The organism is Deinococcus sp. YIM 134068 (assembly GCF_036543075.1).
Taxonomy (GTDB): domain Bacteria; phylum Deinococcota; class Deinococci; order Deinococcales; family Deinococcaceae; genus Deinococcus; species Deinococcus lichenicola.
This window is the reverse complement of sequence record NZ_JAZHPF010000002.1, coordinates 1-436,673: the sequence shown is the minus strand read 5'-3', so window position 1 is coordinate 436,673 and position 436,673 is coordinate 1. Positions and strand designations below refer to the sequence as shown.

Annotated in this window: 365 protein-coding genes and 3 pseudogenes; 192 read left to right on the top strand and 176 right to left on the bottom strand. The window is 69.8% G+C overall.

Annotated features, from left to right (window positions below):
• Nucleotides 1–505: 505 nt before the first annotated feature.
• From V3W47_RS04360 to V3W47_RS04340, 5 genes are all read right to left on the bottom strand, one after another.
• Nucleotides 506–1,543, bottom strand: coding sequence for an ABC transporter ATP-binding protein (locus V3W47_RS04360; RefSeq protein WP_331823955.1), 1,038 nt, complete (start codon nucleotides 1,541–1,543; stop codon nucleotides 506–508).
• Nucleotides 1,540–2,295, bottom strand: a complete 756-nt coding sequence (locus V3W47_RS04355; RefSeq protein WP_331823954.1) for an ABC transporter permease — start codon at nucleotides 2,293–2,295, stop codon at nucleotides 1,540–1,542. The genes V3W47_RS04360 and V3W47_RS04355 overlap by 4 nt, the downstream gene beginning before the upstream one ends.
• Nucleotides 2,296–2,312: 17 nt before the next feature.
• Nucleotides 2,313–3,128, bottom strand: coding sequence for an ABC transporter permease subunit (locus tag V3W47_RS04350; protein WP_331823953.1), 816 nt, complete (start codon nucleotides 3,126–3,128; stop codon nucleotides 2,313–2,315).
• A 448-nt stretch (nucleotides 3,129–3,576) separates the two neighbouring features.
• On the bottom strand, nucleotides 3,577–4,776 hold the full coding sequence (locus V3W47_RS04345) for an ABC transporter substrate-binding protein (RefSeq protein ID WP_331823952.1): 1,200 nt from the start codon (nucleotides 4,774–4,776) through the stop codon (nucleotides 3,577–3,579).
• Nucleotides 4,688–5,662: a lysophospholipid acyltransferase family protein gene (locus tag V3W47_RS04340; RefSeq protein WP_331823951.1), complete on the bottom strand. Its 975-nt coding sequence runs from the start codon at nucleotides 5,660–5,662 to the stop codon at nucleotides 4,688–4,690. The genes V3W47_RS04345 and V3W47_RS04340 overlap by 89 nt, the downstream gene beginning before the upstream one ends.
• 333 nt (nucleotides 5,663–5,995) lie before the next feature.
• Here V3W47_RS04340 and V3W47_RS04335 point away from each other — a divergent pair, with 333 nt between their 5' ends.
• From V3W47_RS04335 to V3W47_RS04285, 11 genes are all read left to right on the top strand, one after another.
• Nucleotides 5,996–6,511: a hypothetical protein gene (locus V3W47_RS04335; RefSeq protein ID WP_331823950.1), complete on the top strand. Its 516-nt coding sequence runs from the start codon at nucleotides 5,996–5,998 to the stop codon at nucleotides 6,509–6,511.
• A 130-nt stretch (nucleotides 6,512–6,641) separates the two neighbouring features.
• Complete coding sequence (locus tag V3W47_RS04330) at nucleotides 6,642–7,088, top strand: DUF421 domain-containing protein (RefSeq protein ID WP_331823949.1); 447 nt, start codon at nucleotides 6,642–6,644, stop codon at nucleotides 7,086–7,088.
• Nucleotides 7,089–7,242: 154 nt separating this feature from the next.
• On the top strand, nucleotides 7,243–7,902 hold the full coding sequence (locus tag V3W47_RS04325; RefSeq protein ID WP_331823948.1) for a phosphatase PAP2 family protein: 660 nt from the start codon (nucleotides 7,243–7,245) through the stop codon (nucleotides 7,900–7,902).
• Between the two features lie 339 nt (nucleotides 7,903–8,241).
• Entirely contained in the window at nucleotides 8,242–9,717 is a 1,476-nt protein-coding gene (gene pelF / locus V3W47_RS04320; protein ID WP_331823947.1) for a GT4 family glycosyltransferase PelF, read from the top strand.
• On the top strand, nucleotides 9,714–11,012 hold the full coding sequence (locus V3W47_RS04315; RefSeq protein WP_331823946.1) for a hypothetical protein: 1,299 nt from the start codon (nucleotides 9,714–9,716) through the stop codon (nucleotides 11,010–11,012). Before pelF ends, V3W47_RS04315 begins: the two co-directional genes overlap by 4 nt.
• Entirely contained in the window at nucleotides 11,009–12,046 is a 1,038-nt protein-coding gene (locus tag V3W47_RS04310; RefSeq protein ID WP_331823945.1) for a GDP-mannose 4,6-dehydratase, read from the top strand. Before V3W47_RS04315 ends, V3W47_RS04310 begins: the two co-directional genes overlap by 4 nt.
• 128 nt (nucleotides 12,047–12,174) lie before the next feature.
• Nucleotides 12,175–12,921, top strand: coding sequence for a nucleotidyltransferase family protein (locus V3W47_RS04305; RefSeq protein WP_331823944.1), 747 nt, complete (start codon nucleotides 12,175–12,177; stop codon nucleotides 12,919–12,921).
• 8 nt (nucleotides 12,922–12,929) lie between these two features.
• Nucleotides 12,930–13,847 carry an NAD-dependent epimerase/dehydratase family protein gene (locus V3W47_RS04300; protein ID WP_331823943.1) on the top strand — a complete coding sequence of 306 codons (918 nt, stop codon included), beginning with the start codon at nucleotides 12,930–12,932 and terminating at the stop codon, nucleotides 13,845–13,847.
• A complete protein-coding gene (locus tag V3W47_RS04295; protein WP_331823942.1) occupies nucleotides 13,844–16,042 on the top strand; it encodes an Agd3-related carbohydrate-binding protein in 2,199 nt (732 codons plus the stop codon). The genes V3W47_RS04300 and V3W47_RS04295 overlap by 4 nt, the downstream gene beginning before the upstream one ends.
• 67 nt (nucleotides 16,043–16,109) lie before the next feature.
• Nucleotides 16,110–16,886, top strand: a complete 777-nt coding sequence (locus V3W47_RS04290) for a putative glycoside hydrolase (protein ID WP_331823941.1) — start codon at nucleotides 16,110–16,112, stop codon at nucleotides 16,884–16,886.
• Complete coding sequence (locus tag V3W47_RS04285; protein WP_331823940.1) at nucleotides 16,819–17,718, top strand: MJ1477/TM1410 family putative glycoside hydrolase; 900 nt, start codon at nucleotides 16,819–16,821, stop codon at nucleotides 17,716–17,718. Before V3W47_RS04290 ends, V3W47_RS04285 begins: the two co-directional genes overlap by 68 nt.
• A gap of 112 nt (nucleotides 17,719–17,830) precedes the next feature.
• Here V3W47_RS04285 and V3W47_RS04280 read toward each other — a convergent pair whose 3' ends face one another.
• Complete coding sequence (locus tag V3W47_RS04280; RefSeq protein ID WP_331823939.1) at nucleotides 17,831–18,688, bottom strand: CBS domain-containing protein; 858 nt, start codon at nucleotides 18,686–18,688, stop codon at nucleotides 17,831–17,833.
• 453 nt (nucleotides 18,689–19,141) lie between these two features.
• Between V3W47_RS04280 and V3W47_RS04275 the strand changes: the two genes are divergently transcribed.
• From V3W47_RS04275 to V3W47_RS04220, 12 genes are all read left to right on the top strand, one after another.
• The gene (locus V3W47_RS04275; RefSeq protein ID WP_331823938.1) at nucleotides 19,142–19,630 is read left to right on the top strand and encodes a hypothetical protein; all 489 of its coding nucleotides are present in this window, start codon (nucleotides 19,142–19,144) and stop codon (nucleotides 19,628–19,630) included.
• A gap of 147 nt (nucleotides 19,631–19,777) precedes the next feature.
• On the top strand, nucleotides 19,778–21,295 hold the full coding sequence (locus V3W47_RS04270) for a hypothetical protein (RefSeq protein WP_331823937.1): 1,518 nt from the start codon (nucleotides 19,778–19,780) through the stop codon (nucleotides 21,293–21,295).
• Between the two features lie 107 nt (nucleotides 21,296–21,402).
• Complete coding sequence (locus V3W47_RS04265; RefSeq protein ID WP_331823936.1) at nucleotides 21,403–22,842, top strand: hypothetical protein; 1,440 nt, start codon at nucleotides 21,403–21,405, stop codon at nucleotides 22,840–22,842.
• Between the two features lie 70 nt (nucleotides 22,843–22,912).
• Entirely contained in the window at nucleotides 22,913–24,742 is a 1,830-nt protein-coding gene (locus tag V3W47_RS04260; protein ID WP_331823935.1) for a hypothetical protein, read from the top strand.
• The gene (locus V3W47_RS04255; RefSeq protein ID WP_331823934.1) at nucleotides 24,733–27,960 is read left to right on the top strand and encodes a hypothetical protein; all 3,228 of its coding nucleotides are present in this window, start codon (nucleotides 24,733–24,735) and stop codon (nucleotides 27,958–27,960) included. The genes V3W47_RS04260 and V3W47_RS04255 overlap by 10 nt, the downstream gene beginning before the upstream one ends.
• Nucleotides 27,957–29,585, top strand: coding sequence for a DUF7933 domain-containing protein (locus V3W47_RS04250; protein WP_331823933.1), 1,629 nt, complete (start codon nucleotides 27,957–27,959; stop codon nucleotides 29,583–29,585). Before V3W47_RS04255 ends, V3W47_RS04250 begins: the two co-directional genes overlap by 4 nt.
• Nucleotides 29,586–29,899: 314 nt before the next feature.
• Nucleotides 29,900–30,115, top strand: coding sequence for a hypothetical protein (locus V3W47_RS04245; protein WP_331823932.1), 216 nt, complete (start codon nucleotides 29,900–29,902; stop codon nucleotides 30,113–30,115).
• A gap of 86 nt (nucleotides 30,116–30,201) precedes the next feature.
• Nucleotides 30,202–31,143: a phosphotransferase enzyme family protein gene (locus V3W47_RS04240; RefSeq protein ID WP_331823931.1), complete on the top strand. Its 942-nt coding sequence runs from the start codon at nucleotides 30,202–30,204 to the stop codon at nucleotides 31,141–31,143.
• Between the two features lie 160 nt (nucleotides 31,144–31,303).
• A complete protein-coding gene (locus tag V3W47_RS04235; RefSeq protein WP_331823930.1) occupies nucleotides 31,304–36,058 on the top strand; it encodes a glutamate synthase-related protein in 4,755 nt (1,584 codons plus the stop codon).
• Nucleotides 36,059–36,292: 234 nt separating this feature from the next.
• A complete protein-coding gene (locus V3W47_RS04230) occupies nucleotides 36,293–37,762 on the top strand; it encodes a glutamate synthase subunit beta (protein ID WP_331823929.1) in 1,470 nt (489 codons plus the stop codon).
• 313 nt (nucleotides 37,763–38,075) lie between these two features.
• Complete coding sequence (locus tag V3W47_RS04225; RefSeq protein ID WP_331823928.1) at nucleotides 38,076–41,126, top strand: ATP-binding protein; 3,051 nt, start codon at nucleotides 38,076–38,078, stop codon at nucleotides 41,124–41,126.
• 213 nt (nucleotides 41,127–41,339) lie between these two features.
• Nucleotides 41,340–41,552: a KGG domain-containing protein gene (locus tag V3W47_RS04220; RefSeq protein WP_331823927.1), complete on the top strand. Its 213-nt coding sequence runs from the start codon at nucleotides 41,340–41,342 to the stop codon at nucleotides 41,550–41,552.
• Nucleotides 41,553–41,777: 225 nt separating this feature from the next.
• Here the strand turns inward: V3W47_RS04220 and V3W47_RS04215 are convergent, their stop codons facing one another.
• The 3 genes from V3W47_RS04215 to V3W47_RS04205 all read right to left on the bottom strand — a co-directional run bounded on the left by V3W47_RS04215 (nucleotide 41,778) and on the right by V3W47_RS04205 (nucleotide 43,988).
• On the bottom strand, nucleotides 41,778–41,969 hold the full coding sequence (locus V3W47_RS04215) for a type II toxin-antitoxin system antitoxin (RefSeq protein WP_331823926.1): 192 nt from the start codon (nucleotides 41,967–41,969) through the stop codon (nucleotides 41,778–41,780).
• Nucleotides 41,970–41,975: 6 nt separating this feature from the next.
• The gene (locus V3W47_RS04210) at nucleotides 41,976–42,890 is read right to left on the bottom strand and encodes an SPFH domain-containing protein (RefSeq protein ID WP_331823925.1); all 915 of its coding nucleotides are present in this window, start codon (nucleotides 42,888–42,890) and stop codon (nucleotides 41,976–41,978) included.
• A gap of 153 nt (nucleotides 42,891–43,043) precedes the next feature.
• Entirely contained in the window at nucleotides 43,044–43,988 is a 945-nt protein-coding gene (locus tag V3W47_RS04205) for a Rieske (2Fe-2S) protein (RefSeq protein ID WP_331823924.1), read from the bottom strand.
• Nucleotides 43,989–44,229: 241 nt separating this feature from the next.
• On the opposite strand from V3W47_RS04205, the gene V3W47_RS04200 reads away from it, so the two are divergent.
• From V3W47_RS04200 to V3W47_RS04185, 4 genes are all read left to right on the top strand, one after another.
• Complete coding sequence (locus tag V3W47_RS04200; RefSeq protein WP_331823923.1) at nucleotides 44,230–44,646, top strand: SHOCT domain-containing protein; 417 nt, start codon at nucleotides 44,230–44,232, stop codon at nucleotides 44,644–44,646.
• Nucleotides 44,647–44,810: 164 nt separating this feature from the next.
• On the top strand, nucleotides 44,811–46,082 hold the full coding sequence (locus V3W47_RS04195; RefSeq protein ID WP_331823922.1) for a cytochrome P450: 1,272 nt from the start codon (nucleotides 44,811–44,813) through the stop codon (nucleotides 46,080–46,082).
• 151 nt (nucleotides 46,083–46,233) lie between these two features.
• Nucleotides 46,234–46,908, top strand: coding sequence for a response regulator (locus tag V3W47_RS04190; RefSeq protein WP_331823921.1), 675 nt, complete (start codon nucleotides 46,234–46,236; stop codon nucleotides 46,906–46,908).
• Complete coding sequence (locus V3W47_RS04185; protein ID WP_331823920.1) at nucleotides 46,905–48,116, top strand: sensor histidine kinase; 1,212 nt, start codon at nucleotides 46,905–46,907, stop codon at nucleotides 48,114–48,116. The genes V3W47_RS04190 and V3W47_RS04185 overlap by 4 nt, the downstream gene beginning before the upstream one ends.
• Before the next feature lie 56 nt (nucleotides 48,117–48,172).
• On the opposite strand, the gene V3W47_RS04180 is transcribed toward V3W47_RS04185, so the two are convergent.
• The 6 genes from V3W47_RS04180 to V3W47_RS04155 all read right to left on the bottom strand — a co-directional run bounded on the left by V3W47_RS04180 (nucleotide 48,173) and on the right by V3W47_RS04155 (nucleotide 55,982).
• Nucleotides 48,173–50,098, bottom strand: coding sequence for a putative bifunctional diguanylate cyclase/phosphodiesterase (locus V3W47_RS04180; RefSeq protein WP_331823919.1), 1,926 nt, complete (start codon nucleotides 50,096–50,098; stop codon nucleotides 48,173–48,175).
• Nucleotides 50,099–50,207: 109 nt separating this feature from the next.
• Nucleotides 50,208–51,587 carry a GH1 family beta-glucosidase gene (locus V3W47_RS04175; protein WP_331823918.1) on the bottom strand — a complete coding sequence of 460 codons (1,380 nt, stop codon included), beginning with the start codon at nucleotides 51,585–51,587 and terminating at the stop codon, nucleotides 50,208–50,210.
• Between the two features lie 136 nt (nucleotides 51,588–51,723).
• Nucleotides 51,724–52,599: a carbohydrate ABC transporter permease gene (locus tag V3W47_RS04170; protein WP_331823917.1), complete on the bottom strand. Its 876-nt coding sequence runs from the start codon at nucleotides 52,597–52,599 to the stop codon at nucleotides 51,724–51,726.
• Nucleotides 52,596–53,546, bottom strand: a complete 951-nt coding sequence (locus tag V3W47_RS04165; RefSeq protein ID WP_331823916.1) for a carbohydrate ABC transporter permease — start codon at nucleotides 53,544–53,546, stop codon at nucleotides 52,596–52,598. Before V3W47_RS04165 ends, V3W47_RS04170 begins: the two co-directional genes overlap by 4 nt.
• An 82-nt stretch (nucleotides 53,547–53,628) precedes the next feature.
• Nucleotides 53,629–54,891, bottom strand: coding sequence for an ABC transporter substrate-binding protein (locus tag V3W47_RS04160; protein WP_331823915.1), 1,263 nt, complete (start codon nucleotides 54,889–54,891; stop codon nucleotides 53,629–53,631).
• A 77-nt stretch (nucleotides 54,892–54,968) separates the two neighbouring features.
• Nucleotides 54,969–55,982: a LacI family DNA-binding transcriptional regulator gene (locus tag V3W47_RS04155; RefSeq protein ID WP_331823914.1), complete on the bottom strand. Its 1,014-nt coding sequence runs from the start codon at nucleotides 55,980–55,982 to the stop codon at nucleotides 54,969–54,971.
• 432 nt (nucleotides 55,983–56,414) lie between these two features.
• Between V3W47_RS04155 and V3W47_RS04150 the strand changes: the two genes are divergently transcribed.
• The 3 genes from V3W47_RS04150 (at nucleotide 56,415) to V3W47_RS04140 (ending at nucleotide 59,311) form a co-directional block, all read left to right on the top strand.
• Nucleotides 56,415–56,690: a cold-shock protein gene (locus V3W47_RS04150; RefSeq protein WP_331823913.1), complete on the top strand. Its 276-nt coding sequence runs from the start codon at nucleotides 56,415–56,417 to the stop codon at nucleotides 56,688–56,690.
• A 232-nt stretch (nucleotides 56,691–56,922) separates the two neighbouring features.
• Nucleotides 56,923–58,080 carry a YjgN family protein gene (locus tag V3W47_RS04145; RefSeq protein WP_331823912.1) on the top strand — a complete coding sequence of 386 codons (1,158 nt, stop codon included), beginning with the start codon at nucleotides 56,923–56,925 and terminating at the stop codon, nucleotides 58,078–58,080.
• A gap of 130 nt (nucleotides 58,081–58,210) precedes the next feature.
• On the top strand, nucleotides 58,211–59,311 hold the full coding sequence (locus V3W47_RS04140; RefSeq protein ID WP_331823911.1) for a M48 family metallopeptidase: 1,101 nt from the start codon (nucleotides 58,211–58,213) through the stop codon (nucleotides 59,309–59,311).
• 72 nt (nucleotides 59,312–59,383) lie between these two features.
• Here V3W47_RS04140 and V3W47_RS04135 read toward each other — a convergent pair whose 3' ends face one another.
• The 6 genes from V3W47_RS04135 to V3W47_RS04110 form a co-directional block, all read right to left on the bottom strand.
• Entirely contained in the window at nucleotides 59,384–59,944 is a 561-nt protein-coding gene (locus V3W47_RS04135) for an endonuclease dU (RefSeq protein WP_331823910.1), read from the bottom strand.
• A gap of 15 nt (nucleotides 59,945–59,959) precedes the next feature.
• Complete coding sequence (locus tag V3W47_RS04130; protein WP_331823909.1) at nucleotides 59,960–61,159, bottom strand: trans-sulfuration enzyme family protein; 1,200 nt, start codon at nucleotides 61,157–61,159, stop codon at nucleotides 59,960–59,962.
• Between the two features lie 21 nt (nucleotides 61,160–61,180).
• Nucleotides 61,181–61,630: a GNAT family N-acetyltransferase gene (locus V3W47_RS04125; RefSeq protein ID WP_331823907.1), complete on the bottom strand. Its 450-nt coding sequence runs from the start codon at nucleotides 61,628–61,630 to the stop codon at nucleotides 61,181–61,183.
• A 44-nt stretch (nucleotides 61,631–61,674) separates the two neighbouring features.
• Nucleotides 61,675–62,199 (bottom strand): hypothetical protein, encoded by a 525-nt coding sequence (locus V3W47_RS04120; protein ID WP_331823906.1) that lies wholly within the window; start codon nucleotides 62,197–62,199, stop codon nucleotides 61,675–61,677.
• A 132-nt stretch (nucleotides 62,200–62,331) separates the two neighbouring features.
• On the bottom strand, nucleotides 62,332–63,459 hold the full coding sequence (locus V3W47_RS04115) for a low temperature requirement protein A (RefSeq protein WP_331823905.1): 1,128 nt from the start codon (nucleotides 63,457–63,459) through the stop codon (nucleotides 62,332–62,334).
• A 24-nt stretch (nucleotides 63,460–63,483) separates the two neighbouring features.
• Nucleotides 63,484–64,455: an AraC family transcriptional regulator gene (locus V3W47_RS04110; RefSeq protein ID WP_331823904.1), complete on the bottom strand. Its 972-nt coding sequence runs from the start codon at nucleotides 64,453–64,455 to the stop codon at nucleotides 63,484–63,486.
• A 293-nt stretch (nucleotides 64,456–64,748) separates the two neighbouring features.
• On the opposite strand from V3W47_RS04110, the gene V3W47_RS04105 reads away from it, so the two are divergent.
• From V3W47_RS04105 to V3W47_RS04070, 8 genes are all read left to right on the top strand, one after another.
• On the top strand, nucleotides 64,749–65,741 hold the full coding sequence (locus V3W47_RS04105) for an aldo/keto reductase (protein ID WP_331823903.1): 993 nt from the start codon (nucleotides 64,749–64,751) through the stop codon (nucleotides 65,739–65,741).
• A gap of 189 nt (nucleotides 65,742–65,930) precedes the next feature.
• Complete coding sequence (locus tag V3W47_RS04100; RefSeq protein ID WP_331823902.1) at nucleotides 65,931–66,293, top strand: nuclear transport factor 2 family protein; 363 nt, start codon at nucleotides 65,931–65,933, stop codon at nucleotides 66,291–66,293.
• 69 nt (nucleotides 66,294–66,362) lie between these two features.
• Entirely contained in the window at nucleotides 66,363–67,514 is a 1,152-nt protein-coding gene (locus V3W47_RS04095; protein WP_331823901.1) for an aldo/keto reductase, read from the top strand.
• Between the two features lie 87 nt (nucleotides 67,515–67,601).
• The gene (locus V3W47_RS04090) at nucleotides 67,602–68,486 is read left to right on the top strand and encodes an FAD:protein FMN transferase (protein WP_331823900.1); all 885 of its coding nucleotides are present in this window, start codon (nucleotides 67,602–67,604) and stop codon (nucleotides 68,484–68,486) included.
• Between the two features lie 20 nt (nucleotides 68,487–68,506).
• On the top strand, nucleotides 68,507–68,938 hold the full coding sequence (locus V3W47_RS04085; RefSeq protein ID WP_331823899.1) for a hypothetical protein: 432 nt from the start codon (nucleotides 68,507–68,509) through the stop codon (nucleotides 68,936–68,938).
• Nucleotides 68,939–69,000: 62 nt separating this feature from the next.
• Nucleotides 69,001–70,110, top strand: a complete 1,110-nt coding sequence (locus V3W47_RS04080) for an alpha/beta hydrolase family protein (protein ID WP_331823898.1) — start codon at nucleotides 69,001–69,003, stop codon at nucleotides 70,108–70,110.
• Nucleotides 70,111–70,246: 136 nt separating this feature from the next.
• Entirely contained in the window at nucleotides 70,247–71,170 is a 924-nt protein-coding gene (locus V3W47_RS04075) for an aldo/keto reductase (protein ID WP_331823897.1), read from the top strand.
• Between the two features lie 701 nt (nucleotides 71,171–71,871).
• On the top strand, nucleotides 71,872–72,267 hold the full coding sequence (locus V3W47_RS04070; protein ID WP_331823896.1) for a WCX domain-containing protein: 396 nt from the start codon (nucleotides 71,872–71,874) through the stop codon (nucleotides 72,265–72,267).
• 173 nt (nucleotides 72,268–72,440) lie between these two features.
• On the opposite strand, the gene V3W47_RS04065 is transcribed toward V3W47_RS04070, so the two are convergent.
• On the bottom strand, nucleotides 72,441–72,626 hold the full coding sequence (locus V3W47_RS04065) for a hypothetical protein (RefSeq protein ID WP_331823895.1): 186 nt from the start codon (nucleotides 72,624–72,626) through the stop codon (nucleotides 72,441–72,443).
• Nucleotides 72,627–72,804: 178 nt separating this feature from the next.
• On the opposite strand from V3W47_RS04065, the gene V3W47_RS04060 reads away from it, so the two are divergent.
• Nucleotides 72,805–73,506: a DUF1990 family protein gene (locus tag V3W47_RS04060; RefSeq protein ID WP_331823894.1), complete on the top strand. Its 702-nt coding sequence runs from the start codon at nucleotides 72,805–72,807 to the stop codon at nucleotides 73,504–73,506.
• A 383-nt stretch (nucleotides 73,507–73,889) separates the two neighbouring features.
• Here the strand turns inward: V3W47_RS04060 and V3W47_RS04055 are convergent, their stop codons facing one another.
• The 3 genes from V3W47_RS04055 to V3W47_RS04045 form a co-directional block, all read right to left on the bottom strand.
• Nucleotides 73,890–75,017 (bottom strand): DmpA family aminopeptidase, encoded by a 1,128-nt coding sequence (locus V3W47_RS04055; RefSeq protein WP_331823893.1) that lies wholly within the window; start codon nucleotides 75,015–75,017, stop codon nucleotides 73,890–73,892.
• 189 nt (nucleotides 75,018–75,206) lie between these two features.
• Nucleotides 75,207–75,449: a hypothetical protein gene (locus V3W47_RS04050; protein WP_331823892.1), complete on the bottom strand. Its 243-nt coding sequence runs from the start codon at nucleotides 75,447–75,449 to the stop codon at nucleotides 75,207–75,209.
• A 111-nt stretch (nucleotides 75,450–75,560) separates the two neighbouring features.
• Nucleotides 75,561–77,126, bottom strand: a complete 1,566-nt coding sequence (locus V3W47_RS04045; protein WP_331823891.1) for a glycosyltransferase — start codon at nucleotides 77,124–77,126, stop codon at nucleotides 75,561–75,563.
• Nucleotides 77,127–77,471: 345 nt separating this feature from the next.
• Between V3W47_RS04045 and V3W47_RS04040 the strand changes: the two genes are divergently transcribed.
• The 16 genes from V3W47_RS04040 (at nucleotide 77,472) to V3W47_RS03965 (ending at nucleotide 94,653) form a co-directional block, all read left to right on the top strand.
• Nucleotides 77,472–79,313, top strand: coding sequence for a glycosyltransferase (locus tag V3W47_RS04040; protein ID WP_331823890.1), 1,842 nt, complete (start codon nucleotides 77,472–77,474; stop codon nucleotides 79,311–79,313).
• 343 nt (nucleotides 79,314–79,656) lie between these two features.
• Nucleotides 79,657–80,394: an endonuclease/exonuclease/phosphatase family protein gene (locus V3W47_RS04035; protein WP_331823889.1), complete on the top strand. Its 738-nt coding sequence runs from the start codon at nucleotides 79,657–79,659 to the stop codon at nucleotides 80,392–80,394.
• The gene (locus V3W47_RS04030; protein ID WP_331823888.1) at nucleotides 80,391–81,056 is read left to right on the top strand and encodes a beta-phosphoglucomutase family hydrolase; all 666 of its coding nucleotides are present in this window, start codon (nucleotides 80,391–80,393) and stop codon (nucleotides 81,054–81,056) included. The genes V3W47_RS04035 and V3W47_RS04030 overlap by 4 nt, the downstream gene beginning before the upstream one ends.
• 138 nt (nucleotides 81,057–81,194) lie before the next feature.
• Nucleotides 81,195–82,184 carry an alpha/beta fold hydrolase gene (locus tag V3W47_RS04025; RefSeq protein ID WP_331823887.1) on the top strand — a complete coding sequence of 330 codons (990 nt, stop codon included), beginning with the start codon at nucleotides 81,195–81,197 and terminating at the stop codon, nucleotides 82,182–82,184.
• Between the two features lie 152 nt (nucleotides 82,185–82,336).
• Nucleotides 82,337–83,527, top strand: coding sequence for a PucR family transcriptional regulator (locus tag V3W47_RS04020; RefSeq protein ID WP_331823886.1), 1,191 nt, complete (start codon nucleotides 82,337–82,339; stop codon nucleotides 83,525–83,527).
• Nucleotides 83,528–83,866: 339 nt separating this feature from the next.
• Nucleotides 83,867–84,862 (top strand): glycosyltransferase family 9 protein, encoded by a 996-nt coding sequence (locus tag V3W47_RS04015; protein ID WP_331823885.1) that lies wholly within the window; start codon nucleotides 83,867–83,869, stop codon nucleotides 84,860–84,862.
• The gene (locus tag V3W47_RS04010) at nucleotides 84,852–85,280 is read left to right on the top strand and encodes a glycosyltransferase family 9 protein (protein WP_331823883.1); all 429 of its coding nucleotides are present in this window, start codon (nucleotides 84,852–84,854) and stop codon (nucleotides 85,278–85,280) included. Before V3W47_RS04015 ends, V3W47_RS04010 begins: the two co-directional genes overlap by 11 nt.
• On the top strand, nucleotides 85,277–86,245 hold the full coding sequence (locus V3W47_RS04005; protein ID WP_331823882.1) for a glycosyltransferase: 969 nt from the start codon (nucleotides 85,277–85,279) through the stop codon (nucleotides 86,243–86,245). Before V3W47_RS04010 ends, V3W47_RS04005 begins: the two co-directional genes overlap by 4 nt.
• Nucleotides 86,245–88,182: a glycosyltransferase gene (locus tag V3W47_RS04000; RefSeq protein WP_331823881.1), complete on the top strand. Its 1,938-nt coding sequence runs from the start codon at nucleotides 86,245–86,247 to the stop codon at nucleotides 88,180–88,182. Before V3W47_RS04005 ends, V3W47_RS04000 begins: the two co-directional genes overlap by 1 nt.
• On the top strand, nucleotides 88,179–88,946 hold the full coding sequence (locus tag V3W47_RS03995; protein WP_331823880.1) for an SDR family oxidoreductase: 768 nt from the start codon (nucleotides 88,179–88,181) through the stop codon (nucleotides 88,944–88,946). Before V3W47_RS04000 ends, V3W47_RS03995 begins: the two co-directional genes overlap by 4 nt.
• 109 nt (nucleotides 88,947–89,055) lie before the next feature.
• A complete protein-coding gene (locus V3W47_RS03990) occupies nucleotides 89,056–89,655 on the top strand; it encodes a D-glycero-alpha-D-manno-heptose-1,7-bisphosphate 7-phosphatase (RefSeq protein WP_331823879.1) in 600 nt (199 codons plus the stop codon).
• Complete coding sequence (rfaE2, locus tag V3W47_RS03985) at nucleotides 89,636–91,108, top strand: D-glycero-beta-D-manno-heptose 1-phosphate adenylyltransferase (protein WP_331823878.1); 1,473 nt, start codon at nucleotides 89,636–89,638, stop codon at nucleotides 91,106–91,108. Before V3W47_RS03990 ends, rfaE2 begins: the two co-directional genes overlap by 20 nt.
• Nucleotides 91,108–92,202, top strand: coding sequence for a lipopolysaccharide heptosyltransferase II (gene waaF, locus V3W47_RS03980; RefSeq protein WP_331823877.1), 1,095 nt, complete (start codon nucleotides 91,108–91,110; stop codon nucleotides 92,200–92,202). Before rfaE2 ends, waaF begins: the two co-directional genes overlap by 1 nt.
• Nucleotides 92,199–92,999: a glycosyltransferase gene (locus V3W47_RS03975; protein WP_331823876.1), complete on the top strand. Its 801-nt coding sequence runs from the start codon at nucleotides 92,199–92,201 to the stop codon at nucleotides 92,997–92,999. Before waaF ends, V3W47_RS03975 begins: the two co-directional genes overlap by 4 nt.
• On the top strand, nucleotides 92,996–94,057 hold the full coding sequence (locus V3W47_RS03970; RefSeq protein WP_331823875.1) for a glycosyltransferase family 9 protein: 1,062 nt from the start codon (nucleotides 92,996–92,998) through the stop codon (nucleotides 94,055–94,057). The genes V3W47_RS03975 and V3W47_RS03970 overlap by 4 nt, the downstream gene beginning before the upstream one ends.
• A 14-nt stretch (nucleotides 94,058–94,071) precedes the next feature.
• The gene (locus V3W47_RS03965) at nucleotides 94,072–94,653 is read left to right on the top strand and encodes a hypothetical protein (RefSeq protein ID WP_331823874.1); all 582 of its coding nucleotides are present in this window, start codon (nucleotides 94,072–94,074) and stop codon (nucleotides 94,651–94,653) included.
• Between the two features lie 9 nt (nucleotides 94,654–94,662).
• On the opposite strand, the gene V3W47_RS03960 is transcribed toward V3W47_RS03965, so the two are convergent.
• Both V3W47_RS03960 and V3W47_RS03955 read right to left on the bottom strand, forming a co-directional pair.
• Complete coding sequence (locus V3W47_RS03960) at nucleotides 94,663–95,241, bottom strand: hypothetical protein (protein ID WP_331823873.1); 579 nt, start codon at nucleotides 95,239–95,241, stop codon at nucleotides 94,663–94,665.
• Nucleotides 95,242–95,291: 50 nt separating this feature from the next.
• A complete protein-coding gene (locus tag V3W47_RS03955; protein WP_331823872.1) occupies nucleotides 95,292–98,588 on the bottom strand; it encodes a GAF domain-containing protein in 3,297 nt (1,098 codons plus the stop codon).
• Between V3W47_RS03955 and V3W47_RS03950 the strand changes: the two genes are divergently transcribed.
• The 3 genes from V3W47_RS03950 to V3W47_RS03940 all read left to right on the top strand — a co-directional run bounded on the left by V3W47_RS03950 (nucleotide 98,587) and on the right by V3W47_RS03940 (nucleotide 101,061).
• Entirely contained in the window at nucleotides 98,587–98,973 is a 387-nt protein-coding gene (locus V3W47_RS03950) for a hypothetical protein (RefSeq protein ID WP_331823871.1), read from the top strand. The genes V3W47_RS03955 and V3W47_RS03950 overlap by 2 nt on opposite strands.
• Nucleotides 98,974–99,185: 212 nt before the next feature.
• Nucleotides 99,186–100,073, top strand: coding sequence for a C39 family peptidase (locus tag V3W47_RS03945; protein WP_331823870.1), 888 nt, complete (start codon nucleotides 99,186–99,188; stop codon nucleotides 100,071–100,073).
• Between the two features lie 358 nt (nucleotides 100,074–100,431).
• Nucleotides 100,432–101,061, top strand: a complete 630-nt coding sequence (locus tag V3W47_RS03940; protein WP_331823869.1) for a class I SAM-dependent methyltransferase — start codon at nucleotides 100,432–100,434, stop codon at nucleotides 101,059–101,061.
• A gap of 12 nt (nucleotides 101,062–101,073) precedes the next feature.
• Here the strand turns inward: V3W47_RS03940 and V3W47_RS03935 are convergent, their stop codons facing one another.
• From V3W47_RS03935 to V3W47_RS03920, 4 genes are all read right to left on the bottom strand, one after another.
• A complete protein-coding gene (locus V3W47_RS03935; RefSeq protein ID WP_331823868.1) occupies nucleotides 101,074–101,331 on the bottom strand; it encodes a hypothetical protein in 258 nt (85 codons plus the stop codon).
• The gene (locus V3W47_RS03930) at nucleotides 101,328–101,801 is read right to left on the bottom strand and encodes a S1 domain-containing protein (RefSeq protein ID WP_331823867.1); all 474 of its coding nucleotides are present in this window, start codon (nucleotides 101,799–101,801) and stop codon (nucleotides 101,328–101,330) included. Before V3W47_RS03930 ends, V3W47_RS03935 begins: the two co-directional genes overlap by 4 nt.
• A gap of 99 nt (nucleotides 101,802–101,900) precedes the next feature.
• On the bottom strand, nucleotides 101,901–102,827 hold the full coding sequence (locus V3W47_RS03925; RefSeq protein WP_331823866.1) for a ParB/RepB/Spo0J family partition protein: 927 nt from the start codon (nucleotides 102,825–102,827) through the stop codon (nucleotides 101,901–101,903).
• Complete coding sequence (locus V3W47_RS03920; protein WP_331823865.1) at nucleotides 102,820–103,593, bottom strand: ParA family protein; 774 nt, start codon at nucleotides 103,591–103,593, stop codon at nucleotides 102,820–102,822. The genes V3W47_RS03925 and V3W47_RS03920 overlap by 8 nt, the downstream gene beginning before the upstream one ends.
• 297 nt (nucleotides 103,594–103,890) lie before the next feature.
• Between V3W47_RS03920 and V3W47_RS03915 the strand changes: the two genes are divergently transcribed.
• From V3W47_RS03915 to V3W47_RS03900, 4 genes are all read left to right on the top strand, one after another.
• On the top strand, nucleotides 103,891–106,185 hold the full coding sequence (locus V3W47_RS03915) for a putative bifunctional diguanylate cyclase/phosphodiesterase (protein WP_331823864.1): 2,295 nt from the start codon (nucleotides 103,891–103,893) through the stop codon (nucleotides 106,183–106,185).
• A gap of 542 nt (nucleotides 106,186–106,727) precedes the next feature.
• The gene (locus tag V3W47_RS03910) at nucleotides 106,728–108,119 is read left to right on the top strand and encodes a replication initiator protein A (protein ID WP_331823863.1); all 1,392 of its coding nucleotides are present in this window, start codon (nucleotides 106,728–106,730) and stop codon (nucleotides 108,117–108,119) included.
• 88 nt (nucleotides 108,120–108,207) lie between these two features.
• Nucleotides 108,208–109,761 (top strand): diguanylate cyclase domain-containing protein, encoded by a 1,554-nt coding sequence (locus tag V3W47_RS03905; protein ID WP_331823862.1) that lies wholly within the window; start codon nucleotides 108,208–108,210, stop codon nucleotides 109,759–109,761.
• A 69-nt stretch (nucleotides 109,762–109,830) separates the two neighbouring features.
• Nucleotides 109,831–110,832 carry an HD domain-containing phosphohydrolase gene (locus tag V3W47_RS03900; protein ID WP_331823861.1) on the top strand — a complete coding sequence of 334 codons (1,002 nt, stop codon included), beginning with the start codon at nucleotides 109,831–109,833 and terminating at the stop codon, nucleotides 110,830–110,832.
• Here the strand turns inward: V3W47_RS03900 and V3W47_RS03895 are convergent.
• The 3 genes from V3W47_RS03895 to V3W47_RS03885 form a co-directional block, all read right to left on the bottom strand.
• A complete protein-coding gene (locus tag V3W47_RS03895) occupies nucleotides 110,819–111,079 on the bottom strand; it encodes a hypothetical protein (RefSeq protein ID WP_331823860.1) in 261 nt (86 codons plus the stop codon). The two genes, V3W47_RS03900 and V3W47_RS03895, sit on opposite strands and share 14 nt — an antisense overlap.
• Nucleotides 111,080–111,238: 159 nt before the next feature.
• Nucleotides 111,239–111,430 (bottom strand): hypothetical protein, encoded by a 192-nt coding sequence (locus V3W47_RS03890; RefSeq protein ID WP_331823859.1) that lies wholly within the window; start codon nucleotides 111,428–111,430, stop codon nucleotides 111,239–111,241.
• Between the two features lie 63 nt (nucleotides 111,431–111,493).
• Entirely contained in the window at nucleotides 111,494–113,044 is a 1,551-nt protein-coding gene (locus tag V3W47_RS03885) for a DEAD/DEAH box helicase (RefSeq protein ID WP_331823858.1), read from the bottom strand.
• A gap of 196 nt (nucleotides 113,045–113,240) precedes the next feature.
• Here V3W47_RS03885 and V3W47_RS03880 point away from each other — a divergent pair, with 196 nt between their 5' ends.
• The 3 genes from V3W47_RS03880 (at nucleotide 113,241) to V3W47_RS03870 (ending at nucleotide 116,748) form a co-directional block, all read left to right on the top strand.
• Nucleotides 113,241–114,236, top strand: coding sequence for a MerR family transcriptional regulator (locus V3W47_RS03880; RefSeq protein WP_331823857.1), 996 nt, complete (start codon nucleotides 113,241–113,243; stop codon nucleotides 114,234–114,236).
• 364 nt (nucleotides 114,237–114,600) lie between these two features.
• Nucleotides 114,601–115,524 carry a mechanosensitive ion channel family protein gene (locus V3W47_RS03875; protein ID WP_331823856.1) on the top strand — a complete coding sequence of 308 codons (924 nt, stop codon included), beginning with the start codon at nucleotides 114,601–114,603 and terminating at the stop codon, nucleotides 115,522–115,524.
• A 162-nt stretch (nucleotides 115,525–115,686) separates the two neighbouring features.
• A complete protein-coding gene (locus V3W47_RS03870; protein ID WP_331823855.1) occupies nucleotides 115,687–116,748 on the top strand; it encodes a GGDEF domain-containing protein in 1,062 nt (353 codons plus the stop codon).
• A gap of 130 nt (nucleotides 116,749–116,878) precedes the next feature.
• Here the strand turns inward: V3W47_RS03870 and V3W47_RS03865 are convergent, their stop codons facing one another.
• Entirely contained in the window at nucleotides 116,879–117,661 is a 783-nt protein-coding gene (locus V3W47_RS03865) for an SDR family oxidoreductase (RefSeq protein WP_331823854.1), read from the bottom strand.
• 496 nt (nucleotides 117,662–118,157) lie between these two features.
• Between V3W47_RS03865 and V3W47_RS03860 the strand changes: the two genes are divergently transcribed.
• From V3W47_RS03860 to V3W47_RS03835, 6 genes are all read left to right on the top strand, one after another.
• On the top strand, nucleotides 118,158–119,474 hold the full coding sequence (locus V3W47_RS03860) for an ABC transporter substrate-binding protein (RefSeq protein WP_331823853.1): 1,317 nt from the start codon (nucleotides 118,158–118,160) through the stop codon (nucleotides 119,472–119,474).
• 98 nt (nucleotides 119,475–119,572) lie between these two features.
• Nucleotides 119,573–120,520 carry a carbohydrate ABC transporter permease gene (locus tag V3W47_RS03855; protein WP_331823852.1) on the top strand — a complete coding sequence of 316 codons (948 nt, stop codon included), beginning with the start codon at nucleotides 119,573–119,575 and terminating at the stop codon, nucleotides 120,518–120,520.
• On the top strand, nucleotides 120,517–121,389 hold the full coding sequence (locus tag V3W47_RS03850) for a carbohydrate ABC transporter permease (RefSeq protein WP_331823851.1): 873 nt from the start codon (nucleotides 120,517–120,519) through the stop codon (nucleotides 121,387–121,389). Before V3W47_RS03855 ends, V3W47_RS03850 begins: the two co-directional genes overlap by 4 nt.
• Nucleotides 121,386–122,402 (top strand): glycoside hydrolase family 43 protein, encoded by a 1,017-nt coding sequence (locus V3W47_RS03845; RefSeq protein WP_331823850.1) that lies wholly within the window; start codon nucleotides 121,386–121,388, stop codon nucleotides 122,400–122,402. The genes V3W47_RS03850 and V3W47_RS03845 overlap by 4 nt, the downstream gene beginning before the upstream one ends.
• 333 nt (nucleotides 122,403–122,735) lie before the next feature.
• Nucleotides 122,736–123,656: a glycoside hydrolase family 43 protein gene (locus V3W47_RS03840; protein ID WP_331823849.1), complete on the top strand. Its 921-nt coding sequence runs from the start codon at nucleotides 122,736–122,738 to the stop codon at nucleotides 123,654–123,656.
• A 20-nt stretch (nucleotides 123,657–123,676) separates the two neighbouring features.
• Nucleotides 123,677–125,488: a glycoside hydrolase family 43 protein gene (locus V3W47_RS03835; protein ID WP_331823848.1), complete on the top strand. Its 1,812-nt coding sequence runs from the start codon at nucleotides 123,677–123,679 to the stop codon at nucleotides 125,486–125,488.
• Between the two features lie 63 nt (nucleotides 125,489–125,551).
• Here the strand turns inward: V3W47_RS03835 and V3W47_RS03830 are convergent, their stop codons facing one another.
• Nucleotides 125,552–125,908 carry a hypothetical protein gene (locus V3W47_RS03830; protein ID WP_331823846.1) on the bottom strand — a complete coding sequence of 119 codons (357 nt, stop codon included), beginning with the start codon at nucleotides 125,906–125,908 and terminating at the stop codon, nucleotides 125,552–125,554.
• Nucleotides 125,909–126,208: 300 nt separating this feature from the next.
• Between V3W47_RS03830 and V3W47_RS03825 the strand changes: the two genes are divergently transcribed.
• Nucleotides 126,209–126,766, top strand: a complete 558-nt coding sequence (locus tag V3W47_RS03825; protein WP_331823845.1) for a DUF4142 domain-containing protein — start codon at nucleotides 126,209–126,211, stop codon at nucleotides 126,764–126,766.
• Between the two features lie 131 nt (nucleotides 126,767–126,897).
• On the opposite strand, the gene V3W47_RS03820 is transcribed toward V3W47_RS03825, so the two are convergent.
• The 3 genes from V3W47_RS03820 to V3W47_RS03810 all read right to left on the bottom strand — a co-directional run bounded on the left by V3W47_RS03820 (nucleotide 126,898) and on the right by V3W47_RS03810 (nucleotide 130,424).
• Nucleotides 126,898–127,749 carry a carbohydrate ABC transporter permease gene (locus V3W47_RS03820; protein WP_331823844.1) on the bottom strand — a complete coding sequence of 284 codons (852 nt, stop codon included), beginning with the start codon at nucleotides 127,747–127,749 and terminating at the stop codon, nucleotides 126,898–126,900.
• Nucleotides 127,746–128,669: a carbohydrate ABC transporter permease gene (locus tag V3W47_RS03815; protein WP_331823843.1), complete on the bottom strand. Its 924-nt coding sequence runs from the start codon at nucleotides 128,667–128,669 to the stop codon at nucleotides 127,746–127,748. The genes V3W47_RS03820 and V3W47_RS03815 overlap by 4 nt, the downstream gene beginning before the upstream one ends.
• A gap of 312 nt (nucleotides 128,670–128,981) precedes the next feature.
• The gene (locus V3W47_RS03810; RefSeq protein ID WP_331823842.1) at nucleotides 128,982–130,424 is read right to left on the bottom strand and encodes an extracellular solute-binding protein; all 1,443 of its coding nucleotides are present in this window, start codon (nucleotides 130,422–130,424) and stop codon (nucleotides 128,982–128,984) included.
• Between the two features lie 110 nt (nucleotides 130,425–130,534).
• Here V3W47_RS03810 and V3W47_RS03805 point away from each other — a divergent pair, with 110 nt between their 5' ends.
• The 4 genes from V3W47_RS03805 (at nucleotide 130,535) to V3W47_RS03790 (ending at nucleotide 136,298) form a co-directional block, all read left to right on the top strand.
• Entirely contained in the window at nucleotides 130,535–132,076 is a 1,542-nt protein-coding gene (locus V3W47_RS03805; protein WP_331823841.1) for a cation:proton antiporter, read from the top strand.
• Between the two features lie 302 nt (nucleotides 132,077–132,378).
• On the top strand, nucleotides 132,379–133,602 hold the full coding sequence (locus V3W47_RS03800; RefSeq protein ID WP_331823840.1) for an ROK family protein: 1,224 nt from the start codon (nucleotides 132,379–132,381) through the stop codon (nucleotides 133,600–133,602).
• A gap of 55 nt (nucleotides 133,603–133,657) precedes the next feature.
• A complete protein-coding gene (locus V3W47_RS03795) occupies nucleotides 133,658–134,920 on the top strand; it encodes an ABC transporter substrate-binding protein (RefSeq protein ID WP_331823839.1) in 1,263 nt (420 codons plus the stop codon).
• A 262-nt stretch (nucleotides 134,921–135,182) separates the two neighbouring features.
• Nucleotides 135,183–136,298 (top strand): family 43 glycosylhydrolase, encoded by a 1,116-nt coding sequence (locus V3W47_RS03790; protein WP_331823838.1) that lies wholly within the window; start codon nucleotides 135,183–135,185, stop codon nucleotides 136,296–136,298.
• Nucleotides 136,299–136,569: 271 nt separating this feature from the next.
• Here V3W47_RS03790 and V3W47_RS03785 read toward each other — a convergent pair whose 3' ends face one another.
• The 3 genes from V3W47_RS03785 to V3W47_RS03775 form a co-directional block, all read right to left on the bottom strand.
• On the bottom strand, nucleotides 136,570–137,736 hold the full coding sequence (locus tag V3W47_RS03785; RefSeq protein ID WP_331823837.1) for an anhydro-N-acetylmuramic acid kinase: 1,167 nt from the start codon (nucleotides 137,734–137,736) through the stop codon (nucleotides 136,570–136,572).
• Between the two features lie 537 nt (nucleotides 137,737–138,273).
• Complete coding sequence (locus tag V3W47_RS03780) at nucleotides 138,274–140,103, bottom strand: glycosyl hydrolase family 18 protein (RefSeq protein ID WP_331823836.1); 1,830 nt, start codon at nucleotides 140,101–140,103, stop codon at nucleotides 138,274–138,276.
• 120 nt (nucleotides 140,104–140,223) lie between these two features.
• Nucleotides 140,224–143,280 (bottom strand): glycosyl hydrolase, encoded by a 3,057-nt coding sequence (locus tag V3W47_RS03775; protein ID WP_331823835.1) that lies wholly within the window; start codon nucleotides 143,278–143,280, stop codon nucleotides 140,224–140,226.
• Between the two features lie 518 nt (nucleotides 143,281–143,798).
• On the opposite strand from V3W47_RS03775, the gene V3W47_RS03770 reads away from it, so the two are divergent.
• On the top strand, nucleotides 143,799–144,818 hold the full coding sequence (locus V3W47_RS03770; RefSeq protein ID WP_331823834.1) for a LacI family DNA-binding transcriptional regulator: 1,020 nt from the start codon (nucleotides 143,799–143,801) through the stop codon (nucleotides 144,816–144,818).
• A 49-nt stretch (nucleotides 144,819–144,867) separates the two neighbouring features.
• Here V3W47_RS03770 and V3W47_RS03765 read toward each other — a convergent pair whose 3' ends face one another.
• From V3W47_RS03765 to V3W47_RS03740, 6 genes are all read right to left on the bottom strand, one after another.
• A complete protein-coding gene (locus tag V3W47_RS03765) occupies nucleotides 144,868–146,775 on the bottom strand; it encodes a glycoside hydrolase family 2 protein (RefSeq protein ID WP_331823833.1) in 1,908 nt (635 codons plus the stop codon).
• A 46-nt stretch (nucleotides 146,776–146,821) separates the two neighbouring features.
• Nucleotides 146,822–147,904 (bottom strand): LacI family DNA-binding transcriptional regulator, encoded by a 1,083-nt coding sequence (locus V3W47_RS03760; RefSeq protein WP_331823832.1) that lies wholly within the window; start codon nucleotides 147,902–147,904, stop codon nucleotides 146,822–146,824.
• 153 nt (nucleotides 147,905–148,057) lie between these two features.
• Nucleotides 148,058–148,933, bottom strand: a complete 876-nt coding sequence (locus V3W47_RS03755; RefSeq protein WP_331823831.1) for a carbohydrate ABC transporter permease — start codon at nucleotides 148,931–148,933, stop codon at nucleotides 148,058–148,060.
• Nucleotides 148,930–149,838 carry a carbohydrate ABC transporter permease gene (locus tag V3W47_RS03750; RefSeq protein WP_331823830.1) on the bottom strand — a complete coding sequence of 303 codons (909 nt, stop codon included), beginning with the start codon at nucleotides 149,836–149,838 and terminating at the stop codon, nucleotides 148,930–148,932. The genes V3W47_RS03755 and V3W47_RS03750 overlap by 4 nt, the downstream gene beginning before the upstream one ends.
• A gap of 235 nt (nucleotides 149,839–150,073) precedes the next feature.
• Nucleotides 150,074–151,381, bottom strand: coding sequence for a type 2 periplasmic-binding domain-containing protein (locus V3W47_RS03745; RefSeq protein WP_331823829.1), 1,308 nt, complete (start codon nucleotides 151,379–151,381; stop codon nucleotides 150,074–150,076).
• 209 nt (nucleotides 151,382–151,590) lie between these two features.
• Complete coding sequence (locus V3W47_RS03740) at nucleotides 151,591–153,126, bottom strand: alpha-N-arabinofuranosidase (protein ID WP_331823828.1); 1,536 nt, start codon at nucleotides 153,124–153,126, stop codon at nucleotides 151,591–151,593.
• Nucleotides 153,127–153,374: 248 nt separating this feature from the next.
• On the opposite strand from V3W47_RS03740, the gene V3W47_RS03735 reads away from it, so the two are divergent.
• The 6 genes from V3W47_RS03735 to V3W47_RS03710 are packed head-to-tail and all read left to right on the top strand — an operon-like array spanning nucleotide 153,375 to nucleotide 161,232.
• A complete protein-coding gene (locus V3W47_RS03735; RefSeq protein WP_331823827.1) occupies nucleotides 153,375–155,021 on the top strand; it encodes a ribulokinase in 1,647 nt (548 codons plus the stop codon).
• Nucleotides 155,021–155,692, top strand: a complete 672-nt coding sequence (locus V3W47_RS03730; RefSeq protein WP_331823826.1) for an L-ribulose-5-phosphate 4-epimerase — start codon at nucleotides 155,021–155,023, stop codon at nucleotides 155,690–155,692. The genes V3W47_RS03735 and V3W47_RS03730 overlap by 1 nt, the downstream gene beginning before the upstream one ends.
• Nucleotides 155,689–157,236: an L-arabinose isomerase gene (gene araA, locus V3W47_RS03725; protein ID WP_331823825.1), complete on the top strand. Its 1,548-nt coding sequence runs from the start codon at nucleotides 155,689–155,691 to the stop codon at nucleotides 157,234–157,236. Before V3W47_RS03730 ends, araA begins: the two co-directional genes overlap by 4 nt.
• On the top strand, nucleotides 157,233–158,258 hold the full coding sequence (locus V3W47_RS03720) for an arabinan endo-1,5-alpha-L-arabinosidase (RefSeq protein ID WP_331823824.1): 1,026 nt from the start codon (nucleotides 157,233–157,235) through the stop codon (nucleotides 158,256–158,258). Before araA ends, V3W47_RS03720 begins: the two co-directional genes overlap by 4 nt.
• Nucleotides 158,255–159,283 (top strand): zinc-dependent alcohol dehydrogenase, encoded by a 1,029-nt coding sequence (locus tag V3W47_RS03715; protein ID WP_331823823.1) that lies wholly within the window; start codon nucleotides 158,255–158,257, stop codon nucleotides 159,281–159,283. The genes V3W47_RS03720 and V3W47_RS03715 overlap by 4 nt, the downstream gene beginning before the upstream one ends.
• 17 nt (nucleotides 159,284–159,300) lie before the next feature.
• Nucleotides 159,301–161,232 (top strand): glycoside hydrolase family 127 protein, encoded by a 1,932-nt coding sequence (locus V3W47_RS03710; RefSeq protein WP_331823822.1) that lies wholly within the window; start codon nucleotides 159,301–159,303, stop codon nucleotides 161,230–161,232.
• 519 nt (nucleotides 161,233–161,751) lie between these two features.
• Here the strand turns inward: V3W47_RS03710 and V3W47_RS03705 are convergent.
• Entirely contained in the window at nucleotides 161,752–162,933 is a 1,182-nt protein-coding gene (locus V3W47_RS03705; RefSeq protein ID WP_331823821.1) for a Gfo/Idh/MocA family protein, read from the bottom strand.
• Nucleotides 162,934–163,082: 149 nt separating this feature from the next.
• Here V3W47_RS03705 and V3W47_RS03700 point away from each other — a divergent pair, with 149 nt between their 5' ends.
• The gene (locus tag V3W47_RS03700) at nucleotides 163,083–163,829 is read left to right on the top strand and encodes an alpha/beta hydrolase family protein (RefSeq protein WP_331823820.1); all 747 of its coding nucleotides are present in this window, start codon (nucleotides 163,083–163,085) and stop codon (nucleotides 163,827–163,829) included.
• 6 nt (nucleotides 163,830–163,835) lie between these two features.
• Here V3W47_RS03700 and V3W47_RS03695 read toward each other — a convergent pair whose 3' ends face one another.
• Nucleotides 163,836–164,312, bottom strand: coding sequence for a hypothetical protein (locus tag V3W47_RS03695; RefSeq protein WP_331823819.1), 477 nt, complete (start codon nucleotides 164,310–164,312; stop codon nucleotides 163,836–163,838).
• 89 nt (nucleotides 164,313–164,401) lie between these two features.
• Entirely contained in the window at nucleotides 164,402–165,265 is an 864-nt protein-coding gene (locus V3W47_RS03690) for an SDR family oxidoreductase (RefSeq protein WP_331823818.1), read from the bottom strand.
• 265 nt (nucleotides 165,266–165,530) lie between these two features.
• Between V3W47_RS03690 and V3W47_RS03685 the strand changes: the two genes are divergently transcribed.
• From V3W47_RS03685 to V3W47_RS03675, 3 genes are all read left to right on the top strand, one after another.
• Complete coding sequence (locus tag V3W47_RS03685; protein ID WP_331823817.1) at nucleotides 165,531–166,676, top strand: L-dopachrome tautomerase-related protein; 1,146 nt, start codon at nucleotides 165,531–165,533, stop codon at nucleotides 166,674–166,676.
• A gap of 151 nt (nucleotides 166,677–166,827) precedes the next feature.
• Nucleotides 166,828–167,709, top strand: a complete 882-nt coding sequence (locus V3W47_RS03680; RefSeq protein WP_331823816.1) for an alpha/beta fold hydrolase — start codon at nucleotides 166,828–166,830, stop codon at nucleotides 167,707–167,709.
• A 100-nt stretch (nucleotides 167,710–167,809) separates the two neighbouring features.
• Nucleotides 167,810–168,817 (top strand): SDR family oxidoreductase, encoded by a 1,008-nt coding sequence (locus V3W47_RS03675; RefSeq protein ID WP_331823815.1) that lies wholly within the window; start codon nucleotides 167,810–167,812, stop codon nucleotides 168,815–168,817.
• A 264-nt stretch (nucleotides 168,818–169,081) separates the two neighbouring features.
• Here the strand turns inward: V3W47_RS03675 and V3W47_RS03670 are convergent, their stop codons facing one another.
• Complete coding sequence (locus V3W47_RS03670) at nucleotides 169,082–170,710, bottom strand: catalase (protein ID WP_331823814.1); 1,629 nt, start codon at nucleotides 170,708–170,710, stop codon at nucleotides 169,082–169,084.
• 313 nt (nucleotides 170,711–171,023) lie between these two features.
• On the opposite strand from V3W47_RS03670, the gene V3W47_RS03665 reads away from it, so the two are divergent.
• Nucleotides 171,024–172,226 (top strand): chymotrypsin family serine protease, encoded by a 1,203-nt coding sequence (locus tag V3W47_RS03665; protein ID WP_331823813.1) that lies wholly within the window; start codon nucleotides 171,024–171,026, stop codon nucleotides 172,224–172,226.
• 176 nt (nucleotides 172,227–172,402) lie between these two features.
• Nucleotides 172,403–172,711, top strand: coding sequence for a hypothetical protein (locus V3W47_RS03660; RefSeq protein WP_331823812.1), 309 nt, complete (start codon nucleotides 172,403–172,405; stop codon nucleotides 172,709–172,711).
• 74 nt (nucleotides 172,712–172,785) lie between these two features.
• Here the strand turns inward: V3W47_RS03660 and V3W47_RS03655 are convergent, their stop codons facing one another.
• From V3W47_RS03655 to V3W47_RS03625, 7 genes are all read right to left on the bottom strand, one after another.
• The gene (locus V3W47_RS03655) at nucleotides 172,786–173,145 is read right to left on the bottom strand and encodes a hypothetical protein (RefSeq protein ID WP_331823811.1); all 360 of its coding nucleotides are present in this window, start codon (nucleotides 173,143–173,145) and stop codon (nucleotides 172,786–172,788) included.
• A 66-nt stretch (nucleotides 173,146–173,211) separates the two neighbouring features.
• Nucleotides 173,212–176,232 carry a hypothetical protein gene (locus V3W47_RS03650; protein WP_331823810.1) on the bottom strand — a complete coding sequence of 1,007 codons (3,021 nt, stop codon included), beginning with the start codon at nucleotides 176,230–176,232 and terminating at the stop codon, nucleotides 173,212–173,214.
• Nucleotides 176,233–176,659: 427 nt separating this feature from the next.
• Nucleotides 176,660–178,960: a hypothetical protein gene (locus V3W47_RS03645; RefSeq protein ID WP_331823809.1), complete on the bottom strand. Its 2,301-nt coding sequence runs from the start codon at nucleotides 178,958–178,960 to the stop codon at nucleotides 176,660–176,662.
• A gap of 250 nt (nucleotides 178,961–179,210) precedes the next feature.
• Nucleotides 179,211–181,457, bottom strand: coding sequence for a hypothetical protein (locus V3W47_RS03640; RefSeq protein ID WP_331823808.1), 2,247 nt, complete (start codon nucleotides 181,455–181,457; stop codon nucleotides 179,211–179,213).
• On the bottom strand, nucleotides 181,444–182,643 hold the full coding sequence (locus V3W47_RS03635) for a hypothetical protein (RefSeq protein ID WP_331823807.1): 1,200 nt from the start codon (nucleotides 182,641–182,643) through the stop codon (nucleotides 181,444–181,446). The genes V3W47_RS03640 and V3W47_RS03635 overlap by 14 nt, the downstream gene beginning before the upstream one ends.
• Complete coding sequence (locus tag V3W47_RS03630) at nucleotides 182,640–184,379, bottom strand: hypothetical protein (RefSeq protein ID WP_331823806.1); 1,740 nt, start codon at nucleotides 184,377–184,379, stop codon at nucleotides 182,640–182,642. Before V3W47_RS03630 ends, V3W47_RS03635 begins: the two co-directional genes overlap by 4 nt.
• 8 nt (nucleotides 184,380–184,387) lie before the next feature.
• Complete coding sequence (locus tag V3W47_RS03625) at nucleotides 184,388–187,024, bottom strand: hypothetical protein (RefSeq protein WP_331823805.1); 2,637 nt, start codon at nucleotides 187,022–187,024, stop codon at nucleotides 184,388–184,390.
• 513 nt (nucleotides 187,025–187,537) lie between these two features.
• On the opposite strand from V3W47_RS03625, the gene V3W47_RS03620 reads away from it, so the two are divergent.
• A complete protein-coding gene (locus V3W47_RS03620; RefSeq protein WP_331823804.1) occupies nucleotides 187,538–190,531 on the top strand; it encodes an ATP-binding protein in 2,994 nt (997 codons plus the stop codon).
• A gap of 108 nt (nucleotides 190,532–190,639) precedes the next feature.
• Here the strand turns inward: V3W47_RS03620 and V3W47_RS03615 are convergent, their stop codons facing one another.
• Nucleotides 190,640–190,864 (bottom strand): hypothetical protein, encoded by a 225-nt coding sequence (locus V3W47_RS03615; protein WP_331823803.1) that lies wholly within the window; start codon nucleotides 190,862–190,864, stop codon nucleotides 190,640–190,642.
• A gap of 212 nt (nucleotides 190,865–191,076) precedes the next feature.
• Between V3W47_RS03615 and V3W47_RS03610 the strand changes: the two genes are divergently transcribed.
• Nucleotides 191,077–191,979, top strand: a complete 903-nt coding sequence (locus V3W47_RS03610) for an ion transporter (RefSeq protein WP_331823802.1) — start codon at nucleotides 191,077–191,079, stop codon at nucleotides 191,977–191,979.
• A gap of 142 nt (nucleotides 191,980–192,121) precedes the next feature.
• Nucleotides 192,122–192,400: a C1 family peptidase gene (locus tag V3W47_RS03605; RefSeq protein ID WP_331823801.1), complete on the top strand. Its 279-nt coding sequence runs from the start codon at nucleotides 192,122–192,124 to the stop codon at nucleotides 192,398–192,400.
• 98 nt (nucleotides 192,401–192,498) lie between these two features.
• On the opposite strand, the gene V3W47_RS03600 is transcribed toward V3W47_RS03605, so the two are convergent.
• From V3W47_RS03600 to V3W47_RS03560, 9 genes are all read right to left on the bottom strand, one after another.
• Nucleotides 192,499–193,359: a formate dehydrogenase accessory sulfurtransferase FdhD gene (locus V3W47_RS03600; protein ID WP_331823800.1), complete on the bottom strand. Its 861-nt coding sequence runs from the start codon at nucleotides 193,357–193,359 to the stop codon at nucleotides 192,499–192,501.
• Nucleotides 193,356–193,829, bottom strand: a complete 474-nt coding sequence (locus V3W47_RS03595; protein WP_331823799.1) for a helical membrane plugin domain-containing protein — start codon at nucleotides 193,827–193,829, stop codon at nucleotides 193,356–193,358. The genes V3W47_RS03600 and V3W47_RS03595 overlap by 4 nt, the downstream gene beginning before the upstream one ends.
• Nucleotides 193,830–193,852: 23 nt before the next feature.
• Entirely contained in the window at nucleotides 193,853–196,825 is a 2,973-nt protein-coding gene (gene fdhF / locus V3W47_RS03590; protein ID WP_331823798.1) for a formate dehydrogenase subunit alpha, read from the bottom strand.
• A gap of 265 nt (nucleotides 196,826–197,090) precedes the next feature.
• Complete coding sequence (locus V3W47_RS03585) at nucleotides 197,091–197,465, bottom strand: hypothetical protein (RefSeq protein ID WP_331823797.1); 375 nt, start codon at nucleotides 197,463–197,465, stop codon at nucleotides 197,091–197,093.
• A 188-nt stretch (nucleotides 197,466–197,653) separates the two neighbouring features.
• A complete protein-coding gene (locus V3W47_RS03580) occupies nucleotides 197,654–197,851 on the bottom strand; it encodes a hypothetical protein (RefSeq protein ID WP_331823796.1) in 198 nt (65 codons plus the stop codon).
• Between the two features lie 72 nt (nucleotides 197,852–197,923).
• On the bottom strand, nucleotides 197,924–198,787 hold the full coding sequence (locus tag V3W47_RS03575; protein WP_331823795.1) for a hypothetical protein: 864 nt from the start codon (nucleotides 198,785–198,787) through the stop codon (nucleotides 197,924–197,926).
• Nucleotides 198,788–198,907: 120 nt separating this feature from the next.
• Nucleotides 198,908–199,933 (bottom strand): Gfo/Idh/MocA family protein, encoded by a 1,026-nt coding sequence (locus V3W47_RS03570; RefSeq protein ID WP_331823794.1) that lies wholly within the window; start codon nucleotides 199,931–199,933, stop codon nucleotides 198,908–198,910.
• A complete protein-coding gene (locus tag V3W47_RS03565; protein WP_331823793.1) occupies nucleotides 199,930–200,664 on the bottom strand; it encodes a ThuA domain-containing protein in 735 nt (244 codons plus the stop codon). Before V3W47_RS03565 ends, V3W47_RS03570 begins: the two co-directional genes overlap by 4 nt.
• Before the next feature lie 185 nt (nucleotides 200,665–200,849).
• Entirely contained in the window at nucleotides 200,850–202,280 is a 1,431-nt protein-coding gene (locus tag V3W47_RS03560) for a xylulokinase (RefSeq protein WP_331823792.1), read from the bottom strand.
• Between the two features lie 131 nt (nucleotides 202,281–202,411).
• Between V3W47_RS03560 and V3W47_RS03555 the strand changes: the two genes are divergently transcribed.
• Together V3W47_RS03555 and V3W47_RS03550 are read left to right on the top strand one after the other, a co-directional pair.
• The gene (locus V3W47_RS03555; protein ID WP_331823791.1) at nucleotides 202,412–203,533 is read left to right on the top strand and encodes an EAL domain-containing protein; all 1,122 of its coding nucleotides are present in this window, start codon (nucleotides 202,412–202,414) and stop codon (nucleotides 203,531–203,533) included.
• On the top strand, nucleotides 203,530–204,396 hold the full coding sequence (locus V3W47_RS03550) for a sensor domain-containing diguanylate cyclase (protein ID WP_331823790.1): 867 nt from the start codon (nucleotides 203,530–203,532) through the stop codon (nucleotides 204,394–204,396). Before V3W47_RS03555 ends, V3W47_RS03550 begins: the two co-directional genes overlap by 4 nt.
• A 241-nt stretch (nucleotides 204,397–204,637) precedes the next feature.
• Here V3W47_RS03550 and V3W47_RS03545 read toward each other — a convergent pair whose 3' ends face one another.
• Nucleotides 204,638–206,539, bottom strand: coding sequence for a glycoside hydrolase family 2 TIM barrel-domain containing protein (locus tag V3W47_RS03545; RefSeq protein ID WP_331823789.1), 1,902 nt, complete (start codon nucleotides 206,537–206,539; stop codon nucleotides 204,638–204,640).
• Between the two features lie 278 nt (nucleotides 206,540–206,817).
• Here V3W47_RS03545 and V3W47_RS03540 point away from each other — a divergent pair, with 278 nt between their 5' ends.
• On the top strand, nucleotides 206,818–207,426 hold the full coding sequence (locus tag V3W47_RS03540) for a YciE/YciF ferroxidase family protein (RefSeq protein WP_442877200.1): 609 nt from the start codon (nucleotides 206,818–206,820) through the stop codon (nucleotides 207,424–207,426).
• Between the two features lie 234 nt (nucleotides 207,427–207,660).
• On the opposite strand, the gene V3W47_RS03535 is transcribed toward V3W47_RS03540, so the two are convergent.
• From V3W47_RS03535 to V3W47_RS03500, 8 genes are all read right to left on the bottom strand, one after another.
• On the bottom strand, nucleotides 207,661–208,188 hold the full coding sequence (locus tag V3W47_RS03535; RefSeq protein ID WP_331823788.1) for an SRPBCC domain-containing protein: 528 nt from the start codon (nucleotides 208,186–208,188) through the stop codon (nucleotides 207,661–207,663).
• Nucleotides 208,189–208,215: 27 nt separating this feature from the next.
• Nucleotides 208,216–208,599 (bottom strand): ArsR/SmtB family transcription factor, encoded by a 384-nt coding sequence (locus V3W47_RS03530; protein WP_331823787.1) that lies wholly within the window; start codon nucleotides 208,597–208,599, stop codon nucleotides 208,216–208,218.
• Between the two features lie 235 nt (nucleotides 208,600–208,834).
• A complete protein-coding gene (locus V3W47_RS03525) occupies nucleotides 208,835–209,026 on the bottom strand; it encodes a hypothetical protein (RefSeq protein ID WP_331823786.1) in 192 nt (63 codons plus the stop codon).
• 109 nt (nucleotides 209,027–209,135) lie between these two features.
• The gene (locus V3W47_RS03520) at nucleotides 209,136–209,603 is read right to left on the bottom strand and encodes a hypothetical protein (RefSeq protein ID WP_331823785.1); all 468 of its coding nucleotides are present in this window, start codon (nucleotides 209,601–209,603) and stop codon (nucleotides 209,136–209,138) included.
• Nucleotides 209,604–209,740: 137 nt separating this feature from the next.
• Complete coding sequence (gene cydC, locus V3W47_RS03515) at nucleotides 209,741–211,387, bottom strand: thiol reductant ABC exporter subunit CydC (protein ID WP_331823784.1); 1,647 nt, start codon at nucleotides 211,385–211,387, stop codon at nucleotides 209,741–209,743.
• The gene (gene cydD, locus V3W47_RS03510) at nucleotides 211,384–213,030 is read right to left on the bottom strand and encodes a thiol reductant ABC exporter subunit CydD (RefSeq protein WP_331823783.1); all 1,647 of its coding nucleotides are present in this window, start codon (nucleotides 213,028–213,030) and stop codon (nucleotides 211,384–211,386) included. Before cydD ends, cydC begins: the two co-directional genes overlap by 4 nt.
• A gap of 265 nt (nucleotides 213,031–213,295) precedes the next feature.
• Nucleotides 213,296–214,333, bottom strand: a complete 1,038-nt coding sequence (gene cydB / locus V3W47_RS03505; RefSeq protein ID WP_331823782.1) for a cytochrome d ubiquinol oxidase subunit II — start codon at nucleotides 214,331–214,333, stop codon at nucleotides 213,296–213,298.
• Between the two features lie 118 nt (nucleotides 214,334–214,451).
• Nucleotides 214,452–215,882, bottom strand: coding sequence for a cytochrome ubiquinol oxidase subunit I (locus V3W47_RS03500; protein WP_331823781.1), 1,431 nt, complete (start codon nucleotides 215,880–215,882; stop codon nucleotides 214,452–214,454).
• Between the two features lie 259 nt (nucleotides 215,883–216,141).
• Here V3W47_RS03500 and V3W47_RS03495 point away from each other — a divergent pair, with 259 nt between their 5' ends.
• Nucleotides 216,142–216,552 (top strand): DUF1622 domain-containing protein, encoded by a 411-nt coding sequence (locus V3W47_RS03495; protein ID WP_331823780.1) that lies wholly within the window; start codon nucleotides 216,142–216,144, stop codon nucleotides 216,550–216,552.
• Nucleotides 216,553–216,725: 173 nt separating this feature from the next.
• Here the strand turns inward: V3W47_RS03495 and V3W47_RS03490 are convergent, their stop codons facing one another.
• Nucleotides 216,726–218,051, bottom strand: a complete 1,326-nt coding sequence (locus V3W47_RS03490; RefSeq protein WP_331823779.1) for a sensor histidine kinase — start codon at nucleotides 218,049–218,051, stop codon at nucleotides 216,726–216,728.
• A 235-nt stretch (nucleotides 218,052–218,286) separates the two neighbouring features.
• Here V3W47_RS03490 and V3W47_RS03485 point away from each other — a divergent pair, with 235 nt between their 5' ends.
• Entirely contained in the window at nucleotides 218,287–219,315 is a 1,029-nt protein-coding gene (locus V3W47_RS03485) for a chemotaxis protein CheB (RefSeq protein ID WP_331823778.1), read from the top strand.
• A 176-nt stretch (nucleotides 219,316–219,491) separates the two neighbouring features.
• On the opposite strand, the gene V3W47_RS03480 is transcribed toward V3W47_RS03485, so the two are convergent.
• Nucleotides 219,492–222,524: a CheR family methyltransferase gene (locus tag V3W47_RS03480; RefSeq protein ID WP_331823777.1), complete on the bottom strand. Its 3,033-nt coding sequence runs from the start codon at nucleotides 222,522–222,524 to the stop codon at nucleotides 219,492–219,494.
• Between the two features lie 199 nt (nucleotides 222,525–222,723).
• On the opposite strand from V3W47_RS03480, the gene V3W47_RS03475 reads away from it, so the two are divergent.
• Both V3W47_RS03475 and V3W47_RS03470 read left to right on the top strand, forming a co-directional pair.
• On the top strand, nucleotides 222,724–223,755 hold the full coding sequence (locus V3W47_RS03475; protein WP_331823776.1) for a chemotaxis protein CheB: 1,032 nt from the start codon (nucleotides 222,724–222,726) through the stop codon (nucleotides 223,753–223,755).
• Nucleotides 223,756–223,860: 105 nt separating this feature from the next.
• Nucleotides 223,861–224,778, top strand: coding sequence for an aldo/keto reductase (locus V3W47_RS03470; RefSeq protein ID WP_331823775.1), 918 nt, complete (start codon nucleotides 223,861–223,863; stop codon nucleotides 224,776–224,778).
• A 142-nt stretch (nucleotides 224,779–224,920) separates the two neighbouring features.
• Here V3W47_RS03470 and V3W47_RS03465 read toward each other — a convergent pair whose 3' ends face one another.
• Entirely contained in the window at nucleotides 224,921–225,358 is a 438-nt protein-coding gene (locus tag V3W47_RS03465; protein ID WP_331823774.1) for a response regulator, read from the bottom strand.
• A gap of 522 nt (nucleotides 225,359–225,880) precedes the next feature.
• Between V3W47_RS03465 and V3W47_RS03460 the strand changes: the two genes are divergently transcribed.
• The 8 genes from V3W47_RS03460 to V3W47_RS03425 all read left to right on the top strand — a co-directional run bounded on the left by V3W47_RS03460 (nucleotide 225,881) and on the right by V3W47_RS03425 (nucleotide 236,761).
• Nucleotides 225,881–227,104, top strand: coding sequence for an ROK family protein (locus V3W47_RS03460; protein WP_331823773.1), 1,224 nt, complete (start codon nucleotides 225,881–225,883; stop codon nucleotides 227,102–227,104).
• Between the two features lie 95 nt (nucleotides 227,105–227,199).
• The gene (locus V3W47_RS03455) at nucleotides 227,200–228,468 is read left to right on the top strand and encodes an ABC transporter substrate-binding protein (protein ID WP_331823772.1); all 1,269 of its coding nucleotides are present in this window, start codon (nucleotides 227,200–227,202) and stop codon (nucleotides 228,466–228,468) included.
• A 75-nt stretch (nucleotides 228,469–228,543) separates the two neighbouring features.
• The gene (locus V3W47_RS03450; protein WP_331823771.1) at nucleotides 228,544–229,428 is read left to right on the top strand and encodes a carbohydrate ABC transporter permease; all 885 of its coding nucleotides are present in this window, start codon (nucleotides 228,544–228,546) and stop codon (nucleotides 229,426–229,428) included.
• A 21-nt stretch (nucleotides 229,429–229,449) separates the two neighbouring features.
• Nucleotides 229,450–230,331 (top strand): carbohydrate ABC transporter permease, encoded by an 882-nt coding sequence (locus V3W47_RS03445; protein ID WP_331823770.1) that lies wholly within the window; start codon nucleotides 229,450–229,452, stop codon nucleotides 230,329–230,331.
• A gap of 94 nt (nucleotides 230,332–230,425) precedes the next feature.
• Complete coding sequence (locus tag V3W47_RS03440) at nucleotides 230,426–233,284, top strand: glycoside hydrolase family 78 protein (RefSeq protein WP_331823769.1); 2,859 nt, start codon at nucleotides 230,426–230,428, stop codon at nucleotides 233,282–233,284.
• A gap of 228 nt (nucleotides 233,285–233,512) precedes the next feature.
• A complete protein-coding gene (locus V3W47_RS03435; RefSeq protein ID WP_331823768.1) occupies nucleotides 233,513–234,391 on the top strand; it encodes a GGDEF domain-containing protein in 879 nt (292 codons plus the stop codon).
• Between the two features lie 253 nt (nucleotides 234,392–234,644).
• Nucleotides 234,645–235,625: an aldo/keto reductase gene (locus tag V3W47_RS03430; RefSeq protein WP_331823767.1), complete on the top strand. Its 981-nt coding sequence runs from the start codon at nucleotides 234,645–234,647 to the stop codon at nucleotides 235,623–235,625.
• Nucleotides 235,626–235,690: 65 nt separating this feature from the next.
• Complete coding sequence (locus tag V3W47_RS03425) at nucleotides 235,691–236,761, top strand: ATP-grasp domain-containing protein (RefSeq protein ID WP_331823766.1); 1,071 nt, start codon at nucleotides 235,691–235,693, stop codon at nucleotides 236,759–236,761.
• Nucleotides 236,762–236,788: 27 nt separating this feature from the next.
• On the opposite strand, the gene V3W47_RS03420 is transcribed toward V3W47_RS03425, so the two are convergent.
• Together V3W47_RS03420 and V3W47_RS03415 are read right to left on the bottom strand one after the other, a co-directional pair.
• Nucleotides 236,789–238,120, bottom strand: coding sequence for an MFS transporter (locus V3W47_RS03420; protein WP_331823765.1), 1,332 nt, complete (start codon nucleotides 238,118–238,120; stop codon nucleotides 236,789–236,791).
• 391 nt (nucleotides 238,121–238,511) lie between these two features.
• The gene (locus V3W47_RS03415) at nucleotides 238,512–240,194 is read right to left on the bottom strand and encodes a long-chain fatty acid--CoA ligase (protein ID WP_331823764.1); all 1,683 of its coding nucleotides are present in this window, start codon (nucleotides 240,192–240,194) and stop codon (nucleotides 238,512–238,514) included.
• Nucleotides 240,195–240,572: 378 nt separating this feature from the next.
• On the opposite strand from V3W47_RS03415, the gene V3W47_RS03410 reads away from it, so the two are divergent.
• Entirely contained in the window at nucleotides 240,573–241,001 is a 429-nt protein-coding gene (locus tag V3W47_RS03410) for an HU family DNA-binding protein (RefSeq protein ID WP_503623864.1), read from the top strand.
• Nucleotides 241,002–241,235: 234 nt separating this feature from the next.
• On the opposite strand, the gene V3W47_RS03405 is transcribed toward V3W47_RS03410, so the two are convergent.
• Genes V3W47_RS03405 through V3W47_RS03390 form a run of 4 tightly spaced genes read right to left on the bottom strand, consistent with a single transcriptional unit; the run spans nucleotide 241,236 to nucleotide 244,145 of the window.
• The gene (locus V3W47_RS03405; RefSeq protein ID WP_331823762.1) at nucleotides 241,236–242,270 is read right to left on the bottom strand and encodes a serine hydrolase domain-containing protein; all 1,035 of its coding nucleotides are present in this window, start codon (nucleotides 242,268–242,270) and stop codon (nucleotides 241,236–241,238) included.
• Entirely contained in the window at nucleotides 242,267–243,187 is a 921-nt protein-coding gene (gene murQ / locus V3W47_RS03400) for an N-acetylmuramic acid 6-phosphate etherase (protein ID WP_331823761.1), read from the bottom strand. The genes V3W47_RS03405 and murQ overlap by 4 nt, the downstream gene beginning before the upstream one ends.
• Nucleotides 243,184–243,372 carry a hypothetical protein gene (locus tag V3W47_RS03395; protein WP_331823760.1) on the bottom strand — a complete coding sequence of 63 codons (189 nt, stop codon included), beginning with the start codon at nucleotides 243,370–243,372 and terminating at the stop codon, nucleotides 243,184–243,186. Before V3W47_RS03395 ends, murQ begins: the two co-directional genes overlap by 4 nt.
• Nucleotides 243,369–244,145, bottom strand: coding sequence for a GntR family transcriptional regulator (locus V3W47_RS03390; protein WP_331823759.1), 777 nt, complete (start codon nucleotides 244,143–244,145; stop codon nucleotides 243,369–243,371). Before V3W47_RS03390 ends, V3W47_RS03395 begins: the two co-directional genes overlap by 4 nt.
• 133 nt (nucleotides 244,146–244,278) lie before the next feature.
• On the opposite strand from V3W47_RS03390, the gene V3W47_RS03385 reads away from it, so the two are divergent.
• The 4 genes from V3W47_RS03385 to V3W47_RS03370 all read left to right on the top strand — a co-directional run bounded on the left by V3W47_RS03385 (nucleotide 244,279) and on the right by V3W47_RS03370 (nucleotide 250,114).
• Nucleotides 244,279–246,033 (top strand): ABC transporter substrate-binding protein, encoded by a 1,755-nt coding sequence (locus V3W47_RS03385; protein ID WP_331823758.1) that lies wholly within the window; start codon nucleotides 244,279–244,281, stop codon nucleotides 246,031–246,033.
• A 137-nt stretch (nucleotides 246,034–246,170) separates the two neighbouring features.
• Nucleotides 246,171–247,142 carry an ABC transporter permease gene (locus V3W47_RS03380; RefSeq protein ID WP_331823757.1) on the top strand — a complete coding sequence of 324 codons (972 nt, stop codon included), beginning with the start codon at nucleotides 246,171–246,173 and terminating at the stop codon, nucleotides 247,140–247,142.
• 91 nt (nucleotides 247,143–247,233) lie between these two features.
• Entirely contained in the window at nucleotides 247,234–248,334 is a 1,101-nt protein-coding gene (locus V3W47_RS03375) for an ABC transporter permease (RefSeq protein ID WP_331823756.1), read from the top strand.
• A gap of 253 nt (nucleotides 248,335–248,587) precedes the next feature.
• A complete protein-coding gene (locus tag V3W47_RS03370) occupies nucleotides 248,588–250,114 on the top strand; it encodes a family 10 glycosylhydrolase (protein WP_331823755.1) in 1,527 nt (508 codons plus the stop codon).
• A 105-nt stretch (nucleotides 250,115–250,219) separates the two neighbouring features.
• Here the strand turns inward: V3W47_RS03370 and V3W47_RS03365 are convergent, their stop codons facing one another.
• The gene (locus tag V3W47_RS03365) at nucleotides 250,220–250,987 is read right to left on the bottom strand and encodes a sulfite exporter TauE/SafE family protein (RefSeq protein WP_331823754.1); all 768 of its coding nucleotides are present in this window, start codon (nucleotides 250,985–250,987) and stop codon (nucleotides 250,220–250,222) included.
• A 115-nt stretch (nucleotides 250,988–251,102) separates the two neighbouring features.
• Here V3W47_RS03365 and V3W47_RS03360 point away from each other — a divergent pair, with 115 nt between their 5' ends.
• The 3 genes from V3W47_RS03360 to V3W47_RS03350 are packed head-to-tail and all read left to right on the top strand — an operon-like array spanning nucleotide 251,103 to nucleotide 252,575.
• A complete protein-coding gene (locus V3W47_RS03360; RefSeq protein ID WP_331823753.1) occupies nucleotides 251,103–252,023 on the top strand; it encodes an N-acetylglucosamine kinase in 921 nt (306 codons plus the stop codon).
• Between the two features lie 22 nt (nucleotides 252,024–252,045).
• Entirely contained in the window at nucleotides 252,046–252,258 is a 213-nt protein-coding gene (locus V3W47_RS03355; protein WP_331823752.1) for a ribbon-helix-helix protein, CopG family, read from the top strand.
• Complete coding sequence (locus tag V3W47_RS03350) at nucleotides 252,255–252,575, top strand: hypothetical protein (RefSeq protein ID WP_331823751.1); 321 nt, start codon at nucleotides 252,255–252,257, stop codon at nucleotides 252,573–252,575. Before V3W47_RS03355 ends, V3W47_RS03350 begins: the two co-directional genes overlap by 4 nt.
• Nucleotides 252,576–252,641: 66 nt before the next feature.
• On the opposite strand, the gene V3W47_RS03345 is transcribed toward V3W47_RS03350, so the two are convergent.
• The 4 genes from V3W47_RS03345 to V3W47_RS03330 all read right to left on the bottom strand — a co-directional run bounded on the left by V3W47_RS03345 (nucleotide 252,642) and on the right by V3W47_RS03330 (nucleotide 258,632).
• Nucleotides 252,642–253,667 (bottom strand): SIS domain-containing protein, encoded by a 1,026-nt coding sequence (locus V3W47_RS03345; RefSeq protein WP_331823750.1) that lies wholly within the window; start codon nucleotides 253,665–253,667, stop codon nucleotides 252,642–252,644.
• Nucleotides 253,664–254,785 (bottom strand): N-acetylglucosamine-6-phosphate deacetylase, encoded by a 1,122-nt coding sequence (gene nagA / locus V3W47_RS03340; protein ID WP_331823749.1) that lies wholly within the window; start codon nucleotides 254,783–254,785, stop codon nucleotides 253,664–253,666. The genes V3W47_RS03345 and nagA overlap by 4 nt, the downstream gene beginning before the upstream one ends.
• Nucleotides 254,786–256,954, bottom strand: a complete 2,169-nt coding sequence (ptsG, locus tag V3W47_RS03335; RefSeq protein ID WP_331823748.1) for a glucose-specific PTS transporter subunit IIBC — start codon at nucleotides 256,952–256,954, stop codon at nucleotides 254,786–254,788.
• 400 nt (nucleotides 256,955–257,354) lie between these two features.
• A complete protein-coding gene (locus V3W47_RS03330) occupies nucleotides 257,355–258,632 on the bottom strand; it encodes an MFS transporter (protein ID WP_331823747.1) in 1,278 nt (425 codons plus the stop codon).
• Nucleotides 258,633–259,107: 475 nt separating this feature from the next.
• Between V3W47_RS03330 and V3W47_RS03325 the strand changes: the two genes are divergently transcribed.
• The 3 genes from V3W47_RS03325 (at nucleotide 259,108) to V3W47_RS03315 (ending at nucleotide 261,921) form a co-directional block, all read left to right on the top strand.
• Nucleotides 259,108–260,115, top strand: a complete 1,008-nt coding sequence (locus V3W47_RS03325; RefSeq protein ID WP_331823746.1) for an ABC transporter substrate-binding protein — start codon at nucleotides 259,108–259,110, stop codon at nucleotides 260,113–260,115.
• Between the two features lie 142 nt (nucleotides 260,116–260,257).
• The gene (locus V3W47_RS03320; RefSeq protein WP_331823745.1) at nucleotides 260,258–261,079 is read left to right on the top strand and encodes an ABC transporter ATP-binding protein; all 822 of its coding nucleotides are present in this window, start codon (nucleotides 260,258–260,260) and stop codon (nucleotides 261,077–261,079) included.
• Complete coding sequence (locus tag V3W47_RS03315; RefSeq protein WP_331823744.1) at nucleotides 261,076–261,921, top strand: ABC transporter permease; 846 nt, start codon at nucleotides 261,076–261,078, stop codon at nucleotides 261,919–261,921. The genes V3W47_RS03320 and V3W47_RS03315 overlap by 4 nt, the downstream gene beginning before the upstream one ends.
• A 420-nt stretch (nucleotides 261,922–262,341) precedes the next feature.
• Here V3W47_RS03315 and V3W47_RS03310 read toward each other — a convergent pair whose 3' ends face one another.
• The 8 genes from V3W47_RS03310 to V3W47_RS03275 form a co-directional block, all read right to left on the bottom strand.
• Entirely contained in the window at nucleotides 262,342–263,142 is an 801-nt protein-coding gene (locus V3W47_RS03310; RefSeq protein ID WP_331823743.1) for an urease accessory protein UreD, read from the bottom strand.
• Nucleotides 263,139–263,801, bottom strand: a complete 663-nt coding sequence (gene ureG, locus V3W47_RS03305; RefSeq protein ID WP_331823742.1) for an urease accessory protein UreG — start codon at nucleotides 263,799–263,801, stop codon at nucleotides 263,139–263,141. The genes V3W47_RS03310 and ureG overlap by 4 nt, the downstream gene beginning before the upstream one ends.
• 79 nt (nucleotides 263,802–263,880) lie before the next feature.
• On the bottom strand, nucleotides 263,881–264,531 hold the full coding sequence (locus V3W47_RS03300) for an urease accessory protein UreF (protein WP_331823741.1): 651 nt from the start codon (nucleotides 264,529–264,531) through the stop codon (nucleotides 263,881–263,883).
• The gene (ureE, locus tag V3W47_RS03295; protein ID WP_331823740.1) at nucleotides 264,528–265,013 is read right to left on the bottom strand and encodes an urease accessory protein UreE; all 486 of its coding nucleotides are present in this window, start codon (nucleotides 265,011–265,013) and stop codon (nucleotides 264,528–264,530) included. The genes V3W47_RS03300 and ureE overlap by 4 nt, the downstream gene beginning before the upstream one ends.
• Nucleotides 264,980–265,651, bottom strand: coding sequence for a hydrogenase nickel incorporation protein HypB (gene hypB, locus V3W47_RS03290; RefSeq protein ID WP_331823739.1), 672 nt, complete (start codon nucleotides 265,649–265,651; stop codon nucleotides 264,980–264,982). The genes ureE and hypB overlap by 34 nt, the downstream gene beginning before the upstream one ends.
• A gap of 477 nt (nucleotides 265,652–266,128) precedes the next feature.
• The gene (locus V3W47_RS03285) at nucleotides 266,129–267,676 is read right to left on the bottom strand and encodes a tripartite tricarboxylate transporter permease (protein ID WP_331823738.1); all 1,548 of its coding nucleotides are present in this window, start codon (nucleotides 267,674–267,676) and stop codon (nucleotides 266,129–266,131) included.
• Nucleotides 267,673–268,125 (bottom strand): tripartite tricarboxylate transporter TctB family protein, encoded by a 453-nt coding sequence (locus V3W47_RS03280; RefSeq protein WP_331823737.1) that lies wholly within the window; start codon nucleotides 268,123–268,125, stop codon nucleotides 267,673–267,675. The genes V3W47_RS03285 and V3W47_RS03280 overlap by 4 nt, the downstream gene beginning before the upstream one ends.
• An 88-nt stretch (nucleotides 268,126–268,213) precedes the next feature.
• The gene (locus V3W47_RS03275; RefSeq protein ID WP_331823736.1) at nucleotides 268,214–269,167 is read right to left on the bottom strand and encodes a tripartite tricarboxylate transporter substrate binding protein; all 954 of its coding nucleotides are present in this window, start codon (nucleotides 269,165–269,167) and stop codon (nucleotides 268,214–268,216) included.
• A 192-nt stretch (nucleotides 269,168–269,359) separates the two neighbouring features.
• On the opposite strand from V3W47_RS03275, the gene V3W47_RS03270 reads away from it, so the two are divergent.
• The 4 genes from V3W47_RS03270 to V3W47_RS03255 all read left to right on the top strand — a co-directional run bounded on the left by V3W47_RS03270 (nucleotide 269,360) and on the right by V3W47_RS03255 (nucleotide 274,119).
• Complete coding sequence (locus tag V3W47_RS03270) at nucleotides 269,360–270,157, top strand: IclR family transcriptional regulator domain-containing protein (protein ID WP_331823735.1); 798 nt, start codon at nucleotides 269,360–269,362, stop codon at nucleotides 270,155–270,157.
• A gap of 147 nt (nucleotides 270,158–270,304) precedes the next feature.
• Nucleotides 270,305–271,219 (top strand): shikimate dehydrogenase, encoded by a 915-nt coding sequence (locus V3W47_RS03265; RefSeq protein ID WP_331823734.1) that lies wholly within the window; start codon nucleotides 270,305–270,307, stop codon nucleotides 271,217–271,219.
• Complete coding sequence (locus V3W47_RS03260; protein WP_331823733.1) at nucleotides 271,216–273,081, top strand: bifunctional sugar phosphate isomerase/epimerase/4-hydroxyphenylpyruvate dioxygenase family protein; 1,866 nt, start codon at nucleotides 271,216–271,218, stop codon at nucleotides 273,079–273,081. Before V3W47_RS03265 ends, V3W47_RS03260 begins: the two co-directional genes overlap by 4 nt.
• A gap of 186 nt (nucleotides 273,082–273,267) precedes the next feature.
• Nucleotides 273,268–274,119, top strand: coding sequence for an IclR family transcriptional regulator (locus V3W47_RS03255; protein WP_331823732.1), 852 nt, complete (start codon nucleotides 273,268–273,270; stop codon nucleotides 274,117–274,119).
• 28 nt (nucleotides 274,120–274,147) lie between these two features.
• Here the strand turns inward: V3W47_RS03255 and V3W47_RS03250 are convergent, their stop codons facing one another.
• Together V3W47_RS03250 and V3W47_RS03245 are read right to left on the bottom strand one after the other, a co-directional pair.
• Nucleotides 274,148–276,781, bottom strand: coding sequence for a glycoside hydrolase family 9 protein (locus tag V3W47_RS03250; RefSeq protein ID WP_331823731.1), 2,634 nt, complete (start codon nucleotides 276,779–276,781; stop codon nucleotides 274,148–274,150).
• Between the two features lie 134 nt (nucleotides 276,782–276,915).
• Nucleotides 276,916–277,077: pseudogene (locus V3W47_RS03245) on the bottom strand (DUF1345 domain-containing protein); the annotation flags it as partial.
• Nucleotides 277,078–277,232: 155 nt separating this feature from the next.
• Between V3W47_RS03245 and V3W47_RS03240 the strand changes: the two are divergent.
• Complete coding sequence (locus V3W47_RS03240) at nucleotides 277,233–277,586, top strand: hypothetical protein (RefSeq protein WP_331823730.1); 354 nt, start codon at nucleotides 277,233–277,235, stop codon at nucleotides 277,584–277,586.
• A 115-nt stretch (nucleotides 277,587–277,701) separates the two neighbouring features.
• Here V3W47_RS03240 and V3W47_RS03235 read toward each other — a convergent pair whose 3' ends face one another.
• The 7 genes from V3W47_RS03235 to pcaDC form a co-directional block, all read right to left on the bottom strand.
• Nucleotides 277,702–278,433, bottom strand: a complete 732-nt coding sequence (locus tag V3W47_RS03235) for a DUF1345 domain-containing protein (RefSeq protein ID WP_331823729.1) — start codon at nucleotides 278,431–278,433, stop codon at nucleotides 277,702–277,704.
• A 22-nt stretch (nucleotides 278,434–278,455) separates the two neighbouring features.
• Nucleotides 278,456–279,808: a 3-oxoacid CoA-transferase gene (locus V3W47_RS03230; RefSeq protein WP_331823728.1), complete on the bottom strand. Its 1,353-nt coding sequence runs from the start codon at nucleotides 279,806–279,808 to the stop codon at nucleotides 278,456–278,458.
• Nucleotides 279,805–281,091, bottom strand: coding sequence for a thiolase family protein (locus V3W47_RS03225; protein ID WP_331823727.1), 1,287 nt, complete (start codon nucleotides 281,089–281,091; stop codon nucleotides 279,805–279,807). Before V3W47_RS03225 ends, V3W47_RS03230 begins: the two co-directional genes overlap by 4 nt.
• On the bottom strand, nucleotides 281,088–282,434 hold the full coding sequence (gene pcaB, locus V3W47_RS03220) for a 3-carboxy-cis,cis-muconate cycloisomerase (protein ID WP_331823726.1): 1,347 nt from the start codon (nucleotides 282,432–282,434) through the stop codon (nucleotides 281,088–281,090). The genes V3W47_RS03225 and pcaB overlap by 4 nt, the downstream gene beginning before the upstream one ends.
• Nucleotides 282,435–282,650: 216 nt before the next feature.
• Nucleotides 282,651–283,283 (bottom strand): protocatechuate 3,4-dioxygenase subunit alpha, encoded by a 633-nt coding sequence (pcaG, locus tag V3W47_RS03215; RefSeq protein WP_331823725.1) that lies wholly within the window; start codon nucleotides 283,281–283,283, stop codon nucleotides 282,651–282,653.
• A complete protein-coding gene (pcaH, locus tag V3W47_RS03210; RefSeq protein WP_331823724.1) occupies nucleotides 283,283–283,996 on the bottom strand; it encodes a protocatechuate 3,4-dioxygenase subunit beta in 714 nt (237 codons plus the stop codon). The genes pcaG and pcaH overlap by 1 nt, the downstream gene beginning before the upstream one ends.
• Complete coding sequence (gene pcaDC / locus V3W47_RS03205; protein WP_331823723.1) at nucleotides 283,993–285,198, bottom strand: bifunctional 3-oxoadipate enol-lactonase/4-carboxymuconolactone decarboxylase PcaDC; 1,206 nt, start codon at nucleotides 285,196–285,198, stop codon at nucleotides 283,993–283,995. The genes pcaH and pcaDC overlap by 4 nt, the downstream gene beginning before the upstream one ends.
• 216 nt (nucleotides 285,199–285,414) lie before the next feature.
• On the opposite strand from pcaDC, the gene V3W47_RS03200 reads away from it, so the two are divergent.
• Nucleotides 285,415–286,419, top strand: coding sequence for a DMT family transporter (locus V3W47_RS03200; RefSeq protein WP_331823722.1), 1,005 nt, complete (start codon nucleotides 285,415–285,417; stop codon nucleotides 286,417–286,419).
• Nucleotides 286,420–286,776: 357 nt separating this feature from the next.
• Here V3W47_RS03200 and V3W47_RS03195 read toward each other — a convergent pair whose 3' ends face one another.
• Nucleotides 286,777–287,199 carry a four-helix bundle copper-binding protein gene (locus V3W47_RS03195; protein ID WP_331823721.1) on the bottom strand — a complete coding sequence of 141 codons (423 nt, stop codon included), beginning with the start codon at nucleotides 287,197–287,199 and terminating at the stop codon, nucleotides 286,777–286,779.
• A 387-nt stretch (nucleotides 287,200–287,586) separates the two neighbouring features.
• Here V3W47_RS03195 and V3W47_RS03190 point away from each other — a divergent pair, with 387 nt between their 5' ends.
• The 5 genes from V3W47_RS03190 (at nucleotide 287,587) to V3W47_RS03170 (ending at nucleotide 291,608) form a co-directional block, all read left to right on the top strand.
• Nucleotides 287,587–288,501 (top strand): hypothetical protein, encoded by a 915-nt coding sequence (locus V3W47_RS03190; protein WP_331823720.1) that lies wholly within the window; start codon nucleotides 287,587–287,589, stop codon nucleotides 288,499–288,501.
• A gap of 178 nt (nucleotides 288,502–288,679) precedes the next feature.
• A complete protein-coding gene (locus V3W47_RS03185) occupies nucleotides 288,680–289,585 on the top strand; it encodes a helix-turn-helix domain-containing protein (RefSeq protein ID WP_331823719.1) in 906 nt (301 codons plus the stop codon).
• 31 nt (nucleotides 289,586–289,616) lie between these two features.
• Nucleotides 289,617–290,501 carry a VOC family protein gene (locus V3W47_RS03180; RefSeq protein ID WP_331823718.1) on the top strand — a complete coding sequence of 295 codons (885 nt, stop codon included), beginning with the start codon at nucleotides 289,617–289,619 and terminating at the stop codon, nucleotides 290,499–290,501.
• 71 nt (nucleotides 290,502–290,572) lie between these two features.
• The gene (locus tag V3W47_RS03175; protein WP_331823717.1) at nucleotides 290,573–291,190 is read left to right on the top strand and encodes a YceI family protein; all 618 of its coding nucleotides are present in this window, start codon (nucleotides 290,573–290,575) and stop codon (nucleotides 291,188–291,190) included.
• A 13-nt stretch (nucleotides 291,191–291,203) separates the two neighbouring features.
• Nucleotides 291,204–291,608 (top strand): hypothetical protein, encoded by a 405-nt coding sequence (locus V3W47_RS03170; RefSeq protein WP_331823716.1) that lies wholly within the window; start codon nucleotides 291,204–291,206, stop codon nucleotides 291,606–291,608.
• Between the two features lie 258 nt (nucleotides 291,609–291,866).
• Here the strand turns inward: V3W47_RS03170 and V3W47_RS03165 are convergent, their stop codons facing one another.
• From V3W47_RS03165 to V3W47_RS03150, 4 genes are all read right to left on the bottom strand, one after another.
• A complete protein-coding gene (locus V3W47_RS03165) occupies nucleotides 291,867–293,864 on the bottom strand; it encodes a COG1470 family protein (protein WP_331823715.1) in 1,998 nt (665 codons plus the stop codon).
• A gap of 85 nt (nucleotides 293,865–293,949) precedes the next feature.
• Complete coding sequence (locus V3W47_RS03160; RefSeq protein WP_331823714.1) at nucleotides 293,950–294,288, bottom strand: hypothetical protein; 339 nt, start codon at nucleotides 294,286–294,288, stop codon at nucleotides 293,950–293,952.
• Between the two features lie 33 nt (nucleotides 294,289–294,321).
• Nucleotides 294,322–295,353 (bottom strand): LacI family DNA-binding transcriptional regulator, encoded by a 1,032-nt coding sequence (locus V3W47_RS03155; protein WP_331823713.1) that lies wholly within the window; start codon nucleotides 295,351–295,353, stop codon nucleotides 294,322–294,324.
• A 350-nt stretch (nucleotides 295,354–295,703) separates the two neighbouring features.
• Nucleotides 295,704–296,423 carry a hypothetical protein gene (locus tag V3W47_RS03150; protein WP_331823712.1) on the bottom strand — a complete coding sequence of 240 codons (720 nt, stop codon included), beginning with the start codon at nucleotides 296,421–296,423 and terminating at the stop codon, nucleotides 295,704–295,706.
• Between the two features lie 264 nt (nucleotides 296,424–296,687).
• Between V3W47_RS03150 and V3W47_RS03145 the strand changes: the two genes are divergently transcribed.
• From V3W47_RS03145 to V3W47_RS03125, 5 genes are all read left to right on the top strand, one after another.
• Nucleotides 296,688–298,022 carry an ABC transporter substrate-binding protein gene (locus V3W47_RS03145; RefSeq protein WP_331823711.1) on the top strand — a complete coding sequence of 445 codons (1,335 nt, stop codon included), beginning with the start codon at nucleotides 296,688–296,690 and terminating at the stop codon, nucleotides 298,020–298,022.
• Between the two features lie 88 nt (nucleotides 298,023–298,110).
• Nucleotides 298,111–299,040, top strand: a complete 930-nt coding sequence (locus tag V3W47_RS03140) for a carbohydrate ABC transporter permease (protein WP_331823710.1) — start codon at nucleotides 298,111–298,113, stop codon at nucleotides 299,038–299,040.
• A 1-nt stretch (nucleotide 299,041) separates the two neighbouring features.
• Complete coding sequence (locus V3W47_RS03135; RefSeq protein ID WP_331823709.1) at nucleotides 299,042–299,893, top strand: carbohydrate ABC transporter permease; 852 nt, start codon at nucleotides 299,042–299,044, stop codon at nucleotides 299,891–299,893.
• A 13-nt stretch (nucleotides 299,894–299,906) separates the two neighbouring features.
• Entirely contained in the window at nucleotides 299,907–301,430 is a 1,524-nt protein-coding gene (locus V3W47_RS03130) for a mannitol dehydrogenase family protein (RefSeq protein WP_331823708.1), read from the top strand.
• A 57-nt stretch (nucleotides 301,431–301,487) separates the two neighbouring features.
• Nucleotides 301,488–302,258, top strand: a complete 771-nt coding sequence (locus tag V3W47_RS03125; protein WP_331823707.1) for an SDR family NAD(P)-dependent oxidoreductase — start codon at nucleotides 301,488–301,490, stop codon at nucleotides 302,256–302,258.
• A 40-nt stretch (nucleotides 302,259–302,298) separates the two neighbouring features.
• Here the strand turns inward: V3W47_RS03125 and V3W47_RS03120 are convergent, their stop codons facing one another.
• On the bottom strand, nucleotides 302,299–302,631 hold the full coding sequence (locus V3W47_RS03120) for a hypothetical protein (protein ID WP_331823706.1): 333 nt from the start codon (nucleotides 302,629–302,631) through the stop codon (nucleotides 302,299–302,301).
• A 60-nt stretch (nucleotides 302,632–302,691) separates the two neighbouring features.
• Between V3W47_RS03120 and V3W47_RS03115 the strand changes: the two genes are divergently transcribed.
• Nucleotides 302,692–303,777, top strand: coding sequence for an NAD(P)-dependent alcohol dehydrogenase (locus V3W47_RS03115; RefSeq protein WP_331823705.1), 1,086 nt, complete (start codon nucleotides 302,692–302,694; stop codon nucleotides 303,775–303,777).
• Nucleotides 303,767–305,281 carry an FGGY-family carbohydrate kinase gene (locus tag V3W47_RS03110; protein ID WP_331823704.1) on the top strand — a complete coding sequence of 505 codons (1,515 nt, stop codon included), beginning with the start codon at nucleotides 303,767–303,769 and terminating at the stop codon, nucleotides 305,279–305,281. Before V3W47_RS03115 ends, V3W47_RS03110 begins: the two co-directional genes overlap by 11 nt.
• A 63-nt stretch (nucleotides 305,282–305,344) precedes the next feature.
• Here the strand turns inward: V3W47_RS03110 and V3W47_RS03105 are convergent, their stop codons facing one another.
• Nucleotides 305,345–305,914 (bottom strand): sugar O-acetyltransferase, encoded by a 570-nt coding sequence (locus V3W47_RS03105; RefSeq protein ID WP_331823703.1) that lies wholly within the window; start codon nucleotides 305,912–305,914, stop codon nucleotides 305,345–305,347.
• 280 nt (nucleotides 305,915–306,194) lie between these two features.
• Nucleotides 306,195–307,400, bottom strand: a complete 1,206-nt coding sequence (locus V3W47_RS03100; protein WP_331823702.1) for an MFS transporter — start codon at nucleotides 307,398–307,400, stop codon at nucleotides 306,195–306,197.
• Between the two features lie 59 nt (nucleotides 307,401–307,459).
• Between V3W47_RS03100 and V3W47_RS03095 the strand changes: the two genes are divergently transcribed.
• From V3W47_RS03095 to V3W47_RS03055, 9 genes are all read left to right on the top strand, one after another.
• Nucleotides 307,460–308,248, top strand: coding sequence for an aminoglycoside adenylyltransferase domain-containing protein (locus V3W47_RS03095; protein ID WP_331823701.1), 789 nt, complete (start codon nucleotides 307,460–307,462; stop codon nucleotides 308,246–308,248).
• 61 nt (nucleotides 308,249–308,309) lie between these two features.
• Nucleotides 308,310–309,371, top strand: coding sequence for a spore photoproduct lyase family protein (locus V3W47_RS03090; protein WP_331823700.1), 1,062 nt, complete (start codon nucleotides 308,310–308,312; stop codon nucleotides 309,369–309,371).
• Between the two features lie 422 nt (nucleotides 309,372–309,793).
• Complete coding sequence (locus V3W47_RS03085; protein ID WP_331823699.1) at nucleotides 309,794–311,188, top strand: sugar transferase; 1,395 nt, start codon at nucleotides 309,794–309,796, stop codon at nucleotides 311,186–311,188.
• 47 nt (nucleotides 311,189–311,235) lie between these two features.
• Complete coding sequence (asnB, locus tag V3W47_RS03080; protein ID WP_503623863.1) at nucleotides 311,236–313,113, top strand: asparagine synthase (glutamine-hydrolyzing); 1,878 nt, start codon at nucleotides 311,236–311,238, stop codon at nucleotides 313,111–313,113.
• A gap of 143 nt (nucleotides 313,114–313,256) precedes the next feature.
• On the top strand, nucleotides 313,257–314,978 hold the full coding sequence (locus V3W47_RS03075; RefSeq protein ID WP_331823697.1) for a glycosyltransferase: 1,722 nt from the start codon (nucleotides 313,257–313,259) through the stop codon (nucleotides 314,976–314,978).
• Nucleotides 314,959–316,110, top strand: coding sequence for a glycosyltransferase family 4 protein (locus V3W47_RS03070; RefSeq protein WP_331823696.1), 1,152 nt, complete (start codon nucleotides 314,959–314,961; stop codon nucleotides 316,108–316,110). The genes V3W47_RS03075 and V3W47_RS03070 overlap by 20 nt, the downstream gene beginning before the upstream one ends.
• Before the next feature lie 393 nt (nucleotides 316,111–316,503).
• Nucleotides 316,504–319,146 carry a glycoside hydrolase family 9 protein gene (locus V3W47_RS03065; RefSeq protein ID WP_331823695.1) on the top strand — a complete coding sequence of 881 codons (2,643 nt, stop codon included), beginning with the start codon at nucleotides 316,504–316,506 and terminating at the stop codon, nucleotides 319,144–319,146.
• Between the two features lie 177 nt (nucleotides 319,147–319,323).
• The gene (locus V3W47_RS03060) at nucleotides 319,324–320,274 is read left to right on the top strand and encodes a tyrosine-type recombinase/integrase (protein WP_331823694.1); all 951 of its coding nucleotides are present in this window, start codon (nucleotides 319,324–319,326) and stop codon (nucleotides 320,272–320,274) included.
• Between the two features lie 59 nt (nucleotides 320,275–320,333).
• A complete protein-coding gene (locus tag V3W47_RS03055; protein ID WP_331823693.1) occupies nucleotides 320,334–321,182 on the top strand; it encodes a nucleotidyltransferase domain-containing protein in 849 nt (282 codons plus the stop codon).
• 22 nt (nucleotides 321,183–321,204) lie between these two features.
• On the opposite strand, the gene V3W47_RS03050 is transcribed toward V3W47_RS03055, so the two are convergent.
• From V3W47_RS03050 to V3W47_RS03020, 7 genes are all read right to left on the bottom strand, one after another.
• Nucleotides 321,205–322,767 carry a glycoside hydrolase family 36 protein gene (locus V3W47_RS03050; protein ID WP_331823692.1) on the bottom strand — a complete coding sequence of 521 codons (1,563 nt, stop codon included), beginning with the start codon at nucleotides 322,765–322,767 and terminating at the stop codon, nucleotides 321,205–321,207.
• A gap of 186 nt (nucleotides 322,768–322,953) precedes the next feature.
• Nucleotides 322,954–324,300, bottom strand: coding sequence for an alpha-glucosidase/alpha-galactosidase (locus tag V3W47_RS03045; RefSeq protein ID WP_331823691.1), 1,347 nt, complete (start codon nucleotides 324,298–324,300; stop codon nucleotides 322,954–322,956).
• 283 nt (nucleotides 324,301–324,583) lie between these two features.
• Nucleotides 324,584–325,894 carry an ABC transporter substrate-binding protein gene (locus V3W47_RS03040; protein WP_331823690.1) on the bottom strand — a complete coding sequence of 437 codons (1,311 nt, stop codon included), beginning with the start codon at nucleotides 325,892–325,894 and terminating at the stop codon, nucleotides 324,584–324,586.
• 111 nt (nucleotides 325,895–326,005) lie between these two features.
• A complete protein-coding gene (locus V3W47_RS03035) occupies nucleotides 326,006–326,926 on the bottom strand; it encodes a carbohydrate ABC transporter permease (protein WP_331823689.1) in 921 nt (306 codons plus the stop codon).
• A gap of 80 nt (nucleotides 326,927–327,006) precedes the next feature.
• Nucleotides 327,007–327,933: a carbohydrate ABC transporter permease gene (locus V3W47_RS03030; RefSeq protein WP_331823688.1), complete on the bottom strand. Its 927-nt coding sequence runs from the start codon at nucleotides 327,931–327,933 to the stop codon at nucleotides 327,007–327,009.
• Nucleotides 327,934–327,945: 12 nt separating this feature from the next.
• On the bottom strand, nucleotides 327,946–328,959 hold the full coding sequence (locus V3W47_RS03025) for a LacI family DNA-binding transcriptional regulator (RefSeq protein WP_331823687.1): 1,014 nt from the start codon (nucleotides 328,957–328,959) through the stop codon (nucleotides 327,946–327,948).
• 178 nt (nucleotides 328,960–329,137) lie between these two features.
• Nucleotides 329,138–329,932, bottom strand: a complete 795-nt coding sequence (locus V3W47_RS03020) for a hypothetical protein (RefSeq protein WP_331823686.1) — start codon at nucleotides 329,930–329,932, stop codon at nucleotides 329,138–329,140.
• A 76-nt stretch (nucleotides 329,933–330,008) separates the two neighbouring features.
• Between V3W47_RS03020 and V3W47_RS03015 the strand changes: the two genes are divergently transcribed.
• Nucleotides 330,009–331,439 (top strand): glycoside hydrolase family 32 protein, encoded by a 1,431-nt coding sequence (locus V3W47_RS03015; RefSeq protein ID WP_331823685.1) that lies wholly within the window; start codon nucleotides 330,009–330,011, stop codon nucleotides 331,437–331,439.
• A gap of 127 nt (nucleotides 331,440–331,566) precedes the next feature.
• Here the strand turns inward: V3W47_RS03015 and V3W47_RS03010 are convergent, their stop codons facing one another.
• The 5 genes from V3W47_RS03010 to V3W47_RS02990 form a co-directional block, all read right to left on the bottom strand.
• Complete coding sequence (locus V3W47_RS03010) at nucleotides 331,567–332,397, bottom strand: carbohydrate ABC transporter permease (RefSeq protein WP_331823684.1); 831 nt, start codon at nucleotides 332,395–332,397, stop codon at nucleotides 331,567–331,569.
• Entirely contained in the window at nucleotides 332,394–333,317 is a 924-nt protein-coding gene (locus V3W47_RS03005; protein ID WP_331823683.1) for a carbohydrate ABC transporter permease, read from the bottom strand. Before V3W47_RS03005 ends, V3W47_RS03010 begins: the two co-directional genes overlap by 4 nt.
• 69 nt (nucleotides 333,318–333,386) lie before the next feature.
• The gene (locus V3W47_RS03000) at nucleotides 333,387–334,595 is read right to left on the bottom strand and encodes an ABC transporter substrate-binding protein (RefSeq protein ID WP_331823682.1); all 1,209 of its coding nucleotides are present in this window, start codon (nucleotides 334,593–334,595) and stop codon (nucleotides 333,387–333,389) included.
• A gap of 119 nt (nucleotides 334,596–334,714) precedes the next feature.
• Nucleotides 334,715–336,421: a glycoside hydrolase family 13 protein gene (locus tag V3W47_RS02995; protein WP_331823681.1), complete on the bottom strand. Its 1,707-nt coding sequence runs from the start codon at nucleotides 336,419–336,421 to the stop codon at nucleotides 334,715–334,717.
• Nucleotides 336,422–336,530: 109 nt separating this feature from the next.
• On the bottom strand, nucleotides 336,531–337,538 hold the full coding sequence (locus tag V3W47_RS02990; protein WP_331823680.1) for a LacI family DNA-binding transcriptional regulator: 1,008 nt from the start codon (nucleotides 337,536–337,538) through the stop codon (nucleotides 336,531–336,533).
• Nucleotides 337,539–337,817: 279 nt separating this feature from the next.
• On the opposite strand from V3W47_RS02990, the gene V3W47_RS02985 reads away from it, so the two are divergent.
• A complete protein-coding gene (locus tag V3W47_RS02985; protein ID WP_331823678.1) occupies nucleotides 337,818–338,027 on the top strand; it encodes a hypothetical protein in 210 nt (69 codons plus the stop codon).
• Between the two features lie 587 nt (nucleotides 338,028–338,614).
• Here V3W47_RS02985 and V3W47_RS02980 read toward each other — a convergent pair.
• From V3W47_RS02980 to V3W47_RS02970, 3 genes are all read right to left on the bottom strand, one after another.
• A complete protein-coding gene (locus tag V3W47_RS02980) occupies nucleotides 338,615–340,789 on the bottom strand; it encodes a family 1 glycosylhydrolase (RefSeq protein ID WP_331823677.1) in 2,175 nt (724 codons plus the stop codon).
• Nucleotides 340,790–341,246: 457 nt separating this feature from the next.
• Nucleotides 341,247–341,369, bottom strand: coding sequence for a hypothetical protein (locus tag V3W47_RS02975; RefSeq protein WP_331823676.1), 123 nt, complete (start codon nucleotides 341,367–341,369; stop codon nucleotides 341,247–341,249).
• On the bottom strand, nucleotides 341,369–341,539 hold the full coding sequence (locus V3W47_RS02970; RefSeq protein WP_331823675.1) for a hypothetical protein: 171 nt from the start codon (nucleotides 341,537–341,539) through the stop codon (nucleotides 341,369–341,371). Before V3W47_RS02970 ends, V3W47_RS02975 begins: the two co-directional genes overlap by 1 nt.
• Before the next feature lie 46 nt (nucleotides 341,540–341,585).
• Between V3W47_RS02970 and V3W47_RS02965 the strand changes: the two genes are divergently transcribed.
• Complete coding sequence (locus tag V3W47_RS02965) at nucleotides 341,586–343,463, top strand: SARP family transcriptional regulator (RefSeq protein WP_331823674.1); 1,878 nt, start codon at nucleotides 341,586–341,588, stop codon at nucleotides 343,461–343,463.
• A 213-nt stretch (nucleotides 343,464–343,676) separates the two neighbouring features.
• Here V3W47_RS02965 and glf read toward each other — a convergent pair whose 3' ends face one another.
• Together glf and V3W47_RS02955 are read right to left on the bottom strand one after the other, a co-directional pair.
• Nucleotides 343,677–344,834 carry a UDP-galactopyranose mutase gene (glf, locus tag V3W47_RS02960; protein ID WP_331823673.1) on the bottom strand — a complete coding sequence of 386 codons (1,158 nt, stop codon included), beginning with the start codon at nucleotides 344,832–344,834 and terminating at the stop codon, nucleotides 343,677–343,679.
• The gene (locus V3W47_RS02955; RefSeq protein ID WP_331823956.1) at nucleotides 344,827–345,909 is read right to left on the bottom strand and encodes a glycosyltransferase; all 1,083 of its coding nucleotides are present in this window, start codon (nucleotides 345,907–345,909) and stop codon (nucleotides 344,827–344,829) included. The genes glf and V3W47_RS02955 overlap by 8 nt, the downstream gene beginning before the upstream one ends.
• 498 nt (nucleotides 345,910–346,407) lie before the next feature.
• Here V3W47_RS02955 and V3W47_RS02950 point away from each other — a divergent pair, with 498 nt between their 5' ends.
• A complete protein-coding gene (locus V3W47_RS02950) occupies nucleotides 346,408–348,672 on the top strand; it encodes a heavy metal translocating P-type ATPase (protein WP_331823672.1) in 2,265 nt (754 codons plus the stop codon).
• Between the two features lie 192 nt (nucleotides 348,673–348,864).
• On the opposite strand, the gene V3W47_RS02945 is transcribed toward V3W47_RS02950, so the two are convergent.
• Nucleotides 348,865–349,770: a LysR family transcriptional regulator gene (locus tag V3W47_RS02945; protein WP_331823671.1), complete on the bottom strand. Its 906-nt coding sequence runs from the start codon at nucleotides 349,768–349,770 to the stop codon at nucleotides 348,865–348,867.
• Nucleotides 349,771–349,901: 131 nt separating this feature from the next.
• On the opposite strand from V3W47_RS02945, the gene V3W47_RS02940 reads away from it, so the two are divergent.
• The 3 genes from V3W47_RS02940 (at nucleotide 349,902) to V3W47_RS02930 (ending at nucleotide 351,902) form a co-directional block, all read left to right on the top strand.
• The gene (locus V3W47_RS02940; protein ID WP_331823670.1) at nucleotides 349,902–350,780 is read left to right on the top strand and encodes a sulfurtransferase; all 879 of its coding nucleotides are present in this window, start codon (nucleotides 349,902–349,904) and stop codon (nucleotides 350,778–350,780) included.
• Nucleotides 350,781–350,871: 91 nt separating this feature from the next.
• Nucleotides 350,872–351,075 carry a hypothetical protein gene (locus tag V3W47_RS02935; protein ID WP_331823669.1) on the top strand — a complete coding sequence of 68 codons (204 nt, stop codon included), beginning with the start codon at nucleotides 350,872–350,874 and terminating at the stop codon, nucleotides 351,073–351,075.
• Between the two features lie 278 nt (nucleotides 351,076–351,353).
• Nucleotides 351,354–351,902 (top strand): TetR/AcrR family transcriptional regulator, encoded by a 549-nt coding sequence (locus V3W47_RS02930; RefSeq protein WP_331823668.1) that lies wholly within the window; start codon nucleotides 351,354–351,356, stop codon nucleotides 351,900–351,902.
• Nucleotides 351,903–352,140: 238 nt separating this feature from the next.
• On the opposite strand, the gene V3W47_RS02925 is transcribed toward V3W47_RS02930, so the two are convergent.
• A complete protein-coding gene (locus V3W47_RS02925; protein WP_331823667.1) occupies nucleotides 352,141–353,703 on the bottom strand; it encodes a bifunctional metallophosphatase/5'-nucleotidase in 1,563 nt (520 codons plus the stop codon).
• 108 nt (nucleotides 353,704–353,811) lie between these two features.
• Here V3W47_RS02925 and V3W47_RS02920 point away from each other — a divergent pair, with 108 nt between their 5' ends.
• Both V3W47_RS02920 and V3W47_RS02915 read left to right on the top strand, forming a co-directional pair.
• The gene (locus V3W47_RS02920; RefSeq protein ID WP_331823666.1) at nucleotides 353,812–354,336 is read left to right on the top strand and encodes a DinB family protein; all 525 of its coding nucleotides are present in this window, start codon (nucleotides 353,812–353,814) and stop codon (nucleotides 354,334–354,336) included.
• 51 nt (nucleotides 354,337–354,387) lie between these two features.
• Nucleotides 354,388–355,107, top strand: coding sequence for a Nif3-like dinuclear metal center hexameric protein (locus V3W47_RS02915; RefSeq protein WP_331823665.1), 720 nt, complete (start codon nucleotides 354,388–354,390; stop codon nucleotides 355,105–355,107).
• Between the two features lie 120 nt (nucleotides 355,108–355,227).
• Here V3W47_RS02915 and V3W47_RS02910 read toward each other — a convergent pair whose 3' ends face one another.
• On the bottom strand, nucleotides 355,228–355,704 hold the full coding sequence (locus tag V3W47_RS02910) for an organic hydroperoxide resistance protein (RefSeq protein ID WP_331823664.1): 477 nt from the start codon (nucleotides 355,702–355,704) through the stop codon (nucleotides 355,228–355,230).
• A 366-nt stretch (nucleotides 355,705–356,070) separates the two neighbouring features.
• Here V3W47_RS02910 and V3W47_RS02905 point away from each other — a divergent pair, with 366 nt between their 5' ends.
• From V3W47_RS02905 to V3W47_RS02895, 3 genes are all read left to right on the top strand, one after another.
• Nucleotides 356,071–357,492 (top strand): ABC transporter substrate-binding protein, encoded by a 1,422-nt coding sequence (locus V3W47_RS02905; protein WP_331823663.1) that lies wholly within the window; start codon nucleotides 356,071–356,073, stop codon nucleotides 357,490–357,492.
• Between the two features lie 136 nt (nucleotides 357,493–357,628).
• The gene (locus tag V3W47_RS02900) at nucleotides 357,629–358,567 is read left to right on the top strand and encodes a carbohydrate ABC transporter permease (protein ID WP_331823662.1); all 939 of its coding nucleotides are present in this window, start codon (nucleotides 357,629–357,631) and stop codon (nucleotides 358,565–358,567) included.
• A complete protein-coding gene (locus tag V3W47_RS02895; RefSeq protein WP_331823661.1) occupies nucleotides 358,560–359,399 on the top strand; it encodes a carbohydrate ABC transporter permease in 840 nt (279 codons plus the stop codon). Before V3W47_RS02900 ends, V3W47_RS02895 begins: the two co-directional genes overlap by 8 nt.
• 79 nt (nucleotides 359,400–359,478) lie before the next feature.
• Here the strand turns inward: V3W47_RS02895 and V3W47_RS02890 are convergent, their stop codons facing one another.
• From V3W47_RS02890 to V3W47_RS02875, 4 genes are read right to left on the bottom strand one after another with little or no spacing between them, the layout of a single operon-like run.
• A complete protein-coding gene (locus V3W47_RS02890; RefSeq protein WP_331823660.1) occupies nucleotides 359,479–360,279 on the bottom strand; it encodes an MOSC domain-containing protein in 801 nt (266 codons plus the stop codon).
• 23 nt (nucleotides 360,280–360,302) lie between these two features.
• Entirely contained in the window at nucleotides 360,303–361,307 is a 1,005-nt protein-coding gene (locus V3W47_RS02885; RefSeq protein ID WP_331823659.1) for an N-acetylglucosamine kinase, read from the bottom strand.
• On the bottom strand, nucleotides 361,304–362,020 hold the full coding sequence (locus V3W47_RS02880) for a glucosamine-6-phosphate deaminase (RefSeq protein WP_331823658.1): 717 nt from the start codon (nucleotides 362,018–362,020) through the stop codon (nucleotides 361,304–361,306). Before V3W47_RS02880 ends, V3W47_RS02885 begins: the two co-directional genes overlap by 4 nt.
• Nucleotides 362,017–363,300: a family 4 glycosyl hydrolase gene (locus V3W47_RS02875; RefSeq protein ID WP_331823657.1), complete on the bottom strand. Its 1,284-nt coding sequence runs from the start codon at nucleotides 363,298–363,300 to the stop codon at nucleotides 362,017–362,019. The genes V3W47_RS02880 and V3W47_RS02875 overlap by 4 nt, the downstream gene beginning before the upstream one ends.
• Nucleotides 363,301–363,372: 72 nt before the next feature.
• On the opposite strand from V3W47_RS02875, the gene V3W47_RS02870 reads away from it, so the two are divergent.
• Complete coding sequence (locus tag V3W47_RS02870; protein WP_331823656.1) at nucleotides 363,373–364,848, top strand: glycoside hydrolase family 3 N-terminal domain-containing protein; 1,476 nt, start codon at nucleotides 363,373–363,375, stop codon at nucleotides 364,846–364,848.
• Between the two features lie 127 nt (nucleotides 364,849–364,975).
• On the opposite strand, the gene V3W47_RS02865 is transcribed toward V3W47_RS02870, so the two are convergent.
• A complete protein-coding gene (locus tag V3W47_RS02865) occupies nucleotides 364,976–366,244 on the bottom strand; it encodes a glycoside hydrolase family 125 protein (protein ID WP_331823655.1) in 1,269 nt (422 codons plus the stop codon).
• A gap of 222 nt (nucleotides 366,245–366,466) precedes the next feature.
• On the opposite strand from V3W47_RS02865, the gene V3W47_RS02860 reads away from it, so the two are divergent.
• The 11 genes from V3W47_RS02860 (at nucleotide 366,467) to V3W47_RS02810 (ending at nucleotide 381,738) form a co-directional block, all read left to right on the top strand.
• A complete protein-coding gene (locus tag V3W47_RS02860; RefSeq protein WP_331823654.1) occupies nucleotides 366,467–367,498 on the top strand; it encodes a LacI family DNA-binding transcriptional regulator in 1,032 nt (343 codons plus the stop codon).
• Between the two features lie 82 nt (nucleotides 367,499–367,580).
• Complete coding sequence (locus V3W47_RS02855; RefSeq protein WP_331823653.1) at nucleotides 367,581–369,221, top strand: ABC transporter substrate-binding protein; 1,641 nt, start codon at nucleotides 367,581–367,583, stop codon at nucleotides 369,219–369,221.
• 96 nt (nucleotides 369,222–369,317) lie between these two features.
• Nucleotides 369,318–370,304: an ABC transporter permease gene (locus V3W47_RS02850; protein ID WP_331823652.1), complete on the top strand. Its 987-nt coding sequence runs from the start codon at nucleotides 369,318–369,320 to the stop codon at nucleotides 370,302–370,304.
• On the top strand, nucleotides 370,301–372,253 hold the full coding sequence (locus V3W47_RS02845) for a dipeptide/oligopeptide/nickel ABC transporter permease/ATP-binding protein (protein WP_331823651.1): 1,953 nt from the start codon (nucleotides 370,301–370,303) through the stop codon (nucleotides 372,251–372,253). Before V3W47_RS02850 ends, V3W47_RS02845 begins: the two co-directional genes overlap by 4 nt.
• Entirely contained in the window at nucleotides 372,234–373,295 is a 1,062-nt protein-coding gene (locus tag V3W47_RS02840; protein ID WP_331823650.1) for an ABC transporter ATP-binding protein, read from the top strand. The genes V3W47_RS02845 and V3W47_RS02840 overlap by 20 nt, the downstream gene beginning before the upstream one ends.
• The gene (locus tag V3W47_RS02835; RefSeq protein WP_331823649.1) at nucleotides 373,292–374,665 is read left to right on the top strand and encodes a GH1 family beta-glucosidase; all 1,374 of its coding nucleotides are present in this window, start codon (nucleotides 373,292–373,294) and stop codon (nucleotides 374,663–374,665) included. Before V3W47_RS02840 ends, V3W47_RS02835 begins: the two co-directional genes overlap by 4 nt.
• A gap of 167 nt (nucleotides 374,666–374,832) precedes the next feature.
• Nucleotides 374,833–377,304 carry a glycoside hydrolase family 3 C-terminal domain-containing protein gene (locus tag V3W47_RS02830; RefSeq protein WP_331823648.1) on the top strand — a complete coding sequence of 824 codons (2,472 nt, stop codon included), beginning with the start codon at nucleotides 374,833–374,835 and terminating at the stop codon, nucleotides 377,302–377,304.
• Nucleotides 377,305–377,458: 154 nt separating this feature from the next.
• A complete protein-coding gene (locus V3W47_RS02825; protein ID WP_331823647.1) occupies nucleotides 377,459–378,274 on the top strand; it encodes a sugar phosphate isomerase/epimerase family protein in 816 nt (271 codons plus the stop codon).
• Nucleotides 378,275–378,433: 159 nt separating this feature from the next.
• The gene (locus V3W47_RS02820; RefSeq protein WP_331823646.1) at nucleotides 378,434–379,549 is read left to right on the top strand and encodes a Gfo/Idh/MocA family protein; all 1,116 of its coding nucleotides are present in this window, start codon (nucleotides 378,434–378,436) and stop codon (nucleotides 379,547–379,549) included.
• A 134-nt stretch (nucleotides 379,550–379,683) separates the two neighbouring features.
• Nucleotides 379,684–380,721, top strand: a complete 1,038-nt coding sequence (locus V3W47_RS02815; protein WP_331823645.1) for a sugar phosphate isomerase/epimerase family protein — start codon at nucleotides 379,684–379,686, stop codon at nucleotides 380,719–380,721.
• A gap of 105 nt (nucleotides 380,722–380,826) precedes the next feature.
• Nucleotides 380,827–381,738, top strand: a complete 912-nt coding sequence (locus tag V3W47_RS02810; RefSeq protein WP_331823644.1) for an aminoglycoside phosphotransferase family protein — start codon at nucleotides 380,827–380,829, stop codon at nucleotides 381,736–381,738.
• Between the two features lie 119 nt (nucleotides 381,739–381,857).
• Here the strand turns inward: V3W47_RS02810 and V3W47_RS02805 are convergent, their stop codons facing one another.
• From V3W47_RS02805 to V3W47_RS02790, 4 genes are read right to left on the bottom strand one after another with little or no spacing between them, the layout of a single operon-like run.
• Complete coding sequence (locus V3W47_RS02805) at nucleotides 381,858–382,538, bottom strand: winged helix-turn-helix domain-containing protein (protein ID WP_331823643.1); 681 nt, start codon at nucleotides 382,536–382,538, stop codon at nucleotides 381,858–381,860.
• A gap of 60 nt (nucleotides 382,539–382,598) precedes the next feature.
• Nucleotides 382,599–383,135, bottom strand: a complete 537-nt coding sequence (locus V3W47_RS02800; protein ID WP_331823642.1) for a hypothetical protein — start codon at nucleotides 383,133–383,135, stop codon at nucleotides 382,599–382,601.
• A 14-nt stretch (nucleotides 383,136–383,149) separates the two neighbouring features.
• Complete coding sequence (lipP1, locus tag V3W47_RS02795) at nucleotides 383,150–384,076, bottom strand: LipP1 family hormone-sensitive lipase (protein WP_331823641.1); 927 nt, start codon at nucleotides 384,074–384,076, stop codon at nucleotides 383,150–383,152.
• Nucleotides 384,077–384,096: 20 nt separating this feature from the next.
• Nucleotides 384,097–384,801 carry a histidine phosphatase family protein gene (locus V3W47_RS02790; RefSeq protein ID WP_331823640.1) on the bottom strand — a complete coding sequence of 235 codons (705 nt, stop codon included), beginning with the start codon at nucleotides 384,799–384,801 and terminating at the stop codon, nucleotides 384,097–384,099.
• Nucleotides 384,802–385,028: 227 nt separating this feature from the next.
• Here V3W47_RS02790 and V3W47_RS02785 point away from each other — a divergent pair, with 227 nt between their 5' ends.
• Entirely contained in the window at nucleotides 385,029–385,283 is a 255-nt protein-coding gene (locus V3W47_RS02785; RefSeq protein WP_331823639.1) for a hypothetical protein, read from the top strand.
• Here V3W47_RS02785 and V3W47_RS02780 read toward each other — a convergent pair.
• The 11 genes from V3W47_RS02780 to V3W47_RS02730 all read right to left on the bottom strand — a co-directional run bounded on the left by V3W47_RS02780 (nucleotide 385,275) and on the right by V3W47_RS02730 (nucleotide 392,311).
• Nucleotides 385,275–386,351, bottom strand: a complete 1,077-nt coding sequence (locus V3W47_RS02780) for a phosphotransferase family protein (protein WP_331823638.1) — start codon at nucleotides 386,349–386,351, stop codon at nucleotides 385,275–385,277. The genes V3W47_RS02785 and V3W47_RS02780 overlap by 9 nt on opposite strands.
• A gap of 91 nt (nucleotides 386,352–386,442) precedes the next feature.
• Nucleotides 386,443–387,243: an SDR family NAD(P)-dependent oxidoreductase gene (locus V3W47_RS02775; RefSeq protein WP_331823637.1), complete on the bottom strand. Its 801-nt coding sequence runs from the start codon at nucleotides 387,241–387,243 to the stop codon at nucleotides 386,443–386,445.
• A gap of 11 nt (nucleotides 387,244–387,254) precedes the next feature.
• Nucleotides 387,255–387,782: a CbrC family protein gene (locus V3W47_RS02770; protein WP_331823636.1), complete on the bottom strand. Its 528-nt coding sequence runs from the start codon at nucleotides 387,780–387,782 to the stop codon at nucleotides 387,255–387,257.
• A gap of 66 nt (nucleotides 387,783–387,848) precedes the next feature.
• On the bottom strand, nucleotides 387,849–388,235 hold the full coding sequence (locus V3W47_RS02765) for a type II toxin-antitoxin system death-on-curing family toxin (protein ID WP_331823635.1): 387 nt from the start codon (nucleotides 388,233–388,235) through the stop codon (nucleotides 387,849–387,851).
• Entirely contained in the window at nucleotides 388,232–388,447 is a 216-nt protein-coding gene (locus tag V3W47_RS02760) for an AbrB/MazE/SpoVT family DNA-binding domain-containing protein (RefSeq protein ID WP_331823634.1), read from the bottom strand. Before V3W47_RS02760 ends, V3W47_RS02765 begins: the two co-directional genes overlap by 4 nt.
• Complete coding sequence (locus V3W47_RS02755) at nucleotides 388,440–389,711, bottom strand: acyl-CoA dehydrogenase family protein (protein ID WP_331823633.1); 1,272 nt, start codon at nucleotides 389,709–389,711, stop codon at nucleotides 388,440–388,442. The genes V3W47_RS02760 and V3W47_RS02755 overlap by 8 nt, the downstream gene beginning before the upstream one ends.
• Nucleotides 389,708–390,052: a hypothetical protein gene (locus V3W47_RS02750; protein WP_331823632.1), complete on the bottom strand. Its 345-nt coding sequence runs from the start codon at nucleotides 390,050–390,052 to the stop codon at nucleotides 389,708–389,710. Before V3W47_RS02750 ends, V3W47_RS02755 begins: the two co-directional genes overlap by 4 nt.
• On the bottom strand, nucleotides 390,049–390,570 hold the full coding sequence (locus V3W47_RS02745; RefSeq protein ID WP_331823631.1) for a macro domain-containing protein: 522 nt from the start codon (nucleotides 390,568–390,570) through the stop codon (nucleotides 390,049–390,051). The genes V3W47_RS02750 and V3W47_RS02745 overlap by 4 nt, the downstream gene beginning before the upstream one ends.
• The gene (locus V3W47_RS02740) at nucleotides 390,567–391,013 is read right to left on the bottom strand and encodes a PaaI family thioesterase (protein ID WP_331823630.1); all 447 of its coding nucleotides are present in this window, start codon (nucleotides 391,011–391,013) and stop codon (nucleotides 390,567–390,569) included. The genes V3W47_RS02745 and V3W47_RS02740 overlap by 4 nt, the downstream gene beginning before the upstream one ends.
• The gene (locus V3W47_RS02735; RefSeq protein ID WP_331823629.1) at nucleotides 391,010–391,459 is read right to left on the bottom strand and encodes a MaoC family dehydratase; all 450 of its coding nucleotides are present in this window, start codon (nucleotides 391,457–391,459) and stop codon (nucleotides 391,010–391,012) included. Before V3W47_RS02735 ends, V3W47_RS02740 begins: the two co-directional genes overlap by 4 nt.
• Nucleotides 391,460–391,534: 75 nt before the next feature.
• Nucleotides 391,535–392,311 (bottom strand): SDR family oxidoreductase, encoded by a 777-nt coding sequence (locus V3W47_RS02730; protein WP_331823628.1) that lies wholly within the window; start codon nucleotides 392,309–392,311, stop codon nucleotides 391,535–391,537.
• Nucleotides 392,312–392,555: 244 nt separating this feature from the next.
• Between V3W47_RS02730 and V3W47_RS02725 the strand changes: the two genes are divergently transcribed.
• Both V3W47_RS02725 and V3W47_RS02720 read left to right on the top strand, forming a co-directional pair.
• Nucleotides 392,556–393,743, top strand: coding sequence for a hypothetical protein (locus V3W47_RS02725; RefSeq protein ID WP_331823627.1), 1,188 nt, complete (start codon nucleotides 392,556–392,558; stop codon nucleotides 393,741–393,743).
• Between the two features lie 74 nt (nucleotides 393,744–393,817).
• Complete coding sequence (locus tag V3W47_RS02720) at nucleotides 393,818–394,537, top strand: SMP-30/gluconolactonase/LRE family protein (RefSeq protein ID WP_331823626.1); 720 nt, start codon at nucleotides 393,818–393,820, stop codon at nucleotides 394,535–394,537.
• Between the two features lie 10 nt (nucleotides 394,538–394,547).
• Here the strand turns inward: V3W47_RS02720 and V3W47_RS02715 are convergent, their stop codons facing one another.
• Both V3W47_RS02715 and V3W47_RS02710 read right to left on the bottom strand, forming a co-directional pair.
• On the bottom strand, nucleotides 394,548–395,405 hold the full coding sequence (locus V3W47_RS02715) for an alpha/beta fold hydrolase (RefSeq protein ID WP_331823625.1): 858 nt from the start codon (nucleotides 395,403–395,405) through the stop codon (nucleotides 394,548–394,550).
• Nucleotides 395,402–397,198, bottom strand: coding sequence for an acyl-CoA dehydrogenase (locus tag V3W47_RS02710; RefSeq protein WP_331823624.1), 1,797 nt, complete (start codon nucleotides 397,196–397,198; stop codon nucleotides 395,402–395,404). Before V3W47_RS02710 ends, V3W47_RS02715 begins: the two co-directional genes overlap by 4 nt.
• A gap of 48 nt (nucleotides 397,199–397,246) precedes the next feature.
• Between V3W47_RS02710 and V3W47_RS02705 the strand changes: the two genes are divergently transcribed.
• The 3 genes from V3W47_RS02705 to V3W47_RS02695 all read left to right on the top strand — a co-directional run bounded on the left by V3W47_RS02705 (nucleotide 397,247) and on the right by V3W47_RS02695 (nucleotide 399,229).
• Nucleotides 397,247–397,609, top strand: coding sequence for a hypothetical protein (locus tag V3W47_RS02705; RefSeq protein WP_331823623.1), 363 nt, complete (start codon nucleotides 397,247–397,249; stop codon nucleotides 397,607–397,609).
• Nucleotides 397,610–397,787: 178 nt separating this feature from the next.
• A complete protein-coding gene (locus V3W47_RS02700) occupies nucleotides 397,788–398,765 on the top strand; it encodes an NADPH:quinone oxidoreductase family protein (RefSeq protein WP_331823622.1) in 978 nt (325 codons plus the stop codon).
• Nucleotides 398,762–399,229: a MerR family transcriptional regulator gene (locus tag V3W47_RS02695; RefSeq protein WP_442877199.1), complete on the top strand. Its 468-nt coding sequence runs from the start codon at nucleotides 398,762–398,764 to the stop codon at nucleotides 399,227–399,229. The genes V3W47_RS02700 and V3W47_RS02695 overlap by 4 nt, the downstream gene beginning before the upstream one ends.
• Nucleotides 399,230–399,402: 173 nt before the next feature.
• On the opposite strand, the gene V3W47_RS02690 is transcribed toward V3W47_RS02695, so the two are convergent.
• Together V3W47_RS02690 and V3W47_RS02685 are read right to left on the bottom strand one after the other, a co-directional pair.
• Nucleotides 399,403–403,926, bottom strand: a complete 4,524-nt coding sequence (locus V3W47_RS02690) for an alpha-2-macroglobulin family protein (RefSeq protein ID WP_331823620.1) — start codon at nucleotides 403,924–403,926, stop codon at nucleotides 399,403–399,405.
• Nucleotides 403,927–404,237: 311 nt separating this feature from the next.
• Complete coding sequence (locus V3W47_RS02685; protein WP_331823619.1) at nucleotides 404,238–405,548, bottom strand: hypothetical protein; 1,311 nt, start codon at nucleotides 405,546–405,548, stop codon at nucleotides 404,238–404,240.
• A gap of 198 nt (nucleotides 405,549–405,746) precedes the next feature.
• Here V3W47_RS02685 and V3W47_RS02680 point away from each other — a divergent pair, with 198 nt between their 5' ends.
• From V3W47_RS02680 to V3W47_RS02670, 3 genes are all read left to right on the top strand, one after another.
• The gene (locus V3W47_RS02680; protein WP_331823618.1) at nucleotides 405,747–407,225 is read left to right on the top strand and encodes a PQQ-dependent sugar dehydrogenase; all 1,479 of its coding nucleotides are present in this window, start codon (nucleotides 405,747–405,749) and stop codon (nucleotides 407,223–407,225) included.
• Entirely contained in the window at nucleotides 407,222–407,566 is a 345-nt protein-coding gene (locus tag V3W47_RS02675) for a c-type cytochrome (RefSeq protein WP_331823617.1), read from the top strand. The genes V3W47_RS02680 and V3W47_RS02675 overlap by 4 nt, the downstream gene beginning before the upstream one ends.
• Nucleotides 407,567–407,719: 153 nt before the next feature.
• Nucleotides 407,720–409,084, top strand: a complete 1,365-nt coding sequence (locus V3W47_RS02670; RefSeq protein ID WP_331823616.1) for an MATE family efflux transporter — start codon at nucleotides 407,720–407,722, stop codon at nucleotides 409,082–409,084.
• 334 nt (nucleotides 409,085–409,418) lie between these two features.
• Here the strand turns inward: V3W47_RS02670 and V3W47_RS02665 are convergent, their stop codons facing one another.
• Together V3W47_RS02665 and V3W47_RS02660 are read right to left on the bottom strand one after the other, a co-directional pair.
• Entirely contained in the window at nucleotides 409,419–410,813 is a 1,395-nt protein-coding gene (locus V3W47_RS02665; protein WP_331823615.1) for an FAD-binding oxidoreductase, read from the bottom strand.
• 85 nt (nucleotides 410,814–410,898) lie between these two features.
• Nucleotides 410,899–412,044 carry an ABC transporter substrate-binding protein gene (locus V3W47_RS02660; protein WP_331823614.1) on the bottom strand — a complete coding sequence of 382 codons (1,146 nt, stop codon included), beginning with the start codon at nucleotides 412,042–412,044 and terminating at the stop codon, nucleotides 410,899–410,901.
• A 271-nt stretch (nucleotides 412,045–412,315) separates the two neighbouring features.
• Here V3W47_RS02660 and V3W47_RS02655 point away from each other — a divergent pair, with 271 nt between their 5' ends.
• The 11 genes and pseudogenes from V3W47_RS02655 (at nucleotide 412,316) to V3W47_RS02605 (ending at nucleotide 421,622) form a co-directional block, all read left to right on the top strand.
• A complete protein-coding gene (locus V3W47_RS02655; protein WP_331823613.1) occupies nucleotides 412,316–413,029 on the top strand; it encodes an HAD family hydrolase in 714 nt (237 codons plus the stop codon).
• Nucleotides 413,026–413,688: an MBL fold metallo-hydrolase gene (locus V3W47_RS02650; protein WP_331823612.1), complete on the top strand. Its 663-nt coding sequence runs from the start codon at nucleotides 413,026–413,028 to the stop codon at nucleotides 413,686–413,688. The genes V3W47_RS02655 and V3W47_RS02650 overlap by 4 nt, the downstream gene beginning before the upstream one ends.
• 131 nt (nucleotides 413,689–413,819) lie before the next feature.
• A complete protein-coding gene (locus V3W47_RS02645) occupies nucleotides 413,820–415,118 on the top strand; it encodes an LCP family protein (RefSeq protein ID WP_331823611.1) in 1,299 nt (432 codons plus the stop codon).
• 20 nt (nucleotides 415,119–415,138) lie between these two features.
• Nucleotides 415,139–415,333 (top strand): annotated as a pseudogene (locus V3W47_RS02640) (FGGY-family carbohydrate kinase); the annotation flags it as partial.
• Nucleotides 415,309–415,518, top strand: a pseudogene (locus tag V3W47_RS02635) (glycerol-3-phosphate dehydrogenase C-terminal domain-containing protein); the annotation flags it as partial. The pseudogenes V3W47_RS02640 and V3W47_RS02635, both read left to right, overlap by 25 nt.
• Nucleotides 415,519–415,608: 90 nt before the next feature.
• Nucleotides 415,609–416,640, top strand: a complete 1,032-nt coding sequence (galK, locus tag V3W47_RS02630; RefSeq protein WP_331823610.1) for a galactokinase — start codon at nucleotides 415,609–415,611, stop codon at nucleotides 416,638–416,640.
• Nucleotides 416,641–416,799: 159 nt separating this feature from the next.
• On the top strand, nucleotides 416,800–417,801 hold the full coding sequence (galE, locus tag V3W47_RS02625) for a UDP-glucose 4-epimerase GalE (RefSeq protein ID WP_331823609.1): 1,002 nt from the start codon (nucleotides 416,800–416,802) through the stop codon (nucleotides 417,799–417,801).
• 175 nt (nucleotides 417,802–417,976) lie between these two features.
• A complete protein-coding gene (locus V3W47_RS02620) occupies nucleotides 417,977–419,095 on the top strand; it encodes an XRE family transcriptional regulator (protein WP_331823608.1) in 1,119 nt (372 codons plus the stop codon).
• A gap of 97 nt (nucleotides 419,096–419,192) precedes the next feature.
• On the top strand, nucleotides 419,193–419,990 hold the full coding sequence (gene modA / locus V3W47_RS02615; protein ID WP_331823607.1) for a molybdate ABC transporter substrate-binding protein: 798 nt from the start codon (nucleotides 419,193–419,195) through the stop codon (nucleotides 419,988–419,990).
• A gap of 130 nt (nucleotides 419,991–420,120) precedes the next feature.
• Nucleotides 420,121–420,906 (top strand): ABC transporter permease, encoded by a 786-nt coding sequence (locus V3W47_RS02610; RefSeq protein ID WP_331823606.1) that lies wholly within the window; start codon nucleotides 420,121–420,123, stop codon nucleotides 420,904–420,906.
• A 251-nt stretch (nucleotides 420,907–421,157) separates the two neighbouring features.
• Nucleotides 421,158–421,622, top strand: a complete 465-nt coding sequence (locus V3W47_RS02605; protein ID WP_331823605.1) for a hypothetical protein — start codon at nucleotides 421,158–421,160, stop codon at nucleotides 421,620–421,622.
• A 136-nt stretch (nucleotides 421,623–421,758) separates the two neighbouring features.
• Here V3W47_RS02605 and V3W47_RS02600 read toward each other — a convergent pair whose 3' ends face one another.
• The 3 genes from V3W47_RS02600 to paaZ all read right to left on the bottom strand — a co-directional run bounded on the left by V3W47_RS02600 (nucleotide 421,759) and on the right by paaZ (nucleotide 425,863).
• On the bottom strand, nucleotides 421,759–422,112 hold the full coding sequence (locus V3W47_RS02600; protein ID WP_331823603.1) for a hypothetical protein: 354 nt from the start codon (nucleotides 422,110–422,112) through the stop codon (nucleotides 421,759–421,761).
• Between the two features lie 145 nt (nucleotides 422,113–422,257).
• Nucleotides 422,258–423,538 (bottom strand): AMP-binding protein, encoded by a 1,281-nt coding sequence (locus tag V3W47_RS02595; RefSeq protein WP_331823602.1) that lies wholly within the window; start codon nucleotides 423,536–423,538, stop codon nucleotides 422,258–422,260.
• Nucleotides 423,539–423,805: 267 nt separating this feature from the next.
• Entirely contained in the window at nucleotides 423,806–425,863 is a 2,058-nt protein-coding gene (paaZ, locus tag V3W47_RS02590) for a phenylacetic acid degradation bifunctional protein PaaZ (protein WP_331823601.1), read from the bottom strand.
• Nucleotides 425,864–425,928: 65 nt separating this feature from the next.
• Here paaZ and map point away from each other — a divergent pair, with 65 nt between their 5' ends.
• Nucleotides 425,929–426,672, top strand: a complete 744-nt coding sequence (gene map, locus V3W47_RS02585; RefSeq protein WP_331823600.1) for a type I methionyl aminopeptidase — start codon at nucleotides 425,929–425,931, stop codon at nucleotides 426,670–426,672.
• A 162-nt stretch (nucleotides 426,673–426,834) separates the two neighbouring features.
• Here the strand turns inward: map and V3W47_RS02580 are convergent, their stop codons facing one another.
• From V3W47_RS02580 to paaA, 5 genes are all read right to left on the bottom strand, one after another.
• Nucleotides 426,835–427,551 carry a hypothetical protein gene (locus tag V3W47_RS02580; RefSeq protein ID WP_331823599.1) on the bottom strand — a complete coding sequence of 239 codons (717 nt, stop codon included), beginning with the start codon at nucleotides 427,549–427,551 and terminating at the stop codon, nucleotides 426,835–426,837.
• Nucleotides 427,548–428,039: a 1,2-phenylacetyl-CoA epoxidase subunit PaaD gene (gene paaD, locus V3W47_RS02575; RefSeq protein WP_331823598.1), complete on the bottom strand. Its 492-nt coding sequence runs from the start codon at nucleotides 428,037–428,039 to the stop codon at nucleotides 427,548–427,550. Before paaD ends, V3W47_RS02580 begins: the two co-directional genes overlap by 4 nt.
• Nucleotides 428,039–428,815: a 1,2-phenylacetyl-CoA epoxidase subunit PaaC gene (gene paaC / locus V3W47_RS02570; RefSeq protein ID WP_331823597.1), complete on the bottom strand. Its 777-nt coding sequence runs from the start codon at nucleotides 428,813–428,815 to the stop codon at nucleotides 428,039–428,041. The genes paaD and paaC overlap by 1 nt, the downstream gene beginning before the upstream one ends.
• Nucleotides 428,808–429,374 (bottom strand): phenylacetic acid degradation protein, encoded by a 567-nt coding sequence (locus V3W47_RS02565; RefSeq protein WP_331823596.1) that lies wholly within the window; start codon nucleotides 429,372–429,374, stop codon nucleotides 428,808–428,810. The genes paaC and V3W47_RS02565 overlap by 8 nt, the downstream gene beginning before the upstream one ends.
• 76 nt (nucleotides 429,375–429,450) lie before the next feature.
• Complete coding sequence (paaA, locus tag V3W47_RS02560) at nucleotides 429,451–430,407, bottom strand: 1,2-phenylacetyl-CoA epoxidase subunit PaaA (protein ID WP_331823595.1); 957 nt, start codon at nucleotides 430,405–430,407, stop codon at nucleotides 429,451–429,453.
• 204 nt (nucleotides 430,408–430,611) lie between these two features.
• Between paaA and V3W47_RS02555 the strand changes: the two genes are divergently transcribed.
• Nucleotides 430,612–431,214 carry a TetR/AcrR family transcriptional regulator gene (locus tag V3W47_RS02555; protein WP_331823594.1) on the top strand — a complete coding sequence of 201 codons (603 nt, stop codon included), beginning with the start codon at nucleotides 430,612–430,614 and terminating at the stop codon, nucleotides 431,212–431,214.
• 253 nt (nucleotides 431,215–431,467) lie between these two features.
• On the opposite strand, the gene V3W47_RS02550 is transcribed toward V3W47_RS02555, so the two are convergent.
• The 5 genes from V3W47_RS02550 to V3W47_RS02530 all read right to left on the bottom strand — a co-directional run bounded on the left by V3W47_RS02550 (nucleotide 431,468) and on the right by V3W47_RS02530 (nucleotide 435,685).
• Nucleotides 431,468–431,692 (bottom strand): hypothetical protein, encoded by a 225-nt coding sequence (locus V3W47_RS02550; RefSeq protein ID WP_331823593.1) that lies wholly within the window; start codon nucleotides 431,690–431,692, stop codon nucleotides 431,468–431,470.
• Between the two features lie 200 nt (nucleotides 431,693–431,892).
• Complete coding sequence (locus V3W47_RS02545) at nucleotides 431,893–433,101, bottom strand: zinc-dependent alcohol dehydrogenase (protein WP_331823592.1); 1,209 nt, start codon at nucleotides 433,099–433,101, stop codon at nucleotides 431,893–431,895.
• Complete coding sequence (locus tag V3W47_RS02540; protein WP_331823591.1) at nucleotides 433,098–433,844, bottom strand: SRPBCC family protein; 747 nt, start codon at nucleotides 433,842–433,844, stop codon at nucleotides 433,098–433,100. Before V3W47_RS02540 ends, V3W47_RS02545 begins: the two co-directional genes overlap by 4 nt.
• The gene (locus V3W47_RS02535; protein ID WP_331823590.1) at nucleotides 433,841–434,215 is read right to left on the bottom strand and encodes a hypothetical protein; all 375 of its coding nucleotides are present in this window, start codon (nucleotides 434,213–434,215) and stop codon (nucleotides 433,841–433,843) included. The genes V3W47_RS02540 and V3W47_RS02535 overlap by 4 nt, the downstream gene beginning before the upstream one ends.
• A 219-nt stretch (nucleotides 434,216–434,434) precedes the next feature.
• Nucleotides 434,435–435,685, bottom strand: a complete 1,251-nt coding sequence (locus V3W47_RS02530; RefSeq protein WP_331823589.1) for a DUF4142 domain-containing protein — start codon at nucleotides 435,683–435,685, stop codon at nucleotides 434,435–434,437.
• 367 nt (nucleotides 435,686–436,052) lie between these two features.
• On the opposite strand from V3W47_RS02530, the gene V3W47_RS02525 reads away from it, so the two are divergent.
• Entirely contained in the window at nucleotides 436,053–436,550 is a 498-nt protein-coding gene (locus tag V3W47_RS02525) for a vitamin K epoxide reductase family protein (RefSeq protein WP_331823588.1), read from the top strand.
• The last annotated feature ends 123 nt before the right edge of the window (nucleotides 436,551–436,673 follow it).

Below are 436,673 nucleotides of genomic sequence, written 5' to 3'. Positions count from 1 at the left end.
CAGTCTGGAGCTGAGCCAGGACAGCCTGGTAGAGTCGAGGAGCGTCCCCGGCGGCATTTTCAGTTGTCACAAACAGAAAGTGTCCCCTACCGGGGACGCTTTCTCATACTTTCTGTCAGGCGGTCAGCCCTGCTGGGACGCCGCTAGGAGGAGGCTCAGAAGGGCCTGTCACCCTGAGCACAGCGAAAGGTTCCCGCGACGGGAGATGTTTCGCTGACGCTCAGCATGACGACACGTTCGCGCCCTGCTGTGGGGACATTCCGCGAGAGGTCGGCCCACGTCCAATCCAGGGGGGGAAGACCGAACGACCCCCACTCCCCTCTCAACGCCTGAGGTGAATTACGGATTGAACATTGAAGGCGTGTTCGTCGTCCAGCAGGAGGACGAGCGTCGTTCGTTCCCCCTCCCCAGCCCCCTCCTTCTCAGCTCTGCAAATCTCTCGCAGGGGGAGAGGAAGCAAAAAGCTTGTCTGCAACGCCGGCTTTCTCCTGCACATCAGGCGTTGTCAGGACTCCGGCGGCACCGTCCAGACCTCGCCGGGCCGCACCCCCAATCCCAACGTCTGACCCGGCGTGAGCGCCTCCTCCAGGGGCCACAGGGCCGTCGAATGCAGGCCGTCCCCGGTTCGCACCGTCACCCGCTGCCCGGTCCCCGCGAAGACGACGCGCGTCACCTGTCCGGTGAACTGGCCCCCAGGCACGAGCTGTTCGGCGCGCAGAACGACCGTGACGGGGCCGTGGCGCTCGGTCGCGGCGGGCAACGTCCCCAGTACGGTCTGCACCTCACGCCCCCGCTGCACGCCGGGCAGGAGGTTCTCGGCACCCAGCAGGGCCGCGACCGCCGCCGAGGCGGGACGGGCGTACACCTCGGCGGGCGTGCCCACCTGCGCCAGCCGCCCGCCGTGCAGCACGCCGAGGCGCTGGCCGAACGCGAAGGCCTCCTCCCCGTCGTGGGTGACGAGGATGCTGGGCACGTCCTGCCCGTCCAGCAGCGTGACGAGCCACTCGCGCAATCGGCGGCGCAACGGGGCGTCGAGGGCGCTGAGGGGTTCGTCGAGGAGCAGCAGGCGGGGCCGGGCGGCCAGGGTGCGCGCCAGGGCCGCCCGCTGGGCCTGCCCGCCGGAGAGCTGATGGGGGCGGGCGCGGGCCTGCGCCATGAGGTCGGTGCGGACCAGCATCTCGTCCACCCGGCGGCGCACCTCCGCGTCGGGCAGCCCCGCCACGCGCGGCCCGAACGCCACGTTCTCCCGGACGGTGAGGTGCGGAAACAGCAGCGGTGCCTGAAAGACCAGCCCCACCCCCCGGCGCTCGGCGGGCACCCCCAGCACGCTCCGCCCGGCCACGCGGATGTCCCCGCCGTCCGGCGTCTCGAAGCCCGCCACACAGCGCAGCAGGGTGCTCTTGCCGCTTCCGGAGACCCCCAGCAGCGCGAGCCGCTCGCCCGCCGCCACGCTCAGGGACACACCTTCCAGCACGGGCGGCCCGCCGGGATACGTCTTGCCGAGGTCCAGCACCTCCAGACCCATCATCCCCGGCACACTCACGCGCCCGCCACCCGGAAGCGCGTCCCCAGCGCGGCGTAGGCGAGCAGGGGCGGCAGCAGCGTCACGAGGGCGGTGGCCGCCGTGAGGGCCGTGTCGCCCCCCTGCGTGGTGGCGACGAGGAGGACGGGCAGGGTAAGGACCGCGCCGCCCCCCACCATCAGCGTGAGCAGGTACTCGTTCCACGACACGAGGAAGCACACGGCGAGGCAGGCCCCCAGGCCCGGCCACACGGCGGGCAGCGTGACGCGGCACCACACCTGCGCCCGCCGCGCCCCCAGCGAGCGGGCCTGTTCCTCCAGCCGCCCGTCGTGGCGCTCGAAGGTGGCGGTCAGGAGGGCCACGGCGTAGGGCGTCACCGGAATCAGGTGCGCGAGCAGCACGCCCGCGCCCGTGTCCGTCAGGCCCAGCCGGACGAACACCACCGTGACGCCCATCACGGCGGCGAAGGCGGGCAGCAGCAGCGGCGCGAGGAGGGGCACCCGCAGGGGGGAGTCCGGGCGACGGGCGAGCGCGCGGGCGGCGGGGCACGCGAGCGCCGTACCCAGGGCCGCACTCGCCGCCGCCACCCACAGGCTGTTTCCCAGCGCCTCCGGCAACCGCGACTCCGGGGAGAGGAGGGACGCCCAGCCCCGCGCGCTCCATTCCCCCGGCAGCAGCGCCGGGTAGTACCAGCGCAGCGTCCACGACAGCACGAGCAGCAGGACGAGCGGCAGGACGGCCTGAAGCGCCAGCAGGAGGGCCAGGGGGACCATCTTCCCCCCCAGCCTCCTCACCGCCGCCCCCGCCCCGCCCGCAGGTACGCGAACAGCAGGCCGGAGCTGACGAGCGCCAGCAGCAGGCTCGCGGCCAGCCCCAGCGGACGCCGGGCGAGGTCAGGGTCGGTATAGAGGCGGTACGCGGTGACGCTCAGGGGCGCGGGGGCGGTGGGGCCGAGGAGGAGCGGCACCTCGTACACGCCGAACGCGAAGGCGAACACCAGCAGCGAGGCGGCGGTGACGGCGGGGCGCACGGCGGGCCACACCACCGCGCGCAGCCGTGCCGGGCGACCGGCCCCCAGGCTGCGGGCAGCCTCCTCCAGCCGGGGGTCGAGCCGGGCGAGCGCGGCGAGGGCCACCACCGCCACGAAGGGCGTCTCCTTCGCCGCGAGTTCGAGCAGCACCCCCAGCGCGAGGGGATCGAACACCAGCGCCGGGAAGTCCGCCGGGGAGGCCGTCAGCCCCGCCGCGTGCGTGAGGCGCGAGGCCAGCCCCCCCTGCGAGAGCAGGTGCACCGTCACGAGCGCGGCGACCACATGCGGCAGCGGCAGCGTGGCCCCCAGCAGCCAGCGCAACGGACTGCGCGCCGCCGTGTGCCGCAGTGCCAGCGCCAGCCCGGTCCCCAGCCCGGCGGCGAGCAGGGTGGCCGCGCCCGCCAGCCACAGGCTCAGCCCCAGCGACCGCCAGAAGGCCGTATCCGTCAGTAGCGTCCGGTACGCCGCCAGCGTGAGACGGGAGCTGCCGTCGTCCCCCAGCAGCCCCACGCTCTGCACGGCGGCGAGCAGCAGCCCCCCACCGAACAGCAGCCCCGTCACCGCCAACGCGGGCAAAAAGGGGAGGAGACCGCGCACTCTAAGCGGCACCCATCCGACGAGGCGGGAGGGGATGGACGAACAGAATTGGGGGAAGCGTCGGAGTTGTTGCGGACATTCGGGCAACGAAAGATAACAACATCGACACGTCAGATTTGAGCTTTTTCCCCTCCCCCTTGAGGGGGGAGGCCGGGAGGGGGTGAGCGAGCATGGCGTCCCCGGAGAAGAGGACGACCAACCGCTGGAGCTGCCCACCATACGCTCTCAATTGGACTCCAACCCCTTCACAGTACACCCTCAGAAACCCCGCTTTGAAGCCTCTCCTCTCGGTTGAAAGAAGGGCGAGCGGTGCTCGCCACCCCTCTCCCCAGCCCTCTCCCGCAAGGGGAGAGGGAGCAGAAGAATGCGTCCTGACGCGGTGGTTTCCTTTTTCCCACGCCCCCATACCACCGGGCCGGGACTCCGCTCACTTCACGAGGTTCTGAAAGCCGCGCTGGATGCGGTCGTCGTACTGGGCGGGGAGGTCGCCGTAGGCGGCGCGGTTCAGGCGGGCCGGGTCGAGCGTGTACGGGCCGACCTTCAGGGCACCCTGCACCCGCCCCGCGTAGGCCGCGCTCACCTTTGCCGGGTTGATGGCGAGGCCGTCACCCCAGGTCGAGCCGCCCAGCTTGCGCGCTTGCAGCTCCGGGTCGAGGAGCAGGTTCGCCAGCACCATCGCGCCCGCCGCGCTCCGGGCGTTGGCGGGGATGCCGACGTAGTGGTAGTCGCTCACCGTGCCCGCGTCGAAGAGGTACACCCGCGCCGTCTTCGGAAGCTGCCCGCTTTCCACCTCCGCCGCGATGCCCGCCTTGTTCTGCACGAAGGCGAAGTCCACCTCCCCGTTGGCGAGCAGGCGGTACTGCTCGGCGATGCTCGCGGGGAAGGTCCGCCCGCCGCGCCACAGGTTCGGGCGCAGGCCGGAGAGGTACGACCACAGCACCGGGGACGCCTTCTGCCAGCGGGCCTCGTCGAAGGCCCCTGTCCATGCCTGCGGGCCGCCGTTCAGCTCCACGAGCGCCATCCGCAGGAAGCGGTTGCCGTAGAAGTCGGGCGGGGCGACGAAGGTGAAGCGGCCCGGATTCCTCCCCGCCCACGCCGCCAGCGCCGGGAAGGAGCGGGGCAGGTCCTCCGCCCTCACTCGCGCGCTGTCGTACACGTACTGCCACTGGGTGCTGCCCCAGGGCGACTCGGCCCCGTTCACCGGATAGCCGAAGTCGTTGCGGACGGACGGGTTCTGCCAGTCCACGTAGCGCGCGTTCGGGAGGCGCTCGGCCCAGCCCTCCAGCAGGAGCTTCGCCTGCCGGGCGGTGCGGAAGTTCTCCCCGTTGATCCAGATCAGGTCCACGCTGCCGCCGCTGGTCCTCCCGGCCCGCTTCTCGGCGAGGACGCGGTTCACCGCGAGGGCGGTGTCGGCCACGGGCACCCGGCGCACGGTGACACCCAGGCGGCGCGCAGCGGGGGCGACCACCGTGTCCACGTAGCGGTTGATGTTGTCGCTGCCGCCCCACATGTAGAAGTTGACCGTCTGCCCGCGTGCCTCACGGGTCACGGCGGGCCAGTCGGCGGGGTTCGGGGCGGCCAGGGCGAGGCAGGGCAGGGTCAGCAGGAGCAGGGTCACGTATCTCATGGGGGTCTCCTCGGGGAAGTCGCCGCGCCTCTATGCGGGCGTGCAGTTCGGGAAAGGCGGGGTCGATGTCGAAGCGGTACCCGTCCCAGAAGCCGTCGCGCTCGGGCACATACCGCCGGGGCGGGGGCAGGTCGCCCGCGAGGGCCGCGTCCTTCATCTCGCGTTGCAGCTGGGCGCGCAGGAGGTCCGGGGGGGTGGCGACCACCTCCGGGGCCGGGACGGGCGGCAGCACCCGCAGGCCCATCCTCACGCCGTAGCGCAGCGCCGGGCCGAAGGGGTGCTCCCAGACGCAGTGCCCCCCCGTCAGCACGACGGGCAGCAGGGGCGCGCCCAGGTGTCGGGCGAGCGCGAAGGCCCCCGGCTGGAAGGCCGTCTCCAGCCCCAGCACCGACCCCTGCGGGAAGAGGGCGAGGCTCTCCCCGCCCGCCAGCACCTCGCCCCCCGCGCGCAGCAACTGCCGGTATGCCGCCGCGCCCCGCTCCGGGCGGACGCACAGATGTCCCAGCCGCGTAATCGCCGGGCCGACGAGCGGCCACCCGAAAATCTCGTCGCGGGCCGCGAACCGCAGTGGCAGCGGCAGGGTCAGCAGGGCGGGCACGTCGAGGAGGCTCTCGTGCAGGGCCACCACCACGAACGGCCCACCGCGCAGCTGCTCCAGCCCCGTGACCTCCAGCCGCACCCGCAGATGCCGCAGCAGGGCGAGGCTGGCCTCCCGCTGCCGCGCCGTGCGCTCGTCCGGCGTCAGCCCCTCGGGAAGGGCCGCGAGTGTGCGCGCCAGCCGGGACAGCAGGGGCCGCCCGGCCAGCGTCAGCCGCAGCCACCCGGCGGGCGTGACGGGGCGCAGGCGCAGCCGGGGCGGGAGGGAGGCGGGGAGGGGCGCGGTCACGGCCTTCCCATCCTGCCCGCCGCCGCCCGGCCCCGGCTGTCCGAGAAGGTACAGAAGGCCCACGTGGGGGTGGAGGGAGAGGAGCAGGGCGGTCAGCCGCCAGCGAACCTCGGACGCTCGGGACCCTCCGAGGTCGGTATGTCCTCCCTCGTCGCCATGTGAGCCTTCCCGCGTCGTCTCGTCCCCCGCCACGAGGAGTGTGTCCGCCGTGAGACGCCTCGGGGGGTTCGGCTTGGGACGCGCGCCTGAGCGACTCACCCTTCACGCCGGGCAGCCGGTGAGCTACCCTCGGCTCCTGATGTCGGTCCCCAACGCCCGTGCCGGAGGTGTGAGATGAGCAGCGAAGCGAACGTTTCCTCCGGGTCCCCGTCCCTTCCCGACCTGCTGGGGGCCGTCCGCGCCTGGCAGGAGGGGGGGGAGGCCGACCGGGACGCCCCCACCCTCCCGCTCACCCGGCTGGGAGGCGAACATGGCGTTCTCGTGCAGGAGTTGATCGGGGCGCTGCTGGAGGACGCCACCCGGCAGGGCGCGGGGGCGGACGGGGGCACCACCGACGACTGGCGGACGGAACTCCTCGCTTGCCGGGCGCGGACGTGGGCATCCCCCGCCGCCGCCGGGCTGCTCGTCGGCCCCACGGTGCTGATCCTCACCGACGGGCGGCGGGGCGTGGCCGTGCGCGCGGGCAGCCTGCGCCGACTGCCGGGCGGGACGAGCGCCTCCCTGCTGCTGCTGTGCCAGACCATCGTGATGGCCGACGGCGCGGTGGACGCCCAGGAACTCGGCAAACTGCGTCAGCAGCGCATCGAGTCCACCTCCACCTCCCTGTCGGAGATCAAGCCCGTCTCCTGACCCGCGCCCTCTCCCCCACCTGAGCCGGGCCGTGGAGGGGCGTGAAGGCCCGTGAAGGCGACGGTCACGGGCACGCGCGGGGCGGTGCCGAGAATGGGCCGCGTCCGCCGAGGGGCGGGGGGAGGTCCGGATGTTCGACGCGGTGAAGTGGGGCGAGGTGTTCCTGCCCGGCGTGCCGGTGCTGGAGATTCTGGTGCGCGGCACGGTGATGTCTCTGCTGATCTTCGTGCTCCTGCGCGTGACGCAGCAGCGGCAGGCGGGCGGCCTGAGCGTGACGGACGTGCTCGTGGTGGTCCTCATCGCCGACGCCGCCGGACCTGCGCTCAGTGGCGGGGAGGCGTCCTCGATCCTCGACGGTGCCCTCCTCGTGGCGACGATCATGTTCTGGAGCTTCGCCCTGAACTGGCTGGCGTCCCAGCTCCCCGTCATCGACCGCTTCGTGCATCCGCCGCCGCTGCCGCTCGTGCGCGACGGCAGGCTGCTGCCCCGCAACATGCGCCGTGAACTCGTCACGCGCGAGGAACTGCTCACCCAGCTCCGTGAGCCGAGCAGGGCGTGGAGGACTTCGGCGACGTGAGGGCGGCCTACATGGAGGGCGACGGCAGCATCAGCGTCATTACGCGCGCGACGCCCAACCGCACCCACGCGGGCGGGGAGGGGGACGGAAATCCTCAAGGCCGCGTTGGGGTAGGGCTTCCCCGCACCCCGCCCAACCTTTCTACGCTGCGGAGGTGACTCCACGTCCCTCCCGGCTCCTCACCCTGCGCTCCCACCGCCGCTCCTTCCTCCCTGCCCTGCTCCTCGGCGTGGGGCTGCCGCTCGCCGTCGTGGCCTTTCTCGCGCAGCACTTCGCCTTCGGCGGGGGGCTGGGCTTCGAGCGCGGCCTGAGCGAGACTTTGCGGGGCGTCCGCACGCCCACCGGGGACGGCGTGGCGCGGGCGCTGGACAGGCTGGGAGACGGCTGGCTCGTCCTGCCGCTGGCCGCCGTGATCGCCGGGGTGCTGTTCCGGGTTCGCCGCCCGCTGGGATGGTTCGTCCTGGCGACGGTCGGTGGGGCGGCCCTCCTCCACACGGCCCTGCGCGCGGTGGTGGACCGTCCCCGGCCCGTGCTGGAGGGGGCGCTCCTGAGCGAGACGGGCGCGGGCTTTCCGAGCGGGCACGTGGTCTTCTCGGCGGCCCTCGTCCTCGCCCTGGCCGCCGTGCTGTGGCCGACGCGGGCGCGGTGGGTCGTCCTCGTCCTCGGCACCCTGTGGGTCGTGGCGATGGGCTGGGCGCGCGTCTACGCCGGGGTCCACCACGCGGCGGACGTGGTGGCGGCGCTCCTCCTCTCTTTGGGATGGGGACTGGCGATGATCGCCGTGTTCAGGCCGGAGCACGTTCTCGAACGCTGAGAACTTCCGCCGAAGCGCGTAAGGTTTGACCCAAGCTCTGCCGTTGTCAGGGGCATGTAAACGCGGACTTCTCCCCGTGCTCGACAGGCCCAGGGAGCGGGGAAACAAGCCCTGACCCCACTGGACGCAATTTTAAAGAGCCTCGTTTCAAAGATGAGCGTTGGGGGTAGCTTCTCATACTTCGGGGTGGGATTCTTCACAATTTGAATCCGGGGGGGTAGGGTTTTTCTCAAGTCGATGGCGCTCCTGCCTGGTGGAGACGCTGCCGGCAGGTGGAGTGTGGGCCGCTCCCCTGCCGTTTTCTTTGCCATTTCCCGCAGGTGCCCGAATCCCCCCTCTATGACCCTTGCCCCCTTCCCCTCCCCCCTTTCCCGGCCCCCACGGGTGGCCCTCTATACGGAGGGCACCTACCCGCAGGCACACGGCGGCGTGAGCGTGTGGGTGGACCAGCTCGTGCGCGGGCTGGGGGACCACGCCTTCACGGTGGGGGCGATCACGGGCACGACCTTCGCGCGCCCGGCGCTGGAATTGCCCGCCAACGTGACGGTCCGGCAGGTGCCGCTGTGGGACGCCCCGCTGCCCGGCCCGCGCCCCGACCCCGCGCGCACGGCGGCGACGCTGAGTGCCTACGCGACGCTGCTGGACGCCCTGTGCACGCTGGACCTGCCCGGCTTCGGGGCGGCGTTGCGGCGGCTCAGCGACCTGGGGGAGCACGGGAGCCTGACGGGTGTGCTGGACGGCGCGCGGGCCACCCGGCTCACGCTGGAGGTGTGGCGGGGTCACGCACGGCGGCAATCGGGCGACCGCACGCCCGGACGCCCCCGGCTGCCCCTTCCCACCGTGGCCGACGCGCTGGACGTGCAGGTGTGGCTGGAACACAGCCTGCGCCCGCTGGCGACGCCGCCCCCCGAGGCGGACGTGGGGCACGCGGTGAGCAACGGCTTCGCGGCGCTGCTCGCCCTGCACGGGCGCTGGCAGCGGGGCACGCCCTTCGTCCTCACCGAGCATGGCGTCTACCTGCGCGAGCGGTATCTGGAATTCCGGCACGCGGGCCACAGCACGGGGTTCAAGGCGCTGCTGCTGCGCTTCTACCGCCTGCTGTGCAGCCTCGCCTATCAGGAGGCCGCGCTGATCCTCCCCGGCTCGCATTACAACCGCCGCTGGGAGGAGCGGCTGGGGGCCGACCCCGACCGCATCCAGTGCGTGTACAACGGCATCGACCCCGACGTGTTTCCGCCAGCGGAGAGCGAGCCGGAGGCCCCCGTCGTGAGCTGGGTGGGGCGGGTGGACCCCCTCAAGGACCTGGAGACCCTGATCCGGGCCTTCGCGCTCGTGCGGCGGCGCACGCCGGGGGCGCGGCTGCGGCTGTTCGGGGGCACGCCCGCCGGAAACGAGGGCTACGAGCGCCACTGCCGCCAGGTCACGGCGGAGCTGGACCTCGGCGGGCACGTCACCTTCGAGGGCCGGGTGCCCGACATCACCGAGGCGTACCGGGCGGGGCAGGTCGTGGCGCTCACCAGCGTCTCGGAGGGCTTTCCCTACACGGTGATCGAGGCGATGGCGATGGGCCGCCCCCCGGTCGCCACGCGGGTCGGCGGCGTGCCCGAGGCGGTGGGCGAGGCGGGATTGATCGTGCGCCCGCGCGACGCGATGGGGGTGGCGAGCGCCCTGAACCGGCTGCTGGCCGACGCGCCCCTCCGCGCCCGGCTGGGGCAGGCCGCCCGAGCGCGGGTGATGGAGCTGTTCACGCTCGACGGCTGCCTGGAGGCGTACCGCCGCGCCTACCCCGTCGCGCTCGCCGGGGGGCCGGGATGACGCGCCCGGTGCGGGAGCCGCTGCCGGGCCGTCTGCGCGAGGTAGACCTGCGGCTGGCCCCCGAACGCGCCCGCGCCGTGGACATGCTGGAAATCGCCGCCTACCTGGAGGCCGACGGCCTGAGCGACGAGCACCTGCGCGACCGCTACGGGGCGGGGGGCCTCTTCCGGGCCGCCGAGCTGCTGTACGCGCAACGTGGCTCGGGTCGGGACCTCGACCGCCGGACGCGGGCAGCCGCCCCCGCCTTCCCGTGGCGCACCCTGCTGCGCGGTCCCCTCTACCTGCTGCCGGGGGTGACGGGGCTGCTCATCACGGGCACCCTGGGGCCGGGGGCGACGGCGGCCTTCGGATTCGCGGCGGCCTTCGGGTGGGGCCACGTCATGCTCGTCGCGGCGCTGCGCTACGCCGAGCCGCTGGGGGTGCCGGGGCGGGCGCTGCGGGCGGCACTGCTCGGCGGAACGCTCGTGGGCGCGGCGGGTGGTGCGCTGGCGGCGGGCGTTTCCGACGCCCTCCCCTCGGCCCCCCTCGGTGCCCTCGTCGGCGGGGCGGTGGCGCTGGCGGGCGGGGCGGCGGGCGTGCTGCTCGCCTACGGGCGGACCGGGCTGTTCGCGGCGGCCTTCGCGCCCGCGCTCCTCGCCGCCGGGGTGGTCGTCGCGCTGCCCTCCGCTCCGGCGGCGCTGGCGGCCCTCGCGCTGCTCGCCGCGCTGCCGGGCTACGCGGCGTGGAGCCTCACTCGGGCAGCGGGCCTCCTCGCGGTGACGTGGCTCACCTTCGCGCCGGGGCTGCGGCTGGCGGCCTACGGCTGGGCGCTCTCCGCCGCGTGCGTGGCGCTGGGCACCCGGCTGGGCACCCCCGCGCTGCTGCCCCTCGTCCTGAGCGCCGGGCTGCTGGAGGGGGGCGTGTGGCACCTGCAAGAACGCCTGCAACACGCGGCGCGCGGGGTGGGCGACCTCGCGGCGCTGCGGCGGCGGGGGCGGCTGACGGTGGCCCTCGTGACCGCCGCCTACGCGCTCGCCCTCGCGGTGGGCGTGCGGGTGCTCGCCGCGCCCGCGCTGGGTATCCCCTCCCTTCCGCCCGAGGCGGCGACCGTCGTTCCGGCAGCCGGGGCAGCTTTGCTCCTGAGCGCGTGGCTCGCCAACCACGGGCGCGCACCTCTCCTCGCCGCGCTGTGGCTCGGGGCCGCCCTGACCCTCGCGTTCTCCCCCCTGTCCCCCACCCTCCTGCTGCCCCTCCTCGCCCTCTCGCTGCTGGTGCCGACCCTCGGTGCCCTGCAAGACCCCCGGAGCTACCGATGACCCACCCCGCCGTCCCCATCCCCTCCCGCCGCGCCCCGTCCGGGCGTCCCCTCGTCGCCGTGACGGGTGCGGACGGCTTCATCGGCTCGCACCTCACCGAGGAACTCGTCCGGTCAGGCTCCCGCGTCCGCGCGATGGCGGTCTACAACTCGCAGGGGTCCTACGGCTGGCTCGACACGCTCGGCCCCGAGGTGATGGAGCACGTGGAGGTCCAGCTCGGCGACGTGCGCGACGCGGGCAGCGTCCGGGCGCTGATGCTGGGGGCGGGGGCGGTGTACCACCTCGCCGCGTTGATCGCCATCCCCTACTCCTACGTGGCCCCGCGCTCCTACGTGGAGACGAACGTCACCGGGACGCTGAACGTGCTGGAGGCCGCCCGCGAACTCGGCACGCCCAGGGTCGTCCACACGAGCACGAGCGAGGTGTACGGCACGGCGCGCACGGTGCCCATCCACGAGTCGCACCCGCTTCAGGGCCAGTCGCCGTACTCGGCCACGAAGATCGGGGCGGACAAGCTCGCCGAGAGCTACCACCTCAGCTTCGGGCTTCCGGTCGTGACGCTACGGCCCTTCAACACCTACGGCCCCCGGCAGTCGGCCCGCGCGGTCATCCCCACCGTGATCAGCCAGATCGCGGCGGGCCGCACCCAGATTCGGCTGGGCGACCTGCGGCCCACCCGCGACTTCAACTTCGTGGCCGACACCGCCCGCGCCTTCCGCGCCGTGGGCGAGGCCGGGGACGAGGTGCTGGGCCGGGTCCTCAACGCCGGGTCGGGCCGCGAGATCAGCGTGGGCGACACCGTGCGCCTCATCGCGCGGGTCATGGGCCGCGAGGTGGAGGTCGTGCAGGAGGACGAGAGGTTGCGCCCGGAGGGCAGCGAAGTCATGCGCCTGCTCGCCGACGCCTCGGCCCTACGGGGGCTGACTGGGTGGGCACCCGAGGTCTCGCTGGAGGAGGGCCTGCGGCAGACCGCCGAGTGGTTCACGGACCCGGCACATCTGGCCCGCTACCGGGTGGACCAGTACACGGTGTGAGGAGCGGCCAGCCCAGCAGGAAACTGCCCACCGTTTTTGCTCTCGACCCCTCGACCCCTCGACCCCTCGACTCCTCGACCCCCCACCCCTCCCCTCCGTCCCACCAGAACCACGAAAGGAGCGCCACCATGCACGCCATCATCCTCGCCGGAGGCAAGGGCACCCGCCTGCGCCCGTACACCACCTGCGTTCCCAAGCCGCTCGTGCCCATCGGCGACACCTATTCCATCCTGGAGATCGTGCTGCTGCAACTGCGGCAGTCGGGCTTCACGGGCATCACGCTCGCGGTCGGGCACATGGGGCACCTCATCCGCGCCTTCGTGGGCGACGGGAGCCGCTACGGCCTCACCGTGAGCTATACCGACGAGGAGACGCCGCTGGGCACCATCGGCCCGGTCCTCAACGTGCTGGACACGCTGCCGGGGCACTTCCTGATCATGAACGGGGACGTGCTGACCGATCTGGACTACGGCGCGTTCCTGGGCCGCCACAAGCGCACCGCGCGGCCCGTGACGGTCGCCACCTACCGCCGCGAGATTCGCAGTGAGTTCGGGGTGCTGGACGTGGCCGGGCAGGGTGAGGAAAGCAGCATCGTGGCCTTCCGGGAGAAGCCGACCGTGGAGTTTCAGGTCAGCATGGGCGTTTACGCGGTGACGCGGGAGACCCTGCGCCGCTACACGCCGGGGCAGGTGCTGGGCTTCGACACGCTGATGCTCGACCTGCTCGCCGCCGGGGAACTGCCGGGCAGCGACCTGTTCGGCGGCTACTGGCTCGACATCGGGCGTCCCGAGGACTACGACACCGCGAACGCGCAGTGGCCGCAGATGGCTCCCATCCTCCTTCCCCACCTCGCGCACGCCAGCGCCGCCGACTGAGGTTTGTTGTGACGCCCGCCTCCCCGTCCTCCCCCACCGTCCTGCTCCTCGGCGCGGGCGGCTTTCTCGGCGGCCACATCTGCACCGCGCTCGTGGAGGCCGGTCGGTGCGTGCGCCTGCCCCCCGCCCACACCGACCTGACCGCGCTGCCGGACGTGAGGTGGGCAGCGTTGCTGGACGGCGTGGGCGCGGTCGTGAACGCGGCGGGGCGCACGGCGGGCGACCTCCCGGCCCTGACGCGGGCGAACGTGCTGCTGCCCGCGCGGGTGCTGGACGGGGCGGCGCGGACGGGGGCGCGGGTCGTTCACCTCGCCTCCGCCGCCGAGTACGGCCCTGTTCCCGAGGGCCACGCCTCGCGCGAGGACGACCCCGCCCGGCCCGTCTCCCCCTACGGCGCGACGAAACTTGCCGGGACCCTGCTGCTGGACGAGGCCGCCCGCGCGGGCCGGGTGGACGCGGTGGCCCTGCGCCTGACCAATCCGGTCGGGGCGAGCATGAATGCCGGGAGCCTGCCGGGCCGCGCGGCCCGTGAGCTGCGGGCGGCGGCCCAACGTGGCGGCCCCGTGCGCTTCGGCCCGCTCGGTGCCCGGCGCGACTTCATGGCCGTGCGCGACGTGGCCCGCGCCGTCCTCCACGTCCTGCCCGGCCAGCCCGGCGCTGACCTGCGCGGCGTCGTGAACGTCGGCAGCGGCGAGGCCCGGCCCGTGCGCGACCTCGTGACCGTTCTCGCGGGGCTGTGCGGCTATGCGGGCACCTGGCACGAGGACGCCCCCGGCAGCCCCCGCAGCGGCGACGTGCCCTACCAGCGGGCCGACCTGGGCCGCCTGCTGAGAAGCGGCTTCACCCCCGCTCATTCCCTGGAGGACGCGCTGGCCGAACTGCTGGCGTCCCTCCCCTCTCTACCCAAACTTCAAGGAGTCCTATGAAGCTTGCCCAACCCCTGCTCCCCCTGACCCTGCTCCTCGCCCTCACCGCCTGCGGGGGTGGCCCGTCCGTGACGACCCCCGTCGCGGAGGAGGTCGTCGGGGAGAACGGCGTCAAACTCAGCGAGATCACCCGCTACGGCGAGGTCGTGTACGCGCCCGGCGGGGTGACGCCGACCGGGGCCACCGTGGGCGGTCCGTCCTCCGAGGTCGGGCCGCAGGGCGTCGGGGCCGCACTTCGGGGCGACGTGAGCGGGGCGCGGCTCGGTCCCGCCGTGGTGCCCCGGTCCGGGACGCTCCGGGCACAGGCCCTCCCCGCGAACGCCCAGAAGAACAAGGTGGCGCTGCGGATTCTGGTCCTCCACGCGGGCGCGAACGACTTCGGCCTCGCCCCGGCGCGGGCGCTGCTGCGTCAGCACGGCATTCCCTTCGACACGCTGGACGCGACGAGCCAGGCGCTGACGACCGGGCAACTGATCGGCACGGACGGCGTGGGGCGCTACGCGGGCGTCGTGCTGGCGAGCAACGCCCTGACGACCGAATCCTCCCCCGGCGTGTACACGAGCGCGCTCGACGACGCGGAGTGGGCCACCCTCTTCGAGTACGAGGCGGCCTTCGGGGTGCGGCAGCTCGCCCTCTTCGGCTACCCCGGCGTGGCCCCCGAGGACTACGGCGTGCGCGCGGTCCCCGGCACCGAGACGGCGACCACCGACGCCAGCGTGACCACGGACGGGAAGGCTGTCTTCACCGACCTGACCGCGAAGGCCGTCCCCGTCCGTTACGCCTACGCCTATCCGGCCCGGCTGGAGAGCGTGGTGGGCGTCAGCACCCAGCCCCTCCTGCAAGACGGGGCCGGGAACGTCCTCGCCGTCACGAGCACCGCCGCCGACGGGCGCGAGCGGCTGCTCCTCACGATGGCGCAGAACGAGTACCTCAATCACACCCAGCTTCTCGGCCCCGGATTGATCGGCTGGCTCACGCGCGGGGTCTTCCTCGGCGAGTACCGCCGCTTCCTGGGGGTGGACATCGACGACTGGTTCGCCCACGGGGACCACTACGATCCGGCCACCCGCCTGCTGAGGGCCGAGAGCTTCCGCCTGAGCGCCGGGGACGCGCTGGCGACCCGCACCCAGCAGGACGCCGTGCGGAGCACGTACCCGGTCGCCTCGAACTTCCGCTACGCCATCATGTACAACGGGCTGGGGGCCGACATTCTCGCGCCGCGCACCTGCACGCCGGGCAGCAGCGTCAAGGACCCCCTGAGCGCGGTGAGCAAGTGCCTCCGGGGCGAGTTCGACTGGGTGAACCACACCCGCGACCACGCCTCGATGGACGCGCTGAACTATGCGGCCAGCTTCGAGCAGATTTTCCAGAACACATTGATCGGCCTGTTCATGGGCCTGAAGCTCAGCGAGAAGAGCCTCGTGACGGGCGAACACAGCGGGCTGGGGTACAAGTCCGCCGCCGCAGGCCAGCCCAAGCAGGACTTCGGGCTGAGCGCCAGCAACCCGAACCTGCTGTCGGCGGCGCAGGCGAGCGGGGTGCGCTACCTCGCCTCCAACCGCAGCGTGCCCAGCCAGTGGGACCCCAACTGCCTGAGCTGCGGCCTGTTCCACCCCATGAACAAGAACGTCCTGCTCGTGCCGCGCTGGCCGAACAACGTCCACTACTACGCCACCACCCCGGAGGAGGCGGTCACGAGCTACAACGCCGTGTACGGCCCCGGCGGCACGGCCCCCTTCTGGCCGAAGGCCCTGACCTACCCCGAGTTCGTGGACCGGGAGAGCGAGCTGGGCTTCCAGCACATCCTCTCCGGCGTGGCGTGGCCCCACTACATGCACCAGACCAACCTGCGCGAGTACGCGTCGGGCCGCAGCCTGGCGACCGACTGGGTGCGGGCCGTACTCGACAAGTACGCCGCCGCCAGCACCCTGCCGCTGAGGACCCTGCGCTGGAACGACCTCGGCGTCTACGTGGACGCCCGCACCCGCTACGAGGGGGGCAAGGACGGCCTGAGCGCGGTGTGGGACCGCAAGGCGAACACGGTGCAGCTTCGCAGCGCGTCCGGCACCGCCCGCGTCTTCATGACGGGCACGGCGGGACCGTCGGGCGCGCAGGCCGAGACGTATGCCGGGCGCTCCATCGCGCTGTTCAACGTCGGCACGGGCGGGACGAGCGTGAGCGTCACCCCGCGTTGAGTGGGAGCTTTCAGCCGTCAGCGGTCAGCCATCAGCCGGGGAGCTTGAGCTTGCGGTCGGGGGCGGCGTGAGGGCCTCCCACGCCGTCTACTACGGGCCGGGCACCCCGGAGGCGGTGCGGGTGCTGGGGGGCTTCGGCACGGTGGTCGTGCAGTCGGGGCTGTACCGGCCCGCCGACCTGCGCGCCCTGCGGGAGGGGGGCACGCACGTGCTCGGCTACCTCAGCATGGGCGAGGACCACCCGCTCGGCGACCAGGCGTGCGTGCCGGGAAGTGCGCCGTACCACCGGGGGGTCAACCCCTACTGGGGCAGCGTGGCCGTGGACGCCGCGCACCCCGGATGGCGGGAGGTGCTGCTCGCCCGTGCGGGGGACGCCCTCACGCACACCGACGGGCTGCTGCTCGATACGCTGTGCAGCGCGGAGGCGGAGGCTACGCTGAGCCGAATACGCGACGTGCGGGAGACGTGGCCTGGGGCGTGGCTCCTCGCCAACCGGGGCTTCACGCTCTGGCCGGACCTCGCGCCGCTCGTGGACGGGGTGCTGATCGAGGCGTTCGGCACGACGCACGCGCCGCGTTATGCTCCACACGACGCGGGCGGTCTCGCCTACACCGCCCACTGGCTCGCCGTCTGCCGCGCCGCCGGACGGGAGGTGCTGGCCCTCGACTATGCCGACACGCCCGCGCTCGCGGACCTCGCCCGCACGCACGCGGCGGCGGCGAACGTGCCCACCTTCGTGACCGACCGCGCCCTCTCCCTGCCTGGAGGTTTGCCCCATGTCCCGCTCGATGTTCCGAGTCCTCCCCTTTCTCACTGCCCTCCTGCTCGGCGTGTGGGGCGCTGAGCGAGCGTTCGGGGAGACGGTGAACCCATCCCGGCGGGCACAACTCGCCTCGGTCCGCACCTGGGGCGTCCAGCTCACCGGGTACGGGGCGGCGGGGCTAGACCCGGTGCGGGACTCCACGTTCGATCTCGTCGTCATTGACCCGAGCCGCTGGGGGGACGCGGGCTTCTGGACTCCGGCGGAGGTGCGGGGGGCCGCGCGGGGTCGGCTGCTCATCGCCTACCTGAGTTTGGGTGCCGCCGAGGATTTCCGCGCCTACTGGCAATCCGGCTGGCGCGTCGGTCAGCCCGCATGGCTCCTGCGCACCGACCCCGACTGGCCCGGCAATTACGACGTGGCGTACTGGGACCCCGCGTGGCAGGCGCTGGCCCTGCGCGAACTCGACCGGGTGATCGATCAGGGCTTCCACGGGGCGTACCTCGACCTCATCGACGCCTATGAGCAGCATCCGGGCCGTCCCGCTGCCGCCGCCGAGATGGTCGCGTGGGTGTGCCGGGCCGCCGCACACGCCCGCGCCCGCGACCCGGAGTTCCTGCTCATCCCGCAGAACGCCGCCGACCTCATCCTCGATCCCCGCTACGCCGCGTGTGTGGACGCCACCGGGCAGGAGGAAACCTTCGTCTTCGCGACCGACAGGCCCACGGACGCCGCGCGTCGGGCGGGGCAACTTGCGCTCTACCGGCACTGGCGGGCGGCGGGCAAACCCGTCCTGACCCTCGACTACGCGACCGACCCGGCCCTCGTCCGCGCGACCTACGAGCGGGCGCGGGCTGCCGGGCTGGTGCCTTACGTCACGACAAGGGCGTTGGACAGCTTGCCGCCGTCGCGGTAAGGGCAGTGGGAAGAAGGGGCGGAGGCTCGGAACTTGAGCCGACCGCCCCTCTCCCGTCTCCCCTTCGTTCGTCCCCCTTCGAACACCGCCCGCAAGGGAAACTCGTCAACCCTCACCCCTCCGCCGCCTCCGGTCGCCAGCCCCCGAGAACGGTGGTCAGCACGTCGCTCACCGTGACGACGCCGAGCAGCCGCCCCCCGTCGCTGACGACCGGCAGGCCGTAAACGTCGGCCTCCAGCATTCGCTCCATCGCGCGGTGCATGGGGGCGTCCTCGGAGACCGAGCCGACCGGGGGCCTCATCAGGTCACGCACCGCCCGGCCCGGCAGAAGCGGCGGGGGGTCGGGGGAACGTCCGCCGTGGGCGGCCTCCCCGCGCTCGGCCTCGGCCTCCAGGTCGCGGGCGTGGACCACCCCGACGAGGTGCGGCCCCTCCAGCACGGGCAGGACGTGCAGCCCCCCCTCCCGCAGCCGGGCGAGGGCCTCGGCGGCGGGGATGTCCACCGTGACGGTGAGCACGCCCCGGTTCATGTGCTGGCCCACGCTTCCCCAGGTCAGGCGCGGTCGGCGTACCTCGGCGCGCAGCACGTCCTTGCGGGTGAGCATCCCCACCAGCGTGCCGTTGCGGTCGAGGACCGGCAGCGCCCCGATGCGGGCGTCCAGCATCCGGGCGACCGCCGCCCGCAGCTCCTCGTCGGTCCGCGTGGTGAGGGCGGGCTGGGTCATCACGTCCTCCACCCGCATCCGGCCCACGAGAACCGTGAAGTCCCAGGCGGAGGGCCGCTCGCCCAGCCTCGGCAACCCGCGCCGCACGTCCCCGGCGGTGACGATGCCCACCACCCGCCCCCCGTGCAGCACCGGCAACCGCCGCAGGCCCAGGCGATCCATCTTCACCACAGCGGCGGACAGCCCCTCGTGGGCACCCACGCTGACCACCTGGGGACTCCTCACCTCGCCGACCGTCACGTCCATCCTTCGCCTCCCCGCCGGGAAGCGTCGGGCGGGCGCATTACCACGCCGTTACGGGGTGGCAGGGCACGGTCGCCATGCCCGCAATTTCGGGAGAGGGCCGACCCCCCCCCGCCGACCCCCCGGCGCGTCCCCATTCGTTGTCAGAGTTCTGTAAGGGCTTCACTCCGCTTTCATGTCCCCGACGCCGAAAGCACGGCATCAAACCCATTGCCGCCGACGCATCTGTAACTTTCGTCCCATGAAATCCCGTCATGAACGTTGTTTTCACCCGTTGCGGGCAGCCTCTCCCCTCAGCACCTGCCCCCCCGCCCTGTGACAGAGCTGTCAGAGCTTAATTCTTAATTTAGATTCGAGCGTGAGGTTGTCACTGAGCGCCTGGATGCGGTCCGCCCGGACCACGCCCTCCCTGCCCGGACCGTGCCCCGGCTCGCCCCCTTTCTCTGGAGGAATCCCATGAAGCTCTTTTCCACCGCTCTTCTCTCGTCCACCCTCGTCGGTGCCAGCGTGGCCGTCGCGGCGACCACCATCCCGCCCAAGCCGAGCCTGACGATCCAGCGGGTCGTGACGGCCATGCTGGACGGAAAGACGACGGAGCGCCTGGAGGCGGCGAGCAGCACGCGCCCCGGCGACCTGTTGCAGGCCGGCAGCGTCCTGACGCTGAGCGGCAAGGAGAAGGGCGCACGCTTCACGGTGCCCGTGCCCGCCAACACGACGTACGTGCCCGGCAGCGCGCGGGCGAGCAGGGGCGTGCGCGTCACCTACGCCCTGAGCGTGAGCGGTCCCTTCTCGGCCACGCCCATGAAGACCGTCACCGTGCAGGAAGGGGGCAAGGCCGTCCAGAAGGAAGTGCCAGCCCCCCAGAACGAGTACCGCGCCGTGCGCTACGACCTCACCGGCCTGTCCGGCACTGTCATGGTCGGCCACCGCATCCGGGTCAACTGAGCCGCCTGACCTAACCCGACCCACGAGTACAACCCCGCACCCAGCCGCGTTCTTCCGGTCCCGCACCAGAAGGTCCTGTCCCCTGTCGTCCCGAAGCCGCCCTCTCCCACACCCGCCGCCCCCGTGGACGGCACCGAGGTCCCCCCCATGAAGAAGTTCTTCGCCGCCACCCTCGCCCTGGCCCTGAGCGCCGCGCTGCAGAGCGGCCTCGCCGTGGGCACCGCCTCCGGCACCGCCATCACCAACACTGGCTACCTCGACCTCAACGACGGGGTGACGACGAGCACCCTCACCTCCAACTCCGTGGTCGTCAACGTCACGCAGGTGTACGGCATCACCATCGGGCCTGACGGCACGACCGCCGCCCCCGGCCAGACCCCGACGCTGTTCCCCGGTCAGACGGGCATCCTGACCTACGACCTGACGAACACCGGCAACGGCACCGACACGTTCAACGTGGCCGCCGCCACCGCGAACGCCACCGCGCAGGGCGCGAATATCCTCGGCGTCTACCTCGACAACACCACGACGGGCACGGTCGGCTTCTACGACGCGGGCGACACCCTCGTGACCTCGGTCGCCAGCCTCGCCGCCGACGCGACCAGGAGGCTGTTCGTGCGCTACAGCCTCCCCGCCGGCACGACGGGCGGCAGCGCCTCCGGCTCGGCACACCAGCTCAACATCACGGGCACCTCGGTGGGTGACACCACCAAGACCGACACGAACAACGTCGGCCAGTTCACGGTGGGCCGCGTCATCGACCTGACGCTGACCTCGACGCAGACGAAGACCGTCACGCCGAACGGGACGATCACCTTCACCGACACGCTGACGAACACGGGCAACACGACCCTCACCGCCGCCGACATCACGGCGACCGTCACCGCCGCCGCCACGAACGGGGCGGGCGCAAGCATCACCAACAACTTCACCACGACCTACACGGTGAACGGCACGACGGGCAGCGACCTTGAGGCCCTCATCAACACGGCGGTGGGCAGCGGCCTCGTGGCGGGCGGGACCCTCACGATCACCGTGAGCGTCGTGGCCCCCAGCGCCTCGAACGACCGCGACCAGCAGGCACTGACCATCCTCACCTACAGCCCCACCGCCGCAGGCCCGACCGTGCAGAACAACGCCCCCAGCAGCGACACCGCACAGGGCCAGATCGTCAACACCGCCGTCGTTACGCGCGGCACGGGCAGCGTCACCAAGACCCAGGCCCTGTGCGGGAGCGCCGTCAGCGCCTGCCCCACGCGCACCGGCGCGAGCAACGCCGCCATCAGCGCCAAGCCCGGCGAGTACGTCGTGTACTACCTGGAGGCCACCAACACCGGCACGGGCACCCTGTCGAACGTCCGGCTGCGCGACGTTCTGCCCGCCAACTTCGTGGTCACGCACGTTGGGGCCACCACCTCCGTCACGGGCGGCACCCTCAAGTTCAGCACCGACGGCACGACCTGGGCCACCACCCCCGCTGGCCTCACCCTGACGGGCGGCACCTCCACCCTGTACGTGGGGGTCGAGAACGGCGGCACCGCGACCACCATCGATACGAGCGACACCTTCCCGGCGGCCAGCACCCTGCGCGTCAGGATCGCCGGGTACGTCTACAACGGCGGCACGACGCCCACCACCATCACTCTCGACAACAACGGCCTGTAAACCACCTCGCCCGGGGGCGGCCTGTAAGTCGCCTGTAAGTCCGCCCCCACTACCTTAAGTCCGGCTTAATCACCCCCCGCCCCCTCACCGCCCCCCTGGGAGACTCCATGAAGAAGCTGCTCATCACCGCCCTGCTCGCCGCCGCCTCCAGTGCCCTCGCCGTCGGTGCCCCGGCGGGCACCACGATCTCCAACACCGGTCTGTTCGAGTACACCGACGAGACGGGCACTCCCACGAACACGCCGACCACCCCGGTCGTCATCACCGTCAGCGCCGTGTACCACCCCACCATCCCCCAGAACGGCACGGTGCAAAACCCCGGCCAGGTCCAGACCGCGCTCCCCGGCCAGACCGCCACGCTGGTGTACGACGTGACGAACAACGGCAACGCCACCGACACGCTGGACCTGACCCTGACCGTGACCGACGGGCAGACGGGCCAGCCGCTCACCGCCACGATCTACCTGGACGAAGGCAACGGCAGCTTTGACGGGACCGAACCCATCGTGACCAGCCTGCCGAACATGGCCGCCGACGAGACCCGGAAGGTCCTCGTGCGCTACACCGAACCCGCCAACGCCCCCGGCAACCAGGAGACCTACGTCAACCTCACGGCGACGAGCCAGGGCGACACCACCCAGAAGGACGACGATAACGTCGGCCTGATCACCGCGACGAGCATCGTGAACTTCACGCTCGACAGCGACAACAGCGTCACCACCACCCCGACGGGCACCGTCACGGCGAGCCACACCCTGACGAACACGGGCAACGCGACCATCGTCGCCAGCACCCTGGAGGCGACCGCCACCCTGACCGACGCGGGCGTGGCGAGCGGCGGCATCTCCTACACCGTCACGAACAGCTCCACGGGTGCTCAGGTCAGCAATGCCAACCTCGAGACGGCGCTGCGGAACGCGGGCGACCTTCCCGCCGGGGAGACGTACACCATCGTCGTGAGCTACACGGGTGCGGCGAGCGCCGACAACGGCGAGACGTTCACCAACGTCCTGAGCGTGTACTCCAACGCCGTCGACGCCACGGGCTTCGACAACCGTGTGGAGTCCGCCCAGGCCGTCAGCGACACCGACACCGTGACCGTGAACCGGGGCATCGCCAGCGTCAGCAAGACCGCCGACAACTGCGGCGCGGACCAGAACTGCGCCAACCCCACCCTGAACACCACGACCGCCAAGCCCGGCGATTTCGTCCGCTACACCGTGACCGTCACGAACACGGGCGGCTCGGCGCTGCGCTTCCCGACCCTGCGCGACTACGTGCCCGCCAACACGGTCTTCGAGAGCGTCACGGGCAGCAGCACCCAGACGGGCGCTGGGATCGCGTACAGCAACGACCGCACCAACTGGTTCGCCGCGAACCCCACCGCGCTGGCGACGAGCACGACCGCCACCTCCGGCCCCTTCGTGTACGTCGGCCTGGACAGCAACAACAACAACGTCGTGGATGCGGGCGACAGCCTCGCGCCCGGCCAGACCCTGCGCCTGGTCATCACGGTGCAGGTCCGCAACAGCGGCAACAGCAACTAAGCGTCTCTTTCCCCCCATGCGGGCAGGGTCGCGGTCATCCGCCCCCTGCCCCGTTCCACGACGGAGAGCCATGAAACGTCTGACCCCCCTGCTTCTCACGCCCCTGCTCCTCTCTGCCGGCACCCCGGCGGGGAGCGTCATCGAGAATATCGGCGTCTACGAGGACGAGTCGGGCCGCATTGAGAGCCGGGTCAGCGTCACCGTCCTCCCCGTCTGCGCGGCGAGCCTGACCCCCGAGCGGACTGGGCGCGCCGTGCGCGTGGGCGAGGGCGTCACCGCCCCCTACGTCCTCACGAACACCGGCAATGCCACCGCCACCTTCCCGGTGGGGCTGACCCAGCCGGGGAACGGGGCACCCACCTTCACGGTGGTGGCCGACACGAACGGCAACGGCCTGCCCGACGAGGCCCCCACCTCGTCCGTCACCCTCGCGCCCGACGGGTCGGTCACGCTGCTGGTCAGCGCCACGCCCCTGCGCCCCGGCGTCTGGGGCACCACGCTCGTCACGGGCTGCGAGGGCGACCTCAGCGCCGCCCTGACCGTGACGGCGAGCATCGGTGCCCCCGAGATCAGCAAGGTGGTGGAGGGGGACACGACCGCCGAGGTGGGCGGGCTGGTGCGCTACACGGTCACGGTGGTCAACCCCGAGCGCGTGACGATGCCGGACGTGCGGATCGAGGATGTCCTCAGCCCCGCGCTGGAGTTCGTCGCGGTGGAGGGCGCGACCGGGGTGGGCGCGACCGCGCTGGACGGCGGCTCGACCCGCGTGGCGTGGGAGACAACCCTCGCGCCCGGCGAGCGCCGCGTCTACACCCTCGTGGCACGGGTGCGGGCCGGGGTCGGGGACGATACCGAGGTCGCCAACGTCGCCACCGCCACGGGCGAGGGCGGGAGCGATACCTCCACGCCCCCCGCGCTCGTGCGGGTGTTCTCCTCGCGCCTCCTCGTGAGCAAGGCGGTGAGCGCGGCGGTGGTGGACCCCGGCGGCGTCGTGACCTACACCGTCACCGTCGTCAACCCCGCCGAGACCACCCTGCAAGGGACCGTCGTGCAGGACACGCCCGACTCCCGGCTGGAGGTGTTGACCGGAACCGTGCGCGTGAACGGCACGCCCGTGACGGCCACCCTCGCGGGCGGCGTGCTCACGGTGCCCGTCGGGACGCTCGCACCGCGCGCCACGGCCACGATCACCTACGACGCGCGGCTGCCCCTCGTCAGCGACGGCACGCCCGTGAACAACACCGTGGAGGCGCGGGCGCGCGGGCGGCAGGGCACGGTGGTCGCCGACGTGAAGAGCAACGTCGCCAGCGCACGGGTCGCCCTGCGCCGGACGCTGGCGGGCAGCGGCAACGACCTCGTGGGCCGCGTCTTCGTGGACGTGGACGGCGACGCCGACTACACGGGCGGCACCGACCGCCCCGTACCCCGCGCCCGCGTGCTGCTCGCCGGGGGCCGCGAGGCGCTGACGGACGCCGCCGGGCTGTACTCCTTCAAGAACGTGGTGGGCGGCCTGAACGGCGTGCGGCTCGACCCGCGCAGCGTGCCGTACGTGCCCGCGCCTCCCAGGGCGGCCCCGCAGTTCGCCGCGCCCGGCAGCGCCACCCCGCAGGTCGTGGCCCTCACGGTGCTCGACTTCCCGCTGCAACCCAACCGGCTGGGCCTCAGCGCGTCGAGCGAGGTTCGCCTCCCCGCAAGCACCCACACCTTCACGCCCCGCGCCGCCGACGCCGGGTGGGACGTGGTGAGCCGCGCGGAGGGGGAGACCTGCGTCACCCTCGCCGGGCGTCTCGTCCGCCTGCCCGCCGGTGCCCTCGTTCCCACTCCCCTCCCCAGCCCCCACCCGGCGGCCACCCGCCGTCCGCTCGCCCTGCCCCCCGTGGAGGAAGTCCCGTGCCCCTGACCCGCGCGCCCCTGCATCTCACGCTGCTCCTCGCCCTCGGGTGGGCGGGCGCGCAGGACGCGGCACCCACGGCCACGCCCGCCGAGGTTGCCCCGGTGGCAACGCCCGCTGCCGAGACCTCGCGGACGCAACGCCTGACCCTCTCCCTCGCGCTCCCCCCACGTGTCACCTCGGCGCTCGTGACCCTGCCGCTCGGCGGGGCCGTCGTGCCCGGCAGCACGCGCGTGAACGGCGAGGCCGCGCCCGACCCGGTTATCAGCCCGGAGGGACTGGCGCAGTGGAACGTGCCCGGCGCAGGGCTGCCCGGCCAGCCCGTCACCCTCTCCTTCGAGGTGGGCGGGAACGTGCCCGCGTCGCAGACCCAGGGAGGACTGACGCCCGGCGTGGCGGTGCTGTACGACACCGGCCTGACCGAGACGCTGGAGGGGAATGCGCCCTACCGCAAGCTCCCCACCCAGGAGGCCCCGGCGGCGGTGCGGGACGGCCTGATCCTCAGCCCAGTCCAGGGCGCGGGCGTGCGCGGGCGCGGCAGCGTGGGCGTCACCGTCCGCACCGGGCTGGAGGCGGACGTGACCCTGCGGGTGAACGGTGAGGTCGTGCCGGACACGCGCGTGGGCAGGCGCACGGACGACTCCGCACGTGGCGAGACGATCCGCGAGTTCGTGGGCGTGCCGCTGCGCCCCGGCCCCAACGTCATCACCGCCGAGTCGGGGGGCGTGCGCGACGCCGTGCAGGTGCGGATGGCGGACGTGGCCTTCACCGCCGTGTTGCGGGACGTGGTGGCCCGCGCCGACGGCTTCACGCCGATCACGGCCACGGTCGAGGTCCGCGACGCCGCCGGGGAGCGCACGGTGCTGCCCTTCGTCACGGTGGAGGACGCCGGGCGTCTCACCCTCGCCACCCCCGACGCCGACCCCGCGCAGGCGGGCCACCAGCTCCGGGTGGTGGACGGGCAGGCCAGCGTGAGCTTCTCGCCGCTGAGCAGCCCGCTCGACACCCGCCTGACGCTCGATGTCAACGGGCACCGGGTCGAACTGCCGATCACGGTGGAGGCCGACCAGCGCCGCACCGTGATCGCGGCGGGCGCGGCGACGTGGCAACAAGGCGGCGGGGCGAGTATGGAGGCACGCGGCACGCTGGAAGCACCCCTCGGCGCGGGCCAGCTCACCGTCAACGTGGACAGCGCGGGCGCGCACACCGACACTCCCGCCGCCACCCGTTACCCCTCGCTGGGCGACCAGAGCGAGGAGAAGCGCGTGCTGGAGGCCGACGGCCTCGTCGCGGCCCGGTACGACCATCCCGGCTTCACGGCGACCTATGCCCGCAACGCGGCGCAGGACCCCGTGTTCGCCAGGGCGGACGGCGGCGACGCCCTGAACGTCCGCACGAATGGCGATCTGCGCGTGACCGCCTATGTGGCCCCCTACGCCGGGAGCATCCGCGAGGTGACGCTGGAACTCAACGGCACCCGTGTCTCCCGCCTCCCGGCGGACCTCGACCCGCAGCGTGCCCGCCTCTTCCTGCGGACGACCGTGGACGGCGTGACGACCGAGACCGAACTCGTGCGCGGGGCCGACTTCGTGACCGACGAGGCGGGCGTCGTGACCTTTCCGCGCGCCGTGGTCGCGCAGCCGGACGTGAACACGACCGTCTTGCTGATTGCGCGTGGTCCCGGCGTGGACGGACAGATCGATCCCGCCGTCGGCGTCGCCGTGACGCGGGAGTCGCGCGTGGGCGAGGCCCGCGTGGAGGCGAGCGTGGGCCTTCACGGGGGACGCGAGGACGTGACGGTGGGCACCCGCGTTCTGGTGAGCGACACCACCGGCCCGAACGTCCTGGGGGCCGACCTCCTCCTCGCGGCCACGGCGGGCGGCACCCGCGCCCGGCTGGAGGCGGGCGGCGTGAGCTTCGGCACCCGCTGGAGCGCCTCCGCGCAGCACGAGGACGAGGAGTACGCCGGGGTGGATGCCACCGGCACCCCCGGCCAGAGCGCCCTGGTGGTCGCCGCACGCCCCATCACGAAGACCTTCGGCGTCGCGGCCACCGGGCGCTACCTGCGGGACGAGGGCGGGAGCGGCTGGCGCGCCGGACTCGACGCCACCTACACCCCGAACGACGCGCAGGCCTACGCCCTCGGCGTCTTCACGGGGTCGGGCACGCTCGCCGGGACCGGCATCAGCGCGGGTGCCCGGCTGAGCAGCGGGCCGTGGACGGCGCAGCTCGCCGCCCAGCAGGCCCTCGACACCGGCAACGGTCAGTACAGCGCGGCGGTGACGCGCCGCCTGCCGCTTCCCGCCCCGGTGGCCCGCGCGGGCACCGAACTCGCCGCCGGGATGCGCTTCACGGCGCGGCGCACGGACGGGGAGTTCACCGCGAGCACCGCCGCCGTCCTCACCGGGCGCAGCGGGCCGTACACCGCCAGTCTCGAATACGCCCTGCCCACCGTCGCCGCTGAGGACGGCGAGGCGCGCGGGAGCGTGGGGGCGACGTGGACCCTGCGGCCCGGCCTCAACCTCGGCGCGCAGGTCGGGGCCGGACCGACCGGGCAACAGGCCAGCGTGGACCTGCGGGCGAACACGACGACCACCGTCGCCACGCTGGGGGCCGACCTCAGCCGCGACACGTCGGAGGGGGAGGCCGAGCTGGGGGGTGCCCTGCGCTTCTCGGTGAGCCACACCGTCCGGGCGGGGGAAAGGCCCGTGGGCGTGACGGCGGACGGCCTGAGCGTCTTCGGGGCGGACGGGAGCGGCCACCGCTACGGCGCGGGCGTCACCTACCGGGGCGAGGAGGTGCAGGCCGTGGCCTACGCCCGACTGCGCGCCGGGACCCTGACCACCACGGGCGCGGGCACCGAGCTGAACGCCGAGGCGGCGGCCACCCGCGACCGGGTGCGGGCACAGGACCGGGTGGCCCTCGCCCTGCGCGCGGTGCCCGGCGACGCGGACGGATTCGCTGCCCAGGCGGTCCTCGCCACACGCTACTGGATCAATGACCAGTTCGCCGTCGGAGCCGCCTACCGGGGCCTGTTCCAGCCGGGGCTGGGCCGGAGCGCGCACGCCCTGGGGGTGGAGGGCACCTACCGCCTGCTGCCCGAGGCCGCGCTGACCGCCGGGTACAACTTCGGCGGCTTTACCCCGATCACCGCCGAACCCACGAGGTCCGGCGCGTACCTGCGACTGGAATTCATGCTCGACGAACTCACCGGAGGCCGCCGATGAAGCGGATATTTTCAAGGCTGCTGGCGCTGGCCGCGTGCGCGTCGGGGGGAGGGCTGGCGGTGAGCGGCTGCACCGCGCTCTACGCCGTGACCAACACGGGCACCACCAGCCGCATCCACTACATCAACGCCTCGGACTACTCGCTGACCGACGTGATCACCAACACCGGGACGGACGTGCTGAACGGGGCGGCGCTCGATCCGCTGACGGGCAACCTGTACTACGCGAACCGCACCAACCGGACGCTGTACAACTTCGACCCGGATACGCGGGCTACTACCGCCGCCACGGGCAGCGGCACTCTCTCTGCAACGGCCAACGTCGGCGCGACCTTCGACAACAGCGGCACCCTGTGGCTGATGCAGCAGGACTACACGCTCTCGCGGGTGAACAAGACGACGGGCGCGGTGGAGGCCACCTACACGATCAACCTCCCGGCCAGCGACACGGGGGGACGGGCCTTGACGAAGGACGCCACCACCTCCGGGGACCTGGTGTACAACAACACCACGGGCCGACTCAACGCCATTCTCAACGGCACGTACACCACGGGCGGCACCACGACCACGACGGTGTTCTACGTCGATCTGGGCGCGCCGCCCACGACTGCCAGCGGCAACAACGTCACGGGACAGAGTGCGGTGCGCATGAGCAACGGCACTGCCGGAACACTCTTCGTACGCAGCGCGATCAACGGCCTCACGATCAACCCGGTGGACGGTCAGACCTACGTGACGTTGGCGAGCGCGGTGGGAACGATGGACTCAGCGGGCCTCGTGACCCAGCGTTCGACGACCACCTACAGCTACGGCGACATCTCCGACTGCTCAGTTCTGCCCGATAAACCGACCATCAGCAAGGCCTTCGGCACCTCGCCCATCCGGGTGGGGGGCACGACGACCCTGACGATCACGGTCGGTAACCCCAACCCCAGCAGCTACTACACGGAGACGGTCATCACGGACAACCTCCCGACCGGGGTCACGGTGGCGACCACCCCGAACGCCAGCACCACCTGCGTGCTGGCGGACGGCACGGCGGCGACCGTCACGGCGGCGGCGGGTTCGAGCACCATCACCCTGCCCAAAGCCCTGCGTATCCCACCCGGAGGCTGCACCGCCACGGTCAGCGTGACGGGCACCACCAACGGTCTGAAGCCGAACGTCATCACCGCGAGCGGTATCGTCACCACGGCGGGCACACCCCCGGCGAACGCTACGGCTACCCTCACGGTCAACGCCGCCACCACCGGCACACTCGTCAAGCGCCAGCGCAACGTCACCCAGGGCGGCACGCTGAACACCACCGCCGTGAACGCCAGACCGGGCGAGACGGTCGAATACTGCCTGACCGCCACCCACCAGGGAGTCGGCTACGCCCCCGCCACGGTCGCCACCCTCCGCGACACCCTCCCCACGCCCCTCGCCATCGTGACGAACGGTTACGGAACGGGCCAGGGCGTGCGCCTCACCCGCGACGGCGGCACGACGTACACCTACGCCACCCTCGCCAGCGACAGCGACGCGGCGACCTACACCTCCGGCACCCGCCTCCTGAGCGTCAACCTCCTCCCCTTCACCGCCGGGACCACCGTGGAGGCCTGCTTCCGGGCACAGGTGCCGTAGCGGCCCACCGGGTCCGCGCCGCCGGGGTCAGTGGATGGGCTGGCCCCGGCAGCTTATTGGGGGAAGGGGAGTGATGGGTGATGAGGGATGGGAGGGCAGGGCCTGCCGATGGAGTTCCGGCGACTGGTGACTGGTCACTGGCAACCTTCCGGCCCACGGCCTAGAGTGAACGTTCACCCTGCCGTCCTGCCCGCTCTGGCAGGATGTCCGGCCTCGACCGGACGCGCGTGGGCCGCTATCCTTCACGCCGCGAAGTCCGGTCGCCATCACCCTCTTTCCTCTCCCAACCGCCGGGGCGGACCCAGAAAGCAGCCATGCCCAAGCCTTCCTCCAGCAAGATGCCCAAATATTCCAACGTGATTCCCGAGGGTCTCGCTACCGCCGCTGACCTGCGGGCCGAGGGCCTCAAGCCCGGCACCCTGACGCCCGTGGCCCTGCTCGAATACAGCCACGGCGACCGCAGCGGCGTGTGCGGTCTGTTCGAGCGGGCCGCCGCCGTCCCGGCCACAGAACGGTCCGAGACGACGTGAGGCGGAGGCGACGTGAGAGGGGGAGCCGTCTTCACTCCGCCATCTGGCCCATCTCACGGGGTCAGGCCGGGCCGTAGCCTTCGGGCATGACCCCCGACCTCCCCTCCCCCCTCGCGCGGCGTGCCCTGACGGAATACGGGCACGCCGACGCGCTGCTCACGCCCCTCGGCGAGAGCGACAGCACCGTCTTCCGGGTGGAGGCCGCCGGGAGGGAGCGCCTCGTCCTGCGGCTGCACGACGCCGACCGGCACGGCGAGCAGGCCTTGCACTCGGAGTTGCGGTGGCTCGACCACCTCGCCCGCGCGGACGGCCCCACCCTGCCGAGGCCCGTGCCCACGCCGGGGGGCGCGTGGGTCGTGCCGCTGGGTGAGGGGGAGACGCTGGCGACGCTGCTCACCTGGGTGGACGGCGAGCCGCCGGGGGGACCCCTGAACGCCGGGCAGGCGGCGCAGGTGGGCGAACTCCTCGCCGAGCTGCACCTGCGGGCGGAGGTCTTCACCCCCCCGCCGGGCTTCGAGCGTCCGACCTATGACCTCGCGCACTTCCGGCGAGGGTGGGCCGATCTACGCGCCACGCTCGGCCCTGGGCGGATGACGGACGAGCAGGCGGGCGTGATCGAGGCGGGGTGGCCGACCCTCGCGGCGCTGCTCGACCCGGTGGAGGACGTGCCCGGCGGATTGGGCCTCGTCCACGCGGACGCCCATCCGGGCAACCTGCTGTGGCACGGGGGCGAGGTGCGACTCATCGACTTCGGGCGTCTGGGCTGGGGGCCGTTTCTCCTCGATGTGGCGGAAGGCGTCCTCGACCTCGACCCGCCGGAGCGCGCCGCCTGTCTGGAAGGGTATCGGCGGCGGCGTCCCCTCCCCGGCGGCGTGGACCTGCACCTCCGCGCCCTGATCTGCCTCGCGGCCCTCGAAAACCTCGCCTTTCTGGCGCGGCGTCCACACGAGGTCGAGTTCGCGGTTCGGGCATTCCCCTCCATCGTGGGGGCCGTATCGCGGCTGACGGCGGACGCCACGTCTTCGTAGCGCCCTCCTTCCAGGAGGACATTCGCCCCGCCGACCCTATTCAGCGGGGCCGCTTCGTCGTGTACACCACAGATGGACAACTGGAGTGCGTATTTATGCGGTCTTCGTATTCTTGAGTTCAAGGACGCAGGCCGAGCGAAGGCCGAGAGGAGTGCCCCCGATGGACCACAACGAACTGCACCCACCCTCCCCCCAGGAAATCAAGGCCCTCGAACAGCACGGTCTGTACCGCGCGGACGGCGAGCACGACGCCTGCGGGGTCGGCTTCATCGCGCACATGCGGGGGCACAAGGCCCACCACATCGTGACCCAGGGCCTCAGGATTCTGGAGAACCTCGACCACCGGGGAGCCGTCGGGGCCGACGAGCTGATGGGCGACGGGGCGGGCATCCTGATTCAGATTCCCGACGAGTTCTACCGGGCGGAGATGGGCAAGCAGGGCGTGACGCTGCCCCGGCCCGGCGAGTACGGGGTCGGGATGGTCTTCCTGCCGAAGGAACACGCCTCGCGCCTCGCGTGCGAGCAGGAGCTGGAGCGGGCGATCCGCGCCGAGGGGCAGGTCCTCCTGGGCTGGCGCGACGTGCCCGTGGACCGCGAGATGCCGATGTCCCCGGCGGTGCGGTCGCGTGAGCCGATCATCCGGCAGGTCTTCATCGGGCACGGGCCGGACATCCTGGTGCCCGACGCGCTGGAGCGCAAGCTGTACGTCATCCGCAAGCGGGCGTCCCTGGCCATCCTGCGGCTCAAGCTCACGCACGGGCGCGAGTACTACGTGCCCTCCATGTCGTGCCGCACGGTGATCTACAAGGGCCTGCTGCTCGCCGGGCAGGTCGGGCAGTATTACCTCGACCTTCAGGACCCCTCGGTGGTGTCGGCGATGGCGCTCGTCCACCAGCGCTTCTCGACGAACACGTTCCCGGAGTGGTACCTCGCGCACCCCTACCGCATGGTGGCGCACAACGGCGAGATCAACACGGTGAAGGGCAATTTCAACTGGATGCGGGCGCGCGAGGGCGTGATGAAGTCCCCGGTGCTCGACGGCGACCTCCAGAAGCTCTACCCCATCAGCCTGCGGGGGCAGTCGGATACGGCCACCTTCGACAACGCGCTCGAACTGCTGACGATGGCGGGCTACCCGCTCGCGCACGCGATGATGATGCTGATTCCCGAGGCGTGGGAGCAGCACCCGGCGATGGACGAGCGCCGCCGCGCCTTTTACGAGTACCACGCGGCGATGATGGAACCCTGGGACGGCCCCGCCGCGATGGTCTTCACCGACGGGCGGCAGATCGGCGCGACGCTCGACCGCAATGGCCTGCGCCCGGCGCGCTACATCGTCACCAAAGACGACCTCGTGATCCTCGCCTCCGAGGCGGGCGTGCTGCCGATCCCGGAGAACCGCATCGTGAAGAAGTGGCGGCTCCAGCCGGGGCGGATGTTCCTGCTCGACCTCGACGAGGGGCGCATTCTGGAGGACGAGGAACTCAAGGCGCGTTACGCCTCCGCCAAGCCCTACCGCCAGTGGATCGAGAACGTGCGCGTGCGGCTCGGCGACGTGACGGCGGGCGTGGAACCCCCGGCCCCGCGCGAGTCGCTGCTCGACCGCCAGCAGGGGTTCGGGTACACGCAGGAGGACCTGAAATTCCTGCTCAACCCGCTCGCGGCGGCGGGCGAGGAGGGCATCGGCTCGATGGGCAACGACTCGCCCCTCGCCGTCCTCTCGAATCGCAACAAGCCGCTGTACAACTACTTCCGGCAACTGTTCGCGCAGGTGACGAACCCGCCCATCGACCCCATCCGGGAATCCATCGTCATGTCGCTGGTGTCGTTCATCGGGCCGAGGCCCAACCTGCTCGACATCAACGCGGTCAATCCGCCGATGCGGCTGGAAATCGCCCAGCCCGTCCTCGACTTCGAGGACATGGCGCGGCTGCGCGGGATCGACCGGCAGACGGGCGGCAAATTCAAGCCCTACGAACTCGACATCTGTTACCCGGCCCTGTGGGGCAACGAGGGCGTGGAGGCCAAGATCGCCTCCCTGCGCGCCGAGGCGGTGGACGCGCTGGGGAGCGGGCACAACATCCTGATCCTGACCGACCGGAGGATGGACCGCGACCACGTGGCGATTCCCGCCGCGCTCGCGCTCTCGGCGGTCCACCAGCACCTCGTCCGGGAGGGGCTGCGGACGACGACGGGCCTCGTCGTGGAGACGGGTTCGGCGCGGGAGGTCCACCACTTCGCGGTCCTCGCCGGGTACGGGGCGGAGGCCATCCACCCCTACCTCGCGCTGGAGACCTTATCTGCGCTGCACCGCGACCTGCCGGGCGACGTGACGCCCCAGAAGGCGGTCGCCAACTACGTCAAGGGCGTGGGCAAGGGCCTCTCGAAGATCATGTCGAAGATGGGCATCAGCACGTACATGTCGTACTGCGGGGCGCAAATCTTCGAGGCGGTGGGATTGAGTGAGGACCTCGTGACGAAGTACTTCCGGGGCACCTCCACGCAGGTCGGCGGCATCGGCGTCTTCGAGGTGGCGGAGGAGGCGTTGCGCGTCCACCGGGCGGCCTTCAGCGAGGACCCGTTGCTGGCAAATCGCCTCGACGTGGGCGGCGAGTACGCGTGGCGCGCGAGGGGCGAGGAGCATATGTGGACGCCCGACGCCATCGCCAAGCTTCAGCACGCGACGCGCTCGGGGAAGTTCGAGACGTACCGGGAATACGCAGGCATCATCAACGACCAGTCGCGGCGGCACATGACCCTGCGCGGCCTGTTCGCCCTGAAGACGGACCCGGAGGGGGCGATTCCGCTCGAAGAGGTGGAACCCGCCACCGAGATCGTCAAACGCTTCGCCACGGGCGCGATGAGCCTCGGCTCGATCTCCACCGAGGCGCACACGACCCTCGCCGTCGCCATGAACCGCATCGGCGGCAAGTCCAACACGGGTGAGGGCGGCGAGGACCCGGCACGCTACCGGGGCGAGATGCGCGGCGAGACCATTTCGGCGGGTCTGCGGTTGGCCGACATTCTCGGTGAGGGCCGCATCGAAGGCTCAGCCGACTACGAGCTTCAGGACGGCGACTCGCTGCGGTCGAAGATCAAGCAGGTCGCGTCGGGCCGCTTCGGGGTGACGACGGAGTATCTGGTGTCCGCCGATCAAATCCAGATCAAGATGGCGCAGGGGGCCAAGCCGGGCGAGGGCGGGCAGCTCCCCGGCGGCAAGGTGAGCGAGTACATCGGGATGCTGCGGCACTCCGTCCCCGGCGTGGGCCTGATCTCCCCTCCCCCACACCACGACATCTACTCCATCGAGGACCTCGCGCAGCTCATCCACGACCTCAAGAACGCGAACCCGCGCGCCGACATCTCGGTGAAGCTCGTCTCCGAGGTCGGTGTGGGCACCGTCGCGGCGGGCGTGGCGAAGGCGAAGGCCGACCACGTGGTCATCGCCGGACACGACGGCGGGACGGGCGCATCCCCGTGGTCCTCCATCAAGCACGCGGGGTCGCCGTGGGAACTGGGCCTTGCGGAGACGCAGCAGACACTGGTGCTGAACAGGTTGCGGGGCCGCATCCGTGTGCAGGCCGACGGGCAGATGAAGACGGGGCGCGACGTGGTGATCGGGGCGCTCCTCGGCGCGGACGAGTTCGGCTTTGCCACCGCGCCGCTCGTGGCCGAGGGCTGCATCATGATGCGGAAGTGCCACCTCAACACCTGTCCGGTGGGCGTGGCGACGCAGGACCCGGTACTGCGGCAGAAGTTCACGGGCAAGCCCGAACACGTCATCAACTACTTCTTCTTCGTGGCGGAGGAGGTGCGCGAGCTGATGGCCAGCTTGGGCATCCGCAAGTTTGACGACCTGATCGGGCGGGCCGACCTGCTCGACACCCGCGCGGGCGTGGAGCACTGGAAGGCGCAGGGGCTGGACTTCTCCCGCCTGTTCCACGTGCCCGCCACCGCCGAGGAGGTCGCCCGCCGCCACGTGGACACGCAGGATCACGGGCTGGAGCGGGCGCTCGACGTGCGGCTGATCGAGCGGTGCCGCCCCGCGCTCGAACGTGGCGAGAAGGTGCAATTGCTGGAGGAGGCGCGCAACGTCAATCGTACGGTCGGCGCGATGCTCTCCGGCGAGGTCATCCGCCACCACCCGGACGGGCTGCCCGACGACACGATCTTCATGCAGATGGAGGGGCACGGCGGGCAGAGCTTCGGGGCGTTCCTGGCTCCCGGCGTGACGCTCTACCTGATAGGGGACGCAAACGACTACACGGGCAAGGGACTGTCGGGCGGTCGGGTGGCGGTGCGCCCCTCCATCGATTTCCGGGGCGACGCGACGAAGAACATCATCGTGGGGAACACGGTGCTGTACGGGGCGACCTCGGGCGAGGCATTCTTCCGGGGCGTGGCGGGCGAGCGGTTCGCGGTGCGGCTCTCGGGGGCGACGGCGGTCGTGGAGGGCACGGGCGACCACGGCTGCGAGTACATGACGGGCGGCACGGTGGTCGTGCTGGGCCGCACCGGGCGCAACTTCGCGGCGGGCATGTCGGGCGGCATCGCCTACGTGTACGACGAGGACGGCACCTTCGCCTCGCGCTGCAACACGGCGATGGTCAACCTCGACCGGGTGATCCCTGCCACGGAGCAGGAGGCCACCGTGGAGCGCCGCTTCTGGCACCGGGGGCAGACCGACGAGGCGCAACTTCGGAAGCTGCTGGAGGACCACCACACCTGGACGGGTTCCCTGCGCGCCCACGAGTTGCTCGACAACTGGGAGGCCGCGCTGCCTAAGTTCGTGAAGGTCTTCCCGCGCGAGTACGAGCGGGCGCTGGGCGAGCTGAATACGGGCGCGGGCCACGGCCCGGCAGTGCCCGGCGAGCGGCAGGGACCGGGGGCAGGGGCAGGCGTCCTGACGAAGTAGTGGGAAATCGCCAGCGTCCAGTCACCAGAAGAACAAAAGGGCTGCGAGGCGTGTTCTCGTGAGAAGCGCCACCCCCAGCCAGACGAGCAACATCGTCTTTTTGCCCCTCCCCCCTTGTGGGGGAGGTTGGGAGGGGGGACCGGGCACACCATCCCAGCGCACCCAAGTCAACAACACCGCCCTTTGTAAACAAGCTCCGAGACAGAACATCAAGACAGTGTGGGAGGAGTGAGGATGGGCAAAGTCACCGGCTTTCTGGAGTATCAGCGCGTCAAAGAGGCGTACGAGCCTATCGACGAGCGCCTGAAGAACTACAAGGAGTTCGTCCACGAGCTGAACGTGGAGCAGTCGCGGGTGCAGGCCGCGCGCTGCATGGACTGCGGCGTTCCCTTCTGCAACAACGGGTGCCCGGTCAACAACCTGATTCCCGACTGGAACGATCTCGTCTACGACAACGACTGGCGGGCGGCCATCGACGCGCTCCACGCGACGAACAACTTCCCGGAGTTCACGGGCCGTATCTGCCCGGCCCCGTGCGAGGCGGCCTGCACGCTCAACCTCACGTCGGACGAGCCGGTGGGCATCAAGTCCATCGAGCGGTCCATCATCGACCATGCGTGGGGGCAGGGGTGGGTCGTGCCCCAGCCACCTCCTTTCAAGACGGGCAAGCGGGTGGCGGTCGTCGGGTCGGGTCCAGCGGGCCTCGCGGCGGCGCAACAACTGGCCCGCGCCGGGCATGATGTGACCGTGTTCGAGAAGAACGACCGGGTGGGCGGCCTGCTACGGTACGGCATCCCCGACTTCAAGCTCGACAAGGGCCTGATCGACCGCCGCGCCGAGCAGATGGAGGCCGAGGGCGTGACCTTCCGCACCGGGGTCCTCGTCGGGGCGTTCCCTGAGGGGTCCACGGTCACGAACCTCGCGCGGGAGACGGTGACACCGGAGGGGCTGCGCGAGGAGTTCGACGCCGTGCTCCTCGCGGGCGGGGCCGAGCAACCGCGTGACCTGCCCGTGCCGGGGCGGGAGTTGCAGGGCGTCCACTTCGCGATGGAGTTCCTGCCGCAGCAGAACCGGGTGAACGCGGGCGACCGGCTGGACGGCCAGATTCACGCCGGGGGCAAGCATGTCGTCGTGATCGGCGGCGGCGACACGGGGTCGGACTGCATGGGCACGTCGCACCGCCACGGGGCCGCGCACGTCACCCAGTTCGAGCTGCTCCCCATGCCGCCCGAGCACGAGAACAAGCCGCTGGTCTGGCCGTACTGGCCGCAGAAGCTCCGCACGTCCTCCAGCCACGAGGAGGGCGGCGAGCGCGAGTTCGCCATCGCCACGAAGGAATTTCTGGGCGAGAACGGGCGCGTCACGGCCCTCAAGACGGTGCGGCTGGAGTGGGAGGGCGGCAGGATGCAGGAGGTCGAGGGCAGCGAGGAGATCATGCCCGCCGACCTCGTGCTGCTGGCGATGGGCTTCGTCAGCCCGGTGGGCAGCGTCCTCGACGTGTTCGGCATCCAGAAGGACCAGCGGGGGAACGCGCACGCCACCACCGACGAGGCGGGCGGCTACGTCACGAGCGTCCCCGGCGTCTTCGCGGCGGGCGACATGCGCCGGGGCCAGTCGCTCGTCGTCTGGGCCATCCGCGAGGGACGGCAGGCGGCCCGCGCCGTGGACGAGTTCCTGATGGGGTCGAGCGACCTGCCGCGCTGAGGGAGGCAGGGAGAGGCGCGCCACCCCAGAGCCGGGTGGCGCTCCCTCTGCCGTTCATCCCGCACGCCACGCAAAAGCCCCCGGCCCGTGCCCGAACGCGGGGGCGGCCCTCCGACTTCACCCGGTCGGTGGTATCGGGACGACCCTATCGTCGGCGGGAAACGTGGCGCACAGGCCCCGGTTCGGCGAAGGGACGTGAGGCTGACTCCTGGGTGGCGTGCGGTTCGGATGAAGTCGGGTGAAGGGGGGGTCGGTGGGGGCACCTGCGGCCCGCACCCGCCGACCGCCGCGCCACGCCGCTAGAATCCCGGCTATGGATTCCGGTCAGGGGCACGTGGTGGACGAGCAGGCTCCCGCCGTCACCCCCCACCCCTACGACGCGCTGCCCCTCCCCGTGTGGCTCACGGACGCGGAGGGCAGGCTGACCTTCGTGAATCGCGTCTGGCGGGACTATGCCGGACCGGACGCAGCGGGGGTGCCGGGCCTGACCTTTTCCGACCTCCTGCACCCCGAGGAGCGGGCGGAGGCGCTGGCCCGCTGGCAGGCGGCGCGTTTGGGAGGGGACGAGTTCGCGGGCGAGTACCGGCTGCGTGACCGGGCGGGCGTGGACCGACCCTTCCGGCTGCACGCCCGGCCCGCCGGGGAGGACCCCCTCGGCCCGTGGGTCTTCACGGTGGACGCGGAGATGGGCACGGACGCCACGCTCGAACGGGAGGTGGAGGCGCGCCGGAACGCCGAACTCATCGCGGCGGTGGCGGACGCGCTGCAACGGGCGGCGACGCCCGAGGAGGTGTCGCGGCTGGCGCTCGACCTGATCGGCCCGGCCCTGGGGGCGCGGAGCATGCTGGTCGTGCGGCTCGACGGCCCCCCCACCGACGACGCGGGCATCCGGCTGCCGACGATCTGGGGCGACACGCCCGAAGCCATCACCGCCTACATGACCCGGCCCGGTCTGCGGCTCGGCGAGACTCCGCTGCTCTGCCGCGCGGCGCGGGAGGGGCGCGGCCTGTACCTGGACGACTACCGGGCGGAGCCGGGGAGCCTCCCCTCGTTCCCGGCGCTGGCGGGCGGCTTCGAGCCGATTCGCACGCCCGACGGAACGCTGGAGGGCTTTCTGGTGGTGTGGCGGCCCGCCGGTCCCGCTGCCTGGAGCGAGGCGGGACGGCGGCTGCTGCGGCGGGCGGCGGACACCCTGGGGCTGGCGCTGGAGCGGGCGGCGGCGGCGCAACGGCTGGCGGAGGAGTCGGCGGCGCTCGACGCCTTCGTGGCCTTTGCCGAGGCGGTGGGCAGCGAGACGGGCGTGCTGGCGCTCGCGCGGCAGGCGGGCGCGGTGCTGCGCGCCAACCTGGGCGACGTGAGCGTGGCGTACTACGAGCTGGAGGGCGAGTTGTGGCGGGCGCGGGCGTGGTCGGGGGACATCTCCCCGGAGGTGGCGGCCAGCATCTCGGCGGGCGTGGGGCGGGACGCGCCGAGCTTCCGGCAGGCGGTGGAGGAGCGCGGGCCGCTCTTCGTGCCCGGCTGGGACCCCGCGCGCGAGGAGGTGGCCCACACCGAGGCCTACGGGGCGGTCGCCCTGTACCCGTACTTCGTGGGCGGGGAGCCGCGCGGCCTGCTCGCCACCGGGACGCGGGACGCCCGCGCGTGGTCCGAGCGGGAGCGGGCGGTCCTTCAGGCGGTGGGGCGCAGCCTGGGCCTGTCGCTGGAGCGGGCGGAGGCGGCCTCCCGGCTCGCCCTCCAGAACCGGGAACTGGAGGCGCGCACGGCGGCCCTGGAGGGCTTCGCCGAGCTGACGCGCGACGTGGGCCTGCGCGCCGACCCGTACGCACTCGTCCGCCGGGCGCAGGAGGTCGTCCTCTCCATGCTGCCGCCCGGCTACGCCCTGTACTACGAGCTGGAGGGGACGCTGTGGCGCAACCGGGTACAGGTGGGGAGCGTGGGCCACGCCGACCTCCAGGCCACCATCGACGCGGGGCTGGACTTCGGGACAACCCGCTCCCTGCATGTGCCGTGGCACACCCGCGAGCCGCTGTATCAGGACGAGTACGCCAAGGGGACCGACACGACCCCGGATATGGTGGACCACATCAACACGGTCGCCTCGCTGCCCGTTCTCGTCCACGGGGAGCCGGTGGGCGTGTTCGTCGCGTGCGTGTTCGAACCCCGGCGCTGGGCGGGGACCGAGCGGGCGGTCATGGAGGCCGTGGTGGGCAGCCTGGGCATCGCGCTGGAGGGGGCGCGGGGGGTGGCCGACCTCGCGCGGCGCACCCGTGAGGTCGCCGAGTGGCGCGAGCGGTACGAGGTGGCGGTGCAGGGGTCCGGGCACCTGCTGTACGACTGGAACGCCGAGGCGGGCGAGATCGTCTACGGCGGCCCGGTGGAGGCCATCACGGGCTACCCGCCGGAGGAGCTGACGGGCGGGCCGAGCGACTGGACCGGACGCCTGATCCACCCGGAGGACCGCGCCCCCTTCCGTGAGGCGGTGGTCCGCGCGCTGCTTGGGCACGGTCCCCTCCAGGCGAACTTCCGGATCGTCCGCCGGGGCGGTGACGTGCGCGAGGTCGAGGCCGACGGGCATCTCTTCCGGGGGGCGGGGGGCGAGGTCGTGCGGGTCGTGGGTCTGGTCAAGGACGTGACCGAGCGCCGGGAGGCCGAGGAGCGGCTTCGGCGCAGCAACGAGGAACTCAGGCGCAGCAACGCCGAGCTGGAGCAGTTCGCCTACGTCGCCTCCCACGACCTGCAAGCGCCCCTGCGCGCGGTGACGAGCTTCGCCGAACTCACCCTGCGCCGCTACGAGGAGCGGCTCGACGAGCGCGGGCAGGTCTACCTCCGGCAGATCGTCGAGAACGGCCAGCACATGAAGCGGCTGGTGGACGACCTGCTGGGCTTCTCGCGCCTGAATACCCGCCCCCGCCAGAACGACGAGACCGACGCGGAGGCCGTCTTCGACGCCGTGGCCCGCCGCCTCACGGAGGAGGTGGGGGCGCTGGGCGGCCAGCTTCGCCGGGGGCCACTGCCGCGCGTCCTCGCCGACGCGGGGCGGCTCGACCAACTGCTGCAAAACCTGATCTCCAACGCCCTCAAGTACCGCCGCGAGGAGGTGCCGCCGCAGGTCCACGTCACGGCCCAGCGCGAGGGCGAGTTCTGGCGTTTCGCGGTCTCGGACAACGGCCTCGGGATCGAGACGCAGTATTTCGAGCGCATCTTCGTCATCTTCCAGCGCCTGCATGGCCGGGAGGAGTTCGAGGGGACGGGCATCGGCCTCGCCGTGTGCAAGAAGATCGTCGAGGGACACGGCGGGCGGCTGTGGCTAGAGAGCACGCCGGGCGAGGGGTCCACCTTCTTCTTCACGCTCCCGGCGGCCTGACTGGCGTTGGCGGTCCGGTCCCCGCACCTCCCCCTTGAATGAGAACCCAGTGGAGTCGTCTTCACTCCCCTCTCGCAAGACACCCAGGTTCGTCCAAGCGCGACTTTAGCTGCCTCTGCGGGCTACTGCCGAGCCGCCGTCCAGAATTGGGGCGTTGGTCAGCGACGTTGACCCGCCCCGTCGTCAAGGCGGCGGACCTGAGAGGAGAAGCAGATGACGAGACTAGAGAAGAACAGCGGCCCCGCCCGACGTGGCTTCGCGGCGATGGACGCGACGCGGCAGCGTGAAATCGCCAGCCTCGGCGGACGTGCGGCGCACCAGAGCGGCAACGCCCACCGATTCACCTCGGAGGAGGCGCGCGAGGCGGGCCGCAAGGGCGGTCAGGTCTCACGCGGCGGACGTGCGGCGCGGCGGACCGGGGAGTAGCGCGAGTTTCCGAACCACACGAGAAGAGGGCGGCCCCATTCCGGCGGGCCGCCCTTCGACTTTGGAAGATTTTCCGTCTCCCCTTCTCATCGCGGTCCTCCGTTCCGTTGATGGGAGGAGGGCACCCCCATCAACTCCACTCCGACCGCTCACTGCCACGGTTGCTCGCTCCGCTCGGGCCTGACAAATTGAGGGGAAGCACCTCAACTTGTCAGGCCACCGCTATCAGGTCTCCTCACGCACGGGTGGGGCGTCCGTAGGGTTGGTCTCCACCTTAAGCCGCCCCGCCTGCCGCACGCTCTGGGTGAGGAGGTATTCGATCTGGGCGTTGACGCTGCGGAGTTCGTCGGCGGCCCAACGCTCCAGCGCGGCGTAGAGTTCGGGGCTGATTCTCAGGGGATAGTTCTTGCGGGGCACGGCGGCTCAATACAGGCTCCCAGCGTTGACGACGGGCTGGGTGCCGCGCTCGCTGGTGAGGACGACGAGGAGATTGCTGACCATCTGGGCCTTGCGCTCCTCGTCCAGCCGCACGATGTTTTGCTCGGAAAGCTGCTTGAGGGCCATCTCGACCATGCCCACTGCCCCCTGCACGATCTGCTGCCGGGCGGCGATGATCGCGCTCGCCTGCTGGCGCTGGAGCATCGCCCCGGCGATCTCCGGCGCGTAGGCGAGGTGCGAGAGCCGCGCTTCGAGCACCTCCACCCCAGCGTGGCGCAGCCGGGTCGCCAGTTCCAGCCCCAGCGCGTCGGCCACCTCGTCGGGGTTGCCGCGCAGCGAGAAGGCCATGCCCTCGTAGTCGTCGTAGGGGTACTGCGCGGCGAGGTGGCGCAGCGCCGTCTCCGATTGGATCGCCACGAACTCGCTGTAGTCCTCCACGTCGAAGACCGCCCGCGCCGTGTCCACCACCCGCCACACGATGACGGCGGCAATCTCGATGGGATTGCCCATCTGGTCGTTCACCTTGAGCCGCTCGGAGTTGAAGTTGCGGATGCGGAGCGACACCCGCCTGCGGGCCGTGAAGGGATTGGTCCAGTAAAAGCCGTTGCGCCGTTCCGTGCCCACGTAGCGCCCGAAGAGGGTGAGGACGCTCGCCTGATTGGGCTGCACGATGAAAAAGCCGAACAGCGCGACGACGACCAATAGCCCCAGCAGGGCGGCAAGGAGAGCCTGACCCGCCGCCAGCAGCCACAGCGCCAGCATCGCCGCCACTATCCAGAGCACCACGGCGGGCACTCCCGGCAGCCCGAAGGCCCGCCGTTCCACGCTCGCCACCCCAGCCTGCGGCGACACGCCCCCCTGCGGACCGACGGTGACGGGCGGCTGTTGCAGTTTGTCCATGTCTTCCTCCTATCAAAATGATATCACATTGAGAGCAAAAAGAGTTGGGAGCTAGGAGGCCGAAGGCGAAAGGCGGAAGGCCAACCACGAGTGCCCCTACCTTCCGCCTTCGACCTTCTGCTTTCTAGGGGGGCCATCATCCCCAGCTCGGCCTCAGTCCGGCGAGCGCCCCGGCCTCACCTCAATCTGCCCGCCCTGCACGCGGGTCAGGAAGCACGGCTGCGCGTGGGCCGATGGGCTTTCCAGCACGTACCCGTCCGAGAGGCGGAAGAGGCTGCCGTGCCACGGACAGCGGATGGCGTCGCCCTCGATCCTTCCCTCGCTCAGCGGTCCGCCGAGGTGGGAACACGTCTCCGCGAGGGCGTGGATATGTTCGCCCTGCCGCACGAGGAGGACGGGCACCTCGCCCGCCTTGACGCGGGTGGGCACGTTCTCGGGAAGATCGGCGTCGGCCAGCACGGGCACGAACTCGTCCGGGGGCCGCTGCCCCGCCGTGTGCGAGACGCCCAGGCCCTCCTTGTAGACGAGGGTGCCGCCCAGGTGCGCGCTCATGCCGGAGATGGTGTAGGCGAGAAAGCCCAGCCCGCGCGCCGTCGCCCTCGCCCGCCCTCCGCGCAGGAGGTACGACCCCGCGTACAGCAGGAAGGCCGACTCGTTGAGGCTGCCGTGGACGAAGCCCACCCGCCGCTTGATGGGGGAGTCGCCGCTGCGCGCCCAGTCGGTCCAGCCCGTGGCGATGGCGGCCATCCCTCCCACCAGCCCAATTGCCACCGCTAGGTCCGCCCCGGCCCGCACGTCCTTGCGACCCCGCAGCTCCATCAGATCGAGCACAGCGGCCACCGACCACGCCCCGATGGGGATGGTCACGAGGATGGGATGCAGGGGCGTGCCGATGTATTTGCCGTGGAGGAAGTCTTCCACCCGCTGCCCGACCTTCCCGCCGCGCTCGTACAGGCCGACGATGGCCCGTTGCAGCGGCTCGGCGGCGGCGTCCAGCCACGCCTGCGAGGCGATGATCTTCTCGGCGGGGTCCACGGTGCGGTCGTAGCGGGGCGGGTCGTCGTGGGGGGCGGGGTCCGGCGCTCGCGTCACAGTCATGCGGCTTCCTCCTGGTGTGGCGTGTGAGGGGTGCGTCGTCTTCAAGGTACGGGCGGGCGGAGGCAGGGCGGGTAGGCCCGGCTTCACTGTTGGTTGGGGAGGGGGCCTCTCCAGCCTGGCGGACCCACCTCCCGTTCACACCCGCTTCAAAAACGCTCCACCTGCGCTTCACCCGCTCCAAACTACCTTCTGGGCACGCGGGGGGACGCTCCCTCCGCCCGAGCGACAAGGAGAGAAGCACATGGATGTCATCATCAACAACGCCACGCCCGCCCAGGTTCAGGTGGCCCCCGCCCTCCCGCAGTTCGTGCCCCAGCAGGCCGTCCCTTACGGCCCCTCCGGGTACGGGTTCAGGCCGGACAACGACAACGACGGCCCCGGCTTCGGCCTGTTCCTGCTGCTCGGAGTGGGCGCGGTGCTGCTCTTCCGGCGTCGGCGTCGGTGGGGACCGCGCCACGCGTCGGCGGGTGGGGCGGCGGGAGAGACGAAGGAGTTCTGGCAGCGTGGCCGGGCACGCTTCTTCAGCGACCGCGCGCTCGACATCGCCCGTGAGCGGTACGCGCGGGGTGAGATCAACGCCGACGACTACGCGGCGCTGCGGCGCACCCTCGGGGGCGAGGACATGGGAGGAACGGAGAAGCCGAACGCGGGGACGTGAGGGCGGGCACCGGCTCCCGGCGGACGGGGCGGACTTTCTTGAGACAGGGGAGCGGGCGGGTCCGAATTCTGTAAAAGTGTCGTGGGTGGGCGCGTGGCCTCCAGAGGGTCAGGCGCTCTCACTCTCTTCCCCACTCCTGCTCATCCCAGGCCCCGGAGGTCGCCGTGCATCCCACGCCCCACATCAGCCCCCTTCAGGTCGCGTCGGGAATGCTCACACGCGGCTACCCCTTCATCTCCGAGACGTGTGCCCGGCTGGAGACGGACGTGTTCACCGTTCACGCCGGGCCGCTCGACCTCATCTTTCTGCGCGGTGCCGAGACCGCGAGACTGTTCTACGACCAGGACCGCTTCCGGCGCGGGGGTGCCCTGCCGCTGCGAGTCAGGAAGCCGATCTTCGGTGCGGAGACCGTACACATCCACGACGGGGAGACCCACCGCTGGCGCAAGAGCCTCTTTCTCTTCCTGCTGGAGGAGGGGCCGGTCGAGGCGCTGGTGCGCGAGTTCACGCGGGCCTGGCACGCGCGGGCCGTCCGCTGGGAGACGCAAGGGGAGGTCCACTTTCTCCGGGAGATCGAGGACGTGCTGTGCCGCGCCGTGTGCGACTGGGCGGGCGTGCCGCTCCCCAACGCGGAGCTTCGCCTGCGCGCCTCGGACTTCGTGGCGATGTTCGACGCCCCGGTGGCCGTCGGTCCCCGGTACTGGCGGGGCCTCCTGGGGCGTCGGCGCGGGGAGGCGTGGCTCGGGGACCTTATCGAGCGGGTGCGCGCGGGAACCCTGGACCCCCCAGAGGGGTCGGCGCTGCGCCGCGTCGCGCTGTTCCGGGGGCCGGACGGTGCCCTGCTCGACCCGTCCACCGCCGTCAGCGAACTCATCAACATCCTGCGTCCCACCGTCGCCGTGTCGCGGTATCTCACCTTCGCGGCGCTCGCGCTCCACGACCACCCGGAGGAGCGGGCGCGGGTCGCCGGGGGGGACCCGGCCTATGCCGAGGCGTTCACGCACGAGGTCCGGCGCGTCTATCCCTTCATCCCGACGCTGGCCGCGCGGGTGCGCGAGGGGTTCGAGTGGCGGGGGCACGCCTTTCCGAAGAACGCGCTGGCGATCCTCGACCTGTACGGCACGAACCACGACGGGCGGGTATGGGCGGACCCCGACGAGTTCCGGCCCGAGCGGTTCCTGGCCTGGGACGGGGATGCCTTCACCTTCATCCCCCAGGGCGGAAGCGAGTACGTCCGGCACCACCGCTGTCCGGGCGAGCGGATCACGGTCGCGCTGATGAACGCGGGGACCCGCCTGCTCGCCCGCGAATTGGCGTATGAGGTGCCCCGGCAGGACCTGACGGTGCGCCTGAACCGCATTCCCGCGCTGCCGGAGTCGGGGTTCGTGCTGCGGAAGGTCCGGCGGGTGCCCGAGACAGGGGCAGCTCCCGTTTAGAGACGTGTAGAGAACCCCTCGGAGCGCGGCCCCGGTCTCCGTCCTGCTCGCTCAACTCCACCCGCTCTCATCGGACAGGATGCGGAGACGACCCCCAGCTTGCTCAATGCTCTCAACCCATACCCCCGCCCCCTTTCCCGGAGACGCGCCCATGACCACCATCCTGATCGTGGAGGACGAACCCCGCCTGGCCGACATCCTGGAGGGCTACCTGCGGCGTGAGGGCTTCCACACCGAGCGGGCGGCGACGGGACCCCGCGCGCTGGAGCTGTGGCGCGCGGCCCGCCCGGCGCTGATCCTGCTCGACCTGATGCTGCCGGGGCTGGACGGGCTGGAGGTCGCCCGCCGGGTGCGCGCCGAGTCGGAGACGCCCATCATCATGCTCACCGCCCGCGACGAGGAGGTGGACCGGCTGGTGGGGCTGGGCGTCGGGGCCGACGACTACGTGGTCAAGCCGTACTCGCCGCGCGAGGTCGTGGCGCGGGTGCGCGCGGTACTGCGCCGGTCGGGAGGCCCCCCCACGCCACCCACCGCGCTCCACGTCGGGCCGCTGAGCGTGGACCCGGCGAGCTTCGAGGCCCACCTGGAGGGCCGCCCCCTCGACGTGACGGTGGCCGAGGTGAGGCTGCTCGCCGCGCTGGCCCGCGAGCCGGGGGTGGTGCGGGGACGCACCGAACTCCTCGCCGCGCTGGGCGGGCTGGAGCGCGGCAGCGACGAGCGCACGGTGGACGCCCACGTCAAGAACCTGCGCCGCAAGCTCGGTGAGCACGAGGGCCTGCTCGACACGGTGCGCGGGGTGGGCTACCGGCTGAGGGCGCGGGGGTGAGTCGCCGCCTTCCCGGACCTCCCAGAAGACGCCACCGACGCCCCGGCCTGCGCGCCCGCCTGACCCGCACCTTCGCGCTCGTGGCGGTGCTCGCCGTGCTGCTCACCTCCTTCCTGACGGTGGGGGCGGCCTTCCGGGTGATCGCGGCCCTGAATCCCGAACTGGCGCTGCCCGAGGGGGGCTTTCCCGGCTGGGACGAGGGCGGGGACGCGGCCACCCCGCCGCCCGACCCCGAGACGCTCGCCCGCTGGCAGGAGGTCGGGGAGACGGTCGTGCGGAACATCGTGCGGAGCGCCGTGCAGGCCGCCGCCCTCAGCGCGCTGCTGGCCGTGGGGGTGGCCGCGCTCGTGACCCGGCAGCTCACCCGCCCGCTCGTCCGGCTGGCGGAGGGGGCGGACCGGTTGCGCGGCGGCGAGCGCGACCTCCAGCTTCCCGTCCCGAGGCGGCGCGACGAGCTGCGCGACCTGACCCTCGCCTTCAACGAATTGACGACGGGCCTCGCCCGGCAGGAGGCGTGGCGGCGCGGGCTGGTGGCCGACATCGCCCACGACCTGCGGACGCCCCTGGCGGTGATGCGCTCGGAGATCGAGGCGATGCAGGACGGCCTGCACCCCCTCGACGAGGCCGGGCTGGCGCGGCTGCACGGCGAGGTGCTGCTGCTGGCCCGGCTCGTCACCGACCTGCGGACGCTCTCGCTCGCGGAGGGCGGGGCGCTCAGCCTCCATCCCCGGCCCCTCGACGGGGGCGAGGTGCTGCGCGCCCTGGCGGACGCCTACGCCTCCCGCGCGTCCGAGGCGGGCGTCACCCTGCGCGTCCACGCCCCGCACCCCGCCCCCCTGAGCGCCGACCCCGACCGCCTGACCCAGACCCTGCGCAACCTGCTCGACAACGCCCTGCGCTACGCCGCGCCCGGTGCCGTGGACCTGAGCGCCGACTCGGTGGACGGCCACACCCGGCTCACGGTGCGCGACCACGGCCCCGGCTTCCGGCCCGGCGACCTCGCCCGCGCCTTCGAGCGCTTCTACCGGGCCGACGCCAGCCGCACCCGCGACCCGCAGGGCCGGGCGAGCAGCGGCCTGGGTCTCGCCATCGCCCGCGCGCTCACCGAGGCGCAGGGGGGCGAGCTGACCGCCCGCAACCACCCGGAGGGCGGCGCGGAGTTCACGCTGCGGCTGCCGGTGGAGGGCCGCACCACCGGGCCGCCATAACGGGATGATGGACAGGGCGCGGCCAGCTGTCGGCGGGAGATGGAGGAACTGCCCCCCTACCCCACCAGCGAGGGCCGCTCACATTCGGCGAGGAGCAGCGCCGTGAGGGCTTCGGGGGCCACCGGGCGACCCAGCAGGTAGCCCTGGGCGGTATGGCAGTCCGGGGCGAGGAGTTCGGCGACCTGCTCGTCGGTCTCCACCCCCTCGGCCACGACCCGGAGGTTGAGGGCCTGGGCGAGCGCGATGATGGTGTGGGCGACGGTCTGGGCACCGCTCTGGGGGCCGCCGCCCGCCGTGCCGAGGGCCTGGGTGAAGCAGCGGTCGATCTTCAGGCCGCTGATGGGCAGCTCGTGGAGGCGGGCGAGCGAGGAATACTCGATGCCGAAGTCGTCGAGGGCGACGTGCAGGCCGTGGGCGCGCAGGGCGGCGAGGTGCTCGCAGGCGGCGGGGTGCAGGGTGCCGCGCTCGGTGAGTTCGAGAGACAGGGCGCTGGCGGGCAGATGGTGGTCGCGCAGGGTGGCGAGCACCCACTCCGCGAAGTCCGGGCGCTCGAACTGGGCGGGCGAGACGTTGACCGAGACCGCCGGGGGAGTCAGGCCCGCCGCGCGCCACGTCCGGCTCTGGGCGCACGCCTCACGCAGCACCCAGGTCCCGATCTCCACGATGAGGCCCGCCTCCTCCGCGATGGGCACGAACTCGGCGGGCGAGACGGGGCCGAGGGCCGGGGTCTGCCAGCGCAGGAGGGCCTCCAGCCCCACGAGGCGGCGGCTGCCGAGGTCGTGGATGGGCTGGTAGTGCAGGGTGAACTCCTGCCGGGCGAGCGCCCCGCGCAGGTACTGCTGCACCGTGAGCCGCCGCTCGCGCTCGGCGGTCAGCGCGGGTTGGAACAGCACGATGCCGCGCCTGCTCGCTTTGGCCTGGTACATGGCGAGGTCGGCGCGCGAGAGCAGCTCGCTCGCGTCCCGGCCATGCTCGGGGTAGAGACTCACGCCCGCGCTCGCCGTGACGAGGTGGGTCTGGCCGCCTGCGTAGAAGGGGATGCGGGCGGCGTGGATCAGCCGCTCGGCGACCCCCAGGACCTCCTCCGCCCCGCCCCGCGAGCGGACGATCATGGCGAACTCGTCGCCGCTGATGCGCGCCAGCAGGTCGCCCGCGCGCACCTGCCCTCGCCAGCGCCCGGCGAGGTCGCGCAGGAACTCGTCGCCCGCCGCGTGCCCCAGCACGTCGTTGACCATCTTGAAGTTGTCGAGGTCGAAAAACAGCAGCGCGAAGCGTTCGCCCGTGCGCTCGGCGTGGGCCAGCATCTCCTCCAGCGCCTCCCCGAAGCGCAGCCGGTTGGGCAACCCCGTCAGGGGATCGGTGTAGGCCTGGCGCGTGACCTCCCCCAGCCGGGCCACCGTCTGCGCGTCGAGCAGGGTCGCCGCCCCGTACATCAGACCGATGTACAGCGGGCTGAGGACGTAGAACTGGAGGTGCAGCATTCCGTTGAGGTCCGGGTTGAGCGCAACGGACGTAAAGCGGCTCAGGACGAGGGCCGTGACGCCCAGAGCCACGCTCAGGCCGTAGAACGTCAGGGAGGCGACCATGCCCCGGCGCGTGCCCAGGGTGACGAAGGACCATACGTAGATCAGCGGGGCCATCACGCTGAACAGGTGCGAGCGCGAGTACACGTCCGTGAAGAACAGCTCACACGCCTGGAAGGACAGGAAGCACGACATCCCGTTGAGCAGCACGAGCTGTTCGAGCCACCGCAGCGGCGTCCGCTTCAGGACGAACGCCACGTAGGTCAGCGCCCAGACCACGATGGCCCCCAGGCCAATGGTGCGTTCCGGGCTGGGCTGGGGAAAGGCGAGGGCCACCGTCACCAGCGCGAGGCAGATGACGATGGGCAGGTAGAGGCGGTAGAGCTTCCCCTTCACTGCCGGGAGGGCGGACGGCTCCGGCTCACGACCGTCGAGCGTGAAGTTCGTCCGCGTCGGCACGTGGACCAGCGTAGGAGGGGGCCTCCCACACTTTCCTGACACCCCGCCGGCGTGAGCAGGAGAGGAAAGGACACCGGAGGAGGATCAGGTTCCCGGCCTCCTCCCCGCCCTATCCCGGCGTCCCCACCGCCGCCCTCGTCAGGAAGTCGCGGTACCAGCGGCCCGACGCCTTGAGGGTGCGCGCCTGAGTGGCGAAGTCCACATGCACCAGCCCGAAGCGTTTGTCGTAGCCCTCCGCCCACTCGAAGTTGTCCATCAGCGACCACGCGAAATAGCCCGAGACCTTCGCACCCCCCGAAATCGCGTCGGCGAGCGCGGCGAGGTGGCTCTGGAAGTAGCGGGTGCGCTCGGGGTCACGGACCTGCCCGTCGGCGTCCACCGTGTCGGGGTAGGTCGCGCCGTTCTCGGTGACGTACAGCGCACCCGGCTCATAGTCGTGCTCCAGGCGCAGCATCAGGTCAGTGAGGCTCTGCGGCGCGACCTCCCAGCCGAAGCCGGTGTACTCGCTGCCCTCCACCCGCACCTGCTCCAGGTCCAGCCAGCCCCGGCCCGGCGCGTCCCGGACCACCGCGCGCGAGTACATGTTCACGCCCAGGAAATCGGTCGGCGCGGCGATGGTCTCCAGGTCGCCCGCCCGCACGACGCCCTGCGCCTCCGGGCTGAGACGGCCCAGCAACTCGCACACGTCCGCCGGGTAGCCGCGCCCGAACACGGGGTCCAGATACCAGCGGTTGGCGAAGCCGTCCTGCCGCCGCGCCGCCGCGTGGTCCTCCGGGGTATCGCGGCTGGGGTAGGCCGCCGCCAGGTTGAGGGTGATGCCCACCTGCGCCCCCGGCGCATGCGCCCGCACCGCCCCCACCGCCAGCCCGTGCCCCAGCAGCAGGTGATGGGCCGCCCGGATGGAGGCCCCGTGGTCGCGGTGGCCCGGCGCGTGAATGCCCTCGGCGTAGCCCAGGTGCGCGGCCACCCACGGCTCGTTCACCGTGATGAAGTGCCGCACCCGGTCGCCCAGCGCCCCCGCGACGATGGCGGCGTAGTCCGCGAAGGCGTGGGCGGTGTCGCGCGAGGGCCAGCCGCCCGCGTCCTCCAGCGCCTGCGGCAGGTCCCAGTGGTACAGCGTGACCCAGGGAGTCAGCCCGCGCGCCAGCAGCCCGTCCACGAGGCGGTCGTAGAAGGCCAGGCCCGCCGCATTCGCCGGGCCGCGCCCGGTGGGCTGCACGCGCGGCCACGCCACGGAGAAGCGGTAGGCGTTCACCCCCAGCGAGCGGATCAGGTCGAGGTCCCCCTCCCAGCGGTGGTAGTGGTCGCAGGCCGTGTCGCCCGTGTCGCCGCCACTCACCCGGCCCGGCGTATGCGAGAAGGTGTCCCAGATGCTCGGGCCTTTGCCGTCCCCGGCGGGTGCCCCCTCGATCTGGTAGCTGCTGGTGGCGACGCCCCAGGTGAACCGGGCGGGAAAACGGGCGAACAGGGAGGCAGGGGTGGGCGTCATTCAGGCTCCGATGGGAAACAGGGCAAAAGGGGAGAGACCGCCAGGTGAGGCGGAGTCTGGGACGGCGGAGAAAGGGGAACGGCAACGCCCAACTCCCCGAGCTGAGAGCTGAGAGCTGACGGCTGACGGCTGACCGCTAATCCTTCACCGCCCCCGCCGTCAGCCCCGAAATGACGTGGCGGCTGGCGAGCAGGAAGACGACGACGAGCGGCAGCACCGTGATCAGGACGAGCATCATGATCGCGCCCCAGTCCACGTCCACGTTCGTCGCGCCGCCGCCCAGTCGCCGCAGCGCCAGCGGGAGCGTCTGGATCTCGGTGTCGTTCAGACGCATGATCAGCGCGCCCTTGAAGTTGTTCCACGACCCCACGAACGTGACCACGCCGAGGGTCGCCAGGATGGGCCGGATCAGGGGCAGCACCACCCGCCGGAAGATGCCGAACTCGGTCGCGCCGTCCATGCGCGCGGCCTCGATCAGCTCGCGCGGGAGGGCCGAGACGATGTACTGCCGCGCCAGAAAGATGCCGAACGCGCTCGCCATGCCCGGCACCCACAGGGCGCGCGGGGTGCCGATCCAGCCCAGGGCGTTGTTCATCACGAGGAAGCTGGGAATGTCCATGATCAGCGGCGGAATCAGCATGGTGAGCAGCACGAAGCTGAACATCCACCGCCTGCCCCGGAAGTCGTACATGGCGAAGGCGTACCCCGCCAGCGAGCAGAAGAAGAGCGTGGTCGCCGTCGCCATCAGCGAGATGTACAGGCTGTTCCAGAACGACCGCAGCACCTGTCCGTCCAGCTCGACGTTCAGGGCGCGCAGGTTGTCCAGCAGCTCGCCGCCGAACCACGCGCGCGGCGGGAAGGTGAAGACCTGATCGCTCGGCAGCGAGGCCCACACCACCATCAGGTAGAAGGGGACGACCGAGAGCAGGCAGGCGAGGCCCACGAGTGCCCACAGGGGCAGCCTCCGCCACAGGCGCGGTCGGCGGGCCGGAGGGGTGGGGAGGGCCGTCACCGCGCTCCCCCGTCGCCCCGGCCCAGCAGGAAGTTGTTCAGGAGGCTGAGGACGAAGATCGCCAGGAACAGCAGCCAGCTCATCGCGGCGGCGTAGCCCATGTCGAGGTCGCGGAAGGCCGTGTTGAAGATGTGCATGGCGCTCGTCAGGCCCGCCGCGCCCGCCCCGCCGCTCTCCCCGACGAGCATGAACGGCTCCTCGAAAATCTGCATGTTGCCGATGATCGTGAGGGTAAAGGCGTAGAACATCATCGGGCGCAGCAGCGGCAGGGTGATGTGGCGGAACTTCTGCCAGCCGGTCGCGCCGTCCACGGTGGCGGCCTCGTACACGTCCTCGCTGATGGCCTGAAGGCCGCTGAGGTACAGCACCACGTTCCAGCCCACATAGCGCCAGAAGATCACGGCGGCCACCGAGGTCGGCACGAGGTCGGGGTCGCCCAGCCAGCGCAGGGGGTCCAGGCCCACCATGCCGCGCAGGTAGTTCAGCAGCCCCAGCCGCTCGCTGTAGAGCACCCCGAACACGATGGAAATCGCCACGGCGTTCGTGATGTACGGCAGGAAAAGCAGGGTCGAGACGCCCCGCTGCCAACGCTTCAGGCCCGTGTGGATCAGGTACGCCAGCGGCAGCGCCACGAGATGCTGCGGCACGCCCGAGAGCAGGCCGATCCAGACCGTGTTTCTCAGGGTGCTCCAGAACTGGTCGCTCGGCTCCAGCGCGAGCGCGAAGTTCTCGAAGCCCACGAAGCGCCAGTTGCCCAGCCCGTCGAGCGGCGACCAGATGTGAAACGCCAGGAAGAGGCTGAACAGCAGCGGAAACAGCCCGAACACGGCGAACAGGATGAAAAAGGGGCTGACGAACACGTACGGCGCGAGGCGCTGTTGCAATCGGGTGTAACTCCACCGCTTCGGCGCGTCGCGCGTGGGACGGAGGGGCAGGCGGTCTTGCATGGGGGTCCTCGAGGGGGTGGTCAGGCGTCGGCGGTCGGCCCTCAGCCAACCCACCGGACGGGGCTGACCGCCCCCAGCCTTCCTAGCGGGCGCGGCGCAGAATCTGCGCGCGGGCGTCGGCGAGGGCCTGCCGGATGTCCTTGTTCTTCTCCAGCACGTTCGTCAGCTCGGTGTTCACGATCTGGTCGGCCACCGAGTCGTACTTGTTCACGTCGATGGGCTGGGTCTTGCGCGCGGCGTCACGCCACAGCAGCCGGGCGCGCTGACCCCCCAGGAAGGGCACGGCCTGGTTGAACACCATGTTGTTCTGCGCGCTCAGCAGCGCCGGGAAGGCCCCGTTGTCGGTGAAGGCCTCGATCTGCGCGGACGGTTGCAGGGTCATGAACTTGACGAACTCCCAGGCCATCGCCTTGTTCGCGGCCCCCGAGGGGATGGCGTAGAACGAGCCGCCCCACGAGGCGAAGGAGTTCTCCGGCAGGTTCTGCACGCGCCACAGGCCCTTGGTCTCCGGTGCCATCCAGTTTTGCAGGGCACCTTGCAGCCACGCGCCGGAGAACTGGGTGGCGACGGTGCCCTTCTTGAAGGCGTCGTACCACTCGTTGCTCCACTCGCCGATCTTGGCGTCCAGCCCGGCGTCGCGCACCTGCTTGCTGAGGGTGAAGGCGCGCACGAAGCGGGGGTTGTCCGGGCCGACGAGCAGGTTGTTGCCCTTGTCGAAGTAGATGCCCTCGCCGGGCTTGAGGTTCGTGCGGCTGATGATGCCGTACATGCTCTGCGCGGTGTTGATGAGGTACGCGCCCGTCTTCTGCTTGATCGTCCTCCCGGCGGCGAGGTAGGCCTCCCAGCTCCCCAGCATGGTGGCCGGATTCACGCCCGCCCGGTCGAGCACGTCCTTGCGGTAGAAGAACGTGCCGGGGCCGATGTCGGTGGGCATGGCGACGAAGCGCCCGCCCGTGCCCGTCGCCTGCGCGATGGTGAAGGGGGTGAACAGCCGCTTGGACGCCCCCGCGTTGTACGGTGCCCCGTTGAGGTCCTCCAGCCCCTGCCCGTCCGCGAACTTGCCCACGTAGCCGACCTCCAGCGCCATCACGTCGGGCAGGCCCTGACGGGTCGCCAGCGCGGTCGTCATCGCGTTGTGGTGGTCGGCGAACTCCTGCGTCTGGAGCTTCACCGTCACGTTGGGGTACTTCCTGTTCCACGCGGCGAGGCTCGCCTTGACCGAGCTGTCGAGGCTGGGAAAGACCGCGACCGTCAGGGTCATCTTCTCCTGCGCGTGGGCCGCGCCGGCGAGCAGGGCGGCGGACAGGGTGAGGGCACCGAGGCGGGACAGGCGGGGCTTGAACATGGGGGGACCTCCGGGGTCGGGCGAGAGGGCGGCAGGAGGGGCGAAAGCGTTTTCAGGGGGTGGATGCCGAGGAAGGGTCATGGCCCGCCCGTCCCCGGTGGCCCGGTGGACTCCCGCTCGACGAGGAGCGGCTCGAAGGCGGGGAGCGCGGGGGCCTCGCCCGTGAGCAGGCGCAGCACGGCCCGCGCGGCGGCCTCGCCCATCTCGCTGATGGGCTGGCGGATGGTGGTGAGCGGCGGGGTGGTGAACTGCGAGCTGAACAGGTCGTCGAAGCCCGTGAGGGACACGTCCTCCGGCACGCGCAGGCCCCGGCGGTAGAGTGCCAGCCGCGCCCCGAAGGCCATCTGGTCGTTCGCGCAGCAGATCGCGGTGAAGGGCACGCCCGACGCCAGCAGCGCCTCGGTGGCCCGCTCACCCGACCGCTCGGTGTAGTCGCCGATCCGCACGAGGGCGGGGTCCACGCCCAGACCGGCTCCGGCAAGCGCCTCGTGAAAGCTCCGGCGGCGCTCCACCGCGTCCTGCTGGGCCTCGGTCCCGCCCACAAAGGCGATGCGGCGGTGGCCCCGCTCAACGAGGTGCGCCACGATCCGCCGGATGCCCTCGCGGTGGTCGAGGTTCAGGCAGCACTCGCCCAGGCCGCGCACGTCGCGCCCGACCGCCACCATCGGCACGCGCCGGGCGACGGCGAGCAATTCCTCGTCCCCCAGCACCCCGCTCAGGATGATCAGGGCGTCCACCCGGCGGCGCAGCAGCAGATCGAGCGCCCCGCGTTCCTGCTCGGCGTGCCAGTGCCCGCTCACGACGAGGGGATGGTAGGGGCTGCCGTCCAGCCCGCGCTCGATGCCCGCCAGCGCCTCCCCGAAAAAGGGGCTGCTGATGTTCTGGGTAAGCACCCCCACCGAGAAACTGCGCCCGTTCGCCAGCGCCTGCGCCTGCACGTTGGGCCGGAACTCCAGCCGCTCGATGGCCGCCTCCACGCGTGCCCGCTTCTCGGGGGCCACGTTGGCGGTGCCGTTGAGAATGCGCGACACGGTGCTGGGCGACACGCCCGCAGCCCGCGCCACATGGGCGAGCGTGACGGTTTCGGACATCAAGACTCCTGATCGGCGACGGGCCGATCCGTGAGGGACAGCGGGGTGGTGGACAAACTCACAGTACGCCGCCCTGAAAGCGCTGTCAAGGGAGGGGTGGGCGGTTTTTGAGAGTCTTAAACTCTTCCCGGAAGGGGAAGGGCCTCCCCCGTATGAGGAGCAGATGTTGCTCGTCGCCCAGGGAGATAAGAGTTGGAAACACCCTCACCCGTCTGGGGAAGGCCGGACGATCTGAGCACGTTTGGCGGCGTCCTTCTCCCCACGACGGGCCGCGTGCGCCTCTTCCACCCTGCCGCGAACGGGCGCTGGGAAGTGGTTCACGCCGGGGTGCCTCCCATGCGATACTGTGCCCGTCTCCAAATCCGACCATCACACGGCACCGGCCCAGAGGGCGGGCGGCCCGGTCGGGAGTGCGGGGATGCAAGGAGAGTTATGGCCCAGGGTCGAGTGAAGTGGTTCAACGTCGAGAAGGGATACGGCTTTATCGAGCACCCCGGCAACCCCGACGTGTTCGTGCACTACAGCGCCATCCAGAGCGGCGGTTTTCGCAAGCTGAACGAGGGCGACGAGGTGGAGTTCGAGGTCGAGGCCGGGCAGGGCAACAAGGGTCCCCAGGCCAGGAACGTCGTCGTGACCAACGCCGCCCCGGCTCCTGTGGGCGGCAGCGACATGGGTGGCGGCAACCGGGGTGGCGGCAGCCGCTGGTAAGTTCTTCCACACAGGAGGGCATAGAAGGGAGGGGTGAGCGTCGCGCCGCGTTCGCCCCTTCGCCTTTGGGGAAGCGGTCGCCACGAGAGTTATCAGCCATCAGCTCTCAGCGGTCAGCAGGAGGGGACTGTGGGCCAGCCCTCCTTCATGCATCGGGTGAGGTGTGCCCCCTCCCCCACAGCCCGGCGTGAATGCGTTCTCACCCACCTCCCTCCGGCCATAGGATGCGCCCATGACCGAACGGCCCGACCTGACGCCACCTTCCCCGCTGGCCCCGCCACCGCCGGACGTGCCACGGGAGGACCTGGGCCGCCCCGTCGCCCCCGCGCCAGCCGTGGAGACGCACCCCATGTCCTTCACCGGGCAGGCGGGCGAGTACTTCCGCATCTGGATCGTGAATACGGCGCTGACCATCGTGACGCTGGGGCTGTACCTGCCCTGGGCGCGGGTGCGGCAGCGGCAGTATTTCTACGGACATACCTGGCTGGACGGGCACAACTTCGAGTACACCGCCAGCCCGCTCGCGCTGCTGCGGGGCTACCTGATCGTGGGGGCGTTTTTCCTCGCCTACTCGGTGTCGTCGAACTTCGAGCAGACGTTCTGGCTGGCGGGCGTGATCGGCGTGCTGTTCCTCGTGCTGTACCCGTGGCTCGTCATGAAGTCGCTGCGCTTTCTCACGGCGAGCAGCACGCACCGGGGCCTGCGCTTCCGGCACCACGGGCGGGCAGGCGGGGCCTACACCTCCTACGGGCTGGCAAACCTCGCGGCGGGCCTTTCGGGCGGGCTGGCGCTGCCGTGGGCATGGTTCATGCAGCGGCGCTATCAGGTGGAGGGTGCCGCCTATGGAAGCGCGCGGGCAAAGTTTCGGGGCGACGTGGGCGACTTCTATGTGATCGGGCTGACGGGACTGGCCGTTTCCATCGGGGGGGCGATGCTGCTCGCGGTGCCGGTGGTCGGGCTGCTGTTCCTGCTGGGGTTGCTGGATACGCCCGCCAGCGTCGGAGGCGTGCCCTCGACGGGCATCATCGCGGGCCTCGTCGCCGCCTACCTCGCCTTCCTCACTCTCTACGGCGTCGCCTGGCAGTACGTCCGCGCCGCCACGTTGCGCTACGTCCTCAACCGGGTGGAGGTCGGCGGGGTGGTCCGCACGGCGGCGACCTTCAGCCCGTGGCGGCTGGTATGGATCGGGGTGACGAACACGCTGGCGCAGGTCCTCACGCTGGGGCTGGCGACGCCGTGGGCCGCCGTGCGCCGCGCCCGGTACGTCGCGTCCGGGGTGCAGGTGCGCGCTATTGGGAGCCTCGACTCCTTCGCCGCCGACGTGACGCCGGACGAGAACGCGCTGGGCGAGGCGGCGACGGAGTTGCTGGACATCAATCTGGGGTTCTAGCAACGAGGTGGAGGAGGTTGAGAGGTACGTTGGTCGGGTCGCCAGGCCCGTTCACCCCCACCCGGCCTCCCCCCTCAAGGGGGAGGGGCAACAGAAAGAATCCCTTGTCTCCATGCAACTGAGGTATCCCTTGACCGACCCCCTCCCCTCCCCCCCCCTCGTCCTGACCGGCGTGTACCTCGACGGGCGCACGAGCCGCAGCCGCGCCGCCACGCTGGAGGTGGCCGGGGACGCGGCGATCCTTCGCGCCGAGGGTGGGCTGGAGACCCGGTGGACGCTGGCGCAGGTCGGGATTGAGCCGCCCGTGCCCGGTATCCGGCGGGTGCTGAAGTTCCCCGGCGGCTCGCGCTTCGAGACGGGAGACGACGCGGCGGTGAGCGCCCTGGAGGCGCGGCTGGGCCGCAACCGGGGGCTGGGAGGCGTGCGCCGACTGGAGGCCCGCTGGGGGACGGCGCTGGGGGCGGTCGTCCTGATCGCCGCCTTCGCGTGGGCGTTCGTGGCGTTCGGCGTGCCCGCACTTGCCCGCACCGCCGCGAACGCCACCCCGCGTTCGGTGCTGACGACCTTCGACCGGGAGACGCTGGAGCTGCTGGAGGGCGGCGAGTACCTCTCCCCCAGCCGCCTGAGCGCGGCGCGGCAGGCGCGGCTTCAGCGGGAGTTCCGGCGGGTGACGGCCCGGCTGGGGGGCGACTTCTCCTACCGCCTGCTGCTGCGCGACGGGGAGGGCGAGGACGCGCCCTTCGAGCTGGGGCCGAACGCCTTCGCGCTGCCGGGCGGCACGGTGGTCATGACCGATCAACTCGTCGCGCTGGCACGGAGCGACCGGGAACTCGTCGGCGTGTTCGCGCACGAGGTCGGGCACGTGACGGGGCGGCACGCGCTGGAGAGTATCTATCAGGGCCTCGGCCTGAGCCTGCTGACGGTGGCCGTGACGGGCGACCTCGTGAGCGCGGGGACGTTCGCCGCCGCCGTGCCCGCCACCCTCCTTCGCAACGGCTACTCGCGTGACGCCGAGACCGAATCCGACGACCTCGCGGGCCGCTTCCTGCTGCGCGAGTACGGCACGACCAAGCCCCTGCGCGACCTCCTCGCCCGGCTGGAGACCCATGACCGGAACGCCGACGAGAACGATGTGGAGGAGGGCAGCCGCATCGAGGACCTGCTCCAGACACATCCGGGCACGGCGGACCGCATCCGGCACCTGCGGGAGATGGAGGAGAACCGAGAGTGATGAGGGAGTACGGCGGTTAACTTGCCGCCTTTGTTCTTGGCTGACCGCTGAAGGCTGACGGCTGACAGCTCCCTACACCCGCCCGCCCCGGCTGCTCCCCCGTGTGACTCCACCCGCGATCAGGTGGGCGGCGCGCAGCGGTTCGGGGATGCGGCCCGTGACCGTCAGCGCGTTCAAGGCGGCCTCCGCTTCCGGCAGGCTCAGGCCCACCCTTTGCACGAACACGCCCCGGCAGGGTTCCATCGGGCCGAGGGCCTCGATCAGCCGCCACTTGCGCGCCCCACCCGGAGCGCGCGTCAGGAGGGCGGAGCGGATGCGCTCCATCTTCGGGGGTCGGCGGGCCACGATCAGGACGGGGAGGCCGGTCAGGGCGCTCAACTGGGGTGCATCCACCACGTTGAAGCCCGCCAGCGCCACCCCTTGAAGCAGGATGAGGTGGAGGTGTTCGCTCGCCCCGCTCGCCTCCACCAGCCGGGCGAGTTCGGACGTGGAGTTGCGCCCGTCGCGCCGCACCCGCCCGCTGACGACGCCGTGGAGGGTGTGCCGGGCGAAGACGGTGCCGAACACCCGCACGTCCCCCCGGTGCTCGCGGGGGAAGGGGGCATCGTCGAAGCCGATGGCGTGGGAGAACATGACGGGGGGCAGAAGTTATCCAAACTTTCTACCTTCAGCCTCCAACGCCCCCTCGATGTCCCCCAGCAGGTCCCCGATGTCCTCAATGCCGATGCTCAGACGCAGAAGGTTCGGCGTGATTCCGAGGCGGCGGCGCTCGGCTTCCGGCAGGGCGCGGTGGGAGGTGCCCCACGGCCAGGAGAGGGTGCTCACCACGTCGGCGAGGCTGGGGGCAAGGGGGATGCGGCCCGCGAGCGCGCGGACGAAGGCGGGGGCGTCCTCGATATCGGCGCTGAGCATCCCGCCGAAGCCGTTCGGGTACAGCTCCATCGCCCGGTGAAACTGGGGATGGTCCGAGAGGCCGGGGTGGTACACGGCGCGGACGCGGGGGTGGTTCGCCAGCACATCTGCCACCGCCTGCGCGTTGCCGGAGTGGGCGCGCATCCGCAGGCCGAGGGTCTTGAGGCCCTGCAAGGTCATCCAGGCGTCGAAGGCCCCCATCGTGCCGCCGAGCCGCAGGAGCCGGGTCCGCGCGGAGGCGATCAGGTCGGCCCGCCCGCACGCCACCCCCCCGAAGGCCGTGGAATGCCCGCTGAGATACTTGCTCACCGAATGGGTCACGAGGTCGGCCCCGTGCAGGGCGGGTCGGAAGACGGCGGGGCTGGCGAAGGTGTTGTCCACGCTCAGGATAGCTCCCCGCTCATGCGCCAACCGGGCGAGGGCGGGCACGTCGGGCACCGTCATCAGGGGATTGGTCAGGCTCTCGACGTGCAGCACGCGCGTCTCCGGGCGGAAGGCGGCCTCCACCTCGCCGGGGTCGCAGGCGTCCACGAAGGTCACGGCGATGCCGAGGCGCGGGAACTCCTCGGCGAGGAGGGCGTAGGTCACGCCGTACACGCGGGCATCGGCGACGACATGATCTCCAGCGCGCAGCACGCCCAGCAGCGCCGCGCTGATGGCCGCCATGCCGCTGCCCGCCACGAGCGCGGCCTCGGTGCCCTCCAGCCCCGCCAGCGCCCGCTCCAGCGTCGCGGCGTTCGGCGTGCCGTTGCGGTAGTAGAAGCTGCTCGGCTCCTCGCCGCTCATGGCGCGTTCCAGGGCGTCGAGGTCGGGATAGGCGTAGACCGTGGACTGGTAGATCGGCTCGGCAAGGGGCGTGCTGAGGTTGGGGCGGGCCTCCTCCCCCGCGCGGGCGGCGAGGGTGGTCAGGTCGTAGTCATGCTGGGGGCCGGGCATGGGGGGAGGATAGACGCAAACTCAGGGGGACAGGGTGTAGGTGTAAAACGTCTCGTCCCGCCGCCACCCCTGCGCCTCGTAGAGGGACTGGGCGGTGGAGTTGTCCAGGGCCGTGGTGAGGGTCAGCCACGCCGCGTCCGTCTCCCGCCCGTGCTGCCGCGCCCGCTCCAGGAGGGCCTGCCCAACCCCACGCTTCCGGCTCTCGGGGGCCACGAAGAGGTCGTTGAGAATCCAGATTCGCCGCATCCCCAGCGACGTGAACGACGGGTAGAGCTGCGTGAATCCGACGGGTGTGGAGCCGTCCAGCGCGAGGAAGATCACCGACTCCTCCCGCTCCAGCCGCTCGGAGAGGAAGACCCGCGCGCCCTCCCGGTCGTCTTCCTGCACGTAAAACCGCCGGTAGCTGTCGAAGAGAGGCAGGAGAGCGTCGAGGAAGGAGGCGTCCGCACGCACGACGGTCAGGAGGGACATGCGGAGGAGAATAGAGTGCCCGGCACGGTGGGAAGCGGCGGGGGCTACCAGCGCAAGGACCGTCTCAGCTCCTCCTCGCTGCGGGCGCGGACCTGCCGGATGCGAGCCTTCAGACCACCCAGCGGCACAAGCTGATCGCCTCGCAGGGGCGACCACACCCCGTGGGTCCACCCTCCACTGACCAACAGGCCCTGCCCGGTACAGCCGACCGGAGCGTAGAGGTTGCCCGGCAACCGCTCACCTCTGGGGAAGTTCCGCTTCTCCAGCCCCAGAATCCAACGGGTCCCCACCGGATAGTTCGTGATGTAGGGGTAGGGCGCATTACCGTCGTCGCCACGAACGCGCAGCACTCGGGCGGGAGCCTTGCCGAGGTACGTGCTCAGCACCCTCACGTCCATGTAGAGCGGCGGCGTGATGCCCGGACGGGTGGAGGGCACGATTCGCACAACCTCCGCCTGAACGATGAGTTCGGCACGCTTCGCAGACCACCCGAAGGCCGCCGGACCGCAACTGGTGGCCTGGGCCTGGGAGACCAGCGTCAGACTGACGATGCAGAGCAAGCGGCGCATGTCCCCAGCTTGCCTGCCCCCACCTGACGCCGAGTGAGGAGATTTTACCGTCCAGACCGAGGTGCGCCGGGACGCGTTCCGACAACCATCGCACGAGAAGAACCGTTCAGCTCAACGCCCGCACCACGGTCGTCACGGCCCTTCCAGCAGCGCCAGGGCCACCAGAACGGCCCCAGCCAGCGTCAACGACACGAACGGCGGTGCCGTCAGGGTCAGGAGTCCGGCGACGATCAGCACCGCGCACGCGTCCAGGTGGCTCCGGTAGATCCGCCGGTCCAGAAACCACAGGTACAGCGCCAGCTCCAGCCTGACGAGCACCGGCCCGCCGAACAGCAGCAGGGTCAGCGCGGGCGAGGGCGGACCCCAGGGATGGGCGATGATCCGCTCGTTGGCGACCGCGAGGGCGATCAAGCCCACGACGATCAGGACCTGCGTGTTCGTCGCCAGACGGCCCATCCGCAGGGGGTCCCGCGTCTCCCCCAGGTGCCGCAACGTCAGGGTGTGCGTCCGCCCGAACAGCACCGCCCACAGCGCCACCGTCCCCGCCAGGGCCGCCGTGCCCGCTGTCACCGTCAGCGCCGTCATGGGCACCTCGGCGATGGCCGTGCCCGTGGTCAGGACCGTTTCCCCCAGGGAGATCAGCAGGAAGAGGCGATTGCGTTCCAGCATGTGCTCGGCGTCGAACGCGAGCCGCTCGGTGTTCAGCCTCCGGCCTGGGACGGGATGCCCCAGCCACCCGCCGATCAGGTCCAGCAGGGCGGCGGCGGCCCACCACCCCAGCCTCGCCTCCGGGTCCACCAGACCGCCCACCACCCAGAGCGGCGCGATGGCAACCATCCAGAGCGAGGTGCGCCGGAAGTGCTCCCGGAACAGGGCGGTCGGTGGCCTCCACATCATCCAGAAGCTGCGCCCCAGTTGGCCCACGACGAGGGGGAGGACGAAGGCCCACACCCCCGCGCCAAACGCCCCCGGAATCGCCGCGTTCATGAACAGGCCCAGCCACATGACGGCCAGCAGCAGGCCACGGGCATCCGGCCTGCCCACGCCCAGCATGGCGGCGTCCCAACTGGTGGTGGACCACGTGCGGTATACCGCCAGCAGCAGGACCAACGTCTCGGTGGCCCCCCGCCAGGACAGGTTCTCCAGCAGGTGATGCGAGAGCTGGGACACCGCGAAGACGAAGACCAGATCGAAGAACAGTTCGAGGGGCGTGACCTCGAACCTCCGGGCGGCCCCCAGCGGCGAGCGGGCCTGGGTCACTGTCTCATCCCGGTTCAGCGCCGCTCAGTTCAGCGCCGCCGGGGCCTGACCCTGCGCCCGCAGGAGGGCGATGTCCCTGGCCGGGGCATTGCCGAACAGCCGCCCGTACTCCCGGATGAACTGGGACGCGCTGGTGTAGCCCACCTGACGGCTGACCGTCGTCACATCCAGCATGGCCGTGAGCATCAGCCGCCGCGCTTCCCGCAGCCGCAGGGCCTTCTGGAATTGCAGGGGACTCATGTTCGTGACCGCCTTGAAGTGCCCGTGGAACGACGACGGACTCATGTGGACCATCTCCGCCAGCGCCTCGACGTTCATGGGCTGGTCGAAGTGGGCGCGCACCCAGTCCACCGCCCGCGCCACGCGCTGCACGTGCGACTCGCCCTGCCCGATCTGCGCGACCCGGCCCCCCATCGGCCCGCGCAGCAGCCGGATCAGCAGTTCGTCCACCACCAGCGGGGCCAGCAGTTCCGCGTCCCGCTCGTCGTGCAGGAGGGTCAGGAGCCGGGTGGCGGCCTGCACGATCTCGGTGGTGGACTCCCCGACGCCGATGCCACGGGTGTCCTTCAGGGGCGGCAGGCCGTACGGGAAGACCCGGTGGGCCAGCTCGGCGACCCGGTGCGGGTTCAGCTCGACGGTCACGCCCAGGTACGGCTCGGCGTGGCTCGCCCGGATGATCTGGGCCGCCACGGGCAGCTCCAGGGAGGACAGCAGCATCACCGACTCGTTGTATTCATACACTTCCGACCCGAGAAACACCCGCTTGGCCCCCCGCGCCACGATGCACACCGACGGGCGGTACACGCCATGCACGAGTTGATCGTTCAGGCGCGACCCACGCACGGCGGAGATGCCCGGAAGCCGCAGCTCGTGACGCCCGTCGAACGGGGCGTATTGCCCGAGCATCCGGGCCAGCGCGGACAGGTCGGCCTCGGTCGGCCCGGCGGGGGGCGGGGTGACGTGGACGACTGGCTGGTGATCGGCGGGATTCGTCATGAGGTGCCTCCGCGAAGGGCGAAAACTTCCAGTCCTGACCGGGCGACGTTTCACCGCTGGAGTGACGGTGACGCCGAAAGTCTCCTCAGAAGATCGTACCCACTCGCCGCCCCTGAGACCTGCCCGATCCTTCAGAGTTGTCGCCTATTCCTGCGAATGCTTCGGGGGGAGGTATGGAGGATCGGGTGACAAGTTTGCAGGAACAGGCAGCCTTTCGTCCGGGCGGAGATGGAAACTGACCTCACTCCGCAGAGGAGCAGGCAGAGGATGAGGGTCCCTGCCGGGGAGGGAACATGCAGCAACGTGAACTTGGAACCAGTGGTCTGGAGGTCTCCGCCCTCGGCTACGGCACGATGGGCCTGGATGCCGTCTACGGCTCGGGGGCCAGCCGCCAGGACGCCACCCGTGTCCTCCATGCCGCCGTCGAGCGGGGCGTGACCCTGTTCGATACCGCCGAGGCGTACGGTCCCTTCACGAACGAGGAACTGGTCGGCGAGGCGCTGGCCCCGTACCGCGACCGGGTGGTGATCGCCACCAAGTTCGGCTTCGGCATCAACGCGGACGGCAGCCGCTACGGGCTGGACAGCCGCCCCGAGCACATCCGGCAGGTCGTGGACGCGATGCTCACCCGCCTGAAGACCGACACCATCGACCTGCTCTACCAGCACCGTGTCGATCCCAACGTGCCCATCGAGGACGTGGCGGGCACGGTGAAGGCGCTGATTCAGGAGGGCAAAGTCAAGCACTTCGGGCTGTCCGAGGCGAGCGCGCAGACGATCCGGCGGGCGCACGCGGTCCAGCCGGTCGCCGCCGTGCAGAGCGAATACTCGCTGTGGACGCGGGACGTGGAGCACAACGGCGTCCTGGCCGCCTGCGAGGAACTCGGCATCGGCTTCGTGCCCTTCAGCCCGCTTGGGGCGGGCTTCCTCACGGGCAAGATCGACGCCCAGACGAAGCTCGACCCCACCGACTTCCGCGCCGTCTCCCCGCGCTTCACGCCGGAGGCCCGCGAGGCGAATGGGGGCGTGGTGGACCTCCTGACCCGCATCGCGGGCGAGAAGGGGGCAACTCCGGCCCAGGTCGCGCTCGCGTGGCTGCTGGCGCAGAAGCCCTGGATCGTGCCCATTCCGGGAACGAAGAAGGTGGAGCGCCTGGAAGAGAACCTGGGGGCGGCGGACGTGCAACTCACCCCGGACGACCTGCGCGAGATCGAGGAGGCGGCCTCGAAGATCACGGTGCAGGGTGCCCGCCTCCCCGAGGGCGTGCTGGAGCTGACGAACCGCTGAGCGCCCGCGTCGTGGCGGCTGCGGGCCGTGCTCCTCCCGAGCTGACGCGCCGCCGAAGGTTGTGGAGGAGAACCCCATGCAGAACAACCAGAACGCAACACGGAGGTCAGCCCGGCCATCCGTCACCCCGAAGAACGACGGAGAGATGCCGCTTCCGACAGAGGCCCGTCGCCCGGCGGCGCGCAGGCCATGAAAGAAGAAGTCGTTCGGCTCTCCGGGGAGAAGTGGCGCTGGATGTCGGAGCGCGACGTGGATTCCCTCGCCGCTCTCTTCCATGAGGAGGCCGTCTTTGTCCACATGGGCGCAACCCTGTCCAGAAGTCAGGAACTCGATGTCATCAGAAGTGGAGACATTCAATACAGGGACGTGGAGGTTCGGAAAACGTCGGTGCGGCTCATCGGCACGACGGCCATCCTCCTGAACACGATTCGTCTGGTCGCCGTCGTCGGTGGCAATGAGGTCGTCAATCCCTTCGTGGTGACGGAAGTGTATGTGCGGCAGGGAGATACCTGGAAGTTGGCCTCGCTCTCGTTCACCAGGACCCTGAGTTAGTTCTCTGTGGCGGAAATTGGGCTGCTCTGTTTGAAGCTCCCAAGAATCCAATGACAAGGACGTGCAGATATGGCAGCAGAACGTAAAGAGAGAATCGGACGGCGCTCCTTCCTGGCGTCGGTGGGGGGCCTCGCCGCCGCGTCCATGCTGGGAGGCTTCGGGGCGACCAGAGCGCAGGGCACAGGTTCGACCAGGCCAGCCGCCGCCGCTATCGGACGCCGGAGGCTGGGCGCGCTGGAGGTCTCCAGTGTCGGACTCGGCGTCCAGAACATGAGCCGCAAGTACGACACGACGACGCCGAACCGCCCGGAGATGATCAGCCTCATCCGTGGGGCCTACGACCGTGGCGTTCGGTTCTTCGATACGGCGGAGGCGTATGGCCCGTTCGAGTGCGAGCGCATCCTCGGCGAGGCGATGGCACCCTTCCGCGATGAGGTCGTCATCACGTCGAAGTTCGGCTGGAACATCGACCCGGAGACCGGGGAGCGGCGCATGGGACTCAACAGCCGCCCCGAGCACATCAGGCGCGCCGTCGAGGGGTCCCTTCAGCGCCTCCGCACCGACCGCATCGACCTGCTCTACCAGCACCGGGTCGATCCCCAGGTGCCCATCGAGGACGTGGCCGGAGCGGTCAAGGAGTTGATGGACCGGGGCATGGTGCGGCACTGGGGCCTCTCGGAGATGGGGCTGGGCACGCTGCGCCGGGCGCACGCCGCGCTGCCGCTCGCCGCCGTCCAGAACGAATACTCGATGTTCTGGCGTGGACCCGAGCGGGACGTGATCCCGGCGTGTGAGGCGCTTGGCATCGGCTTCGTCCCGTGGAGTCCGCTCGGTCAGCAGTTCCTGACGGGCTGGATCGACGCGAACACGCGCTTCGCGCCCGCCGACCTTCGCGCCGTCTCGTCGCGCTTCTCGCCGGAGAACCTGCCCCACAACCTGCAACTCGTCGCGCTGCTCAGGCGCTGGGCCGAACGGAAGCGGGCCACTCCCGCCCAGATCGCGCTCGCGTGGCTGATGGCGCAAAAACCCTGGATCGTGCCCATTCCGGGAACGACGGTGATGGCGCACATGGTCGAGAACACCGGCGCGGCGGGCGTGCGCTTCACGCCGGGCGAACTCGCCGAGCTGAATGCGGCGGTCCGGGCCATCGAGGTCCGGGGGCAGCGTCTACCGGACGGGGTGCTGGTTCTCTCGGGCGTGGAGGCACCGCCGAGGCGGTGAGGGGGGCAAACCGGGAGAACATGACGCGGACATGTGACCTGAACGGAGCGGGCCGGAAGGTTCCGCGTGCATGAGTACCCCCGACCCATGTCCAGCTTCACGTTCGAGGCCACCGGCACCCGCTGGGAAATCGAGACTCCGGGGCCGCTGGACCGGCAGGTGCAGGAGCGCATAGTGGAGCGAACCCGGCACTTCGACGCCACCTACTCGCGGTTCCGCCCGGACTCCCTGGTGTCCCGGATTGCCACCGCCCCGGAGGGTGGGCGTTTCGACTTCCCCGACGATGCCCCCGCCTTATTCGGCCTCTACGACCGGCTTCATGCCGTGACCGGAGGGGCCGTGGACCCCCTCGTGGGCCGTGACCTCGAACTGCTCGGGTACGACCGGACGTACTCGCTCACTCCCGCCCCTGACCGTGCTCAGGCTGAGGCACACGCTCGGGGGAGAGCGAACTGGTCGCAGGACGTTCTCCGGGACGGTTCGTCGGTGATCACGCGGCGTCCCCTCGTGATCGATATTGGGGCGGCGGGAAAGGGCTACCTCGTGGACCTGCTCGCCAAGACTCTGCACGAAGCGGGATTCACCGAGTTCGTGGTGGATGGCAGCGGGGACCTGCGTCATGCGGGGGCGTCCGTCCTCCCGGTCGGGCTGGAGCACCCGTTCGACCCTGGGATGGTGATCGGCGTGGCGAACCTGCGGGGCCGCGCCCTGTGCGCCTCGGCGGTCAACCGGCGGGCCTGGGGCGACGGGCTGCACCACGTCCTCGACGCCCGGACAGGCCTCCCGGTGCGGGACGTGGTGGCGACGTGGGTAGTGGCCGACGAGGCCGCGACCGCCGACGGACTGGCGACCGCACTCTTCTTCACCGGGGCGGACCGTCTGGCGGAACACTTCGACTTCTCGTGCGTGCGGCTGTTCTGGGATGGTCGGGCCGAGGTCTCCGAAAACTTCGACGGCGAGGTGTTCACGTGAAGACATGGCAGGAAGCAACGATGACGACCCAAAGAAAGAGGCTCAGGGCGACCGCCGTCCTCTCCGCCGCGCTCGTGGTGGCGGGAGGCTGGACCGGAGTGATTGCGGCGCAACCTCCCTCAAGTCCGTCCGACACGAGACTGGCGTTGAGGCAGACTGCCCGCTACGCCGACGGCACGTACACGGCGCGGGGCTGGTATGGCTCTCTCCCCTCCTCCATCACCGTGACGGTCACGCTGGCGCGGGGCGTGATCACCAGGGCCAGCGTCAGGACGCACGCGACCGACCCGACCTCCCTCGACTATCAACGCCGCTTCGCCGCCGCCGTGCCCAGGGTCGTGGTGGGGAGACCCGTCGGTGAGGTGAGAGTAGGCCGCCTCGCCGGGTCCAGCGGAACGCCCGTCGGGTTCAACGACGCCCTGGAGAAGATCAGGGAGCAGGCCTCGAACTGAAGCAGGCAGAAGCGTCCCGCCCGGTCTCCACACCAGCCACGCGACTTTCAAGGAGAAGACTCATGACCACCCCCATACGACCCGCCGCGTCCGTCCTGACCGCCGCCCTGTCCCTCGCCGCCCTCACGTCCTCCCCGACCGCCTCCGGTCAGGAACTCGGCGCGGTGCAGGCCCCCTCCTCGCCGCTGATCCTGCGGAGTCGCGGGAGCTTTCTCGTCGGTGGGGAGAACGTGACGCAGACGCCCACCCAGCTCTCGTACTTCACGCCCCAGCCCCCGCCCGCCGGAACCCGCGTGACCGTCAACCAGATGTACGTGGAGTACATGGTGCCGATGCTCCAACGCGGCGCACCCGTCGTCATGATTCACGGGGCCACCCTCAGCGGCAAGTCCTACGACACCACCCCCGATGGCCGCATGGGTTGGTTCGAATACTTCGTCCGCAGAGGTCATCCCACCTATGTTCCCGATCAGGTCTCACGCGGGCGCTCGGGCTTCGACATCTCCACCTACAACGATGTCCGCGCCGGGGTGAAGCCGGTGAGTGCCCTGCCCAACTTCTGGCGCTTCGGGGACGAGCTGGTGTGGACGCAGTTCCGCTTCGGTCCCACCTTCGGCACGGCCTTCCCCGACGAGCAGTTCCCGGTCGAGGCCGTGGGTGAGCTGTCACGGCAGGCCATCCCCGACCTGAACTACGTGCTGCCCAGCCCGAATCCCAACATCGCGGCCACGGCGAGGCTGGCGACGCAACTGAACGGTGCCGTGCTGATGGGACACTCGCAATCCGGCACCCTCCCACTGGACGCGGCGCTGGCCGATCCGACGGGAATCCGGGCAATGGTCCTGCTGGAGCCGGGTGGGTGCCGGTCCACCCAGTTCACGGACACGCAGATCGCGGCGCTGGCGAAGATTCCGATCCTGGCCGTGTTCGGCGACCATCTCGACGCGGTGACGGGAACGGTGGTCAACTGGCAGAACCAGTTCAACGACTGCAACGCTTTTCTCGCGCGGGTCCGGGCGGCGGGCGGCGTGGCGGAGATGCTGCACCCGCCGACGCTGGGCATCCGGGGCAACAGCCATATGATCATGATGGACAGGAACAACCTCCAGATCGCCGACCTGATCCTGACCTGGATTGGCCGCAATACGCGGGCCGGCAATCAGCCGCGCTGATCTCCCTGCGTTGCTGGCGTGACGACGGGCGGCTCTGGACCTCGCCCGTCATCAGGCCGACGGACCTGCACCGGAACAACGAAGGAGCGATATGCAGCAGCGTTTGCTTGGCAACAGTGGCCTGGAGGTCTCGGCCATGGGCCTGGGTTGTATGCGGATGAGCTACGGCGACCGCCCGACGGAGGGGCAGGAGATGATCACTTTCCTGCATCAGGCCGTGGAGCGCGGCGTCACCTTCTTCGACACGGCGGAGGTCTACGGCCCCTTCACCAACGAGGAGCTGGTCGGCGAGGCGCTCTCTCCCTACCGGGGGCAGGTCGTCATCGCCACCAAGTTCGGCTTCGACCCCGGCCCTGACGGCAGACCCTCCCCGCAGAACGGCACGAACAGCCGCCCCGAACGCATCCGGCAGGTGGCGGAGGAGTCCCTGAAGCGCCTGCGGGTGGACGCCCTCGACCTCTTCTACCAACACCGCCCAGACCCCCAGGTTCCTATCGAGGACGTGGCGGGCACGGTGGGGGACCTGATCCGGGAGGGCAAGGTCAGACACTTCGGCCTTTCGGAGTCGGACGCGGACACCATCCGCCGCGCCCACGCCGTCCAGCCTGTGGCGGCCATTCAGAGCGAGTATTCGATCTGGTGGCGTGCGCCGGAGGAGAACGGCGTGCTGGCGGCCTGCGAGAACCTCGGCATCGGCTTCGTGCCCTACAGCCCGCTGGGACGGGGCTACCTGACGGGCACCATCGACCAGAACACGACCTTCGACGCGTCGGACATCCGCAGCCGCAACCCTCGTTTCACGCCGGAGGCGATTCAGGCCAACCAGGGCGTCGTTGATCTGCTGGCCCGGATCGGGAGGGAGAAGAGCGCAACACCCGCCCAGATCGCCCTCGCGTGGCTGCTGGCCCGGAAGCCGTGGATCGTGCCCATTCCGGGCAGTCGGAAGCTCGAACGGCTGGACGAGAACAACGGTGCGGTGGACATCTCGCTCACCGGGGATGACCTGCGCGACATCGACGAGGCCATGTCGGGGATCACGGTGCTGGGAGATCGGTACTAGACGATGCGGTCGTTCGCCTCCCAAACAGTCGAATGATGGGGGAAATCGACCGAACGCCCGGTTGAAGCCCGAACAGGAGTGGTGGGAAGGTGGGCAGCCCGAGCAGCGAGCCGCCCACCTCCACCTTGCCGTCGTCGTGTCGGGGGGCGGGCGTGGCAAGCTCGCACACGTCCACGCCGGTCTCTCTGATCGTGGTCCCCCGTTTCGTCGGTGGGAGAAAGGCACTCCATCAACTCCACACAAGGCCGCTCTCTGTCACCGTGACTCGCTCCGCTCTGGCCTGACAGACTGCGACTCGATCAGGTCGGCGGCGTCCTCGGCATCCATCAGGTTCAAGCCTCCGCCCACCCGAAGGCAGGTGACAACGCAGTCTGTCTTTTTTCCGCGCAGCACATAAGTCCGGCCTGAGCTTGCGCGCCCCCTGCCCTCGCTCTGCCAGCTTGTGTCCGTCTCTGTTACGAGGACTCCCCGCGATTTCACGACCTTGAGGTTGATCATACCCGGCTCATAAAACCATCACGCGTGTGCGGTTCTCAGCGGTGCGAGACAGTGGCGCGACAGGCCCCTGAAACAGTAGAGACATGTCACACGCACAGCCTCACAGAGCCGAGCTTCTCTCTTCTCAGGAAGACACTGGGCCGCAGACTGCTCGACAGCGGTGGGAGTTCGGCGGTCATCGGCCCTCCCGGCTCTCCACCGGAGTGGACGGCGAGGGTGGTCGCGCGGGGACCGGGCCGGGCACCTTCGATCCCGGCGGCTTCCTGCGCCCGGTGCGGGGAGGTGGGGGGGACGGTTCGGCGAGGACGGTTCACCTGCGTTTCCGGCATGATGCCGCCCGCCGCATCCTGCTGGCGGGGCACATCGGGCTGAGCGAGCCGTACCTCAACCCCGACGGCACCATCGACACGACGGTGGACGCGCCTGCGGACGCGGACGGCCTGCCGCGCGGGTTGCTGCCCTGGCTGCTGGGCTGGGGGCCGCGTGTGCAGGTGCTGGGTCCGCCCGAGGTGCGCCAACTCTGGCAGCGGGAAGTGCGCGCCGCCGCCGAGGCCGCCGAGGTGGAACCCCTCCGCTTCCCCGAGGGCGGGGCGGCGTGACTCTCCCCGTTGGGAGAGAAGTTCAGCCGCCGGAGTGGCCGTGCCCCCGACGTTTCAGCCGTCTTCGGGGGCGGCTGTGGATTGAAACCTCAAGCTCGACCTCAGCCATGCGCGCGACATCTGTGTCTCAGGGCGGCTGGCAATCAAAACCCTACTTTCCCCCGGCCCGGCCCTCACCCGCCCGTCTTGTCCTCCAGGGGCGTGCCGTCCTCGTCCAGCTCGTCGTCCAGGTCGTCGATGCCACCGCTCGCCTCGCCCATCGTCGTCTGATTCGTGCCGACCGTCCCGAGATCGTCGTCGCTGACCTCGCGGTACTCCTCCGTCACCCCGGCGGGCAGGTCCCTGCCGTCGTCCGTCATATCTTCTCCTTTCAGAGTTACGAGAGCTAAAACTTCCCGGAGCTTACGGGCCGGGGCGGCAGCGCCCATTTCGGCCCGATGAACGGACGTTGACCTCCGCCCGTCCGTGCCCGCCTGTCTCTGGGCTGGATGAATCCCCCGTGCGCCGCCGCCCCCGTGAGGCCGCTATCGTGCCCGCGTGTCCACGCCGCCGCGTTCCCCCCTCCGCACCACGCTGCGCCTGCTGGCGCTGCCCGCCCTCGCCCTCACCGCCTACGTCGTCAGGGGGCCGTCCGACCCGCTGCGTCCGTCCACCCCGGAGGACGGCGTGGGGCCGCTCACCCGCCGCCGCTACTGGGTGGAGGTCGAGGGGGCCACGCGCACCCCCGAGGAGATCGCGGCGCACTGGCGCGACCACCTGCCCGACCACGCCCCGAAGTGGCTCGCGTGGTTCCGGGGGCTGGACCGCCCCGTGCCCCCGGTGCGGCGGGGCGACCGGCTGTGGATTCGGATGCTCGTCATCCGCCGGGGCCGCGTGGTCATCGAGCATGTGGACCCCCTGGGCTTCCGGGCGCGCACGCTGCGGCTGCACCCCGACGCGGGCACCTCGGACTTCCGCGTCTATCCGGGCGAGGAGCCGGGGCGGATGGTCCTCCAGATCGAGTCGCTGCTGCGGACGAACTCGCACTTCGACCGCCTCGCCTACATCTTCGGGGTCCACGCGGCCCAGCGGCGCAACTGGGAGCTGACCCTGACGAGCGTCGCCCGGTACAGCGGAGGGCGGATGGTCAACCGGGGCCACGAGTCGCTGGAGATGCCAAGCCTCGCGCACTCCTACGACCTCCCCGAGATGCCCGACGTGCCCGTGGGGGCGAGCACCGAGACCGCCGAGCACGCCTAGAAAGCGACCACACGAGGACGCGGGGCTGTTTCTTTTGCCCCTCCCCCTTGAACGCTTGATGTGAGTTGCGGATCGGGCAGGAGGAGTGTTTTTGCCGTTTCAAAGAAGGGCGAGCGTGGCCCGCCACCCCCCTCCCCAACCCTCCCCCACAAGGAGGGAGGGAGCAAAAGAGCTAAAGCTTGGGCTTTCTAGCTCCTCCCCCTTGAGGGGGGAGGCTGGGAGGGGGTGAGCGGGCAGAGCGTCCCAGGAGAAGAGACGAGCAACTTCCCGTATTCATCCGGTGGAACGTCTGTGGGAGCCGTTGATCATTTGCTTTCCACCTGGAGGGAAAAGGGCTTCGAGGTCGAAAGGGTTGAACCCGTGCAGAACGCCGTCCTTCCCAATCACCCTCCCAATTCCACGGTCAGTTCCCGAACCGCCGTTCGCAGGAGGTCGGGCGTCAGGGCGTGGGCCGTTCGACCGTCCGCGCCCGTGAGGGTCCGCGCACCCAGTAAGGCATTGAGAACCGCCTCCTCGGTGGCGTCGGCGGCGGCGTGGAACAGGAGGTTGAGGAGGTCGTTGCTCACCATCCGCAGGGGCACGGTCCCGAACTGGCGGCGGGCGTAGTCGGCGACGGGCAGGCCCTCGTTGCCGGTGGCGAAGCACACGAAGAAGTCGCCGCTGCTGTCGTCGCACCCTCCCCCGGTGCGCGAGAGGCCCACCCCCGCGCGCCGGGCGAGGCGCTCACACTGGCCGGGCAGCAGCGGGGCGTCGGTGGCGAGGATCACGACGATGGAGCCGCTGCCGGGGGTGAGGGCCGTCCAGGGGGTCGGCACGCGGGCCTCGGTCAGGACGCGCCCCACGGGGAGGCCTAGCACGCGCAGGTCCGTCCGTCGCCCGTGGTTGGCCTGCACGAGGACGCCCACGGTGTACCTCTCCTCCCCCATGTCCACCACCCGGCTGCTCGTGCCGATGCCGCCCTTGAAGCCGTGGCAGATCATCCCGGTGCCGCCGCCCACGTTGCCCTCGGGGACGGGACCGTTCGTCGCCGTCTCCAGGGCGGCCCAGACGTGTTCCTCCCGGACGTGGCCGCCCCAGATGTCGTTCAACGTCCCGTCGAAGGTCTCCCCCACCACCGGCATACACCAGTAGGTCCCCGCGTCCGTGCGCTGCCTGCCCTCCCACGCGATCATGGCGTCGCGCACGGTGCCGAGGGCGTGGGTGTTCGTCAGGGCGAGCGGCGTGGCGAGGGTTCCGGCCTCACGCAGCCACTCGGCCCCGGTGAGGTCGCCGTTGCCGTTGTGACGCACCACCCCGGCGAAACAGGGCTGCTCGCGGGTCAGGCCGGGGCGCGGATGGACCACCGTAACGCCCGTCCGCACCGGCCCACGTCCGGGCACGAGCGGCCCCTCGCCTGAAATCAGCGTGGTGTGCCCGACCCTCACCCCCATCACGTCGGTAATTGCGTTCAGCGGCCCGGTGGGCAGGGGGCCGAACAGGACCGGGGGCAGCCCCACGTCGCGCAGTCGCATGGGGCCAGCTTAGGCGGCGGGCGGGGTGGTCCTCAAATGGGGAGGAGCACACCGGCCCAGTCCACCCTTTCTGTTTCAGAAGTCAGGCCGAGTTGCGTGGCGGGACGATGAGGAAGAGTTTTTGGCCGGTGGGGGGTGGCAAGCCCCGCCTGCCCATCGGAGGAGACGCCGAAACCCTTCTCTACCCCCTCACAACGACACCTCCCCCCGTCTCCGCGCGATCACCTGTCTGAAGAACGCCACCAGGTCATCCGCGTGCGTGTCGAAGGCGAAGAGGTGGCGGGCGGCACGGGCGTTGGCGGTCATCTGCTCCAGCCGCGCCCGGTCCCGGAGTTGCGCGGCGAGGCTCTCGAAGTCGCGGTAGAAGAGGCCGAAGTCGTGCTCCACCGCGAGGGTCTGCATGGCGACGAGGGAGGCGCGGTTGTCGCGCATGATCCACGGCAGGCCCGCCGCCGCGTAGGTGCCGAGGCGAGCGGGGAGGTTCAGGTCGTCCCAGTGCGCTTTTCTGAGATCGCCCCCGTTGTGGCTGGTGAACTGCTGTACCTAGCCCGCGTCGTAGCGGGAGAGTTCGCGCACCCAGTCCTCCGGCTCGACGGTCGGGTGGAGGTGGAGATACCCGCTCTCCAGCCCCGCGCGGGTCCAGTTGGGGAACCACTCGTGGAAGTGCGTGCCGTAGAAGTGGACGTGGACGCCGTGGCGGGCGAGTTCGGACAGGGGTTCGAGGCCAAGCGGGCGGCCCGCGCAGACGGTGTGAATCTCGCCGTCCGCGTGCGAGAGCTTGGGTGCCCAGTCGTCCGTGAACCAGTCGAGCTTCGGGAGGTCGCCGTCGAGGATGTACGTCCGGCTCTCGTCCAGCCGCCCGCCGAGCGCGAGGCGGAACCACTCGCGGTTCTCGGGGCTGATGAACACCTGGCCGTCGCTCCCCCGCAGGAGGCGGACGAGGGTGGGCCACAGGCCCTTCTCGTGGCAGATGAAGGGACCTTCCTTGAAGTGGAAGACGAGGGGAATGCCCAGCCGCGCGTCGAGGACCCGCTCAATGAGGGGGAGGGCGTGCCAGTTCAGCCCCGCGTAGATCACGTCGGGCCGCAGGGCGCGCACCCGGTCGGCCCAATGGTCGTCCAGCGGCACGTCCTCAATATGGCCGAAGGGGAAGGGGCCGGTGGCGTCCCACGTTTCCGGCTCCGGCAGCCACAGGCCGCTGAGGCGGTGGCCGCGTTCCTCCAGCGCGAGCACCCGCTCCGGGTTGAAGCCCAGCGAGCCGACGAGGAGGATGTGAAGGCTTTCCGACTTGGGCGGAGGCGGGGGCCGCTCGAAGCGTCCGTACCGCGCCCGCTCGTCCACGCGCATTCCCCGGCTGGGCTGGAAGTTCAGGTATTCGCCCCGCCCGATGCCGTGGTAGGCCCGGTAGCGCGATAGTCCGCCCGGCACCCCGGCGATGATGCGGTGACGCTGATCCGGATGGCTCACCCACTCGCAGGTGGTGGCCCCGGCATAGGCGAAGCGTGCCCCCGCCGCGAGCAGCCCACGCCAGAAGTCGGCCTCCAGCGTGTCCGAGACCCGCTCAGTGCGCTCCGGCCAGCGGGGCACCCGTTCCGAGCGGCGGTGCATGACCTGCACGAGCGCGAGCACGTTGCCGCTCGTGGGTTGTGCCCGCGTGTCGGGCGGCAGGCCGAGGAAGTCCGCCTCATGCCCGACCGCCCCCTCGCCGCGCAGGGTGGGTCCCTCGTGGTGGTACGCCCAGCGCACGCCCCCGTAGGCGAGGTCCACGTCAGGCTTGGCCTCCACCACGCCGACCAACCGTTCCAGATGCTCCGGGTAATACACGTCGTCCGAGGGGAGGTAGGCGAGGAAGCGGCCCCGCGCGAGAGCTGTGGCATGGTTGAGGGCCGCACCGAGACCGACATTGCGCGCCAGCCGGGTGTATGAGGTGCGCGGGTCAGATAGGAAAGGCCGGACGACCTCTGCCGTGTCGTCGGGCGAGCCGTCGTCCACGATGACCAGTTCCCAATCGGTGAAGGTCTGGGCGAGGAGGCTTTCCACGGCGCGCGGGAGGAAATTGGCCTGCCTGAAGGTCGGCATGAGCACCGAGACGAGGGGCACGGGGGACATCAGGCCGCATGGTGGCACGCCCGCAACGGGGCGGAGCGCGCATGTGGGAAGGCGCAAGTTTTGGCTCAGCTTGAGCTTTGTCGTCGTGGGACGGTATGACCTAGCGGGGCGGTGCCGTCCTCGTCAAGCCGCCCAGCGAACGGCCCCACGAAGAGAGCTGTTGCTCTCTTGGAATGCCAGGCCCGTTCACCCCCTCCCAACCTCCCCCCTCAAGGGGGAGGAGCAAAAGAAACTGCTGCCTCTCCCCCTGTTCCGCTGGCGGCTGAAAGCTGGCCGCCCATCCCTGATCAGGAGCCACGCGATGCCAAGACCTCCCCTCTCCCCTCCCCCGCCGGGGCCGCGCGCATGAGCCAGCCCTCCGGCCCACGCGTGTCCGTCCTGATGCCTACCTACGGGCAGGCGAGCTTTCTCCCCCGCGCGGTCGAGAGCCTGCTCGCCCAGACCCTTCCCGACTGGGAACTCATCGTGGTGGACGACGGCTCGCTCGATCAAACCGCAGAGGTTGTCCGGCCCTACCTCACCGACTCGCGCATCACCTATCACCGTCTGGAACGCAACGTCGGTCTCGGTGCGGCCCTCAACCACGCGCTCGACCACGCTCAGGCACCGCTCGTCGCCTACCTCCCGTCCGACGACGTGTACTACCGGGACCACCTCGCGGGGCTGGTCGGGGCGCTCTCCGCCCACCCGGAGGCACCACTCGCCTCCTCCGGGGTCCGGCACCACTACAACAAGGTGGCGTCGGGGCAGGTGGAGGGTCACTCGCTCCAACTCGTCCAAGTGATGCACCGACGCACGGGCGACCGCTGGCTGACGCGGGACGAACTCACGACCGACGACTTGGAGCGGATGTATTGGCACCACTTCAGACGGCGCGGCGAGTGGGTGGGGACGGGCGAGGTCACGTGCGAGTGGGTGGACCATCCGCACCAGCGGCACAAGGTCATCCGCGAGCCGGAGGGTGGCATCAACCCCTACCGGGTGCGCTACGGGGTGCGGGAGCCGCTGCGCTTCCACGCGACGACCGGGCATCTCGTGGACGAGGTGGAACGCTACCGCACCTACAGGGAACGCCCGCCCACGCCGCCTGCCCCGGACGGCCTGAAAATCCTCCTCGTGGGCGAACTCGCCTACAACCCGGAGCGGGTGCTGGCCCTCGCCGAGCGCGGACACCGCCTGTATGGGCTGTGGACGGACAGGCCCATGTGGTTCAACTGGGTCGGTCCCCTTCCCTTCGGGCACGTGCAGGACGTGCCGCGCGAAAACTGGCAGGCGGCAGTGCGGGAGATCAGGCCGGACGTGATCTATGGGCTGCTGAACTGGCAGGCCGTGTCCTTCGTCCACCACGTTCAGAGCGGGAATCCCGGCATTCCCTTCGTGTGGCATTTCAAGGAGGGGCCGTTCATCTGTCTGGAGAAGGGCCTGTGGCGCGAACTCGTGGAGCTGTACGAGCGGGCGGACGGGCGCATCTACTCCAGCCCGGAGATGCGGGACTGGTTCTTCGAGGTCGCCCCCCGCCTCTCCACGGGCCGCCCGGACCTCGTGCTCGACGGCGACCTGCCGAGGCGGGAGAGCGTGCGCGGGGAGCGGTCGCCCCGGCTGTCGGATCAGGACGGCGAGATTCATACCGTCGTCCCCGGTCGCCCCATCGGCCTGCACCCGGAGACGGTGGCGGAGCTGGCGGCGCAGAGGATTCACCTGCACTTCTACGGCGAGTTCATGCACGGGCAATGGCGCGGCTGGATCGAGCGGGCGGGGGGGCTGGCGGGCCGCTTCCTCCACCTCCACCCCAACGTGGATCAGGCGGGCTGGGTGGAGGAGTTCTCGCGCTACGACGCGGGCTGGCTCCACTTCTTCGGCTCGGGGAACGGGGGCGAGCTGCGGCGGGCGAACTGGGACGACCTCAACCTCCCCGCGCGGGTGGGCACCTACGCGGCGGCGGGACTGCCCATGCTGCAACGCGACAACTCCGGGCACATCGTCGCCACGCAGACGCTCGCGCGGGAGAAGAACCTCGGGCTTCTCTTCAAGGACATGCACGACCTCGGCGCGCAGTTGCAGGACCGGGAGCGCCTGAGCCACCTGCGCGAGCATGTGTGGGAGACGCGTGACGAGTTCACCTTCGACCATCACGCCGACCGCCTGATTGCCTTCTTCCGGGAGGTGATCGGGGGCGGGCGGGCTTGAGGACGGGAGGTGGCCTCGGCGGCACGACCTCTTCCCCCACCCCGCGCCTTCCCCGTGACGGAAGATCGAGCAGGGCAGCGAGTTCCCGGCGCTCCTCCCTCCTGCGGGGAGACGTGAAGGTGCGGATGACGAGGAGGACGCTACAACACAACGAGGCGACGGCGCTCCAGAACGGCCAGTTCCAAGCACCCCAATGCTCCGCCAACGTTCCAGGTTGAAGCCAGAGATTATACGCGCAGAAGAAGAGAGCGAAGAGGTCCTGCCCGTAGATTTTCAAGAGGCGGGCCACAAGCAATTTTAGCCTCGGCCCGTGTCCTTCCCAATCCCCCACAGGAGACCCCCCATGACCACCCTCCTCACCCTCAACATCCAGAGCTATGCCGACAAGCACGGGGATTGGGTCGACCGCCGCCCCCTCATCGAACGCGCCATCGCCGAGGCACAGCCGGACATCGTGGCGCTTCAGGCCGTGTCGCTCGATTCAGCGCGGCACCCGGACGACCAGGCGACGCAACTTGCGTACAGTCTGGGCGGCTACCGGGCCGTCTTCGTACCCGCCACCACGCACGGGGACGGGCGGCAGGACGGGCTGGCCTTCCTGTCGCGGGGGCCGCTGCCGGACGTGCAGCCCTTCGCACTCAGCCTGCGAGACGGGCTGGAGGACACCGCTCAGCGGGTGATGCTGTGTGCGCGCTTCGACCTCCCGGACGGGCCGCTGGACGTATTCAACGCTCACTTCTCCTGGGTGGCCGAGCAGCAGGGCGACAACGTGACGGAGGCGCTGTGGGCCTTGAGCGCATCTTCGGGAGCGGCGGCGCTCGTGGGTGACTTCAACATGCAGCCGGACAACCCTCACCTCGTCCGGCTGCGGGAGGCGGGCTGGACGGACGCCTGGGCGGGCCTGCGCGGGCAGGAGGACGGCTTCACTTTCGTGGAGCGTCAGGAGCCGAGCATCCGCATCGACTACGTGTGGACGCGGGGGCTGGCGGCGCGGGACATTCATGTGGTGCTCGCGGAGGGTGAGGGCACGCGGCGGGCCTCCGACCACGCCGGGCTGCTCGCGCGGCTGGAGCGGGCGTGACGGGGACGGGCGTCATCTTCGATCTGGACGGCGTGCTGACCGACACGGTGGAACTGCACTACCGCTCGTGGGTGCGGCTGGCGCGGGGGGAGGGCCGGGACTTCACGCGTGAGGCCAACGAGCCGCTGCGGGGCCGCTCACGCGAGGACGCGCTGGACCTGTGGCTGGCGGCGCTGGGGCTGGACGTGAAGGCACAGTCGCCGGAGCAGCGGGCCGACCTCCTGCGGCGCAAGAACGCCTATTTTCTGGAGGAACTGGCCGGACTCGGGCCGAGCGACCTCCTCCCCGGCGTGTCCGACCTGCTGCACGAGGCGCGGGGGCGGGGCGTGCCGCTGGGGCTGGCCTCCTCCAGCCGCAACGCCCGGCGGGTGTGCGACGGATTGGGCATCACGGGGATGTTCGACGCCTTCGCGGACGGGGCGAGCGTCGTCCACGCCAAGCCCGCGCCCGACCTCTTCCTGTGGGTGGCGGGGCGACTGGGGCTGCATCCCGCCCGCTGCGTCGTGTTCGAGGACGCCGAGGCGGGCGTGCGGGCGGCCCTCGCGGGCGGCTTCAGGGTGGTCGGGCTGGGCGATGAGGTGCGGGTGGCGGGCGCGCATCATATCCGGCCCGACCTGAGCGGGGCGCGGATGGAGGAGTTCATGGGGTTGGTGGAGGGTTAGGATGGCGGACCCCAGCCCTCGCCCTCCGCTTCCGGCGTCCGCTCCGCTCCACCCATGTTCCCCCAGAATTGCTCCACGCTTCCCTCAGAAAGTCGGGGGGAAGCGGCACCCTCCGCGCGATTTCCCGTAGGCTCGGACATGACCTCGACCCGCACCGCGCCGCGCCGCGCCGTTCAGCTCGCCGCCCTGCCGCTGGCCGCGTGGGCAGGCTGGAGTCTGTACAGCCGCCTGCGCGTGCCCCATAGCCTGACGCCCCCGCCCGCCCTCGACGCCGAACGGCGAACGCTCGACGGACGCGCGGGGCCGCTCAACGTCTACGTGGCGGGTTCGGGCGCGCCCCTGCTCCTGATCCACAGCGTCAATGCCGCCGCAAGCGCCTCTGAGGTCCGGCCCCTGTTCGAGCACTACCGCGCCTCGCGGCGGGTGTATGCCCTCGACCTCCCCGGCTTCGGCTTCTCGGCCCGCACCGACCGCGAGTACCGCCCGCGCCTGATGACCGACGCCATCCACGACGTTCTGGACGAGATCGCGCTGGAACACGGGGGACCCGTGGACGCCCTCGCCCTCTCGCTGGGCGGGGAGTTCCTGGCCCGCGCCGCCACCGAGCGCCAGGGCGACTTCCGCTCGGTCGCCCTCGTCACACCCACCGGCTTCGGCAGGAGCGAGCAGTTCTACGGCGGGTCGGGGAGCACCCGTGGCCGTCCGGGCGTCAAGCGTGCGCTGGAATACCCGCTCTGGGCGCAACCCTTCTACGACGCGCTGGCGAGCGCACCGAGCCTGCGCTTCTTCCTCGCCCAGACCTTCGGCTCCCTGGGAGCGGTGGACGAGGGGTTGTTGCGCTACACCTACCCGACCTCACACGTTCCCGGTACCCGGCACGCGCCGTTCGCCTTCATCGCCGGGCTGCTGTTCAGCGCGGACATCGACCGGGTGTACGAGGCCCTGACGGTGCCCGTGTGGCTGGCGTACGGGGAGCGAGACCGCTTCACGGACTTCGGGGACCTGAGCAACGTGGAGAGCAGGGCCAACTGGAGCTTCGGGCGGTTTGGCACGGGTGCCCTGATCTACTTCGAGCAGCCTGGGAACTTTATCGCCGCCTACGACGCCTTCCTCGCCGGGACGGGGTGAGCGGCACTCCCTCGCCCCGGTGGGGAGACCACGATGGTTCTCCCGGAGGTCCGGCGGGGGACGACCTCGCGGCGACGGATGAGCTTGCGGCCCTCCTGCACGGTGAATTTCACCCAAATCGAGATGTGGCTGGGCGCGTAACGTGAGGGGCGTTGGAGGTCCCCATCCTGCCCACTGCCCCCCTCCGCACCGATGCCCGCTCCGAGCGGGTGCTGCGTCTGCTGTGTGACCGCACCGCCGAACTGCTCGCCGCCCCGACGCTGGTGGTGGGAGAGGGGGACCGGGTGGTGGCCGCAAACCGGGCGGAGTGGTGCGGTGTGCCCGTGTCCTCGCTGGAGGGGCTGGAGGAGGCCCTGGACGTGCCCTTCCGACTGGGGGCGCAGGAGGGCCGCGTCCTGATCCTGCCCGGCGAGGGCGAAGCCGTCTCGCCCCGGCTGGCGCATGGGGTGGTGGACCTTGTGCTGGGGCAGGTCCTCACGCTGGAGCGGCAGCCGGGGCAGCAGGACCTCAAGGACGCCCTCATCCACGACCTGCTCCACGGCACCGTCCGGGACGAGGACACCTTGCAGCGGCAGGCGCGGCGGCTGGGGCTGGACCTGGGGCCGCCGCGCGCCGTCATCCTGATCGACGCCTCGGCCTACGTGCTGGCCCCGGAACAGGACCCCGCGCGGGGCACGCAGCGGGCGCAACTCGTGGTGAGCAGCGTCGTCAACTTCTTCCACCTGCCGAACGACACGATCTGCGCCTCCCTGGGCGAGGGGGAGGTGGCGGTCCTCAAGGCGAGCGACTCCCGCAGCCTGCGCCCCTGGGTGGGAGACGGCGACCCCGAAGCCCCCACCAGTTCCTCCTGGGCCAACCTCGCGGCCCTGCGGCGGGCGGGCAATGCCCTGCTCGCGCGGTTGCAGGCCGACCTCGGCGTGCCCCTGAACATCGGCATCGGGCGTCACCACCGGGGACCGGACGGGCTGGTCCGCTCCTACCAGGACGCCCGCGCCGCCCTCACGCTCGGCAGCCGCCTGAGTGGCGAGAACCGCAGCCACACCCTCGACACGCTGGGCGTGGCTGCCTTCGTGGGCCTCGGCGACGAGCCGACGAAGCTCAGCCTCGCCCTCCACCTCCTCAGCCCGCTCGACCGCGAGCCGGAGTTGCTGGGCACGCTGGAGGCCTTTTTCGCCGAGGACTGCCACCCCCTCGCCACCGCCCGCCGCCTGGGCCTCCACCGCAACACCCTCCAGTACCGCCTGGAGAAAGTCACGTCCCTGACGGGCCTCAACCCCCGCACCTTCGATCACGCCGTCCAGATTCGCCTCGCGCTGCTCATCCGCCGCTTGCAGGAGCAGTGAGGAACTGACCCTAATCTTATCGCAGCCTCCATTATCAAAGGAGGTTCAAGGCAGAGATTGGCGTGGGATTTCTCACGTGAGGGACGTGTTTCTCGTCCTGACTCCGTTTTACCCCTGTGCAATCGCCTAAAGAGGCCGCGCGACGGTTTGTGCATCTGCATCATGCGATTCGGGGTGTAGCTCGCTTACGCTGCCCTTCCACGGGGAAAGACGTTGTTTTCCCGTTCGGTGGTTCCCCCTCCTGGGGAGGACCTCACCTGACACTTTGCTTGAAGCGTCTGTGACGTGACCGTCACGGAGTCATTCCTCTTTTCCCGATTCACCCGGAGTTTCCCCCGCATGCCCCAACCCGCCTCCCAACGCATCCTCGTCCTCCGTGCCCTGCCGGGCCTGGGCGACCTGCTGTGCGCCGTGCCCGCCCTCCGTGCGCTGCGGGCGGGGTGGCCGGGGGCCGAGGTCACGCTGCTGGGGCTGCCGGGGGCGGCGGCCTTCGTGAGGCGGTATCCCGAACTCATCGACCGACTGGAAGTGTTTCCGGGCTTTCCGGGCCTGCCGGAGGTTCCGGTGCGGAACGCGGAGGTTCTGGACTTCCTGGGGCGGGGTCAGGGGCGGTACGACCTCGCCATTCAGATGCACGGGAGCGGCCCGATCAGCAACGTCTTCGTAGCGTTGCTGGGGGCGCGGCAGACGGCGGGACGCTTCCTGCCTGGGACGTGGTGCCCGGACCCGGCGGGTTTCCTCCCCTACCGGGCGGACGAACCCGAGCCGCTCGTGTGGCTACGGCTGGTGGAGTTCCTGGGGTGTCCGTCGCGGGGGGAGGACCTGACCTTCCCTGTCCGCGAGGAGGACCGGGCGGCGCTGCGGGCCGTAGTGGGTGCGGACATGTTGACACCGGGCAGCTACGCGGTCATTCACCCCGGCGCGAGCCAGCTTGAGCGGTGCTGGGCACCCGAACACTTCGCGCGGGTGGCCGACGAGTTGATTGGGTACGGCTTGCGGGTCGTTCTGACGGGCACGCTGGGCGAGGCGGCGGTGACGGCGGCGGTGCGGGAACAGATGATGCGGCCTGGGGTGCTGGACCTCTCCGGGCAGACCGATCTGGGCACGCTGGCCGCCCTCCTCGCCGGGGCGCGGCTGCTCGTGTGCAACGACACGGGCGTCTCTCACCTCGCGGCGGCGACGGGCACGCCGAGCGTGGTCGTCTTCCTGATCTCCGACCCGGCCCGCTGGGCACCCCTGAACCGCGAGCGTCACCGGGCGGTGAACGGGGAGTTGGACAGCGTGTTGGGCGGGGTTCGCGCCCTGCTGGAGCGGGAGGTAAGCCGTGTCGGTTGAGCTGAAGGGGCAGGTGCTCCTCGCCTGCACGCGGAACGTGGCCGCCCTCCGTCCCCAGTTGGACGGGTGCCGGGCGGCGTGGCCGGACGCCCACCTCTCCCTGCTCGTTCCATCGTCCGAGCGTGAGGCCGTTCCTTCCTGGGCCGCCGAGGTGCTGGCCCCGGAGAGCTTCTGGACTCCTCGACTCCTCGACACTCTGCGCGCCGGGAACTTCGCCGCCGCCGTCCTCCTCACTACCCCCGGTGACTCACCGCACGGCCTGGGCTACCTGTGCGCACTGGCGGGCATTCCCTGGACCGCTGGCGTCTCCGCCGAGTTCGGGGGGCAGACCTTGACGCACTGGGTCAAGCCGGGCGGGGCGGACCCGGCCCCCGCACCCCTCGCCAGCCTGCTCTCCCCACGAAAGGAGCCGACATGAGACCGCTGCGAATCCTGACCTGGCACGTCCACGGCAGCTACCTGTATTACCTGACGCAGGTGCCCAACGAGTTCTACCTGCCGGTCAAGCCGGGCCGCCCGGAAGGGTACGGCGGGCGTGCGGGCGACTTCCGCTGGAGCGACAACGTGCATGACGTTCCTGCGGAGGAAGTGCGGAACCTGCCCTTCGACGCCATCCTCTTCCAGTCGCGCAGGAACTATCTGGAAGACCAGCTCGAAATCCTGTCGCCCGCCCAGCGTGCCCTCCCGCGTCTGTACCTCGAGCATGACCCGCCGCGCGAGACACCGACCGACACCCGGCATCCGGTGGACGACCCGGAGGTGATGCTCGTCCACGTCACCGCCTTCAACGACCTGATGTGGGACAGCGGGCGCACGCCGACGCAGGTGATCGAGCACGGCGTCACCGAGCCGGACGTGAGGTGGACGGGCGAGCGGGCGCGCGGGCTGACGGTGGTGAACGGCCTGAAATCGCGCGGGCGGCGGCTGGGCGCGGACGTGTTCGAGGAGGCGCGGGCGGAACTTCCCCTCGATCTCGTGGGCATCGCCTCCGAGCAGATGGGCGGGATGGGTGCCGTGCCCCTGAAGGACCTGCCCGCCTTCTCCGCGCCGTACCGCTTCTTCTTCAATCCCATTCGCTACACCAGCCTCGGCCTCGCCGTGTGCGAGGCGATGATGCTGGGGATGCCGATGGTCGGGCTGGCGACAGCCGAGATGGCGACGGTGGTGCAAAACGGCGTGTCAGGCTACGTGGACACGGACGTGCGGAAACTGACCCAGAAGATGCGCGAACTGCTGGACGACCCCGACGAGGCGCGGCGGCTCGGCGCGGGGGCGCGGGAGGTGGCGCGCGCACGTTTCTCTATCGAACGCTTCGCCCGCGACTGGGACGCCCTCTTCCGCGAGGTGGCCGGGCGCGGCGTGCTGGCGGGGGGGACGCGGTGATGCGGGTCGCCCTCATCAGCGAACACGCCTCGCCGCTCGCCTCACTGGGGGGCACGGACGCGGGCGGGCAGAACGTGTACGTGGCACAGGTGGCACGGCACCTCGCGGCGCTGGGGTACGCGGTGGACGTGTTCACCCGCCGCGACGCCCCCAGTCTCCCCGAGGTGCTGGAGTGGGTGCCCGGCGTGCGCGTGGTGCATGTTCCGGCGGGTCCGGCGGCGGTCCTTCCCAAAGAGGACCTGCTCCCCCTCATGTCCGACTTCACCCGCTTCATGGCCGGATTCATGGCGCGGGAGGGGCGGTACGACCTCCTGCACGCGAATTTCTGGATGTCGGGTCTCGTCGCTGCCGACCTCAAGCGGATGCTCGGCGTGCCCTTCGTCATCACCTTCCACGCGCTCGGCAAGGTGCGGCGGCTGCACCAGGGCGGGGCGGACGGCTTCCCGGAGGCGCGGCTGGGCATCGAGGAGCGGCTGGTGCGCGAGGCCGACCGCATCGTGGCCGAGTGCCCCCAGGACGAGGCCGACCTGCGCGAGCTGTACGGGGCCGACCCCGCCCGCATCGTCACGGTGCCCTGCGGCTTCGACCCCGCCGAGTTCTCGCCGCAGTGTCGCCGGGAGGCGCGGCTCCGGCTCGGGCTGGACCCCGACGAGGCGGTGGTCCTCCAACTGGGCCGCATGGTCCCGCGCAAGGGCGTGGACGACGCCATCCGGGGCTTCGCGCGGGCGCTGCGGACCTCTGCCCGCCCGGCCCGCCTCCTCGTGGTGGGCGGCAACAGCCCGAGTCCCGACCCGGCGCTGACCCCCGAACTCGGGCGGCTGCGCGAGGTGGCGCGGGCGGAGGGTGTGGCGGGCTGCGTCACCTTCACGGGGAGCCGGGAGCGGGCGGCCCTGCGCGACTACTACAGCGCGGCGGACGTGTTCGTGAGTACGCCGTGGTACGAACCCTTCGGCATCACGCCGCTGGAGGCGATGGCGTGTGGCACGCCCGTCGTCGGGGCGCGGGTGGGCGGTATCGCGCATACGGTCGTGGACGGTGAGACGGGCTTCCTCGTGCCGCCGCGCGATCCGGAGGCGCTGGGTGAGCGGCTGGGCGTGCTGCTGGACGACGGCGAGTTGCGGGAGCGCATGGGCGCGGCGGCCCTGCGCCGGGTGCGGACCCACTTCACCTGGGAGGGCGTGGCGCGTCAATTGAGAGACGCGTACCGGGAGGTTGGCCGGGAGCAGCCCCAACCGTCCCTGCCGGAGGTCGCCCCGTCCGCCCACTCCGCCGTGGACCGCGCCTTTCAGGGCCTCATGACCGCCCTCGCCCGCTCACGGCAAGTTCTCCAGCCGCAGATCGTGGCCGCCGCGCACGCCATCTCCGCCTGCTTCGAGCGGGGGAACAAGGTCCTCGTGTGCGGCAACGGGGGCAGCGCCGCCGACGCGCAGCACTTCGCCGCCGAACTCGTGGGCCGCTTCCGGCGCGATGGTCGCCGGGGTTTGCCCGTCATCGCCCTGACCGCCGACTCCGCGCTCCTCACCGCTTGGTCGAACGACGTGGGCTTCGGGGACGTGTTCGCCCGGCAGGTCGAGGCGTTCGGGTGCGCGGGCGACCTCCTCCTCGTCATCAGCACGAGCGGGCAGTCGCCCAACGTGGTGGCCGCGCTCGGGGCCGCGCGGGAGCGGGGGCTGACCACCCTGGCGCTGCTCGGCGGGAGTGGGGGGGCCGCGCATCCCCTCGCCGACCTCCCCCTCCTCGTCGCGTGCGGGGACACGCCGCGCATCCAGGAGGTTCAACTCCTCGCCCTGCACCTCATCTGCGAACTCGTGGAGGAGCAGATTCACGCCGCCCTGCCCGTGCCCCTGCCGCCCGCCGCGCGCCTGAATCCGCCCGGCGCGACCTCTCCCCTCATCTCCCAGCCCTCCGCGAAAGCCGGAAAAGGAGCCACCCTATGACCCAATCTATTCCCCAGCCGCAGCCCCAGTCTCCCTTCGCCACTGCCCTCGCCGGTCAGGTCGCCCTCGTGACGGGCGGTGGAAGCGGCCTCGGTGCCGCCATCTGCCGCGTGCTGGCCGAGTCGGGCGCGCAGGTGATCGCCGCCGACGTGAAACTTCCCCAGGCCGAGCGGCTGGCGGGCGAGTTGACGGGGGCCGGACTCAAGGTGCAGGCCGCCCTGCTCGACGTGCGTGATGAACACCAGATGGAACAGGTCGTCGCGCAGCTTGAGGAGGAATACGGCCACCTCGACATCCTGATCAACAACGCGGGGACGGACGTGACGCTGCCCATCGAGGAGCTGAGCGTGGCCGACATCGACCGGGTACTCGACGTGAACCTGCGCGGGCCGTTCCTCCTCTCGCGGGCGGTGCTGCCGCGCATGGCGGGACGGGGGCGCGGGGCCATCGTGAACATCGCGTCCACGGCCTCCAAGCGCGCGTGGGCGAATGCCAGCGCCTACCACGCGAGCAAGTGGGGACTGCTCGGCCTCTCGCACGCCCTCCACGTCGAGGCGCGACCCCACGGCGTCCGGGTCACGGCGCTTGTGGCGGGCGGGATGCAGACGCCCTTCATCCTCGAACGCTTCCCGGACACGCCGCTCTCGAACCTGCAAGACCCGCGTAACGTCGCCGAGGCCGTGCGCTACGTCCTCCTCCAGCCCGAGGGCACGGTCGTCCCGGAACTGACCGTGGTGCCGATGCGGGAAACGTCGTGGCCCTGAGCGTCGGGAGGAGAGGTCAGACGATGCCTTCGGTGTTTTGCTCCTCCCCCCTTGCGGGGGAGGCTGGGTGGGGGGTGGCAAGCCCTGCTTGCCCCTCTCTTTAGCGCACATGACCACGCCTCCCAGCCGCCCCGCCGTCTTCCTCGACAAGGACGGCACCCTCATCGAGGACGTGCCCTACAACGTGGACCCGGCCTTGATCCGCCTCGCGCCGGGCGTCGGTGAGGTGCTGCGGGCGCTGTCGGGTGCAGGCTATGTCCTCGTCGTGATCACCAATCAGTCGGGGGTGGCGCGGGGCCTCTTTCCCGAGTCGGCTTTGGGTGGGGTCGAGACTCGCCTACGCGAACTGCTCGCCGCCGAGGGCGTGACGCTCGCGGGCTTCCTCGCCTGCCCGCACCACCCGAAGGGAACGGTGGAAGAGTATGCGGTGGAGTGCGAGTGCCGTAAACCGGGGCCGGGGTTGCTGCGCCGGGCGGCGGATGAGCTGGGGCTGGACCTCACCCGGTCGTGGATGGTGGGCGACATCCTGAACGACGTGGAGGCCGGGCGGCGGGCCGGGTGCCGCACGGTGCTGCTGGACAACGGCGGCGAGACCGAGTGGTTGCCGGGGCCATACCGCACACCACACCACACGGCGCGGGACTGGGCGGAGGTAGCGGCGGCCATCCTCACCGCCGAGGAGGAAAGACATGCTCCTAGAACACCTTGAGGGGTTCCGTGGCTTGCGGGTACTCGTGATCGGCGAGGGGATGCTCGACTCGTACCTGTATGGTTCCGCCGACCGCCTGTGCCGCGAGGCCCCGGTGCCCATCGTCGCCCTGCACGGACGCCATGATGTGCCCGGTGGGGCCGCCAACGCCGCCCTGAACGTCCGCGCATTGGGGGCGAGCGTGGAGTTCCTGTCGGCGGTCGGCACGGATGCTGAGGGTGACATCCTCCTCGGGGCGTTGGAGAAGGCGGGCGTGGACACCTCCGGCGTGGTGCGTGCGGCGGGACGGGAAACGCTCGTTAAACGCCGGGTCCTCGCCGCCTCGCAAATCCTGCTGCGGATGGACCAGGGCACGGAGAAGGACGTAATAGGCGCGGAAGAGGACGCCCTCATCGACCATCTGCGCGCCGCCTTCCGTCGCTCGGATGCCGTGATCGTCTCCGACTACGGGTACGGCATCCTGACGGGGCGGGTGATCGGGGCGCTGGCCGACGAGCAGCGGCGCTCGCCTCGCGTCCTCGTGGTGGATGCCAAGCGGCCCGAACGCTACCGCGACGCGGGCGTGACGGCGGTGAAACCGAACTACGGGGAGGCGCTGCGGCTGCTGGGTGAGACCGCCCGCCACACCTCGCAGGAACGGCTGGAACAGGTCGCCGCGTGGGAGGACACCGTGCTGGAGCGCACGGGTGCGCGCATCGTGGCCGTGACGCTGGACGTGGAGGGCGCGCTCGTCTTCGAGCGGGGCCAGCCCGCCTACCGCACCTTCACGCGGCCCCACTCCAACGCGAACGCGACCGGGGCGGGCGACACCTTCGTGGGGGCGCTGGCGCTCGCGCTCGCGGGCGGGGCCGACACACCCGCCGCCGCCGACCTCGCCTCCGCCGCCGCGACGGTGGTGGTCCGGAAGGGGGGCACGACGGTCTGCACCGCCGCCGAGCTGCGCGACTTCCTCACCGCCGAGGACAAGGTGCTCGACACGGCGGGGCTGGTGACGCGGGCCGCCGCGCTGCGGGAGGGAGGGAGGCGCATCGTCTTCACCAACGGCTGCTTCGACCTGCTGCACCGGGGGCACATCACGTATCTGAATCAAGCTAAAGCTCTTGGTGACGTGCTGATCGTCGGCCTGAACGACGACGCGAGCGTGCGGCGGTTGAAGGGGGCATCGCGGCCCATCAACCCCACCGAGGACCGCGCGCAGGTGCTCGCCGCGCTGAGTTGCGTGGACCTCATCGTCCCCTTCACGGAGGACACCCCGGCCCGGCTGATCGAGGCGCTGCGGCCCGACGTGTACGTCAAGGGCGGCGACTACACGCGCGAGACGTTGCCGGAAGCTCCGCTCGTGGAGTCGCTGGGCGGCGAGGTGCGGTTGCTGTCGTATCTGGACGACCGCTCCACCACGGGCATCATCGAGCGGGTGCGGCGGGCCTACGCGCGTCCGGGGGCGGGGGACTGATGACTGTGCTGGCGGGGGACTGGGCGTCGGCACGCAACGTCCTCGCCGTGCGGCTGGACACGCTGGGCGACGTGCTGATGACGACCCCGGCGCTGCGGGCACTGAAGGAGGGCCACCCAGGTCGGAGGTTGACCCTCCTGACCTCACCGCCGGGAGCCGCCGTCGCCCGCCTCGTGCCCGAGATTGACGAGGTGCTGGTGTACGAGGCCCCGTGGCTCAAGGCCACCGCCCCCCGCCTGAGCAGCGCCCCCGACTTCGAGATGGTGCGGCTGCTCCGAGAACGGCAGTTCGACGCCGCCGCCATCTTCACCGTCTACAGCCAGAATCCTCTCCCCTCGGCCATGCTGTGCTTTCTCGCAGACATTCCGCTGCGGCTGGCCCACTGCCGCGAGAATCCGTACCAACTCCTCACCGACTGGGTGCGCGAGACCGAGCCGGAGGGCGGTATCCGGCACGAGGTCCAGCGGCAACTCGATCTGGTGGCGGCGGTGGGGGCGACCACCAGAGATGAGCGGCTGTCGTTGAGCTTTCCAATGGAAGCGGCGGAGCGAGTGGCGGGGCTGCTGGCCTCCCTGCGGCTGAACCGTTCCCGACCGTGGGCCGTCGTCCACCCTGGCGCGACGGCCTCCTCCCGGCGCTACCCACCCGAGTATTTCGCGGAAGTTGCACGGCTTCTGACCGATCAGGGCCTCACCCTCCTCTTTACCGGAAGCGGCGGGGAGCGGGACCTCATCGAGGACATTCGGGCGATGGCGGGCGGCGTCGGGCACTCGCTGGCGGGGCAACTGGACCTCGCGGAACTCGCGGCGCTGATCTCGGCCTCCCCCCTCCTGATCTCCAACAACACCGGCCCCGCGCACATGGCGGCGGCGCTGGGAACGCCCGTGGTGGACCTCTACGCGCTGACGAATCCGCAGCACACGCCCTGGCAGGTGTCGTCCCGCGTCCTCTCCCATGACGTGCCGTGCCGCTGGTGCTACCGCTCGGTCTGCCCGGAGGGGCACCACCTCTGCCTGCGTGGGGTGAGGCCGGAGGAGGTCGTGGCGGCGGCGCTGGAACTCCTCTCCCCCATTGCTCTGGAGCGGACGACATGACGGCCCTCGACATTCTCATCCCGACCTGCGACCGCCCCGGTGCCCTGGCCGTCACGCTGACGAGTCTCGCCGCGCAAACCGTTCAGCCCTTCCGAGTGGTGATCTCCGATCAGGGCGAATCTCCTGTGACCGAGCGGGCGGAGGTTGTCACAGCCATTCGCGTGCTCGAACTCCACAGCTGCGAAGTGTCAGTTCACCGTCACCTTCCCCGGCGCGGCATGGCGGAGCAGCGGCAGTTCCTCCTTGAGCAGGCCCGCGCGCCGCTCGTCCTCTTTCTCGACGACGACCTCATTCTTGAGCCGTGGGTGGTCGGGCAGATGTTGGGCGTGCTGGGGCGCGAGCGGTGCGGCTTCGTGGGGAGCGCGGTGATTGGGCTGAGCTTCCAGGCGGACGAGCGGCCCCACCAGCAGGCGGTGGAGTGCTGGGAGGGGCCGGTCACGCCGGAGACGATCACGGTGGGTTCGCCCGCGTGGCACCGGTACGAGTTGCACAACGCGGCGAACCTCCTCCACGTCCAGCGGCGGCTGGCCCCCTCGCCCGAGCGAACGCGCGTCTACAAGGTCGCCTGGGTGGGCGGCTGCGTCCTGTACGACCGCGCGTGTCTGGAGGCGGCGGGGGCCTTCGGCTTCTGGCGCGAGCTGCCCGAGGAACACGCGGGCGAGGACGTGCTGGCCCAGTGGCGGGTGATGGCCCGCTCTGGCGGCTGCGCGGTCATGCCGTCGGGCGTGTACCATCAGGAATTGCCGACGACCCTCCCGAACCGCGAGGTGGACGCGCCGAAGGTCCTGAAGGTATGAACGCCGAGTGGGCGACTGTCAGGAACGTCCTCGTCATGCGCCTGGACAACATCGGCGACGTGGTGATGACTGGCCCCATGCTGCGGTCGCTCAAGGAGGCGTTGCCGGGGTCGCGCCTTACCCTGATGGCGAGTCCGGGCGGTGCGGCGGCGGCTCCCCTCCTGCCCTGGGTGGACGACGTTCTGGTATGGCGGGCGATGTGGCAGCAGCTCGGCACTGGTCGGGCGGACCCGGCGCGGGAGATGGAGCTGATCGGGATGCTGCGTGAGCGGAAGTTCGACGCCGCCGTGATTCTGACCTCCTTCAGCCAGACGCCGCACCCGCCCGCGCTGGCCTGCCTGCTCGCCGGAATCCCGCTGCGGCTGGGCGAGTCGAAAGAACGCGCCCCCGGCCTCCTGACCCATCAACCCCTCTCCCCTACCCCGGAGACGGAGCATCAGGCCGAGCGGAATCTACGGCTCATTGAGACGGCGGGCGTTTCGGTGAGAAGCCGGGCGCTCGAAGTTCACATCTCCGAAGAGGCCCGGTCCCGAGCCTCAGCCCTCGTGCCCCAGCCCTACCTCCTCCTCAACCCCTTCGCCAGTTGCTCGGCCCGCACCTATCCGCCTTCGCTGGCGGGACGCGCGGCGCGGCTGATCGCGGAACGAACAGGATTCAAGGTCGCCGTGACGGGCGTGGACAAGGACCGGGAGCGGTGCCGTGACCTCCTCGCCGAACTGGGGGAGCATGGGGTGGACCTCCTGGGACGGACCGACCTCCCGACCTTCGCCGCCCTGATCGCCGCCTCTCGGCTCGTCCTGACGAACAACACCTCCGCCCTGCACCTCGCGGACGCGACACGTACACCCGTCCTCGCCACCTACTCCGGCACGGATTACGAGTCGCAGTGGCGGCCCCGCCACGCGCCCGCCCGCCTCCTGCGCCGCCCGACGCCCTGCCATCCCTGTTATGCCTTCCAGTGCCCGTATGACCTCGAATGCCTGGACTTCTCCCCCGAAGAGGTTGCGGGAGCGGGGCTGGACTTGCTCACCGCGAGCCACACCCTCGCCGCCCGGTGAGCGAGAATGGAAGCATGAGCCGGAACGATCAGGAACCGCAGAACCCAAAAGGCGACCGCTCCTCCGGTGGGCTGCGCGGCGTCGCCCGGCGGCTGGCGGAGGGGGTGCGGCAAAGTCCGCGCGTGCAGGAGGCCGCCGCCGAGGTGCGGGACCGCGCCCGCGAGTTGCGCGAAACGACGCGTGCCCGCGCAGATTCGCGGCTGGAGCGGCTGATCGAGGACGGTCGCGCCCGGCGGGGGGAGGACTTGCCGGACGAGGTGTCGGCCCTCCTCATGGAGCGCCGCCGCGAGCGGGAGGCGCGGGCCGCGCGGCTGCGGGCACGGGCGGCCCTCCTCGCCCTCGCCGGGGGGCCGGAGCAGCGCCGGGTGCTGACCCTGGTCGCCGACGCGACGCCGTGGGCCGGGGGTGAGGCGGCGGAGGTCCGCTACACCACCCTGCTCGACCGCCTCGCACCCTCCGGCGGTGCCGAGGCCGAGATGGGCGTCCACCGCGCCCTGTGGACCCTCGCCGAGCGCCGCGTGCTGGCCGTCTCCCCCCACGGCGTCGTGACGGCGTGCGTGCTGCCGGAGGAGAGAGAGAACTTCTCCCAAAGGTGACACCGCTCCTCATGGAGTGGTCCGCGTGCGCGACGACTCCACACAGACCAGACCGTTCGCCCGTGAGAGGGGCCACACGGAGCGCCCCGCCGCCCGCCAGACCGTCAGCGTGGCCTGCCGCTGACCCTGCGGCGTCTGCTCGCGCCACGTCAGCACGGCGTTCTCCACCCTGCGCCCGCGCGACATGACCAGCGCCAGCTCCTGCGGGCAATCGTCGGCCTTGCCGGGTCGGCTGCGGCCCCAGAACCAGACGCGGGCGGGACGCTCGGGGACGCCTCGCGTTTGCCAGACGGCGGGAATATTCAGGCGGGCGGCGTCCATACCGCGCAGAACGTAGCGGGCATCCAGCGGCATGTCGTTCTTGTCGAAACTCATTCCGTGGACATCCACCCGCACATCCTCAGCCGTGAGCTTCAGGGCATGCAGATCATCCTTCAGGGGCGGCCACGCCCGGTATTCGAGGTCCGCTGGCACCATGCTGCTGGCCGCAAGACGGGGAACAAGCCAGATCAGGGCGAGCAGGGTCAGCCCGATCACAAACTGGAGCAGCCTGAGCGGTGAAAAGGAGATATCTGGCCCGGCGCTCATCTCATACTAATCTAGAGGCAGAGCAAGAGGGCGACCATCCCCCCTCCCCCTCACACCTCCGGCAGAGTGAAGAAGAAGGTGGACCCCTCGCCCGGCGTGCTCTCCAGCCACATCCGCCCGCCGTGCCGCTCGACGATCTTCTTGCACACGGCCAGCCCGATCCCCGTTCCCTCGAACTCCTCGCGGCCATGCAGGCGCTGGAAGATCACGAAGATGCGCTCGAAATACTGTGCCTCTATCCCGAGGCCGTTGTCCGAGACCGCGAAACGCCAGAACTCGCCCTCGTGCTGGGCCGTGACGTGGACGTGCGGCGGAACGCCCTCGCGGTGGTACTTCAGCCCGTTGGAGATGAGGTTGTGAAGAAGTTGATCGAGTTGCCCCGCGTCGGCGAGGACGAGGGGCAGCTCGTCACGGGTGAGGTTCGCCCCCGCCGCATCGCCGCCCGCCTGAAAGCGCCGCGCCACCGCGTCGAACACGTCGCCCGCGTCGGTGGGGAGCAGGTCGCCCCGCCCGGTGTGGACGCGCGAGAAGGTGAGCAGGTCGTCCACGAGCCGCTTCATGTACCCGCCGTTGTCCACAATCTGCCGCAGGTACAGCCGCCCCCGGTCGTCGAGCAGGTCGCCGTACTTGCGCTCGATGACCCCGGCGAAGCTCGTCACCGCCCGGATGGGCGCTTGCAGGTCGTGGGAGGCGACGTAGGCGAACTGCTCCAGCTCGGCGTTGGAGCGTTCCAGCTCGCGGGTGCGCTGGGCGAGTTGCGCGACCCCCAGCGCGCCCTCGATGGCGAGACCCAGGCTGCGAACGGTCGTCTCCAGCATGGCCCGGTCCGCCGCGCTCCAGGGCCGCTCCTCGAACACCATCACGTTGAAGATGCCGAAGACGCCCCCATTTACCACGACGGGCAGCGTGGAGACGGTCCGCAGGTGGGAGACGAGTTCCGGTGCCACATCCCGCGCCCGGTCGTACACGTCCTGAAAGAGCGGCTCGCGGGTCCGGTCGGGCAGGTCGAGCGAGGGCGTGTGCCCGACCGGCAACCCCCCCTCGACGACGGCCTGGAGTTCCGGCGTGCCCAGGTCCCCCACCCGCGCGGCCACTTGCCAGCGGTCTCCCTCCTTCTGGTAGAAGAGGGCGCAGCCCGGCGGAAGCAGGGAGAGCACCACCGTCAGCGCCCGCTCGATCAGGGCCAGCGGCTCGCTCCGCAGAGAGAGGGTGCGCGTCAGGTCCGCGAAGCCCTCCAGCGCCTGCGTGCGGGCCTCCAGCTCGGCGTTCTGCGCCTCCAGGTGGGTGGTCACGCTCGCCCGTTCCAGCGCCAGGCCGAGGCTGCGGGCCACCGCGCGCACCACCGCCTTCTCGCGCTCGGTCCACGCGCGGCCCTCCCGCGTGCCCACCGTGAACAGGCTCCGCACCCGACTCCGCGCGGCGACGGGCACGAGCGCGACCGCGCCGTAGCTCGCCGCGCTGGCGACGTGGTTGGCCCCCGCGTCCCAGCCGTCCACGAAGACCCCCGCCTCCGAGCGGGCGGCCTCGGCGAAGTTCGGCGCGTCCCCCGGCACGCCCTCCCGAAGTTGCGCCACGATTTCGGGGGCCAGCTCCTCGGACCACACGCGCACCCGCCACAGCCCCCCCTCCAGCTCGCCGTCTTCCAGCTCGTAGTACGCGACGCTCACGTGTTCGACGTTCGCGCGCACCACCTCCACCGCCCGGCGCACGAGGGCGAGCACGTCGGTCTCGGTGCCCACCGCCTCGGTGAAGGCCACGAACGCCTCCCGCGCGCGGGCGTCCTCCTCGGCCTGCCGGACGCGGGCGGTGAGCTGTGACGCCGCCTCCGCCCGCTCCAGCGCGAGGCCGAGCGTGCCCGCCGCCCGCCGCAACAGGTCGCGCTGTTCCCCATGCCACGCGCCCGTCCCCACCGGACGCCACGCCAGCACGAAGCCGACGAGGGTGCCCCCCGGTGTCACGATGGGTTCGGCGCTCCCCGACAGGGCCGGGAAGTCCGCCACCGGGCTGCCGGTGGTGTGGTAATCGTCGAAGTACAGCGCCCGGCGGGTGCGCGCGACCTTCAGCAGGTTGGGCGTGTCCGGAAGCCGCAGGCCGGGCCGGGTCAGGAAGGCGCGGATGGGTTCCGGCACGTCGCCCCAGAAGGCCGTCGCCTGAACGGACTCCCCCTCCAGCCGGACCATGCCCATGCCCGTCGCCCCCACGGCGGGGCCGAGCCACTCCAGCGAGCGCCCGGCCACCTCCTCCGGCGAGGCGGCGTCTTGCAGGGCGTCCCCCAGCCGGGCGAGCACCTCGGCGGTGCGCCGCGCCGCCTCCAGCTCCGCCGTGCGGGCGGCGACCTGCCGCTCCAGCTCCGCCTTGTCCGCGCGCAGCCCGCGCTCGGCGGCCCTCTGGGCACGCCGGTCTTGCAGGTGGCCCACAACGAGGGGCCGCCCACCCTCCTCGTAGCGTGTGAGCACCACCGCCAGCGGCAGCCGCTCGCCCCCCTTCGTCCACATTTCCTTCTCGTAGGGGTCCGACACCCCGCGCTCCAGCGCCCGCGCGAAGGCCCGCTCGTCGGCCTCGCGGTATTCGGGTGGGGTGAGGGCGGCCCAGTCGATTTCCCCGGCCTCCAACTCCGCCCGCGTATAGCCCAGCAGCCGCAGATAGGCGTCGTTGACGAGGATCAACCCGCCTGACATGTCCCCCGCCGCCACACCGACCGGGCTGACCTCCACGAGGCGACGAAAGCGGGCCTCGCTCTCCCGCAGCCCGGCGAGCAGCCGCACCCGCCCCAGCGCGACGGCACATTGGGAGGCGAGGGTCCGCAGGAAGCGCGTCTCCTCCCGCGTGAAGTGATGCGGTTCCCTGAAGTCCAGAATGATCGTGCCGAGCGGGCGGTCGTCCAGAAACATGGGAAGGACGGCGGTGGCGACGGCGGCCACGCCACCCATGCGCGCCTCCAGCTCCGGGTAGACCCGCACGAGATCGCCCTCCTGCTCGAAGAAGAGCGGTTCCCGCTTCTCCAGCACGTCCCCGGCGGGCACATTGCCGTCGAGCGGGCCGTCCTGCCAGAGGGTCTGGGCGTCCTCCGCGTACCCCTGCTTGTCGGCGAGTTCCAGCCACCTTCCGTCCTGGCTGACGAGCAGGACCGCGCCCGCGACGGCGTTCAGGGCGGTGAGGGCGGGGGTCAGGACGACCCGGAAGACCGCCTCGCCCGTCTGGGCGGCGGCCAGCGCCTCGGTTACGTTCTGGAGATGCTCGCTCAGGGTGAGTTCGTTCTGAGCATCGTCGTTCTGAGCACCGTCGTTCTGAGCAGTGTCATTCTGGGAGGAGCGCGCGGGGGCCTCCGCCCCGGACTGACTCGGCATGATGCCCAGGATAGCGGGCCTGGGCCGGGCGGACCCCCATCCGGTATGGTGCGGCATGGCGGAACTGACCCTGCTCCTCGAAGGCGGCGTCCTCGTCGTCGGCACGCCCACGGCCACCGCTCCCGGCGAGGTGTCGCTTCTCGCGCAGGCGGCGGAGGTGGACGGCGTGATGCTGCAAGATGTCCGGCTCGACGGCGGGGGCGACACCCGGCACCTGCCGTGGCTGTACGTCGCCTTTTCCCGTGTCCTCGCCTGCGGGGTGGAGGGGGCCGTGGACGGGGAAACGGCCCGTACCCGCCTCTCGGAGGTCATTCAGGGCCTCCGCAAGAGCCAGTACAGCTCACGCGGTGCCCACGAGGGCCTGCGGGCAGTGGAGGGCGAGTAGGCGGGAGGGGGTGATCCCCTCCATCTCTGACCCAACCGCCTTTCGGAACAGGTATGTTTCTCCACACTCATACGCTCCCTCTGTCACCGGTCTAGTTCTCGTCCATCCCCGATCTAGGTTGGGCACCCGTCACAAAGAAAGCCCTTACGTTCGCTCAAGGGGAGTTCAACGACGGGATTTCCCCTCCCGCACGGCGGCCCGCACACTGGGGCATGTTCGCCAGATGGCTCCCCCTGACGCTCCTCGCCCTCGTTGGGGCGGCGTCCGCCCAGCCCGCCAGCGTGACCTTGCAGAACATCCGCTATGAGCGTCAGGGACCCGACAACTGCGGCCCCGTGACCGCCCTGACCATCGCGGGCTACTACGGCACCCGCATCACCCAGGCCCAGGCCGTGCGCGCCCTCAAGGACAGCCCCCGCGACCCGCAGGTGACGAGCCTCGAACTCGCCGCCTACCTCGGGCGCTTCGGGCTGCGGAGCGTGATCCGCTATGCCGGAAGCCCGGAGCTGCTGCGTGGCCTGCTCGCGCGGGGCATCCCGGTCGTCGTTCAGCAGCGGCTCAGCCCCGGCAGCAACGTCGCCCACTTCCGCACCGTGTACGGCTACCGCAACGGCGAGTTCCTGACGAGCGACCCCCTGCGCGGCCCGGCCCTGCGCCTGGGCACCGCCCAGATGATGGACCTGTGGCATTTCTACAACGGTGAGTACCTGATCGCCTACCCGCCGAGCAAGGAGGCCGACGTGCGCGCGGTCCTCGGCAGCGACTTCGGGGCGGCGAACAACTGGCGGAAGTTGCGGCAGATCGGCCAGCAGAACGTGAAGGCCAGTCCAAGCGACCCCTACCACTGGTGGGGACTCGGCAAGGCCAACCTGCGACTCGGCAACACCCGCGAGGCCGCCGCCAACTTCGACCGCGCCGTGGCCCTCGGCGTTCCCACCCTGTACTACCTCTACCGCCAGGAGGCGTTCGAGGCGTGGACCCAGGTCGGCCAGCACCGCAAGACGCTTACCCTGACCCAGCGCACCTTGCGCTCCTTCCCCGGCAGCAAGGAACTTGTGCGCTTCCGCGACATTGCCCGCCGCGCCCTCGGCGAGGCGTAGGAGGGGAACCGGGAGAACAGCGCCGAGGGGCGGGATTGGGGGAGGATGGCCGGAATGGCTCCTCCCCTTTTCGTTGATTGCGGACGGCTGGGACGTGTTCAAACGGACTCGAAGCGCGTTTAGGAAGTCAGGCGCACCCTTGAGGAAACACTAGACGTGGAGGCCTTTGCTCCATGAGTTTGCGGCGTTGCAGATTCCACCTTGCAGGGCGGTCGGAAAATGAAGAAGAGCGGCTTCTCCCCGACCCGCCGATGACGGAAGCACCGTCCCGACGCGCCCGAAACACAATTGACAGGTCAAGGACGACACTGCGACCGATCTTGCCCTCCCCCACCGTGCCCCCTTCCACAATGGGCGCATGAGTGACCTGCCCCGTGGAGCCTTCCGGCGCGTGGACGAGACGCCCGACGAGGAGTTCTACCGCCAGCCCCGCTTCGTGACCCATATCGACGACACGGCCATCGCCGCCGTGACGCAGCTCTACCGCGAGGTTCTGCCACCCGGCGGCGCGATCCTCGACCTGATGAGTTCGTGGGTGAGTCACCTCCCGCCCGAGGTCGAGTACCGCCGCGTGGTGGGGCTGGGCCTCAACGAGGCGGAGTTGCGCGGCAATCCCCGGCTGAGCGCCTTCGTGGTGCAGAACCTCAATCGTGACGCCCGTTTGCCTTTCGCGGACGGGGAGTTCGACGGGGCGGGAATCACCGTCTCCATCGACTACCTCACCCGGCCCGTGGAGGTGCTGCGCGACCTCGGGCGGGTGCTCACGCCCGGCAGCCCGGTGGTCATCACCTTCTCCAACCGCTGCTTCCCCACGAAGGCGGTGGCGATCTGGCACTCCCTCGACAGCGCGGGGCATCTGGCATTGGTGGAAAGCTACCTGCGTGAGGCGGGCAACTGGCACGAGATCACCTCTCATGACCGCAGTCCACGCGGGCGGGGCCGGGACCCCCTCTTCGCGGTGACGGCACGGGCAGGGTCGGGGTCGTAGGGGCGGCCCAGCTCAGGGGATGGTGAACTCCACGGTCTTGTCACGCGGGTTGGCGCGGAAGCCCTCGAACTTCACCTCTGTCAGTGTGCGAAAGGTCCGCCCGTCGGCGGCGTGCGCGAGTTCCACGCCGCCGACGCCGTTCGTGTCGGTCCAGGTAACGCGCAGGTTGTTTGTGCCCTTTTTAAGGAGGCGGGTCACGTCATACTGGTTGTATTTCTGAGAATTCCCCACCGGTTGATCGTTGACGTACACCGTGAACGGCTGATTCATCGTGATCGGGTTGATAGTGAGGAGCGCCCGGCCAGGCTGACGTTCTTCGCCCCACCCCCGGCCCCGGTGGGAAGGGTGAACTTCGCCCGCGTGCCCTCCGCCGTGGCGCGGAACCCCTCCATCCTGACTTCCGTGATGTCGCGGAACGCGTCCTTCGTCACCGCGTGGGCGATTTTGGCGAAGCCGACGCCCCTGCGGTCGGGGGACGTTACTTGCAGGTTATTCTCCCCTACCCTGACGTAGTTGGACACGTCCAACCGACCAAAGCCCGCGAAGTCGCCCACTCTCTTCCCATTGAGGGTCACGGTGATCGGCCCGCGCAGGGTTCTGGGACTGACGACGAGCAACGTCTGATTAGCGGCGGAACCCGGCGTCTGCGCCCTGGCCCCCCCCAGGAGTGCCCCGACCATGAGGACCCCGGCCCACCCCAGCGGCTTCGCTCCGATACGGCTGCGCTGCTTTTGCGGCATGGGCACAACCTGACGTGGGCACCGGTAGCCCGGATGAGGACAGGTGAAGACGCGGACCTCCCCATCTGTCTTCACGTGAAGACAAGCCGCCTCCCGAACCTAACGCACCCGTTTGCCACGGCCTTTCTTGGTCGGCGTCTCCTGTGGATGCAGGACGCCGTCGAGTTCCGCGAGCAGCTCGTCCACTCGGGCGCGCCGCTCCTCGGGCAGCGTGGCGAGGAAACGTTTTTGCCCCAGCGAACGCACGACGGCCTGACGGCGCTGCTCGTTCGGCGCGTTCTGCCGCCGGGGCCGGGCCGCCTCGGTCAGGGCCGCCACGGTGGCCCCCCCACGGGCGAGGGCCAGCAGGCGGGCGCGTTCGGCCTCGTCGGGCACGGTACCCACAGCCAGCGCCTTGCGGTAGTCGAGACCGTTCCTCACCGCCGCCTTCACGTCAGGCGGGAGGTTGAGGACCCGGCCCTTGTTCCGGAGGAACGACTGCCACTTCTCCCCACCGAGCCGGGCGAAGGCCACGTCCAGGCTGGCGACGCCCTCCGGGTCCTGCTCCGGATCGGCGAGCAGTCGGCGCAGGTGGGTCATCACCTCCTCGTCGGGCACGCCGAGGGCGAGGGCGGCGATGCGGCGTTTGGCCTCGACCTCCTCCACCGGGTTGAGGTCCTCGCGCAGCAGGTTCTCCACGGCGGACGCGGCGGCGGCCTGATCGTCGGTGAGGTCGCGGATGTAGGCCGGAATCTCCGTCAGCCCGGCGAGGCGCGCGGCCCGCCAGCGGCGCTCCCCGGCGACAATCTCGTGCCCCCGCTCGGTCGGTCGCACGAGGATGGGTTGCAGCACCCCGTTCTCGCGGATGCTCGCGGCGAGGTCGCTCAGGCTGGCCGCGTCGAACTCGCCGCGCGGCTGGTACGGGGTGGGGAAGAGTGCGTCCAGCGCGAGGGTGCGGAGCTGGTCGCGGCTGGTGAGGTCGGCGGCCCCGTCGGGTCCCAGCAGGGCGTTCAGGGTCGAGGCCGCGTCGAAGCGCCGCCTAGCCACGGCTCACCGTCACCTTCAGGCCTGTCTGGTCGGCGATCTCCTGGGCCAGCGCGCGCACTTCCTGGGCCGCCGGGCTGTTCGGCGCGAAGACCCCGATGGGTTCGCCCGCCCCCGCGCTGTCGTTCCACGTCGCAGGGCGGTAGTTCAGCGGCTGGGCCAACGGCTGAAGCTGGGCGCGCAGGGCCGCGAGCACCTCCCGGTCGTGGCTGTTGCGGCTGTCGTACAGGGTGGGCACGAACAGGCCGACACGCAACTCCGGGCGCAGCCGGCGATAGGTGTTCAGCGCGGCGAGGACGCCCGGCAACCCGTTGAGGCCCTTCGCCCGCGTGGGCACCGGCACGACCAGTCGGTCGGCGGCCAGCGCCGCCAGCACCGCGAGCTTGCCGAGGCTCGGCGGGCTGTCCACGAGCACAAGGTCGTAGTGGCCTTGCACCGCCTCCAGCGCGTACCGCAGGTTGAGGGTCGCGCCCTCCTGCGCCATCATCTGCCCCTCGGAGAGCGCCATGTGCAGGTTGCTGGGAATCAGGCTCAGGCCGTGCGTTCGCAGCGGCTCGGGCAACCGGGCGTCCCCGCTGACCGCCACCCCGAAGGCCGTCTGCTCGTCGGGCACGAGGCCATGCCCCAGCCAGGCGCTGAGGTTGGCCTGCGGATCGAGGTCGATGAGCAACACCCGCAGCCCTGCCTGCGCGAGCGCGTGCCCCGTGTTCAACGCGAGGCTGGTCTTCGCCGCGCCGCCCGCGTGGTTGAAAAAGGTGAGCGTGAGCATCCGGCCCCAGCATAAACCCAACGGTGCCACCTCGTCTGTCTTCACGTGAAGACACGCCCTGAACCCAACGATGTCATGAGGAAGAAATGAGTGGAGGCAGTGGAAGATCATGAAACGCCGCTTCCCCTCGAACGCAAGAGACTCAGCCTGTCTTCACGTGAAGACAAGGCGTCCTGAACCGCCCTCACAGCTGGGGAGCTACGCTTTGCCGGAGGGAAGGCCGGAGGGGAGGAGGGAGAGCTATGTCCGTGGAGATGCCGTCTGAAAGACAACTTACCGAGGGTAGGATTTGAACATATGACTGCCCAACGGCGTCGTCACGTGTGGATCACGCTGCTCTATCTCCTGGGGTGGCTGGCCCTGGACGCGGCGGCCCAGCAGTTCAATACGGTGCCGGGCGTCTCGGTGTGGTATCCGCCCTTCGCACTCGACTTCGTGCTGCTCCTCGTCTTCGGGCTGCGTTATTGGCCCCTGCTCATCGTGAGCAACGTACTGCACGAACTCCTGATCACCCCGCAGCCCCTGCCGCCGCTACCGCTGCTGGCATCGGTCGTGGTGGCGGTGGCCGGGAGCACCCTCGCCTGCGTGGTATTGAGGCACCTGCGCTTCGACGCCCGGCTGCCCCGGCTGCGCGACGTGCGGCTGTTCGTGCTGGTGGCTGTCTTCGGGGCACCCCTGATCGTGACGACGGCGCAGGTGCTGTGCCTCGTGTGGGCCGACCTCGTGCCCTGGGGACGGGTGATCGAGCGCACCCTGCAACTGTGGGCGGGCACCGCCACGGGAATCGGGATGCTCGCGCCGTCCCTGCTCCTGCTGTTGCGCCGCTGGCCGGGGTTGTGGACGGCGGGCCTGCCGGTTACGGATGAGCCTGTAGGAAGTGGAGGGCCGGGGGCAACTGCTCCCATATCTCTAGCGCCCAGGCTGGCGGGACGACAGCGGCTCCTCACGCTCGGGCGGCGGGTTCTGGAGGGGCTGGCCGAGCTGAGCGTCGCCGGGCTGGCGCTGTGGATCGGGTACGGGGGACCGCGCGGGGGCACGCTCGACTTCAGCTACGTGCTGTTCGTGCCGCTGCTGTGGACGGCCACCCGCCACGGCTTCGAGCGCACGGCGCTGGCGGTCCTGGGCCTGAACGTGGGCGTCGCGCTGCTGACGGGCGGGCCGGACATCCGGCGCACCGACGGGCTGGCGCTGCAATTCGGGCTGCTCACCGTGACCGTCTCCGGGCTGCTGCTGGGGGCGGTGATGCGCGAGCGCCGCCGCCTCACCGAGCGCCTGAGCGAGCTGGCGCTGCGCGACCCCCTGACCGGGCTGGGCAACCGCCGCCTCTTCCACGAGCGCGTGGCGCAGGCCCTGACGCGGCGGCCCCCACCGGCGGGCACGCTGGCGGTGCTGCTGATGGATTTCGACGACTTCAAGACGATCAACGACACGCTGGGCCACAGCGCCGGGGACGAGGTGCTGCGCGCGGTGGGGCGGCGATTGGAGGTGAGCGTGCCCCCACCGGGCGTGGTGGCGCGGCTGGGCGGCGACGAGTTCGCGGTCCTGCTGGAGGATATGCGCGGCCCCGGCGAGGCGGTCAGGATCGCCCGTCAACTGCTGCGGGTGCTGGACGAGCCGGTTCCCGTGGGCGACCAGAGCCTGCGGGTGGGGGCGAGCGTGGGCGTCACCGTGTGGGACGGGACGGGGGAGGACGGCGAGACCCTGCTGCGCGACGCCGATGTGGCACTCTACCGCGCGAAGGCGGGGCGGCGCGGGCAGGTGCAGCTCTTCGACGCCTCCATGCATATCGCCGTGCTGGAGCGGGTGGAGCTGGAGGCCGAGCTGCGCGCATCGCTGGTTCGGGGAGACTTCGAGCTGCATTACCAGCCGCTCGTGGACGCGCCCACGGGCCTCCCGACGGGCGTGGAGGCGCTGGTGCGTTGGCGGCATCCCACGCGCGGCCTGCTCACACCGGACGCCTTCATGCCGCTCGCCGAGGAAACCGGGCTGGTGGTGCCGCTGGGCCACTGGGTCCTGCGCGCGGCCTGCCGCGAGGTGGTGGACTGGACGGGAGCGCCCGGCAGCCCACCCCCCACCGTGGGCGTCAACCTGAGTGCCGCGCATCTCGCCCAACCCAGGCTGGTGGAGGAGGTCGCGGCGACGCTGCGCGAGACGGGCCTCGCCCCGGAGCGGCTGATGCTGGAGATCACCGAGAGCGTCCTCATACGCGACCTCGACACCACGCTGGGAACGTTGAGGGCGCTGCGCGGCCTGGGGGTGCGCCTCGCCGTGGACGATTTCGGGACCGGGTACTCCAGCCTGAGCTACCTGCGACACCTGCCCATCCAGGACCTGAAGGTGGACCGCGCCTTCGTCACCGACCTCGAGCGCGACGCGGCGGCCACCGAACTCGCCCGCGTGATCGCCGTGCTGGGCCGCACGCTGGGCCTGAATACCGTCGCCGAGGGGGTCGAGACCGCCCAGCAGTACGCCCGGATTCGCGCGCTGGGCTACACGCTGGCCCAGGGGTACTACATCGCCCGGCCCCTGCCCGCCGACCAGGCCCGCGCCCTGGTGGAACAGGGGCGTCCGCTCGTCTCCCAGACCGTCTGAAGCTCGGAACTCGACTTTTTTCTGTTCTGCACGGGAGTTCTTCGGGTTCGACTCCTCGATGTCCGTCATGCCCGAAGGTGGGGGAGAGGGACCCCTTTTTGCGAAAGTTTCGCACCCGAAAACCAGATTTTGCCTGAGACACACTTGTGGGATTCGGGCGTTTTGCCTGAGACACACTTGTGGGATTCGGGCCTCCCGCCTGAGACACACTTGTGGGATTCCGGGCCTCCCGCCTGAGACATACCTGTGGGATTCGGCTATTTCCCCACAACTGTGTCTCAGGAGACCCCTGAGACATACCTGTGGTGTTTGCTGAGACACACCTGTGGTGTTTTTTGGCCCCCCTGAGACATACTTGTGGTGTTTTGGCTCATCTGCTGAGACACACTTGTGGTGTTTACTGAGACACACCTGTGGGGAAAGAGGGGGTATGCGCCCTCCTGGCGCGGGTATGCAGGTGGCCTCTGGTGGTGTTTCATCATTATGTTTTACAGATATTTTTTCTTTCAGATCAGATAATCTGTTCACCACCAGGGAGACGCATGAACGACCCCAAACTCGCACGGTTCGACGACCTCAACTGGGGACGGCTGAATCTGGTCTCGGCCCAGGACTCGGTGGAGGGCCAGCATTCCTGGCGCGTGACCTTCACGCAGGGGGACCGGGTGGTGCGGGTGGGGTGCCGGGCACTGCCGGAGCTGGGGATTCCGCACGGCATCGACAACGACGTGAGCAGCGCATTGATCGACCACTACATGAGCAGCGGTTTGCCGGAGGACGGCGAGATGACGCTGGCCGTCACGGACCTGCTGCGCCTGGCGGGCTTTCACCGCAACGGGCGCTACCGCACGATGCTCGCCGAGAGCCTCGACCGCCTGCACACGACCTCGTACGAGATCAGCGGCGGATGGCGCGATCACCCGAATCGGCGCTGGACGACCGCGAAGTTCCACTTCATCGAGCTGCTGGAATACACCCACCACGGCGAGTCGGGCCGCTTCGACGACCGGAGCATGTTGCGGCTGCGCCTCGCCGAGCCGCTGGTCGCGTCCCTGCGGAGCGGGTACACCAAGCCGCTGAACATCGAGTTCATGCAGTCGCTCTCCCGGCCCCGCACGCGGATCATCTTCCGGCTGCTCGACGCCATGCGCTACCACCCCGAGCGGCCCGACGAGGTGATCGACGAGTACGAGGTGGGCCTCATCGAGTGGGCCGACCAGTGCAAGCTCCCCAACGGTCGCCCGGATGTGGTGCGCCGCGCGCTGGAGGGGCCGCACGAGGAGCTGCTGCGCCGGGGCTACCTCCGCAACGTGACCCTGGACGGGCGCGGCAAGAAACAGCGGCTGCGCTACGAGTTCTCGCCCGAATTCACGCCGATCAGCCCGGCGCTGCTCCACCGGTTCCGCGTCCACGGGGTCGCCGACGGGATGGCGCGGCAGCTCACCCGGCAGTACACCGCTTCGGTGCTGATGACGCGCATCGAGCTGTTCGAGCGGCTGCTGCGTGCGGGCCTGCTCAAGATTCGCAAGACGCCCGCCCACGCCCTCGTCCACCTCATCCGGCACCCCGACCAATACCCGGAACCCGCGCCGGGCAAGGCGGGCAAGGCACTGAGCGACCGCGCGCCGGGGGACACGCCCGCCCCGACCGTCCAGCGTGTCGCCCCAGGTGCCCCGGAGGAACCCAGCGTGGACGTGACGGCGGAACTGCGCGGCCTGGGTCCGGCGGAGGCCGCCGCCTTCACCGCCAAGCGCGTGTCGTTGCTCTACCACCGCAAGTTCACGGCGGCCCACCTGGATACCCTGCGCCACCAGCTCACGGTGGGGGGGCTGGACGGGGCGGCCCTGCTCGTGGAGGCCCACCACCGCCTCGCGCGCATGGACGCGCAGGGATTCGTGGACGATCTCAAGGACCGCCTGGCCGCGCTGAGCTGAGTTCGCCTGAGACACACCTGTGGTGTTTTGCCCCGCCGCGCCCCTGTAAGACTTCTGGAGCAGAGCGCCGCCTACCCTGATTCCCGACATGCTCGTGGCGCTTCCCACCCCTGAACTCGCCCGCCTGGAGGCCGTCTCGCGGTACGCCATCCTCGACACGCTGCCGGAGGCCACCTTCGACCGGGTGGCGCAGCTCGCCGCGCAGTTCTTCCGGGTGCCGGTCGCGCTCGTAAACATCATCACGACGGAGCACTCGTGGAGTAAGGCCTGCGTCGGGGTGGACCTGCGGCAGATGGACCGCCAGCTCTCCTTCTGCGCGCGGACCATCGAGCAGGACGGGGTGTTCGTCTCGCTGGACCTCGCGCGCGACCCCCGGTTCGTCAACCACCCGCTCGTGGGTGGGCCGGGAGCGTTCCGCTTCTACGCGGGTGCCCCGCTCCGCACGCCCGACGGGTACAACATCGGGACCCTGTGTGTCCTCGACCACGCGCCGCGCGCCGAGGTGACGGCGGTGGAGCGTGAGGCCCTGATGGGCCTGGCCGCCCTCGCCGTGGACGAGCTGGAGCTGCGCCGTGCCCGCCGCGCCGCCGAGCGGGAGGCCGAGACCCGGCAGCGGCTGGTGGACGACCTGCGCCGCGCCACCGCCCACGCCGAGACGCTCGCGGCCCTCTCCGCCCTCGCCGACCTCGACCTCGACCCGCAGACGCTGGTGGGGTCCGCCGTGGCCCTGCTCGCCCAGCTCAGCCCCCTGGACTGGGCCGGGCTGTTGGGGGAGAGGGAGGGTCAGCTCACTGTCGAAACGATCTGGTCGCCGTCCGGGGAGGCCCCGCCACCCCCCCCATTCCTGCAAGCCCCTACGAGGGCCGTGGAGGGCCTGCTGAGCCGGGCCATGACCTGGGAGGCCCCCTGCTTCCTGGAAAGCCTTTTGGGGGTCTCTGAGAAGCCGCACGGGGCGTTCCCTCCCTGCGAGTGGATGGAGGAGGGGATGCGGGGGGCTGTTCTGGCCCCCCTGGGGCAACTTCACGGCATCCGCTACCTGCTGGTCGCCCTGCGGCGGGAGGAGCGACCGTGGGGCCGGGCGGAGCGCGAGTTGTTCCAGGTCGCCAGCCGCACCATCACGGGGGCGCTGCTGCGACAGGACCGTGAGGACCACATGCGGCGCGAGGCGCGGCACGACCCGCTCACCGGGCTGGAAAACCGCCGCTCCCTCGACGAGCTGCTCGGCGCTGACCTCCCGCCATGCGCCGTGGCCGTCCTCGACCTCGACGGCTTCAAGGCGGTCAATGACCGCGAGGGCCACGCACGCGGCGACGTGCTGCTGCGGCTCTTCGCGGGGGCGCTGGCGGCGGAGCTGCCGCCCGGTGCCTCGCTGTACCGGCTCGGCGGGGACGAGTTCGTGGTCGTGCGGCGGGGCGTGGATGACCGGGCGAGCGCCGAGGCCGCCGTGCTGGAGCAGATCGACGCGGCGGTCGCCACCGCCCGCGCCGCCGGCTTCCACGAGGTCGCGGCGTCCTTCGGGGTGGCGCTGTGGCCGGGGGAGGCGTCCGGGCCGGCGGCGACCCTGCGGCTGGCCGACGAGCGGATGTACGCGGACAAGCGGCGGCGGTCTCCTGCCATAGAACCCTCCCCCACTGGGGGATGAAGCTCTGCCTTTACTTTGAATTTGCGAGATTTGGTGAGTGTGCGGGCGAACTTCCCCTACCCTTCTCACGTGTCCTCCGAAGCCAGTCAGGCCGCCTACCTCCTGCCCCTTCAGCCCGAAGACGGGTACCATCGTCTTCTCGACGAGATGCCGGTGATGCTCTGGACGGCAGACGCCGACGGGGTCTGGGAACATGTGAACCGGGCGTGGGTGGACTACACCGGGCTGGTGGGGGGCACGCGCGGCTTCGGGTTCGAGGAGGCGCTGCACCCGGAGGACGAGGCACCCACCCTGGCCGCCTGGACGGGGGCCGTGGCGAGCGGCAGGAACTACGAGATCGAGTACCGCCTGCGGAATCGTGACGGGGAGCACCGCTGGTTCATGGTTCGGGGGGTGCGGGTGGACGACGGCGCGGGCCGCCGCCTCGCCTGGGTGGGCACCTGCACCGACATCGAGGAGCAGAAGCGGGCGGAGGCCGCCGCCCGCGCGGCCCACGAGGCGGCGGTGCGGGCACTGGGGCTGGCGCTGGAGGCCCGCGACCGCGAGACCAAGGGCCACACCGACCGGGTGACGACCTGGGCGACCCGGCTCGGCGCGGCGCTCGGGCTGGACGACACGGCCCTGGAGGCGTTGCGGCTCGGCGCGTACCTCCACGACATCGGCAAGCTGTCGATCTCCGACGCCACGCTGCTCAAGCCCGGACCGCTCGACGACGCCGAGTGGGAGACCATGCGCGGCCACGTGCTGGAGGGCGAACGCTTCGCCGCCACCCTGGGCTTCCTCCCGGCCCCGTCCCTGGGGTTGATCCGCGCGCACCACGAACGCTGGGACGGCTCGGGCTACCCGCACGGGCTGAGCGGCGGGGCCATCCCCCTCCTCGCCCGCATCTTCGCCGTGGTGGACGTGTACGACGCCCTGACGAGCGAGCGGCCCTACAAGCGGGCCTGGACGGCACATGAGGCCGCCGTGGAACTCCGGGCACAGGCCGGGCGACAGTTCGACCCGGAGATCGTCAGCGCCTTCCTGCGGCGGCTGGAGGCGGACGGGAGAACTGAATTCAGCGGCGAATGATGAGCTGCCCCGCCTCCTGATCCTCTGGGGTCGCCGGGGCAGACTCGCCGACGGCGGCCCTCCATCCTCCGACAGGCCAGGTCATGAACTCGGCGGCGGTCGGGCGAGGCCGTCCAGGCAGGAAGCGGACGACCGGAGAGGCTGAGGTGTCCCCGGTGGCCGGGCATTCCCGGCGCAGGGCCAGCGCCTCCCGCACGAGGCGGACCTGTTCGGCGTCAACCTGGGCCTGCACCTGGGGGTCGGTCATGCGGGCAGTCTGACGGGGGGCTGATCACAGCTTTCTTACGGGGTGGTCAGTTGTGGGAAGGTTCATTCGGGGTCGCCAGTCGCCAGAGAAAAGCGGTGGCCCCGACGTACTCAAGCTCGTCGGGGCCACCTTCGGAAATAACTTTTGGAGAAGACCTGATCAGCCCTGCTCGGCGGGGGAAACCGTCGCCTCATCCGCCGGGAAGCGGCCCAGGTGTTCGGTGCGGGCCTGCTCGGCCTCGTCGCGGGTGGCGAAGGTGCGGGGCTGGCCGCGCCCGTCACTGAGGCGGAAGCGGTGCTGAGGGTTGCCGGGCGTTTCCGCCGGGCGCGTCACCATCACGACGTAGGACATGGGCCAAGTCTTCGGCGGGAGGCGGGGGCGCGGCTGAGAGTCGGGTCAAGGCCGCGCTCGTCTTCAGCGCCGCCCGCCCCGCCTGGCCCGCTGCGGCCCCACCCGGCCCCCGCCGACTCCGGCGGGCTGGGACGTGGCGCGTTGAGGCTGACCCCGGTTCTCCTGCGTGCCGCGTCCGGCGGATGGGCGGCCCTGGTTGTGCCCGTTCCCCGCACTCCCACTCACCGCAGTGGGACGCGCGGACCCCGACCGTCCCCGCCCGCCCTCGTCCACCCCGTTGCCCGACCCCCGGCCCTGCTTCTCCTGAATGGCGCGGTCGATCTGGCCCTCCTCGGCGGTGAGGGGCGGCTGGAGCACGCCCGGCAGGCCCCGGCGCACCGTCTGCCACAGGCCGCGCTGCTCGGGGATGAGCATCACGAGGTTCACGCCCGGCCTGCCCGCGCGGGCGGTGCGGCCCGAACGGTGAACGTGGTCCTCGGCGGTGGAGGCCACGTCGAGGTGGATGACGAGCCGCACCTCCGGCAGGTCGATGCCGCGCCCGGCGATATCGGTGGCGACGAGGATGCGGGACTTGCCCTCGCGCAGCTCTTTCATGGTGTGCTCGCGCTTCTTCTGGTCCATGTTGCCCTGGAGGGGGCTGACGATCTCGCCGGGCAGAAGGGCGTTCAGCCGCTCGGCCCGCCGCTTCACGAGCGCCTTTGTGCGGCAGAAGATGACCACGCAGCCGCCGGGTTCGCGCAACGCCTCGCGCGTGCGGCGTGCGGCGAGTTCGAGCAGGTCCGCCCGCGTCGTGTGAATCAGGAGGTGGGTGGCCCCCGTCGCCCCGCCGAGCACGTCGCCGCTGGGCTTCTCCGCTCCCTCCACCCGCGCGGGCGCGATGTCGATGCGCGCGGGGTCGTGCATGAAGCGCTCGGCCACCGCCCGGATCGCCGCCGGAAAGGTCGCCGAGGCCATCGCGATCTGGAGGGGCCGCGTGCCCGTCGCCGACTGCGCCGCGTTCAGGATGTCGCCCACGTCCTTGAGGAAGCCGAGCGACAGCAGCTCGTCGGCCTCGTCCAGCACGACGTACCTCAGGCCAGAGAGGTCGAGTTCCCTCCGCGTGATCAGGTCCTTGAGGCGGCCCGGCGTGCCCACGATGAGGCCCTTGCCGCTCGCCTCGGCGCGGGTCTGACCGGGCGTGATGCCCCCGGTGATGCGCCCGGCGGGCATCCCGAGTTCGCGGGCCACGTCCCGAATCTGCACGGCGAGTTCGCGCGTGGGCGTGACCACGAGGACCTCGGGGCGCAGGCCGCGCGTGGCGGTCGTGCCGATGCCTCGCGCGGCGGCAGGGATCAGGAACGCCAGCGTCTTGCCGCTGCCCGTGCGCGCGGTCGTGATCACGTCGCGCCCGGCGAGCAGCACGGGGATGGCCCCCGCCTGCACGGGGGTCGGGGTGCGCCCGCCGAGGAGGGCCTGCCAGTCGGAGGAAGTGCCGTTCGGCACGGCGGGCGTGGCTTCCTGCCTCTGTGCTTCGCCTCCCCGGCCACCACGGCGGCGGGAGGTGCGGGCCTGTTCGGTGCCCGCCTCGGAACGGTTCTGGTCGGCGGGGATGGACTTGTCTTCTGTCTTGGTCATGGAATCCTATCTGCGGCCCCCGGAGGGGCGGGCATTCGTCGGCATCCTCGCGGGTCGCGGGTGCGGCAAGGGGTCAATCTACCCCCTTCTGCCCCCATCATGCCCGGTGACGGTCTGCTCAAAGCGGGGAGAGGTCACGGACGGTTCCCGGCGCGGCGCTTGACCTTCCCCTTCGGGCAGGGTCCAGACTGACCCCGTGAACGAGACGCCGCAGGTCCGGGAGCCGCCCACACGGCGACTCACCATCGGGGCGTTTGCCCGCGAGGCCCACCTGACCCCCAAAGCACTGCGATTGTACGACGCGCTGGGGCTGCTCTCGCCCGCCCTCACCGACCCGGCGAGCGGCTACCGCCTGTACGCGCCGGAGCAACTGCCGCGCGCCCGCCTCATCGCCCTGCTGCGGCAGCTCGATATGCCGCTGACGCGGATAGCGGCGGTGCTCGACCTGCCCGGCCCGGAGGCGGCGCGGGCGGCCTTGGCGTACTGGCGCGGGGTGGAACGGGACGCGGAGGCCAAGCGGCGGCTCGTTCACCACCTGGAGACATTCCTTTCCGGGAAGGGAGACACCATGTACGACGTTCAGACCCGCGAGGTCCCCGAGCAGAAGGTCCTCACCCGCCAGCGCCACCTCCTCGTCGGTGAGTTGCCGGGCTTCATCGACGCGGCCTGCCGCGACCTGTACGCGGCCATCGCCGCGTCCGGTCTGCGCGCGGGACCTCGTTCCTTCGTCATCTACCACGGGCGGGTGGACGAGGAGAACGACGGCCCGGTGGAGGTCTGCGTCCCCTTCGGGGGCGGCCCGCTCGACCCGCAGGGCGACCTGCGCGTCCGCCTCGAACCCGCCCACCGCGAGGCCTTCACCAGGGTCACGAGGGCGCAGTGCGAGTTCCCCGGCATCCTGGAGGCGTACGACGCCGTGTTGGGTCACGTCCGGGGGCAGGGATGGCGGGAAGCGGCCTCCCCCGCGAGGTGTACTTCGTGCCGGAGAGTGCGGTGGGGCCGGACGACCCCTTCTGCGACATCGCGTTCCCCTTCCGTGAGGAGGCAGGTTCGGACGGTTGATCCGGGGCGGGTGGGGGAGGGGAGAGGGTGCCTGGCCGTGGGCGGTGGGCTGGTGGATGACGGACGAGAGCGGTGGGTCGGTTCGGTTTCTGAAGACGCCCTGCTCGCTCAACCTCTTCCCTTGATATGAATTGCGAATCGGGGAAAAGGAGCGTTTCTGCCGTCTGGCAGCAGGACGAGCGGTGCTCGTCACCCCTCCCCGACCCTCCCCCACAAGGAGGGAGGGAGAAAAGAGCACATCTGGCACGCTTGTTTTCTAGCTCACATCAGGCGTTCAAACGGGAGGAGCAAAAAACAGAGTTCCTCGCACTCCCAGGTCATCCACGAAGGGCTGTGAGCAAGACCGAAGGCGGGTGCTTCGGCTCTTTCTCCCGCTCATGGCCTTTCCTCGTCGCCTCGTCACCTCGTCACCCCCTGTTCCGCTGGTCGCTGGAAGCTGACGGCTGGCCGCCCCCGCAAGTCAGGACCCCCGACCGATGCCGTAAGTTAGGGACGTGAACCTGAACATTGACGCCGCCTGGACGCGGCTTCAGGGGATGCTCCAGGGGCTGATCGCCGCCCTGCCCAACGTCATCATCGGGCTGGGCGTCTTCGTGCTGTTCGTGTTCGTGGCGGGGCTGGCCCGCCGGGGGGTCTTCGCGCTCACCGGGCGGGCCGGGCACGAGGGGGGCACGGCGCTCGTGTTCTCGCGGCTCGCGGGGTGGGTGGTCCTCGCGCTCGGCGGACTGGTCGCGGTGACGATCATCGTGCCCGAACTCAACGCCGCCTCCCTCTTCGGGGCGCTGGGGGTGGGCGGGGTCGCCATCGGGTTCGCCTTCAAGGACATCTTCCAGAATCTGCTCGCGGGGCTGCTCCTCCTGCTCACCCGCCCCTTCCGCATCGGCGACCAGATCGTGAGCGGGCCGCACGAGGGCACGGTGGAGGACATCCAGGTACGCGCCACCCTCATCCGCACCTACGACAACCGCCAGGTCGTCATCCCCAACAGCGAGCTGTACACCAACCGGGTGGTCGTGAACACGGCCTACGAGCACCGTCGGCTCGACGTGGCCCTGACGGTCGGCTTCGGCGAGGACCTCGCGCGGGTCAAGCGGGTCATCCTGGACACGTTGGCGGGGCTGGAGCAGGTGCTGGACGACCCGGCCCCCGCCGTCCTCGTGCGGGCGTACGGCGAGTCCGGCATGGAGCTGGAGGTGCGCTTCTGGATCGCGCCGCCCATCCGCCGCGAGGCGAATATCGCGCAGGACGAGGTGCTGGAGGCCATCACCCCCGCGCTGCGGGCCGCCGGAATTACGCCCGCGCTGCCCGCCCGGCGCGTCCTCCTGCTCGCCGGGGGGGGTGAGGGGGACCGCAGCGCGGGGAGTGACGACGAGAACCCCGTGCCCGCCGGGCGGGTGGGGGAGAAAACGTCTCGATGAAGGTTCGCCGCCGCTCACCCGTGTCAGAGTGTTGTTACTGACGGGGGGCGATCCTGCCCTCACCTGCCCCGCCTCCCCTCCCCTGTGAGGAGTGACGAGGTGGCCGCCCCAGCCCCTATGCCCACGTCCCCCACCCCGTCACCGATCTTTACCCCCGAGTATGTGCGAGCGCTCGAGCGGGTGGTCGGCGGCATTCTGCCCGTCGTCGGCGTGACCGAGGTGGGGCGCGCGGCGCTGGAGTGGACGACGCATCCGCTGGAGGCGTGGCTCAACCTGCTCGTCGGCATCCTGTTCCTCCTGGGTACCGCCGGAATGGCGCTGTTCCCGCGCTCGCGGCTGCTCGTCATCCGCTTGGCCTTCCTCGGGCTGGTGGGCCTCACCCTCGCGTTCGAGGCGTTGGGCTACCGGCTGCTGCCCCCCGGCACGGGCGCGGCGGACGCGGCCTACCTCCTGACGGGCCACCACCTCTACCTGTCGCTGGTATTGACGGTGTGCTGCTGGCTGCTGTTCCCGCCGCCGTGGGCACCCCGGCTGGCGCTGGCCGTGTACGTGGCGGGCCTCGTCGTCCAGGGCTGGAGCGGCGGCGCGGCCCTTCTCGCCGGGGAGGCCACCGCCGGCGGGGTGCTGAGCCTGCTGCTCCACCAGGCGCTCGTCGGGGGCTGCTTCTACCTGCTGATGCAGGTGCTGACCCTGGTGTACGTGCGGCAGGCGCGGCTGGAGCAGGAGCGCACCCGACTCGACCGCTTCGCCCACCTGGACCCCCTCACCAACCTGCTCAACCGCCGGGCCTTCGATCAGGCCCTGGGCACCGCCGCCGGGAGGGCCGACGCCGGGCCGCTGAGCCTGATCACCTTCGACATCGACGCCTTCAAGAACGTGAACGACACCCACGGCCACCCCGTCGGCGACCGCGTGCTGCGTGACCTCGCCGACCTCGCCCGGCGGGAGGCGCGGGCGGACGATGTGCTCGCGCGCTGGGGCGGGGAGGAGTTCGCCTGGCTGCTGCCCGGCGTGGACCTCGCCGCCGCCTCCCGCTGCGCGGAGAGGTTGCGCGCCGCCGTGGAGGCGCACGACTTCGGGGTGGGCCGGGTCACGCTCAGCCTCGGCGTGGCCGCCTGGCAGTCCGGCGACACCCCCGACACCCTCTTCCAGCGTGCCGACGACCTCCTCTACGTGGCCAAACGCGGCGGGCGCAACCGGGTGGAGGTGGCCCTCGCGTCCTGAGCCGGCGGTGGTTCGGAAGGGCGAGCGTGGCTCGCCACCCCCCTCCCCGACCCTCCCCCACAAGGAGGGAGAGAGAAAAGAGCACGTCCTTGCGTGACCGGACTCTTCGGGCCAACTCCGCCCTCGGCGTTCAGCGCAGCAGGGACGCGCCGCCGTCCACGTAGATTTCCACGCCGGACACGTGCCGCCCGAGGTCGGAGGCGAGGAAGAGGCAGGTGTCGGCCACGTCCACCGGCTCGCCCAGCCCCTCGTTGAGCGCCGGGCTGCCCTGGGGCAACTCGACCTCGATGCCGATGCGTTCGGTGTGGCGCTGCTCGGTGCGCTCGCCGATGTGCGTCTCGATGGCCCCCGGACACACCGCGTTGCAGCGGATGCCGTGGCGACCCAGCTCCAGCGCGATCATCTTCATGAAGGCGACCTGTCCGGCCTTCGAGGTGCTGTACGCGCTCGCGCCGGGGGTGGAAAAGCTCCGGGTGCCGTTCACGCTGCTCGTGATGAGGATGCTCCCGCCGCCCGCGCGCTTGAGGTGCGGCACCGCGTAATGGACGGTCAGGTAGGTGCCCCGCAGGTTGATGTCCAGCGTGCGGTCCCACTCCTCGGGCCGCAGCTCCTCGATGGGCGTCCACACGCCGTTGATGCCCGCGTTGGCGAACACGATGTCGAGCTGCCCGAACCGCAGGGCGGTCGCCTCGATGGCCGCGCGCACCGCCTCCGGGTCGCTCACGTCGCAGTCCACGTAGGCCGCCTCGCCGCCCGCCGCCACGATCTCGTCCCGCACGCGCCCCCCCTCCTCGGGCTGCACGTCCGCGAGCATCACCCGCGCGCCCTCGCCCGCGAAACGCCGCGCCGTCCCCGCCCCGATCCCGCTCGCGCCCCCGGTGATGAACGCCACCTTGCCCGCTAACATCCCCATGTCCGTCTCCCTTCGCCCCGCTGAGAAGTCCCAACGTCAAAAGCGGTGTGTCGCGTGTGCCGAAGCCGCCCGAGCGCCGGAAGCGTAGAAGCCCCGGCGAGCCGCGTCAATGGCCCCGCCCAACGGTGAACGACGAGTTCACGGGGCAGGTGAGACCGGGAGACACGCGGCTCTCGGTGGAAACGGCCCCTCACCTCCGAGTCCCTCACGCCCGAAAAGTGGCGGACAGAGGGCGTTTGCAGGTCCCTGTATGCCCCCTCAAGGCTCCGTTCCCAACAGCAGGCGAACTGGAGCGGGCCGGGGGCATGTCTCTGAAAGCCTCCCCCCGCCCGGCACCCCATTTGACGGCCCCTGTGAGCGGGTGTACCCTGCCAGCACGGAAAATCTCCTATACACTCAAAGGCGTCCGCCCTTCGCTCTTTGTCTAGGCCTTGTTCAGCCCGTCCCCACGCTGACCCCTTCCCTGGGGTGGCCCCACCGACCCCGGAGGTCGACCATGAACCGCACCCTGCGCCGCACCGCCCTGCTCACGCTGCTCGCCCTCGGAACCGCCGGGGCGCAGAACTACACCGGGCCGAAGGTCCAGCTCTCCTTTCTGCACGGCTTCACCGGCCCCGATCGGCCCGTGATGGAGTCGCTCGTCAAGCGCTTCAACGACACCCACCCGAACATTCAGGTGCGGGCGCAGGCGCAGCCGTGGGCGACGACGTGGCAGCAACTGCCCTCGCTCGTGGCCTCTGGCCGGGCACCCGACGTGGCCGTCATCAACGAGGACCAGATCACGGGCTTCGTCGCGCGCGGGGCCGTCTCGCCCCTCACCGCCGCCGAACTGCGGACGGCGGGCATCGACAAGGCACGCTTCTTCGGGCCGCTGTTCGCCACGGCGGACTACCAGGGCCAGTCGTACGGGGTGCCGATCTCCAGCGTCGCCTACGTCATGTTCTACAACAAGGACCTGATGCGGAAGGTCGGGCTGGACCCCAACAAGCCGCCCCGTACCCGCGCGGAGTTCCTCCAGATCGCGCAACGCTGCACGGTGGACAAGAGCGGCAAGAACTCGACCCAGGCGGGCTTCGATCCCAGGAACCTCGACACCTGGGGCGTGAGCCTCTACAACAACTGGGTGGGCGCGCGGGCGGCCTACGCGGCGATCCTGCAAAACGGCGGCTCGCTGATCGACGCCAAGCAGAACGCGGCCTTCAACTCGCCCCAGGCGGTGAGCGCCGTGCAGTTCCTCGTGGACCTCGTGCAAAAGCAGCGCGTGGCCCGTCCCAATAGCACCGAGGAGGCCGAACTCGCCGCCTTCAGCCAGGGCAAGGTGTGCATGTTCCCCAGCGGGCAGTGGTACCTCGACCGCTTCGAGACCCAGAAGATGAACTTCGGCGTCACCTTCATGCCGCGTGTGGGCGGTACCGTGCGCGACGCCGCGTGGGGTGGATCGAGCCACCTGACGTTGCCGAGGCAGCGCCCCGGATACGACGCCAACAAGCGCGCCGCCGCCCTCGCCTTCATGTCGTGGCTCGCGCAGCCCGCGCAGAACCTCACCTGGACCGCGACCGGCAGCCTGCCCACCCAGGGGGCCGTGGCCCGCAACGCCAAGTTCGAGACGGCGGCCATCAGCGGCGTCTTCGACCGCCTGAACAGCGTGTACGCCACGAGCGGCTTTCCCTGGGTCGGTCAGGTGATGGTGCCCTTCGATCAGGCGTGGGAGGCCGCCTACCTGGGCAAGAAGCCCGTCGCGCAGGCCCTGAACGACGGCGTGCGTGAGGCGAACAAGCAGATCGAGCAGGCGCGCAAGAACTTCCAGCAGTAACGGCCCCCCGGCGGCCCGGCTCCCTCACCACGCTCCACTGGGTCAGGGAACGGGCCGCCTCCCTTTCGCCCTCCTTCCCCGCGCGAGGTGCCCGCCCCATGACCGTCACGAATGCCCCCTCCGAAGTGGCTACGGCCCGCGCCCCCGCGCCGCGCCCGCGCCTGAACATCGAACCCTACCTCTACCTGCTGCCGCACGCGCTGCTGTTTTTCGTCTTCACCATCTATCCCATCGGCTACGGCCTGTACATCAGCCTGCACCGCTGGGACCTGCTGAGCGGGCGTCAGCCCTTCGTGGGAGGGGAGTTCTACCGCAACATCTTTACGCCGGGCACCCCACAGGCCGACTTCTTCTGGAAGACGCTGTGGAACACGACCTTCTTTACCATCGTCAGCGTGCCGCTGCTCGTGGCGGCGGCGCTGGGGCTGGCCCTGCTGCTGCACAAGCCGATCTTCGGGCGGGCCTTTTTCCGGGCGGTGTTCTTCATGCCGGGCATCCTCACCGTATCGGTCATGGGCATCCTGTGGCGCTGGATGTTCGACAACCAGATCGGGCTGGTGAACGCGGCGCGCGAGCTGTTCTTCCGGGCACCGCCGATCCCCTGGCTCTCGACCGAGGGGCTGGCGTGGGTGCCCATCGTGGTGGGGACGATCTGGTGGACGCTGGGCTTCAACATGACGCTCTACCTCGCCGCGCTCGGCAACGTGCCCGCCTCGCTGTACGAGGCCGCCTCGCTCGACGGGGCGACGCCGTGGCAGAGTTTCCGCTTCATCACCGTGCCCATGCTGGCCCCCGTGACCCTCTTCGTCCTCGTGACGACGGCGCTGGCGTCCTTCCAACTGTTCGGGCAGTCGCTCGTCATCACGAACGGGGGGCCGAGCCGCTCGACCCAGAGTGTGATCCAGTACATCACCGAGGAGGGCTTCACGAACGCGCAGTATTCGAGCGCCGCCGCGATGGGCTTCGTGTTCGGCCTGTTCATGCTCGTGCTGACGGCCATCCAGTTCCGCTCGATGGCGCGTGACGTGAAGGAGACGGGCGCATGACGGTCGCCCCGCCTCCCCCCGCCGGGTCCACCACACCCCGCCGTCGCCGGATGCCGCGTGACCTGCCCCGCTTCATCGTCCTGTGCCTGCTGTCGGTGCTGTTCCTCGCGCCGATCTACTGGATGATCTCGACCTCGCTGAAGACGGAGGCGGACGCCATCGCCACACCGGTGCAGTGGATTCCGCGCAACATCACCTTCGAGAACTACACCTCGGTGCTGACCTCGCCCGACGGCAACATCCTGCGCTGGACGTGGAACTCGCTGTACGTGGCCGCCGCGTTCACAATCATCCACGTCGCCCTGTGCGCGCTGACGGCCTATCCCCTCGCCCGCATGCAGTTCCGGGGGCGCAACGCCTGGTTCTGGTTTATCCTGTCGAGCCTGATGATTCCGGGCATCGTGACCCTGATTCCGACGTACATCATGATGCTGAATTTCAACTGGATCAACTCGTACCACGCGCTGATCTGGCCGGGCATCAGCGGCGTCTTCGGCGTCTTCCTACTGCGCCAGTTCTTCGTGGGCATCCCGCGCGAGCTGGAGGAGGCCGCCCGGCTCGACGGGGCGAACAGCCTGCAAATCCTGTGGCGCATCATCCTGCCGCTGAGCATCCCCCCGCTCGTGACCCTGGCGGTCTTCTCGTTCATGGGGTCGTGGAACAACTTCCTGTGGCCGCTGTTCACCGTCACCGACGTGGACAAGATGACCCTTCCGGTCGGCATCACCACCTTCTCGCAACGGTACGTGACCGAGTACGGGAAGCTGATGGCCTCGACCACGCTGGCGGCGGTGCCCGCACTGATCGCGTACCTCCTCGCCCAGCGCTTCCTGGAGTCGGGCCTCTCCACCTCGGGGTTGAAGGAATGAAGACGACACGCCTCGCCCTGACGCTCACGCTCGGTGCCCTGCTCGCCCCCTCCCCGACCCTCGCGGGTGGTGGGGCCACGGCGACCCGGCCCGCCCCGACGGCCACCTTCAAGAATCCCGTTCTCGACGAGAACTTCCCCGACCCCCATATCCTCAAGGTGGGGAACACCTACCACGCCTACGCGACGAACAGCGCGAATGCCAACGTCCCCCACGCCGTCAGCCGCGACCTCGTGCGCTGGGAGGTGGGGGGCGACGCAATGCCCACGCTGCCGGGCTGGGCGAAGGGGGGGCGCACCTGGGCACCGGAGGTCGCGCGCTTCGGCCAGCGGTACGTCCTCTACTTCACCGCCTGGCACGAGGAGAGCGGTCGCCAGTGCATCGGGGCGGCCACGTCCACCGCCCCCGCCGGACCCTTCAAGCCCGCGCCCGGCGACCCCCTCGTCTGCCAGCTCGACGAGGGCGGCAGCATTGACGCCAGCGCCTTCCGCGATGTGGACGGCAAGAATTACCTGCTGTGGAAGAACGACGGCAACTGCTGCAATCAGGCGACGAACCTCTACCTGCAACCCCTGGACGCGACCGGGCTGAGGCTGACGGGCAAGGCCAGCACCCTGATCCAGAACTTCGCGCTGTGGGAGGGCAACGTCATCGAGGCCCCGACCCTGCACCGGGCGGGCGGCGTGTACTACCTGCTGTACTCGGCGGGACCCTTCGACAGCGACCTGTACGCGGTGGGGTACGCGACGGCCCCGAGGATCACCGGACCCTACCGCAAGGCCCCAGAGAACCCCATCCTCGTGAGCAAGGGAGCGGTCGCCGGGCCGGGGCACCAGACGGTCGTCACCGATGGCGCGGGCCGCACCTGGCTCGCCTACCACGCGTGGACGGCGGGCAAGATCGGTGACGCGGTGGGCTACCGCAGCATGTACCTCGACCGGGTGACGTTCGGTGGCGGCAAGGTGCGGGTCAACGGGCCGACGCTGACGCCGCAGGCGAGGCCGACGCCTTGAGGTGGGGGTGAAGTGGCGCGGCCTTCCAGAGCCGTTGAAAGAAGGGTCCGGCCTCTGTTGATCAGGTGAGCTGGTCACACGCCCCCTCACCCCGGCCCTCTGCTTCGCAGCTCTGCGCGTCACCCACGAGGGGAGAGGGAGAAAGGAGCTAAAGCTCTCGCTCTTAGCCCCTCCCCCTTGAGGGGGGAGGCCGGGTGGGGGTGAGCGGGCGGCGCATCCCCGGAACATAGATGGACTAACTACCGTGCTTGTTCACCTATCGTTCGTCGTCATTGAGTTTCAAGGCTGCTCACGCCTTCAAAGCTCCCGTCTTCTCTAACGAAAGGTCCATCCATGCGTGACCCCCTCCCCCAAGAACCTCTCTACCCCGGCAACTTCGCCGATCCCTTCGTCCTGCTCGTGGACGGGACGTACTACGCCTACGGCACCGGTCTTCATGGGCGGGCGGGGCAGCAGGCCTTCGAGGTGCTGTCCTCGCCCGACCTCGTTCACTGGACCTCGCACGGGGGGGCGCTCGAACCGCTGACCCCGGAGGAGCAGGACTACTGGGCACCCGAGGTCACGCGGAATGGAGACACATTCTTCATGTACTCCTCCGTGGGACAGGGCGATAAGGGGCACCACCTCCGGGTAGCGACGGCCCCGCACCCGCTCGGCCCCTTCACCGACCTCGGGTTGAACCTGACGCCGGACGAGCCGTTCGCCATCGACCCCCACCCCTTCCGGGCACCGGACGGCTCGTGGTGGCTGTTCTTCGCGCGGGACGACCTGACCAGCGAGCGGCCCGGCACGGTCCTCGCCGTGGCCGAGTTGCACGACATGAAGCGTCTGGGGGAGACGCGGACGATTCTCCGAGCGACCGGGGACTGGCAGATGTACCAGCGTGCCCGCCCGATGTACGGTGCGGTGTACGACTGGCACACGCTGGAGGGTCCTTTCGTGCTGTACCGGGACGGGGGGTACCACCTGCTGTATTCCGGTGGGGCCTGGACGAACGAGAGCTACGGGGTCGGGCACGCGGTCGCTGACCACCCGCTCGGCCCGTGGACGGAACCCAGCCCCGGCGCGAACGTGCTGCGGACCGCCGGACACCTGCGCGGCCCCGGTCACGCCAGCGTCACCCAGGGACACGACGGGGACATTCTCGTCTTCCACGCCTGGAACGAGGAGCGCACCAAACGGCAGCTCCACGCCGCGCCGCTGCGCTGGGAGAACGGCGCACCCACGGCCCTTCCCTCGCCCGTCCACTCGTAGCTCACCCCGGAGGTTTTCCCATGCCGCGCACCGCCCGTCTCCGCTCTACCCTGCTTGCCCCGTCCGTCCTCGGTGCCCTGCTCCTCTCAGGGTGTGACCGGTTCAGTCCTCCCCAGACCGGGCGCACCTACACCAACCCGCCCGTCATCACGAAGGCGGACGGCACCCGCGTGGAGTCCTGCGCCGACCCCGACATCCTGCGCGGCACCGACTCCACCTGGTACCTGTACTGCACCACCGACCCGCACAACGCCTCCGAGCGCGACGCGCAGGGCAATCCCGTCTTCCACCTCATCAGCATGGCGAAGTCGGCGGACCTCGTGAACTGGACGTACGTGGGCGACGCCTTCACGACCAAGCCGGACTGGGTGAAGGACGACGCGGGGCTGTGGGCACCCGAGGTGGTGCGGCAGGGCAACACGTACCTCCTCTACTACACGGCCTCCGACACCGAGGCGGGCGGCAGCGCCATCGGGGTCGCCACCGGGCCGACGCCGACCGGGCCGTGGACGGACAGCGGCACCCCCGTCGTGGAGCCGCAGCCCGCGCCCGGCCCGGATGCGGACCCGAATGGTCGCCGCTGGGTGTTCGACCCGGAGGTGCTGACGGACGCCTCCGGCAACCGCTGGATGTACTACGGCAGCTACTTCGGCGGCATCTCGGTGCGGCGGCTCAGCGGCGACGGGCTGAGGACCGACCCCGCCACCCAGCGCGAGGTCGCGCTCGACAACCGCTACGAGGGCGCGCAGGTGGTGTATCACGGCGGCCTCTACTACCTGATGGCCTCGGCCACCAACTGCTGCGGCGGGCCGCTGACGGGCTACAGCGTCTTCGTGGGCCGCTCGGCCAGCCCGACGGGTCCCTTCGTGGACAGGGACGGCGTGTCCCTCCTCGACCCCCGCGTGGGCGGTACCCCGGTGCTGAGCATGAACGGCAACCGCTGGGTCGGCCCCGGCCACAACGTCGTCTTTCAGGACGCCGCCGGGCGGCACTGGACGGCCTACCACGCCATCGACCGCCTCGACCCCTACCTCGACGTGACGCGCAACCTCAACAAGCGCCCGATGCTCCTCGATCCCGTGGACTGGGTAGACGGCTGGCCCACCGTGCGGGGCGGCGCGTGGGCGTCCGACGGGACGCGGCCCGCCCCCGCCGCCCAACCCGGCGAGGCGACGGCTCCCGCGTCCGCCGTGGTCGGGCAGGACAGTCTGGGAAACCAGCTCGACGCCTACAGCGACGACTTCACCGGCTCCACCCTCGCCTCCCGCTGGACCTGGGTGCGCCCGCCCGCCGACGGGACGACCGGCCTGGAAGACGGCACCTTCCGCTTCGACACCCAGTCCGCCGACCTGTACGTGGACAGCAACGACGCCTCCGTGCTGACTGCGGAGGCACCCACCGGGAATTACGCCGTGGAGGTCAAGCTCAACATCGACCTGCCCGACGAGGGGTGCTGCTTCAACTATTCCCAGGGCGGCCTCGTCATCTACGGCGACGACAACCGCTTCCTCAAGGTCGCCGTCTTCTCCAACTTCAACACGCGCCAGATCGAGTTCGCCAAGGAGGTTGCCGCCGGGCAGGAAGGCTACCCCCGCTACGGCAACACCGTCCTCGCCTCGCCGGGCCGCGACACCTGGCTGCGCGTCGTGCGCCGGGCGAGCGGGAACGAGGAGACCTACACGGGCTACTCCAGCCGCGACGGGGTGAACTGGACGCGCGGCGGCACCTGGACCCACAACCTCGGTGGGGCGAAGATCGGCCTCGTCTCGATGGGCGGGGCGGGCTTCACCACCCGTTTCGATTACGTGCGGGTGTACAACTTGAAGGACTGAAGAGCAGGTGTCAAAAAAGCTGGAAGCCGCGTCCTCTCCGGCCTCCAGCTTCTTTTTTGGAGTTCAGGCGTCCGGGTCCGCCTCCCAGTCCGTCAGGGTGTAGGCACCGAGCACCGTGCCCGCCAGCCCCAGGAAGTACGCGCGCTCCTTGCCGCCCTTCAAACTTGCCACCAGAAAGGGCAGCGCCGCCAGCGCGGGCACGCTCGACAGCTCGATCTTGCCGTGCAGCGGGAAGGGAATCGTCCGCTTCAGGGCCGGGGGATAGTCCGTCAGGGCGCTGATCACGAGGTACGTTCCCGCGAAGGCGTAGGACGCCGTGCGCGCCGCCCCGTTCAGTCCCAGCAGGGAGGGCGCGGCCAGCATCGTGCCGCAGGCGACGTAATCGATGATTCCATGCACGCGGGGCTTGATCGGCTTCATGCGACTCAGCATGAGGACGCACGCCTCAACGTGGATGGCTTTTCTCCCAAGCCCTCTTGAGAACGTGGCTGTCGGAACAAAGTGTATTGTCTATCTATTCGCGGCGCTCGTCTTTCTAAGCTCATCCGTAGTCTCAGACTCCTCAACCCAATCCGGAACACCACAGTCTTTTTTCTTACGCTCCTTCATGGCTCAACTTTGACTTCACAAGGATTCACGGCTGCATGAAGGTGGGAGGGTTTGACGAGGCTTCTCCCGCTGGCAAACTACCGGGGCACATCGTTCCCTGGAGGTTTCACCATGAACAAGAACCGACGTTTGATGGCTTCCGCCCTCGCCCTGAGCATCGCCCTGCCCGCCGCCCTCGCCGGGGGGGCCGAGGGGCAGTCCACCGCCCAGAACGCCCAGACGAGCGGTCAGAGCACCGCGCAGGTGTCCAACGACACCGACGTGCTGTTCATGGAAGTGGCGACCATGAGCAACCTCACCGAGATCAACACCTCGCGCCTCGCCCTGCAAAAGAGCAGCAACGCGCGGGTGCGGGCCTACGCGCAGGAGATGATCACCGAGCACACGCGGGCACAGGCCGAGCTGAACGCGCTGGCCGCCGCCAAGGGCGTCAAGCTCACCGACAAGCCGGGGGCCGACCAGCGCATCCAGTACAACCGCCTCACCACCCTGTCGGGCGCGGCCTTCGACGCGGCCTACAAGAACGTGCAGGTGGGCGGGCACCAGATGACCCTCGACCTGATCGAGACCTACCGCTCGGTGGGCAAGGACCAGCAGGCCCTCGCCTACGCCGCCAAGATTCAGCCCGTCGTGGCCCGGCACCTCGCCGAGGCGAAGACGCTGCCCTGAGAGACGGAGCAGGGGAGAGGAGAGGGCCGCTCGCTGTGGGCGGCCTTTTTCCTGGAGAGATGCAAAAGCGCCCCACACCGTCTTCAACTCGGTGCGGGGCACCCAAATTCAACCCTTGCTCCCCGTTATCGCTACCCCTTCACGCCCCCGCTCGTCACGCCCTGGATGTAGTAGCGCATCAGGAAGGCGAAGAGCGCCACCAGCGGCAGAGCGGAGAGGACGTAGGAGGCCATCAGCGCCCCGTAGTTGGGCGCGCCGGCGTTGGAGGCCCCGCCCCCCTGGAAGTTCACGAGCGCGACGGGCAGGGTGCGGTGTGCCTCGTCCAGCACCAGAGAGGGGAGCAGGTACTCGTTCCACACCGGGATCAGCCGGATGATCGCCACGCTGATGAGGATGGGCCGGGCGATGGGCAGCACGATGCGCCACAGCAGTTGCAGGTGCCCCGCCCCGTCGAGCCGCGCGGCCTCCAGCATGTCCTTCGGCAGCGCCTCGAAGGCCGCCCGCAGCACGAGGATGGCAAAAGGCTGCCCGATGGCGATGGTCGGGAGGATGAGCGCGAGGTAATTGCTCGGCAGCGGCAGCGCCCGAATCTGCACGTACAGCGGGATCAGGGTCAGGAACTCCGGCACGAGCAGCAGCGCGAGGGTCAGCCCGAAGAGGAGGTGGCGGCCCGGAAAGTCCATCAGGGCGAAGGCGTAGGCGCTAAGAGAAGCGAGGACCAGCGTCGCCAGCACGCTCGTCACCGTCACGACGACCGAGTTCAGGAGCGGCCCCTGAATCTGATTCCACGCGAGGGTGTAGTTCTCGGGGTGCAGGGTGGCGGGGATGTTCAGCAGGTTCTCGGCATACTGCACCGGACTCTTGAGGGAGTTGACGGTGGTGAAGTACAGCGGGAAGAGGGCGAGCAGCCCGAGGAGGACGAGGATCGCCTGACGCACCGCCTCGCCCGGCGTGAAGCCGGAACGGCCCGGCCCGGCGCTCACCGCGTCCCCCGGCTGATCAGGCGCGAGAGCAGCGTCATCGCCACGACCACCACCAGCAGCAGCACCGCGATGGCCATCCCGTAGCCGTACTCGCCGTCGCGGGTGGCCGTGAAGTACATCAGCAGCGCGGGCACGGTGGTGGAGTAGCCCGGCCCCCCCGAGGTCAGCACGAGCGGGCTGATGAAATACTGGACGTTCCCGATGATCGCCAGCACCGCGATGAGTCCCAGTTGCGGGCGCAGCAGCGGCAGGTCGATGCGCCACACCCGCCGCCAGCCCGTCGCCCCGTCGATCTTGGCCGCGTCGAACACGTCCTCGGGAATCGCCTGAAGCCCGGCGTACAGCAGCAGGAAGTTGAAGGCGTCGATGTACGGGAACCCCAGGAAGATCAGGCTGTAGAGCGCCGTGTCCGGGTCGCTGAGCCACTCGTGCCGCAGCCCCCCCAGCCCCACCGCCCCCAGCAGCCCGTTGAGCAGCCCATCGCTGCGGTAGAAGCTGCTCCACACCAGCAGCAGCACCAGCGACGGAACCACGATGGGCACCACGAACAGCGTCCGGTAGGCGTACTGCCGCCGCCCCCCGCGCAGGTGGAAGATCAGCTCCGCCACCAGCAGCGGCGGCACGAGCGCAAGGAGGAGGCCCAGGACCACCCAGATCATCATGTGCTGCACGGCCTCGCCCATCACCGGATCGCTTACGGCCCGCTGGAAGTTCTCCAGCCCCGTGAAATTGGGCACGTTCAACCCGTCCCAGTCGGTAAAGGCGCGCGTGATGGCGACGTAGGCCGGGTAGTACGAGAAGTAGCCCACCAGCAGCAGCGTCGGCAACAGGAAGAGGTAGGCGGGCCAGCCCCGGCGCAGCCGCGTGAGGGCCGCGCGACGGGAGGCCGGGTCGGAACGGAAGCCGGGCAGGGCGGTCATGGGGTCTCCTCGGTGGGAGGCACTCGGGAAGCGGTCAGGGATTAGCGGTCAGCTCTCAGCCGTCAGCAAGAACCAGGCTCCCCGCTTCACCGATGCGCTCCAAAAAAGGCGGCAGGCCGGGAAGCACGCGCGTGGGCGGTGTCCCGGCCTGCCGTCAGGCGGCCCGGCCTATGGGCCAGGTGTGGCTGAGGGTGGTCAAGAGAAAGGCGAAATCACACATGGGGTCTCCTGAACGGTCGGCTCTCAGCGTGACGCCTGTCTTTGCTGACCGCTGACGGCTGAAAGCTGAGAGCTTAAAGCTGACCGCTCCTCCTAATACTTCGACAGGTCCACCTTGTTCTTGCGGGCGTAGTCCTGCGCGGCGCGGTCGAGGACCGTCTGCGCCTGTGCCCTCGCCTGATCGAGCGTGAGGTTGCCGCTGAGGTACAGCCCGAAAATCTTCTGCATGTCCACCCAGCCCAGGTTGGCCGAGGCGTTCGCCGTGCCGATGGAACGTTCGGGCAGCTTGAGCTGGGCCGTGACGGCCCCCGCGTCGAAGTTGCTCAGGGCGAGCTTGACGCTCGTGCCGGGCCAGGTGGGCGCGTAGGTGCCCTGCTCGGCGGTGAGGCGCTGGAGGTTACGCGGCGTGCCGAAGTAGCGCATCCAGTCGAGGACGGCCTCCGTCTTGCCCTTCTCGCGCATGGTCTTGTTGGAAAGCGGGGTACTCATCGCGTACTGGAGGCCGCCCGTGCCCGCGTAGGCGTTGGCGGTGTTCGCGCCGGTCGCGTATTTGCTCTCGTTCTTGCTGAGTTTCGGGAAGTTGAACGCCCCCACCGGGAACTTCACGCCGGAGTCCAGCATGTCGCGGACCTTGTAGCTGCCCTCGTAGATCATGGCCTCCTTCTGGCCCACGAAGTCCTGGAAGGCGTCGTAGTTCTTGCCGGGGTCGGCGGCGATGTAGTCCTTCGGCCAGGTGTCGGTGAACTGCTTCATGATCGGCCACCACGACATGAAGCGGTCGTCCTTGGGCGTCAGGATGCCCTTGGAGATCGCCACCGCCTCGTCGAGCGGCGACTGGCCGGGCAGCCCGTCGTAGCCCGCGAGCCGCGCGTAGTCCTTCGAGTACAGGTCCGACAGGAAGTGGCGGCTCCACCACGGGTAGGCCGGGACCGCGTGCATGGGGTAGATGCCCGCGCCCTGAAGTTTTTTCGATGCCGCGATCAGCTCGGGCCAGGTCGCCGGAGCCTTCGTGATTCCGGCCTTCCTGAACAGGTCCTTGTTGTAGAAGATGGTGTAGACCACCTTGTCGCCGCTGAGTGTGAAAACCTCGCCCCTGGGGTTGCGGCTCTCGGCGAGCTGTGCTTTGTCCATCACGTCCTGCCAGGCCTTGTTGCCGGGGATGTATGGGTTGGGCTGCTTGAACGCTGGGGCGAGGTCGGCGGCCACCCCCCTGGGCAACGTCGAGTTCAGGCTGTAGGACTGCGCCCAGTAGATGTCGTACAGCTCGCCCGCCGCCGCCTTGACCCGGATCATGGTGTTCGTGTCGGGAACCGGCTCCTTGTGGAACCTGATCTTGATGCCGGGATATTTCCTCTCGTACTCGCTGGCGATCTGCTGAAAGACCTTGAGCGGGTTCTTCACGCCGGGATAGTCGGGCGTGTAGTCGGCGGCGACCATGTAGATCGTGCCCCGCCACGCGCCGGGCGCGGCGCTCGCCGTGGAGACGACGGCACTGGAACTGAGAAGCAGGGCGGTCAGGGTCAGTCTGCGGTTCATAAGCTTCCTCCCATGAGGTGAATCTGGCGGGAGCATAACAAGCGCGCAGTGCGGAAAATGGCCGATTTGTTATGTATTTCAAAATGTTGGGACCCCGGCGACACTGATGCATGCCCCTCTTCGAGACCCTGCTCGGCCTCCTGCTCGGCGCGACCATCCTCTCCGTCGTCGCCCGGCGGCTGAGCATCCCCTCTCCCACCCTTCTCGCGGTGGGCGGGGCGGTCGTCGCATTCCTTCCGGGAGCGCCCCGCTTCGAGCTGCCCCCCGAACTGATCCTGGCGGTGTTCGTCGCCCCCATCCTGCTGGACGCGGCCTACGACACCTCGTTGCGCGACCTGCGGGAGAACTGGCAGGCGGTGCTGTCGCTCGTCGTGGTGGCGGTCGGCCTGACGACGGTCGCCGTGGCCCTCACCGCCCGGCTGCTCTTCCCCGACCTGCCCTGGGCGGCGGCCATCGCCCTCGGTGCCCTGCTCGCCCCTCCCGACGCCGTGGCCGCGCTGGCCGTCCTGCGGCAGGTCAACCCGCCCTACCGCCTCCGCAAGATTCTGGAGGGCGAGAGCCTGCTCAACGACGCCTCCGCCCTGCTGATCTACACCCTGGCGGTCGGGGCGGTGGCCGCCGGGAGCTTCAGTCTGGTGGGGGCGCTGCCGACCTTCGCCCTCGTGGTGTTCGGCAGCGTCGCGGTCGGGTGGCTGCTGAACTGGCCGGTCGGCCTGCTGATCGGGCGCATCGACGACGCCCCCACCTCGGTCGTCGTCCAGTTCGTGCTCACCTTCGCCATCTGGCTCCTCGCCGAGCGGCTGGGCCTCTCCCCCGTGGTCACGACGGTCGTCTTCGGCCTGACGGCGGCGAGGCGGTCGGGTCTCGCGGCGCGGCTGAGGGTGCCGACCTTCGCCGTCTGGGACGCCGTGACCTTCGTGCTGAACGTCCTGGCCTTCACCCTGATCGGCCTGGAGCTGGGGCCGATTCTGGAGGTGCTGGGCGGGGCGGAACTCCGGCGCTCGCTCGTCGCCGCGCTCGTCATCCTGGCCGTGGTGATCCTCGTGCGCCTGCTCTGGGCGCTGTCCTACGCCCTCTCACGGGGAAGGTGTCGCCCGTCCGGCGTCCACCCGGCCCCACCCTCCACGGCCCCGCTGCGGGCGAAGAGCGGGCTGGTGATCGGCTGGTCGGGGATGCGCGGCATCGTCACGCTGGCGACGGCCCTCGCGCTCCCGGAGGGCTTCCCGGAGCGGGACTTCATCCAGCTCACCGCCTTCGTCGTCGTGCTGGGCACGCTGGTGCTTCAGGGCCTGACGCTGCGCCCGCTACTCCTGCGGCTGCGGCTGCCCCAGGACACGACGGTGGAGACGGAAACCAGCCTGGCGCGGGGCGCGGCGCTGGGGGCGGCCCTGGGAAGCCTGGATGGCGACGACTCCGGGGCCGCACAACGCCTGAAGCTCGAATACCGGGAGGCCCTGGCCCAGACCCGGAGCGGGGGAGACCCGCGTGACACGCGCGACAACGTGCTGCGGCAGCGGGCGGTCGGGGCGGCCCGCCAGGCCCTCGCCGAGCTTCGCCGCACCGGGAGGATCGGGGACGACGCCTACCACCTCGTCGAGGAGGAACTGGACTGGCTGGAGCTGAGCGCCGGGCCAGCATCGACGCCCGCCTGACTCCGCTCGATGGTCAATAAGAAGAGAGCGTTCCAGACGTGCTTTCTTTTCCCTCCCTCCTTGTGGGGGACTTGCAAAGCTGCGAAGCAGAGGGTCGGGGAGGGGGGTGACGAGCGGCGCTCGTCCTCCTGCTGAACAGCGAAAACGCCCCCGCTGCCCGATCTGCAATTCACATCAGGCGTCAACTGCCCGGCGGTGGAAAGAGCGGGCGGCGTCACGCCATGAACGCCCGCTTGACCCGGACCGGCCCCGATGTTACGCTCCAGTTAGCTCACACAATAAGCCAACTCAGGGAGGCGGATATGGCCCCAGCCAGAGGCGATCTCGGCGTCCTGCGCGCCCATAACCGCCGCGTCATCCTCAACCATCTGAGACGACTCGGCCCCGTCAGTCGCACCCAACTCGTCGAACTGACCGGCCTCAGCTCCGCCTCCATCACCGGCATCACCGCCGAACTCATGGGGGACCGCCTCCTCACCGAACGCAGCGTCGGCGAGGCCGGCAGCAGCGGGGGCCGCCGCCCCATCCTCCTCGACATCGACTACACCGCGCATTACGCCGTCGGCCTCAAGCTCCGCGAGGACCGCATCATGGCCGTCCTCACCGACCTCTCCACCGCCGTTCTCGCGCACGTCACCGAACCCCTGGATGGGCACGACCCCCACGAGGTCGCCTCCCAGATCGCGCGTCTCTGCAAGGCGCTCTCCCGGCGCGCCCGCATCGACCCCACCCATGTCATCGGCATAGGCATCGGTCTTTCCGGCGTGATCGACGCCCTTCAGGGCAACGTCGTCCATGCGCCGCTGCTCGGCTGGAGGAACGTGCCCCTCGCGCCCCTCGTCCGGGAGCGCACGGGCCTTCCCACCCACATCGACAACGACGTGAACAGCCTCGCCGCCGCCGAACGCCTCTTCGGGCACGGCAAGCACAGCGCCCACTTCCTCACCGTCGCGCTCGGGCGGGGCCTGGGCAGCGCCCTCGTCCTGGGCGGCGAACTCCACCGTGGTCGCCGGGGTGGCGCGGGCGAGTTCGGTCACAACGTCGTCGTCCCGGATGGCCGCCCGTGTTCCTGTGGCCGCCGGGGCTGCCTGGAGGCGTACACCTCCGAACCCGCCCTGCTGTCCCAGTTTCAAGAACGGCATCCTGACCTCGCCCCGCAGATCACGACCGTGAACGAACTCGTCACGCTCGCGGAGGGTGGGCACGACGGGGCCGCCAGCCTCCTCGCCGATGCCGGACGGCTGCTCGGCACGCACCTGTCGTACCTCGTCAACACCCTCGACCCCGAGCTGATCGTCATCGGCGGCGAGGGCACCCGGCTCGGTCCCCTGTTCTTCGACCCTCTCCGGGAGGCCGTCCGCGCCCGCGCCTTCGACGGCCTCGCCGACGACCTCCCCGTCGTGATCGACGCCTGGTCCGACGACGACTTCACCCCCTGGGCACGCGGGGCCGCCAGCCTCGCAGTGCAGTGCGCGTTCGACTTCGGAACGCTCGCGGAAGGAGCCGGAATGACCCACCTGCGCTGAGCCACCCACGGCCACACCGCCCCGTGTCCCCAGGTTCTTCCTCAAGGAGTGCGTTATGACCAAGACCGCCCGCTGCACCGCCGTGACCGCCCTGCTGCTCGGTGCCGCCCTCTCCAGCGCGGGCGCGCAGGGCCGGAAGACCGTTGTCTTTCTGTCCAGCCAGAACGAGGACGTGGGGTACACCCGCGTCATCAGCGAGCTGTCCAGGGAGTACCAGAAGACCCACCCGAACTTCGCGTACCAGTACCAGGGCAACACCACCGAGATGACGCAGAAGCTCCAACTTCTCGCCGCCAGCAAGAGCCTGCCCACCCTGTACTCCATCGGCGAACCCGCCTTCCTGCAACAACTCGCCCGGCAGGGCCAGGCCACCGACCTGGAGGCGACCTTCAGGCGGCTGGGCATCTACAACCAGCTCAACCCGGTCGCCGTGGACCTGAACAAGAAGCTCACCGGCGGAAAACTCCTCGGCCTGCCGCTCGAACTCAACATCGAGGGCTTCTGGTACAACAAGAAACTCTTCGCGGAGAGTGGCCTCAAGGAACCCCGCACCTGGGACGAGATGCTCGCCGCCGCCGAGAAGTTCAGGCAAAGGGGCATCCAGCCGTTCGCCGCGTCCGGTCAGCAGAAGTGGCCGCTCACCCGGTTGATGGGCGGGTACGCCGTCCGCAAGCTGGGGGCCGACGCGATGGACCGCGTGAAGGCGGGCACCCTGAAGCTCACCGACCCCGCCTTCGTGGAGGCGGCGCGCGCCGTGCAGGACATGGGCCAGAAGGGGTATTTCGGTCGGGGCGTGAACACCATCGACTACGACACCGCCGTGGATACCTTCCTGGGGGGCAAGGCGGCCATGTTCTACATGGGGAGCTGGGAGCTGCGGACCTTCAACGACCCCGCCCGCAACAAGATCGGCGTGGGGAACATCGGGTTTTTCAACACCCCGCTCGTCAGGGGCGGCAGGGGCACCCTGAACGACTGGTCGATCAACACCGGCCTCACCGTCGCCGTCAACCAGTCTCAGAACGACGCGGCACTCGGCGACTGGATGAGATACGTCTTCGCCAACTACGCCAACCGCGCGATGGGCGACCTCGGCATGCTCACCGGCTTCAAGGTGACGAAGATGCCTGCCAACGTTCCCGCACTGACCACGCTGACCCAGCAGAAGCTCAACACCGCCAGGAAGGGCTACCTGTGGTTCGAGGCGTACTTCTCCGCGAAGGCGACGGCGGTCTCGCAGGACAACGTGCAACTCCTCGTGACGGGCGACCTGAGTCCCGAGGAGTACCTGGCGCAACTGCAAGCCGCGCTGAGGTAGACGGCAGGCATTTCCAGCGAAGAGGAAGGCGAGGGCCGTCGGCTCGCACGGACTGGACCTGTGCTGACGCGGCGGCCTCACACGCGCCGCTCCAGTCGTGGCACCCCCAAACGGACCGGTCTCACGTCGTGAACGGCGAGCACGTCAGCCCGTCGCCCAGTGCTTCCAGGCCGCCTGTCCCGTCGGCCCGTCCTCGCCCCTGCCCACGAGCGGACGCGGGGAAGGGGAGACCCTATCCGGCTCCTCTCACAAAAGGAACTCCATGACCACAGAAAAACTTGATCACGGCTCCTCTTCCGGCCAGCAGAGCGGAACGGCGAGGCGCACCTCCATCACCCCCGGTAGGCTCTGGCTGGACACGGGCGGCCACCTCATTCAGGCCCACGGCGGGTCCATCCTGTTCGAGAACGGCACCTTCTACTGGTACGGCGAGAACAAGGAGCGCACCACCGGCGGGAGCGACATCTGGCACTGGGGCGTCCGCTGCTACGCCTCGCGCGACCTGTACAACTGGGACGACCTCGGCGTGATCATCCCGCCCGTCCTGGACGATCCCACCTCGCCCCTACACCCGGCGCAGAAGATGGACCGCCCGCACATCATCCACAACCGCCTCACCGGCCAGTACGTCTGCTGGGTCAAGGTGATGTACCCCGACGACACGCAGAAATCCACGGTCCTCGTCGCCGACTCGCTCCTCGGTCCGTACCGCATCGTCCGCACGAACCTGCGACCGCTGGGCATGAGCGCCGGGGACTTCGATCTGGTCGTGGACCCCACCGACGGCAAGGCGTACTTCTACTTCGAGCGGGTCCACAGCGAGCTGATCTGCGCGGACCTCACGGGGGACTCCACGGACGTGACGGGGTATTACTCCACCCACTTCCCGCAGCCCCACCCGCCGTTCGTGCGGGAGGCCCCCGCGTACTTCCGGCGCGGTCATCTGCACTACCTGTTCACGTCGGGCACCACCGGGTACTTCCCGAACGCCTCGGAGGTGGCGGTGGCGCGGACGTACCACGGGCCGTGGACGGTGCTGGGCGACCCTCACCCGGACGACGAGGCGCGCACGTCGTACCGTTCGCAGATTTGTTCGGTATTCAAGCACCCGCACAAGAAAGACCTCTATATCGCCCTCGCCGACCGCTGGCTCGGAGAGCGGGAGGTCGATGCGCGGCGGGCCGCCCGGATGTTCGAGACGGCCTTCGCGAGCGGACGCCCCGGTGAATACTTCGCGCGGTACGAGCAGGACGACCCGGAGGTCTTCGCCGCGCCGGACACGTCGCGGGCGGGGTACGTGTGGCTGCCGGTGCGGTTCGACGGGGAGATGGCGTACCTGGACTGGAAGGACGAGTGGCGCGTCGAGGACTACGAGTAACGCGGCTCGCGGTGGCCTCTCCTCGGGAGCACGCGGAGACCTGAAACGTCTTGCCGAACCGCTTGGGTGTCGCTCCAGTTCTCAGCCGGGGGAATCTGACAGGTTGAGAGGAGCGGCCTCCAGGACGCAAAAAGGGACGACGAATAGGGACGACGAATAGGGACGAATGGGGACGTGACCCCTCCCAGTGCCACCCGCTCAGCACCGCTGGCTCGGCAGCGCGGACCACGGCGCATCTTCCCGGAGCCGGGCCGCAGAGAAACGGTCGCCGTCACTGGGGATCGGTCCACGGCCTGGACAGCTTCCCGGCGACGACGGCATGCCGCGCGCCGGTCGTTCCCGGCAGGGTGTTGCGCCAGCCCCGGTAGGCGTAATACCCCAGGACCGCGAAGGCGGCGGCCTCGCGCGCACTGGAATTCCAGCCGCGCTCCTCGAAGGTGACGACGGGGACCGGGGCGAGGAGACGGCGCAGGTGCCCCATCAGGGTGGGGTTGTACGCGCCCCCGCCCGCCACCACGATCTCGTCGAGGCCGAGGGGCAGCACGAAGCGCGCGTAGGCGTCCGCGATGGTCCGCGCGCTGAAGGCCGTCACGGTCGCGGCGATGTCGGGGGCGTTCAGCTCGTACACCCCCGGCAGCTCGCGGAGGTTCCAGCGCTCGCGCCCGGTGGACTTGGGCGGGGGTGCCTCCAGGTAGGGGTCCCGCCGCCACGTCTCCACCAGGCTGTCCGCCACGTCCCCGGCGGCCCCCAGGCGGCCCCCCTCGTCGTAGCGCCGCCGGAAGAGTTCGGCGGCCTCGTCGATCAGGGCGTTGGCCGGTCCCGTGTCGAAGGCGAGGACGCCCGCCTCGCTCAGGCCGGGCAGGTACGTGAGGTTGCTGATCCCGCCGAGGTTGTGCACAGCCCGCCGCACGCCCGCCTCGGCGTACAGCAGGCGGTCGGCGAAGGGGACCAGGGGCGCGGCCTGCCCGCCGGCGGCGAGGTCGGGGGGCCGGAAGTCCGACACGACCGGCCTGCCCGTCCGCTCCACGATCACCGACGCCTCGCCGAGCTGGAGGGTGGAGCGCGTGTGCCAGCCCCGTCCCTCGTCCCGCTGCGGAATGTGGTGGACCGTCTGGCCGTGACTGGCGATCAGGTCGGCCCCCGGCGCGAGGTCCGCCGCCGCCTCCGCCAGCGCCTCGCCCAGCCAGAAGTGCAGTTGGGTGAGGTCGCTCGTCCGCGCCTCGTTCCGGCAGGCGGCGAGCAGCGCGGCGCGCAGGTCGTCGGCAAAGGGCGTGTAGCGGTGTTCCAGCACGGTGGCGCGGGGGGCGGGGCCGACCAGCGCGGGCGGGAGGCCCGGCCCGTCCAGCTCCGGCCAGCCCGGAAGCTCGATCAGCACCGCGTCGATGCCGTCCACGCTCGTGCCGTTCATCAGGCCGAGCAGCCTCGGCGCGCGGGTCATGCGCCGCCCCGGATGGCGGACGGGGACGGGCCGATCTCGCCGGGCGGCAGCGGGGAGGCGAAACCAGGAGCGGGGTGAATACCGGACGGCATGGAAAGGGGCCTCCGCTGGGTCGGGAGCGTCTGGGGGGTGACGGGCGTGCCCGCAGGTTATACCGCTTGTGGACCACCGGTGGCGACCACTCAAGCCTTTGACAGAAGAACATTTGTCACCCTGAGCAAAGCGAAGGGCCTCATCCATCCTGTGCCGAGATGCTTCGCTGACGCTCAGCATGACAATTTCAATGTCAACTGCTCTACACTCCGGGCACGGAGCCAATCCGACGGGTGATGAACCTCCTCGCCCTGCTCTTGCCGCTTCTACCCCTTGTGACGGGACATCCTCACCCGGCTGGGCGCATTGTCTGCCCGGCATCCTCCGGGCACCGACCATGAGAGCGGTCCGGCCCCTGAAAGGTCCTCGGGGCACGGCTCCCCACCACAGCGAAAGTGCCAGGACTCCTTCCCCTGGCACTCCACCCCCCGACGTGTGTGACCGCTACCGCAGGCCCGCCGCCACAGCTTTGGACAGCGTGGCGGTTGCGTCGTCCCCGTCGAGCGACCAGATCATGGCCCCGCCGAGGCCCCTTTGCTTGATGTACGCCGTCTTGTCCGCGATCACCTGCGGGTCGTCGTAGCTCCAGAAGGTGCTGCCGTCGAACTTCCACATCTGCCGCGTCGTGGGGTCGCGGAACACCGTGCCGGGCGCGTTCTTCAGGACCTTGTAGTCCTCGTAGCCCGCCTCGACGGTGCCACGGGCGGCCCCCGTCGCCCGCTGGTACAGGCCGCCATTCGCGTTCGTCACGCCGGTCCAGCCGCGCCCGTAGAACGGAAGGCCCACGACGAGCTTGCCCGCAGGCGCTCCTGCCCGCAGGTAGGCCGTCACGGCGGTATCGACGCTGTAGGTCCTCTCCTCGCCGCTGCCGGGGTCAGCGGGGCTGGGATAGAGGTTGGAGTGGAAGTTGGTGGGTCCGGTGGCCGCCCACGCCCCCCGGAAGTCGTAGGTCATCACGTTCATCAGGTCGAGGCTGCGCGCGATGTTCGCCACCTCCAGTTTGGCGATCTTGGAGGGCGCGGCGGGCAGGGCGGCGGTCAGCAGCCTGCCTGGCCCGAGCTGACGCCGGAACTCCTCCAGCAGCAGCGTGAAGTTGCGCGTGTCCTCGGGCCGCACGATGTTGCCGGGCAGCCCCTCACTGGCCGGATACTCCCAGTCGATGTCGATGCCGTCGAACACGCCCGCCGCCGCGCCCGGACCGCCCGCGCCGTCGCTGACGGGCAGGTTGCCGTTGATGTAGAGGTCAACGCAGCTCTGCACGAACTTCCTGCGCGAGGCGTCGGTCAGGGCCACGTCGCTGAACTCCCTGCTCCACGTCCAGCCGCCCAGCGAGATCAGCACCCTCAGGCCGGGGTTCCTCGCCTTGAGTTCCCTGAGCTGGTTGAAGTTGCCGCGCAGCCGCTGGTCCCAGGTGTCGCCCACGCCGTCCACGCTCTCGGCGGCGGTGAAGGCCTTGCCGTAGTCCGCAAAGGCGTCACTCTTGCCCTGCGCCGTGACCGTGCAGGTGAGGTCCGGCGAGATGCCGCCGAAGGCGTAGTTCAGGTGCGTCAGGGTGGCGGCGGCCCCGCTGCGCTGCACGTCCGCCAGCCGGTAGTTGCGCGAGTAGATGCTCCACTGGGTGAAGTAGCCCACCCGCCTGTACCCGCCCGTGGCTGGCGGCGGGGGCGGGGGAGCGCCGGGGATGTTCACGCTGACGCTCACGGCGGCACTCGTCCTGCTGTTCCCGGCGGCGTCAAAGGCCCTCGCCGCGTAGCTGTATGTGCCGTTTTGCGTGTTGGACGAAAAGGCGTCGCTCGCCCGGAAGCCGTCGCCCGGCGTGGTATCGGTGGACAGCAGCGCCCCATTCTTGAGAAATTCCACCCGCGTCACGCCCACGTTGTCGCTCGCCGTGGCGCTCAGGGTGACGCTGCCCGCTGCGGTGAGGCTGGTCGGGGAGGCGCTCAGCGTGGCGTTCGACGGCGGGGTGGTGTCGCCGGAGGGTGGCGGGGGCGGGGGGGTGCCGTCGCACGTCCCGCCTGGCCTCCACAGGCTGGGGGTGCTCCTGGGATTCCAGCCCGCGCCCGCGTAGGCCGTGTGGGTCTGGATGGCCGTGTACGTCGCCCCCCCGTACGTGACGACCTGTCCGGCGGTGTAGGTCGGTCCCTCCACCCAGGCGGTGCAGGCGGCCTGGGCGCTCACCCTCCCGGATTCATTCGCTGAGAGCTGGCCGGGCTGGCTACAGGCTCCCAGCAGCAGGGCGAAGGTGGCGGGCAGCAGGGCGCGGTGGTGGGTCATGGTGGCGTCCTTTCGGGAGATTCGGGCGGGGGTGCGGGACGAACGGCGGGGGCTGGCGGCGGGGTCCACCTCCTGATCTGGACGCGAGGGCTTGGCGACCCGGCAAAACCTCGCGGGCGGTCAGTACGTCACGAACTCCAGTTGGCCGAGGGATACGGCGTCATTCCCCGCGCGGAGGGTGAGCGTCTGTGCGCCCGCGCCCACGCCTGCGAAGTCCACGTTGACGGTCTGCCCGGCGTTGATGGAGAGCGGAATCTCCCGCCCGGCGAAGACCACGGTGATCGAGCGGCTGTTCTGCGTGCTGTTGCTGGTCAGCCGCAGACGCAGGTTGGCCGCGCCCGTGGCGTTGAGGTTCCAGCTTCTGCTCGCGCCATTGGCGATGGCTCCCGCGTTCGTCGTCACGACGCCGGGGATGTTCGCGCTGGCGGCGGGGGGCGGCGGCGTGGTGCCGGAGGTGCTCCAGGCGCTCATGGGTGCCCACGAGGCGTCGGCGCGGAATCCGGCGCTGTTGTCGTTGGGGTCGAGCCAGACCTCGCCGCCCCGGTGGCGAATGTAGCTGTTGGGGAAGTTCTTGGAGGCCAGCGACACGTTGCCGCCGCTGCGGTCGAGGGCCGCCCTCACGCAGAAGGTCGCGTCCTGCCGGAAGAGGTCGGTGGTGTTGTTGGGGTCGATCCGCAGGCGCGACCCCGCGTGACGCAGGTACGAGCCGGGGAAGTTCACCGACTCGAACGAGACGCAGCCCGCGTCGGCGAGGCCGGGGGCGGCCTTCCAACTGGCGTCCTGCTTCAGACCGGCGGCGCTGTTCGCGTCCACGACCTCGGTGGAGGCGAGGCTCCCCGCATGGCGCAGGTAGCGGGTCACGCCCGGCGTCACGGTGCGGAGGGAGTAGAACGAACCCGGCTGAAGGGTCGGGGCGGGCGGCGGGTTGGTGATGACGCCGCCGCTCGACGTGGCGAGCGACCGGGCGGGCACGTTCAGCGTCGCGCCCGTGGAGAAGGTCACGGTGGTCGCCGCGCCCCCAGGGTTGTAGGCCACGTAGGTGCGCGTGCCGTTCTTGTTGAAGGTGGCGGCGGTCGCCGAGTTCGAGGTCACGCCCACGTCCGGGCGGCCCAGCGCGTTGAGGTTGTGAATCCAGTGGTAGGTGAACGCCTTCGACTGGCCCTCCTCCGGCGTGTAGCCCTGGTTCGCGTCGAATTTCTGGATGGCCGCCGCCGGGTCGGAGAGCGCGAGGTAGCCCCACCAGATGTCCTGCCACACGCCGGGTTCGCCGCCGTTCTGGCCCGTCATGTGGGCGTAGTTCGTCCTGATGTAGTCGGGCCGCGAGCCGAGGTGCAGCGAGCCGTGCTGAATCGGCAGGAAGTTGATGCCCTGGATCATCTCGGGTTCGGCGGTGAACCACGTCGAGTATGAGCCGCCGTCGCCCCAGTTCATGCCGACCGCCGGGTGGATGAAGTTGCTCGGGTACACCGCGTTGTCCACGTCGAACCAGTACTGCTCGATGGCGCTGACCTCGGTGGCGTACAGGTAGATGCCCAGGTCGCGCACCTGCGCGTTGTTCGTCAGTGACCCCCACAGGATGAGACCCGTGGCGAAGTTGATCGCCTCGCTGGACGACTCGTTATTGTTGCCCGACGCGAAGCCCGCGTGCCCCGACGCCCACGAGTGGCCCGCGTAGGGGTCGAAGTTCCGCAGCCGTGGGAAGCGCGTGTCGCTCCCAGGGTTGGCGGCGTCCATGATCAGGTCGTTGATCTGCCCGGCCCAGGTGTTCGCCCACGCCGGGTCGTACATGGCGATGGCGGCGGCGGCCTGCACGAAGTAGCCGTAATGGAAGTGGTGGTCGTTGAGTTCGGTGTCCGAGCCGTAGGAGGCCGGGTAGCCGATCAATGTGCCCCACACGTCGTCGTAGGCGAAATAGTTCTCACCCCCCGGCGTGAGCCAGTCTTGCAGCTTGGTCTTCATGTTGCCCAGCAGCGCGCCCTGCGCCCCGGTGTTGCCGAGCTGGGAGGCGATATGCGTCAGTTCCGCCGCCCGCCCGAGGCTCTTGCCCACCCAGTAGGTGTCGGTGCCGGTGATGGCGGGTCTGGCCGCCGCCTCGTTGAGGTAGCCCGCCAGCCGGTTCCGGTCATACGTGCCCCTGTCGGGCAGGGTGGGCAGCACGCCCCCGAAGCGCAGCGAGGTCGAGAAGCTGTTGCCCCGCAGCACCCTCATGCTCCCGCGCGCCGAGGTGTAGGTGTAGCCCGTGTTCACCGCCCCGGAGTTGAGCCACTGGTGGCGGTAGAGCGCCATGAGGGGCCGGGTCTCGCTGCCCTCCATCGGCGTGGTCGTGGCCGTAAACGTCGTGTTCACCGTGCCGTTCTGGACCGAGTAGCTGACCCGCGTGTCGGTCACGAAGGCGAAGGCGTGGCGCGCAAACTCGCTCAGCGTGCCACCGGCATTGTCCGGCAGGGCGGCCACAGACACGTAGTTCTTGCCCGCGAGGCTCGAGATCAGGGTGTTGCCCTCCACCCGCCACGTCGCGCCGCTCGGGGCGAACAGGCCGTAGTGGTGCCCGCGAATGGAGACGCCGACGACGTTGCCCGCGTTCGACCACACGCCCGGTGCCCCGTTGAAAACGATGCGGATGTCGCCGCCCGTCTTGGTCGCGTACACGTAGGGCAGGCCGTGGCCGAAGGTGGTGGTGAGGCTCGCGCCGCCGCCGCTCCAGAACGAGCGCACGGTCCAGTCGGAATAGCCGTCGAGTTTGGCGTCGGGCGAGTTCAGCCCCGCGACGCCCAGGGTGAAGTCCTCGGTGTAGGTATGTTCGTACTTGCGGTTGTCCGGCGTGATGACGTGCGTGGCGGGGTACGCGATGCCCAGGCCGCTGGCCTTCGCCCGCATCGAGAGCGGCTGGGCGTGCATGTTCTCGGAATAGGGGTTGTCCGGGTAGCGCTGGAAGACCAGCGACGACCACCAGTCGTTCGTGGGGACCGGGCCGCGCACGTTGGCCGTCCTCTTCGGGGCGACCGGGGCACCGACATTGTTCGACGGTCCCTGCGCCCCGGCGGGGAGCGCGGTGGCCCTCACGGTGGGCGCTCCGCCCGGCTGGCTGGCCTGCTGCTGTTCCGTTCTGCCGCACGCCGCCGCGCCGAGCGCCAGCAGCGCCATCACGCCGGAGAGCTTCGTTCTGGTGGGTTGCATCGTGGCTCCTTCGTGGACGTGCGGGCGACTGGCCCACACGGAGAGAACGCGCCGGAACGGGGAATGACGCCGGACGGAAGCGCGGCCTCCGAATGTGGTGGTGGACTTCGCCGGACGGCCATCAGGGACTGGGACCGGACAGGGCTTGGACCCTCCGGCACTTCAGGACGGCGAACGGAACGTCACTGGGGCGGTCGTCGTCTCGTGGAGGGCAGAGGTTGGTGACGGCACGACGGGGAGGACAGCCACGGTGGACACACGATGACCTCCGGCGGTGGAGACGCCGCGACGCCGCGCGCCCGACGTGAGGCGCGTCCGGGCCGCGATCCGTCTCCCGCCCTGAACTTGTGGAGCGGGGGCAGCGTAACACTTTTTGAAAACGTGTTCAAGCTATAGACCGAAGTTGCGGCGGTCGTTTAGAAAGGCCAGTTACTTTTCCGGCCCCACGACGCACTCCAGAGTTGAAGACCTCAAACACACCCCTGAAACAGTTTCAGAAGACGTATGATGGGTGGAAGTTGAACGTCATCCCGAAAAGGCGCGTCACCGTCCGTCAGGTCGCCCAGGTGGCGGGGGTTTCTCCGGCCACGGTCTCCCGCATCCTCAACGGCACCGCCGCCGTGGACGCTGAGAAGCGCCGGGCGGTCGAGCAGGCCGTCGCGCTGCTCGGCTACCGGCCCAACGCGGCGGCGCGCAGTCTGGTCACGGGATCGTCGGGCATCGTGGGCGTCCTCACTCCTGACCTCGCCAGCCCCTACTACAGCGACGTGCTGGGCGGCATCGAGGAGGGGCTGGAGGGCAGTCCGTACTCCCCCCTGATCGGCAGCGGCCACTGGAACCGCCGCGACGAGCAGCGGGTGCTGGACGTGCTGCTGCGCCACCAGGCCGAGGGCCTGATCGTGTTCGGCAGCAGCCTGGACGAGGGCGACCTGCGGGCCGTCGCCGGCCACGTGCCGACGGTCGTGCTCGGTCGCCGCGTCCACCTGACCGACCTGGGCGGCGGTGCCATGAGTTTCGACAACGTGGGCGGGGCACGCGCCGCCACCCGGCACCTGACTCAGCACGGCCACCGCGTCATCGGGCACATCATGGGCGACCCCGCGCACGAGGACGCCCACGAACGCCTGCACGGCTACCGCCTCGGCCTGGAGGACGCCGGTCTGCCCTTCGACCCCGCCCTCGTCGTGCAGGGCGACTACCGGGTTCCCTCCGGGGTGCTGGGCATGGGTCGCCTGCTCGACCTGGGCCGCCCGATCACCGCCGTCTTCTGCGCGAACGACCAGACCGCCATCGGGGCGCGCCTCGCGCTGTACCGCCGGGGCCTGCGCGTGCCGGACGATCTCTCGCTCGTGGGCTTCGACGATCAGCCGGGGTCGGCCTACACCACGCCCCCCCTGACCTCGGTGCGTCAGCCCATGCGTGAGGCTGGCCTGGCGATGGCCCGCTTTCTGCTCGCCCGGCTGCGCGGCCAGTCGCCCGACGTGAGCGCCCCCCAGACCGAACTGGTGGTGCGCGAGTCCGTCGCCCGGCGTCGTTGAAGGCGGTCTCGCCCGGTGACTGGGAAATTGTCCCCCCTGTCTTCTGAGGTCAGGGCGCAGTCCCGCCCTCCGCGACCTCCTCCTGCTTCGAGCGGAGTTGGGCGAGGCGGCGCTCGTCGGCGAGGGCGTGGATTTCCTCGAGGACATCGCTCTGCACGGCGCGCGAGAAGCGGGTGGTGATGGCCCGCACCCGCTCGGGATCGAGCTTGGGGGTGCGGTCCTCCCGCAGCAGGCCGTTGGTCTCCTGTTCGGTGTCGGTGAGCTGGGTGTAGCAGAAGCCGGAGATCACGGGGCTGTCGAGCACCGCGCCCACCAGCTCCCCGTACCGTTCCAGCAGCGCGTCCGTGTCCGTCAGGGTGCCGTAGCCCCACCAGCGGTCCAGGTCGCCGGGGGCGTGGCTCAGGCCGCCGAACTCGGTGAGCATCACCGGCTCGTCCCGGCGGTGGTGCCCCGACAGGTAGAAGTTGCGCCGGGACGGCTGCACGGTCTTCAGGGTATGCTCCAGCGCCTCCGCCGAGTGGTACCGCTCGCGCAAGGTCGCCCCGTCCATCGCGTAGTCGTGGACGCCGAGGATGTCGCCCTCCACGAGTTCCCAGCCGTCGTTGCCGATCACGGGCCGGGTGGCGTCCAACGACCGCGTGAGGTGATACAGCCCGCGCACGAAGGCCCGCTGGTCGGGGTCGCCCTCCAGGTTGGGCACGCCCCAGCTCTCGTTGACGGGCACCCAGGTCACGATGCAGGGGTGGTTGTAGTCCCGCTCCAGCACGTCCAGCCACTCGCGGGTGAGGCGGCGCTGCGCCTCCGGGGTGAAGACGTACGCGTTCGCCATCTCGCCCCAGACCAGCAGGCCCAGGCGGTCGCACCAGTACAGGAAACGGGGGTCCTCGACCTTCTGGTGGATGCGGACCCCGTTGAAGCCGAGTTCCTTGACGAGTTCGACCTCGCGGCGCAGGGCGTCGGCGCTCGGCGCGGCGAGGTGCGACTCGGGCCAGTAGTTCTGCGCCAGCACGAGCCGCAGGTAGTACGCGCTGCCGTTGAGCTGAAACCGCCCGTCGCGCACGCCGACGCTGCGGAGTCCCGCGTAGCTGCCCACCTCGTCCACCACGTTGTCCTCGTCGTCGAGGAGGGTGAGGCGGGCGTCGATCAGGTTGGGCCGCCGGGGACTCCACACGAGGTTCTTGCGGTCCCGCCGGAGCCGCGCGGGGTCGAGGTCGATCTCGCGCCGGACCTCCTGACCCTCCAGGGCGTAGGTGTCGTCCGCCAGCCGCTCGCCGCGCAGACTGAGGCGCACCCGCACCCGCAGGGGCCGCGCGGGGGCACGGTTGAGCCGCACGCACAGGCCCAGCCGCCCACGGTCCACGTCCGGGGTCCAGCGCAGGCTCTGGATGAACGTCCCCGGCACGTATTCCAGCCAGACGGGCTGCCAGAGGCCGGTTGTGCGGTGGTACCAGATCGCGTGCGGCTCCTCCTCCCAGTCCTGCTTGCCGCGCGGCTGCGCGAGGTCCGAAGGGTCGTCCTCGGCGCGCACGACGAGGGTCTGCGTCTCGTCCGCGACGAGGACCGCGCTCAGGTCGGCGGTGAAGGGCGTGTGCCCGCCCTCGTGCTCGGCGACGAGGCGGCCATTGACCCACACGCTCGCGCGGTAGTCCACTGCCCCGAAGTGCAGCAGCACCCGGCCTGCGCGGTCCTCGGGCGCGACGCGGACGGTGCGGCGGTACCACACGACCCGGTGGTAGCCCGTGGCGCGCAGGCCGCTCGCCCGGCTCTCGGGTGGGAACGGCACGGTGATTCTCTGGTCGAAAACGTCCTCACGCTCGAACCAGCGCTCCTCCACGCCACGGTCCCCGTCGTCGTGGGCGAATTGCCAGGTGCCGCAGAGGTCCTCCCAACGCTCGCGGGTCAGTTGGGGGCGGGGGTGAAGGGCGGCGGTCTGGGCTTTGGGGTTCGGTGTACTCACACTCACTCCTGGGGATGGGTGAAAACGGTCGTTCCTCGTGCGTTCTCTACGTTCGGGCACTCGGCGGCGCGGTGGTCGCCCGCACGAGGAGCTGTGGCTGGAAGACGTGATGCGACGCGCCCAGCCGCTGCCCCCGGATGCGGCGGATCAGCTCCTCCAGGCTCTTGCGTCCGAGCTGCGCGAAGTTCTGCTGAACCGTGGTGAGCGGCGGCTGGTAGAAGGCGGATTCGGGCGTACCGTCGAACCCGACGACCGAGACATCCTCCGGCACCCGCCGCCCCATCCGGGCGAGGGCCGCCATCACGCCCAGCGCCATCTGGTCGTTCCCGGCGAACACGGCGGTGAACTCCAGTCCGTCCGCCAGCGCCGCCTCCAGGGCCAGGAAGCCGCTCTGCGCGCTCCAGTCCCCGTTCAGCCGGGGCAGCTCGGGCAGGCCGTGGGCGGCCAGGACGTGACGGTACCCCCGGTGGCGCAGGTCCGCGTCGCTCCACTCCACGGGGCCGCCGATGTGCAGAATGCGGCGGTGTCCCAGGAGGGCGAGATGTTCGGTGGCGACGCGCCCCCCCTCGAACTGATCGACGCTGACGCTGGGACCCTCCACCTCCGTGGTGGCGTCAATGAGGATGAAGGGGACCTTCGCGCCGATCACCGGCACGATCTCATGCGCGTCGTACGGGGTCAGCAGCACCAACCCGTCCACCCCGAACTGCTGCAATCGGGCGACGGCCTGCACCATCTCCGCCGCCTCGAAACGGCGCAACGTGGTAAGCAGGCTGTCGTACCCCGAGAGCCGGGCCGACTGCTCGACCTGCTGGACGATCTGGGCCGGGCCGTACTGGTCGGTCGCGGAGGCGACGATCCCGATGAGTTGCGACCGGCGCGTGACCAGCCCCTTGGCGATCAGGCTGGGCCGGTAGCCCAGGTCCTCGATAGCGCCCTGCACCCGCTCGCGGGTCGCCGGGGCCACGCTGGGATGGTCGTTGATCACCCGCGAGACGGTCTGGTAGGACACGCCCGCCCGCTGGGCGACATCGTGAATGGTGGTATTGCGGGCGGCTCCCCTCGACAGGGGGGTTCTCCCGCGCTCCTCCACCTCTGGGCTGGACTTCTGAACTGGGCCTCGCGTCATCCGGCATCCTCCACAACGGGGCAAATCTTCTCACGGGGGGGACGCGCGCCGGGGAGGGTCGTCTGAAGCCCGCTTTCAGGAAAGGGACCCCAAACGGGGCGGGACGGGAGGCCAGCTCGTTCCCCCCGTCCCACCGCAGGCCCGCGCCTCCCGCTAGCCCTTGAGGCCCGCCGTCGCCATCACGCCCTCCGTCACCCGGCGCTGGAAGATCAGGTAGGCGATCATGGTGGGCAGGGCCGCCGTCATCGCCGTCGCCATCGTCTTCGCGTAGGCCACCCCATAGGCCGACTGCACCTGCGTGATGCCGACCGGGATGGTGAGCTTGGGCGGGTCGTTGAGGACGATGAAGGGCCACAGGAAGTTGTTCCACGCCGCGATGAAGGTCACGATGGCGAGCGCCACGGTGATGCTCCAGTTCAGCGGCAGGAAGATGCTGAAGAGCACCCGCCACTCGCCCGCCCCGTCGATGCGCGCGGCGTCGCCGAGTTCGTGGGGAATCTGGTCGAAGAACTGCTTGTAGATCACCACCGCGAGGGGCGCGGCGAGCTGCGGGAGGATCAGCCCGGCGAAGTTGTTCACCAGCCCCAGGTTGTTGATCAGGATGAAGAGCGGAATCAGGCTCGCCTGGAAGGGCAGCATGAAGCCCACCAGCACCAGCCAGTACAGCCACGTTCTCCCCCGGAAGTCGATCTGCGACAGGGCGTAGGCGCACAGCAGCGAGAGCAGCAGCACCAGCACCGTAATCGCCAGCGAGGTCAGGATGGAGTTGAAGTACCAGCGCACCAGGGGGCTGTTCTGGAGGATGTAGGTGTAGCTGCTCAGGTCGATGGTGGTCGGCCAGAAGGTCGGCGGGGTGACGATGGTGTCCGCGTCGGGCTTGATGGACGTGACCGCCGCCCAGTAGACCGGGAAGACCCACAGGGCCGCGAGCAAGGCGGTGAGGGCCGTGACCACCCCGCCCCACAGCCGGGCGAGCCGGACGGAGGGGGAGACGGTACGCGCGCTCCTTGAGGCAGCGGTGACGGTCATGCGCGTTCTCCTCTGTTCAGCACCCGCGACTGAAGCAGCGAGGCGGCGAGGATGACCACCATCAGCACCACGCCGATGGTCGAGGCGTAGCCGCCGTGCTGCTGCTGAAAGCCCTCGCGGTAGGAGTACAGCAGCAGCACGAGCGTCCGGTCGAAGGGGCCGCCCTGGGTGAGCAGGTACACCTGATCGAAAATCTTGAACTGGGCGATCAGTTGCAGCAGCAGCACGAGGCTCGTCACCGGCCAGAGGTTCGGCCAGGTGATCGACCAGAAGAGGCGGGAGCCGGACGCCCCGTCGAGCGCGGCGGCCTCGTAAATCTCGGGCGAGATGTTCTGAAGCCCGGCGATGAACAGCAGGATGTTGAAGCCCACCGTCCACCAGATCGTCACGAGGGCGACGGCGGGCATCGCCCATACGGGGTCCTGAAACCACGCGACGGCGCTCCCAGTCAGGGTGTTCACGATGCCGAAGTTCGAGTCGAGCATCCAGTTCCAGATGTTCGTCACCACGCTGACGGGCAGCACGTACGGCAGGAAGAAGCACGCGAGCACCAGCCCCTTGAGCCGCTTCAAGCGCGTCACCAGCAGGGCGAGCACCAGCCCGACGACGGTGTTCGGAATGACCGTCAACAGGATGAAGTACAGCGTGCCCCGCAGCGCCGTCCAGAAGGTCGGCTCCTGGAAGAGCCGCACGTAGTTGCCCAGCCCGATATACCCGCCCTGCCCGGTGAGGTCGGCGTCGGTGAGGCTGAGTTGCAGCACCCGCAGGGTGGGGAAGATCAGGAACACGAGGTAGATCAGGAGGAAGGGCGTGACCATCAACAGGGCGGTGAGGCCGCGTCGGCGCAGTTGTCCCCGCTTCTCCTGGCTGACGAGGGTGGCCGGTTTGGAAGCGGTGTCGAGCATGGAGTCTCTGGTCTCCTTTCCCGGATGGGGCGGCTCAAAGAGCGTGTCCGGAGGGGGTCCTCACGGGCGGTGAGGTGCGCCGGGAAGTCGTTGGCGTTCCCCCCACCCGGCTTCCCTCGCAAGGGAGGAGGAGCAACACACCCAGGTTCCGCGTCCGGATGAGGAACCCCGCCCGACTGTTCAAACACGCTCAAAGGGGGAGGGGAAGCCCCGCCTTCCGCCTCCCCCCATCCCCTTACTTGTTGAGGTTTTGCAGGGCGGTCTTGAACTTGCTCAGGCCCTGGTCCACCGTGAGCTGGCCGAGCAGCACAGGCGTGAAGTTGTTGCCCACCGCGTCGTAGATCGGACCGCCCACGCCGAAGATCGGCAGGGTGGGTTCCAGGGTCGCGTTCCGCGCCGACGCGGCGCTGTACTGCACGTTGGGCTGGAGGGCCTTGTAGCCCGCGCTGTTCTGGGTGGGCACGTACGACGGGATGTGCCCCCCGCCCGCCCAGCCCACGCCGCCCTGCTTGTTGACGTAGGCGGCGAAGGTGAGCACGGCCTTCAGTTTCTCGGGGCTGATCTGGTTCTTGGCGTTCGCCGGGATCGCCAGCATGTGCGAGTCGGCCCAGGTCTTGCCGTTCGCGTAGAGCTTCGGGAAGCTCACCACCCCGTAGTCGAACTTCAGCGTCCCCTTCGCCTTCGCGTCCACCATCGTCGGCACTTCCCAGTTACCGTTCATCATGATGGCGGTGCGCCCCGCCGTGAACAGCGCCACGTTGGCCGGGTACTGGGTGTTCTTGGGGATCAGGCCCTCCTTCGCCCAGTCCGTCATGACCTGGAGGGCGACCTTGCCCTTCGTGTCGAGGTCCGTCAGGTCGAGCTTGCCGTTCCGGACCAGCGTGCCGCCCTGTTGCAGGAACAGGGTGTACCACAGCCGCCAGACGTTGGCGGGGTCCTGGTTGGTGCTCAGGCCCAGGGGCGTCACGCCGGTCTTGGCCTTGATCTGGCGCAGCACGTTCGTCATGCCCGCGATGGTGTTGGCACCCGTGATCTGGCCGTTCGCGCCCAGCACGCCCGCCTTCTTCAGCAGGTCCCTGTTGACGTACAGGACGACCGTGTGGGTGTCGAGCGGCAGGGCGTACCAGCTCGCCTGCCCGGCCTGCGCCCTGGCGTCGCCCACCATCGTGTTCACGAGGTTGGTCTGGAAGTCGGCGGGCCTCAGCCCCGCCCCGGTCAGCTCCGCCGGGGAGATCACGCGCAGGTCCTTCTTCTGCAATCCGGCGGGCAGCGCCGACAGGTGGTAGGTCATCACGTCGGGCGTCTGGCCCGAGACGACGGCGGTGTGGACCTTCGTGTAGAAGGGGTTGCCCCACGTCTGGGTCGTCCGCTGCACCACGATGTCCTTCTGGGACGCGTTGAACTCGTCCACGATCTGCTTCATGCGGATGCCGTCGCCGCCGCCGAAGAAGTCCCAGAAGACGATCCGCGTCTGTGCCTGCGCGCTGACGGAGAGGGCGGCGGACACCGAGAGGCCGAGCACGAACAGCTTGGTCGGGCGCATACATTCCTCCAGAGGGGAAGTGGAACGGGCGGGGATGGGGGCGGCGGACAGGGAGGAGCCTTCGAACGCGGAAAAGCCGTGAACGAGAGAACCGGATGCCTGAAGCCGAACCGAGAGGGGCCGCTGAGACGGATTGAGTTGTGGTGATGTGAACGATCACATCTTAAGCAGGGCTTGAACTTCCTGTCAAGCGGTTTGAGGAAGTTCCCTCAACTGAGAGTGTGCTGGGTCAGCAGGGCCGTGAAGGAGAGGGGGGGCAGTTCCAGGGTGACGGCGCGTCCCTCCAGGCGGGGCGGCGTGAACTCGTGGGGCACCACGTTCTCCGGCTGCTCGAAGGAGTTGGCGGCGAAGGGGTCCTCCCCGTGCATCTGCCACGCGCGGGTGACGCTCTGCGGGGCCTCGTCCTCCCAGCAGAGCTGCGTGACGAGGGGCTGGGTCTGCGAGCGGTTGACGAGGAAGACGGCCCCCTGCCCGGTGGCCGGGTCGAAGCTGGCGGAGGCGTCGAGCTGGGGGACGGGGCCGTGGCGGTTGGTCTCCCTGAGCGGGGCCTTCACGAGGGCGTCGAGGGCGTACCCGCTCGCGTGGTTGCTGAAGAGGGTCAGCGGGTAGAAGATCGTCTGCTTGAACATTCCGTCCTTGTTCGTCATCAGGGGCGCGATCACGTTCACGATCTGGGCGATGCAGGCGATCTTCACGATGTCGGCCTTGCGGAGGAAGGTGTTGAGCCACGTCGCCACCACGAGGGCGTCTTCCAGGTTGTACTCCTCCTCCAGAATGTGCGGGGCCTCGCTCCACTCGCCGTCGCCGCCTTTGGCGCGGTACCAGACGTTCCACTCGTCCCAGCAGAGGTGAACGTCCTTTTTCGAGCGTTTCTTCGCCTTCGCCACGCGGATGGCGGCGGCGAGGGTGTCGGCGTGCTCCTCGAAATGGACGCTGCTCGCCAGGTAGGAGTCGGTGTCGACCGGCAGCCGCTCGGTGTTGGAGACGCTCGGGTAGGGGTTGGCCGCGTAGTGGTGCATCGAGAAGTAGTCGATGTGGTCGTAGGCGTGGCCCAGCACGGTCAGGTCCCAGTCGGGATAGCCGGGCATGGCGGTGGCCGACGAGCCGCAGGCGATGGTCTTGATCGTGGGGTCCATCCAGCGCATCAGCTTGGCGGCCTGGACGGCCTTTTCGGCGTACGTCGCCGCGTCCATCTGGCCGATCTGCCACGGCCCGTCCATCTCGTTGCCCAGGCACCAGTACTTCACGCCGTACGGCTCGGGGTGGCCGTTCTTCGCGCGCAGGTCGCTGTAGAGCGTGCCGGTGGGCAGGTTCAGGTACTCCACGAGGTCGGCGGCCTCCTGAATGGTGCCCGTCCCGAGGTTCACCGCCCACATCGGCTCCGTATTGATCTCCCGCGCGAAGTCCATGAACTCGTCCGGCCCGAACTGGTTGGTCTCGATGGAGCGCCACGCCAGCGCGCGGCGACGTGGACGGTCCTCCTTCGGGCCGATGCCGTCCGTCCAGCGGTAGCCGGAGACGAAGTTGCCGCCCGGATAACGCATGATACGGTAGTTCGTCTCCCGCAGCGCCGCCACCACGTCCTGCCGGATGCCCTTCTCGTCGGCGAGCGGTGAGCCGGGGTCGTAGATGCCCTCGTAGATGCAGCGGCCCATGTGCTCGGCGAATCCACCGAAGATCAGGGGCGAAATCTCGGAGATGACGCGCTGGGTATTGAGGGAGACGGTCGCGTGAGTCTGATCCACGGCAGGGGCGTCCTTTCGGGAGCGATAGGGCGGAAACCCCGCCCCACACGTGCTGGAAGCGGAACTCCTCGCCCGGGGCGAGCGTTGACAGGCTGACCCCCCCAGCATACGATGTGATCGTTCACAGTCAAGCCCAGGTCCCATTCATCCCTCGGCCCCAGTCCTCCCGACGTTGACGTGAGGGACTGGAAGGCCGGACACCCCGGAGGTTCCCTTGTCGTCTTCACCGCCCTTTTTCGGAGGTTCGTATGGCTGAGCGTTACGCGGTCGGGGTGGACTTCGGCAGCGAGTCGGGCCGCGCCGTGGTCGTCCGCGTGTCCGACGGTGCCGTGATGGGGGAGGGCGTGACCCCCTACGCCCACGTCGTGATGGACCACGCCCTGCCGACGGGGGAGCGGTTGGGCAAGGAGTGGGCGCTGCAACACCCGCAGGACTACCTGGACGTGTTCCAGCAGGCCGTTCCCGCCGCGCTGGGGGCGTCCGGCGTCTCCCCCGACGACGTGGTGGGCATTGGCATCGACTTCACCGCCTGCACGCCGATGCCCACGCTGGCGGACGGGACGCCGCTGTGCTTCCTGCCCGAATACGAGCGCCGCCCGCACGCCTGGGTCAAGCTCTGGAAGCATCACGCCGCACAACCGCAGGCGGACCGGATCAACGCGCTAGCGGGACAACGCGGCGAGTTCTGGCTCCCCCGCTACGGCGGCAAGCAGTCCTCGGAGTGGTTCTTCGCCAAAGCCTTGCAGATTCTGGAGGAGGACCCCGAGGTCTACGCGGCGAGCGAACGCTTCATCGAGGCCGCCGACTGGGTGGTGTGGCAACTGACGGGCGTGGAGACGCGCAACGCCTGCACGGCGGGGTACAAGGCGATTCATCAGGATGGGCGTTTCCCGAGTTCCGACTACTTCGCGGCGCTCCATCCAGACTTTGCCGACGTGGTGCAGACGCGGTTGAAGGAAGACCTCGCGCCCCTCGGAGGCAAGGCCGGGGAACTCACCCCGCAGGCCGCCGCGTGGACGGGCCTCAAGCCAGGCACCGCCGTCGCCGTCGCCAACGTGGACGCGCACGTGACGCTGCCCGCCGCCGGGGTGACGGAACCGGGACGACTGGTGGCGATCATGGGCACCTCGACCTGCCACGTCCTCCTCGGGGACAAATTGCGCGAGGTGCCGGGCATGTGCGGCGTGGTGCCGGATGGCGTCGTGCCGGGGCTGTACGGGTACGAGGCGGGGCAGAGCGGGGTGGGGGACATCTTCGCGTGGTTCGTGAAGAACGGCGTCCCCCCGGAGTACCACGAGCAGGCGAGGCGGGAAGGCCTAGACCTGCACGCCCTGCTCGAACGTGAGGCTGCCACGCAGAAACCCGGCGCACACGGCCTCGTCGCCCTCGACTGGATCAACGGCAACCGCAGCGTGCTCGTGGATGCGAACCTCAGTGGCATGATCCTGGGCCTCACGCTGGGCACCCGCGCGCCGGACATCTACCGGGCGCTGATCGAGGCGACGGCGTACGGGACGCGGGTGATCGTCGAGAACTTCGAGCAGAGCGGCGTACCGGTGAACGAAATCGTGATTTCTGGTGGGTTGAAGCGCAACCGGATGCTGATGCAGATTTACGCCGACGTGACGGGCCGCCCGCTGAGCGTCCTCGACGTGGAGCAGGGTCCGGCGGTGGGGAGCGCGATGCACGCGGCGGTGGCGGCGGGCGAGTACCCCGACATCTTCGCCGCCGCCAAGTGCATGGGGAAGGTGCGGCGGGACGCCTTCGTGCCGGACGCGAGGAGTCAGCGCACCTACGACAGGCTCTACGCCGAATACACCGGGTTGCACGACTACTTCGGGCGCGGGGCGAACGAGGTCATGCACCGGCTGAAGGCGATGAGGAGGGCGGACTGATGTACGAGGACTTGAGAACAGACCTCACCCGGCTGCACCTGGAACTCCCTAAAAACGGTCTCGTGACCTGGACGAGCGGCAACATCAGCGCCCGCGCCGGGGAGCATATGGTTATCAAGCCCAGCGGCGTCACCTTCGAGGCCCTGAACCCGGAGAGCATGGTCGTCACCGACCTGGAGGCGAACGTGGTGGAGGGGAACTTCAGCCCCTCGTCCGACACCGCCACGCACGCCTACATCTACCGCCACATGCCCGACGTGGGCGGCATCGTCCACACCCACAGCCCTTACGCGACCGCGTGGGCCGCCAACGCCCGCGAGATTCCCTGTGTCCTGACCGCGATGGCCGACGAGTTCGGCGGGCCGATTCCCTGCGGCGGCTTCGCCCTGATCGGCGGGGAGGAGATCGGGGCGGAGGTCGTGCGGGTGCTGCGCGGTCACCGCTCGCCCGCGATCATCCTGCAAAACCACGGGGTCTTCACGGTCGGCAAGACGCCGGGGGCCGCCCTCAAGGCCGCCGTGATGTGCGAGGACGTGGCGCGGACGGTGTTCCTCGCCTTCCAGCTCGGAGACGTGCAGCCCATCGCTCAGGAACACATCGACAAACTCTACGACCGCTACACGAACGTTTACGGGCAGAGGACCGCCGCCCCCGTGAAAGGAACCCCATGACGACCCTGATCGGCACCGCCCCACGAGTTGTCCGCCCCGTCCACCTCGCCCCGGCGGAGGTGTGGTTCGTCTGCGGCTCCCAGCACCTTTACGGCTCGGAGGCCCTCGAACAGGTCGCCGACCACGCCCGCGTCGTCGGGGGAGCGCTGAACCAGAGCACGAGCATTCCCCTCGAAGTCGTCACGAAGGGCGTCCTCACCACCCCCGAGGAGATTCGCCGCCTGTGCCGCGAGGCCGACAGCGACCCCCAGTGCGCGGGGCTGATCCTCTGGATGCACACCTTCTCGCCGTCGAAGATGTGGACTCTGGGACTGAGCACCCTGAAAAAGCCCTTCGCGCACCTGCACACCCAGTTTGACCGGGAACTGCCGTGGGCCACCCTGGACATGGACTACATGAACCTCAACCAGTCGGCGCACGGCGACCGGGAGGCGGGCTTCCTCCACACCCGGCTGCGGCTAGAACGCAAGGTCGTGGTGGGCCACTGGTCGGACCCCGAAGTTCACGAACGGCTGGGGGCGTGGGCGCGGGCCGCGTGGGCGTGGCACGACCTCCAGGGAGCGCGGTTCGCCCGCTTCGGCGACAACATGCGCGACGTGGCCGTCACCGAGGGCGACAAGGTGAGCGCGGAGGTGCGCTTCGGCTTCTCGGTGAACGCCTACCCGGTGGGCGACCTCGCCGAGCGGGTGAACGCGGCGAGCGAGGGGGACGTGGACGCCCTGATCCAGACCTATCTTCAGGAGTACGAGGTCGCCCCCGAGTTGCGGCCCGGCGGTGAGCGTCACGCCTCCCTGCGGGACGGGGCACGCATCGAACTCGGCCTGCGCTCCCTTCTGGAGGAGGGCGGCTTCAAGGGCTTCACCGACAACTTTCAGGACCTACACGGCCTCAAGCAGCTTCCCGGCCTCGCCACCCAGCGGCTGATGGCGGACGGGTACGGCTTCGGCGGGGAGGGCGACTGGAAGACGGCGGCCCTCGTGCGCGCGATGAAGGTGATGGCGCAGGGGCTGGAGGGCGGCACCTCCTTCATGGAGGACTACACGTACCACCTCGAACCCGGCAACCATCAGGTCCTGGGCGCGCACATGCTGGAGGTCTGCCCAAGTATCGCCGTAGACAAGCCCCGGCTGGAAGTCCACCCCCTCGGTATCGGCGGCAAGGAGGATCCGGTGCGGCTGGTGTTCGACTCTCAGCGGGGGCGGGCGATCAACGTCTCCCTCATCGACCTGGGCAACCGTTTCCGTTTCATCGTGAACGAGGTGGAGGCGGTAGACCACCCGGAGTTGCCGAACCTGCCCGTCGCCCGCGCAGTGTGGGAGTGCGAGCCGGACTTCAAGACGGCGTGCGCGGCGTGGATTCACGCGGGTGGGGCGCACCACACGGGCTACAGCTACGCCGTCACGACCGAGATGATCGAGGACTTCGCGGCGATTGCTGGAGTGGAGCTGGCGGTGATCGACCCGGAAACGCGGCTGCGGGAGTTCCGGGAAGGGCTGCGCCTGAACGACCTGTATTACGTTCTGGCGCAGGGCCTGCGGGCGTGAGGGAGAGCCGGAAGGGGAGACGGGCCGCGCCCCTCTTCCTGCTCACGCTGGGTTCTCTCGCGCTGGGAGGGGGCGGGCGGCCCACCCAGCCCGTCTTGGCGGGCGACCTGCAAATCCACGACCCCACGCTGCTGAGGGTTGGAACTACCTACATCGCCCTCGGCACCGGCTACGAGAACGTGGACGGCGGAACGCTCAGGATCAAGACTTCCCCGGATGGCATCTCTTGGACGGACGCCGGAACGCTGGGGGAGACGCAACCGGCGTGGGTGGAGAAGCAGCTCGGGACGACTCCGCCGAACCTCTGGGCACCGCACCTCTTCGCTCGCGGCGGGACGACCTACCTCTACTACTCCGCCTCCCTCTTCGGCAAGAACACGAGCGCCATCGGACTCATGACCAACAGGAACCTCGACCCCAGGAATCCGGGCAAGGGTTGGACGGATCAGGGCGTGGTCGTCACCAGCCGGGAGGGGGACAACTTCAACGCCATCGATGCGGCGCGGATCGACACGCCGGACGGGCGGGCGTGGCTGGCCTTCGGGTCCTTCTGGGACGGCATCAAGATGCGGGAACTCGACCCCGTGAGCGGCAAGTTGAAGGTGGAGAATGGGCAGCTCCACAGCCTCGCCTCACGCGGCGGCGGGGCTGTCGAAGCGCCGTCCATCCTGCGGCACGGCGGTCACTACTACCTCTTCGTCTCGTTCGACCGCTGTTGCGCGGGGCTGGAGAGCACCTACCGCATCATGGTCGGGCGCTCGAAGAATGTGACCGGGCCATACGTCGATAGGGAGGGCGTGCCGATGCTGCGAGGCGGCGGCAGTCAGCTTCAGGCCACCTGGGGCCGCTTCATCGGGCCGGGCGGGCAGGAGGCGTTGCAAGGCGGCGGGCGCGGCCTGCTCGTCTACCACTACTACGACGGGGACCTGGGGGGCACGCCCCAACTCCAGACCGCGACCCTGCGCTGGGGGGCCGATGGCTGGCCCACCCTCGACCCCCTGCCTCAAGGAGGACCGCCATGAGCCATCCCGCCGCCGTGTTGACCGGCCCCGGCCAGTTCGCCCTGACCCAGCGTGACCTTCCCACCCCCGGACCCGGCGAGGTGGTGGTCGAAATCCGCACCGTCGGCGTGTGCGGCTCCGACATCCACATGTTCGCGGACGGACGCATCGGGAACATCGAGATCGCCGAACCCCTCGTGCTCGGCCACGAGTTCATGGGCGTGGTGGTGCAGGCACCGGGGGGGACGCTGGACGGCGACGACCGGCCCCTGGGGGTGGGGGACCGGGTGGCCGTCGAGCCGCACGTCGCCTGCGGGCACTGCCGGGAGTGCCGGGAGGGGAATCCCAACCTCTGCACCCACCACACCTTCATGGGCGTGTTCCCGCGCGACGGGGCCTTGCAGAAGTACCTCACCGCGCCCGCCCACAACTGCTTCGTCCTGCCGGACAGCGTGACGGACAACGGCGGCGCGATGCTCGAACCGCTGGGGGTAGCCCTCCACGCGTTGCGGCTGGGACATGTGAACGTCGGGGACCGGGCCGCCGTCGTCGGGGCGGGACCCATCGGGCTGCTGCTCGTCCAGCTCCTCAAGCTCGCGGGCGTGACGGCCCTGCACGTCATCGAGCCGCTGGCCTGGCGGCGGGAGTTCGCCACCCGCAGCGGCGCGACCTCCGTCTCCCCGGCTTTCGACCCCGCCGAGGACTCGCGCTACAACGTGGTGTTCGAGGCGGGGTGGGCGGACGATTCGGTGCAGACCTCGGCGCTGCTGGCCCGGCCCGGCGCGAAGGTCGTCCTCGTCGGGATTCCCGGCGACGACCGCTGCACGGTGCAGCACTCGCTGGCCCGGCGCAAGGGCCTCTCCTTGATCTTCTCGCGGCGCATGGCGCACACCTACCCGGAGGCCATCGCCCTCGTCGAGCGCGGGATGGTAGACGTGGACGGGCTGGTGAGCGACGTGTTCCCGCTCGAACAGGTGCAGCGCGCCTTCGAGCGCCACGCGGGCTACGAGGACGGCGTGATCAAGGTGATGGTGCGGGTGGGCTGAAGCGAGGGAAATCCGTCATGACCGACCCCGTGAACAACCCCGCGCGCTTCACGCCGCTGCCGCTTCGGGACGTGATCCTCGACGACGCGTTCTGGAAGCCCCGGCTGGAGACCAACCGGACCGTCACCCTGCCCTTCCTGTACGGGCAACTGGAGCGGGTGGGGACCATCGATGCCCTCGACCTGCGACCGCGCCCCCTGCGCGTCCCCCGTCACCCCGGCAGCGCCGTCACGCCGCAGATGTGGTGGGATTCGGACCTCGCCAAGTGGATCGAGACCGCCGCCGCCTGCCTCGCCACCCACTCCGACCCGGCGCTGGAAGCGCAGGTGGACGCCCTGATCGAGCGGATGGTGGCGGCGCAGCAGCCCGGCGGGTACTTCAACACCTTCTTCACGGCCCTGGAGCCGGAGAACCGCCTCACCAACGAGCGCGACTGGCACGAGCTGTACAACGCCGGGCACCTGATCGAAGCGGCGGTGGCCCACGCCGAGGCGACCGGCAAGACCGCCTTTCTCGACATGATGGAGCGGTACACCCGCTTCCTGATGGGCGTGTACGGCGAGGGTCCCGGCCAGAGGCGCGGCTACCCCGGCCACGAGGAGATCGAGCTGGCGCTGGTGAAACTGTATCGCCTCACGGGCAAGCGCGAATATCTGGACTTCGCCCGGTATTTCGTGGACGAGCGCGGGCGGCAGCCGCACTTCTTCGACGAGGAGGCGCGGGCGCGGGGGGAGACGCCCGACCCCGCCCTCCTTTCCCACGGCGACGCGCTCCCCTACGAGTACATGCAGGCTCACCGACCCGTGCGCGAGCAGGACAAGGTGGTGGGCCACGCCGTCCGCGCCATGTACCTCTACAGCGCGATGGCCGACCTCGCCGCCGAGTTGGGGGACGACTCCCTGCGCCATGCCTGCGAGCGGTTGTGGGAGGACCTCACCACCCGGCGTCTGTACGTCACGGGCGGCCTCGGCCCCTCCGCGCACAACGAGGGCATGACCACCGACTACGACCTCCCCAACGACACGGCCTACGCCGAGACGTGCGCCGCCGTGGGGCTGGTGTTCTGGGCACAGCGGATGCTGAACCTGACGGGCGAGGGCCGGTACGCCGACGTGATGGAACGTGCGCTGTACAACAACGTGCTCGGCGGCGTGGCGCGGGATGGGCGGCACTTCTTCTACGACAACCCGCTGGAGAGTCGCGGGGACAAGCACCGCTGGGAGTGGCACGCCTGCCCCTGCTGCCCGCCGAATGTCTCCCGCCTGCTCGCCTCGCTGGGGCATTACTTCTATGGGCAGAACGAAGGGGGAATCGCCGTTCACCTGTACGCGGAGGGCACCGCCCGGTTCGAGGTGGGCGGCCAGCCCGTCACCCTCCACCAGCACACCGCCTACCCCTGGGACGGAAGGGTTGAGCTGAGCTTCGACCTCGAACGCCCCGCACCCTTCACCCTGTCCCTGCGGCTGCCGGGGTGGTGCCGTGATCCGCAGCTCTCGGTGAATGGCGAGGCGGTGGACCTGTCGGGCGTCCGCGACGGCTACGTCCATCTCACCCGCGAGTGGGACGCGCGCGACCGGGTGGCCCTCCACCTGCCCATGCCTGTGGAGCGGGTGTATGCCCACCCAGACGTTCGGCAGGACGCGGGATTGGTGGCCCTGCAACGCGGTCCCGTCGTGTACTGCGTGGAGGGAACCGACGCGGGCGTTTCCCCCCACCGACTCGTCCTGCCGCGCGACGCGGCCCTGAGCGCCACCTTCGAGCCGGAGTTGCTCGGCGGCATCAGCATCATTCGTGGCGAGGCGCGGGTCGAGGAGTCCGGCGACTGGACGGGAACGCTGTACCGGACCGCTCCCCCTCGTCAGGCCACCGCCCCGCTGTGCGCCGTGCCCTACGCGCTGTGGGACCAGCGTGAACCTGGGGACATGCGCGTGTGGCTGCGCGGGGAGTGACGACCGCGACGTGCTGTCGGAGTGAGATGCCCGAGCGCCCTGAGTGTGAGCGCGTCCAAACCGTCCAGAACAGGAAAGCCAACGACGGCTCCCAACCGTCTTTGTGGAAGGGCGGTGGTCGCCGTCTCCATGAGGACGACAGGACCGTCGGGCACCGTGAAGCGACACAGAGACGACCCGAGCGCGGATTCCTGAATGCCGTAATGCCGTCCACGAGCGGATGAGGCTGAGGGGCACGAGACCTCGATCCCCGAGGTGCGGCGCGTCCCCCAGACCGCCAGCACCTCGCAGGCCAGGCTCCCCGGCGTGGTCCTCAACACAAGGTCAGGCGCGGGCAGCCGGGCTACGACTCCAGCTCCCGGCGGCAGGGCGAGGTGGTCTGACGATTTGTCCGGGTGGAGAAGAGTCCGGGTCCGTGGGAGAGGCGGGGCGGGGCATCACGCGACGCTCCGCCCGGTCCGCCGGTGGGAACAGGTCTGTAGGAACCAGCGGGAACGGCTCAGCCCGAACGAAGTCTCCTCACTCCTGGCGCGTTGTCGCCATCTGACCCTGCCCGCCCGTCCACACCGCGTCCGTCCACTTCTCCCCGCCCCGGCTGCTCTCCACCACGCGCTCGATGAAGTGCACGCCCCGCGCGCCGTCCTCCACGGTGGGGTAATCGGGCGTGTGGCCCTGGCCCTCCAGCCCCGCGCGGATGTGGGCGGCGGCCCCGAGGTAGACGTTGGCGAAGGCCTCCAGAAAGCCCTCGGGGTGCCCGGCGGGAAGGCGGGTTGCTCTCTGCGCCTCCTCGCTCAGGCCGGGGCCGCCGCGCGTGAGGACCTGACGTGGACCGCCCAGCGTGTCGTAGGTGAGGTGGTTGGGGTCCTCCTGCCGCCACAGCAGGCTGCCGCGTGTGCCGTGGACGCGCAGCCGCAGGTCGTTCTCGGCCCCGATTTCCACCTGCGAGACGGTGAGGAGGCCCCTCGCCCCGCCCCGGAAGCGCAGCAGCACGGAGGCGTCGTCGTCCAGCCGCCGCCCCGGCACGAAGGCGGTGAGGTCGGCGCACACGGCCTCCAGCTCCAGCCCGGTGACGGTGGAGATCAGGTTCTCGGCGTGCGAGCCGATGTCGCCGATGGCCCCGCCGAGGCCGCTGCGGGCGGGGTCGGTGCGCCAGCCCGCCTGCTTGTTCGTGGCCTCGTCCTGCTCCTCGGCGAGCCAGCCCTGGTGGTACTCGACCGTCACCTTGCGAAGCTCCCCGAGTTGCCCCGAGCGGACCATCTGGCGGGCCTGGCGCACCATCGGGTAGCCCGTGTAGTTGTACGTGACGGCGAAGACCACCCCTGTCTCGGCGACCACCCGCATCAGGTCCGCCGCCTGCTCGCTGCTCGTCACGAGCGGCTTGTCGCTGATGACGTGGATGCCCGCCGCCGCGAAGGCCCGCGCGACCGGGTAATGCATATGGTTGGGCGTGACGACCGACACGAAGTCGATGCGGTCCTCCCGCGATAGCTCACGCTCCAGCATCTCCTCCCAACTGCCGTAGGTGCGGTCCTCGGGGAGACCCAGCGCCCGGCCCGACGCCCTCGCCTTTTCCGGCGTGCTCGACAGCGCCCCCGCCACGAGGTCGATCTGCCCGTCCAGCGCGGCGGCGTGGCGGTGGACGGCCCCGATGAAGGCCCCCGCGCCGCCCCCCACCATGCCCATGCGGAGACGGCGGCTCATTGGGTCCACCCGGCGAGGAGGAGGTGACTCCGGCAGTCGTTAAGGTTCATGTCCCCATTGGACCCCGCCCCGCGCGCCGTTGCAATGCCCGGTCCCCTTTAGAACGGGCGCTACGGAAGGTGGAGGCCGTCCACCCTACCCTCGGCCCCATGTCGCCCACCAGTCTTCAGGAAACTCAAGTGCCCGGCGGGACGCGTACCCGGCTCGAACTGCGCGTCGGGGGAGCGTCCGTGCCCGCCATCCTCCAGCTTCCAACCACGCGCCCGGAGAGACGAGCGCCCGCCGCCCTCCTCCTGCACGGCTATTCCTCGCGCGGGGAGGTGATGGCGGATTCGGTCGGTGGTGCTCTGCTGCGGCGCGGGATAGCCTCGCTCGCCCCCGATCTGCCGCTGCACGGGACGCGCGGCAATCCGCTGGAACTCCAGTCGCTCCGAAATCCGCTGGAGGTCGCCCGGTTGTGGCGGCTCGCCCTGCGCGAGGGGGAGGAGGGCGTGGGCTTCCTGCGCTCCCACCCGGCCCTGCACCCGGCGCGGGTGGCGGTCGTCGGATACTCGCTCGGCTCGTTCCTCGCGGTGCGGCTGGCGGCGGTGCGGCGCGAGGTGGGCGCGGTGGTCCTCGTGGCGGGCGGCGACCTGCCGCTGGGCACGCCGTTGACAACGGTCGCCCGCGCCATCGTGGACCCCCCGCGCTCCGTCCGCTCGCTTGCCGGACGCCCGCTGCTGATGGTGAACGGTCGCCAGGACCCGGTGATCCGCCCCGATCAGGCCGAACGCCTCTTCGCCGCCGCGAGCGAGCCGAAGGAACTGCGCTGGTGGAACGGCGGGCACGCGGTTCCCCTGTCCATGATGGAAGAGGCGGCGGACTGGCTGGCGGCGCGGCTGGGCGGCGAGGAGTAGAGATTCCTATGGGGTTTTGATGCCAGGCCCGCTTCGCTCCTTCTGCTTCACAGCTCTGTGAGTCAAGGGGGAGGAGCTAAATACCGCGCCGCCCAAACTGTCAACTTCCCTCCGACTCCCCTGCGACCGCATCAACGCCGCGCCGAGCGCGATGAGGAGCGCCCCACCCGCGAGGTTGAGGGGGGCCGTCTCCGAGCCGGGAGGCACCCGACGCTCGCGCACGAGGGGGACGAGGTGCCCGGCGAACGCGCCGAAGGTCGGCCCGGCACCCACGAGGACCCACAGCAGCCCACGCGAGCGCGGCGGCAAGCGTCGGCTCAGCGGCAGGACGGCGAGCACGGCGGAGAACAGCACCCGCAGGGGCCGCTCCCCCGGCGAACCCACGAAGCTCTGGACCTGATGGGCACCGATGGCAATCAGCGCGAGCGTCAGCCAGTACGGGTCGGCGGGGGAGGCGTGGGCGTGGTCGGGGGTTTTGTGCATGGCAGACCTCGGGGGAGGGGAGACGTGGCTGGGAGCAGGGAGAAGGGCGGCGCATTCCATCTCGCCGCCCCCATCTTGAACTGAAACCCTCAGCCGTTCACGATCTCGCCGCCGTTGGGGTGGAGGAACTGGCCGCTCAGGTAGCTCGAATCGTCCGACGCGAGGAAGACGAAGCAGGTTGCCACCTCGGCGGGCTGGCCGGGGCGCCCCATGGGTACGTCGGCCCCGAAGGTCTCCACCTTGTCCGGCGGGAAGGTGGAGGGGATCAGCGGCGTCCAGATCGGGCCGGGGGCCACGCCGTTGACGCGGATGCCCTTCTCGATGAGCTGCATGGACAGCGAGCGCGTGAAGGCGACGATGGCCCCCTTCGTGGAGGAGTAGTCGAGGAGCTGCGGGCTGCCCTTGTAGTCCGTGACGGAGGACGTGTTGATGATCGTCGCGCCCTCCCCCAGGTGAGGCAGGGCCGCCTGCGCCATGTAGAAGTAGCCGAAGATGTTCGTGCGGAAGGTCTTCTCCAGTTGCTCGGGGCTGATGTCGGTCAGGCTCGGCTGCGGGTGCTGTTCGGCGGCGTTGTTCACCACGATGTCGAGCCGACCGAAGGCGTCCACCGTCTGCTGGACCGCCTCCTGGCAAAACTGCGGGTCGCCCACGTCGCCCGCGATGGTCAGACACCTTTGCCCGGCGTCCTCCACGAGCTTCTTGGTCTTCTGGGCGTCCTCGGTCTCGTCGAGGTACACGATGGCAACGTCCGCCCCCTCCCGCGCGAAGTGGACGGCCACCGCGCGCCCGATGCCGCTGTCGCCCCCGGTGATGACGGCGACCTTGCCGCGCAGCTTCCCGGCGGCCAGGTAATCCGGCTTGATGTACACCGGCGGCGGCGTCATCTCGGCCTCGATGCCGGGGCGCGTGTCCTGCTCCTGGGGCGGCAACGTCTTCGTCTGGTCCTCGCTCATGGGCGCATTTGGCGGGCTGGCGAGGACAGCGAACCCATCCTGCCTCACCCTCTGGGGGTTGCCTCAACGGAGGCTGAACTCAGCGTAGAGGGTCCTCAGCCCAGCCGTCAGCTTTCTCAAGCCGGGTTCATCGTCGGGCGAGAAGGTCGTCCAGCGCCACCTTTACATCCTCATCATTATGGCCTTCTTCACATGGTCCGCAAATTCCGCTGCGGTCAGTTTGCTTTCTTACTGGTGAATTGACTCACCGAGCCACGGAGGCCGCATGAACCGACTCATCCCCCTCGCCGCGTTGGCGCTGGGTTCCGCCCTCGCCCAAGTCCTGCCGCAAGTGCCGCTGCGACAGGGACCGCCCCTCGAACTCGTCCACGCCTTCCAGGGGCACATGCCGGTCGGTGTGGCGGTGAACAGCAAGGGCCGCATCTTCGTGTCCTTCCCGCGCTGGGAGGACCCGGTGCCGTACTCCCTCGCGGAGATTCGCGGTGGGCGCGAGGTCCCCTACCCGAACGCGGCGATCAACACCACGCCCATTCCCTACGACGACAACCGCTTCGTCGGCGTGCAGGGCATCACCGTGGACGCGAAGGACCGGCTGTGGGTGCTCGACACGGGCACCTTCAACCTCGGGCCGATCCTCAGCCAGAACGCGCCCAAGCTCGTCGGCATCGACACGACCACGAATCAGATCGTCAAGACCATCCGCTTCCCGGCGAGCGTGGTGCTCAAGACCACCTACCTCAACGACCTGCGGGTGGACCTGCGCCACGGCGGAGACGGGGTGGCCTACATCACCGACTCGGGCGCGGAGAGCGGTGCGGGCCTCATCGTGGTGGACCTCGCCTCGGGCCGGAGCTGGCGCAAGCTGACGGCGGACGTGACCGTGAAGCCCGTGCCCGGCTTCGTCTCCTTCGCGGACGGGCGGGCGCTGCTGGAACGTCCGCAGGGCGGCCCGGCCCGGTCGCTGGGGTTCGCCGCCGACTCCATCGCCCTCAGCCCGAACGGGGACTTCCTGTACTACGCGCCGACCGCCTCCCGCCGCCTCTACGCCGTGCCCACCGCCGCCCTGCGCGACGAGAACCTCAGCGACGCCGAGGTGAAGGCCCAGGTGCGCGACCTCGGCGAGAAGGGCGTCTCCGACGGGTTCGGTGAGGACACCGCCGGGCACATCTACACCACCAACCACGAGCAGAACGCGATCTACCGCCGCCTGCCGGAAGGTGACTTCGAGACGGTCGTGCGCGACCCGCGCCTGATCTGGCCCGACACGCTTTCCCTTCAGGGCGGCTACCTCTACATCCTCAACAACCAGCTCAACCGCCAGGCCCGCTACCACTACGGGGTAGACCAGCGCGTGAAGCCCTACAGCCTGCTGCGGGTGAGGGTGGACGCGCAGCCGGTTCTGCTCAGGTAGAAGGGCTGCCAGAACAAGAAACGCCGTGTTTTTTACTCCTCCCCCCTTGTGGGGGAGGTTGGGAGGGGGGAGGCAAGCGCCAGCTCGCCCTGCGCTCTCCACTCCAGATCAACTCCCACTCCTACGCCGTCCCAACCCTTCGGAGGTCACTATGTTCAAACGTCCCACCGCCGCCCTCGCCACCCTCGCTCTCTCGCTCGGCTCCCTCGTCGCCGCACAGGCCGCGCCGCAGGAGGGGGTCGTGGAGGTGAACGGTGCCCGCATCGCCTACAAGTCGCAGGGGCAGGGTCCCGCGATGCTGCTCATCCACGGCTTCCCGCTGAACGGCGAGTTCTTCAAGAACAACCGCTCGGAGTTGAGCAAGAGCTTCCGCGTCATCACCATCGACCTGCGCGGCTTCGGCAGGAGCACGGCACCCGACGGCAACGGCTCGGTGCAGACCTACGCCCAAGATGCCCTGGCCGTCATGGACCGTCTCGGCGTGCAGAAGGCCGTCATCGGCGGGATGAGCATGGGCGGCCCCATCCTCTTCGAGATGTACCGCCGCGCGCCCGAGCGTTTCAACGGCATGGTCCTCATCGCCACGACCGCCAATCCGCCCTCCATCACCGAGCAGAATCTGTGGAAGGGCGTCGGCCTTCAGGCACAGGCGAACGGGGTGCCGTCCATCGTCCCCGATCTCATCAAGGACATGCTGACGGGCAGGACGCAGCAGGCGCGGCCCGATCTCAAGGCGTTCCTGGAGAACCTGATGCGCGGCGCGTCGCTGAACGGCGTGCTGGGCGGCTCGGCGGCGCTGGCGAACCGCCCCGACAGCCTGCCCACCCTGCGGACCATCCGGGTGCCCACCCTGATCATCGCCGGGGGCGAGGACACGGTGTACCCGGTCGTCTTCTCGCAGAAGATGCAGCAGAACATTCCCAACGCGCAGCTCGTGGTCGTGCCGGGCGCGGCCCACGCCGTCAACATCGAGAACGCGGCGGCGGCCAACGCGGCCATCTTGCAGTGGGCGACGCGCAACCGCCTGCGCTGAACTACCGGGAACTGTTCACCGTCATGCCGGGTGCCCCTCACCCTGCCCAGCATGATGGGGAGTGAAGGACAAGTCCCCTCACACCCCAAAGGAGCCACGCATGGCAGTCAACCTCAAACCCCTCGGCGAGCAGGTCATGGTCATCACGGGCGCGTCGAGTGGCATCGGCCTCTCCACGGCGCGGATGGCGGCGAAGGAGGGCGTACGGCTGGTCCTCGCTGCCCGCTCCGAGGACGCCCTGCGGCAACTGGTGCAGGAGATCGAGGGCGCGGGTGGGCAGGCCGCCTTCGTCGTCGCGGACGTGAGCCGCGAGGAGGACGTGGCCCGGATCGCGGCCATCGCCCAGGAACGCTTCGGCGGCTTCGACACCTGGGTGAACAACGCGGGCATCGGCATGTACGGCAGGCTGGAAGAACTCAACGTGGAGGACATGCGCCGCCTGTACGACGTGAACTTCTGGGGGCTGGTGTACGGCTCGCGTGAGGCGCTCAAGACGCTCAAAGCGCGCGGCGGCGCACTCATCAACGTGGGTAGCGTGGTCGGGGACCGTTCACTTCCGTTGCAGGGCCTCTATGCCTCGTCCAAGCACGCGGTCAAGGGCTTCACCGACGCGTTGCGGATGGAGCTGGAGGACGAGGGGGCACCCGTTTCGGTCACGCTCGTCAAGCCCGGCCCCATCGACACGCCCTTTCCCCTCAACGCGCGCAACTACCTGGATACCAAGCCCCAGCATGTGCCGCCCGTGTACGCGCCGGAGACGGTGGCCCGCGCCATTCTCCATGCGGCGGCCCATCCCATGCGGGACGTGTTCGTGGGTGGGGGTGGGCGGGGCATCGCCGCCTTCGGGAACCTCGCGCCCCGCGCCACCGACAAGGCGATGGAGGCGGGCGTCATTCCCGGCACCCAGAGCGGCGAGCCGCCCCTGCCGCCCGGCTCGGACAGCCTCTATCTGCCCACGGGCAAGCTCGCCGAGCGCGGCGACTACCCCGGCATGGTGCAGAAGGTCAGCGTCTATACGGAAGGAGCGATGCAGTCGCGCAAGATCGGCGTGGCGGTGGTGGCGGCGGGGCTGGTGGTGGCGCTGCTGAGTGCGGGGCGGAGGCGGTAGGGCCTGGGCGAGCGTGGGTCGTTACCCCTCTCCCCAGCCCTCTGCTTCGCAGCTCTCCGAGTCACCCGCAAGGGGAGAGGGAGAAAAAGAGCGACCTCTGAAGTTTTTAAGCCCCTCCCTGTGGGGGACGCTGGGAGGGAGGGGACGCGAGCAGCAACTCCCAAAAGCCGCCCGACAATACCCCGCCCAACAAACATCCGGCCCCCACTCGAAGGGCCGGACATTTTTATTGCTGACGCGTGAGCTTTTGCCCTCTTCAACCGCTCAGTACGGCTGGGCCTCCTTCGCCCGCTCCTCGGCCTGGACGACAGCGCCCTCCTCCTTCTCGGTGCGGCTGGGGACGCGGTGCGCGGCCAGCCCCTCGGCCACACGGCGTCCATAGTCGGGGTCGCACTGGGTGAAGAGTTCGACCATGCGCTGCTGGATGTGCGGCTGGGCCGCCGATATGTTCTCCACGAGGTTGTTGATGAGGTCGTCACGCTCCCAGTCCTCGAAGGCGCGGTACTGCTCGCCCGCCTGCTGGAAGTTGTTCGTGCGCTCGAGGCTCGCGCGGACGAGGTGCCCCTCGACCCAGGGGGTGTAGTCGGGCCGGTCGCGCGGGGCCTCCTCCAAGCCGCTCAAGCTGGACGGCTCGTAGTTGACGTGCGGGTTCTGGGTCGGCGCGGTGTCCACCCGGTACGTCATCTGCCCGTCGCGCTGGTTGGTGGCGACGTGCTTTTTCGGCGCGTTGACCGGGAGCTGGAGGTAGTTCGGCCCCACACGGTAGCGCTGCGTGTCCGAGTACGAGAAGGTGCGGCCCACCAGCATCTTGTCGTCGCTGAAGTCCAGACCGTCCACGAGGACGCCCGTGCCGAAGGCCACCTGCTCGACCTCCGCGAAGTAGTTCTGCGGGTTGCGGTTCAGGGTCATCTTGCCGACAGGCAGCCACGGGAACTGGTCGCGCGGCCAGATTTTGGTGTCGTCGAGGGGGTCGAAGTCGAGTTCGGGGTGGTCGTCGTCCGACATGATCTGGACGAGGAGTTCCCACTGCGGGAAGTCGCCGCGCTCGATGGCCTCGTACAGGTCCTGGGTGGCGTGGTTGATGTTCTTGCCCTGGATGGCCTCGGCCTCGGGCTGGGTCAGGTTCTTGATCCCCTGCACCGGCTCCCAGTGGTACTTCACGAGGACGGCCTCACCCCTGTCGTTCACCCACTTGTAGGTGTTCACGCCCGACCCCTGCATCTGGCGGTAGTTCGCCGGGATGCCGTGCGGCGAGAACAGCAGAGTCAGCATGTGCATGGCTTCCGGCGTGTTGCTCATGAAGTCGAAGATGCGCCCGCCGTCCTGACGGTTCGTCACGGGATCGGGCTTCAGCGAGTGGATCACGTCCGGGAACTTGATCGCGTCGCGGATGAAAAAGACCTTGAGGTTGTTGCCCACGAGGTCCCAGTTGCCGTCCTCGGTGTAGAACTTGACCGCGAAGCCGCGCGGGTCGCGCATCGTCTCCGGCGAGTGGCTGGAGTGGATGACGGTCGAGAAGCGGACGAAGACGGGTGTCTGCTTGCCCGCCTCCTGAAAGAGCTTGGCGCGTGTGTACCTAGAGATCGACTCGTCGCCGACTTTCCCGTAGGCCTCGAAGACGCCGTGCGCCCCCGCCCCGCGTGCGTGGACCACCCGCTCGGGGATGCGTTCGCGGTCGAAGTGGCTGATCTTCTCAAGGAAGTGGTAGTTCTCCAGCGTCGCCGGTCCCCGGCTGCCCACCGTGCGCTGGTTCTGGTTGTTGGGGACCGGGTGGCCCTGCCGGGTGGTCAGGGTCCGCTCGCCCTCGCCCTGCACCATGCGGGGATCGGTCGCGCCGCCCACGCCCTCCACCGCCGTTCCCAGCGTGTCCTCGTTGTTCTTGTGCTCCGTCATACGCTCTCCTCCCATCCCAACGCAAAAGCCGGGACGCTCCCGGATGCTGGCCCCGGTCTACAGCGGCGGGGTAGGGCGCGAGTGAGAGGAGTCCTAAGCGGGTGCTCAGCGTCACGCCCCCCGCTCCGTCACGGGGCCGTCACGCCGCCGTCACGAGGGGGACACGGGCGTGGGCGCACCATCTCCTCACCGTTCCCGCCGGACCTCAATGACAGGCCGGGAAGGGCCGTCTTCACGTGAAGACAGACCATGAAGACAGCAACAGGCGCGGCGTCGGAAGCGGGCCAGCCACTCATGGGGAGGAGAGACGCACATGACGAACGACAACGGACAGGACTTCATGGACCCGCCGAGCGGTGGGGGACAGACGGGCGCAGATCAGGGGGGCACGCCGAGCAACAACGGGGGCGAGGAGGCGGTCGATCAGTTCACCGCGCCCGACGCGCAAGACAGCGAGGCCGAGGCCGCCGCCGTGTCGGAGACGCCGGATGCCTATGCCGGGGTAAGCCGCGACCTGCTGGAGATCAAGCGCGGGATCGAGGACGGGATGCTGCGCTCCCTGTCCACCTCGGCGGGGGCACGGTCCTTCGAGGCGTTCGGCGCGGCGGGCAACATCCAGGGGGTCGCCATCGGCGCGGGGAGCGACGCGCCCAATCCGTCCGGCGAGCCGGGCCTGCCTGCGCTGACCGTATATGTGGCCGAGCCGACCTCGGTGGACAGCGTGAAGGCGGCGGTCGTGGACGTGATGGGCGTGCGCGCGGCGGCGAGCGACGACGTGCCCGTGAACGTGGTCGTCACCGGCCTGATCGACGCCCAGCCGCATCGCTTCCGCCTGCGGCCCACGCCGGGCGGCATCTCGGTCGGGCACTTCAGGATCACGGCGGGGACCATAGGCGCTCTCGCCGTCGGGCGCACCGCCCCGCGCACCTCGCGCCTGATGATCCTGAGCAATAACCACGTCATCGCCAACAGCAACGGGGCCGTCTTCGGCGACTGCATCTGTCAGCCCGGCCCCACCGACGGCGGACGCTGCCCGCAGGATCAGGTCGCCATCCTCGAACGCTTCGTGCCCATCAACTTCTCGGGCGGCGTGAACTACGTGGACTGCGCGACGGGCTGGGCGTGGCCCGACCGGGTGCGGCGCGAGATCGTGTACCTCAGCGGCGGCAGCCCCGCCTTCTTCCGCATCGGGAGCGTGCCCGCGTTGCCTGCCCTCGGCATGGTCGTGGGCAAGTCGGGGCGGACGACCCAGCTCACCCAGGGGCGCATCACCGGGCTGGGGGCCACCATCAACGTCAACTACGGCGGCGGGCGGGTGGCCCAGTTCCGCGACCAGATCGCCATCCAGGGCACGAGCGGCCTGTTCAGTGCGGGGGGCGACTCCGGCTCCTCCATCTGGACGTGGAACGCGCAGCGCAGCCCCGTCGGCCTGCTGTTCGCGGGCGGCGGCAACGTCACGTTCGCCAACCGGATGACGCGGGTGCTGGCGGCGCTGGACATCCGGTTGTACACCTGAGGGGAGGGGCAGCCAGCAGCCAGCTTCCAGCCGCCAGCAGAAAGGATCGGGTCGCTTCCTCACGTGGGGAGGCGGCCCTTCTTGAATGTGACCGCCTCGCGTGAAGGAGGCGTAGTGTTGGGCCAATAATCCACGCAACGCTACTCCGTCGAGAACGACGAGAAAAGAGGGTCACGATGCCAGACCAGCCGAAGAAGACCCCGCCCGCCGACTTCCGCGAGGAGGCCGCCATGACCTACGACCCGGACGCGGAGGCCGTCGCCGAGACCTCCGCCATCGAGGACGTGCGGCGACGGCACGAACGCACGCTGCTGGACATTCCGGGCGTAACGGGCATCGGCATTGGCCGCTCGCCCATCGGGGACGACGCCATCGTGGTGTACCTGCGAGACGCCTCGGTGGGTCGCCAGATTCCGAGGCAGATCGAGGGTTACGCCGTCGAGACGACGGTGACGGGGGAGATTGACGCCCAGCGGCGGGTGTGAGAGGGGAAGAAAGGTGGGAACCGTCGCTCTGGCGGCCCCACCTCATCGGCATGGAGAGAGCGGCGTGTCGTCGCTCAGGCCACCGTCTCCGCCCTGTCCTCCGACCAGCGGGCAGCCTCGGTGTAGAGGCCGAGGCGCTGGAGATTGGCCCCGAAGGACTGGAGTTTGCTCTCCACGGAATCGGTGTCGTCGTTCAGGCGGATACGCGCGGCGCTCCCCCTGATGCCCGACCAGACCATGTGGAGGAAGAAGTGGTGCCCCGCCCCATCAGGCGGCGGCTCGGCCTGCCACAGCACAAGGTCCATCGTCTGCCCGGCGCGGGTCGGTCCCAGGTAGACCGCCGGAAGGTACTCCTCGCGCATGAACGTCACGAATGCCCCGGCGTCCTGCCCCGCCGGAAGCTCGATCTTGTAGATCACCACGTCGTTTCTCATTGCCTCACTCCTTTGGTATGCCGGACGGGCGGCGAACGGCTGACGCTCACCGCCCTCCTGCTGCCCTCAACTCACCGACACGATGCTGGAATCCGTCGTCTGGAAGGCCCCCTGATTCACACCGCCGCCCGCGTCCACCAGGGTCACGCGGTAGCGGTAGGTGCGCTGGGCCGGGTCGAGGAGGGCCAGCCGCAGACTTCCTTCCTGCCCCCCCTCCAACCGCAGGCGTTCTTCCCGGTGGTAGCCGTTGGTGGGGTCGTCGTACACCACGTCCACGAAGGCGGCGCGGGTGGTCGCCGGGTCGAAGGCGGGGAAGAAGAGGAGGTCGAGCGCCCCCTCGAACGGGTCGTCGAGGGAGACGGCGGTGGCGCGGTGGGTCTGCGGGGGCAGGGCGCGCGTCGTGCCGTCCGTGAGGTGGAAGGTGAGGCGGGAGGTGAACTCGCGGTGTTCCGGGTCGCTCAGGCGCAGCGCCCACCGCTGGGCGGGGGTGGCCTGCGTGAAGATCAGGGTCGTCTCGTGGGTGAAGGCCTGCGCGGGGTCCCCGTAGCTCAGGGCCACGTCCACGCTGCGGACCACGCCCCAGTCGATGCGGCCCGGCACCACGTCAATTTCCAGGAAGCCCAGGTCTTCATACGGGTTGAGCAGCAGGGTCCGGTCCTCGGTGCGGCGGGCGGGGAGGTCGTAGCTGAAGCGCCCCCCGGCCCACGCGCTCTGCGGGTCGAAGTGGTACTGCACCGTGTACCGGTAAGAGGTCTCACGCGCCGCGTTCATGAAGACCTCGAAGGTCCGTGCGCCGGGGTGGTCGCGGTCGAACACGAAGTCGCCGTGCTTGTGGTTGGCCGGGTCGGCGGGGTCGCCGTAGTCCAGCGCCACCTGCGCCGACTTGAGGCCGATGCGCTCGAAGTCGAGCGGGGCCTCCACCGTCACCGTGAACACGCGGAAGAAGGGGTCGTCGAGGTCCACCTCCAGGAAGTACGTGTGCTTGTTCTCCAGCGTGTCGAGCATCAGGCCGATGAAGCCCTGCGGCGCATAGGTGCGCTGCACGGCGTCCGAGCGGTTGTACTTGAACTTGATCGTCCGCCGCTCTTCCTGCTGGATGAACCTGAGCTTGAGCGCGACACTGAAGCCGCTGTTGTCCTCGGGCGTGGGGGTTGGCGTAGGCGTAGGTGTGGGCGTCGGGGTAGGCGTCGGGGTAGGCGTTGGAGTTGGAGTCGGGGTGGGCTGCGGGTCCGGGCCAGGGTCCACCCCATCCGCCGGGCGGTTCAGTATGGCGCGCAAGACGGTGCGGCGCTGGGTCGTGCCGCTCACCAGCACGGAGCGGAAGTCGTTGCACTCGTTGCGGCTCGTGCTGGGGTCGTTGCCGGGGTCGCCGTCCTTGAACAGCACCTCCGAGTTGGTGTGGCCCGACGCGCGGGAGGTCGGGTCGATCTGCACGCCACGTTTACGGGCAAGCGCCGTCGCTACATCAAGACGCCGTTGGGAGAGCCGCACGTTGAGCGCCGTGTACGCGGTCTCCTGTGCGGCGGTGCGCGGCTTGACCTCGTAGCTCGCCTGCCCCTCCAGACGCACCGTCTTCGGCTCCGCGAGGCGGCCCAGGAAGGCGAGGAAGTCGGCCTTTGACGAGGTGAAGCAGTCGTCCTGCGGGTCGGACGGCGTGCCCTCGGTGTAGCGGGCGAAGACGCCGCTGGGGGGAGTGACCGCGCTCCAGCCGGGTTCGACGGGTTCATCGTAGTTGAAGCGTAGCCACTCGATACCGCTGACGGGGCCGTACTCCACCTCCAGCTCGCGGTTCGCGCCGGGGGCGACCTCCACGCTCGCCGTGCGGTCGTCCGCCACCGGGACCTCCACACCGTTCACCCGCAGGGTCGGCGCGAAGGCCGGGTCGCCTCCGAGGAGCCGCAGCGTCTCCGTCTGTCCGCTTGCCGACGGCGTGTGCTCAATGCGGAATCCGGCGGGCGCGGGCGTGGGGTCCGAACCCGTCATGGCGAGGGTCGCGGGTTGGCGAACGGCGGTGGCAGTCGCCACACCTGCGGGGGCCGGGCTGACGGTGCCGCCACCCGGAGGAGTCGGGGTCGTCGGGTTGGTCGGGGTTGGTGTGGGATTGGTTGGAGTCGTGCCACCGCTCGGCGGAGTGGGCGTGGTCGTGCCCCCTCCAGGCGGGTTGGTGGGCGTCGGCGTCGTGGGATTGGTCGGGTTGGTCGGAGTCGTGGGAGTCGTTGGGGTTGTCGGGTTCGTCGGCGTCGTCGTGCCGCCCCCTCCGCTTCCCGCCAGCGTGCCCGGTGCCAGCGTCGGCGTGAACCACTGGGTCAGCAGGTGGTCCTTGAAGAAGTCGAGCGCCCACTTCTCCTTCTGCTCGCGGTCGCTGTCGGTGGAGGCGTTCACCACCTTGATGTCGATGACCTGATCCTGCACGAGCTTCTCGAAGCCCGCATCGATGCTCGCCTTGAACCAGTAGAGCTGCCCGGTGAGATTGGCGCTGAACTGGCGATACACCCGCTCCAGATCGGCGGTGATCTCCACGTCGAGCGCCGGGCGCAGGCCAGTGAAGGTCAGGTCGTACACCACGCCCACTGGAGTCGTCCCCTTGCGGAACGCCTGTTCGAGGATGATAGCGCCCTCCTGGCTCAGCGTGAGGCTGAAGGCAGCGGTGTTGTCGCCCTGGAGGGAAGGCGTCGTTGCCCCCAGAATCTCCTCCACAGCACGGAAGGCACCGGGCGGGGCATCGGTGGCCGTCCCCCCCGACCCCTCCAGGTCGAGCGATATGCAACGCACCGTTCCCTTGTCGAACTGCACGAGGCTCAGCCGGGGATCGGGCGCGAGGGAACGCAGCCGAGTGAGGATGCGCCGCTGCGCCCGCTCATCGAGGGGCAGGCCGACCTCGAACATCAGGAAGCCGCCGCCCTTCACTCCGGCCTGCACGGCGGCGGGCTTGAACTTGATGAACGAGAACGAGGCCCGACCGTCGGCGCGTCGTTTCCCGAGCTGTACCGGGCCGGGCAGCACCCAGAACTGATTCTCGTCGGAGTGGTCGGGAAAGACGGTCAGGCCGTCCACGACGATGGAGCGCGGGCTGTTGAGTAGGAGCATGGGGACCTCCGGGGGAGGAATGAGGGGTTAGGTGTTTGGGGAAGTTGGGCGGTGGAGTCGTCACGTCGCCCCCCCTCCCCGACCCTCCCCCACGAGGAGGGAGGGAGAAAAAAGCTCAAGCTCTCGCGTTCTTTCTCCTCCCCCTTGAACGCCTGATGTGAATTGCAGATCGGGCGGCAGGGGCGTTTTTGCTGTCCAGGAGAAGGGCGAGCGTGGCTCGCCACCCCTCTCCCCGGCCCTCTCCCGCAAGGGGAGAGGGAGAAAAAAGCACATCCGGCACGCTTAATTTCTAATTCACATCAAGCGTCTTGAGGGGGGAGGCCGGGAGGGGGTGAAGCAGGCCTGGCAACCCACTCAACGAACCGCCCAACTCTTACCCCGCTGACCGCTGATTGCTGACGGCTGACCGCTAATATCTGGCCGCCCCCTACGCCGGCAGCGGCACCTGCAACAGCCCGTCCGCGCTCATCTGATCGGGAACGGTGCGGTGGAGGTTGTTGACGAAGGTGTACTTGAGGTCAAAGGCGTAGCGCTGCTTGGCGGGGTCGGCGTAGTCGAACTCGAAGAACTGCGGTTCGAGGGTGCCGGGCGTGAAGGTGAACTCGTCGCGGTAGCTCAGGCGGTGGTCGGCGTCGCTGTAGCGCAGGGAGACGAGGACGGACCTGAGGCGCTTCTGCCCAAAGGCGTCGGCGGCGGGCGGGCGCACCTGAATGACGCGGTGGCCGTTCATCTGCGCGGAGACGATCACGCGGGGGGCGCGCGTCACCGAGCGGGGAATCTGAACCTCCCGCCCGTCCCTCAGCAGCACCGTGACCGTGTAGCTCACCTCGCGCCTCTCCGGCCCCTCCAGGTCCACCACGAAGGCGCGGGTGCCCGATTGCGTCTCCGTGAACTCGAAGGATTCGGCGTGCTGGATGCCGTGTTCGGGGTCCTCGTACATGAGGTCCACGAAGGCGCGGTCCACCTCCGACCAGCGGAAGTTGGGCACGACGGACAGGACGTGTTTGCGCGGGTGGGGGTCGCGCACGATGATCTGGTCGTCCGAGGAGGCCGTCCACTCGCCGACCTCATCCGGCCCGTTCGCGGCGCGGTAGATCAGGCGGTACAGGAAGTCGGCCTTCTCCGGGTCGCGCACGAAGCGCTGCCAGCGGGCCTCCGCCTCCCCCTCGCGCAGCAGGAAGGTGTCGCTCTGGCGGATGCCGCCCGCCGCGTCCGTGTAGCGCAACTGTGCCTCAATGACCGGGTAGCGTGCCCACGGGAAGTTCAGCGCGACGATGGGCACCGTGTCCAGCGCGTAGAGGCCGTCGCCGCGCGGGTCGATCTCCAGGTTGTCGCCCTCGAAGGTGAAAGGCTCGGAGGTCAGTTGGGAGGGCCGCTCGCCGCCGTCCGTGGATTTGAAGTTGACCGTGTACTCGGCCTGCACCGGGCGGACCATCCCGCCGCCTTGCAGCACGCTCGCCCACTCAAGGTCGGCGGTCGCCTTGCCCGCGTCCAGCAGCACGTTCTTCGGCTGGTTGCCGTAGCGCAGGCGCACGTTCACCGAGTTGATGCCGTCCGCCGCGAAATCCGAGCGCCCGACGACGTGGACACGCCGCCGCTCGAACCACGGGTCGTCGAGGTCCACGGAGAGGATGAACTTCTCCGGGTCCAGCCCCTCGCGGGTGAGGGTGCGGAAGATGCCGCTCAGGTGCCCCTGCGGGTAGATCGACCGCTTGACGGTGGTGCGCTCGCTGATGGAGATGTTCAGCGACTTGCGGTCGATGCGCGTGTAGTCGAGGCGGCTGTAGCTGAACAGGGCATCTTGTCCGCCCGCCGGTCCCTGCGAGAGCCGGTCGAGGAAATCCGCCGCCTTGTCCCAGCCGTCACGCTTCTCCTCGTAGGGATTGAGCGACGGGGTGAAAAAGGCGTCCGTGATCATGTCGCGCACCTGGTCGAGCGCCTGGTCGCGGCGGCCCGTCACGCCGTCCTCCTCGTCGCCCTCCGGGACGAAGGTGTCGGCCTCCAGCACGATCACCCGCCTGTCCATCAGCTCGTCCACAACCTTGTCGATGTCCGCCTGGAAGAAGAGCGCGTCCACCCCGAAATGTTCCTCGAAGTGGTGCTGCACCCGTTCCCAGTCCACCGAGAGCCGCACGTTGTACGCGGGCCGCAACGCGAGGTAATTCAGCGAGTACACGATGCCGATGGGTGACATCTCGCCCTTCATCGCCTGCTCCAGCACGGTGACGCCCTCTTTGTCGAGCTGCACCGAGAAGGCCGCCTGATTGTCGCCGTAGAGCGAGGGCCTGGCGTGGTGGTCGATCTTGAGGACGAACTGGGGGCTGGGCGTGGGCGGGGTCGTTGGCGTCGGGCCGGGGGTGGGGCCGGTCGGCGTCGGCGCGGGCGACTGCTTGCCGAAGAGCATCATCTTCACGCTGCCGTCTTCGAGGAGGACGGGCGAGAGGCGCGGGTCTGCCGTCAGCCGCTCCTGACTCCGCAACTCGCGCCGCACCTCGTCCAGCGTCTCCCCCGGCACGCCGAGGTTCACATCGAAGTTCAGGAAGCCGCCGTTACCCGCCTGCCCCCGGAACTTGATGAGCTGGAACTGCGGGATGCGCTGCCCGCCCTCGTCCTGCAAGACCGTCAGGCGCGGCGCGGCGGGCAGGAAGTAGAACTGGAGGGGGTCCTCGTGGTCGCGGAAGACGGTGACGCCGTTGATGAGGTGGTAGGGCGGTTTGAGATAGAGCATGGGGACCTCTGGGGCAAGGGATGAGGGGTTGGGCGTTTGGGGGAGTTGGGCGGCGGGGGTGGTCACACGCCCCCTCACCCCGGCCCTCTCCCACGAGGGGAGAGGGAGAAGAAAGCTCTTGCTTTCGCTCTTCTTCTCCTCCCCCTTGAGGGGGGAGGCCGGGAGGGGGTGAACGTGCATGGCAACCCAAGCAACGCCCCGCCCAACTCCCCCTCCCGCTGGCCGCTGGAAGCTGGCCGCTGACCGCTCCCTACGCGGGCAACTCCGGAATCAGCGTCAACTCACTCGTCCGCCCCTCCGCCTTCTTCTGTCCGCTGGGCTTGAGGAAGAACAGGGCCTCCCACGCGTATTCCGTCTTCGTCTTGTCCTTGAGGTCCACGCTCCACTCGGCGGGGCTTGCGTCGGCTCCCGCACGGAAGGTGAACTCCTTGCGGCTGTTCACGCCGTTGGCCTCGTCGGTGTAGCTCAGGGCCACGCGCACGAGCCGCACGTCGGCGCTGTCGAACATGAAGTCGGGCAGCACCGTCACGGCGAGGCGGTCGCGCACGCTCGGCCCCACGAGGATGGTCGGGCGGGTGTCGATGGTCTCGGGGACAGGCTCCTCGGTGCCGTCGAAGTAGCGGATCGTTCCCGAGTACTTCAGGTTGCCCGTGGACCCGGCGAGGATCGGGATAAGCCATTCCTCGGCGGGCGTGTTCGTGTCGAGAGCGACCGACCTCGCCTGGCGGTAGCTGTTCGCCGTGTCCTCGTACACGAGGTCGAGGAAGATGGTCTGCACTCTGGTCTTCAGGTCGCCCGTGGCGCGCACCGTGACCGAGCGCGTTTCCACGAACGGGTCGTTGAGGACGAAGGGCCGCGCGGCGTCTCTCACCGGGCCGGTCTCGATCTCCTTACCGCCGTCCAGCACGTACTTCACCCGGTACTCGTAGGGCTGGTCCACCGCCTCGAAGATGACCTCCTGGGTGCGGTGGGTGCGCGTGGCCTTGTCGAGGGTGAACTTCTCCTGCACGAGGGGAGTAGCGGCCCCGGCGGGGTAGCGCAGCTCCACCTGGGCAAACTTCACCTGCTCGTAGTCGATGTCGCCGCTCACCGTGTCGAGATTGAAGATGCCCGTGTCGTCGAGGTTGATCGTGAGGTACTGGTCCTCGGTGGTGACGGGCGGGGACTTGAAGGTCCGGCTCTGGCCCTTGTAGTTCACCTCGTAGGAGTAGGTGTACTTGTGCGAGTTGCCCTCCAGGAAGGGGTTGAACTTCGCCGTCTCGTCGGGGGTGGCGAAGCGGTGGTCGAAAATCTCCTTGCCGCCGTTCGCCTTCGGGTACTCGATGTGAATCTCGACGCTGTGCAGGGGCAGGCCCGCGAAGTCGGCGTTGACCTGCGCGTTGATGTTGAGCTGCTTGAAGAAGGGGTCGTCCGCGTCGATGAGCAGGGAGTAGTCGGCCCACTTGATGGGCTGGCCGCGCTCGTCGAGCAGGGAGATCAGGGTGGGCAGGGTGCCCTGCGGGGCGAGGTTCCACTCGGTCGCGGAGTCCTCGCGGAACTCGAAGTGGAAGTTCTGGAACTTCTGCTGGGTGATGTTCTGCTGGAAGTTGTCGAGGTCGTCGCCGCCGAGTTCTTCCAGCGTCTTGTCGAAGAGCTTCTGCGAGTCGATGGGGCCGCCGGGTTGCGCCGGGGCTGCCTGCTGCTGCGAGACGCGGGTGAGAGTGTCTTCCAGCATCCGCTGCGCCCACTCGCGCAGGCGGTCCTTGAGCTTGCGGTCGGCCTCCGGGTCGTTCAGGGCGAAGTTGGCCTCGATGCGGGCGGTGCCCGACTGGCTCTCGATCAGAATCTCGCGCAGGCTCTCGCGGTAGTGGTCCTCGGTCCACATGCTCACCTCGAGGTCCACCGACTTCGCGTAGTCGTAGAACTTCGTCGCGTTGAAGTCCACGACGGCGAGGATGGGCGGCAGCTTCACCCAGAAGTGGAGGTCGTACACCACCTGCACGGCGGACGCCCCCTGCCCCTGCATCGCCGCCTCGATGACGGTCGCGCCCTCGGGCGAGAGTTCGACCATGAAGGCCGCGACGTTGTTGCCGTACAAGGACGGCTTGCCCGCCCCACGAACCCTCTCCACGAGGACGCCGTTTTCCTCCAGCAGCAGGCGCACGCTGCCGCGTGTGTAGGTCATCGTCCCGTACTGGACGCGGGGGGCCGCGCCGGGCCGATGCTCCTCGGCGTGCTTCTTGTCGAGGTCGGCTTGCAGGAGTTCGGTGACTTTGGCGAGCTGCGCGTCGGGCACGGCGATCTCGGTATCGAAGAAGACGAAGCCGCCGCCCTTCTTCCCGTCCGCCCGGTCCTTCGGCATCCGGTACTTGATGAACTTGAACACGGGCTTGCCACCCTGAAGCCGGAAGCGCGGCGTGGTGGGCAGCACGTAGAAGACGTGGGCGAGGGCGTCGTCGCGCCAGATCGTCACGTCGGGGACTTCCTTGAGCACCATCTGCTGATCAATCCGAATCATGGGGGGCCTCCTGGGTCTCCCCGTCCTCTGCGGGCGGGGGCGTGAGGGTGAGGTGGGGGTCGGTGGCGCGGAAGCGGGGCGGCATGAGGGTCTGGCCGTCGGGGAGCGTGATCTTGAGGGACACCTCCAGGGTTCCGGCGAGGGTGGGGGTGCCAGGGGTCGAGGGGTCGGAGGTCGAGGAGTCGAGGGAGGGGCGGGTCACGAGCCACCAGCGGGTCGTCCACGTCTCGCCGCGCAGGTGAACGGTGCGTTCGTCGTCGGTGCCGCCCTCCGCCGCGCGGTAGATGACGTGTGCCCGCACCTCGCGCACGTCCCGCTCGTGCCAGCCCTCCGCGTCGAGGACCACCTCGCACAGGCCGAGGTCGGCGGGGGTGAGGTCGTGGGTGTCCCCGTCCGGGATGAGGCACGTCGTGTAGGGTTTCCCGCCCGTCGTGTAGCGGGTCGTGACCTCGACCGGACCCTTCGAGGTGCCGAGGGACGCGGGGCCGAAGTCGGGCGGCCCCAGGGTGGCCGTCTCCGCCCCCCACGCGAGCGTCACGAAGGCGAGCGGCATGTCACGCGCCCGCGCCCCAACGTGGAAGGTCACGGCGGTGGGCAGGTCGGGAGTGGGAGAGACGGGCGGTGTGTCCGCACCGGGGGCGAACAGGAGGTGGCCGTCGGCGGAGCGGCCCCGGAACCAGCGCCCCACGTCCCCCTCCCGCGTGACGGTTTGCCAGCACCCGTCCTTGCCCTGAACGTCCGCCGTGTAGCGCACCGTCAATTCCCCCTCGGTGCCGTGGACGGCGCGCAGGGCGGCGGCGCGGTCCTCCTCGGTGATGAGTGGTATGGCGAAGACAGCGGCGTAGGGCAGGAAGCCGGAGGAGGACGAGTGGGCGAGTTCGCGCCCCTTCAGGAGCAACGTCACCTCACGCACGCGGGCGGGGGCAGGCTGGAGGCTGAGCCGGGCAGAGTTCAACTCCGGGTGCTGAGTGAGAAGGCGGCGGCGCAGGCGGTCGAGCGTCGCCTCATCCACCGTCCACCGCGCACCGAGTTGCAGCCGTGAGTGTGCGCCCGCCATCAGCAGCGTGAGGCTCGGTGCCCCGTTCGGGCCGAGTTCGGGCGTGGGGTCGCCGGGCACGTACAGGAACCGCTCGGCGTCCTGCGGGTCGGGGAAGACGGTGGCCTCGGTAGGGTCGGTCCCGATCACGTGGGAACCTCCTCATGGGGTTGGTGGAGCGTCACCTCGCGCACGGCGAGGGGCGAGAGGTACGGCGACCACGCCCCGTCCGGCAGCGGGCGGAAGCGGTAGCCGGGGCGGAAGGGGTCGTCCACGACGTAGGACCACTCGGCCTCCGGGCGGTCGCGGCGCAGGTGGAGGGTGGTGGGAAGGCCGCCCGCCTCGGTCTCCACCTCCACGCTCAGGGCGGAGGTTCCAGTCGGAGCCACGAAGCGGACCCTGTGCGCCCCGAAGCCGGGCAGGTGCCAGAGGGTGACGGGGCGTTCGATGTCCGATGTGGGAAGGTCCAGACTCGCGCCCCTGCTCAGCGCCTCGGCTCTCAGGCAGAGGGTGGGTTCCACGCCCAGCGGCACGGCCACACTCACCTCGGCCCGCCCCCGCTCCAGCCGAATCGGGACGTGGTGCTCCCCGTCCGCCTCCGTCCACGCCACAGCCCCCATCAGGACCGCCCGTTCGAGGAGCGCGGCCTCGGCGGCAACGGGGATGAAGTGGGCAGGCAGGTCGGCCACGCCGAGTTCGAGGACTTCGCCCGAGCCGGGGCGGGATGGACCCGTCAGGACGCGGGTGCGCGGGCTGCCCGCCGTCACACTCGTCAAGAGGACGTAGGGGCGGACCTCGTAGGCCGGGACCTCGCCCGGTGAGAGGCGCAGGGTCGCATTTGCCGTGTCTTGCGGCGTCAGCGTCAGCGTGACGTGGACGGGCTGGGGCCGGAACGGGGGCCGCGCCGGGACCGCGACGTGGGCGCCGACCTCCAACACATTGACCCGATGCGCGGGCAGGTTGCCGACCGCCTCCAACGGCACCTCGCCGCGTGGCAGGGGCGGGGCGGAGATCAGCGTGACAAAGCGTTCTGTGCCCGCCCGCTCCGCCCACCCGCGCATGGCTTCCAGCGGACGCCACTCCAACGGCACGGGTCGCCACGTCTCCAGCACGTCGTCCAGCGGCCATGTCATCTCACCGGGGGGCGGCTCGTCGAACGTGACGGCGGGGGAGAGGTCTCCGTCCTCGGGCGGGGCGAGGCGACCGAAGCGCGCGAGGCAGCGGTCGAGGAGGGCGGCCCACGGGGTCTCATCCCCACGTCCCGAGGGCTGCCAGCGCCACGGCTGGCCGTCCCACGGCGCACGGAGGAAGGTTTGCAGCGCCTCGTAGGTCGTCCGCCCCCGGTCGTCGCGCACTCCGGCGAGCGTCCGCACGAGGGCCTGCGGGTCGAAGGTGACGTGCCCGCCGCCCCGCGCCGCCACCCCGCGCAGGGCCAGCACGACGTTCGCGCCGAGGGCGAGCGTGCCCCCCTCCAGCGCCCCGCGCAGCACCGCCCCCGCCTCCGCGCCGAGTCGCCACGTCACCCGCGCCCGGCCCAGCGTGCTCCACGTCAGGGGCACGGCCAATGTCTCCGCCTGCCCCGACCCTGAGAGCGGCAACGAGAGGCGCAGGTGCCCGGAGGACGGCAGGAGGGGGGTGAGCTGTGCGGGTGGAACGCCCGCCCCCGCGAGGTCATACGTCGCCTCCAGCCGCAGCTCCAACCGGGCCGAGGTCCGGGTGAAGGGTCCGCCGCCCCGCACGAGGGCCAGCCGGAAGTCGGGCAGGCCGTCCCCGTCGGACGCGAAGGCCACCCCGCGCGGCGTCACCCATCCCGGCCCCGCCCCGCCGAAGGTCGGGTAGAGTTGGCAGCCCTCCAATTGGGTCTCGAACTCGAAGTCCGGCAGCATGTCGCCCCTCACCCCAGCCCGACGACGAGGCGCTCGGTCACGTCGCTGCGCCTCTCGCCGGGCTGGCCGGGGCCGTCGGTGTAGACGGGCAGGACGCGGTAGTGGTACTCGCTCGCGGGCCTGCCCAGCAGCAGGTCGAGAAGCGGGAAGGCGACGGTCGCCTCGCCGCGCACGAGGGGCACGTCCGGCGTGGCGGGCGGCAGGAGTTCCGCCGTGTCCCCGCGCTCGAAGTCCACGAGGACCGCGAGGAGCCGCCGTTCTGGGTGCGCCGGGTCGGGCGCGTGGGCGAAGACATGGGCGGGCACCTCCACCGTCACCACGCGCTCGAAGGTCCGCAGGGTGCCCACGAGCATCCCCGCCGTGATGCGCTCCACGTCGGGCACGGCGCGCACCCGGTCGGTGTCCACGACGGGCAGCCAGTTCGCCAGCGAGTCTCCCGGCGTCAGGGCGTCCACGGGCTTGAGCAGGGCGCGAATCTCCTCGCCGGGGCGGAGGGGGTCGGACAGGGCGCTCCAGATGTCCCAGCGTGCGGGGCGCAACTCGGCCCCCGGATCGCTCGCGGACGTGACGAAGGGGCTGACGAGCGACTCGCTCACCCGCAGCGGGCTTTCCACCGTGTTCGTCAGCGTGACCCGGTAGCCGCCACGTTCAGCGTCGGCCTCGGCGCTCACGCTCAGGCACTCGCCCAGCGTGTCGTCCAGCCGCAGCACGACTCCGACCTCCTCGGCGGGCAGGCCCCCCACCTCGGCGCGCAGCTTGCCCCCCAGCCCGACGGTGAGCGCCCCCGTCAACTCGTCCCACACGCGGGCGAACGCCTCGCCCTCCAGCTCCACCGCGCCCCGTACCTCGGTGAAGTTGGTCGTCTGGACGCTCCCGCCCGCGTACAACCCCTCGTTGTCGGGGATGAAGCGGACATGGCTCGTGTGGAAGGGTTCCAGCCGCACGGGCCGGGGATGTCCCGCCGGGAGGTGACGGGCCAGCCTCACCCGCGCGTCCTCCAGTCGGTCGAGGTCGGACGAGGGCCGCGCCACGAAGGTCAGGCGGTAGCGGTTCGGCGCGAGGGCTTCCAGCGTCAGCCGGGGCCTGTGAGGCGGGTCGTCCTCCCGCGCCAGCTTGAACACGTCGGGGAGGAAGCGGAAGGTCTCCGGGCGCACGTGGTCCTGGTAGTAGCGGTGGGAGGCCCCGCCGAAGGGCAGGGTGTGGGGGGTCAGACCGGGGGCCGTTCCCGTGCCCGGCATGCCCTGACCGGGAAAGACGTAGGCGTGCAGACCGGGGTGGAAGAACAGCGTCTCCTCGCTCGTCAGGCTGCGCGTGACCTCCGTGAACAGTTCCGGCGGCGGCAGCGCCACGGTCGCGGAGCGGGCCGAGCGTCCGGCGCGGCGGTCCACGAGTTCGACGCTCACCCCGGCGGGCCGCGTCTGCACGGGGACGGCCACCCACAGCCCCTCCAGGTCCGCCGCCCGTCCCAGCGCGCAGAAGCCGTACAGCCGTGAGTTGTTCGGGTCGAAGATGTCCACCCACGTCCGCGCCGAGTTCGTGTTCGTCCCGCACGGCGGCAGGTCGGGCGACGGGGCGAAGAGGTCGTCGCCGTACTCCGCCGCGTTCGTCACCCGCAGCGGGTAGCGTGCCCACAGCTCGCCTCCCTGGTCGAAGAACTCCGGCGTCCCCACCGTGACCTGCGGCGTTGGGAGCGGAAGGTTCAGGGGCAGGAGCCTACGGTGATCGCGCACCAGGGTGCGGTCCAGGGTCCGGGCGGCGAGGAAGTCCGCGCGGGCATCCGTCAGCAGTCCCCCCGCCAGGAGGTGCGGCGTCCGCGCCACCCGCAGTCCGGCGGGCCGGGCAAAACGCGCGAGGTCCGCCACCGGGAGGACCGTGAGCCGATCCGTCGTCAGGATGTCCGGGCCGGGTTCCGTCGGCGGCAGCGTCTGGATCAGGCGGTCCAGGAGGTCCGGGGACAGGCGTCTCACCGGGAAGCGGGGCCGGGGACCGGGGGCATCGTCGAAGGGGACGCGCTTCGGCACGCGGAAGACCGGGCGGGGGGGAGGCTCCTCCACCACGCGCACGCCCACCCGCACCGTCCGCGTGACGATCAGCGTCGCCCCCGCGTCCTGACTCGTCAGGGCCGTATACAGCTCGTCGTGTTCGGGCAGCGTCGCCACGGTGAGGGCCACGCCCAGCGTGCCGTCGGGGTGCTCCAGCCGTTCGGTGAAGGGCAGCTCGCGCAGCACGCCCGACCGCTCCCAGCGCAGCCGGGCCTCCGTGGTGTGGTCCAGCATCCCCACGTCCGCCGGGAGCGTCCCCAGTTCCGGTGCCGCGTGCCGCCCGAGCGTGAAGTCCAGCCGCCACTGCCCCGCCTGCCCGGCCAGCCGCGCCCGGTAGCGGGGGCCAGCCGACGTGTCCTCCGTCGCCAGCGCATACCGGGGCAGCCAGAAGCGCAGCGCGGGGTTCGCCGCGTCCTCGAAGAGCCGGGTGTCCGTCACGTCCCCCTCGGTGAGGACGGGGACGCGGAGTTCGGCGCGTGGGCGACCCCGGACGGGGGGTGGGGGTCGCCGCAGGATGAGGCTCTCCGGGAGTTCCCCCGGCAGCGTGCCGTGCAGGTGCAGGTGCTTGAGTTCGGCGAGCTTGAGGCGCGACAGAACGGGCATGGTTCCTCCAATGGGGCAGCGGGCGGGACGGGCGGGGCGTGCCGTCTTCGGAACGGTGCCGCCGCGCCCATCTCTGGGGCCGAAACCTGTGTGCCCACCCTGCGCCGCCCCCCGTGTCCGGGGCGTGAACGAGGCCGGGTGGTGATGCCGTGGAGAGAGGGCGGGTTGCGCCCACAACCCCCTCCACAACCTTCCCTCCAGCCCCCTCTCTCACGGCTCCCTGAGTCCCCACGAGAGAGGGGAAACAGAAAGCAGAAGCCTGAGAGGGTTGCCGCTCCCCCTCGTGGGTGAGATTGGGAGGGGGCGAACGGGTTTAAAGCAGTCAACAGAAGAAGGGTTGTCACCCTGAGCGCAGCGAAGGGCCTCCTTCATCTCGTTTCGAGATGCTTCGCTGATGCTCTGCATGACAATTTTTTTGTCAACTGCTCCAACCTCCGAACAACCTGCTTGCCAACTCCCCCCGTCGCCTTCCCCTCGCCTGTCACTTCGGCTACAGAAGGAATAGGATGGAGTATGCTACGCACCCTGGGCGACCTCCGGCTGGAAGACGGTCCCCGACAACAGCCCAAGCTGCTGCTGCTGCTGGCGTACCTGTCGCTGGAGGGGCCACGGGAGCGCACGCACCTGCACCACCTCTTCTGGCCGCACGCCACCGATCCGGCGAACAGCCTGCGGGTGGCCGTGCGGCGGCTGCGGGCGGGGGCACCGGGGAGCCTCGCGGCGGAGGGGACCCGCCTCGTGTCGCGCGTGCCCACCGACGCGCTCGACCTGCTCGCCGCCTCCGGGGGGGGGCACCACGCGCGGGTGGTGGAGCTGTACGCGGGCCGCTTCCTGGAGGGGCTGGAGCTGCCCGACCCCAGCGCGGAGCTGGAGGAATGGGTCTTCCACAGCCGCGAACTGCTCGCCGCGAGGGTGCGGGAGGCGAGGCTGGCGCTGGGCGAGGCCGCCGCCGCGCGGGGCGAGGACGCAACCGCCACGCGCCACGCCGAGACCGCGTACCTCCTGCCCGGTGCCCCCGAACCCGAGCCGGAGGACTTGCGGCGGCTGTACCTCCTGCTGCTGGCGGGCCACAGCCCCCACGCGGCGGAGGTGCGGCGTGAGGCGGAGCGGTACGGCCTCACGCTGCCGCTGAGCGCGGAGGAGGCCCGCCGCCTGCTGCGCCCGGAAGCCGCTCCCGCCCCGTCCCCCCCGTCTCCGCCCGCGCCCCCCGCCCCGGCCTCCCGGCTGCCCACCTTCGGCACCTCGTTCGTGGGGCGGGAGGCCGAGGTCCGGGAGACCCTGCGGCGGATGCTGGACCCGGTGTGCCGCCTCCTGAGCGTGGTGGGGCTGGGCGGGATGGGCAAGACACGCCTCGCGGTGCAGGCGGCGTGTGCCCTTCAGGAGGCCGGGGCCTTCGCGGACGGGGTGTGTTTCGTGAACCTCGCGCCCGTGGCGAGTCCGGCGCACCTCACCGCCGCCGTCGTGGAGGCGCTGCACCTCGGCCTGGAGGGACCCGAGGACCCCGCCCGGCAGCTCGCCCGGCTCCTCGCGCCCCGGCACCTCCTCCTCGTGCTGGACAACTTCGAGCATGTCATCGGGGCCGCCGGGCAGCTCGTGGCGCTGCTGGAGGCGTGCCCGCACCTCAAACTTCTCGTCACGTCGCGCGAACGCCTCAACGTGCAGGAGGAATGGGTGCTGCCGCTGGAGGGGCTGGTCCCGCTCGGTCGCCGCTGGTCGGAGGAGTCGGGGGACGAGCTGGACGACCACCCCGCCCTCCTTCTGTTCGTCCAGCGGGCGCAGCGCAGCGGGCGGGGATTCGCCCTCACCGCGCACAACCGCGACGCGGTGCTGGAGCTGTGCCGCCTCGTCCACGGCTCGCCGCTCGCCATCGAGCTGGCCGCGACGTGGGCGCGGGTGCTGCCCGTGGAGGAGATCGTGGCCGAGTTGCGCCGCAGCCTCGACTTCCTGACGGACGTGGGGGGGCGCGGCCCGGCGCGGCACGCGAGCCTGCGGGTGGTCTTCGAGCAGTCGTGGCGGCTGCTGGACGGGGCCGAGCAGGGGGCGCTGGCGCGGCTCTCGGTCTTCCGCAGTCCCTTCCGCCGGGAGGCCGCCGCCCGCGTGGCCGGGGTCTCCCTGCCCGTCCTCGCCACCCTCACCGACAAGTCGCTGCTGCTGCCGATGTCGGGGGGCCGCTACGGTCGCCATCCCCTCCTGTACGAGTACACCGCCGAGAAGTTGAGCGCCCATCCCGCCGAGGGGGAGGCCGCGCGGGAGGCCCACGCCCGCTTTTTCCTGGGTCTCCTCGCGGGGAGGGGGGAGGCGCTCGCCGGGCCGGGGCAACGCGCCGCCCTGCGGGAGTTGGAGGCCGAGTACGAGAACCTGCTCGCCGCCTGGGCCTGGGCCACGGGCCACGGCGAGTTCGCGGCGCTGCGGGGGGCCGCCCGCGTCCTGCGGGTCTTCTTCGACCGCTCCGGGCGCTACCGCGACGGCATCGAGGTGCTGGCGGGGGCGGCGGACCACCTCGCCGGGCTGCCGAACGCCGACCCCGTGACGCTGGGGGAGCTGCTGATCCACCGGGCGGTCCTCCACCTGCGGCTGGGCACGCCGGGGGAGACGGGTGCCCTCGTGGAGCGCGGGCTGGGCCTGCTGGACGACACGGCGAACGAGGCGGTCGTCGAGGGGCTGGACGTGCTCGCCGTGCTGGAGTTGCGGGGGGGCCGCCCCGCCCGCGCCAAACGGTACTGGGAGCGGGCGCTGTCCCTGACCGGGGGCCGCGAGGACGCGACGACCTGCCGGTTGTGGAACATGCTGGGCACCGCCGAGCAGTGGCTGGGCCACCACCGCCGCGCCGAGGCGTGGTATGGGCAAGCCCTGCGGCTCGGGCGGGACCTCGGCCTCGTGGCCGACGTGAACCGGACGCTCAACAACCTGGGGGCAATGTTCATCCTGACGGAGCGGTTCGGGGAGGCGCGGGGAGTGCTGGAGGAGGGGCTGGGGCAGGCGCGGGAGCTGGGGCTGTCCCTCGTCACGGTGCATTTCCTGAACAACCTCGCGGTCGTCTTCTCGGCGCTGGGAGAGGGAAGCCGCGCCAGGGACCACGGCGAGGAGGCCCTGACGCTCATCCGCGCGCTGGGCGACGCCTCGCTGGAGGCCGAGGTGCTGGAGACGCTGGGCCGGGTCGAGCTGGCCGAGGGGCATCTGAACCCGGCCCACAGCCTCTTCGTGCAGGGCCTGGGGAAGGCGTGGCCCCTGCGTCAGTGGCCGGTCATCCTGCCCTGCCTGGAGGGCGTGGCGGAGGTCATGGCGCGGCTTGGGCGAACCGGGGAGGCGGGGCGGCTGCTGCACCTCGTCGCGGGGCATCCCGCCGCCCCCCGTCAGCTCGTCCTTCAGGCTGAGCGGGTGCTGGAAACCCCGCTCCCCTCGTCCCCCGACCCCGACCCCGATGCGGCCCAGTTCGAGGGGCATCTTCAGGCGAGCATTCAGCTCATCCTTCAGCCCGGCCCGCCCGGAACGGTCGTCACCCCTTGATTGGGCGTCCTGTGAGGGTCGCAGAAGGCAGAAGGCCAGGGGCGCGTGCCTTCGACCTTCTGCCGCCCCCAGCCCCCACCTTCGCGGGAGGTCCCACGCCGCACAGGCTCAGTCCGTCGTCGTCGTCACCCCGTCGGTCTCCGGGCCGCGTGGTCCACTCGGCGTGCCTCCGCCCGGACGCCGCACGGGGTCGGAGGTGCTTGCTGTGGCCGGGGCGTCCTCCTCACGGGGGTCCCAGTCGTCCCCCGGCTCTCCCCGCTCCGCCCGCGCCGCGCCGCTCTCGCCCATGTGCATGGGGAGTCTGTCCCACCCGAAGTCCACGTCTCGCGTCATCTCGCCCGCCTCCCTTTCCTCTCACTGGATGTGGTGTCTCGGAGGGTCGCCCATTGCCCGCCCTCCTCGCCACCGAGCTTAGGCAGGTCCCCGTGACCTGGGCGTGACTCGCGGGTGATCCGCCGCCCAGGTGCTCCCGCCCGCGCAGGAATCGGCCTGGCGTTCTCCTTCCGATACAGCCGCCCTTCCCCCGCGCCCGGTAGACTCCGGGGGTGACGGAGAGGGCGCGGGCAAAGGATCAGGACCGGCGGGCGGCGTGGCGGGTGACGCTCGGCAACGTCATCTATAACAACGACACCCCCGCCGGGCGTCTCTTCGACCTGCTCCTGATCGCCGCCATTCTGGTCAGCGTGTTCACCGTGATGCTCGACAGCGTGGCGGGCTTCCGGGCGCGGTACGGCCCCGTCTTGCGGCAGGTGGAGTGGGCGCTGACCCTGCTGTTCACGGTGGAATATGCGCTGCGGCTGATCTCGGCGCGGCACCCCCGCAATTACGTCCGCAGCTTCTTCGGGCTGGTGGACCTGCTCTCGCTGATCCCGGCGTATCTGGCGCTGTTCTTTCCGGGGGCGCAGTACCTCCTGATCGTGCGGGCGCTGCGGCTGCTGCGTATCTTCCGCATCCTCAAGCTCGCGCGCTACCTCAGCGAGGCGAGCGTCCTCACCGAGGCCCTGCGCGCCAGCCTCGCCAAGATCACGGTCTTCCTCGCGGTGGTCCTGACGCTCGTGACCATCATCGGGGCGCTGATGTACGTCGTGGAGGGACCCAAATACGGCTTCACCAGCATCCCCACGAGCATCTACTGGGCCATCGTCACCCTGACGACCGTGGGCTACGGCGACATCGCGCCCAAGACGCCGTGGGGCAAGGCCCTCGCCTCGGTCGCCATGATCCTGGGCTACGGCATCATCGCCGTCCCCACCGGCATCGTCACCGTGGGCATCGCGCAGGCGCAGGCGGGGAGGCGGGGAGCGGCTGCCGGGTCTGCCGGTTCCGGTGCGGGACGCCGCCCGTCCTGCCCCCGCTGCGGGCTGGAGGGCCACGAGCCAGACGCCCGCTTCTGCCGCCGCTGCGGGGAGGCGCTGCCGGGGGCGGGGGCCGAGGCAGGCGGGGTGTAGCGGCGTGTGGCCCCGTGTACCGCGCGCCCTGCGGAGCCACCCCGATTCATGCGGGGAGAGCCGTCGAGGCCAGCCACGGTGGTCACGCTGGACGCCCGCTACTTCAAACCCACCGCGAACGCCGCGTCCTCCCTTGAACAACATGAACCCGGACGCAAACGGCTTCGTGCCCGCCCGGACGTTGCGCTACGTGAGGGGCCGGGCCGACCTCGACCTCAACCACGTCGTCACCGTGACCGGCTTCATCTCCAGCCAGAATATCGGGCGGGTGCTGCCGAATCACGCGGTGGCCGACGATTCCGGCTCCTTCATCGTCAAGAACTCCTGGGGCGACTGCTGGGGCGACCAGGGCCACGCCTCCTTGTCCTACTCCTGGGTCGAGACCTTCGTGGGACAGGCGAGCACGGGCCTACTGGAATAGGAAACAAGGGGAAGGAGGCGCGGTCGAGTGCGTTCTGAAGGAGTGTCCGGCTACCCCATGCGGCCACCGGACGACACATCGGGCAGACATCGGGCGAATCACGACCCCGTGGACGAGAGGCCCGGACCTCCCCCGGCAGTGTCCTCCCAGGCCAGGCGTTCCGCCCCCGCGTACACGTTGAAGCGGCCCTCCCGCGCGAAGCCCACCAGGGTCAGGCCGAGCGCCGCCGCCGTCTCCACCGCGAGGCTGCTCGGTGCCCCCACCGTCACGACCACGGGCACGCCCGCCAGCGCCGCCTTCTGCACGACCTCGAAGCCCGCGCGGCTGCTCGTCACGAGGAGGTGGTCGCCCAGCGGGAGCAGGCCACGGCCCAGCGCCCAGCCCACGAGCTTGTCCACGGCGTTGTGTCGCCCCACGTCCTCGAAGGCCGCCAGCAGTTCGCCCGCTGGGGTGAGGAGGCCCGCCGCGTGCAATCCGCCCGTCGCGTCGTAGGCGGGCTGGGCCGTCCTCAATCGTCCCGGCAGCCCGGCGAGCAGGGCGGGGGACAGGAGACCCGCCGTCCACACCGGGGGGCACACCCGCACCGCCAGCCGCTCCACGCTACCGCTGCCGCAAACCCCGCAGGCGCTCGTGGTCACGCCCACGCGGGCCGAGGCGAGCAACCGCTGGGGATTGGGGGCGTGCAGGGTGACGACGTTGGGGGTGTCCGGGTCCTGCCCCAGCGACACGGGGTCTCCGTCCAGCAGACCCTCCGCGTGCAGCCAGCCCCGCACGAGGTCGAGGTCGTGACCGGGCGTTCTCATGGTGACGGCGAGGGGAATGGATTTTTCGCCGTCCCACACGCGGAGTTCGAGCGGTTCCTCCACCGCCACCGCGTCGTCCCGCTCGGTGATCTGGCCGCCCGCATACGCCAGCACGCGCGCTCCCGTGACGGCGGGGGAGGAGGGCCGGGGGGTCACGCCTCGCCGTCCTCCGCCGTTCGCAGCGCGTGGCCGAAGCCCTTCAGGAGGCCGAAGAGGGCCGTCAGCGCCACCTGAACGTCCGGGTCGCGTAGGAGGCCCAGCAGTTCGGGCAGGCCGACCCGCTCGCCGCGTGCCACCCGTATGGCCCCCTCGTTTACGCCCGCACCCAGCGCGCGGCCCAGTACGCCGACGTTCTGCGGGTCGAGGTCACTCACGGCCCGGCCCACTTCCAGCAAGTTGCGGATGAGACGGGTGGAGTCGTCCCGCTCCAGCACGTGCAACGTCTCGCCGACCATTCCACCGCCGCCGCGTACTCCCCGGTTCAATACGTCGAGAACCCCGTGGTCGTGGAGGGCGCGCAGGAGCTTCAACCCCTCCAGCAGGGCCTCGGCGTTCTCGGCGCTGGCCTCGCTCAACTCCTCCTGCGGCGTTCTGACGCGCGGTGTGTAGGGCAGGGATTTCGCCATCTCAACCTCGTTTCGCTGGGAGTTCAGTCATCCGCCCCGCCTTCTACCATCGGCAGGCCGGAGCCGGGGAACACATAGTCGGGACGCCGCCACTTGCGCTCCACCTCCACGCCGAGCTGGGGGGTGGGGTGGCCGGAGCGGTGGTTGGTGCGCGGCAGGGGCGGTGGGCCGTCCGCGCCCAGCACCTCCATCCTCACCGCCGTGTCCTTGTAGGCGGGCGTGTGGGTGGACAGGTCCGCGTGGCTGCCCGTCAGGCGGTTGACGGCCTGCGCGGCGTCGGGTGTGTTCATCGGCATGTAGAGCTGACGCCCGATCACCCGGTTCGTCACGAGGACGGGCAGGCACACCGCCTCATGCCGCGAGACGAGGCGGACGAGGCTGCCGCTCTGCACCCCCCGTTCCTCGGCCAACTCCGGCGACACTTCCACGAACGTCCCCGGCACCTGCCCGGCCAATCCCGCCGCCCGGAAGGTCATGTTCCCCTCGTGGAAATGCTCCAGCATCCGCCCGTTGTTGAGGTGGAGGTCGTACTCGGCGGTCGGCGGCTCGGCCCGCGCGACGAACTGGGCCGGATAGAGGCGAGCTTTGCCGTCCGGGAACGGAAAGCCGTCCGCGAACAGCAGCGGCGTATCGGTGCCGTCGGCGTGGACGGGCCACTGGAGGGAGCGGAAGCCCTCTAGTCGCTCGTAGTTCACCCCGGCGTAGAGCGGCGTCAGGCTCGCCACCTCGTCCATGATCTGAGAGGGGTGCGTGTACTTCCACCCCGCCCCGAGCCGATTGGCGACGAGCTGGATGATCTGCCAGTCGGGTTTGCTCTGTCCGAGCGGTTCGAGAGCTTTGTAAAGCCGCTGAATGCGCCGCTCCGTGTTCGTGAAGGTGCCGTCCTTCTCCAGGCTCGGACTCGCCGGAAGCACCACGTCCGCGAAGCTCGCCGTGTGGCTGAAGAACACGTCCTGCACGACGAGGAAGTCGAGCTTTTCGAGCGCCGCGTCCACATAGTTGGCGTTGGAGTCCACGACCGCCATCTCCTCGCCCTTGAGGTACATCGCGCGGAGGTGGCCGCCGTGAATGGCGTGGACCATCTCGTGATTGTCGAGGCCCTTATTGATGGGAAGTTCGGTGCCCCAGACCGCCGCGTACCGTGCCCGCACCGCCGGGTCGTCCACCCGCTGATACCCCGTCACGAAGCCCGGCATCGCCCCCATGTCGGACGCGCCCTGAACGTTGTTGTGGCCTCGTAATGGATACGCGCCCGCGCCGGGCCGCATGTAATTCCCGGTGACGAGGAGCAGGTTGGAAATCGCCGTGCTCGTCTCCGTGCCGCCCATCTGCTGCGTGACGCCCATCGCCCACATGACGCAGGTGCCGTCCGCCTCCACGATCTCGCGGGCGATGCGGCGCAGGGTGTCCTGCGGAATGCCCGTGACCCCCTCGGCGTAGTCGAGCGTGTACCCGTCCAGGCTGGCCCGGAACTCGTCCAGCCCGTTGACCCACCGTTCTAAAAAGGCCCGATCTTCCAGCCCCTCGTCCAGAATGTGCCGACTCACCGCGTTCAGCCACACGAAGTCCGTGCCGGGATTCGGGCGCACGAAAAGGTCGGCCCGCCGCGCCATCTCGTGCTCGCGCAGGTCCACGACGATGAGCCGCTGACCGCGTAACTTCTGCGCCCGCTTGACGCGGGTGGCGAGGACAGGGTGGCTCTCGGCGGTGTTCGTCCCGATGCCGATGACGAGGCCCGCGCGCTCCAATTCCGCGATGCCGCCCGAGTCGCCGCCGTAGCCCACCGTGCGCCACAGGCCCATCGTGGCCGGACTCTGGCAGTAGCGCGAGCAGTTGTCCATGTTGTTCGTGCCCACCACGGCGCGGGCGAGCTTCTGCATCAGGAACGCTTCCTCGTTCGTCGTCTTGGACGAGGCGATGAAGGCGAGCGCGTCCGGCCCGTGCTCCCGCCTGATCTCGGTCAGCCGCCGCGCGATCACATCCAATGCCTCGTCCCACGTCGCCTCGCGGAAGCGGCCCGCCTCGCGGATCAGGGGCGTGGTCAGCCGCTCCCCGCTGTTCACGTAGTCCCAGCCGAACTTGCCCTTGACGCAGGTGCTGACACCATTCGCAGGACCACCCTCCGGTTCCACCTTGAGAATGTGACGGTCCTTCGTCCACACCTCGAACGAGCAGCCCACCCCGCAGTAGGTACAGACGGTCTTCGTCCGCCGGATGGACCCCTCCCGCCCGGCGGCCTCGATCTCGCTGAGGTTCAGGATCGGCCCGTACCCCAGCGACGGCTCCACGTTCTTCACGACGGCGACCGCGCTCTGGAAGACGGGCAGCTCCAGCCCCGTGAAGAAGCCCGCCTCCCCCAGCATGGACTTCTCCATCAGCGCATTGCACGGGCAGACGGTGACGCAGTGGCCGCAACTGACGCAACTGGACTCGCCCGCCGGTTTGTCGCCGTCCCACAAGACGCGCGGATGTTCGTCCTCCCAGTTGATCGTCAGCGTCTCGTTGACCTGGAGGTTCTGGCACGCCTCCACGCACCGCCCGCAGAGGATGCACTGGTCGGGGTCGTAGCGGTAGAAGGGGTTGGAGTGGTCCTGCGCGTGGGGCTTGGGCTGGAAGGGCCGCTCCTGATGCTGGACGCCCAGCGCCCGCGTCGTGTTGTGGACCGTGCAGTTGCCGTTGTTGTTGTCGCAGACGGTGCAGTACAGCAGGTGGTTGGCGAGCAGGCGGTCGAAGGCGTCCTCACGTGCCCGTTGCGCCGACTGCACGGCGGTCCTGACGGTCATGCCCGCCTGAGCCTGCGTGCCACATGCCCGCACGAGCCGCCCATCCACCTCCACCACGCACGTGTCGCACGTCTGCACGGGGCCGAGTTGCGGGTGATAGCAGACCTGCGGCACGTCCACGCGGGCGCGGTTCAGGGCGTCGATCAGGGGTTCGCCGGACCGCGCCGGGTACACGCCGCCGTCGATGGAAAGGTGAATGTGGGGTTCGGGCACGGTCGCCCCTCCTCGCTGCGGGATGGAGCGAGTATACCGGGCGGGCGGGAGGCCTCGGCCCACTCGTCGGAACGGGAGGGAAGGGTGCCCGCCGCCCTCTCCTTCACTTCAACTCGGCGGCTCGACAGCGGTGCCGTGCCTCCCGGACAGTTCGATGTCCCGTTCCACCTGATCGGTCAGGTTGGCCCGAAGACGGATGGGTCAAAAGGAAAAGGGGTCAGGCGCTAGGGCAACCCCTAAAACCTGACCCCTCATCCCTCACTCCTCAGTCCGTCTCGGCCTTCTGGTGACGGTACTCCTGAATGTGGTCGTAGACATGCTGCGGGAAGTCGAGGTCGCGGTAGACGTTGCCCTCGTCGGGGTCGTCGGCGTTCGGAAGGATAGGGAAGTCCTGCTTTTCCATGTACTCCAGAATCTTGGCGCGGCCCGGCGGGCTGTAGTCGGCCTCCTGCACCTGCCGCACGAGGTCGCGCGCCCCCTCCTCGCTGAAGTCCTTGTCCTGCGCGAGCAGCGACACCAGCTCGTCTTCCTCCACGAAATGCCGCCCGACGATGGTGTACACCAGCCGCCCGTAGTGCCCGATGTCCTGACCCTCCCCCAGCGCGTCGGTGAGGTGGGCCATCATGTGGTTCTTCATCATGTCTTCTCTTGGCATATTGACCTCGCGGGGATTAGGTTAGGGCGTAACGGTGGGGCGAGGATGATGGGGTCCCAAGAAAGTCTTCACAGAGGGGCGGCCAGCTTCCAGCGACCAGCCGTCAGCACATCTGCCCCAACAGGCGGGAGCCGGGAGCGTCCCCCTCATGCTCCCGGCTCCCGCGTGGTGGTTCAGTCCTGCTTGTCGGTGTTCTCGTAGAGGCCGGGATCGTTCGCGCCGTAGTGGGAGGCGCTGGTTCCGTCCACGGCGGCGTCGGCGAGGTCGGTCTCCTCGGCCCCCGCCGGGGGTTGGTAGACCGGGCTGTCCTCGGTCGCCATGTCGGGGTTCGGGGTGGTGTCGGTGTTGTCGGCGCGCGTCCCGTCGGTCATGCCCCGAGGGTGGCACGGCCCGCCCCGCCGCTTTCCCCGCCCGGCTTAAGGGGGCTTTACTGTTGCCCTCGCCTACTCAGCACCCAGCGACAGGTCCGCCCCGACGATGCCGAACTCCTGCACCCGTCCCCGGTCGTCCAGCCCGAAGATGACCGTCCAGCGGGACCGCTCGCCGCGCTCGAAGGTGGCCGTGCGGGTGTAGTAGGTGACGGTCCCGTCGCGCGTCACCTGCTCGTCCAGCACCTGCATCTCTGCGCCGTAGGCCTGCTGCCCGCCCGCGCGGTACGCCCGGAAGGCGTCGAGGCTGCCCCACTCGGCCCGCACGGTAGGGGAAAAGGCTGCCCACACCTCGTCCAGCCGCTCGCCGTAGAGCCAGCGCGTCAGCTCCCGGCCCCGGTCGAGGGGGGTCGCTGCTGGAGCGGGTTCAGGTCGGGCCTGGGTCGTTGGAGCGGGAACTGGAGGCGTCACGGGCGTGTTCATCGCCGTCGCTTTGGGCGTCGCCGATTCGGGGGCCACCTGGGCTGATGCGGCGGCAGGCGACGGGGGAGGCGTCGAGGCTTTGGGGGTGGTCGGGGCAGGAGTCGCCGTCACACGAGTTGCGGTTGGGGCCGTCGCAGAGGGTAAGGGTGCTGGGGAGGCCGCCGTCCGTGTGGGCCTGGGCGGGATTGCCGCCTGGGTCTGGGTCTCCGTGGATGCCGCTGGCCGCGCTGGAGGAGGCGTCCGGCTCGCGCTTGCCGGGACAGGCGCGGGGAGCGCCGGGGTCGTCTCTATCGGTGTGACCGGGGCTGGCGGTGTCCGGGGTGGCGACGCCGTGACGGGGGGTGTGCCGTCGCTGAGGGTGGCCCGCACAAATAAGGTCTGCACGCCGTACAGGACGGCGAGCGTCAGGATGATCAGCGCCGCGCCGACGAACAGGCCCTCCTCCGTGCGATTCATCTGGACCTCCGGGGTCGGCGACCGGGGGACGGGACGCCCTTGCTCTGCCGCATCACCCCTGATTGTGCGGTTTCTCATGCCTTCCAGGCAAGCGCCGACGCGCGGTTGACTGAACGGGGGCTACAGTTCCACCGTCAGACCGCTCCGGGCGCTCTCGTAGCCGCCCAGCACCAGCCGCACGCTCTCGCGGCCATCCTCGCCCGTGCAGACGACGGGGGCATCCCCCGTGATGGAGGCGACGAAGTGCCCCACGCTGCGGACATGCGCGTTGCCGGGATTGGCGAAGTCGTACCACGTCTCGTCGCCCTCGCCCCACGCCCCGAAGGCGAAGGAGCGGTGGAGGTGGCGCAGCCGGGGCTTGCCCAGTCTATTCGTGCATTCCAGCGCCCCCGCCGTGCCGTAGACCGAAAAGCCCTCCTCCCAGCCCGTCGCGGTCCAGGCGGTCTCCACGCTCGCCAGCGCCCCACTCTCGAACTCCAGGGTGGCGACGGCGGTGTCCTCCACCTCGATGTCGAACTTCAGGGTGTGCATCCGGGCGTGGATGTTCCGCACCTCGCCCCCCAGGTGCCGCGCAAGGTCCATCAGGTGACAGCCGTTGTCGAGCAGGGTGCCGCCGCCGCTCGCCGCGAGGCTCCCGAAGGCCCCCCGCACCTCCGGCGAGCCGCCCCAGTCGTGCGCCTGCCGCAGCCGCATGAAGGTCACGCGCCCGATGCGGCCCTCGTCGATGAGGCGCTTGGCCGTCTCCACGAGCGGGCTGGAGCGCAGGTGGTGGTTGGTCTGGAGCACCACGCCCGCCTCCCGCGCCGCCGTGATCATCGCGTCACACGCGGCGAGGTCGAGTGACAGCGGCTTCTCGCACAGGACATGGATGCCGCGTGACAGGGCCGCGAGCGCGGCGGGCGCGTGATATGCGTTCGGCGTGCAGATGCTCACCGCCTGCACCGCCTCGCGCTCCAGCATCGCCCCGAAGTCGGCGTAGCCCCGCGCCTGCCACTCCTCCTCCCGGCTCTGGCGGGTGGCCTCGCTGGGATCGGCGAAGGCGACCACGTTCGCGCCCGCCAGCCGGTAGCCCTCGAAGTGCCGCGAGGAGATGGCCCCCGCGCCGATGATGCCGACGTTCAGGAGTTGGGGGCTTCCCTGGGTCATACGCGCTCCGGCAACGGCTCAAGGGGCGCGCGGTTCCCGAAGGCGCGGGGGGCGCTCGCGGTCGGCGCGGCCCAGCGTGCCCCGTTGGCGATCACGCGCAGGACGCCCTCATGGTGGTAGGTCGGGTACGTCTCGTGGCCGGGCCGGAAGTAGAAGATTTTCCCGCTCCCGCGCGTGAAGGTGCAGCCCGAGCGGAAGACTTCGCCGCCCGTGAACCAGCTCACGAAGATCAGCTCGTCGGGCGTGGGGATGTCGAAGTGTTCGCCGTACATCTCCTCGGCGGGCAGCTCCAGGTACTCGCCCACCCCCTGCGCGATGGGGTGTGCGGGGTTCACCACCCACAGCCGCTCCTTGTCGGTCGCCTCGCGCCACTTCAGGTCGCAGCCCGTGCCCATCAGCCGCTTGAACACCTTGCTGAAGTGCCCGGAGTGCAGCACGATCAGGCCCATCCCGTCCAGCACGCGCGCCACCACCCGGTCCACCACCTCGTCCGAGACGGCCCCGTGCGCCTTGTGTCCCCACCACACGAGCACGTCGGTGCTGTCCAGCACGTTACCTGTCAGCCCGTGCTCCGGCTCGTCCAGCGTGGCGGTGCGGACCTCGCCGAGACCGTTCGCCCCCAGGCCGTCCGCGATGGCCTGGTGGATGCCCTGCGGATAGATCGCGCGGACGGCGGGGTTCTCGTGTTCGTGGCGGTACTCGTTCCAGACGGTGATGCGGGGCTGGGTCATGGGGTGCGTCCTTGTGGGGTGAAGGGGGCGGCGACTGGGAAGAACGGGGCGAGTCTAGAGGGTTTGCCGGAGGGGTGGGGGGGGGAGCCTTTGGCCGTGAGCCATGAGCAAAAGAAGAGCTTGTGCCGCTGCTCACCGCTCCGAGCTTCGAGCCGTCGTGCTGGAAGCTGGCCGCTGGCCGCCCCTCACCCCACCGACCACCACGCTCTCAACGCCCCTTGCAGCTCCTTCCACCGCGCGAAGCGTTCCTGCACGGCATCCCGCTCTCTCCCCGGCTCCACGGGCGGGCCGAGGGGAACCGGGGCCACGTCCGCGAGCGAGCCGCCGACGCCTGCCAGGGCCAGCAGCGCCGCCCCCCGCGCCGAGGCGTCGGGCACCTCGCCGGGGCGGAGGGGACGGTCCAGCGCGTCGGCGAGGAGTTGCCGCCAGCGGGGGTCCACGGTGCCGCCGCCCGCGACGCGCACCGTCCCCGCGCGCCCGTGGACCTCCTCCAGCGTGTCCAGCCCGTCGCGCAGGGCGAAGGCGACCCCCTCCAGCGCCGCGCGCATCAGGTCGCCGCGCGTCTGCCCCAGCCGCAGACCGCTCCAACTGCCGCAGGCGTGGGGGTCCATGAGGGGGGTGCGCTCGCCCGACAGGTAGGGCAGGAAGGCGGGCGGGGCGGTCACGGAGGGAGCGAAGGCCTCCGCGTAGGCGTCCTCCCAGCTCAGGCCCAGCACGCCGCGCGCCCACTCCAGCGCCAGCCCGGCGTTCTGCATCGCGGCGAGGGCGTACCAGCCCGGCCCGGCGGCCCGGTAGAGCTGAAGGCGGGGGTCGGCGCGCGGCACGTCCAGCCGCCGCACGATCTGCGCCCCGCTGCCCACCGTCAGGCCCGCCTCGTCCGGTCCGAGGCCACCCCCGAACAGCGCCGCCGCCGTGTCACCCGCGCCCGTCACGAGCGGCACGCCCTCCGGCAGGCCTAGGAGGGAAGCCGCCCCCGCCGAGAGCGTCCCCACCACCTCGTCCGAGGCCCGCAGCGGCGGCAGGAGGTCCGCGCGCAGGCCGAGGGCGCGAAGCAACCCCAAGTTCCACTCCCCGTTCACGTTGGCGAGCAGCGTGCCCGAGGCGTCGGAGGGGTCGCCCGCCGGATCACCGCCCAGCCGGGCGCGCAGCCAGTCCTTCGGCTGGAAGGCCCAGCGCGCGGCGGCGTACACCGCTTCCTCGTGCCCTCGCACCCACAGCAGCGTCGGCCCGGCCATGCCCGCCGTCACCGGGTTGGGGCGCGGTCCGGCGAGGCGCGCGAACCTCGGCAGGAGGGGTACGCTCCGGGCATCCAGCCACAGCACGGCGGGGCGCAGCGGGACGAGCGCCGCGTCCGTCAGGACGACGCCGTGCATCTGCCCGGAGAAACTCACCGCCCTCACCTGCGCCCGCAGTTCCCCCGGCAGGGCGCGCGTGGCCGTCACCGCCGCCGCCTCCCACTCGCGCGGGTCGCTCTCCGCCCAGCCCGGTTGCGGGTACGAGACCTGGTAGGGGGCCGACTCCCGCGCCAGCACCTCGCCCGCCCCGCTCAGGAGCAGCGCCTTGAGGCTGCCCGTGCCGAGATCGAGGCCCAGATAGACCGAGTTCTCCTGTTTCATTGCCTTCTCCCTGCCGCTTCCATGATGGGTACTCAAGCTCATCCTTGGCCTCATTTCAAGCTGCCGAAGCCCTTCTTTTGCATTCTCTCCTGTCAGACCCTTGTATGAAGTATTTCGCTAAAACGCCCCTGATGACTGCCTCCGCTGTGACGACTCTCCAGCTCCCCGCCTCCGCGACCGGACACGCGACCGGGTTTACCACGTGCGACTGTCATGCGGTCGTGCCCCTGGACGTGACGCGGCTGGAGGCGCTGTCCGTCCACGCGTCCTCGCGTCACCTTCACCGCAAGCTCGCCCTGTTGCTGGCCGCCCACGGGCTGCCGCTGGAGGTGCGGGACGACGCCTTCGTGGTGCCCGCGCGGGGCTTCGACCTGTTGAGCGAGGTCCTCGCCGCGTTCTCGCGCACCGAGCGGCCCGACGTGCTCGCCGCGCCGTGGGCCGGGGAGCGGCTGGAGACGTGGCACCTCGCGTCCCTGGAGCAGTGGGTGGGGCGGCTGACGAGCGGTTGGTTCGCGGGGGCGTGCCAGCACCTGCGCTTTCACCTCCAGCCCATCGTGGAGATGCGCGGCGGCGGGGTGTACGGGTACGAGGCCCTGGTGCGCGCCGAGGTGGAGGGACGGCTGTTCGGGGCCGGGCCGCTGCTTCAGGCCGCCGCCGCCCACGGGCAGTCGCGCGGCTTCGACGCCCACGCCCGGCGCGGGGCCATCCGCCAGGCGTACCCGCAGCTCGGCGCGGGTCAGGTGCTGTTCATCAACTTCGCGCCGGGCGTGGTGTACAACCCCGACATCTGCCTGCTCACCACCTTCGACGCCTGCCGCGAGGTCGGGGCCGACTTCTCGCGGCTGCTGTTCGAGGTCACGGAGAGCGAGGCCTTCCCCGACCTGCGGCTCCTCAAATCCATCCTCGAGCGCTACCGGGCCGAGGGCGCGCAGGTGGCGCTCGACGACCTGGGGGCCGGGCACACGGGTCTGAGCTACCTCTCCGAGCTGCGGCCCGACATCGTGAAGCTCGACCGCGACCTCATTCGCGGGCTGCACGGGGCCGATCCCCGCGTGCCGCTCGTCACGGCGCTCGTCCGCTTCGCCCACGACCTCGGCATCCGGGTGGTCGCCGAGGGGATCGAGACGGCGGAGGAACTCGGCATGGTGCGTGAACTGGGGGCCGACTACGCGCAGGGCTACTTCCTGGGCCGCCCCGCCCCGGAGGTGGCTGGCCTCAGCCCGCAGGCGGCCCCCTTCTGGTCGGGCCGATGACGCTCGCCCCGGCCCCGCCGCTCCCCGCCGAACTCGTCTGGTCGGTGCTCGACGCCGCCGACGTGGGGCTGCTCGTCACCGACGCCGAGCGGCGCATCCTGTACGTGAACGCGACCTTCACCCGCGAGACGGGCTACCACCCGGACGAGGTGGTGGGCCACCCGTGCAGCTTCCTGCAAGGCCCTGAAACCGACCCGGCGGACATCGCCGCGCTGCGTGACGCCCTGGACCGGGGCGAGCCGATCGAGCGGGTGGTCCTCAACTACCGCAAGGACGGGCGCACGATGTGGTACAAACTGCGGATTCGTCCCATCCGGGAGGGCGGCGTGGTGCGCTATTTCGTCGGCGTGCAGGAGGACTACTCGGCGGCCCACGCGGCGTACGCGGAACTCGAACGCCTCGCCCACCTCGACGCCCTGACCGGGCTGGGCAACCGCCGCGCCTTCGACGCCCGGCTCGCCGGACACGTGGCGGCGGGCCAGCCCCTGACCCTGCTCCTGATCGACCTCAACGACTTCAAGCGGGTCAACGACGAGTGCGGCCACCCGGCGGGCGACGCGCTGCTCGCGGGCGTGGGCCGCTGTCTGGAGGAGCTGGCCCCGGCGGCGTCCTTCAGGTTGGGCGGCGACGAGTTCGCCGTCCTGCTGCCCGGCCCGGTCGAGGGGGCCGTGCCCCAGGCCGAGCGCATCCTCACGGCGTTGCAACGGCTGGAGGGCGGCACCCTGCGGATGGGCGCGGGGCTGGCCTCCTTCCCCTCCGAGGCCGCCGACGTTCCGGCGCTGCTGCGGCTCGCCGACCGCCGCCTGTACGCGCACAAGGCCGAGTGCAAGCAAGTCGGATATGGGTCGGCCCGCCGGGCTTGAACATGGGGCGGGGGAGATGCGGGAGACCGGGGAAGAAGCGGGGCGCACGGGGATCAGGACCGCGCGCCCCGCTCCTCCGTCTCGCCCGCCTCGCGGTTCTCCGGGTCCCCCACAAGGGGAGGGGGAGAGAAGAGGCGTGTGACGCGCCCGTTCTCTCCCGCATACCGAGCGCCGGAGGGAAGAATCACACCCAGACCCAACGTCCTCACGGACCGGTTCGGCCTGACCGCGCCGGCCTCCCTCAGTCCTCCGACGCCTCGCCCGCGATGAGGTCGCCGGAGGTCCGTTCCTCGGGGTCCGCCGCGTCCATCAGCGCGTTGTACTGGCGTTGCAGCCAGCGGGGCGAGTTGCCGAAGGGGTTCATCAGGGGGTCGATGGTCATCTCGCGGGCGGTGCGGGTGCCCTGGGTGCTGCGGGCGAGCTTGAGGAGGTCGGCCTTCGGGGTGCGGTCCTCGTACAGCAGGCCGTTTTTCTCCTGAAAGGTGTCGGTGAGCTGGGTGTAGCAGAAGCCCGACAGGCCCAGGCAGGCGTGGATCGCGGCGAGGAGCGCCCCGTAGTCCTCCACGAAGTCGGCCTCGCTCTGCGACTCGCTGTAGCCCCAGCCGCTGGAGCGGTCGGGGATGTAGGCGATGCCGCCGAACTCCGAGAGCACCACGGGCTGCCCCACCGCCTGAAAGCCCGGCAGCGTCAGCGCCCGGTCGGCGGGCTGCTGCTGCTCCAGCGACAGCCGGGTGGACTCCAGCGTGCCGTAGCGCCGCAGCAGCGCCTGCGGGTCGTCGGCGTAGTCATGGATGGTCAGGATGTCGGTCGCCACGTGCTCCCAGCCGTCGTTGCCGATCACCGGGCGCGAGGCGTCGAGCGTCTTGGTGAGGTGGTAGAGCGCCCGCACGTAGTCGCGGTGGGCCGGGTTGGTGGGCAGGTCGGGCACCCCCCACGACTCGTTGAAGGGCACCCACGCCACGATGCACGGGTGCGAGATGTCGCGCTCGATCACCTCGGTCCATTCGCGGGTGAGGCGCTGCACCGCCGTGGACGTGAAGCGGTAGGGGCTGGGCATCTCCTCCCACACGACGAGGCCCAGGCGGTCGCACCAGTACAGCCAGCGCGCATGCTCGATCTTCTGGTGTTTGCGCGCCCCGTTGAAGCCGAGCTGCCGCATCAGTTCCACGTCGCGCCGCAACTCGTCGTCGGTGGCCGTCATCACGCCGTCGGGCCAGTAGCCCTGGTCGAGCACCATCCGCAGGTAGTACGGGCGACCGTTCAGGAGGAAGCGGTTGCCCTTGACCTGCACCGACCGCAGCGCCGTGTACGAGGACACCCGGTCCACGACCGTCTCGCCGCGCATCAGCTCCACCCGTGCCTCGATGAGCTGGGGGTGCGACGGACTCCACAGCAGGTCGTTGCGGAAGTCGTCGATGCCGGGGTCCGAGAGGGCGATCCGGCGTGAAATCTCCGTGTGGCGCACCCCGTAGCGGTCGTCGGCGAGCAGCTCGCTGTCGCGCCACAGCCGCACGCGCACGGAGAGGTCGGGGTCGAGCGGCCCGACGAGGTGCAGGTCCACCCCGATCTGCCAGTTCTCCATGTCGCTCATCCAGCGCAGCCGCCGCACGTACGTCTCGGGCACCCGCTCCAGCCACACCGTCTGCCAGATGCCCGTCGTGCGCGGGTACCAGATCGAGTGCGGCTCGCGCAGCCAGTCCTGCTTGCCGCGCGGCTTGGCGAGGTCGTGCGGGTTGTCCTGCGCCCGCACCACGATCTCCACCGTCTCGCCCGCTTGCGCGTGAACCGTGATGTCCGCCGCGAAGGGGGTATGCCCCCCCTCGTGCAGCGCGACGACGTGCCCGTTGGCCCACACGGTCGCCCGGTAGTCCACCGCCCCGAAGTGCAGGAGGAGGCGCTCCTGCCGTTCCTCCGGCGTGAGGGTCAGCGTCAGGCCGTACCAGACCGTCGGGTGAAAGCCCTCGTCGTGAATCCCGCTGCGGCGGCTTTCCGGCGCGTAGGGCACCTGAATCTCCCGGTCGAAGATCACCTCGTCGGGGTGACGCCACAGGCCCTCGTCGTCGAAGCAAAAACGCCAGGTGCCGCTCAGATCGCGCCAGTGTTCGCGCTCCAGCAGCGGCTCGGGATGGGTGGAATGACGCAAGCGGGTCTCCTTGACGGGGGGGCACAACAGGGGGCGAGGGCGGGGGCAGCCAGGTTTGAACAGGAAGGATTGTGCCGAGGATACGGCAACGGCTTCGTAACCGTTCCGCCCGTTCGGCTCTCCGTTGGGGGAGGGTCTACCCCTCCCGCCCCCTTGAGCCACAGCTCACCCGAATGGGATGAAGTCTGTCTGATCTCCCCGCCCCATCGCCCCGGTCAGAGCGATTCAAGAGGACTTCACCCCGTCATCACCGGGTGGTCGGAACAGGTGAAGCGGCCTTGACTTCCTCCCCGAACTTTCGGCGGGCCGCGCGGTCGAGACTGACGCCGTGTCGCCTCGCCACCGGAAGCGGCGGCATCCACGACCTATCTCCACGGGAGGGCAGGACCATGACGATGCAGATGCAGGACCTGCGGGGGTTGTACATCCACAAGCTTCAGGACATCTACGACGCCGAGCAGCAGGGCTTGCAGGCGATGCAGCAGATGAGCCGGATGGTGCAAAGTCCCCAGCTCAGGCAGGGCTTGGAGATGCACCTCCAGCAGTCTCAGGGGCAGGTGCAGCGGCTGGAGCAGATTTTCCAGGGGATGGGTGAGCAGCCCGGCGGCGTGACCTGCGAGGGAATGAAGGGCCTGATTGCCGAGGGCCAGAAGATCATGGGGGAGGACATGGCCCCGGAAGTCCGTGACGCCGCGCTCATCGCCGCCCAGCAGGCCGCCGAGCACTACGAGATCGCCGGGTACGGCACCGCCCGCACCTATGCCCGGCTTCTCGGCGAGGACCAGGCCGCGCAACTGCTGGGGCAGACGCTGGAGGAGGAGAAGCAGGCCGACGACAAGCTGACCCAGATGGCCCAGCAGATCAACGTGCAGGCGATGGACGCCTGAGCGCGTCAGGTTCGACCGGCAAAAGGGAGCGGCCAGCCTGGACGGGAAAGTCCGGGCTGGCCGCTCGACTGGGGAGAGGGAGAAGAGAGCACGTCCGGCACGCTTACTTTCTATGGCACATCAGGCGTTGTGAGGTCGGCAAGCTCTTCGGGGGGCGTGCCCGTTGCCTCTCTCCTGTCGTCCTGTCGGGCCGGGTCAGTCCCAGCCCTCCCCGGCGGGTGAGTGGGAGGCCCCTCAGCGCCGCTGAGACTCCAGATGCCCGGCCAAGCGGTCCCACGTCTCGGTGACGCCCTGCAACATGCCCATGTCCATGACCGTCTTCAGGGCCTCCTCGGTGTCGTAGGCGGCGCGGTTGGTCACTCTGGTGCCGCCCTCGACCTCCTCGAACGTCAGCGTCGAGAGGGTCGGCGGCATGTTCTCGTTGATGTTGGCGTCCGCGTCCGAGAAGTAGTCCGTGTAGACGATCCGCGCCGGGGCCTCAATCTCCCGGTAGATGCCCAGCCCCCACGACTCCATGCCGTAGAACTCGCCCTGGGCCTTGTCCACACACTTCATGCAGTAATGCCACCTGCCGCCGGGGCGGAGGTCGACGCTGCAGAAGGGCATCTCCCAGCCACGGGGTCCCCACCACTGGCGCAGATGCTCGGCCTGCGAGAACGCGTCGAAGACCAGCTCGCGGGGCGCTTTGAAGACGCGCTCAAGAACGAGGACGCGCCCGGCTTCGATGTTCGAGATCATGGGGGAAGTGGCGGTGCTGGTCATGGGAAAGCCTCCTGGTCGGGGGTGGGGTTACTGATCCTCGGGGTCGGTGTGCGGGTCGGTCTGGGATTCGGTCTCGTCCTGACGCTGCTGAAGCTGCTGCAAATAGTCGTCCAGCCGGTCGAAGCGGTCCTCCCAGAGCTGCCGGTAGGTGCTCAGCCACTCGTCCAGCTCCCGGAAAGGCTCGGCCCGCAGGGTACAGATGCGGCGGTTGGCGACCGCCTCGACCCGGACGATGCCCGCCTCGCTCAGCACACGGAGATGCTTGGACGCCTGGGGTTGACGGAGCTGAAGACGGGTGGCGACTTCCCCGACCGTGAGGGGCTGCCGGATCAGCAGCTCGACGATCTGGAGACGATGCGGCTCGGCCAGCGCGCTCAGGGTCGCGGCGTTCAGGTAGGTCCTCCTTTCCACAGGTGATGTGATGTCTCGATATGAGTATGCCATACGAAGAATATTCTTGTCAAGGCATATACGGATGCAAAGCAGCCCGCCCATCGGCTTCTGATTACATGCTCACGAACAAGTTGGGACCAAACGTCTGACGACGCGAACGGCGAGGACTCGACGGGACCCCAACCGACAGCGGGCCGTACTCCGTCCCCACCCAGGAGAACTGGCCCGGCCCGTCGTCTGTCCTGCGTGTTTTTTACTGCTCTCCCTCGCCCCGCTCGGTCGCGTTGGAGGGGTTGGCCTCGCCCACGTCGTAGCCCTCGCTGCCGTAGCCGAAGCGGTTGTCGTCGGGAGTGCGGCGGTCGTCGGTCACTTCGGGGCGGGTGTCGGCGGGGGTGCCGTAGCCCGCGCTCTCGTCGGCGGGGGCGGGCGTGTCGCGGTCGGTCATGGTGTTGGCCTCCTTACGCCCAGGATGCACGTGTGGGGAGGGAAGGTGGGGGTAGCCCAAGAAAGCCTCAATCCCCGGCGCTCGCTGGCGGCTGGCCGCCTCCCACTCCTCACGACGGGCTGACCAGATACGCCATGTACCGCTCGGAGAGAAACTGCACGAGCGCCTCGGCGACCTGCGCGGCCTCCAGCGAGAAGGGCTGGACGAACGGTTCGGCGACCGTCAGGCGGTTGACCTGCACGTTCCGGGCGACGAACTGCTCGTCGTAGGTGACGGTCAGGGGCAACTGGGCCTTGAGCAGGGGCGTCCGCAGTCCGGTCCCCGGCAGCCGCGCGACGGCTACCAGGGTCAGGTCGGCGGCCACGTGGTCATGTGCGGGGGCCTCCAGCACCTGCCGCACCCCGACCTCCTCGTAGCCGCGCCGCTCCAGCGCCGCCCCGACCTCCGCCTGGACGCGGATCAGGTAGGGCCGCGCCCGGTCCTCCAGCTCGGCGCGTGCCCGCAGCAGCCGGGCGAAGTCGTGGGCGTCGGGAGTCAGTCCCCGGCTGGCGGAGGGTGGGGGATCGGAAATGGTCATGTGACCTCCAGAATCGGAACTGGGGAAAAAGGGAACGAACCTGAGTTTACGTCGCGGGGGAGAACGTCGGGTGGAAGAAACGTGGAGGTTGCCACAAACCTCTCATCACCTCCTCCCACAACGGGCTGAAGACGGCTTCATCCTGCACCCGCACTTTCCAGCCGCACCTGCCGCCAGCCGGGGCCGAGCAGTGCGGGCTGGTGGGTGACGAGCAGGATGGAACGGTCAGGGGCGCGGCCCTCCACCGCCCGCAGGAGCCGCCGGGCGTTGTCCGGGTCCAGGTGGGCGGTCGGCTCGTCCAGCAGGAGGAGGGGTGAAGGCCGCAGCAGCGCCCGCGCCACCGAGAGCCGCGCCCGCTCGCCTGCCGAGAGCGCGGCCCCGTACTCGCCCACCCAGCCGCCCAGCCCGCCCGGCAGCCGCGCCAGGAGTGGAGTCAGGCCGAGATCGTCCAGCAGGGCCAGCAGGTCGGCGTCGTCCGCCTCCGGGTCGCCCAACCGCAGGTTCTCGCGCAGGGTCCCGCCGAAGAGTTCGGCCTGTTGGGGTGCCCAGGCGAAGCGGGAACGCCCGGCCTCCAGCCCCAACTCCCGCAGGTCCACCCCGCCCAGCGTGACCCGTCCACCCGCCGGGTCATGGAAGCGCAGAGCGAGGGCGAGCAGGGTACTCTTGCCGACTCCCGACGGCCCGACGAGGGCGACCCGTTCCCCCGGCCCCACGGTGAGGGTGAGGTCGCGCAGCACGTCCGTTTCCGAACCGGGGTAATGGAAGCTCACGCGCTCAAAACGCAATGTCGGGTCGGCGGGCAGCTCACGCGGCCTCACGGGGTCATCCACGGCGGGCCGGAGGTCGCGCAGCCCCTCCACCCGGGCGGCGGCGGCGCGCAGTCCCCCATGAGCGGCCCAGGCACTCCCGAGGTTCCCCACCGCCTCGAAGCTCGCCAGCAGCCCGAGGGCAGTCGCGGCGAGGAGGGGGCCGCGCGTCTCGCCGTCCGCCACCGCCCCCCCGACGAGGACGAGGGCGGCAATCAGCCCCAGCCCGCCGAGCGCGTCGCGGGCCGCGTTCGCCGCGCCCGTCACCCGTGCCCGCCGCGTCTCCGCCGTCTCCAGCGTGGCGAGCAACCCCGCGAAATGCCGCTCCGCCGCCGCCCGTCCTCCCCCGGTCAGGAGGTCGGGCAGGCCGTGAAGGGCCTCCAGCGTCGCGGCCCCGAGTTCCGCGCGGGCGGCGTTCTGGGTCCGGCCAGCGGGCGCGGCGGCGCGGACGGCGAGCGCGGGCACCACAACCCCCGCTACCCCCAGCAGCCCCAGCGCGACGAGGGCGAGGGCCGGGGAGACCAGCCACACGAGCGCCACCGTCACGAGCGCGACGACCCCCGCCACCAGCGACGGCGCGAAGAGGCGCAGGTACACGCCCTGCAACTCGTCCACGTCCGCCCGCACCCGCGCGAGGAGGTCGCCGCCCCGCGTGCCCACGAGCGCGGCGGGCGCAACCCGCGCGAGGTGCGCCACCGCCCCGGCCCGCACCCGCCCCAGCAGCCGGAAGGTCAGGTCATGCGACACCAGCCGCTCGCCGTAGCGCAGCGCCGCCCGCGAGATGCCGAACAGCCGCACCGACGTGATGAGCGGCAGCAGGAGCAGCAGCGACTCCGGCCTCAGCGCCGCCCCCGAGATCAGCGCCCCCGACGCGGCCAGCAGCGCGGCGGAGGTCAGGACCGTTCCCGCCCCCAGCGCGACCGAGCCGAGCATCCGCGCCCGCCCACCGCCCCGCGCGAAGCGCCACAGCCCGCTCACGCCCGCTCCCCCGCGAGTTCCCGGACGCGCCCGCCGTCCAGCTCCACCCTTTGGTCGTGTCCCCCGTGCAGCGCCTCCCGGTGCGAGATGGTGAGGACCGTGCGGCCCGCGCCCAGGCGTTCCAGCGCCTCCCGGACCCGCTCCTCACTTCCAACGTCGAGCTGCGAGGTCGGCTCGTCGAGAATGAGCAATTCCGCGTCCCGCAGGAAGGCCCGCGCGAGGGCGAGGCGCAGGCGTTCGCCGCCGCTGAGCCGTGCCCCCTCCGCGCCCACGTCCGTGTCGTAGCCGTTCGGAAGCGCCGTGATGAAGGCGTGCGCGTCCGCCGCCCGCGCCGCCTCCACGACCTCTGCCTCGGTCGCGCCGGGCCGTCCCAGCCGGATGTTCTCGCGCACCGTGCCGGGGAAGAGGTAGGGCCGCTCGGGCACGTAGGCGACCCGCGCCCGCCACGCCGCCGGGTCGAGGTCGGTGAGGGGCACGCCATTCACCCGCACCTCGCCCCCGGTCGGAACGGCAAAGCCCAGCAGCAGCCGTGCCACGCTCGTCTTGCCCGCGCCGCTCTCACCCACGAGCAGGGTGCGCGAGCCGGGCGGCAGGGTGAGGGTGACGCCGGAGAGGGCCGCGCGTTCCCCGTACCGCAGGCTCACGTCCCGGAACTCGATGTGGAGTCGTCCCGAAGGAACGGGAAGGGTGCCCCGCCCCGGTGCTTCCCGCCCCAGCACTCCGAACATCCGTTCACTCGCCGCCCGCGCCTCCATGCCCGCGTGGTGGTCGGCCCCCAGCGCACGGAGCGGCGCGAAGAACTCGGGGGTCAGGAGGAGGATGAAAAAGGCCCGCTCGAACGGCAGGTGTCCCTCGAACAGCCGCACGCCCACCGTCACGGCCACGAGCGCCGTGCTCAGCGTCGCGCCGAACTCCAGCACGAAGCCGGAGAGAAAGGCGGTTCGCAGCACGCCCAGCGTCACCCGGCGGTAGCCCTCGTCGGCCTCGCGCAATGCCGCCAGCCGCTCCCGGTCGCGCCCGAAGACCACGAGTGTCGGCAGCCCGCGCAGCGTGTCCACGAAGCCCGCGCTCAGCCGCCCCAGCGTGAGCCACTGCGCCCGCGCCGCGCCCTCGGCCATCGTGCCCACCAGCCACAGCAGCACGACGATGACGGGTCCGGTGAAGAGGAGAATCAGGCCGCTGAGGGGGTCCAGGAAAAGCACCGTCAGCGCCAGCAGCGGCGGCAGGACGGCGGCAAACGCGGCCCCCGGCACGAAGCGCCCCACGAAGCCCTCCAACCGCTCCACGCCTTCCGTCACGACCTCCGTGAGTTCGCCCGCGCGCTGCCCGGTGGCGTACAGGGGGCCGAGGTCCAACAGGTGCGTCAGCAGGCGTCCCCGCATCTCCCGCTTGACCCGTGCGGCGGCGCGGGCGGCCAGCACATCCCGGAGGCCGACGAGCGCCGAGCGCACGAACCACACGGCGGCCAACCCTGCGAGAGCGACGGCGAACACCTCAGGTGCCTGTCTCCCCAAAAAAATGCCGTTCACGATCCGCGCCACGAGCGTCCACTGGGTCAGGGCGAGGGCGAAGGTGAGGAGGGCCAGACCCGCGCAGGCGAGCGCGAGGGGCCGGACACCGGGAAGTTGGAGGAGGGGTTTCACTGACCTGTTGCCCTCAGCCATTGCTCAAGAGGGGTCCTGCTTTCCGGTAAAGTGCGCTGGGATGCCGTTTGGGTTCCCCCCTCCCAACCTCCCCCACAACGGGGGAGGGGTAATAAGCTCTAGCGACTTGCTTCGTAAATGGACGACTCCAGGTGTACGTCAGGCTTTTGCCTTTGCTCCTCCCCTTGAGGGGGGAGGCCGGGAGGGGGTGAGCGGGCCTGGCAACTCCAAAAAGCCGCATCTCAACTCGCCTCTGTCCCCACGCTCAGTCGTACCCCTTGTTCAGCCCGCCCTCGTCGGGGCGCACCCGCTCGCGGAAGACGTAGTAGTTCCAGATCTGGTAGCCGATGATGAGGGGCAGGAAGATGCCGCCCACCCACGTCATCAGCCGCAACGTGTAGGGCTGGCTCGCGCTCTCTCGCAGCCCCAGGTTGAAGGCCGCGTCCAGCGTGGAGGGCAGCACGATCTGCCGCGTGTAGAGCGCGATGAAGATGGTCACGATGGAAAAGACGATGGTCAGGCTGCTCATCAGGAAGGCGAACACGTCCCGCCTCGTCGTCAGCCCGAACCAGATGCTTCCCAGCGTCAGCCCGGCGGCGAGCGGAAAGAGCCACGGCCCCACCCCGAAGGAATTGAACAGCCCCTCGGTGACGTAGCCCATCACCACGAAGGCAAGGATGGCGACCGTGGCGAGCGCCCCCCAGAACAGCGCGGCGGCGCGGGCACGGGTGTACAGCACCGTGTCCGTGTGCAGCCGCAGCAGCAGGAAGTTCGCCCCGTGCAGCATGAACAGCAGCAGCGTGGCGAGGCCCCCCACCACCGAGAACGGCGTGAACACGTCCAGGAAGCCGCCCACCACCCGCTCCTCGGCGTTCACGGGCAGCCCCTCGATCAGCTTCGCCATCGTCAGCCCCCAGAAGAAGGAGGGAAGCAGGCTCCCCAGAAACGACATCCAATCCCAGAAGGCCCGCCAGCGCGGCTGGTCTACCTGATTGCGGTACTCGAACGACACGCCCCGCATCAGCAGCGAGAGCAGGATGATGACGAAGACGGGGTACAGCCCGGAAAACAGCGTCCCGTACCACACCGGGAAGGTCGAGAACATCACGCCCGCCGCCGCGATGGCCCACACCTCGTTGCCGTCCCAGAAGGGGCCGATGGTGCCCACGAGCGCCCGCTCCTCGGCCTCGGTCTTCGCCAGGAAGGGCCGCAGGATGTCCACCCCGAAGTCGAAGCCCTCCAGAAAGAAGTACAGGGTGAAGGTCAGCGCGATCAGCCAGAACCAGAGGGTGATGAGGTCCATGTCGGTGTTGAGCCTCCTTGAGTGCTTTGGGGTAAGCTCTCAGCTTTCAGCTTTCAGCTCTTAGCAGGAGCCAGGAGAGGAAAGCTGACGGCTGATGGCTGACGGCTGACCGCTTCCCTCAATTCCTCCGGTCGTACTCCTGAAATCCCTCGCCCGCGTAGTTCGGGGCGGGCGCGGCGACCATCTGCGCTTCCGGCTTGTGGTGGACGCCCGCGCGGGCCGTCACCGTGAGGAGGTAGATGTCCAGGCCGATCAGGGCGAGGTAGACGACCCACAGCCCGACGAGGCCGACGAAGACCTCGCCGAAGGAGTTGGCGCTCACGCCCTGGCTGGTCGTCAGCAGGCCGTAGACCATGAAGGGCTGGCGGCCCATCTCGGTCGTGATCCAGCCGCAGAAGTTGGCGATCCACGGCATCGGGATGGTGAGGAGCAGGAGGCGCAGATACCAGCGGGTGTCATTCAGGCCCCCGCGTTTGCGCCACCACAAGTACACGCCCCCGAACGCGGCGAGGAGCAGAATGACGCCCAGCCCGACCATGATGCGGAAGTTCCAGTACACCCACGTCACGGGCGGAATGTAGTTGCCGGGGCCGTACTGCTCCTCGTACTGCTCCTGAAGGGGAATCATGCCCTCGTAGTTGCCCACGGGTCGGTTGTAGGCGAGCAGCGAGCCGAGGTACGGAATCTCCACGTTGAAGTCGTTGCGCCGCTCGGATTCGTTGATGATGGCGACGGCGGACCACGGCGCGGGCGAGGTGGAGGTCTCCCACTGCGCCTCCATCGCCGCGAACTTCATGGGCTGGTCGTAGCGCGCGACCTGCGCGGCCCGGTGCCCGCTCGTGGCCGAGAAGACGGTCCCGATGGCCCCGAACACCAGCCCGATCCGCAGCGAGCGCGAGAAGACCTCCACATCCTGCCTCCTGAGCAGGTGGTACGCGCTGATCCCCAGCACGAGGAAGGCCGCCACCGTCCACGCCGACCCCTGCACGTGGAGGAAGTACAGCCACGCCTTGTAATTGAACACGACCGCCGAGAAGTCGGTCAGAAACGCCTGATCGCCCACCACCTCGTACCCGACCGGGCGGTGCATCCAGCCGTTCGCCAGCACGATCCAGAAGGCGCTGATCTGCGTGCCGATGGCGACGAGCCAGATGCTCGCCAGCCGGACGACCGGGCGCAGACGGTCTTTGCCGAACCACCACAGGGCGATGAAGGTGCTCTCCAGAAAAAAGGCCATCAGTACCTCCAGCGCGAGCGGCACGCCGAAGATGTTGCCCACGAACTTGGAGTACTGGCTCCAGTTCATGCCGAACTGAAACTCCTGCACGATGCCCGTCACCACGCCGACCGCGAAGTTGATCAGGAACAGGTGCCCGAAGAAGTTCGTCATGTTGCTGTAGATGTGGGCCTTGTCCTTGCGGAAGTAGGCGATGCCCTCCATCACCGCGATCAGGAAGGCCAGCCCCACCGTCAGCGACACGAAGAAGAAGTGAAAGATGCTGGTGGACGCGAACTGGAAGCGCGAGAGGCCGAGAACGTCGAAATCCATGTCCACCTCGGGGCGGCGTGGGGGGAGGCGTGGCGGGGCGGACGGTGCTCCGGGACGGCGGGCGTGAGGTCAGGTCTCCGCTGGGGCGCACCGTAACAGGAGCCGCGCGCCCGCTCTGTCTCTCTGCCGCCCGTCTTGGGGCCGTTTTTGTAAGCCCGGTCACGCCCACACGCGGTCGCGGCGTTAAGACCGGGTGACGCCCCGAACGTTCAAGACGCGCCCCTCCCGTGCCACGCTGACCTCACCTGGGGGTCCATCCGTGGAAGAACTGAGCAAGGAGTTCACGTCCTACCTGTCGGTGGGGGTGGAGACTGCCGCCGCCCTGATCATCGCCTTCGCCGTCGTGCAGGCCGCGTGGCGCGTGCTGCGGATGCTGCTCGCCCGCCCCGCCGAACCCGACGAGGCGAAGGAGGGGGTGCGCCTGCGCCTCGCCCGCTGGCTGGCCGTCGCGCTGGAGTTCGAGCTGGCCGCCGACATCCTGCGAACCGCCATCGCCCCGACCTGGGACGAGATCGGCAAGCTGGCCGCCATCGCCGCCCTGCGAACGCTCCTGAACTACTTCCTGCAAAAGGAGATCGAGCAGAACGCGCAAAAGCAGCGGGCGGTGAGCGGGGCCAGTCCGCTGGAGGGGCGGGCGGCACCGGGGACGGCGGGAGCGGGGGAGGGGTAGGGGAGTGGGCAGGAACGGTGGCCGGGTGGCTCAGCCCGTTCACCCCCTCCCGGCCTCCCCCCTCAAGGGGGAGGAGCTGAAAAGCTCAGGCGTCTTTTGCTCCCTCTCCCCTCGTGGGAGAGGGCCGGGGTGAGGGGACGACGCGACGGCTCAGACCCCAACTCCCACCCTCCTCAGTCCAGCACCGGCGGCTGCTTGGGCAGGGCCAGCCAGAAGGTCGCGCCCTCGCCCACCCTGCCGTCGGCCCAGACGCGCCCGCCCACCCGCGCGACGAGGCGGCGCACGACTGCGAGGCCGACGCCTGCGCCGGGGAAGTCGCGCTCGCTGTGGACCTTCTTGAAGACCTCGAAGAGCTTGTCGCGGTAGCGCATGTTGAAGCCCAGGCCGTTGTCGCGCACGCCCAGGATGTATTCGGGCGGCGTGTCCTGAACCGTGACGTGAATCTGGGGCCGCTCAGAGGCGCGTGTGGCCTTCAGGGCGTTGTCGAGCACGTGCAGGAAGATGAGCTGCATGGTCGTGCCGTCGCTGGAGACGGTGGGAAGGGCATCGTGGGTGAGCGCCACCTCCCGGCCCTCCATCCGGGGCAGGAGTTCCTTGCGAACCTCCTTCAGGACCCGCCCGAGGTCCACCTGGGTCAGGCGCATCCGGCTGTTGCTCGCGCGGGACACGTCGATCAGGGCACCCACGAGCGTGTTCATGCGTGCCGCCGAACTCAGGATGGCGCTCAGGTGCCGCCGGCCCGCCTCCGAGACCGGGGGGTCCTCCTGCTGAAGCAGCGTGGCGAAGCTCGTGATGTGCCGCAGCGGCGAGAGCAGGTCCTGGGCGATGGACTGGGCGAAGCGCTCGAACTCCCCGCCGAGTTCGCGCAGCCGGGCGGTGCGTTCCTCCACCCGCTCCTCCAGCGTCTGATTCAGGCGCATCACGGCGTCCTGCGCCCGCCGCTGCGCCGTGATGTCCATCAGGGCCATGCGGCACAGAGGCCCGTGCTGGTCCCCGGTGTCGGCGACCACGCACTCGATCTGCACGTGGCACGTCTCGCCGCCCGCGCGCTCCAGCGTCAGCTCGGCCACCCGTTTGTCCGGCAACTCGAACACGCGCCGGAGCAGCAGGCTGAAGTGACTGCGGCTCTCCTGGGCCACGAAGAGGGGAAAGCGGCGGCTGACGAACAGTTCGCGCCGCACCCCCAGCATGGCGCACACCGTCAGGTTGGCCTCCTGCACGATGCCCTGGCGGTCGAGCGTCAGGTAGCCCACCGGGGCCAGCTCGAACAGGTCCGTGTAGCGGGCACGCAGTTCCTCCAGCTCCTCGTTGGCGCGGCGCAACTCCTCGTTTTGCAGTTGCAGCTCGATCTGGTGGACCTGAAGCTCGTGTCGCTGAGTCTGAAGCTCGCGCAGCAGCGTGTGGAGGTCGTCGGGGGGCGGGACCGGGGGTGTCTGGCCGTGCAGGTGGGCCTCCGCGTGATCGCGTAGAGTCTCCTGCGGCTTGTCCACTTTCGTCACGTACTCCCCCCTCCAACGGCCTCCTGCCGACGGTCCCCACTCAGAGTTAACCCAGGAATAACACCACTCTAACCCAGACTTTGTGATGAAGCTCATCAGGTGCGCGTCAGACAGTAAAAATGGCCCCAAACATCCGGGTGGGCGGGGGGCTGAATCACAACACAGCGCCGCAGGCGGGTCCACCGTTTCCCCGGCGGCGCGGGGGGCGGAACGGACGAGGCAGAATGGGGGTGTCATGACCTCCCCTCCCATCGTCGTCATCGGTGCCTCCGCCGGGGGCATCGAGGCCCTGCGTGACCTCGCCGCCGGGTTGCCGCCCGAGTATCCGGGGACGCTCTGCGTCGTGCTGCACATGCACGCCGAGACGCCCAGCGCCCTGCCGCACATCCTGAGCCGCGCCGGGCCATTGCCCGCCCGCCACCCGGAGGACGGCGAGGAGCTGCGCGGCGGGACGATCTACGTGGCCCCGCCCGACCACCACCTCCTCGTGGACGGCCACCGGGCGGGCGTGAAGCGGGGGCCGAAGGAGAACCGCTTCCGTCCCTCGGTGGACGCGCTCTTCCGCTCGGCGGCGTACACCCGCGCGCCGGGGGTGATCGGCGTGGTGCTCTCCGGGATGCTGGACGACGGCACCTCCGGGCTGTGGACGATCAAGCGCCGGGGCGGGGTGGCGGTCGTGCAAGACCCAGGTGACGCGGCCTTCGACCCGATGCCCCGGCACGCGCTGGAGCAGGTGAACGTGGATCACCAACTGCGGGCGCAGGACATGGGACCATTGCTCGCGCGGCTGGTGCAGGGGGGCGTGCCCGGCGCGGGGAGGGAGGACAGGATGGACGAGCACGAACTCGAACGGCTGATGCTGGAGGTCGGCATGTCGGCGCTGGGGCCGGACTCCCCCACGAGCGTGCAGCGGCTGGGGCCGTACTCGCCCTTCACCTGCCCGGAGTGTCACGGGGCGATGGTGCAGTTCCGGGAGGGCGGCGTCACCCGCTTTCGCTGCCACACCGGCCACGCCTACACCGCCCCCTCTCTGCTCGCCGAACTCTCCGAGGCCATCGAGGACAAGCTCTACCAGACCCTGCGCGCGATGGAGGAGGGCATCCTGCTGCTGGGCGAACTCGGACGGCAGGCCGGGGACCTGAGCGGCCCCCAGGTCACGGCCCTGCTGGAGCGGGCGCGCGAGGTGCAGCGGCGCGCGGACGTGATCCAGGGCCTCGCGCTGGGGCGGCGAACCCTCGCCCCGGACGAGCCGCTGCCGAGGTGAGAGGCGGCTCCCAGTCCCGGCGCTCACCGGGCATTCCGCGAGCATGGGTGCCGGGAGCGCGGGGGGTCGGAGGTCGAGGGTCGAGGGTCGAAGGCGAAAGGCAGGGGGCGCATACGCTTGGCCTCCTGCCTCCCGCCTCCCGCCTCCTGCCTTCCGCCTTCCGCCCTCCCCGACGTTCACTCCCCCGGTGGCGACGACACGTCCCCGGTGAGGTCCTCGCCCTCGTGGGCGGCGCGGCGCAGCAGCTCGGTCACGTCCTCCAGCTTGAGCAGGAAGAGGACGCTCTGGCCGTCCACGTCGCGCAGGGGCGCGGCCTCGGTCTTCATCTTGCGCTGGCCCCCGTAGGGCAGGTTCACGTTCACCACGAAGGCCGTCATGGGTTCCTCGGTGGCGATCACGTCGCGCAAGCGGGCCAGAAGGTCGGGCAGGTCGAGGGCGAAGTGGTTGATCTCGCTCAGGAACTCCCCGTTCACCCCGGCGGGGGTAGTGTGCAGCAGGGCGTGGAGGGCGCGGTTGGCCGTCACCACCCGCAGGCGCGAGTCGAGGATCAGCACGGGGTCTTGCGTCGCGTCCAGCGCGGCCTCGGCGACGGCGGACGATTCGCGGACCCGGCGTTCGAGGGTCTTGATCGTGTCGATGCTCGTGAAGGCCAGAACCACCCCGTCGATGAAGTTGTCCGAGGTGCGGTAGGGGCTGACCCGCATCAGGTACCACGCGCCGTCCAGGGTCTGCACCTGAGTCTCGAAGGTCTCCAGCGTCTCCACCACCCGCCCGATGTCCGCCGTCAGGTTGTCGTAGCGCAGGTTCACGCTGATGTCGGTGATGGGCCGCCCCACGTCCACCGGCATCAGGTTGATCACGCGGGTGATGCGCGGGGTAAACCGCTTGATCCGCAGGTCGTTGCTCAGGAACACCGTGGCGATCCCGGCGCTCTCCAGCAGGTTCTTCATGTCGTCGTTCGCCTGCGCGAGGTCGGTGATGACCCGCTGGTGCTCGGCGTTGATCGTGATGAGTTCCTCGTTGAGCGACTGCAACTCCTCCTTCGAGGTCGTCAGCTCCTCGTTGCTGCTCTGCAACTCCTCGTTGGTGGTCTGGAGTTCCTCGTTGCTGCTCTTGGTCTCCTCCATCGACACCGCCATCTCCTCGATGGTGGCCTGGAGCGACTCCTCGGTGTACTGCAACTCGTGTTCCAGGGTGAGCACCCGGTCGCGCTTCTCGGGGGGCGTCACCGCCTCGGCGGCGGCGGGGCGGTCCTGGAAGACGATCATCATCAGCCCGTGGTACGGCCCGTGCAGGGGCCACACGGTCACGTCCACCATGTGCATCACGCCCCCGACCTCCAGCGCCGAACTCGTGCGGACCGCCTCGCGGCGCACCCAGGCCTGCCGGACGGCGGCGGGCAACTCGTAGCGCAGGCCGTCGCGCGCCATCTCGAACAGGTTCGTCATCGTCCTGCCGCTGGGAAGTTCGAGGTAGCGCGCGGTGCGCCCGTTGACGAACAGAATCTCGCCCGACTCGTTCACCACGACGGCGGGCGGGGCGTACTCGGCGAGCAGGAGGCTCTGGGCCTGCCCCGTCACGTCCACCGCCCGGCCAGGCCGCCGAAGCGCCCCCCCGCCGCCCTCCGCCGGGGCCAGCGCCGGGAAGGTGCCCCCGCCCCGGACCGGCAGCGGCCCGGCGGGACCCTCGCCTCGCCGGAAGATTTTCCAGCGGGGATGGAGCGCCGTGAAGCGTTCGCGCTCCGGCCCCACCGTCTCGCTCGCCCCCAGGAAGAGCAGGCCCCCCGGCCTGAGCGCGTAGTGGAACAGCGCCATGACCTGCCGTTGCAGCTCCGGCCCCAGGTAGATCAGGAGGTTGCGGCAGCACAGCAGGTCGAGCCGGGTAAAGGGCGGGTCCCCGAAGGTGTTGTGGGTGGCGAACACGAGCAGGTCGCGCACCTCGGCCCTCACCTGATAGCCCTCCTCGCGCGGGGTGAAGTAGCGCCGCAGCCGCTCGGGCGAGACCACGTAGGCGATCTCGCGCGGGTACAGCCCCAGCCGCGCCCGCTCGACGGCCTCCCGGTCGATGTCGGTGGCGAAAATCTGCACCTTGAGGGTGCGTTCCTCGCGCACCTCCTCCAGCAGCTCGTGCAGCACGATGGCGACCGAGTACGCCTCCTCGCCCGTCGAGCAGCCCGCCACCCACACCCGGAAGGTGTCGAGTTCGCCCTTGAACGTCAGGATGTACTCGCGCAGCCGGGCCTGGAGTTCCCCGAACGCCTCCTCGTCGCGGAAAAAGCTCGTCACGTTGATCGTGAAGTCCGCGAAGAGGGCCTCGACCTCCGCCGGGTTCTCCTGAAGGAAGCGGGCGTACTGCGCCACGTCGCTGATCAGGTGGCCCTTCATGCGGCGGTCGATGCGCCGCACGAGGGTGCTGCGCTTGTAGCCGCTGAAGTCGTGCCCCACCCGCGCCCGCACGAGCCGCAGAATCTTCTGGAGGGGCGCGTTGTCGCCCGCCCCCGTCCCCTCCGCCGGGTCCCCCTGGGGGGCGCGCGTCACGAGGGTATGCAGCCGGGGGGCGAGGTCCTCGGCGGGCAACACCTCGTTCGCCAGCCCGGTCGCGGCGGCGCTCTGCGGCATCGCCGGGTACTGGGCACCCTCGGGGTCCTGCACGAACACCAGCCCGCCCGCCTCGCGGATCGCCTGCACCCCGCGCGTGCCGTCGCTCCCCGTCCCCGAGAGCACCACGCCCACCGCCCGCGTGCCCTGGTCGGCGGCCAGCGACGCGAAGAAGGTGTCGATGGTCCGGCCCTGCGCCGCCTCCAGGTCGTCGAGCAGCAGCGTGCCGTGCCGCAGGGTCAGGCTGCGGCCCGGCGGGATCACGTACACGTGGTCGGGCCGCAGCTCCGTGCCGTCCTCGACCTGCACGACCGGCATGGGGGTGCAGCGCCGCAGGATGTCCGTCATCAGCCCCCGGTGTTCCGGATCGAGGTGCGGCACGATCACGTAGGCCATCCCGCCCCCCGGCGGCAGCCCCAGGAAGAAGCGTTCGTACCCGTCGAGCGCCCCCGCCGACCCGCCGATGCCCACCACGGCGCGGGGCCGGGCCGGGGCCGGGGCGACGACCTCCCCCGCGACCTCCCCCGCGTCGGGGCCGGGCGGCGGGGCCTCCGGGAGGTCCGGGAGGAGGTCGGCGGGGTGGGAGGGGGCATCGAGGTGTTCTTCGGACATGACGTGGGTCTCCGCAGGGAGGGGCGCAGGGGCGGGCTTCGGCGGCAGTCTTCGGGGGCAGTCTAGCGCCCGGCGGGTGAGGGGCCGCGCCTGCCCCTCCTCATCAGCGCCTCCCTACCAGCTCCGCCTTCACCATGCCTTGAGGCCGCCGCCCGTCGCGGTTGTGACGCATGGCCCGGAGGCGTAGCGTCGGTGGACCGTGACCCACGCCCCGATCTCGTCGCTCCCGCCCGTGGTGGTCATCGGGGGGTCTGCCGGGGCGCTTCCGGCCCTGCTGGGGATCGTGGAGCGGCTGCGGGGCGACCTTCCGGCCACGTTGCTCGTGGTGGTCCACATCCCGCCCGACCAGCCCAGCGTCCTGCCGGACCTCCTGGGCCGGGCCGGGCCGCTGCCCGCCACCCACGCCCGCGACGGCGAGGTGCCGCAGCCGGGCCGCATCTACGTGGCCCCCCCCGACCACCACCTCCTCCTGGGCGAGGGCGGCCTGCGCCTGACCCGTGGCCCGCGCGAGAACCGGTCGCGCCCGAGCATCGACGTGCTGTTCCGCTCGGCGGCGTACCACCGGGGGCCGGGGGTGGCCGGGGTGCTGCTCTCGGGGATGCAGGACGACGGTGCCTCGGGCCTGTGGAGCATCAAGCATCTGGGCGGCGCGGCCATCGTCCAGCACCCGGAGGAGGCCGAGTACCCCGAGATGCCCCTGAGCGCCGCGCGTCAGGTCGAGGTGGACGACATCCTCCCCGCCCGCGAGATCGGCCCCCGCCTGAATGCCTGGGCGGTCGCCCCGCGACCCGACGAGGGTGAGGGAAGGACGACCATGAACGCCGACGACCTGCGGAGAATAGAGCTGGAGGTGGGCATCGCCTCGGAGGACAATGCCTTCGAGTCGGGCATCCTCAACCAGGGGCCGCTCTCCCCCTTCACCTGCCCGGAGTGCCACGGGGTCCTCGTCCAGCTCCGCGAGGGCGGCACCACCCGCTACCGCTGCCACACCGGCCACGCCTACACGGCGGCCACCCTGCTCTCGGAGGTCCGGCACTCCATCGAAACGTCGCTGTGGCAGGCCGTCCGGGCGCTCGACGAGGACGTGATGCTCCTCGAACACCTCGGCAGGCACTTCGAGGCCGCCGACCAGCCCGACGAGGCCCGGTCCCTGCGCGCCGAGACCGCCGAGGCGAGGGAGCGTGCCCGGATGCTGCGGGGCGTCACCCTGCGGACGCGGACGGCTGGCTGAGCACACGCCCCCGCAGGCCGCCCCAGGCCTCGGCCCGGCCTCCCGGAAGACTCTCGGTAGGCGGTGTTCACCCCCGGCGGTGGAGAGTGGTGGAGAATGGCTGCCGTGAGAACAATCAAGCTCGGAACCAGTGACCTCGACGTGCCGGTGATCGCGGTTGGGTGTATGCGAATCAATTCCCTCGACCGCGCCGGGGCGGAACGTTTCGTGCAATCGGCGATGGGCGAGGGCGCGACCTTCTTCGATCACGCCGACATCTACGGCGGGGGAACGTGCGAGGAGATATTCGCCGACGCCATCGGCATGAGTCCCCGCGTGCGTGAGGGGATCATCCTGCAATCGAAGTGCGGCATCCGGCAGGGCATGTTCGACTTCTCGCGCGAACACATCCTGGCCTCCGTGGACGGCATCCTGCGGCGGCTGAGGACCGACTACCTCGACATCCTGCTGCTGCACCGCCCCGACGCCCTCGTGGAGCCGGAGGAGGTGGCGGCGGCCTTCGACGAACTGCACAGCTCCGGCAGGGTCCGCCACTTCGGCGTCTCCAACCAGCACCCCCGGCAGATCGACCTGCTGAGGAAGTACGTCCGCCAGCCCCTCGTCGCCAACCAGCTCCAGCTCAGCATCACGAACGCCACGATGATCACGGGCGGCCTCAACGTGAACATGGAGAACGACGCCGCCGTGAACCGTGACGGTGGCGTCCTCGACTACTGCCGCCTGCACGACATCACGGTCCAGCCGTGGTCGCCCTTCCAGTACGGCTTCTTCGAGGGCGTCTTCCTCGACAACCCGAAGTTCCCCGAACTCAACGCGCAGATCGACGAGGTGGCGGCAAATCACGGCGTGAGCAACACGACCATCGCCATGGCGTGGCTGCTGCGCCACCCGGCGCGGATGCAGCCCGTCACGGGGACCATGAATGTGGAACGTCTCAAGGACTGCTGCCGGGCGAGCGAGGTCCACCTCTCGCGGGAGGAGTGGTACGCCATCTACCGTGCGGCGGGCAACGTCCTGCCTTGAGGCGGAGCGCAACCGTACCGTCATGCCGAGCGCCAGCAAAGCGGCACCAGTCCGGGTCAGGGTGACGAGCCGGATGAACTCACCCTGAGCGGCGGGTCGCGCCGTCCACACGTGAGGCTCCCGTTTTCGCCTGCGCTCAGGTTCAGGGCTGACGGTCGGGGGGCAGGGCCGCCGTGCCGAACCAGAAGGCCCCGAAGGAGCGGATGACCTCCACGAACTCGCCGAGGGCCACGGGCTTGGGGATATAGGCGTTGGCGTGCAGGTGGTAGCTGCGCCAGATGTCCTGTTCGGCGCGCGAGGTCGTCAGGACGATGACGGGGATGTGGCGCAGTTCGTCGTGGACCTTGAGGACATCGAGCAGTTCCAGCCCACCCATGCGCGGCATGTTCAGGTCGAGCAGGATCACGTCCGGGTGCGGGGCACCCAGGTGTTCGCCCTCCCGCCGCAGGAACGCCAGCGCCTCCACCCCGTCGCGGGCGAGGTGCAGCGTGTGGGGAAACTCCGCCTCGCTGAACGCCTCCTCCGTGAGCAGGATGTCGGCGGCGTTGTCCTCCACGAGCAGAATCTGAATGGACCTCATGGCCGCGCACCTTCCCCCGTGTGGTGGGCGGCTGGAAGACGGGACCTCATGGACAACGATTCTACCCCCCACCTGTCACAGAACCCGGACAGGTCCCACTCTTTATGACTTCCTCGGAGAGTGGGGGTGTGATGTTCGGGTGAGTGGACGGTAGGGCTGGGACCGGGAAGGCGGCCAGCGGCCAGCGGCCAGCTTCCAGCGGAACGGGTCTGCGAGGAACCACGTGGGCGGCAAAGGGCGCAGGGGAAGCGTTGCCTCCTCACCCGCCCAGTCTCGCGCGCAGGGCAGAAAGGGCAGAAGACCCGAATGAGCCGCCCGACTGGGAACACCAGGGAGTCTCAGGAGCGCGCCCGTAAAGCCAGGGTTCTCCGCTCCCACCCGCGCCCCGACGCCAGCGCCCCACCTCACCCACAACCTCACATCAAGCCCACCGATTCTCACTTCTCGGTGTTGACTTCAGCTGATCTTAAGGTTACACTCCGGTTACTTCACAACGTAAACGAACCAACAGGGGGTGAGAGCGTGAGTTCAGGTAAGGGGGACCCAAGCGTGCTGCGGGCGCTCAATCGCCGGAATGTGCTCAACCATATCCGCCGCCTGGGGCCGACCAGCCGCACGCAACTCGCCGACCTCACGGGCCTGAGCGGGGCGTCCATCTCGGGCGTGACCGCCGAACTCATCGCCGACCGATTGCTCGTGGAGCGGAGCGTGGGCGCGGCGGGGGCGAGCGGAGGGAGACGCCCGATCTACCTCGACATCGATTACGGGGCGCACGCCGCCGCCGGGATGAAGCTCAGCGAGGAGCGCGGCGAGATCGAGGCCGTGCTGACCGACCTCTCGACGCGGGTGCTCGCCCACCGCACGGAGGCCCTGAGCGGCACCACGCCGGGCGAGGTCGCCGTGCAGGTCGGGCGGCTGTGCAAGACCCTCGCGCGTCAGGCGGGGGTGGGGCCGGGGCGCGTGATCGGCGTCGGCATCGGCCTCTCGGGCGTGATCGACGCGGCGAGCGGCACCGCCGTCCGCGGCGTGAAGTTGGGGTGGGAGAACGTGCCCCTCGCCCGCCTCGTGACCGGGCAGACCGGGCTGCCGACCTGGGTGGACAACGATGTGAACGCCTTCGCCGCCGCCGAGCGGCTGTTCGGGCACGGCAAGCACGCCCGCCACTTCCTCGTCGTCGCGGTGGGGTACGGGGTGGGCGGGGCCTTCGTCCTGAACGGCGAGGTCTACCGGGGCCGTGAGGGCGGCGCGGGCGAGTTCGGGCACAACGTCGCCGTGCCGGGGGGGAGGCCCTGCGGCTGCGGTCGCCGGGGCTGCCTGGGCACCTACACCGACGAGCGGGCCGTCCTCCGGGACTTTACCGGGCGTCACCCCGAACACGCGGGCCTGGGTCGCCGGGACCTCGCGGCCCTCGCGGACGGCGGACACGCGGGCGCGCGGGAGGTGCTGGGCACGGCGGGCCGATTGCTCGGTACCCACCTCTCCTACCTCGTCAATGCCCTGAATCCCGAACTCGTCGTCATCGGCGGCGAGGGGGCCGAGTTCGGCGAGAGCTACTTCGGCCCCCTGCGCGAAACGTTGCACGCCCATACCTTCGACGGACTCGCCGACCACCTCCCCGTCGTCGTCGTGCCGTGGGAGGAGGGCCACTTCACCCCCTGGGTGCGCGGTGCCGCCAGTCTCGCCGTGGCGAGCGCCTTCGAGACCGGGGCGATTGCAAAGGGGGAAGCCGTGAGTCCTGCTCCGTGAGGTGTGAGTCGCCAGTCGCCAGTCATCAGCCCCGCCTCATCCCTCACCACTCAACTCTCATCACTTCTCGCCTTCCCCTCCCCCCAGGAGTCCCCATGAACAAGCCCGCACGTTTCGCCTCCCTCTCCGCCCTTCTCGTGCTCGGCGTCGTCGTGTCCACCGCTGGGGCGCAGGGCAACAAGAACATCACGTACCTCACGCCCCAGACGCAGACCGAGGGGTACACGGCGACCCTCCTCCAGCTCTCGCAGGCGTACACGCGGGCCAATCCCGGCGTGAGGGTGCAGTACCAGAACGCGCCCCAGACGGACCTCTCGCAGAAGCTCCAGCTTCTCGCGGCGAGCGGCAGCCTCCCGACGCTGTTCTCCATCGACCAGCCCAGCCTGCTGCAACAGCTCAACGCGAGGGGACAGGTCGTGGACCTGGAGCAGACCTTCAAGCAACTCGGCATCTACAACAAGCTCAACCCGGTCGCCGTGCAGCTCAACAAGAAGGTGGCGGGCGGCAAGCTCGTTTCGCTGCCGCTGGAGCTGAACATCGAGGGTTTCTGGTACAACAAGCAGCTCTTCGCGCAAAACGGCCTCAAGGAGCCGAGAACCTGGGACGACCTGGTAAAGGCCGCCGACGCCTTCCAGAAAAAGGGCATCCAGCCCTTCGCCGCCTCCGGGGAGCAGAAGTGGCCGCTGACCCGATTGATCGGCGGCTATGTGGCCCGCAAGTACGGCCCCGACGTGATGGACCGGGTGAAGGCCGGGACTTTGAAGGTGACGGACGCGGGCTTCGTGGAGGCCGTGACCGCCGTGCAGGACCTCGGCAAGAAGGGCTACTTCGGGCGGGGCGTGACCACCGTGGACTACCAGACGGCGGTGGACACCTTCCTCCAGGGCAAGGCGGCGATGTTCTACATGGGAAGCTGGGTCCTCGCCAACTTCAACGACAGGGCGCAGAACAAGATCGGCGCGCAGAACATCGGCTTCTTCAACTTCCCGACCGTGAAGGGGGGCAAGGGCACCCTGGCCGACTGGTCGGTGAACACGGGGCTGGGCGTGGCGGTCAATGCCAAGCAGTACGACGCCGCGCTCGGCAACTGGATGAAGTCCGTCTTCTCCAACTACGGCGACCGCGCGCTCGCCGAGCAGGGCCGCATCACCGGCTTCAAGGTGACGAAGACGCCCGCCAACGTCCCCGCCCTGACGAGGCTCGTGCAGCAGCGGCTGGACACGGCCAAGAACGGCTACCTGTGGTTCGAGGGGTACTTCAGCCCGAAGGCGACCTCCGTGGCGACCGACAACGTGCAGCCCCTCGTGACGGGCGACCTCAGCCCGCAGGACTACCTCCAGCAGTTGCAGTCCGCGCTGCGCTGAGGCCCCGGCCCGGCTGGTCCTTGTGGTGGGGGCCAGCCGCCCCTCCCCACCGGGGGAGGCACCCAGGAGAAGGCAATGGAAAGAACGCTCCGTGACTGGCGGGCGGTGCTCGTCTTCGTCGGCCCGGCCCTGCTGCTGTACGCGCTGGTGGTCCTCGTCCCGATTCTCTGGTCGCTGGGCTACACCGTGTACGAAGGCTCGCCCATCGCCGGATTCAAGTTCGTCGGCGTAAGCAACTATCTGCGGCTGTTGGAGGACCCGACCTTCTGGAAGGCGCTGTGGTTCGGCACCAAATACGCGCTGTTCGTCTCCGCCGGGCAGGTGATCTTCGGCCTCGCGCTGGCGCTGCTGTACGCCTTCTATCTCAAGAAGTCGTCGGTGCTCGTCCGCACGCTGGTGTTCCTGCCCGTCGTGCTGCCCACCGTCGCCGTCGCGCAGATGTTCGTCAAGCTCTTCGCCATCGCCCCGCAGTACGGCCTGGTGAATAGCCTGCTGAGCGCGGTCGGCTTGGAGAGTGCGGTGCAGGCGTGGCTGGGGCAGGGGTCGAGCGCCTTCTGGATCATCGGCGTCATGGACATCTGGAAGGCGATGGGCTTCTACGCGATCCTGCTCTTCACCGGACTTGTCGATATTCCAGAGGAGACCATCGAGGCCGCCCGGCTCGACGGGGCGCAGGGCTGGACGCTCGCCCGCTTCGTGGTGCTGCCGCTGCTCGCGCCCATCACCGTCGCGTCCCTGATCTTCAGCCTCAACGGGACGCTGAAGGTCTTCGACTCCATCCTGGCGCTGACGAACGGCGGACCGGGCACGGCCACCACGCCCCTGACGCTGTACATGTACAAGACCTCGTTCACCTATGGCGAGTACGGCTACGGCAGCACCATCGCGCTCACCCTCGCCCTCCAGTGCCTGCTCGTCACGCTGCTGATCTTCTGGCGGGCACGCCGGAGCGGGACCTGACCCCAGAGAGGAAGTGACTCCATGCAACGTTCCGCCTCTCTCTCCGTTCCGAACAAGACGCCGCCGGTCAACCGTTGGGCGTGGCTCTCGCGGCTCCCGATGACCCTGCTCGTGCTGCTCGTCGTCTTCATCGCGGTGTACCCGGTGGTGTGGATTTTCCTGTCGTCTCTCAAGGGGGCCGACGAGTTCACGGCCAATCCCATGTGGGCGCTGCCGCAGGCCCTCCACTGGGAGAACTATGCCCGCGCCTGGACGGAAGGCAACATGAGCCGCTACTTCATCAACAGCGTGCTGTCGGTCATCCCGTCGCTGGTCCTCGTCATCGTCCTCGGCACGATGGCCGCCTTCGGCATCGAGATTATGCGCTGGCGGCTGCGGAACGTCGCGTCCCTGCTCTTCCTCGCCGGGATCATGGTGCCCATCCAGATCGTGATCCTGCCGCTGTTCACCATCTACTTCAACGTCCACCTGCTCGACACCCGGCTCGCGCTGATCATCACGTACACGGCGTTCGGGCTGCCGCTGGTGGTGTTCTTCCTCGTGGGGTACTTCAAGTCCTTCGCCCGCGAGATCATCGAGGCGGCCATCGTGGACGGGGCGAACATCTATCAGGTGTTCTACAAGATCGCGCTGCCGATGGTTTCCAACGCCATCGTGACCGTCGCGCTCGTGCAGTTTTTCTTCATGTGGAACGACCTGCTCGTCTCGCTGACCTTCACGAGCAACCCGGAGCTTCGCACCGTGCAGTCGGGGCTGCTGGCCTTCACCGGGCAGTACGGGCAGCGCGAGTGGGGGCCGACCTTCGCCTCGATCGCCCTCGCCGTCGCGCCGACCGTTCTCGTGTACCTGCTGCTCAACCAGATGGTCATGAAGGGCATGGCCGCCGGGGCCGTCAAGGGCTGAGCGCCGCCGTATCCCCTCCACGGGGGCGTCTGTGCGAGTTCGGGACGGCCCCCTCCCTCTTCCCCAGAGGCACTTTCACGCAAAGGAACCACGCATGACCGTTTCAGAACCCACCCCGACAGACACCACCGCCCACCTCCCTACCATCTCTGATTTGCGCTTCGAGCATCACCGCGAGACGTTGGGCATCGGCGAGACCGCGCCCCGGCTGTCGTGGATCACCGGGACCGCCGCGCTGGGATGGCGTCAGGCCGCGTACGAGATCGAGCGTTCGGGGCAAGGCGGGGAAGGGGGGGAGACGACGGGCCGCGTCGCGTCCGCCGAGTCGGTGCTGGTGCCCTGGCCCTTCGCGCCGCTGACCTCGCGGGAGCGCGCGATGGTGCGTGTGCGGGTCTGGGGTGAGGACGGCAGCGCTTCGGAGTGGAGCGAACCCGCCACCGCCGAGGTTGGCCTGCTCACGCTGGAGGACTGGACCGCCCGTTTTGTCGCCCCCATTCGTGACGAGGACCTCTCCAAACCCCAGCCCGCCCCCCTGCTACGCCGGGAGTTCGACGTTAAGGCGGGCATGGTGCGGGCGCGGCTGTACGTCACGGCCCAGGGTGTGTACGAGGCCGGACTCAACGGGGAGCGGGTGGGCGATCACGTCCTCGCGCCCGGCTGGACGAGTTACGACCACCGCCTGCGGTATCAGACCTTCGACGTGACGGGATTGCTGCGCGAGGGCCGGAATGCCATCGGTGCAACTCTGGGGGACGGCTGGTTCCGGGGCAAGCTCGGCTTCGGTGGTGGAAGACGCAACCTCTACGGCACCCAGCTTGCCCTCCTCGCCCAACTGGAGATCGGGTACGCGGACGGGACGACGGAACGGGTGGTCACGGACGAGTCCTGGCGTTCCTCGACGGGTCCGATCCTCGGCAGCGACATCTACGACGGCGAAACGTACGACGCGCGGCTGGAACGGGAAGGTTGGTCGTCACCCGGATACGACGACGGGGAGTGGAGCGGGGTCAAAGCTGTTGAGCGGGACTTCGATACGCTCGTCGCCCCCCTCGGCCCGCCCGTGCGCCGTATTCAGACCGTCGCGCCCGTCTCCATCTTCCCGTCCCCGTCCGGCAAGACGCTCGTGGACTTCGGGCAGAACCTCGTGGGCTGGGTACGGTTGACCGTGCGGGGTGAGGCCGGACAGACCGTCACCCTGCGCCACGCCGAAGTTCTCGAACATGGCGAGCTGGGCACCCGTCCCCTCCGTCACGCGGCGGCGACCGACCGCTACACGCTGAGGGGTGGGGGAGAGGAGACGTGGGAGCCGCGCTTCACCTTCCATGGCTTCCGCTACGCCGAGGTCGAGGGGTGGCCGGGCGAGCTGAAACCGGAAGACCTCGTGGCCGTCGTCCTCCACTCGGACATGGAGCGCACGGGCACCTTCGAGTGCTCCGATCCCCTGCTCAACCAGCTCCACCAGAACGTCGTGTGGGGAATGCGCGGCAACTTCCTCGACCTGCCCACCGACTGCCCGCAGCGCGACGAGCGGCTGGGGTGGACGGGGGACATTCAGGTCTTCGCGCCCACGGCGTCCTTCCTCTACGACGTGTCCGGCTTCCTGTCCTCCTGGCTCGCCGACCTCGCCGCCGAGCAGACGGCAGACGGCGTGGTGCCCTTCGTGGTGCCGAACACGCAGGGCGAGATGGCGCTGACGCCGATGACCGCATGGGGTGACGCCGCCGTGATCGTGCCGTGGGTGCTGTATCAGCGGTTCGGGGACACCGGGATTCTGGAGCGGCAGTTCGGGAGCATGAAGGGATGGTTGGACCACCTGGGCCGCCTGACCGGAGAGCGGCGGCTGTGGGACAAGGGCTTCCAGTTCGGCGACTGGCTCGACCCGAGTGCGCCACCTGAGCGACCCGGCGCGGCCAAGACGCAGCCTGGCGTGGTCGCCACGGCCTACTTCGCCCGCTCTGCCGAACTCGTGGGGAAGGTGGCCGGGGTGCTGGGTCGGGCCGAGGATGAGGCGAAGTACCTCTCGCTCGCCGCCGAGGTCAGGAACGCCTTCCAGCGGGAGTACGTCACCCCCAACGGTCGGGTGATCAGCGACGCGACGACCGCCTACGCGCTGGCCCTGCAATTCGGCCTGCTGCCCACCGAGGAACAGAGACGACATGCCGGGGAGCGGCTGGCCGCCCTCGCCCGCGACAGCCGCTACCGCGTCAGCACGGGGTTCGTGGGCACGCCCCTGATCTGCGACGCGCTATGCAGTGTGGGGGCGTATGACGCGGCCTACCGCCTCCTCACCGAGCGCGAGTGCCCCTCGTGGCTCTACCCCGTGACGATGGGCGCGACGACGATCTGGGAACGCTGGGACTCCATGCTCCCCGACGGCTCGATCAATCCCGGCGAGATGACCTCCTTCAACCACTACGCCCTCGGTGCGGTGGCGGACTGGATGCACCGCACGGTCGCGGGATTGGCTCCCGCTGAGCCGGGATACAGGCGGCTCGACATCCGCCCCGTCCCCGGTGGTGGCCTCACCCACGCCCGCGCCCGGCACCGCACGCCCTACGGCTGGGCCGAGTCGGGGTGGCGAATTGAGGATGAGCAGTTCACGTTGGAAGTCACGGTCCCGGCGAACACGACCGCACGTGTGAGCCTGCCCGGCGGCGGGGAGACGCACGAGGTCGGCTCGGGGCCGCACCGCTGGTCGGTCCCGCTTCCGGCACAGGCACCCAGACCCCCGCTCACGCTCGACAGCACGATGAACGAGCTGGTGGACGACCCGGAGGCCTACCGCCTCTTCATGCGCCTCGTGCGCGACCACGCCCCCGACGTGGCCGACCACATGGCGACCGGGCCGGGCGGGGCGGGCGACCGACCCATCCGGCGCGGCCTGTTCATGATGCCGCGCGTGGACGAGTTCCTGCCGAGGCTGGAGGCGGCGCTGGCGGACCTGCGGGGGTAAGGGGAGCTGGGGGTGGGAGGTCGCCAGTCGCCAGAAGGGGAGTCGGCCTGGCCCCGTCCTGGGAGATGTTCTTCCGGGAGGCGGCGGAAAGCACAGGGCCGACGACGGGTGCCGGGTGCCTTCTGCCTTCGACCTTCTGCGGCCTCCCGCCCATCTTCCGTTCCGCCCCGCGCTTCATCTTCTGGCGTTCAGGAAGCGGTGAGAACGGCGCGGCTATTCTGGCCCGGCATGCGAAGGCTTCCTCTCCCGATTTTGGCGGCGCTGGCGGCGCTGTACCTGCTGCTGCTGTTCGCCGCCATTCCCACTTTCGGCGTCGGGGTCGTCGCGGCTGCCCTGGTTCCCCTGAGTCTGGTGCCCTGGGTGTTCGGTGCGCGGGTCGGTGTGGTGAGTGCGTTGGTCCTCGCCACCGTGTATCACTTCGCCTTCGGCCTGCTGTTGCCGGAGTCGGAACGGGTGGAGGGGCAGCGGTTGGCGTGGTTCGGTGTGCCGTTCGCCTTCGCCTTCGCGGTGGCGGTGGCGCATGTCCGTGGACTGCAACGCCGACTGGAGGACCTCAACGCCGCCCTCGCCCGCGCCGCCCTGACCGACGTGCTGACCGGACTCCCCAACCGCCGCGCCCTGGAGGCGGACCTGGACCGCGCCGTGACCCAACGGCCAGGAGAGTTCGCGCTGGTCCTGGTGGACGTGGACGGCCTCAAGGCGGTCAACGACACGCAGGGGCACGCACGCGGGGACGCCCTGCTCCAGGCGTTCGGGGCCGGATTCGGGCGCACCTTCGGCCCGGATGGGCGGGTCTACCGATTGAGCGGTGACGAGTTCGCCGTCCTGCTGAACGAAGTGGGCGAAGGAAGCGTCCCGGAGGCGGTGGAGACGGTGCTGGCCGTGGCGCGTGCCGTGGGCGTGGAGTTCCCCGGTGCGGGCGCGAGTGCCGGGGGGAGCGTCCACCAGCCGGGCATGAGCGCGTCCGCCCTGCTCATCGCCGCCGACCACGCCATGTACGCCCACAAGCGCCGTCCCCGCGAGGAGCTGGAGTGTGGTGCCACCGCAGGTCAGAGCGCGGCAGTCGGGGGAGCACGGGCGGACGAGGCCCCACACGCGGTCGCCTAACCCTCAGCCGAGCGTCACGGACGCGGGAGCGGGAGAACAATCCGGCCTCGACCGTCAGGACCGATCAAGTGGATCAGGCTGCATCGCGCCGGGACCATCCTCTCCCACACGTAGAAACTTCCTTTGCATGTCGCAGGAGACAGGAGACACTTGTTCCTGGCCCCCTGCCTTCTGCCTCCCGCCTTCGACCCTTTACCCTTCTATCCCCGCTTTCCCAGGAAGTCCAGTGTCTCCCGTACAGTGGGGACCACCCATGCGCTCCCTCCTCATCCCCGGCACCGACCTCCAGCCCTCCGTCATCGCGCTCGGCACGGTGGCGCTCGGCAGCACGCTGGGCGAGGCTGCGTCCTTCCGGCTGCTCGACCGCTTCCTCGACCTCGGCGGCACGTTCCTCGACACCGCCCGCGTCTACTCCGACTGGCTGCCCGGCGAGCGCAGCCGCAGCGAGAAGATGCTGGGGCGCTGGCTGGCGGCGCGCGGCCACCGCGACCGGGTGGTCCTCGCCACGAAGGGCGGCCATCCCCCGATGGAGAACATGCGGCGCGGTCGGCTCTCGCGCGGCGACATCCAATCGGACCTGGAGGCCAGCCTCGCGGACCTGCGGACGGATGTGGTGGACCTCTACTGGCTCCACCGCGACGACCCCGCTCACCCCGTCGAGGACATCGTGGACACGCTGAACGACCTTGCGGACTCGGGGGCCATCCGCGCCTTTGGGGCGTCCAACTGGAGCGCGGCCCGCATTCGGGAGGCGAACGCCTACGCCGGGCGGGCCGGACTGCGGCCCTTCGTGGCGAACCAGATGCTCTGGAGCCTCGCCGACCCCAATCCCGGCTCCATCGGGGACCCGACGCTGGTGACGATGGACGACGCCACCGCAGACCTCCACCGTGAGACCGGGCTGGCGGCGGTGCCCTACTCGTCCCAGGCGAACGGCTTCTTCGGCGGCAAGTACGGGCCGGGCCGGAAGGGCGTGGACTCCCCCTCGGCCCGGCAGGTGCAGAAGCTCTACTACAACAGCGCCAATTTCGGCAGGCTGGAGCGGGTGGAGGAGGTCGCGGCCCGCCTCGGTCGCTCGCCCAACGCGGTCGCGCTGGCGGCGCTGATGGCCGAGAGCTTCCCGGTCTTTCCCATCATCGGCGCGTACACATTGGAACAACTGGAGGACAGCGTGGGAGCGGGCGACCTCGCGCTGGACGCGGAAACGGCGGAGTATCTGCGGACGGAACGTTGACCTTCCCGACGCGCACCCTTATAGACGAGAGGTGAACTCTCTATGGAGGGTGTGAGGATGACCCGATGATCTACCTGCTCACGACGCCGGATCACCCGTGCCTGGAGGACTTTCTCGCCGGGCCGGGAGCGGCCCTCGCGCCCCACGTCGTCCCCCTGGCCTACCCGACCCTGTTCGCTGCCCGGACGTTGCCGCCGGGCACATACGTCTTCGCGGACCTCGAACGGCTCTCCGACGCGGAACTGGAGCGGGCGGCGTGGGTGTGGCGGCAGCTCGCGTCCGGGGGACCCGCCGTGCGGCTGCTCAACCCTCCCATCCGCGTTCGCCAGCGCTTCGAGCTGCTGCGCCTCCTCCACGAACGCGGCCTCAACGACTTCGATGTCTACCGCCTCGACGAGGGCCGCCCGCCGCGCCGCTTCCCGGTGTTCGTGCGGGGGGAGCGCGGGCACAATGCCGTGACCTCGGCCCTCCTCCACGACGCACCCGCCCTGGAGAGCTTCCTGGAGCGCCGACGTGCCGGGGACCGGAGTCCGGGCGGCACCATCGTGACCGAGTTCCGTGGGGAGCGTGACGGGCGGGGCCTGTACCGCCGCTACGCCGCCTTCCGGGTCGGCGACCGCATCATCCCGACGGACATCTTCTTTGGCCGCCACTGGGAGGTTCGTGGGCTGGGCGGCGAGATGGTGGTCGACCAGGAGACCGTCGCCGAGGAGACCCGCTTTCTGCACGACCATCCCCACGAGGTCCAGTTGCGCGAGGTCTTCGAGCTGGCCCACATCGATTACGGGCGCGTCGATTACGGCGTGGTGGGCGGGCGGGTGCAGGTGTACGAGATCAACACCAATCCGTATATCGCGCCGCGTCCCCTGGGAGGAACTCTGCGCGAGGGGCTGTACGGGCACTTCGCGCGCGAGTTCCTGGCGGCCCTGCACGCCCTGCGGGGTCCTGACGGCGCGGCTCCCCTGACCATCGGGGCGGCTCCCACGGCTTCGGGACAGCAACGGCTGCGGCGCTGGGGCAAGCGGGCGCTCTACGGGGCGCTCTGGCACAGCGGCCCGCCCCCGGCCTACGCCCGGCACCTGCGCCTGCTGCGGCGGCTGGTGCGACTCGGCAGGCGTCGGGTGGGCGATCATTGAGCGCAGGCGGGAATGGGGGTCGGTGACTTACGACGCCGTGATCGCCTCTGTGGTCGTCGCCCCGTTCTCCGGCACCTGCGTATGGCGCGACAGCACACGGTACGACCGCGAGCGCATGGCGAGCAGCGTGACGAGCAGCCCGACCAGCCCGGCGACGGTGAACAGCAGCGCCAGCCCCCGGTCCGGCCCGGTCCCGAACCAGCCGCCGATAAGGTCCACGCCCGCGCCCGTCGTCATGAAGGGGATGAACACGAACTGCGCGACCGGGCCGATCACGAAGGCCGTGACGGGCGACGCGGCCTGCTCCACGCTCTGCGCGAAACCGAACACCCGGCCCTGCCGCTCGGGCGGGATGACGTTTTGCAGGATGGTCTGCTCGGTCGCCTCCACGACGGGCATCAGGCACAGCCACACGAACAGCCCGGCGGTGAGGAGTAGGGCGGACGCCTGAAGGGTGAAGACCGAGCTGATGGCCCACATGGCGATATTGGCGAGAAACAGCGTCCGCAGCGGCGAGCGCCCCAGGCCCTTCCGCGCCACGATCAGGCCGCCCACGATGAAGCCCAGGCTGAGAAAGCCCCATAGCAGGCCCCAGACCTCCACCGACATCAGCTCCAGGCCGTAAGCGTCCATCAGCGCCATGAAGATGCCGCCCAGGAAGTTGTTGAACGTGTGGAAGAAGATCAGCCCGAACAGGCCCGGCACGACGCCGATGGCGGCGATGGTGCCGCGCAGGTCCACCCGGTCGGAATTGGCCCCGGAATGATCGGTTGCCCGCGCCGGGAGGTCGAGCGTCCACAGGTGCCCCAGGACGAGGAGCGTGACTCCGGCGGCCAGCGCCAGCACCCAGCCCATCCCCAGCGTCCCCACCGCCAGCCCGCTGAACACCGAGGCGGCGAGAAAGGCGACCCCGTTCGCCGTGCCGACCAGCCCATTCGCCCGGTCCCGCCCCTCCTCGGGGACGAGCAGCGTGACCAGCGTGGACAGGGCGATGGAGCGGACGTTTCCCGCCATAGCCCCAAACAGCGCCAGCACGATGAACAGCCACAGCAGCGGATGGGCGGGGTCGGCCAGCGCCTGCGGCGTCGCGGCGAGGTAGACGGCCCCCGCCCCGGCGTACAGCAGCAGCGACCCGATCCCGGAGAGCAGCATCACCGTCTTCTTGGGGAAGCGGTCCACCAGCGACCCCAGAAAAATGCCCGACACGGCGACGGTCGCGGTGTACACCCCCGCCATGACCGCCGTGGCGACCACCGATCTCGTCCCCAGGTACACCCAGAAGGTGACGGCGAACCACACGAAGGTATTCGTCACGAACGCGGCGAGGGAGTTGGCGACGACGGCGTGGAACGTGCCCATGCGTTCTCTCCTGTCTGCTCCGGCCAGGCTGACCCGGCACACGACGACCCTCCACCTTTGCCCGGACGGCATTCGGCTGTGTTGGACATATCTTCTTCGACTAATTTAGTTTACAGCGTAATCAGAGGGATTGCAACATCGCTTTCATTAGAGCTATTGCCCGCCCTCCATGCAGTGAAGGATCGTCTTCGATCCTCTGGCCTACGGCCCGGTGAGTTAGCAGGCGATTCCGCGAACTGCCCGCAGGAGAACGTCCTTTCTCCATGCGACCTGAATTGGGCGGTCTTCCACCTTCGCCGATCAGCCCCCGATCACAACGCGCTCAGAAAAGAGGAGAGAGGCCCACCCACCCGACCTCTCTCCTAACCCCTAACTCCTAACCCCTATCCCCTCACCCCTGCATCTGCGCCCGCGCCTGCTCCTGAAGCTGCCGCCACGCCACCTTGCCCGTCGCGCCACGCGGCAGGGAGTCCACGAACACGTAGTCGCGGGGCACCTTGTATGTCGCCATCACGTCGCGCGCCCACGTCTCGATGTCCTGCCCCGTGGCCTGCTGACCGGGCTTGAGGACGATGAGGGCACGCGCCCGCTCGCCCGTCCGCTCGTCGGGGACCGAGATGACGCACGCCTCCTGAACGGCGGGGTGACCGTGGAGCGCACTTTCCACCTCGGCGGGCCAGACCTTCATGCCCGAGACGTTCACCATGCGCTTGAGGCGGTCGGTGAAGAAGAAGTAGCCCTCCTCGTCCACGTACCCCAGGTCACCCGAGCGGAAGAAGCGTTTGCCGCCTATGTCCATGAACGCCTCGGCGGTGGCCTCGGGGCGGTTCCAGTAGCCGCGCATGACCTGATCGCCGTGCATGACGATCTCGCCGATCTCGCCGGGGCCGAGCTGGCGGCCCGTGTCGAGGTCCACCACGCGGGCGTCCACCCCGAAGAGCGGGATGCCCAGGCATTGCAGCTTGGCGCGGCCTTTCGGGTTGGTGTGCGTCTGCGCCATCGTCTCGGACAGGCCGTAGCCCTCGCAGAAGGTGATGCCCGTCAGGTCGTGGAGGCGCTGGCCCACGGCGGCGGGAAGGGCCGCGCCGCCCCCCGTGACACTGCGGAGACTGCTCAGGTCCGCCGCGTCGAAATTCGGGCTGCCCATCAGGTCGATGACCATCGTGGCGGTGTTCGTCCAGATCGTCACGCCGCGCTCGCGGATGAGGGTGCGGGCCACGTCCCGGTCCCAGCGGGCCATCGCCACCACCGTTCCGCCGCCCAGCAGGGGCGAGAGCAGGCTGTTCACGAAGCCCGTGACGTGGAAGAAGGGCAGGGTCGCCAGAAACACGTCCTCCACGCTCCCGTCCACCCACACGCCCGCCCCGAAGACGTTCGCCTGAACGGAGCCGTGCGTGTGCATGCAGCCCTTCGGCAGCCCGGTCGTACCGCTCGTGTACGGCATCACGCACAGGTCGTCCGGCCCGACCTCGGCGGCGGGGGCGGGGTGGGAGGTCAGGGCGTCCTCCAGCGTCACGTCGCCCGCCTGGAGCTGCGGGGTCACGTCCAGCCCGTCGGGAAGCGGCACGCCGGACCGCCCCGCGTCCGTGCCCGCCATGATGTTCGCCACGACCGCGTGGGCCAGCCCGCCCTGCTTCGCCCGCTCGTACAGCTCCGCCCCGACCACGCCGACGCGAATGCCCGCGTCCTGAAGGAAGAAGCCGAACTCCCGCGCCTGCAACATGGGTGCGAGCGGTACGACCACCGCCCCGAGGTGCCAGACGGCGTGCGCGGCCATCGCCCACGCGGGGCTGTTCTGCATCCACACGGCCACGCGGTCGCCCCGGCCCACCCCCTGCGCGGCGAGGTGTCCGGCCAGCCGCTCGGCCCCCTCGCGCAACTCGCGGTAGCTCAGCTCGCGCCCGTAGAACCACATCGCCGCCCGGTCGGGGTAGCGCTCGGCGCTCACGCGCAGGTTGTGCATCAGGCCCACGCGCGGCTGCGTCAGCGTGCGCGGCTTCCCGGCGGGCCAGGAGCGGGGTGCGGGCGTCTGGGCAACTTCGGTGGGAGCGGGGAGCAGGCCGTCTTGGGTCATGGCAAAACCTCCGGTGGTGTGGAACAGGCACGTGGACGCCGCAACTTTGCGCGGTCGTCTGAAACGGCTGAGGGATGTATGCCCCGAGTGTAGGGCAAAAGCGCGTGTGTGGGCAGGTCTGGCCGTTCGCCAGGCCGGATGAGGTGGGTGGGTCCCTCCCCAAAAACCGCCCTGCTCTCTCTCCGCCCTGTCCTCGAAGAGGCCGTCCACACCGCCTTCCAGCCCAAGCTCAGCATCTATAGTGAGTTCATAAACATTTGAAAAACCTGCGCCAGCACGACAAATATTTTTGGCGGCAGGGCTGGGATGCGTGCCAGTCGGCGTTCCCACCGCCGGACCCCCTTCACGCGCGGGAAAAGATATGTCATGCTGCCCACCATGACGAAAAAATCAACGAAGGCCCCCGCCAAGAAGCCCGCCGCGAAGGCCTCCACCCGCACGGCCAAAGCCGCCGAGCGCACCGAGGTGGATGATGTCGCCACGGCGGACACCGGGCGCGGCGGCAGCGGCAAGGTCGCCAAGACCCAGCTCGTGGAACTCGTCGCCGACAAGACCGGCCTGACCAAGAAGCAGAGCGAGGAGGCGGTGAGCGCGATGCTCGGCGTCGTCGTGGACGCGATCAAGGGGGGCAAGAGCGTGGGGCTGCCCGGCCTGGGCACCCTGAGCGTCAAGGCCACCGCCGCCCGCACGGGCGTCAGGCCCGGCACGAGCGAGAAGATTCAGATTCCCGCCGGGAAGAAGGTCGCCTTCAAGGTCGCCTCCACCCTCAAGGGATCGCTCGGCGGCGCGGACGCCATCGTGGAGTAAGGGAAGACAGGCTGAAGGAGAGCGCCCCCGTGTGGGGCGTTTTTCTCGTTTGTAGGCGGGCAGGCTCCGCTCGCCACCCCTCTCCCCGGCCCTCTGCTTCGCAGCTCTCCGAGTCACCCGCAAGGGGAGAGGGAGAAACACACAACGTCTGGTACGCTCGCTTTCTCTTGCACGTCAAGCGTTCCAGGGGGAGGGGGGAACAGAAAGAACGGTAAACGGCGTGTCTTCCCCTGGTCAGCCAAGAGGACCGTCCTGGCCGCCCATGCTCTCCCCCCATCCCGCCAGCAACGTATTCCCCACCGCCCGCCGCAGCGCCTGAATATCGAGCGTGCCGTGGCGCGACGGATGCACGCGGTTCGTGAGCAGCACCCACGCGAGGCCGCGTTCCGGCTCCACCCACAGCCCTGTTCCGGTGAAGCCCGTGTGCCCGAAGGCGTGGGGGCCGCACAGACCGCCGCCGCTCCAGCCCGGAGCCGCGCTCACGAAGACGAGGGTTCGGCCTTCCGCGTGGGGGCGGAGGGCGGCGGCCTGCGCGGCGGGGGAGAGCCAGCCGCCACGTAACAGGCGTTCGGCCTGGGCCAGCACCCCGGCCAGCGTGCCGAACAGCCCCGCGTGGCCCGGTGCGCCGCCCAGCGCCCAGGCGTTCTCGTCGTGCGTCTCGCCGCGCAGCACCCGCCCGCGCCAGGGGCAACGCTCGGTGGCGGCACTATTGGCCGGGTCGGGTGTGAAGGTCAGGCCCTCGTCCAGCCCAAACTCGCGCAGGGGCCTGCCGCGCACCCGCTCCAGCACCGTGCCCAGCAGCAGGTATCCGAGGTCGCTGTAGACGACCCCGCCCGGCTCGGTGAGGGGCCAGGGTTCCTGAAGGAGCCGGGCGCGAATTGTCCCCGCCTCGCCCCAGGTGTAGAGCGGTGCCCAGGCGGGCAGACCCGCCGTGTGGGTCAGGAGGTGTCGGAGTGTGCGGGCCTTGAGCGGCGTCTCCTGCATCCACGCGAGATCGGGGAGGTGGGCGGAGAGGGAGTCGTCGAGGTCCAGCAAGCCATCTTCCGTCGCCCTGAGCACCTCCCGCGCGGTGAACAGCGGCTTGGTGAGGCTGGCGAGGTCCCACCACGTCCCCTCGTCCAGTGGGGCGACTTCCGGTTCGCGGGCCGCCTGTCCGACGAGGAACGTGCCCTGCCGTCCGTCCGTATCCACCACGCCGAGGGCCGCGCCGCAGAGGCCCTGTTCCCGAACGGCGCGGTTCAGCAGGGCTTGAGTGCGCCCCGGAATCACCCTTCCCCCAACGCGGCCCGCGCGTGCCCGCCCGCCGCCATGAGCCGGGCGTCGGCCTCCGCCGCGTCCACGCCGAGGCGCAGCATGACGATGGCCGTCTTCACCCGTCCGCCCGCCGCTGCCAGGGCTGCCCGTGCCTCCTCCTCGCCCGCCCCCGTCGCGTGACGGGTCAGGCGCAGGGCGCGGCCCTCCAGCTTGGCGTTGCTCGCCCGCACGTCCACCATCAGGTTGCCGTAGACCTTGCCCAGCCGCACCATCAGGGCGCTCGACAGGGTGTTCAGGGCGATCTTCTGCGCGGTCCCGGCCTTGAGACGCGTGCTGCCGCCGATGACCTCCGGCCCGGTGTCCAGCAGGATTGGGCACTCGGCGGCGGCGAGGAGGGGCGTCCCCGGATTGTTGGCGATGCCCACGGTGAGCGCCCCTCGCCTCCGTGCTTCCGCTATCGCCCCCAGCGCGTAGGGCGTAGTCCCGCTCGCGGCAACGGCGATGAGAACGTCGTCCGGTCCGACCTCCGCCGCGCGCACGTCCTCCGCCCCGCCCCCCTCGCGGTCCTCCGCCCCCTCCACCGCCTGCCGGATGGCCCGCTCGCCCCCGGCGATGAGGGGCACGGCCCGCTCGGGCGGCCAGGAGAAGGTCGGGGTGAGTTCGGTCGCGTCCAGCACGCCGAGGCGTCCGCTCGTGCCCGCGCCCGCATAGACGAGACGCCCGCCGCGCTCCAGCCGGGGCAGCGCCGCCTCCACCGCCCGCGCGAGGGCCGGGGCCGCCGCCCGCACAACCTCCACGGCGTCCCGCTGGTCGTCGGTGAAAGCCCGCACGAGCGCGAGGGGGTCCAGGCGGTCGAGGTCGGGATACGCCGGGTGCAGACCCTCGGTGCGGCGGGGGTCGGTGGGTGGGGGAGAGGTCGGCTCGCTCGTCATGGATTGGCCTCCGGGGGTGGGAGCAGGAGTTTGCCGGCGCTCACGGCGACCCGCGCGCCCGTCACCTGCGGCAGCGTGTTCGTCCAGCCCTGCGCTCGCACGTAACCCAGGAAGGCGAACGCCGCCCCGCGTGCCGCGTCCGCGCTCGTACCGCTCATCAACCCGAGGACGCGGGGAGCCGTCACGTTCCATCCTCGCCGTGCAGTTCCATCACGAAGTCGGAGCGGTCGCCCCGGTAGTGGGCGCGGGCATGTTCCACGGGCCGTCCCCCCACCGTCCACGAGACGCGCTCGGTGGCGAGCAGCGCCGCGCCCGTCGGCACCCCCAGCCAGCGGGCGAGTTGGCGGTCGGCGTTCACCGCGCGCAGGTGCCGCACGCCCCGCACCGGACTCAGCCCCCGCGCCCGCAGCAGCGCGTACAGGCTGGCGTCCGTCACGTCCTCCTCGGTGAGCGGCCCCACGGTCGCAGCGGGCAGCGTGCTCTCCTCCACGGCCAGCGGCTCGCCGTCCGCCGTTCGCAGGCGGCGCACCCGGTACACCCCATCGGTGGGCGAGAGCGCGAGCGTCATCGCCTCCTGCGGGGTGGGGCGGGCGCACTCGAAGGCCAGGACCCGCGCCCCCGGCGTGCCTCCCCGCGAGCGCACGTCCTCCGAGAAGCCCGTCAGCAGGCCGAGGGAACGGGGGGCGGACGCGGCCTGCGACGGTGGATTCACGAACGTTCCACTTCCGTGCCGCCGTGTCAACAACCCGCGCTGGGCGAGCAGTGCCAGCCCCTGCCGCACCGTCACCCGCGACACCCCGAGCGCCGAGGCGAGGTCCCGCTCGGCGGGCAGGGCACTTCCGCGCTCGATAGCGCCCGCCTCGATGCGCGCCGCCAGCCCCTGCGCCACCTGCACGTAGACAGGAGTGGCGCTCTCCGGGTTCAGCGGGACGAACCAGGGTGGGGACGAGGAGGACATCCCCCCGACCATACCACTCGCGGACCACCAGGCCGCGAGGCTTGCAGAGGAATGGAAGTGGTCCTATGCTGAGCCGTAACCTTCAGCCCATTTGAAGCGCACCCCATCCTACGCCCTGCCCCGGAGGTTCCCCATGCTCAAGCGCAGCACGCTCGCTCTCGTCACGCTCGCCCTGATCGGAACCGCTGCCGCCGCGCCCAAGAAGGTGACGGGCTACGGCAGCCTCGGCGTCACCGACGGCAAGCCCGGCGGCACCTACACGCTCGTCCTCGGCGACAGCCCGCAGAGCCTGAACTATTACGGCGTGATCGACAACAACCTCGGCCTGCTCGCGCAGCAGATGTTCGACGGGCTGGTGGAGTTCAACTACGCGACGTACAAGGTGGAACCCGCCCTCGCCGAGTCGTGGACGGTCAGCCCCGATGGGCGAACGTACACCTTCCGCATGCGGCAGGGCGTGAAGTGGAGTGACGGCCAGCCCCTCACCGCCGACGACGTGGTGTTCACCTACAGCCAGATCATCATGAACCCCGAGGCCCGCGCGGGCGACGCCGCCTCCTTCAAGCTCGACGGCCAGCAGGTCGAGGTCCGCAAATCGGGCGCGAACGCCGTGCAGTTCGTCCTGCCGCGCCCCAGCCCGGCCTTCCTGCTCCAGATGCGCTCCTTCGTCATGCCGAAGCACAAGCTCCTGCGCTTCTCGCAGGAGGGCGGGGCGAAGGCCGCCGACATCAACAACGCCTGGCCCGGCAACACCGCCCCCGCCGAGATCGTGGGCACCGGCCCCTTCCGCCTCAGCAACTACACGGCGGGCCAGAAGGTCACGCTGACCAAGAACCCGAACTACTGGAAGGTGGACGCGAAGGGGACCCAGCTTCCCTACCTCAACCAGCTCGAATTCCTGATCATCCGCGACCCGCAGGCGCAGGTAGCGCAGTTCCTCGCCGGGAACGCGGACCAGCTCAACATCACGGGTGCCCAGTTCCCCGACCTCAAGGGCCGCGAGGTGGCGGGGGCGGCCTTCAAGGTGACGCGCTCCACCGCCCTCTTCGGCAGCCCGCCCTTCGTGGCGTACAACTTCGACGCGAAGGACTCGGCCCTCGCCAAACTCTTCAGCGATGTCCGTTTCCGCCGCGCCATGCAGGGTGCCCTGAACCGCGAGCGCATCATCGAGACCGTGTACAACGGCCTCGCCAGCCAGCCGGGGCACGGCGTCGCGCCGATCAACAAGGACTGGTACGCGAACACGACCCGTCAGCTCGGCACCTTCAACCTGGGGGCCGTCAGCACGGCGCTGGACGCGCTGGGCCTGCGGGATACCAACGGTGACGGCGTGCGTGAGATCACCCGTGGGCGCAACCTGGAGTTCGACCTCACCTACGCGACCGATTCCAGCGTCTACCCGGCCATCGCCACGATCATCCAGAACGACTTCGCCAAAGCGGGGGTGAAGGTCAACCTCAAGGGCATCCTCGCCCGGAACCTGCTCTCCACCGGGCAGAGCGGCGACTGGGAGATGATCCTCCACGCCTTCGGCGACCAGCCCGACCCCGAACTCCGCAAGCCCATCTGGCAGCCCGGCGGCGCGCTGTACTACTGGCACCGCAGCCTCCAGCCCGCCCGTGACGGCGACAAGCCCAACGTGGCCCGGATGCAGCCCTGGGAGCGCCAGATCTACCAGATTTTCGACGACGCGGCGACGACCACCAACCGCAGCAACCGCAAGGCGCTGTACACCCGCTGGCAGCTCCTCTTCGCCCAGAACCTGCCGGTCACGCCCCTCGCCAAGCCCGAGAACATCGGCGCGATCAGCAACAAGTACGGCAACTACATCTACAACCTCGGGGTGATTCCGGGGTACAACCCGGTGCCGCTCATCTACCAGAAGTAAGTGGGGTGTGGTGAGTGGTGAGTGGATGACCTCGGCTCCACTCACCACTCACGTTCCATGTCCAAGCGCGTCTGCCCCAGTTCGGAGGGTCACTTGTTGCGTCCTACTGACCACTTCCCACTCACCCCTGACCCCCCATGCTGACCTACACCCTCCGCCGACTTCTCGGCATGATTCCCACCCTGCTCGTCATCAGCGCCGTGTGCTTCACGGTGATCCAGCTTCAGCCGGGCAGCTTCACCGACCAGTATCTGGAGGACCCGCGCTTCTCCCGCGAGACGGCGGAGGCGATCAGCCGTCAGCTCGGGCTGGATCAACCCGCCATCGTGCAGTACGGGCGGTGGTTGTGGGGCGTCGTCACCCGGTTCGACTTCGGGTACTCGTTCCTGCAAAACCGCCCGGTCGTCAGCGTCATTGGAGACCTGATGGGCTGGACGATCTTCATCAGCGTCATTACGTTGGTGTTCACATGGATCGTCGCCGTGCCGCTGGGGCTGTACACGGCCTTCAACCGTCACGGCCTCGCGGCGAGCGTGGCGAACTTCCTCGGCTACATCGGCCTCGCCATCCCCGACTTCCTCGCGGCGCTGCTGCTGGTCGCGCTCGTGCTGCAATTCGGGGGGACGAACGTGGGCGGCCTCTTCAGCCCGGACTACATCGACGCGCCGTGGTCGTGGGCGCGGGTGCTGGACCTCCTCAACCACCTGTGGATTCCGATTCTCGCCATCGGGCTGGAGGGCGTCGCGGGCCTGATGCGCCAGATGCGCGCCTCCACGCTCGACGTGCTGAGCCAGGATTACATCCGCACGGCGCGGGCGAAGGGGCTGCCGCAAAACCGCGTGGTGTGGCGTCACGCCGTCCGCAACGCGATCAATCCCCTCATCAGCCTCGCGGGGCTGAGCCTGCCCACCCTCATCAGCGGCACCATCATCATCTCCATCGTCCTCAATCTCCCGACCATCGGCCCGCTGCTGTACGACAGCCTGATCAACAAGGACCAGTACACGGCGTTGACTCTGCTGATGCTGAGCGCGTTCCTGCTCCTCGTGGGCAACCTGCTGGCCGACCTCGCGCTGGCGTGGGCGGACCCGCGCGTGAGGTATGCGTGAGGCTTGTGGCGTGTAGCTCGTGGCTCGTGGAAAAAGACGGGGAACTTTCTACAAGCGACAAGCTACAGGCGACAAGCTGCCGAGGGCACCCATGACCGCCCTCCCCACCACCCCCACTCCCGTCACCCCCTCCCCGTGGGCGCTCGCGTGGCGGCGCTACCGCAAGTCACGGCTCGGTGTAGTCGGCGGGTGGCTGCTGCTGGTGCTGTACGGGCTGGCGCTGTTCTCTCCCTTCCTCGCGCCCTACGGCATCACCACGCAGCACGAGGAGGCGAGTTACCAGCCGCCGCAACGGGTCCACATCGTCCACGAGGGGCAACTCCGCTCTCCCTTCGTCTACGGTTTCAAGCAGGAACGCGACCCGGTGACGTTTGCCCGCAAGAACGTGGAGGACCGGCAGAACCCCGTGCCCATCCGCCTCTTCGTGCGTGGCGACGAATACCGCCTGCTCGGCCTGCGCTCCAACATCCACCTCTTCGGGGTGCCGGAAGGGAACACCTTCTTCCCGCTCGGCACCGACCAACTGGGGCGCGACCTGCTCTCCCGGACGCTCGTGGGCGGACAGGTCAGCCTGACGGTGGGCGTGATCGGCGTGCTGATCTCGTTCGCCATCGGCATCGTTCTGGGCGGCGTCAGCGGCTATTACGGCGGCTGGATCGACAACCTGATTCAACGGACGGTGGAGGTGCTGCTCTCCTTTCCGCGCCTGCCCATCCTGCTCGCTCTCTCCACGCTCATCCCCGCGCGGTGGCCGAGTACGTGGGTGTACGTGGGCATCGTGGCGGTGCTGTCCCTGATCGGGTGGGCGGGGCTGGCGCGGGTGGTGCGGGGGCAGGTGCTCGCCGCGCGGGGGGTGGAGTACGTCACCGCCGCGCAGGCCATCGGTGCCCGCGACCTGCGGGTGATCCTGCGGCACATCACGCCCAACCTGAGTTCCTTCCTGGTGGTGACGGCCACACTCGCGCTGCCGGGCTACATCCTGGGAGAGAGCGCCCTGAGCTTCCTGGGGCTGGGCATCAAGGAGCCGATGACCTCGTGGGGTCTCCTGCTCAAGGACGCGCAGAACTTCCAGACGCTGCGGCTCTATCCGTGGCTGCTGATTCCGGGCCTGTTCATCTTCCTGGCGGTGCTCGCCTTTAACTTCTTCGGGGACGCGCTGCGGGATGCGGCGGACACGCAAAGTCGGGGGTAGGGGGGACTTGGGCGGTGGAGTCGCCACGTCGCCCCCTCACCCCGGCCCTCTCCCACGAGGGGAGAGGGAGAAAAGAGCGACAGCTTGGGCTTTTTAGCTCCTCCCCCTTGAGGGGGGAGGCCGGGAGGGGGTGAGCGGGCCTGGCACCCCAGCAACCGAACCCATCAACTCCCCTCGCCGTCCCGCCCATAGACAGACCCCGCCCGACCTCCACCCCCAATCGCCTTCCATCCGTCATGCTGTGGGGCAAACCATGAAAACCGCTCTCCTGTCCGCCCTGCTGAGCCTGTCCGTCGCCGCCGCTCAGACGACGCCCACGCCCGCTCCGACTGCACCCGCACCTATTCCGGCCAACGCGCCGCTGGAACTGCGCGGCCTGTGGGTGGACGCCTTCGGTCCCGGCCTCAAGACGCCCGCCGAGGTGGACCAGCTCATCGCCGACGCCCGCGCGATGAACGTCAACGTCCTCTTCGCGCAGGTGGGCCGCCGGGGCGACTGCTACTGCCTGAAGGCCGCCATGCCGCCGACGGACGACCCCGCCGTGCTCGCCGGATTTGACCCACTCGCCGACCTCATCACGAAGGGGCACGCGGCGGGCCTTCAGGTCCACGCCTGGATCATCACGACGGCGATCTGGAACTCCACGACACCGCCGACCAGCCCCGCCCACGCCTTCAACGCGCACGGCCCGGACAAGGCGGGGCGCGACAACTGGATGATGGTGAAGGCCGACGCCACCCTCAAGGCGGGGAACGACTGGCTCCTCGACCCCGGCCACCCCGACGCCGCCGAATACATCAAGGACATGTATGTGTCCGTCGTGCAGAATTACGACGTGGACGGCATTCAGTTCGACCGGGTGCGTTACCCGGACTTCAACCCGGTGGGCGGGCCGTCCCAGTGGGGCTACAACGAGACGGCGCTCGCCCGCTTCCGCGCGGAGACGGGAGCGACGGGCACACCCGCCCCGGAGGACCGCGCGTGGTCGGAGTGGCGACGCACCCAGATCACGAACCTCGTGCGCGACACGGCGCTGGCGGTGAAGGCCGTCAAGCCCGACGTGAGCGTCAACGCCGCGACCATCACCTACACGGTGGGGCCGACGACCGACGACGCCTTCACGACGACCCGGACCTACAACGAGGTCTTGCAGGACTGGCTGACCTGGGTGCGCGAGGGCTACCTCGACCTCAACGTGATGATGAACTACAAGCGCGACTTCGTGCCCGAGCAGGCGGGGTGGTTCAACACCTGGGCGGCCTACGCGGCGGGATTGAAGGTGCGCTCGCCGGGGGTCGGGCAGGTGAGCGGGGCGTCCATCTACCTCAACGATCAGGACAGCACGCTCGACCAGATTCGCAAGGCCCGCACGCTCGGCCTGGGCTGGGCCGGGTACTCCTACCGCACGCCCGACGCCGACGTGAACGCCGGGAAGCGCACGACCGCCGAGGTGCTGCCCGAACTCATCGCCAGGATCGCCGGGCCGGGCGGCCCCTTCGAGACCCCCGCCCGCTGGACCCGCCCCGACCCCTCGGCGCTGCGGGCGCTGCGCGGCACGCTGACGACGGCGGGCACGGCCCCTCTCGGCGGGCGGACGGTGCGCCTCCTGGGCGAGTCGGGCGAGGAGGTCGCCCGCACGACGACGAACGGGGTGGGCGGCTACGGCTTCCTGCGCGTGCCGGAGCGGGCCGTGCGGGTGGAGGTGGGCGGGGTGACGGGCGAGCTGGTGACGGCGGAGGCGGGCCGGGTGACGGAGCTGGCGGCGCTGACGGTGCCCTGAGCGCCCGTCTGAGCGGGGAGCCGTGGGCCGTCGGCTTCGAACCGTGGGAGGGAGCCTTGCCCAGGCTGTCATGACGCTGGGTCTGGTTTCTCCGGCCATGCGGCGTCACACGATCAGCCGCACCGCCGCCACCGCCGACAGCCCCAGCACGAGCAGGCTGAAGCCCCGCTCGGGGATGAACGGCAGCAGGACTCGCCCGACGAGCGCCCCCAGTCCCAGGGCGGGCACGAGCGTCAGACCGAAGAGGAACGTCTCGGGGGTGAAGAGTGGCTCGGCGGGGTTGTCTGCCGTGAGCAGCAGCAACAGGGGCACTTTCGCCAGATTGAAGATGAGGAAGGTCCAGGCCGACGTGCCCAGCAGCCGCTCCTTCGGCAGCCCCGCCGCCGTCATGAAGATCGCCATGACCGGCCCCGCCGCGTTCGACACCATCGTGGAGAAGCCCGCCAGCACGCCCGTCAGCACCGTTCCCGTGGGCGAGTGGGGCCGCAGCCGGTCGCCCAGCCTCCCGCGCAGCAGCGTCAGGGCGAGCATGGCGAGGATGAGCACGCCGATGACCGGGCCGAGGGGGTCCGACGGGAGGCGCAGGTCGCCGAGCACCTTGAGGGTGACGGCCCCGACGAACAGCCCGCCCGTCACCCACGGGGCGATGCGGCGCAGCCACGCCCAGTCCGCGTCCCGGCGGTAAAAGGCCACCGCGAAGCAGTCCCCGAGCAGCAGCAGCGGTAGCGTCGCCCCCACAGACAGCCGCGCGCCGAACACCTGCGCCATCAGCGGCACGACGAGGATGCCCGCCCCCGGCACGCCCGTCTTGGAAAAGCCGATCAGGAGGGCGGCCACGGTGCCCAGCGCGTACTGCCAGGGGTCGAAGGACATGCAAGAGGCTGCCCCGGCCTTCCGTCCGTCGTCCGTCCCCACCGATCAGAAGGGGGAACAAGCCTGCCGCCGCGTTGTTGGGGTGGGCACCTTCCCGCTGCCCTACACTCCCGGCATGACCCCGGAGGAGTCGCCCCGCCCTCCGCTCACCCTCGGGCTGGATGCGGGCGGCAGCGGGACGAAATGGACGCTGGCGCGAAGGGGCGTGCCCGTCGCCCGTGGGGTCGTCCCACCCCTGACCGCCGCGCTGCTGGGAACGGGGGCGGGACAGCAAACTCTTCAAACTCTGGCCGACGCCCTCCCCGAGCGTCCAGCGGCCATACACGCCGGCCTCCCCGGCCTGAGTGCGGGCAGTGCCGCCGCTCACACTGCACAGAACGCACTTGCCGAGGCCCTGAATCTCTCACCGGACCGGGTGAGCGTGGAGGGCGACCTCGACCTCGCCTACCGGGCGCATCTGACACCGGGCGCGGGCATCCTGCTCTATGCGGGTACGGGCAGCATCGCCTACCACGTCACGCGGGCTGGAGAGGTCGTGCGGGCGGGCGGGCGCGGCTACCGCCTCGGGGACGACGGCGGGGGCTTCAGCCTCGGGCGAGCGGCGCTCCGCTGGCTCACCGACCGGCTGGATGAGGGGGAGGTGCCCGCCTCCCCACTCGCCGCCGAGATCTCGGATGTGACGGGCTGGCTGGACTGGGACACCCTGCGCGCCTTTACCTACGGCATGCCGGGGGCCGCCGCCATCGCCTCCCTCGCGCCCGCCGTGGGCCGCGCCGCCGATGGGGGAGACCGGGTGGCTCTGGCCCTGCTGGACGAGGCCGCCCGTGCCCTCGCCGACCTCGCGCGCCGGGTGCGGGGGCGTGTCGGCCCGCTGCCCGTCACCGCAACGGGGGGGGCGCTGCGGGTCAGTCCCCACTTCCCTGCCCTCCTCGCCCGGCACCTGCCCGGCGTGACGGTGCGGCACCGCGACCACAGCGAGGCGGCGGCGCGGGTGGCGTTGGGGATGCTGCGGGAGAATGATGTCGACTTGATGTAAGATTGGGGGAAAGGAGGACGCTATGGGCAAATCACGTTTCAACCTGGAACTCGGTCCCGGACTGGACGAGGTGATGAGCGAGATGGCCCGTGATCAGGGCATCAGTAAGGCCGAGGCGGTGCGGCGAGCTTTGACGGGTTATGCCAATCTGCGCCGGATCGTCTCGCCCGACGAGGAGCTGGTGCTTCGCAAGCGGGACCGGAGCGGCGAGGAGCAGAGGGTCATCATCCTTTGAGCGGCCCGGACATCAAGATTGGAGGCTCGGAACCTCCGATTTCTTCTGATCCCAGAGACCGGACCCTGAATCCCGGCGAGAACCGGGCGCTCCCCGCCCTGCAAAACGCTGCCCTGCAAGTCCTGATGGTCCTGATCGGAGTCGGCGTCGTCTTCACGTTGATGATCATGGGTTCTTGGCTCTACACCGCCCCGAGCTATCCGGTGACGGTCACGGACGAGACGGTCCAGGCCTACCAGAAGCTCTCCGACCTCCACCAGCAGCGTTACCGAGAGATGTTTCAGGTCGTGGTCGCCTCGGCCTTCCTGCCCTCGTGACCGCCGTGCTGGGCTACCTCTTCGGCGTTCAACGGGCCGAGCGACTGGGGGAGTGACGCCCGCCCCTCACCGCGTCTTCGTCACCTTGCTCAGCAGCGGCGGGGTGTCGGGGTCCAGCCCACGGTGCAGCGCGAGGTGCGCGGCGAAGAGGTAGAAGGCGAGCGCACTCGGCACCGGGTCGGTGAGAGGATGTCCAGTCTGAGGCGTGGTCAGCGTACTTCCCGCCGCCGGGCCAAGCGTCCGCAGGTCGGCCCCGCTGCCCCGCAGGTCCGCGTAAGCCCGCTCGGTCGCCTCGGCGGCGGCGTCGGCGGACGCGAAGCCCAGCAGCGGCACCCCCTCGGCGAGCAATCGCTTGGGGCCGTGGCTGAACTCTGCGGCGGAGTACGCCTCGGCGTGAATCCCGCACGTCTCCTTGAGTTTCAGCGCCGCCTCCTGCGCGACCCCGAAATGCAGGCCCCGCGCCAGCAGCAGCAGATTGTCCGCGAAGCGGTAGCGTTCGGCGAGGTCGCGGGCCGCGTCCTCCAGCGTCAGCGTCCGCTCCAGCGCGTCGGGCAGACGCTCCAGCGCCCGGCCCAGCCCCTCGTCCCCGGCGAGGTCGGCCACCACGGGCAGGAAGGCGGTCAGGCTGGCGAGGTAGCTCTTGGTGGCGGCGACCGCCTTCTCCTCCCCGCACTTCAGGGGCAGCACGAACTCCGCCTCGCGGGCGAGGTCGCTGCCTTCCACGTTCACGAGGGCGACGGTCGTCGCGCCCCCCTCGCGGGCCATGCGGACGTTCTCCACCACGTCGGGACTCGCGCCGGACTGCGACACGGCAATCACCAGCGCCCCGCGCAGGTCGAGCCGCGCGCCGTACAGGGTGTGGACGCTCGGCCCGAGGCTGGCGACGGGGAGCGAGAGTTGCGTCTCCAGCGCGTACTTGAGGACCGTGCAGGCGTGGTCGCTGCTGCCCCGCGCCACGGTCACGGCGTAGGGCGGACGGCGCTCGCGGATGGCGGCGGCGAGGGCACGGCTCACCTCCACGTTCTCGCGCAGTTGCCGGGTGACGACTTGCGGCGTCTCGCGGGCTTCTCGCAGCATCAGCGGGTCGGTCATGGGGTGTCCTCCAATATTGGGGTTCCGGCGACGTAGACCTGAATAACGTTCAACTCGGCGTCCAAAACGACCAGATCGGCGCGCAGGCCACCTTCCAGGCGTCCCCGGTCGGTGAGGCCGAGGGAACGGGCGGGCACGCCACTCAGCATGGCGCTCGCGTCGGGGAGGGAGATTCCGGCGCGCACGGCATTTCGCAGGGCCGCGTCCAGCGTCAGCAGGCTCCCGGCGATGGTGCCGTCTCTCAGGGTTGCCCTCCCGTTCCGCACGGTGACGGGCTGCCCGCCGAGTTCGCTCTCGCCGTTCCCCAGCCCGGCGGCGCGCATGGCGTCCGTGATGAGCAGGACCCGGCCCGGTGCGGCGGCGCAGGCGAGGCGGAAGCTCGTCTCGTGGACGTGGATGCCGTCGAGGATGACTTCCAGGAAGACGTGCGGATCGGCGAGGAGGGCACCCGCCGGGCCGGGAGTGCGGCCCTCGATACCGCCCATCGCGTTGTAGAGGTGGGTCGCGCAGGTGCGGGCATCCGCCTCCGAGAGCGTGGTCAGAAAGGCCGTCACTCCCTCCGCGTCCGCTCGCGTATGCCCCACGCCGACGCGTACACCCGCCTCCGCGAATGCCAAGCCCGCCTCCACCGCGCCGGGCAGTTCCGGGGCCAGCGTCACGGCGCGCACCACACCTGTTCCCAGCACCTCCGCCACGAGGTCGGGTGTGGGGTCCACCGCGTTCGGCGGTTGCGCGCCCAGTCTGCCCGGACTGATGAACGGTCCCTCCAGATGGGCACCGGGGATATCCGCACCGTCCGCCACACCTTCTCCCATCACTTCACGGACGCCCGAGAGCGCCGCCAGCACCCGGTCCCACGGATTCGTAATAGTTGTCGGCAGGATGGTCGTCGTCCCGTGCCGCGCGTGGAAGCGGGCGAGCGTCCGCACCCCATCGGGGCCGTCCATCGTGTCTCCGCCCGCGCCGCCGTGAACGTGCGTGTCGATGAAGCCGGGGAGGATGAACCACTCACCGCCCTTCCCCGGCGTGACGGCCTCAATGCGTTTGCCGAAGCTGATCTCACCGGGCCTCACCCCGCCGGGCAGGACGAGGCGACCGCGCAGGCTTCTTGCCTCCACTTACACCAGGCGCACCCGCTCGCCCTCCACCTCCACCCGCTGCCCGTCCGCGAGGTTGGTGAACACGACGGGCGTGACGAGACTCGGCACCCGGTCCTTGATGCCCGCCAGGTCCACGCGCAGGAGCGGCTGCCCCGCCGTCACCCGGTCGCCCTGCGCGACGAGCCGCGTGAAGCCCTGCCCGTTCAGCCTTACCGTGTCTATGCCGACGTGGACGAGGATTTCCAGCCCGTTGTCGGCCCGCAGCCCGATGGCGTGCCCGGTGGGAAAGAGGGTGGCGACCTCGCCGGAGAAGGGAGCGCGCACCACCGCGTCGGACGTGACCGTGGGATCGATGGCGAACCCGTCGCCCATCATCTTGCCGCTGAACACGGGGTCGGGCACCTCGGAGAGCGGCAGCACGCGGCCCACGAGGGGCAGGGCGAAGTCGGCGGGCAGGCCGGGCTGCCCGGCAGACGTTCCTGCCAGCGGTGTCTGGGGAACGGGCCGGGGTGTGGGTCCCACCGGGGCCGCGTCCACGGGCGGCGGCACGGGTGCGGGCGCGGCGTCGGCGGGCGCGGTGAGGACGGTCGCGGCGGCGGGTTCGTCGCTCGCGGTGTACGCGCCCTCCTCGATCACGCGGCGCATCTCCTCCTTGATCTGGTCGCTCCGTGTGCCGTAGACGGCCTGCACGCTGTTGCCGACCTCCAGCACGCCCGCCGCGCCCAGAACCTGAAGGCTGCCCTTGTTGACCCGCGCCTTGTCATTGACGGTGACGCGCAACCGGGTGATGCAGGCGTCGAGGTTCTGGATGTTGCTCGGCCCGCCCAGCGCCCGCAGGATGCCGAGCGCGAGGGGGCGGTCGCCGCCGCTGGGGGTGACGGTGGCGGTGGCGCTGTCTTCCGTCGTCACGGCCTCGCGGCCCGGCGTCATCAGGTTCAGGCGGCGGATGGCCGCGCGGAAGACCACGTAGTACAGGGCGGCGAAGGCCAGCCCGACGATGGGCACGAGCCAGGGCCGGGTGCTCTTGGGCATCAGCAGGAAGTAGTCGATGGCCCCGCCGCTGAAGGTGAAGCCGCTGTGGGAGTCCAGCAGGTTCATGACCATGAAGCTCAGGCCCGTCATCGCCGCGTGGAAGACGTACAGCAGCGGGGCCACGAACATGAACGCGAACTCGATGGGTTCGGTGATCCCCGTCAGGAAGCTCGTCAGCGCGGCGCTCACCATGATGCCCGCGATGACCTTGCGCCGTTCGGGCCGCGCCTCCTGCACCATCGCCAGCGCGGCGGCGGGCAGCGCAAACATCATGATGGGGAAAAAGCCCGTCATGAAGATGCCCGCCGACTTGTCGCCCGCGATGTAACGCGTCAGGTCGCCGCGCACGACCGTGCCCGTCTCGGGGTTGGTGTACTCGCCCGCCAGGAACCAGAACGGCTGGTACCAGATGTGGTGCAGCCCGAAGGGGATCAGCAGGCGGTTGATGAACCCGAAGATGCCGCTCGCCACGACGGGCGCGCCCTCCGTCGCCACGTTGGAGAAAGCGTTGAGGCCGAGCTGCACGGGCGGCCACAGGTACGTCAAGGCGATGCCGAGGACGATGGCGCTCGCCGCCGTCACGATGGGCACGAATCTCCTTCCCGCGAAGAAGCCCAGGATGGCGGGGAGGCGGATGTCCTTGTAGCGGTTGTACAGGAAGGCCGACAGGAGACCCATGATGATGCCGCCGAACACGCCCGTTTGCAGGGTCGGGATGCCGAGGACCGTCGCGTAGGCCCCCGGCTGCTCCCTGCCGAGCTGCGCGAACTTCTCCGCGTCACCCAGCCCGAGGTACGCGCTCATCGTCGCGTTCATGACGAGGAAGCCGACCAGCGCGGCGAGTGCGGCCACCCCCGCCCCTCCCGCCAGCCCGATGGCGACGCCGAGCGCGAAGATGATGGGCAGATTCCCGAAGATGGCGTTGGACGCGCCCACCATCAACGTTCCGATGAACTGGAGCCAGTCGGGGATCGAGGCGTTCCACGAGTAGCTGGGGTCGTTGAAGGCCGACCCGAAGCCCAGCAGCAACCCGGCGGCGGGCAGCACGGCCACGGGCAGCATCAGCGCCTTGCCGATCTCCTGAAGGGCCGCGAAGGCCGACTTGCGCGGCGGCGGCGCGGCGGGAACCGAGGGCGCGGAGGGAGTCGCGGTCATGGGAAAGCTCCTTTCGGAGAGGCGGCGGCCACGGCGACGAGTGGATGATTCCCTTCCCCAGCGCGTGGAGAGGCAGGCGGAACCCCCCCACCTTAAGCCCGTGGGAGAAAGGCCGTCAACGTGGGCCACTTCGCGGTCTTGACCGGATGCAAAACGTGGTGGAGGGAAAAAAGGAGGGTCGGGGTTCGGCCTGGGTTCTCAGGGTCGCTTGTCCTGCCTCACTGCCACCCTGCCTCCCCCCAGGGGACGCTCGGTGTGCAAGAGAGGGTGAGCCTGCCAGACGTGCTTTTTGCTCCCTCCTTGTGGGGAGGACTGGGGAGAGAAGTGACGAGTACCGCTCGTCCTCCTGCCAGACGATGAAAACGCTCCTGCTGCCTGGTTTTCCCTCACCGCTTGATCTTCACGACGCCACTTCCCCTACTCTCCCCGCTTCCGGCAGGCGGCGGGTCGCGCCCCAGCCCAGGACGCTTCCCGCCACCGCCAGCGTGAGCAGCAGGGCCGCCATCCCCACGTTTCCGAGGACGGGCCACAGCATCAGCCCCAGCGCGGCGAGCCACTTGCCGAGCTGGAAGACCAGCCCGTTCACCGCCAGGTACGCCCCACGTCGCTCGGCGGGCACCATGTCCGCCACGACGGCCTGACGGGTGGGCACGTACAGCAGCTCGCCCACCGAGAACACGAGCGCGGCGAGCACGAGCGCGAGCGGGGCCGAGAGCAGCATCGCCGCCGCGTAGCCCAGCCCGAACAGCCCGAAGCCCACGATCATCCAGCGCCGGGGGTCGCGGCCCGTGACGAAGCGGGCGACGGGTGCGGTGCCCAGCACGATCATCAGCGTGTTGACCACCGTGATCAGGCTCAGGGCGCGTGCCCCGTCGAAGGCCACCGCCCCCAGCCCCGGCACACTCGCCACGGCGTTCACGAGGTCGTGGTCCAGCCGGACGGCGATGAAGGTCGTGCGCGCGAACTCGACCGTCAGCACGAGAACGCCGCTCAGCGTCAGCACGAGAAAGGCCCGGTCCCGCGCCACGAGGCGGTAGCTGCCGAGGAGTTGGCCCAGCCCGACCGCCCCCGCTCCCCGTGCCCCCGGCGTGAGCTTCCAGCTCTCCTGTATCCGCGTGGCCGTCACCCACAGGATCACGGCGCTCACGGCGACGAGTAGCCCCAGCAAGACGGGCAGGTGGTCACGGAACAGCAGCCCCCCCAACGGGACGCCGAGCAGGTAGCCGAGGTTGTTGCCCCAGTAGTTCACCGCGTAGATGAACGCCCGGCTCTCCGTCGTACTCACGTCCACGAGCATCGCCTCGCCCGCCGGGGACGCCAGCCCGTTGCCCAGCGCCAGCACGAGCGTCGCCACGAAAATCCACCCGCTGCCCGCCCCGGTCAGGGCCGCGACGAGCATCACCGCGAAGGCCGCCACCTTCGCCCCCTCGCCCCACACCATTACCCGTTTGCGCCCCAGCGTGTCCGAGACCGCGCCGCCGTACAACCCAACGAGGAATTGCAGGACGTACCCCGCCCCCAGCATCAGCCCCGCCACCACCGGGCCGTGTTCCCGCGCGAACAGCAGCCCCAGAAACGGCACCACCGTCGTCCCCGTCACCTTGCCGAGAAAGGTCGTCACCAGCCGGACGCGCACGTTCGGATGCAGTTGCCGCAGCGAGGAAAGCACGACACGCATCTTCCCGCGCGGCGGGGAAGGGGTAAAGCGAGCCTGCGTCACTGCGGTGGTTCTGCTGCCAGAGCTGGATGAGGCGTGCAGCTTTATGGGAAGAGCAGGCCGAGAGGTGGGATGTTCTGCTCCCTCTCCCCTCGTGGGTGACTCGAAGAGCTGCAAAGCAGATGGCTGGGGTGGGGGGACGTGCGAGCGGCTGGGGCGTGATGGATAGGCTCTGACCGTTGACTGTTCTCGGACGCCATGCCCGCTTACCCCCTCCCAACCTCCCCCCTCAAGGGGGAGGAGCAAAAAGCGCAGGCCCTCTCCTGACTTCCAGCGCCCCCGCCCCCTCGCGCCGAGGATGAAACATCAGAGGAACAATTCGCAGGTAACGGCGACGCCGAAAGCTTAATGTCTACATATTTGTGTAAACCGTGAAGGAATCCTGTGACAGTCTGCAACCAGCGGGGCCACCATGCCTCACCTCAAAGGAGACATCATGCAAAAAGTTGCTTCCATCTGTGCGGCTCTGACGCTGGGGCTGGGAACGGTCGCGGGCGCGCAGACGAACGTGAAGTTCACGCTGGACTGGGCCTTCGAGGGGCCGAGTGCGCCGTACCTGCTGGCGGTGGACAAGGGGTACTTCAAGGATCAGGGCCTGAACGTGACGGTGGACCGAGGCTTCGGCTCGGGCGACGCCATCAACAAGATTGCGGGCGGGGCCTACGACATCGGCTTCGGGGACATCAACGCGATGATGGAGTTCAACGCGCGCAATCCGGGGCAGAAGCTCGTGGCCGTGTACATGGTGTACAACGCGCCGCCGCACTCCATCCTCGTGCTGAAGAGCAGCGGCATCAAGACGCCGAAGGACCTGGAGGGCAAGACCATCGCCGCGCCCGTGGGGGACGCCTCGCGCCGGTTGTTCTCGGCCTTCGCGGAGGCGAACGGCATCGACGAGAGCAAGATCAAGTGGACGAGCGTGGACGGGGCGCTGCGTGAGCCGATGCTCGCGCGTGGTCAGGCCGACGCCATCAGCGGCTTCACCTTCACCAGCCTCCTGAATCTGCGGCAGATCGGGGTGCAGGCCGACCAACTGACGGTCTTCCCCTACGCCCAGAGCGTGCGCGGGCTGTACGGCAACGCGATCATCGTGCGGGCGGACTACGCGCAGAAGAACCCGGCGGTCGTGAAGGGCTTTCTCACCGCCGTCAATCAGGGCTTCAAGGACGCGATCAAGGACCCCGCCGCCGGGGTCGTCGCCGTGCAGAAGCGCAACGCCCTCGCCAACGTCGCGCTGGAGACCGAACGCCTCAAGCTCGCCATGAACGGCAACGTCCTGAGCAGTGACGTGCGCGCCCTCGGCCTCGGCTCTGTCCGCCCCGACCGCCTGCGCGCGAGCATCCTGACGGTGAAAAAAGCGTTCGAGCTGCCCGTGACGCTCTCGCCCACCAGCGTCTTCAACGCGACCTTCCTGCCGCCCGCCGCCCAGCGCAAGGTGAAGTGACGGGTTGGGCAGGCTGACGCCTGTCACCCCCCACCCGGCCTCCCCCGCAAGGGGGGAGGAGCAAAGAGACGATGTTTCTTGACCCGTCCCACCTCGCTGACGGCTGAATGCTGACGGCTGACCGCTCCCCGGAGTTCCCCCTATGGACAAGACAGGCATCGACATTCAGGGCGTGACCCTGCGTTACAGCGGGAAGAGTGGGCCGGTGGAGGCGGTGCGGAACGTCACGCTGAACGTGCGGCCCGGCGAGTTCGTCGCCCTCGTGGGGCCGAGCGGCTGCGGCAAGAGCACGCTGCTCAAGCTCGTCTCCGGGCTGCTGCCCCCGGCGGCGGGAACGGCCACGGTAGGAGGCCAGCCGCCGAAGCCCAGCGGCAACGTGGGCCTCGCCTTCCAGAACCCGAGCCTGCTGCTGTGGCGCACGGTGCTGGAGAACGTGCTCATTCCGCTGGAGGTCTCGCCCGCGCACAAGGCGGCCTATCGTCGTGATAAAGCGCCGTTCGTCGCCCGTGCGAGGCGGATGCTGTCGGCGGTCGGTCTCGGCGGCTTCGAGGACAAGCACCCGTGGGAACTGTCGGGCGGGATGCAGCAGCGCGCGAATGTGGTGCGGGCGCTGATCCACCAGCCGGGCATCCTCCTGCTCGACGAGCCGTTCGGGGCGCTCGACGCCTTCACCCGCGAGGAGCTGTGGCTGGCGCTTCAGGCGTTGTGGATGGGCGCGCGGCCCACCGTCCTCCTCGTCACCCATGACCTGCGCGAGGCGACCCTCCTCGCCGACACCGTGTACGTGATGAGTCCGCGCCCCGGCCAGATCATCCTGCGGCGGGAGGTGGACCTGCCCCGCCCGCGCACGCTGGAGGGCACCTTCTCGCCGGAGTTCAGCCATATCGTGCAGGAACTCCGCGAGCATGTCGGCGGCGTGCGCGACCCCATCCGCGCCGAGGAACTGATGGAGGTGGCGTCGTGACGCGCGAAACCCATCCCACGGAACCACTGTCGGCGGTCGAGGCGGTGCCCGTGCCCACCCCGGCGGCGCGGGGAAGTGCGGTGCGGTCGGGTCTGCGGAACCTCGCGCCCCCCGTGCTGAGCATTCTCGCCTTCTTCCTGCTGTGGGAACTCGTCTGCCGGGTGTTCGCCATCCAGCCGTTCATCCTGCCCACGCCCAGCGCCTCGCTCGCCACACTGGTGCAGTTCGCCCCCGCCGTGGCCGGGCACGCCATTCAAACGCTGACGACGACGCTGCTGGGCTTCGCGCTCGCCGTCGTCCTCGGGGTGGCGCTCGGGGCGCTCGTGGGCCTGAACCGCACGGCGTACCAGGCGCTCTATCCGCTGCTGATCGGCTTCAACGCGGTCCCGAAAGCGGCGCTCGTACCCGTGCTGGTCATCTGGTTCGGGGTGGGCGCGGTCCCGGCGGTGCTGACGGCCTTCCTGATCTCGTTCTTCCCGGTCGTCGTGAACGTCGCCACGGGCCTCGCCACGGTGGAACCCGAGCCGCGCGACGTGCTGCGGGCGCTGGGGGCCTCACCGTGGGAGGTCTTCACGAAGGTCAGCCTGCCCCGCTCGCTGCCGTACTTCTTCGCCAGCCTCAAGGTCGCCGTGACGCTGGCGTTTGTCGGCAGCATCATCAGCGAACTCGCCGCCAGCAACAAGGGCATTGGCGTGATGATGAACCAGGCCGCCAGCTCCTTTCAGGTGCCGCTCGTCTTCGGCGGTGTGCTGCTCGTGAGCGCAATGGGCGTGCTCCTGTATGCCGTTTTCGCCCTGCTGGAATCGAGGTTGACGGGCTGGGCCTACCGCTCGCAGCATTGAGGGGAGGGTGAATGGGGGAGGCTCGGGGTGGGTTCCGGGCCTTCTTTCGCGTGCTGAGCGGTATGGGCTGAAAAGTCCCTCCACCTTGAACGCTTGATGTGCAGGAGAAAGACAGCGTGCCAGATGTGCTCTGTTCTCCCTCCCTCCTTATGAGGACTTGCAAAGCTGCGAAGCAGAGGGCCAGGGAGGGGAGTGACGAGCACCGCTCGTCCTTCTGCTAGATGACGAAAACGCCCTCTCCCCCAATTCGCAATTCACATCAGGCGTCCCCTGGGGGGAGGTTAGGAGGGGGTGAGCGGGCACTCCGTCCCAGAGTCAGTTGGAGGATGAGGGCAACGTTCTTCCCGCCGTGCTGGTGGGGCGTTCGCGGTTCACCCCCACCCGGCCCCCCCCTCAAGGGAGAGGAGAAACACACCGCTCCTACCGCCTGATCTGCAACGCCGCCGCCCCGAACAACTGCCCCCGGAGGCTCTCCCGCGCCACGTTCAACGCTGCGTCCAACTCCGGTCCCCGCTCCGCCGACGCCCGCAGCCACACCGCCCCGCCCGCCGATCTTCCCGTCGCCAGCAGGCCGGGCACGGCGGGCCAATCCTTCACTTCCCCACTTCCGACCCATACACCCGACGCCGCGTAGTTGTGCCCTCCCCACACGCCGGGCGCTCGGGTATGGTCGCCGGGGCACAGGCGCAGGGCGTCCAGATACACCCGCCGCCCGGCCCGCCAGACCTCCACCCGGCTCGCGTACTCGCCGAAGCGCAGCCGCTCGCCCATGCCTACCCGCCCGCTCGCCAGCGTCTCGGTGACGCCGAGTTCCGCGCCCTCCTCCAGCTCGGCGCGGAGGTGCTGGCGGAAGATGCTCCCGGCAAAAGGGAGGGTGCGCTCCGGGTAGACCTCCAGCCGCCCGCCCGCCGCCACCTTCAGGTGAAGCTCCTGCGTGGCCGCCTCCCCGTCCGGCGAGGGTTGTACCCGTGTGGCCGATTGGGTGAGGACGAGCGCCCGCGCCCCCCCGTCCACCGTCACCCGCAACTCGCTGTGGTCGCCGCCGAGGACGCCCCCGGTGGGGTTGACCACGAAGACCATCAGGGTGCCGCAGGGCAGCTCGAAGGGACGCACGATCATCAGCGGCGCTTTTTGCAGGTCGCGGAGGAGGACCGTGCGCCCGTTCCGCATCCCGAAGTGCAGGTGGAGCAGGCCCGTGCGGGTGTGCCGTAGCAGGCTCAAGGCTGGGGCACCTGTAGGCCGATGCGAGGTGGCGCGACCTCGCGGAAGAGGAGGTCATGTTCGATCCAGGCGATCACGTCGCCCACACCCACGCCCCGCTTGAGATCAGTGAACACGTAGGGCCGCACCTCCCCGCCCACCGTGCGTTGCGCGCGGGCGTCGGCGTCCATGACCTCCAGCCGCGCACCCACGAAGGGAGCGAGGTCTATTTTGTTGATCACCAAGAGGTCTGATTGCCGCACGCCGGGGCCGCCCTTGCGGGGCACCTTCTCGCCGCCGGACACGTCGAGCACGAACATCCAGGCGTCCACGAGTTCGGGCGAGAAGGACGACGCGAGGTTGTCGCCGCCCGACTCGATGAACAGGAGTTCGATGTCCGGGAAGTCGGCTTGCAGCGCCTCCACCGCCTCCTGATTGAGCGAGCTGTCCTCGCGGATGGCGGTGTGGGGGCAGCCGCCCGTCTGGACGCCCCGAATGCGCTCCGGCGGCAGCGCGGCGGCCCGCGTCAGGATGCGCTGGTCCTCGTAGGTGTAGATGTCGTTCGTGATCACGGCGAGGGCGTAGCGGTCCCGCAGCTCGCGGCACAGCACCTCCAGCAGCGCCGTCTTGCCGGAACCGACCGGGCCGCCGACGCCGATCTTGAGGGGGGTGGGGGTCAAGGGTGGGGTCCTTTCTTGGGGGAGCGATCAGGTGTCAGCTTTCAGCGGTCAGGGAGGAGCGTGTGGAACGATGTTTTTCTTACGTCTGGAACAAGCGGCTTTCCAGCCCCGCCTGCTCGCTGGCGGCGAGGTCGAGGAGGGGGGAGAAGCTGCACAGGTCGGCAGGGGTCGCTTGTAAGGCATCTTGAACACAGCGCCACGCCACTTCCTCCGCGAGCCGTGCCGCGCGTTGAGCATCCAGCCCGCCGAGTTTGATGAGCCGTGTGGCGGAGGTGGCCCGTCCGAGGAGCCACGCGCTGACGTAGGCGGTCACGGTGTCGTCGCGTCCGGCTCCGAGGGTGGAGGCGACCGCCCCGAAGGTGGTGGCATGGTGACGGGTCGGCGGCAACAGGGCCAGCTCATCCGGCCAGAGGTGCAGCGCGGCGCGGCGGAGATTGGCCCCCACGCGCAGGCTCGCCTCACGCGGCCCACGAACGAGCTTCAGGTCGTCCAGCAGGGCGTCGAGATCGGCCAAGTCCTCCGCCCCGGCTCCCCACGCGAGGGCGCAGGCGGGGGGGTCCTGCCCGCCCCACCCGTGCGCGAGTTGCCCGCAGAGGAAGGCGTGGAGGTCCGCCGCCGTCCGCACCTCGCCGCGCTGGGTCAATGTCTCCAGCCCGTCGCTGAAGGCATACGCCCCGGTGGGAAAGGCCGAGTCCGCGAGTTGGAGCAGACGGCTCAGGGACCGACTCATCCCTCATGCTCCCAGGAGGGCCGCCCATGAAAGGGCCGCGCCTCCCGTGTGAAGGGCACGCCCAGCCGCGTCAGCAGCAGTTCCATCGGAGCATCCCACAGCACCAGGAACACATCCCCGTCCTCCACGAAGTCGCGGTGCAGATTCCCGACCACGTGCGCCACCCGCGCGGCCTCCGCCAGAGAGCGCGGCGTGACGGCGGCCACGTCCTCGGGCGCGGCGGCGACGACGTAGGCCACGCCGTCCACCGTGTCCAGCACACTGCCTGGCAGCAGCACCGTCCCCGTCGGGAGGGCGAGCCGCAACTCCACCCCGTCGGGAGCGGTCAGGCGGCGGCGCACCCGGCGACGGTCGGCGGCGGTCATGGGGACGTGAACGACACGGGCGGCCTCCGTCGTGATGGGCGCGTTCTCTCCCAGCAGCGGACGGCGAAGGTTAGTCAGCCGCGTCAGACCGACTCCCCCCGCACGAAGGCGTACCACGCCTCCAACCCCGTGCTCCGCTTGCTGCTCAGCTCGATCACGGGCACGCCCGGCCTCGCGCGGTCGATGTTCTCGCGGGCGAGGTCGCGGTCGAAGTCCACGGCGTCCGCGAGGTCCATCTTCGTGATCACCACCACGTCCGCCGTGTTGAACATCGTCGGGTACTTCAGCGGCTTGTCCTCGCCCTCGGTGGTGGAGAGGAGCACCGCCCGCGCCGCCTCGCCGAGGTCGTAGCTGCTGGGGCACACGAGGTTGCCCACGTTCTCCAGAAACAGCACGTCCAGCGCGGTGAGGTCGAAGCGCGGCAGCACGTCCCGGACCATCGCCGCGTCGAGGTGGCAGACCGTTCCTGTCACGATCTGCTCGGCCTGCGCCCCGTGGCCCCGCAGCCGCGCCGCGTCGTTCTCGGTGGCAAGGTCGCCCACGGCCACGGCGAGGCGCAGTCTGCCGTTCAGGTCACGCAACGTCCGTTCCAGCAGCGCCGTCTTACCCGCGCCGGGGCTGGAGACGAGGTTGATGGCCCGCACTCCCGCCGCCCGGAACGCGGCCCGGTTCCCGGCGGCGGTGTGGTCGTTCGCCTTGAGGATGTTCTGCCGCACGGTGACGATGCGCGGCGTGGCGGGCGGAGCGGTCGTCATGGGCCAGTCTGTCACGCGGGATGGGGACGGGGCGGAGGCTGCCTATTTCTTTCGCGCTCCTCAATAGCAAAACCCCGACCTTGTGAGTCGGGGCGTGCCGTTGGGCAGGATTGGGAACGCGGCGGGCACGCACGAGAGGCTTTAACTCAGGTGAGGAAGGAGTTGATCAGTTCAACCAAAAGCTTGAGTGCTGTCAGGATGGCGATGATGACTCCCGCCCATTCGAGCACTCGCTTCGGTTGAACCGGCTTCCGTTTTCTGGTAGGCTTCTTGTGTCGCAAGAGAGCACCACCTTTCCGGACGCCATGCTGCTGCTAACAGCGGGCGTCCTTTCCTCTTATCGAGGAGTGGCCTCCCTGCTTCCCGCTTGTCATGCAACCCGCCCGCAGGCGAGAGCAGCATAAGGCTTTTTGCACGGCCATGAGAAGGGCGGGAGCAGGGCTATCAACCCGTCTCCCGCCCTTCTCATGGCCCGCCCTACACCGAGCCTACGGGCACGTCGGTCCCGGCGGCGGGGGCCTGCAAGGACTTCTGGTACGCCTTGTTGAGCCGGATGCCGAAGAAGATCACGAGCAGGGTGGCGAGCATCAGCACGAGGGCGATAGGGCGGGTGAAGAAGCTCGCCAGGTCCCACTGCACCTTGATCACGCTGACCATGAAGTTCTGCTCCAGCAGCGGCCCCAGCACCATGCCCAGCACGACCTGCGCGAGCGGGAAGCCCCCGCGCTTGAGCAGGAAGCCGAAGAAGCCCAGTGCGAGCATCACGAAGATGTCGAAGGGGTTATTGTTGATCGCGTAGGCCCCCACCACCGTCAGGCCCAGGATGAAGCCCATCAGCAGCTTGAAGGGGATGCGGGTGATGAAGCCCACCCCGTAGGCCGACAGGATGCCCATGATCGGCATGATGATGACGCTGGCGACTGCGAAGGCGACGTAAATCTGCGTCACGAGTGCCCGGTTCTCCGTGAACAGTTGCGGCCCCGGCGTGATGCCCGCGATGAGGAAGACGCCCAGCACGATGGCCGTCAGCGTGTCGCCGGGAATACCCAGCGCCATCGCCGGAATCCACGCGCCCGCCACCGCCGCGTTGTTGGACGCGGTGCCCGCCAGCACGACGACTTCCTCCTGACGCGCCGTCTCCTCGGGGGTGGGGTTGGCCTTGCGGCCCCCCATGCGCTCCAGGCTGCTCGACAGCCACGCGGCGAGGTCCGCCCCCGCCCCCGGCAGGAAGCCCACGCCCGTCCCCACGAGGGAAGCGCGCACCATCGCCCCCTTCTCGCGCAGCATCAGGCGGGTGGGCCGCACCCAGTAGTCGTGCTGGAGGTTGCGGCGCTGACGGCGCAGCTCCTCGTCGGTGACGACCGCCTCCGTCTTGACGACACCCTTGTACACCTGCTCCAGCAACTCGGACACGCCGAAGAGGCCGATGAGGGCGACCACGTAGCTGATGCCGCCGAGCAGCTCCGGGGAGCCGAAGGAGAAGCGCGAGTAGCCGAGGGTGGGGTCGAGGCCCACCGTGGCGATCAGGATGCCGACGAGGAGCGAGATCACGCCCTTGACGAGCTTGCCCTGCGTGGCGAAGACGCCCGCCACAAGGCCCAGCACCGAGAGCCAGAAGTACTCGAAGGAGGAGAACTGCTTGGCGAACCCCGCGAGCAGGCCCGCCCCCGCGACGAGAATCGCCACGCCGATGATCGCGCCCACCGCCGAGGGCAGGGTCGCCACGCCCATCGCGTAGCCCATGCTGCTCTTGCCCATGCGGTTGATCTCGTCGCTGTAGGCCGCCGAGGCGGCGGTGCCGGGAATCTTGACCGTGATCGAGCCGATGTCCCCCGCGAAGATGGCGGCGGTCGAGATGCCGATCACGGCGGGCAGCACGAGGCCGGGGTCGAGAAACAGCGCCAGCGGCACGAAGAGGCTCAGCGCCAGCGTCGCCGTCAGGCCGGGGATGGACCCGAAGATCGCCCCGAACAGGCTGCCGAGCGTGAGGGCGATCAGCGCCTCCCAGGAAAAGAGGCTGCTCATGACAGGGGCACTCCCAGCAGGCGACCGAAGACGAGGTAGATCGACAGCCCCGTGACTACCCCGACGCCCACCGAGCGCCGCAGGTCCGTGCCGATCAGGAGCGCGAACAGCGCGGAGGCGAGCGCGGCCCCGCCCACCAGCGTGATGTACGGCATCAGGAAGGGCACCAACGCCGTCATCGCCAGCGTGACGAAGACCTTGCCCATGCCACTGCGCGACTCCAGAAAGGGCAGCGTCGCCCCCCGCGAGCGCAGGTCACGCAGCGCCGAGGCGATCAGCACCCCGCCGCCCACCATCAGCCCCACCGCCAGCACGCGCGGAAAGAGGGCGGGACCCGGCGAGCCGTCGTCCAGCCGGGGAAACGAGGCGCTGACGATCCACACGCCCACGCCGATCAGGATGAGGAAGACGCTCAGCGCGAGTTCCCAGCCGGGATGTTCCTGTTCCATAGGTCCTCCGGGAAGGGGAGAGAAGAGGAGGCCGCCCCCTGACGGCGGATGGGCTGTTCGGGGGCGGCCTGGAGTGGCTGGGTTGGGATCAGTCGGCGTCGATGAAGGCCTGGACTTCCTTCATCTTGGCGGCCTGCTGGGTCAGGAACACGCGGAACTGCGCCGGGTTGCGGTAGTTCACGCCGAAGCCCGCGTTGTCCATGAACTTCTTGAACTCCGGCTCGTTCATGGCGGCCCGCACCGAGGCGTCGAGCTTCGTCACCACGTCGGCGGAGAGGCGGCGGGGTCCCATCACCGAGAGGAAGGAGCCGAACGACCAATTGATGCCCGACTCCTTGAGGGTCGGCACGGTCTTGAAGTCGGGGTGGCGCTGGTCGCCCATGACCGCCAGGGTGCGGACCTCGCCGCTCTTGAGCAGGTTGCCCACCTCGGCCACGCTCACGGTGATCACGTCCACGCCGCCCGCGAGGAGTTCCTGGATGGCGGCGGCGCTGCCCTGCGCGGGCACCCACGGCAGGGCGCTGTTCTTCACGCCGATGGTCTGGAGAAAGCCCGCCCGCGCCATGTCCCAGCTTCCGCCCCGCGCCGTGCCCGACGCCTTGAGCTTGCCGGGGTTGGCCTTGATGTACGTCACCAGCTCGTCGATGGTCTTGAAGGGGGAGTTCTTGGCGACCGTGATCGCCGCCGGGTTGATGCTCACGAGGGCGATGGGCGTGAAGTTCTCCAGCCCGAGCTTGGATTGCGAGGTCCACGAGGGGATGACCACCTCCAGCGTGCCCATGCCGACGTTGTAGCCGTCGGGCCGCGCCTGCGAGATCGCCAGGTGCCCGATGGCCCCGCCGCCGCCCGTGCGGCTCACGACGGTCACGTTCTCGCCGAGCGCCTTGCCCATCCCCGACGCCAGTGCGCGCGAGGTCAGGTCCGCCGAGCCGCCCGGCGACCACGGCACGATGAAGTTCACCCCCTTCGTCGGGTAGTTCTGCGCGACGGCGAGCGAACCGAGGACGAGGGCGGACAGCGTGAGGGGCAGGACTTTCTTCATGGGCATCTCCTGGAGTCCGGCGCGGCTGCCGAACAAGGCACATGTGCAAGATGAAGGCTTCTTGAGGATGTGCGCTCTACGAACTTTTTTTCGACAAGCGCACTATGACAGCAGGAGAGGCAGAATGTCAACCGTTTTCGTCCACCCTGCGAACACTTGTTCGTCTGGCGAACAATATGCTTAGATGGAGCTATGGTCCCAACCGCTCCACCGCTTCTCGTCCCGGACGAGGAGGCCACGGGTGATCTCGTTCAGGCGCTCGCGCGTGGCCTTCAGGTCATCCGCGCCTTCGACGCCCGCCACCAGCGGCTCGCGCTGGCGGACGTGGCGCGCGAGACGGGGCTGACCCGCGCCACCGCCCGGCGCTGCCTGCTGACCCTGCACCACCTCGGGTACGTGGCGTGGGACGGCAAGTTCTTCTCGCTGACGCCGAAGGTCCTCGCGCTGGGCTACGCCTATCTGTCGTCCTCGCCGCTGCCCGCCGTCGTGCAGCCCGCGCTGGCCCGCATCAGCGAGCGCACCCAGGAATCGTGCTCGGCGTGCATCCTCGACGGCGACGAGGCCGTGATCGTCGCCCGCGCCTCCTCACCGCGCATCGTCTCGGCGGACCTGGGGGTGGGCAGCCGTCTGCCCGCGTACTGCACGTCGCTGGGGCGGGTGCTGCTCGCCGAACTCGGCCCCGCCGATCAGCGGGCATACCTGGACCGCATCCCCCTGACCCCCTACACCGAACACACCGTCACCGACCCCGCCGAGTGGCTCACGTCCCTGCGTGACGCCGCGCGTGACGGTTACGCCCTCGCCGATCAGGAACTGGAGGTCGGCCTGCGCTCGCTCTCCGTGCCCGTGCGCGGCGCGGGGGGCCGGGTGGTCGCCGCCATGACCATCAGCACGCAGGTGGGCCGCATCTCGTGCGAGGAGATGGTGGAGGGGTATCTGCCCCTTCTGCGGCAGGAGGCCGAGAGTCTGCGGCCCCTGCTGGGAGCCTGAATTCCGGGGCGTCGGGCGTGCGGACCGAGAGTCGCCAGTTGCCAGCGTCCAATCGCCAGTTCCCCACCCTCGACCCCTCTTTAGACCGTCAGACGGTTAGACCGTTAGACCCCTCGACCTCTCGACCCCTCGACCCCGGAGGACCCCATGACCACGCCCACCACCCCGGCCCCGACCCCTACCCAGACGCATCCCACCGCTCCCCGCCTCCTGACCGGCCTGATCGGCAGTGGCATCGGGAGGTCCCTCTCGCCCGCGCTGCACGAGGCCGAGGGCGACGCGCACGGCCTGCGCTGCCAGTACCGCCGCCTCGACCTCGACGTGCTGGGGCTGACGCCGAGCGACCTGCCCCGGCTCCTCGACGCGGCTCAACTTATGGGCTTCTCCGGCCTGAACATCACCCACCCGTGCAAGCAGCTCGTCATCCCGCACCTCGACGACCTCTCGCCCGACGCGGAGGCGCTGGGGGCGGTCAACACCGTCGTCTTCAAGGACGGGCGGCGCACCGGGCACAACACGGACGGCTGGGGCTTCGGGCAGAGCTTCCGGCGGGGGCTACCGGGGGCGCGGCTGGAACGGGTGGTGCAACTCGGGGCCGGAGGTGCGGGGGCCGCCGTCGCCCACGCGATCCTGGGGCTGGGGGCCGGGCGGCTCACCCTCTTCGATCAGGACCGGGAGCGGGCGGAGGGGCTGGCGGCGCGGCTCGGGGCACAGTTTCCGGGCCAGCAGGTGGAGGCCGGAACCGACCTCACGGCGGCGATGGGGGAGGCTGGCGGCCTGATCCACGCCACCCCGACGGGCATGGCCGCTCATCCCGGCCTGCCGCTGCCCGCTGACCTCCTGCGTCCCGACCACTGGGTAGCCGAAGTCGTGTACGTGCCGCTGGAGACCGAACTCCTGCGGGTGGCGCGGGCACGCGGCTGCGCCACGGTCCACGGGGGCGGGATGGCCGTCTTTCAGGCGGCGCGGGCCTTCGCCCTCTTCACCGGCATCGAGCCGGATGTGGACCGGATGCTGCGGCACTTCGAGCGCCTGATCGAGCCGGGGGCGCAGGTTTCATGACCGGGCTGAAGAAATCCATCGCCACCGTGTCCCTGAGCGGCACCCTCCCCGAGAAGTTGAGCGCCGCCGCCGCCATCGGCTTCGACGGGGTGGAGATGTTCGAGCACGACCTCCTCAACTTCACGGGTACGCCGCGCGACGTGCGCCGCCTCGCGGACGACCTGGGCCTGGAGATCACCCTCTTCCAGCCCTTCCGCGACTTCGAGGCGACGGCCCCCGAACTCCTGCGCCGTAACCTCGACCGCGCCGAGCGCAAGTTCGACGTGATGGAGGAACTCGGCACCCGCCAGATTCTCGTGTGCAGCAACGTGCAGGAGACGGCCCTGAACGACCCCGCCCGCGCCGCCGCCGACCTGCGCCTGATGGCCGAACGTGCTCACGCGCGGGGCCTGACGGTCGGGTACGAGGCGCTGGCCTGGGGCAAGCACGTCAACCGCTGGCGGCAGGCGTGGAGCATCGTGCGGGAGGCCGATCACCCGGCGCTCGGCCTGATCCTCGACTCCTTCCACACCCTCGCGGTGGGGGACACGCTGGACGGGCTGGCGGAGACCGTGCCCGCCGACCGGCTCTTCTTCGTGCAGCTCGCCGACGGCCCGCGCAAGAGCATGGACGTGCTGTCGTGGAGCCGCCACCACCGCAACTTCCCCGGTCAGGGCGACCTCGACGTGACGGGCTTCACCCGCGAGGTGCTGCGGGCGGGCTACGGTGGCCCCCTCTCGCTGGAGGTCTTCAACGACGAGTTCCGGGCGGCCTCGGCGTACCTGATCGCGCACGACGGCCTGCGTTCGCTGCTGTGGCTGGAGGCGGAGGCGGGCGCGACGACCCTTCCCGCGCCGCCCGTCTTCCACGGCTTCGAGTTCCTGGAGTTCGCGGTGGACCCTGGCCAGGCCCCGGCGCTGGAGCGGCGTCTGCACGCCCTCGGCTTCGGGCACGCGGGGACGCATCGCTCGAAGGCCGTCACCCTCCACCGTCAGGGCGGCGTGAACCTGATCCTGAACAGCGAGCCGGACAGCCACGCCGCCGAGTTCGCGCAGGTCCACGGCCCGTCGGTGTGCGCGGTCGCCCTGCGGGTGGACGACCCGGAGCGGGCGATGCACCGCGCCCAGGCCCTGCTCTGCACCCGCTGGGAGGAACGCACCCTCCCCGGCGAGGCGTACCTCCCCGCCCTGCGCTCGCCCGACGGAATGCTCTTCTACCTGCTGGACCCGGAATCGGCGGACGCGCTGTACGCCAACGACTTCGACCTCCGACCCCTCGACTCCTCGACCCCCGCGAGCATCGACCGCATCGACCACGTGGCCCAGGCCCTCCAGCCCGACCAGCTCGGCAGCTTCGTCCTCTTCTACCGCACGGTCTTCGGCCTGCGCCCGGAGGCCCCACACGACCTCCCCGACCCCTACGGCCTCGTGAGCAGCCGCGCGATGGTGAGCGGGGACCGGACGGTGAGCTTTCCCCTCAACGTCTCGGAGAGCGGGCGCACGGCGACGGGCCGCTTCCTGAGCGCCTTCGCGGGGGCGGGCGTCCACCACGTCGCCTTCGCCACGCCCGACCTCGTGGGGACGCTGGAACGGCTGGACCGCAGAGAAGCCCAACTCCTCGACATTCCCCCCAACTATTTCGACGACCTGGAGGTGCGTTTCCCTCTCAGCGACGAGGCGATGGACACCCTGCGCCGCGCCCAAGTGCTGTACGACCAGGACGGCGGGGGCGAGTACCGCCAGGCGTTCACGAACACCTTTCAGGACCGCTTCTTCTTCGAACTCGTGCAGCGCGACCGTTACGCGGGCTTCGGGGCACCGAACGCCGCCGTGCGGATGAACGCGCACCGGGCGCTGCGGGCGGGCGGGGCGGAGGCGGGGTGAGGGAGCGGCCAGCCGCCAGCTTCCAGCGACCAGCAGAACAGAGAGCGTGAGCCGTGAGCAGAAGCGGAGCAGCGTCTTGTTGCTCCTCCCCCCTTGCGGGGGAGGCCGGGTGGGGGGTGGCAGGCAACGCCTGCCCAACGCACTCTGATCACTCTCCCCCAATTTCGTCACACTGAGCGAAGCCGTATGACCCCCAAACCCACCCCCCGCACCGTCGCCTCCGTGGAGCATGTGGGGCGACTCCTCGAACTCTTCACCGTGGAGAGTCCCGAGATCGGCGTGACACAGGCGGCCCGCGCGCTCGGCATGTCCAAATCGAGCGTCCACGCGCTGCTCACCACGCTGACGCAGATCGGCCTGCTCCACCGCTTCGTGACGGGGCGCTACCGCCTGGGCTTTCGGGTCATGGCGCTGAACGCCGTGCTGATGTCGCACACGTCCTGGCGCGCGGTCGCCCGCGAGGAGATGACCCACCTCGCCGACCTCGTGGGCGAGCCGGTGCATCTGGCGGCCTTCGACGGCGGGCAGGCCATCTGCCTCGACAAGGTGGAGGGCAACGCCCCGCTGACGAACACCCGCATCGGGGCCGCGCTGCCGCCGCACGCGACCGCCCTGGGCAAGATCATCCTCGCGCACCGCCCCCTCTCGGAGGTCGAGCGGTGGCTGGGGAGCGGCGGGCTGCGCGGGTACACGCCGAACACCATCGTCAGCCGCGACGAACTGCTGTCCGACCTCGCCCGCACCCGCGAGCGTGGCTATGCCCTCTCCATCGAGGAACGTAGCCTCGGCGTGTGCAGCGTCGCCGCACCCATCCGCGACCCCAACGGCGAGGTCATCGCCGCCATGAGCGTGTCGAGCGCCACCGAACGCTTCGGGCGCACCCGGCGGCACCTCACCGCGCAACTGCGTCTCGCCACCGATGCCGCCTCACGCCGGGGCGGGTACGATCCTGCGCTCGGCGGGGAGGGCGGGCTGGCGTGGCATCTCGTCGGCGGGGAGGCGACGTTGCGGGGGGCGGCGGGACGGCGGGAGGGGTGAGCGGCCCCGGCCCACCCGCCCCGGCTGATTACCGCCCCGTCTCGTCGAGCAGGGTGGCGACCCAGGCGAGGGGAGCGTTCCAGTTGATGGCCGTCTCGTTGACGGAGGCGGCACCGATATCGTCCACATAGCAGGTCTGGGGCGCGCAACGGCTCCGGAGGAGGGTGGAGGTGGGTTGATCGGGGCTGGAGTTCGGCCCGCCGGACAGGGCACCGGGCGGCGGGATGGGAAAGCCGGGGTCCGCCTGATGTGCCCAGAAACGGTGGTGGGGGTTGGTAAAGGCCCGCTCACCGTACCCGGAGACGTACGACCGGTCGAGGGGGTTGCGCCCCAGGACGTAATTCAACGCCTCCAGCGCGGCGTCACGGTACTTCACTGCACCGCTCAGACGGTGGGCGAGGCCGAGGAGGAGCGCCCGGTTCATCAGGTTGCCGTTCGATCCCCAGTCGTACCGGGGAGAGCTGTAGGGCAGCCCGTACCCGCGCTCCGCCACCTCGGCGGCGTAGGTGTCTGCCGCCGCAACCAGGTTGTTCCTGGCCTGCGTCACGTCGGCGGTGGGCAGACGGCCTGGAACGAGCGCCAGGGTGATGGTGCCCGCCGTCGTCACCTCCCGCCAGGCGAGGGTGTGGGTGGTACTCCCTTTAAATGCCTGCAGGAACATCGGACTGCTCCTCAGCGCCTGAAGATAGCCCTCCTCCCCGGTGGCGGCGTACAACTCGGCGGCGGCCCAGTAGGACTCGTCGCGCAGGTCGGTGTCGTCGTACGCCCCGCCCCCCTCGAAGTTGTCGTAAGCGTAGATGTTGGGGAGGCGTCCGGCAGCCGCCCACGCCCGGCGCGCGGCCTGGAGACAGCGCCCCGCGTAGGCGTCGTCCACCCCCTTGAACACACGGGCACACTGGGCGGCGGTTGCCGCGAGGTTAAGGGTCGCCGCCGTGGAGGGCGGGTACAGGAAGCGGGTCTGGCGGTCCTGGTCGGGCCGGGTAGGCAGTCCCGTCCAGCCCACGCCGTGCAGCTTGTGATGGGCCATGCCGGAGGCGTCCACATCGCTCAATCGCAGCCGGGAGACGTTCCCGCTTTGGTCGCCGACCGGCAGGGCGAGCCGCTGGCCGTCCGGGACCTGCATCTTCATGAGAAAGTCCATCTCCCAGCGCGCCTCGTCGAGCAGGTCGTTGCGCCCGTTGGCGTTCTCGGGAATGCGGAGCTTGCCGTCCGCGAAGGCCGGGCCTCCCCCGAGATACTTGGTCGTCTCGTAGAGGTTCATCAGGGTCCAGACCGAAAGGCCGCCGTTCACCACGTACTTGCCGTGGTCGCCCGCGTCGTACCAGCCGCCCACCGCGTCCAGCGTGTACCCACAGCCCGGCCAGGTGTTGCCCTTGCCGTCCTTGCCGGAAAAGCAGGTCACGCGGTCGTTGCCGCGCCCCGCCGCGCCGACATGTCCGGCGGGTCTGGCCCACTTGGCGTCCCCAACGTGCCTGGCCTCGATGGGAACGCCGCTGCGGTTGTGGTAGAAGTACGCCAGCGCGTCGTATTTCAGACGGGCGTACAGGTCCGCCGCGATGCGGAAGGGGTGGCTGGGCAGCCCGGCGACCTCCAGCACGTACCCGTCACCGGGAGTTTGGACCTCCGAAAAGTCGACCTGATGTACGAAGTCGCCGGACACGGCGTCCGCCCCGAAGACACGGGTGAGGCCCGAGGCGACGTCCTTGCCGTCCGCGCCGCGCAAGGCCCATCCGAGGGGCACGGGCGAGTCGTGGGCGACCGCCGCGACCTTCGGGGCACCGGGCAGATAACCCACCTGGTTCACCCGCACGGCGGACCGGCTGTCCACGGGGGCCGCCGGGATGCCCGGCCCGAACCCCGGCCCCTGCACCGTCAATCCGCTCAGGCACAGCCGGGTGGCCTTTTGCCCGCCCAGCTTGAATTGCAAGGACGCCTCCGCGTCGTTCGCCCCGGTCATCGCGAAGGTGAAGCGGTAGGTCTTCGGCGACGGGCCGATGTCCGTCACCTGGCGGTTGAAGTAGGTGGGGTAGGGTGAGCGGTCCTTTTGCAACAGGACGCGCAGGGCGGTAGGGTCGTCCGCACGGGCGGTGAAGGAAACCGTGTACCGCGCGTCGCGCATCAGCCCAAGCCCACTCTGCCCGAAGATGACGTCCCACTCGCTCCTGCCGGGGGTGCCGATTTTCAAGCACACCTCGCCGTTCCCGAGGGTGAGGCCCGCATCGCCCGTTACCCACCAGGGGGCTTTGCCCTCTCGCAAGGCGCTGTTGCTCAGGAGATTGCCCACTCCGAGGGCGACCGGCACGGGACCCGACAGGCCGTGCTGGCCGTTGCGGTCGAAGGCCTGCGCCGTATAGGTGTGCTCGCCGCTCAGGGCCGGGGTCGCCCGCACGCCCAGGCGATAGGGGGCCGTGCGGTCCTCGCCTACCTTCTTGCCCCGGTCGTAGAACACGACCCGCGTGACCCCGCCCGCGTCGGTCGCCTGGGCGTTCAGCGTGAGGTCGCTCCCCACGGGAACGGCGGCGGCACTCGCCGCGAGCGTGACAGTAGGCGACGTGGTGTCGCCCTCGACCGGCCCCTGCTCCTGCCCGGACGTGACCCGGCAGGACGTGACCGTTAGGGCCACGAGCAGCAGGGTCGTGGAAAGATGGGCTTTCTTGAACACGCGGTCTTTTCGGGGAAGTTCGGGGGGGCGAGGCATCAGTTTGTGTAGTTTTACACAGCGGAGCTTCCCACCTCCACCTTTGAGAAGACAGGGATGGGGGGGATGACCCCCTCCTTCAATCGCGCGAGGAACAGTTACGGCGTCAACGCCAGCAGCGTCGTGCCCCAGAAGAACGACAGGACGACATGGGTCAGCATCGCCCGCCGCAGGGGACGGCCCCAGACTTCGATACTCGACGTGGCGAAGGTGGCCCCCACAGTCAGGAGGAAAGACGCGGGGTCGAACAGGACGGGGAGGCGACGCTGCGGCGGGCACCGGGGCGGCGGGAGGAGAGGGGGTAGGGCCTGACGCGCCGCGAAAAGAGAAAAAAGGGTAGAAGTAAGGCCGTGGGGCTTCGGACCATGCTGGACGGTGCGGCATCCCGGAAGGCCCGTACCCGGAAGGAGGACGAGTGACGAGCGGTGATGAGCAAGCCTGGGTCCAGCTCCTGCTTCAGGGGGTGACGGTCGGCCCCATCAATCCCAGCCGCGTCGCGCCCCTGTGGTCCGCCGTGGTGATGGGCGGGCTGGAGCGCACCCGGCTCAGCGCCTACGCCGTTCTCCCGGACGGGCGCACCGTGTACCTCCCCGGTCCACACACGGGCAGAGACGGTCCGGCGGGTCTCAGCGTGCGCGGGGAGCGGGTCGCGCTCGAAGGGCTGGACGAGGCCGGGAACGTCGTCCACCTCCAGAACCTCGACCCCGACTGGGTGAACCTGTTCGTGTACGTCCTCGACCTGGGAAACGGCCCCCACCCGCCCCGCTGACCTCGGCGTTCCGGTGGCGTGCGTGAGGCCAGCGCCGCAGCGAGAGGGCAGCTTGTGGAAGGTTTCGCGCTCATGCGGGAGGACTCTCCCCAGGGGCGGCAGCGGTGCGCCGTGGTCACTCCAACCGCGCGAAGAACAGTTGCAGCGTCAGCGCCAGCAGCGTCGTGTTGAAGAAGAACGACAGGACGACGTGGGTCAGCATCGCCCGCCGCAGGGGACGGCCCCAGACCTCGATGTCCGAGGTGGCGAAGGTGGCCCCCACCGTCAGGGCGAAGTACGCGAAGTCGAACAGGGCGGGCGGGGCACCGTCGGGCAGCCGCAGGCCCGCCGCGCCGTCCTCCTGGTAGTGCAGCAGCGCGTAGTGCAGGGCGTAGGCCGTGTGGATGCAAAACCACGCCCCGACGACGGCGGCCACGCTCAGGAGCAGGGCCTGCCCCGCCGCCGGAGTCTGCGCGCGGGCGACGAGCGGCAGCAGGAAGACCGCCGTCCCCAGCGCCGCCAGCGCGAAGGAGGCGACGAACCCCAGCCCCGTCACCGGCCCCCAGAAGAAGACGGCGTTGAACACGCGCAGCCACCTCGGTTTGGGAGCCGCGTGCCCCAGCGCCCACGCCCGCGTCGCCGAGGCCGACCGCCGCCCGATCAGCACCCACGTCAGCGCGAGGTACACCACGCAGAAGGCGTCGAAGCCCGCCATCAGCGCCACGACGGAGTTGACGCCCAGCCGGATCAGGCACAGAGAGACGAGCACGTCCGCCAGGGTCGCCAGCACCACCCGTTCGTAGTCGCCGAGAATCTGTAGGCCCCAGCGCGGATGGCGGGCGTTGGAACGGAGGGCGGGTTCACCCATGCCCTATCCTACCCGCGCCCGTTCAGTCCTCCCTGAGCGCCTCCGCGAAGCGCGCACTCGTCCCCGCCCTCACGGCCTCCAGTGTCGCGCCCGGCATCAGCTCGGTAAGGGTGAGGCGACCGTCCACGAACTCGAACACGGCTTTGTCCGTGATCACCATATCCACGCTCCCGCGCGCCGTGAGGGGCAGGGTGCATTCGGGGACGATCTTCGGTGTGCCGTCCGGGTCGGTGTGCGTCATGGTGATGATGAGGCGTTTCGCCCCGCTGGCGAGGTCCATCGCGCCGCCCACGCCGAGGAGCGGCTTGCCGGGCACCGCCCAGTTCGCCAAATTGCCCGCCTCGTCCACCTGCAACCCCCCCATCACCGCCACGTCCACATGCCGCCCGCGAATCATGCCGAAGGAGTCCGCCGAGTCGAAGTAGCTCGCGCCGGGCAGCGCCGTCACCGGAATCTTGCCCGCGTTCACCGGGTACGAGAGCGCCCCACCGTCCTCCGGGGCCGGACCGACCCCCAGCATCCCGTTCTCGGTGTGAAGGTTGACCCCGTGTTCCGGCGTGATGAGGTCCGCGACGAGCGTGGGAATGCCGATGCCGAGGTTCACCACGTCACCGGGGTGGAGTTCGCGCAGGGCGCGGCGGGCCATGTGCATCCGCGCCTCGTCCACCCGCTTGGCGCTGCCCTTCACGTCGGCGCTGCTGCCCAGATTCTCCGGGGTGAGGTGGGCTTGGACGAGGTAATCCACGTACAGGCCGGGCGTGTGCACCTGCTCGGGCGGAATCTCCCCGACCTCCACGATCTCCTCGACCTCGGCGATCACGAGGTCCGCCGCCGTCGCCATCGCCCGGTTGAAGTTCTGCTCGGTCAGGCGGTACTGGAGATTGCCCGCCGTATCCGCCCGCCACGCCCGCACGAAGGCCACGTCGCCGCGCAGGGCCGGGACGAAGATCATCTCGCGCCCGTCCAGTGTCCGCACGTCGGCCCCCTCGGCGATCACGGTTCCGGCGGCGGTCGGGGTGTAGAAGCCGCCCAGCCCGGCCCCGCCCGCCCGCACCGCCTCGGCCAGCGTGCCCTGCGGCAGGAGTTGGACTTCGAGCTGGCCCGCCTGATACGCCCGCACGGCCTCCGGGTTGGAGGTGAAGTAGGAGCCGACAGCCTTCCTGAGCTGCCCATTCCTGAGCAGCCGCCCGCCGCCCAGCCCCGGCTCGGAGACGTTGTTGGCAACGTAGGTAAGGTCGCGGGTGGGCAACTCCGCGAGCGCGTGGGTGAGGTGGACCGGGTTGCCGGTCATCCCGAAGCCGCCGACGAGGAGGGTCTGCCCGCTCCCCACCATCGCGGCGGCCTCCTGCGGGGTGATGACGGGAACGCGCTTCATGCCTCCACCCGCTCGATCAGCGCCGCCTCGCCCTGTCCGACGCCGACGCAGAGGGTGGCGAGGCCGGTCCGTGCGCCCCGCCGCGCGAGTTCGTGTGTCAGCGCCACGATGAGCCGCGCCCCGCTCATGCCGAGCGGATGGCCGAGGGCGATGGCACCGCCGTTGACGTTCACCTTGCTCTGGTCCAACCCCAACTCGCGGATGCAGGCGAGGGACTGCGCGGCGAACGCCTCGTTCAGCTCCACGAGGTCCACCTCACCCACGTCCATGCCCAGCCGCTCCATCAGCTTGCGGGTGGCGGGAATCGGCCCCAGCCCCATCACGCGGGGGTCCACGCCCGCCGACGCCCCGCCGACCCAGCGGGCGAGGGGCGTCACGCCGAGTTCCCGCGCCCTCGCCGCGCTCATCAGCACGAGCGCCGCTGCCCCGTCGTTCAGCCCGGAGGCGTTCCCCGCCGTCACCGTGCCGCCCTTGCGGAAGGCGGGCCTCAGTCCGGCCAGCGTGCCCTCGTCCGTCGCCACCGTGAACGTGTCCCCGTCCCGCTTGTACCGGGGGTGCTCGTCCGTGTCGAAGAGGGTCACGCCCTTGCGCCCCTTGATCTCGACGGGCACGATCTGGTCCTTGAAGTACCCAGCGTTCAGCGCTTCCACCGTCCGCCGCTGGCTCTCCAGCGCGAAGGCGTCCTGGTCCTCGCGGGTGATCTCGCCGCCCGCATACGTCCCCTCGCGGCTGCGCCCCACGATGTTCTCGGCGGTCTCGCCCATCGCCTCCAGCGGGAACATCGCCTCCATCGCCGGATTCGGGTAGCGCCAGCCCAGCGTCGTGTCGTAGGCGGTGACGTTGCCGTTGGCGAACGCTTGCCCGCCCTTCGGCATGGAGAGGGGCGCACGGGTCATGCTCTCGACGCCGCCCGCCACGTAGATGTCGCCGTCCTCGTTCCTGATCGCGCGGGCGGCGGTGTTCACGGCACTCAGGCCCGACGCGCACAGGCGGTTGACCGTCAATCCCGCCACCGTCTCCGGCAACCCGGCGAGGAGGGCGGCCATGCGCGCCACGTTGCGGTTGTCCTCGCCCGCCTGATTGGCGCAGCCGAGGATGACCTCCTCGATCCCGTCGGCGGGAACACCCGCCCGACTCACGGCTTCGCGCACCACGAGGGCGGCGAGGTCGTCCGGTCGGACGGTGGAGAGAGAGCCGCGAATGGCCCCGATGGGCGTCCTCACGGCGGAGACGATGACCACATCACGGTCTTGCAATTCCTGAACTCGAACAGCCTGGGTCACGGGGACCTCCCCTCGGTGGTGGCGATTTGGAGTACAGCGTCAATCATCTCATCCGTCACGCCCAGATAATGCCGCTCCGTCAGCGCGTCCCAGTTCACGGGCGCGTCGGTCCGCTCCCGCACCACGTCCACGAGGGGGCGTCCCTCCCGCATGGCGACCGCGACGGCCTCCTTCACGAGCGCCTTCGCCGCCGTCCGTCCAAGTGGCCCGGCGAGCGCGAAGGTGACGGCCTCGGAGAGCATCAGCCCGCCGGACTGTCGCACGTTCTCCTCCATGCGCGCCTCATTGACGGCGAACTCCCCGGCCAGCCCCGCCGCCCGTTCCAGGCTCGCGGCAGTCAGGCCGACCATCTGCGGCAGGGTCAGCCACTCCAGTTGCCAGCCGTGCGTGGCCCGCTCGTGTTCCTGAACGAGCGCCTGGTGGACCCCGGAGAGCAGCGCCGCGTTGGCCCGTGCGGCGGCGACGAGGAGTTCGCTCCCGATGGGGTTGCTCTTCTGCGGCATGGTGCTTGACCCGCCCTTTGACGGGTCGCCCGACTCGCGCACCTCCCCGACCTCCGACTGCGCGAGGAGCAGGATGTCCTGCCCCACCTTGCCGAGGCTGCCCGTGACCCCGGAGAGCCACCCGGCGAGTTCGGCCAGCGTGTCGCGCCCGGTGTGCCACGGCAGCGGCGTCTCACCCAATCCCAGTTCCCGCGCGAGTTCGGCCCGCACGCGCAGGCCATCTCCTCCCAGCGCCGCCAGCGTGCCTGCCGCCCCGCCGAATTGCACGACGAGGAGGCGGGGCCGCAGTTCCCGGAGCCGCTGCTGATGACGGAGCAGGGGCGCGAGCCACCCGGCCACCTTCAGCCCGAACGTGATCGGGAGCGCCTGTTGCGAGTGCGTGCGCCCGGCCATCAGGGTATGGCGGTGCTCGTCCGCCCGCCCCGAGAGCTGTTCGATCAGCAGTTGAAGCGACCCCTCCATCACCGCCAGCGCGTCCCGCAGCGCCAGCACGAGCGCCGTATCCATGATGTCCTGCGTCGTCGCGCCCCAGTGGACGAACTCCGCATGGTCGGCGGGCAGCCCGGCGCGCAGTTGCGCGAGCAGCGCGATGATCGGGAAGCCGTCGCGGGCCACGCCCTCCTGCAACTTGGGGAGGTCGGGCTGGAAGCTCTGCGCGGCGCGGGTGATCGCCTCCGCCGCCTCTGCCGGGATGATTCCCAACCGTCCCTGAGCCGACGCCAACGCCGCCTCCACCTCCACCATGGAGCGGAGCTGCCCTGTGTCCGAAAACATTTCCGCGACGGGCGGGCAGGAGAAGAGGGGAGCGTAGAGGGTGGAGTCGAGGGGGGTGAAGGTCATGGGTGGGCCTGCGGGGGGTGGGGAGTTGGGAGGCTGAGCTGTGGAGTTGCCGCCACGTTTCCCCTCTCCCCAGCCCTCTCCCGCAAGGGGAGAGGGGGCAAAAGATGCTCAAGCCCCAGCTTCTTGAACTCCTCCCCCTTGAGGGGGGAGGCTGGGAGGGGGTGAACGGGCCTGGCCCCGAGGAAAAGCCGCGAAGCACGGCCCCCATCCTCCCCCTCAAACATCGAAGAACACCGTCTCCCCCTCGCCCTGCATCCGAAGATCGAGGTGATAGACCACGCCGCCCGGCGTCTCCTCCCGCCGCGCGACGAGGGTGTTCCTCCGCTCCGCCGGAAGGCTGGCGAACACCGGGTCCGCCGAGTTGTCCTCGTCGCCGAAGAAGACGCGCGTGACGGTGTGGGTGAGGAGGCCCCGCATCCCCACCCAGACTTGCAGGTGCGGGGCGAGGGTGGGCTGGCCCGGCCTGACGACGGCCCCCGGCTTGATCGTCTGGAAGACGAAGGTATGGCCGGGATGCCGCGTGTCCGAGCGCCCGAAGCCCCGGAAGTGCGGGTCGGCCCGCGCGTGTTCGGGGTCGGCAGGGTGGCGGTAGCGCCCGGCGGCGTCGGCCTGCCAGACCTCCACGAGGGCGTCGGGGACCGGCTCGCCGTCGCCGTCGAGCACCCGCCCGCGCCACACGATGCGCTCGCCCGCCGCCGGGCTGGTGGGGGAGACCATCACGTTCTCCTCGCCGTGGACGAGACCCTGCCCGAAGACGAGGCCCTGATGGAAGTACGGCCCGACCGTCTGGCTCGGCGAGGGGCCGAACACCTCGGCGGGGATGTTGGACGTTTCGGGGGAGAGGGGCATCAGTGCGCCTCCTCCCAGGGCGTCTGCGCGTCGCCCCCCAGCACGAGGTCGAAGCGGTAGCCCAGCGCCCACTCCGGCTGCGTGAGGTCCAGATCGAAGCGCGAGATCAGCCGCCGCCGCCCCTTCTCGTCGGGGATGCCGCCGTAGATCGGGTCGTAGGCGAGGAGGGGATCGCCGGGAAAGTACATCTGCGTCACGAGGCGCTGGGTGAAGTTCACGCCGAACACGCTGAAGTGGATGTGCGCGGGCCGCCACGCGTTGTGGTGGTTGCGCCACGGGTACGCGCCGGGCCGGATGGAGACGAGCTGATATTCCCCGTGCTCGTCGGTGAGCATCCGTGCCGTGCCCGTGAAGTTGGGGTCGAGCGGCGCGTCGTGCTGGTCGCGCTTGTGGATGTAGCGCCCGGCGGCGTTCGCCTGCCACGTCTCGATCAGGGCACCGCGCACCGGCCTCCCCGCCGAGTCGAGCAGCCGCCCGCGCACGAGGATGCGCTCGCCCAGCGGCTCTCCGTTCACCCGCCCGTTGCGGGTCGTGTCGCCGTCGTCCGGGCGGATGCGGTCCGTGCCGAAGACGGGTCCGGTCTCGTCCGCGAGCGTGTGCGGCAGCGGCATCAGGAGTTCGTGCGGTGCCCGCTTCACGCTGCTCGTGTACGGCTCGTGGAGGTGGGCGGGGTGGACGGACGGGGCGCGTGGGCGGGGCTTCTCGGTGGTCATGGGTCGCTCCTTTCGTTCAGGGCCTGTTTGGCGAGTTGCAGGGCGCGGTTGGCGACGGGCACCCCCGCGTAGATGGCGACGTGGAGGAACAGTTCGCGCAGGTCCGCCTCGTCCACGCCCGTGTTCGCGGTCGCGCGCAGGTGCATGGCGAGTTCGTGTTCACGCGGCAGCGCGGCGAGGACCGCCAGCGTGATCAGGTGCCGCGTGCGCGTGTCGAAGTGCCCCCGCGACCACGGCCCGCCCCACGCGTACTCGGTGATGAAGGTCTGGAAGTCGCGGTCGAGGTCGGTGATGCCCGCCGTCGCCCGGTCCACGTGCGCGTCTCCCAGAACAGAACGGCGCACCCGCATTCCCCGCTCGTAGCGGTCTTCGGAGGAGGCAGACAGACTGTCGAGGAAGGCCAGCAGGTGCCGGGCCGTCTCCGCTGGCCGCTCCACGCAGGGGAGGTGCCCGCAGTCCCCGATCAGGTGGAAGGGTGCCCCCAGCAATTCGGCAAGTTCCCGCCCGACCTCCGGCGGCGTGGAGAGGTCGGTGTCGCCGCAGAGGACGGTGACGGGGACGCGGACGCTCCGGGCAGCTTCCCGCAGGTCCGCGTCCCGGATGGCCTCACAGGTGGCCGTGTACCCCTCCGCCGGGGTGCGCGTGAGCATGTTCCGGCAGCCCCGCACGTCGTCCGGTCGTGTCTCGAAGAACTCCGGTGTGAACCAGCGCGACAGGATGCGGTCGGCGATGGCCCCCAGCCCCTCCCGCCACACATCTGCGATGCGTGCCTCCCACATCTCCGCGCTCCCGATACGCGCCCCCGTATCGCACAGCAGCAGTCCCGCCGTCCGCTCCGGGTGCCGCGAGGCGAAATCCAGCGCGATCATCCCCCCGACCGACACGCCGACGAGAACGGCCTTCTCTACCCCCAGCGCGTCCAGCAGTCCCAGCAGGTCGCGGCTGTGGTCCGCGATGGAGGACGGCCCGGCGGGAGAATCCGACAGCCCATGCCCCCGCTTGTCGTAGCGCACGACCGGATGCTGCCGGAGGGCGGCGGGCACCACGTCGTCCCAGATACGCAGGTCACTTCCCAGCGAGTTGAGGAAGACGATTGGGGGCAGGCCGGTCGTGATCCCCTCCCGCCGCACATGGAGCGTCACGTCCCCCACCGTCAGGAAGCGGGGGGTGGGAGAGGGAAGATGTGGGCTGGGAGTAGACATGGGGGCCTCTTGGAATGAACGGCTCCTCCCCAGCGGGCGACTCGGCAGAGCGGAGTCACTGGGGGCGATGGTCTGGACGGTCCGCCCCACCATAAAGAGTCTGCCCCCCCACGAGAAGGCGGCTGTTCGCTCCTGCCGAACAAGGGTCTGACCCTCCTCCCCCTGCACTGTTAGCGTGGGCAGAGGCCCCGCGCCGCTCCGAGGAGGGTTCCCGTCATGCCAACGCTTCCCAGCCCGCATTCGCCCGCACGGGGGGTTGGCGTCGAACGTGGCCCTCTTCCCGAGGGGACTACCCCTCCGGCGGCCAGGCCCACCAGAAGTCCCCTGCGCGGCGTCCTGCTCTACTGCGTCGCCCTGCTGCTCTTCGCCTGCCTGGACACGGCCACGAAGTATCTGACGACGTACTACCCCGTGCCGCTCGTCTCGTGGTCACGTTACGCGTTGCAACTCGTCCTGATGACGGCGGTGCTGGCCCCCACGGTGGGCCGCCAGATCGCGCTCCCGACGCGACCCGCCCCCGTGGTGCTGCGCTCGCTGTGCCTCGTGCTGACGAGCATCTTCGTGGGGCTGGCGTTGCGGCGGCTTCCGGTGGCGGAGGCGTCGGCCATCGTGTTCCTCTCACCGCTGCTGGTGGTGTTGCTCGCGGGGCCGCTCCTCGGTGAACGGCTCACGCCGGGGCGGGCGGCCCTCGCGGGGCTGGGCTTCGTCGGCGTGCTGCTCATCGCACGGCCCGGCGGGAATCTGGACGCGCTCGGCGTGTTCTTCGCCCTCCTGGGGGCCGCGTCGAACACCGGCTATCAGCTCCTGTCGCGGGTCCTCAGCGCCGAGCCGCCCCTGACCCTGTTGTTCAATTCGGCGCTCGTGGGCGTCCTGACCCTGGGGCCGCTCCTGCCCTTCTTCTGGAAGGGGCCGCCGCTCACGCCCCTGTACGCCGGGCTGTTTCTCGCGCTGGGCCTGATGGCGGGGCTGGGGCACTTTCTCCTCACGCTGGGCTTTCGTTACGCGCCCGCCTCGCTGATCTCGCCCGTCACGTACCTGCAACTCGTGTGGGCCGGATTGCTGGGCTGGCTGGTCTTCCGTCACATCCCCGATGCCCTGAGCCTGTGCGGCATGGCGGTCATCGCGGGGGCGGGGGTGGCGACGGTGGTGACGGGGCGACCGAGGGGGAACAGTCAGCCGTCAGCCGTCAGCCGTCAGCCGTCAGCGAAAGACGGCGGCTGAGCGTGGGTTTTGGCGGACGCGCTGCCTGTTCACCCCCCTCCCCGACCCTCCCCCACAAGGAGGGAGCAAAAAGCACAACCAACACGTTGATCTTCTCTTGCATATCAGGCGTTCAAGGGGAGGAGCCAAAGAAGCTGAAGCTTGACCATCTTCTCCTCCCTCTCCCCCTGCGGAAGAGGGCCGGGGAGAGGGGTAGCGAGCCACGCTCGCCCTTCTTCTGGACGGCCAAAATACGCCTCCCCGCCTTCCGATTCGAAGGGGAGGCGCAGGAGTTCTCCACGTCCCCGTGGTCATCCACGAAGAAGTTCTGCTGACGGCTGACGGCTGAGAGCTGATGGTTGACGGCTGACCGCTCCCCTACGCCCCCATCCCCTCCAGCAGCCGCGCGCACGCCGCCTCGCAACGGCGGCAGCTCTCGGCGCAGACCGCGCAGTGCTCCATGTTCATGTCGCGGGCGTGGCGCTCGCACTCGTCGCCGCACGCCCGGCACGCCGTCAGGCACGCCTGAAGCTGGGCCTGCATCACGTTCAGGTCGGGCTGCGTGAGCCGCGAGAGCACCCGCCCGGTCGTGCCGCACACGTCCGCGCAGTCCAGATTCAGCCGGATGCAGTGGACGAGGTGCATGAGGTGCCCGTGCTCGCCGAGGCAGGCGTCGGCGCACGACGAGCAGACGTTCGCGCACTCGAAGCAGGCGTCGATGCACTCGGCGAGGGCACCCTGGTCGAACACGCTGGCGGGGTTGGGGTGCGTCTGGAGCATTCGGGCGGTGTTCTGTGGCATGGTGGGCCTCCTCGGGCCATCGTAGGCGGGGGTGCCCTGCATGGGCGGGAGCGTCAAGGCGGTGTGAAAGAAGAGGTTGGGCGGTGGCCGCCCCGCGACCGATGCAGGAGGCGAGAGGCGGAGAGCAGAAGATCGAGGACGCGTCTCTCCTGCCTTCTGCCTTCTGCCTTCTACCTTCTGCCCTTTCCATCAAACTGCCAGCGTCGGGAGCGGCCCTCACCGGAGCCGTCGCGCCAAAAGATGTGTATGGGTTAAAGCCGGAGTGAGCCTTGCCCTGTCTCCCTATCGCCGAGTTTCACATGCCGGGGGAGGGGTGGTCGGTCTAAATGGGGGGGTCCGTTCCCGCTCAATCTATCCTGCCCTCTCCCTGCCCCGTGGAGGTTTCCCATGCGCCGCACCACCCGCACCCTTGCCCTGACCGCTGGACTCGCCTTCCTCGCCGGATGCAGCCAGTCGCCGTCGCCCGTGGTCGGCGCGGCGATGACCCGTGACGACGCCCTCAAGATCGAGACCCTGGCTCAGCAGAGCATGGGGTATCTGGCGGCGATCTTCCGCTTTCAGGGCGACACCGGAAGCCTGGGGGCGGGCGTGCTCCTCGGGGCCGACGCGCGGGCGAGCGCGCGGGTGCCGGGGCACCAGCTCACCCCCGCCGACCTGAGCACCTGTCTGAGCGAGGAGGGCACCTTCGTGGACGCGGACGGCGATACCTTCCCGGCGTCGAACGTCGCCACCATCCTGAACGAGTGCTCGTTCACCTACGGGACCGTCAGCCTCGACGTGAGCGGTCAGTACGCCCGCGACGATCAGGACGACACCAAAGTCTTTCCCGAGAGCGGCTACCGCCTGGGCATCGGCGGGGTGACGGGAACGGGAGGCGCGAACTTCAGCCTCGCCGTGAACGGGTCCGTGATCGCCAGCGGCAGCACGGCGCTGAACTACGAGATCGAGCGCCAGAGCCAGACGGTCTTCCAGACCACCTTCGGTTTCCTGCTTGCCCGCACCGACATCAGCGTGGACTCCTTCGCCTCAAAGGACACGGCGTACACCTACACCGCCGACAGCGCCGCCAACCCCTTCGCCGGCGGCGTCCTGAGCGGGTCCTCGACCATCGGCTTCCAGCCCTACCCGAGCAACCCGGCCCTGGTCCTGAACTTCGCCTTCGATGACCTGCGCTACGACGCGACCTGCGCGGTGGGCTTCCGCAGCGGCAGCGTCCTCTACAGCGACAACGCCGGAAACAACGTCACCCTGACCTACAACTGCGACAGCTACACGGCGACCTTCAACGGTTCGGGGCTGTAGGCCGCGCAAACTGGGGGCGAACGGTGGGTGAACGGGGGAGGGGAGCCAGAACTTAGGCCCCCTCTCCTGCCCATCCATCACGTCTCCCTGCTGACGGCTGATCGCTGAAAGCTGACCGCTGCCCCCCTCCCCCTCCCCCTCAGCCGCTTCATCCATCCCCGTGCCACAGTGAAGGCTCATGTCGGCCCCGGCGTCCATTCGCTACGTGCCCCTCGCGGGGTACGGCAGGCCGCCTGTGGTGATCATGCCCATCCGCAACCGGACGACAGACCCCGGGGAGACCTTCCGCCCGCACCGCCACGACTTCCAGGAGGTGATCTGGATTCACTCGGGCACGGGGACACACACCATCGACGGGCGGGAGGGCGAGTTGCGCGGGCCGTGCGTGTCCCTGATCGCGCGCGGGCAGGTCCACGCCTTCCGGGAGATGCGCGAGTTGAATGGCTACGCGGTGGCCTTTACCGAGGCGCTGCTGGGGGGCACCGACCACCTGCTGTTCAACCACGCGCGGGGGGACCGCACCTTTGCGGCACCGCCCGAAGTGCAGGCCGCCGCCGAGGGGGTGCTGGCCCTGGCCGCGCGGGAGTACGAACGCGTGGGGGAGAGCAGCGACTTCTCGCTCCTGCGCCCGCTCACGGAGGCCCTGCTCGTCCTCGTGCGCCGGGCGGTGGCGGCGGCCCCCGGCGACCTCGCCCCCGCCGAGGCGCGGCTGGCCGAGCGGTTTCTGGAGCTGCTGGAGCGCGACTTCGCCGCCCACCACGATGTCGGGCACTACGCGGGGGGCCTCAACGTCTCCGCCAAGCACCTCTCGCGCGCCACGAACGCCGCCCTGGGCCGGGGCGCGAAGGCTCTCATTCAGGACCGCGTGCTGCTGGAGGCCCGCCGCCTCCTGAGCTTCACCGACCTCAGCGTCAAGGAGGTCACGGCGCGGGTGGGCTTCGCCGATCCGTTTGGCTTCAGCCGCGCGTTCAAGGCGGCGGTAGGCGTGCCCCCACAGGAGTTCCGTGACACCTGGACATCGGTGCCGGGAAAAAATGACAGGCCCCCGTCCGCTTCCGCCATTCCTGGCGGTGGGGACGGTTGATATTTTCATACTGAGCGACCTGCTCCCCACCATGACCAAGCCCCGACCCCTTCCCCGACTCGACCCCGCCCTCACGCCCGGCCACGTGGAGCTGACGGTGGGCGACCTCGCGCGCAGCCTCGCCTTCTACCGGGAGGTGCTGGGCCTGCGCCCGCTCACGCTGGGGGAGGGAACGGCCAGCCTCGGCGTCGGCGGGCGGGTGCTCCTCACCCTGCGGGAGGTGCCCGGCGCGCGGCCCGCGCCCGCCTCCAGCCCAGGCCTCTACCACCTCGCGCTGCTCGTGCCCACCCGCGCCGACCTCGCCCGCTTCGTGCGGCACGTGGCGGGGCGTGGGGTGCGCCTCGGCCAGAGCGATCACCTCGTCAGCGAGGCGTTCTACCTGCAAGACCCCGACGGCCACGGCATCGAGGTCTACCGCGACCGCCCCCGGCACGAGTGGACGTGGGACGGCGGCGAGGTCCGCATGGGCGGCGACCTCATCGACCTCGCGGGCCTGCTCGCGGAGGCGGGGGTGCCCACGCCGTGGGCCGGACTGCCGGAGGGCACCACGCTCGGCCATCTCCACCTGCGCGTCTCCGACCTCACCGCCGCCGAGGCGTTCTACGAGGACGCCCTCGGCTTCGACGTGGTGAGCCGCTGGCCGGGGGCGCTGTTCCTCTCCGTGGGCGGCTACCACCACCACATCGGCCTGAACACGTGGCAGAGCCGGGGCGGGTCGGCAGCACCGGAGGGCAGCGCGCGGCTCGAGAGGGTAGTCTTCCACCTTCCCCATTCAGGGGCGCTGGGCGACCTTGCGGAGCGGTTTCGTCTCTCCGGCGTTTCCATCACACAATCTCCCTTCATACGATCTGCACAGTCGGTCGGCATCCTTGAGGTGCGAGACCCCTTCGGCATTCTGCTCGCCTTCACCGCTTGAGCGGCCTGCTTCCAGCCTCCGGCGACCAGCGCGAACCCACTGGCCCATTTCCCCTCTACAGGAGACTGAAGATGAAGAAGACTTTCCCCGTCCGCCTGCTGCCCGCCCTCGCGCTCTCTCTAGGCCTCGCTGCCCTGACGCCCGCCGGGGCCGCCCCCACCAAGTTCGAGGTCGCCTCCTCGGACAGCCTCAACGTCGTTACCGTGGAGAGCGAGACGACGGTGGAGAATTTCACCGGGCGCACGAGCAAGGTGCGCGGCTCGCTGACCTTCGACCCGCAGGCGAGGACGGGCGGCGGCACGGTGGTCATCGACGGCGCGAGCATCGACACGGGCATCGCCGCGCGCAACGGGCACATGCGCGGTGCCCAGTGGCTCAACTTCGAGAAGACCCCCGACGTGACCTTCAAGGTGACGCAGGCGACGGCCCTCGGCGGCGACAAGTACCGCGTGGTCGGCACCCTCACCATGAACGGCGTGACCAAGCCCCTCACCACCGAGGCGACCGTGCGCTACACCGCCGCCAGCGCCACCACCCGTTCCTCCGGCCTGAAGGGCAACGTGCTGGCCGTGAGCACCACCTTCAACGTCAAGCTCAGCGATTTCGGCGTCAAGCACCGCCAGATCGACGCGGGCCGCGTGAGCAACGACCTCGCCCTCGCGGTGCGCTTCGTCGCCAGCGACCAGTAGGGGGAGCCGGGCCGTGCGTCTGCCCCTCGTCCGCCGCGTGTCGGGCGTTCTCGCCGTCCTTGCCCTCATCGTGCTGCTGCTGAGTTTCGTCGTGGGCGGCGTGCTGACGCAGGACGCCACCCTCGTGCAGCGGGTGGAGCCGAACGCGGCGGGCGCGCTCTTCGGCGAGGCGGACAGCCCCGGCACGCCCATCGGCTCGCCGCAACTCCTCATCGTGCGTGATCAGGCCGCCTTCCTCCCCGGCGAGGGCGAGGGCGGTGCCCGCTTCGTCAACGAGACGTACCTGCGCGAGAGCGGCCAGTACCCCCTTCAGGTCAAGACGGTCGAGCTGATTCGCAACCTCGTGGCCCTGGGGTCAGGTGTGGCCGCCCTTCTGTTCGGTGCGTTGTGGTTGTGGGCACGGCGCAGGGCGGGGTAGAGGTCGGATTCGAGAAGAGAGGCCCGCTCACCACGAGTCGGGCCTCTCTTCCTCTTGACATCAGACTTGTCCTGCTAAGCGTCGGCGCAGCATCTCGAAGCGAGGTGGACGAGGCCCTGCGTTCGGGATGACACGGGTTCTTCTATCAAACGCTTTGGACTTCCTGCAAAGGTGTATGCGAAAGGCAGAAGGCGGAGGCACATCCTTGAGCTTTCCGCCTTCTGCCTTCGACCTTCTGCGCCCTTCGCCGACCGTCCCCTACTTACCGTCCTGCAACGTGTAGTCGCGCCCGCCGATGTGAACGAGGCCCGTGGACGGCTTGCCATTCTTCTCGCCGTCACCCAGGAAGGCGAAGGAGCGCACCACCCGGCCATCGGCGTACCTCAGTTCCAGCGTGTTGCCCACGAAGCGGTAGGTGCCGCCGCTCGCGCGGCTGCTGGTGGCCGTCGCGCCCCCCGTGGTCGTGCCCGACGAGCTGCCCGTGTCCGTGAAGGTGGCGCTGAAGCCCCCCGACGCCTCCCGCGAGAAGCGCCCGTCCGGCGAGAAGCGCAGGAAGGACTCCGAGAAGCTGCTCGTCATCCCGCCCATGCCCACCGAGCCGGAGAAGCTGCGGTACGTCCCGCTGAGCTTCAGCCCGGCGACGGGCCGGATGGCGGTCAGGGTCGTGCCGCCCTTGTCGTAGTTGCCGTCCGCCTTCTTCCTCAGCGGCTCGGCCTTGTCGTTCCCGATCTTTAGTTGCCCACCCTTGAAGGTATAGACCTCGCACACGGGCAGACCGTTGGGCTTCGTGCGCGAGCAATTGGCGTCGTCGAGGCCCGCGTCCGGCTCGTCGGTGTAGACGTAGCCGTTAGGGTTGAAGACGTAGAAGCTCCAGCACAGGCCGCCGCAGTAGCCGCCCACGTCGGAGGTCCAGCTCGCGTAGGCACCGCTCAGGCCGCCCGACCCCTTCGGCGGCGCGGGGGCCTTCGCCGTGCCGTAGCGGGGGAGGGGGGTGGGCTTCACCACCACCTTGCACTCCATCCGTCGGGGGCCGAAGCGCCGCTCGCCGTCCTCGTCCTCCCGGTAGGTGGCACCGTCCCCATCCCACGGCCCGCCCACGAAGTCCACGTCGCTCCAGTCCTCGTCCTGATCGCTCAGGAGGTCCACCGTGTAGCGCCCCGTTCCACCGTTCAGCCGGTATTGCCCGCCCGCCAGAATCTCCAGTGTCCCCGCGCCCTTGTTGCTGCCGTCGGTGGCGACGCAGGGGTACTTGCCGACTTTGGGCGTCTTGAGGGCGAACTCCAGCCGCGCCAGGGTCTCGCGTGCTCCCGCCTGATAGCACTCGAAGTCGCGCTCCTGCGGGCCGACCTCCGAGAGGCTGAAGTCCTGCCCGTGGTCCCCGAAGCTCAGGTAGCCCTCGCGGTCCCCGGCCAGCGGGCCGCTCTGCCAGCGAATCTTGCGGAGGCTGCCGTCCTTGCGAACGGCGAAGGTGCCGCCCCCGCCCGCCGTGCGGTACTGGCCGCCGGGGAGAATCTGAACGAGCAGGTGGGGCCGCGCGTAGTCGGCCCCCGCCCGTTCCTCGTAGCAGCGGAACTCGCCGGGGATGAGGGCCTCCTCCGGGTTGCCGCCCGACCTCACGAACTCGGCGGCGTTGAGCGTCCTCACGGTGGGGAGGGCGGCGGCAGGCGTTGTTTGGGGTCTGGTCTGCGCCGTCGCGGAAGTCGCTGGGGTGGACGCTCCGGCCACCGCCGTTCCCGCGAGGTCCACCGAGTCGGCCAGCGTGTTCAGGCCCGCCTGATACCTCTCCACGAGGGCGAGGGAGGACGCCTGATACAGCAGCAGCACGGCGCGGGCATTCGGGGCCTTGCCGAACTGCCCGGCCACGTAGAAGCGGTACTGCGTCTCGCCCGACCCGCCCACCACGGCGGCGGCCTGCGAGAAGCTCGGGGAGCCGTCCGCACCCTTGCCCGCCTGAATCGGCGTGACGTTGACTACCTTTACGTTCTTGTGCAGCCCCGCCACCCGCGCCTCGAACCACGCGCGCAGGTCGCCGGGGAGGGCCGCGTCGGGCGAGAGCAGGATGAAGGCCGTCTGTCCGGCGGGCAGGTTGCTCGGCGTGAGGGCGAGGACGCCCCCATCCACCCGCGCGCTCCAGCCGGGCGGCACCCGGTACGTGAGGTTGCCGAAGCGGGCGGCCTGCGAGAACGCAGCGCCCCACAACCACAGCAGGAGCAGGCTGAACACGAGCGTCAGGGCACGGCTGGTCGAACGTAACATCTTCCCTCCAGAGGTTTGAGCGTGCTCCCAACGCTACCCGTCCGGGCGGCGCGGTCGGTGAGAAGGAGGAGGTCGGCGGGGGGCGTCAGCGAGACCGCCCCAGCGTCCCCCACACCAGAGCCAGGCCCACGAGCGCGAGTAGGTACAGCAGGGGCAGCGCGCTCCACGCCACCACCGCCCCTGACGAACCCAGCCGCCCGGCACGCCCGGCGAGGACGAGGCTGCCGAAATACACGAGCGGGTAGGCGACCGTGCCCCAGGCGAAGACGTTTTTCACCACGACGAGGCCAGCGGGTGGGTCGTTGGGGTCCCGCGTCCCCAGGGTCATGGCGCTGGCGAGGAGGACGAAGGGGTAGGCGACGAGCGGCAGCGCCCCCAGCCCGCGCAGCACCCAGAGGAGGAGCGGGTCGGCGGGGACGTTCATTCCGTCCGCCCGACGCCAGGCACCCGACCCCTCTCACCCGGCATGGTGGGCGGTCTCCCGGCGCGGCACCCCGCAGCTCCGCCGCACGATGAGGCGACCGGGAAAGACGTGCCGCCCGGTGAGGACCTCGCCGCCCTCCAGCGCCCGCACCACCGCCCGCGCCGCCGCCTCCGCCATCGCCTCCACGGGCTGCTCGATGACGGTGACGGGGGGGTCCACGAGGGCCGTCCACGGGTAGTTGTCGAAGGTGACGAGCGAGAGGTCGTCCGGCAGCGTCAGCCCCCGCTCGCGGATGGCCCGGAAGGCACCGATGGCCTGCGTGCCCGTCAGCGCGATGAGGGCGGTGGGCGGCTCGGGCAGACTCAGGAGTTCGTGGGTCAGGGTGTAGGCCGTGTCCTCGGTGAGCAGGGTCACGCGCCGGTAGGCCGCCGGAACCTCCAGCCCGCGCTCGCGCATCGCCTCGGGGAAGGTCCGCGAGCGTTCCTCCGGGTGGATGGCCGGGTCGTAGGTCCCCAGCGCGGCGATGCGGGTGTGCCCCAGGCCATGCAGGTACGCCACCGCCTCGCGCATACAGGCGGCGTTGTCGAGCAGGATGCTCGGCAGGGAGGAGTCGGGCGGCACGTAGTCGTAGTTCAGCACGAACACCCCGCGCCCCCGCAGCCGCTCGATGTACTCATGGCTCTCCGGGCCGTACCCCGCCCGCAGCAGGATAGCCCCGACCCGCTGCCCATACAGCCGCTGCAACTCGGTGAGTTCGAGTCGGGCGGAGTACTCGTTCTCGCTGACGATCAGGGTGTACCCCGCCGCCTGGAGCGTCCGCCCCGCCGTGCGCGCGAACTGCGCGAAGAACGGCTCCACGATGCTGGCGACCACCAGCCCCACCGTGCGGCTCTGCCCGCCCCGCAGGCTCCCGGCCCGCACGTCCGGCTCGTAGTGAAGCTCGGCGATGGCCGCCCGCACCCGCTCCAGCGTCCCCGGCGTCAGCTTGTCAGGCTCGCGCAGGGCACGCTTGGCCGTGGTCGGGGAGACTCCCGCCAACCGCGCCACGTCCTGAATCGTCGCCACGCGGGCATTGTAGGACTTGAGGGGTGTTCGGCGGCAGGGAAGAACAGTCAGGGGTGAGGCGTTGGGAGTTAGGCGTTAGGGGGAGCAAGAAAGACGCGACGGCTTCTTCTCCCCCTTGAGTTCCTGATATGAATCAGGAACCCAGCGTGTTGGATGTGCTTTTTGCTCCCTCTCCCCTTGCGGGAGGGGGCTGGGGAGAGGGGTGACGAGCACCGCTCGTCCTCTTGCCGGGGAGCGAAAACGCCTCAACTTCTCGGTCTGCACTTCACATCAAGCGTCCCCTGGGGGGAGGCCGGGTGGGGGTGTACCGGGCCTGACCACCAAGCAAACGAACCCGTCACCTCCCCATCTCACGTCCCCCGAACCAGATACCTCCCGACCTCGGCGGGCAAGGGATGTTTCGCCTGCGGGTTGAGCCAGAGCCGGACGGTGGACGGTTCCCACTCCCCCGTGAACGAGCAGAGCGCGACGGCGCTGAGTCGCTGACGCCCGCGCAGGAAGGCGCGCACGTCCTCCAGGCGCAGTTCGGGGGAGGGCCGACCGACCTCACTCTGGGAGAGACGCTCCAGCAGGCGCACCGCCGTGGGCACGAGGCCGTCACTCGCCGCGCCGGGCGGGAGAACGACGGCGAGCAGGTTCACAGCGCCGGGCGGACACTGGCCGATCTTGTCGCACAGCACCCGTGCCAGCCGGAGCGCCGTTTCCGAGGGAGCCATCCCCGTCAACTCGGGGTGACGAAGCCGCGTGACTTCCACGTTGAGGGCAACGTTCGTCCTGAACGTCACCCCGAAGTCCGGGCTGCGGACGCCCGCCGCGCGCCCCGGCTCGTACAGGACGGTGAAGCGGCGGTCCCGCGCCAGCAGGGAGGCGACGGCCAGTTCGGCGAGCAGGTCGGCAAATTCGTTCGGGGAGGCAACCAGCCGCGCCTTCTTGCGAAGCTTGCTCGCGTGCGCCTCCACGAAGGCGAGAAACGGGCGCGAATCCCCGCACCAGCGGCGCAGAACGGGGGCGAGCGGGTGGTCGTCCGCGCCGCAGACCTCCCGGACGAGTTCATCGATCTGCCCCCTCACCGTCGTGTCAGGAGACCACAGCTCTGCCGTTCAAACCTGAACACACGCACCTCGCCACAATGGTCACGAGGCCATCTCTGTACTCGGTTCAATTCCGGGCCTCTAGACGGGGGCGAACGGATGTGTTTCAATCATGGACACGAGACCATTGAATTGCTGCGCCTGGGGAGAGAGGCCCCAGCCCGCCACGCGCGTGTTTCCTGTCCACCCCAGGTCGCCCGCCCCTTCGCCTGCCGCGCTATGCGGTCCCAGGAGGTTTCACCCATGAAACGACTCTCCCTGCTCAGCCTCGTCCTCGCCGTCAGCTCCACGTGGGCCGGCGCGCAGACCATCACCATCGCCACCGTCAACAACCCCGACATGGTGACGATGCAGAGCCTCACGCCGGAGTTCAACAAGAAGTACCCCGGCATCAACGTGAAGTGGGTCGTGCTGCCCGAAAACGAGCTGCGCCAGAAGATCACCCTCGACGTGGCGAGCGGCGCGGGCAGCTTCGACCTCGCCACGGTGGGCGTGTACGAGGTGCCGATCTGGGCCAAGAACGGCTGGCTCACCTCGCTGACGCCGCTGTTCCGGCAAAACCCCACCATCGCCTCCGCGTACAAGCTCAACGACGTGCTGCCGAGCGTGCGGAGCGCCCTCACCGTGAACGGCCAGCTCTACGCCGTGCCCTTCTACGCCGAGTCGAGCATGACCTTTTACAACCGCGACCTGTTCCGGGCCGCCGGGCTGACGATGCCGCAGAACCCGACGTGGCAGCAACTCCAGACCTTCGCCGCCAAGATTCACAAGCCCGCGTCCGGCGTGTACGGCATCTGCCTGCGCGGGCTGCCGGGCTGGGGCGAGAACATGGCCTTCATCACCACGATGGTGAACACCTTCGGCGGGCGCTGGTTCGACCAGAACTGGCAGGCGCAGCTCAACACCCCGGCGTGGAAGAACGCCCTGACCTTTTACGTGAATACCCTCAAGCAGTACGGCCCTCCCGGTGCCACAAGCAACGGCTTCACCGAGAACCTGACGCTGATGAGCCAGGGCAAGTGCGGCATGTGGGTGGACGCGACGGTGGCGGCGGGCTTCCTCTCGGACCCCGGCTCCTCCAAGATCACGAAGTCGGTGGGCTTTGCCAACGCGCCGGTCGGCCCCGGCACCCCGCGCGGCAGCAACTGGTTCTGGTCGTGGAACCTCGCCATCCCCAAGAGCACCAAGCAGCAAGACGCCGCCTTCAAGTTCCTGACGTGGGCCACCTCCCCCGAGTACATCTCGCTCGTCGCCCGGACGAAGGGCACCTGGGCCGCCGTGCCCCCCGGCACCCGCACGAGCACGTACAACAACGCCAACTACAAGAAGGCGGCGGGCGCGTTCAGCGGCCTCGTGCTCAGCTCCATCAACCGCGCCGACGTGACGAAGCCGACAAAGGACCCCGTGCCCTACACCGGCATCCAGTACGTGTCCATCCCGCAGTTCCAGGCGCTCGGCACCCAGGTCGGGCAGTACATGGCGGGGGCGCTGAGCGGGCAGACCTCCATCGATCAGGCGCTCAAGCAGGGGCAGGACGCCGCCAACCGGATCGCCAAAGAGGGCGGCTACCAGAAGTAAGCGTTCCGCCGTCAGCCGTCAGCCCATTCAGCCCAACCGCTGAGGCTGGCGGCTTCCCACTGCCCGCCCTCCCCAAGAGGTGAGACCCATGACCACCGCCCCGAGCGTCCCCGTCACGGCGACCCACGCCCCGCCCGCGCCCAAACGCGGCATCCGGCTCACGCCCGCCGCGCTGATCTGGCCCGCGATGCTGTACCTGATCCTGACGACGCAGGTGCCGTTTTTCATGACGGTGTACTACTCGTTCTTCCGCTACAACCTCGTGGACCCCTCCAGCCGCCCCTTCATCGGGCTGGCGAACTACCAGAACCTCCTCACCGACCCCCAGAACCTCCGCATCCTGCTCAACACGGTCGTGCTGGCGGGCGGCACCCTGATCCTGACCCTGGTGATCGGCGGGGCCTTGGCGCTGCTGCTCAACCGGGAATTTCTGGGGCGGGCGCTGCTGCGGACCCTCCTGATCTCCTCCTTCCTCGTCATGCCCATCGTGACGGCGGTGATCTGGAAGAACATGCTCCTCAGCCCCACCTCCGGCTTCTTCGCCTGGGTCTCGCAGAGCCTCGGCCTCACGCCCATAGACTGGCTGGGCCAGGCCCCGATGCTCTCGGTCATCATGATGATTACCTGGGAGTGGACGCCCTTCGCCGCGCTGATCCTGCTGACCGGCCTCCAGAGCCTCCCCGACGACCAGATCGAGGCCGCACGGCTGGACGGTGCCTCGCCCTGGCAGGAATTCCAGCACATCGTCCTGCCCCACTGGATGCAGGCGATTCAGGTCGTCGTGCTGATGGAGACCATCGCGCTCCTCCAGGTCTACGGCGAGATTTACGGCTCGACCTCGGGCGGTCCCGGCATCGCCACGACGAACCTGCCGTACTTCATCTACCAGAAGGCGTTTGCCGAGTACAACATCGGCCTGGCGAGCGCGGCGGGCGTCCTCACCGTGATCTTCACGAATATCCTGGCCGTGTATCTGCTCAAGTTGATCAGCCGCCGGGCCAGCAGTCAGGGAGGTTGACATGACGACCGCACCCGCACCCAGCAACCGCACGAGCGCCGACCGCCACCGGGTTCGCAACCTCCTGCTCACCGCCGTCACGTACCTGATCACGCTGGCCTTCCTGTTTCCGCTCGCGTGGATGATCCTGGCCGCCTTCAAGACGGAGGCGCAGGCGTTTGCCACGCCGCCCGTGTTCTTCTTCACGCCCATCTGGGACAACTTCCAGCGGGCGCTGCCGAGCTATCTGCCCGCCCTCTCGAACTCGCTGATCGCCGCCATCGGCTCGACCGTGATCGCCTTCGTCCTGGGCCTGCCCGCCGCCTTCGCGCTCGCCGTGTATCCCACCCGCCGCGCGCAGGGCGTCCTGAGCTGGATGCTCTCCACGAAGTTCATGCCCGCCGTGGGCGTGATCGTGCCCCTCTTCCTCCTGTTCCGCAACCTGCAACTGCTGGACACCCTGCCCGGCCTGATCCTGATGTACACGACGATGAACCTGCCCCTCGTCGTGTGGATGATGCACTCGTACATGACCGAGATTCCCTACGCCATCTACGAGGCCGCGAAGGTGGACGGGGCCTCGGTGTCGCAGGAGTTCTTCGGGATCGCGCTGCCGCTCTCCATGCCGGGCATCTCCGCGACCGCGCTGCTGTGCCTGATCTTCGCGTGGAACGAGGTCTTCTTCGCGCTGAACCTCACCTCGGCGGATGCCGCGCCCCTGAGCGTGTACATCGGGGAGTTCAAGACGAGCCAGGGCCTGTTCTGGGCGCAGCTCAGCGCCGCCGCCACCCTGGTCGTGCTGCCGGTGCTGATCTTCGGCTGGATCGCCCAGCGTCAGCTCGTGCGCGGGCTGAGCTTCGGGGCCGTGAAGTAGGGGTGGGTCTCCCATGACGGTCAAGCTCAACCGCGCCAGCCTCGCCTCCCTGGGTCCGGGCGTCGCCGTTCCCCACTACGACCCCCGGACGCTCACCTCCGGCATCGTTCACTTCGGCGTCGGGGCCTTCCACCGCTCGCACGAGGCGATGTACCTCGACCGCCTGCTCAACCTGAGCGGACACGACGACTGGGCCATCTGCGGTGTGGGCGTGCTGCCCGGCGATGCCCGGATGCAGGGCGTGTTTCAGGCACAGGACCACCTCTACACCCTCGTCACCCGCTCGCCGGATGGAGCGTCGGAGGCCCGCGTCATCGGCGCGATCCGTGAATTCCTCTTCGCCCCCGACGACCCGGAGGCGGTGCTGGAGAAGCTGGCCGACCCCGCCACGCGCATCGTCTCCCTCACCATCACCGAGGGCGGCTACGGCATCAATAATGCGACGGGCGAATTCGACCCCTCCGGCCCCGATTTCCAGCACGACCTGACACCGGGTGTGGTGCCGAAAACGGTGTTCGGCCTCGTGACCGAGGGACTGCGCCGCCGCCGGGAGCGGGGCCTCGCCCCCTTCACGGTCATGTCCTGCGACAACATGCAGGGGAACGGTCATGTGGCGGGACGGGCCTTCACCGCCTTCGCCCGGCTCAAGGACCCCGACCTCGGCGAGTGGGTCGCGCGGCACGTCGCCTTTCCCAACTCGATGGTGGACCGCATCACCCCCGTGACCACCGACCAGACCCGTCGGGAGGTGCAGGGCGAGTACGGCATCGAGGACGCCTGGCCCGTGGTGGCCGAGTCGTTCACCCAGTGGGTGCTGGAGGACCACTTCACGCTGGGGCGGCCCCCGCTGGAGACGGTCGGCGTGCAGGTCGTGACCGACGTGGAACCCTACGAGCTGATGAAGCTGCGGCTGCTGAACGCCTCGCACCAGGCGATGAGTCACCTGGGCTTGCTGGCGGGCTACACCTACGCGCACGAGGTCTGCCGCGACTCCCTGTTCGTGGACTTCCTGCTCGGCTACATGGAGGCGGAGGCCACGCCCACCCTGCGCCCGGTGCCGGGCATCGACCTTGCGGCCTACCGGCACGACCTCATTGCCCGCTTCGCCAGCACGGCGATTCAGGACACGCTCGCCCGCCTCGTCGCGGAGGGGTCGGAGCGCATCCCCAAGTTCCTGCTGCCGGTGGTCCGCGAGCAATTGGCGACGGGCGGCGAGGTCTCGCGCTCGGCCCTCGTGGTGGCGGCCTGGAGCTTGTACATCGCCGCCGCACAGGAGGGACCCACATCTGGGAACCACCTCCCGGCGTTGGTGGACCCCCGCGCCGAACAGTTGACCGACGCCGTGGCGCGTGAGGCGGGGCGACCTGGAGCATTTCTCGACCTCCACGAGGTCTTCGGCGACCTGGGGCAGAACGCCCGCTTCCGCTCGGCGTACCTGGGGGCGCGCGACCTGTTGCGCCGCCAGGGGCCGCTGGTTGCACTCCAGACGGTCAACGGACAACCCGTCGAGGTCGGCGTCGTCGCACGTTCGGAGTGAGTGCGCCCCACCCTCATCCCTCATTGCTCATCCCTCATCCCTTCCCCCGGAGGCCCCATGACCACCCTCACCCCCTCGACCTCCACCATCCTCGACCTCTTCCGCCTGGGCGGGCGGCACGCGCTCGTCACGGGGGGCGCGCAGGGCATCGGCCTGGAAATTGCGCGGGGCCTCGCCGGGGCCGGGGCGCGCGTCACCATCGCGGACATGAACCCCGAGACGGGCGAGGAGGCGGCCCGCGACCTCGGCGGTGCCTTCGAGACGCTCAATGTGACCGACGTGGGGGCCGTGCGCGCCCTCGCCGCCCGGTTGACCGACGTGGACATCCTCGTGAACAACGCAGGAATTGTCCGCAACACGCCCGCCGAGGACACCCCCGACGACGACTGGCGGGCCGTGATGAGTGTCAACGTGGACGGCGTGTTCTGGTGCTGCCGGGAGTTCGGGCGAAACATGCTCGCGCGCGGGCGGGGGTCCATCGTCTCCACCGCGAGCATGAGCGGCCTGATCTCCAACCATCCGCAGCCACAGGCGGCGTACAACGCCAGCAAGGCCGCCGTCATCCACCTCACCCGGTCCCTCGCGGGCGAGTGGGCGGGGCGGGGCGTGCGCGTGAACGCCGTCGCCCCCGGCTACACGGCCACGCCGCTCACCAAGCGCGGCCTGGAAACACCCGAGTGGCGCGACACCTGGCTCAAGGAAACGCCGATGGGCCGCCTCGCCGAGCCGAGCGAGATTGCCCCCGCTGTGCTGTACCTCGCCAGCGACGCCGCGAGTTTCGTCACCGGGCATACGCTGGTGGTGGACGGCGGGTACACGGTGTGGTGAGGGGGGACGAAGCCTGTGAGCCATTAGCATAGAGTTTGCACTACCAACTTTCATGACCTATATGCCGCATTTGACTCCTCAGGTCAGGTTCAGCGGCTTGATAAGCCTCGTCGTTTCCCGCCCGCCAACAAGTGATGCCGTAGAAATTGACCTGCCCCCACAGTTCTCCGATGAGAGCGCTGGCAACACGGTCCTCCCAACGCTTTTTCAGGCCCTTTCGGACGGTAAGCATCCACCCGTTCGGCGTACAGACGAACCCATCCATACGTAGGAAGGAAGCGTCGCCGTCCGGTACCCCTCGAATTTCAACACGTCCAACCACGTGTCGAGCCTCAAACTCGATGAAGAAAATGGCTGTCTTCGCCTCCTGCATGGAGCCAGCATACGAAGAATCATCTCAATTTCCGAAGATATCTCTTGAGAAGGAGCGAACGTGCCTACCTCTGATACCTCCTTACCCCGCTCCTCCCGAACCAGCGTCCTGCACGGCGTTCGTGACCTGCGCTGGGAGACGCGCGAGGTGGCAGCGCCCGGCCCGCGTGAGGTCCGCGTGCGGGTGCGGCGCGTCGGCGTATGTGGCAGCGACGTGCACTACTACACCCACGGCAAGATCGGTCAATTCGTGGTGGAAGCCCCCCTCGTCCTCGGCCACGAGGTCATGGGCGTGGTGGAGGCGGTGGGCGAGGGCGTGACCCGTGTTCGCGTCGGCGACCGGGTGGCGCTGGAACCCGGCTACCCCTGCCGCCGCTGCGCCTACTGCAAGCGCGGCGAGTACAACCTCTGCCCGGAGATGACCTTCATGGCGACGCCGCCCGTCCACGGTTCGCTCGCCGAACACGTCATCTGGCCCGACGACTTCGCCTTCCCGCTGCCGGACAGCCTCAGCGACGACGCGGGGGCGCTCATTGAGCCGCTCGCGGTCGGCGTGTGGGCGGCGCGCAAGGGCAATGTGCAGCCGGGGCAGAGCGTGGCCGTGTTCGGGGCCGGACCCATCGGCTGCACGACGCTTCAAGCCGCCAAAGCCGCCGGAGCCACGACCCTTATCGCCGTCGATCTGGAGGACTTCCGGCTCGACCTCGCCCGGAAGGTGGGGGCCACGCACACGATCAACGCGCGGCACGAGGACCCCATTCAGCGCATCAGGGAGATCACCCGGAGCGACCTGCCCGAATCTCACGCCGGGGTGGATGTGGCGTTCGAGACGGCGGGGAGCCTCCCGACCACCCGCCTGAGCCTCGCCGCGCCCCGGCCCGGTGGAACGACCGTCCTCGTGGGCCTGCCGCCCGACCCAGAGGTGAGCCTCGACATCGTTTCGGCGGCGAGCCGTGAGGTCAGCCTCCGGGGAGTGTTCCGCTACGCGAACTGCTACCCGGCGGCCATCGCCCTCGTGGCGAGCGGGGCGGTGGACCTCGACGCGCTCGTGACGCACCGCTACCCCTTCGAGCGGACGCCGGAAGCCTTCGAGTTCGCCGACCGCGAGAAACGCACGAGCATGAAGGTCATGATCGATGTCGGGTGAGTTGCTGATTGGAATAGACGTGGGGACGTACTCCAGCAAGGGCGTCCTTGTGACGCAGGCCGGAGAAATCCTGCGCCAGCACGTCGTCCCGCACGGCATCAGCCTTCCCACCCCCGGTCACGTCGAACAGGATGCGGAGACGGTGTGGTGGGCGGACGTTCTTGCCATCCTCCGCGAGTTGCTGAGTGGGCCGTACACCGGAGCGGACGTGGCGGGTGTCGCCCTGAGCGCCATCGGCCCCACGCTGCTGCCGCTGGACGGGGAGGGGAGGCCACTGCGCCCCGGCATCCTGTACGGGGTGGACACGCGGGCACAGGCTCAAATTGACGCGCTGAACGCAGAGATCGGGGAGGACGCCATCTTCGCCCACAGCGGCATGGCCCTCACGAGTCAAGCCATCGGCCCCAAGATTCGCTGGCTGCGGGAACAGGAGCCGGAGGTGTGGGCGAGGGCGCACACGCTGACGACCGCGAGCAGCTACCTCACCTTTCGCCTGACGGGTCGGCACGTCATGGACCACCACACGGCGGCCCACTCCATGCCGCTGTACGACCCACGAACGCGCACCTGGACGGAGGAGTTCGCCGCGCCCGTGCTGGGCGACAGGGGGCTGGACGTGCTCCCCGATCTCGCCTGGAGCGACGAGCTGGCCGGGCACGTCACCGCCGAGGCCGCCGTCCTGACTGGCCTGCGCGAAGGCACCCCCGTTGCCGTGGGAACGGTGGACGCTCTCAGCGAGGCCGTGAGCGTCGGTGCCGTCCAGCCCGGCGACCTGATGGTGATGTACGGCTCGACCACCTTCTTCATTCTCGTGCAGGACGCGCCGACGCCCGACCCGCGCGTGTGGACGGTGGGCGGTGCCTTCGCCGGACAGCACAACCTCGCGGCGGGGATGAGCACCACGGGCAGCCTCACCCGCTGGTTCGCCGACGAGTTCGCCCGCGAGCAGCCCGACACGGGCGCGGCCTACGACGCCCTCTTCGCGGCGGCGGCGGCCCTCCCACCCGGCGCGGACGGCCTCCTCATGCTGCCCTACTTCTCCGGCGAGCGCACGCCCATCAACGACCCACGGGCGCGCGGCGTCGTGGCGGGCCTGACCCTCACGCACACCCGCGCGCACCTCTTCCGGGCCGTGCTGGAGGGCGTCGGCTTCGGCATCCGCCACAACATCGGGGCGTTCCGGGACCTCGGCGCGGACGTGCGGCGCGTCGTGGCGGTCGGCGGCGGCGCGAAGGGCCGGACGTGGCTTCAGATCGTCAGCGACATCGGCGGCGAGACGCAGGAACTCCCCGAGGTCACGGTGGGCGCAAGCTACGGTGACGCCTTCCTCGCCGGGCTGGCGGCGGGCGTCCTGCGCCGGGAAGACCTCTCCCGCTGGGTCCGCCCCGCCCAACCCGTGCGGCCCAATCCGGCCCTCAAGGCCGAGTACGACCGCCTGTATGGGCTGTACCGCGACCTGTACACGCAGACTCGAACGACGGTTCACGCGCTGGGCGACGGCTGAACGACCGGGGAGAGGTCGGAGCCTCTGGCGACTGGAAGCCGGCGACTGGCGACTCCCCCCGCCCTAAAGCTCCCGAATCACCCGGCAGGGATTCCCTACCGCGAGGACCCCGGCGGGCAGGCTGCGCGTGACGACGCTGCCCGCACCCACGACCGTATTTTCGCCAATTGTGACGCCCGGACAGATGATGGCCCGGCCCCCAAGCCACACGCCGTCGCCGATGGTCACGGGCAGGGCGTATTCCAGCCCCGAAATCCGCGTCGCCGCGTCCAGCGGGTGCGTCGCCGTGTAGATATGGACCCCCGGCGCGAACTGCACGTCCGAGCCGATCTCGATGCGGTTGCAGTCGAGCATCAGGGCGTCATAGTTGATGAACGTCCGGTCCCCGACGAAGATGTTGGAGCCGTAGTCGCAGCGCAGGCTGGGTTTGATGACCGCTCCCTCTCCCAAATGGCCCAACAATCTTGTGAGGAGGTCGCGCCGCCTCCCGTCCTCGTCCGCCCCGGTGGCGTTGAACTCGGCGAGGAGCTGTTGCGCCCGCAGATGCTCCCCATACAGCTCTGGGTCGCTGGCGAGGTACAGCTCACCCGCCAGCATCTTCTCCCTCTGACTCTTCTCCGTTGGTATGGACAAGGAAACCCTCCCGGCGTGAATAATGCTGACCGCTGAAAGCTGACGGCTGACCGCTTGCCCTCATGCGGGGGGCAGGGGCCGCGTCTACCCGGTCCGCATGACCCCTGCCCGTCCAGTGACCGCCCGGTGCCCGGCTCTCCGGCGGCTGAGTCCCGTGCGTGGGCCACATCTGACGGCGGCCTCGGACTCTGGTGCCTCAGCCTGCGCCGCGAGCGGGGGAGAGGTCAAACCGGCTCAAGGTCGGGTAAAGGTGGCGCTTATTGATGACATGCGGGGGACTTTAAATCTGCTCCCCTTTCCCCAAGCGGCGTTCCAGTGGTTTTGCCAGGAGGAGGAAGCCGAGGGCACCGACTGATCCCACACCCAGGCAGCCCCACCACAACCCGTCGCCCACCTGACCCAGCGCCCAGCCGCCAAGGAGGGGGGCGAGAAGTCCGCTCAGGCCCCATGTCGCCCCCAGCACCCCGGCGTAAGTGCCGCGCAGGTGGGCGGGCGCGAGCGCAGCGACGACACCGGGTGCCACGGCGGCCTGCGCGACCTCCCCCAGCGTCCAGACGAGGACGGCGAGCGCGTAGAGGGGCGCAGTGTCGGCCAGCGCGTTCATTCCGAAGCCCACCCCCGTGAGGAGCAGGGCCGCGCTCAGGACGCCCGCCGCCGGGAAGCGCCCCAGCAGCCGCGCCGAGAACAGCCCGACCGCCACGATCAGGAGGCCGTTGAGCGCAATGACCCCGCCGTAGGTCCGCTCGTCCAGCCCGTCGGCGCGCATGGCGAGCGGCAGGGTCACGTACCCCTGCCCCATCACGACGGCGAAGAGGAGCGTCAGCGCCGCGAACGCGAAGAGCAGCGGTTCACGGCGCAGGACGGCGACGGCACCCGCCCTTCCCGTTCCCGCCGTCACCTGCGGCCTCGTCTCCGGCACGCCGAGGGCGATGAACCCGGCGTACACCAGCAGCGTTGCCGCGTCCACCACGAACAGCAGCGGGTACGAACGCGCGGCGATGGCCCCCGCCAGGATGGGGGCGAAGGCGAAGCCGAGGTTGACCGCCCAGTACATCAGCCCGTAGGCGCGGGTACGCTCCTCGGGCGGCACGAGGTCGGCGACGGCGGCGTTCGCGGCGGGGCGGTACATCTCGCCGATCAGGGCGAAGACGAAGGCGCAGTTCAGGATGAGCGGCAGACTCGGTGCGAACCCCAGCCCCAGCAGGAAGGGCGGGCTGAGCGTCAGCGCGAGAAGCATCACCCGCCGCCGCCCCAATCGGTCCGCCAGCACCCCGCCGCCGAGCTGCGCGAAGAAGCCGCCGAGGCCCAGTGCATTCACCGCCAGCGTCGCCTGCATGGGTGTCAGGTCACGCTGGGCAGTCAGGAACAGCGTCAGGAAGGGCACCACGAAGCCGCACAGCCGGTTGATGAGGGTGCCCCACCACATCACCCAGAAGGGGCGCGGCAGGCTGCCGGTGAGGGCGGAAAGGGAGGCCCGGAAGGTCACCGCCTCACTCTAGGACCGCACGCCGAGGCTGAGCGGGCTACGCTGACGGTGGCCCCGTCATGCCTGCCGAACACGCCCTCACCCCAGAAATCCGCGCGATGCTGGACGCCCTGCTCCCCGGTGTCCGGGCCGCCCTCGGTGGCGATCTCCTCGGCGTCTACCTGCGCGGCTCCCTCGCGCTGGGCGATTTCGACCCGGAGACGAGCGACGTGGACTATCTGGCCGTCACCGTGCGCCCGGTATCGGAGGCGCAGTTCGCCGCCCTCGCCAGGCTTCACGACCGGCTCGCCGCCCTGCCGGGCCGCTACGCGCACCATCTGGAAGGTTCCTACATCAACCGCGCCGCCCTGCGCTACTTCGGCCCCCACGAGCGGCGTCATCCGACGGTGGGGCCGGACTGGGCCTTCGGGTGGGGCGACCACGGCGGGAACTGGGTCCTCGAACGCTGGATCGTCCGGGAGCGCGGCGTGACCCTGCTTGGCCCGGACCCGAAATCACTGATCGCGCCCATCTCGGCGGAGGACCTGAAAGGCGGCGTGCGCGAGGAATTGCGCTCGTGGACCTCCCAGCCCGATGAACCCGCGTGGCTCCTGCGCCGCAGCTATCAGGCCTTCGCGGTGGAGACGATGTGCCGCGCGCTGTTCACCCTGCACACGGGCGAGTTACCGAGCAAACCCCGCGCGGTCGCCTGGGCGCTGGGCAGCCTTCCCGAGCCGTGGCGTGAACTGGCGGGGCGGTCGCGGGAGTGGCGGCGGGACGACACGCCCGGCCCGGCGACCCTGCCGGAGATCATGCGGTTCGTGCGGTGGGCGGCAGCAGAGGGGGAAGAGGCAGTCCGTCATCCCTGACTTCCGCCGCTTTGGGCGATTCGGGACGGCGGCACCCTCCCGACCATGCTCTCCTGCTCCTATGGACGCCCGGCTCCTCGACATCCGCCGCATCTACCTCGAACCACGGGTGCCCGAGTACGCGCGGGGCCGTGACATCCTCGCGCGCTTTCCGGGGGCCGAGCGCATAGAGGTTCCCTCCCACTGGAACATCCCCGGCCTGCACGGCAACGCGGGCCTCGTGCGCGACTGGGTGCGGCTCAAGCGGCAGGTCCTCGTGCTGGGTGTCCGCAAGACCTTCACGACCCGCGCCAATGGCCGCAGCGCCGACTGGATCGCCCCCGGCCTCGCCAACGGGTGCGCGCTCGCCTGCGCGTACTGCTACGTGCCCCGGCGCAAGGGCTTCGCCAACCCCATCACGACCTTCGTGAACATCGAGGAGACGCTGAGCGCCCTGCGGCGGCACGCCGAGCGCCTCGGCCCCAAGCCCGACCCCAATCAGGTGGACCCCCGCCTCTGGGTCTACGACGTGGGCGAGAACAGCGACCTGAGCGTGGACGCGCTGCTCTCGGACAACGTGCGCGACCTCGTGGCGCTCTACCGCGAGTTGCCGAACGCGAAGGCCTCCTTCGCCACGAAGTACGTCAACCGCGACCTGCTGACCTACGACCCACAGGGCAAGACGCGCGTGCGCTTCTCGCTGATGCCCGCCGCCACGGCGCGCGTGCTCGACGTGCGGACCTCTCCCATGCGCGAGCGCATCGCCGCCGTGAACGACTTCGTGGAGGCGGGGTACGAGGTTCACCTCAACTTCTCGCCCGTCGTCGTGTACGAGGGCTGGACCGCCGACTACACGGCCCTGCTGCGCGAGGTGCGGGACACGCTCTCGCCCCGCGCGCTCGGCCAGCTCGCCGCCGAGGTCATCTTTCTGACGCACAACCGCGCCCTGCACGAGGTCAACCTGGGCTGGCATCCCAGGGCCGAGCGGCTGCTGTGGCGACCCGGCCTTCAGGAGGTCAAACGCTCCGAGAACGGGGAGGAGAACGTGCGCTACCGCCGGGGCCTCAAGGGCGAGGCGGTGCGGCGCTTCACCGACCTGCTCGCGCGCGAACTGCCGGAGTGTCGGGTGCGCTACGCCTTCTGAGTGCCGGATGCGCGGGGAAAATCACCGGACCAGACGCCTTCTCCTCCTTGCAGTCAGAGACGGTGACAAGAAACGCTTGGGTCCTGCCCGGACGGCGGAAGTGCTCCTCTTCCCCGACCCGTCATCCACGCCGGGCGCTCGGGGGGAGGCGGCGGGCCTGTGCTCGGGCATGGGGAAGGGTCACTCTGACGTTCTCGGAGGAACGAGAGACGACATGGCGTCGCCCCTTCCCCCTCGGGGGGAGGCGGGCACACCACGGGGCCGCCCACCGTCTTCTGAGCGGACCTCGCTGAAACACGCGCTGAGCGTCCGTTGATCATCCTGCAAAACCCCTACCTTCGGGGCAGGACATGGACAGGCGCATACACCAGGCTCGCGGGGCGCCGTCCCACCATCCCACCCATCCCCAGGGAGAGACGCCCGTGACGCATTCGGTCATCACAGAAGAATTCCTGCGGCCCGACGCCCCCTCACCCGGCGACTCCCCCGACGTGCGGGTGCGGGTGCCCACGACCGGGGACCTCGACCGCCGGGCGCTGATGAACGGCGTGGTGCTCGCTGGTGCCGAGGCCGCCGCCGTGTGGCTGACCTCGGGAGTGGTCTTCCACCTCACGGTGACGCACGTGGACGCCCTGCCGTGGCAGCTTGGCTTCACGGCGACCTGGCTGGCGGTGGCCGTCCTGATGCGGAGTTACCCCGGCTATGGGCTGGACGCCAGCGAGCGGCTGCGGCGCACGGTGTTCTCGGCGCTGGCCGCCTTTCCGGGGCTGCTGGGCGCGGCGCTCGCCGAACACGCGGGGCCGGGCGCGGTGGCCCTGCTGCTGGGGCTGGGGCTGGGCCTGAGCGTGCCCGCCGCGCTGCTCGGGCGCTTTCTGGCGTCCCGGTTGCTGTGCCGGGCGAACGTCTGGGGGATCGACGTGGCCGTCATTGGGCACGGTGAGGCCGCCGCTCAGGTCACGGAGACGCTGCACAACGACTGGAGCCTGGGCTACCGCCCCGTGGCGGACGGGCAGGCGAACGTCGCCATTCTGGCGGTGCCCAACATTCCCTACGCGGTGCGCGACCGGCTGCTCGACGGGCCGCTGGCGCTGTTTCGGCGGGTCCTCGTGATGGTGAGCCAGCCTGCCTCCGACAGCCGCTGGGCGGGGTCGCACCACCTGGGCAACTTCAGCGTGCTGGAGGCGCGACGCCGCCACCTGGAACCGGGCGACCTGCGGCAGAAGCGGGCCTTCGACCTGCTGGTGGTGGCCGTGCTCCTCCCGGTCCTCCTGCCGGTGCTGCTGCTCGTGGCGCTCGCCGTGGCCGTGGACTCGCGCGGGTCGGTGCTGTACGGGGCCAACCGCATGGGCTGGCGCGGCAGCTCCTTCCGCTGCTGGAAGTTCCGCACCATGCACGAGAACGCCGAGGAGCGCCTGGCTGAGCTGCTGGAGCAGGACCACGAGGCCCGGAATTACTACGACCTCTACCACAAGCTTCCCAACGACCCGCGCGTCACGCGGGTGGGGGCGCTGCTCCGCAAGACCAGCCTCGACGAGCTGCCCCAGCTCCTGAACGTGCTGCGCGGCGAGATGAGCCTCGTCGGCCCGCGCCCCTACCTGCCGCGTGAGCGCCCCAAGATCGGCGTTCACGCCGACGTGATCCTGGGCTGCCGCCCCGGCATGACCGGCTGGTGGCAGGTGTCGGGCCGCAGCGGCACCCGCTTTCAGGAGCGCGTGCAGATGGACCTCCAGTACGTGCGGCGCTGGAGTCCCTGGCTCGACCTGACGCTGCTCGGGGCGACCGTCCGGGTGGTCCTCGCGCGCAAGGGGGCGCACTGATGTCCCGCTTCCGCTTCCAAGTAACCCCTTCCGGGGAGGGGGGCTGAGTGGGGGGCATTGTCGGGAGTGTGCGCCGACGACCCCTGCCCACCGAGGTGCTGGGGCTGGACGCTCTGCGGCACCGTGGGCCGGACGCTCAGGCGAGTGTGCTTGTAGGCGGTGCCCACCTGGGTCACACGCGACTGGACCTCGGCGGTTCCGCCGGCAGTGCCCAGCCCATCAGCGACGTGCATGACCTAGCCACCCTCGTCCTCGACGGGGAGGTCGACAACCACCGGGAGCTGCGCCGGGAGTTGGAGGGGCGCGGGCACGCGTTCGCCACCCCCTCGGCCCCCGAGGTCGTCCTCGCGGCGTACCTGGCGTGGGGAATGGCGGGCCTCGCGCGGCTGCGGGGGATGTTCGCCCTCGTCCTGCACGACCGCCGGGACGGCAACACCGTCCTCGCGCGCGACCCGCTCGGTTTGAAACCCCTCTTCTGGGCGCGTGGGCGCGACGGCTCGGTATTCTTTGCCTCGGAGGTGGGTGCCCTGCTCGCCTGCTCGGGCGTGGGCGTGGACCCCGACCTGACTTCGGTGCTGGAGACCTTGACCTCCCGCCACCCCTTCGGCCCCAATACCCTGTACGAGGGGGTCAAGCGGCTGGAGCCGGGCGTCGCGCTGGTCGTCGCCCCCCAGGCAAGCGCGGTGATTCGCGTGCGCTTCGGCAGTGTTGCCGAGGAGGTCGAGCGCCACCGCCGGGCGGGCACCGCTGTCACCCCGGCGGAGGTACGTGGGCGGGTGCTCGATTCGGTGGCGCGGCACACCCCAGGAGACGGGCCGTTGGGGTGTTTCCTGAGTAGTGGTCTGAACTCCGGCGTCCTCGCCCAGGTGCTCGCCTCGCGCGGTGGGGTGAATGGCGGAGAGCTGCACGCCTACGCTGTGGGCTTCGAGGGTGCTGTCTCGGAGACGAGCGAGTTGCCCGCCGCGCGCCGATTGGCCGAGGAGCTGGGCATGCGGCTGCACCCGGTCATGCTCGCCGCCTCGGACCTCGTGGCGCTCGCGCCGTGGTTGTCGGGGTCGCTCGACGGCCCGTTCGCGGAACCCGCCGATATCGCCCTGCTCAAGCTGTCCCGGCGGGCGGCGCAGGACGTGCAAGTGGTTTTGTCCGGGGAGGGTGGAGACGAGACCTTCGGGGGGTACCCGAAGTACGCTGTGGACGGGCTGGCCGGGTCGCTAGGACCGGCCCTGCGTCCCCTGCACCGCTGGCTGGGCCGCCGGGGCCGGCTCGGCATCGCCGCCGACGCCCTGAGCGAGCCGAACCGGGCGACGCGTTGGATGCGCTGGTTCGCCAACGACGACGCGCCGCCCGCGCTTGTGGGGGCGCTCGTGCGGGCCGGGGCGCGTCCTGGCCGCGCCCTGCACTGGGTGGAGGGCCGTCTGGACGCCTACCCCGAGGAGTGGACGGACCTCCAGCGAATGCAGGTCCTCGACCTAGAGGGCTGGCTGCCCAACAACCTGCTGCACCGGGGCGACTACACGGCCATGCAGGCCTCCCTCGAGGTTCGGCTGCCGCTTCTCGACCTCGCGCTCACCCCTTGGGCGGTGGCGCTGCCGGACGCGGCCAAGGTCCAGCGGCTGCGGGGCAAGTGGGCGCTGCGTCAGGCGTTTGACGATGCGCTGCCCCGAGCGGTCCTGGAGCGCCCCAAGAACGGCTTCCGCCTGCCGCTGGGGGAGTGGCTGGCCTCCGACCCCGGCCTGCGGGGCATGACGCGTGACTTGTTGTTGTCCCCCGGCGCGCGGCTGCGGGCCTGGCTCCCGGCACGCGAGCTGGAGGCGCTGCTCACCCCGGCGGCGCTCGCCCGGACGGGGGGGGCCAAGCTCGCCTGGACCGCCGTGTGCCTCGAGCTGTGGTTGCAGGCGGTGCGTGAGCAGGCGGTGGCCGCGTGAGGGCCGGGCGGGCGCGGCGATGCGGGGGGCGAGGGCACGAGCGGGCACGGTGGCTGGAGGAGGGAACGTGGTGGGTCGGGTGGGAGCGCGGCGGGAGAAACCTGGGTGGACGGAGACGGCGGGTCGGGGAGGGGGAGTCGCCCTTGCCTGACCGTCGGCGCCCACGCTCACCGCACTTCTACGGGTTGCCCCTGACCCCGGAGCGGCTCACGCACGCCGTGGAGGAGCCGACCCGCGCCGCCCTGCTCGCCGAGGCCGAGGAGGTCTTGCAGGGGTGCTGGCGCTTCTTTGCCTTCGCGGACGCGCCCTCCGGCCCGACGCTCGGCGGTTTGACTGACTGGCATCGCTGCGAGCTGACCGGGCACCGCGTGGGCGAGGGCCTCACGCCCGCCCCGGACTTCCGCGCACCCGCCGGGATGGGGGAGCTGAGGGGGATTTGGGAAAAGAGCCGCCACCACCACACCACCGTGCTCGCCCTCGCCTACGCCCTGACGGGCGACTCTCGTTACGCGGAGGGAGCGGCGGCGCGCATTCACGACTGGATAGGAGCCAACCCGCCGCTGCGGGGCGTGAACTGGTCGAGCGGTGCCGAGCTGGGCCTGCGCTTGATGTCCTGGGCCTGGTGTTTTGAGCTGCTGCGCCCCCACCCCAAGTGGGGGGATTGGTTCGGGCCGGAGTCCCTGCTGTGGCCGAGTGTTTACCGTCATCAGGTGTGCCTGGAGGCGTTCGGGGCGCGTCCACCGGGGAGCGGTGACCTGCTGGGTGGGCTGGCTGGGCAGTACGTGGCGAGCGTGACCTGGCCGGTCTTTCCGGAGTCCGCCGAGTGGCGGCGGGAGGCCAAGGCCAAGCTGATGCGGGAGGCGACCCTGCAATTTTTCGAGAGTGGGGTCTGCCGGGAGCGAGGCCTCGGGGCGCACGTGTTCGCCACCGAGGCGTTGCTGCTCCCGGCCCTGCTGGGGGAGAAGTGCGGTGACGCCTTTGACCCAGCGTACCTGGCGCGGGTGGCGCGGGCCGTCGCGGTGGTCGGTCGGTTGTGGGGCGTGGACGGCTCGCCGACGCCTTCCCATGACGTGGAGGAGCGGCTGAGCGTGCAACTCGAACCCCGAGCGGGGTTACGGGTGGACTGGCTGCTGCGGGTGGGCCGAGACTGGTTGGGCGTTCCGGTGCCGGAACCACGAGGCGACGAGTTCGTGCGCGGCGGGGCGCGGGCCGGGCGCGGGAGGGTGGTGTATAACGCCACCACCCTCCCGCCGTTGCCGCCCGTCCACCCCGCGTCTTCGCCCGCGCAGTTCGCCGCGATGGGCCGCCTCGTGCCCGGCAAGGGATTCGACCGCCTGCTGCGCAGCGTCCACCTCGCGCGCCAGGCGGGAGCCGACTTCCGGGTGAACGTGGCGGGGGAGGGACCCGAGCGCGGGCACCTGGAGACGCTCGCCCGCGCGCTCGGCCTGGAGGACACGGTACGCTTCGTCGGGTACGTCCCCGATCCTCATGGGTTCCTGGCACGCCACGACGCTTTTTTGCTCACGTCCACGGCGGAGGGCTTTGCCAACGTCCTCGTGGAGGCCATGTCCTGCCGCCTTCCCGTCGTGGCGATGGACATTCGCTACGGCCCTAACGAAATCGTCGTGCCGGGCGAGACGGGTTTCCTGGTGCCCGACGGCGACCTTTTCGGTTTTGCGGCCCGGCTGTCCGAACTCGCGGCGGCCCCCGCGCTGCGGGCGCGGCTCGGGACCGCCGGACGTGCTCGCGCCGAGGCCGTATTTTCCACAGCCCGCATGACCGCGCAGTTTCGGGACGTTTTCGCCCAAGCGGCGGGGCGGCCCCGCCCACAGAAGGAGGAAACGCATGTTCAGCATTCCTGGTGAGAGGCGTGGCCGCAGGGGAGACCGGACGGCGAGCGGTGGGCGGGTGAGCCGTCCACGGGTGTTGTGGATCGGTACGTCTGCCCGTGGCGGAATGTACGGGTACGTCGTGGCGATGCGGGCCACCCCGCTGTTTACCCGCTGGCGGGTCGGCTGGATCGCCACGCATGACGACGGCTCGGCGGGGCGGCGGCTCGGCCTTTTCGCCTCAGGCATGGCCCGGTTCGTCGGGCAGTGCCTGACCGCGCGCCCGCAGGTGGTCCATATCCACTCGTCGGCCTACGGCAGCTTCGCCCGTAAGGGGGTGCTGCTGTGGCTGTCCAGCCTTATCTTTCGCCTCCCTACGGTGCTGCACCTGCACGCGGGGGAGTTCCTGGATTTCTACCGCCGCTGCCCCGCCGGGGTGCGGCCCCTCGTGCGCGCCACCCTGGCCCGCGCCGACCGGGTGGTGACGCTCTCGCCCCACCTCTCCGCCGACGTGACGGCCATCGCGCCCACCGCGCGGGTCCTGGCCGTCCGCAACGGCATCGCCCTCACGCCCGCACCGCCCCGCCGGGACCGCCCGCCCCAGGTCCTGTTTCTGGGAGTCCTCGTCGAGCGCAAAAATCCCCTCGGGCTGCTGCGCGCCTGGGCGAGGGTGGAGCGTCCGCCCGGCGCGCGGCTGCGGCTGGCGGGGGACGGCCCGCTGCGGCCCGCCGTGGAGGCCCTCGTAGCCGAACTCGGCCTGGCGGACAGCGTGGAACTGCTCGGGTGGGTGGACGCGGAGCGCAGCGCGCGGCTCCTAGAAGAGACGGACATCCTCGTGCTGCCCTCCTACTTCGAGGGACAGCCCCTCGCCCTGATCGAGGGAATGGCGCGCGGGGTCGCCCTCGTGAGCACACATGTGGGCGGCATTCCCGACCTCATTGAGAACGGCGTGAGCGGCCTGCTGGTGCCCCCCGGCGACGACGACGCCCTCGCCGCCGCCCTCGCCCCCCTGCTCGCGGACGGCGAGTTGCGTCGCCGCCTGGGTGACGCAGCCTACGAGCATGCCCGCCAGGAGTTCAACATCGAGCATACCTGGCACCAGCTCGACGCCCTGTACCGCGAACTCGCGCCGCACGTCCGGGGCTTGGAGCCGCTGGAGGCTGTCTGAGAGTCCCTGGCTCCGCCCGGTAGGGGAAGGGCTTCGCCACGCTGCCGGTGAAGGCCGTCTTCCCGCCACGGGGCCAACTCCCGGGGAGGAGTCTTCCTGACCTCTGGCCGGGAGACCCGGTTGGGCCTTCACCATGCTCATCCACCGCTCCCCTAGAGAGAAGCGGGCCGACGATCTCTTCCCACCTCACCGCCCTCCCCGTCGGCGAAGCTGCTGCCAGACCGCTTGGCAGCAGTTCGATTTCATGATGTTCCGCATCCACAAGGAGTTCGCTGGTATGTCTGTCGTCGAGAGGAAAAGAACCGAGAGGCCGGATCGCCTTACATATGGGGAAAGGGGAGGGGAAACCGTCCCCCGACCTCTATGCCGCACAGCCCCGCCGAAGGGGGTGCCGTGCTGAGGCGTCTGCGGCGGCCCCTTGCCTGTCTCGCCGGGCTGCTCGTCGCCGTCGCTCCACCGTCCCAGGGAGCCAGTCCCCGGCGGGCCGGGGGAGACGTCACGCCCCCGACCATTACCCTCGCGGTGAGTTCCAAGAGCGTCACCGCTCGCGGCAGCCTCACCCTGAGCGCGACGGCGACGGACGCGAGCGGGATCGCGCGGGTCGTGTTCTACGACCGGGGTCGGTGGGTCGGCGAGGACACCACCGCTCCCTATACGCTCACGGTCGCGGCCACGTCGGCGCTGTCCGGGGAGCACGTCTACACGGCGCAGGCCCACGACCGGCGCGGGCGTCACGCCATGTCGGGCCGCGCCACGGTGGCGGTGAGCATCGCCGAGGCGTCCGCCGCCGAGTTGCTGCGGGACAGCCGCTTCGGTCAGGGGGCGAGCGCGTGGTGGACGGTCGGCGGCCCGGCCCTCACCACGTCGGGCGACCAGGCGTGCTTGCAGATCGGCACTCCCGGCGAGCAGCCGTGGGACGTGCTGCTCGGCCAGTCCGGCCTCCCGCTGGAGCGGGGCGGGACGTATACCCTCTCGTTCACCGCCCGCGCCGCCGAACCGACCGCCTTGACGGTGATGGTGCAGGGTGCCCGCCCGCCCTACCCGGCGCACTTCAGCCGCCAGGTCACGAACGTCGGTTCCGTTCCCCGCACCCACAGCTTCACCTTCCTGAAGACCGGGGGCAGCGATCCGGCGGCGTCGCTCCAGTTCAAGCTGGGCGGGCAGAAGGCGACCCGCGTGTGCCTGAGCGGGCTGTCGCTGCGCCGGACCTTGACCGGACCGGGCGCGTCCCCGCCCGACGACCGCGCTACCGTGCGGGTGAACCAGGTGGGCTACCTGCCCGGTGCCCCGAAGGTGGCGGCGGTCGCCCACGACTCGCCCGTGCCCCTGGGCTGGGTCCTGCGCGGCACCGAGGGAAAGGTCGTCGCCTCGGGTTTCACCCGCGTGTTCGGGGCGGACGCCGCGTCCGGCGACTTCGTTCACCGGGCCGACTTCACGGGCTTCCGCAGGCCCGGCGACGGGTACGTGCTGGAGGTCGCCGGGCTGCCCAGCCACCCCTTCCGCATCGCGGCGGACCTGTACGCCCGTCTGAAATACGACGCGCTGGCGTACTTCTACCACAACCGCAGCGGCGTTCCCATCGAGGCCAGGCACGTTGGGGACGCCAAGTGGGCCAGGCCCGCCGGGCACGCGGGTACCCCGACGAACGGCGAGGACCGGAAGGTGGGCTGCTTCGCGGGCCGGGACGGGCAGGGGAACGTCTGGCCGGGATGCGGGTACACGCTCGACGTGGTGGGCGGCTGGTACGACGCGGGCGACCACGGCAAGTACGTGGTGAACGGCGGCCTCTCGGCCTGGACCCTGATGAACCTGTACGAGACGACCGACCGTTCCGCGCGGACCAAGACCTTCCCCGACGGCAGGCTGCGTATCCCTGAGAACGCCAACGGGCGCAACGACCTGCTCGACGAGGCGCGCTGGGAGATGGACTTTCTCATGAAGATGCAGGTCCCCGACGGCCAGCGGCTCGCCCTGCCGGTCGGCGATCAGAGCGGAAACCTCTCCCGGCTGCGGCTTACCCCGGCCAATGCCTCGGGGATGGCGCACCACAAACTGCACGGGGTGCGGTGGACGGACCTGCCGAGCCGACCCGATCAGGATCGCCAGACCCGCTTCCTGTACCCGCCCTCCACGGCGGCGACCCTCAACCTCGCCGCCAGCGCTGCCCAGTGTGCCCGCGTCTTCGCCCGTATCGACGGTGCCTACGCCCGCCGCTGCCTCCAGTCGGCGCGCCGGGCCTGGAACGCCGCCGTTCGCGTGCCGAACGTCTACGCCTACGACAATTTCGAGGGAGGTGGGGCGTACGACGACACCGACCTGCGCGACGAGTTCTACTGGGCCGCCGCCGAGTTGTACACCACCACCGGGGAAAGGGGCTACCTTCAGGTGCTGAGGGCCAGCCCGCTGTTCCGCAACATGACCAGGCGCGGCGCGGATGAGGACCTCGCCTGGCGGGAGGTGACGGCGGCGGGCACCGTGACCCTGGCCCTCGTGCCGAATGGGTTGCCTGCCACCGACGTGGCGCGGGCAAGAACCAGCGTGGTCACGGCGGCGAACAGATACGCCGCCCAGGTGGGCGAGACCGGGTATCCCTTGCCCTTCAGCTCAGGGCGGTACCCCTGGGGATCGAACAGCAACCTGATGAACCGGGCGCTCGTCCTCGGCCTCGCCCACCACTTCACCCGGAACACGCGGTACCGCAACGCCGCCCTGGAGGCCATGAACTACGTGCTGGGGCGCAATCCCCTCGACCAGTCCTACATCTCCGGCTACGGCGAGCGGCCCCTCACCAACCCCCACCACCGCTTCTGGGCACAGCAATTGGACGGCAGCTTTCCCCCGCCGCCCCCGGGTGCCCTGTCGGGTGGGCCGAACTCCGACCCCGCCGACCCCACCGCCCTGCTCCTGAGGGGCCGCTGTGCGCCGCAAACCTGCTACCTCGACGACATCGGCACCTCGTCCATGAACGAGGTCGCCATCAACTGGAACGCTCCCCTCGCCTGGGTCGCCACCTTCCTCGACCAGACGGGACGGTGACGGAGGGGCGTCGGCGGGCGTCCGGGCCGCTCATCCCCCGCCGTCCGCCGGAGGATGAGGCGAGCGGGAGCGGTTAATTCACACCAAGACAGATTAGTTTGAATTTGGCATCAATGTTCCCTACGCTGACGGAATGCTGACCCGCCCATCGGAAGCCTGCCCGCAGGAGGTCTCCCCATGACCCTTGTGCCCCACCACGACGCGCCCGCGCTCTCGGGCCTCACCGATCAGGCGCTGCGGGTGCGGGCGGTGGAGGCGGCGAGCCTGTACGACGCGGGGACTTTGACCCACGTCCTCCACGCCTATATGACGACCGCCAGCCGCAAGGGCGCGCGGACCAGCCGCAAGACGCTGGATGCCTACGCGCTGGCCGTGCGCGACTTCGTGCCCTGGGCGCGCGAGAACGGCGTCTCGCTCCTGCGGCCCGGACGGCGCGACGGTGGGCGCTACGTGGCGCATCTGCAAACGCGCGCCTCGCTGGGCCGGGGCCGGGCCGGGCGTCTCTCCGCCGCTACCGTCGCCCAGTACGTCGCCGGGGCGCGGGCGCTGTACCGGGCGCTGCGCTGGGCCGGGGCCACCGACGCCCAGCCCTTCGAGAACGCCCACGTTCCCCCCGACCCGACCCCCGGTATCGTCCGCAATCCCCCCTACGGGCACGAGGTGGACGCCGCCCTCGCCCACTGCGACCCCCGGCTCGCCGCCCTCCTGCTGCTGTGTGCCCACGCCGGGCTGCGGGTCGGCGAGGCGCTCGGTGTGACGGTGGCCGACCTGCGCGGCGGGCGGGTCACGGTCCGGGGCAAGGGGGGCAGGGGGCGGACCGTGCCGCTCGGGCGGCGGGTGCGCGCGGCCCTCGCCCCCCTTCCGCCGGTGAACGCGGACGGTGCCCTGTTCGACTGGACCTACGCCCAGGCCACCTACCGCATGGGCCGGGCCTTCCGCGCCGCCGGGCACGGGGACGCGTGGCGGGGCTTCCACGCCGCCCGCAAGCACTCCGGCACCCGGCTCTACGCGGCCACGCGCGACTTCACGCGGGTCGGTCTGTTCCTCGGCCACGCCAGCGTGGACACCACCCGGCGCTACGTCGCGGTGCCGGAGGACGACGTGGCGGGGGAGGTGGAGGAGTTCTGAGGAGCCGTCAGCTCTCAGCGGTCAGCAGGGAGGGCCGGGCCGCTGCTCTACCATGCCGCATGACCCCCGACGAACGGGCCGCCGCCATCGCCGCCGAGTATGCCGCGCTCCCGGAGGTGCTCGCCGTCGCGCTGGGCGGGTCGCGCGCCGCTGGGAACGAGGACGCCGGTTCGGACATCGACCTGTACGTCTACAGCCGGGGGGAAGTGCCCGTGCCGCCGCGCCGGGAGATTGCCGAGCGCCGGGGTGAGCGGGTCGAGGTGGACAACCGCTGGTGGGGACCGGGGGACGAGTGGCTGGAGCGGGAGGGCGGCCTCCACGTCGACGTGATGTTCTGGCGGACCGCCGACGTTGGTGCCCACCTCACCGCCTCACTGGAGCGCCACGAGGCCCGGATGGGCTACACGACGACCCTGTGGCATACCCTCCGCACCTGCCGGGTTCTGTTCGACCGTGAGGGCTGGCTCGCGGACCTGGGGCGGCGGGCCGACCAGCCCTACCCGGACGAGCTGGCGCGGGCCATCATCGCCCTGAACTTTCCCCCCCTGCGTGGGGCGCACGGCGCATACCCCAACCAGATCGCCCAGGCCGTGAGGCGAAACGATCTCGTCTCCGTCAACCACCGCCTGACGGAGTTCCTCGCCTCGTATCTCGACATCCTCTTTGCGCTGAACCGCGAAACGCATCCCGGCGAGAAGCGATTGCTCACGCTCGCCGCCCGCCTGCCCCTCGTGCCCGCCAATTGCACGGGACAGGTCGAGCGGGTGCTGTCGTTCACCCCCGTCACCCTGCACGAGGTTCCGGAAGGGGTCGAGGCCATCGTGGACAACCTCGCCCGGTTGCTGGGGGAGCGGGGCGAGCTTCCGGCTTCCCACACCGCCGACGCTCGCCCCGCTTCCGTGGATTGACCCTCGGCTCATCCGTTCCCGCTCAGCCCGTCACCCCCTCGCGCAGGTCCACCGACACGGGCTGCGAGGGCAACTCCTCCCCCGTCTCCGGCGCGGCGCTGTAGCTGTGGGGGTCCAGTCCCCCGGCGGGATGGTCGAGCAGGTTGAAGGTCCCGCGTGTGAAGTGGGTGACGGCCCCCCCCAGACTCTCGGTCAGTGTGAGCGGGCGGTCGGGCGTGCTGATCTCCAGCGACCGCCGCAGCAGGTCCAGCCCCGCCCCGTCGAGCATCCCGATGGGGTCGCTGCTCGCCCGCACGCCGCCGATCACGTCGAGGAGGCCCAGCAGCGCGCCGCGCTCGTGGTCGCCCAGCAGGCTGCGCTCGCGCCGGGCGATCATCACGTCGGGGTCGGGGCCGTACCACGCGTGCTGATACCAGCGCGAGAGGGCCGTGTGCAGGGCGGTGCGCGCACTCGGCACCGATCCGTCCCCCAGGAAGACCCGCCGCGCCTCCTCATCCCAGATCGGGGCCACGTCCGGCCCGGTCCGCATCGCGTCCACGAGGCCGATGCTCGTCGCCAGCGGTGCCCCGCACCCCAGCAGGAAGCCGTCTTCCCCCAGGCCGTCGCGCAACGCCTGAAGGCCCCGGCGGTACGCCTCCGCGCGGCCCACACCGGGGTCGTGCCGCCGCCCCGGATGCGACGCCGCGTACAGGAAGTCGATCTTGAGGTAGTCGTACCCCCACGCCCGGCAGGTCGCCGCGAGGTCGCGCAGCCAGCTCAGGGCCTCCGGGTGCGTCGTGTCGAGCGCGTGGTACGGCCCGCCCCAGTTGTTCCCGAGGAGGAGCGGTGAGCCGTCCTCGTCCCCCAGCAGCCAGTCGGGATGGTCGCGCCGGAGCCTGGAATGCGGCCCCACCAGGAACGGGGCGAGCCACAGCCCCGCCCGGAAGCCCAGTTCCCCGAGCCGCGCCGGAAGGTCCCGCGCGTGCCCCCCGAACCCGTCACTCGCATCGAACCAGTCCCCGAGGTCCGCCTGAAAGCCGTCGTCGAGCTGGAACACGTCGAAGGGCAGGCCATGTTCGCGCGCCAGCCGGGCGTTTTCCAGCATGTGCTCCAGCGTGACGCCCCGGTAGTACGAGTACCAACTGCACCACACCCGCAGCGGCGCGGGGGACCTGGCCCCCATGTTCGCGCCGAGCCGGCCCGCCAGCCGCTCCACCGTCCCCAGCACGTCGTCCGTCTCCTCGAAGGCCACCTCCACCTCCGGCCCCTCCAGCGTGCAGGTCAGCTCCACCGCCTCCCCGTTCGCCCGCGCCTCCCACTGGGCGAAGGTCCGCGTGGCGTCCAGCAGGCAGCCCACCCAGCCGCCGCCATCCGGGCGCACGAGCGCGATCAAGGTATGCGAGCGCCACACGCCCGCCTCGCCGCTGGGGGGAAAGGCGGGGTCCTGCCCCTGATCGAGCATCCACTCCAGCAGGGCGCGGGGCTGGGTGTCCGTCAGGGGCCGCACCTCGGCCTCGCTCCACGACTGGTAGCCGCTCGTCAGGACGCGCAGGGATTCGGGAGGAAAGGGCAGGGTCCAGCGGTGGGAGGTAGGTGGGGTGGTCATGGGTGGGACTCCTGAGTGGGGGCGGGGGAAGTGGTGAGGGGCGGGCGGTCAGCCGTCAGCCCTCAGCGGTCAGCCAGGCGGCGGCGGGAGGAGTGTCGTTGTGGAGGGAAAGGAAAGTGGAACCGCGTCGGACCGGGCCGAGGAGCCTCTTCTGTTCTGTGCCCCTCAAGTCTTCCGCCCTCCGCCTCAGTCCGCCGCCTGCCGCGTCCGTAAGGTCTCGGGCACCCAGCCCCCGTGCTCGGCGAGCAGGTCGTCCACCAGTGCCCAAATCTGGTCGAGGTCGAGTTCGGCGGCGGTGTGCGGGTCGAGCATCGCCGCGTGGTAGATGTGCTCGCGGTCGCCGGTCACGAGGGCCTCCACCGTCAACGCCTGCACATTGATGTTGGTCTGCATCAGCGCGGCGAGTTGCGGCGGAATGCGCCCGATCCGGGTGGGCTGCACCCCCTGACGGTCCACGAGGCACGGCACCTCCACGCTGCACTCGTCGGGCAGGTTGGCGATGAGCTTGCCCACGCTGCCGTCCTGCGGGCTGTTCATCACGTTGCCGTACACCACGCGCGGCTGCCCCGTCACCATCGAGTGAATGATCAGCGAGCCGTACTCCACCGAACGGTGAACCTCCAGCGGCGCGGCGGGGTCCTGCAATTTCTCGCGCAACTGTTCCCAGCCGCCGATCTGTGCCTCACAGCGGCGGGGGTACTCGTCGAGTGGAACGTTAAAACGCTCGACCAAATCCTCCCGCCCCCGCTTGATGAAGTACGGCACATACTCCGAGAAGTGCTCGCTCGATTCCGTGACGAAGTACCCCAGCCGACGCAGCATCTCGTAGCGAACACGGTTCCACGCGGGCACCCGCCCCGACTCGGCCAGCTCCATCAGCCGGGGATAGAGGTCAACGCCCCTGTGCTCGAACTTGAGGTAAAAGGCCATATGGTTGATCCCCGCGCAGAGGTAGTCGATCTCCCCCACCGGGATGCCGAGGTCGTCCGCCAGCTCGCCCGCCGTGTGCTGGACCGAGTGGCACAGGCCCACCGTCTTGATGGGCGTCTGCCGCGCCAATCCCCAGACGTTCATCGCCATCGGGTTGACGTAGTTCAGGTGCAGGGTGTCCGGGCACAGCCGCTCCATGTCCCGGCTCATGTCGAGCAGCACGGGCACGGTCCGCAGCGCCCGCATGATGCCGCCGACGCCGAGCGTGTCCGCGATGGTCTGCCGCAGGCCGTACCGCTTGGGCACCTCGAAGTCGGTGACGGTGGCGGGCTTGTAGCCGCCGACCTGAATCATGTTGATCACGAAGTCCGCGCCGTCGAGCGCCCGCTCGCGGTCCGTCGTGGCGGTGACGGTGGGCCGCGCGCCGACCGCCCGCGCCACCCGCCCGGCGACCTGTTCGGTCACGTCCAGCCGTTCCTGATTGATGTCGAAGAGACGCACGTCGGCGTCCGCGAGTTCGGGAAAGCCCAGGATGTCCCCGAGCAGATTCTTGGCGAAGACGGTGCTGCCCGCGCCGATCATGGCGATTCTGGGTGGAGTCATGGGGGGACCTCGGGGGGGATGAGGGATGAGAGGTCGAGGAGTCGGGGAGTCGAGAAGTCGAGGAGAGGTGGGTGGTGACAGGTGTTCTTTTTTCTGGGAGAGGGGGTGAACGGGCCTCGTCGCCCAGAACATAACCGCCCCACTCCATGTCCCACCGCATGGGAGGTTAGGCATCGGGGAAGGGCAGGAACAGTCGCAGCCGCACATGGCCTGGGCGGTCCCTGCCCCGATCGGGGAGAGAGGCCGGGACCGCCCTAACCCCTCACTCCTGACGCCCCACCCCTCACTTGAACAGCGCGTTGACCTTCGTGTTGGCTTCCTTGAGCACGTCCGCCGCCTGCGCCTGGCCGAGGAAGACCCGCTGCATGGCGCTCGTCATGATGTCGTTGACCTGCGCGGCGTTGTCGGTGATCGGGAAGAGGAACGTGCCGCCCTTGGCCTTGGCCTGGTTGACGAAGGCGGTGGAGTTGATGCCCCGCGCCTTGTGCGCGGCGACGGCGAGGTTGGTGGCCGAGGGGATGGCGGGCAGGACGACGCCCGTGCGGCCCACCGCGTTCTGGCACTCGGCGGAGGCGAGGTACTTGACCCACTGCCACGCCGCGTCCTTGTTCTTGCTGCCCGCCCAGATGGAGTCGGCCAGCCCGTTGAACATGCTCTTGCGCGTGCCGTCCGGCCCCTTCGGCAGCGGCGCGATCCCGACCTTGAAGGGCAGCTTCGAGGTGTAGTCGCTGATCATCCACGAGCCGTTCGTCACCATGACGGCCTTGCCCGCGCGGAAGAGCGAGTCGCCGCCGCTGGCCTGCACCTCCTGAAAGCTGGGGATCAGCCCCCGCTTGAGATTGAGGTCCGCGAGCCACTGAATCGTCTGCGCGAAGCGGGGATCGTCGTAGTTGTACTTCGTGCCGAACGGCCCGTTGTTGTGCTTCCAGCCCGTCGTGGCCGTGTAGAAGGCCCACTCGGTCTGCCCATTGAAGCCCGCGCCGTACCCCGTCATGTAGCCGTACTGATTGACCCGCCTGCGGTCGAAGTCGGGCGACAGCCCGTTCTTGCCGTTCCGGTCCACCGTCAGCCGCGCGATGGTCCGCTGCCAGGTGCCGCCGTCCCTCGGGTTCCACGTCAGGTTGGCGAGGTCGGCGGGCTTCAGCCCCGCCTTCGCCACGAGGTCGGCGTTGTAGAAGATGGCAACGGTATCGAAGTCCTTCGGCAGCCCGTACCGCTTGCCGCTCCGGGTCCAGAGTTGCGCCAGACCGGGGTAGTAGGCGGTGGTGGACACCTTGTCCCTGGCGATATAGGAGTTGATGTCCAGGAGCTGATCGTTGGAGGCGAACTCCGGGAAGTACGCGAGGTGGTTCGTGAACACGTCGGGGGCCGTGCCGGAGACGAAGCCGGTGGTGAGGCCCGTCCAGTAGTCGCCCCAGCCCTTCTGGGTGATCTTCACGGTGATGTCGGGGTTCTTCTTCGTGAAGTTGGCCGCGCACTGCTGGTAGGCGGGCTGCTGGCCGGAGTCCCACAGCCAGTACTGGAGGGTCGTGGCGGCGCTCGCCGTGGCGGACAGGGTGGTGAGGGCGGCGGTCAGGGTCAGGAGCTTACGCATAGGTCCTCCGTGGGACGGGGCGGGAGAGGGCGGATTCGGGTGAGGGGGTCGGAGATGGGGAAGGGGCGGGAAGGCTGGCTGGAGGAGAGCGGCTGCCGGTCACACCACTCCCTACTTCGTGCCGCTGAAGGCGAGCGACTCCACCACGCGGCGTCCCAGCACGATCAGCAGCAGGAAGACGGGAATCGCCGCGATGAAGGTCCCCGCCATCAGGCCGGTCCAGTCGGGCACGCCCTGGGGGGTCTGCGACTTGAACACCTGGAGGGCCACGGGCAGCGTGAACGACGCCTCATCTTTGGCGATCAGGAAGGGCCAGAAGAACTCGTTCCACATCCCGATGGTCGTGAGGATGGCGAGCGTGGCGATGGGTCCCTGGCTCATGGGCAGCGTGATGCGCCAGAAGATCGTGAAGGGTCCCGCCCCGTCGAGAAAGGCCGCCTCCTCGGTCTCCTTCGGCAGCGACAGGAAGAACTGCCGCAGGAAGAACACCGCGAAGGGCGTCATCAGGATGAAGGGGGCGATCATGCCGGGGATGGTGTTGAGCAGGTTCAGGTTTCTGATCGTGATGAAGTTGGGGATGAACAGCACGATGCCCGGAATCATCATGGCGATCAGGAACATGGTGAAGATGGCGTCCCGCCCCGGAAACTTCAGCCGCGCGAAGGCGTAGGCCGCCATCGCCGAGAAGAAGGTCTGCCCCACGACGATGAGGCCGGTGAAGACCACACTGTTCTTCATCGCGTTCAGGAAGTTCACCGAACTCCCCGACCCGCCCGCCGCCTGCACCTCCTCCAGGCTCAGCAGGCCCAGCACCCGCTGAAAGTTGACCAGCGTCGGCTCGCTCGGCCACAGCGAGGCGGCCTCCGTGAAGAGCGAGCGGCTGCCCGTCAGCGCCGTTTTTAGAACGATCCAAATTGGGAACACGGAAATCAGGAGGATGAGTGCGAGGCCGAGCCAGGCGAGCAGCCTTCCGAAGGGAAAGGGTTTGCGGGGGCGGTGAATCTGGCTCGGCGTGTTCGGTACGGTCGTCACGTGCGTCTCCTTGAGGCTGGGGGCTGACGGCTGAGAGCTGACGGCTGAGAGCTGACGGCTGAAAGCTGAGCGCTGACTCCTCACTCCAGGTCCGACTCGTTCGCCCTAAGGAGTCTCATCTGCACCAGCGTGAACAGGATCAGGAGGGCGAACAGAATCATGCTCATCGCGGTCGCGTAGCCCATCCGGAAGAAGCCGAAGGCGTTCTGATAGATGTAGTACACCAGCACCTTCGTCGCGTCCGCCGGGCCTCCCTGGGTGGCGACGGCCACCGTGTCGAAAATCTGGAACGAGCCGATCACCGAGGTCACGAGCACGAACACCGTCACCGGGCGCAACAGGGGGAGCGTGATCTTCCAGAAGGTGTTCACCTCGCTCGACCCGTCGATGGCCGCCGCCTCGTACACGGTGCGCGGGATCGCCTGAAGCCCCGCGTAGAAGAGCAGCGCGTTGAAGCCCATGTGTTTCCAGACGTTCACGAGCGCGATGGTGGGAATCGCCTGCTCGGCGGAGTTGAAGAAGGGCTGTTTGCCGAGGGGAGTCGCGTCGAGCCACTGGTTGACGATGCCCAGCAGGGGGTCGAGCATCCACAGGAAGATCATCGCCACCAGCACGCTGGAGAGCAGATAGGGAACGATCAAAAGACCCTTGATGAACATGCTCTTCACGAGCCGGTCCATCGCCACCGCGAGTACCAGTGCGAGCAGCGTCTGGAGCGGGATGTTCCACACCACGTATTGCAGCGTGATGCCGAGCGCCGACCAGAACTTGGGATCGCGGATGGCCTCCTGGTAGTTGGCGAGGCCCACCGCCTCGGGCGCGCTCAGGAGATTCCAGTCAGTGAAGCTGATCTGGATGCCGCGCAGCGCCGGGTACAGGTAGAAGACCACGAAGCCGATGATCGCGGGCAGGATAAAGAGGTAGCCCGCCATCCAGCTCATCGAGCGGCGTTTGCTGGGGGCCTGCGCGGGGACGACGCGCGTCTCTCTCTGAACCGGAACAGTCATACACAACCTCCGTTAGGCGGACTCGCGCGGGACGAGGGTGACGGGAAGCCGGACTTCGGCGGATTCGTCGGCGGGGGCGCGGCCCTCCAGATGGTCGAGGAGCCGGTTCACCGCGAGGCGGGCCATCTCCCCGTGGGGCAGGTGAACGGTGGTCAGGCTGGGGGCCGTGTAGCGGGCGAACTCGAAGTCGTCGAAGCCGCTCACGGCCACCTCCACGGGCACGGAGACCCCCAGCGTCCGGGCGGCGAGGAGCGCCCCGGCCCCCATCCGGTCGTTGCCGCACAGCACGGCGTCGGGCCGGTCCTCCCCGCCCCACAGCCGCCGGAAGGCGAGTTCCCCCGCCTCGGCGGTCCAGGCCCCCTCCTCGAGGCGGGCGCGGACCCCGTGGGCGTGCGCGGCGGCCAGGAAGCCCTCCCGGCGCAGCACGGCGCTCGTGCCGAAGTCGTCCCCCGGCACCACGAGCGCGAGGTCGCGCCTTCCCCGCGCCACGTGGTGGGTGACGAGCTGGGCCATCCCCCCCACGTAGTCGGCGGTCACGGAGGGCAGCTCTCCCTCCGGGTCCGCGCGGTCGAACAGCACGGTGGGCACTCCCCACGCCGCCAGGGTCCGCATCCGCTCGGGGGGCAGGGTGGTGCTCGCCACCACGACGCCCGCGAAGCTCCGCCCCCGGAAGGCAGTTCGCAGGGCCTCGAAGCCCTCCGGGTGCTCCTCCCCCAGCATCGCCGTCGTGATGGCGTACCCCCGCGCGTTCGCCTCCGCGATAAAGGCCGACTGCACGAGGTTGCGGTACGGATCGGTGATGTCGTCCGCCGCGTGCCCGTAAAAGGCGCAGCACAGCGTCGTCACCCGCGACTCGCGCAGGGCCTTGGCGGCGGCGTTCGGGTGGTAGTCCAGCGCGCGAATGGCCGTCATGACCCGCTCACGGGTCGCCGGACGAATGGACGGGTGGTCGTTGAGGACGTTGGAGACCGTCTGATGCGAGACGCCCGCCTGCGCGGCGACATCCCGGAGCGTGGCTCGACTCATCACACCCCCTTCGGGCAATTGATTTGAACGTTCAAAAAGAGGTTGTCAGATTCTTGAGCGAATGTCAATGCCTGCGGAGGGCAGCTTCGACCCGGTTCAAATCGGGCGAATTAGATCGGGCGAATGCGAGCGTTGGGGACACGTGGGAGGAAAAGAGGAGGAGAGGGCCGTCCTCCTCCTACCCCCGCCGCGCGGCCCACGCGTCCCGCCGGGTGTGGGCCAGAGTTCGCGCCGCGTCCCAGAACGCCTCCTCCAGCGCCATGAGCTGCGGTGCGTCCACACGCTCAGAAGCAGGACGGAGACGGGAACGGTGCCGTCCTGGGGGGGAGTCCCGGTAGTCGGTCGCCTCCAGCCGGGCGAGCAGCGACCCTTCCGGGGAGCGGAGCTGGAGCCGGATCGCCGCGTCGAGGACCTCCGCGTCTCCCGCCCGCGAGGCCACCCTCACAAGCGCGGCGTAGGAGCGCGAGAGCGACTGCAAGTCCGCGACGCTCGGCACATACACCCACGGCCCGACCTCGCCGGGCAGGGCGAGAAAGCCGCTCCACTCCGTCTCGAAGATCAGGGTCAGCACGTCCCGCGCGCTCCCCGCCTCGCCCAGCCAGGGCCGCGCCCGCCGCAGGTCGGGGACGAGGGTGCGCTCCCGCCCGAACTGCCCGCCCAGCTCCCGCGCCCGTGATGGGAGGGCCACGTCGTGCAGTTCGGCGAGGTGCGTGAGCCGCGCCCGTCCCGCTCCGAGGGCCACCGAGCGCGGCGCGGATACGCCGAGCCAGTCCCAGACGGCCCGCGCTAACGTTTCTCCCTCCACACCGACCCCCTGGGCGCGCAGGGCGGCGTCCAATTCGGCGAACGTCGCGTCCGCGTTCCCCGAACGTTCCCACCAGGCGATGACCTCCGGGACGAGGGCCGGGTCCACCTCCTGCCCGTGTCGGCGCAGGCTCTCCTGAAGGCGGTCGGCTTGTCCTCGGCGGTCCATAGCTCGTCCCGCCGAGGCTAGAGCATCGGAGCACTCCCCATGCGGCTGATCGCTCCTTTCGTGGGAGTCTTGACACGTGGATGACTCCCCTGCCCGCGCCCCCGCGTCCCTTGTCCCACCCCACGACCCCCACCGACCCCTCTTCCACCTCACGGCCCCGGCAGGGTGGCTCAACGACCCCAACGGCATCGTGCAGCACGGTGGGCGCTGGCACGTGTATTACCAGCACAACCCGCACGGACCGCAATGGGGCGGCATCCACTGGGGGCACGCGAGCAGCGCGGACCTCGTGACGTGGCGCGACGAGCCGATGGCCCTCGCCCCCACACCCGGCGGCCCCGACGAGCACGGCTGCTTCTCGGGGTCCTTTGCCCTCGTGAACGGCACGCCCACCCTCTACTACACCGGCTGGCAGGGCGGGGTGCAGTCGCAGTGCATGGCGACGAGTCGGGACCTCGTAACCTGGGAGAAGTCCCCCAGGAACCCGGTCATTCCCCATCCGCCGGAGGGCGTGCGGCCCGGCGACTTCCGCGATCCCTGCGTGTTCCGGCATGGGGGGCGGTGGTACATGGCCCTCGGTGCCTCGCTCGACCACGACCGGGGCGCTGTGCTGCTGTACCGCTCGGATGACGGGCAGGGCTGGACCTACCGGCACGTCCTGTCCGCCGCCACCCGCACCGAACAGGGCCTGATGTGGGAGTGTCCCAACCTCTTCCCGCTCGGCGACCGCTGGGTGCTGACCGTCTCCGTGGTGCCCGGCCTCGGCGCGCGGTACTTCGTCGGCGTGTTCGAGGACGAGCGGTTCGTCCCCGAGCGGGAGGGCATTCTCGACGGGGACGGCGGGGCCTTCGCGCACCTCACGGCGACCGGCGAGAACGGGCGGGTGCTGCAATGGGCCTGGCTGAACGAGCGGCGACACCAGGACCTGATCGATCCGGGTGGCTGGGCCGGGGCGCTCAGCGTGCCGCGCGAATTGAGCATCGAAGGCGGGGACCTGCGGGTGTATCCCGCCGCCGAGGTCGCCCTCCACCGGGGGAGTTGCCTCATCGACGGGACCGTGACGCTGGGCGAGGGGGGGCCGTGCGCCTTCCGGGGGCGGCACCTCGACCTCTGCCTGCGGGTGGAGCCGGGGAACGAACATCCCCTGCACGTGACCCTCCTGCGCTCGCCCGACGGGGCCGAGGAGACGGTGGTGACGTACGACCCGGAGGCCCGCCAGCTCAGGCTCGACCGTTCCCGCAGTTCGCTCGACGCCCGCACGGTCCGGGATTCGCAACGCCTCCACCTCGCGCTGAGCCGGGGGGAGGGGTTGGACCTGCGCCTGCTCCTCGATGCCAGCGTGCTGGAGGTATACGCGAACGGGCGGGCCTGCCTGAGCAGCCGGGTCTACCCGACGCGGGCGGACAGCCTGCTGGGGTACGTGACCGCCGACCGACCGACACGGGCGCACGTGGAGATTTGGGTGATGGAGGGGGGCATCCCCGCCGATCAGGGGGGGCGGTCGTGATTCCTGTGCCGCCGTCCAATGCGGCGACCGGAGAGAACGCGCCTCCACCTCTCCATTCAAGAAGAGAACCGGACCATCCTGAAAACGGTCCGGCTTCGAGAGTCTTCCGGCAGTGGCGGGCGCGTCCCTACCCCTTGACCGCCCCCTGGGTCACGCCGCTGATGATCCACCGCTGGGCGAGCAGATACACGACGACCATCGGCGCAAGCGTCATCAGGTACGAGGCGAAGGCGAGGTTGTAGTTCGTGCTGAACTGGCCCTGGAAGATGTACTGCACGAGCGGCAGCGTGGCGAACTCCGGGTCGCTGATGATGACCAGCGGCAGCAGGAAGTCGTTCCAGGCCCACAGGCAGGTCAGGATGCCCACCGTCGCGTTCATCGGTGCGAGCAGCGGGAAGATGATCTTCCAAAAGGTCTGCCAGGTCGTCGCGCCGTCGATGAGGGCCGCCTCCTCCACCTCCCGTGGAATGGACTTGATGTACCCGACGTACACGAAGATGTTGAACGCCAGACCGTACACCACGTACAGGAAGATCAGGCCGTAGGGATTGTCCATCCCCCACGCACTCGTCTGCTTCACCACCGGCAGCATGATGATGGGGAAGGGGATGAAGAGGGCGCTGATGAAGTAGTAGTACAGGTAACGGAAAAAGCGTTTGTGCTGATTGCGCGCGATGGCGTAGGCGACCAGGGAGTTGGTGATGAGCGTCAGGACGACCGTCGTCACCGTCACCAGCGCGCTCGTCCGGAAGGCCGTGAAGAAGTTCGTGAGTCGGATCGCCTCGGTGAAGTTCTCCCACCGGAAGGAGGTGGGCAGGGCGAACAACGAGGCGGCGAGTTCCTGGGGCGTCTTGAGGGCCGTCACGACCGCGAGGTACAGCGGAAAGAGGATGGTCAAGGCCCCCAGGATGAGCAGGAGGGTGACGGGCCAGTTGGGCCGCTTGGTGTCCGTGTTCATGCCTCGATCTCCCGGCGTTGGAGGAACCTCGTCTGCGCGACCGAGATCACCACGAGGACGATGAAGAACAGCACCGCGTTGGCCGACTGGTAGGCGAACTGCCCGCCGTCGAAGCCGCCCCGGTAGATCAGGTACGACACCGACTCGGTGGACGTGCCCGGCCCGCCGCCCGTCAGGGCCACGATCTGGTCGAACACCTGAAGGAAGCCCTTCATCGCCAGCACCATGTTGATGGTGAAAAACGGGGCGATCATCGGGAAGGTGATGTTGCGGAACTTCTGCCACGGCCCGGCCCCGTCGATGTCCGCCGACTCGTACAGGTCGTACGGGATGGTCTGGAGTCCGGCGAGGTACAGGATGATGTTGAAGGCCGCCGCCTGCCACACCGCCACGAAGATGATGCCGACCCAGGCGAGCTGCGGGTCTCCCAGGATGTTCCTCGACAGCGCCGCGACGCCGAGCGCCTCCCCGATGCGCGGCATGAAGTTGGCGAAGAGGTAATTGAAGATGAACCCGACGATCAACACGCTCAGGATGTTCGGCAGGAAGTAGATGCCCCGCAGGAAGTTGCGGAAGCGGATGTTGCTGTTGAGGCCGATGGCGATGGTCAGCGCGATGAAATTGACCAGCACCGTCGAGAGGATGGCGAACAGGAACGTGAAGCGGTAGGCGGCGAGCGCCCGCTCGTCCTGAAAGACCTGGAGGTAGTTTCGCAGCCCCACGAAGTCGTAGTCGCCGTAGCCCCTGAAGTTCGTGAAGCTGTAGATGATGCCCTGGATGGCCGGGTAGGTGTGGAAGACGAAGAAGAGGATGACGGCGGGCAGGGCCATGAAGAGGTAGGTGTGGTCGCTCCTGCGGCGGCGCTTGGGCGGCGAGGCGATGACCGTGCTGGGCCGTCTGTCTTCGGTAATGGCACTCATGGGTCCCCCTGAAGGGGGCGTGGAGGCAGGTCCGGTCCACCCATCTGCCCCCGCGCCCGGCTCACACCCCTAGTAGCTGCGCTTGAGCACGTCGACCCAGGTCTTGTCCAGGCCGCTCAACGCCTTGTTCTTGTTCCTGTCCTGCAACATGGCCTGCCAGAACGTCTCGGCGCTCAGGCCGGGCGGGAAGAGGTTGAACGGCGCGCCCGCGATGCTGCCGCCCGCATAGCTCGCCTTCATGGCGGCCAGCCGGGGATCGGTGGGCACCGTGCCGACCTGCACGGAGGGCGCGTTGACCGCCCTCAGGTACGTGTTGGCGTTCTGCTTGCTCAGCAGGAACTGGAGGAGCTTTTGCACCTCCGCCGGGTGCCGGGTGTTCCGCGAGGTCGCCAGCAGCAGGTCCACGCTGCTCACCACGGTGTTCTTGCCGTTGGTCGCCGGGAAGGGCACCATCGCCACCCTGACCTTCGGGTTGGCCGCGAGGACATCCGGTAGCGCCCAGTCGCCCTGGATGTAGAACACGCTGCCCCCACGGGCGAAGGCGGCGGTGCCGTCCGCGTAGCTCGTGCCCAGCGGGTCTTTCTGGCTGTAGCTGCTGATCTCCAGCATCTTGTCGGCCACGCCGCTGTAGGCCTGCTGGAAGGTCGCCTTGCCCGCGTTCTTCTGCGCGGCGAAGTTGGCGGGCACCGTGTTCACCGCAATCGCGTTCATGAAGGGCAGCGTGACCCAGGCATCCTTGAGCGTGAGCGTGACGGGCGTCTGGCCCGCCGCCTTCGCCTTCTTGAGGGCCGCGATGAACTGCGCGTAGGTCTTCGGCGGCTGGAGGCCGAGCGCCCTGAGCTTGTCCACGTTGTAGATCAGGCCGATGGTGTTGGCCGTGAAGGGGATGCCGTACACTTCCTTGCCGCCCACGATGGCCTGAAGCTGCCGGATGTAGATGGGCTTGACGCTCCCCAGGATGGGGTCGGAGGCGTAGTCCCTGAACACGCCGCCGTCCGCGAAGCCCTTGAAGTTGGTGTCGCCGCCCATCGCCACGATGTCGGGGGCCTTGTTCTTCACGATGCGGGTCTTGAGGACCGCCACGAAGTCCGGCGGCACGGTCAGCGTAACTTTGATGTCGGGGTTCTGCTTCTCGAAGTCGGCGAAGAGCCGCTTCCACGTCTCCACGCCCTTGTTGCCGACGAACACCTCGATCTCGGTGGCGGCGGAGGCGCTGGAGGCCAGCAGGGACAGGGCGAGACTGAGCAGGGTGACGCGGGCGCGGGTCTGGTGCTTCATGCGGTGACCTCCTGGGCGGGCGGGGAACGTGAGGCGGGGACGGGGCGGGCGGTGGGGGTGGGTCATGGGCGGCGCTCCTGGGGGACGATGGGGCAGCTACGGTCATCTCGGGCGGCGGGTCAGACCAGGGCATCACCTGCCCCGGTGCGGGAGAGGTACACCCGCGCCTCGTGGGGACGGAGGGTCAGGTCTTCTTCCGGCTGCTGTGGCGCGTCGTAATTCGCCAGGAGCAGCCGCGTGGAGGGTGAGGCAAGGTCCGTCGGCCAGGGCAACGTCGCGGTCTCCCGGCTGAAGTTGAGCAGCACCAGCAGTTGCTCGTGCGGGTTGGTCCGGGTATAGGCGTACACCGTGGGGTGGTCGGGCAGCAGCAGGTCGTACTGTCCGTCCACGATCACGGGGTGGGTGCGGCGCAGGCGGATGAGGTCGCGGTAGTACCAGAAGATCGAGCCGGGGTCGTCCAGCGCGGCCTCGACGTTGATCTCCACATGGTTGGGATTGACCCCGATCCACGGCGTCCCGGTCGTGAACCCGGCATTCGGCCCGGCGCTCCACTGCATCGGCGTGCGGGCGTTGTCGCGGCCCTTGAGGTGGATGCGCGCGAGGGTGTCCTCGGGGGAGTGGCCGCCTTCCGTCACCCGCTCGCGGTAGAAGTTCAGCGCGTCCACGTCGCGGTAGTCCTCGATACGGGGGAACTGCACGTTCGTCATGCCGATCTCGTCGCCCTGGAACACGAACGGCGTGCCCTGGAGGGTGTGCAGGAAGGTGGCGAGCAGCTTGGCCGACTCCTCCCGGTACTCCCCGTCGTCCCCGAAGCGCGAGACCATCCGGGGCACGTCGTGGTTGGAGAGGTACAGGCTGTTCCACCCCTGCCCGTGTAGGGCGTGCTGCCAGCGGGTCGTGATGGCCTTCAGTTCGGCGAGGCTCCACGGCACCTTCGTCCAGCGGGGGGTGGGGTGGGTGGGGTCGGCGTCGAGCGCCATGTGCTCCATCTGGAAGATCATGCTCAGCACGCCGTCTTGCTCGTGCGTGTAGGCCACGCCGAGTTCGGGACTGACCCCCGGCGTCTCCCCGACCGTCAGCACGTCGTAGCGGTCCAGCACCCGCTCCTTCATCTCCCGCAGGTACTCGAAGAGGCGCGGCCCGTTCAGGAAGTGCTCCTCGGCGAGGGGGTGGGGGTAGTCGCCCCGCACGGTCCCCTCCGGGAAGTCGGGGGCCTTCGAGAGCATGTTGATGGTGTCCATGCGGAACCCGCCCAGGCCCCGGTCCAGCCACCAGCGCATCATGTCGTACACCTCCCCCCGCACCCGTGGGTTCTCCCAGTTCAGGTCGGGCTGCCGCTCGGAGAAGAGGTGCAGGAAATACTCGTCCGTCGCCGGGTCGTATTTCCACGCCGAGCCGCCGAAGTGCGACCCCCAGTTGTTGGGCGGCCCGCCGTCCCGGCCCGGACGCCAGATGTAGAAGTCGCGGAAGGGGTTGTCCCTGGATTTGCGCGACTCGGTGAACCAGGGATGTTCGTCGCTGGTGTGGTTCACCACGAGGTCCATGACGAGCCGCATCCCGCGCGCGTGCATCCCGGCGAGCAGCTCGTCAAAGTCCGCCATTGTCCCGAACTCGGGCTGAATGGCCCGGTAGTCGCTGATGTCGTAGCCGCCGTCGTCGTTCGGGGACCGGTAGACCGGGCACAGCCAGATCACGTCCACGCCCAGCGTTTGCAGATAGTCCAGCCGCGCCGTGATGCCGCACAGGTCGCCCACGCCGTCGCCGTCCGTGTCATGGAACGAGCGCGGGTAAATCTGGTAGACGACACTCTCTTTCCACCACGCCATGCAGGTCTTCTCCCTTCGGGTCCAGCGCGTTGAGAGGCGAAACTTCCATCCGGCAGCTCGGGGGACGATTGCCCCGTAAACGCTTACAGGTGTGGGCGAAAAGAGAGCCTCAGAGTCGGCGCACGCTTCGCCGTTCCACGATGGTCGTGGGGAAGACGGCGTGTCCCTCCAGTTTCTTGATGTCCTGAATGTGGTCGAGGAGCATCGTCGCGGCCCGGCGACCCATGCCGTAGAGGGGCTGGCGCACCGTGGTGAGGGGGGGCAGGCTCATCTCCGCGAGCGGGAGGTCGTCGAATCCCATCACGCTCAGGTCGTCCGGGACGCGAAGCCCCCTCGCGTAGGCGGCGGACATCACCCCCAGGGCCAGCTCGTCGCTGCTGGCGAAGATGGCGGTCAGGGGGCCGCCCTGCCGGAGAAGGGCCGCTCCCCCCACCTGTCCGTCCTTGAACGCGAAGCCCTCCAGACACAGGACGCGGCTGGGTTCGACCGCCAGCCCGTGGTCCCGGTGCGCCTCGTGGAAGCCCTCCAGGCGGCCACTCTGCTCGGGCGTCTCGTGGGCACCCCCGTAGAGCAGGCCGATATTCTCGTGCCCCTGACCGATCAGGTAGGACGCCCCAGCGTAGGCGGCCTGACGGTCGTCGCAGCGGACCGTGGGAATCTCTGGCCGCACGCTCTCGCCCGACAGGACGACGAGCGGAATCCGCAACTGCCCGATGAAGTCCGCGTACGCCTCACGCAGCACCTCGCTGGCGAAGATGATGCCGTCCACCCGCTTCTCGGCCAGAAGCTGGAGGTAGGCGAGGGTGCGCTCGTGGCCGCCGCCCGTCTTGCACACGATCACGCTGAAGCCCCGGCTGTGGGCCGCATCCTCGACCCCGCCGAGGACCGTGCCGGAGAACATGTCGGAGACGTTGGGAAAGAGGATCGCCAACGTCTTGGTCTGGGCGCTCATCAGGCTCCGGGCGACGGCGTTGGGCTTGTAGTTCAGCTCCTGGACGGCTTGAAGGACGGCGGTTCTGGTCTCTCCGGCGACCCAGTGCCCCCCGTTGAGGACTCGTGAAACCGTGGCCGTCGAGACGCCCGCACGCCTCGCCACATCTTTGATTGTCGGTTCCATCGGTGCCCGAACTGTAAGCGTTTACAGGTCGGTTGTCAACCTGGGATGGGCCTGACCTTCGAGGCGGCTGTCGGGGGTTCAGGCCAGCGCGTCTATCTGCCCGGACGGCTTGTCCCGGAAGGGCCGTCGAGCGAAGGCTTCCCCTACGTGTTCGCGTGTCCGTCGGTGGGACTCCCTGTGCCGGTGGGGTGCCTCTCCGCTCGCTGGATGGGGGGCACCGGAGTGCGCCCCCGATCCGCTTCTGGCCGATGATGGGTCGATGCTGATGGGCGCGCCCAGATGCTCGATGCGCCCAACGTCCGGCTGGCCGTCATGCGGAAGAAAGCCCTGCGTGAGGGCGGTGAAGGTCTCGTTGAGCTGGCGCTGCGTCTCGGCAGCGAGGGTGCCGAACACCAGCGACGACTTGCCGGACTCCGGTATGCCGGTGTGATCCAGGGCTTGGGGATGCCGATGGAGACGCCCCCGAGGGTGTTCTCCCGCGCGCCGTGAACCCTGATGAGGTGCTGGTCGCCCGTGCTGCCCTCCTCGGCTGCCAGTGCCGGACACGGACCCGCCTCCGCACCCTGGGGCGGCCCGTTCACACCCTCTGGTTGAAGCTCCGCTCCCCTGTCCCCTGGCCGTGCAACACTCAGGGTGAGTAATTAATACAAGTAAAGGTAACAAGCAAGGTAAAGCGAGGAAAAGGTAGGAGAAGCAGGCCGCCAGCACGAGGCCAGCGCACCCCTTATCCACCCCGTGCCTTCCTCCTCCTGCCTTCGGTCTTCCGGACCTTTTGAGGCCAAGAATGGCTGAAGTCAAATGGCTTGGGTCACTCAGAGCGGACCGATGAACGGGGAAGCGGAAGGAACCCCTTGGTTCCCACGCCTCGTTCCCTCCTGATAAGTGTTGGAGTGGCCCTGGTCCGAACAGGAGATGGCGAGGCTCCCCCCTGGCTACGGCGGATGCAGCAGCTCACGAAACTGGGTAGAGGACAGGACGATGAACTTGTCTCGCTGTCCGTGTCACCTTTTTGTATTAATCCTGCGGTGGGGAACGACCCTCGCTTCAACCTCACCCCTCTCCAGCCCCCAGCCCCCTCAATCGGCGGCGGTCAGTTCACGCTCGAGGTTCTCCACCTGGGCGCTCCAGCGTTCGAGGGCGCTGGACAGGCTGGGCAGGGGCCAGCCGCGTTCGCTGGCGAGGGCGCTGGGAAGGGAGGCGGGCAGGGGGAGGGTGGCGGCGTCCACCCCCTCCACCCCGTCGGGGTCCAGGCCCGAGACGCGGGCGACCTGCCGGGCGAAGTCGGCCCACGTCACGGCAGCCGCGTGGGCGAGGTGCCAGATGCCCGTCTCCCCGTCGATGAGGAGGTCGAGGACCGCGTGGGCGAGGTCGGGCACGAAAGTGAGCGAGACCACCCGATCCCGCGCGGCCCGGACCCGCCGCCCGGCCTGCAATTCACGGCGAACGTGGGCGGCGAAGTTCTGGGGGTCCCACGGCCCGAACAGGGCACCCGTACGCACCACCAGCGCGCCCGGCAGGCGGGCAAGCACGCCCTCCTCGGCGGCGAGCCTGGCGCGGCCAGAGGCATTCAGGGGCCCGGGCGCGTCGGACTCCAGGAAGGGTAGCCGTACCCCCTCGCGCGCCCCGAACACCAGGTCGGAGGAGAAGGTCAGGAGCCGCACGTCCTCCTTGGCACAGGCACGGGCAAGGACCTGCGGGCCGGGGACGTTCTCGTGGGGAATGCGCGGGTCATGTTCGGCGGCGTCCATTCGGACGACCCCGGCGGCGTCGACGACCGCCCAGGGGTGGTGGTCCTTCAACGTGCGCTCCACGGACGCGGAGTCGGCGGGGTCGAGGTCACGGCAGGAGAGTGAAAGGTGGGGCAGGCCGCGCCCCTCACAGGCGCGGGCGAGGGCCTGCCCGAACATGCCCGTCGCCCCCGTGATGAGGAGCGGGCGACCGGCGGGGGGGTCGGCGTGGACCGGGCCGTGGGGCGGGAAGGTGAGCCGCTCGGCCCGGTGCCACCAGCCCGGTCCCCCCAGCACGGGGTGGGCGGGGGGCCGACCGGCGGCGAGGTCGCGGGCGAGGCCCAGCAGGGCGGTGGGGCGCGGCTCGGGGGCGCGAACGTCCCACAGCCCGCTCTCGTAGTGGCCGCTTCGCCGGGTCAGGAGGCTGTTCCACTCGAAGGCCCCCAGCGCGGCCCAGGCGGTGACGGCGCGGACATCCGCCCCCTCCCTCCGCGCGTCCTGCGCCGCCTGCCAGGTCTCGTGCAACCAGCGGAGCTGCTCCTCGCGGGTGCAGCCGAGGTGAACTTCCGTGATGGCGAGGGGCAGGCCGTAGCGGTCGTGGGCCTCGCGCAGCCGGGCACCGGGGCCGCCGATCCCCTCCCCGAGGACCCGCACGGCCTCCACGTCGGCGTAACGGGCGCGCCCATTGCCCCCGTGGGTATGGGGCGGGTAACGGTGAAGCCGCTCGTCGAGGAAGCGTTCGCTCGTCACGTACACGTTCAGGCCCACGAGGTCGGGCGGGCAGGGATGCTCGGCAAAGGGGCGCAGCTCCGCCTCGGTCGCGCCCATCACCCGCCGCAGGTGGTCCCACAGGGGATGATGTTCGTCCACCCGGCCCATCAGGAGGTCGAGGCTCAGCCAGCGGCGCTCGTTCTCGAACCCCGCCTGATCCCGCAGGGCGGGGGTGCTGTGGACGAAGCCGAGGTCCTCGGTCTGGATCAGCCGAGCGGCGGGGTTGACCTTTCTGATCTCCCCCATCGCCAGCACGGTCGCCCGCATCTGGTGGAGCAGCGCCCGCCACAGACTCCGCTCGTCGCGGGCGTGGGGATACCAGTGGCCGTACAGCGCCGAGAAGCGGGCGGTGGTGAGCGGCTCGTTCACGGGCGTGTAGGCGTCCACGTGCGGGTAACGCTCCGCCACGGCGCGGGCATAGGCGCGCACGCCCTCCGCAAAGGCCGGGTCGAGCAGGTGCGTGCCGCGCGGTCCACTGCCGTGGTGGACCAGCCCGACGATGGGCGTGACCCCATGCCCGGCGAGGCGGGCCAGCCGCTCGTCGGCCCAGCGCCAGTCGGCGTGTTCCGGCCCGTCGGGGGCCGTCCGCTCCCACAGCAGCGGGAAGCGCACCGCCCGCGCCCCTACCGACGCGAGGCGGTCGATGTCCTCCAGACGGCGGTCGAAGCCGCTCAGGGCGAGCTGGTCGAGCGTCTCGTCCCCCACCCGGCTGACGGTCGGCTCCACCCCCACCCACAATTCCAGATTCTCCATCCCCGAGCCTCCCCAGCTATCTTTCCGCTCAAATCCGGCCACACGGCCTCCTCCGACCATGTGCCGGACCGCTGTTCATGAGATGTCGCCCACAGAACCAGACCCGCGAAGCGTGACGGTGACGCCGAAAACCGAAGTTCGGTCCCCACGTCCAGACCTGACGGGCATTGTGCCCGCTGGGGGCACCACGCAAGCCTTGAATGTCGCGTGAAAAACTTAATAGTTCTCCGGTCGACTTCCCGGCAAGAAGCGGGGGACCTCGCGGGAGGGGGGAAGAAACAAGCTGAGCGTCGCGCTTTTTGGGGAAGAATCGGACGGGCACCACCCAATTTCCCGCCGAGCCGACCTATCTAGGCAAGAGGGAGGGGAAGGAGATGCCTGGAGGTGCTGCCGTCAAGAAAAAACCGGACAACGTGTGTCCGGGGAGGGGTGGTCGGTTGTGGAGAGGGAACGCAGCCTAACGTTGGCCGAAGTCCACCGCGCCGCCGATCATGATGGGCAGGGTGGGCCGGGGGGCAAGTTGAACGGGACGGGCGGGCGGGACGGGCTTCTCCTTGGGACTGGGGTGGGGGCGGGACATCAGCGCTGCCCGAAGTCCTTCGCGCCCGCCTGCGGTTGCACGGTGCCTTCCGCTCCCGACACGCTGCGTTGACCGAAGTCCTTGGCCCCACCTGCCTGCGCTCCCGTGAGTGCGCTCATGAGCGTTACAACGAGAGCCAGGCTGACCTTACGTGCGGTGTCGCTTTTCATATGGTCAAGATAGGGGTGGGGTCGTATAAGGAGAGGGGGACGTGCTATGAGCGATTTCGAGGGACAGTACGAGGCGGGGCAGTTCGAGGCTGTCGTCACGCTTCTGGGGGGCCGGGCGAGGACCGCGCGGGACTACACCCTGCTCGGCCTGTCGTTGCTGAACACCGGGCGGCTGGAGGAGGCCGAACTGGCGCTGACCCGCGCCTCGCTCCTGGGCGACCCGGAGGGGCAGGTCGAACTCGGTAACGTGCTGCGGCTGCTGGGGCGTTTCGAGGAGGCCGTCGCCCACCTCGGGACGGTCACGCCGGACCTGAGCGGCGAACTCCACCTGCGCGCCCTGCGCTGGTGGGGGGTGGCGGAGTTTCAGGCCGGGCAGACGGCGGAGGGGCTGCGGCGGGTGGAGCGCGCGTGGCACGGCTACGTCGCGCTGGGGGACGAGGAATTCACCGCCCGCGTCACGGTGTCGCTCGCGCAGATGTACACCTTGCTCGGCAACCCGCGCCGCGCCAAGTTACTGCTCTCGGAGGCGGTGGCTGTGCTGCCCGCGCTGCCCGACCCGGCTCCCCGGCTGAGCGCCCTGCGAAATCTGCTGGAGCTTCAGATCGCGTACGGGGAGTTCGCGGAGGCGCGGGAGACGCTGGGGCAGGCCAAGCAGACCCTGCGCGAGGCCGACTCCCCCCGGCTGCGGGCGCTGCTGCTGACGAGCGAGGCCGAACTCCTGCGCCTGACCGGAGACTACGCCGCCTACGTGCGGGTCCTGGAGGAACTCCGGCCCCTCGCCGACGACCTCCAGGACCATAACCTGCGCGTATGGGTGATCTCGCGCCACGCCGAGCACCTGAGTCTCGTGGGGCAGCATGGCCGGGCGGTGGACACCCTGCTGAGCTTCGGGAGCGTGCCCGCCGACTGGCCCGCCGAGCTGTGGGCGACGAGCGGGGTGCTGGCCCGGCGGCGGGGGGACGCGGCGGGGGCGGCGGCGGAACTGGAGCGGGCGGCGGGGATGTTCCGGGACGCCGGGTGCCTGCCCGAACTCGTGCGGGTGCAGCTTCATCACGCGGCGGCGGCACTCCACCTGCGGCAGGAGGGGACGGTCACGGCGGCCCTGAAGGAGGCGCTGACCCACATGCTGCGGCTGCGGCAACTCGGGGAGTTCCGGCCTGACCTGGAGGAACTGAGCGAACTCCTGCACTATGCCGTTCTGGAGCCGGAAATCGCGCCGTACATGGAGCCGCTGCTCGACCGTCTCGCGCACCTCGCGGGGGCACCGACGCTGCCGGAGGACGGGGCCATCGCGGTGCAGGTGCAGACGCTGGGGCGGGAGACGGTCCACAAGGACGGCGAGGAGGTGCGCTTCACCTACGGGGGCACGGTGGCCGTCCTCGTGTCCATCGCCCTGAGGCCGGGGCGCACGCGGGCCGAGATGCAGCTCGACCTCTTCCCGGAAAAGGACGCGAAGAGCGGGGCGGCGTACATGCGCCAGTGCCTCAAGGAGCTGCGCGACCGCCTGGGGCCGCAGATCATCCGCTTCGAGGGGCCGCATCAGGCACCACGTTACGCCCTGGGGCGGGAGGTCCATGTGGACCTCGACCTGCACCACCTGAAGGAGGCCCTGGTGCGCGGTGAGATGGCCCGCGCGCTGGCGCTCTACCGGGGGCCGTTCCTCCCTGACCTGGAGGACAGCGAGTGGGCGCAGGGAGTCCGCGACGAGGCGCTGCTGGCCCTGACGCTGGAGCTGCGCCGCCAGATCGCTAACGCCGGGGCCGAGGGCGACCACCGGCGGGTGGTGCTCCTCGCCAACCAGTACCTGCGGGTGGACCCCCACGAGCCGGAGGTGCTGGAGCTGAGGCTGAGGGCCGCCGAGACCTTCGCGCCGCCGCACGAGCTGGCGCGGTACACGGCGGACCTGCGGCGGATGTTCAACTGAGGGGCGGTTGGAGAGGAGCGGTCAGCGGTCAGCTCTCAGCCGCCAGCAGGATTCGGAGTGGTTGTAGGAGAAGAGGCGGGACGGGGGAAAGCCACGAACTCTCGTTTCCTGTCTTCCTCGTCACTCACGGTCAGAGGCTCACCCCACCACTCTACCACCAAAAGCGACTCGCCCGGCAGACCTGCTCACCGGGCGAGTTCTGGCGCTGATGCCTCAGCCCACCGGTTGCGGCTCGGGCGTGGACGCCGTGAGCTTCTTGTAGGTCGTCAACGCCTGCGCCACCACCTGATCCATGTTGTAGTAGCGGTAGGTGGCGAGGCGGCCCACGAAGGTCACATCGGGGCGACCCTCGGCGAGGGCGGCATACCGTTTGTACAGCTCGGCGTTCTCGGGACGGGGCACCGGGTAGTACGGATCGCCCTCGGCGCGGGGCAGCTCGTACACGACGCTGGTGTGGCGGTGCTGCTGCCCGGTGATGTGCTTGAACTCGCTGATGCGGGTGTAGGCGTAGTCGTTGGGGTAGTTGACCGTGCCGACGGCCTGAAACTGCTCCTGGGCGTGCGTCTCGTGGACGAACTCCAGGCTGCGGTAGGGCAGCTTGCCGAACCGGTAGTCGAAAAAGGCGTCCACCGGCCCGGTGTAAATCATGTGCCCGTAGGGAATGAAGCTCTCGATCTCGCGGTAGTCGGTGTTCAGCATCACCTTGATGTTCGGGTGCGCGAGCATGTTCTCGAACATCCGGGTGTAACCGTGCAGCGGCATCATCTGGTACGTGTCGGCAAAGTAGCGGTCGTCGCGGTTCGTGCGCGTCGGCACCCGCGCCGTCACCGAGGCGTCGAGGTCGCTGGGGTCGAGGTCCCACTGCTTGCGGGTATAGCCCCGGAAGAACTTGTTGTACAGGTCGCGCCCGACCTTGCTCACCACCACGTCCTCGGAGGTGCGGACATGCTCCACCTTCTCCGCCACGGAGGCGAAGAACTCCTCGACCTGAAAGGAGGTCAGGTTCAGGCCGTACAGACGGTTCACGGTATCGAGGTTGATCGGGATGGGGAGGAGTTGCCCGTCCACGCTCGCCAGCACGCGGTGCTCGTAGGGCCGCCACTTCGTGAAGCGCGAGAGGTACTCGATGACCTCCCGCGAATTGGTGTGGAAGATGTGCGGGCCGTAGGGGTGGATCAGGAGGCCCGCGTCGTCGTAGCAATCGTAGGCGTTGCCGCCGATGTGCGGGCGACGGTCCACGATCAGGACGCGCCTGCCGTCGTTCGCCAGACGCTCGGCGAGGACGCTGCCCGCGAAGCCCGCGCCCACGATGAGGTAGTCGAAGCCCTGTGTGGTGGTGGAAGAGAAACCGGTGGAGGAACGCTCAGTCATCGGCCACCCCCGCGACGGCCACGCGGCTCGTGGCGGCGGACTCGATCAGGGCGCTCATCTCTGCCCAGGTGCGGTCCCAGGAGAGGGTGGAGAGGTAGCGGTCGGCCCGCTCGCGGCGCTCCCCGGCGGCGGGGGTGCCCGCCTCGCCCAGGGCGGCGGCGCAGGCGGCCTCGAAGGCGTCCACCCCGTCGGCCACACGCACGAGGTCGCGCTCGCCGTAGGGCCGGATCACGTCGCGGATGCCGGTGGAGACCACGGGCACCCCCGCCGCGAGGTACTCGGGCGTCTTCGTCGGGGAGATGAACTCGGTCGCCTCGTTCAGGGCGAAGGGCAGCAGCGCCACGTCCCACCCCGCGAGGTAGGTCGGCAACTCGGTATAGCTCTTCATGCCCAGATAGTGCAGGTTCTGGCCGCGCGGAAGGTCGGCGGGATCGATCTTCACCACCGGGCCGAGCAGGACGAACTGCCACTCCGGGCGGCGGCGGGCGAGTTCGCCGACGAGCGCGATGTCGAACCGCTCGTCGATCACGCCGTAGAAGCCCAGGCGGGGGCGCGGCACGTCACGCTGATCGGCGGCGTCCCCCTGCTCGGTGCTCCGCCGGGTGCGGGCCTGCGCGAAGTGGGCCGTGTCCACGCTCGACGGGAAGGGGTGGGCGCTCGCGTGCTGCTTGCACTTGGCCTCGTACAGGCGGTGCCCGCCCGTGAACACGAGGTCGGCCTGCGCGAAGAGCTGGGCCTCGCGGGCGCGCAGCTCGGGAGACGCCCCCTTGAAGTTGGCGAGTTCGTCCATGCAGTCGTATACGGTGACGCGCGGACGCAGCCCGGCGGTGATGGGCAGCTCCATCGGGGTGTACACCCACAGGTCGTACACCTCCAGCCCCTCGTCCTCCACGAACTCCGCGAGGAGCCGGGCCGTGCGCGTCTGCGACTGTGCGGGGCTGTGGCCGATCTCGATGTGGGGCGTGACCACCACGACGCCACTGGGGTCCTGCCGCGTCACGAGGTGGTCCGGAGCCTCGCCGAAGATCGGCTCCTCCACGTAGAAGACCCGGCGGGACCGGGCCGCGCGGGTCATCAGATGCTGGGGCCGCTGAAACACGAAATCCCAGCGCAGGTGAGCCACGACGATCAATGCCGCTTGCGTGTGCTCCTCCAAATGGACGTTTTTCAAGAGTCGGTTCCTCCCTGGAAAAAAGAGATGTGTTGTGAGCCAAAGTTTTGGGCCAGAGGTGGTGGCGATGTTCTCGCACCACGGAACACGGCCTTGAAATTCTCACGGCAGCAGAACAACTTCAGTGACGTTGCCCGCCAATCGCCGGAGCCGCAGGGTCATCTGTCCCTCGGGGCCTCCCGAGGTTAGCGGCTTCAGGGCGCGAAAACTGCGTGAAATCCTTTACACGCCCCCACAAATCGTGGAGAAAAACTTCACGCACTCGTCTAGGGGGGAGGCCGGAAACGCGGCTGTAAGCGGGCATCTTCCAGATTGAGGGCGTGGAGAGTGAGCTGTGGATCGTGGGTGGGAGACGCTGGCGACTCCTCAACACCTGAGCACTTACTCAGATATAGTGGAGGCATGTCCCACTCCGCCTCCCCTCCCCTGCCCGCCGACGGCCTGCCCGAATTGCGTTACCACGTGGACGGGATGGACTGCGCGTCGTGTGTGGGAAAGGTCGAGCGGGCGGTGACGCGGCTGCCCGGCGCGCGGGAGGTGCGGTCGAGCTTCGGCACCCAGACGCTGAGCCTGCAACTGGACGAGACGCAGACGCCGCGTGGGGTGCTGGAGGGCCACCTGCGGGCGCTGGGGTACACGCTACGGGAGCTGAACGAGGTGGGGGCGGTGGGGGCGGAGGCCAGCGAGGACGCGGAGCCTCACGCTCACGGGCACGACCACTCGCAGACGGACGACAGGCCGTGGTACGCGGGCGCACAGGGACGGCTCGTGCTCCTGACCGGGGCGCTCCTCGCCGTGGCGTGGGGGCTGTCGTGGGCGTTCCCGGCGGTGGCGGTCTGGGGCTACGTGGCGGCGACGCTGGTGGGGGTGTGGCCGCTGGCACGGCGGGCGCTGGCGTCGGCGCGGCTGGGCGAGCCGTTCTCCATCAACACGCTCGTGACGCTCGCGGCGCTGGGGGCGCTCCTGATCGGCGAGGCGGCGGAGGGGGCGGTGGTGGTCTTCTTCTTCGCGGTGGGCGAGCTGCTGGAGGGGGTGGCCGCCGGACACACCCGCGCGGGCATCCGGGCGCTGGGGGCGCTGACACCGCGCACCGCCCTGCTCGTGGGGGCGGGGGGAGGGGTGCGCGAGGTCGGGGCCGACACGCTGCGGCCCGGCCAGCTCGTGCAGGTGCGGCCCGGCGCGCGGGTGCCCGCCGACGGGGTGATCGAGACGGGGACCTCGGCGCTGGACGACAGCCCGGTGACGGGCGAGAGCATGCCCGTCTCGCGCGGGCCGGGCGAGGCCGTCTACGCGGGGAGCGTGAACGGTGGCGGGGTGCTGGAGGTGCGCGTCACGCGTGGCGCAAAGGACAACACCATCGCCCGCATCATCCGGCTCGTGGAGGAGGCGGAGGGGAGCCGCGCCCCCACGGCCCGCCTGATCGACCGCTTCAGCCGCGTCTATACGCCCGGCGTGGTCGCGGTGAGCGCCGCCGTGGCCGTGCTGCCGCCGCTGCTGACCGGGGCCGAGTGGAGCGCGTGGCTGTACCGGGGGCTGGCGCTGCTGCTCATCGGCTGCCCGTGTGCGCTCGTGCTGTCGGTGCCCGCCGCGATCACCAGTGCGGTGGCGGCGGGCACCCGGCGCGGCCTGCTCGTGAAGGGGGGCGCGGCGCTGGAGACGCTCGCCCGCGTGCGGACCGTCGCCTTCGACAAGACGGGCACCCTGACGGTCGGGGCACCGGGGGTGACGGCGGTGCGGCCCCTTGCCAGGAGGGATGGGGCCGGGTTGAACGAGACGGATGTTCTGCGACTCGCGGCGGCGGTGGAGGCGGGCAGCGACCATCCCCTCGCGCGGGCGGTCGTCCGGCGGGCGGAGGAGCTGGGGCTGAGCATCCCGGCGGCGCGGGACGGGAAAGCACAGGCGGGGCGCGGCGTGAGCGCGGCTGTGGAGGGGCGGACGCTGCACGTCGTCTCCCCCCGGTTCGCGGTCGGGGAGGGGTGGCTGACCCACGGGGGACAGGTGGAGGCTCAGGCGTTGGAGAGGGTGGGGCACACGGTCGTCGTCCTCGCCGAACCCCGGCCCGACGGTGCCCTCGCGCTAGTCGCCCTGCGGGACGAGGCGCGGGCGGACGCCGGGGAGGCCGTCGCGCGGCTGCGGGCGCTGGGGCTACGGCCCGTGATGCTCACCGGGGACAACGCCCGCACGGCGCACGCGGTCGCCGCGCCCCTCGGGCTGGAGGTCCGGGCGGAGCTGCTGCCGGAGGACAAGCTGCGCCTTGTGCGGGAGTTTCAGGCGGGGGGGGGCGGGGTCGCCATGATCGGCGACGGCATCAACGACGCGCCCGCCCTCGCCGCCGCCGACGTGGGCGTGGCGATGGGCGGGGGCACCGACGTGGCGCTGGAGACCGCCGACGCGGCCCTGCTCCACGGGCGGGTGACGGGCGTGGCCGACCTCGTGGCCCTGTCCCGCGCCGCCCTGGGCAACATCCGGCAGAACATCGCCTTCGCGCTCGGCCTCAAGGCCATTTTCCTCGTCACCACGCTCCTCGGCGTGACCAACCTGTGGATGGCGATTCTGGCGGACACGGGGGCGACGGCGCTCGTGACGGCGAACGCGCTGCGGCTGCTGCGGTGGCGGGGGAGCGGTCAGCCCTCAGCTCTCAGCCGTCCGCAGGATGGGATGTGGTGAGCCTCTGAACGAACACAGGAGGACGCGGGACTTGTGCTTCTGCCCCTCGCCCCTGAACGCGTGACGCTGCCGGAACCCCTGTGGAACCTGCTGACAGGTGTCATGGTCGAAGACAGGCTCACGGACGCCGATGGATGGATGGCGGAGTCCCCGACCGCACGCCGGGGAAAGTCAGAGGAGGCCGAAGTGGCTTCAGACGGGTGGCTGCCGGACCCCTCCCCGTGAGCGCACCACGAGGTCCAGCAACTGCCGCGACTCCGACCGCGCCAGCACGTCGCTGGGCGTCACCACCACGTACTCCAATGTGACGTTCGGTGCCTCGATCAGCACCGGACTCACCCGCCCCGCGTCGATCTCCGGCCCGGCCACACTCGGCGGCAGGATCGTCACCCCGATCCCCCGCACCAACGCCTCACGTACGGCGGTGAGACTTCCCAACTCGAACTGCACCTCGGGATTCACCGTCGCCTCCCCCAGCAGCCGCTCGGCGTGCCGCGCGACCGTCGACCCCACCAGCGGCCACAGAAATACGTCCCCGGCGGCGGCCAGCAGCGGCGTGGACCCGAGCGCCTCCAGCGGGTGCCCGGCGGGGACGAGCAGGCACAGGTCCTCCGCGCTGAAGCGGTGGGCGTCCACTCCGGGCGGCAGCGGTCCCGGTGGCCGGACGATCAGCGCCGCGTCGAGAACGCCGTCCGTCACGGTCTCCAGCAGCGCGGCGGAGTGCCCGCTCGTTACCCGCACCTCGTGCCCGGCCTCGTGTGCGCCCCTCACCACGCCGACCGCGAACGTGCCGAGCGTCCACGACAGCCCCAGCCGCAGGGGCCGCGCCCGGTGACGCCGCGCCTCCAGGTGCTCGGCGGCCCCCGACAGGGTGGAGGCGATCAACCGGGCGTACCCCAGCAGGTCCTGCCCCGCCCCGGTGAGGGTGATGCCGTACGCGGTGCGGACGTACAGGCGCTCGCCCACCACGTCCTGCAAGGTCTTGAGCTGGCCGCTCACGGCGGGCTGGCTGAGCCGGAGGGCCTCCGCCGCCCGGCTGATGTTGCCGTACTCCGCGACGACGCTGAACGTGACGAGCAGGTCCGGGCTGAGCCGCATACCGCAGCCTACCCCGCCCCCCGCCCCTGTTATTCGAAAGTTCGATAACTGCCCCGCCCCTTGCTTTCTTGAGCCGGGGAGGGCCGCACGGTAGCCTCGGCACGTCAGTACCCCTGACGGAGAGGAATCACATGACACGCCATAGCCGCCCAACCCAGAGGTACGCGCAGGATGTCCTGGTGGACACCGCGTGGCTTGCCCGGCATGGGACGGACCCGAACATCCGGGTGCTGGAGGCGAGCGAGGACCTGGAGCTGTATGGCGGCGGGCATGTGCCGGGTGCCCTCCAGCTCGACAGCCGCCGTGACCTGTGGGACCCGGTGGTGCGGGACTTCCTCTCGCCGGAAGCCTTCGCGGCCCTGATGGGCCGGCTGGGCATCACGCCGCAGACCACCGTGGTCCTGTACGGCGACAAGAGCAACTGGTGGGCGACGTACGCCTACTGGTTTCTCAAGTACAACGGGCACGAACACGTCAGGCTCGTGAACGGGGGGCGGCAAAAGCTCATCGCCGACGGCTTCGACTTCACCCCCCTCGTCCCGGAGGTGGTGACGACCCCCTACCCGGTGGGGCGGCGCGACGAGCGGCTACGCGCCTACCGGGACGAGGTGCGGGAGCACATCCCGGTCGTCCGGGAGGGGGCCGGGGCGATGGTGGACGTTCGCAGCCCGGACGAGTATGCGGGGCGGGTGACGCACATGCCCGAGTACCCGCAGGAGGGCGTGTTGCGGGGGGGCCACATCCCCGGAGCGGCGAACATCCCGTGGGCGATGGCCGTGCGGTACGACGGCACGTTCAAGCCGGTGGAGCAGTTGCGGCGGTTGTATGAGGAGGCGGGGATCACCCCGGCCAAGACGGTGGTGACGTACTGCCGGATCGCGGAACGCAGCAGCCACACCTGGTTCGTGCTGACCGAGCTGCTGGGGTATCCCAGCGTCAGGAACTACGACGGGAGCTGGACCGAGTGGGGGAACGCGGTGGGCGTGCCCATCGAGAAGTCGGGCATCTGAACTGAAGAGCAGCGAGAAGCGCACGTCGGGGTAAGGGTGGCCCGGCGTCATCCCGTCTGCCCGCGACGTGACGCGGGTGAGGAGGCAAGGTATGGACCTGGACTCTTGGACGCCGACCGACAAGGCCCGCCGTGTGGCGGTCTTCATCGCTGTGTACGCCGCCATTCTGATGCTGGTGGTGTTCTGGCTGGTGCTCGGCTGGCCGTGGTACCTCGCGCCGCTCGGCGCGCTGGTCGTCTACCCGGTCGTGTTCTACCCGTCGTTCGTGGTTCTTCGCAGCGTCATGCGCCGTTGAGCGGCTGCCGTGACGGACATCCCGCCGTTCGCCGTCGAGGGTTGATGGATCACCCATGCTCATCCCGCCGATGACCGCCTCCTGCACGACGGGGCGGAGGCGGACGCGGACACCGCTCACGTCGGAGTCGCCCGACCTGGGTCGGCCTGCCCTCATGGCGAAGGGGCAGAGGACGGCTTGACCACTACAAGTCCGCGTTCCATCTGGACGTGGAGGCTGAGGCGGCTCTCATCCTGCGGAAGTGCTTCATGCCATCTTGATTCCAGCGGGGGTGCGGGATGGGGGGCAAACGGGAGCACATCGTGGACGTGGCCCTGCGGCTGTACCGCGCGGACGGCGTGGCGGGCACGACCCTCAAGGACGTGGCGGGGGCGGCGGGCGTGCCGCTCGGCAACATGTACTACTACTTCAAGACGCGGGGCGAGCTGGTGCGCGCCGCCCTGGACGCCTGCGAGGGCGAGTTGCTGGACCTGCTGGGGCGTCTGTCGCCGCTGCCGTCCCACGCGTGGTTCGGGGCGTATTTCGACTGGCTGCTCGCCGACCCGGAGGCGGCGGCCCGCTTCGGCTGCCCCTTCGGCACGCTGGCGGGCGAGTTGCGCGCCCTGGGGGACCCGGCGGCGGCGCGGGCGGCTGGGACGGTCCAGCTCTACCTGAACGCCCTGCGTGAGCGGACGGAGGTCCTCGGCCTCCCGCAGTCCGCCGCCGACGACCTGTTCCTCGGGGTGCAGGGGGCCTACACGGTGGCCCGCGCCCTGAACGACCCGGAACTGTTCCGGCAGGGTGTGACGAGGCTGCGGGATGGGGCACCTCAGTTGCGGATGGGGTGAGGTTGGGCGGTAGGGGTGGTCGCACGCCCCCTCACCCCGGCTCTCTCCCACGAGGGAAGAGGGCGAAAAGCAGCTCAAGCCCTTGCTTTTTGCTCCTCCCCCTTGGGGGGGAGGCCGGGAGGAGGTGAACGGGCAGGGCAAACCCAAAAACGAGCCGTGCGACTCCCCCATCCAAACGAGAGGGACGCAGCGCCATTCACGCCGCGTCCCTCTTCATCTCCGTCCTGAAGCTGAGAGCTTACTTCGGCTCGTTCACGATGACGATGCGGCCCTCGTTCTGCGCGTCGGTGGCGGGGCGGGCCTTGAGGTAGTTCACGAGGATGTCGATGTCGAGCGTGCCGGTGTCGAGGCGGCGGCCCCTGGCGTTCTTGAACACGTCGAAGCCGTCGCCGCCCTGCGCGGTGAAGGTGTTCATGGCGACCGTGTAGGTCTGCGTGTCGGCGAGGGGCTGGCCGTTCACGGTGACGGCGGTGACGCGGCTCCCGGCGGGCCGGGTGGGGTCGAAGGTGTAGCTCACGCCCCGGCTGACGTGGAGGAACTGGCCCTTGTTCTCGCTCCAGGTGGCGACGCCGTGCTCCAGCGCCTGCCGAATCTCGGCCCCCGTGAGGTCGAGGACCGTCAGCGTGTTGCCGAAGGGCTGGACGGTGATCGCCTCCTCGAAGGTGATCGGCCCCGCGTCGAGGCTCGCGCGCACGCCGCCGCCGTTGATGAAGGCCAGCGTCGCGCCCGCATTCCTCGCCGCGTCGAGGGCCGCGTCGGCGAGGACGTTCGCCATCGTGCTCTCGCGGCGGCGGACGATCTCACGCGCGCCGTTCAGGCCCGCCGTGCTCGTGCCCACGACCTGACGGCGCAGAGCGGCGATGGGCACGCTCAGCGTCTCCACCATGCGCTTGGCGGTGGGGTCCTCGGGCAGGTCGGCGGACACGACGATGGGATTGCCCTCGTAGCTCTCCACGGCCCCGGCGTCGTTGAACGTCACCTTGAGGCGGCCCAGCACCTTGCCCCACTCCCACGCGGCGACGAGGAGGGTGCGGTTGCCGTCCGGGTTGGGCACGATGGTCGGGTACGGCCCCTCGCTCTGAGGGAAGTCGGGGTTGTTGAAGGTGCCGAGCAGGGTGTGGCTGTGGCCGCCCACGATCACGTCGAGGCCGGGGACCGTCTTCGCCACCTGCTGCTCCAGCGGGTAGCCGAGGTGCGAGACGAGGACGATCTTGTTGATGCCCTGGTCCTGAAGCGCCTTGACGCTGGCATTCAGGCTCGCGGTGAGTTCGAGCATCTTCACGTTCGGGCCGGGCGAGGAGATCAGGGGCAGGTCGGGCGTCACCGCGCCGATCACGCCGACCTTCTGGCCGTCGACGCTGAGGACGGCGTAGGGCTTGATCAGGTCTTTGAGCAGCGGCTCGGTGGTGAGGTCGAGGTTGGAGGCGAGGAGGGGGAAGTTCGCCTTCTGCGCGAAGCGGGCGAGGGCCTCGGGGCCGTTGTCGAACTCGTGGTTGCCCACGGCCATCGCCGCGTAGCCCTGGTAGTTCATGAACAGCACGTCGGCGAGACCCTGGTAGACGTTGTAGTACAGCGTGCCCTGGAAGGTGTCGCCGCCCGAGAGCACGAGGGGGTTGGGGTCCTGCGCGGCGTACTGGCGCACGAGGGCGGTCTGGCGGGCGTAGCCGCCGTAGGTACCCTGCCCTACCTTCACGGGGTCCACGTGGCCGTGGAGGTCGTCGGTGTGGAGGATGGTGACGGTGAGCGGCGCGGCGGAGGCGGTGGAGACCAGCAGCGCGGCGGAGAGGAACCAACGTTTCATGACGGCTTCATTATCGGGGCGGGGAGCGGATGTGTCTATCGGGAGGGGTCAGGTCTCCCCTGCCATCCCTGGCGACTCAATTCCAAACCGCCAGCACTACACTCAGGCATGACCTCCTCACAAGTGACGGAAGGAACGGCGATGCTGCGGGCCTTCGGGACCTCGCCCGCCGACGTGCGCTCGCGCCTGGAGCGGGAGCTGGACGCCTTCGAGGTGGCGGTGACGCGCGCTGGAGGCCGCTGGAACGACGCCCTGCCGAACCGCACCTGGACGGCGGCGCAGGAGGCCGAACACGTCATCCTCGTGAACGAGAGCACGGCCAGGATCGTGGCGCTGCTCAACTCGGACAAGACATTGCGGCCTGTGCCCGCTGTTCCCGGCGAGATGGTGGAGGGCCGCAGACAGGCCCCCGCCGCCGTTCAGCCGGGGCCGGGGCAGGCGTGGGACGAGTTGGAGGGACGGCACGCGGCCTCCCGCGCGGCCCTGCTCGGCCAGGTGGAGCGGGCCACCGACGACCCCGAGCGGCGCTTCTTCCACGTCTTCCTGGGGGACCTGACCGCGCTGGACTGGCTGAGGATGGCGGCGTATCACGTCCGGCACCACCGCAGGCAGGTGGAGGCGGCCTCCGCCTGAGTTGCAGCCCCGCACGCGGTTTGGGGACGGCGCGGCGGTCATCCTGCGGGGGTGGAGACCACCCCTGACCCCAGTGCCGACCTGCCCGTGGAGGAACGCGCGGCGGCCACCCTCGCTGACCTCGCCGGGTGGCTTCATGTTCACCTGAACGAGCGGCAGACGCTCTTCCGGGTGGGACCCGCCGGGGTGAACGTGCTGGGGCTGGCCCTCGAACCCGCCGACCTCCCGGAGCGGCCCGAGGTAGACGCCCTCTTCCTGCACCGGGCGCTGCGGCTGGGCGACCGTTTCCCGGAACTGGGGGTGCTCAACGCCCACGACGGCTTCGACCTACAACTGACGACCGGCCCCAACCTGCGCCTCGCCGGGCGGCTGGGCTGGCGCGAGGTCCGGCCCCTCTTCTGGCAGGGCAAGGCGGCGGGGCTGACGGCCATTCCGCCCCAGGGGGAGTGGCGGGCCTTTCACACGGCGCTGCGGGAGGAACTGCGCGGCGAGGACCGCTCGTGGGGGCCGGACGATCCTTCCTTCGTGCGGCTGGCCCTCACGAACGCGATGAATCCCGGTCTGCTGGGGCTGGCGCACCGCCTCGGCGTGAACGTCTACCTCACGGGAGAGATGCGGCCCTCGGCGCAGGAGACGGCCCGCTCGCTGGGGCTGGGTGTGGTCGCGCTGGGCCACCGCCGGACGGAGCTGTGGGGGCTGCGGCAACTGGCGCGCGAACTGGAGGAGGCGTTTCCGGGGCTGCGGACGGAGGTGTACGCCGGGGGGAGGTAGGGCCACCAGCGGCCAGCTTCCAGCCGCCAGCGAGAACTGGGGCCGCTGGTCCCCAAAGGGAGGGGGCGCGGCACCGACTCCCCGGCCCACGCCCTCTCTCCTTCCCTGCTCCTACGCCTGTTATGGCTGCTCCTGCCCCTGACCCTGCTCCTGCCCCTCTTCGACCAGGCCCTCGTCCTCCAGCGTCAGGCGGACGTTCACGTTGCCCTGGAGGGCGCGGCTGTACGGGCAGCGTTTGTGGGCCTCGTCGATCATGTACTGCGCCTTCTCGCGGGTCAGCTCGGGCAGGACAATCCGCAGCTCCACGTCGAGTGCGAAACCGAGATCGTCGCGTACGAGGCCGACCACGCCCGTCACGCGCGAGGAGCCGAAGGAAATCTTGTCGCGCCGGGCGATGCCGCCGATGGCGCTCTGGAAGCACGCGGCGTACCCGGCGGCGAACAGTTGCTCGGGGTTGGTGCCCACGCCGCCGTCGCCGCCGATCTCCTGCGGCACGCTCAGCTTCACGCCGAGGTGGTGGTCGGGCGTCTCGATGTACCCGGCACGTCCGCCGTGTGCGGTCGCCTGGGTGGAAAACAACACTTTGCCTTGGGTCATGGTTCCTCCTGGGGGTCCACCGTAGGCGAGCCTCCCGCCCCCAACGGTCAGACCGACCACCGTATGAAGGTTGGGTGGGAAGCGGTCAGCGGTCAGCCGTCAGCGAGAAGAGGGACAGCACGTTCGCCCTCCCCCTCGACCTCTCGACCCCTCGACCTCTTGACCCCTCGACCCCTCGACCTCTCCCCGAGCCTCCCACCCCGATCACACCCCCACCCCAACACCTGTGAAGAACTTCATCCTCCCTTCACTCCGTCTTCCTTCCTACGTTGTGTGCGGATGCACACTTGTTAGGGTAATGATGAGCCTGCACCTGAGAATTCACGTTCCGCAGGCGGTTTTCGAGCAACATCGGGGAGGACCGAAATGAAACGCACGTTGACTCTGACCGGCCTGCTGCTGGGGTCCGGGGCGCTCGCCGCTCCGGGAAGCTGGACGGGCACCATCACCATGTACGCGCAGCACTACACGCCCAACAAGAAGGACGCCAAGAAGCCCCTGAAGGCGTTCCAGGCCATCGCCGACGAGTATCAGAAGCGGTATCCGGGCATCAAGATTCAGTTCGTGACCGAGGACGTGCCCGACACGAACGCGGCCATCCGCGCGAAGGCGGCGGCGCGCGAGTTGTGGGACGTGTACTGGGTGCAGTACGCCAGCCTGAACGGTTCGCTGCCGAAGAGCGTGGCGATGGACCTCACGCCGTACCTGCGCCAGCCCAACCCGTACATCACGGGCAACAGGGCGTGGCAGGACGCGATGAACAAGCAGGTGCTGGCCGAGATTCGCGCGCCGAACGGGGCGAACTACCAGCTCAACGGCGACTACGTGGCGTTCACGTTCTTCTACAACGCCGACCTGTTCCGCAAGGCGGGCATCACGAAGGCCCCGGCGAGCTGGGCCGAACTGCTGGACGCCTCGAAGAAGCTCAAGGCGGCGAACATCGGTGTGATGTCGGCGGTGCCGTCCTTCCCGTGGTGGGAGCGCCACTTCCTGTCGGACTTCTATGCGAAGGATTACGACCGCCTCACCGGGTACGACGACGCGCCCGGCCAGTCGGCGCTGGACGAGGCCATCGCCATCCAGAAGGGCATCCTCACCCCGAAGGACGCCCGCTTCATGGCGTGGTGGCCGGTGATGAAGCAGTTCACGGACTACTGGACGCGCGACTACATCACCCAGAACCCCGACAAGAACTACGACGCCTTCCAGGACTTCGTGGCGGGCAAGGTCGCCATGATCTACGAGGGCAGCTACAAGCCCGGCGAGATGCGCGACGCGGGCGTGAAGTTCAAGGTGGGGGCCTTCAACTTCCCCGTCCTGAACAAGAGCGTGAGTCAGTACGCCACGGGCACGAACACGGCGAACGCGGTGGGCGGCCTCGGCGCGGCCTTCCAGTACGCCATGAGCACGCCGGAGGCCAACCGCACCATGTCGGCGGAGAAGCAGCGCGCGGTGCTGGACTGGATGCGCTACTTCGGCACGCCGCGCAACCTCCAGCGCATCGTGGGCGAGGACGGCTCGTTCGTCCCGACGTGGCCCGGCACGAAGGCGCAGCTCGACTTCGACGCGGCGGCGCTGGACCGTCAGATCAACCTTCCGCGCCGCTCGGTGGGCGTGGGCAGCGCGGCCCCGAACCTCGGCTGGGGCGATATGCAGCGCATCTTCGGGCTGTACCTGAGCGGCAACATCACGCTCGATCAGGCGCGGGCACAGGCGCAGCAGACCCTCGACCGCGCCGCCGCCGACTACGCCCGCAAGAACTCGGTGGACTACAGCAAGTACCGCTGAGGCTTAAAGCGCCCGCTCGGTCGGTTTCCAGGAGGCGCTGCCCACGTTCGGCGGCGTCTCCTCTCGTTGGGGGCGGCCAGCTTCCAGCGACCAGCCGCCAGCAAAGCTTCTCCCTCCCATCCGCTCAGGAGCCGCGATGACCACCATTCCACCTGCCCGCGCCGTGCGGGAGCGTCCGAAAGATGGCCTGTGGGCCGGGCTGTGGCGTTCTCGCGTGGCGTACTTCTATATCCTGCCGACGTTCCTGTTTCTGGCGTATTTCGCCTACTACCCGGTCTACCTCGCGCTGAGCGGGGCCTTCACGAACTGGGACGGCTTCCTTCAGCGGGACTTCGTGGGGCTGGAGAACTTCCGGCGGGCCTTTTCCGACCCGGTGCTGGGCATCGCCGCGAAGAACAACCTGATCTGGATGGCCTTCGGGCTGGTGCTGTCGGTGGTGCCCGCCTTTCTCGTGGCGGAGTTGATCTTCCACCTGCGGTCGTCGCGGGGCCAGCGGGCGTACCGGACTCTCTTCATCGCGCCCATCATCATTCCGGCGCTCGTGCAGATTCTGCTGTGGACCTACTTCTACCGGGGCGACGGGCTGATCAATCAGCTTCTGGACTCGGTGGGGCTGGACCGTCTCAACCAACTGTGGCTGTCGGACCCCGACATCGCGCTCTACAGCCTGATCTTCATGGGCTTTCCGTGGATCAACGCCTTCAACATGCTGATTCTCTACACCGGACTTCAGGGCATTCCCGGCGAGGTGCTGGAGGCGGCGAAGCTCGACGGCGCGACCGGGCTGCGGCGCATCTTCCGCATCGACCTCCCGCTCGTGCTGCCGCAGCTCAGCCTGATCCTGCTGCTGGAGGTGATCGCCTTTCTCCAGAACCTGCTCACCCCGCGCGTGATGACGAACGGCGGCCCCGGCTACTCGACCACCGTCCCGGCGCTCCAGATGTATCAGGCGGCCATCGACTACGGCGAGTTCGGGTACAGCATGGCGCTCTCGGTGCTGCTGTTCCTGGTCGTGGTGGCGCTGTCGCTGCTGGCCCGGTTCATCGCGGCGAGGCAGGAGGCCCGGCGTGGGTAGGGCTTTCGGGGTGGGGGAACTGTCGCGGCAGGGCACGCTCATTGTGCTGGGGCTGCTGGCGCTGTTCCCGCTGTACTTCAGCCTCGTGAACTCGTTCAAGACGCCTGTGCAGTACGCGCAGAATCCACTGAACCTGCCGCCCTCGCTGGGGCCGGGCGCGGCGAACTACGCGCGGGCGTGGTCGCAGATCGGGCTGCCGACCTTCAACTCGCTCCTGATCACGCTCGTCAGCGTGCTGCTGCTGGTGATGGTCTCGGCGCTGACCGCCTACGCCTTCGCCCTCATGGACTTCCGGGGCAAGTCGGCGCTGTTCGCGGCGGTGTTCATCCTGCTCCTCGTGCCGGACTTCCTGACCCTGATCCCGCTGTACGTGCAGATCAAGAAGCTCACGCTGCCGAGCAACTACCTCGCGGTCATCCTGCCGTACATCGCGGCGGGGCAGGCGTTCAGCATCCTCGTGTTCCGTACCTTCTTCGCGCAGATTCCGAAAGAGCTGCTGGAGGCCGCGCGCATCGACGGGGCAGGGCACGGGCAGATGTTCACGCGCATCGTGCTGCCGCTGAGCGTGCCCATCCTCGTCAGCGTGGGCATCATCCGCTTCGTGCCGATCTGGAACGACTTCCTGCTTCCCAGCCTGCTGCTCGACGAGAGGCACCGCACCCTCACGATGGCCCTCGTGAAGTTCCAGGGGAGCGCCGAGAGCTACACGGCCCCCGACTTCGGCGCGCTGATGGCCGCCTACGTTCTGGCCGCCCTGCCGCTGCTCGTGATCTTCGCCTTCCTGATGCGCTACTACATCCAGGGGCTGACGAGCGGGGCCGTCAAGGCGTGAGGGAGAGAGCCGGGACGAGGGTTCGGGGAGGCGGCGGACGGGGGAGGAATTCTGTCCGCCGCCTTCTCCTTTGGGTGGACTACTGCAAGTGCAAGTCCGCCCGCCGCAGCACAGTCACGGGGTCGCCCACGGCCAGTTCCCCCTGCGCGGCGTGGATGAGGTTCTGCCCGAACTCCACGAGCCGCCCGCGCCGCCGGTAGCCCGTCAGGGTCCGTAGCGGCTCGGCACCCATGCGCCCGCCGGAGACGTTGAGGACCGAGCAGCGCGCGCACGGCTCCACCACGTCGAACTCCAGCCCGCCGATGCGGATGCGTCGCCAGCCGTCCTCCTCGTAGGGGTCGCCCCCGCTCAGGACGAGGTTGGCCCGGAAGCGGGCGGTGGGCACGGGAACGGTCAGGCGGGCATTCAGGTCCGCGACCGACGCCTCGGAGACGAGGTGCAGGGGATTGCCGTCCACGAAGCTGATGCGCGCCGTGCCGAAGCGCGGGTTCATGCGCCGCTCGGCCTCGTCGGGGAAGTGGACCAGGGCCGCGCGCAGGCCGAGAAAGGCGCTCCACCACCCGTCCGCCTCGCCGCCCACCTGCCGCGCACGCACGGGCTGGTCGAAGATGTGGACGGGGTGCGGCGGTCCCTCCGGCTCAAAGGGCACACACAGGTCGGGCATTTCCGGTGCCGTCACGCGCAGGCCGTCCGGCTCCACCTCCACCCCGGCGAGGGCCATCCGGGGGCAGTCGCGCTGGGTCAGTTGCCGTCCGGTGTCGTCCACGACCATCCAGCGTCGGTCGAGGTCGAGGCCGAGGGGACCGACGTGCGCGCGGTCCAACGAGACGCCGCCCGCCGATTTGATGGGGTAGGTGAAGAGGCCGGACAGGGTGGGCATGGGTGGGGTTCTCCTGGAGGGCTTCAGGTGTGGAACAGGGTGGCCGGGGGCAGGGTCGCGGTCAGGGTGGCCCGCCAGCCGTGGAGGGTCGCCTCACCGGGAGGCTGGGTGTGGGCCGCCCGCAGCGCGAGGAGAACGGCACCGACGACGGGTTCGGGGCTGCCCCCACGCAGGGTCGCGCCCGGCTCTCCCTCCCGCACGCGGGCGAGCATGGCCCCCCGCAGCAGGGACGAACCGTGGCGCATCACGCCGCCCGCCGCGCACAGGTCGAAGGCCGTGCGGCCCAGGCCCACCCGCCGGGCGGCGACGAGGGCGTAGTCACCCAGGGCCGCGCCGTGCCGCTCCACGAGGCTCCGGGCGGTGGCGTCCCCCTCCGCCGCCACGTCGAGGAGCACCCGCGCGAGACGGCCCACCCGGCCCGGCGGGCGGCGGTTCCGGCGGGTGAAGGCGTGCAACACGGCCTCCACGGAGGGCAGGCGGTAGAGGGCCAGCACGCGCGCGGTCAGCAGGGTCGGCGGGTCGAGGCCCAGTTCGGCCCGGTACACGGCGCGGAGGGTGGCCCCGCCCAATTCCTCGGCCCCCTCGGGTTCCTGCCAGTAGCTCGTGTGCCAGGTCTGGCCGTCCGGGGCGGCGGCGGCGATGCCCGCGCTCGTGCCGCAGGCGACCATGACGCCCGTGCCGCTCGGGGAGGCGGCGTGCAGGGCACCCACCGCGTCGTTCACCACCTGCCGCGTCCGTCCCCAGCCGCGCGCCTCCAGTTCGGCCCCCAGCAGCGCGAAGTCCTCGGGCCAGTCGGCCCCCGTCGCGCTCAGGACGGCGGCGCAGAGGTCCTGGGACCGCACCCCGGCCATCTCCAGCGCCCCCAGCACGGCCCGGTCCAGAGCGGCCAGCGCCTCCCGTTTGGAGACGTAGATGTTGCCCCCTCCCCCGCGCCCCCAGCCCAGGACGCGCCCGGAAGGGTCGGCGACGAGGGCCACCGTCTTCGTGTTGCCCGCGTCGATGCCGAGGACGAGTTCGGGAGCGGTCACAGGCCCCCCCACGCGGCGCGGTCGGCGAGGACGGTCGTGTTCGTCCCACGCAGCCAGGAGGCGGGCACCTCGGGGGTCGGAGATTCTTGAAGCGTGCGGGCGAGGATGCCGCGTTTGTGCGCCCCGCTCACGAGCAGGAGGGTCTGCCGCGCCCCCAGGATGAGGTCCATCCCCGCCGTGAGCGCCCCGGTCGGCACAGCCAGGCCATCCCAGTACGCGGCGTTGCTCGCCAGGCTCTCGGGCGTCAGCGTCACGGGGCGCGTCCCCGCGTCTGGTAGGCACGGCGGCTCGTTGAAGCCCAGGTGCCCGTTCGGGCCGAGGCCGAGGAGGGCGAGGTCAATGCCGCCGAGGGCCGCCACCTCCAACTCGAAGCGGCGGCACGCCTCCACCGGGTCGGGCGCGGTGGCGTCAAGGCGGATGACCTTCCTCACGCCCAGCGGTTCCACGAAGGCGCGGCGCATCCAGCCCCACAGCGAGCGGGGGTCGTCCTCGCCCACGCCCAGGTACTCGTCAAGCTGCACGGCGGTCACGGCGGAGGCATCGAGGTTCCGCCGGGTGAGTTCGGTATAGGTCGCCAGCGGGGTATTTCCGGTGGCAACGAGGAGAGAGAGGGTGGGCTTCTCGCGCACCACCCCCTCGATCAGGTCGGCGGCGCGGCGGGCGAGCGCCTCCGCGTCGTCCAGCACCTCGACGTTCACTCCCCGGTCCGTCACCACAGGCGCTCCGGCAGGTGGGCGCGATGCGCGTGGGCAAGTTCGGCGTACAGCGTCTCGGCCAGCGGCAGCGTCCGCACGAGGGGATTGCTCACGAGCGCGCGTAGGGCGTCCTGACGGGTGCCGTGCCAGCCCGCGTCCGCCGCAAGCTGCTGATACTCGCCCAGCGCGTCCAGCAGGCCCCGCACGGGGGGCGGCACCCGGAAGCCCGACAGCGGACGCGCGCCCCGGCGGTCCACGAGGCAGGGGACCTCCACCACCCGGCTGCTCGGAAAGTCGGCGATGGCTCCGCCGTTCACCACGTTGCAGGGCCACACCTCGCCCCGGTCGTTGAACATCGCGTCCATCACGTCCACGGCGACCTCCAGCTCGAAGATGCCGCCGCGCGAGCGGGCCGGGTCGAGGGTGGGACCCGTGGACTGCACCTGCTCGCGGTAGTGTGCCCAGTAGTCGGGCACCTCCGCGAGGATGTCCTCGGCGCGGGTCGTGGCCTTGCCTCGCAGCTCACGCCCCATCTCGGCCTCGTAGAAGTAGTACTTCATGTACGAGGCGGGCAGGCTGCCCAGCGTGACGGCGAGGTGCAGCATCCGGCGCGCCCAGGGGTCCCCCACGCCGGCCTCCAGCGCGCGTTCGAGGAGGGGGAGCAGCGGTTCGCCGCCATACTGCGCCTCCACGCTCCAGCAGGCGTGGTTGAGGCCGACCATCGTGGCGCGCACCCTCCGGGGGTCGAGGCCCGCCATCTCCGCGATCTCCAGCGGGAAGACGATGGGTCCCTCGCACAGCGAGATCACGGGCACGTCGGAATGGTCGGCCACCGCCTGCGCGATGATGTTCACCGGATTGGTGTAGTTGAAGAGGGTGGCACCGGGGCACAGCCGCGCCATGTCCTCCACCAGCCCGCGTGTGACGTGCAGCGCCCGCAGCGCCATGAAGAGGCCCCCCGCCCCCTGCGTCTCCTGCCCGATGGCCCCGTGGGAGAGCGGGATACGCTCGTCGAGCGCGCGGGCCTCGAAGCCGCCGGGCCGGAAGCTCGACAGCACCCCGTCGCAGCCCTCCAGGGCGGCCTCGCGGCTGGTCGTGGCTGACACGTGCAGGTCGGCACCCCGCGCCTCGATCATGCGCCCCGCGAGGCGACACACGAGGTCGAGCCGCTCAGGGTCGAGGTCCACGAGGACGATCTCCGACCCCGCAAAACTCTCCGCCTGCCGGATGAAGGAGGCGACGGTGCCGGGCGCGCGGGTGCTGCCGCCGCCGATGTATGCCAGTTTGACGCGGGCCATAGGGGTGGGGCCATGTTACGCCGGGTCCGCCGGGCTTGCACTGCGCCGCCCCGGCACGCCACGCTGCGTTCCATGCCCGCCAGAGACGCGCTCGACCCACGCCAACTCCTCACGGTCAGCCTGCCCATGCACCCCCTCGGGGCGGCGGAGCGGCGCTTTTTCGAGCGGCATCCGGTCGGGGGGGTGTGCCTGTTTCGCGGCAGCCTGACCGAACTGGAGGACGTGGCGCGGCTCGTGGTAGGCCTGCGGGACGTGCTGGGGCCGGACCTCCTCGTGAGCATCGATCAGGAGGGCGGCTCGGTCGTGCGGCTGCCGGGGCTGCCCACGTCGCCGGGCGGGCGGGTGCTGGGTGAGGGGGACGATCCGGCGCGGACGGAACGCATCTCACTTGGGATGGCGCGGGGGCTGCGCTCACTCGGGATCAACGTCAACTTCGCGCCGCTGCTCGACGTGAACACCAACCCGCGCAATCCGGTGATCGGCGAGCGGGCGTTCGGGGAGACGCCGGAGCGCGTGACCCGCCACGGCCTCGCCTTCCTGCGCGGGCACCACGCGGCGGGGGTGATGGCGGTCGCCAAGCACTATCCCGGCCACGGGGACGCCAGCGTGGACTCGCACCTCGCCCTGCCGACGGTGGACCGGGGTGAGGCCGACCTCGACGCGGTGGAACTCGCGCCGTTCCGGGCGGCGGTGGGGGCGGGTCTCGAATCCGTCATGACCGCGCACCTGCTGCTCCCGCGCGTGGCCCCCGAACCCGCGACCGTCAGCCCCCGCATCCTGAGCGACCTGCGCTCCCGGCTGGGCTTCGGTGGGCTGGTGTATACCGACGCCCTGCACATGGGTGCCCTGCTCGACCTGTACCCGCAGGCCGAGTCGGCGCGGCGCAGCATCGAGGCGGGGGCCGACCACGCGCTGATCTTCGCCCCCGACCTCGCGGGGCAGGAACCCGTGGTGCGCGATTTCATCGCCGCGCCGCCGAGTGCCGGGGCGACGGCGCGCAGCCTGCGGCGCTGGCGGACGGCGCTGGACCGCTTCCCCTGCCCGGCCCCCGACCTCGCCGCGCTGGAGGAGGTGCTGGGTGACGGGGCGCTGTGGCGCGACATCGAGGACGCGGCCCGCGCCGCCGTGAGCGACGAGGGCGGGGTGCGGCTCCCCCTTCCACGCGACGCACGCGTGCTCGCCCTCGTGCCCGAGCGGTCGGACGGCGGCGCGGCGAGCGACCGGGTGCCGCTGGCAACAGAACTGGCCGCGCTGCTCCGGGAACACTTCCCGGCGAGTGAGGTCGTGCCCTACGACGTGGAGGTGCCCGACCTCAGCGAGCAGGTCGCCACATTCGAGGCCGTGGTCCTCTTCACCGCCCGCCGGGTCACGCTCGGGGAGGCGGAGATGGGGCTGGCACAGCAGCTCACCGCCCACCCCCGCGCCCTGCACGTCAACCTGTGGAATCCCGAACTCAGCCGCGACCTGCCGCTGCCCGCCGTGAATACCTTCGGCTTCCAGCCCGCCAGCCTGCGGGCCGCCGCCTCGCACCTCGCGGGTGGGGGTTGAGGCGGTCGGGAGACCTCCTGCGAAAGTTGGCGCTGAGGGTGGCGAAGGTCAAAGGCAGAGGGCTGGTGGCACGCATTGCCAGCCTTCTGCTTTCTGCTTTCTGCCTTCTGCAACGTTCCCAGAAAATCTAGTCCTCCAGACACCTCAACACGAGTTCGGAAAACAGGCTGTTCGCCCAGCCGAACCACTCGCGCGTGAATACCGCCGGGTCGTCCGGGTGGAAGCTCTCGTGCATGAGGTCGGTGCCCGCCGTCGTCCGCACGAGCATGTCCAGCGCGGCGTCCCGCTCGGCGGCGTCCGTGGCCGTCAGCCCACGCATGGCGAGCGCGAGGGGCCACACGCGCCCGGCGAGCGTGTGCGGGCTGCCGACGCCCTCGGCGTGCGTCCCCGTGCAGAAATACGGGTTCTCGTGGCTTAGGACGAAGGCGCGCGTGTTGCGGTACGTCTCGTCACTCGCGGGGCGGTAGCCGAGGTACGGGATGGCGAGCAGGCTGGGCACGTTGGCGTCGTCCATCAGGACGTGGTTCCCCAGGCCGTCCGTCTCATAGGCGTACATGCGCCCGAAGGTGGGGTGGTCCAGGGCGGCGTGGGTCTCGATGCCGCGCTCGATCTCGTCCGCGAGGGCCAGCGCCTCCGCCGCGAAACCCTCGTCCCCCCACACCTCCCGCGCAATCTCGGCGAGGTGACGCAGCTCGACGACCGCCATCATGTTGCCGGGCACGTGGTAGCCGCGCTCGCAGGCGTCGTCGCTGGGGCGAAAGGCGGACCACACCATCCCCGTGCGGGCGACCGGGTGGCCGCGCCCGCCGTTCGGGAGGTTGTCGGTGGGGGAAACGTCGCCGGGGCGGAAGAAGGTGTACCCGCTGCGCGCCTCATGGTCCTGCTCGGTCCTCATCACGTCCACGATCGTGCGCGCCGCCGCCTCGAAGTCGCCCCGCAGCGGCCCCGCGTCGCCCGTCCCCCGCCAGAAGCGGTGCGCGAGGCGCAGGGGATAGCACAGCGAGTCCAGCTCGAACTTGCGCTCCCACACGAGGGGATAGCGCGGCGGCTCGTCGCCCGCGTGGCCCGCGCCGCTCGGCTCCGCGTTGAAGGCGTTGGCGTAGGGGTCGGCCAGGAGGAGCCGGGCCTGCTGGCGAATCACACCGCCCAGCACGTCGCGCAACTCCGCGTCGTCCGCGCACAGCCCCAGGTACGGCCATACCTGCGCCGTGCTGTCCCGCAGCCACATCGCGGGGATGTCGCCCGTCACCACGAAGGTCGTGCCGTCCCCGCGCGGCCCCACGGTCGTCTCCAGGGTGTTGGGCAGGCAACGGGCGAAGACGCGCGCCACGTCCGGGCGGTGGGCGAAGGCGCGCGTTACGTCGGCGATGGCGGCTTGAATGCTGGAGTGGGTCACGCCGGTCATTGTGCCCCCCGGCGGGCGGGCGGCGACGAGTGGACGCGCTGGACGGCCCCCGTATTCCCCGCCACAGATGAGTTTGCCTTGTCTTGACATGTCCTTAAGGAAGGCTTACTTTACCGGTACACCAACCCATCACCTCTGCCACGAGGCGCGCGGCTGGGCCAGGCGGCCCGCCCGTTCTCGCCCGCCTTTCGCGTCACGTTCCCAGGAGCGCCCTTGACGGAACCGGCCCCCATCTCCCCCATCGTCCCGTTCTCCGCGCCGGCGACCCTCACGGACATCGCGCGGCTGGCGGGCGTATCGAGGATGACGGCCTCGAACGTCATCAACGGCAAGCCCGGCATGTCCGAGGCGACCCGGCTGCGGGTGCTGCGGGCGGTCGAGGAGACGGGGTACGTGGCGAATCCGGCGGCGCGGGTGCTGGCGGGGCGGCGCACGAACCTGATCGGCGTGCTGGCCCCGCGCTACGGGGTGCCCTACGTGACCGAACTGCTGCACGGGGCGCTGGCCGCCGCCGAGGACGCGGGGATGAATCTGGCGGTCTTCACCACGTCGGGCAGCCCGGCGCTGGAGCGCGAGCGGGCGGCCCTGCTGCGGACCCTGGCGGACGGGGTGCTGCTCATCCTGCCCAGCGGCGACGAGCATCAGGTGTTTCGGGACGCCCTGCCGGTGGTCACGGCGGGGTCGTGTACCCCCCTCAGCGTGCGCGGCGACAACGTGCACGGCGGCGAACTCGTGGCGCGGCACCTGCTGGCGCTGGGCCACCGCCGGGTGGCGTACATCCGGGGGCCGGACACCTCCCCGGTCTACCGCGAGGAGTCGGCGGCGCGCGAGCGCGGCTTTCTGGGGGGGCTGCGGGCGGGCGGGGTGGAGGTGCCGCCCGCCTACCTCGCGCAGGGCGACTTTACCGAGGCGGGCGGCGAGCAGGCCGCCGGGGCGCTGCTGGCGCTGTCCGAGCCGCCCACGGCGATCTTCGCGGCCAACGACTCGACGGCGCTGGGGGTGCTGCGCGCCGCCGAGCGGCGGGGGGTGCGGGTGCCGGGCGAGCTGTCGGTCGTGGGCTACGACGACGTGGGGGCCGCCGCGCGGGGCCGCCCGCCCCTGACCACCGTGCGTCAGCCACTGCCCGAGATGGGGGCGGCGGCGGTGCGGCGGCTGCTCGACCTCGTGCGCGGCCTGTCGCCGCCGCCGCCGCCCCCCTTTCCCACCTCCCTGATCGTGCGCCACTCCACCGGGCCGCCCCCGTGAGCATCAGCGTCCCGCCCGCCGCCGCCCTGTCCCCACCCCGTCCCCCACGCCCGGCCCCGTGCCGGAGAACCCCGAGGTCACCATGACGCCCATCCTCAAGCTCGCCGCCCCCCTCGCCCTGCTCACCGCCGCCCTGGGCACGTATGCCCTCGCCCAGCAGCCCAGGACGACCTTCACCGTCGTGCGCGCGGCCCAGTGGGGCGGGCAGAACCTCAACCCCTTCTCACCCGCCGACCAGCACCTCCAGGCGACCAACTCCGCGATCTACGAGACGCTGTTCTACGTCAACGGCCTCAACGGCAAGGTCACCAACGTCCTGGGCACGAAGTACACCTGGAGCAAGGACAACCGGACCCTCACCGTCGCGACCCGCCCCGGCGTGCGCTGGCACGACGGTCGGGCCTTCAGCGCCGCCGACGTGGCCTTTACCTTCAACTACATGAAGCAGTACCCGGCGCTCGACCTCAGCGGCGTCTGGAAGAACGGCCTCACGGGCGTCCGGGCGAGCGGCAACACCGTCACCTTCACCTTCAACCGTGCCAACACGCCGATCTTCTTCTACATCGCCAACCAGGCCATCGTGCCCCAGCACCTGTGGAGCGCCGTGACGGACCCGGTGACGTACACCAACGCCAAGCCGGTCGGCACCGGCCCCTTCACCTTCGACGCCTACAGCCAGCAGGCGGTGCGGGTGCTCAAGAATCCCACCTACTGGATCAAGGGGCAGCCGTACGTGGACGCGGTGGTGTGGCGCGCGACGAGCGGCAACGACGCCGCCCTGCTGCAACTGCTCAAGAACGAGGCCGACTACGGCTACGTCGGCATCCCCGACCCCAAGGGCGGCTACGCGTCGAAGGGGCCGAACTACCAGTACTGGTGGCCGACGAACAACTCGAACTTCCTGTACTTCAACACGACCAAAGCCCCCTTCAACGACGCGGCCTTCCGGCGCGCGGTCGCGGGGGCGATCAACACCAAGGACGTGGCCCTCAAGGCCTACTCGGGCGTGGTGGGCGCGGCCCCGGCGAGCGCGGTCATTCCCGCGCAGCAGAGCGAGTGGCTGCCCGCCAGCATGCGGGGCATGACGGCCAAGTTCGACGCCGCCGCCGCCGACCGGGCGCTGACCGCCGCCGGATACCGCAAGAACGCGCAGGGCGTCCGCCTGGGCAAGGACGGCCAGCCGCTGCCGACCTACAAGATTCTGGTGGGCGCGGGCTGGACCGACTTCATCACGATGGCGCAGGTGATCGGTGACAACCTCAAGCGGGTCGGCATCACCACCTCCATCGACCAGCAGCAGTGGAGCAGCTACGCGGGCGGCCTCCAGACCGCCACCTACGACATGGGCGTGAGCTGGGGCTGGGGCAACGGTCCCTCGCCGTACTACCTGTTCTACTCGTCGTTCTCGCCGGAACTCAGCGCGGCGGTGGGCAAGACCGCGCCCTCGAACCTCTCGCGCTACACCAACCCCGCCCTGACGCAGGCCATCGCCAGCTACCGCTCGACGAGCGATCCCGCCGCGCAGGAAAAGGCGGTCGCCACCATGGTCAGCACGGTGATGCGGGACATGCCGTGGGTGCCGCTGACCGACCGCGCGCAGTTCTCGCTGTTCAACACCTCCAAGTTCACGAACTTCCCGAGCGCGCAAAACCCCTACAACGACGGCAGCCCCGACGACGTGCCGGGTGCCCGGCTGATGTACCTCAACGTCAAGCCCAAGTAGGTCGGGGCAACCGGGGGGGGTCGGGGGTCCGGGCGTGCTGGCCCCTCGGCCCTTGACCCCCGACCCTTGCCCCTTGCCCCGGCACTGGAGAATCCCATGCCCTATCTGCTTCGCAAGTTCGGCATCCTGCTGTTCACCCTGTGGGTGGCGGTGACGCTCAACTTCATCCTGCCGCGCCTCGTGCCGGGCAACCCCATCGGCGCGATGATCGCCAAGTACCAGGGACGCCTCGACCCGCAGGCGGTGGAGGCCCTCACCAAAGCCTACGGCCTCGACAATCAGGGCAGCCTGATCAGCCAGTACTTCTCGTACCTCGGGCGGCTGGTGCAGGGTGACTTCGGGCGCTCCATCACGCAGTTCCCGACGCCCGTGAGCGACATCATCGCGACGGCGGCCCCGTGGACCCTCGGACTGGTCGGCGTCACGACCGTCATCTCCTTCCTGATCGGCAGCGCCTTCGGGCTGTACTCCGCGTGGCGGCGCGGCGGCGCGTTGGCGGACGCCCTGCCGCCGGTCGCGCTGTTTCTCAACTCGATGCCGTACCTGTGGTTCGCGCTGCTGCTGCTGTACCTGCTCGCGTTCCGGCTCAGCCTCTTTCCCATCAGCGGCAACCTCGACCCCTTCCTGACCGCCTGGACGCCGGAGTGGTGGTCGTCGCTGCTGCGGCACGCCATGCTGCCCGCGCTGACGATCATCATCACGTCGGCGGGCGGCTGGCTGATCACCATGCGGAACAACGTGATGAACGTGATGGGGGAGGACTACCTCGCCTTCGCGCGGGCCAAGGGACTGTCCGAGCGCCGCATCCTGAACCGCTACGTGCTCAGGAACGCCCTCCTGCCGAGCTTCACCGCCTTCGGCATCGCCCTGGGCTTCGTGGTGGGCGGGGCCATCGCCACCGAGATCGTCTTCTCCTATCCGGGGCTGGGGCTGTACCTGTACAACGCGGTCGTCGGTCTCGACTACCCGCTGATGCAGGCGATCTTCCTGTACATCGCGCTGGCGGTCCTCGTCGCCAACTTCATCGTGGACGCGCTGTACGCGGTGCTGGACCCGCGTGTGCGTGACGGGAGGACCGCGTGACCGTCATTCCCCTCAATCGCACGCCCAAGCCGAAGTTCAACGTGGGCGGGCTGCGCTTCGTGCTGGGTTCGCCGCGCGCCGCGACGGGCGCTGTCCTGATGCTGCTGATGCTGCTGATGGGCCTTTTCGCGCCGCTGCTCACGCCGTATGACCCCACCTCGCTGGAATTCGGCGCGTGGCTGAGGCCCTCGGCGGCGCATCCGCTGGGCACCACGGCGCTGGGGCAGGACGTGCTCGCACAGGTAATCTACGGGGTGCGGCTCACGCTGCTGATCGGCTTCCTGTCGAGCCTGGTCGCCACCGCCATCGGCACGGCGGTGGGGCTGGCCGCCGCCTACTTCGGCGGGCGCACCGACGAGATCATCAACACGGTCATCAACGTCTTTCTCGTGCTGCCGGGCCTGCCGCTCCTGATCGTGGCGAGCGCTTTTTTGCGCGGCGGGGGCACCTGGGCGATCATCCTCGTGATCGCGCTGACGGGCTGGGCCTTCGGGGCGCGGGTGCTGCGCGGGCAGGCGATGGCGCTGCGGGGCCGCGACTTCGTGCAGTCGGCCATCGCCACGGGCGAGGGACCGGGCCGCATCATCTTCGCGGAGATGCTGCCCAACCTGCTGGGCCTGATCGCCGCCAACTTCTTCTCCACCGCCCTGTACGCGGTGCTGAGCGAGGCCTTCTTGTCCTTCATCGGGATCGGCGACGTGGGCAGCGTCACCTGGGGCACGATGCTGTACTGGGCACAGGCGCGCGGCGCACTCCTCCAGGGGGCGTGGTGGTGGTTCGTGCCGCCCGGCCTGGGCATCGCGCTGCTGGGCACCGCCTTCGCGCTGTTGAACTTCGGCATCGACGAGATCACGAACCCCAAGGCCAACCACGCGGGCAAGGCGACGCGGGTGCTGCGGCGCGGCAAGGGTCGCGGAGTGGCGGCACAGGAGCCGGGTGCCCCGCTGCTCGCCATCCGGCACCTCGACGCGGGGTACACGACGCGGACGGGGCCGGTGCGCGCGGTGCGGGACGTGTCGCTGGACGTGAAGGCCGGGGAGTTCGTCGGCCTGGCGGGCGAGTCGGGCTGCGGCAAGTCCACGCTGGCGTTCGCGGCAACCCGGCTGCTCGACCCACCCGGTGCCGTCTTCGGCGGCGAGGCGGTGCTGGACGGCAGGGACCTGCTCGCCATGACGCCCGAGGAGCTGCGGCGGGTGCGCTGGAAGGACTATTCCCTCGTCTTCCAGGCGAGCATGAACATCCTCAACCCGGTCCTCAAGGTGCGCGAGCAGGTGTACGACGCGATGCAGGCGCACGGGGTGAAGGACAAGACGAAGCTGGATGCCCGCGCCCGCGAACTCTTCCGCCTCGTCGGCATCCGCGAGAGCTACCTCGACGCGTACCCACACCAGCTCTCGGGCGGGATGAAGCAGCGGGTGGTGATCGCCATCGCGCTGGCGCTGGAACCCAAGCTGGTCGTGATGGACGAGCCGACGACGGCGCTGGACGTGGTGGTGCAGCGGCAAATCCTGCAGGAGATCGACGAGGTACGGCGGGAGCTGGGCATCGCCATCATCTTCATCACGCACGACCTCTCGCTGCTGGTCGAGATGAGCGACCGCATCGCCATCATGTACGCGGGCGAGATCGTGGAGGAGGCCCCCGCGCGGGAGATTTACCAGAATCCCAAGCACCCGTACACGCGGCGGCTGATGACGGCCTTCCCGCCCCTGTCGGGCGAGCGCGAGCGGCGCGAGGGCATTCCGGGCCGCCCGCCGTCGCTGGCGCTGGAGCTGGATTACTGCCCCTTCTTCGACCGCTGCCCGTCGCGGATGCCGGGCACGTGTGACGTGAAGAAGCCCGCCAACGTGGAGGTCGAGCCGGGCCACCGGGTCGCGTGCTTCCTGCACTCGCCCGCCGTGAAGGAAGCGGCACCCAGAGAGGAGGGCCATGCTCTCGCCAGCGACTGATCGGAACTTGACGCCCACCGCCGGGGGAGGCACGCCCACCGCCTTCGAGGCGCGTGGTCTCACGAAGGTCTTCAAGGTCGGGCGCGCGGGCAAGAGCGTCACCGCCGTCAACGGGGTGGACCTCGCCATCGGGCGCGGGGAGGTGCTGGGTCTCGTGGGCGAGTCGGGGTCGGGCAAGAGCACCATCGCCCGGCTGATCGGCCACCTGTACGAGCCGACCTCGGGCACGATGACCCTGGTGGGCGAGGACGTGCCGTTGCGGATGGGCGGCGCGCGGCTGCGGCGATTCCGCAAGCACGTCCAGATGATCTTTCAGGACCCCTACGGCAGCCTCAACGGGCTGCACACCATCGGCTACATCCTGTCGCGCCCCCTCAAACTGCACGGGTTGGCGCGGGGGCGGGACGTGGGCGAGCAGGTGAACGCCCTGCTGGAGCGGGTGGGCCTCTCCCCCGGCGCGAGCTACGCCGCCAAGAAGCCGCACGAACTCAGCGGCGGGCAGCGGCAGCGCGTGGTGATCGCCCGCGCCCTCGCCGCGCGCCCCGAACTGATCCTGGCGGACGAGCCGACCTCGGCGCTCGACGTGTCCATCCGGCTCGACATCATGAACCTGCTGCTCGACCTGCGCGACCAGGAGGGCTTATCCATGCTGTTCATCACCCACGACCTCGCGGGGGCGCGCTATATGGCCGACCGCATCGCGGTGATGTACACGGGCTACATCGTGGAGGTCGGCCCGGCGAGCCGGGTGATCGACGCGCCGCAGATGCCCTACACGCAACTCCTGAAGAGCGCGGCCCCCAAGCCCGAGGCGGGGCTGCACCCCGAGCGGATCGAGGCGCGCGGCGAGGTGCCCGACCTCACCAACCTGCCGCCCGGCTGCCCCTTCGAGCCACGCTGCCCGCACGCCCGCGCCGTGTGCAAGGAGGGATTGCCGAGGATGTACGACGTGGGGCCGGGCCACCAGGCCCGCTGCATTCTGCACGATCCGGCGCTCGCCGCTCAGCCGCCGATCCACCCCCAGCCGGAGGCGCTGGCATGACCGTGAGTGAGACCGGGACCGTCCGCAAAGCCGACTTTCCCGCCGACTTCGCGTGGGGCACGGCGACCGCCGCCTACCAGATCGAGGGGGCGGTCGCCGAGGACGGGCGCTCGCCCTCCATCTGGGACACCTTCGCCCACACGCGCGGGCGGGTGAAGGGCGGCGACACGGGCGACGTGGCCTGCGACCACTATCACCGCTGGCGGGAGGACCTCGACCTGATGGCGGGGCTGGGGCTGAACGCCTACCGCCTCTCGGTGGCGTGGCCGCGCGTGGTGCCGGACGGACGCGGCGCGGTGAACCGCCGGGGCCTGGACTTCTACGACCGCCTGACCGACGGGCTGTTGGAGCGCGGGATTGCCCCCTACGTGACCCTCTACCACTGGGACCTGCCCCAAGTTTTGCAGGATGCGGGCGGCTGGGCGAACCGGGACACGGCGCACGCCTTCGCCCAGTACGCGGACGCGGTGGCGGGGCGGCTGGGCGACCGGGTGCGGGGCTGGGTCACGCACAACGAGCCGTGGTGCGCGGCCTTCCTGGGCCACATGATGGGCGTCCACGCGCCCGGCCTGAGTGATCTGGAGACGGCCCTGCGCGCCAGCCACCATCTCCTGCTCTCGCACGGGCTGGCGACGGGGGCGATTCGGGCGGCGGTGCCGAACGCGCAGGTCGGGATCACCCTCATCCTGGGGCCGCAGCACGCCGCCTCCGACCGGGAGGGGGACGTGGCCGCCGCGCGGCGGGGGGACGGGTTCCTCAACCGCTGGTTCCTCGACCCGTTGTACGGGCGGGGCTACCCGGCGGACATGTTGGAGCTGTACCGCCCCCATGCCCCGGCGTTCGAATCGGCCATCCAGCACGGCGACCTCGACCTGATCGCCGTGCCGACCGACTTCCTGGGCGTGAACTACTACCAGCGGAGCGTGGTGAAGCACTTCCCCGGTGGGCGCGGGTTCATGAACAGCACTCAACTCCGGCCCCCCGGCGAGTACACCGCCTTCGACTGGGAGGTGTACCCCGACGGCCTGCGCGAGATTCTGGCCCGCGTCCACAAGGAGTACGCGCCCCCCGTGCTGTACGTCACCGAGAACGGCGCGGCCTACGACGACCGCCCCGACACCGATGGACAGGTCCACGACGAGGACCGCCGCCGCTACCTTGAGCGCCACCTCGCCGCGTGCCGGGAGGCCATCGAGGGCGGCGTGCCGCTGAGGGGGTATTTCGCCTGGAGCCTCCTCGACAACTTCGAGTGGGCGGAGGGGTACAGCAAACGCTTCGGGCTGGTGCGGGTGGACTACGAGACGGGGCGGCGCACCGTGAAGGACAGCGGGGCGTGGTATGGCCGCCTGGCGCGGGGCGAGACGGGGTGACGGTCGCCCAGTTCTGACGCCGCCGACCTGACCCCTCTGCCTCACGGAGTGCTCGGGCGGGGGGTCGGAAGGCGGGCGACTTTTTCTCTCCTCGCTGCCGCAGACGCCGAGTTTTGTTTACCGCTAAAGTACGCTTCGTCACAACCCTTTCTCCCCGAGGTTTCTCCATGACTTCTACCGATCTCGACCACCTGCTCGACCAGATGACCCTCGAAGAGCAGGTGTCGCTGCTGGCCGGGGCGGATTTCTGGCGCACCGTGCCCATAGAGCGCCTGAACATCCCCTCGCTCAAGGTCACGGACGGCCCGGCGGGAGCGCGCGGCGGTGGTCCCCTCGTCGGCGGGAAGCACACTGCCGCCTTTCCTGTGGGCATCTCGCTCGGCTCGACGTGGAATGTCGAACTCTTGCGGGAGGTCGGCGTCCACCTTGCACGGGAAGCGCTGGACAAGGGCGCGGGCGTGCTGCTCGCCCCCACCATCAACCTGATGCGCTCGACGCTGAACGGGCGCAACTTCGAGAACACCTCGGAGGACCCCCACCTCACCGGCAAGCTGGGCGCGGCCTACATTCAGGGTCTCCAGTCGGCGGGCGTGGCCGCCACCGTCAAGCACTACGCGGGCAACGAGTCCGAGTACCAGCGCAACTCCATCAACTCCGTCATCGGTGAGCGTGCCCTGCGCGAGCTGTACCTGCGGCCCTTCGAGTTCGCCGTGAAGGAGGGCGGAAGCTGGGCGATCATGACCGGGTACAACAAGCTGAACGGTCCCTTTTGCAGCGAGAACCCGCGCCTGATCACCGACATTCTGCGCGGGGAATGGGGCTTCGACGGCCTGGTGATGAGCGACTGGGGCGGCACCCACTCGGCGGGCAAGAGCGCGCGGGCGGGCCTGGACCTGGAGATGCCCGGTCCGGCCAGGGCGCGGGCGGGACTACTGGAGGAGGCCCGGAACGACGAGGCGACCCGGCAGGCGGTCCGGGAGGCGGCGAGGAACGTCCTGCGGCTGATCGAGCGCACGGGGACCTTCGACAACCCCCGTGACGTGCGGGACGAAGTGGAGCGCGACGAGGAGTACGCGGACACCCGCGCCCTGATCCGCCGCGCCGGGGCCGAGGGGACGGTGCTGCTCAGGAACGCGGGCGGGCTGCTGCCCCTCCCTGCGAACGCTAAGGTCGCCGTCATCGGGCCGAACGCGACAGTCGGGCAGGTCATGGGCGGGGGCAGCGCGCAGATGAACGCCCACCGCCGCACCTCGCCGCTGGAAGGCCTGCGCGCCGCATTGGGGGAGGAGAACGTCACCCACGCCGTCGGCTGCGACAACGACCGCTTCCTGCCGACGCTGGACGTGCCCCTGCACATCGAGTATCTCGGGGAAGGCGGGCAGGTGGTGGCGACGGAGGACAAGCGCGGCAGCGAGACGATGTGGTTCTCCTTCCCGGAGGGCGTCGATCCCGCCTCGTTCCGCGCCCGCCTGAGCCTGACGCTGACCGCGCCGGAAGGCGGCGAGTACGACCTCAGCCTCGCCAGCGCCGGGCTGGGCCGCCTCCTCGTGGACGGCGAGGAGGCCATCGACAACTGGACGGACTGGACGCCGGGAGACACCTACTTCGGCCTGGGCAGCCGGGAGATGAGGACCACGCGCCGCCTGAGCGCCGGGGACCATCAGGCCGTCGTCGAGCTGACGCCGAGGCCCGTCGCGGAGGGCATCTTCAACCTCAGCGCGGTGCGGCTGGGCTTCCGGGCACCCCTCTCCCCCACGGCGCTGGAGGACGCGGTGCGCGTGGCGAGTGAGGCCGACTATGCCGTGGTCTGTATCGGGACGAACGGCGACTGGGAGACCGAGGGCGTGGACCGCTGGGGGCTGGACCTGCCGGGCGGTCAGGACGATCTCGTGCGGGCGGTTCTGGCGGCGAATCCCAACACCATCGTCCTCCTCCAGACGGGCGGCCCGGTCCTGATGCCGTGGCTGGAGGGCGTGCCCGCCGTCTTGCAGGGCTGGTTCCCCGGTCAGGAGGCCGGGCACGCCTTTGCCGACGTGCTGCTGGGGCAGGCCGACCCCGGCGGGAGATTGCCGCAGACCTTCCCCGCCCGTCTGGAGGACGACCCCACTCACCCCGAGACGCCCGACGTGCAGTATCCCGGAGAGAACGGACAGGTCGAGTACAGGGAAGGGCTGTTCATCGGCTACCGCCATGTGGACCGGGCAGGCACGACGCCCCTCTTCCCCTTCGGCTTCGGGCTGAGCTACACGACGTTCGAGCTGCCGGACGCGCACCCAAGTGCCGCCGAGGTCGCGCCGGGCGGTGAGGTGAGCGTGAGGGTGCAGGTGCGGAATAGGGGCGAGCGGACCGGGCAACAGGTCGTGCAGCTCTACGTGCGCGACGTGGAGACGACGTTGGAGCGGCCCGAGAAGGAGCTGAAGGCGTTCGGCAAGGTGACGCTGGGGCCGGGCGAGACGGGGGAGGTCAACCTCACGCTCGACATGCGCTCGCTCGCCTATTTCGACGACACGCGGAACGCCTGGGTCGCCGACGCAGGACAGTTCGAGATTCTGATCGGCACGAGCAGCGCGGACCTGCCGCTGACCTTGCCGCTGACCCTGACCGGGGAGTGGAGCGAGGGGGTGGCGGGAGGGAAGTGATGAGGGGGACGGGGAAGCTCCGGCTCCCCTCCCGCCGATTCATTTCTCATCACCCAACGCTCGAACCCTCCTGTTCCGCTGACGGCTGACGGCTGACGGCTGATTGCTGACTGCCCCTAACGCCTCACCCCATCCTCTTCTCCTGGGAGATTCCATGACACAACCGCACAAGGGCACCCTCTCCGTCCAGCTCTACACCTTCCGCGACGCCGCGCAGGCTGACCCAACCGCAACGGTCGCGCGCGTGGCCGAGATCGGCTTCAAGTACGTCGAACCCTTCGGCATCGGCAGCAGCGGTCAGACGCCCGCCGCGCGGATGGCGACGGCGACCACCCTACGCCGTGACCTCGACGACCACGGGGTGCAGCTCTCGTCCGTCCACGCCGCCGCGCCGTATGGCCCGCAGTCGGAGGCGATTCTCGACGAGCTGGAGCTGATCGGGGCCAATCTCGCGGTCGTCTCCTGGCCCGGCGAGGTCCACGGCTTCGAGCGCGACGTTCTCTCCACGCTGGACGGCACGCAACGGTTCGCGGAGGCGATGAACGAGGCCGCGCGCAACGCCGCCGCACGAAATATCCGCCTCGGCTATCACAACCACTGGTGGGAGTGGAATACGCTGGAGAACGGGCGGGCCGCCTACGACACCCTCCTCGAACTGCTCGACCCGCAGGTTTTTCTGGAGGTGGACGCCTACTGGGCGCGCACGGCGGGGCAGGACCCGGCGGAGGTGCTGGGCCGCCTCGGCGACCGGGTGCTTGCCCTCCACGTCAAGGACGGCCCGGCGACCCCGGAGGCCGATCAGGTGCCCCTCGGGGGCGGCGTGGTGGACTACCGCGCGGCCCTCCTCGCCGCCCCCACCGCGAAATGGCACGTGCTGGAGATGGACCGCAGCGCGGGCGACGTGTTCGAGGACGTGGAGCAGAGTGCGCGGCGATTGATTGAGGAGGGGCTGTCGGGGTGGGAGGGGTGAGGGGTTAGAGAGAACGGCGTGGCAGTTCAGGCCATGCCTGTTCACCCCCACCCGGCCTCCCCCCTCAAGGGGGAGGAGCAAAAGAAATAGCTCCACGGCCTCGTGTCGTCGTTTTCTCGACCTCTCGACCCCTCGACCCCTCGACCCCCGGAGGTCCCCATGCCCCATCCCATCGGCATCATCGGCACCGGCAACATCAGCGCCGCCTACCTCAAGATCGCCCGTGACCTCGCCCTCTTCGAGGTGAGCGCCGTGACCGACCTCGACCTTGACCGCGCACAGGCGCAGGCCGCCGAGTACGGCACGCGGGCGATGACGCGGGACGAACTGCTCGCGGACCCGGAGATCGTTGCCGTCGTGAACCTGACGCCGCCCGCCGCCCACGCGGAGGTGTCGCTCGCCGCGCTGCGGGCCGGGAAGCACGTCTACAGCGAGAAGCCGCTGGCGGTCGCGCGGGGGGACGGGCAGGCCATCCTGCGGGAGGCTGGGGAGCGCGGCCTGCGCGTCGGCTGCGCGCCGGACACCTTTCTCGGCGCGGGCCTCCAGACGGCGCGGGAACTCCTCGACGCCGGGGCCATCGGGCGTCCGGTGGCGGCGACCGCCTTTTTCATGGGCAACGGGCCGGAGGGGTGGCATCCCAGCCCGGATTTCTTCTACCAGCCGGGGGCGGGGCCGCTGTTCGACATGGGGCCGTACTACCTCACCGCGCTCGTGAACATGCTCGGCGGCGTGACGCAGGTGGGCGGGAGCGCGGTCAAGGCGTTGGAGGAACGGACCATCGGCAGCGGAGCGCGGCAGGGCGAGCGCATCCCGGTCACGACGCCCACCCACGTCACCGCGCAGCTCGGCTTTGGGGGCGGGCAGGTCGCCACCTTCATCGCCAGCTTCGACACGCCCGCGAGCGAGTTGCCGCGCATCGAGATTTACGGCACGGAGGGCACCCTGAGCCTTCCCGACCCGAATACCTTCGGCGGACCGCTGAGGCTGCGCCGCGCCGGGGACGAGGAGTGGGAGACGGTGGCCCTCACCCGCCCCTTCAGCGACAACGCGCGCGGCATCGGGCTGGCGGACATGCTCGACGCCATCGCGCAGGGCACGCCCCACCGGGCGAGCGGCGACCTCGCCCTCCACGTCCTCGACGTGATGCACACGGTGCTGGAGTCGGCGCAGGAGGGGCGGACGCTGAGTGTCAACAGCCACGCACAGCGGCCCGAGGCGCTGGCGGTCCAGCCCGGCTGGTTCAGGGGAACGCCGCTGGAGGTTTCCGGGTCGTAAGCTGGTGTGCCGAGCATGACCGGAGTGAAGCGGTGAGGGGTGGTGGGAGGCCGTGTGCGCTCTCCCCTCCCCTTTCTGTGACTTGGAACCAATTCTCTCCTAACCCCAACCCCTTTCCCCTCCCAGGAGACCCCATGCCCCGACCCATCACCCTCTTCACCGGCCAGTGGGCCGACCTGCCCCTCGCCCGGCTCGCGCCCCTCGCCAAAAGCATGGGCTACGACGGCCTCGAACTCGCGTGCTGGGGGGATCATTTCGACGTTCAGGCGGCGCTGAGCGACGAGGGGTATGTTCAGGCCAAGCGCGCCCTGCTCGAAGAACACGGGCTGCAATGCGTCGCCATCAGCAATCACCTCGTCGGGCAGGCGGTGTGCGACCCTATCGACGAGCGGCACCGCTCCATCGTCCCCGCCCACGTCTGGCAGGGCGGCGACCCGGAGGGCGTGCGGCAGCGGGCGGCGCAGGAGATCATGGACACGGCCCGCGCCGCCCGGAAGTTCGGCGTCAGCGTGGTGAACGGCTTCACGGGGTCCTCGATCTGGCACAGCCTCTACGCCTTCCCGCCCACCGATCAGGCGTTCTGGGACCGGGGCTTCGCGGACTTCGCCTCCCGCTGGACGCCGATTCTGGACGTGTTCGAGACCGAGAACGTCAACTTCGCGCTGGAGGTCCACCCGACCGAGATCGCCTTCGACATAGCGACGGCGCAGAGGGCGCTCGACGCCCTGAACCACCACCCCCGCTTCGGCTTCAACTATGACCCCAGCCACCTCGGGTATCAGCATGTGGACTACGTGCGGTTCCTGCACACGTTTCGGGACCGCATCTTCCACGCGCACATGAAGGACGTGTGGTGGGGCCACGGCACGGGCGAGGTCGGCGTCTTCGGCGGGCACACCACCTTTGGCGACCACCGCCGTTACTGGGACTTCCGCTCGGTGGGGCGCGGCGACATCAACTTCGAGGAGATCATCGTGGCGCTGGGCGACATCGGGTACGCGGGGCCGCTGAGTGTGGAGTGGGAGGACTCGCGCATGGACCGCGTGCATGGGGCGACCGAGAGCGCAGCCTTTCTGCGGCGGCTGGACTTCCCCGGCTCGGACGTGGCCTTCGACGCCGCCTTTGCGGGGGAGGAGCAGCCGGGCGGGGGGGAGGGGACGCCTATTTCCTGAGCGGCCAGCGGCCAGCTTCCAGCCGCCAGCGAAAGAAGAGAAACGGCGACGCTAGGCCCGTTGGCGGACGCGGCCCGTGCCCCCGGTGGAGTAACGTCCCGAGCAATGACCGTCCCCAGGATGCACGCCGACGAGGTGGAGACCAGTGTGGTGCTCGTGCGTCGGCTGCTCGCGGCGCAGTTTCCCCGGTGGGCGGACCTGCCCATCACGCCCGTCCGTTCCGCTGGCACCGACAACGCGATCTACCGCCTCGGCATCGAGCTGGTCGTGCGGCTGCCCCGCATCGGCTGGGCGGTGGCACAGGTGGAGAAGGAGCACCTGTGGCTGCCACGACTGGCCCCGCTTCTGCCGCTGGCCGTCCCCGTGCCGCTCGCGCAAGGGACGCCCGGCGAGGGCTACCCCTCCCCGTGGGCCGTCCACCGCTGGTTGGAGGGGGAGAGTGCGGTGGAGGCGCACATCCCCGATCTATGTCAGGCGGCGCGTGATCTGGCGGAATTCGTGAGGGCGCTGCAACAGGTGGCGACGACCGGCGCACCACCCGCCACGGAACACAACCTGCGCGGCGTTTCGTTGGGGACGCGGGAGGCGAGCGTCCGCGCGGCCATCGCGTCCCTCCACGGCCTGATCGACACCGACACGGCGACGGCGGCTTGGGAGGTCGCCCTCGCCGTCCCGGAGTGGGACCGCCCACCCGTCTGGTTTCACGGGGACCTGCTGCCCGGCAACGTGCTAGTTCAACGGGGCCGACCCAGCGCCGTGATCGACTTCGGCGGGCTGGGCGTCGGCGACCCGGCCTGCGACCTGATGATCGCGTGGAGCCTCTTCTCCGGCGAGAGTCGGGACGTGTTCCGCGCATCGCTCGGGGTGGACGACGCGACGTGGGCGCGGGGGCGGGGGCACGCGCTGGCCCAGGCGCTCGTCTTCGTGCCGTACTACCTGAAGACCAACCCCGTGGGCGTTCGCGCCGCCCGGCGCGCGATTGAGGAGGTTCTCGCCGACCATCGGCGCGGCGGGTAGGGTGGCGTGGCGGCAGCTTCAGGCGCAGGCGCGGGCGCAGATGCAGGGGTGAGGAGTTAGGGATTAGGAATGAGGGGAGGGGCCGGGTGGGTGGGCCTCTCCCCTCTTGTTGGGTGGGGTCAGGAGGAAAGGGCACCCATGAAACTGCTCATGTCGTGGCTAATGCCGTTGAAGTGGGCCGGGTCGTGGTGCGGTGCCCCGCGTGAGGCGAGTAGGGTGACAGTGCAGACATCCCCTCCCTCTCTCAACGCGTCCACCTCAGCCTCCCCCAAGAGGGTGTTCAGGGCACGGACTAACTGACGGTAACGCTCTGGCGTCAGGCGTAGGGTAAGCGATTCAAGGTGCGGCGGGCAGCTCTCCCCAGCGGGGCCACTGGGAACCGGAGGCCGGGCAGGGGGCCGCTCACGGTCGCCAAAGCCCATAATCTCCTCCTCGTCTGCCCGCACCCGGCTCCAGAATTCCTCATAGCCTTTCAGGAAGGTGTCAGCCAACGCCCGCACGTCTCCCGCTCGTCCCTCTCCCTCCAACGGAGGCAGCAAGTTCATGGGAAAGCGGAACTCCCGCGCCATGAGTTGAAAGAACACCTTCCCACCCTCGCGCCGCTGCTCGAACAGCAGCCCCAGTTCGGCGAGCTTCCGCGCGTGGTGGTGAATGAGGTTCGCCGGTTGCCCCAGTGCCGCCGCCACGTCACTCGGCGAGGCGGGCGAGAGGAAACGTCCCAGCAGATCGAGGTCTGCCTTGAGCGCGCGGGCCTGAGCGGGGTCGGAGACGCGGAGCATGTCCTGTTGCTCATGGGTCATGCGAGCAGGATGACGGAGAGCGTTTCAGTCGGCGAGAGTGGGGGCTGAAAGGAGCGAGGTCTACTCGGTCGGCCCTGTTCCTGTTGGACCAGTGAGGACAGGAAACCGAGAGACCCGCCCCATTACATCAAGCTCTAGGAAGTCGCCTTCTATCCTGTAACTCCACGGCGGCTCCACAAATGTCGTCCAAAGCTTGTCGCCGCGCGTCGTCCACGCCGTGAACTCCAGTTCAGCGGACATCAGGACGACTCCACCTACCCGATCCCAGAAGCTGAACCCAACCTCTGTGAACTCCTCCCAGAGCCGCGTTGGGCCGTTGAGGTTATAGGCGAGAAGACGTGTTCCAGCACCGATGAACAGCATGTCCGCTTCTGGAACAAGCAGCAGACCCGGCCCGAAAACACCTTCGTGTGACTCGAAGCGTTGCAGGACGACAAGTTCGGTTGGCTTTCGCCTGCCTACGCCGATGCAGAGCAATTCGCCGTCCTCGTCCTTCCGTCCCTTCAGATGCCCAAACGTCTCCACAAGGCTTGAGGAGGTCAGGAGATGGGCGAAGGGCTGATCTCCCTGCCTCACCTCCAACACCCACTCGCCCACCTGAAGCCTCATCCCTACGCCAACTCCGCCTTCAACCACCTCGCCGCCCTATCCACCAACTCGGCGGCGGCGGGCGAGAAGGCCGTCATGTTGGCAAAGCCGTGGATCATGCCGGGGCCGGGCTGGTGTTCGGCGCGGACGCCCGCCTGCCGGAGCGCCTCGACGTAGGCCGCGCCCTCGTCGCGCAGGGGGTCGAACTCGGCGGTCAGGACGAGGGCGGGCGGCAGGTCGTGGAGTTCGGCGGCGTGGAGGGGGCTGACGTGCGGGTGGGCGGCGTGCGCGGGGTCGGCGAGGTACATCTGGCCGAAGAAGCTCATGCGCTCCTCGGTCAGAAAGTATCCTGAAGCATTCTCGCGGCGGCTGGGGTAACGCTCCACGTTCACGAAGTCGGCGGCGGGATAGATCAGGAGTTGGGCTTTCACCGCCGGGCCGCCCTCGTCCCGTGCCCGCTGGGTGCAGGCGATACACAGGCTCGCGCCCGCGCTGTCGCCCGCCACGGCGAGGCGGGAGGGGTCGGCCCCCAGTTCCCCCGCGTGCTCGGCGGCCCACCGCAGCGCGGCATAGGCGTCATCCACCGGGGCCGGAAAACGGTGTTCGGGCGCGAGGCGGTACTCGACGCTCAGGACGGCGGTGTTCGCCTCCGCGCACAGCTCACGGCACACGGGGTCATGCGTCTCGATGGAGTACGCGACGAAGCCGCCCCCGTGGAAGAAGACGGTCAGGGGGTGCGGTCCCTCCCCTACCGGGGTGTAGAGCCGCGCGAGCAGTTCGGAGGCCGGACCGGGAATGCTCAGATCACGTGTTCCGGCGATGGTCACGGGCCGCTTCGGGGCGCGGGCGGCATTGGCGATCACGGCGGCGCGCATCTCCTCCAATCCATTCGGCTGGGGAGCGGCGGCGAACTGGAGCAGGACTTCTTTCAGGTGGGGATCGAGGGGCATAGGTCTTCCTTTCGCGGCGGCTACCGCCAGGACGTGAGGTCGGGGCCGAGGTATGCGGTTTCGTTGAACGAATCCAGACTGGCCCGCCCGCCGCCGTAAGTCAGGTGCGTCAGGCTGCCGTTCCTGACCCGCCAGTTCAGCGCCAGGGCCGACTCGTCGGGGGCGCGCAGCACGGCGGCGACCGTCACGCCGATCACGCCGCCCGACGAGAAGGCGAGGACGGTGCGCCCGGACGGCCCGGCGAGCAGCCCGCGCAGGAAGGCGTGGACGCGGGTGCGGAAGGCGGCCCACGTTTCCACTTCCGGGTGGGCCACGTCGCCCCGCAGGTACGCCCCGGCGAGCGGTTCGAGCATCCGCTGGAGGTGACGGTTGCGCTCCGGCCCCAGCCGTCCCTCCTCCGAGGCACGCAGCAGGGCGGCGAACGCCGGGTCACGGGCGGCGAGGAGCGGCCCCAGCATGCGAATCAGGCCGTCCCCGTCGTACTCGGCGAGGCGGGGGTCCACCACGGGGTCGGGCCATGCGCCCCCCGCCGCCTGGGCCGCCAGCCGCGCGCTCTCCCGCTGCCGCGTCAAGGAGCCGCAGAACACGTCCGTCGGCTCCACGTCCGACTCGGCGAGAAAGTGCCCGACCGCGCGGGCCTGCTCCTCCCCCAGCCGCGAGAGACGGTCGGTGTCGGCCTCGAAGGGCGTGGCCTGCCCGTGTCGGATGAGGATAAGGGTGCTCACGCGGGGCGACCGGGCATCGAGAAGAACTGAGTTTCGCTGTGGGTCACGTCATCCAAACTTTCTTGTCGTATGGCGGGAAAAACAGAACCGGGAGCCACGGGCTTCCACACACCCGGCGACGTGTGACGGGGTTTGAAGTAAACGGAATGATCGGCATACACATGAAAAACCTCACACCCGGAGGTACGCTGACCTTCCCCAATCTCAGCCCTTCCGACGGAGACCCCATGATGCACCCCACCCCCCTCGCCGCCGCCCTGCTGACATTCACCCTCGCCGTGCTGATGCTGGGCATGGTGCTAGGTCTGAATCTGGGGCGTCACTACCGCCTTTACGCTCCGGTGGCGGGCACGCTGCCCCGGCCCTACCCGGCGCTGCGGCTGGCGCTCTACGCCCTGCTGCTGGGCACCGCCGCCCTGCTGTGGCTGGCGTGGGTGTGGCGCGTGGCCCCGCCCATCCCGCCCGGCATCCGGCTAGCGTGAGGCTTCCCCGATCCGCCGCCACGCCTCCCCGATGAGCCAGCGGGCCTGAGCGCCGAGGGGGGCGAAGCGGGGGTCTTTCGTCTGCCCGGCCCGGTAACGCGCGTAAATCTGAATGACGATCACGGCGAGCTTGAAGTGGCCCAGCACCTCGTACCACGCCACACCCGACACGTCCCGCCCGCTTCGTTCCGCGTAGCGCGACAGGAACGCCTCGCGGGTCAGGTAGCCCTCGGCGCTCGCGGCAGCGCCCACGCGGTTTTGCGCGCCGCCCGGCTGTTCGGGCATCGTCCAGTACGTCAGCGTCAGGCCGAGGTCCACGAGGGGATCGCCCACGGTCGTCATCTCCCAGTCCAGCAGGGCGACGACGCGCGAGGGGTCCTGCGGGGCCAGCATCAGGTTGTCGAGCTTGAGGTCGTTGTGGACGAGGGTGTGGGCCGACTCGGGCGGCGTGTGCGCGGTGAGCCACGCGATCACGTCCTCGTCGTGCAGTTCTTCCACGGGCGGGAGGTCGTCGGTGCGGGCGCGACGCCAGCGGGAGGCCCAGCCCTCCACTTGCCGGGCGTTGAAGCCCTCCGGCTTGCCGAGACCGCGCAGGTCCGCCGCGTCGATGTCCACCGCGTGCAGGTCGGCGAGCGTGTCCGCCAACGCCTCCGAGAGCTGGCGGGGAGCGTCCGGCAGCGCGGCGTACTCGGGCGGGAGCCTGGTGCGGACAATCGTACCGCGCCGCCGCTCCATCAGGTAGAAGGGCGAGCCGAGGAGCGCCGCGTCCTCCACGAGGAGGAGGGGCTTCGGGGCGACGGGCAACACCGGATGCACCCGCTCCAGCAACCGGAACTCGCGCGGCATGTCGTGGGCCTTCGCCGCCACCGGGCCGAGGGGCGCGCGGCGCAGCACGTACTCCCGCTCGCCGAGCCGCAGCAGGTAGGTCAGGTTGGAGAAGCCGCCGGGGAACTGCTCGACCGCCAGCGCGTCCACGTCGCCCTCCACGCGGCCCCGCAGGGCCTCACGCAGAAGCTCCAGCGGCAGTTCCTCACCGGGGCGGACGGGGGCGGTGTCGGGGCGGGTCAAGGGGTTTCCCCGCTTGTGCCCTGTGGCCCGTGGCCCGTGGAAGGCCGGAAGAGCATTCCTCTACACGCGACACGCCACGCGCCACATGCCCTCACGACTTCTCCCCCAGCCCGAACGCCCGCTCACCCTGCCCGGCGAGCAGCGCCATCGCCTTCACGCGCAGCCGCCGCATCTTGCCGATCCAGCCGTCGTAGTCGTTCGCCTTGTTCTGGAAGGACTGGAGCGTGGTCGGGTGCGTGGTGATGAGGAAGCCGCCTTGCCTCAGCACCTCCAGCGTCACTTCCACGAGTTCGTCCGTCGTGATCGCCGTCTGCTGGAGGATGGGTGCGTTCTGGATCATGGGGGTCCAGACGCCCTCCGGGCACAGCGCCGCCACCTTCACGCCCCGGTCGCCGTAGGTGATCGCCAGCCACTCGGCGAACGCGAGGGCCGCATGTTTCGTCACCGCGTAGGGGGCGGAATGCAGCTCGGTGAGGAGGCCCGCCGCCGACGCGGTGTTCAGGAAGTACCCGTCTCCACGCTCCAGAAAGTGCGGGAGCAGGTGCCGGGCGGCCCAGACGTGGCTCATCACGTTGACGCGGTGGATCAGGTCCCACTGCTTGTCGGGCGTCTCCGGCCCCGCGCCGATGCCTATGCCCGCGTTGGAGCAGAAGAGGTCGATGCGGCCCTCACGCCCCAGCACGTCCGAGATCAGGGCCTGAATCTCCTCCTCCCTCGCCACGTTCGCGGGCACGAAGCGGGCACCGATTTCCGCCGCCTTCTGTGCCCCCACCTCCGCGTTGAGGTCGGAGGCGATCACGGTCGCGCCCTCCCGCACGAAGCGCGTGGCGAGCGCGAGGCCGATGCCGGAGGCGGCCCCGGTGACGACGATAATTTTGTCTTGGAAGTCCATATATGTTTACCTCAACTGAAGTCGAGCGAGATTCGGTAGACGCCGCAGGTTCGGCACTGGAACAGGGTGAGGGGTCCTGAATCGTCCGCGCCGGAAAGGACGTGTTTGACCTCGATGTTCCAATCACGGGCAATTCGGGCCAACTCCTCCTGAACGGACGCATCCTCAAGCAACTCGTGGTGCTTCTCCGGCACGAGGTCGCCGAGGTACGCGCAGCACTCCCCGTGATGATCGGGCCAGAAGATAGGATTCCAGGTAGAGAAGCCGGGTGTGCGCGTTAGAACGGCCTCGACACTTTCAGGGCTTGCTGAGTCATCGAAACTGGCGTCGTGGAAGTTCCCGTCATACTGGGACGCTGCCCGACCGTCGGCCACACACCAGGGGCAGAGGCGTTCGGGTTTTTCACGGGCGTAGAACGGTCCGGTGTAGAGCCATTCTCGGCGCTGGTCACACACGCCACAAACTGCATCTACCCGTTCAACAACGCCTGTGCTTACGGGATCAGGATGATATGGGAAGTCAGGCAGAGCCTCGACCATTACCGTAAATTCCTTCGAGGGCAATTCTGCTGATCGAACAACATGAATCCTCCTGGAAATGATCAGCTAGGGCAGGGTGACGAGAGATTCAAGGGCAGCGGCAACCGCTCGCGGGTCGGCCAATTCTCCCCGTGCCGTCCTCAGCACCAGCTCGAACACGGCGTCGTCCGGGCCGGAGAGTTCCGAGCCGTTCAGGAGCAGGAAGACGTAGGCGGCGGCGTAGGCCGTTCGCTTATTGCCGTCGATGAAGCCGTGATTCCGCGCCAGGAAGAGGAGGGCGGCGGCCTTCTCCGTCAGCGACGGGTACAGCTTGACGCCGAATGCCTCCATCGCGGGTTGGGCGAGGGCAGATGCGAGGGCACCGGGATCGCGTAGACCGGGCGTTCCACCGTGACGGCTCAGCGCCCGGTCGTGCAGGGCCGTCACCTGTTCCGGCGTGAGGTAGATCGTCATGCGTTGCTGAGGCGCTCCAGCAACTCTTCCTTCTCGGCGAACAGCTTCTCGGCGGCCTCCTCGAAGCTCAGGCCCCGTCTGGCCGGGCGAAGAATCAAGCCCCCATCCGTCGGTTCGATCTCCACCTCCTCACCGAACCCGTACAGCTCCAGCAGCTCTTTGGGGAGGATGACCGCCCGCGATTTGCCCACCGTGGTCAGGCGTTTACGCATGCTGTGATTCTAACCCGGTTAAAGCCGCCCGCTGCCCCCGCAGCTTCTCCTGCCGCTTCATCTCCACCTTCGCCACCGTCTCGGTATGCACGATGTCGGGGCCGTCGGCGAGGCGGAGGGTGCGGGCCTGCGCGTACATCATGGCGAGGGGGCTGTCCTGGCTGACGCCCGCACCGCCGAAGATCTGGATGGCGCGGTCGATGACTTTCAATGCGACGTTCGGCGCGACGACCTTAATTGCCGCAATTTGGCCGCGCGCCGCCTTGTTGCCCACCGTGTCCATCATGTGCGCGGCTTGCAGGGTCAGGAGGCGGGCCTGGTCGATCTCCATGCGGCTGTGGGCAATCGCCTCGCGGACATGCTGGTGCCCGCCGAGCGGCTTGCCGAAGGCGACGCGCTGCCCCGCCCGCTCGATCATCAGCTCCAGCGCCCGCTCGGCCTGCCCGATCAGCCGCATGCAGTGGTGGATGCGGCCCGGCCCGAGGCGGCCCTGCGCGATCTCGAAGCCCCGGCCCTCGCCGAGCAGCAGGTTGGAGGCGGGCACCCGCGCGCCTTCGAAGGTCATCTCCGCGTGGCCGTGCGGCGCGTCGTCGTAGCCGAAGACGGTGAGCATCCGCTCCACGGTCACGCCCGGCGTAGCAAGCGGCACGAGGATCATGGACTGCTGGAGGTGGCGCTCGGCAGCAGGGTCCGTCTTGCCCATGAAGATGCTGATCTTGCAGCGCGGATCGCCCGCCCCCGAGGTCCACCACTTACGCCCGTTGATGACGTACTCGTCGCCGTCCCGCGTGATGCTCGACTCGATGTTCGTCGCGTCGCTGCTCGCCACGTCCGGCTCGGTCATGGAGAAGGCGGAGCGAATCTCGCCGTTCAAGAGGGGCGTGAGCCACCGCTCCTGCTGCTCGGGCGTGCCGTAGCGGGCCAGCACCTCCATGTTGCCCGTGTCGGGCGCGTTGCAGTTGAAGACCTCCGGTGCCCACCACACCCTGCCCATCACCTCACACAGGGGGGCGTACTCCAGATTGCTCAGGCCCGGCCCGAACATTCCCTGCGGGTCCGACGCAGGCGGCAGGAAGAGGTTCCACAGGCCCTCGGCGCGGGCCTTCGGCTTCAGCTCCTCCAGCAGCTCCACATGCTCCCAACGGTCGCCCGTGTTCACCTGACGGACGAACTCGGCCTCGTTGGGATAGATGTACTCCTCCATAAAGGCCGTCAGGCGGCTGTGGAGGTCGCGGGTGCGGGGGGATACGTCGAACAGGGTCATAGGGGTTCCTCCTCGGGATTCAGGGGGCGGAAGCCCGCCCGGTCGCCCTCAATGCTGATGAGCGCCTCGCGGTACACGCCGCCGCCCTCACGGCGCAGCACGAGGTTCAGAGCCAGAATGCGGTCTAACACGGCTTCGGATTGTTCCAGCAGGGCCGGGTCAGGATCGTCCGCGACCCGCTCGGCCAGGGCGTTGTCCTCCTCAAACAGGGCGCGGTAGGGGGCGAAGGCGGGCGTGGGCACGAAGTCGCAGTGGACGGCGAACATCTCTGTATCCGTGACGGTGAGGCGGCCCAAAAGTTCGCCGTCCCTTTCCAGGCCGTACACCGTTCCCGGCCTCACTTCCCCCCTCCCGCCGGGGCCACACCCGCTGTAACGGGCGGTAGGTCATACACAGTCACGTCCAAGCCGTGCGCGACGAGTTCTTCGAGGACGATCGGCTCAATGAGCGTCCAGTCGCCGCCCGCTACACCTGCGCCGATGCGGGGCATGTGAACTGACGCGCCCACGCGCCGCGCCTCCTCGCGTACCCGTACCAGCCCGGCGCGGATGGCCTCATAACGTACAGGGGGCACGTCCGTCGGTCGGTTCTTGCGGGCGATATCGTGTTGGCCGATCAGGTTCGCTACTGTCAGGTCGGGGGCGACGGAGACGAATTGCACCTCCCCGAGCGCGAAGGGCTGCCCGGTCTCCCTCGCCGCCCAACGTTTGTACGCTCGCTCCGGCTCACGGGAACACCTCGACAGCGCCAGTACGAAGCCCCGTCCCCACGCGCCGATGTCGTTGCAGACGTGGACGAGGAGTTTCGGCCCCTCTCCGCTCGGCTGGGTGGCGTCGCCCGACACATAGCTCAGGCTCACCTCTCCCCTCCCGCCGGGGGCACGTCCGCCGTGACGATGGTGCCGAGGGCGGTGGCGACCAACCGCTCCTCCCCATCCTGCACGGCGAAGATGTCGCAGCGGGTCACGGCCTGCCGCTTGCCCGCGCTGATCACACTTCCACGGGCGACGAGCGCCTCGCCCATACCGGGCCGTAGAAAGTTGATCTTGAACTCCGAGGTCAAGACACTCGGCCCCAGCGCCGCCGCCCCCATAAAGGTGAGGGCGATGTCGGCCAGCGCCGCTTGGACGCCGCCATGCGCGAAGCCGTGGTGTTGGGTGAGGTCGGGCCGGAAGGGCACCCGCACGACCACGCCCTCGCGGGACATCTCCTCCACCCGCGCCCCGACGAGGACGCTGAAGGGCTGCGAGTCGAGGACGCGCTGGGCAAAGGCGACGGCCTCGACCCCCTCCAACGCCGTCACAGGTAGACCCGCATCACCGTCTCGGCGGTAGCGGCGGGCCGCTCACTTCCCTCAATCTCGATGGTGTTGGTGACGGTCATCTGGGCGAAGCCCTGGCCGTCCTCCACGCCGAGGAGGGTCGCGCGGTTGCGAAGGCGGCTCCCCACGGGCACGGGCGAGATGAAGCGCACACGGTTCAGGCCGTAGTTCACGACCATGCGCGTCCCCTCCAGCGGGGGAAAGCCACCCCCCGTCATGAAGTGCCCGGCGAGCAGCGAGAGCGTCAGGAAGCCGTGCGCGACGGGGCCGCCGAAGGGTGTCCGCGCCGCCCGCTCCGGGTCCACGTGAATGAACTGGTGGTCGCCGGTCGCGTCCGCGAACTGATGAACCATCTCCTGCGTGACTGTCACCCATTCGGAGAGGGCGACTTCCTGGCCGACACGGGCGCGAAGGTCGGGGAGGTGCATGAGTGCTCCTTTGGGGCTGTCAGCGGTCAGCTTCCAATCTCTCGCTGAGAGCTGATCGCTGAGAGCTGACCGCTCCTAGATCGCCGTAATTCCCCCGTCCACCGCGATGTTCTGCCCCGTCATGTACGCGCTGGCGTCGCTGGCGAGCAGCAGGGCGAGGCCCTTGAGGTCCTCATCAGTGCCCAGGCGGCCCAGGGGCGTGGCGGCGAGGATGGTTTCCTCCCCGTAGGCGAGGGTGCCGCGCGTCATCTTGGTGGGGAAGTAGCCGGGGCAGATCGAGTTGACGGTGATGCCGTACCTCGCCCACTCGGCGGCGAGCGTGCGGGTGAGGTTGACGACCGCGCCCTTCGACGTGTTGTAGGCCAGCGTTCCGGCCATGCGCGGGCTGTTGCCCTTCAGCCCGGCGACGGAGGCGACGTTCACGATGCGGCCCCCTCCTGCCGGAATCATGCACCGCTTCCCCACTGCCTGCGTGAGCAGAAACAGGCCGTTGACGTTGAGGTTGATGACCTTGAGCCACGCCTCGAAGGGGTGTTCCTCGGCGGGCGCTCCCCAGGTGGCCCCGGCGTTGTTCACGAGGATGTGAATGGGGCCGACCTCGGCGTGGATGCGCTCCACGAGCGGCTCGATGGTCTCGAACTGCGAGAGGTCGTTCTGGTAGACGTGCGCGGTGACTCCAAGCCCCTCCAAGTGGGCTTTCGCTTCGTCCAACTCGTTCTGCTTGCGGGCGGTCAGGACGACGGTCGCGCCGTATTCACCCAGCGCCTCCGCGATCTGAAGGCCGAGGCCACGTGAGCCTCCGGTGATGAGGGCGACTTTGCCGGTGAGGTCGAAGAGTTCTTTCAGGGGCACGGGCTGGGGCCTCCTTGCGTGCTGGAGTGGGGTTGTGAAGTGACCCCAGCATAGGGAAAGTGTACGTGTACGTCAATTCTGAACGAGCGGGGACACTGGGCGACCCGAGACTGGACGAATTGAAAAATATGTCACACTACTCATGCTGACTACACGGGCGGTTATGGCAGGAGTAGTGACCACGGCGAGACGGTTCGGGCAGGGACAAGGGGGAACGATGGGTTCAGGAACGGCAGGGCGACGCGTGCGTTCACGGCAGCTCCTCCTTCTCACGGGCCTCGTCGGGGGTGCCCACGCCGCCGCGCAGACGGCCCCACCGCAGGCGACGGTCTACATCGGGCCGAACTGGTGCCGGGGCGGTTACTGCGGCAACAGCGCCAACGCCACCTTCCAGAACGCGCTGGAACAGGCCCTCATCAACAGCGGCGTCGTGCAGGCGGTCCGCAGCGAGACGCCAAACGCTCTGAATGTCAACGGCGGCATCACGTCCATCGACGGCGGGGGCCGGGTCTGCCTGCCGGTCATCGGTTGTCTGAACGGGCGGAAGGTGCGCGCCGGGGCGGAGTTCGTGGACGCCTCCAACAACAACGCCGTGCTGTGGGCCGATTCCTGCGAGGGCACGAGCGGCGGCTTCTCCAGTTGGATTCGCTGGACGGGCTACCTCCAGGTCAACTCCGACGACGACCGCGCCGCCGCCGATTGCGCGGGCAAGCTGGTCCAGAAGTTCCTCGCCAGCCCCGCGTTCAGTACCTATGTCACGCGACTCAAGGCGGCACCTGTCGCCACCGCCGCACCCGCCGCCCCAGCCGCCGGACAGCCGCAGACTCTTCTCGGTCAGGCCAGCCCGGCACCCGCGCCGACCAGCCCCAGCGTCGCCACCGCCTCCGCGAGCTGGGTCTATCCCTTCTTCTTCCCCGACGAGATTACCCGGCAGCAGGCCTGCGCCGAGGGGCACGCCTCCGCCTCCAAAGGCGTATCGGCCAGCCCGCCCGGTCGCGCCGAGTTCAATTCGACGGAGGGCACGATCACCGTGGACACGTCGTACAACTCGATCTTCCTGGCGTGCCAGGATGCCGGGTCCAAGCTGCGCGCCAGGCCGGACTCGGTGCCGCAACTCGACTTCATTGTGAGAGTGGCGCACAACACGGCCATTGCTTATGGCAAAGGGCTGGCAGCGGCCTTGGCTTTCTACGACGCGAACAATGTCGAGTTGGGACGAATCGGCATGTATGTGGACGGCACCACGTCGGACAGAAAAGACGTATGCAGTGGCGGCCCAACCGTCTGCACCTACCACTTCGTCCCCGACCGCCTCTCCACCACCGAGCGGGCCATGATCAGCCGCGCCACCTCTGCCCGGCTGCTCGTCAACATGGGCAAGGGCGTGGAGACGCTGACCCTCAGCCGCGAACGCTTCCCGGCCCTGAAGTAGCGCGTGGCCCACCGCTTCAGCATCCCACCAACCATCTCAGGCGTGGACGCTGTTCCTTGACGATTGGCGGCACAATGCAACGACCTCCACGCAACCACACGCCTTTCCTCTCCCTCCTCGCCGCTCTCCTGGTGGCGTGTGGCGGGGGCGGCAGCGGGCCGATTCCCGAACCCACCACCTACAGCGCCTACGCCGTCACCGACAACGCGCTCTACCGCGTCGTCCTGAGCGGGCCGGGGGACGACGAGCGGGTGGCGACGCTGAACACCTCCTCGGTCATCACGGACCTCGCCTGGGACGGCAGCGACCTCTACGCCGTGACGTTCAGCACCCTCGTCCGCATCGAGACCGAGACCGGAGAGGTGACGACGGTGGGCGACCTCGGCAGCTTCACCATGAACGCCCTCACGGCGGACGGGGACGGCACCCTCTACGCCGCGTCGGGGTCCGGCGGGCTGTACACGGTGGACAAGACGACGGGGCGGGCCTCCCTCATCGGCTCGCTGGGCCTCCCGGCCAGCGGCGACCTCGCCTTTACCCCGGAGGGCACGCTCTACGCCACCGTCACCTCCAGCCCCTTCGCGGAGACGGACACGCTGGCGACGGTGGACCTCACGACGGGACAGGCGACGGTGATCGGCGAGATCGGCTACCCGGCGGTCTTCGGCCTCGACGTGCAGGGCGGCGTCCTCTACGGCCTGACGCTGGGGGGCGAACTCCTGACGCTGGACGTGACCACGGGCCGCGCCACCCTCGTGCGGGAGACGGAACTGGACTTCACAGGGATGGAGTGAGGGTCGGACCTCACCCGCTCGTCGTCAGGAACTCGCGCACATCTTTCAGGAACTCCTCCGCCCGCTCCAGATGCGGCATGTGCCCCGTGCCCGCGTAGACGCGCAACTCCGCGCCGGGGATGGCCGCCGCCAGCCGCTCAGCGTTCGGGAGGGGGATCAGGTCGTCGTGTTCGCCGTGCAGCACGAGCGTCGGGACGGTCAGGCGGGCGAGGTCCGGTGTCGTGTCGTGGGCGCGGATGGCCCGGAACTGCCGCTTGAAGCTCTCGGCGCTCATGGGGTGGCGCTCGGCGTGGCGGGCGGCGGTTGCCAGAGTCTCCGGGTTCCGCTCGGTGAAGCCGTCGTGCGTCATCAGGGTGAGGGCCTGCCGCGCCCGTTCCCGCGCCTCCATGTCGGCGGGCAGGAAGAGGGCCGCGCGCCCGCGTTCGGTGGCCGGGGTACTCTCCGCCCCGCCCGGAGTCGTGGACACGAGCACCAGCCCGCGCACGAGGTCCGGGTGCCGCAGCGCGAGGTGTTGCGCGACCATCCCGCCCATGCTCAGCCCGACCACGAAGGCGGGCGCGGCGTCCACCGCCCGCAGGAACGCCGCCGCGTCGTCGGCAAGGTCCGCGAGTGTGAAGGCGTCCCCGAAAGGGTCCGAATCGCCCGTGTCCCGGTGGTCGGGAGCTAAGGCGCGATATTCCTTGCCGACCTCCGCCACCACCCCCTCCCAACCCAACCGCGAGCCGCCGAGCCACGCGAGGAACAGGACAGTGGCGCGCGGCTGAGGCGGTGAAACCTCCAGATAGGCGATATTCCGCCCATGCACGGCGACCCGGTTGAAGTCTCTCTCCGCTGGCGGCTGGCCGCTGGAAGCTGGCCGCTCCCTCAAAACCACCCCGCCTCCATCTCCACCGTCGTCCGGTCCGCGCTCGCCAGCAGGTCGGCGTGCGCCCGCACCTTCGGCAACTCGTACACGGCGAAGAAGCGGGCGGCCTGGAGCTTGCCCCGGTAGAAGCTGGCGTCGTCCCCCCTGGCCTCGGGGAGTTTTCGGGCGGCGACGGTGGCCTGCCGCAGCCACATCCAGCCGATGACCGTGTGCCCCAGCATCTCCAGCGCGCTGTTCGCGTTCGCCAGGAAGAGGTCGGGGCCGAGGTCGGGCGCTTTGCCCAGGATGGTCTGGAGGGCCGCGCCGCTCTGCTGGACGGCTTTTTGCAGCGCCGCGCGAATCTCATCCAGCCCTTCCAGCCCCTCGGCGGCGGCGAGGTCGGCCTGAATCCGTTCCACGAGCACTTGCAGCCCGCGCCCGCCCGCCTGCGTCACCTTACGACCCAGGAGGTCGTTGCCCTGAATGCCCTCCGTGCCCTCGTGGATGGGGTTGAGGCGGTTGTCGCGGTAGTACAGCTCCACCGGATAGTCGCGGGTGTACCCGGCCCCGCCCATCACCTGAATGGCGTCGCTCAGCGCCTCCTGGCTGTACTTGCTCGGCCAGCTCTTGACGATGGGCGTCAACAGATCGAGGAGGAGTTCGGTGTCCCGCCGCCCCTCCTCCGGCCCCGTCTGGAGGTCGTCCACGAGGCTGGAGGCATATAAGCCGAGCGCGAACCCACCCTCCACGATGCATTTTTGCCGCAGCAGCAGGCGCTTCACGTCCGCGTGGGCGATGATGGGCACCATCGGGCCGGTCGGGTCCTTCGCGCTGGCGTGGCGGCCCTGAAGGCGGTCGCGGGCGTAGTCCAGGCTGGCGAGGTAGCCCGCGTAGCCGAGCATGACCGCGCCCATCCCGACGCCGATGCGCGCCTCGTTCATCATGTGGAACATGGCGGAGAGGCCGCGCCCCGCCTCGCCGATCAACTCCCCGACCGTCTCGCCACCCTCCCCGTAGTTGAGCAGCGTGTTCGTGGTGCCCCGGTAGCCCATCTTGTGATTGAGGCCCGCGAGGACGACGTTGTTTGATTCTCCAACACTGCCGTCCTCGTTCACCCGGTATCTGGGCACGATGAACAGCGAGATGCCCTTCACGCCCGCCGGAGCGCCCTTGATGCGCGCCAGAACGAGGTGGACGATGTTCTCGGACAGCTCGTGCTCGCCGCCCGAAATCCACATCTTCGTTCCGGTGATGGCGTAGGTGCCGTCGCCGCGCGGTGTGGCGGTCGTCGTGATGTCGGCGAGGCCGGACCCCGCGTGCGGCTCGGAGAGGGCCATCGTGCCGAACCAGCGGCCTTCCAGCAGGGGGAGCATGTACTTCTGCTGCTGCTCCGGCGTACCGAACACGCGCTGGAGGTTGGCGTTCCCGATGGTCAGGAAGGGATAGCCGCTCGTGCCGATGTTCGCCGCCTGAAAATGCGCCTGCACCGCCTGCATGATGACCCAGGGCAGTTGCAGGCCGCCCAGTTCCTCGTCGTGGTGGGCGCTGAAAAAGCCCGCGTCGCGGAACGCCTTCATGGCCTGCTGGGCGGCGGGCACGAGTTTCACCTTGCCCCCTTCCACGTGCGGCTCGTTGAGATCGGCCTCGCGCAGATGGTTGGCGAAGTAGCGGTCGGCGACGTTGTAGGCGAGGTTCAGCACGTCGTCGTAGACCTCGCGGGAATGCTCGGCGAAGCGGGGGCGCTCGGGGAGCGATGCAGTGTCCAGCACCTCATAGAGCTGGAATTGCAGGTCACGGCGGGACAGGAAGGGGGCCATGTCGGGGGGTCTCCTTTGGATGGGACGAGCAGCCGTTTACACTCGGTTATGGCGTTTGAACGGATGTCCGCAGAGGATCAAGCGGTAATTGGCGACTGTTTGAAGGCGGCTCCTGTCTTTCTTGACTCTGATCTTGATACAGTCACGGGTGTAGACGAAGAAACCTTTGAGGCAATCGCTGCGGCATATCCATCGGTAGATGACTCCAACGAAGATGTGGCCCTTGCTATTCACGGTGCCCTTCTGAACATGGTGTTCTATCCGCACAGTATGGAGAAGAAGTGGTCGCAGTTCATCCGCATCCCGCGAGAGGAGATTCCAGCCGTCCATGCCCGCTGGATGCACCTGAAGGGTTGGGATGTTCCCGAAGCGGACTCGCCGGGAGAGCTGTATTTCAAGCTCATGAGGTGATCCTGGCAACATAGCTCCAAACCCGCCGTTGCGGGCGACGAGGCCGTGGGTTGTGCATGGTTCAGGCTAGACCAGAATATCCGTCAACGTCAATTTTGAACGCAGGCGTTCACATGCCCCGGCCTGAGCCGTACACTCTGAGCACACTTTCCAACCGCCAACTCACAGGAGGTTTCCCATGCGCGCCCTGATCTGCGACCACTTCGACCAACCCGAGGCCCTGACCGTCCGTGAGGTGCCCGACCCGACGCCCGGCCCCGGCGAGGTGGTGCTGGACGTGGAGGCGGCGGGCGTGAACTTTCCCGACGCGTTGATGGTGCAGGGGCTGTATCAGGTGCGCCCACCCTTCCCCTTCACGCCGGGGGCGGAGGCGGCGGGCGTGGTCTCGGCGGTGGGTGAGGGCGTGAGAGGGCTGGCCGTCGGGCAGCGGGTCGTCGCCTTCACGGGAACGGGGGCCTTCGCGGAAAAGCTGCTCGCCCCCGCGAACGCCGTCATGCCGCTGCCGGAGGGGATGGACGCGGCGGTGGCGGCGGGGCTGCCCCTCGCCTACGGGACCTCCATGCACGCCTTGACGGACCGGGCGCAGCTCCAGTCGGGCGAGACGCTGCTCGTCCTCGGCGCGGCGGGTGGAGTGGGTCTCGCGGCGGTGATGATCGGCAAGGCGCTGGGTGCGCGGGTCATCGCGGCGGCGAGTACGGACGAGAAGCTGGACCTCTGCCGGGAACACGGGGCGGACGAGACGATCAACTACGCCACCGAGGACCTCCGCGACCGTCTCAAGGCGCTGACGGGGGGCAAGGGACCGGACGTGATCTTCGACCCGGTGGGCGGCGAACTGGCGGAATCCGCCTTCCGCTCCATCGGCTGGGGCGGGCGGTATCTCGTCGTGGGCTTCGCGGGGGGCGACATTCCGAAGCTGCCGCTCAACCTCCCGCTGCTCAAGGGGGCGTCGCTTGTGGGCGTCTTCTGGGGCGAGTTCGCCCGGCGTGACCCGCGCGGCAATGCCCGCAACCTCGCGCGGCTGGCGGGATGGGTGGGGGACGGGACGATCAAACCGCTCGTGAGTGGGCGCTACCCGCTGGAGCGTGCCCCGGAGGCCCTGCGCGCCCTGCTCGACCGCCGGGTGACGGGTAAGGTCGTGGTCACGCCCGGATGACCCGCGTGAGGGAACACGTCACCTTCTACACGACCGCCGAACTCGCGCGCGAGGCGGGCGTCACCCGGCGCACGGTGATGCATTACGCCGAATTGGGCCTGCTCACCCCCGATCAGGAAACCGCGTCGGGCCGGGCGCTGTACGGCCCCTACGCGCTGCGGCTCCTGCGCGACGTGATGGACCTGCGCGTCCTCGGCGTGCCGCTCGACGAGGTGCGCGACATGGTGACGCTGCGCCGCGCCACGCACGACATTGACGGCACCTATCGCCGGGATTGGACGCGGGCCGACATCCCCCTCAGCGACGAGCGGTTAAGAGCCGTCCACGCCCGGCTGCGCGCCCTGAACGCCGCCTACGCCCGGCAGGCGGAGGGGCTGGCCCGCTTCGACCGCTGGCTGACGAAGAGATTCACGGGCGGGGAGGTGGGGCCGCTGCCGGAGGAGGGGGGAAGTGAGGAGGGTTGAGGGATGGGTGATGAGGCAAGCGTTGGTCAGAGGGAGGACCACCTCCCCCATCCAGTTGGGGAAGACCCCGCCTCTTTTCCTCCTCCCCCCTTGCGGGGGAGGCCGGGTGGGGGGTGGACGCCACAGGCGGCCCAGCGCATCTCGCCGCCGAGAAACACCCCCTCAAGCGGTGCTCACTCCGTCACCTCCACCACCTGAGCGTCCCCGGCGGCGGGCGTGCCCCCGTTCGAGAAGTCCACGCGCGGGGCCGGGGCGGTGTAGCGACCGGGGGCAAGCGCCCGAAGCTGGTAGCGAATGGTCGTCACGCCCGGCGCGACCCGTTCCAGGTAGAACACGGCGCGGTCGTCGTAGATGGAGCGTTCGGCCCAGGTGACGACGTTCGAGCGCGGCGGGTTGACCGAGCCGGGGAAGGCGAAGGGGCGGTCGTCCACGGCCTCCAGCCCGCCCGGCAGCGGGTCGGTGACGCGCAGGTGCCGCGCCCCGGCGTCGGCCCGCACGGTGAGCGTGACCGTCACCACCTCATCGCGCCCCACCGTCGTCCGGCTGTAGCGACGCTCCACGCGGGCGAGGCTGACGGGGGCGGGCACCGCATCTTTCGCCCGGACCCGCAGTTCCCGCCGGAAGGCGAGCGGGCCGTCCCCGCGCAGGGTGAGCGCCGTACCCGGCGTGACGGCCTCCGGGGGCACCACGACGCGCACGGGCGGCCCCAGCTTTACGGTTCGCCGGAAGGTGCCCGCCTCCAGCGTGACCTCGCCGGGACGCCCCGTCTCCCGCTCCACGAGGCGGCGCAGGGCACTCAGGGCGGCGGCGGTGGGGAGTGGGCCGGGCCACGCGCTCCCCGTGCGGCGGGCGAGAACGGCCCCGGTCAGAGGCTGGAGGTCCGCGCTCTGCCCCAGCGCCGACGCCGCCTCCAGCAGCAGGGCGGTGGGTTCGGTGTCGCCGCGCGCCTCATCCCCGAGGACGAGGGTGCCCGTGGTCGTCGTCTCGGCCTGACCCCGTGCCCGCGTGTAGAGCGTCCGGGCGAGGTCGGGGGCGACCGGGGCGAGGACGGCGGCGAGGCGGGCCTGACTGGCGGCGTCCTCGGGAGCGTCAGACTGTGCGAGGCGACGGGCTGCTGAGGTGTCTCCGGCCCGCGCGAGGGCGACGGCGAGGAGCGTCCGGCCCGTCTCGTCCGTCCCGGCCCGGTTCAGGAACTGCCGCGCCTGCCCAATTGCGATGGCAAGGGTGGCCGCGTCGGTCAGGCCCGCCCCCTTCGCCGGGACGAGGGCGGCCAGCGCACGGGCGGTCATCTCGGCATTGGGGGCGCTCTCCGCCGTCCAGCCCCAGCCGTCACCGCCGCGCAGGGCGAGCAGGCTGGAGAGGTCGCGGCGGGCCTGCCCCAGCGCCCGCACCCGCACGTCCGGCCAGCCCAGCCGGGCGGCGATTCCGGCGAGGTCGAGGTTGGCCGAGAGGCGGGCCGCCACCGCGTCCGTCGTCACCCAGCGCCCTTGCGGGTCCGCGAGGTGCGCGTCCAGTCCGGCGAGGGCGGCTTGCAGCGGCGTGGCGGCGAGGTCCACGGTCAGGCTCTCGACGCCCGCGCCGTCCTTCCACGTCAGGCGGTCGGTGAGGGTGCCCGGCCCCGTCTGCGCCCCGTCGCGGGTGAGGAGGGTGCGCGGCCCGGCCTCGCGCAGCGGCAGGGTCTCGCGCAGGGCGTCGCGGAACTCGCCCCGTTGTGCGCGGGCGTCCAGCACGACGCGCCAACCCGTTCCCGGCGCGGCCAGCGGGAAACTTGCGGTCGCCGCGCCCGCGCTCAGGGGCAGATTACGGCTGATCTCTGGCCCGCCCGCCGTGAGGCCGAGCGTCACCGTTCCCTGCCCGGCGCTGCCCTCCGCCCCGGTGCGGTCCAGCACGCTCAGGACGGCGCGGCCCACGTCCCCCCGCGTCAGCACGCGCGGCCTGGCGAGGCGCAGGGCGAAGGGCAGCTCCGCGCGGACCTCGCCCAGGCCCACGCCCGCCCCGCCGTCACGGGTAAGGGCACGCGCACTCAGGCGGTATGGCCCCAGCGCCTCCGGCAGCGGCAGCCGGACCTCGGCAGTGCCGTCCGGCCCGGTCGTGACCGTGCGGAAGAGGGCCACCTCACGCAAATCCTGGCGGGGAACGCCGCCCTCACCCTGACCACCTCCGCCCCCCACCCCGTCGGCGGGTGCCCCGGCGGTGGAGTACGTCTGCACCGCCGGGTAGCTCGCCCCCCACAGCAACCGCCACGGGTCGGGGCTGGGGTCGCCCGCGAGCGCGTACACGGCCTCGTGGACGGCGGAGAGCGTGACGAGGGCGGAGACCGGACGGCCTCCCTGCCGTGTCCGCACCGTCAGCGTCGTCTCCTCGCCGGGGTTGAGGAGGGAGCGGCCCGGCGTCACCGTCACCTCCAGCCGCCGATCGGTGCGCGGGACGTAGAGGAGTTCGGTCGCCGCCTGGACGGACGCGGCCCCGGAGACCGCCACCCCCGAGACAGTGAAGCCGGGCGCGAGGTCGGGCGTGACCTTCCAATCCACCGTCATCTCTGGACCCGTGACCCGGACGAGGCGGGGCGTGACGCGGCCCTCCACCCCCGCGCCGAGGAGGACGGGCGTGCCGCGCGGCAGGTCGGTCCGCAGGGTGAGGCGGGCGGTGTCGCCCACCGCGTAGCGCGTGCGGTCGGGGGTGAGGGTCAGGGTGCGCGTCTGCTCCACCACAGTTGGCTCGGACACGACGGCGGCCTGGAAGTTCCCCCGCACGGTCCGGCCCGCCGCGTCCTTCGAGGAGAGGCGGACGAGGTAGATGCCGGGTTTGCTCGCGCGGAAGGTGAGGTCCACCGCTCCCCCCGGCCCGCTGCGAAGCTCCCGGCGGACGATGCCCTCCTCGCGCGCACGGCGGTCGGTGCGCCCATCGATCTGCACCTCCTCGGTGTAGGCCCGCACCACGGTTGCCGCGACGGCACGGCCCACGGCGGGCGTGTTCTTCCCGACCTGCCGCATGAGGACGCGCGCCCGGACCTCCTCGCCCTTCTGCTCGGGATAGGCCGGAAGCTCGAACTTCAGCCCGGCGGGGTGGACGACGACCGCCCGCGAGGCCAGCACGTCCCGCCCGTACTCGTCGCGGGCGCGCACGACGACGGTGAAGAAGCGGGGGGCACCGTTCGGGGCCGTGGGGCGCAGGGTCGCCGTCCCCTTCCCCGACGTGACGGTGAGGCGCGCGGTGGGCTTCTGCTCCGGGTTGAGGTATGGACCGGACGGCCAGTAGTCCGACGACTCCGTTTCCAGCGCGTACCGCCAGTTCTGCGCGCCGGGGTCCACCCCTTCAGGCCAGAGGGCACCACTCACGTAACCGCCCGTCAGGAAGGCGTCCGCCTCCACGGTTGCCCCGCCGCCCGCGTACAGCTCGGCCCGCGCGCTCACGGGGAGGGGAGCGCCCGTCACGATCTCCCCCGGCGTGGTGAAGTCCAGCGTGAACTGTGGTTTGACGAACGCCTGCACCCGCACGGGCAGGCTGGACACGTCCGCCTCCGGCTTCGGGTTGGCGGCGGTGGGCGTGCCGGGCACCTCGGCTTCCACCCGGTACTCGCCCACCCGCACGTCGTCGGGGAGGGGAAACTCGAAGCGCACCAGCCCGTCCGCGTCGGCAGTCACCACGCGGCGCGCGAGCGTCACCGCCGGGTAGCCGTCGTCCACCAGCCGCACGGTCAGCGTCCCACGGTACGGTCCCCGCGCGCCGGGCGTCAGCCGCCGCACCACCGCCAGCCCGCGCAGCGTCTCGCCGGGGCGGTACACGGGCTTGTCGGTCTGGAGGAAGGCCCGCGCCCGGTCCTCGTCGCCCGACCACAGGCCGCCGTAATTCTGCCCGAGGACGGCACGCTGAGTCGCCCCCGTCAGAAACACGTCCCCGTACACGGCCACCCGCTCCCCGTCGCGGTGGGGGATGAAGGCGAGGCCGCGCGTATCGGTCGTCACGGCGGGGAGGAGGCGGGGCGGGCCAGGCTCCCCCTCGTCGGTGTAGAAGGTCGCCTCCGCCCGCAGCCGCACGCCGGGCAGTGTGGACCCGTCGTCCAGCTGGGTCGCCCACACCCACACGCCCGTCGGGGTGGTCAGAGCGGTGAGGGCGAGGTCGGTCACTTGCAGGACCTCCGCCGCCAGCACGGAGGCCGGGGCGTCGGCGCGCGAGGCGGTGACGAGGTACGCGCCGGGGGCCAACTGTCCGACCGGAACCGCCGCCCGCTCCCCCGTCGCGCTCACCCGCAGCGTGCGGACGGCGCGGCCCGTGACCCGCAGCCCCCGCTCTCCGGGCACGGCGGGCGCGAGGGGCAGGACGCGGACCTCCCAATCCCTGATCTCTTTGGCCGCGTTCGTCTCCCGGTTGAGGAAGACCGACACCGGCTCGCCGCTGGGCTGGGGTGGCAACCAGTATTGCGAACCGCTGAGGCGCACGGGCTGGGAGGTGGACTTGACGTTCCCCGCGCGGGCGTAGAGCAGCCGCTCACCGTAGGGGATGGTTACGACTTTGGGGAGGTCGCCCTCCGTCCGAAGCACGCTCACGGGCTTCCCCGAGGGCAGCGTGACCACGGGTGAACCGCTCAATGTCGGTGAGGCATAGAGCGGCGTCGGCGCGACGGTGGTATCCGCCCCGGCGCGGGTGCCCAGGCAGGCCGTGACGAGCAGGAGGGCGCGGAGGGGGAAGCGCGGCATGGGGTCAGAATAGGCGTCGGCGGTGTGGGCGCGGGGCGAATCTGCGGTGGGGGTGAAGGCTCCCCCTCTTTCTCTGTTTCGGTCAGTTTTCCAGGTTGGGAGCGGCGTTCTCTCCCCTCTTGGATGACCCGGAGAGACGCAAGGCAGCGGGCCGGGAGGGGGACGACCGGAGATACCTGAGCGCCCTTCTCCACTCGCTCAAGCAGTTGACGGAAGAACGGTTGTCGCCCTGAGCAAAGCGAAGGGTCTTATTTCTCTCGTTTCGAGAGGCTCCGCTGACGCTCAGCATGACGATTCTTCTGTCGACTGGTCTAGCGCCAGCTCAGGCGGTCCCCCGAGGTATGGACGAACTCGACTTTCGAGTTGGCGAGGAATTGCAACCCGCTCGCGTCGCCGCTGGCGGGCACGGCCAGAATCTCGGTGCCGTTCGTGGAGAGGCCGTCGATGTTCGCCGTCACGGCGATCCACCGCCCGTCGGGGGACCAGGTGGGCCAGCCCAGAATGACCGCGTTGGGGATTTTGGCGTTGCTCGTGGGCAGCACCTTCGCGCCCGTGCCGTCCATGTTCATCACCCACAGCTTGCCGCCCTGCGTGAAGGCGAGCCGCCTCCCGTCCGGGCTGACGCCGGGCGTATTCGGGAAGTCGAGGTTGGGGTCGAGCCGCCGCAGGTTGCCGAAACTTTTGTCCGTCCCGTAGATGCCCGACGGCCCGCCCTCCTTCGGGTAGCCGACCAGCAGCAGCCGTCCGTCCGGCGTGAAGTTGGCCGAGGTGTAGCCCTTGAAGCTCCTTACCTCTTTTCCCGCGCGGGTGCGGAGGAGGACGCGGTAGCCGTTGTCGGTGTCGCTGACGGAGTAGACGAGGAACTTCCCGTCGGGCGAGAGGGCGAGGTCTTCCCGCCGCACCTTGATGAAGGAGTCCAGCCCGTACGCCAGCTTGCGACCGCTCGCGTCGGGTTCGAGCTTGAGGGCGACCTGCCCCTGCCGGGTCGTCACGATGAGCTGCCCCGCCGCGTTCTGGTAGATCAGCTCGCCGTTCCTGGCGGTATGGCCCAGCGTGCCCTCCGCCAGCGGGGTCGTCCGCCCGCTCGCCACGTCGAGGGCGTGGACGTGGCCCCCGTGGGTGTAGACGAGCCGACCCGCGATGCCGGGGTTCACGCTGCCTTTCACGGTCATCTGCGCCCTCGCCGACTTCAGCTCGCAGTAGCTCGTCATGTCCGTGCTGTTCGGCTTCTCGCGGTAGCTGACGGAGACGACCCACGCGCCGTCTTTGGCCGTGAAGCGCGAGGTGTACTCCTTCGCGCCCAGCACGCCGCCGAAGCGGAGCGTTCCGTCCGGGGAGGCGCGGTAGGTGCCGCGATCCTTCGTGGACGTGATGAGGTATCTGCCCCCCGGCTCCAGCACGAGGCTGCCCAGCGGACTCTGGACGGCCCTCGGCGCGACGCCGGGCTGCATCCCCCCCGTGACGGGATTGGCCCACATGAAGGGCAGTTGCACGACGACCGCGCACGTATACGTCCCCGGTCCGGGCAGGGCATAGGTGACCGTTTGCGCGGCTGCGGGCGAGGCCAGGCCCAGCAGACCGAGCCACAGGAGCGGGAGGCGGCGGGGGCGGGTGGGGTGCATGGGGGTCCTCCGGGAGCGGCTCGGTGATTTGAAGGAGGGGTCAGGGTCAGTCCGGCGACGATACCGAGTGAACGTGAGGGATGTATCTGGACGCGAGACGAAGGGAAAGTGTCAAAGCGACTGCGGTTCCGCCCCTCCCCTCCTCCTACGCTGTGGGCCGGAATCATCCATCAGGCCCACCCCGAGGAGGCCGAGACCATGAACCCCGCGCGCCGCTCCCCCCGCCGACCCGCCCTCGCCGCCGCGTTCCTGCTCAGCCTCGGGCTGACCTCGTGCTACAACCTGCTGCCCTCCAAGGGTGGGGGTCAGATTTCGCCCCCGACCACCCGCGCCGTCCGCGCCGCCGACATCGCCGTGCCCGCCGGCTACCGGGTGGAGGCGGTCGCCACGGGCCTCAACTTCCCCACCGCCGTCGCCTTCGACGAGTCGGGGCGGCCCTATGTGCTGGAGGCGGGCTACTCCTACGGCGAGGTCTTCGGCGTGCCCAAGCTCCTGCGCGTGGAGGCGAACGGCAGCCGCACCGAAATCGCTCGCGGGCAGCGGCCCCCGTGGAATGGGCTGGACTACGCGAACGGCACCTTCTTCGTCGGCGAGGGGGGCGAGGTCGGCGGCGGGCGCATCGTGAAGATCACGCGGGAGGGCGCGGTCACGCCCCTCGTGGAGAACCTGCCCAGCCTCGGCGACCACCACACCAACCGCCCGGTCGTGGGACGCGACGGGTACGTCTACTTCGGGCAGGGGACCGCCACCAACAGCGCGGTCGTCGGGCCGGACAACGCGGACTACGGCTGGCTGAAGCGTCACCCGGAGTTCCACGACACGCCCTGCGCGGACGTGACGCTCGCCGGGCGCAACTTCGAGTCGGACAATCCCCTCACGCCCGGTGAGGGCGACCGGGTGACGACGGGCGCATTCCTGCCCTTCGGCACGCCGTCGCAGGCCGGACAGGTCGTGCGCGGGGCGCTGCCGTGCGCGGGCGCGGTGATGCGGGTGCCCGTGAACGGCGGGCCGCTGGAACTCGTCGCGTGGGGCTTCCGCAACCCCTTCGGCCTCGCCTTCTCGCCCCAGGGCACGCTGTACGTCACCGACAACAGCTACGACGAGCGCGGCAGCCGCCCGGTGTACGGGACCGGGGACACCCTGTGGCGCGTCACGCCGGGCACGTGGTACGGCTGGCCCGACTTCCACGCCGGGCGACCCCTGAGCGACGCCGACCACTTCACCCCGCAGGGCAAACCGCCTCCCGGTCAGGTCCTCGCGCGGCAGCCGGGCACGCCGCCGAAGCCCACCGCGCTGCTCGGCGTGCATTCGTCCTCGAACGGGATGGACTTCGGGCGGGAGGCGTTCGGGTATGCGGGCGAGGCGTTCATCTCGCAGTTCGGGGACCTCGCGCCCGGCGTGGGCAAGGCGCTGGGGCCGGTGGGCTACCGCGTCGTGCGCGTGAACGTCGCCACCGGGGTCATCACCGACTTCGCCGTGAACCGGGGCCGCGAGAACGGCCCGGCCTCCAAGCTCGGGGGCGGCGGCTTCGAGCGCCCGACCGACGTGCGCTTCACCCCCTCGGGCGACGCCCTGTACGTGGTGGATTTCGGCGTGATGACGACGACCGAGAAGGGCCAGATTCCGCAGCAGAACACGGGCGTGTTGTGGCGCATCACGCGGGAGGGAACGCGATGAAAAGGCTTCTGTTCGTGGCGCTCGCCCTCGGGCTGACCGCCTGCCTCCCCCTGCGGCGTGACGCGCCCCTCGTCGGGGAGTTGACCAACCTCACCGCCTCGGAGGAGCGCGGGCAGCTCGTGTACATGGCGAACTGCCAGCAGTGTCACCCCGGCGGGGCCGCCGGCGTCGGTCCCTCCCTGAACGACAAGCCCCTGCCCCACCTCGCCATCCGCGCGCAGACTCGGGCCGGACTGGGAGCCATGCCCGCCTTCGATAAAAGCGAGATCAGCGACGCCGACTTGGACGCGCTGGCCGACTACGTGGTGAGGCTGCGGCGGCAGGGCACGTCGGCCCCTTGAGCAGCTAACGACCAACACTCCTAGACGTAGAAGGGATGTGCGCGAGTACCACATCGTTCGACCCGCCCGCGCCCACTGTCCTGGCGACGTATCAGGGGCAGTAAGCGCCTCCCGTTCCGTCTGACGTGGGGACGGCGCGTACACTGTCCCCCCGTGACCCTCACCCCCCGACCCCTCTCCGTTGCCTCCTCTCCCCTGCGTGGGGAATTGACGGCGCTGACGCGGCTGGCCGGGCCGGTGGTCGTGTCGCAGTTCGCGTCCAACGCGCTGGCGCTGGTGAGTACGGCGGTCATCGGGCGGCTGGGGGCGGCGGAACTCGCGGCGGCGGCCTACGCGAACGCGACGTATTACCTCGTGTTCATGGTCCTCGTCGGGGTGATGCTGTCGGTGGGGCCACGGGCGGCGCAGGCCCACGGGGCGGGGGACGCGGCGGGCGTGGGGCGGGCGCTGCGGGGCGGGCTGTGGCTGGCGCTGGGGCTGGCGGCGCTGGCCCTGCCGCTGATGTGGGGGGTGGCGGCGCTGCTGCCGGGGCGGGCACCGGGGGACATCCGCGCCGACCTCGCCGCGACGTACCTGCGGATTTACGCGCTGGGAATGCTGCCCATGCTCGTCTTCACGGCGCTGCGCGGCACGCTGGAGGGGACCGGGCGGCCCCGCGTGGTGACAGGGGTGGCGCTGGCCGGGGTGACGCTCGTGGGACTCCTCAGCCCGGCGCTGGCCTTCGGGTGGGGGCCGCTGCCCGCGCTGGGGCTGGCGGGTGCGGCGACGGCGAGCGCGGTGGCGGCGTGGGGCATGGCGCTGACGCTGCTGCCCGTCGCGCTGCGGAGGGTGGCCCGCTTCTCGGGGTCCGTGCGGGAGGAGGTCAAGGCCCTGCTGCGGCTGGGCTGGCCCATCGGCCTGACGCTGGGGGCCGAGGGCGGCATGTTCACCGTGACGGCGCTCCTGATGGCCCGCTTCGGCGCGGAGGCGCTCGCGGCGCACAATCTCGCCCTTCAGGTCATCACGGCACTGTTCATGGTGCCGCTTGGCCTTGCCACGGCGACGGGCATCCGGGTCGCTCACGCGGCGGGCGCGGGCGACCGGGCCGGAACGCGCCGCGTGGGGCTGCTCGGCCTCGGCCTGACGGCGGCGGTCATGGTCCTGTTCGCCCTCCTCAACCTGCTCGCGCCCCGTCCGGTGCTGGGCATCTTCGTAAACGTGGGCGAGCCGGGCAACGCCGCCCTGCTGGGCACCGCGACCCTGCTCCTCACCATCGCCGCCCTGTTTCAGCTCGTGGACGGGGTGCAGGTCACAGCAAACGCGGCCCTGCGGGGGTTGCAGGACACGCGCTGGCCGCTGCTGATCTCGCTGACCTCGTATTGGGTCGTCGGGCTGGGAGTGGGATCGCTCCTCGCCTTTGGGATGGGGCTGGGGCCGCGCGGCCTGTGGTTCGGGCTGACGGCGGGCCTGACGACGGCGGCGGCGCTGCTCCTGGCGCGGTTCCTGCGGCGGACGGGGGGCGGGAAGCGGGGGAGTTGAGGGGCGGGTTGGCTTGGTTGCCCGACCTGTTCACCCCCTCTGCTTCGCAGCTCTGCGAGTCCCGGCCTCCCCAGGGGAAGCTTGATGTGCAATAGAAAGCGAACGTTTCAGACGTGCTCTGTTCTCCCTCCCTCCTTGTGGGGGAGGGTCGGGGAGGGGGGTGACGAACACCGCTCCTCCTTCTACCAGACGACAAAAACGCGCCTTCTCCTCAATTTGCGATTCACATCAGGCGTTCAGGGTGAGGAGAAAAAAGAGCGAGAGCCTGAGCTTCTTTTCCCCCTCTCCCCTCGTGGGAGAGGGCCGGGGTGAGGGGGCGCGTGACCACCTCCACCTACCCCTCCACTTCCACCTCCCCCACCACCTTCCCCGGATTGAGCAAGTTCAGCGGGTCGAAGAGCGCCTTCATGTCGCGCATCACGTCCAGCGCCTCGCCGTGTTCGGCACGGAGGTAGGTGCGTTTCCGCAGGCCGACGCCGTGTTCGCCCGTGCAGGTGCCCCCCACGGCGACGGCGTGGGCGGCGAGGGCGTGCAGCACATGGTCTATGCGCGCCCAGGCGTCCGTATCGTCCGGCGGGGCGTGCATCAGCAGATGCAGGTTGCCGTCCCCGATGTGCCCGACGAGGGGGGCGGTCAGGCCGTGGTCGTCCAGCAGGCGCAGGGCGAGGGCCGCCGTGTCCGCGAGCGCAGGCAGAGGCACGCAGACATCCCCGATGCGGGTGGTGTGGCCTGGCCACGCGGCGCGCAGGGCGTCGTACACGCCATGCCGGGCGGCCCACAGGGCGGAGGCGGCCTCGGGTGTCCGCGCCTCCCCGACCACCCGCCCGCCGTGCAGGGCCGCCGCCTCGGCGACGAGGGCGAGTTGGGCGTCCACGTCCCCCCGGTCGCGGCCCGCCACCTCGGTCCAGAGGGTCGATTCCTCGGGGTCGCGGCGGGCGCGGTGGCGGTTCACGGCGCGGATGGTCGCGGCGTCCACGAACTCCAGTCGCTCGGGCAGCACGCCCAGGCCACGTAGGGTAATGCTCGCGGCGACAGCCCCTGCCACGTCCGGGAAGGCAAGCTGCACGCTCGCTGTCGCGGGTGGGAGGGGATGCAGCCGCAGGGTGAGGGACGTGATGACCCCCAGCGTCCCCTCCGAGCCGACGAAGAGGCCCTTGAGGGCATACCCGCTGCTGCTCTTGCGGGCCGCGCTGCCGAGTGTCAGCACCCGGCCATCCATCAGCGCGACACGCAGGACGGCGACGTGTTCACGCATTCCGCCGTAACGAACGGTCGTCGTGCCGCTCGCGTTCGTGGCGGCCATCCCGCCCACCGAGGCGTCCGCGCCAGGGTCCACCGGGAAGAACAGGCCGTGCGGACGTAGACGGCGGTTCAGGGCCACCCGCCGCACCCCCGGTCCCACCGTCACCGTGAAGCCGACCGCATCCACCTCGCCCACCGTGTCCAGTCCGCTCAGGTCGAGCGAGAGGCCGCCCGGCGTGGGCAGCGCGGCCCCCTCCAGGCTTGTCCCAGCTCCCCAGGGTGTGACGGACACCCCGTACTCCCGAGCGACGGCCAGCGCCCCCACCACGTCCTCCTCCGACCGCGCGAAGACGACCGCACCGGGCGCGAAGTGATATGGCGTGCCCTCGTCCCGTGCGTGGGCCGTCAGGTCGCCGGGCTGAACGCTCACCCGCTCGCCCAGCCGCGCACGCAACGCGTCCACCCACGCCGCCTCAACTGTCGTCATATTCTCACCCCCAAAGAGCGGGGGGGCCGGGAAGCACGCCCCGACCCCACCTGAGTTCCTGCTGGCGGCTGGCCGCTGGCCGCTCCTACCGAATCAGCTTCCAGTCCCCGTCCACGACCTGCACCATCACCCGGCTGCGGGCGTCCAGGCCGAGGTGGTCCTGCGCGCTGAGGTTGAAGATGCCGTGCGCGCCGATCACGTTGCGGGTGCCCTCCAGCGCGTCGCGCACGGCGGAGCGGAACTCGGCGGTGCCAGGTTTAGCCTTTTTCAGCGCGGCGGGAATCGCCTTTTGCAGCAGCAGCCCCGCGTCCCACATGTGCGCCCCGAAGGTGCTGACGCTGTTCTGGCCGTACCGGCTCTCGTAGAGGTTGACGTAGGCGAGGCCGACCTTCTTGCTGGGGTTGGTGTCGGGAAGCTGCGAGGCGACGAGCACGGGTCCGGCGGGCAGGATCGCGCCCTCTACGTCGCGGCCCCCCACGCGCAGGAAGTCGGCGTTGGCGACCCCGTGCGTCTGGTAAATCTTGCCCGTGAAGCCCCGGTCCTTCAGCGTCTTCTGCGGCAGCACGGCGGGCACGCCGGACGCGCCGACGAGCACGGCGTCGGGCCGGGCCGCGAGGACCTTGAGAATCTGCCCGGTGACGCTGGTATCGCTGCGGCCATAGCGTTCCACCGCCACGACCCGGATACCCCGTGCCGCCGCGTTCTTCTGGAGTTCCGAGAGCCAGCCCTCGCCGTAGGCGTCGTTGAAGCCGATGTAGCCCACCGTCTTCACCTTGTTCTGCTGCATGTGCTGGGCGATGGCGGCGGCCATCAGCGCGTCGGTCTGCGGCGTCTTGAACACCCAGCTTCGGCGGGCGTCCACGGGCTTGATGATCGCCTCGGACGCGGCGAGGCTGATCATGGGCACCTTCGCCTCGGATACCACGTCGATCATGGCGAGCGACGCGGGCGTGGTCGTCGTCCCGATGATGAGGTCCACCCGGCTGTCCTGAATGAGCTTGCGGGTGGCCGTCACGGCGGCGGTGGTGTCGGAGGCGTCGTCCAGCACCGTGTAGATCACCTTCTGCCCGCCGATGGTCTGCGGCAGCAGCGCGACCGTGTTCTTCTCGGGGATGCCGAGGCTCGCCGCCGGGCCGGTGGACGACACGACGACACCCACCCGCACGTCGGCCAGCGCGAGGGAGGAGGAGGCGAGAAGGGCGGTCAGCAGGAGTCGGGTGGGACGCTTCATGGCAAAACCTCCGGAAGCCGCCTCGGGGGAACCGAACGGCCATTTGTTAGGTGGGCTTGGGAGGATGCTAGCAGAAAGGGAGCCGTCAGCGGTCGGCCCTGAGCCGCGAGCGGTCAGCCTTCCGCTCCGAGGAATGCACCTGGAATCCGGCGCGTCCGGCTTCTCCGACGGCGGCCTCACCCTCACACAGAAGGCGGCACCGATCCCTGACCCGCCGGGGAGGGGAGGATCAAACAAGCACCAGAAGTCAGACCCCCTCTAAAGTGCCCCCATGATCGTCACGTTCATCAATCCTGCGGGCATTCTCACGGCCTCCACGCCCGGTGAGGAGCCGACCACCGCGCAGGTCACGCTCGCCTCCCTCCTCGCAAACACCGAACTTATCCCCGTCACCGGGCTGGACGAGGAGGGGCTGCTGGACGTGCCCGCCGCCTTCACGTCCTGGCAGGTGCTTCGGCACGGGGCGGTCGTCCTCAACCCAGATGGCGAGGAGGACGCGGCGTGGCGGAGCCTGACGGTGGAGACGCTGGAGGAGTACGAGGGCATTCTGCGGCTCGCCCACCAGGCCGCCGAGCACATCGGCTGGCTGGGGCAACTGGGCACCGAGGCGCGGCTCCACGAGCGGCACGGCCTCCCCCTGATGGTGACGCTGCGCCACCGGCACGACCTGACGCACGCGCTGGACGCCGCCGCCCGCGAGTGGCGCACCTGGCTCAACGAGGGGCCGTTCCAGGGACGGTTACGGCTGATCGAGGAGGCGGACGCCCTGACCCTGCTTCCGCGCGAGGTCAACCCCGAGGGGGCGGTGAACTACGTCCTCTCTCGCCTCGGTGGCGGGGTGACGTTGAGCCTGGGGGTGAGCGCGGTCCCCTCGGACGCGGCCTTCCTCGCCCGCTGCGACTACGCGCTGATCCCCGGTGAGGGTCCAGTCCTCACCGCTGCGCTCGCCGGACTGGGCGGTGCCGGGGACGGCGAGGACGAGTGAGACCGCCCGTCGCCGAGGGGGTGGGGGGCTGGCGGGTTCACCTCCGCACCCTGCACGCCAACGTCTATCTGCTGGACGGGCCGGAGGGACGGCTGATCGTGGACGCCGGGGCGCTGCCCTTCGCGCCGCAGTTCGCCCGCCTGCTCAGGGCGTTCCGACCTGACGCCCTCCTCGTCACCCACCGCCATGTGGACCATACGAGCGGGGCGTTCCTGGCGGCGCGGCGCGGTCTGCCCGTCCTCGCGCACCCGGCGGAGCATCCCTTCCTCGCGGGCGAGCGGCATGACCTTCCACTGAGGGTGCCGGGGCTGGGAGAGCGGGTGTCGCGCGTCCACCCGAAGGTTCCTCCCCAATCTCTTCGCGGCGTCTCGCCCGGAGAACAGGTCCACGGCTGGACCGTCCTCCACCTGCCCGGCCACACGGCGGGGCAACTCGGGCTGATGCGGGACGGCGTGCTGATTGCCGGGGACGCGGTGGTCGGCTCGCGGGACGGCGCGCATCTGCCCCGCCCGGTCTACAGCGCCGATCACCGAGGGGCGGAGGAGACGTTGCGGCACGTGGCAGAACTCGACCTCCGCCTCGTCCTGCCCGGTCACGGTCCGCCCCTGACGCCGGAGCAGGTGCGTCGGCGGGCACGGCGGGGAGAGGTGAACTCCTGAATCCTCCGCCTTTACCCTTCCCTCACACATCAGCCGGAGGGTGGAAGGCGCGCGTCAGGTTCCCCGGCTAGGATGGAGCAGTCTATGACTGCCCTCCCGCCTCGCCCGTCGCTCCCCCTCCGGTCGTATCCGTGAGGAGGCGGTGGAAGCTCTGGCTGCTCGCCTCGCTGCTGGCGGCGGGTGGGGCGGGCGGCTACCTGTATCAGGAGAAGCAGGAGACGGGGGAGATTGCCCGCGCCCTGTGGCACGAGCTGGACGATTACGACCACGCCGAGGCGGTGGCCGACCCGCTCTTCGCCGACCTGAAATCGGGAGGCGGGGGGGAGACGGAGGTAAGTGCCGCGACGCCCACGCCGTCCAAACCGGCGGCGGAGCCGAAGCCCGCGCCCGCCCAGCCTGTTCAGCCCATTCAGTCTTCCGCACAGGTGAAGAAGAAAGAGCAGGCCGCCACGACGCCCGCGCCCGAGGTCACGCCTGTTCCGGCAAAGTCCGTCACACAGGCCCGGACCCAGAAGCCAGAGGCGAGCGCCACATCCGCACCAGCACCACCTCCAGCTCAGACCACACAGGCACAGAGACCGCAGCCCCAGGCAGCTCCACAGACGCCCCAGCCGCAGCTACCTCAGCAGAACCCGCAGGCCACCCCGTCCCAAGCCCCCGCGCACACACCCGGACGGTACGACGCGGGCAGTTCCCGGCCCAATCCCCACACCAACAACGTCCACATCCTGCTCGTCGGGAACGATCAGGAGCGCATCGGCAAGGGGCGGGCCGACTCCATCATGCTCGTCACACTCAACCCAGGGCGGGAGGTGCTGGAGATCGTCAGCGTGCCGCGCGACACCTGGGTGGACATCCCCCACCACGGCTTCGACAAGGTGAACCACGCCTACCAGTTTGGCGGGGTGGACCTGCTCAATCACACCCTGCAACGCTTTTTCGGCTTTCCCTTCCAGTACTACGTGGAGATCAGCCAGGGCGGCTTCCGCAGCCTGATCGATCAGGTGGGCGGGGTGGACGTGGACGTGCCCTTCTCCTTCACCTACGAGGGCCACACCTTCCAGAAGGGGCCGATGCACCTGAATGGCGAGACGGCGCTGGCCTACAGCCGGATGCGGAAGCTCGACCCGCGCGGGGCCTTCGGGCGTGAGGACCGCCAGAAGCAGATCGTGGGTGCCCTGCTGCGGCGTCTGGGCGAGATTCCCCTGAGCGACAGCGCACGCCTCAACGACCTCGCCCGCCAGCTCATCCCCTATGTCCGCACCGACCTGGGGCCGCGCAAGGTCGTCGCCCTGCGCCGCGCCCATCCCTATGCCCTCGACCGCACGGAGAGGCTGAGCGTCCAGGGCCAGGGTCGGGTCATGAAGGGCATCTACTACTACGTGGTGGAGGACGGCGAGCGGCGACGGTTGCATCTGGCGCTGCGGTAGGGAAGCGGTCGGCGAGAGGGGCGGGGGCGGTGGTCCAATGGTTGCGTGACGGGCTGAGCATGATCCGCGAGAGCCGCGAGGTCGAGGTGTTGGCCACGAGCGTGGAGTCGTCGGAGGGCGTCTTTCTGGTGCCCGCCTTCATGGGGCTGGGGGCATCCTACTGGGACCCCTCCGCGCGAGGCACGCTCGTCGGCATGACGCGCGGCACGAGCAGGCGCGCACCGTGGAGGACGTGCTCTCGCGCCGCACCCGCGCCCGGTTGCTCAACGCCCGCGCGAGCATCGAGGCCGCCCCCCGCGTCGCCGCCCTCCTCGCCGAGGAGCTGGGACGGGACGCGGCGTGGGCGGAGGGGCAGGTGCGGGCCTACCGGGAGGTGGCCCAGGGCTACGTGCTGGCGTGAGGGCGTGCGGCCAGGGGCACCGCCGGGGCAGAATAGGGGGGCTATGGCGAAACGTGAATTACCTTCCTCTTCCCAACGGCAGGCACGCGCATGACTTTCCAAGTCGTCTTCGGACGTGACCCAGAGGTGACGGCCAGTGCGCCGGGCCGGGTCAACCTTCTGGGCGAACACACCGACTATCAGGGCGGATTCGTGCTGCCCACGGCGATTCCCCAGCAGGCCACCGTCGCCATCTCGCGGAGCAACGGTGGGGCACACCGCCTCCACAGCGCCAACCTGAACCGCACGCTGACCGTTCCCCTCGGTGAGCGCGGCGAGGACTTCGCCCCCTACGTGATCGGCTGCATCGAACTCATGGGGGTGGACGACGCCCTCGATGTGTTCATCACGAGCGACGTGCCGAGCGGGGGGTTGAGCAGCAGCGCGGCGCTGGAGATCGCCACCCTGCGCGCCCTGCGGGAGCTGTACGGGCTGCCCCAGGACGACGTGGAGATCGCCCTGATCGGGCAGCGGGTGGAACACGAGTATGTGGGCGTGAAGTCGGGCATCATGGATCAGATGGCGAGCAGCCTCGCCGACACGACGCGGATGCTGTTTCTCGACACGCGCAGCCTGGAGCGCCGCGTGTACCCCTTCCCGGCGGGGGCGGAAATCCTCGTGCTTGACTCCGGGGTCCCACGCACCCTGGCGGGCAGCGGCTACAACGAGCGCCGCGCGCAGGTCGAGGAGGCCGCCCGGCAACTCGGCGTGCCGGAATTACGTGACGTGACGGACGTTTCCCAGGTCGAGGCCCTCTCCGACGCCCTGTTGCGCCGCCGCGCCCGCCACGTGGTCACGGAGAACGCACGGGTGCTGGCCGCGCTGGGGGCCGACGCCGCCCGCTTCGGCGAGTTGATGAACGCCTCGCACGCCAGCCTGCAACATGATTACGAGGTCTCCCATCCCCGCGTGGACGAGCTGGTGGCGCTCCTTCAGGCGGACCCGCGTGTGTACGGTGCCCGGATGACGGGGGCGGGCTTCGGCGGGGCGCTCGTGGCGCTCGTGCCGCAGGGGGAGGCGGCTGCCATCGCGGACGGCGTGCTGGCGCGGTACAGCGGGGAGGGGCAGCGGGTGGTGCCGTAAGGGGCGGGGCGGGGGGGATTTCATGAGTGCGGGTGGCAGACAGCGTTCTGTACGGCCACCACGGGCCGCCGTAGCGGGGACGCTCCCGATGAAACCGTCTCATCCACACCTTGAGACGCCCTCCCCCCTCGTCCCTTCCCATCCTGTAAGGTCAGTTCCATGAATCTTCTCGTCACCGGCGGGGCCGGGTACATCGGCAGCCATACCGTTCGCCGCCTGCTGGGGGCCGGGCACCGCGTCACCGTCCTCGACAACCTCTCCAGCGGCCACCCCGAGGCGCTGCCGCCAGGGGCGACGCTGGAGCGCGTGGACCTCCTCGACCTGGAGGCGGTGCGCGAGGTCTTCGGGCGCGTGAAGCCTGATGGGCTGGTCCATTTCGCCGCCCTGATCGAGGTGGGCGAGAGCATGCGTGCCCCGGCCCGCTACTACCGCAACAACGTGGTGGGCAGCCTCAACCTCCTTCAGGCGAACGCGGAGACGGTGAAGGCCCCCGTCGTCTTCAGCTCCACCGCCGCCGTGTACGGGGACGCCGAGTCCACGCCCATTCCGGAGGACGCGCCGAAGGGGCCGACGAGCGTGTACGGCGAGACCAAGCTGATGACCGAGCAGATGCTGAACGCCTTCGAGCGGTCGCACGGCGTCCGGCACGTCAAGCTGCGGTACTTCAACGTGTGCGGGGCCGAGCCGGGCGGTCAGATCGGCGAGGACCACCCCAACAAGACGCACCTCATCGAACTCGCGCTCCTGACGGCCCTCGGCCAGCGCGAGAAGATGATGATCTTCGGGGAGGACTACCCCACCCCCGACGGCACCTGCATCCGGGACTACATCCACGTCGTCGATCTGGCGGACGCCCACGTACTGGCCGTGCAGGCGCTGGCGGACGGGGGGGACAGCGCCACCTACAACGTCGGCCTCGGTCACGGCTTCAGCGTGCGGCAGGTGCTCGACGCCGTGGACGAGGTGATCACGGCGGACGGCCTGCCTCCCCTGACGCGTGAGGTCGCGCCCCGCCGCGCGGGCGACCCGCCCAGCCTCGTGGCCGACAGCCGCCGCATCAAGGAAGACCTCGGCTGGACGCCTCACTTCACCGACCTGCGCGAGATCATCCGCACCGCCTGGGAGTGGCACCGCCAGCATCCGCACGGGTTTGCGAAGTAGAGCAGTTGACGAAAGAGGAGATGTCACCCTGAGCGCGAGCGAAGGGTCCCTCGCCAGGCAGAGTAGATGCTTCCCTCGGTATGACCTCGTTCTTCTGTCCAATGTTTTGGGGTACAACTCATCCCTCCTGTCATCCGGCGTTGACACCACGACACCCACGAGTTACGTTCCACACATGGAACCGAGGGAGGCGGTCACACCCCACGTCCGCACCTGGCGGGAGCGGGCGGGTGTCGGGGCGGGCGAGCTGGCGCGGCGGGCGGGGCTGACGCGGCAGGCCCTTCACCGGGTCGAGACGGGGGCGGTGGAGCCGGGCATCCACACGGCGCTGCGGCTGGCGCGGGCGCTCGGCGTCACGGTGGAGGCGCTGTTCGAACTGGCCCCGGAGGAGATGCTGGCGGAGGGGGCGGACCTCACGCCGGGCGCGCGGGTGCGGCTGGCCCGCGTGGGGGAGCGGCTGCTGGCGCTGCCGCTGGGGGCGGACGACTCGCTCGCCTGCGCGGCGGACGGGGTGACAGGGCCACGGCACGCGGATGGCCGCTGGCCGGTCACGCGGACGGGGGGGGACGACCTCGCCGCGCGCTCGCTGATCGTCGCGGGGTGCGACCCCAGCCTGCGGCTGCTCGCGGCGGCGGTGCCGGAGGGGGCCGGGCGGCTGCTCGTGCGTCCCCTGCCCACCGGGGAGGCCCTGAGCGCCGTGGCACGCGGGGAGGCGCACGCCGCCGCCGTCCACCTCTGGGACGCGCGGGCGGGGGGGCTGGACCACTCGGCGCTGGAGGCCGCGCTCGGGCCGCTCGGGGCCACCGTCTACCGGCTGTGGACGTGGACCCAGGGCTTCATCGTCGCGCCCGGCAATCCGCTCGCCGTGCGGAGTGCCGCCGACCTCGCCCGGCGGGGCGTGCGCCTCGTGAACCGCCCAGCGGGCGCGGGGAGCCGGGTGCTGCTCGACGCCTGGCTCGCGGGGGCGGGCATCTCCCCCACGGAGGTGAGCGGCTACGACCACCCCGCCGCCTCGCCCGTGGACGTGGCGCGGTCTCTCCAGGCGGGCCGGGCGGATGTGGGAGTCGGCCCGCAGTCGGTGGCCGCCGCGCACGGGCTTGCTTTCGTGCCCGTTCAGGTCGAGCCGGTGGAACTCGTCGTCCCGAGCCTTCACGCGGAGCACCCCGCCCTGCGCGCGGTGCTGGACGCGGCGGCGTCCCCGGCCCTCCACGCCCAGCTCGCCACCCTGGGTGGGTACGACGCGGCGGGGGCGGGCCGCCCGACGCTGGTGCTGCCGGGGCGGAAGAGTGCGTGAGCGAGCGGTCAGCCGTCAGCTATCAGCGAGAGACCACATCATCCCCCCACCCGTCTTCCAGAACCCCACCGCCGGAACTATGCAGGAGGCATCCACCGTGCGACAGACCCGTCCGTCTCTCCCCTCCGCCCGCAGGCTCACCCGTGCCCTCGCCCTCCTCGCCCTGCTGCCGCTCGGGACGGCGGGGGCGGCAGACCTCACCGTGTTCGCGGCGAGCAGCCTCACCGACGCCTTCACGGAGATCGGGCGGGCCTTCGACGCGCGGACGGGGCACCGGACGACCTTCAGCTTCGCCGGGTCGCAGGTGCTCCGCACGCAGCTCACGCAGGGGGCGCGGGCCGACGTGTTCGCCAGCGCGAACGCCGCCCAATATGAACCGCTGGCGGAATCGGGCCTGCTGGAGCCGGGACAGGTCTTCGCCCGCAACCGCCTCACCGTGATCACCCCCGCCGGGAACACGGCGGTGCGCTCCCTCGCCGACCTCACGCGGCCCGGCGTGCGGCTCGTGGTCGCCGCCCCGAACGTTCCGGTGGGCGACGCGACGCGGCGGGCCTTCGACCTCATCGCGGCGTCGGGCACCTACGGGCGGGACTTCGCGGCCCGCGCCCGGCGCAACGTCGTCAGCGAGGAGCCGAACGTGCGGCAGGTGGCCCTCAAGGTGAGCCTCGGTGAGGCGGATGCGGCGGTCGTGTACGTCAGCGACGTGACGCCCACCCTGCGCCCGAGCGTGCGGACGGTTGCCCTCCCTACCCGCTTCAACCCGACGGTGGCGTACCCCATCGGCATCGCCAGGAACAGCCCGAACGCCGACGCCGCCCGCGCCTTCGTGAGTTTCGTGCGCTCACCGGAGGGGCAGAGTGTGTTGCGGAAGTGGGGATTCCTGTCGGTTCGGTGAGGGTGGGGGGGTCGCCAGTCGCCAGTCGCCAGTCGCCAGAGGGGGCGTGGCAGGCTCGCCTTCTCTCTCTCGGGCGCTCCACAAAGCCGCAACCCACCACGACCCTTGACCTCACCTCAGCGGTCGCCGGATGACCCGCCCGCCCCCCTCCCCCGTCCCGGTCGCGCTCAGCCTGCTCCTCGCCGCGTTCCTGCTCCTCCCGGTCGCGGCGCTGCTCGCCCGTGGACTCAATGCGGACTTCCTGCCCACGCTGGCCTCGCCCGCCGTGGTGGACGCGCTGCGGGTGAGTGCCCTCACGACGGGGGCGGCGCTGGCCGTGACGCTGACGCTCGGTACACCCGTCGCGTACCTGCTCGCGCGGCGGCGTTTTCCGGGGCGTGACCTCCTTGATACGCTGCTCGACCTGCCGATGGTGCTGCCGCCCGTCGTGGCGGGGGTGGCGCTGCTCCTCACCTTCGGGCGGGCGGGGTGGTTGGGGCGTCCGCTGGAGGTGGCGGGCGTCTCGCTGGCCTTTACCCCCGCCGCCGTGGTGCTCGCGCAGGTGTTCACGAGCGCGCCCTTCTACGTCCGCGCCGCGAAGGCGGGTTTCCTCGCCTTCGACCCCGACGTGGAGGCCGCCGCGCGGGTGGACGGGGCGGACGCCTGGGCGACTTTCACGCGCGTCACCCTGCCCCTCGCGCTGCCGTTCCTGCTGGAGGGCGCGGTCCTCGCCTGGGCGCGCTCGCTGGGGGAGTTCGGGGCCACCCTCCTGTTTGCCGGGAGCCTGCCGGGCCGCACCCGCACGGTGCCCCTCGCCATCTATGGGGCGCTCGAAAGCGACCTCGCCCCCGCCCTCGTCCTCAGCGCGGGAATGGTCGTCCTCGCCTTCGGCGTGCTGTTCACGTTGCGCGTGCTGGCGGGGCGGCGTTCAGCATAGAAGTATCCAGAAAGCGCTGTTCAAACACGACAGAAGCAGGAGCGGTGGGCAAGCAAGGGTCGGGAGAACAAACAAGGCTGAGTCATCCTTTTGGCGGACCCCGCGCCGTTCCAAGCACCCGATGTATGCAATTCGACATCGAAAAAATGGAACAAGACGGCGACGCGGGCGACTGTATTCAACTTCGTCAAAGAATGATAAGGCTTGCGCGCTGTGTGAAAGGGATTCATACTTGGAGGGGAGGAATACCTATGGCCTACAAGAGACTGAGTGAGCAACTTCAAGAGCTGAGCAATCCCCAACGCAGCGACGCGCTCGTGCGAGCCTTCCGTGAGGCGGTGCGAACGGGAGAGATCGAGGCGACCGAGTTGCCCGAACGCTTCACGATGCCCAAAGAGTTCAAACGGCGCGGCGCGGAGGGCACGTATCAACGTGAGGCGCGCGAGATGCTGTTCGAGCCGTCGCCGAAGATCGAGAAGTGGTTCGAGGAGAAGAACCAGGAGTACGCCGCCGCTCCCCGCCGTGGACGCGTCCGCGCGAGCGTCGAGGCCATCGAGTCGGGCGAACTGGATTTCAAGTCGCTGGCCGAGGAAACCCGCCGCCGGATGCAGGCGAGCTACGAGAAGGGCCAGGCGCTCGGCAAGAGCCGGGGCCAGCGCACGGGCACGGGCGCAAGCAAGACCACCCGCACCACGAAGCGCAAGACGGCGAAGTAAGCAGGAGAACAGGGAGTTGAAATCTCGCCCCCGTCATCCAATCACGCGGATGATGGGGGCGAAGAGTTTAGATGGCACGTCCAGAGAGTCGCCAGTCGCCAGTCGCCAGAACAGCAAGGGCTATGCATTTGAGCTGTTAGGGCGTCTCCTCTTCTATCGGAACGTCGGTCAGGATGTTCAGCGGCAGGACCGACACTGCGCCGGACTGTCCCGGTATGCCTGTGACCCGTACGGCATACGAGGAGTTCAACCCGACCACCGCGAACACGTAGCCGTCCCGCTCGTACCCGGAAGCCCACGCCCTCCGGGTCTGGAGCGTCGGCAGGGACGCCGCGTGCCAGCCCTGAGCCAGCAGCGCCCGGTCGTAATACCGCTTGAGGGTTGTGGGCCGAACGTCGGCGGCCAGCAGGGAGCGGCGCAGCTTGAGCTTGGGGTGTTTGGGCTTCAGAGCGTCGAACACGGCGACCCAGGCGCGGGTGTCGGCCCCCATTACCGTGTCCCCAAAAGGAAGTTCAGCGGGAAGGGGCAGGACGCCGGGCGGCAGCGGCGGAAGGGACGGCGGCGCGGCACAGGCTCCCAGCGCCAGAAGGAGAGCGACCGCGCCCCCGTCCCCGCCTGCCCCTCGCTCACGCCGCCTAACGCGCCGTCCGCAGGTCCACCACGCGCCGCAGTTTCCCACCCTCACTCCGGGGCAGGGAGCCGGGTTCGCACAGCTCGCAGGCGATGGAAACGCCGACCATCATCTTGACGAGGCGGACGACCTCCCCGCGCAACTCGGCCCCCTGATGGGCGCTCTCAATTCGCAGCAGCAGGTCGTCCATCGTCCCCGTGCGCGACAGGACGAGTTGATAGTGGGGGCGCAGGTCAGCGAGGTGGGCGAGCGCCGCCTCGATCTGGGTGGGGTACACGTTCACGCCGCGCAGGATGAGCATGTCGTCGCTGCGGCCCCGGATGCCGTCCATGCGCCGCATCGTGCGGCCCGTGGCGTTCCCGCCGGGCAGCAGCCGGGTGATGTCGCCCGTCCAGTAACGCAGCAGGGGCATGGCAGTGCGGGTCATGGAGGTCAGGACGAGCACACCGTCCTCCCCGTCGGGCACCGGCTCGCCCGTCGCCGGGTCCACAACCTCGGGGTAGAAGTGGTCCTCCCACAGGTAGCTGCCCTGCCGCTCGGCGGCGTCCTCGTTCGACACGCCGGGGCCGATGATCTCCGACAGGCCGTAGATGTTCGTGGCGACCACGCCGAGGCGGGCCTCCACCTCGCGCCGCATCGTCTCGGACCACGGCTCGGCCCCCAGCACCGCGTAGCGCAGGCTGATCGTCTCCGGCGTGTGCCCCCGCGCGGCGAGCGCGTCGGCGAGGACGAGCGCGTAGCTCGGCGTGCAGGCGATGACCTCCGGCTCCAGGTCCTCGATCAGCGACACCTGGCGCTCGGTCCCGCCGCCGGACACGGGCACCACCCCCAGCCCCAGCCGCTCGCCGCCCGCGTGGGTGCCCAGCCCGCCCGTGAACAGGCCGTAGCCGTAGGCGTTGTGAAAGAGCATCCCCGGCCTCGCCCCCGCCGCGTACAGGCTGCGCGCCACCACCTCCGCGAACACGGCAAGGTCGTTCTCGTCGTAGCCCACGACCGTCGGCTTGCCGCTCGTGCCGCTGGAGGCGTGAATGCGGCGCAGGTCCGAACGGGGTACCGAGAACAGCCCGAAGGGGTACGTGTCGCGCAGGTCCGCCTTCCGTGTGAAGGGGAAGCGGCGCAGATCGTCGAGCGAGGTCAGATCATCCGGGGTGAGGCCCGCCTCCGCGAACTTCTGGCGGTACATCGGCACCCGCTCTTGCAGTCGGGCCACCGTCGCCTGCAAGCGGGAGAGTTGCAGGGCGCGCAGGTCGGGCAGCGGCATGGCCTCGGCGGACGGGTTGAACATGGAGGCTCCTTGAGAGGGGTTAAGGATTGGGCGTGATGGAGGTCTTTAAGCTCCTCCCCCTTGAGGGGGGAGGCCGGGAGGGGGTGAGCGGGCATGGCAACCTCAAAACCCTAAACTCCAACTGTTCTTTAGCCGTCAGTATCGCATCCGTCATCAAGAACGTCGGGAATCAGGCGGTGAGGGGCGCTCGTGGTCGCCTCGTTTCCCCCCTCTGCTTTGCAGCTCTACGAGTCCCAGCCTCCCCCACCAGGGGGGAGGGGCAAAAGATCAAGCCTCCGCCCGCGCCACCAGCGTCAGGATGGAGTAGGTGGCGACCAATACGTCATGTTGGTTCGTCACGTCCACATGCCAGCGCACGACTCCGGTAGGGCGCTCACCCTCCTTCGGGTCCTTCGCGGTCTTGCTCTGGACGGTGAGGCGGGCGCGGATGGTGTCGCCGAAGCCCACCGGCTCGGTGAAGCGCAGGCCCTCCAGCCCGTAGTTCGCCAGCACCGGCCCCACGCCGGGGTCCACGAAGAGGCCCGCCGCCGCGCTGAGGACGAAGTAGCCGTGGGCGACCCGCCGCCCGAACAGGCTCTCCGAGGCCCCGATCTCGTCGACGTGCGCGTAGAAGCGGTCGCCGGAGAGGGCCGCGAAGGCCATAACGTCCGCCTCGGTGACGGTGCGGCGTGGGGTGAGGAGGCTGTCGCCGACCTGCAACTCCTCGAAGGTCTTGCGGAAGGGATGAATCACGTCCTCGCGCACCCGCGCCCCGCGCACGTACTCGCCCGTGATCGCCGTCATGGTCGTCGGGTCGGCTTGCAGGGCCGTGCGGGTGAGGTAGTGCTTCACGGCGCGCAGGCCGCCCAGCTCCTCGCCGCCGCCCGCGCGACCAGGGCCGCCGTGCTTGAGGCTGGGGAGGGGCGAGCCGTGCCCGGTGGACTCCCCCGCGTCGTCGCGGTTGAGGATGTGGACGCGCCCGTGGGCACTCGCCAGCCCGAAGAACAGCTCGCGCGCCTCGTCCGCGTCGTGGGTGACGAGGCTGGCGACGAGGGAGCCGCGCCCGCGCCGGGCCAGGGCGGCGGCCTCCTCCAACCCCGCGTAGGGCATCAGCGTCGCCACCGGCCCGAAGGGTTCGAGGTCGTGCGCGGCCTCCCCGCCGCCCGACTCGCGGGCGAGGAGCAGGGTGGGGGCTATGAACGCCCCGGCGTCCCAGTCGCCGCCGCGCAGCTCGGGGCGCTCCCGACCGATCAGCACGTCGTTCTCGGCCTTGAGGCGTTCGATCACCTCCAGCACGCCATCGCGCTGGGAGGTGCCCACGAGCGGCCCCATCCGCACGTCGTCGCGGCTGGGGTCGCCCAGCGTCACGCCGGAGAGGCGCTCGCGGATGGCGTCGGCGACCTCCTCCACCCGGCCACGCGGCACGATCACGCGGCGGATGGCGGTGCATTTCTGCCCGGCCTTGCTCGTCATCTCGTTCACGACCTCGCGCACGAAGAGGGCGAACTCCGGCGCCTCCGGCGTCACGCTCTCGCCGAGGACGATGCAGTTCAGCGAGTCGGCCTCCGTGTTGAAGGGGACGCTGCGCCCCACGATGGTGGGGTGGACCTTGAGCTTGCTCGCGGTCGCCGCCGACCCCGTGAAGGTCACGAGGTCCTGTTCCTCCAGGTGGTCGAAGAGGTCCCCCGTCGTCCCGCAGATGAGTTGCAGCGCCCCCTCCGGCAGTAGCCCCGACTCGTGGATGGCGCGCACGACCGCCTCGGTGACGTAGGCCGTCTGCGAGGCGGGCTTCACGATGGCCGGAACACCCGCGATGAGGTTCGGCGCGACCTTCTCCAACATCCCCCACACCGGGAAGTTGTAGGCGTTGATGTGGACGGCCACGCCCTCACGCGGGACGAGCACATGGCGGCCCAGGAAGGTGCCCCCCTTGCCGAGCGGGTTCACGTCGTCCTCGACCACGAAATTCTGCGCGGGCAGCTCGCGGCGGGCCAGGCTGGAGTATGAGAACAGCGTGCCGATGCCGCCGTCGATGTCCACGAGGTTGTCGCGCCGGGTCGCCCCGGTGAGGTGCGAGAGGGCGTTGAACTCCGCCTTGCGCTCGGTGAGGTAGCCCGCCAGCGCCCGCAGCAGCCGCGCCCGGTCGTGGAAGCTCATCCGCCGCAGCGCCCGTCCGCCCGTCTCGCGGCCATAGCGCAAAGCCCCGGCGAAGTCCAACCCCTCCGACGACACGTAGGCGACGGGTCGCCCATAGGCGGCGTCGCGGATTTCCTGCCCGCCCTGCGCGGCGTGCCAGCGGCCAGACACGAGGGAGGCGACTTGGATGGGACGGGTGAGGGTGGTCATAGGCGGTCCTTTCGGGGCTGGGGGATGGAGTTATGGAGACTTCTGAGGATGGACTACCATTGTGTATGACGATCACCAACGAGCGCGACCTGGAAGGCATGAAATGGGCGGGTCAGGTCGTCGCCAGAACGCTTGAGGTCCTTAAAGCCGCCGTGGAACCCGGCATCACGCCCGCCGAACTGGACACGCTGGCCGGTCGAATCTTCGCCGAGCATGGGGCGTTCTCCGCTCCCCGCGCCGAGTACGCCGCTCCCGTGAACGTGTTTATCAGCGTGAACGAGGATATCGTTCATGGCCTGCCGACACAGCGTCCCCTCGCGGCGGGCGACGTGGTGTGCATCGATGTCACGCCGAACGTGGGGGGATACGTCGCCGACGCGGCGGTGACGGTGGCCGTGCCTCCCGTGTCGCCCGTCGCCGCCCGGCTGATGGCCTGTGCCGAAGCGGCGCTCGCCGCCGCCATGAGGGCCGCCCGCGCGGGGCGTCCCATGAACGGCATCGGCAAGGCGATTGAGACGGAAGTCGCGCGGCGTGGCTTCACCCTGCTGCGCGAATTGCAAGGGCATGGGGTAGGCCGGGCCATTCACGAGAAGCCCGACGTGCCGAACTTCTACCACCCGGCGTTGAAAAAGCCGTTGCATGAGGGACTGGTCATCGCCGTCGAGCCGATGGTATCCAGTGGCCGAGACTGGCGCACGAGAACCCTGCGGGACGGCTGGACGATCTCCACGACCGATGGGGGCATCGCCGCCCACTTCGAACACACCATCATGATTACGAAGGGTGCACCGCTGATTCTGACGGCCTGAAATGACCACTCCCCGCCCTGAAAGGCAAGGCTTCTCAGGCGACAGGTTGCCCATAGGCGGCGTCATGGATTTTCTACCCTCCATGCGCGGTGTACCAGCGGCTCACGACGAGGGGGGCGACTTGGATGGGGTGGGTGAGGGTGGTCATAGAGACTACTTGAGTTAGAGCAGATCGAAGGGAGTGAGAATGCCGACCAAGCAACGACCTTCACCCTCTTTGTCGAAAACCATTGCAGGAGAACCGTTCATCTTTTTAGAAGCCGTGTACACATCATCTGTTACACACAGCTCTTTAGCCCTCTTCAAGTCCTTGAGCCTCAGTCTAGGAGGCGCATGATGAACATATTTATCGCCGTCTGAGGAGTTCCTCCACGCTTTAGCCACGTATGCATCACTGACCAAATAATAAGTGCCGTCTTTATAGTATGGCAAGTACGAAAAGGAGTTCTCCAGCATCAATTCTCTAATCTTCTCCAATGTATAGAACTCAAGAATCTGGACTATATCATTAGACATAAGGTAGGAAACTTGAACATTAGACGGCATCAAAGACTCCTCCAACATCAGGGCCAGCTTGACGGCTCGGGAAGCGGTTTGACGGGCGAAAACGCCCCTATGAGCAAGGTCGTTTCGTGCATCAATCACCAGTCCAAAAAGGACATTGAGATCAGTTTGACTGCGTGCGGACACTTGACTCAAAAGAACGGTCTCACAACTTCCTAAACCCTTTAAACGCTTTTTTGCAAGGGTAGCGCCCAATTCCTCCAGGCAGAAGCAAATCGTCTTAAAGTCCTCTGCGTCTTCCAGCGTCTTATAACGGGCTGCTCGCAGACGGCGCAAAAAATAGACGGCCTGCTCATCGGACAGGCCGCTTGTCATACCGACTTCATCCCCTCGAACGGCTCCCTACAGCGGTTGCACACGTACATGCGCTTGCACAGGGCCGAGCCGAAGGAGGCGGTGACGCGGGTGTCAAAGCTGCCGCAGCGGGGGCAGGCAACGGGATGGGGGTCGAGGGTGATCAGGCCGCCGCCGTCCGACGGGCCGGGGGGCGCGATGCCGTACCGCTCCAGCTTCTCGCGGGCGGGCGCGGTGATGTCGTCGGTGCTCCACGGCGGGCTGATGACCGTCTCCACGCTCACCGTGTCGAAGCCCAGCGGCACGACCGCCCGGCGGATGTCCTCGCGGATGACGTGCAGGGCCGGGCAGCCCGAGAAGGTGGGCGTGAAGCGCACGGTCGCCATGCCCGCCTCCACCTCCACGCCGCGCACCATGCCCATCTCCACGATGTTGACGACGGGAATCTCCGGGTCGTTGACGTGGGAGAGGGCGTCCCAGACGGCGGTGATGGAAGCCTCCCCGCCCATCACCACGCCTCCGCGTTCGGGTGCTGGCGGGCGACGCGCTGGAACTCGGCGAGCAACGGCGCGAGGTGTTCGGTGTGCTGGGCGCGGGGCACGGGCTGGGCGTCGGGCGGCGTCAGTCCGCAGCGCCGCAGGTGGGCACCGACGAGGGTGAGCCAGCGGCCCCGCAGTTCCCCCACGTCGGGAAGAATGCCCGAGACGACGGCGGCCTCCTCCCCCTCCAACGGCTCGAAGAGGCCCAGGGCATAGGGCCACAGCTCGTCCAGCGCGGCGCGGGTGCGGCGGGTGCTCTCCGGCGTGCCGAGCGCGAGGCGTTCCACCCACAGGGCCGTATGTTCCAGGTGGAAGCGTTCCTCCCGCACGGCGAGGGCGGCGGCCTGCGCGACGGGCGCATACGTGCTACGCCGCGCCCCGTCCAACCACAGGAGTTCCCAGGCGTCGAAGAGGTACTGCCGGACCATCGTGAAGGCCCAGTCACCCCTCGGCAGTTCGGTCAGGGGGCTGTTGCGGAAGCTCTCCGGGTCGCGGTGAAAGGCGAGCGCGTCGGGATCGGAACCGTCGAGCGTTCTCCGCAGCTCCAGCCAGTTCATCGCGTGCCCCAGCTCGTCCTGCGCGATGTTCGCCAGGGCGATGTCCTCCTCCAGGATGGGCGCGTGTCCCGTCCACTCCGCGTCCCGGTGCGCGAGGAGGAGTTCATCGTCGGCGAGGGCAGTCAGGCGGGCGATCAGGGCGGCCCGCTCCTCGGCGGTGAGGGTCGGTGCCTCGGCGGTTTCACTCATGGTCGCCCCCCTTCCTCGGCGTCTTGTGCTTGCTGATGTGCTGGCCGACCACACCGTAACTGCTCTGCTGCTTGTAGGTCTTCTCTTTGGCGGGGGCGAACCAGCTCTCCACCGTGTCCGCGTCCTCGGGTGTGCCCACGAAGGCCGACACCGGGATGACCCACCAGACGAGCAGCCCGTCGCCGAACGCCTCCCGCGCCCGCTCTAACGCCGCCTGCGGGCTGTCGGCCTCCACCTCGCCGAGTTCGTCCACGAAGGTCATGGAGCGTTTGTGGGTCTTCTTGGCGAAGACGCGGTAGGGCTGCGCCTCCCCCGCCTCGCCCGGCAGCCGCACTCCCGCGCCCAATTCCTCCAACGTAACCGCGTGAATGTCGGCGGCCCGCACCGCCCGCAGGCTCACGGCGGAGGGACGGCGGGCGAAGACGCTGCGCGCCGTGTACAGCGCGTGGTCGGCGTCGGTGGCATGGACGCTGCCGACCGCCTGATGCACCTTGCCGGGGCCGTCCTGCTTGAAGACCTCCCAGCGGGGCCATTGGGTATCGGGGTGGGGGTGGGTCATAGGTCTCCTGTCATGGGGAAGCGGGCGGTGAGGGAGGAGTGGTCTCCTGCGCCTCGCCGCCCGCCGCCCCGCACGCTCAGTCCGCCGCTTGCGCGACCTGCCGCGCCGAGTACGCTTCCATCGCCTCGCGCACCCACGCGCCGTCCTCGTGGGCCTGACGACGGGCACCGAGGCGTTCCTTGTTCAGCCCCTGCTTGCCCTTCACGACCGCCCAGAACTCGTCCCAGTTGATCGGCCCGTGCCGCCAGTTGCCGTCCGCGTCCTGATGGAGGTCGGGGTCGGGGATGGTCAGGCCCGCCTCCAGCAATTCGGGGACGTGCTCGTTGATGAACTCCTGGCGCACCTCGTCGTTCGTCTTGAGCTTGATGCCCCAGCCCGCCAGCGCCCCCGTGTTGGGGCTGTCGGCGTCGTGCGGGCCGAGCATCATCAGGGCGGGCCACCACCAGCGGTTCAGGGCGTCCTGCGCCATCTGGCGCTGCTCGGGCGTGCCCCCCGCGTAGGCGACGATCATTTCCTTGCCCTGCTTGTGGTGGAAGGTCTCCTCCGAGCAGATGCGGACCATCGCACGCGAGTAGGGGCCGTAGGAGCAGCCCGCCAGCATCGTCTGGTTCTTGATCGCCGCGCCGTCCACCAGCCAGCCGATCATGCCCACGTCGGCCCAGTTCTGGGTCGGGTAGTTGAAGATGCTCGAATACTTCGCCCGGCCCTCCAGCAGCGCGTCAAGCATCTCCTCGCGGGTCGCGCCCAGGGTCTCGGCGGCGTGATAGAGATACTGGCCGTGCCCCGCCTCGTCCTGCACTTTGGCGATGAGGATGAGTTTGCGGCGCAGGCTCGGCGCACGGGTGATCCACTCCCCTTCGGGAAGCATCCCCACGACTTCCGAATGCGCGTGCTGCGAGATCATGCGGATGAGCTGGCGGCGGTACTCGGCGGGCATCCAGTCACCGGGTTCGATCTTCTCCCCACGAGCGATACGGGCGTTGAACGCGGCGTGCTGCTCGGCGGTCTCGATCTGCTCCATCTGTAGGGTCATGGGGGTCCTCCCTGGGTGACTGGTCCTGACGGCTGAGGCTAACGCTTGTTAGGACAGTATACGGGAAGGTGAGGAAGGTGTCAAATAAGTCTCAGTCGGGGAAAACTCTGTTTTTGAGGGGGACGAGCTAACGCTCATTAGCCTTCTCGCCCGAGCAGTCGAGGTTTGGCCGCCCCCTTCCCCACCTGTTACCATGCCGTTCTGATGCCCCCCAGCCCGCCCCCCTCCGAACGCAAGGAGCAGATTTACCGCACGGCGGCGCGGCTGTTTTCCGAGATGGGCTACCGGGCCACCTCCATGCGGGACATCGCGGCGGCGCTGGGCATCAAGGCGGGCAGCCTGTACTCGCACATCGAGGGCAAGGAGGACCTGCTGTGGGGCATCGTGACGCGGGTGGCCGACGAGTTCGACGAGGCGCTGCGCCCCGCCGAGGACCACCGGACGCCGCCCGACGAACGGCTCGTCGCCGCGCTGGAGGCGTACACACGGGTCGTCACACGCAACCTGGAGTACGCGACGGTCCTCTTCAGCGAGTGGCGGCAGCTTCCGCCGGAACGTCAGGCCGCGATCAAGGCGCGGCGGGACGCGGTGGAGCGGGTCTTCCGGGGCATCATCCGCGACGGCGTGGTGGCGGGCACCTTCGCGCCGGACACCGACATCAAGCTCACGGCGGTGCTGGCGCTGTCGGGGGCCAACTGGCTGCCGAACTGGTTCAGGCCAGAGGGCGACCTCTCGCAAGGTGACGTGGCCGACACCTTCACGCGGCTGATCCTGCGCGGGATCGAGGTGAGGAAGGAGGCGGGGTGAGGTTGGACGGACGGCGGGACGAGCCTGCCCGCTCGTTCGGGAGGACAACGAAGGGAAAACGCCCTGCCTCTAGACTTCTCCACCTACGGCGGCAGGAGCGCGCCTCACAGCGGTGTCCCCATGAGTTGAAGGCACCCTCCTTCCACTCATGGGGTCCGAGCAGAGCGAGAAACCGTGATACGGAGCGGTCGAAGTGGAGTGGATGGGGGTGCTTTCCTCCCATCCACAGAACGGAGTACCGCGATCACGCCCCTCAACCCCGTTTCTTCTCCCACATCCGGGGAGTGGCGGGAAAAGCAGTCTGACGCCGCGACCGCCTCCACTCGGTCTCCTCCACCAGAGCCTTGATTTCGGCGTCGAGCGACGCCAGCTCCTCCCGGCGTCTTCTCAGGCGTTCGGACAGGAGATGCAGCGTCTCCGCCCGCTCCCGTGGATCAGGGCTGTCCCAGTGGATACCCAGCGGCGAGTCGTCGTCCATGCGTACAGGAGAACCCTCCGTCACCTGTAGGGGATAACACGTTCGGGAGCCGATCTTGGATTTTCTCTCAGCCCTCGCACGAGTTGGGCGAAGGCCCCTTTATCCGGCATTTCCAGCGGCGTCCGACGGCGACCAGAGAGAAGACGAGGCCCCCGGCACCCCGGAGAACCCCCGTCTCAGGCGGCTCTTCCTGCTCGTCTTTACTTCGTTCCCACCGGCTCGTGGTCCTCCGGGTCGGCCCAGGGGTCCAGCACGCACTTGATGCAGCCCTCGTGCTTGTGCTTGAAAATCTGGTAGCCGTGGGGAGCCTCGTCGATGCTCAGGCGGTGGGTGATGATCACCGAGGGGTCGATCTCGCCGCGCTGAATGTGGCCGGTGAGGCGGTCGAGGTAGCGGTGGACGTGCGTCTGCCCGGTCTTCATCGTCAGGCCCTTGTTCACGAAGGCACCGAGCGGAATCTTGTCGGCGAGGCCGCCGTACACGCCGGGCACGCTGACGGTGCCGCCCTTACGGCAGGCCATGATCGCGGCGCGGAAGGCGTGGGGGCGGTCGCTCTCCAGCACGCGCGTCGTCTGCTTCACGGCGTCGGCAAGGCCGCCCGGCCCGCCCGCGTGCGCCTCCAGGCCCACGGCGTCCATCACGGAGTCGGGGCCGCGCCCGCCCGTCATCTCCTTGAGGCGCTCGAACACGGGATCGGTCTCGTAGTTCAGCGTCTCGGCCCCGGCCTGCCGCGCGAGGTCGAGGCGTTCGGGGAAGCGGTCGATGGCGATGACCCGCTCGGCCCCGAGGAGGAAGGCGCTGCGGATGGCGAACTGCCCCACCGGCCCGCACCCGAACACGGCCACCACGTCGCCGGGGTGGATATTGCAGTTCTCGGCGGCCATGTAGCCGGTCGGGAAGATGTCGGTGAGGAAGAGGACCTGCTCGTCGGTCAATCCCTCGGGCACCTTGTACAGGTTCTCGTCGGCGTAGACCGTGCGCGCGAACTGCGCCTGCCCGCCCGCGTAGCCGCCCGTGATGTGCGAGTAGCCGTACAGCCCCGCCGGGGAGTAGCCCCACAGGGCCTCGGCGAGCTTGGGATTCGGGTTGGAGTTGTCGCACAGCGAGGTCAGACCGTGTTCGCAGTACCAGCACTTGCCGCAGGCGATGGGAAAGGGCACGACCACCCGGTCGCCGACCTTGACGCGCCGGACCTCCGGGCCGACCTCCACGACCTCGCCCATGAACTCGTGGCCGAGGATGTCGCCGTGGACCATGCTGGGCACGTAGCCGTCGAGGAGGTGCAGGTCCGAGCCGCAGATGGCGGTCGCCGTCACCCGCACGATGGCGTCGGTGGGTTGCAGCAGCTCGGGGTCGGGCACGCGCTCCACCGAGACGCGGTTGATTCCATTCCAGACGACGGCCTTCACGTGGTCCTCCGGTTGTCGTACATCTTCGCCTCCGCCTTCATCGCGCCCTTGCGTCCACTGGGCTGGCCCTCGGTGGTCGGTTCCTGCCCGACCTCCAGCCGCCGCTTGAGCCGCCGCAGGTCATCCCCGACCTGCTCGCCCGGTTCCTCGCCGAGGATTCGCGCCACGACCGCCCCCAGCGTGCCTCCCGGCGGGCGATACGTGATCGAGACGTGGAGTTCGGTTCCCCGGTTGCCGGGCGCGGGCCGGAAGTCCACATGGCCCTCGTTGGGCACGGTGGCCCCCTCCAGCGAGCGCCACGCGATGCGCCGTCCCGGCTCGTCCTCGGTGATCTCGGCGTCCCATTCGACGCTCGTGCCGAGGGGGGCCTTGGCGACCCAGTGGGAGCGCCGCCCGTCGCCGTCCTGCACCCGCACCGATTCGAGGTGACTCATGAAGTGCGGCAGGTTCTCGAAGTTGCGCCAGAACGTGTAAATCTCGTCCACGGGCTTACCGATGGTGACGGCCCGCTGCACGATGATGTTGTCGTCCTCGGTGCGCTGCACGCGCGTGACGGCGCTGCCCACGCTGCGGCCCAGCGCCGCGCCGGAGATCAGGAGGGCACCTCCCGTCCCCAGCAGGATGCCCGACTGCCCGCCCTGCCGCAGGCTCAGGAGGATGAGACCGACCCCGAGGCCGCCGAAGAGCAGCCGCTCGGCGGGGCTGGAGTTCTGCGGGCTGACCTGTTCTGTCTGTGTCGTCATCGGCCCCTCACCCCCCGGCGGGTCAGGGCGCGGGCGCACAGCACGTCCGCGACGGTGATCGCCGTGATCATCGCCAGCGCGTTGCCCGTGCGTTTGCGTGCGGTGGGGTGGTCGTCCGCCTGGGCACCGCCCAACGTCGCCAGATCGATCACGTCGCCCGCCACCCGCGCCCACACCCAGCCCGTGGCGGCAGCGGGTTGCGTCAGCAAGCCCACCCCCGCGATGAGTTCGCGCACCCCGTAGGCCCGCACGAGCGTATTTCGCTCCGGCACGCCGAGGAAACGGCTCAGTTGCCCCGGCGCGACCACCTCCAGCGTCCCCAGCCCGACGCTCAACCAGCCCAGTCCACGGGCCACCTGTTCTGCCTTCATGTCTGCCCTCCCCCTCCTGCGCTCGTGCGGCCCCTCGTCCCAACCGGGACAGGGCGGCCCCTCGCGTGAGGCATCCATCCTTGCCCCCCGGCTCATTCCGGCACAAGGACCCTGACCCGCAACTCGCCATAGGTTTGCTTCACGTTGTGAGGTTCTTCTCCGCAGAGGGCGGGCCTGCCCCCTCCGTACTGGAGAAGACAGGCCCGCCCTGAACTGCCCCTACCTCGCCAGAGTTCCCAGCAGGTCGCGGGCGGCTTGCAGGTGGCGCTGCAAGACGGGGAGGGTGCGGCTCGCGTGGGCCTTGAGCTGCGGGTTGGCACCGCTCAGCTCGCTGTAGGCGCGGAAGAGGTTGACGGCCTGCTCGTGCGCGGTGATCTGCGTGGTCACGTAGGCGCGGTCGAACGCGGCACCCCGCTGATTTCGCAACGCGGCGAGGTCGGTGAGCTTGGGACCCTCCAGCGCGGTCGGGAGCCGTAGCCCCAGCCGGGGTGCGAGGGTGCTGAGCTGGCGGCTGGCCGCCGTGTGGTCGCGGATGATCTCCTGCGCCAGCGACTTGACCCGCGTGTTACTTCCCTGCCCCGCCGCGAGTTGTGAGGACTGAAGCTCGAACAGGTCGCCGTACGTGGCCTGCTGCGCGAAGCAATTGTCGGTGTCGCTCAGCCGCGCCCCGCTCGTGTTGCCGGAAGTCGGCGTGCCCGTGGTGGACGTGGAGGAGGTGCCGCCCGTCGCGCCGCTCGTGCCCGTGCCCGTCCCTGTCCCGGTCGTGCCGGTGGTGCTGCCCGTCCCGGTGCTGCTCGTGCCCGTGCTTCCCGTCGTGGTGCCCGTGCCTGTCGCCCCGCTCGTGCCGCTGGTCGTCCCGGTCGTGTTCCCGGCGCTGCCCGTGGTCGTCCCCGTGCTCGCGCTCGCGGTTCCGGTCGTGTTGGACGCGCTGCCCGTCGCGCCAGCGGTGCCCGTGCTCGTCCCGCCGGACGTTCCGCTCGTCGTGCCCGTCGTGCCGGTGGTGCCCGTCCCGGTGCTGCCGGAGGTGCTGCCGGAAGTCCCGCCGGTCGTGCCCGAACCGGAGCCGGTGCCGACCGTGCCGCCCGTTCCTGTCCCCCGGTTGTTGGTGTTGCCGGAGCTGGCGGCACCCGCCACCGTGCCCGGACCGGAACCGACGCCCACTGTGCCGCCCGTTCCCGTGCCACGGGTGGCCGCGCCCGTGCCCGTGCTGGTGCCCGTGGCGGTGGTGCCTCCTCCCGACGTGCCCCGACCCGTCAGCCCGCAAATCTGGGTGGGGGAGGTGGCGGGGGCCGTTCCGGGGGTGGAGGGGGTGGTGGGCGTGGGGGCGGTGCCTGGGGTGGTGGAGGGGGTCGTCGTGGAGGGGGTGGTGGACGTGCCGCTCTGCTGCGCGAGGGTGGCACCACCCAGGGCGAGCGCGCACCCCAGGCCGAGAACGATGGGACTCCAGCGGAAGACGGGGGAACGTTGCATGGAAAGCTCCTGGCGTGAGACGACTTGGGACGAACGCGGACGGGGAAAACGTCGTGCGGGGCAACCGTGTGGACTGGAGGGCGGGACCCGGTGCTCATCCTCGTGTGGCGGCGCGGGGCCGACGTGAGGGCGGCGGTGAGACTGCCGGAACCGCCCTCTCACTCCGGCGTGGGCTGACATGAAGCACCGTTGCGGCGGTTCTCACGGTGGGGAGTTCGGGCCGGACTGCGCGAGGGGCGGACCCTCCCGACATGCGGACGGGCACGTGCCGCCCTGCGGAACCGCAACGCCCGGTCATCCACCTTTCATCCCGCCCCTGGGGCGTCCGGCGAGAGTGAGGCAGCCCGACCCCAGGAGGACCGCACCCATGAACCCCACACAGCTCAGCCGTGAACTGCGCCTGGCGCAGACGCCCGACCTCCGCCGCCGCCGCTGGATTCTCGGCCTGTCGCTGCTCGGCACCGCGATGGGTCAGGCGGTGGCCCTCTACCAGACCGGGATCATCCGCCGCCTGCCCGACCCTCCCCTCCCCGGCATCGACTCGAACAAGGTGGACGCCTCGGACTACGCCTACAAACGCCTGCAAACTCCCGACGCCCTGATGATGATCGTCAATTACGGCGTGACCGCGTGGCTCGCGGGTGCCGGGGGCAAGGACCGCGCGACCGAGGTGCCGCTACTGCCGCTGGCGATGGGCCTGAAGGTGTTGGGGGACGCCGCCTTCGCCGCCGAGCTGGGACGCGAGGAGTGGCGCGAGAACAAGGCCCTGTGCGCCTACTGCCAGGTGGCGACCCTCGCCTCGCTCGCCTCCATTCCGCTCGCCTTCCCCGAAACCCGCCGGGCGATCCTGACCCTGCTGGGCTGACGGCCTGACAGATTTTATGAGGGCGAACGAAAAACGAGCTGCCAGCCGACTTCGAGCGTTGTTTGTAGTACAGTATGAGGGCGTTTTCGTCCGCTCAGTGGCTCAGGGTCAGGCTTACCCTGG

Coding starts and splice junctions, on each gene's coding strand:
- V3W47_RS04355 (WP_331823954.1), bottom strand. CDS start 2,295: ATGGTCCCCCTGGCCCTCCTGCTGGCGCTTCAGGCCGTCCTGCCGCTC.
- V3W47_RS04345 (WP_331823952.1), bottom strand. CDS start 4,776: ATGAGATACGTGACCCTGCTCCTGCTGACCCTGCCCTGCCTCGCCCTG.
- V3W47_RS04335 (WP_331823950.1), top strand. CDS start 5,996: ATGAGCAGCGAAGCGAACGTTTCCTCCGGGTCCCCGTCCCTTCCCGAC.
- V3W47_RS04330 (WP_331823949.1), top strand. CDS start 6,642: ATGTTCGACGCGGTGAAGTGGGGCGAGGTGTTCCTGCCCGGCGTGCCG.
- pelF (WP_331823947.1), top strand. CDS start 8,242: ATGACCCTTGCCCCCTTCCCCTCCCCCCTTTCCCGGCCCCCACGGGTG.
- V3W47_RS04315 (WP_331823946.1), top strand. CDS start 9,714: ATGACGCGCCCGGTGCGGGAGCCGCTGCCGGGCCGTCTGCGCGAGGTA.
- V3W47_RS04310 (WP_331823945.1), top strand. CDS start 11,009: ATGACCCACCCCGCCGTCCCCATCCCCTCCCGCCGCGCCCCGTCCGGG.
- V3W47_RS04305 (WP_331823944.1), top strand. CDS start 12,175: ATGCACGCCATCATCCTCGCCGGAGGCAAGGGCACCCGCCTGCGCCCG.
- V3W47_RS04295 (WP_331823942.1), top strand. CDS start 13,844: ATGAAGCTTGCCCAACCCCTGCTCCCCCTGACCCTGCTCCTCGCCCTC.
- V3W47_RS04285 (WP_331823940.1), top strand. CDS start 16,819: ATGTCCCGCTCGATGTTCCGAGTCCTCCCCTTTCTCACTGCCCTCCTG.
- V3W47_RS04280 (WP_331823939.1), bottom strand. CDS start 18,688: ATGGACGTGACGGTCGGCGAGGTGAGGAGTCCCCAGGTGGTCAGCGTG.
- V3W47_RS04275 (WP_331823938.1), top strand. CDS start 19,142: ATGAAGCTCTTTTCCACCGCTCTTCTCTCGTCCACCCTCGTCGGTGCC.
- V3W47_RS04270 (WP_331823937.1), top strand. CDS start 19,778: ATGAAGAAGTTCTTCGCCGCCACCCTCGCCCTGGCCCTGAGCGCCGCG.
- V3W47_RS04265 (WP_331823936.1), top strand. CDS start 21,403: ATGAAGAAGCTGCTCATCACCGCCCTGCTCGCCGCCGCCTCCAGTGCC.
- V3W47_RS04260 (WP_331823935.1), top strand. CDS start 22,913: ATGAAACGTCTGACCCCCCTGCTTCTCACGCCCCTGCTCCTCTCTGCC.
- V3W47_RS04250 (WP_331823933.1), top strand. CDS start 27,957: ATGAAGCGGATATTTTCAAGGCTGCTGGCGCTGGCCGCGTGCGCGTCG.
- V3W47_RS04245 (WP_331823932.1), top strand. CDS start 29,900: ATGCCCAAGCCTTCCTCCAGCAAGATGCCCAAATATTCCAACGTGATT.
- V3W47_RS04240 (WP_331823931.1), top strand. CDS start 30,202: ATGACCCCCGACCTCCCCTCCCCCCTCGCGCGGCGTGCCCTGACGGAA.
- V3W47_RS04235 (WP_331823930.1), top strand. CDS start 31,304: ATGGACCACAACGAACTGCACCCACCCTCCCCCCAGGAAATCAAGGCC.
- V3W47_RS04230 (WP_331823929.1), top strand. CDS start 36,293: ATGGGCAAAGTCACCGGCTTTCTGGAGTATCAGCGCGTCAAAGAGGCG.
- V3W47_RS04225 (WP_331823928.1), top strand. CDS start 38,076: ATGGATTCCGGTCAGGGGCACGTGGTGGACGAGCAGGCTCCCGCCGTC.
- V3W47_RS04220 (WP_331823927.1), top strand. CDS start 41,340: ATGACGAGACTAGAGAAGAACAGCGGCCCCGCCCGACGTGGCTTCGCG.
- V3W47_RS04210 (WP_331823925.1), bottom strand. CDS start 42,890: ATGGACAAACTGCAACAGCCGCCCGTCACCGTCGGTCCGCAGGGGGGC.
- V3W47_RS04205 (WP_331823924.1), bottom strand. CDS start 43,988: ATGACTGTGACGCGAGCGCCGGACCCCGCCCCCCACGACGACCCGCCC.
- V3W47_RS04200 (WP_331823923.1), top strand. CDS start 44,230: ATGGATGTCATCATCAACAACGCCACGCCCGCCCAGGTTCAGGTGGCC.
- V3W47_RS04190 (WP_331823921.1), top strand. CDS start 46,234: ATGACCACCATCCTGATCGTGGAGGACGAACCCCGCCTGGCCGACATC.
- V3W47_RS04175 (WP_331823918.1), bottom strand. CDS start 51,587: ATGACGCCCACCCCTGCCTCCCTGTTCGCCCGTTTTCCCGCCCGGTTC.
- V3W47_RS04165 (WP_331823916.1), bottom strand. CDS start 53,546: ATGCAAGACCGCCTGCCCCTCCGTCCCACGCGCGACGCGCCGAAGCGG.
- V3W47_RS04160 (WP_331823915.1), bottom strand. CDS start 54,891: ATGTTCAAGCCCCGCCTGTCCCGCCTCGGTGCCCTCACCCTGTCCGCC.
- V3W47_RS04155 (WP_331823914.1), bottom strand. CDS start 55,982: ATGTCCGAAACCGTCACGCTCGCCCATGTGGCGCGGGCTGCGGGCGTG.
- V3W47_RS04150 (WP_331823913.1), top strand. CDS start 56,415: ATGGCCCAGGGTCGAGTGAAGTGGTTCAACGTCGAGAAGGGATACGGC.
- V3W47_RS04145 (WP_331823912.1), top strand. CDS start 56,923: ATGACCGAACGGCCCGACCTGACGCCACCTTCCCCGCTGGCCCCGCCA.
- V3W47_RS04135 (WP_331823910.1), bottom strand. CDS start 59,944: ATGTTCTCCCACGCCATCGGCTTCGACGATGCCCCCTTCCCCCGCGAG.
- V3W47_RS04130 (WP_331823909.1), bottom strand. CDS start 61,159: ATGCCCGGCCCCCAGCATGACTACGACCTGACCACCCTCGCCGCCCGC.
- V3W47_RS04125 (WP_331823907.1), bottom strand. CDS start 61,630: ATGTCCCTCCTGACCGTCGTGCGTGCGGACGCCTCCTTCCTCGACGCT.
- V3W47_RS04120 (WP_331823906.1), bottom strand. CDS start 62,199: ATGCGCCGCTTGCTCTGCATCGTCAGTCTGACGCTGGTCTCCCAGGCC.
- V3W47_RS04110 (WP_331823904.1), bottom strand. CDS start 64,455: ATGACGAATCCCGCCGATCACCAGCCAGTCGTCCACGTCACCCCGCCC.
- V3W47_RS04105 (WP_331823903.1), top strand. CDS start 64,749: ATGCAGCAACGTGAACTTGGAACCAGTGGTCTGGAGGTCTCCGCCCTC.
- V3W47_RS04100 (WP_331823902.1), top strand. CDS start 65,931: ATGAAAGAAGAAGTCGTTCGGCTCTCCGGGGAGAAGTGGCGCTGGATG.
- V3W47_RS04095 (WP_331823901.1), top strand. CDS start 66,363: ATGGCAGCAGAACGTAAAGAGAGAATCGGACGGCGCTCCTTCCTGGCG.
- V3W47_RS04090 (WP_331823900.1), top strand. CDS start 67,602: ATGTCCAGCTTCACGTTCGAGGCCACCGGCACCCGCTGGGAAATCGAG.
- V3W47_RS04085 (WP_331823899.1), top strand. CDS start 68,507: ATGACGACCCAAAGAAAGAGGCTCAGGGCGACCGCCGTCCTCTCCGCC.
- V3W47_RS04080 (WP_331823898.1), top strand. CDS start 69,001: ATGACCACCCCCATACGACCCGCCGCGTCCGTCCTGACCGCCGCCCTG.
- V3W47_RS04075 (WP_331823897.1), top strand. CDS start 70,247: ATGGGCCTGGGTTGTATGCGGATGAGCTACGGCGACCGCCCGACGGAG.
- V3W47_RS04065 (WP_331823895.1), bottom strand. CDS start 72,626: ATGACGGACGACGGCAGGGACCTGCCCGCCGGGGTGACGGAGGAGTAC.
- V3W47_RS04055 (WP_331823893.1), bottom strand. CDS start 75,017: ATGCGACTGCGCGACGTGGGGCTGCCCCCGGTCCTGTTCGGCCCCCTG.
- V3W47_RS04050 (WP_331823892.1), bottom strand. CDS start 75,449: ATGCGCGACAACCGCGCCTCCCTCGTCGCCATGCAGACCCTCGCGGTG.
- V3W47_RS04045 (WP_331823891.1), bottom strand. CDS start 77,126: ATGTCCCCCGTGCCCCTCGTCTCGGTGCTCATGCCGACCTTCAGGCAG.
- V3W47_RS04040 (WP_331823890.1), top strand. CDS start 77,472: ATGAGCCAGCCCTCCGGCCCACGCGTGTCCGTCCTGATGCCTACCTAC.
- V3W47_RS04035 (WP_331823889.1), top strand. CDS start 79,657: ATGACCACCCTCCTCACCCTCAACATCCAGAGCTATGCCGACAAGCAC.
- V3W47_RS04025 (WP_331823887.1), top strand. CDS start 81,195: ATGACCTCGACCCGCACCGCGCCGCGCCGCGCCGTTCAGCTCGCCGCC.
- V3W47_RS04015 (WP_331823885.1), top strand. CDS start 83,867: ATGCCCCAACCCGCCTCCCAACGCATCCTCGTCCTCCGTGCCCTGCCG.
- V3W47_RS04005 (WP_331823882.1), top strand. CDS start 85,277: ATGAGACCGCTGCGAATCCTGACCTGGCACGTCCACGGCAGCTACCTG.
- V3W47_RS04000 (WP_331823881.1), top strand. CDS start 86,245: ATGCGGGTCGCCCTCATCAGCGAACACGCCTCGCCGCTCGCCTCACTG.
- V3W47_RS03995 (WP_331823880.1), top strand. CDS start 88,179: ATGACCCAATCTATTCCCCAGCCGCAGCCCCAGTCTCCCTTCGCCACT.
- V3W47_RS03990 (WP_331823879.1), top strand. CDS start 89,056: ATGACCACGCCTCCCAGCCGCCCCGCCGTCTTCCTCGACAAGGACGGC.
- rfaE2 (WP_331823878.1), top strand. CDS start 89,636: ATGCTCCTAGAACACCTTGAGGGGTTCCGTGGCTTGCGGGTACTCGTG.
- waaF (WP_331823877.1), top strand. CDS start 91,108: ATGACTGTGCTGGCGGGGGACTGGGCGTCGGCACGCAACGTCCTCGCC.
- V3W47_RS03975 (WP_331823876.1), top strand. CDS start 92,199: ATGACGGCCCTCGACATTCTCATCCCGACCTGCGACCGCCCCGGTGCC.
- V3W47_RS03970 (WP_331823875.1), top strand. CDS start 92,996: ATGAACGCCGAGTGGGCGACTGTCAGGAACGTCCTCGTCATGCGCCTG.
- V3W47_RS03965 (WP_331823874.1), top strand. CDS start 94,072: ATGAGCCGGAACGATCAGGAACCGCAGAACCCAAAAGGCGACCGCTCC.
- V3W47_RS03960 (WP_331823873.1), bottom strand. CDS start 95,241: ATGAGCGCCGGGCCAGATATCTCCTTTTCACCGCTCAGGCTGCTCCAG.
- V3W47_RS03950 (WP_331823871.1), top strand. CDS start 98,587: ATGATGCCCAGGATAGCGGGCCTGGGCCGGGCGGACCCCCATCCGGTA.
- V3W47_RS03955 (WP_331823872.1), bottom strand. CDS start 98,588: ATGCCGAGTCAGTCCGGGGCGGAGGCCCCCGCGCGCTCCTCCCAGAAT.
- V3W47_RS03945 (WP_331823870.1), top strand. CDS start 99,186: ATGTTCGCCAGATGGCTCCCCCTGACGCTCCTCGCCCTCGTTGGGGCG.
- V3W47_RS03940 (WP_331823869.1), top strand. CDS start 100,432: ATGAGTGACCTGCCCCGTGGAGCCTTCCGGCGCGTGGACGAGACGCCC.
- V3W47_RS03935 (WP_331823868.1), bottom strand. CDS start 101,331: ATGAATCAGCCGTTCACGGTGTACGTCAACGATCAACCGGTGGGGAAT.
- V3W47_RS03930 (WP_331823867.1), bottom strand. CDS start 101,801: ATGCCGCAAAAGCAGCGCAGCCGTATCGGAGCGAAGCCGCTGGGGTGG.
- V3W47_RS03920 (WP_331823865.1), bottom strand. CDS start 103,593: ATGCTCACGCTCACCTTTTTCAACCACGCGGGCGGCGCGGCGAAGACC.
- V3W47_RS03915 (WP_331823864.1), top strand. CDS start 103,891: ATGACTGCCCAACGGCGTCGTCACGTGTGGATCACGCTGCTCTATCTC.
- V3W47_RS03910 (WP_331823863.1), top strand. CDS start 106,728: ATGAACGACCCCAAACTCGCACGGTTCGACGACCTCAACTGGGGACGG.
- V3W47_RS03905 (WP_331823862.1), top strand. CDS start 108,208: ATGCTCGTGGCGCTTCCCACCCCTGAACTCGCCCGCCTGGAGGCCGTC.
- V3W47_RS03895 (WP_331823860.1), bottom strand. CDS start 111,079: ATGACCGACCCCCAGGTGCAGGCCCAGGTTGACGCCGAACAGGTCCGC.
- V3W47_RS03890 (WP_331823859.1), bottom strand. CDS start 111,430: ATGTCCTACGTCGTGATGGTGACGCGCCCGGCGGAAACGCCCGGCAAC.
- V3W47_RS03885 (WP_331823858.1), bottom strand. CDS start 113,044: ATGACCAAGACAGAAGACAAGTCCATCCCCGCCGACCAGAACCGTTCC.
- V3W47_RS03865 (WP_331823854.1), bottom strand. CDS start 117,661: ATGGGGATGTTAGCGGGCAAGGTGGCGTTCATCACCGGGGGCGCGAGC.
- V3W47_RS03860 (WP_331823853.1), top strand. CDS start 118,158: ATGAACCGCACCCTGCGCCGCACCGCCCTGCTCACGCTGCTCGCCCTC.
- V3W47_RS03855 (WP_331823852.1), top strand. CDS start 119,573: ATGACCGTCACGAATGCCCCCTCCGAAGTGGCTACGGCCCGCGCCCCC.
- V3W47_RS03850 (WP_331823851.1), top strand. CDS start 120,517: ATGACGGTCGCCCCGCCTCCCCCCGCCGGGTCCACCACACCCCGCCGT.
- V3W47_RS03845 (WP_331823850.1), top strand. CDS start 121,386: ATGAAGACGACACGCCTCGCCCTGACGCTCACGCTCGGTGCCCTGCTC.
- V3W47_RS03840 (WP_331823849.1), top strand. CDS start 122,736: ATGCGTGACCCCCTCCCCCAAGAACCTCTCTACCCCGGCAACTTCGCC.
- V3W47_RS03835 (WP_331823848.1), top strand. CDS start 123,677: ATGCCGCGCACCGCCCGTCTCCGCTCTACCCTGCTTGCCCCGTCCGTC.
- V3W47_RS03830 (WP_331823846.1), bottom strand. CDS start 125,908: ATGAAGCCGATCAAGCCCCGCGTGCATGGAATCATCGATTACGTCGCC.
- V3W47_RS03825 (WP_331823845.1), top strand. CDS start 126,209: ATGAACAAGAACCGACGTTTGATGGCTTCCGCCCTCGCCCTGAGCATC.
- V3W47_RS03815 (WP_331823843.1), bottom strand. CDS start 128,669: ATGACCGCCCTGCCCGGCTTCCGTTCCGACCCGGCCTCCCGTCGCGCG.
- V3W47_RS03810 (WP_331823842.1), bottom strand. CDS start 130,424: ATGAACCGCAGACTGACCCTGACCGCCCTGCTTCTCAGTTCCAGTGCC.
- V3W47_RS03805 (WP_331823841.1), top strand. CDS start 130,535: ATGCCCCTCTTCGAGACCCTGCTCGGCCTCCTGCTCGGCGCGACCATC.
- V3W47_RS03800 (WP_331823840.1), top strand. CDS start 132,379: ATGGCCCCAGCCAGAGGCGATCTCGGCGTCCTGCGCGCCCATAACCGC.
- V3W47_RS03795 (WP_331823839.1), top strand. CDS start 133,658: ATGACCAAGACCGCCCGCTGCACCGCCGTGACCGCCCTGCTGCTCGGT.
- V3W47_RS03790 (WP_331823838.1), top strand. CDS start 135,183: ATGACCACAGAAAAACTTGATCACGGCTCCTCTTCCGGCCAGCAGAGC.
- V3W47_RS03785 (WP_331823837.1), bottom strand. CDS start 137,736: ATGACCCGCGCGCCGAGGCTGCTCGGCCTGATGAACGGCACGAGCGTG.
- V3W47_RS03780 (WP_331823836.1), bottom strand. CDS start 140,103: ATGACCCACCACCGCGCCCTGCTGCCCGCCACCTTCGCCCTGCTGCTG.
- V3W47_RS03775 (WP_331823835.1), bottom strand. CDS start 143,280: ATGCAACCCACCAGAACGAAGCTCTCCGGCGTGATGGCGCTGCTGGCG.
- V3W47_RS03760 (WP_331823832.1), bottom strand. CDS start 147,904: ATGACGCGAGGCCCAGTTCAGAAGTCCAGCCCAGAGGTGGAGGAGCGC.
- V3W47_RS03755 (WP_331823831.1), bottom strand. CDS start 148,933: ATGACCGTCACCGCTGCCTCAAGGAGCGCGCGTACCGTCTCCCCCTCC.
- V3W47_RS03750 (WP_331823830.1), bottom strand. CDS start 149,838: ATGCTCGACACCGCTTCCAAACCGGCCACCCTCGTCAGCCAGGAGAAG.
- V3W47_RS03745 (WP_331823829.1), bottom strand. CDS start 151,381: ATGCGCCCGACCAAGCTGTTCGTGCTCGGCCTCTCGGTGTCCGCCGCC.
- V3W47_RS03735 (WP_331823827.1), top strand. CDS start 153,375: ATGGCTGAGCGTTACGCGGTCGGGGTGGACTTCGGCAGCGAGTCGGGC.
- V3W47_RS03730 (WP_331823826.1), top strand. CDS start 155,021: ATGTACGAGGACTTGAGAACAGACCTCACCCGGCTGCACCTGGAACTC.
- araA (WP_331823825.1), top strand. CDS start 155,689: ATGACGACCCTGATCGGCACCGCCCCACGAGTTGTCCGCCCCGTCCAC.
- V3W47_RS03715 (WP_331823823.1), top strand. CDS start 158,255: ATGAGCCATCCCGCCGCCGTGTTGACCGGCCCCGGCCAGTTCGCCCTG.
- V3W47_RS03710 (WP_331823822.1), top strand. CDS start 159,301: ATGACCGACCCCGTGAACAACCCCGCGCGCTTCACGCCGCTGCCGCTT.
- V3W47_RS03705 (WP_331823821.1), bottom strand. CDS start 162,933: ATGAGCCGCCGTCTCCGCATGGGCATGGTGGGGGGCGGCGCGGGGGCC.
- V3W47_RS03700 (WP_331823820.1), top strand. CDS start 163,083: ATGTCGCCCACCAGTCTTCAGGAAACTCAAGTGCCCGGCGGGACGCGT.
- V3W47_RS03695 (WP_331823819.1), bottom strand. CDS start 164,312: ATGCACAAAACCCCCGACCACGCCCACGCCTCCCCCGCCGACCCGTAC.
- V3W47_RS03690 (WP_331823818.1), bottom strand. CDS start 165,265: ATGAGCGAGGACCAGACGAAGACGTTGCCGCCCCAGGAGCAGGACACG.
- V3W47_RS03685 (WP_331823817.1), top strand. CDS start 165,531: ATGAACCGACTCATCCCCCTCGCCGCGTTGGCGCTGGGTTCCGCCCTC.
- V3W47_RS03680 (WP_331823816.1), top strand. CDS start 166,828: ATGTTCAAACGTCCCACCGCCGCCCTCGCCACCCTCGCTCTCTCGCTC.
- V3W47_RS03675 (WP_331823815.1), top strand. CDS start 167,810: ATGGCAGTCAACCTCAAACCCCTCGGCGAGCAGGTCATGGTCATCACG.
- V3W47_RS03670 (WP_331823814.1), bottom strand. CDS start 170,710: ATGACGGAGCACAAGAACAACGAGGACACGCTGGGAACGGCGGTGGAG.
- V3W47_RS03665 (WP_331823813.1), top strand. CDS start 171,024: ATGACGAACGACAACGGACAGGACTTCATGGACCCGCCGAGCGGTGGG.
- V3W47_RS03660 (WP_331823812.1), top strand. CDS start 172,403: ATGCCAGACCAGCCGAAGAAGACCCCGCCCGCCGACTTCCGCGAGGAG.
- V3W47_RS03655 (WP_331823811.1), bottom strand. CDS start 173,145: ATGAGAAACGACGTGGTGATCTACAAGATCGAGCTTCCGGCGGGGCAG.
- V3W47_RS03650 (WP_331823810.1), bottom strand. CDS start 176,232: ATGCTCCTACTCAACAGCCCGCGCTCCATCGTCGTGGACGGCCTGACC.
- V3W47_RS03645 (WP_331823809.1), bottom strand. CDS start 178,960: ATGCTCTATCTCAAACCGCCCTACCACCTCATCAACGGCGTCACCGTC.
- V3W47_RS03640 (WP_331823808.1), bottom strand. CDS start 181,457: ATGATTCGGATTGATCAGCAGATGGTGCTCAAGGAAGTCCCCGACGTG.
- V3W47_RS03630 (WP_331823806.1), bottom strand. CDS start 184,379: ATGCTGCCGGACTTCGAGTTCGAGACCCAATTGGAGGGCTGCCAACTC.
- V3W47_RS03625 (WP_331823805.1), bottom strand. CDS start 187,024: ATGCCCGTTCTGTCGCGCCTCAAGCTCGCCGAACTCAAGCACCTGCAC.
- V3W47_RS03620 (WP_331823804.1), top strand. CDS start 187,538: ATGCTACGCACCCTGGGCGACCTCCGGCTGGAAGACGGTCCCCGACAA.
- V3W47_RS03615 (WP_331823803.1), bottom strand. CDS start 190,864: ATGACGCGAGACGTGGACTTCGGGTGGGACAGACTCCCCATGCACATG.
- V3W47_RS03605 (WP_331823801.1), top strand. CDS start 192,122: ATGAACCCGGACGCAAACGGCTTCGTGCCCGCCCGGACGTTGCGCTAC.
- V3W47_RS03595 (WP_331823799.1), bottom strand. CDS start 193,829: ATGGCGAAATCCCTGCCCTACACACCGCGCGTCAGAACGCCGCAGGAG.
- V3W47_RS03585 (WP_331823797.1), bottom strand. CDS start 197,465: ATGATGAAGAACCACATGATGGCCCACCTCACCGACGCGCTGGGGGAG.
- V3W47_RS03580 (WP_331823796.1), bottom strand. CDS start 197,851: ATGACCGACGGGACGCGCGCCGACAACACCGACACCACCCCGAACCCC.
- V3W47_RS03575 (WP_331823795.1), bottom strand. CDS start 198,787: ATGAATCGCACGGAGGAGGGCCTGTTCGTCGGCGCGGCGCTGATCATC.
- V3W47_RS03570 (WP_331823794.1), bottom strand. CDS start 199,933: ATGACCCAGGGAAGCCCCCAACTCCTGAACGTCGGCATCATCGGCGCG.
- V3W47_RS03565 (WP_331823793.1), bottom strand. CDS start 200,664: ATGACCCAGCCCCGCATCACCGTCTGGAACGAGTACCGCCACGAACAC.
- V3W47_RS03560 (WP_331823792.1), bottom strand. CDS start 202,280: ATGAAACAGGAGAACTCGGTCTATCTGGGCCTCGATCTCGGCACGGGC.
- V3W47_RS03555 (WP_331823791.1), top strand. CDS start 202,412: ATGACTGCCTCCGCTGTGACGACTCTCCAGCTCCCCGCCTCCGCGACC.
- V3W47_RS03550 (WP_331823790.1), top strand. CDS start 203,530: ATGACGCTCGCCCCGGCCCCGCCGCTCCCCGCCGAACTCGTCTGGTCG.
- V3W47_RS03535 (WP_331823788.1), bottom strand. CDS start 208,188: ATGACCAGCACCGCCACTTCCCCCATGATCTCGAACATCGAAGCCGGG.
- V3W47_RS03525 (WP_331823786.1), bottom strand. CDS start 209,026: ATGACCGACCGCGACACGCCCGCCCCCGCCGACGAGAGCGCGGGCTAC.
- V3W47_RS03520 (WP_331823785.1), bottom strand. CDS start 209,603: ATGACCATTTCCGATCCCCCACCCTCCGCCAGCCGGGGACTGACTCCC.
- cydB (WP_331823782.1), bottom strand. CDS start 214,333: ATGGACCTCATCACCCTCTGGTTCTGGCTGATCGCGCTGACCTTCACC.
- V3W47_RS03500 (WP_331823781.1), bottom strand. CDS start 215,882: ATGGATTTCGACGTTCTCGGCCTCTCGCGCTTCCAGTTCGCGTCCACC.
- V3W47_RS03485 (WP_331823778.1), top strand. CDS start 218,287: ATGACCTCCCCTCCCATCGTCGTCATCGGTGCCTCCGCCGGGGGCATC.
- V3W47_RS03480 (WP_331823777.1), bottom strand. CDS start 222,524: ATGTCCGAAGAACACCTCGATGCCCCCTCCCACCCCGCCGACCTCCTC.
- V3W47_RS03465 (WP_331823774.1), bottom strand. CDS start 225,358: ATGAGGTCCATTCAGATTCTGCTCGTGGAGGACAACGCCGCCGACATC.
- V3W47_RS03455 (WP_331823772.1), top strand. CDS start 227,200: ATGAACAAGCCCGCACGTTTCGCCTCCCTCTCCGCCCTTCTCGTGCTC.
- V3W47_RS03450 (WP_331823771.1), top strand. CDS start 228,544: ATGGAAAGAACGCTCCGTGACTGGCGGGCGGTGCTCGTCTTCGTCGGC.
- V3W47_RS03445 (WP_331823770.1), top strand. CDS start 229,450: ATGCAACGTTCCGCCTCTCTCTCCGTTCCGAACAAGACGCCGCCGGTC.
- V3W47_RS03440 (WP_331823769.1), top strand. CDS start 230,426: ATGACCGTTTCAGAACCCACCCCGACAGACACCACCGCCCACCTCCCT.
- V3W47_RS03435 (WP_331823768.1), top strand. CDS start 233,513: ATGCGAAGGCTTCCTCTCCCGATTTTGGCGGCGCTGGCGGCGCTGTAC.
- V3W47_RS03430 (WP_331823767.1), top strand. CDS start 234,645: ATGCGCTCCCTCCTCATCCCCGGCACCGACCTCCAGCCCTCCGTCATC.
- V3W47_RS03425 (WP_331823766.1), top strand. CDS start 235,691: ATGATCTACCTGCTCACGACGCCGGATCACCCGTGCCTGGAGGACTTT.
- V3W47_RS03420 (WP_331823765.1), bottom strand. CDS start 238,120: ATGGGCACGTTCCACGCCGTCGTCGCCAACTCCCTCGCCGCGTTCGTG.
- V3W47_RS03415 (WP_331823764.1), bottom strand. CDS start 240,194: ATGACCCAAGACGGCCTGCTCCCCGCTCCCACCGAAGTTGCCCAGACG.
- V3W47_RS03410 (WP_503623864.1), top strand. CDS start 240,573: ATGACGAAAAAATCAACGAAGGCCCCCGCCAAGAAGCCCGCCGCGAAG.
- murQ (WP_331823761.1), bottom strand. CDS start 243,187: ATGACGAGCGAGCCGACCTCTCCCCCACCCACCGACCCCCGCCGCACC.
- V3W47_RS03390 (WP_331823759.1), bottom strand. CDS start 244,145: ATGTCCTCCTCGTCCCCACCCTGGTTCGTCCCGCTGAACCCGGAGAGC.
- V3W47_RS03385 (WP_331823758.1), top strand. CDS start 244,279: ATGCTCAAGCGCAGCACGCTCGCTCTCGTCACGCTCGCCCTGATCGGA.
- V3W47_RS03380 (WP_331823757.1), top strand. CDS start 246,171: ATGCTGACCTACACCCTCCGCCGACTTCTCGGCATGATTCCCACCCTG.
- V3W47_RS03375 (WP_331823756.1), top strand. CDS start 247,234: ATGACCGCCCTCCCCACCACCCCCACTCCCGTCACCCCCTCCCCGTGG.
- V3W47_RS03370 (WP_331823755.1), top strand. CDS start 248,588: ATGAAAACCGCTCTCCTGTCCGCCCTGCTGAGCCTGTCCGTCGCCGCC.
- V3W47_RS03365 (WP_331823754.1), bottom strand. CDS start 250,987: ATGTCCTTCGACCCCTGGCAGTACGCGCTGGGCACCGTGGCCGCCCTC.
- V3W47_RS03360 (WP_331823753.1), top strand. CDS start 251,103: ATGACCCCGGAGGAGTCGCCCCGCCCTCCGCTCACCCTCGGGCTGGAT.
- V3W47_RS03355 (WP_331823752.1), top strand. CDS start 252,046: ATGGGCAAATCACGTTTCAACCTGGAACTCGGTCCCGGACTGGACGAG.
- V3W47_RS03345 (WP_331823750.1), bottom strand. CDS start 253,667: ATGACCGACCCGCTGATGCTGCGAGAAGCCCGCGAGACGCCGCAAGTC.
- ptsG (WP_331823748.1), bottom strand. CDS start 256,954: ATGACCGCGACTCCCTCCGCGCCCTCGGTTCCCGCCGCGCCGCCGCCG.
- V3W47_RS03330 (WP_331823747.1), bottom strand. CDS start 258,632: ATGCGTGTCGTGCTTTCCTCGCTGCGGCAACTGCATCCGAACGTGCGC.
- V3W47_RS03325 (WP_331823746.1), top strand. CDS start 259,108: ATGCAAAAAGTTGCTTCCATCTGTGCGGCTCTGACGCTGGGGCTGGGA.
- V3W47_RS03320 (WP_331823745.1), top strand. CDS start 260,258: ATGGACAAGACAGGCATCGACATTCAGGGCGTGACCCTGCGTTACAGC.
- V3W47_RS03300 (WP_331823741.1), bottom strand. CDS start 264,531: ATGAGTCGGTCCCTGAGCCGTCTGCTCCAACTCGCGGACTCGGCCTTT.
- hypB (WP_331823739.1), bottom strand. CDS start 265,651: ATGACGACCGCTCCGCCCGCCACGCCGCGCATCGTCACCGTGCGGCAG.
- V3W47_RS03285 (WP_331823738.1), bottom strand. CDS start 267,676: ATGAGCAGCCTCTTTTCCTGGGAGGCGCTGATCGCCCTCACGCTCGGC.
- V3W47_RS03280 (WP_331823737.1), bottom strand. CDS start 268,125: ATGGAACAGGAACATCCCGGCTGGGAACTCGCGCTGAGCGTCTTCCTC.
- V3W47_RS03275 (WP_331823736.1), bottom strand. CDS start 269,167: ATGAAGAAAGTCCTGCCCCTCACGCTGTCCGCCCTCGTCCTCGGTTCG.
- V3W47_RS03270 (WP_331823735.1), top strand. CDS start 269,360: ATGGTCCCAACCGCTCCACCGCTTCTCGTCCCGGACGAGGAGGCCACG.
- V3W47_RS03265 (WP_331823734.1), top strand. CDS start 270,305: ATGACCACGCCCACCACCCCGGCCCCGACCCCTACCCAGACGCATCCC.
- V3W47_RS03260 (WP_331823733.1), top strand. CDS start 271,216: ATGACCGGGCTGAAGAAATCCATCGCCACCGTGTCCCTGAGCGGCACC.
- V3W47_RS03255 (WP_331823732.1), top strand. CDS start 273,268: ATGACCCCCAAACCCACCCCCCGCACCGTCGCCTCCGTGGAGCATGTG.
- V3W47_RS03235 (WP_331823729.1), bottom strand. CDS start 278,433: ATGGGTGAACCCGCCCTCCGTTCCAACGCCCGCCATCCGCGCTGGGGC.
- V3W47_RS03230 (WP_331823728.1), bottom strand. CDS start 279,808: ATGAAGCGCGTTCCCGTCATCACCCCGCAGGAGGCCGCCGCGATGGTG.
- pcaB (WP_331823726.1), bottom strand. CDS start 282,434: ATGACCTTCACCCCCCTCGACTCCACCCTCTACGCTCCCCTCTTCTCC.
- pcaG (WP_331823725.1), bottom strand. CDS start 283,283: ATGCCCCTCTCCCCCGAAACGTCCAACATCCCCGCCGAGGTGTTCGGC.
- pcaH (WP_331823724.1), bottom strand. CDS start 283,996: ATGACCACCGAGAAGCCCCGCCCACGCGCCCCGTCCGTCCACCCCGCC.
- pcaDC (WP_331823723.1), bottom strand. CDS start 285,198: ATGTCTACTCCCAGCCCACATCTTCCCTCTCCCACCCCCCGCTTCCTG.
- V3W47_RS03200 (WP_331823722.1), top strand. CDS start 285,415: ATGCCAACGCTTCCCAGCCCGCATTCGCCCGCACGGGGGGTTGGCGTC.
- V3W47_RS03195 (WP_331823721.1), bottom strand. CDS start 287,199: ATGCCACAGAACACCGCCCGAATGCTCCAGACGCACCCCAACCCCGCC.
- V3W47_RS03190 (WP_331823720.1), top strand. CDS start 287,587: ATGCGCCGCACCACCCGCACCCTTGCCCTGACCGCTGGACTCGCCTTC.
- V3W47_RS03185 (WP_331823719.1), top strand. CDS start 288,680: ATGTCGGCCCCGGCGTCCATTCGCTACGTGCCCCTCGCGGGGTACGGC.
- V3W47_RS03180 (WP_331823718.1), top strand. CDS start 289,617: ATGACCAAGCCCCGACCCCTTCCCCGACTCGACCCCGCCCTCACGCCC.
- V3W47_RS03175 (WP_331823717.1), top strand. CDS start 290,573: ATGAAGAAGACTTTCCCCGTCCGCCTGCTGCCCGCCCTCGCGCTCTCT.
- V3W47_RS03165 (WP_331823715.1), bottom strand. CDS start 293,864: ATGTTACGTTCGACCAGCCGTGCCCTGACGCTCGTGTTCAGCCTGCTC.
- V3W47_RS03160 (WP_331823714.1), bottom strand. CDS start 294,288: ATGAACGTCCCCGCCGACCCGCTCCTCCTCTGGGTGCTGCGCGGGCTG.
- V3W47_RS03145 (WP_331823711.1), top strand. CDS start 296,688: ATGAAACGACTCTCCCTGCTCAGCCTCGTCCTCGCCGTCAGCTCCACG.
- V3W47_RS03140 (WP_331823710.1), top strand. CDS start 298,111: ATGACCACCGCCCCGAGCGTCCCCGTCACGGCGACCCACGCCCCGCCC.
- V3W47_RS03135 (WP_331823709.1), top strand. CDS start 299,042: ATGACGACCGCACCCGCACCCAGCAACCGCACGAGCGCCGACCGCCAC.
- V3W47_RS03130 (WP_331823708.1), top strand. CDS start 299,907: ATGACGGTCAAGCTCAACCGCGCCAGCCTCGCCTCCCTGGGTCCGGGC.
- V3W47_RS03125 (WP_331823707.1), top strand. CDS start 301,488: ATGACCACCCTCACCCCCTCGACCTCCACCATCCTCGACCTCTTCCGC.
- V3W47_RS03120 (WP_331823706.1), bottom strand. CDS start 302,631: ATGCAGGAGGCGAAGACAGCCATTTTCTTCATCGAGTTTGAGGCTCGA.
- V3W47_RS03110 (WP_331823704.1), top strand. CDS start 303,767: ATGTCGGGTGAGTTGCTGATTGGAATAGACGTGGGGACGTACTCCAGC.
- V3W47_RS03095 (WP_331823701.1), top strand. CDS start 307,460: ATGCCTGCCGAACACGCCCTCACCCCAGAAATCCGCGCGATGCTGGAC.
- V3W47_RS03090 (WP_331823700.1), top strand. CDS start 308,310: ATGGACGCCCGGCTCCTCGACATCCGCCGCATCTACCTCGAACCACGG.
- V3W47_RS03070 (WP_331823696.1), top strand. CDS start 314,959: ATGTTCAGCATTCCTGGTGAGAGGCGTGGCCGCAGGGGAGACCGGACG.
- V3W47_RS03060 (WP_331823694.1), top strand. CDS start 319,324: ATGACCCTTGTGCCCCACCACGACGCGCCCGCGCTCTCGGGCCTCACC.
- V3W47_RS03055 (WP_331823693.1), top strand. CDS start 320,334: ATGACCCCCGACGAACGGGCCGCCGCCATCGCCGCCGAGTATGCCGCG.
- V3W47_RS03050 (WP_331823692.1), bottom strand. CDS start 322,767: ATGACCACCCCACCTACCTCCCACCGCTGGACCCTGCCCTTTCCTCCC.
- V3W47_RS03045 (WP_331823691.1), bottom strand. CDS start 324,300: ATGACTCCACCCAGAATCGCCATGATCGGCGCGGGCAGCACCGTCTTC.
- V3W47_RS03040 (WP_331823690.1), bottom strand. CDS start 325,894: ATGCGTAAGCTCCTGACCCTGACCGCCGCCCTCACCACCCTGTCCGCC.
- V3W47_RS03030 (WP_331823688.1), bottom strand. CDS start 327,933: ATGACTGTTCCGGTTCAGAGAGAGACGCGCGTCGTCCCCGCGCAGGCC.
- V3W47_RS03025 (WP_331823687.1), bottom strand. CDS start 328,959: ATGAGTCGAGCCACGCTCCGGGATGTCGCCGCGCAGGCGGGCGTCTCG.
- V3W47_RS03020 (WP_331823686.1), bottom strand. CDS start 329,932: ATGGACCGCCGAGGACAAGCCGACCGCCTTCAGGAGAGCCTGCGCCGA.
- V3W47_RS03010 (WP_331823684.1), bottom strand. CDS start 332,397: ATGAACACGGACACCAAGCGGCCCAACTGGCCCGTCACCCTCCTGCTC.
- V3W47_RS03005 (WP_331823683.1), bottom strand. CDS start 333,317: ATGAGTGCCATTACCGAAGACAGACGGCCCAGCACGGTCATCGCCTCG.
- V3W47_RS03000 (WP_331823682.1), bottom strand. CDS start 334,595: ATGAAGCACCAGACCCGCGCCCGCGTCACCCTGCTCAGTCTCGCCCTG.
- V3W47_RS02995 (WP_331823681.1), bottom strand. CDS start 336,421: ATGGCGTGGTGGAAAGAGAGTGTCGTCTACCAGATTTACCCGCGCTCG.
- V3W47_RS02990 (WP_331823680.1), bottom strand. CDS start 337,538: ATGGAACCGACAATCAAAGATGTGGCGAGGCGTGCGGGCGTCTCGACG.
- V3W47_RS02985 (WP_331823678.1), top strand. CDS start 337,818: ATGCTCGATGCGCCCAACGTCCGGCTGGCCGTCATGCGGAAGAAAGCC.
- V3W47_RS02980 (WP_331823677.1), bottom strand. CDS start 340,789: ATGGAGAATCTGGAATTGTGGGTGGGGGTGGAGCCGACCGTCAGCCGG.
- V3W47_RS02975 (WP_331823676.1), bottom strand. CDS start 341,369: ATGTCCCGCCCCCACCCCAGTCCCAAGGAGAAGCCCGTCCCGCCCGCC.
- V3W47_RS02970 (WP_331823675.1), bottom strand. CDS start 341,539: ATGAAAAGCGACACCGCACGTAAGGTCAGCCTGGCTCTCGTTGTAACG.
- V3W47_RS02965 (WP_331823674.1), top strand. CDS start 341,586: ATGAGCGATTTCGAGGGACAGTACGAGGCGGGGCAGTTCGAGGCTGTC.
- glf (WP_331823673.1), bottom strand. CDS start 344,834: ATGACTGAGCGTTCCTCCACCGGTTTCTCTTCCACCACCACACAGGGC.
- V3W47_RS02955 (WP_331823956.1), bottom strand. CDS start 345,909: ATGACCCGCGCGGCCCGGTCCCGCCGGGTCTTCTACGTGGAGGAGCCG.
- V3W47_RS02950 (WP_331823672.1), top strand. CDS start 346,408: ATGTCCCACTCCGCCTCCCCTCCCCTGCCCGCCGACGGCCTGCCCGAA.
- V3W47_RS02945 (WP_331823671.1), bottom strand. CDS start 349,770: ATGCGGCTCAGCCCGGACCTGCTCGTCACGTTCAGCGTCGTCGCGGAG.
- V3W47_RS02940 (WP_331823670.1), top strand. CDS start 349,902: ATGACACGCCATAGCCGCCCAACCCAGAGGTACGCGCAGGATGTCCTG.
- V3W47_RS02935 (WP_331823669.1), top strand. CDS start 350,872: ATGGACCTGGACTCTTGGACGCCGACCGACAAGGCCCGCCGTGTGGCG.
- V3W47_RS02930 (WP_331823668.1), top strand. CDS start 351,354: ATGGGGGGCAAACGGGAGCACATCGTGGACGTGGCCCTGCGGCTGTAC.
- V3W47_RS02925 (WP_331823667.1), bottom strand. CDS start 353,703: ATGAAACGTTGGTTCCTCTCCGCCGCGCTGCTGGTCTCCACCGCCTCC.
- V3W47_RS02920 (WP_331823666.1), top strand. CDS start 353,812: ATGACCTCCTCACAAGTGACGGAAGGAACGGCGATGCTGCGGGCCTTC.
- V3W47_RS02910 (WP_331823664.1), bottom strand. CDS start 355,704: ATGACCCAAGGCAAAGTGTTGTTTTCCACCCAGGCGACCGCACACGGC.
- V3W47_RS02905 (WP_331823663.1), top strand. CDS start 356,071: ATGAAACGCACGTTGACTCTGACCGGCCTGCTGCTGGGGTCCGGGGCG.
- V3W47_RS02900 (WP_331823662.1), top strand. CDS start 357,629: ATGACCACCATTCCACCTGCCCGCGCCGTGCGGGAGCGTCCGAAAGAT.
- V3W47_RS02890 (WP_331823660.1), bottom strand. CDS start 360,279: ATGCCCACCCTGTCCGGCCTCTTCACCTACCCCATCAAATCGGCGGGC.
- V3W47_RS02875 (WP_331823657.1), bottom strand. CDS start 363,300: ATGGCCCGCGTCAAACTGGCATACATCGGCGGCGGCAGCACCCGCGCG.
- V3W47_RS02870 (WP_331823656.1), top strand. CDS start 363,373: ATGCCCGCCAGAGACGCGCTCGACCCACGCCAACTCCTCACGGTCAGC.
- V3W47_RS02855 (WP_331823653.1), top strand. CDS start 367,581: ATGACGCCCATCCTCAAGCTCGCCGCCCCCCTCGCCCTGCTCACCGCC.
- V3W47_RS02850 (WP_331823652.1), top strand. CDS start 369,318: ATGCCCTATCTGCTTCGCAAGTTCGGCATCCTGCTGTTCACCCTGTGG.
- V3W47_RS02840 (WP_331823650.1), top strand. CDS start 372,234: ATGCTCTCGCCAGCGACTGATCGGAACTTGACGCCCACCGCCGGGGGA.
- V3W47_RS02835 (WP_331823649.1), top strand. CDS start 373,292: ATGACCGTGAGTGAGACCGGGACCGTCCGCAAAGCCGACTTTCCCGCC.
- V3W47_RS02830 (WP_331823648.1), top strand. CDS start 374,833: ATGACTTCTACCGATCTCGACCACCTGCTCGACCAGATGACCCTCGAA.
- V3W47_RS02825 (WP_331823647.1), top strand. CDS start 377,459: ATGACACAACCGCACAAGGGCACCCTCTCCGTCCAGCTCTACACCTTC.
- V3W47_RS02820 (WP_331823646.1), top strand. CDS start 378,434: ATGCCCCATCCCATCGGCATCATCGGCACCGGCAACATCAGCGCCGCC.
- V3W47_RS02815 (WP_331823645.1), top strand. CDS start 379,684: ATGCCCCGACCCATCACCCTCTTCACCGGCCAGTGGGCCGACCTGCCC.
- V3W47_RS02810 (WP_331823644.1), top strand. CDS start 380,827: ATGACCGTCCCCAGGATGCACGCCGACGAGGTGGAGACCAGTGTGGTG.
- V3W47_RS02805 (WP_331823643.1), bottom strand. CDS start 382,538: ATGACCCATGAGCAACAGGACATGCTCCGCGTCTCCGACCCCGCTCAG.
- lipP1 (WP_331823641.1), bottom strand. CDS start 384,076: ATGCCCCTCGATCCCCACCTGAAAGAAGTCCTGCTCCAGTTCGCCGCC.
- V3W47_RS02785 (WP_331823639.1), top strand. CDS start 385,029: ATGATGCACCCCACCCCCCTCGCCGCCGCCCTGCTGACATTCACCCTC.
- V3W47_RS02775 (WP_331823637.1), bottom strand. CDS start 387,243: ATGGACTTCCAAGACAAAATTATCGTCGTCACCGGGGCCGCCTCCGGC.
- V3W47_RS02770 (WP_331823636.1), bottom strand. CDS start 387,782: ATGGTCGAGGCTCTGCCTGACTTCCCATATCATCCTGATCCCGTAAGC.
- V3W47_RS02765 (WP_331823635.1), bottom strand. CDS start 388,235: ATGACGATCTACCTCACGCCGGAACAGGTGACGGCCCTGCACGACCGG.
- V3W47_RS02760 (WP_331823634.1), bottom strand. CDS start 388,447: ATGCGTAAACGCCTGACCACGGTGGGCAAATCGCGGGCGGTCATCCTC.
- V3W47_RS02755 (WP_331823633.1), bottom strand. CDS start 389,711: ATGACCCTGTTCGACGTATCCCCCCGCACCCGCGACCTCCACAGCCGC.
- V3W47_RS02735 (WP_331823629.1), bottom strand. CDS start 391,459: ATGCACCTCCCCGACCTTCGCGCCCGTGTCGGCCAGGAAGTCGCCCTC.
- V3W47_RS02720 (WP_331823626.1), top strand. CDS start 393,818: ATGCAACGACCTCCACGCAACCACACGCCTTTCCTCTCCCTCCTCGCC.
- V3W47_RS02710 (WP_331823624.1), bottom strand. CDS start 397,198: ATGGCCCCCTTCCTGTCCCGCCGTGACCTGCAATTCCAGCTCTATGAG.
- V3W47_RS02705 (WP_331823623.1), top strand. CDS start 397,247: ATGGCGTTTGAACGGATGTCCGCAGAGGATCAAGCGGTAATTGGCGAC.
- V3W47_RS02700 (WP_331823622.1), top strand. CDS start 397,788: ATGCGCGCCCTGATCTGCGACCACTTCGACCAACCCGAGGCCCTGACC.
- V3W47_RS02695 (WP_442877199.1), top strand. CDS start 398,762: ATGACCCGCGTGAGGGAACACGTCACCTTCTACACGACCGCCGAACTC.
- V3W47_RS02690 (WP_331823620.1), bottom strand. CDS start 403,926: ATGCCGCGCTTCCCCCTCCGCGCCCTCCTGCTCGTCACGGCCTGCCTG.
- V3W47_RS02685 (WP_331823619.1), bottom strand. CDS start 405,548: ATGCACCCCACCCGCCCCCGCCGCCTCCCGCTCCTGTGGCTCGGTCTG.
- V3W47_RS02680 (WP_331823618.1), top strand. CDS start 405,747: ATGAACCCCGCGCGCCGCTCCCCCCGCCGACCCGCCCTCGCCGCCGCG.
- V3W47_RS02675 (WP_331823617.1), top strand. CDS start 407,222: ATGAAAAGGCTTCTGTTCGTGGCGCTCGCCCTCGGGCTGACCGCCTGC.
- V3W47_RS02665 (WP_331823615.1), bottom strand. CDS start 410,813: ATGACGACAGTTGAGGCGGCGTGGGTGGACGCGTTGCGTGCGCGGCTG.
- V3W47_RS02660 (WP_331823614.1), bottom strand. CDS start 412,044: ATGAAGCGTCCCACCCGACTCCTGCTGACCGCCCTTCTCGCCTCCTCC.
- V3W47_RS02655 (WP_331823613.1), top strand. CDS start 412,316: ATGATCGTCACGTTCATCAATCCTGCGGGCATTCTCACGGCCTCCACG.
- galK (WP_331823610.1), top strand. CDS start 415,609: ATGACTTTCCAAGTCGTCTTCGGACGTGACCCAGAGGTGACGGCCAGT.
- galE (WP_331823609.1), top strand. CDS start 416,800: ATGAATCTTCTCGTCACCGGCGGGGCCGGGTACATCGGCAGCCATACC.
- V3W47_RS02620 (WP_331823608.1), top strand. CDS start 417,977: ATGGAACCGAGGGAGGCGGTCACACCCCACGTCCGCACCTGGCGGGAG.
- V3W47_RS02610 (WP_331823606.1), top strand. CDS start 420,121: ATGACCCGCCCGCCCCCCTCCCCCGTCCCGGTCGCGCTCAGCCTGCTC.
- V3W47_RS02605 (WP_331823605.1), top strand. CDS start 421,158: ATGGCCTACAAGAGACTGAGTGAGCAACTTCAAGAGCTGAGCAATCCC.
- V3W47_RS02600 (WP_331823603.1), bottom strand. CDS start 422,112: ATGGGGGCCGACACCCGCGCCTGGGTCGCCGTGTTCGACGCTCTGAAG.
- V3W47_RS02595 (WP_331823602.1), bottom strand. CDS start 423,538: ATGTTCAACCCGTCCGCCGAGGCCATGCCGCTGCCCGACCTGCGCGCC.
- paaZ (WP_331823601.1), bottom strand. CDS start 425,863: ATGACCACCCTCACCCGTCCCATCCAAGTCGCCTCCCTCGTGTCTGGC.
- map (WP_331823600.1), top strand. CDS start 425,929: ATGACGATCACCAACGAGCGCGACCTGGAAGGCATGAAATGGGCGGGT.
- V3W47_RS02580 (WP_331823599.1), bottom strand. CDS start 427,551: ATGACAAGCGGCCTGTCCGATGAGCAGGCCGTCTATTTTTTGCGCCGT.
- paaD (WP_331823598.1), bottom strand. CDS start 428,039: ATGGGCGGGGAGGCTTCCATCACCGCCGTCTGGGACGCCCTCTCCCAC.
- paaC (WP_331823597.1), bottom strand. CDS start 428,815: ATGAGTGAAACCGCCGAGGCACCGACCCTCACCGCCGAGGAGCGGGCC.
- V3W47_RS02565 (WP_331823596.1), bottom strand. CDS start 429,374: ATGACCCACCCCCACCCCGATACCCAATGGCCCCGCTGGGAGGTCTTC.
- paaA (WP_331823595.1), bottom strand. CDS start 430,407: ATGACCCTACAGATGGAGCAGATCGAGACCGCCGAGCAGCACGCCGCG.
- V3W47_RS02555 (WP_331823594.1), top strand. CDS start 430,612: ATGCCCCCCAGCCCGCCCCCCTCCGAACGCAAGGAGCAGATTTACCGC.
- V3W47_RS02550 (WP_331823593.1), bottom strand. CDS start 431,692: ATGGACGACGACTCGCCGCTGGGTATCCACTGGGACAGCCCTGATCCA.
- V3W47_RS02540 (WP_331823591.1), bottom strand. CDS start 433,844: ATGACGACACAGACAGAACAGGTCAGCCCGCAGAACTCCAGCCCCGCC.
- V3W47_RS02535 (WP_331823590.1), bottom strand. CDS start 434,215: ATGAAGGCAGAACAGGTGGCCCGTGGACTGGGCTGGTTGAGCGTCGGG.
- V3W47_RS02530 (WP_331823589.1), bottom strand. CDS start 435,685: ATGCAACGTTCCCCCGTCTTCCGCTGGAGTCCCATCGTTCTCGGCCTG.
- V3W47_RS02525 (WP_331823588.1), top strand. CDS start 436,053: ATGAACCCCACACAGCTCAGCCGTGAACTGCGCCTGGCGCAGACGCCC.